The organism is uncultured Roseobacter sp. (assembly GCF_947491795.1).
Lineage (GTDB): Bacteria > Pseudomonadota > Alphaproteobacteria > Rhodobacterales > Rhodobacteraceae > Roseobacter.
In genome coordinates, this window is the sequence record NZ_CANLKW010000001.1 from 672290 (window position 1) to 1133662 (window position 461373).

Consider the following 461373-nt stretch of genomic DNA (forward strand, 5'->3'; position numbering starts at 1 on the left):
AGACGCCGGCGGCCAATGATAAAAAATACGGCGGCGATTGCGATGGCCAGTCCGCCAACGAGCAGCGATGCCGCCCAGATTGGCACACCAAACGCTGCAATGCCGGTGACGGCTGCGGCAGTCAGAACGTCCAAGGCAGAGAGTACAAGGAAGCCTGCCAATATCATCATGGCGATACCGGTGACCGCGCGAGTCATTTTGCCTGCTATTTCGCGCTTCATCAGTGCCATTTCGTTGCGAATAAGCAATGACGCCTGTTGAATTGCGGCGCTGATCAGTCCGGGCGCATCAGTAGGGTCCGGTTGAGCCCGGTAATACGTTTCCTCTTCTCTCATGCCGAAGCCCTCCGGTCTGGGGCTGCATCGGCTGTGCCCGCCTCGGCCGACGAAGTCACGTGACCAGTCCACGGATCTGCGTCAGTTTCTTGACGCGCGGAAGCGGGTTGCTGGTCGGTAGCTTTCAGGAAGCGTGCAGCAGCAAATCCCAGCAATGTCGTGCCGCCGATAAACAGCAGCGGATTTTCGCGGGCAAAGCGGGAAACCTGTCCGGCGGCTTGTTTCAGATCAGTGTCGCGTATGGCGCCCGCAACCTGTTGCAGACTGGCGGCCATGTGATCAGCGGCCTGTGCCTGCATGCTGCCCGTCTCGAACTCGCTGCCTGCAGCGGCTGCGGCTGCGGCGGCATTTTCGACCCGGTCTCCGGCTTGAGACGTCACACGACCGGCGGCTCTTTCAGCCTCTTCGTGCACCGTTCTGGTTACTTCGTCAGCGGCGTTATCGATACGCGCGCGCATGCCGGGTGTGCCGGCGTCTTTTGGAAAGTCGCTCATTACGTCCTCCATGTTACAGGTTCATCACTCCAACGCGCAGAGGTCCGGAAAGTTCCCGATTTTGTTGTCAAACCATTTCGGTCGGCCAACCGGGAATGGGCAAACCCATTTTGCGCGCAGGCTCAGTTTCATACGGTAAAACAAAGCCTTGACGAGACCGTGGAGACGTGGCTGCATTGATCTCGGCCAACTGTCGCCACTGCTCGACCGTCTGAACCGAAGCGCAGGTCATATCCGCGTTTGCATTTGCCGGAAGCCAGGCCCCCATCACCCTTTGACGCAGCTGCCGCACCTGTGCCGGATCCGAGATTTCGATACCCATCTCAGTGTCCCAGCGCATACTCCGACCATTCAGATTGGCAGAACTGACCAGTCCTGCCTGATCATCAAAAACCGATACTTTCGAGTGCACAAAAATGATTGGCGCACCATGGAGCAGCTGGCGTCCCTGTTCATCGTAACCCGCATCGGTCGGCTGTGCGGGCGATCCGACAAATAAGCGCTCTCCATAGGAATCGCGCAGCATATCCACCGCTTTGGCCTGCAGAAATTCGCCGAACTGCAGATCGATGCTGTCGTCTTTCTCGAAAGCTACTTCCAGCGGTGCCCCCGGCAAAATGATCACCAGACCCAGTTCAGGGGCCTGCGCTGCCCGCTCTGCCAGTGCCTCCGCGATCACCGGGTCACGCATGAACTGGCTTTCCAGATAGATAAGATGCTCGGACCGGCCGATCAGTGCAAGGTGGCGGTCCATGATGCCTGTATCGGTAACGTCCGGAGACAGCGACGCGGCGTCGCGCGTGCGCTTCACCGACAGGGTGCGCAAAAGGCCGGGCGGCGAAACAACAGGCCGGTTTCCGGCGCATTCGTCCAGAAAATGATCAAGATGTTCCCGCGCGCTGCGGGCCCGCGCGGGATCTGTCAGAATGACCTGCACATCATGCCAGGTCTGCTCCGATTTTCCGCGATGGTCTGGTGTATCGAGACGGCGCTGGTCCAGGTCAAGACCGCCGATGTACAGCACACGGTCGTCTATAACAGCCATCTTCTGGTGATGGCTTACCGGCATCATCGGCACCATGACATCCCGACGCGGTCGAAGCTGTCCGTCCTGGAAAACTGCGAGTTCCCGAAAGAGCGGCATACACCGCCAGGCCTCGTTGTGGATTTCTTCTGCCATTGCGTTCAGACGCTGGCACGTTCCTGCAATCTGTCCCTGCACGGCCGGACGCAGCATCAGTCTTGGCCCCCACCCCACGCGTGCAGGATGATCGGCTACCACAGCTCGCAGAAGACCGCCGTTGTCCGACATCTCAGAGATACCTGCGAAGATACTAAAGGATTTCCAGCTGCCCTGATGCATACCTGCCCGCATGACCGGGTCAAAATCCGTGAGGGTAATCGAAACCTGAACGCCCTGATCAAGTTTGTGCACCAGCAGATCGACCCACGTGTTACCAATCCTGCGTGCGCGCTCCGACTGCAGCGGCGTGCGAGGGTCAAAGACGCGAAAACCCGCATCAATGCGGGTCTGCGCGTCCAAAACAGCCTCCTCTAAAGCCGAATAGGCTTCCGCGGCGGTGATCAGTATCTTCAGATCATTCAGCGGCGCCATGTACGCCCTCCAGTCGGATCAGGTCCGCCGAGCGACTGTCCGGGGTAGCTTGCTGCGCAGCCTGCTCCGCTCCGGTTTCCAGCGCCTTGCTGATCTGACGCAACCAAACCAGCAGAGGAATGGCGATCAGTCCGCCCAGTGGCCCCCAGACCCATACCCAGAACACGAGTGACAGAAAAATCAGCAGCGGATTTACTTTCATATGGCGGCCCACCAGGCTCGGGGTGACGAACTGGCCTTCTGTCATATTCATCATCATGTAAAACAGCGGCGGCGCAAAACTCATAGGGCCGTCAAAGACGATCAACCCGCCAGCCAGCAGCATCAGCGCAAAGGCGATAGGCCCCAGATAGAGAACGAAGTTGACCAGAAAAGCACCCAGTCCCCAATAGACAGGGTTGGGCATCCCCAGCGCTGACAGCATCAGCGCTACCAGGGCGCCGAAGCATGCATTAATAGCGGTGATGCTCAGGAAGTACCGCGAGACCTCACGCTCAGCGCGGTACAGCGCGATCCCGGTAAGCGCGCCGGTGCCGCGTTCGACAAACCGGTAAAGGTCCCGGCGTGTCAGCAGGAAAAAATACAATACGCCGACAAAGATCATGATCTGTGCGGCCACAGAAGGGATGTAAGCAAGGACGTCGCGCGTACCCGGCACGGAAACGCCAGCGCTTTCCTGGTTCTCGCTTCCTCCGCCAGGATCGAGGGTCTGTGCGACCTGCTCCTGGACAGTGTCAACGCTTTGCATCGTGCTCTTGAGACCGCTGAAAGCTTCCTGCACCTCGTACCACAGAACCGGTACGCGCAGGATGAACTCCGCCACAACCGGATAAAACAGCAGCACACCGGTCGCGATAACAGACAGTACGATCACCAGAACGGCCAACGCCCCAACCACAGGCGGCGCACCGGCCCTGCCGAACGCATCGGCCATCGGCGCAAATACAATGCCTGCAGTGAAGGCGATGATCAGGGGCAGAAAGACCGGTGTGCCGGATTGCAACAACCAGACGGTCGCCGCTGCGGCGATCAGGTACAGGGCAAACTTCAGCCCGGGTGGTGTCGCGGTCATCCGTATTCTGGCAGGCTCGGTCAAGGGTGCTCTCCCCGGTCAAATAAACACCGGCGCCGAATGCGCCGGTGTTGATGTCATTGTGAGGGGTGCGTCACGCAGTGGCGTGGGCCGAACCGCGCGGGCCAGCGAAGAACCAGATAATGAACCCGATGACTGGCAGCACCAGAATGAGGAGTGTCCAAACCAGTTTTGCACCAAGCGAGACGCCGCTCGTCCATGTCTTCACCAGTGCATAAATGTTCAGGACGAGTACAATAAGTCCAACAATACCATATTCCATTTTCTTTCTCCTTGTTTGGTTGAAAGTCGGGATGTCAACGTTCCCTGATCCATAGAAGTTCCGAAATTAAAAAATTAAATAATTCGGAACCCGTTCGGTTCTGTTCCCGTTGTCCCGCCAGCAACAAGCAAAGGAGATCACTATGAGACCCGGACTTATTATTGCATCTGTCGCTGCCGTTCTCGCCATCGCATTTGGCGTCTTTATGGTGGACATTGATCAGACCGAAGAGGCCTCCATGCCGGATGTAGACATCTCAGTGGAAGGCGGTAACCTGCCCGAGTTCGAGGCAGAAACCGGTGACATCGAAGTGGGTACAACAACGATTGAGACGACCGTTCCGACGATCGACATTGTAAGCCCCGAAGAGGACAACCGCACCGCTTCCAATGACTGAAGCGGAGGTGTGACGCGCCCCTTTGCGGACGCAAACCAGTTGCAGAACCCGTCGCAGCATTGCGGCGGGTTCTGTGCCGAAAGAGGCTGCGGTGAACCGTCGCAACAGCCCCCGGGAGTGTATGAGAGACGGAACCAGCGCAAGTGCTGTGCATTGATAACCAGAGTTCAAAGGAGTTGTTATGACGACCAGTTGCGAAAAATGCCCGCTGCGGAAAATCGATTTCTTCGATGATATGACCAAGGATGAGGTTGAAAAGACACAGCGGTTCAAGGCAGGTGAACTTACTGTTGACGCTGGCACACCGATCCTGATGGAAGGATCCAACGCACCTCAGGTCTACACTGCTCTGCGTGGCATGGGTCTTCGCTACAAGCTGCTGCCCGATGGCAACCGCCAGGTGATTAACTTCATTTTCCCGGGCGACTTTATCGGCCTTCAGGCAGGCATGATGGGTGAAATGGGTCACTCGGTCGAAGCCACGACGAACATGACCCTGTGTGTTTTCGACCGGTCGGATTTTTTCGAGTTTTTCAAATCGTCTTCCGACCGCGCGTTTGACATCACATGGATCGCGGCAACCGAAGAGCATTTCCTCGGTGACAGCCTGACCAACATCGGCCAGCGCGATGCTATTTCCTCGGTTGCATGGGCACTGGTCATGCTGTTCCGGCGCGCCGATGCACTGAATATGGTGCACAATGACGAAATGCCCCTGCCCTTCAAGCAACAGGATCTGGCAGATGCGCTGGGTCTTTCACTCGTGCACACTAACAAAACGCTCGCACGGTTGCGCAGCCGCCAGCTCGCAGCCTGGGCAGACGGTAAGCTGACCGTGCATGATCTTGGCGAGCTGGCACAGGTCGCAGGGATAGAACTGGAAGAGATGAAAAAGCGCCCGCTTATCTGAGCCGCGCGCTGAGGGAGACACTGATGTCATTCGCAGCCATCAACGACATTCTGACAGGCCAGCTGACCGGATACTGGCAGGGGCTGATCGAGGCTTTACCGAAAGTGGCGGCCGCGGGCCTGTTGCTGCTGGTGACCTGGGGCGTTGTATCCCTGTCGCGGGCTGTGATCCGCCGGCTTGGCCGGCGTTTCCGGTTGCGGCGCAACCTCACCGACGTGCTCTCGCTGCTGGCAGGCACGGGCCTTTGGCTGATGGGTATTCTGATCGCGCTTGCAGTCGTCTTCCCGACAATCACCCCGGCAAGGGCGCTGACCACGCTGGGCCTTGGATCCGTAGCCATCGGCTTTGCTTTCAAGGATACTTTCGAGAATTTTCTGGCCGGTATTCTGATCCTGTTGCGCGAGCCATTTGCCATCGGCGATCATGTCGAATGTGACGGTATAGAAGGCCAGATCGAAGAGATCACTATCCGTGACAGTCATGTTCGCCAGACAGACGGACAGCTGGTGGTGGTACCCAACCATCTGCTCTTTCAGCAGCCCGTTACTGTGCGAACGGACCGCGATCTGCGGCGTACCACAATTATCTGTGGCGTGGCTTACGGCGAAGACGTCGACAAAGCGCGCGCCGTCATCGAAAAGGCGGTGCAACAGGTGGATACGGTGCGTGATGACGTCAAAGATGTGCAGGTGTTTGCCCGTGAATTCGGCGCATCATCCATTGATTTCGAAGTCACATGGTGGACCGGTTCGCAACCGCTCGACATCCGGGCCTCGCGCGATCAGGTGATCGGTGCAGTCAAACGCGCACTCGACGATGCAGGCATCGAAATTCCTTTCCCCTACCGCACTCTCACTTTCAGCGAACCGCTGACCATACGCCATGAATAGCCCAAACCCGTGGAACTGGGATCCGTCACAGATCAAGTGATGGAAAATTTATTGGAAATTGCAGAGGCTCTGTTGCGTTAACTCTTCTGAAGCGCGACGTCACAATGATAAAGACAGGGGGAGCCACATGCCGCGCTAAGACCGGTTCAAACACCATCGATTTCCCAAAGACGTGATCTGTCTGGCAGTCCGCTGGCACTGCCGATACCCGTTATCTTAATGAGTTATGAGGGATCATTTGACCGAACGCGGGATCACGGGTGATGCGGCGGCAATCTACCGGTTGGTGCATAAGATTGGACCTGAGATTCGCAAGCGCGTCTACAGTCAGCATCGCTCAAGGCGCGGGCCGCTATGGCATGTGGATCAAACCTAAATAAGAGTGAACAGCCGATGGTGCTGTTTGCGGCGGGCGGTCGATCAAAACGACCAGCTGATTGATTTTCGGCTCACGGCTCGGAGAAATGCCAGCGGGAAAAGACCTGCGTGCGCCTGGCAAGCCCATGCAGAACGCCTTTTTCGCGTCATTCAATGGCAGGCTCAGGGACGAATGCTTGAATGAACACATCTTCGACAACCTCGCCCAGGCGCGGAAGATCATCGAAACCTGGAGGATGGATTGTGACACAGAACGACCGCGTACTTAGCTTGGCGGACTGGCTCCATCCGTCTACGCCAATCTCTACCGCACTACCCGACCTGCCTCGCTTGAGCTCCGCAAAGGTTCCGCTCAGCAGGCCTTGACCGCAACCATATCAATAGAAAGAACCATGAACGGATTCTACACCTGAACGGCCCGGATCTAGGGGCTGGGTCAATGAAGTTTTCAAGGGTGGCGATTGCGTAGTTATTCCAAGTAACATTTTCTGGATTATGCTTCGGAAACGACTTGGGCGACCGATGGTTTTCGAGGAAATTTATTGCATCACCAACTGAATACTCCTGGTCGCACGATCAATGTAATCAACGTAGAACCGCCAGAACTTGGTATGGCTCAAATTGGTAGGTAAAGGCTCATATCAGACCTCGGAGGCAGCGCGGCAATCATGATCACGTGGCGCCAAGGATCTTCAAGCATGGCCCGAAGCCGACTTCCAAACCAAGGCCCTGATGCTGTGGTGCGGCCTTCAGAGGCAGCACTCGTTGCGCTTGCAAACAAAGGGAAGCCGAAGAACAGATCGCGGAGTTAGCCGGCTTCATTCAAGTGCAGGTCTTTCTCAAACCTCCACACTTCAAGGTGAAACGGCCCTGAAGAGGTGTCTAACTCCACAATTGTCCTGCCCGTATTGATCCAACCAGACTTTTCATAGAACCGACCAGCCCTTTCATTTCCGACGGCACATGCGAGCCAGGCCGTCGCGTAACCATTTGCCCGAACGCGGTTCTCTGCTTCATTGATCAGGGCCTGGGCGACGCCAGTGCCACGCGCGTCAGGCGAGACGTACATCTGGTACAGCTCGTCTTGTTTAACCATGCAGAAACCCAGCACCGTCGTTCCATCAATTGCTACGGCTGTGCCACCAACATTCTCCAACGCCCGCTCTGTAAAGCTCTGCCTGTTACGCAGCTTCGCTAACTGAGGCGGCACAATATTCGCATGAGCTTCTTGCCAACCAGTCTCCCAGATCGCGGATATCTGTTTGACGAAGCCGTTCGTCGCAGGAACGATCCGGTAATCCATTGCGGTAAGCTATTTTCTCCACGTCATTTACACAACTGAAAAAAGGTTCTGAGTTGACCCAGGAGACTGACCGGCAGCAGACATCAGCCACGTCTGGACTATGCTTGAGAACGGCCCATTCCGGACCTTGGAGCGGCCTTCAGGTTGCTGCGGCCGCAGCCCGCTTAGCGGTCATTCGCCGCGAATTCATGAATCACGCGTCGTCAGCGCCCATGGCTTTCTGACGCGGTCAGTTTGATCAGGTAGCCGCGCGCCAGCTTCTGTTTGACTAAATCAGAAAGGGCAGTCTCAGCCTCGGTTTGTGTCCGGTACCAATCGTGGCAATGCCGCCCCCAAGTACCAAAGCGGCCCCACTGTCGGTGGACGCCGTGTTGGCCAAACAGGTCTTTGGTCAGCCCCACGGAATAGAACCGGTTCATATTGAGGGAGGGATCTATGCGGCACATATCAATTTGCATCGATCTCCTCCTCGCTCATCGGAATATAGTCGATAGAGACCCGTTCTAGACGAGGCTCTTTTTGCTCAAGACCCCATCGGCGTTTCGTGTAGAACTCAAGTGCTTTCCGGGTTCTGGCCTCAAGCACGTCTGAGGTGAACCCAAATTCAATGCGGACAACGCGTTGCTGCGCCTCAGTCAATCTTGAATGCGGTTTGAGTTTCAGGATGGCCCAGGTGAACCAATCGTCATCTCGGGGTACCGCACCAGCTGGCTTGGTTTTTGCGAACGACTGATCAGGGTCAATGCGAGCAGGATGGAAGTCACGGAAACCCTTACGTTCAAAACACCAGGCTCGTACGTGAAGCCTAACGCCATCAGAAGCGAACCGAACAGGAGCAATCCAGCGAGTCATCGGTTCTGGATCTCGCATCGATTGATAAACGATCCTTGTTGCCTCTTTCGCCCTAAAGGCACGGTAGAGCGGCCGTAAGACGCGCAGGTCCTGAATTCGTTGCAAATCTGGCAATCTATCGAATGCGGGAGATGGTGTGCCGACTAAGAGTTGCTCCAGCTCCATCGAAGACGACTTACCAGTGAGCCGTTCAAAGCTGTGATCGGCAAGGTATTGGCGCGACGACGCATCATAGTGCAGCGCGTCTGTTGGCGCTTCGGCGAGGTAAGTCCGAAAATCGAGAGCGGCCTGCGCATTCGAAATACCAAAACGCTTGATCAAGGAAGCACGCGTCGCTGCACCGTCCCAGAAAAACAGTCTGTCGAGGTATTCTAGGCGCGCACGCTGGGCATGTTTGAGGTCGTCGAAGGGCATGGGGGAAGGATATCTTGACTCTCTACCGTTGTCCATATAGTTTTTACATGTATAATAATTGATGGTGCGTCATGAGAATACTTCATACTGCAGATCTGCACCTAGGGCGTCAGTTCATGGGGTTGAGCCTCGAGGAGGATCATGAAGCCATCCTAGGCCAGATTCTCGAGACGCTTTTGGCAGAACGGGCCGAAGTTCTTGTGATTGCAGGGGACGTTTTTGATCGTGCTTCGCCGCCCAATTCGTCAATCCGGCAGTTCAACCACTTCCTCAAGCGCGTGGCAGAGGAGACCGAAGCCGCCGTAGTGATGATTGCGGGAAACCACGATTCCGGTGACCGGATCGAGGCAATGTCTGTCTTCTCCACCGCGTCGAGGGTGCTGGTGCGCGGAATCGCCGACGCGGTCGAGACTCCGCTTTTGCTGAGTGACGAACATGGCGAGATCGCCTTTTCTGCGCTGCCCTTTTCCTATGAATACGCAGCGCGGGAAGTGTTCGGGGATGAGGGTATCAGCACACCAGCAGATGTCGTCGCGGCCCAGATCTCCGCAGCGAGGGGTCAGGTGCCCGAAGGAGCGCGTTGGGTCGTAGTGGCTCATGCCTTCGTTGCAGGCGGCGCGGTCGGTGAGACCGAGCGCGCCCTGACACGGGTCGGCGGGATCGAAACTGTGCCCTCTGATGTCTTCGACGGGGCGGACTATGTAGCACTGGGGCATTTGCACAAGCCGCAGGAAGTAGGCGCAAGCCATATTCGGTATTCCGGCGCACCGCTCGCGTTTGGTTTTGACGAGGCGGGAAGTGAAAAATCCATGACTATCGTCGATCTCAAAGTTGACGGGGTCGAGATCCGTACCGTAGCGTTCCGTCCGATCCGGCAAGTGCGCTCGCTGACCGGAGCATTCTCGGATCTTCTGGCAGGAACGCCGTCTGAAGACTTCATCCAGGCCAATCTGACGGATGAAAACCCTCTGATTGATCCGATGAAACGGTTGCGCGCGACCTACCCCAATGCCTGCCATCTGGCCTACGACCGTCAGGCACGCGCTCCGGAGACAAAGGCGCTCGGCAACGGACGGGCCGCAGTCACGCCGATCGAGATGGTCGGCAACTTCATGAAGGTTGTGCGCGGCCGAGAACCAAATGCCTCCGAAGTCGCGATCGTAGCAGACAAGCTCCACGTGGTAGCCTCCGGGGAGGAGCAGACATGAGACCAATTCGCCTATCGCTTCAGGCCTTCGGGCCGTTCGCGACAACCGAGGTGGTCGATTTCCGCTCTGCGTTGGAAACAGGGTTGTTCGGAATTTACGGTCAGACGGGGGCGGGAAAGTCGACACTGTTTTCGGCGATGTCCTTCGCGCTTTTTGGCGCACCAACCAAGACCGATCAGGAGCCACGGTCGCTGCGTTCGGATCACTCTGCGCCTGATTTACCTACTGAAGTCGAATTTGTTTTTGAGCTCGGCACTAAAACCTACCTGATCCGTCGTCGTCCGGCGCAAGAGCGTCCGAAGGCGCGCGGCGAAGGGACAACAGATGACGCAGCGGAAGCCTCCCTATTCGACGTAACCGGGATCCCGGTGGATACGCTTGGCCCGAGCCAATTCGGTCGCGTAATTGAAGAAAAGAAGGTCTCGGTAGTTGGGAGAGAGGTCGAGGCTCTGCTTGGCTACGGAGCGGATCAGTTTCGGCAGATCGTACTCCTACCTCAAGGCAAGTTCGAAACGTTCCTTACCGCAAAAACCGATGCGCGGGTCGACATATTACGAGATCTCTTCGACGTGAAGATCTATCGCAATCTCGCCGCTCGGCTGAAGGAAGAAGCCTCGGAGGCAGAGCGAGCGTTACGCGACCAACGTGCACTCTATGTAGCGCGGCTTGAGGAACGCGGCTTCGAGAGCGGTGAGGCACTGGAGCTAGGAATTTCTGCAGCGGAAGCCAAGGTCGAGGAAAAACAGCGAGATCAGCAGATCACAGAGGCAGTGAACGAAGCCGCGCGCAAGACGCTGGCCGAAGGCGAACAGATCGAGAAGGCTTTTGCTGCCGTCGACACTGCGCAGCAGGCGCTTGACGGCCTTGAAGCGAATAATGATGAGGTTGATGCTCTGGCTAGGCGGGTAGAGGCTGTCAGCAATGCCTTGAAAGCCCGTGATCTTGAGACGGCTTGGCACAATTCGGAGCAAGACGCACGACTTGCGGTGGATGCCGTTTCCAACGCTGAAGCGGAGCTCAATACCGCCAATGAGGCGAAGGAAGATGCCGCGCAAAAAATGGTCGAGGCGCAGTCTGATGGGGAGCGACGGAAGCAGGTTCAGGCCGACCTGACGAAGTTGGAGGCCATTGAGAAACAGGTCGAGCAGGCTTCAGAGTTACAGAATACATTTGATAAGGCTGTGACGAACGAAACCTCAGCAAAGAAGGCGCTGACCGAGGCCATAGAGGCCCGCGAAAGGCTCAAGTCTCAGCGTGATGCGACCGATATGGTGCTTGAACAGGCGCGAAAGACCGGAGCGTTGCGAGGCAAGCTGAACGGTGAGATCGCCGAGGTGAACCGGGACCGGGTGAAGGCAGCGGCGTATGCAAAGGCGCAGGGAGCTGTCGCCGATGCCGCACGAAAGGTCGAAGCGGCAACGAGCGAACTGACCACTAGAGCCCATGCGGCACAGGTCGCCGAGGAGACCTTGAGCGATGCCGAGGTACGGCTTTCGCGCACGCAGGCGATCATTCTGGCCGAAAAGTTGGCTGAAGGAGCGCCCTGCCCTGTCTGCGGTTCCCACGATCATCCTGCGCCGGCTCATGGCACGCCCGAGCAATCTGGTTTGACCGAAGCGTTTCGCAAAGCACAGTCTGAAGCGAGAACTACAGCCGAAGCCCGGGTGCGGGCGGAAACCGAACTTGGCAATTGCCGAACGTGGCTGGATGAAAAGAAGGAGACGCTGGACGAACAGGAACGACCCGAGCGCACGATGGCGGAACTCGAAGCTGAAATCATACGGCTTGAAGGCGATGTCGCCGCGCTTGGAGAAGCAGTCGATCTAGACGCGATGGCGGAGCAGTTGGCCGAACTGAAGCGGAAAGTGACCGAGGCAGAAACTGCTGAGGCTACAGCGCGCACCGCTGCGGGCAAGGCCGGGACCGCTCTTGCCGGCGCGCGCGCCAAGTTGGATGCAGTGATCGAGGCCCTGCCGGAAGGTCTGCGCTCGCCCGGGGCGGTTGTCGCTCGACGGGAGGCATTGCAGAGAGAGCAAAAGCAACTGTCCGAGGCGCTGGAAATGGCGACGCAGCAGGACCGAGCCGCCAGTGAAGCGCTAACCCGTGCGCAAGAGCAACTTGACGCAGCGAGGCGGGCGCACGGCGCGCAGAAGCAGCGCGCAAAAAAGGCGCAAGGTGATTTTGCCGCTCGGCTTGCCGAGGTCGGGCTGGACAAAGCAGGATATGATGCTTGCAAGGCACATTTCCTGACTCTCGACGCCGACCGCAAGAAGGTAACCGATCACCGCGATGGCTTGATCGCTGCTCGCACGACATTGCAGAACGCCACAGCCGCTTGCGCAGATCGTGAACGCCCGGACCTTTCCCCGCTTCAGCTGGCGTTGGCAGAAGCCACTCAGAACTTGAACGCGGCCAACGCTGCACTCGCCACGGCGAGAGCGGATGTATCGTCACTGACCGAATTCAAGAAATCGCTTGCCGCGGCCATGGCCGAAACCGAGCGGCTTGAAACCGAGACCGGTCCGCTCCGGGGGCTGGCTGATCTGGCCAACGGCAAGAACGATTTCAACATGACACTCGAGACCTTCGCGATCGGTGCAATGTTCGACCAGGTTCTCGAGGCGGCAAATATGAGGCTCGGCCCTATGACGCGTGGTCGCTACCGGCTGACGCGTGGGCTCGAGGCATCTGGCGGTCGAGGCAAGCGTGGGCTCGAAATCGAAGTCTTCGACATCAACACCGGCAAGGCGCGCGCGACAGCCACGCTGTCAGGTGGCGAGACCTTTATCGCGGCACTGGCCCTTGCGCTTGGGCTCGCTGATGTGGTCGAGAGCCTCTCGGGCAAGATCCGGATGGACACAATCTTTATCGACGAAGGCTTCGGAAGCCTCGATACCGAGAATGGGGCGGGTACGCTGGATCAAGTGATCCAAGTTCTTGCTGCGCTGACAGAGGGCAGCCGGGCCGTCGGCCTGATCTCGCACGTCGGGCTGGTGCAGGAGGCTATTCCACAAGGCTTTTACGTGCGCTCGACCCCAAGCGGCAGCCGGGTTGAGGAAAGAAGGGGGCTAGGATGACCGAACGGTGGTACTTTCGAAAGGCTCACACTCGGCGGCTGGTTAGGGGCCGTACGATCTCTGTCCGTGGCGGTTGGGTGCTCCGGGGCAGCGAAAGACGCAGCAAGGGCGCATCATTCAAACGGGCTTGTCCAATCTGCAATGCCCCGATCCTAAGCGTTGGCATGCCAAGAGGTGGGTGGGTCCACTTCGAGGGGCGTAATGGGCTCACACGTGTGAAACATCCATGTCTTCATCTTGGCGAAGGTTTGAGTGCGCGGCGTGATGAAAGAACTCCGGATCTTTTTGACTTTCTGTAAAAATGGGGAGCAAATTCCAAAAAATATGGACCTCCGTCTTCGGCGAAGAGGCCAATGTGACGCAGATCTTCCCACAAAACCATTGAACCTTGGCTCAGGCATCCGACCGCACTCGCGCTTCTTCAAGGGCTGTGCTCAGCTGTGATCGACGACTTTCTGCCAGTCGTGACAAGCCCAACCGTCTCGCTAGTGCCAGGGTAGGGTCATCTGTCTGGATAATATTTGGTTCTTTTCTCAACAAACCTGCAAGCTCAGCAATGGAAATTTCGGCGGGATCACGTCCAGGAATTTCGCGCCACTCGACTATATGTTCGGGCGGGTTCCTCCAGAGAAAATCCCCGGTGGTTTCCCGAGTCCGGCTTAAACCCTTGGTAGCCACTTCTACCCGCGCGCGGATCCTAGCACCAACACGTTTCCATCCATGTCGCTCAGCGACCTCGCGCGAAACTGCATCCAGATGAATTGGCTCTATGGACGCGACAATCTCGCGGACCATCAGGCGAAGGGTCTCATCGTATGATGGATCGTGAAAGGCGTCTGGATCTGCTTTAAGCGGGTCATCCGCGTTTGGCATATCCCCCAAGTCAAAAGCACGCTTCGCCTGAAGGGCAACGCGATCTAGCTTTGGATGTTGTTCTCCTTGAGCCTTTACAACGGCTTCTGGCTCATTCTCTTCCGTTGCCGCTGTTTCAAAAAGTGCAAGTGTTGCAGTTTCGGGAGCCGCCACCTTAGTATCGACTTCGTCAGTCTCCTCAAGACCCTCTTCGACTTGTTGCCGATCCTCTTCAAGATGTGTCCTGAGGTCAGCGTCTAGCCGCTCTAAGACATCACGCCTATGGGAGAACCACTCGGTGGACCATATGCGTTCAATCCTCCACCCCAGACCTTCAAGGACCGCTTGACGCATGCGGTCTCGATCGCGCGCAGTAGGCGACGAATGATAGGCCGCTCCGTCGCACTCAACACCGGCCAAATAGCGACCTGCACGATCAGGATGGACGATGCCAAAGTCGATCCGATAGCCCGATACACCCACCTGAGTGCGAACCTCCCAACCAAGCGCTTCCAGAGCGACTTTGACCTCGGCCTCGAATGGACTGTCCACGCCGCCTAGGGAGCCTGCATCTGCGGCAGTCAGGGCATCAGGGCCGCGAGCGGCATAGTCAAGGAAATCCCTTAGGTCGCGGACGCCTTCTGCTTTTGTCCGGGAGACGTCGATGTCGTTTGCATCAATGGAAGTAAACACATGCATCTCGCGCCTTGCGCGAGTGACGGCAACATTGAGGCGCTTTTGACCCCCATCTTGATTCATCGGCCCGAAATTCATCGATAGCTTGCCAGCAGCATCGCGGCCGAAGGTCGTGGAGAAGATCATCACATCGCGTTCGTCGCCCTGAATGTTTTCAAGGTTTTTCACGATAACCGGTTCTTCGCGCTCATCAGAAAAGAACCATTCCAGCTCTTCACTGTCGGTGCGCGCTTTGTCGAGGTGATCAAGGATGCGCTGCTGTTGCTGAATATTGAAAGTGACTACGCCGATGGTTTCGCGGCCGTCTTCTGGTTTTTTTAGCTCAACCCGCAGACGCTTCGCCAAAAATTCGGCCACGGCTTTGGCTTCCACGGGATTGGTTCGAGAGCCGCCGCGCTCATAGATCCCATCGACACGATGTAGTCGCACCGCTTCTCCCCAAGCACGTGGCGCGGGGAATGTCACAAGGCTTCCATCGTAATAGCGAGCATTCGAAAAGGCGATCAGACCTTCGTCCCGAGATCGATAGTGCACTCTAAGAACGTTGGATGGCACGCCAGCTGCTACTGCTTCATCTAGAATAGATGCCTGGTCCCTTTCGTAAAAAGCCAGCTCCTCATCATCTTCCTGCACGCGATCAAAAGCACGAGATGGTGGCATCTGTTTCGGGTCGCCAACGATGATCGATTGACGCGCTCTAGCGATCGCACCGATGGCGTCCCAAGTCGTGATTTGCGACGCCTCGTCGAAGAGAACAATATCAAAGCTGGCCTGGCCTGCTGGTAGGTATTGCGCAACCGAAAGTGGCGACATGAGTACGCAAGGTGTCAGCTTGGTCGTGGTCGGACCCAGTCGATCGAGCAATGTGCGGATCGACTCCCTTGGTCGTTGTTGGCTCATTAGGTCTCGCAAACGACCAAGGGCCGAATTACGGGCTATGTTTTCCGTCCGAGGCAAACCGTGGGCAATGCGCCTGCGAACATTTTCAGCAGCTAAATCTGCATGACGGGCGTCGAGCTCTCGAAAGGCTTCGATCCGATTCTGATGCTTCCAACCAATGAAAGTGCGAAGCGGAGCCGCGGCATCTATGGCTAGGGGAGTCCACCATGCCGCATATGCGCGATCAAACGCGTCCTCAGCATCCTCAACATCACCGACCTCCAACGCTGCACAAAGCGGCGCAAGGCCTCTAGCCTCCGCTTGCGCAACTAGGCCGCGCCAATGCAACCAATCCTGCAACCGCCGTGTATCGCGGCGAAGTTCCGGAAGAGCATCTCGCAGGTCGACGAGGTCCATATCCAATGTGCGACCAGCCAACCGCTCAAACCGAGCACGGGCTGGTGCCATCTCATCAAGCGCAAGCACCAGTGACTTTGCTTCAGCACGTCCAAGACCTTCAGCCGGATTGATAGCCGCAGCAGTGGCGGCAGTGTCCGTTGCAGCTACCCTGATAGCCGCGGCTTTGAGTGCATTCGTATCTGTTTCGCGCCCGCGCCAAACGCTCAGACCAGCCAACGGATGTGTATCGAGAGCAGCGAGGACCTCCTGCATCTCCTCAATCAGGTTCAAATCGCTTTCCGGATTTGCTTTTCCCTGTGCATACGCAGACAGAGTTCGTCTCACGGCACTTTTGCGAAACATCGAAAACGGCCAAAAACTTGCAGCCGCGCGCCGCCACTCGGCGTCGATTTGTGCAACTGGAACGCGTGGTAAGTCCCGAGCTGAATAGGGAACAGAAAGGCGGCCTTCGGCTGTGTCTAATCTGGCCAGAACTTCTCGCAGAGTTTCGGTCTCAGCTTGGACCTCAGCAGGATCACGTCTACCCAAAGCCGCGCGGTCAGTTTCTTCCTCTTCAAGAACCGCCCTTGCCAAAGCATCAAGCGTTGCTGGATCAGCAGCTGGGTTCTGACCGACTGCATTTGCCATCTCTGTCCGTGCCTTCAGTGCTCTAGGGAGTAAATCCTCAAGCGCCGAAGCTGCGGCTAAAAGCTCATTCGTCCAAGCGTTGGACCAACCTCCCTCAGGTTCCTCAATCAATCGCAATGCACCTGGATTGCGAACGCGTGGCGCTACCTCGCCCAATTCACGAGCGAGGCGGCGTAAGCTCTCACGCGTCTCGTTGTCATGGGCGTCCATTCTCTCCCAAGACAAACCAATCGGGACCTCCCGAGATGCTAACCCAACGGCTTCAAAGACCGTTAACCCGTTCTCATGTCTCTGATGTAGGGCTTCAACGTATTCGTTGAGTTGGTCTCGCTCGAGCCCAAGTTCCGTTGAAATACGCGCCCATTCCGCCTCGGCTTGCCCGTCCGAGGGTCTTTCCCAAGCCTGCCCAAGTTGCCGGATTACGTTCTTCCGTTCAGCTTTTGAGCTGTGAAGCTCAAGTACCGCATCGCCTAATCCGTAAGAGGTTAATCTGCGGTGTACCACATCAAGGGCGGCAGCCTTTTCTGCGACGAACAGAATTGTCTTTCCGTGGGCCAAGCAATGCGCAATCAGGTTGGCAATTGTCTGGCTTTTCCCTGTTCCAGGCGGTCCGATTACGACCATGTCGTGACCTTCGACCGCACCAGCAACTGCAGCCAACTGTGAGGCGTCAGCTGGAAGCGGCGTGAAGGTCTCAGCCGGTGGTAGCTTGGATTCTACTTCTTCGGGCCTTGGCAATCCTGGCGCATCCGGTGGGACAAAGGGGTCATCAGGAGTGTCGATCAGATGCGCAACTAGGCGGCTTTCACGTAGCTGATCTGTGCGATCAACGAGATCTTTCCACATCAGATATTTCGCGAAAGAGAAAGTCGAAAGAGCGAGGTCTTCAACAACTTCGAAGCCGGGAATATCTCGAACAACTTCGCGCATCCGCTTAAAAATGCGTGGAACATCTAGGCCCGCATCATCTCGTGGCAATTCGCCCTTTAGGTCCGGTGCCTCAATGCCTTGTTCGGCCAGTTTCTCCAACAAGGTCAGATTGAAACGGACTTCATCGCCCTGATGAACGAGCGTGAAAGGTGAAGATGCCGATGCTCTTCGTAGGGTCACAGGGACAAGCAGCAGAGGTGCGCGGTGATCCTTTTTCGCAGTCTCAGTCTGCTTCCAACGAAGGAAACCAACCGCAAGAAACAGCGTATTGGTTCCCCCCTCAGAAAGGTCGCTTTTTGCTTTACGATACAGTGCGATGAGACGCTTTCGCATCTGATCTCTAGGAAGAGGGCTGCAAAGCTCGCCTCTGTCAAACGCATCCCGAATGACACGCGCGTCAATATCCTCGCCAGTTTCCCGACGGTATTGCTCTGGGTCACGGCCAAGTCTCGGATTCTCGTCTGGTAGGCTGACCATCCTGAAGGCGCGCCCTTCAGTGAGCTCATCTTCCAACCGCGGTACATCATGACACTTCAGCATCAATGACCCTTGGGTGTCGCGGAAATTCAGCAAGCGGTTGCGCAAAGATAGGTCAAGCAGCTTGCGCTGCCATCGATCGATCCGGCCTTGTGGTGTTGCTGGCGCCTCGTCTTCGGCCGGATCAGGTGGCTCAAAACCTTCCGGCGGGAGGAGATCTTTGAAGGCAGCCATTGGGTCTGCCGCGGCGGGAGCTTCGGTTTCGGTCGGTTCGCCTGCACGCGCCAGTGGTCGGACCCCCGATGATCGACAGCGTGCAATATCAACTGCAACACCAAAGAGATGCTCTTTTGCCTCATCCAATTGTGCACCACCTTCGACGACGGCGCCACGGAATGTGCCGCGCTTGCCACCGGTCAGGAGCGTTGTTTCGAACGGCAGGAATTCACGGGCGACAATCGCCTTACGTAGCTCTGTCACATCCCAGGTCTCAGCGGTCGAAAAAGTCCGACTGACCAGCCAGACACCCGCAAAAGCATGGCCTTCGGTGAAGATCACAACCGGATTAAGGCCAGCAGCCTCCAATGCGGCCGCCAGAAGCAGGCTCGTGTCCAGACATGTTCCAAGACCTTCTTCCGCCAATCGGCTGGGCATTCGAACCTTTTGTCCGCGCTTCTCAAAAGAAGCGGGCGGTACCGCGTACCGTATGTCCATTCCCTCAATCGACGACCAGATTGCTGCGGCGATAGCCCATGCTCGAGCCGGGTCTCGAGATTGGTACCCGTCAAGACCAGAGGGCAGACCTTGTCTCGTCATTGCATCAGAAGCTGCTCTTAAGACTGCGGCTACACGCGTGTCGTTCGGCTGTACAAAAGCAGCCAATAGTTGGCCCATTTCATGGATGCCGCCCCATTCATCTCGGGCCAGAAGCTCTACCGACGCTTCAAACAAAATTGAGGGATGATCATCATCAAACTCTGCAACTAGCCGAAGCTGCCCATGTTCAGCTTCGTTCAAGTTGTCAAAAAATGCGCTGTCCTGTTTTGTTTCCAACTCGGCTGGAACGACCGATCCACCAGGTAAAATTCGATCAAACGGCCATTCTCGCGATTGCGCGAAAAGAGGGTGAACATCTAGACGGAGCTTACCTGCAGGTAGACCCTCTTCGCCGGCTTGGAGCTCGACCTTGCGCAGCAGTGGAACGGCATTTTGCAAAGATGCATAAGTCAGTCGTTTAGTATGTTCGACTAAGAGCTGCGCTTTGGCTACTTTCCCGTTTTCATTTTCATCACTAATTGCATGCACTTAAAAATTGCCACCTATGATCTTTACCTTGGGGTGGCGTCGCAACCACAACCCTAGGCGGAAACTTGCCAAACAACCAACAAGGTGTGAAGCCCCTATTCGCTAAATCATTGAAAAAGCTGAAATAGAATACGAGTGATTAGGCTGAGCTAATTCCTGCACTCGCTGTTCACAAGCGACCCTCGGATTGCAGGGTAAATCCAGAGTTCGCCGACTTCGACGCAGCAAAGCCGAATCTTGGTGGCAACTAGTGTATGTCTTTCAAGTACTGCAAACCTTGAATGTCCGCTCCCAAAAAACTGCGGTATTGACCTCGCACGCGCAGCGAATGACGGCTTCCCGCCCGTTCTTACAGCAAACGCATTGTGCAGAATGCTACCGTTCGGGTTGGCGCGGGGAATTGTATCCCCGTCCGCAAAGCTGTCATGGCGGCATTATTTGCCAGTGCCGGCTTTCGGATCATGCTACCGTTGAAGCCGGGTCCCGTTTATTCGTCCGAAGCCCTGCGACATTGGCGAGGCGCAGGACAGCGTATTTTGAATGCCTCCTGGCAAGTTCAGGGCTTATACCCAGTTTTTCCTAAGTAAGAGGTGGTATTTTGCGTGGTATGTTTTTAAAGATTATTAAATTTTCATTTAATTAACAGTATATTAAAGAGTAAAGTAGGCGGACTTCGTCTCCGCCACCTATTAATACCCTGCAAGATGCTATGCCCGACCGGAAGTCTGCTGCATATGTTCAGCTGAAAGATACCCGGTCAGATGCACACTGTTGCCCGGTGAAGCTCTAGTTTTTTACAGGCCCATATTTTTTTCGCAATAAGACGGGTATTCCATTCACCCTGCACAGCCAGAGGGCAGCGGTGTTTCCGCGTTTGGCAACCAATCCAAAGACACGCCAGCCCGTCGCCAGCCCTCGCAGATCATCCGGACGAGCGCCGGGTTGCCGCGCATTGGTTCCAGATGGCTGGCGAGGGCCTGGGCGACATCAGGAACGAGCTCCTGCAGCGCCACCAGTTCTGTCTGCGCTGCATCTGTTCTGCCACACGCGGCTGATATCCACACCAGCTGTGCATGATACCAGGCATCTCCCGGCGCCGGGACCCGCAGCATTTCCTCAAGCGCCTGTTCCGCATAACCAAGGCGCATGTACCTCCAGGCCTGCGGATAATGATACCAGGCAGGATGAACCGGACTGAGTTCAATCGCAGTCTCCAGCAGGGCGACAGCTTCGGCCTCGCAGGCCGCCAGTGCAAAACCATAGCCTGTTTCGGCCAGAACAACCGGATCGCGCGGGGACAGACGAATGGCCTCATTGGCTGCTGTCAGAAAACCAGCATTGTCCCCGGTCAGAATTGAGCTGACTGCCAGGGCCGCCTGCCCCCGCGCGCAGTGCGGATTTTGCGCGACAGATGTGCGGGCCGCCGCATCTGCCTTTTCCAGGCTAACGGCTTTCAACGCCGGATCAACGCAATCCCTGTGATCGGCCAGGTGCAGAAAGGCACATGATGCCAGAGTGAGTGCGTCGGGAGTTCCCGCAGCGACGGATGAAAAGCCATCAATCAGCCGCTTTCTCTGCGCTGCATCCCTGTCGCGGTACGCCGCCTCTGCCGCGGCGCGCCAGCAGTACGCTTCATAAGTTTCGGCTCCGGTGTCTGAAACAGGCAGATGCTCCGGCTGCTCGTTTTGCGCCGCATGTTCGGTTTGCAAACCTCGGGCGCAAAAGCGGGCAATCTCTGCTGCGGCATTGCTCAGTCCCGCCACTGTCGCGGGACAATCAAGTTGCGTTCTGTGCAGGATGTCACCCCGGGTCGTTGACACAATCCGAACACTCACACGAAATGCCTCGGCATGGCGCAGAAGACTGCCCTCTATCAGACTGCCCGCGCCAAAAAGGCGCAGCAGATCCGCGTGATCACAGCCTTGGCTCAGAGCTGCATCAGATGTCATCCGGCTGAGCACTCTGAAATCAGTGAACCGGGACAGGTGACTGAGTATATCGTCGGTCAGCGCGCTGCCTGCGTGTTCATCTTCTGCACGACCGCGGATCAGACGAAAAACGCCCACAAGCACACAGTCTGACTGCGCCCGCTGCAAGGACCGGACAGGGAGCGCGCGGGCGGGAACGCATAAACGGTACCCGGCACGCGGCACATGGCTGATCACCTGCGCCCGGCCCGCCACAGTGCCCAGAACCGCGCGTATTGCCGCCACAGCATCGGTCAATCTTTGCCCGGGGGCGTCCTTGCCCACCTGTAACTGTGCCTCCAGGGCTTCTTCGGACACTGGTGCGCCCTCGGCATCATAAAGGCACTTCAGCACAGAGGCCGCATCTGCAGACAACAGCGAGGTTTGCCCGGCGCGGCGCACAGTGGCACGGCCGAAATCAAATTCCGCGTCAGCAATCCTAATTTTCATATGAGGCGACAGTTCCGCTTTGGTCCCGGTGAGACTAGCACAGACAAAAGTGCGCGGGGAGCACAAGAAACAAACTGTATAACAAAAAACGCCCCCGGGGTCCGGAGGCGCCTGAATTCACACGAAGTGCTCTGCGCTTCAGCTCTTGCGGCGGGCCAGCACACCGAGCCCGGCAAGACCGGTCATCAGAAACAGCACCCCGGCAGGCAATGGGACAACGCTGATGCGGATATCGTAAGTTGCGGCCCCTTTTTCGCGCGCCACACGGCTGTCCACACCAAAGGAATACGTCTGTCCGCCACGGGCCCGGAAGATCGTGGGCGTGGTACCGTAGTCGGACGGGTCGGAAATATCCGTTCTCAGGCGGCGCGTCTGTGTGCCGGCGGGATCACCCTGCGGGCGCAGCACAAAGTCAGCTTCGTTATGGCCGCGCCGTTCGCGGACAAAACCGCTCTCGATCTCGTTTCCACCAACAGAAATTCCGTCAAACGCAAAGGAGACCATGAAATCTGACGCCGCTGTGAAGGTGAAAAAGTCCGCATGCCCAACAAGACGGCCGGACAGAACGATCTGGCTGAATTCGCCTGCACCATATCCGATGGTTCCCAGATTGAGCCCGCTGGCGGCCGCATCAGAGATACGGGTCGTACCATCGACGAGCGCCCTGGAGCCTTCGGTATAGCCAACTGTTGCAGCGCTCAGAGGGGCCGCAAGAGCCAGAAACGCGCCGGTGAGAAGAGATGTCAGTTTCATGATTACACAACCTTTATAAATCTTAGTTAACGAGGATTTACCGGTTGATTCGGGCAGGAATAGGTCGCTGGCCGCCCAGAATGTGGTGATCCTGAGGCATCCGCCGGTGTCACCCTGATTGATATGCGTCAATGCCCGCCCCTCCCTGACCTGTTAAAATCAAGGCATCTTGGGGGAGAGCCTTTATGCATATGATCATCGGCCTGGCCGTCTGTCTGATCGCCTCGGGCGCTGGCGCTGAAGTGGCCGGCGACAGAGATGAGGGCGGCCGGCTTTTCCATCTGCACTGCGCATCCTGTCACGGTCCAGATGCAGCAGGAGATGGGTCAATGGCGGGAATTCTGGAAAATGCCCCGGCAGATCTGACCCGCCTTGCGGCAAACAACGACGGGGTCTTTCCGACGCGTCGTGTCGTTTCACAGATCGACGGGCGGACACCCCTGTCCGGGCACGGCGGCGAAATGCCGGTCTATGGGTGGTTTTTCAAGGGAAGCCCCGTCACCCTTTACGCAGAAACGGGAACCGAAATACCAACAACCCGCGCCGTCGCAGACCTGATCGCCTGGCTGAAAGCCATTCAGGACTGAGCGCCCCCTGCCCCGTCGGGCGTTTCGCGCGGATCAAGAATTCCGGCAATCACCCCGCGCTTTGTAATCTGCCCTACGATATCGCCCTCATGCTCGACCGCAATTGGTCCGTCCGATTCCAGCAGCTGGCGCATGACGTGTTCCACCTGCATTCGGGCTGGAACGGTTTCACCCGTCGCTCCGGTGGCGGGTTCCATCACATCCTGCGCACGCAGCACACCCAGCGGGTTCATATGGGCGACAAAATCCGCCACATAGCCGTTTACTGGGCGGGAGAAGATATCCTGGGGCGTGCCGCACTGCACAATCCGACCGCCCTCCATAATCGCAATACGGTCGCCCAGTTTGAATGCCTCATCCAGATCATGGCTGACAAAGATAATCGTTCGCTTAAGGTCACGCTGCAGATCGAGCAACTCGTCCTGAAGCCGCGCGCGGATCAGCGGATCGAGCGCGGAGAAGGGTTCATCCATCAGCAGAATTGGCGCGTCAGTTGCAAAGGCCCGCGCAAGGCCGACGCGCTGCTGCATACCCCCCGAAAGCTCTCCGACGCGACGGTCTGCCCAGTCGGACAGGCCGACCAGCTCAAGCTGGCGGTCGGTACGGTCAACGCGTTCTTTTTTGGGCAGATCGGCCAGTTCCAGACCGAGCCCCACGTTTTCGCGCACCGTTCGCCAGGGCAAAAGCCCAAACTGCTGGAACACCATCGAGACGCATTCCCGGCGCACCCGCCGGAGATCATTGGCAGTGGAATGCGTAACATCGCAGGACCACTCCCCGTCAAACACCCGTACAGCGCCCCGCACCACCGGGTTCAGGCCGTTGACGGCACGCAGCAGCGTCGATTTTCCAGAGCCCGACAGCCCCATCAGCACCAGGATCTCGCCTTGTTCCACACTCAGCGAGCAGTCGTGCACACCTAGGATCTGTCCCGTGGCCTGCTCTACTTCTGCGCGGCTTTTACCTGCATCCATCTCTGGCAGAGCTTTCCCGGGCGCTTCCCCAAAAACAATCGATACGTTGTCGAATTCAACAGCAGCGCTCATTTCCGGTCCACCCTCAGCATGCGGTCCAGCATGATCGCCACCACCACGATAATAAAACCACTCTCAAAACCCAGCGATGTGTTCACCTGGTTGAGCGCGCGCACAACAGGCACGCCCAGGCCATCCGCCCCCACCAGTGCCGCAATAACCACCATCGACAGCGACAGCATAATGGTCTGGTTCAGCCCGGCCATGATCTGCGGCAGTGCATAGGGCAGCTCCACTTTCCAGAGCTTCTGCATCGGTGTGGCACCAAAGGCATCCGCCGCCTCCAGCAGCGGTTTTGGCGTCGTGCTGATACCCAGATGCGTCAGCCTTATGGGCGCGGGCACCACGAAAATCACCGTGGCGATCAGCCCGGGGACCATACCGATGCCAAAAAAGACGATCGCCGGGATCAGATACACAAAGGTTGGCAGGGTCTGCATCAGGTCCAGAACGGGCCGCATCGCCTGATAGAGACGCGGCCGGTGCGCTGCCGCGATACCGATGGGCACCCCGATCGCCATACAGACAACACAGGCTGACATCACAAGCGTGATGCTCTCTGTCATTTCCTCCCAGTAGTCCTGGTTCAGAATGAACAGAAAACCAAGCACGACAAAGAGGCAGACCTTCCAGCTCCGCTGCAACATCCATGTGATGGCAACGAATGCGGCGATAATGACAAAGGGATGCGGGGTCTGCAGGACCCAGAGGATGGCATCAATCATCCATTCCATCACAATGGCGAGCCCGTCAAAGAACCATTCGCCATTGGTCTGGAGCCAGTCAAAGAAAGCCGCGGCGGTCTTGCCAACCGGGATCTTGGTTTCGGTCAGCCATTCCAGCACGGGTCACCTCTCTTCTGGCGGAATTGCCCGGACCGGAAAACCCGGACCGGGCGGGTATCAAATCAAAGGCCGAGGGCTGTATTCACAGCGGCCGTGGCGTCACCACCGTCAACCGTCGTCACACCATCAAGCCAGGCCTTGAACGCATCCGGGTTCGCTTTCAGCCAGGCTTCCGCTGCATCGTCCGGCTCTTCACCGTCGTTCAGAATCGCGCCCATGATCTCGTTTTCCATCGCGAGCGTGAACTTGAGATTGCCGAGCAGCGCGCCCACATTCGGGCATTCTGAAACATAGCCCTTGCGCGTGTTGGTATAGACCGTCGCACCGCCCAGATCCGGGCCAAAGAAGTCGTCCCCACCCGTCAGATAGCCCATGTCAAAGTTGGCATTCATCGGGTGCGGTTCCCAGCCCAGGAACACAATGGGTTCGTCGCGTTTGGAGGCACGTTCGACCTGCGCCAGCATACCCTGTTCCGAGCTTTCCTTGACTTCGAAACCGCTCAGCCCGAATGCATCTGCATCGATCATCGACTGGATCAGGCGGTTGCCGTCGTTACCCGGCTCAATGCCGTAGATCTGACCGTCCAGCGCGTCTGCATGTGTTGCAATATCCGAAAAGTCCTTAATTCCCAGATCCGTAGCAACCTTGTTTACAGCAAGGGTGTATTTCGCGCCTTCCAGGTTTTCGCGCACGGTCTCGACGGTTCCGGCCTCACGGTAGGGCGCGATATCGCCTTCCATCGTGGGCATCCAGTTGCCAAGGAAAATATCAATATCCCCCTGCGCCATCGAGGTGTAGGTCACCGGCACGGACAGCACCTTGATATCCGTGTCATAACCCAGCGCGCGCAGCACGACCGTCGTGGCCGCAGTGGTTGCTGTGATGTCCGTCCAGCCAACATCGGAGAAGGTCACTTCGGTGCAATCTGCGGCAGCGGCAGAGGCCATTGCGGCAAACGCGAGCGCGGAGGCGGTGGTTCTGAGGTACATGTCTGATCTCCCTTTGTAATTTTCGCAAAGGGTGCGCAGGATTGGCCGCGCGGTCAACCAGAAACCTGTCTCAGACCGGTTTCAGAACAGGTGTTTTTATTCGGCGGCCTCGCTTGAGGCCTCGCCCTCGGGCAGCTCACGGAATACGCCGATCAGCTTGTGAATTTCGCCGCTTTCATCCGCACGCGCCATCCCGATGGACTCGATCATGACCGTTTGCCCGGCTTTGGTCTGTAACCTGTTGCGGAAACGGAAATCGCCCCCCTCTTCTGCAACACGGCTGACTTCCCGGCGCACCTTTTCGCGGTCGTCCGGATGGTAATACTCGATACCTTCCTCCAGATTGGGCGTGTACTCGGTGCGGTCTTCACCATGGATACGGTAGACCTCATCCGACCAGTAAACTTCCCCGGACTTCAGATCGACCGACCAGTAACCAACCCTTGCCAGATCCTGCAAAAGCAAAAGCTGTGCCACAGCGTCCTCGGCCTGATTACGGGACCGGATCACATCTGTAATGTCGGTCCCGACCGAGTAAATCGAGGTATTCGCCACAGATGGATCGGCAAAGATGAAGTTTTCCGTCTTCATCCAGATTTCTTCATCGCTGTCCGCGAAAGACATGTGATCAAGATGCTGGATGCGTCCGTCCGGGCTGTCCATAAGCAGGTTGTCCCGCTCGGCGACCTTTTTGACGACCGATTTAGATGCAATTTCGCGGAATTTCACGCCCTCTGCATCCGCCCGCGTTGTGCCCAGTGTTCTGGCTGATTTTTCGCTGATGCGCAGAATGGTGCCGTCAGTGGCCCGGTTGAGCATGAAAATCTCGGCGTGATCGAGGATCAGGTCCAGCTCCTGTGCAAGGCCCGGGAATTCCGACACAACCATCGTCACACCCTTCATCTGACCACGCATGTCAAAGAAGGGCGAACAGGTGAGCTTGTAGCGTGACCCGCGCGAGGTGAATTCCCGCGAGATCGGTTCACCAAGCTTGAGCGTCTCATTGCAGATCGGTGCGAGCGTCGGAAATCTCTCAGGAACGACACACTGGCTGATATGCGGGTTGGCCACAGGGCGCGAGAGGCCGAACATTTCCGTGGCTGCATTGGTCGCCTGGCTGATCTGCAGCGCCGTATCCAGAACCATAATGGAGAGCGGCGCGGTTTCCAGAACCGACATCAGCTCGCCCGTGCGTCCGCTGAGTTCTGCAGCCGTGACCTGCAGTTCCTCGTTGACTGTGATCAGTTCCTCGTTGGTGGACTGCAGCTCTTCGTTAGAGGTTTCCAGCTCTTCGTTGGTCGCCTGCAGTTCTTCGTTGGTGGATTGCAGCTCTTCGTTCAGCGACTGCAGTTCCTCATTCGAGGTTTCAAGCTCCTCGATCGTTTGCTGCAGCGCTTCCCGGGTCGTTGCGACCTCGTCTTCCAGCAGGCGGATGCGGTCATGGTCCACATCGTCGCTTTGTGCAGCAAGCTGCTTCTCCGCGCCTTTTGCCCGGTCAACCTGGACTTCCTTGAACACCACCAGTGCGGCCCGCTCGTTGATGTCGCGGGCGATGATCGGATAGACGTCGAGGCGGATCTCTGCATCATCATCATCCGCCAGCAGGTGGCGCACTCCCGAACGGTTCTCATCGTTTTTGAGCGCCAGCGTCACCAGACTGCGCGCCTCTTCGCGGAACGGACGGCGCAGCAGATCAATATGCATCTTCAGGTTCGAGGACTCGCTGACCTCGATATAGTTACTGACGTTTCCGTAGACACGCACAATCGAATACTCGTCGGTGACCAGCATCGAATTCTTGCCCAGCGACAGCGCGAGCGCCTCGAACATCTGCCGGTCGGTGGAATCGCCCACCGGCACCGAGGGTTTGACCGGGTTCAGAGCTCTTGACTGTGGCATCGTCCGCGCGGCGGAAAACGGCGTGTGCTCTGACCGGCGGATCGATCTGCGCCGGTAGATATGCGCCGAATTGCTGTCCTGCACGAACATCTCGTCCGAGCCGGCAACGCTTTCTGCGGTGCCCAGGAACATCAGCGAGCTTTCGGTCATGGCATAATGGAACCGCGACATGACTTTGTGCTGCAGCGCGTTTCCAAAATAAATCAACAGGTTACGGCAGCACAGCAGATCCACCTTCTGGAACGGCGGATCCTGGCACACGTTGTGATCGGAAAACAGAATGGCCGAACGCAGGGTATCGATCACCCGGATGCCATCGTTTTGCTGGATAAAATAGCGGTCTGCGAGGCTCTTGGGAATGTCGTTCAGCGCCGCCATGCCGTAAACGCCCTTGCGGGCAACATCCAGCGCGTCTTTGTCGATATCGGTGGCGAAAATCTGAACGTGGTCTTTGAGCGCAACCTTGGCGCCACCCAGTGCCTCGCAGAGCAGAATTGCAATGGAATAGGCCTCTTCACCCGTCGCGCAGCCCGCAATCCAGACCCGCAGCGGTCCGTGGTTTTTCTTTTTCAAAAGCGCAGGCAGCATGTCCCTGAGCTGTTCAAACTCGGACTTGTCGCGGAAAAACCGTGTGACCGAAATCAGCAGGTCTTTGAACAGGGCATCCACGGCGTTTGGGTTCACCCGGCAGAATTGCGTATATTCCTCGTGGCTCTCGATCCCGAGCGCGATCATCCGCCGTTCGATGCGCCGGTTGATGGTTGTCTGTTTGTACTCCCGGAAATCCACGCGGGTCCGGGCGAGCAGGATCTGCAACAGATCAGACGACGGGCTTTTTTCCGAAGATTCCTGGCGGAACGCATCGAAATCACGTGGCGAAGTCAGGATTTTCTGCAGATGTGTGCCAATTTCAAACGGGCGCAAAACAAGATCAACACAGCCGGTCTGCATCGCCGCCATCGGCATGCCGTCATATTTGGCGCTTTCGGTATCCTGTGCAATTGTTATGCCACCGGCCTCACGGATCGCCTGGACGCCATAAGCCCCGTCGGTGCCTGTGCCCGACAGAATAATGGCCATGGATTTCTCGCCATGCTCGTCGGCCAGGCTGAGCAGAAAACGGTCTACAGAGGGCTTTGGGGATGCAACCTCTGTACTCGGCTCCACCAGAAACAGCTTTCCGTCCTCATAGACAACGTCCGTTTTGGGCGGCGTGACGTAGATGACGTTGGGCTCAGGCGCCATACCGTCGGTCACATCCACCACGCTCAGCGCGGTCTGGCGGGCCACCAGTTCTGTCATCAGGCTTTTGTGGTGTGGCGACATATGCTGCACCACAACATAGGCAACGCTGAGATCTGTCGGCAGCGTAGAGACCAGTTCTCTGATCGCTTCCAGACCACCCGCAGATGACCCGATTCCGATGATTGTCAGATCGCTGTTTTCAGATTCTGCCACGTCCCGAACCCCTGATTTACAGTCCACCCCCCATGTGCAGACTTTGGTCAGATGTCTCATCTGAGGGTATATCTTGGCAACCCCCAGTTGCGTCAAAACGAAAAAATCTACCCTGAAATCGGCATTTTTCCAGCGAATTGTGGGCCTGTTGCAGCACGCAACGGGCACCGTACGGTGTGTTTACCAAATTCCCAGGCGTATGCGGCAGTGTGTGTGCATGTATTTTAAGAACGGTGGGCAATATGAATGATCTGACCAAGGCTTTTCCCATGCCCTCAGAATTGTCTGAGCGCACCATGACCCTCAACCTTATCCTGGGCAGCAAGCCCGGCATCGTGATCCGATCGTGCGAAATTCTGGCACGCGGTTTCCGAAACAGGATTTCTTTCGTCGGCAATCAGGAGATTAACGGCATTCTGGTCGGCAAGCTTGAACAGGCCGTGCGCGAGAGTCTCGAAGCGGTGCCCGATGACGGTGCCCATGTTCTGTCGCTGCCGGATTTCCTGGTCGAGCTTCCGGGCCTCGCACTCTCCGGTGTCCATGTGATGATCATGGAGAGCCGAGACGGTATCCGGAACGCCATTTTGCGCTTCAAGGAGTTCCTGGGCTCGATGAGCAATGCCTTTTGCATGGATATCGGTGTCAAGGACGACTACCCCAAACATGCAGACCGGCTGGCCGCCAGTGTTCTTGCTGATATCTGCCTGCCGGTGCTCAATCTTTGCCGTGAAATGGAGTTTGCCCTGCGCGACGGACTGGCAGAGCCATCGCCCGATGTCCTGGCCCGGGCCCGCGAGTTTGAATTCCAGACGGAACTGCTCAAACGGTTCATCTTTAATGCCGGCAGGGGGCTTGCTGCACCGTCGCAGGCGCATCTGGCCGATCACATGGCTCACCCTATCCGGCTGTTGAACGGGCAAGCGTAACAGCCGGGCTTGGCGCGGCTCCGGGGACATGGCACAACGCGGTCGGAGGATGTGACCGGAGCCGCCGATGATTTTTCTCAACACGTCTGAGCTCAGAGCACAGATCCTGCCCCGTGGCGCTACGCTGGCAGGCTTCTGGTTTCACCCGGGCGCCCGTCACTCCCTGGTCCTCGGCACTCCTGACGGACGCGGGTTTGACCGGGAACTTACCTATGCCGGTGCAATCGTCGGACCAGTGGCAAACCGCCTGCGCGGGGCAAGCGTTACGATCAACGGGGTAACCCATGGATTACCCGCAAACGATAATGGCAACACGCTGCACAGTGGCCCGCTGGGGTTGCACGCAACCGAGTGGGCTGTGACGGAGCAATCGGACGATCAGGTAATACTGCAGGCAGATCTGGCCGACGGCACCTGTGGTCTGCCCGGAAACCGCAGGTTCAGCGCTTCCTACTCCCTGTTACCAGGTGCGACACTGTCCCTGGAAATCACGGCCACGACCGACCGAGATACACTCATCAATCCGGCGCATCACCCGTACTGGTGCCTCGATGCAGGCCCGGGAATTCCGGATCACCGCCTGCAGGTTATGGCAGAGACTTGGCTGCCCACCGACGACGCCACACTGCCCCGGGGAACCGTCGCGCCTGTGGCAGGAAGTGACTATGATTTCGCCCGGATGCGCCCCGTGCCTGTCGACCGCCCACTGGATGCCAGCCTGTGCCTGAGCCCGCAGCAACGGCCCGACCCGCAAAAAGCCGCCATCCTGACCGGCCCGAACGGGCTGACAATGACGATCGACACCACCGAACCGGGTCTGCAGATTTACAACGGCAGCGGATTGCCGGAAGACGGCCCCGCGCTGCATGACGGGCGGCGACTGCAACCCTTTGCAGGTCTGGCGCTGGAGCCTCAGGGATGGCCGGACGCACCGGCGCACGCAGATTTCCCGTCCATTCTGCTCCCCGCCGGGGAGATTTACAGACAAGTGACACGCTACCACTTTTCTTTCTGATTTTCCGGAAAAGACACAGTCCGGACATCCACACGCCCCGCAAGCGGCAGAATAATTACGCATCCTGACAGGGAACTTTACGCAGATACCGCGCCCTGAAAGGAGCAGATCATGCCCAGCAACAACCAGAAACCAGGCCCTTCCGCCCCCGTACCAGCATCGGCATCCGGCAGCCGCCCCAGCCCCTCGCCGGCACCTCAGGCACCGATTTTTACCGACTACGCGAGCATCTGAAGGGGCTGGCCGCGCCGGGTGCTTCCCGCTAACCTGCGGGTATGCCCGATCCTGTCTCTTCTATCCGCAATCTTGGTCCCGTCATGGACGAGGCCTGTGCCCGCGCTGGTATCCATTCCGCCGAAGAGTTGCGCAGTCTCGGCGCAGATGCGGCCTATACCAGACTGCTGCAATCAGGTACGCGACCCCACTTTATCGGCTACTACGTCCTTGTGATGGGCCTGCAGGACCGGCCCTGGAACGACTGCAAAGGCGAAGAGAAAAAGGCGCTGCGCAAAAGATTTGACGCCATCAAGGCCAGCGCTTTTGACCAGAACCTTGATGCGTTTGAGCGGATCATGAACCAGATTGGTGTCCGTCCGGCACAGGGCGGCTGAGCCGACGAAAAAAGGGGCCGGCAGAACCGACCCCTTCAGCGATTTCAAAACGTAACGGTTGGCCTCAGCCCACCAGTTCCATTCCGGAAAAGAAATAAGCGATCTCGACCGCGGCTGTTTCCGGCGCGTCAGATCCGTGCACGGAATTCTCACCAACGCTTTCTGCAAACTCGGCGCGGATCGTGCCGGGCGCGGCATCGGCGGGGTTTGTGGCACCCATGACTTCGCGGTTTTTGGCGATAGCGCCCTCGCCCTCAAGAACCTGAACGACGACCGGCTCGGAGGCCATGAATTCGCACAGCTCGTCATAAAACGGGCGCTCGGAGTGCACGGCGTAGAAAACACCGGCCTGCTCTTTGGTCATGTGAATGCGCTTTTGTGCAACGATGCGCAGACCCGCATCTTCGAACTTTGCGTTGATTTTGCCGGTCAGATTGCGGCGGGTGGCGTCGGGCTTGATGATCGAGAAAGTACGCTCAAGGGCCATTGGAAATCTCCTGGGTGGTTCATTTGCGGCGCGTCTATCATGCGGCCCCGGTCGGGGAAAGTGGTTTATTTCCGCGCAGCGCGACCCGTACAGATACTGCCTATTTCCAATATCTGACTATTTTAGTAAGAATTATATCAGGATGTGATTCTGCATCTGTAAACATCATCAGAAAGGGCCTTTTCATGCGCCGTATCCTCTCCCTGATTTTCGGGGCCACCTGCCTCGCGCCTCTCCCTCTGACAGCAGCCGAAACAGAACCAATGCCGCTGACCTACGCCGTGTTCGAGGCCTCGGTGCCTCATGTTGATCTTGAAACCTGTCCGGAGGGCATGGCCGGCGAAGACATTTTCTGCCGTGCAACGCTGGCCCATGAGGAACTGCACATTTTCGCCTTTGCAACGGATGGCGACAGCCCACTGGTGGGTTTCGCAAGTTTTGATGCCGAACGCCTGCCCGAACTGCTCAACTGACGGCGCAAACCGCATTGACATGACGACATGGCTGCTTCAGTGCAGCAGCCATGTTACGCATCTCTGATATCAGCTATTCCATCGAAGGCCGCCCACTCTTTGACGGCGCCAGCGCTGTCATTCCGGACGGCCACAAGGTCGGGCTTGTCGGGCGCAACGGCGCAGGCAAAACAACGCTTTTCAAAATCATCCGCGGCGAACTGGCGCTGGACGGGGGCGACATCTCACTGCCCGCGCGGGCAAAGATCGGCGGCGTGGCCCAGGAGGTCCCCTCCTCCGCCACCTCTCTTATCGACACGGTGCTGGAAGCAGACACAGAACGCGCCGCACTGATGCGCGAGGCAGACACGGCCACAGACCCCGCGCGTATTTCTGAGATCCAGACCCGCCTTGCCGATATTGACGCCTGGTCTGCCGAAGGGCGTGCGGCCTCCATCCTCAAGGGCCTCGGCTTTGACGATGCCGAACAGCAGATGCCCTGTTCTGATTTCTCCGGCGGCTGGCGCATGCGCGTGGCGCTCGCGGCGGTCCTTTTTGCGCAGCCTGATCTGCTGCTGCTGGACGAACCGACAAACTATCTCGATCTCGAAGGCGCGCTCTGGCTGGAAGCCTATCTGGCAAAATACCCCCATACCGTCATCATCATCAGCCACGACCGCGGGCTGCTGAACCGTGCGGTGGGCGCGATCCTGCATCTGGAAGACCGCAAACTGACCTTTTACCAGGGTCCCTATGACCAGTTCGCCCGCCAGCGCGCCGAACAGCGCGCGGTCCAGGCCGCCATGGCAAAAAAGCAGCAGGCCCGGCGCGATCACATGCAGGCTTTTGTGGACCGGTTCAAAGCCAAGGCATCCAAAGCGAAACAGGCCCAGTCCCGCCTGAAAATGATCGAAAAAATGGACATGATCGCCAGCCCCGAACAGGTGGCAAAACGCGTCTTTACCTTCCCTGAGCCCGAAGAGCTGTCGCCGCCCATCATCTCGATCGAGGGCGGCGCGACCGGCTACACCGACACACCCGTCCTCAGCCGGCTGAACCTGCGCATCGACCAGGACGACCGCATCGCGCTGCTGGGCAAAAACGGTCAGGGCAAATCAACGCTGTCAAAACTGCTCAGCAACCGGCTGGTGCTGATGGGCGGCAAGGAAGTGCGCTCCAACAAACTGCGCATCGGCTTTTTTGCCCAGCACCAGGTGGACGAGCTGCACGTCAGTGAAACACCGCTGCAGCATATGATCTCGGCCCGCCCCGGCGTCCTGCATTCCAAACTGCGCGCACAGCTTGCAGGCTTTGGCCTGGGCGCAGAGCAGGCAGAAACCGAAGTGGGCCGTTTGTCCGGTGGTCAGAAAGCCCGCCTGTCGCTGCTGCTGGCAACACTTGACGCACCGCATCTGCTTATTCTCGACGAACCGACCAATCACCTGGATATCGAAAGCCGCGAGGCCCTTGTCGAGGCCCTGACGGGCTATTCCGGCGCCGTTATCCTCGTCAGCCACGACATGCACCTTCTCAGCATGGTCGCGGACCGCCTCTGGCTGGTCTCGGATGGCACCGTCAAACCCTACGAGGATGATCTGGAAGCCTACCGCCGGATGCTGCTGACACCTGCAAAGCCTGTCAGCAAATCGGCAAAACCTGTGGCACAGTCAAAACCCCGGCGTGCCAGCCGCGACGAAATCCTCGCGCTGAAATCCGAAGTCCGCAAATCAGAAGGGCGCGTGGAAAAACTCAACGAAATGCGCGACAAGCTGGCGAAAAAGCTCTCAGACCCGGCGCTGTACGAAAACGCAAAGGGCGGCGAGCTTGAGGTTTGGAACAAAAAATACGCCGAAGTGATGGACGCCCTGGAACGCGCGGAAACGCTCTGGATGACGGCGCTCGACCGACTGGAAAAGGCAGAACACCCATGACTTTCTTCTGGCCGGAAATATCCCGGGGTCCGGGGCAGCGCCCCGGCGGTGTGCCATCATGATCGACACGGCCTTTCTGATCACCGCCTTTGTGACCATGTTCGTGGTCATAGATCCCATCGGGCTCGCACCCCTGTTTGTGGCGCTGACGCAGGGAAAATCCGACAGCGCGCGCCGCCGGATCGCCCTGCGCGCGACCCTGACCGGGGTACTGATCCTGCTGGCCTTTGCAGCCTTCGGCGAGGCGCTGCTCAATTTCGTGGGGATCTCCATGCCCGCCTTCCGGGTTGCGGGCGGCGTTCTGTTGTTTCTGACCGCGCTGGATATGCTTTTTGAGCGCCGCACCAAACGGCGCGAGGACCAGTCCGAAGACGAGGACAGCGATGACCCGTCGGTGTTCCCGCTGGCCATTCCCCTGATCGCAGGTCCCGGTGCCATCGCCTCGGTCATTCTGCTGCTGGGTCAGCGCCCGGGCGTCGAAGGCACGGCCATGGTGCTGGGGGCCACCGGCCTTGTCCTGCTGATCGTGCTGGGCTTTTTCCTGATCAGCGGGCCCATTGAACGTGCCCTTGGGAAAACCGGTATCACCGTTGTCACGCGCCTTCTCGGCATGCTTCTGGCCGCGTTATCCGTGCAGTTTGTGCTCGACGGGCTTGCCGCATTCGGGTTCGGGCCGGGCCCGGGCTGAAAACCACCGCAAGCCGCCCTATATAAAAGGCAGACCCTGACGGAGAGAGACCCCTTGTCTGGCAATGATATCGGCAGTCTGATTTATCTGGTGATCCTGGGGCTGATGGTCATCAGCTGGTTTGTGGCGCAGAACCGTGTGTCCATGAATAAAACCCTGCAGGCCGCAGCGGCCTGGGCGCTGATATTCCTGGGGGCCATTGCGGCTTACGGTCTGTGGGATGACATCAGCTCGGCAGTTATGCCCCGCCAGACCAGCTATGCCGATACCGGGCAGACGGTCGTGCCGCGCCACCCCGACGGGCATTATTACCTCAGCGCCGAGGTCAACGGGACGCCGATCAGCTTTGTGCTCGATACCGGGGCCACCGACATGGTGCTGACGCGCCGCGATGCCGAAGCCGTGGGCCTTGACCCCGACAGACTGACCTTTGCCGGCCGTGCCATGACGGCCAACGGCATGGTGGAAACCGCCGCTGTCCGGCTGGACAGTGTCACGCTGGGGTCGGTGACGGACACAAACCTGCCCGCTGTCGTCAATGGCGGAGAGATGGCCCAGTCGCTGCTGGGCATGACCTATCTGCAGCGCTGGGGCAGTATCGAAATTTCGGGCGGAGAGCTGACCCTGACGCGGTGAGCAGCCTCAGGTTTCTGCCTTTTTCTCCCAGCGGCCGGACTCCTCCGACCAGTACTGCGCGGACACACCGGCGTCTTTGAGCGTTTTCCACTGCCCTCTGGCCACATCCACCGCGCCTGGGTCGTTCCCGTCAAAAAGCACGCACACCCGCGTCAGCACGGCCACTTCCTCCGGTGTGACCGCCGCACCATCAACCGTCATCAGACAAGACGGGTCGTTTGCGCCAGGGGCATCGCCGATGCTGAGTAACACAGGCTGAGCACTGTCATGCGCCCCGCCTGCCAGACCATGCGCCAAAAAACTTTCCTGTGGTCCCTGCCAGAGCTGCTGGTCCAGCCATTCCATCCTGGCCGCATCTGTACCGCGCACCAGCACCCGCCAGCCGGCCTCTCCTGCCTTGCCCAGCAGCATCGACAGCGTCTGTTCCAGCGGATGCCGCGTCAGGTGATAGAACATCGCGGTGCCCAAGGGCGTTTACTCCGTCTCGTACTGATCCGCGACCAGCCGGTCCAGCGCGCGCACACCCCAGCCTGTGGCCCCCTTGGGCGACAGTGCCGTCTCTGACTTCAGCGAGGCAACACCGGCGATGTCCAGGTGAATCCACGGCACGCCCTCTTTGACAAACCGCTGCAGATACTGTGCCGCTGTAATCGACCCGGCAGGCCGGCCGCCGATGTTTTTCATATCGGCGATGGGGGATTTCAGCATGTCGTCATAGGCCTGACCCAGCGGCATCCTCCAGGCGCCTTCATTCTCGGCTTCTGCCGCCTTGAGGAAGGATTTGCAGAAATCGTCATCATTGGAGAAAACGCCGGCGTTCTCGTGGCCCAGCCCGATAATGATGGCCCCTGTCAGCGTCGCCAGATCGATCATGCCCGCCGGTTCAAACCGCTCCTGGGTGTACCACATTACATCGCAGAGCACGAGACGGCCCTCGGCGTCTGTGTTCAGGATCTCGACCGTGTCGCCCTTCATCGATGTCACAACATCGCCGGGCCGGATCGCAGAGCCGGACGGCATGTTCTCGACCAGACCGACCAGACCCACAACATTCGCTTTGGCCTTGCGCCGCGCAAGCGCGCGCATGACGCCCGCAACGGTTCCCGCTCCGCCCATATCCATGGTCATGTCTTCCATACCGCCTGCAGGTTTCAGGCTGATACCACCGGTGTCAAAGACCACGCCCTTGCCCACCAGGGCCAGAGGTGCGTCGCCTTCCCTGCCGCCGTTCCACTGCATGACAACAACTTTGGACGGGCTGTCAGACCCCTGCCCCACGGCCAGCAGGGTGCGCATGCCCAGTTCGGCCAGTTGTTCTTCCTCGAGGACCTCAACGGTGAGACCCAGTTTGGTCATATCGGCAAGACGGTCCGCAAATTCTGTGGTGGTCAGCACGTTGGCCGGCTCATTCACCAGATCCCGCGTGAAAAAGCAGCCTTCGGCCACGGCCAGATGCGCTGCGGCTTCGGTATGAGCCGCCGCCGGATCGCCGCACATCAGCTCTATCCCTCCCTCAGGCGCATCACCGCCGGTTTTGTGATCGCGGAACTGATAGTCGCGCAGCAGAGCACCAGAGAGCAGATGACCGGCACGGCGCAGGCGCGCGGCAGCAATCAGCAGATCCGCCTTGCCCCGCAGTTTACCAAGCGATCCGCCCGTTTTCCGGGCCAGTGTCTCAGAGGCATTGCGCGGCAGGCAGACCACATCGATGGCCCGCGCTGCCATGCCTGCAGGCCAGGCCAGGCTGAAGACCGTGCCTTCCTTCAGACCCTCATCAACACGGGCCTCCAGCGCGCGCTTCAGGGCCCCCTTGCACAGCCGGTTTACCCGGCGGCCCGCCACGTCCAGCCCCCCGTCTGTGTCAACGATGACGGCGATACGGCCGGCATGTTCTGCGAGGCGGTCAATATCAGTTTCGGAAAAGCTGACGGGGGTGATCTGTGTCATGGGTCGTGCCTCCTGGGAAATCTGTCTGCCAAGGACCTAGCGCGCCGGGCCGCTGTTTACCAGATAGCAGTTTTACCCGCGCCACGATTGGTCTAACGTGCCCGCAGAAACGACGGATAATCGCAGGGGGCTCAGCTTGGTCAGAATCGACAGATATGTGCTGTCGCAACTGCTGGTCCTGTTTGGATTTTTCGCACTGGTGCTCGTGGCCGTCTTCTGGATCAACCGCGCGGTTGTTCTGTTTGACCGGCTGATCAGTGACGGGCAGTCGGCACTGGTGTTTCTGGAGTTCACCGCGCTCGGGCTGCCCAAGCTGATCACTACGGTGCTGCCCATCGCGACATTCTGTGCGGCTGTCTATGTCACCAACCGGCTGAACAACGAAAGCGAACTGACCGTGATGCAGGCAACGGGCTCAGGCCCTTTCCGGCTGGCCCGCCCGGTGCTCGTGTTCGGGGTTGTTGTTTTTGCCATGGCGTCCGTCCTGCATCACCTGCTCGTGCCGCTGGCCCAGCAGCAGCTGAATGAGCGCGAGGCGGAGATCTCCCAGAATGCCACAGCGCGCCTGCTGACCGAGGGGACGTTCCTGAACCCCTCGGCGGGCGTGACCTTTTACACCCGCGAGATCGACGCCGACGGCGTGCTGCGCGACGTGTTCCTGTCCGACCGTCGCGACGAGAATGAAGGCGTCATATACACCGCCGATCAGGCCTATCTGATCCGCAACGGCACCGCCACAACACTGATCATGCTGGACGGTCTCGCACAGCGTCTCGGGACATCCGACCAGCGGCTGTCAACGGCGAATTTCCGCGATTTCTCGTTTGATATTACAAACCTTGTGCGCAATGACGCGCGGGCTGCCATGTCGACCCGCACCATGACGACCCTGCAACTCCTCAAACCGCGCGACGAGCTGACCCGCAGCACCGGCCAGAGCGCCGGGGTGCTGGCCGAGGATTTCCATGCCCGTTTTGCCGAACCCCTCTTTTGCATCGTCGCCGCACTGATCGGCTTCACCACCCTGCTGATCCGCGGGTATTCGCGCTTTGGCGTCTGGCGCGAGGCCTGTCTGGCCTTCGGGCTTCTTATTCTAATCGATGGTACGCGCAGCACCCTTGTTGATCCGGTCCGCGACGATGCCCGTCTCTGGCCGGTGCTCTATCTGCCCGTGCTGGCCGGTGCGCTGGTGGCACTGGGCATGCTGTGGCTGGCCGCCAGGCCAAGCAGGCGCAGGCGCGCCTCCGGCGGGGTCCCGGCATGATCCTGCATCTGTATTTTGCCCGCCGCTTTTTCCTGAGTTTTCTGGTGATCACCTTTGTGCTTTTTGCGCTGGTCGCGCTGGTGGACCTAGTGGATCAGACGCGAAAGTTCGGCGATTTTGGCATCAGTTTTCCGCAAATCCTCGGGCTGACGCTGCTGAATGTGCCCGAGACAATTAACCAGATACTGCCGCTGATCATGATCCTGGCGACGGTCGTTCTGTTTGTCGGGCTCGCACGGTCCTCTGAGCTGGTTGCAACGCGGGCGGCGGGGCGCTCAGCCCTGCGCGCACTGATAGCACCAGTGGGGGTCGCAATGATCATCGGCGGGCTGGCGGTGACGATGCTGAACCCGATCGTTGCCGGCACATCCTCGCGCTACAGCCAGCTGACCGAAAGCTACCGCACCGGCGGGGCATCGACCCTGTCAATTTCAGCCGAAGGGTTGTGGCTGCGACAGGGCAGCGAAACGGGCCAGACGGTGATCCGCGCCTGGCGGTCCAACAAGGACGCATCGGTCCTTTATGATGTGATGTTTCTCGAATATGCCCCCGGCGGCGGACCCCAGAGACGGGTTGCCGCCGAAAGTGCCACCCTGGAGCCCGGCGGCTGGTTGCTGAAAAACGCCAAGGAATGGCCGCTGCGCGCGGGCCAGAACCCCGAAGGCAATGCGCAGATACATGCCACTCTGAAAATTCCTTCGACCCTGACACTGGAACGTATCCGGGAGAGTTTCGGGCGCCCCGGCAGCATTTCCATCTGGCATCTGTCTGATTTCATTGACCAGCTGGATCAGGCCGGGTTTTCGTCGCGCCAGCACCGCGTCTGGATGCAGTCCGAACTCGCGCGTCCCGTGTTTCTGATGGCCATGGTTCTTGTTGCGAGCGCCTTTACCATGCGCCATACCCGGTTCGGGGGTACCGGTGTTGCGGTACTGGCAGCGGTACTTTTGGGGTTCAGTTTGTATTTCATTCGCAGCTTTGCGCAGATCCTTGGAGAAAACGGACAGATCCCTGTTTATCTGGCCGCATGGGCCCCCCCGGCGGCGGCGGTTCTGCTCGCACTTGGTCTTCTTTTGCATGTCGAGGACGGCTGAGAAGATGCGCATTTTTTTCAGCATCCTGATCGCGGTTTTTCTGCCAGCCGTGCTCGCCGCACAGGAGGGCGATGCCCCGGTCAAACCCGCGGTTCTGATTGCAGATGATCTTTTTATCACCAGCGACCGCGTGCTGGTGGCGCGTGGCAATGTCGAGGCTTTTCAGGGCAAATCGCGCTTGACGGCCAGCGAGATCCGCTACGACAGGAGCACCGGTTCGCTGATCGTTGAGGGGCCGATTGTTCTGACCGATGCGGGTCGCAACACTGTTCTGGCCTCGGCAGCTGAACTCAACGGCGACCTGCAGACGGGGCTTCTGAATGGCGCACGGCTGGTTCTCGATCAGCAGCTGCAGCTGGCATCCGTCCAGATGGAACGTGTCAGCCCACGGTACGACCAGCTCTACAAAACCGCCGTTACTTCGTGTCAGGTCTGCGAGGATGGGAAACCGCCGCTCTGGCAGATCCGCGCAAAGCGGGTCATTCACGATAAAGAAGCGCGTCAGCTCTATTTTGACCAGGCCCAGTTCCGCATCCGCAACGTCACAGTCGCTTATTTTCCCCGGTTGCGCCTGCCGGATCCGACGCTGGAACGTGCCACAGGTTTCCTGATACCGTCGCTGCGTAAAACGACCGAGCTGGGTACGGGGATCAAAATTCCCTATTTCATCGTGATTGATGATCATCGCGATGTGACGGTCACGCCCTACATCTCGTCTCGCACGAAAACGCTTGAACTGCGATACCGCCAGGCTTTTGTGAACGGACGGATCGACTTTAACACAGCCGTCTCGCGCGATGATGAACGCCCGGGCGAGACGCGCGGGTATGTATTTGGCTACGGCGCGTTTGAGCTGCCGGACGATTTCCGTCTGACATTTGATGTCGAGATCACCAGTGACGATGCCTATCTCAAAGACTATGGTTTTTCCGGCAAAGACCGACTGGACAGCGAGGTCAACATACAGCGGGCACGCCGGGACGAATTTATTTCCGGCAGCGTCATCGGGCTAAAATCTCTGAGGGATGGCGAGGACAACGCCACTCTGCCGACGGTCGTGATCGATGGCGTTTACGAACAGCGCTTTTTCCCAACCTTGACGGGTGGAGAGTTCCGCCTGAATGCCCGCGCGCACAGCCACTATCGGTATTCGGATGACGATATCATCGGGCGTGATATTTCACGGTTCAGCATCGACAGCACATGGCTGCGCGGATGGACCCTGCCGGGCGGTGTGCGGGCTGATGCGACGCTGAGCCTTGCAGGGGATGTTTTTGATATCACCCAGGACAGCACAGTACCGCAGACCCAGACCCAGCTGACCCCGGGCGGAGCGCTCGCGTTCCGGTATCCGCTGACGCGGCAGAACCAGAACGGGGTCACGCATTTCCTGGAACCGGTGGCACAGATCGGCTGGACCGGTGGTGACCGCCTGAACATCCCCAATGAGGAGAGCACGCGGGTCGAATTTGACGGCGGCAATCTGCTCTCCCTGTCACGTTTTCCGGCACCTGACAGGCGCGAGCGCGGCACCGTCGGAGCCTATGGGATCAACTGGTCCCGGTTTGACCCGGAGGGTCTTGAGACATCTGTGACCCTGGGGCAGGTGTTTCGGAACATTACGGATGACAGTTTCTCTGCATCGTCCGGGCTGACAGGCGGGACGTCGGATTTTCTCTTTGCAGGTCAGTTGAAATCGCCTGAAGGATGGGCCGTTTCGGCGCGCACGCTTTTCAATGACAGCTTTGATTTCACCAAGGCTGAACTGCGCGGGTATTACGGCAACAAACGCTCCCGCGTAAGCGGCACGTACCTGTGGCTGGACGAAGACGAGGACCTTGGCACGCTGCGCAGCATCTCCGAGATTTCGCTGAACGGCTCCCACCGGGTCGACCGGCACTGGACGGCGAATGCGGACTGGCGGTTTGATCTCGCAGACGACCGCGCGGCATCGGCAGGCTTTGGCCTGAACTATACCAACGAATGCGTCTCGGTCGGCCTGTCAGTGGCGCGGCGCTTTACAACCTCGACAAGCCTTGAGCCTTCGACCAGTGTGGGGTTTAACATCGGCCTGCGGGGCTTCTCTGCCCGCAAGGGCAGCGAAACATACGCAAGAACATGCAAAAGCTAGGCACAATGAGCATTTTCACACGTCTTGGAACCGCAATGGTTCTGTCTCTTTCGACGCTTTCGGGCGGCTCTCTTTCTGCACAGGGGCTTTTTGATCCTGTGGTCATCGTGAATGACGATGTTGTGACCGAATACGAGGTCGGGCAGCGGCAGCTCTTTCTGTCTCTGCTGAACGCACCTGGTGGGACACGCGACGCCGTTATTGAAACACTTGTCGATGAAAAGCTCCGCGCCCAGGAAATTGAACGGGCGGGTCTCGAACTCACCCCCGAGGGCCTTGAGACAGGAATTGCTGAGTTTGCACAGCGCACCGGTCTGCCGCCCGAGGAATTCATCGCACAGCTGGAACAGAACGGTGTTGAGCGGGAAAGCTTTGTCTCCTTTGTTTCCGTGGGTCTGGCCTGGCGCGAACTGATCGGTGCCCGGTTCGGACGACGGCTGCAGATTTCGGACGAAGAGATTGACCGGGCCCTGGGGTCTTCGGCGGGTGCCGGTGGTATCCGGGTTCTGCTGTCAGAGATCATCATCCCCGCCCCGCCAGAGCGGCGTGCGCAGGTCGAGGAAATCGCGCAGCTGATCGGCACAGCGCAATCCCAGGCCGAGTTTTCGAATTATGCCCGTCAGTATTCGGCGACGGCCACGCGCGATGCCGGCGGCCAGCTGCCCTGGCAGGCGCTGACGGATCTGCCGCCCGTCCTGCGGCCTTTGCTGTTGTCGCTGGCCCCGGGTGACGTCACCGAACCGCTGCCCCTGCCCGACGCCGTGGCGCTGTTTCAGCTGCGCGACATTCAGGAAACATCGGCGCCTTCGCAGCAATTTGCCTCCGTGGACTATGCCGCATATTACATCCCCGGTGGCCGCAGTGCCGCAGCCCTGTCTGCCGCAGCCCGCCTGCGGAGCGAAGTGGACGATTGCGATGACCTGTATGGCACAGCAAAGGGACAACCGCCCGAGGTTCTGGTGCGCGAAGCCGTACCACCAGCAAACCTGCCACAGGATATCGCGCTGGAGCTGAGCAAACTGGACCCCGGAGAGGTCTCCACGGCGCTGACGCGTTCGGGCGGGCAGTCTTTGATGTTCCTGATGCTCTGCGGTCGGACAGCTGCCGTGAACGAGGACGTCGCACGCGAGGAGGCCGCTGCCGCCCTTCGCACACAAACCATCAACACCTACGCCGAAAGCTATCTGGCCCAGCTGCGTGCGGACGCGCGTATCGTCACCCCATGACAGCTGCCCCTGTGGCGCCGGTGATCATCACCTGCGGCGAACCTGGCGGCATCGGCCCCGAGATCGCCGTTGGCGCGTTTCGAGCGCTGCGCGGAGCAGTACCTCTGGTCTGGATGGGGGACCCGCGTCATCTGCCTGAGGGGACGCCGTGGCAGGCCGTTGAAACCCCTGGTGCTGTCGGCTCTGTGCCCCCGGACAAGCTGCCCGTGCTGGCGCACAGTTTTGCCGGTGACGCGCGCAAGGGTGCGGCGGACCCATCCAACGCCCAGGGCGTGATCGACGTGATTGCCCGTGCTGTCGGGCTGGTGACGGAGGGGGCCGCCTGTGCAATCTGCACTGCCCCCATTCACAAAAAAGCGCTGATCGAAGGTGCGGATTTTCAGTACCCCGGTCATACCGAGTATCTGGGGGCTCTGGCAGGTGGGAGCCAGCGTGCGGTGATGATGCTCGCCTCTGACGCGCTGCGGGTTGTGCCCGCGACCATTCACATCGCTTTGCAGGAGGTCCCGCAGGTACTGACCCCGGAGCTGCTGCGCGAAACGATCACGATTACCCACAGCGCTCTGCAGGACCGCTTCGGGATCGTTGCACCCCGGATCGCCGTGGCCGGGCTGAACCCGCACGCTGGCGAAGGCGGGGCAATGGGCCGGCAGGAGCTGGACTGGATTGCACCGCTGATCGCAGAAATGGCCGGTAGCGGCATGCAGATTACCGGGCCACTGCCGGCGGATACGATGTTCCATGCAGCCGCACGCGCGCGCTATGACGCGGCCGTCTGCATGTATCACGACCAGGCGCTGATCCCGATCAAGACGCTTGATTTTGACCGCGGCGTGAACGTGACCCTGGGCCTGCCTTTTGTGCGGACCTCTCCAGATCACGGTACGGCCTTTGACATTGCAGGCAAGGGCATCGCCAACCCCACCAGCATGACAGAGGCGGTCAGACTGGCCGCACGCATGGCGGGGATCGCATAGCGTGGGCACCATCGACAATCTGCCCCCCCTGCGCGAGGTGATCCGCACCCACGATCTGCAGGCGCGAAAATCCATGGGGCAGAACTTTCTGCTGGATCTGAACCTGACCGCCAAGATTGCGCGCCAGGTCGGAGATCTGGGCGCATGTGACGTGCTGGAGATCGGCCCCGGACCGGGTGGGCTGACCCGTGGCCTGCTGGCCGAAGGCGCGCGCCGGGTGCTGGCCATTGAAAAGGACGCCCGATGCCTGCCGGCGCTCACGGAAATTTCCGACGCCTGGCCCGGGAAGCTGCAGGTTATCGAAGGCGACGCGCTGCAGACCGATCCGCTGGCCCACCTGACGCCCCCCATTCGCGTGGCCTCGAACCTGCCCTATAATGTGGGCACCGAACTGCTGGTCCGGTGGCTGACACCGCCCGAATGGCCCCCCTTTTGGCAAAGTCTGACACTGATGTTTCAGCGCGAGGTGGCCGAGCGCATCGTGGCGCAGCCTGGCAGCAAAACCTATGGCCGCCTGGCGATCCTGGCGCAGTGGCGGGCCGAAGCGCGCATTGTCATGCAGCTGCCGCCCGAAGCCTTTACGCCGCCGCCAAAAGTCTCGAGCAGCGTGGTGCATCTCAACGCCCTGCCCGCCCCCCGGTATGAGGCAGATGCTGCCGTCCTCTCCCGCGTTGTCGCGGCCGCATTCAATCAGCGCCGCAAGATGCTGCGCGCGGCCCTGAAAGGGATAGCCCCAGACATAGAGGACCGCCTGCTGGACGCAGGACTGAAACCGACAGACCGCGCCGAACAGGTCCCGCTGGAAGGGTTCTGTGCGCTGGCACGCGCGGTGGCCGCCAAATAAGGCGTCATGTGGGAAACACGGATCACGCGGCGCTGCCTGAAACCGTGGGTTTCAACGCATTAGTTTCCGCGTCGTCATTTCGTCAGATGCAACAAAACCCCGCGCACAGCACGGGGTTTCTCCAAAGCTTCAGAAAGTCCGTTTATTCAGCCGCTTCAGGGGCATCATCGCCGCCGCCTGAAGGCTGTTCCTGCGCGCTGTCGCTTTCGGGTTTCGGGCGCGGTTTGCGGCGCGGCGCACGTTTGGGGCGTGGTTTGCTTTCCGGCGTTTCAACCAGATTGCTCTCGCTGTCACCGGCATCTGAGCCACCATCACCCTGTGGTGCATCCGGCTGGTTGTGCTGGTTCTGTGCATCGCGCTCCTGACGCTCCGCACGCTCGCGGTCGCGTTCAGCCTGGCGTTCGCGGTTCTGGCGTTCCTGCTCCTCGCGGCGCGCTTCGATCTCGCGCTGCGCCTCGCTCAGCATGCGTGTGTAATGCTCCGCGTGCTGCTGGAAGTTTTCCGCCGCAACACGGTCATTGCTCAGCTGCGCATCGCGCGCGAGCTGATTGTATTTCTCGATGATCTGCTGCGGCGTACCGCGTACCTTGCCCTCGGGGCCCGAACTGTCGAACACACGGTTGACGACGTTGCCGCCCTGATTGTTATTCGACCGGTTACGGTTGCTCTTTGAGCGGGACCGGGATCTCGATGATTTCATGAAGCTGTCTCAGCCTTCGTGCTGTTAATCGTTGGTCCGGTTGCGCGCTGCGCGCCATTGTCAGAACCGGGAAGCGATATGTTGGGCATAATGCCGCGCGGGACCATGTAAGAAGCATATCCACCGCTGCAACGTCCAAGGAATAAGCACGGCTTACTCCCTGCCGCAAGGGGTAAACCGGCATTTTAACCATAATGTGCGGAATTTCGTATCATTTCCGGCGGTTTCACCCGGGTTTGGCCGCCGACACAACCCGGTCATGTCCTCCCAGATCGGGGAGAATCGCAACCTCCCCCCATCCCTGATCGCGAAAGATGCCAGCAACCGCAGGCCCCTGTTTCCATCCCGTCTCCACCAGCACACGGCCCCGGGCATTCAGGTACTGCGGCGCCTCAGCGGCAACAAGGCGGTAGACACTCAGCCCGTCGCCCTCATCTGTGAGCGCCATGCGCGGCTCATGTTCGCGCAGTTCGGGCTGGATATCCGCCATTTCAGCTGCGGCCAGATAAGGCGGATTGCACACGATCAGATCATAGCGCCCCTCGACGCGCCCGAACCAGTCCGACTGCAGCACATCGGCCCGGTCCGCCACACCGTGGCGCACCAGATTGGCACTGGCCTGCAGACAGGCGGCCTCACTCAGGTCCACGCCGACGCCGGTTGCATCTGTGCGTTCCGCCAGCAGCGTCGTCAGGATACAGCCCGACCCCGTCCCCAGATCCAGAAGGCTGGCAAAGGGCTGTGCCAGCGCAGCCTCGATCAGACTTTCCGTTTCCGGGCGCGGATCAAGCACATCCCGGCTGATGGCAAAGCTCCGTCCGTAGAACTCGCGCGCGCCGATCAGCTGCGAGACCGGCACACGTACGGCCCGAAGCGCCACAAGATGCTCATATCTTTCTGCAATATCGGGCGCGATGTCTTCGGGTGCAATCAGGGTAACACGTGCGGCATCCACTTCCGCCGCATGCGCCAGCAGCACCCGCGCATCCCGCGCGGGATCCGGCACGCCGGCGGCACGCAGACGCGCCATGGCCGCCACCATCGCCTCTGCTGCCGTCACGTGCCCATGTCCGCCAGCAGCCGCGCCTGGGTGTCCGCAGTAAGCGCGTCGATAATCTCATCCAGATCGCCCTGCATCACCGCGTCCAGCCGGTAGAGCGTCAGATTGATGCGGTGATCGGTCATGCGCCCCTGGGGGAAGTTATACGTCCGGATCCTCTCTGATCTGTCACCGGAGCCGACCTGTGCGGCGCGGTCGGCCGAACGCTCACTGTCGGCCCGGCTGCGTTCCAGATCATAAAGCCGCGCTCTTAGAACCTGCAGGGCCTTGTCCCTGTTCCGGTGCTGGGATTTTTCGGAACTCGTCACAACGATGCCCGTCGGCAGGTGCGTGATCCGCACCGCAGAATCGGTTGTGTTCACATGCTGGCCCCCCGCGCCGGACGACCGCATCGTATCAATCCGCAGATCGCCCGGTGCAATCTGAATGTCCACCTCCTCTGCCTCGGGCAGCACCGCCACCGTGGCCGCAGAGGTATGAATGCGCCCGCCGCTCTCTGTGCTGGGCACCCGCTGAACCCGGTGCACGCCACTTTCAAATTTCAGCCGGCCGAACACGGCCTGACCGCGGATATGGGCAACCATTTCACGCACACCGCCCAGCTCCGTTTCCTGCATCTCGATGACGTCAAAGGCCCAGCCCCTCGCTTCGGCGTATCGCTGATACATTCGCATCAGATCGCCCGCGAAGAGGGCTGCCTCATCCCCACCGGTGCCCGGCCGGATTTCCAGCATCGCCGCCTTTGCATCGGCCCGGTCCCGGGGCAGCAACGACAACTGCAGCGCCGCCTCCGCCTCAGGCACCGCGGCCTTCAGGCGCGACAGCTCCTCGGCGGCCAGCTCCGCCATATCCGGGTCTGCCATCATCTCGGCAGCCTCCGCCAGACCGGTCTGCAACTGCCTGTAGGCTTCAATCTGCTCCACAACGGGGCGCAGTTCTGCATATTCCCGCGCCAGATCCGCAATTTCCGCACCGGTGGTTCCATCCGCCATTGCCGCTTCCAGATACTGAAAACGGGCGGTGATCTGTGCAAGGCGGTCCATCGGGATCATCGCACTGCAATCCGACATTGAAAGGCATTGGTCAAGTCATCTGCACATGCTAGATTACGCGCATGAAACGGCTTTTGTGCATGATGATCTGTGCCGGCCTGCCGGCGGGCGCTGACGTCACCTATCCCGGTGGCAAAACGGTGGACTGCTATTGCACCGACCGGTCCGGCGCCCGGATCGAACTGGGCGAAACGATCTGCCTGCAGGTCGATGGGCGCATGTTCATGGCGCAGTGCCAGATGTCGCTGAACGTGCCGATGTGGCGTGAAGTAGAACAGGGCTGCCTGTCCTCATCGCTGCGCGGCGCTGATCACCCGCTCCAGTCGCGCGCGGTTTACCCCCAGATCTGAAGCACCAAAACGCAGCCGCGCAAACAACCGTATCTCGCCATCGCGCAGCTGGACGGTCGTCATATCCGGAAAGCCGAAAACGGCGGAGCGCGTCACATAGGTGATGTGTCCCGTCTGTACAGATCCGTCCAGAACGCGGGTGCGCGGTACATCACGCAGAACCGCATCCATCCGCTGCAACATTTCCGCATCCCCCGGCACGACACGAACCGCGCCGCCGGCCAGATCCCTGTCCTGATCTGCCGCCACCGGCACATGCCATACCGCCGGATCAATGGGCGAAACGCGCACAAAGACCATAAATGCCACAAGCACTGCCAGACCGATCCAGAACACCATGCGCTTCACCCTTCCGGAAATACTCATATCCTGCGCCAGCCCCAAAGAACGCCTGCCCGAAACGGCACGACTACCCCCTCAGCGATACTTCACGCCGGGCAGCACACAAAGCAGCTCAAACAGAATATTTGCCCCTGTCAGCGCCGTGTTGCCCGAAGTGTCATAGGGCGGTGAGACCTCCACCAGATCGCAGCCCACAATGTTCAGCCCCTTGAAAGCCGCAATCAGCTCCATTGCCTGAGGTGTGGTCAGACCGCCGATTTCCGGCGTCCCGGTGCCGGGCGCATAGGCCGGATCCAGACTGTCGATATCATAGGTAATATAGACAGGTGCCTCTGTCCCGATATCCCGGCGGATCTCGCCGCCCAGTGTGGACAGGCTGCGGTGCCACAGCTCGCGCGCCGGGAACTGCTGAAAGCCCCACCCCTGGGCCTCTTTGAAATCGTCCGCCGTATAGCCCGACCCGCGCAGACCGACCTGATAGGTTTTCTGCGGATCAATCAGCCCTTCCTCATAGGCACGGCGGAAAACCGTACCATGGGTTTCGCGCTCGCCGAACATGTCTTCGTTCACATCCGCATGCGCATCAATATGGACCAGTGCCACAGGACCATAGCGTTTGTGCATTGCGCGCAGGATCGGCAGGGTGATCGAATGATCCCCCCCGATGGCCATGGGCATCACATCATAATTCAGGATCGCGTCATAGCTGCTCTGAATGATCTTCAGGCTTTCTTTGAGCGAAAAGGTATTGATCGCCAGATCCCCGATATCGGCCACCTGAAGACTGTCAAAAGGGGCAGCCCCGGTACCCATGTTATAGGGCCGGATCATCGCACTTTCGGACCGTACCTCTTTGGGTCCGAAACGGGTGCCGGACCGCCACGATGTCCCGATGTCCAGAGGAATACCCAGAACGGCCACATCAAGCCCTTTCAGGCCATTGACCATGGGCAGCCGCATAAAACTGCCCGGTCCGGAAAAACGCGCCAGATCATTTCCGCTGATGGGTTGGTTTTTTTCCGCCATTATGCGCCTCCCCGCAGTTTCCAGCCCAGCAGGCAGAGCAGTTCCGTCGCCACATGTGCCCCTGCAATCGCTGTGGCCCCTGTCGTGTCAAAAGGCGGCGACACCTCTACAACATCACCGCCGACGATGTTGATTCCTGCCAGATCGCGCAGCATCGACGCGGCCTGCGCCGAGGTCAACCCGCCCCAGACCGGCGTGCCGGTGCCCGGCGCATAGGCCGGATCCAGCGCGTCGATGTCAAAGGTCAGATAGGTTGGCCTGTCGCCCAGCACCTCGCGGATACGGGCCACAGTGGCCACCGGCCCCTGCTCATGCACTTCGCGCGCATCGATCACCGTCACGCCCAGCGTGTCCTCGTTTGTGGTCCGGATGCCGACCTGCACAGAGGTGGCGGGATCAACGATGCCGGATTTCACGGCTTTGTAAAACATCGTGCCGTGATCCACGCGGTCCATATCGTCATCCGGCCAGGTGTCCGTATGGGCATCGAACTGCAACAGGCTGATGGGGCCGTATTTCTCCGCATAGGCTTTCAGGATCGGAAAGGTGATGTAGTGATCTCCGCCCAGCACAACCGTCGGCACATCCTGGGCCAGAATTCCGCGGATATGCTCTGTCAGGGCCCCGGGGAACGCAGGGACATTGGCATAGTCAAAGGCCAGATCGCCATAGTCCGCGATGGCAAACTCCTGCATCACATCAAAGGGCCAGCCATAGGGTGCATCAGGTGCCTGCAATGCGGATGCCTCACGGATGGCGCGCGGGCCAAGGCGTGTGCCGGTCCGGTTCGTCACCGCCTGATCAAACGGAACGCCCGTAACGGCAATATCCACACCTGTCAGATCCTTGGTGTATTTCCGGCGCAGAAAGGATGTTGCGCCGGCAAAGGTCAGCTCGAAACTGTTGCCCTTCAGGTCGTCGCGTGTGAACGCGTGATCGATCTGGTTCTTTGCGTCTTCCAGTGCCATGTCTTCAGGATCCGGCCACCGGTTGCGCGCGCTCGACGATGCGCGCAAAGAAAGAAGCTCCCACCGGCCCGATCTCGTCGTTGAAGTTATACTGCGGGTGGTGGCACATCGGCCCCACGCCCTGGCCCAGGAAGAGATAAGCCCCCGGTCGCGCCTCCAGCATATAGGCGAAATCCTCGGCCCCCATCACCGGCGTGACATTGCTGTCCACCGCGTCCTCTCCTGCAATTTCGCCGGCCACTTCGGCTGCGAAAGCGGCGTTGTCGGGCCGGTTGATCGTTGGGGGATACCCAAACTTGAAATCCAGTTCGGCCGTAACCCCAAAAGAGGCTGCCTGTCCGGTCATGATCTCGTCGATCCGCCTGACCGCCATGGCCTGCACCTCCTTGCTGAAGGTCCGCACGGTGCCGTTGATCCTGCATGTTTCGGGGATCACGTTGTGGGCCGTTCCGGAATGGATCTGTGTGACCGATATCACCAGCTGTTCCATCGGATCGGTGTTGCGGCTGACAATGCTCTGCAGCGCCTGAACCATGGCGCAGCCGGCGACAACCGGATCAACACAGGCATGTGGCCGGGCAGCATGCCCCCCGACACCCGAAAGCGTGATCGAGAATTCATCCGCCGCCGCCATGATCGGTCCCGGATTGAGCGAGAAAGTGCCCGCTTCGTTCACCGGGCTGTTGTGAAGGGCATAGACCTGACCGATGTCGAACCGGTCCATAACCCCTTCCTGAACCATCGCCTCGCCGCCCCCCGTATCCTCCTCGTCAGGCTGAAAAATCAGCGCAACGCGGCCCGAGAATTTGCGCGTTTCTGCCAGATACTTGGCCGCCCCCAGCAACATCGCCGTGTGCCCGTCATGGCCGCAGGCGTGCATTTTCCCCGGATGGGTCGAGGCGTATTCCAGTGGGGCGGTTTCCTCCATCGGCAGTGCGTCCATGTCCGCGCGCAGACCGATTGTCGGCCCCTCGCCCTGCCCGTTGATGATCGCCACGATGCCGGTTGTCGCAAAGCCTTCGTGGATTTCATCCACACCGAATTCGCGCAGCCGTTCCGCCACGAATGCCGCCGTCTTATGGCACTCGCGTCCCAGCTCGGGGATGGTGTGCAGGTGCTGCCGCCAGGCGGTGATCTCTTCCTTCATGGCAGCAATTCGGTTTACGACGGGCATGGGGTAGACTCCTCAGGGAAAAATCAGTCAGGTGCATCAGACACCGAAGAGGCGCGCGCTGCAATGGCAGAAGACCTGATCAATGACACCAATGCGGGAATCGAACGTCTGCTGGAAATAATGAGGCGACTGCGCGACCCGGTCAGCGGATGCCCCTGGGATATCGAGCAGGACTTCGACAGTATCGCACCCTATACGATCGAGGAGGCCTATGAGGTCGCCGATGCGATTGAGCGGCGCGACTGGCCGGAGCTGGAGGGCGAGCTGGGCGATCTGCTGCTTCAGACCGTTTATCACACCGCGATGGGCGAAGAGGCCGGGCATTTCAGCTTTCAGAGCGTTGTCCGGGCGATTTCGGACAAGATGGTCGCGCGGCATCCGCATGTTTTTGGCGAGGAAAACCGGGACAAAAGCGCCGATCAGCAGACGGCAGACTGGGAAAAAATCAAGGCCGCCGAACGCGCGGGCAAGGCGCAGCAGGGAACGCTGGACGGTGTCGCTGTCGGGCTGCCCGCCCTGTTGCGCGCACTGAAGCTGCAGAAACGCGCGGCCAGGGTCGGATTTGACTGGCCTTCAACCGATGAGGTGATCGACAAGATCACCGAAGAGGCCGCGGAACTGGTGGAAGCGCGCGACACGCTGACCCAGGCCGAGATTGAGGAAGAATTCGGTGATCTGCTGTTTGTAATGGCTAATCTGGGCCGGCACCTTGGCCTTGACCCGGAAGCCGCACTGCGCGCCGCCAACGCCAAATTCACCCGCCGTTTCGAGGCTGTGGAGGCAAAACTGGCAGAGAGGGGCAAACGCCCCGCAGACAGCACGCTGGAAGAGATGGATGCTCTCTGGGATCAGGTCAAAGCCGAAGCGCGTACACTCTAGCGCTCCGTTACTTTCACACCGAGAGCGACAAGCTGCGCAATAAACGGGCCTCTGGGCGGTATATCGCCGCTGAAAACACGGATCACATCGCCCGAACGCATGTGAACTTCCATGTCAGTGCTGTCGCTCCATTCGATGAATTCGATGTGGTGAATGTCGCTCAGCGCCACTTCACGCGGACGCTGCCAGGGTGACAGAATCAGCGTCTGCCGTGTCAGTCGAATTCCGCTGACGGGGTTACGGATCAACTCCTGCAGGATCATCGCCGCCGCAGGTAACCAGATTGCCCAGATGTACCAGGGCGCATCCTTGGTCGCAGCGACGGTCATCGCCAGCACCATCATGATGCCAGCGCTCCAGACGATCGCGCGCCTTCCCTGCAAACGATATGCGTAAACGTCTTCCATGATTCCGGTTTGCCAGCAGAATACGGCGCCGTTTTGACCTTTTTGTGTACTGGACTCTCGTCCATCACAGCTTCAGAAAGTGCGCATGGAAAAACGCAGTATCATCATCGACACAGACCCCGGTCAGGACGACGCGGTCGCCATTCTGCTGGCCCTGGCCAGCCCCGACGAAATCGACGTGCTGGGGATCACCTGTGTGGCAGGCAATGTGCCGCTGGAGCTGACAGCAAAAAACGCCCGCATGGTGTGTGAACTGGCAGGCCGTTCGGATATCGCAGTGTATGCGGGCTGTGACAGGCCGCTGGGTCGTGATCTTGTTACCGCAGAACATGTGCACGGAAAAACCGGTCTGGACGGCCCCAAGCTGCCAGATCCGGGCATGCCGCTGCAGGACCTGCATGCGGTGGATTACATCATCGACACGCTGCGTGCGGCCTCAAAAGGGTCTGTAACGCTGTGTCCGCTGGGCCCGCTGACAAATATTGCGACTGCCCTGTTGCGCGCACCGGATATCGCCGACCATGTCCGCGAAATCGTGCTGATGGGGGGCGCCTATTTCGAGGTGGGTAACATCACGCCTGCCGCAGAATTTAACATTTACGTCGATCCGCAGGCCGCTGATATTGTGTTCAAATCCGGCATTCCGATTGTTGTGATGCCGCTCGACGTGACACATAAAGCCCTGGTCACCGCGCCGCGCAATCAGGCCTTTCGCGCGCTGAACACGCCCGTCGGCGTCGCAGTGGCCCAGATGACCGAATTCTTTGAACGTTTTGACAAAGAGAAATACGGCTCGGCCGGTGCACCGCTGCACGATCCCTGTGTGACGGCCTGGCTGATACGCCCGGACATCTTTTCCGGCAGGCATATTAATGTGGAAATCGAAACGCAGTCCGAACTGACCCTCGGCATGACGGTTGCAGACTGGTGGGGCGTCACCGACCGGCCTGCAAATGCTCTGTTTATCGGTGATCTGGATGCGGACGCGTTTTTCGCCCTGCTGACCGAGCGGCTGGGCAGGCTGTGAGTGCGACGCTGACCCTCGCAGCGCCGGAGCATCTGGAAAAACTCGACGCACTTGTGGCGGCTTTTCACGCCGAGCAGGGCATTGCCCTGAGTGGCGAGGCACGGCGTGCCGGTATTGAGCCCCTGCTGGCCGGAATTCCGCATGGTGCCGCCTATCTGATCGGGCCGCCGCGGGCGCCTATCGGATACATCATTGTCAGCTTTGGCTGGTCGGTCGAGTTCGGCGGTCTCGACGGGATTATAGACGAGATTTACATCAGACCGGGCGTCCGGGGGCGCGGCATTGCCACAGAAACTCTGCAGAGCCTGCCCCGCGCGCTGGCCGGTGCGGGTCTGAAGGCTCTGCACCTGGAAGTGGACCGCTCCGAGCCTGCAAAACAGAAACTCTATGCACGCGCCGGGTTCCGCGACAGGCCACGCTATATGCTGATGACGCGGACCTTCTGAGAACGCTGGCGCTGCGCGTGTCGCGCGCCTATATCTCTGACATGCAGGTTTCAGTTCCCTTTGATAACAGCTACGCGCGTCTGCCGGACGCCTTTTACACCAGGCTGGCCCCCACGCCGGTCCGTGCGCCGCAGCTGATCGCCTATAACGACGACCTTGCGGCTCTGCTGGGTCTGCCGGACGCCGGCGCAGAAGACCGCGCGCGTGTGTTTTCCGGATCGCGTGTCCCTGAAGGCGCGGCACCGCTCGCACAGCTTTATGCAGGCCATCAGTTTGGCAATTACAATCCCCAGCTCGGAGACGGGCGCGCCATTCTGCTGGGCGAGGTTGTTGGCACAGACGGGGTGCGCCGCGACATCCAGCTCAAGGGTTCCGGGCCCACGCCCTATTCGCGCATGGGGGACGGACGCGCCTGGCTGGGCCCGGTGTTGCGGGAATATGTGATTTCCGAGGCGATGCACGCCCTGGGGGTGCCGACAACCCGTGCGCTGGCCGCGACACTCACCGGCGAAAATGTGGTGCGGGAATCGCTTTTGCCGGGGGCCGTTCTGACCCGCGTTGCCGCCAGCCACCTGCGCGTCGGAACCTTTCAGATTTTCGCATCGCGCGGGCAGACTGAGGCGCTGAAAGAGCTGACACAATATGCCATCGAGCGGCACTGGCCCGATGCTGAGAGGCCGATGGATCTGTTGCGCGCGGTCTGTGCAGCTCAGGCAGAACTTGTGGCAAACTGGATGTCTTTTGGGTTCATCCATGGCGTCATGAACACCGACAACTGCACGATCTCCGGCGAGACAATTGATTATGGGCCCTGCGCCTTTATCGATGATTTTCATGAAGATACGGTGTTTTCCTCAATTGATCAGCACGGCCGGTACGCCTTTTCCAACCAGCCACGGATCATTGTCTGGAACATGGCCCAGTTCGCCACAGCCCTGTTGCAGCAGCTGGACGATCCGGCAGACTCTGTCGATGAAGCGACAGAGATTGTGCATGCCATGCCCGATCAGATCGAGGCCGCCTGGACGCGGCGCTTCGGGGCCAAAATCGGGCTGTCGGATCCGTCAGCCGCTGACGACGCAGCGCTGGCCAGAGATCTGCTGCAGATCATGCAGGCGCAGGGCGCGGATTTCACGAATACCTTTGATGCCCTGGCGCGCGGCGACGCCCGGGACCAGTTTGTCGATCGTGACGCCTTTGATACCTGGTCAGAACGCTGGAATGCCCGAATTGCAGATGAAGCCGACCCTCAGGCCGTTATGCAGGCCGCCTCTCCGCGCGTTATTCCGCGCAACCACCGGATCGAGGAAATGATCAGCGCAGCAGTCAACGGCGATTATGCGCCTTTTGAGCGCTTGCAAAACGCGCTGCGCGATCCTTTTGGCACCGCAGACACCGGCCTGATGCGCCCGCCAACCGCCGCACAGCGGGTCCCGGCAACCTTTTGCGGCACCTAGGCCCTGCGCGGGCGCCGGTTGATCAGCCAGATACCGCCCGCCACCAGCACAAGGGCAACCCAGACCTGTGCTGCCACGTTTTCACCCAGCAGCAGCCAGCCGAGGAAAACCGCAAACACCGGCGACAGAAAACTGAATGAGGCAACCGAGGACGCCGGGTAGATCGCCATCAGCCAGAACCATGCCAGAAAACCAAGGCTGGCGATGGCGACGATCTGAAACAGCAGCCCTGCATAGTGTATGGGTTGCGGATCGCGCAGAAAATCCCCGATCAGCCATGCCGCAAACAGCATAACAGGCGCAGAGATGACCACCTGGAACAGCAGCTGGTTTGCCGGAGGCACCCTGCTCAGCGGTGTGATTTTGACGCAGAGCGCAATCCCGGCCCAGCACAGCGCCGAGGTCAGCGCCATCAGATCCCCCACAAGACTGGCGCTGGTATCGCTGCGGTCCAGCAACGCCAGTGCCACGCCCGACATTGCCATGATCAGCCCGACGATCCGAAGACCCGTCAGCCTGTCTGATGGCATCAGAAAATGGCTCGCGACCGCCAGCCAGACGGGCATGGAGTAAAAAATCACCGACGCCCTGCTTACGGTCGTGAAGTCCAGCGCCGAGAAAAGCACCATGAATTCAAGGGCAAAGAGCAACCCTGACAGGATACCGGCAGGAACGGCCGCGCGCGGAACGCTCATCGGAATGCCGCGCAGTTTCATCCAGATCATCAGAACGACAATCGCGCCAGCCGACCGGACACCCGCGGAAAACACAGGCGCGAACCCATCGTTGGTGACTTTGATGACCACCTGATTGAACGCCAGATGCAGCGCGAAGGCAATCAGTGCGACAGCACCGAAAGTGTCCATATGTGATTTGCGGTCCATGGCGCCACAAAGAGACCGGGCAGCGCAATTGTCAATCGCCCTGCCCGGATGCTGTGTGCATATTTTTTTGTTTTGCCCGGGGGTTAAGCCGCGCGCTGACCGCCGCCACCAGAGGCGCCGCCGCCACGCCGGCGCCTGCGGCCCCCACCCGGTTTCTTGCCCTGAGGCTGTGCCGCGCCGCCGGGCTTGCCACCGCCCTGAGGACGCCCCCCGCGACGGCGTCCGCCACCCTTGGGTTTAGTCCCTTCAGGGATATCCACGGCTTCCCAGGGGCGTCCGGAGCCCACGGGGATCGAAATTCCCATGGTTTTCTGAATGGCTTTCAGCTCGCCCATCTCATCCGGTGCACAGAACGCAATTGCTGCGCCGTCCTTGCCCGCGCGTGCGGTCCGGCCGATACGGTGCACATAGTTGTCGGGCACATTTGGCAGATCATAGTTGTAGACATGTTTCACGTCCGGGATATCAAGCCCGCGCGCGGCCACGTCGGTCGCCACCAGCACGGTGATCTCGCCGGATTTGAAGGCCGCAATCGCGCGGTCCCGCTGGCCCTGCGATTTATTGCCGTGGATCGAGGCCGCGTCATAGCCCGCCTTGACCAGCGTTTTCATCAGCTTTTCTGACCCGTGCTTTGTGCGGCCAAAGACCAGCGCCCGTTCGCCGCGGTGTTTGGCCAGCATCTCGATCAGCAGGTTCGCTTTCTCCGCCTTGGCGATGAAATGCACTTCCTGCGTGACCTTGTCAGCGGCTTTGCCCGGAGGGGACACTTCGACCCGGATAGGCCGGTTGAGATAGCTGTTCGCGATCTCGTTCATCAGCTTGGGCATGGTCGCCGAAAACAGCATCGTCTGCCGGTCCTTTGGGATGACCGCCGCGATTTTGCGCAGGTCATGGATAAAGCCCATGTCGAGCATCTGGTCAGCTTCGTCCAGCACCAGAAAATCAGCCTCGTCCAGACGCACAGCGCGCCTGTCCATAAGGTCCAGCAAACGTCCGGGCGTGGCCACCAGCAGGTCAACACCCCGCTCCAGCCGCTTGATCTGGTTGTTGATGGACTGACCGCCCACAACCATCGTCACCTTTATCGGTGTGTTTTCGGCAAATGCGCGCAGATTGACGCTGATCTGTGTCGCCAGCTCGCGTGTTGGTGCCAGGATCAGCCCATGCACCGAGCGGGGTGCGGGCCGTTTGCCGATCTCCAGCATCCGCGCAATCAGCGGCACACCAAAGGCTGCCGTTTTGCCGGTGCCTGTCTGTGCCAGCCCCATCACATCGCGCCCGTTCAGCGCATGTGGAATTGCCTGTTTCTGGATCGGGGTCGGGTCGTTTAGACCCATTTTTTTGAGACGGGCCACCAGTGCAGGTGGCAGATCCATCATATCAAAGTCACTCATATCGTCTTTCCGGCCCACCTGGCAGGCAGACCTCGTATACTTACCGGTCGCGCCCTGATCAGCAGGGCACGCACGTCGGGACACGCAAAACCGGATCACAGGTATCGGCGGCATGCCGGCACCTGTCCGTCGCGTCTGGCCCCACGCGTGATTTTGGGAACAACAGCGGACCTCTGAAACGGGCGCGCACATCAGGTCATCTGACCCGGGCGCCCGGACTGCTCACGCGGCAGAAGGCTTCGCCTGTGGTGCACATGGGGGTTTTTTATCCACAAGTCAACCGGACATCCTGAAACCGGGTGGCACCGCCACAGAAAGACCGCTAAACAAAAGCCCCGTCCAGCAGGATAAGCGCATGAGCAAAACCATCATCAACCGCTGCGAAGCCCTGGGTCTGCGCATGACCGGACAGCGCCGGATTGTGGCACAGGTGATCGAAGACAGTGATGATCACCCGGATGTCGAAGAGCTCTATGCCCGCGCCTCGGCCATAGATGCGGCGATCTCGATTGCGACGGTGTACCGGACGGTCAAACTCTTTGAGGAGGCGGGCATTCTCGACAAGCTGGAATTCGGCGACGGCAGAGCGCGCTACGAGGACGCAGAACGCGACCACCACGACCATCTCATCGATATGAATTCGGGCGAAGTGATTGAGTTTGTGGATGCCGAGATTGAGGCGTTGCAGGAAAGAATTGCCCGCAAACTGGGGTATGAATTGCGCGGACATCGTCTGGAGCTTTACGGCGTGCCGCTGAAAAAATCCTGAGACAGCCCGGAGGCACGCACCGGCAAGGCCTGCCGGACAGCTGTTCCGCGCAGGCCCGTGCCTTTTAAACCTGCGAAAAAACGCGGCGCGGAACGTTCTGTTCGCGTGCTTTCGGCTGCGTAGACAGCCTCAAACAAGTGGTATAGGCTTTTTATCAAGGGCGAGTGAAAAATACGGATGCGCACGGAACTGCATCGGCCCAGGGAGGAAAGTATGTGTCAGGTATTTGCCGGTCAGGATCCGGAGCGCTATGGATCGACCACACGCAGATTGCGGCTGAACGGTCAGAGCACGAGCATCAGGCTCGAAAACGCATTCTGGCAGGTCATTGATACGATTGCAGAAAACGAAGGCACAACGGCCCCGGCCTTTGTCTCGACCCTGCATGCCGAGGTTCTTGAACTGCGCGGCGAGCCGGAAAACTTTACCTCGCTGCTGCGCTGCGCCTGCCTGAAGTTCATGGAGCTGAGCCCCGGTGCCGAAGACGTGGCCATCGCTGCAGAATAGCCCGGCCCCCTGGCCGGATCACGCAGCACAGGGGTAGTACTCCCATACTACCCGGCCACAACTGAGCAGGCTTACTCTCGTTCGTGAACCGTCACAAAGGAGAGGCGCTTTGGCCAAAAACATTCATTCCATGATCCGCGTGCTGGAGGAAGCACGCTCGGTCGCGTTCTACGACAAGGCCTTTGGTCTGAAAGTTGCGGACCGCCTGGATTTTACCGATTTCACGCTGGTGTATCTCAGCAACGCCGAGAGCGGTTTCGAGCTGGAACTGACGGTCAACAAGGACCGCACCGCGCCTTATGATCTGGGGGATGGATACGGCCACCTGGCAGTGTCCGTCGCGGATCTGGATGCAGAACACGCCCGGTTTGAAGCCGAAGGACTGGCACCGCGCAAACTTGTGACATTCGCGCCTGACGGCAAACTCGTCGGGCGCTTTTTCTTTGTGGCCGATCCGGACGGCTACGAGATCGAAGTGCTCGAACGCAGCGGGCGCTTTACGTGATTTTTCGAGGGAGGACCTAACATGACAATCCAAGACAGCCCCAAAGGGCTTACCCGGCGCCAGCTGTTGTCGCGTGCGACAGCAGCCGGGGCCTCATTTGTGGTGGGATCAGGCTTTATCGCCGCGCCCAACGCATCCTGGGCGGCCACAGCCGATCATCTGCGGCCCGAAACCTTTGCCACGCTCGTACAGATGGCCCGGGATATCTACCCGCACGACAAGGTGGGTGATGAATTCTACGTGATCGCGGTCAAAGGCTATGACACCGCGGATGCGGCGGAAAATGTCGAGGTGGGCATCGCCGGTCTCGATGCTGCTGCCCGTGGAAAAGGACATGCCGGGTATCTCGACATGGGCTGGGAGCGGGACCGCGTCGATCTGTTGCGCGCAATGGAGGACAGCGCGTTCTTTCAGCAGGTGCGCGGCGGCCTTGTCACAGGTCTCTACAATCAGAAAGCTGTCTGGCCGATCTTCGGCTACGAGGGCTCCTCATTTGAATTCGGCGGCTACATCGACCGCGGTTTCAACGACATCAACTGGCTATAAGGGGAGACTGGCACCATGACGGCACCATTTGATCTCACAGACGACAGCGTCGTTGTTATCATCGGCACGGGCGCAGGCGGCGGCGTGCTGGCAAACGAACTGGCCCAGAAAGGCGTCAGCGTTGTTGCGCTCGAAGCCGGCGGGCGGCACCTGCCGGAGGACTTCATTAACGATGAATGGGACAGCTTTGGCCAGCTGGCCTGGCTCGACCCGCGCTCTACGTCGGGCGACTGGCGCGTGGCTAAAGACTTTTCCGGCCTGCCCGCATGGATCGTAAAATCCGTGGGCGGCACGACCCAGCACTGGGCAGGCGCCAGCCTGCGGTTCCAGGAGCATGAGTGGAAAGCGGCGACCAGCTACGGCAGCGTTCAGGGCGCGTCCCTGCTCGACTGGCCGATTGACGCCGCCGAAATGGACCCCTGGTACACAAAGGCCGAAGACAAGCTGGGCGTCACCCGCACAGGCGACCGTCCCGGGCTGCCGGGCAACAACAACTATCTGGTGTTCGAAAAGGGCGCAAAGGCGCTTGGCTACGAACAGGTCCATACCGGTCGCATGGCGATCAACTCTGATGAGAACCGCGACCGGCAGATGTGCCAGCAGACTGGCTTTTGTTTTCAGGGGTGTAAATGGGGCGCCAAATGGTCTGCCGGCTATGTCGATATCCCGCAGGGCGAGGCAACCGGCAACCTGGAGGTCCGTCCGCAGTCACATGTGGCGCGCATCCTGCACAATGACGCAGGCAAGGTCACCGGTGTCGAATACTATGACGCTGACGGCACTCTGCAGATGCAGAAGGCACGTGTTGTCTGTGTTGCCGGTAACTCGTTTGAGAGCCCGCGCCTCCTGCTGAACTCGGCCTCGTCGATGTTCCCGGATGGTCTTGCGAACAGTTCCGGCCAGGTCGGTCGTAACTATATGCGCCACATGACCGGGTCGGTCTACGCGACCTTTGACCAGCCGGTGAAGATGTGGCGCGGCACCACCATGGCCGGCATCATCCAGGACGAATCCCGGCATGATCCGAGCCGTGGGTTTGTCGGCGGCTACGAGCTGGAAACGCTGGCTCTGGGCCTGCCCTTTATGGCGGCCTTCCTTGACCCCGGTGCCTGGGGGCGTGAGTTTACCTCAGCGCTCGACAGCTATGAAAACATGGCCGGCATGTGGATCGTGGGCGAAGACATGCCACAGGAAACAAACCGGGTTACGCTGAACATGGACCTCAAGGATCAATATGGTCTGCCTGTCGCCAATGTGCATTTCGACGATCACCCCAATGACGTCGCGATGCGCAACCACGCCTACAAACAGGGCGCGGCGGTCTACGAGGCTGTGGGGGCGACACGGGTGTTCCCAACGCCGCCCTATCCGTCGACGCATAATCTGGGCACCAACCGGATGTCTGCAAACGCACGTGACGGGGTGGTCAACAAATGGGGCCAGACCCATGATATTGAGAACCTCTTTATCTCGGACGGCTCGCAGTTCACCACCGGTGCTGCAGAAAACCCGACGCTGACCATTGTGGCGCTCGCGATCCGCCAGGCGGATCACCTCGCGCGCGAAATGTCTCAGGGCAATCTCTGAAACAATCGTGCCGCGCCCCGTTGATCCGGGGCGCGGCATGGGCCTCCGCTTCCATGCAACCGGGCAGCCGGTATCCCACCGACAGCATTCACGGCTGACACACCCCTACGGGCAAGCAGGCGGCATCTCCATTGACCCCGGCACCGCTTTCTGAAACTCCGCCTGTCAGAGTTTCTCAGGAAAGACCCCCATATGGACAACCTGCGCGGTGCGGCTCTGATGGTGCTGGCCATGTTCGGCTTTGCGCTCGAAGATATGCTGATCAAATTCATGGCCGTCTCCCTGCCCGTCGGGCAGATCATCGGGATGCTGGGTCTCGGCAGCTCTGTGCTCATCGGGACGCTGCTGATGGTCCGGGGTGAAGCCCTGTTCGACCGCGCCATGCTGACCCCGGCAATTGCCATCCGCGCCATCGGCGAGCTGATCGGCACACTGGGTTTCGTCACGGCAATTGCCCTGACGCCCCTGTCATCTGCTTCTGCCATCCTTCAGGCAACACCGCTGGTTGTCACCCTGGGGGCCGCAGTCTTTTTGCAGGAGGCCGTGGGGTGGCGGCGCTGGTCTGCGATCCTGGTTGGGTTTCTGGGCGTCCTGCTGATCATCCGGCCCGGCACCGAAGGGTTCAGCTGGCTGTCTCTCTTTGCGCTTCAGGGTGTCTTCGGTCTTGCCCTCCGCGATCTGGCGACACGGCGCGTACCGCCCCATACCTCGACGCTGCAGCTGAGCTTTCTGGGGTTTCTTGTGCTGATCCCGGCGGCTGTCATCATGCTGCTGGTGGCCGGAACGGAGATCCGTGCGCCCTCCTCTGCCGACTGGCTGTGGTATGCCTGCGCCCTGCTCATTGGGATTGTGGCCTATTATACGATTATCGCCGCCATGCGCGTGGGCGAGGTCAGCTTTGTGACGCCCTTCCGCTATTCGCGCATCCTTTTTGCACTGGTGATCGGCGTCGGCGTCTTTAGCGAGGAGCCTGATACGCTGACCCTTCTCGGGGCGACCATCATCGTCTGCTCGGGTCTGTACACGCTCTGGCGGGAAAGAAATGTTCGCGCTAACAGCGCCTGACCCTTTCCATCACAGCCGCATCCCGGTATCACCCGGCCAACAGATACGCACAGGAGCCTGACATGAGCACGATCATTGACATCCATGCCCGCGAAATCCTCGACAGCCGGGGCAACCCCACCGTCGAAGTTGACGTCATCCTTGAAGACGGCACCATGGGCCGCGCGGCGGTCCCTTCAGGTGCATCCACCGGCGCTTATGAGGCGGTAGAGAAGCGTGACGGTGATAAATCGCGGTACATGGGCAAGGGGGTTCTGGAGGCCTGTGCTGCCGTGAACGGCGAGATCGCAGAGGCGCTGGTTGGCATTGATGCCACAGAGCAGGTCGACATCGACACCACCATGATCGAGCTTGACGGCACAGACAACAAAGGCCGCCTTGGAGCAAATGCGATCCTGGGTGTGTCCATGGCTGCGGCCAAGGCTGCGGCGGACTTCTGCGCCCAGCCGCTCTACCGCTATGTCGGCGGCACATCTGCGCGGGTGCTGCCGGTGCCCATGATGAACATTATCAACGGCGGCGAGCACGCAGACAACCCGATCGACATTCAGGAATTCATGATCATGCCGGTGGCTGCGGAAAACATCCGCGAAGCCGTGCGCATGGGCTCTGAAGTGTTTCACACGCTGAAAAAAGAGCTGTCCGCGGCGGGTCTGTCCACAGGGATCGGTGATGAGGGTGGCTTTGCGCCCAACATCAGCTCCACACGGGACGCGCTTGATTTCATTCTGAAATCCATCGAGAAAGCCGGATATAAACCGGGCGATGACATCCACCTTGCGATGGATTGTGCCGCAACCGAATACTACAAGGACGGCAAATATGAGCTTGCCGGAGAAGGCAAATCGCTGTCGTCCGCGGAAAACGTCGACTACCTGGCAGCGCTGGTCAATGATTACCCGATCATCTCGATCGAGGACGGCATGTCAGAGGACGACTGGGATGGCTGGAAGGCCCTGACGGAGGCCCTGGGTGACCGGGTTCAGCTGGTGGGTGACGATCTCTTTGTGACCAATCCGGCCCGTCTTGCCATGGGGATCGAGCGCGGCTCGGCCAATTCGATGCTGGTCAAGGTCAACCAGATCGGCAGCCTCACCGAGACGCTGAAAGCGGTCGATATGGCGCATCGTGCGGGCTTTACCAACGTGATGTCCCACCGGTCCGGCGAGACCGAAGACGCCACCATCGCAGACCTGGCGGTGGCGACAAACTGTGGCCAGATCAAAACCGGCTCGCTCGCACGCTCCGACCGGCTGGCCAAGTACAACCAGCTGATCCGCATCGAAGAAGCCCTGGGCGAGACCGCTGAATACGCGGGCCGCTCGATCCTGCGCTGATGGCTGAAGTTGTGATCCGGCAGGCGGAAACGCCTGCCGATCTGCAGGCTGTTCGGGACCTGTGCTGGGAATACCGCGACTATCTGATCGCTTTCAGCGATGAGGTCAGCCAGGCGGTTTCGGTGACCTACCCGCAGGAAGCCTACCCCGCGCTGATGGCTGAACTGGCCGACAAACACGCACGCCCCGGGGGTCTGATCCTGCTGGCCGAAAAGGACAGTCAGGCCGTGGGTTGCGGCATGTATCACGCCATCAGTGACGGGGACGCCGAAATCAAGCGCGTGTTCATGCGCGACACCGCACGGGGCACCGGCGCCGGATACAGACTGTCCGAGGCCCTGATCCGTCACGCCCGGGCGGATGGCTATTCACGTATTCTGCTGGACACGTCACGGCAGTTTATCCATGCGCAGAAACTCTATGAAAAGCTGGGATTTCAGGCGCGCGGGCCTTATTCAGAGCTGCCGCCGGGTTATGCGGAACTGCTGGTTTTCTACGAACTCACTCTGTGAACCGCGCGGGCCTGTAGGGCGCTACCAAAGCCGCATGGGTGTTGCTGAGGCCCCGGCCCATGATTTCGGCCGCCGCGATCTCTCCCACCAGAGGCGCCAGCGTGGCACCCGAATGCATCGTCGTCACATAAAGCCCCTCTGGTCCGCAGGCACCAATGACCGGCAGCCCATCGCCCGGCACCGGACGCCAGGCCAGTGTTACCTCTTCCCAGCGGACCGCCTGACCGATCAGCGCAGAGACCCGGGCCGCAGCACGATCCGCCAGTACGGACGGGTCACCAGCCACTTCGGAGCTGGTGTCGCTCTGGTGCGCAGCTGCCGTGGGCGCCAGCAAACGGCCATCCGGCAGCTGGCGCAATTCCTGACCCGGACTGACAAGAATATGGCTGAGCAGCGGTGGCAGGGGTGCCGTGCGCAGGATCAGCCCCGGCCTGTCCGGCATGGGCAGGCGGGCATCTACCGTATCAAGAAGTTTCCCCGTCGCAGTCCCGGTGGCGAGCATGACGTGGTCCGCCGTGATTGTGCCGCCTGACCAGGTGACACCTGCAATCCGCCCCGCCCGGTGCACCAGGCCCTGCACCGGCACGCCCGAAATGATCCGCGCACCAAGCGCGCAGGCAGCTGCCAGAGCATCCTGCGTCAGCGTGACCAGGTCGACGGCCCCCTCATCCGCAAAAAGCAGTGCACGTTCCGGCGCCGGAATACCTGGCTCCAGCGCGGTGAACCCGTCCCGGTCAATTTCCCGGACATTGTAGCCAAGGGCGCGCAGTGCGTCTGACTGGGCGTCAAAGGCCGCTCCCTGCTCCTCCCAGCACAGGCAACCCTGCCATTGCACGGCCCTGCTGCCCAGGGCGTCCGCCAGCCGGCGGTGCGCGGCGAATGCGGCATGGCGCAGGTGAAAGTGATCCTCGTCCGCGTAAAAGCTGGCGTTGATCCAGCCAAAGGATGCGCCTGAGGCACCCTGGGCGGGTGCTCCGGCCTCGATCACCGTGACCTGCGCGCCGCTGCGGGCAAGGTTCCAGGCGGTCACGGCACCGATGACCCCGGCGCCTACGACGATTACTTTCATGCTCTGTCCCTCTCGACCTGCGCGGTGTTCACGGTACAGTGCCCGTATGACGGCACAAGAGATCATCGACCATCTGTCTTTGCAGCCCCACCCCGAGGGCGGGCATTACCGCCAGACATGGATTGCAGAAAACGACGGACGCCCCACCGGCACCTGCATCTGGTTTCTGCTCAAAGCGGGCGAGAGCAGTCACTGGCACCGCGTGGATGCGACAGAAATCTGGTTCTGGCACAGCGGTGCGCCGCTGATCCTGTCGCTGAGCGCCGATGACACGGGGCCCGCGACGGATCATCTGCTGGGCCCCGATCTGCGCACGGGCAGCCCACAGATGATTGTGCCGGAAAACCACTGGCAGGCAGCCCGTACCACAGGCGAATATACCCTCGTCAGCTGCACGGTATCCCCGGGATTTCAGTTTGAGGGTTTTACTCTTGCCGCACCTGGATTTGATATCCCGCGTTCAGGGGATTAAACCGCCGCGCGCTGTTCCGGCGGCAGGCTGATGGTGCCGCCACTGACAGCCGCGCGCACGCCGGTTGTGCCGGGACAGGATGTGGGCAGCCCCCGCGCGACGCGCACCGCAAGATAGGCAAAAGCCTGCGCCTCCAGCATGTCACCATCAAGCCCCACCTCCTCGACCGGGCCGACCGGACAGTCCAGCGAAACGGACAGCATCTCCATCAGTACCGGATTGTGACGTCCGCCCCCCGTGACCAGCAGCCGGGCGGGTGGCTTCGGACAATGCTCCATCCCCTGGGCCACGCCAGCCGCACACATCGCCGTGAGCGTGGCCGCCGCATCGGCGTCACTGAGCTCACCAACCAGACGGATCATTTCCGAAAAGTCATTTCTGTCCAGAGATTTAGGCGGCATTCTTGCGAAATACGGCTCCGCCAGAAAAAGCTCGAGCGCGCCCTGCTCTACCGTGCCCTGGCGCGCGATGCGGCCTCCCTCATCAAAGGCGATATCCAGTCGGGCGCGCAGAAGATCATTCAGGGGCGCGTTGGCCGGACCCGTATCAAAGGCCAGCAATGCGCCCTTCTCCTCCGGACGCTCCTTTGCGGGATCGACAAAGGTGAGATTGCCGACACCACCGAGGTTCAGAAAAGCCAGCGGTGCATCCGCACCGATGAAACGCGCGCAGGCGAAATGGAAAAACGGTGCCAGCGGCGCGCCCTCTCCGCCCAGCTCCACGTCCGCTGTCCGGAAATCCCACACGACCGGCAGATCCAGCGCACCAGCCAGCCAGGCACCGCTGCCCACCTGCAGCGTTCCGCGGGTACGCGGCGCATGGGCAAGGGTCTGACCATGAAACCCAACAAGATCAATGCCCTCAAAGCCACGCAGCGCTTCAAAGTGCGCCTGTTCTGTAACGGTGCGCGCCGCCCCGGTCCGGGCACCCGACCACTGCCCCAGGGCTGCGGCAAGTGTGCGTTGTTCGGCAGCTGAATAGGCGCGGTATCCGGTCTCGCCAAAGCCCTCTATCGTGATGCCGTCCGTGCGCAGAACAGCCGCATCAACACCGTCCAGAGAGGTGCCGCTCATAGCGCCGAGCGCTGTGACGATTCCGGTTTTGGGGATGGCCCTGCTCAAAGCCTTTTCCTTTGTCTTTTCACCGCCTATAGAGTGTGCGCATTCACCGTGAAAGAGCAAGTATCATGACCTACCACCCCAAATCGGACTTTGTCGCTGTAATGATCGAGCGCGGCTTTCTGGCCGATTGCACGGACTATCAGGGGCTGGATGAAGCGCTGCTTTCAGGGGTGAAAACGGCCTATATCGGCTTTGACGCGACCGCAAAATCGCTGCATGTGGGATCGCTCATTCAGATCATGATGCTGCGCTGGTTCCAGAAAACCGGTCATAAACCCATCACGCTGATGGGCGGCGGCACGACCAAGGTGGGTGACCCGTCTTTTCGCGCCGATGAACGCCCCCTGCTGAGCCCGGAAGATATCGACGCCAATATCGCCGGCATCAAAAAGGTGTTTTCGGCCTACCTCGACTATGGGGATGATGCGACAGATGCCCTGATGATCAACAACGCCGAGTGGCTGGACGGGCTGAACTACCTCGACTTTCTGCGGGACATCGGGCGGCATTTTTCGATCAACCGGATGCTGTCCTTTGAGAGCGTGAAGTCGCGTCTCGACCGCGAGCAGTCCCTGTCGTTTCTTGAGTTCAACTACATGATCCTGCAGGCCTATGACTTTATGGAACTGCACCGCCGGTATGACTGCGTGCTGCAGATGGGCGGCTCTGACCAGTGGGGCAACATCGTCAACGGGATCGACCTGACGCGCCGCGTGATCGACGGCGAGGTCTACGGGCTGACAACGCACCTGCTGACAACCTCCGATGGCAAAAAAATGGGCAAGTCCCAGGCCGGTGCTGTCTGGCTGAACCCTGACATGCTCTCGCCCTACGAATTCTGGCAGTTCTGGCGCAACACCACCGACGCGGATGTCGGGCGCTTCCTCAAGCTCTATTCAGAACTGCCCGTGGACGAATGTGACCGGCTGGGCGCGCTCGAAGGTTCGGAGATCAACGAGGCCAAGGTACGTCTTGCCAATGAGGTCACGACACTGCTGCACGGGGCTGAGGCCGCGGCGGCAGCGGAGGCGACCGCCCGGGAAGTCTTTGAGAAAGGCGGTATCGGGGACGATCTGCCGACGCTCACCCTTTCGGCTGACGATCTGGGCGACGGAATTTCCATAGTGCAACTGATCGTCAAGTCAGGTCTGGCGGGGTCCGGGAAAGAGGCAAAACGGCTGATCGCAGAAAACGGCGCGCGCCTTGATGACGCACCGCTGACCAATGCGGGCCTGATGATTGACGCCGCTGCTTTGTCCAGCCCGATCAAACTCAGCGCGGGCAAGAAACGGCATGCACTGGTGCAGCTGGGTTAAAGCCAGAGCCAGTCGATCACCGTCAGAACGACGAATACCGGCACAGACAGAACGGTCGCCAGTAAAAAGGCGGCCGTTTTCGTCATCCGGGGCGCGGGCGCGCAGATACCAAACACGGTTTCGGATTTTTTCATGGCCGCATTAACCACGTTTTAGGTTTCGACATTCTTAATGAACTCATGTTTGATGCTGTCCATGCCGATCCGTCGCCCGCCCTCCAGCAAAGCCGCGAGTATGCGCAGACACTGGAGTTGCTGGGCCAGTCTCCGAAACGCCTGGCGGATGGCACACTGACACTGCACCGACGGTGGTGCGGAATTCCTCTCACGATGTTGCCGCGCGCGCGAATGCCCGACCCGGAAACAACACTGGCCTGTCTGGCCTCCGTCGGTGTTCGCGGACCGGTCATTTTTTCACCTGATCACCCCAGCGATCTGAGCGAGATCGGTGCGTTGCCGCTTGTCAGCCCGGCAACGGTCGCCCGGCTGGACCTGACACCACCGCCCGACGCGCTTGAGGCACACCTGCATCAGAAATGGCGCAACCGCCTGCGCCATGCGCGCGCACAGGGGCTGCGGGTGACCCGGCAGAACATGCCGGACGATCCAAACCACTGGCTGTTTCAGGCGGACAGCGCCCAGAGAAAACAGCGCCGCTATCACACCTGGCCAACGTCGCTGACCCTGGCATGGATGCGGGCAAACCGCAGCGGTGCGAAGCTTTTTACCGCTTTTGATGGTCGGGATGCGGTGGCGGCACTGCTGATCCTGCGCCATGGCACGGGTGCTGCCTATCATATGGGGCACACAACAGAACCCGGACGGCGCTCCTCGGCCCATACTCTGCTGCTGTGGTACGCCATGATGTGGCTGCACGGCAAAGGTGTGACCAGCCTTGATCTGGGAACCATAGACACCGAGGACACGCCGGGGCTTACCCGCTTCAAACTGGGCACCGGGGCAGAGCCGCAGCGTCTTGGGGGCACCTGGCTGTGCTGGCCGCCGCTGACCACCCGGCTGGGCCCGCTGGCACGGATGGACCGCACGCTGATGCAGGGTCTCTGGACAGCCCGCTGAGCCCGTGCTTTCTGTCCGGGACAGGACAGGGAGGCATGACATGGAACTGGCAAATACAGCGGCGGTCATCACGGGCGGCGCATCAGGTCTGGGTGAGGCAACGGCGCGGTTTTTTGCATCTCAGGGTGCCGCGGTCACGCTGCTTGACCGGGACGCAGAGCGCGGCACGGAAATTGCCCGTGACATCGGCGGGAGTTTTGCGCAGACCGATGTGACGGATGAGGCCTCTGTCTCCGCCGCACTGGCCAAAGCGAAAGAGGCGATGGGACGCGTCACCGCGGCGGTCAACTGCGCCGGAATTGCGGATGCCGCCAAAACAATCGGGCGGGACGGGCCGCATCCGATTGATCTGTTTCAGCGCACGATCGACATCAACCTTGTGGGCACCTTCAATGTGGCGCGACTGGCAGCGGATATCATGCAGCACAACGCGCCAGAGCCGGACGGAGCCCGCGGCGTAATCATCAACACAGCCTCCATCGCGGCCTTTGACGGCCAGAAAGGCCAGACCGCTTATGCTGCATCCAAAGGGGGCGTGGTCGGTCTGTGCCTGCCGATGGCGCGCGATCTGGCCCGCTCCGGCATCCGGGTGATGACAATTGCGCCTGGCATCTTTATGACCCCGATGCTTGCCGGTCTGGGCGAGGACATCCAGGCACAGCTGGCAGCCGATGTGCCCTGCCCGCCCCGGCTGGGCGATCCGGCGGAATACGCGCGGTTGGCGGGTTTTATCGTCACTGCAGGGTATCTCAACGGCGAGGTGATCCGCATTGACGGCGCGCTGCGCATGCGCTGAGCAAGGCGCCGTCGGCGGGTTTTCGCTCTGCGGCGGCATGTAAATGCCTGTCCGGGCGGGAATTTCTGCTCAGTATTGTCAGACAGGGCACTTCAGTGCTTCTACCACAGGTGGTGGATCGGGCATGTCGCGCGGTTCGCATCATCACCAGCCTGCGGAGAAGACCAATGCCAGTAAGTACTCCCCCGAAATGCCTGTTCGCAGGCGCAGCCGTCGCCCTGATGTTTCAGACAGCCTCGTTGCAGGCCGCTGTTCTGCAACTGGATGTCCTGACGGTAAGCCTCTGTGATCAGGGCTCTTCTGAGTGCTTTGAGCCGGATATCGACCAGTCCTTCATGAACCGCATCTTTGGTCAGGCTGACATCTTTCTGAATTTTCTGCCCTCCCCCGCGCCGGTAACCCTTGATCTCGCCGCTGTCTCAAACAGTGCAGGCCAGGCCGATGCCTTCAGCCTTTTGTCCGACTTTGCCAGCGCTGCCGCCGGTGACATCCCGCCATTGACAGCCGTTATGGGGTTCGGGCCCCGTCTGACGGGCAACACGGTTGGTGCTGCCTATCTTGGCGCGCCCTCGCTGCCCTTTGGAATTGTCAGCGCCGAGGGGACATCGACCGCCCTGCAGAGCTTTGTCACCGCACATGAGCTGGGTCATATTCTGGGTGTTGATCACACAGATGAGGGCATGGGGTCGCTGATGGATCCGGTCATCAATGTCTCGTTGCTGGACGATCCGGACTTCCTGCCCGGGCTGGCACCGGGTGTGGCCGAAATCTTCCGCAGCAGCAGCCTGTTGCAGGAACGCCAGATCGATACGCCGGATGAGACACCGGACAATGAAGCCCCTGAAATCAGCCCGCCCACAATTGCAGCGGTCCCGCTGCCACCGGCAGTGGCAGGCTTTCTTGTCGCTCTTGGAATGCTGGCCGTTCCGGCGGCACGCAAACGCCGGCGCAGCGCCTGAACCCGGACCCCTGGCAGGCCAGACAGTCTGCCAGGCACCCCGGTTCTATCCGGACGCCTTTTCCTCAAGCACAAGCCACTCATCCTCGGACGCGGCGAGTTTTTCCTGACGCTCCACCAGAGCTTCCGTTGCTTTGCGGAACTTGACCGGGTTGTCCGAGAACAGATCAGGATCAGCCAGAAGTTCGCCCAGTCGCGCAATCTCTGCCTCGAGCCGTTCGATCTCCGCCGGGAGCGCTTCCAGCCTGTGTTTTTCGGTAAAACTCAGGCCCGGCTTTTCCGCTTTTGCTGGTTTTTTGTCTGCGCGGGAGGCGTTGCGGGTCTTCGCCGTTTCGTCGGATTTCCCGTCGCGCGGCTCGCGCTGGCTGATGTAGTCGCTCCATCCCCCGGCATAGACCGTCGCGCGGCCGTCCCCCTCCATCGCGATGGTTGTCGCCGCAACCCGGTCGAGAAAATCCCTGTCGTGACTGACCAGCAGCACGGTTCCGTCATAGGTGCCCAGCAGTTCCTGCAGCAGGTCGAGCGTTTCCACATCAAGATCATTTGTCGGCTCGTCAAGCACCAGCAGATTGCTGGGCCGCGCCATCAGCCGGGCAAGCAGCAGGCGCGCTTTTTCCCCGCCTGACAGAGCCCGGACCGGCGCGCGGGCCTGTGCCTCGTCGAATAAAAACTCTTTCAGGTAGCCCACCACATGTTTCGGTGTACCACGCACCATAACCTGATCGGCCTTGCCCGAGACACGCATCTCGGGATCTCCCGTCAGACTGTCCCACAGACTCATATCCTCATCCAGCTGCGCCCGGGCCTGATCAAAAAGCGCCAGTTCCAGATTGGTGCCGAGGCGCACCGTTCCCGTGTCAGGTGGCTCGTGACCAATCAGCATGTTCAGCAGGGTCGTTTTGCCGACACCGTTCGGCCCCACAAAGGCAATCCGGTCGCCGCGCTGGACAGTCAGCGAAAACGGTCTGAGGATCTGCCTGTCGCCAAAGCTCTTTGTGATCCCTTCTGCCTCGATCACCTTGCGCCCGGATTTTGGCCCGGCATCCAGGGCCATGGCTGCTGTGCCCTGACGCGTTATCTGTGCGGCTCGCTCTGCCCGCAGATCCTGCAAAGCCCGCACCCGGCCCATATTGCGTTTGCGCCGTGCCGAGATGCCTTCGACAGCCCAGCGGGCCTCGGCCTTGATTTTACGGTTCAGTTTGTGCCGCTGTGTGTCCTCTTCGTCCCAGATCGTATCGCGCCAGGCCTCAAAACCTGCAAACCCCTTTTCCTGACGACGCACTGCGCCGCGGTCTATCCACAGCGTCGCCCGTGTCAGTGCCCGCAGAAACGCGCGGTCGTGGCTGATGATCACATAGCCCTGACGGGACTGGCTCAGTTCTTCTTCCAGCCAGGCGATTGCCTCGATGTCGAGGTGGTTCGTGGGCTCGTCCAGTAGCATCAGATCGGGCTCGCCAGCCATCAGCCGGGCAAGTGCCGCCCGCCGACGCTCGCCGCCGCTGGCGGTTGCCACAGGGCGTGCGGGATCAAACTTCAGGCCTTCGCCCGCGCGCTCGACACGGTACATTTCTGACGGTTCAAGCCCGTGTGCCGCGAAATCCCCCAGCGTCTCAAATCCGGCCAGATCAGGGTCCTGTTCCATATAACCAACCGAGACACCCGGCCCGGAGACAACCTCGCCGCGGTCCGGCTCCACAAGGCCCGCCATCACTTTCATCAGGGTGGATTTTCCGGAGCCGTTGCGTCCGACCAGCGCCACCCGGTCACCGGGCTGTGCCACAAGGCTCAGCCCGTCAAACACCGGATCACCGCCAAAGGTCAGCGAGATATCGTTCAGCTGCAAAAGAGGTACACGTGCCATACCGGCGGGCTACGCGCCTGAGCGCCCGGGGTCAACGCGCTGTGGGCACCAGGTCGTGAAAAACCCATCTGATCTGTTCATATCAGTGCGCGCAGACGCCGTTTCCGGGCTGCAGGGATCGCTGCAACTTCCAGTCCGGTAAAAACATGCAGCGTATTCATCCGGCGGTCGATCACTGCATGATCACTGACCCATGCGCCCATCATCAGGTAACTGCGCAGCAGAGGCGGCATGGCCTGCATCGCGCGTTTAAGGTCAGGCCTGCTCTCAGCACTTGCAGCGTATCGGAAGACTTCCGGGGCTTTGATGCGCGGCCGCCAGCATTCCGGGGCGAGATGGCGCGCGCGCAGTATGGAAAATGTGTCCATGTATGCCTCTGGCTCCGTGCCCTGAAAGGACGAACACCCAAAAAGAAAACTGGCGTTGCGTTTGTCGACATGCGCCGTGATGGCCGACCACGCCAGCCGCAGAACATCCGGATCGGCACAACCGGGGGCAACGCAAAACCGCCCGATCTCGACCATCGTGCCGGGATACCTGCCGAGCGCAGACAACTCGTAAAAACTGCCGGAATAGCTTTGCGAAATTTCCCAGGCTTCAAAATCACGCAGGCGGAAAGAACATAAAATCCTGCCCGTGTCGCAGCTTTCGATCAGCAACAGGTGGGCCTCGCTGTCCCAGTCAGCGGCATCAGCGTCGGCTCCGAAAGCACGTATGCGCAATGCTCTGACGGCCTCAAGATCGTGCGATGTCACAGCTGCACGTATGCGGTAGAGGCTGTTGGTCCGGGTCATCGCGGCGATCTTCGGCTGGCCGGTGTCACAGACAGGCTGCACCAGGGCGGTAACGCCCGCATGACACGATCAGCCGCCGATGCCGCCGGGGGTAAAGCGTCCGATGTTGCCAAAGAGCTGTTGCAGGATAGACCGGCTGCCGACGGTTGTATCTGTGACACGCCGCGCCAGCGGGACGACCTGACCGTCCTCTAGGCCGAACCGCTCCACGTTGGCGACGATGCCATTCGAATCAAAGCTGATGGCCAGAACTTCGCGGTCCACGACTTCGGGCTCCAGAAACGCCGTCTGGCGGATACGGCTGCGCACAAAGTACATGGCTGAGTCGTCAATCACCGAAGAGGAGGCCGCAGATCCAAGCGATTCTTCTACGCTGGAGCGCGTGTCGACGCCCACCGCAATGAGGTCGAGATCCTCGCTGGAGGGGACATAGCCGTGGTTGCTGTAAAGCGACGAACAGGCACTGAACAAAGCGCAAAACGCCACCAGGCATCCCAGTCTGAACGCGCGGAAAGCGCCGTTCTTTTCCCCAGACCCTGTGTTCATTACTTCGTACCCTCTTGCCCTTAAGGGCTATGACTTTTATCCCGCTTACACCATGCAGCGGCTATGGTTCAAGAAACGAAAGCATCACATTATGCGCGAGACCACAACATCACAGACCGCGCTGCGCGTGGCAGACCTGCCGCAAAACAGTGCTGCACCCTTTTCTTTCCGGCCTGATGCGGCAACGCTCAAGGCCCTGGCAACAGAGCTTGACCTGCTGGGCCTGAGGAAGCTGTCTTTTCAGGGAGATATCCGTGCCGAGGGCAAGGCAGACTGGCGGCTGAACGCGCGTCTCGGGGCAACGGTTATCCAGCCCTGCGGTATTACACTGGAGCCCGTCACAACGCGGATTGACGCCGATGTCACACGTCTTTTTGCGCATGACTTCGCCGATCCGGACCTGCCAGAGGCCGAAATGACCGGCGATGACACCACCGAGCAACTGGGCCGTTATATTGATCCCTGGGCCGTGATGATCGAAGCGCTAGTGCTGGAACTGCCGTTGTATCCACGCGCACCGGGGGCGGACACGGGCGAAATGATCTATACAGAGCCGGGCACCAAACCGATGCGCGATGAGGACGCGCGGCCCTTTGCAGGGCTTGCGGGCCTGCGCGATCAGCTGGCAGATGGCAATGATCCGGGCGATGCAGAAGACAAATGATGCACCGGCCCGACAAAATGACGCGGGAAAGCCTCTGATAAACAGGCGGATTTCTAAGAAATATCTGCTTGCACCAGGCTCTGATCCGGGTATTTTGCGGCGCTCATCGAAATAGGGTTGGACTTCCTTCCGGACAGGCCCTAAACGCACGACACACCCGATACGGGACAGATTCCGAAAACTGGCCGTCCGGCAGCCTTCTGAGCGCCCGGCCCCGAACGACAAAAGGCTCAAGCCAATGGCTGTTCAACAGAACAAAGTTTCCAAATCGCGCCGCAACAACCGCCGCGCACATGATGCTCTGGTTGCTGCAAACCCGAACGAATGCACCAACTGCGGCGAGCTCAAGCGCCCTCACCATGTCTGTGCGGCCTGTGGCCACTATGACGACAAAGAAGTCGTTGCACTGACAGAAGAGATTGATCTGGACGACGACGCAGCCTAAACCTGTCCCTTAAAGAACAAGGGCAGCAGGTTTGGAGGCGGTCGCTTCATGACGGCACAGACCGATCAGGCAGAGAACCAGACCGGACGGATCGTAATTTCCGTTGACGCAATGGGCGGCGACGCCGGGCCCGCAGCTGTTGTTGCGGGCTGCGACGTGTCTGCCCGCAAAAACCCTGACATCCATTTTATCCTTCACGGCCCGGAAGCAGAGCTGAAACCGCTCGTTGACCGCAGGCGCGTGCTGGACGGGCGCTGTGACATCCGCGATGCCACCGGCGTCGTGACGATGGACGACAAACCCAGCCATATCGTCCGCAACGGCAAAGAAACCTCTATGTGGTCAGCCATCGAGGCCGTACGCGAGGGCACAGCTTCTGTCGCGGTCTCCTGCGGCAACACAGGCGCGCTGATGGCTCTGTCGATGATCCGTCTGCGCAAACTGCCGGGCGTGAACAGACCGGCCATTGCCGTGCTTTATCCGTCCTCAAATCCGCAGGGCTTTAACGTGCTGCTCGACGTGGGAGCCGATGTTCGCGCAGATGCAGACGATCTTTTGCGCTATGCGTTGATGGGCATGTCCTATGCCCGCAACGGGCTGGATCTGCCCCGCCCGCGCGTCGGCCTTCTGAACGTTGGGACGGAAGAGCACAAAGGCCGGACAGAACTCAAAGAAGCCTATGAGCTGATTCGTGACCAGCAGGACGCGGCCGGATTCGAATTTATGGGGTTTGTCGAAGGCGGCGACATTTCGGGCGATGTCTGTGACGTGATCGTAACGGACGGATTTACCGGCAACGTGGCCATCAAAACCGGAGAAGGTACGGCGAGCCTTGTCGGCAGCCGCCTGCGCGAGGCGTTCCGGTATTCGCCCCTGTCGCGCCTTGCGTCGCTGCTGGCCTATACCTCGCTGCACCGGCTGCGCCGGAAGATTGATCCGCGGCGCGTGAACGGCGGCGTTTTTCTGGGGCTGAACGGCACTGTGGTTAAATCCCACGGTGCCGCTGATGCCACGGGTATCTCGGCGGCTATCAAACTGGCGGCACAACTGGCGGACATCCAGTTTACAGACAAACTCGCGGCCCGGGTTGCGGCCCTGCCGGCAGAGGAGAACACATAAATGACCATCCGTGCTGTTGTAGCAGGCGTAGGACACTATCTGCCCGAGCGGGTTGTCCCGAACACAGAGTTTGAAAAAACGCTGGAGACGACGGACGAATGGATCAGGGCACGCTCCGGAATTGAACGCCGCCATTTCGCGGCAGAGGGTGAAACGACTTCGGGCATGGCGGCCAATGCCGCACGCGCGGCGTTAAAGGATGCCGGGCTGGAGCCCGCAGATGTGGATGCGATTGTGCTCGCCACCTCGACCGCAGATCTGACGTTTCCGTCGGCCGCGACCATGGTGCAGGCAGAGCTTGGCATGACAAACGGTTTTGCGTTTGACGTCCAGGCTGTCTGTGCCGGTTTTGTCTATGCCCTGAGCAATGCCAACGCATTGATCCTTTCGGGGCAGGCGCGCCGCGTTATGGTCATCGGCGCAGAAACCTTCAGCCGCATCATGGACTGGACGGACCGCTCAACCTGTGTGCTCTTTGGCGATGGCGCGGGCGCTGTCCTGCTGGAAGCACGCGACAGTGGCGGCACGCCGGCGGACCGGGGCATTCTGTCCACCGACCTCAATTCGGATGGCCGGCACCGGGACCTTTTGTATGTAGACGGCGGTGTCTCGACCGGAACAACCGGACATCTGCGTATGCAGGGCAACCAGGTGTTCCGCCATGCGGTGGAAAAGCTGGCCTCGACCGCGACCACAGCAATGGAAAAGGCAGGGGTCAGCGCGGAGGAGGTGGACTGGATCGTGCCACACCAGGCAAACATCCGGATCATCCAGGGCACTGCCAAAAAGCTCGGGCTGCCGATGGAAAACGTTGTGGTCACGGTGCAGGATCACGGAAATACCTCTGCTGCATCGATTCCCCTGGCCCTGTCTGTGGGTCGCGACCGGGGGCAGATAAAGCCCGGTGATCTCATCGTAACCGAGGCAATCGGCGGTGGTCTGGCCTGGGGGGCCGTTGTCCTGCGCTGGTAGCCGGGATATTTCCGCTTATCCCCTGTCCTGCAAGCCATTGATATTGACTCGGAAAAACCCCCTCCCCTATGGTGATCCAAACTCAGGGGGGATGATATGGCCGAAAAGACTTTGACACGTATGGATCTGAGCGAGGCCGTTTTCCGCGAAGTTGGTCTTTCCCGCAATGAAAGCGCACAGCTGGTCGAGTCGGTACTGGAGCATCTGTCGGATGCGCTCGTGCGCGGCGAGCAGGTGAAGATCTCGTCTTTCGGCACGTTTTCCGTGCGTGATAAATCGGCCCGCGTCGGTCGCAATCCCAAAACCGGCGAAGAGGTTCCGATCAATCCGCGCCGCGTCCTGACATTCCGCCCGTCGCATCTGATGAAGGATCGCGTGGCGAACGGGAACAAGTCCTGATCTGATGCCCAAATCACCTGATGCTTTCCGCACGATCTCAGAGGTCGCAGACTGGCTGGGTGTGCAGGCGCATGTGCTGCGGTTCTGGGAAAGCAAATTCAGTCAGGTGAAGCCCGTAAAGCGGGCTGGTGGCCGCCGGTATTACCGGCCCAACGATATGCAGTTGCTGGGCGGTCTCAAGAAACTGTTGCACGAAGACGGGCTGACCATCAAAGGCGCGCAGAAACTGCTGCGCGAACACGGGATCGCACATGTGGCCGCGATGTCGCAGCCACTGGATGATCTGACTGTTGCCGTAATGGACGATCAGATCAGCGACACGGATACCGCGCCCGAACAACACTCACGGCCTGCTGCGGACGTCGCCGAACCGGTACCTCAGCTGGCGGTCGACGATGCCAGGGCCGAGAGCCCGGACGAGCCCGCTGCCGGGGAAACGGTCGCAGCGGAGCCAGTGAGTGATGACGCGCAACCAGACCAATCTGCTTCAGAGACGCTGGCCGATACTCCCGAAGAGCCCGATGCGGTTGCACCAGGTGATACCGGCGCAGAAGCTCTGAAAGACAATGTGCAGGACGCAACCGGAGAGGCCGCAGAAGAGACTGCAGCACCTGCAGAAACTCTGCCCGAAGCTTTCGAGCCTGAGGAGACCGCACCGGTCGCCCCCCCTGCCGCTGAACCTTCGGAACCCGAACACGCTGCACCCGCAGAGCCCGTTGCTGCAACACCTTTGGAGCCAGTCGAAGACATTGGTGAAGATGTGTCTGCGCCGGCTCAACCGGAACCGATCGCTGAACCTGAGCCCGAGCCGGTTGCAGTGGCGTCGGAAGCCCCCGCGGAGGAACCAGCCGATCTGCCAGCGGCAGAGGACGCGTCTACTGCGGCAGACCCTGGGACCGACCAGTCTGAACCAGTGTCCGAATTGCCCGGCTTCCTGCGGCATCCCCTGAATGACGTCGCTGAAGAAGCAGAGCAGGAAACCGCTGCCGAAGCCGAAGCGCAGGCCGTCGATAACGGAGCCGAAGAGCCTGCAGCGGTTGAACCGGCACCGGACGTCACACCTGCAGCCAGTCCACCAGAACCGCATCAGTCGGAACCCGAAGCGACACCGGATGCCGATCTGCCAGAAGCAGTTGAAGCGGCATCTCCATCAGTCACTGACGAGAGTTCCGAGACGGAATCGGCACCCGCGCCTATGGAGAACGGTTCGGAGCCTGAGGAAGCCGCATCCGATCCGGAGCCGCAACCGGCACCAAAACCACGCGTTGTGGAAATCGCGGCCCCGCTACAGGAAAGCACGATGAGTGTTGAACCGTCCGCGCTGACCGCCGTCTCACGTATCCGTCATCTGACGCCGGAACAGGCGGATGCGATCAGGCCGCTTGTGGCACGTCTTGCACAGCTGCGCGCAGGAGCGACCGGCTCACACAAAGACGCGGGCAAAGACTGATCCAATGGCAATTCGCTCTTGTCACGGCCCTCAGATCGGGTATGAAGCGGCTCATGTCGGGCTATGGCGCAGCCTGGTAGCGCGTCCGTCTGGGGGACGGAAGGTCGCAGGTTCGAGTCCTGCTAGCCCGACCATCAACCGACATGTCCAAAGAGCCCGCGCTCCCGCAGCGCGGGCCTTTGCATTTTCAGGAGCCGGTACATGAGTGGCGTTCTTCCAAGCCAGCGGATCGCGGAAATGGTCGCATCCAACCAGATCGCCGGCACCCGCAAGGTGACAAAAGCACAGATCCAGCCAGCGAGCCTGGATCTGCGACTGGGACGTACCGCCTGGCGGGTCCGGGCCTCTTTTCTGACAGGCGCGGGTGAGCGCGTCTCGGACCGCCTGCGCGAGTTTGAGATGCACCGCGTGGACCTGACAGATGGTGCGGTTCTGGAAAAGGGCTGCGTTTATGTCGTCCCGCTGATCGAATCCCTTGCCCTGCCCGCGGATGTCCAGGCCGTGGCCAATGCCAAAAGCTCGACCGGCAGGCTCGACCTGCTGACCCGCACCATCACCGACGGTGGTACCGAGTTTGACCGGATTGCCCCGGGCTATCATGGCCCGCTGTATGCCGAGATCTGCCCGCGCTCTTTTTCGGTTCTGGTGCGTCCGGGCATGCGCCTGAACCAGATCAGGTTCCGGGACAACCAGGCGGTGCTCGATGACGCGGCGCTGCGCGCTCTGCATGACGAGACACCTCTGGTGGACGGTGACGCGGTGATTGATGACGGCCTGGGCTTTTCGGTTGACCTGCGCCTGCCGGATACGACGCTTGTGGGATACCGCGCCAAGCCGCACACCGGTGTCATCGATCTGGACAACATCGACCATTACAACCCGTCGGAATACTGGGAAGAAGTGCACAGCGACAACGGCAAGATCATCCTTGATCCGGGCGCGTTCTATATTCTGGTCAGCCGAGAAGCGGTAACGATACCGCCTGAATATGCCGCTGAAATGGCCCCGTTTCTGGCGATGGTCGGTGAGTTCAGGGTGCATTACGCAGGCTTTTTTGACCCGGGCTTTGGCTGGGCCAAAGCGGGCGGCGCGGGCTCACGCGGGGTGCTGGAAGTGCGCTGTCACGAGGCTCCCTTTGTGCTGGAACACGGCCAGGTCGTCGGGCGCCTGATCTATGAGCGTATGGCAGCTCTGCCTGAACAGCTTTACGGTGCGGATATCGCGTCGAACTATCAGGGTCAGGGGCTGAAGCTTTCCAAACACTTCAAGGCACCCGCCTGATCGCAACTGCTCGCGGCGCCCGGCCTGAATTCCCCCCGGCAAATGCGCCACCCGGGCGCGTGAACTGCACGCAGCGCGTGTCCCCGCATACCAAAGAATTTATTTCACATGAGTGATGTGTTCGCTGCGTGACAGTGACCGTCAGAGGACAAGGGATCAGTCCTCAAAAAGCTCGCTCTGACCCTGGGTGCTCTCTTCGTCCTCGTCGCCCACCTCACCCGTCACCGGCAACGATCCGGGCGGCGGCCGGTTTTCCAGCAGACCAGCAGCGCGCAGCTCCTTCAGCCCCGGCAGATCGCGCGCGTTCTCAAGACCAAAGTGATCCAGGAAGCCTTCGGTAACCACAAAGGTCACAGGACGGCCAGGCGTCATTTTGCGCCGGCCAAAGCGGATCCATTCCATCTCCAGCAACTGATCGACCGTGCCGCGGCTGACAGAAACGCCACGTATCTCTTCGATCTCGGCCCGCGTCACCGGTTGATGATAAGCAATAATTGCAAGTGTCTCGATGGCTGCACGGGACAGTTTGCGGGTCTCGACCGTTTCGCGCTGCATCAGAAACCCCAGATCGGGGGCGGTGCGCATGGCCCAGGCATCCCCGATTTTGCACAGATTGACCCCACGGCCTTCGTACCGCTTGCGCAGATAGACAATTGCCTCTGCCGGATCAGAACCATGCGGCATCCGCGCCGTCAGTTCGCGCAGAGATACCGGCTCGGCAGAGGCAAACAGGATTGCCTCGACCATCCGCTCCTGCTCGCCCATGGGCGGGGCTTCGAACAGGCTCTGTTCTTCTTCGGTGTCCGGGGCGTCGTCTGTCACGCAGGTCTGTCCTTTTTGCGCAGCTGGATGGGCGCGAATGTCTCTGACTGGCGGATTTCCAGATGCCCCTCTTTAACAAGCTCAAGCGACGCCGCAAAGGTCGATGCGGTGGCCGAGCGCCTGCGCGCAGGGTCCATTTCCCACCCCTCTGGCAGATAGCTCACAATATCCGTCCAGTCGCCCGCAAAACCGATCAGCCCCCGCATCCGGTCCAGCGCCTGCTCCATGGTAAAAACCGCCTCGCGGTCCATGACAAAGGGGCGGAATTCATCGCGGGTGCGGATACGGGCATAGCCCTGCATCAGATCAAGAAGCGTTGCGGTGTACTGAATTTTGCGCGTGCGTGTCACTTCCTGCGTCTGACCGCGGGCAAAGAAATCACGGCCCAGCCTGTCGCGTCCCATCAGCCGGGCGGCAGCGTCGCGCATGGCCTGCAGACGTTCGAGCTGAAACGCAAGATGCGCCGCCAGTTCTTCGCCGGTCGGGCCGTCTTCTGACGGGTCGGGCGGCAGCAGCAGGCGGGATTTCAGGAAAGCCAGCCAGGCCGCCATCACCAGATAGTCCGCCGCCAGTTCCAGCCGCAACGCCTTGGCCCGTTCCACAAAAGCAAGATACTGCTGCGCCAGCGCCAGTACCGAGATTTTACGCAGGTCAACCTTTTGCGTGCGGCTCAGGGTCAGCAGCAGATCCAGCGGACCCTCAAAACCGTCCACATCGACGATCAGCGCCTCGGCAGCGAGCCTGTCGGCCACGGACACCGTGTCTTCCTGGAAACTGTCCTCAGACATTCAACGCGCCGACTTTCACACCCTGTTCAACAGCGTCTCAAGCTGGGCGTGAAGGGCGGGAATGTCAATATCGTCGGGGGCAACGCGGTCATTCAGTGCGCGCAGCGCCCGGGTCTGGCCGGCAAAGCTCATCTCGCCGGCGGCTTCGGCAACTTCTGCGCGTTCCGCCAGTGGCGCGTTGCAGTGAAGGATCACATCGCAGCCGGCATCCAGCGCCCCGCGGGTCAGATCCCGCAGACTGCCCTGCAGCGCTTTCATGCCCAGATCGTCGGTCATGATCAGATTGTCAAAACCGATTTCTTCCCGGATGACCTGCACTACTCTTGGCGACAGGGTCGCGGGCCGGTCATCAATTGCATCATAGACCAGATGGGCCGTCATCCCCATCGGCAGATCATTCAGCGCCCGGAAAGGCGCAAAATCAGTATCATGCAATTCAGCGGGCGCTGCGCTGACATGTGGCAGGTCATAGTGGCTGTCGAGCGTGGCACGACCGTGTCCGGGCATGTGTTTCACCACCGGCAGCACACCCCCTGCGAGCAGACCCTCTGCCACCGCCCGGCCCAGACGGGACACCGCGTCCGCATCTGTCCCGTAACAACGGTTGCGCAGGAAATCATGGGTCTGCGCACCGGCAATATCAACCATTGGCGCGCAGTTGCTGTCGATGCCCAGGTCGCGCAGTTCGGCGGCGATCAGGCGATAGCGGATATATATCGCCTCTGCGGCGTCCGGCCCGGCAGCCTGCACAAAATCCAGCGGAGGCATCCATTCTGTCCAGAACGGCGCGCGCAGCCGCTGCACCCGTCCCCCCTCCTGGTCAATGGTGATCGGTGCATCACGGCCCACGCAGCTGCGCATTTCGTCACACAGCGCGCGGACCTGATCGGCGGTATCGATGTTGCGCGCGAACAGAATAAAGCCAAACGGATTGGCGTCACGGAAAAATGCTTTTTCCTCCGCACTCAGCCGCAGACCGTCCGCATCCAGAATGGTTGCACCAAAGCGGGCCACGGGCTGGGCTTATCTGCTGGCCACGGGGATACAGTCCACCCCTTCGGCCTTGAAGGCTGCACAGAACCGGCGCGAATCCCCGAGATCTTTGAACCCCATTGCGCGCAGCCGGTAAAAGGTGCGCCCGCCCGACTGGGCCTGTTCCACAACGCGGGATTTGTCGCCCATGAAATCACCGAAACGGCTGGACAGGCGCTGCCATTCCTGGCGCGCGATCTCCGGGCTCTCGAAAGCGCCCAGCTGCGCCAGTCGTGTGCCAGCGGGGATTTTTGAAGGATCAATCTCTGCCGTCACCGGTGCGGGCGTGAAGGCAGCCTTTTGCACCCGCGCGGGCCGCAGAACCGGACGGGCTGAGACCCGCAGACCCGTTTGCGCGACAACGGCTGGTTCCGGTTCGGGCAGGGCCTCGGCGGCGGCCTGAAGCACGGCATCGCGGTTTGGCGATGTATCTGCCGTGCTCTCCATCGGCTCAGTTCCCGCCGTCAGCTCTGTGACAAGCTGGTCAATGGCGACGCTCTGAACCGCATCACTGTCTGCGCTGTCAGCCAGTGCAGCAAAAGCATCCGCAGCAGGCCTCAGCGGACTGGGCTGCTCAACCGGAGCCGCGGCCTGAACGACCGGCTGGTCATCAGCGCTCAGATCATCTCCGCGCGGGGCCAGAACCACCTGATCGACCGGCCCGGCGGCCACGCCCTCTGCGGCAACGGCGTTCACCGCCAGACCCTGGTGCCGGGCGAGTTGCCCCCCTGGGTTTTCAGGACGTATACGCATGTCGCCTTCGGCAGCGCGCACTACCGGGATGCCACTGACGTCCCGGACCATCAGTTTATAGCCCCAGACACCGATACCTGCGATCAGCGCCAGCGATATCGCGGCACCCGCCAGGTTTGTCATCAGTGTCAGAGAGCCGCCCCGGGGGTCACCCCCGGTGTCGCCTTCGGATGCACGTCCGCAGGCCCCCATGTTATGGGAGAATTCGATATCCGCCATCAATGCCTCACTCTGCCGTCAGGGTACTTTGCCCATCAGGTCCGGTTCGATTTACTGCTCGGACGCCGGTTGCGAATTATTAACGCATTTCCTGCGCCGGTGTGACACCGAGAATACCCAAACCGGCCGAAATTACAATCGCCGTGGCACGTACGAGGGCGATTTTCGCCTGGCTTGTGGCGGCGTTGCCTTCCTGGACTGCCCGCAGGCTGTCGTCGGACCGGCCCAGGTGGTAAAGGCTGTGGAAATCGGACGCCACCTCATAGAGGTAGAACGCCACGCGGTGCGGCTCATTCGTGCGTGCAGCCGTTTCAACCAGACGCGGCCATTCTGCCAGCTTTGCGGCCATGGCCAGCTCGGCCGGATGTGCCAGCAGACCCAGATCAGCAGCCCCCAGCGTTTCATCCGCCACGTCGATGCCTGCCTCTGTCGCCTTATTCAGGATCGAGGCCACCCGCGCATGGGCATACTGCACATAAAAGACGGGGTTTTCCCGGCTCTGCTCCAGCACCTTGTCGAAATCAAAATCCAGCATGGCGTCGTTTTTCCGCGTCAGCATGACAAAACGCGCCACATCGGGGCCCACCTGATCGACCACATCGCGCAGGGTGACAAAGGTCCCTGCCCGTTTGGACATTTTGAAAGGCTCACCGTTTTTATACAGCTTCACCAGCTGCGTCAGCTTGATGTCCAGCGGCACCCGACCATCAGAGAGTGCAGACACCGCCGCTTTCATCCTTTTGACATAACCACCGTGATCCGCGCCAAAGACATCGATCAGCGCATCAAAGCCCCGGGTTACCTTGTCATAATGATAGGCGATATCCGGCGCGAAATATGTCCAGCTGCCGTCAGATTTCATGACAGGCCGGTCTACGTCGTCGCCGTGTTCGGTTGATTTAAACAGTGTCTGGACGCGCGGCTCCCAGTCCTCAGGCTTTTTACCCTTGGGTGGCTCCAGAACGCCCTCATAGATCAGACCCTTGCCGCGCAGATCATCGATTGCTGCCTCAATCCGGCCCGTGCCATAGAGAGATTTTTCAGAGTAAAACACGTCCATTTCGACGCCGAGCGCTTTGAGATCGGCACGGATCAGATCCATCATGGCCTCGGTGGCGAAATCGCGCACGTCTTCCAGCCAGAACTGCTCGCCCTTGTCCAGATAGGCGTCGCCCACTTTGTCCTTCAGCGCCTGTCCGACCGGCACAAGATAGTCGCCGGGATAGGTACCATCGGGAAACGCTACTTCCTGGCCATGCGCCTCCTGGTAGCGCAGATAGACCGAACGTGCGAGCACGTCGACCTGAGCGCCGCCGTCATTGATGTAGTATTCCCGGGTCACATCAAAGCCCGCGAAATCCAGCAAAGACGCCAGCGCATCGCCAAAAACCGCGCCCCGTGTGTGCCCCACGTGCAGCGGACCCGTCGGATTGGCAGATACATATTCCACGTTGACCTTCTGCCCCTGCCCCAGGGCGGCACGGCCGAAATCAGCGCCGGACGACAGGACCGACCGTATCACCTCCTGCCAGACCACAGGGGCCAGCCGCAGGTTGAGAAACCCCGGACCTGCAACCTCGGCGCTGGAAATCCGGGCATCTGCGTCCAGCTTTTCCGCCAGTGCGGAGGCGATATCGCGCGGTTTCATGCCCGACGGTTTTGCCAGAACCATGGCCGCATTGGTGGCCATGTCGCCGTGTGCCGCATCGCGCGGCGGCTCGACCGTGACATTTTCCAGCGCCAGACCATCGGGCAGCGCGCCCTCTGCCATCATGGCAGTCAGCGTTTCGGTCACCAGGTGACGGATATCGGCAAAGAGATTCACAGGCTCACATCCTTCGGGCAGTGTTGCGGGCGGTGTATCACGGACTGTGGCCGGGTCAACCGGCGCTGCCCGGGGCGGCCCCGATCAGGCGGTCATATTCCTGGAGTGCAAACCGGTCCGTCATACCGGAAATATAATCCGAGACGATCCGGGCAAGCGCCGTTTCGGTTTCGGCCTGCTCCACATCCTTGCGCCACTGTTTGGGCAGCTGATCGGGGTTTTCCATAAACCAGGGAAAGAGTTCCTCGACCACCTTTGTCACCCGCGCGCGCATTTCAACCACGCTGGGTGCGCGGTACATCCGCTCGAAAAGAAAGGCGCGGATGATCTTCAGATCCTCAAAGACACCTTGCGAAAACCGGATGATCGGAAATCCGGCAGCACGAATGTCCTGTACGCTGGCGGGTTGCAGGTCCGACAGGTGCTGCTGCGCATAGCCGATCACGTCCTCGACCAGCACACCAAAGAACCGGCGCAGCGCCTCATGTCTGCGGCGGTAGTAATTCAGGCCGGGGTAGCGTTTGTCCACGGCAGCAAAACAGTCTTTCAAAATCGGCAGTTCGGCCAGCTCGTCAGTGGAAAAAAGCTCTGCGCGCAGCCCGTCGTGCAGGTCGTGGTGGTTATAGGCCACATCATCGGCAATGGCGGCCACCTGGGCTTCGGCGCTGGCGTGGGTGTGCAGCTCAAGATCCATTTCCAGATTGCACGCGGCCAGCGCCCAGGGGATATCGCCCGTTACGGGCCCGTTGTGTTTGGCCAGCCCCTCCAGCGTTTCCCAGGTCAGGTTGAGCCCGTCAAAATCCGCATAGTGCCGTTCCAGCTGTGTCACGATCCGGATCGCCTGGGCATTATGATCAAAGCCACCAAAGGGTGCCATCAGATCACACAGCGCATCCTCGCCCGTGTGGCCAAAGGGCGTGTGCCCCAGATCATGGGCCAGCGCCACAGCTTCGGTCAGTTCGGCATTCAGCCCCAGCGCGCCCGAAATTGTGCGCGCCACCTGGGCCACCTCAATCGAATGGGTCAGGCGGGTGCGGTAATAATCGCCCTCGTGCTCGATAAACACCTGTGTTTTGTGTTTGAGCCGCCGGAAGGCGCTGGCATGGATGATCCTGTCCCTGTCGCGCTGGAAACACGAACGAAAGGTGCTTTCCTCTTCCCGCACGCGCCGCCCCCTGGCCAGTGCGGGATCAGAGGCATATTGCGCAGTCATAGCTCGCTGGTCCTTGTGGCCTGTCCCGGGGCTTTCTATATTGTACTTACTCTATGAATGAAACCGCCCGACGGAGCCCGAGCAGATGCAAATGCCCCCCAAAGTCACTTCCCGCGCTTTTGAGCGCCTGGCCGAGATCGGTGCCGCGACTGACGGCAAGGCATTGCGCGTGGCCGTTGAGGGTGGCGGGTGCTCCGGGTTTCAGTACGAGATCGCGCTGGACGAGCCGCGCGACGATGACCTGGTCCTCGAAGGCAGCGGTGAAAAAGTGGTCGTCGATTCCGTCTCTCTGCCGTTTCTGACCGACGCCGTAATCGATTTCACAGAAGAGCTGATCGGCGCGCGTTTCGTCATCGAAAACCCGAATGCGACGAGTTCCTGCGGCTGTGGGACGTCTTTTTCGATGTAAGTTTTGCCTGGGTCAGGCGTCCGCGCGGGAAAATCCTTCGAAAAATGCACCGAACCGGGTGGTTGAGGCTGCCGCTCCCTGAAGAATACGGTGTTCTTCCTCGCCCAGCACGTTTTCCAGAAGGCCCCGCATCAGATCCCAGTCGCGGCTGCGCGCCGAGCCAAGGTGGAACATGTATTCCGAGATGGCCCGCAAGGGCCCGCGCACAGCACCGTGGCGTTCGACAATCATGCCGCCTTCGGACGGTCTGCCCTGAAACCCTTCGGCGCCGATCTGCCGGGACCACCAGCTGCCAACCAGATATTCGTGATAGGCGTCAGGTGCCGCGGTGCCTGTGCCCGCACGCAGCGTGAACCCGCCGTATGCCGCAGCCAGCCAGTCTTCCCAGATGTCGCTGGGGGTGCGCCCGGCAAACCGCAGCGCCACGCAGACCTCTGCCAGCAGGTCAAAATCCTGATCCAGCCAGGCCAGCAGACCGGCGTATTCGAGGCTGGTTACAGCCTCATCAGAGAGTGCGGGATCATGCCTGCCGTATTCGGACAGGTAGAACACGATATGCGTCAGCTCGTAGGCCGCTTTTTTGTTCGGCAGCGAAAACGTACCAGTGCATCCGATAAAAGCGCGCAGCCGGTCTTCAAGCGCTGCATCGCGCTGGTCTGCATCCCGGCGGGCCAGCAACCGTGCGGCCTCTGCGCGCTGCAGATCAGATAGCTCGGCCTCTGAAAGCCGGCGGCCAGCGGTCTGTGCGCAGATTTCCTCGCCCGCAGTGCCGTTCATGCCCAGATCCTCCAGATCAAGGCAGATGGACAGCAGAAACCGGTAGTATTGTGGAAAGAAAGTCAGGCGTTCGCCGATGCTGTCGTAGAAGGGCCGGTAAACCTCCAGCGCATCCTGCGGCAGTCGGGCACCGGATGTCGCCAGCACATTGAGCAGTTCGGCGTTTTCCTTGAGCCAGAAAACATCGCTGCTGTCACGGCGGTGCAGCGCAAAGTTGCGTATGAACTGCGCCTGCCGCTGCGCCAGATTTGGTCTGCGCGGCAACCCGATTGAGATCACGTTGGACATGAGCTTTCCTTTCGCAGTCAACGGGTTGCCACACAGAGCAACAGGTATGGTCCGGCCCTTGGGGAAAACCGGCTCACATCTGTGCTGTTACTTTGCCGGGGTCATGGATGTGGTGAAAAGACCAGTGGCCTCACCGGCCAGCGTGTCCGTTCCCGAGACCATCGACGTCGTGAATGCGCCGGTTTCGGCACCTGTCATGGTCGAGGACGGGCCCATCGACGTGGTGAAAAGCTCTGTGGCTTCGCCGCACATCATATCGGTGCCGGCGGGCGCCATGGATGTGGTGTAAAGTGCAGTTGCATCACCAGTGTGAAGGTCGGCGGCGGGGCTTGTGAAATCCTGTTCGGATCCGGTCTTGAGCAGTGCGTTGGTCCTCATTGTGTATCCCTTTCAGATGAAGTTCAGGTCGCCCATTAACGCTTGCCCTTAAAGATCGAATTTTAAAGAAAAAAACACGTTAAGGATGTATTAACCATGAGTTATCCACAGAGGGCGAAAATGCCAAACAATCACAATGGAACGAAAACGCCGCGCCATGATCTTCGTTAAAGAAATTTTATCCACAGGCGGCTGGCCTGTGGATATTAACCTTTTGCGACCAAATGATATCAACACCTTAACGAGAATCACCATGCCGCCGAGCGGTCAGAAAGGGGCAAAACCGGCGCCCTTGCTCTGACCGGGCGCATGCGCGATAGATCACATGCGGGAATTCCGGGAGCAGACAGCATGAAAATCGCGACGTTCAACATCAATGGAATCAAAGCGCGCATTGACGCGCTGCCCGCCTGGCTGGAAGAGGCCAGGCCCGATGTCGCGCTTCTGCAGGAGATCAAATCCGTTGATGAGGCCTTTCCCCGGACCGTATTCGAAGATCTGGGATACAACGTCGAAACCCACGGCCAGAAGAGCTTTAACGGCGTGGCCATTCTCTCCCGGCTGCCGCTGGAGGATGTCACGCGCGGGCTGCCGGGCGATGACACGGACGAACAGGCCAGATACATTGAGGCCACGGTCATGGGAGAGCATGACGCCGTGCGTGTCTGCGGGCTGTATCTGCCCAACGGAAATCCGGTGCCCGGACCCAAATACGACTACAAGCTGGCGTGGATGAAGCGTCTGGAAGCCCGGGCGCGTGACCTGCTGTCCCAGGAAATTCCCTTTGTGATGGCCGGTGACTACAACATCATTCCACAGGCCGAGGATGCCGCCAAACCGGACAGCTGGCGCGAGGATGCGCTCTTTCGCCTGGAAAGCCGCACCGCCTTTCGCCGCCTGCTCAATCTGGGTCTGACAGAGGCGTTCCGGGCCCGCACCCAGGGCCCGGGTCACTACAGTTTCTGGGACTACCAGGCCGGTGCATGGAACCGCAACAACGGTATTCGCATCGACCACCTGCTGCTCAGCCCCCAGGCGGCAGACATGTTGCAAGACTGTCAGATCGACAAAGATGTGCGTGGCAGGGACAAGCCATCTGACCACGTCCCCGTCTGGATCGATCTGGCCGCCTGACCCGCGCGGCAAAGCGCGGGTCGCAAACGCCCGGAAACCCGTGCTTTACTGGTAGATACGCGGCGCACCAAGGCCGTCGTGGATCTGGTTGACGGTCGCCGGTTGCAGGCTGAGCCCCTGCGCAAGCGCGTGCAGATACTGCGCCTCGGCCTGATTGTCCGGATTGATCGCGTTCAGCGCCATTGTGTAGACCTGTGTTTCAAGCCCGCGCGGCGTATCAGCGGCCAGCCCTGCCGGATCGACAGGCTGCTCCAGCATCTGCTGGATCACCTGCACATCCGCCGGGTCTCCATCGCGCAGCGCGTCCAGCAGCTTTGATTTTTCGTCCGCATCAATATCCCCGTCGGCCCGTGCCGCCTGTGTCATGGCGCGCAGCATCAGACGGGCAATTTCTTCCTCGTCCGGTTCCTGTGCCGGGATGTCCTGGTTCAGCAGTGCTTCCAGTCCGCCGCCCCCCGGCGCGGCACCGCCCCGGGCTGCCGCAAGGCCGCCCAGCAAACCGCTGAGGCCACCCAGACCACCCGCCGCTGCACCGCCACCGCCGGTGCCACCGGCAAGTTGCCCCAGCAGACCACCAAGGCCACCGGCAGCACCACCCTGTGCACCGGACCCGCCCAGCTGGCCCAGCAGGTCACCCAGACCGCCCATGCCGCCAGCCCGGGCAGCGCCGCCGCCACCCTGTCCCGTCAGGCCCTCCATGACGGCACCGATGCCGCCCTTTCGGTTGACGGCCTCCATGCCCTTTGCCATCGCAAAACCAATTGCCATTTTTGTGACTGTATTCATCAAAGACATAAACCACTCCCAGTATTCTCAGATACACAATTTCAGATGCATGATGATGAGACAGAAAGGCATGGCGCGTCCACCTGTAAGACAGGGGGAAAATCACCCCAAATGCAGCAGAACCGGCAGAAAACAGCGCAGGGCGCAGGGTACGGCGCGTTCAGGCCTGAAGCTCTGCGTCCCAGTAGAGAAAATCCATCCAGCTGTCGTGCAGGTACCCGGGCGGGAATTTACGGCCCATATTGCGCAGCTCTTCGGCCCCTGGCTGTCGCGGTGGCTTGCGCAGCGACAGGCCGGTACGGTGCAGCGGTTTGGAGCCCTTTTTCAGGTTGCAGGGGCTGCAGGCCGCGACCACATTCTGCCAGCTTGTGACACCGCCGGTGGCCCGGGGCACGACGTGATCAAAAGTCAGCTCGCCCCGCGCGCCGCAGTACTGGCATCTGAATTCGTCCCTCAGAAATAAATTAAAGCGCGTGAAGGCCACGCGCTTTTGAGGTTTGACATAGTCTTTGAGGACAACGACAGACGGGATCCTGATCTCGGTACTCGGGCTTCGCACGATGTCGTCGTATTCGGCCACGATATCCACCCGGTCGAGCCAGGCCGCCTTGACCGCTTCCTGCCAGGGCCAGAGTGACAGCGGATAGTAACTGAGCGGCCGGTAATCAGCGTTCAGAACGAGGGCGGGCCTGTGTTTCAGGCTGGCCGGGTTACGTGTAAATTCCGTTCTGAAGTCGCCGTCCATGATCGTACTGCACCTCTTGCCGTTCCGCGTCCGGTCCGGCGGGACTGTCCCACCGATAGGCTGACTATATATCGTGGTTTTCCGCTGGCAAGCCCCTGGTGCACCACAATATGTCGCCGGACCTTAGGACTGCTTATGTAACGGGCGCATGACGGTTATCCACAGACTGCCCCCGGGTCACAGTATACGTCCCGGGGGCAGACCGTTTCAGTTCCAGACCCCGGCCAGATGCGCCTGGATCAGAGCATAGATTTCCCGGTGCATTTCCGCCCGGTGCGCCGTGCCCTGGGCACAGACGATCTCGTCGCCTGGCACTTCCCTGGCAAGGATTTCATAACCAGCCTCCTGGCATTCTCCCATGAAATCAAAGTGGCCGGCATCCGGGATTTCGATATGGGTTACCAGGTCCGCTGGCAGGGCCGACGCAAGGGCGCGGGCCTCTACATCCTGATCCAGCATGTCCTGGCGGCCTGAGCCCAGCACCATGACCGGTCTGTCGATTGCCGCCAGACTGGCTGTGTCAAAGGTCTGCACACCACCGGGGTCGAGCGCGATAAAGGTATCGATCCGCGGATCAGACCGGTCGCTTTGCAGCGGTGCCAGATCGGCCTCCTCCTGCCCTACCCGCCACATGGCCAGCGCGGCGCAGTCGGGCCGCTCCTCTGCCACGGCGCATTTCTCTGCAAACCCGGCAGCATCGTGACGGGCGCCTGCCGCCGAAAGCATGGTATAGCCGCCCAGCGAGTGGCCTGCAGCCGCCACACGGGTCAGATCCATATGATCCCCGAACCGCGGATCGCGGGCGGCAGCATCCAGACTGACCCCCAGATCGGTTGCCCGCAGCCAGAGTTGCCGCGCCTGATCCGGGTCGCGATCAAAACTGGTGGTGCCGGGGTGGTTGGGCATGACCGAAATGATCCCATCCTGTGCCAGCGCCTGCGCCAGCCAGGCCTGGTTGAGCGAATTGCCATACATCCCATGCGAAATCAGAACGACCGGGAAAACACCGGGCGCGATCACCGCGTCGGTCTGGGCCGCCTCGACCTTCCAGACCGCACTGCCGCGCAGGGGCAGCGGGGTTCCGGTGTCATGGGTCGGATACCAGACATGACCGGCCAGCGACCGGCTGCCATCGGGGTGTGTGGCCTGAAATTCGGCGACCGCGGCGGCATAGTCACCAGCCTCTGCCGGGGCTGCAAGGCCAAGGGCAATGGCTGATCCGAGTATCAGATTGTGAAGTGTCGCGTTCATGGTGAACCTCCGTGATGAACTGGGTTGCGATGAACAGGACTTGAGCGACGGGGCAATTTCGGGCAATGCCTCGGCTGTCCTGAATGCTGTTTCAGGACAGCAGAGCGCAATCGAGGACATGAAACCGGATGATTTCGATCCCCCTGCCCCTTGTTCTGACGGGACTGGCTGTGCTGGCCGCACTTTTTACCGGCACGCGCCGGTGGCTGCCGGGGGCAGCGCGCGCGGCGTTTACTGCGCTGGCGGTTCTGATCGCCGTCCTGACACTGCTGGTGTCTCTGCGGTTTGCCTGGAATATTGAGGGCGTTATCCGTCTGCAGCGTGTGTTGCCCTTCTGGATCGGACCGCTGGCCTGGGTGGGGTATCTGGCGCTGTCGGACAGAGCCGCCCGCCTGCGCCAGGCTGTGTTGCTGCATTTCGGCGCCGCCCTGGTGGCTGCGCTGCTGATCTTTGCCTTCCCCGCATTGCGCGGTGGCATCGATCTGGCCATCGGGCTGAGCTATGCGGTCTATGCCACGGCGCTGCTGCGACTGTGGCGCGGCGGACCGGACAGGATGTCACAGGTGCCCATCGGTCATGTGACAGCCCTGCGACGGCTGATGCTGACGGGTGCCGGGCTGCTGGTGCTGACCCTGGTGATGGACACCGCCATTGCGCTGGATTTTCTGCGCACAGGCGGCGCGAATGTCACCCGGCTTTTGTCGCTGGCCAGCCTGTTTCTGATTGTGATCTTTGCAGGGCTCATGGTCCACGCGCTGCGCGGGCCTGCAGGTACAGAAGAACGCGGCGCCACCGATGCAGACCGCGCGCTGGTGGCGCGCGCTGCGGCCTGTCTGCAGGAGACGCGGCTCTTTACCGATCCGGACCTCTCCCTGACCCGTCTGGCCCGCCGGATAGCGGTAACAGACCGGGCCCTGTCAGAGGCGATCAACCGGCATACAGGGGCCAATGTCTCGCAGTTCATCAACGGCTTCCGCGTGCAGGAAGCTGCGGATCTGCTGCGCACCACCCGGGACCCGGTCATGCGCATCGGCGAGCAGGCGGGGTTTCTGACCCGCTCGAATTTCTATGCAGAGTTTCAGCGCGTGCACGGCATGAGCCCCGGCGCCTGGCGCAAGGCGGAAAATGCGGTGTGAGTGGCTGTTGTGAGCCCATTGCAGGCATTCAAATACGAGCTTAGCGTAGGCTGAGTAGCAACCGTGCGAGTTGTTTTGGTGGGAAAGTTGAAAAACAAAAAGACTGCAAGTCGTTCGGATTTCAGACTAAAACCATTCAGTTTTCTGTTTGGTTTTGCTTTGAGCTTTTTTTGCCAGGCATCGGCGGCCCAAGAAAGCGAAGATCAAGCAGCCGAAAATTTCATCCGTCTGTCGCTTTCCGCATCGATAGCAACCCCCCAAATGCTTCACGAACTAATTGTTCAATATGGAATCACGGACGTTTCGTCCGTCATTGGAGGCGGCGAACGGGCGCTGATCCATTCCGTGGCTGTGAACGTAGACTATCCAGAAACGCTGCAATTTATTCTGGATGCCGGGGCGGACCCAAATATGCCTGATGCGAACGGGTTTACCCCTTTGAGCAGGGCGTTTTTGTATGGCAGCACTGCCGCTGTGGCAAAGTTGCTGCAAGCAGGCGCAAACCCTGAGAGCCCTTTGGGGGATGGTTCTCAGATACAAGACTTTTGTACAGAAGTTCTTGTCAACCGCCAGCCCGGTTACTTGTTAGAAAAATGCGTCATCGTGGACGACTTTCTTTCCACCGGCTCTTCTCAGCTTACAGCTTTCTCGAAGAAACCCTGTCTGAGGGAATACCCGGTTGGACTGAATAATTGCCCTTGTAGCTTGAGATACGGAGAGGAAACGGTGGACCTGTGCGACCCGGTCCTGTCGCTGGAAAATGTGAACCTCCTCGCGAAACTGGCAGGGTCGGCGTCCCCTGAGGAACTCGGTGAAGTTTTGCAGCGTTTAGGTTTTGAGGAACGCGAAGACTATGCTGCATTTCTGGACGGGACAGGTGCCGGGCTCATTCACGTAGCAGCCGGAAACTGGAAAAACCCCGAAATGATTGGATTTCTTGTCGAACGTGGGGCCGATGCTAACGCCCGAACGCTTTTGGGGCGCAGCCCACTGGCGGAAGCAATCGGCGGTTCTCGTGTTGAGATTACCTTGGCTTTGCTTGCTGCCGGTGCAGATCCTTCACTTCCGGCAGAAAAAGACGGTTCATCTGCAGTTGAGCTATGCGACAAAGCGCGAATTGTCAGAAGTGGTCGCATTGAGGTGTGTGACGCCATCGACGATTATTTGGCATCCACTACTCGTCCCTGATTTTTCTGCCATCGCCAATAAAATGCAGGATTTGGGTGGGTGAAGTCGTTCGTCGGGCCGGTTGCCGGAACACTGATTGTTGCCAACGCAACGGAAGGTCGCTTTGTCCGCATGGCAGACATCAAACCCTAGGAACCACAGCCCCTTAAAGGCTGAGCTTGTCGCGCATGAAGGCCAGCGCCACGGACAGACCGTCGGGCGCGATGCCGTGGCCGGTGCCCTTCATGATATGGGCATAGACGTCCTGCCAGCCGGCTTCCTGCAGGGCCTCGGCGGCCTGTGGCAGGGACTGTGGCGGGACCACATCGTCCTGATCGCCGTGCACCAGCATGACCGGCGGGCGCACGAGCACCTCATCCGCCAGCGTCTCCGGGCTCAGCAGACGGCCCGAAAAGGCCACGATACCCGCGATCTCGTCCTCGCGCCGCGGGGCCACATGCAGCGCCATCATGGTGCCCTGTGAAAACCCGAAGAGCACCACCTGTTCGGGCAGCACATCCTCGTCCACCATCAGCGCGTCGAGAAAGGCGTTCAGATCCTCGACCGCCTGCGTCATGCCGCGCATGGATTCCTCTTCGGAGGAGCCGTCAATCCAGGGGATAGGAAACCACTGGTATCCCATGGGCGCCCCGGCACAGGCCTCGGGCGCATCGGGTGCCACAAAGAGCGTATCAGGCAGATGCTCGCCCAGCGGGTCCGCCAGACCCAGCAGATCCGCGCCGTTCGCACCATACCCGTGCAGAAAAACCACCACCGAGCGCGTGTCCCCGGATACCGGCGCGCGGCGTTCTGCATTGAGTACTCGTGTCATGTGATCCCATCCCTTTGTCTGGCGTGCCTGTAGTACGCAAAGAGCAGGCGTGCTGCAACCGACCGCCAGGGAGACCAGGCGGCGGCCATCTCGCGCAGGGCGCGCTCTTTGGGGCGTTCGGGCAGATCGTACAGCACCCGCGCGGCTTCCTGCAGGGCCAGATCTCCCGCCGCAAAGACATCCGGCCTGCCCAGGCTGAACATGGCGTAAATCTCGGCCGTCCAGACACCGATGCCCGGCACCGCCGTCAGAATGCGCACCACATCCGCGTCGCCCGCATCGCGCAGCGCAGGGTAATCGATGCCCGCATGCGCCAGCGCATGGGCATAGCGGGCCTTTTGCCGGCTGAGCCCCAGGGCGCGCAGGTCCTCCTGGGTCACGGCGCGGACGGCTGCCTCCGACGTCATGCCCGCCGCGCGCAGACGGTCCTGAAGGGCGCGGGCCGAAGCGACGCTGACCTGCTGGCTGAGTATGGCGCTGAGCAGTTCGGCAAACCCGTCGGGTCTGCGCCGCAGCGGCAGCGGACCGGTGGCCTGAAGCGCCTGCGCCAGACGCGCGTCTTGCCCGGCCAGCCAGGCCGCGCCCTCTGCCACGTCCGCATCGGTTTCAATCAGCTGTGCGGTCTCAGGCATCCGCTTCCCAGGCAAGGGCTTCGGCAACGCTCTCCACAACACGCGAGCCGGGCGGTGCAGGCGGGCGTTCGACCATGAGAACGCGGATGCCCAGTTGCCGGGCAGCCAGCAGTTTTGACATGCTGGCGATCCCGCCGACATTCCGGCTGATCAGCCGGGTGATCCGCAGGGATTCAAAAAGCTGCTGTTCCTCGCGCTGTGAAAAAGGCGGTTTGCCCTCCAGAAAACGGACATGGGGCCAGGGCGGCGGTGCAGAGGGCAGACGCGTCTGGCGCAGATAGACAATCTGCCCGGCAAATGTCGCATAATCCGGCAGGCTGGCCCATCCGGTATTGCTGAACACACGCGCACCGATCGGCACGGCCTCGACAGCGGCACGGGTGGTGGCACAGGCGGTCCACTGGTCCTGGCTGGTCGGGCGCCAGCTGCTGCGCAGCACCCGCAGATAGCGCAGCCCGTTGCGCCTGCAATACTGGCTGGCCTGGTTGCTGATATGATCGTCAAACGGATGGCTGGCATCAAGAACGGTGACCACATTCTGAGCCTGCGCCCAATCCTCCAGAGTTTCCCTTTCTGAAAACGGACCGAGCCGCGTCGGCACGGGCAAAGGCTCCATGCCGCGTTCGGGTTCCGGCAGGCTGGCAATCACATTCCGGCCCCGCGAGACCAGCCCAATGATCATGCCATGTGCCTCCCGGGCGCCCGCCAGGACAAGGGTCTTTCCTGCATTCATCATCCGAGCATCATTAGCGCAGTTTACAGACCATACAAGGGGCCTTGCCCTGCCCCCTGCCCCGGACTACTGACATGCCCATGGAGTACGGTGATGACAGTCGCGCCCGGCGCAATGTGATGGTGCTGGTTCTGGCGCAGGCCTTTCTGGGCAGCCAGATCACCATGATCTTTGTGATCGGCGGACTGGCGGGGCAGCAGCTGGCCTCGAACGTCTGTCTGGCCACCCTGCCGATCTCGATGATTGTTTTCGGATCCATGACCACCGCGCCCTGGCTGTCGGGGATCATGCAGCGCTTTGGACGCCGTGCGGGCTTTCTGACCGGCGCGACCGGCGGGTTGATCGGGGCCGGGGTCTGCGCATGGGCGCTGACGCTGGAAAACTTCCCGCTCTTTCTGCTGGGCAGCTATCTGACAGGTATCTACATGTCCGCGCAGGGCTTTTACCGTTTTGCTGCATCCGATACCGCCTCTGAGAGCTTCCGGCCCAAGGCGATTTCCTATGTGATGGCGGGTGGCCTGCTGTCGGCCATCATCGGCCCGCAGCTGGTGGGCTATCTGAGCGGACACACGCCCGATGCCACAGTTATGCGGTTTTTCCCGGTCTATATCGCGGCGATGGTCCTGAACGTGCTGGGGATGGTGTTTTTTATCTTTCTGGACATCCCAACACCGCCCAAGGTCAGCGAAGCCCGTGACCGGGGCCGCAGTATCGGCGCGCTGCTGCGCACGCCGCGCATTGCCGTGGCGGTCATCTGTGCGATGGTCTCCTATGCGCTGATGAACCTGGTGATGACCTCGACCCCGCTGGCGGTTGTGGGCTGCGGCTTTGCCGTTGCTGATGCCTCAAATGTGGTCACCGGGCATGTGCTGGCGATGTTTGCGCCAAGCTTTTTCACCGGCCATCTGATCGTGCGCTTTGGGGTTGAGCGGATCATGGGGCTGGGGCTGCTGATCCTGGGCGCTGCGGGGGCTGTGGCGCTGTCAGGTGTTGAGCTGGGGCATTTTTTCATCGCCCTGATCCTGCTGGGGCTGGGCTGGAACTTTGGTTTTATCGGCGCCACCACCATGCTGGCCGGAGCGCATACGCCGCAGGAACGCGGCCGGATGCAGGGGCTGAATGATCTGCTGGTCTTTGGCGGGGTGACTGTGGCCTCGCTGTCATCGGGGGGGCTGATGAACTGCTCGGGCGGCACGCCACAGGAGGGCTGGGCCGCGGTCAATATCGCGATGGTGCCCTTTCTGGTTCTGGCGGGTGCCGCCCTGATCTGGCTGATGCTGCGCCCAAAGCCCCGGATGGTTTAAGGGAACGCAATGAGGGCTCTGCCCTCGGCGCGGCGCGCCTCACCCGGGATATTTTTTGCCAGAAGAATTCAGATACGCCCCGTAAGGCGGGCGCGGGTCAGCGCCAGGCTGCGCCAGAGCGCCGGTGTGAGGAGCGCGCCCCGTGCGACACGCTGCGGATGCCGGGCTGTGGTTTTAAGGATATGGCGTGCGCGCCAGCCGGAGAGCAGTGCGGTGCGTGATGCGGTGCTGAGACCCCGTTGGGCCCGCAGATCTGTCAGCGTGGATTTTGCAAGGCGCGCCAGCGTTTCCGGGCGGCCATCGTACATGGGGCGTTTTCCCCGGGCTTCCAGCTCTGGCAGTGCTGTCAGCCAGTTTGCAAAACCGATGGCGCGGGTAGTGCGGCGCAGGGGCGCCTGATCGCTGTCGGGTGCGCCCAGGGCCTGGGCGGCCGTCCATAAAAGCGTGCCGGTGGTCGCGTCGAGATAGGCCCACATTTCATCTTCGTTCGCGAAGGGATCACTGGCGATGTCACGGCGGCGGGCGTCGATCAGACCATCAAGAGCAGCGGCCTGATCCGGCATCAGGGCTGTGGCCAGCGGTGTGACGACTTCATGGCGGCGCACAACGCCCCGCGCGGCGATTTCCTTCAGCGCATCACGCCACCACTGCAGGCGCATTTCGGCGATCATCGGCTCCTGCGTTACCCAGGGCGCGCGGGCCACTTCGGTGTTGAAGGCAAAGAGTGGAAAAAGAACCCGGCGGGCTGCGACAGGGGCCGCCATAGAGGCCGCGAAACGGTCCGGATCGGCTTTTTCCACCAGCGCCGCACAGGCATTCAGATCGTCGTCAAAGCTCATTTCGGACGGACAACACAGAGCAGATAGCCGAATTCAGCGCGGTGTTCACGCCAGAGAGCGGCCTCGGCCCGGGCCTCGTCCAGCACGTCTTTCAATGCGCCGGAGGCACCGCGGCTCAGGGTTTGGATGCGCGCGTCCAAGGGGGTGTAATAGGCCTCCCACGCGGCATCGGACAGACGGCGGGTGCCCAGAACGTCGCAGCCCGCCGCATCAATCTGCGCCAGAACGCCTGCCTCGTCCGTCATGTCGGCGTATTCCGCCCAGCCATCGCGTGCCGCCCCGGAGGGGGCATCGGTAAACCAGCAGACCTGTGAAAAGGCGACGGCACCGCCCGGCGCAAGCGCCTTTCTCCAGGTCTCCAGTGCTGTGCGCACGCCTGGAAAATAGACCGCGCCCGCGCACCAGATCAGATCAAACGGCCCGGTAATTTCCATCATATCGCCGGTGGATACTGTTGCGCGCGGATCATTGCCATGCCGGGCCTGCGCCTGGGCTGCAAAAGCGTCGACCTGATCAAGTGCTGTGACATGTCCCTGCGGGGACGCCGTCAGCAGGGCCGCGATATCGGCCCCCGGCCCGCAGGCCGCATCGCAGATTCGCGCATCGCGTGGTGTGCCGGCCCGTTCCGTGGCCCAGGTGACATCCGCAGGCTCCCCCGGCCCTTCACGGGGCAGATCGCGGTGCAGTTGAAAAAAGGCGGCGCGGTAAGCGTCGTTCATGGCATCTGCCCCCTGTCGCGCAGCAGTTTCCAGCGGATCGCATCGAGCAGGGCCTCAAATGAGGCGTCTACTATGTTGGGTGAGACACCCACTGTGGACCAGCGCCGTCCCTGCCCGTCCTCGCTGTCGATGATCACGCGGGTGACGGCTTCGGTGCCGCCCTGGGTGATCCGCACCTTGAAATCCACCAGCCGCATGTCGTCGATGATCGCCTGATAGGGGCCCAGATCCTTGGCCAGCGCTTTGGCCAGGGCGTTGACCGGGCCCCGGTCGCTGCCGGTCTCATCCATGCTTTCGCTGACAGAGAGTTTCTTTTCCCCGTCGACCTTCACGACGACCACCGCCTCTGACAGGCTGATCATCCGGTCGTATTTGTTTTTGCGTCGCTCAACCGTCACCCGGTAACGCTTTACCTCAAAGAAATCAGGCATTTGCCCTAGAGCGGAACGCGCCAGCAATTCAAAGCTGGCCTGGGCTGTATCATAGGAATAGCCCTCGGCCTCGCGGGTTTTGATGGTATCAAGGATGAGGCCCAGAGCCGGGTCACCTTTGGCCACTTTCAGCCCGGCCCCCTCCAGCCGTTCGCGCAGATTGGACTGCCCGGCCTGATTGGACATGGGGATGATGCGCGCGTTGCCGACGTCTGCGGGGTCAATGTGTTCGTATGTTGTGGGGTCTTTGAGGATCGCGCTGGCGTGCAGGCCCGCTTTATGCGCGAAGGCCGAAGAGCCGACGAAGGCCGACTGTGGACGCGGCACCCGGTTGAGTACCTCATCCAGCATCCGCGAGGTGCGCGTCAGTGTTTTCAGGGCCTCCGGTGTGACACCGGTTTCAAAGCGGCTGGCATAGGGTTCTTTCAGCAGCAGAACAGGGATCAGCGCGGTCAGATTGGCATTGCCGCAGCGCTCGCCCAGCCCGTTGAGCGTGCCCTGGATCTGGCGCGCGCCGGCGTCCACGGCCGCCAGGCTGCAGGCCACCGCGTTTTCGGTGTCGTTGTGGGTGTGGATGCCCAGACGGTCGCCCGGGATACCGGCCGCGATGACCTCTGCCGTGATGCGCCCGACGTCCTGTGGCAGGGTGCCGCCGTTGGTATCACAGAGCACGATCCAGCGCGCACCAGCCTGCAGCGCCGCGCGCAGGGCGGTCAGCGCATAGTCCGGATTGGCCTTGTAGCCGTCAAAGAAATGTTCGGCATCAAACAGCGCCTCGCGCCCCTGCCCCACGATGTGCGCGACGGATTTTTCAATGTTTTCAGTGTTTTCTGCCAGTTCGACCCCCAGGGCCGCGCGCACATGGAAATCATGTGTCTTGCCCACCAGGCACACCGCAGCCGTGCCCGCGTTCATCACTGCCGCCAGCACATCGTCATTCTCGGCCGACATACCGTTGCGCTTGGTCATGCCAAAGGCGGTCATGCGCGCGCGGGTGTCCGGGGCATCGTCGAAAAAGGCGCTGTCGGTGGGGTTGGCCCCTGGCCAGCCGCCCTCGATATAGTCCACGCCCAGCGCGTCGAGGGCCATGGAGATAGCGCGTTTTTCGTCTGTGGAGAACTGCACGCCCTGGGTCTGCTGGCCGTCGCGCAGGGTGGTGTCATAGAGGTACAGGCGTTCTCGGGTCATGCGGTTTTTCCGGCTGTCTGGAGGGCGTCGGTGCGGGGTCGGTATCGCGTCGGTAAAACGTCGGTATGACGTCGGTGCGCGGCGCGCGGTGGGTTTGGGGCCTGGTAAGGGGTGGCGGCGGGGTTTCGGTGCGTCCGGGCGCGCCTGCGGCGGCATTGTTGCCCGCGTGCCGGGACGGGTTTTCCGCTCTGAGCTGGAATTGAAATTTCCGGCTTTGTTGGCCGGGGTGCGTGGCGGTGGATCGGACAGCGCATGGTCTGCCTGCCTGGGGCGCGCGTTGCGCTCCCTTGCGGCCCGATCAGCGCACCGGTGTCAGAGCAAGGCGGGTGCGGGATTTCAGAGCGGTCCCGGCCCAGGCGGCGGGAAAGAGGTTTTTCAAGGTGCGCGTTTGGGAACGCGCGCGGTGCGCGCGCAGCGCCCGTCCCGCCCCCCCACGGGGCGGGCGCTTCACGCCCCCCCCGCGCGGTCCGGGCGCTGGTCTCTGCTTTGAACCGGATCATCCGAGAGCATCCAGTTTAGCTGGGTTTATCTTGTTGTCTTTCAGACTAGCCAGTCCTGAATTAATCCCATTTGATGACTTGCTGACGCGAAGTTCAACGCCGTTTCGCAGTGCCGATTTTTTTAGATTGTCCGCTGCATCCCAGTCTTTTTCCCTCCTGTATTTCAACCAAAGGCGGACCAAACGAAGCGATGCATCACGCAATTCGTCGTGAATTTCACCCCAACCGACGACCCCAACAGTAGGTTGATAGTCTATGCCTTCCTTTAGGAAGCTGCCATCTTCGACTTCAAATCGAAATGGTTTGGACCAAGCACACTTTGAAACTGCTACCAGATCAATACCGAGAAGGTTTGCTGACGAATTTAGTTTTGCTCGTTCATCTTTTTCTGCCATTTCTTGCAACCTGCGAAGGGCTTCATTCGTATTGAGATCATGGGAAAGCTCTTCAACGAAAAGAGGATCAGGGGCGTCGTCATAGTCTCCGGCTAGTTCAGCCCAATGCCTGAGCGTCTTCTCCGCCTCCTGACGCTTCTTCTCTGTCCAGTCCATCGGCTTGCGGTAGTGCGTCGACAGCATCACAAAGCGGATCACTTCGCCCGGCACGCCCTGATCCAGCAGGTCCCGCACGGTAAAGAAATTGCCCAGGGACTTGGACATCTTTTTGCCCTCTACCTGCAGCATCTCGTTGTGCATCCAGACATTGGCCATGACGTCCGTACCGTTTGCGCAGCAGCTCTGGGCGATCTCGTTTTCATGGTGCGGGAACATCAGATCGTTACCGCCGCCGTGAATGTCAAAGGTCTCGCCCAGCAATTCGCGCGCCATGGCGGAGCATTCGATGTGCCAGCCTGGACGCCCGGTGCCCCAGGGACTGTCCCAGCCGGGCAGATCATCGTCCGAGGGTTTCCACAGTACGAAATCCATCGGGTTGCGCTTGTAGGGGGCGACCTCGACCCGCGCACCGGCGATCATGTCATCAACCGTGCGGCCCGAGAGCGCCCCGTAGCTTTCCTTCCAGCTGTCCACGGCAAAGAGCACATGGCCTTCCGCAGCATAGGCATGCCCCTGCCCGATCAGCGTTTCGATCATGGCGATCATCTGGCTGATGTATTCGGTGGCGCGCGGCATTTCGCTGGGCTCCAGCGTACCGACCTCTTTCATATCCTGCAGATACCATGAGATCGTCTCGTCCGAGCGTTCGCGAATCAGCTCTTCCAGCGTGCCGGGAGCGCCGGCCTCTTTGCGGCGCTGCGCCTCGGCGTTGATCTTGTCATCGACGTCCGTAAAATTGCGCACATAGGTCACCTGGTCCGGCCCATAAACATGGCGCAGCAGGCGGTAAAGCACGTCAAAGACGACCACCGGGCGCGCGTTGCCCAGATGCGCGCGGTCATAGACCGTCGGGCCACAGACATACATGCGCACGTTTTGCGGATCGATGGGCACAAAGGCCTCTTTTTTCCGGGTCCGGGTGTTGTGCAGTGTGAGTGTCGTCATGACAGGTGTCCTTGGCGCAGGGGTCGGCGCGGGCATAGCAATCATCTGTCAGAATGGAAACGACCAGAACTGCCCGCAGGAAGCGTTCAGTTAATAATACAGCAGATCATTGTTGTACGGGTCATGGGGAGCATGTGGCACGGGGGCCGCGCCCGGGTCAAGCCCGATTGACGAATCGCGCGGGCAATGCGCCTCTGCCCGGACAACTGAGCGGAGGCAGAGATGCAGCTTTCACAGCGCCTTATGGGCATCAACGGCGGCGGGTCCGACGGATGGGACGTCTTTCTGAAGGCGCGCCGCATGATCGCGGCGGGCACGCCGGTCACAGAGCTGACCATCGGCGAGCATGATATCCGCACCGCGGCCCCCATCCTGCAGGAGATGCATGCGCACGCCATGGGCGGGCACACGGGCTATGCGGCTGTGCCGGGCGTTGAGCCGCTGCGCGAGGCAGTGGCGCACCGGGTGCAGGCGCGCACCGGGGTGCCGACGCGGGCCGACAATGTGCTGATCACGCCAGGCGGGCAGTCCGCGCTGTTTTCCGCCCATATGGCGGCCTGCGATGCGGGCGACACGGCGCTGTATGTTGATCCCTATTATGCCACCTATCCCGGCACGCTGCGTGCGGCAGGGGCCGTGCCGCAGGCTGTCACCACCCGGGCCGCAGATGCGTTTCAGCCCCGCGCGACAGAGATTGCGCGCCACTCAAAAGGCGCGCGGTCGCTGCTGATCAACAGCCCCAACAACCCGACGGGCGTGGTCTATTCCCGCGCCACGCTGGAGGGGATTGCAGAGGTCTGCCGCCGCGATGATCTTTGGCTCATCTCGGACGAGGTCTATGACACCCAGGTCTGGGAGGGCAGCCATATCAGCCCGCGCAGTCTGCCGGACATGGCCGGGCGCACGCTGGTCGTGGGGTCGCTGTCCAAATCCCACGCTATGACCGGATCGCGCTGTGGCTGGCTGGTGGGACCGGAGGACATGATCGCGCATCTGATCAACCTGGCGACAAACACCACCTATGGCGTGCCCGGCTTTATCCAGGACGCGGGCCTGTTTGCGCTGAACCAGGGGCCGGATTTCGAAGCAGAGGTCGGCGCGCCGTTCCGCAGACGCCGCGCGCTGGCACAGGCGGTGCTGGCAGGGCAGAACACGGTCGGCCTGGTGCCCGCGCAGGGGGCGATGTATCTGATGCTGGATGTGCGGGCGACCGGTCTGAGCGGGGAGGATTTCGCCAATTCGCTGCTGGATACGCATCATATTGCGGTGATGCCGGGCGAGAGTTTTGGCAGCTCTGCAGCCGGTCATATCCGCGTGGCCATGACCGTGGCAGATGACGCTTTTGACGCGGCGCTCAGGACGCTCTGCGCCCATGCGGAGACCCTCAGGGGGTAAAGTGGCCCGGATGCGGGGGGAGAACATCCGGGCCGGCAGGTGCAGCACCGGTCAGAACCGGAACGAGGCACGCACCGTCAGTGTGGTCGCATCGGCATCAGCGCCCGTGGCATTGCCCAGATCGCTGAAGTTGTGGCGCAGCAGTTCGGTCCCGATGGTGAACTGCTCGGTGGCCTGCCAGGCGACACCCACGCCGTAAAACGGCCCCGTATCGTCGCCCGCAGTGGTGTTCACGCGCGCCGCACCCGCCGTGGCATAGGGCAGCCAGCGGCCCATGTCATAACCCGCTTTGAGCTTGAGGCGGGTCACATCCTCGACCGTGGCCGCGCCGCCGCCGATGTCGATATCCGCCTCGTCATAGTCCAGCTCGATCCCGCTGACCCAGGCGCCGTAATCATAGTTGTAGCCCAGGTGGATACCGTAAAGCGTATCATCGCCGTCCACACCGTCGAGCGCCCCGTCGCCGGACACATCACCATAGCCCAGCTGCGCACCGGCATAGCCGCCGGTCCACTGGCCGCCGGTGTATTCGGGTGCAGGCACCGGCGCGACGGGGGCCGGTTCGATCACCGGCTCGGCTGCCGATCCCGCGAATGCCGCGCTGGCGGTAAATCCTGTGCTCAGCAGCGCTGCGGAAAGTACTTGTATCTGTCTCATAACTGTCTCCTTGCCTTCGGTTCGGGGCAGCTTTGCCGCTGCCCTCTGACACAGGAACTGTGCAGGAACGGATCTGGTTCAACACCACGGCGATCACGGCCGCGTGAGGCGTCGCAAAGCCTGCGGTTTTCCGGCAGAACGCTGCCGGGCCTGCCCCGTTCCCGGCCATTTCCCGCCGGTTCCCTGCCTGTGGAAAAAAACTGCCCCGCGTCGCAAACAGACTTGACCGCTGCGCGCGCCCTGCGTCACCCTGCCACAGACAGGGAGGCGCGGATGCAAGGCGTGTGCTGCAAGATCAAACTGGTGGTCCGCACAATCGGCGCGGAACGCGGACGCGCGGCCAGAGGCAGACCCGGCGCGGTCTGACCCGCCCGAGCCACTCCTCACCCCCTCTTTTTCCGGACAACAGATATGACCCAATCCACCAAGACCCGCAGCGGAGGCCGCTCGGCGCGCCGTGCGGCGCGTGCCCGCGCCCTGCCCGACCACATGCGCCCGATACGGGCCGGGCTGGAAGGCGGCACCTATCAGCCGCTGAGCGCCATCGACATGGACAACATCCACAACGCGGCTTTGCAGGCGCTCGAAGAGATCGGGCTGGTCGATGCGCCCCCGTCGGGCGTTAACTATATGACCAGAGCAGGCGCGATACTGGGCGATGACGGGCGGCTGCGTTTCCCCCGGGCCCTCGTTGAGGACGCCATCGCAGGGGCCAACCGCGCGGTAACGCTCTGTGCCCGTGATCCGGCGCATGACCTGAACCTGTCGGGCCACCGGGTGCATTACGGCACCGCCGGGGCCGCCGTGCATCTGGTTGAACCGGACGGGCGCAGCTACCGTGAAAGCACCCTGCAGGATCTGCATGACGCGGCCCGCATCACGGATGTGCTGGACAATGTGCATTTTCTGCAGCGCCCCATGGTCGCCCGCGACATCACCGACAACATGGAAATGGACATCAACACCGTCTATGCCACCGCCGCAGGCACGACCAAGCATATCGGCACGTCGTTTTATGACCCTGCCCATGTGAAACCCTGCATCGAGATGCTGCACATGATCGCCGGGGGCGAGGACAAGTGGCGCGAGCGGCCCTTTATGAGCAATTCCAACTGCTTTGTCGTACCGCCGATGAAGTTTGCCACAGAATCCTGCCTGGTGATGGAGGAATGCATCCGCTACGGCATGCCCGTGCTGCTGTTGTCTGCGGGCATGGCCGGTGCCACCGCCCCCTCGACTGTGGCAGGCGCGATTGTGCAGGCGGTAGCCGAATGTCTTGCGGGTCTGATCTATGTCCAGGCCGTGAAACCGGGCCATCCGGCGATTTTCGGCACCTGGCCCTTTGGTCTGGACCTGCGCACCGGGGCGATGACCGGCGGGTCAGGCGAGCAGGCCCTGCTGACCGCAGGCTGCGCGCAGATGCACAAATACTATGACCTGCCCGGCGGGGCGGCGGCAGGCATTGCCGATGCCAAACTGCCCGACATGCAGGCCGGGTGGGAGCAGATGTGCTCGAATGTGATGGCCGGGCTGTCCGGGCTCAATATGGTCTACGAGGCGGCGGGCATGCATGCGTCGCTTTTGGGGTTCTGCCTGGAATCGCTGATCCTGAGCGATGACCTGATCGGTCAGGCGCTGCGCTGCGTGCGCGGGATCGAGGTAAACGACGAGACCATGGCGCTGGATCAGATGCGCGCGGTCTGCGTGGGCGGTCCGGGCCATTACCTGGGCACCGAACAGACCCTGGGGCGTATGGAGATCGACCACGTCTATCCGGCCCTGGGCGACAGGACATCGCCCAAGGAATGGGCCGAAAACGGCAAGCCGGACCTGATTGAGAACGCCCGCCTGCGCAAGGAGGCGATCCTGAGCCAGCGTGCAGCCGCACGGTTTGATCCCGCACTGGATGCGGCGATCCGCGCAAAGTTCAACATCTACCTGCCGGCCTGAGCAGCCAGAAAAGACCCCCGAAGGCGCCGTTGCCTCCGGGGGTCCCACATGTCCGCCCCGGCCACGAGGGCCCGCGACACAGGGCAGACACCCTCAGGGTCAGGCGGGCATCAGGCCTGCTTCCTGTGCGGCCTGGATTTCGGCGGCGTCCAGCGCGCCGTCGGCATTCAGGTCCATGGTGTTAAAGGCGTCTGCCGTAATCTCCGGCATCACCGCCTGCACCTCGTCAATGGTCAGAACGCCGTCGCCATTGGCGTCCGCCTCTGTGGCGGCCCATGCGGCCCCCGCGACACCGAAGCAAAGAACGATTGAGGTAAGGGTTGTTCTGGTCATGTTAGGTACTCCCAAGTTTAAGCGGAACATCTCCGCCCCCTTCACATGGCACCGGGTCGGCGCGGTGGCATCCCCTGCAGCACCAGGGGCCGGAAACAGGCACCCGCCAGCCCAAACGGGTCGGAATCGTCGGCTTTTCTATGCCGGGCAAAATCGTGCCGATGGGGTTTCTGGCAGGGTTTGACCGATCCGCCGGCGGCTGAGGCAGGTTACCGCCGATCAGGGTGCGGCGCGGCCGCGCGCGGGTTTTTCCGCGCCGAATTCCAGCCAGGACCGTTCCCTGGCTGTAAGATGTGCGTCCATCACGGTGTCATAGCCCGCCACCTCCTGGTCCGTCAGCCTGCCTTTCCATTTGCCGCTTGTACCGCTGTGGAAGAATTCTGTGTCCGATTTCATGAACCCCTTGCCGCCCGCGGGCGCAAAACGGCTGGCGTTGGCGCGCATGTTGTCAAAAGTGGCGGCCTGAACCAGCTGTTCCAGAATGTGCGGCGGATGCGTGATGCCCAGCAACGCGGCCACGCGGGCAAAGGTACCGGGCAGATCACGCGTCATATCGGCGTAGTGGAACAGCGATACATTGGGCCGGTCGGCCAGCGCCAGAGCGGCCTTGTAGTGCCGGAGGATATGCGCAAGCGGCATAGCATCGCCATCGAACCCTTCCGGTCCCCCATCCAGAAACCGGCGGAACGTAATGCCATCGGGGTCCTCCTCCGGGTACCAGGCATCAAAGAACCGTATCGGCAGGTTTACCAGGTGTCTGCGATAGGAAAAATGCGCATCAAGCGGGTGGCGGAAGACACACAGGTACTGTGCCGCGTCATCCAGCGGCAGCCCGTCCAGCGGTGTGTGGCTTTTCATACTGCGGCGGTGGGTCATTGCCTCCAGCCGCGCGGCAACCTCGGGCATCTCGCGAAGACGGATGTCGACCCAGGGCATTTTCACAGAGAGTTCGGTTTCAACCGCCGGATCGCCAGAGAAGAGCAGCGCCACGATGGTCTGCATCCAGGTGGTCCCGCATTTCGGCGGCGTCACGACAATGACATCGTCGGGGCGGATATCGACCGCATCCCAGCGCCTGTTGTCCGTGAGAGGGCCAAGGTAGAGCCTGCGACCGGTCATATCTGCTGTCCCCCCTGTGCAAAGCGGTGTGGTCAGCAGAGGTCGGACAGCGCCTGATTGCAACAAAAAACGCAGGCTGCGGCGGGACCGGATGAGCGCCCCGGAGCGGTGGGTTCAAGGCAAAAGAGGCCTCCGTTTCGTTTGGCGGGTCACCGGGATGGTTGCGTGGCAAACGCACCGTCCCGGGGTCAGAATACGTTTTTGCCAGAAAACCTGTGGATGCGGCCCACCCTGCCCGCGCAAAAGAAAAAACGGAGAGCCGAGGCCCCCCGTTGAGTTTCGCCGTTCAGGCTCAGTTTGTTAACCGCTCGGTATTTTTCTGCCTGCGGCCTGAACGTCGTCAGAGGCGAACGCATCCGCCCCGTGTCCCGTGAGAAACCTCTCGGTTTCTCGCGGCGCAGGATAAAGCGGGTTTTCATCCGAAAACCTGCGAAGTCCTGCCCCGCCGGGTAACTGGAAGGCCAAGGTCCCACCCTGCCCTTACCGGTATTCGTCGGGGGTTGATCCGTTGCCGGCTCAGGGCCCCCTACACGTCCCCCAGGGACGCGTTTTGCTTTAGCGTGCTCGCCCCGTGGCCGGGGCAAGCTGCTTTTCTTTTGGAAGAATTACTTCTTCCTGTTCGGTCGCTGCGTGAGCGCCGACGCGGCTGCCGTTTTGGCAGCCTTGGAAGATTTCGGATTTCTTAGCACTTTGGACGCAGCAGATGCGGCCTTAGCGCTAGTGACTTCCGAATTCTTGCGTCGAGCCATGTAAAGCCCTCCACTTATCCACCAACTATTGTGGGCAACTCAGGTATGTTCTCTGTATCGCCATGTATATTTGATGGAACGGCAGCGCGTTGTTGATCGCAGTTCCCGACCGTGTTTCTCCTTTCCTTGCGGCCGACTCAGGCCGATCTGCTTTGTCTCCCGACCACGCTGTTGAACCGGGGGACGAGCTGGGGGGTGGTGTTACAGCACCGCTCCCCACCAACCCTCAATTCTCTCAGCTACACCCGGACGTTCCGCCGCAGGTGTTGCACTTCATGCAGGTGCCGTTGCGGACCAGCGTGTAGTTGCCGCATTCACCGCAGGCCTCGCCCTCGTAACCCTGCATTTTTGCCTTGGTGCGGGCGTCCATGCTGACCGTGCTGCTGGCGACAGCCGTTGTGGTGGTCATGGTGGCCACGCCGCCTGTCGATCCTTCGAGCGGGGCGATCCCGTCAAAGGCCACTGTTTCCTCGGCAAAGCCCTGAGCACCGCCCTGGAGCACCACCAGTTCCTGTGGCAGGCGCTTGCGCAGGTAGCCTGTGGAGCTGATCTGCTTGAGCACTTCGAGTGATTTGGAGGCGGCACTTTCAGAAAGTTCGGAGACGTTGCTTACCCCCTCTTCCTCGCCGCGGCCCAGATCGTCAAAGCTGTGACCTTCAGGCGCGACATGCGCCAGATCGGTGCGGTCGAGGTAGGAGACAGCCAGCTCGCGGAACACATAGTCCAGAATGGAGGTCGCGTTCTTGATGGTCTCGTTGCCCTGCACCATGCCCGCAGGTTCGAATTTGGTGAAGGTAAAGGCGTCGACGAACTCCTCGAGCGGTACACCGTACTGCAGGCCCACCGACACGGCGATGGCAAAGTTGTTCATCATGGCCCGGAAACCCGCACCCTCTTTATGCATATCGATGAAGATTTCACCGAGGTTGCCGTCCTCATATTCACCGGTCCGCAGATAGACCTTGTGCCCGCCCACGATGGCCTTTTGCGTATAGCCCTTGCGGCGCTGAGGCATCTTTTCGCGGTGCGACTTGACGATCTCCTTGACGATGATCTTTTCGACGACCTTTTCGGCCAGCACGGCGGCTTTTTCGGTGATGGAGCCGCTTTCCAGCACCTCCTGGGCGTCTTCGTCGTCCTCGACCAGGGCTGCGGCGAGCGGCTGGCTGAGTTTGGAGCCGTCACGATAGAGCGCGTTGGCTTTGACCCCCAGCGACCAGGAAAGCTCATAGGCCTTCTGGCAGTCCTCGATCGTGGCATCGTTGGGCATGTTGATCGTCTTAGAGATCGCCCCCGAGATGAAGGACTGGGCCGCGGCCATCATGGTGATGTGGCTGTTCACGCTCAGGAAACGCTTGCCTTTCTTGCCGCAGGGGTTGGCGCAGTCAAAGATGGACAGGTGCTCGTCCCTGAGGAACGGCGCGCCTTCGAGGGTCATCGTGCCGCAGACGTGGTCATTGGCCAGCTCGATGTCCTTTTTGCTGAAGCCCAGGTGGCGCAGCAGGTCAAAGGACGGATCGTTCAGTTTTTCGGCCGGGATGCCCAGCACCTGGGTGCAGAATTCCTCGCCCAGTGTCCACTGGTTGAAGACGAACCGGATATCAAAGGCCGAGGCCAGTGCCGCATCCACTTTGGCCAGTTCGTTGGCGCCAAAGCCGTGCCCTGCCAGTGTGGTGTGGTTGATGCCCGGCGCATTGCCGATGGTGCCGTGACCGACGGCATAGGCCACGATCTCTTCGATCTGAGCGGAGCCGTAGCCCAGTTTTTCAAGCGCTGCCGGCACCGACTGGTTGATAATTTTGAAATATCCACCGCCGGCGAGCTTTTTGAACTTCACCAGGGCAAAGTCGGGCTCGATGCCGGTTGTGTCACAGTCCATCACCAGACCGATGGTGCCTGTGGGCGCAATCACAGAGACCTGTGCATTGCGGTAGCCGTGCGCCTCTCCCAGTTCCAGCGCCTGATCCCATGCGCCGCGCGCCACTTCGATCAGCTTTTCGTCGGGGCAGTTTTTGTAATCCAGCGGCACCGGCGAGACGGCCAGTTTCTCGTACCCGCCCACTTTGCCATATGCAGCGTTGCGGTGGTTGCGGATAACGCGCAGCATGTGGTCTGCGTTTTTGGCATGGCCCGGGAAAGCGCCCAGTTCACCGGCCATTTCAGCCGAGGTGGCATAGGAGACACCGGTCAGGATCGCGGTGAGCGCCCCGCAGAGGCTGCGGCCTTCGTCACTGTCATAAGAAAAGCCCATATTCATCAGCAGACCGCCGATGTTTGCATAGCCCAGACCCAGCGTGCGGAAGTCATACGACCGCTGCGCGATTTCCTTTGACGGGAACTGCGCCATCATCACGGAGATTTCCAGCGTGACCGTCCAAAGACGTGTGGCGTGCATGTAGTCTTCGACCTGGAACTCACCGTCCTTGAGGAAGGTCAGCAGGTTCATCGACGCCAGGTTACAGGCGGTATCATCGAGGAACATGTATTCCGAGCAGGGATTGGAGCCGCGGATCGCGCCGTCTTCGGGGCAGGTGTGCCAGTCGTTCACGGTGTCGTGGTACTGGATGCCCGGATCAGCACAGGCCCAGGCGGCGTGGCCGACCTGCTCCCACAGATCACGTGCCTTGACGGTCTTGGTGACCTTGCCATCGACGCGGTTGATCAGCTCCCAGTCGGCGTCTTTTTCGACGGCGGTGAGGAAGGCGTTGGTGACGCGGATGGAGTTGTTGGAGTTCTGGCCGGAGACGGAGTTATAGGCCTCGGAGTCCCAGTCGGTGTCATAGGTCGGGAATTCGATCGAGGTGTGACCCTGCTTGGCGTAATCCAGCACGCGTTTAACATATGTCTCGGGGATGGAGACTTTTTTCGCTTCGCGGATGGCTTGCTTCAGCGCGTCGTTTTTCGCCGGGTCATAGGCGTCTTCGACCGTGCCGTCCCATTCGCGGATCGCGGTGAAGAGCAGGTTGAGTTTCTGCTCGTGCATCTTGGAGCCCGCGACGATGCTCGCCACTTTCTGCTCTTCGATGACCTTCCAGTTGATGAAATCCTCGATATCGGGGTGATCCGCATCGACGATCACCATTTTCGCCGCACGGCGTGTTGTGCCACCCGATTTGATAGCGCCAGCGGCCCGGTCTCCGATTTTCAGGAAGCCCATGAGGCCCGAGGAGCGGCCACCGCCCGAGAGGCTTTCGCCTGCGGCGCGCAGCGAGGAGAAGTTGGTGCCGGTGCCGGAGCCGTATTTAAACAGGCGCGCTTCGCGGACCCAGAGATCCATGATGCCACCGTCGTTGACCAGATCGTCAGAGACCGACTGGATAAAGCAGGCGTGCGGCTGCGGATGCTCGTAGGAGGATTTGGATTTGGTCAGCTTGCCGGTTTTGTAGTCGACATAGTGGTGGCCCTGCGCGGGGCCGTCGATGCCGTAAGCCCAGTGCAGACCGGTGTTGAACCACTGCGGGCTGTTGGGTGCCGCGCGCTGGCTGGCCAGCATGTGGCGCATTTCGTCATAGTAAGACTGAGCGTCTTCCTCGGTCGTGAAATAGCCGCCTTTCCAGCCCCAGTAGGCCCAGGCACCGGCCAGACGATCAAACACCTGCTTGGAGGAGGTCTCGCCGCCCATGATCGCGCCCTCGGCGGGCACCGAGCGCCACAGGAATTCGGGAACGCCTTTTTCTTTCACCCTGCGGGTCGCTGAGGGCACGCCTGCCTTGCGGAAATACTTCTGGGCGATGACGTCGCTGGCCACCTGGCTCCAGGAGCCGGGCACTTCGACCTCGTCGAGGCGGAAAACAATGGTGCCGTCCGGGTTGCGGATCTCGGAGGCAGTGGTGATGAAGTCCAGGTCCGCATAGGCGTCCTGCCCGACTTTGGTGAATTTGCGTTCAATTTTCATTTGCGCTGCCTCATATTCAGCTTTTTCAACCTCGGATCCGCCACGTCTTTTGCGCGCCGGACCCAGCCCGTGCCGTTGGTTCAGAGACAATTTTATCCTGTCAGCGTCCGCGCCTCAGCACGCCGCTGCACCAGATCAGACCGCGAATTCTGTGTGTCTGTATGCCCCTGTCCCGCCGATCCGCCCCTGAGCGTTAAACCACTACATGTTGTGGCGTCATCGTCGGCCTGCACAACCTGACGTATTCTGCCCTGGTGGGTCAACGGAATTTTTGTACTTTTTTGTAAACTTACCGGCTTGACGGAACGCCTGATTTGAGCAGCGCTCACGACAGCGTGATTCAGACCACAACCGGGCGTAGTGAACACGCGCCGCAATGTGGATAAGCCCCGTTTCCAAGCGCTGAAAAATATCGTTCTGCGCGGCCCGCTTAGGCGCAAAATCTCACGCGTTACCTGAATTTGTCCACAACAGGTGCTGTGTTTTTGAGCCAAACGTTATCAAAAGGTAAACCTTTGCGCCGAGCGATTAAGGATACTCACCCAATGTTACATTTTTATGTCACAGCGCCGGGACGGGTGCCACGCACCTCACTATATATGGGGAGAGAACCGGTTTGTGACCCATGCCCGCCACCAGATGTAGATATGGTGCAGACGGGGATTCCCGGCGCCATATCCAGGATCAGCCGCGCGTGAGTCGCCCCAGGATGAGACACAAACAGAGGTCTGCCCATGGCAGATCCCGAAAACAGCAGATTTGAGGAAATGGTCGGAGCGAGAGGATTCGAACCTCCGACCCCCTGTACCCAAAACAGGTGCGCTACCAGGCTGCGCCACGCTCCGACAGCGTCCACATAGACCGGCTGATATGATTTGAAAAGCCCTATCGCACAGTTGAGGCTATTTGAATGTCGCCAACTCGGCTCTGAGGTCCTGCGCGGACCCGCACCCGGACCCTTTCAGCAGCGCGCGTTCAGCAGGGCCATGCCGTCCCGGTCCCCTGAAAAGACGGATGCCGGACCTGGCTGCCAACGCTGATGCCGAGGCTTTCGGCCATGCCGCCGTTGATTTCCAGCACATGGGTCAGGCCCTTGCCGCCCGAAATCGGCGTCTCGTCCAGCGGTATGGCCCGGTGATGGATGTGCCGGACCACGCCCTGCGGGTCAATAAACAGCATATCGAGCGGAATAAGCGTATTGCGCATCCAGAATGACAATCCCTGCGGGCGCTCGTAGACAAAGAGCATCCCGGCGGACACGGGCATGCTGTCGCGGTGCATCAGGCCCTGCGCGCGTTCCGCGTCGTCATCTGCAATTTCTACCGAAAAACGGGCTGTGCCCCAGTCGCCGCGCAGGAAAACCGTATCATTCCTGCACACCTCTGCCGCCGCGGGCTGCCCCAGCAGTAGTACCAGTGCAGCCAGCCGGAGACTCATTCGTCGTCGCGGTCCACAGCAGCTTCCCAAGCGAAAACCTCTGCCGCCATATGGCCACGACGGCCCTCGATGACACGCAGCGCCAGGGCCTCGCCGGGCGCCAGATCAGACAGGCCGGAACGGCGCAGCACTTCCATGTGCAAAAAGATATCCTCGCGCCGCCCAAAGATATTCGCAAAGCCAAACCCCTTGCCCTTGTCGAACCATTTGACCCGGGCGGGTTCCAGCGGCGCATCGGCCACAACGTCCGGATCAAGGGCTGCAATATCCGACAGACCGGCACTGTCGCTGGCTCCGGGCGGATGCAGGGCAATCACCTGCGTGGCCTGAACGCCGCGGTCGGTCCGCTGAATTTCCAGCTCGACCCGCGCGCCGTCCGCAACCGAGCTTTGTCCGAAATTCCGCAGCACGTTGACGTGCAGCAGAATGTCCGGTCCGCCCTCGTCCGCGACGACAAATCCGAACCCCTTTACCGGGTCGAACCATTTGACCATCCCCGTGACGGGTGTAGCTATTTCTGCGGCTTCGTTCACGCACTTCTTCCCGGACTATTGGGACAGTATACCACACTCTTGCGCAAAAAGGCTTTCACCGTTCAACCAAAATGCACGATATCCCCACTAAAAACGCTGGTATTCCCTATTTTTCATTCTCGCAAGCATCACCGAATTGTCAAAGCACAATTTTTTCGCGCTATGCGGGAGGCGCTTTGGCCAAGCCTTTGTATTCAAGGATCGCGAATAGACGTGCACAGTCAATGTGCATTTTCACACAGACTTAACAAAGCCCGGTAAGTGAGGCAATTGCTTCAAGGATTCAACCTCTGGACCGACCATCCGGCGGATGGGTCTGCACGCCGCCAGACAAACCGGTCATGCAGGCGAAATTCACCGTCGGCCCAGAACTCTACTTCCAGTGGAACAATCCGGTACCCGCCCCAGAACGGCGGGCGTTCGGGGTTGGTGCCGTGTTTTGCTGTGACCTTAGCCACTTCGGCCATCAGGGCTCCGCGGCTGCTCAGCGGTTGTGACTGCCTGGAGGCCCATGCACCGAGGCGGCTTTTGAGCGAGCGGGAGGCATAGTATTCGTCTGCTTCCGGGCCATCCTCGCGGCTCACAAGGCCCCGCACCCGGATCTGCCGGCGCAGTGTTTTCCAGTGCATCACAAAGGCGGCCTTGCCTGCGGCGTCGATCTCGCCGGCTTTGGCGCTGCCGTAGTTGGTATAAAACACAAAGGCATCGTCGCTGATCGCTTTGAGCAGGACCATCCGCGCATTGGGCAGCCCGTCTGTACCGACAGTGCTCAGCGCAATGGCATTCGGATCGTTGGGCTCTGTCTGCGTCGCCTCTTCCAGCCATTGCCGCGCCAGCGCAAACGGATCCTCACCGGCAAATTTTCCTGTCCGTTTTTCCATCCCGGCGGCTCCCTCTGTGCTCCTGTGGCCAACAGGTGGCGGTTCCCGGCACAAGGGTCAACCCTGCTGCGACATCTTGATGGCTCCGGGCCAATCGCCTAAAGGTCGTGCGTGGACTGAATGGAAAGAATGAAGGGTGCTCTCATGGCAAACGATCTGATGGCCGGCAAGCGTGGACTGATCATGGGCCTCGCGAACGACAAGTCGATCGCCTGGGGAATTGCAAAAACCTGTGCAGAAGCCGGTGCCGAGCTGGCCTTCTCCTACCAGGGTGAGGCGCTCAAAAAGCGGGTTGATCCGCTGGCTGGCCAGCTGGGCAGTGATATCGTGCTGCCCTGTGATGTCAGTGACGAAGCGTCGGTTGACGCGCTCTTTGCAGCTCTCAAGGAAAAATGGGGCACAATTGATTTCGTCGTTCATGCCATTGGTTTTTCCGACAAAAGCGAGCTGCGCGGACGGTATGTTGATACCAGCCGGGCGAACTTTGCCATGTCGATGGATATCTCTGTTTATTCCTTTACAGCCGTTGTGCAGCGCGCGGAAAAGATGATGAACCCCGGCGGCTCCTGCCTGACGCTGACGTATTATGGCGCGGAAAAGGTCATGCCGCATTACAATGTCATGGGTGTCGCCAAGGCCGCCCTTGAGGCATCGGTTCAGTATCTGGCCGAAGATCTGGGCAAGGATGGCATCCGCGTGAACGCCATATCCGCAGGCCCGATCAAGACGCTGGCCGCCTCCGGCATCGGCGATTTCCGCTATATTATGAAATGGAATGAATACAACTCGCCGCTGCGCCGCAACGTGACCACGGACGATGTGGGCAAGGCGGCCCTCTTCCTGCTCAGCGATCTGGGGTCCGGTACAACGGGCGAGAACCTGCATGTGGACGCAGGCTATCATGTGGTTGGCATGAAGGCGGTGGATGCACCCGACATGAGCAAGGACTGACCGGGTGAGCCCGGAGAGCCTGATTGCCTTTAACCTCGTGCTGGTGGCTGCCATCGCCAGCCCCGGGGCCGCATTGCTCTGTTTCATCAGAACCACCGTGAGTGCGGGGCGCGCTGCGGGCATTGCCACGGGGGCTGGTCTGGGTCTGGCCGCATCCATGTGGACCCTTGCGGCACTGCTGGGACTGGAGAGCGTCTTTCGTGTCTTTCCCTGGACCTATACGACACTGAAAACGGCGGGTGCGCTTTATCTGCTGTGGATCGCAGTCCAGACCTGGCGTCATGCCCGCCGACCGGTCGCTGAGCGTGCCGCCCCGCGCGGTCGTGCGTTTATCTCGGGCCTGCTGGTAAACGCGGGCAATCCGAAATCCATGCTCTTTGCTGCCGCCGTGATCCTTGTGGTTTTCCCGCAAGGTCTCGCGGCACAGGATATTGCACTGATCGTTGCGAACCATCTGGTGCTTGAGATCGCATTCTACACAGTCTGTGCCCTGCTGCTGTCAAGCGGCCCGGCCCGGCGCGGCTATCTGAGCGCCAAACCCATCCTGGACAGGATCGCCGCCACACTGCTGGGCGCGCTTGGTCTGCGTCTGCTGCTTGAAAGGTAACCCCATGACGACCAAAGACCCCGGGCGCCTGCCCCACGAAAAAGGCTTTCACATCAGCTGGGATCAGATCCACCGTGACAGCCGTGCACTGGCCTGGCGCCTTGACGGGCAAGGCCCGGATGAGGGCGCATGGCGCGCTGTCGTTGCCATCACGCGGGGCGGCATGGCACCGGCAATGATCGTCGCGCGCGAGCTCGATATCCGCGTGGTGGATACGGTTTCTGTGATGTCCTACCATTCGGGCGGCGGCAAAGCGGATCAGCGGCGCGAGGCAAAGATCCTCAAAGCGCCGGATGCAGACATGATGGGGGACGGTACCGGTATTCTGATCGTCGATGACCTGGTGGACAGCGGCAAAACGCTGGAACTGGTCAGGGCAAAGTACCCCAAAGCACATTTTGCCACCGTCTATGCCAAGCCGCTTGGGGAGCCTCAGGTGGATACCTTTATCACCGGCGTCAGCCAGGACACCTGGATTTTCTTCCCCTGGGATATGGCACTTCAGTATGTGGAACCATACCGCGGCATGGACTGAACCCGCCCTTAACAGATTTCCTGCCTCCGGCGGGGATATTTTTCGCCAGAAGAAGAAACCGGACGCACAGCTTCTTCTGGCCTGAAATATCCCCGCCGGAGGCTCCTGCCCTGTCCGCCCGCGTACCGGAGGATCAAGAACATGGCCCTGACCAGAACCCAGAGCACCTTTGCGCCACCGGTGATGGAGGCGCGCCGCTGGCTGGACGGCGTGGCGTTTATGCAAAGCAGGCCGCTGATCAATGTCAGCCAGGCCGCACCCGTCGAGCCGCCCGTAGAGGGCATGCGGCAGGCGATGGCGGATGCCGCACTCCGTCATGACGACGCGCATCTGTATGGGCCGGTGCTGGGCATGCCGGCGTTGCGGCGCGCACTGGCAGATCGTACGGCGCAGATATACGGCGGTCAGGTCGGCCCGGGGCAGGTTGCGATTACATCCGGGTGCAACCAGGCATTTGCGGCTGTGATCTCGACACTCTGTGCAGAGGGCGACGAGGTTATTCTGCCGACGCCCTGGTACTTTAACCACAAGATGTGGCTGGATATGACCGGCGTTCGCAGCGTAGCACTTCCGACCGGCGCCACGCTGCTGCCGGACCCGGAAGAGGCCGCGCGTCTGATCACGCCGCGCACCCGGGCGATTGCCCTTGTCTCGCCCAATAACCCGGCCGGTGTTGAGTATCCCGAAGCGCTGTTGCAGGCGTTTTTTGATCTGGCGCGGGAGCACGGTATCGCGCTCATCCTCGATGAAACCTACCGCGATTTTCACAGCGTCAGCGGCGCGCCACACCGGTTGTTCCAGGATCCGGACTGGGACGCGACACTGATCCATCTTTATTCTTTTTCCAAGGCGTACCGCCTGACCGGACATCGTGTCGGCGCGGTGATCACAGGCCCGGAACGCCTGGCAGAGATCGAGAAGTTTCTCGACACCGTGGCCATCTGCCCCGGGCAGATTGGTCAGTATGCAGCGCTTTGGGGAATGCAGAACCTGCAGGACTGGCTGGCCGGAGAGCGCCAGGAGATTCTGCGCCGGCGGGCCGCCATTGAGGCGGGTTTTCCCGTTCTGGCCGCGCGCGGCTGGCAATTGCTGGGGGCCGGTGCCTATTTCGCCTATATGGCTCATCCCTTTGCGCAAAGCTCCGGCGATCTGGCACCTGCAATGGTGCGCGACCAGGGTATTCTGTGCCTGCCGGGGACGATGTTCTGTCCGCAGGAAGATCCCACCGGCGCCCGCCATCTGCGCATCGCCTTTGCCAACCTGGATGCAGCAGGCATCGGTACGCTGTATGAGCGGCTGGCTGCAATGCAGGGCTGAGCCCGCAGAGCCCTTGCCCCTGCCCCCGCCTGCGCATAGACAGTGCGGCAGTAATAAATGTCTGTGTACATGAGGACGCTCAATGGCTGCTGGAAAAAGCATATCGAAAACGGCAATGTGGATCCTGATGGGTCTGCTTTTTCTGGGCCTTGCCGGCTTTGGTGCCACCAACCTGTCGGGTAATATCCGCAGCATTGGCACCGTCGGTGACAAGACCCTGCCGGTGGAGAGCTATTACCGCAGCCTTCAGCAGGAAATCCAGGCATTTCAACAACAAAGCGGACAGGTCCTGCCCTTTGCACGTGCCCAGGAGATTGGCATCGACCGGGCTGTTCTGCAGCGTCTGGTTGCGAACCGCGCGCTGGATCACGAAGCCACAGAGATGGGCATTTCGATCGGCGACGCAAATCTGCGCGACCGCATTCTGAGCATCGGGGCTTTCCGTGGTCTGGATGGCGGGTTTGACCGCGAAGCCTACCGGTTTGCACTGCAGCAGAACGGCGTCACCGAATCCCAGTTTGAGGAACAGCTGCGCGAGGAGGTGTCCCGGACACTTTTGCAGGGTGCTGTGCTGAGCGGGATCGATATGCCGGCAACCTATGTGGACACGCTGATGACTTATGTCGCCGCGCGCGCCAGTTTCGCCTGGACATCACTGGATGCGGACGATCTGGAAACACCGCTGGAGACGCCGTCAGACGCTGTTCTGCGCGCGCACTACGACGAAAACATCGCAGATTTTACCCTGCCTGAGACGCGTCAGATCACCTATGCCGTACTGACCCCGGATATGCTGATTGATGAGGTCGAAATCGAAGAGGCTGTCCTGCGCGAACAGTATGAGGCGCGTGCGGCCGAGTTTAACCAGCCCGAACGGCGGCTGGTGGAACGTCTTGCCTATCTGGACGAGGCCGCGGCCAGCGCTGCGCTGGCTTCTCTGGGAGAGGACACCGGGTTTGGCGATCTGGTAGAGGAGCGCGGTCTGACCCTGCAGGATGTGGATCTGGGAGACGTCTCGCTGGCCGAACTGGGAGAGGCGGGCGAGGCCGTTTTTGCAGCCTCTGTCGGCGACGTGGTTGGCCCTCTGCCGAGCCCGCTGGGTGCTGCCCTTTTCCGCGTCAACGGCGTGTTGCCTGCGCAGGAAACCTCTTTTGAGGACGCACAGGAAATTCTGCGCCCTGCTCTGGTCAATGACCGTGCGCAGCGTCTGGTCGATGCCCAGGCGCAGAACCTGGATGATATGCTGGCCGGCGGCGCGACACTCGAAGAGCTGGACAGCGATACCGATATGGTGCTGGGCAGCATCGACTGGTCGGCGTCTACAGATGAGGACGTCGCCGCCTATGAGGCATTCCGCCGTGAAGCGGCCCGTGTCACCGCCGAAGACTTCCCCGCCATCGAGCGGCTGGATGATGGTGGTCTCTTTGCCCTGCGTCTGGACAATGTGCTTCCGCCGCGCCCGGAACCGTTTGACGAGGCACGCGATGCAGTCCTGGCACACTGGCAGGCAGCAGAAACCGCAAACCGGCTGGCCGAACAGGTCGCCGGCATCGTGCCGCAACTGGAAACCGGCACAAGCTTTGCCGATCTGGGCTATGACGTGGTGGTCGAGGAAAACCTGGTACGCAGCGATTTTGTCGGTGGCACGCCTGCTGATTTCATGGATACGGTCTTTGAAATGGACACCGGCGAGGTCCGTGTGATCGAGGCCCCGGGCAGCGTTATTGTTGTGCGGATGATCGGCACCGCCCCGCCCGAGGAGAGCGAGGACAATACCCGTCTGCGTGAACAGCTCGAACAGCAGGCAGGCGGCGCTCTCGCTCAGGATCTTTTCGACATCTTCAACGCCGATGTGACCCGCCGTGCCGAACCCCAGATCAACCCGCAGGCCCTGCAGGCCGTGCACGTGAATTTCCCCTGATCCCCGATGGCTCTGACACCCGAGTTTGACGCCTTTGAGACGGCCTGGAAGGCCGGGCAGAACCAGATCGTTTTCACGCGGCTGGCGGCGGATCTGGACACGCCCGTCTCGCTCATGCTGCGTCTGACGGGCGCGCAAAAAGATGCCTTTGTTCTGGAATCGGTTACCGGTGGCGAGGTGCGCGGGCGCTATTCGATCATTGGTATGAAGCCTGATCTGGTCTGGCGCTGCCGGGGCGAGACCAGTGAGGTTAACCGCGCGGCGCGGTATGACGCCGAGGCCTTTGCGCCCATGCAGGGTAATCCGCTGGATGCGCTGCGCGCCCTGATCGCAGAAAGCCGGATCGACCTGCCCGAGGACCTGCCCCAGGCCGCAGCGGGGCTCTTTGGATATCTGGGATATGACATGGTGCGGCTGGTCGAACACCTGCCGCATATCAACCCGGATCCGCTGGGCCTGCCGGATGCGGTCATGCTGCGCCCATCGGTTGTCGCGGTGCTCGATGGTGTTAAGGGCGAGGTCACCGTGGTGTCCCCGGCCTGGGCCTCTGACGGGCAGTCCGCCCGCGCCGCCTATGCCCAGGCAGCCGAGCGTGTGATGGACGCAGTGCGCGATCTGGAACGCGCCATGCCAGCCGCAACCCGTGATCTGGGCGATGCTGTGACACCGGGCGAACCGGTCAGCAATTTCACCCACGCAGGATACAAGCAAGCGGTTGAGAAAGCACGGGAATATATCGTGGCGGGCGATATCTTTCAGGTTGTGCCCGCGCAGCGCTGGACCCAGGATTTTCCCCAGGACCCCTTCTCGCTCTACCGGTCCCTGCGGCGCACGAACCCCTCGCCGTTCATGTTCTATTTCAATTTTGGTGGCTTTCAGGTCATCGGCGCCAGCCCAGAAATTCTGGTGCGCGTTTTCGGTCAGGAAGTCACGATCAGGCCGATTGCAGGAACCCGCCCGCGTGGCGCGACACCCGAAGAGGACCGCGCGCTGGAGGCGGATCTGCTGGCCGACAAAAAGGAACTCGCCGAGCATCTGATGCTGCTGGATCTGGGCCGCAACGACGTGGGCCGGGTTGCGAAAATCGGCACGGTGCGCCCCACAGAAGAATTCATCGTCGAGCGTTATTCCCACGTGATGCATATCGTGTCGAACGTCGTGGGCGAGCTGCAGGAGGGCAAGGACGCGCTGGATGCCTTCTTTGCGGGCATGCCTGCGGGCACAGTATCGGGCGCGCCCAAGGTCCGCGCAATGGAGATCATCGACGAGCTGGAGCCCGAAAAGCGCGGCGTCTATGGCGGCGGTGTGGGCTATTTCAGCGCGGGCGGCGATATGGATATGTGCATCGCGCTGCGCACCGCTGTGGTGCAGGACAAAAAGCTTTATATTCAGGCCGGTGGCGGTGTCGTCTACGACAGCGACCCGGAGGCCGAGTACATGGAGACCGTGCATAAATCCAATGCGATCCGCCGTGCTGCTGCCGATGCGGCCCGCTTCTCGCGCGACGGAAACAGCTGATCCATGGCCCGCGCTGCTTTTGAGATCGCGGGCCGCAGTTTTGCGCCGGGCAGTGCGGGGATCGTGCATCTGCCGGTCTCCACCCTGCCCGATCACACCCCGGTCAATCTCTCGGTGCAGGTGCATCACGGCAAACGCGCCGGACCTGCCGTTTTTGTATCTGCTGCCGTGCACGGCGACGAGGTGATCGGCGTGGAAATCGTGCGCCGTCTTCTGCGTGCGCCGCAGCTCAATACGCTGCGCGGCACGCTGCTGGTGGTGCCGGTTGTCAACTCCTTCGGCTTTCTGAACCGTTCAAGATATTTGCCGGACCGGCGCGATCTGAACCGCTGCTTTCCCGGGCATCCTTCGGGCTCACTGGGTGCGCGGCTGGCGCATATTTTCCTCAACGAGGTGGTGCTGCGCTGCGATACCGGCATTGATCTGCACTCTGCCGCGATCCATCGCACCAACCTGCCGCAGATCCGGGTATCGCCCGGTGACAAGACGACGGCAGATATGGCCCAGGCCTTTGGTGCGCCGGTCATCCTGACCTCCCCGCTGCGCGACGGGTCGCTGCGCGCCGAGGCCGCAGAGCGTGGCACGCCGGTTCTGCTTTATGAGGCGGGCGAAGGTCTGCGGTTTGACGAAATGGCGGTCCGGGCAGGTGTCGCCGGCATTCTGCGGGTGCTGCGCAGCATGGATATGCTGCCCGCAAAGGGGATCGCCAAAGCACGCGCGCGGCCCTACCTGTGCAAATCCTCAACCTGGCTGCGCGCCCCTGCCGGTGGTTTGCTGCGCACCTTCCGCGCCGAGGGGGAAATGGTCAGCCAGGGCGATGTGCTGGCAAGCGTATCGGACCCCTTTGGCGACGTGGAAACCGATCTGATTGCGCCGTCAGACGGCATCCTGATCGGGCGCGCTATTCTGCCGGTCGTCAACGAAGGGGACGCGGTTTTTCACCTCGCAGCGCTGAGCCCGCAGGCAGCCGAGCATACCGTCGAAGGGCTGGCCGCGCAGCTGGAAAGCGACCCGCTGTTTGATGAGGATGAGATCATCTGAGCACCGGTCCGACGGTGGGATTTGATTAAAAACTGGCCAACTTGGCAGAGCGCAAAGCGGTCCCGTTTGGGACTTTATCAACGTTCTTACATCAGAACTATCGTCGCACAAGACCGGTCTTTTACCGCCGGCCGCGAGGAAAGCCGAGAATATGAGCCGCCGATTTTGGTTCCGCAGGCACGGAACACGCCGCTTCATGCAGAAGTTCTGCATTTCGAAACCGGATCAGCTCTGGAAACGATATGTCCTGGCCATAACCTTTCTGGTGGGCATGCTGGGCACGGTTCATGCGGTATCCCTGGCCAGCACCAGAATGCTGGACAGACACGCGGAACTGGCAGGGCTCGCAGCCGACCAGCGCATGCTGAGCCAGCGCGTCCTGTTCTATATGAACCGCTTTGCTGAGACCGGCAGCCAGTCCACCAAAGAAGGTCTGATCACTGCAGCCGAAGCTTTTGAGCAAACCCACAGGCTGCTGAACGCACGCCAGGACCTGCCACCAGAGGTGCGCTCTTATTACACCGGCTCCGGCGACATACCGCTGGATCAGCTGTCAGCCCGGTTTGGCGCAATGGCAATTTATTTTCCAGATTCCACTGGTGAGGAACGCGAAAACATCCGCGAGCAGCTGAACCTCTGGGCCAAGACGGAACTGCTGGACCGCCTGGATGCGATGGTTGCTCTTTATGATGCCGGCGTCTCCCAACAACTTTCACGGCTGAAACAGGTACAGCATGCGGCCTTCTTCTGTGCGCTTCTGCTTCTGACCATTGAAGCGTTGCTGATTTTTCTGCCAGCACAGATCAGTGTGACCCGGGCCTTTCAACGTCTGGAACGTCGCAAAGCGCAGCTTCTGACATCTCACCGCAAAGCGCAGGACCGGAACGCCGAACTTATACAGGTGCACAGATCGCTGAACTATGCCGCTACGCATGACCCGCTTACAGGCCTCGCAAACCGGCGCGCGGTACAAAGCTATATGAACACTTTCGAAGTGACAGAGGAGAACGGCGATGTCGGTATCTGCCTTCTCAAAATCGATCTGGATCATTTCAAGGCCGTCAATGACACGCTGGGACACGGGGCGGGTGATGAGGTACTGGTCAGGGTTGCCCGTCTTCTGAATAAACATGCCCGCAGAGAAGACTTTGTCGCCCGTATCGGCGGCGATGAATTCATTATGGTGCTGACCTCGCGCCTCGCACCGGACTATGTCGAGGACCTGGGCGCCAGGATCATCGCCGCGGCCAGCGCCCCGATGTCGATCCAGGGGCAGGTCTGCCGCATCGGCGCCAGCATCGGCTACACCTTTGCCAGTTCCTCGACCGCAACACAGGACCAGCTGCTGATCGAGGCTGATCTGGCGCTTTACCGGGCGAAACGCGCAGGCCGGGGCACGGTTTGCCGTTATTCAGATGAAATGCGTTCGGACATCGAAACGCGGCACGTGCTTTTTGACGAAATCAACCGCGGCTTTACCGAGGATCAGTTCAAGGCCTTTATCCAGCCACAGGTCTGCACACAAACGGGTGAGCTGACCGGCGGCGAAATCCTTGTTCGCTGGAACCATCCTGAACGCGGGATCGTGCCGCCAGCACTATTCATGGCCGCGGCAGGCGAAGCCGGGCTGCTGAACCAGATCGACATGCTGATGCTGGAAAAAGGACTGGATCTGCTGGAATCGGTGCGTGCACAGGGCGTGAACCTGCCGAAAATCTCCTTTAACGCCTCTCCGGCAACCCTGCGCGATCCTTTCCTGCCAGAACGGATGATGCAGGAAGTGCGCGCGCGTCACCTCCAGCCTTCGGACCTCTCGCTCGAAGTGCTGGAGACGACACTCATCGAAAGCGGAGAGGATGTGGCCGTGGAAACCGTAAACCGGATTGCCGAGGCAGGTTTCTCGGTTTTCCTCGACGATTTTGGTACTGGCTATGCTTCGATTTCAACTTTGGCACATCTCAGGCTGAGCGGGCTGAAGCTGGACCGGTCGCTGATCTCACCTGTTCCGGAGGCACGGGCCGAAAGCATTATCAGCGCACTGGTCGACCTGTCCAAAAGGCTGGATATGTCCATTATCACCGAGGGCGTCGAGACACACGAACAGCTGGACGCGGTCCACAGGCTGGGATGCAATATCATCCAGGGCTTCCTGATCGCCGAGCCTATGCCGCAGGAAGAGTTCACGACCTGGTATCAGAGCGGTGCTGACGCCCCGATGGACCGCCTGCGGGCCTGAGATCTGATCTCTCAGATCCCGTCCTGAACCGTCAGCGCAGCACTGACCGGCACGATCGCCACACGTCCGGCTCTGTCCTGGAGCGCCCAGAGCAGCAGGGCAGTCACTGTCTCTTCGCGCAACCGGCCGAGCATCACAACGCCGCCTTCCTGTGTGGCACGAAAAGCGGCCTGATCCAGGAAACGGCGGATGACAGCCGGAGACTGGCCCTCGCCGTCAAAGTCCCGGAACACCACAGCCGACGGAACGCCTGCGCGCGCAGCAAGTTTCTGCACGGTATTCAGACCACGGTTTTGCGTCACAAATCCATGGCCGCTGTCCGCGAGGCTTCCTGTGATCTGCGCACTGGCGTCCCGGGTGGTCTGCACCCCTGTGCCGGGGCCTTCAAGCACGCCAACCGCTTCCGGCACGGCCTCGAGCGCTGCGGCCAGCGTTACCGCGGCATCACTGGCGTTTGCACCCTCGGGCAGATCGACCAGCGACAACACCTCAAAACCCTGCGCACGGTACGCCGTAGCCCGTTCCGCCGCGTCCGGCAGCGTGGCATCGACGGCGAAACTGACCGGATAGGGAAAACTCCGCAACGCGGGTAGTCCGATTGTTCCCGCAGACAAATCCGCGCCGCCGTCCATCAGAACGATGGCCATCACCGGTTTGTCGTCCGGATTTTCGGCGGGCACAGCGAAACGTTCCACCGGACGGGATGGTGCCGCCTCAGGGTCCTGCGTGGCTGTTTCATCTGGCGTGTCCGGCGCGACTGTTTCGGGTGCCGGTGCTTCTGACGCGTCTGTGTCGTTTGTATCTCCAAGATTTGGTAGCCGGTTGGTGCGTATCCCCTGAGCCAGATCGCCCAGCGTTCCCTGCAGCGCACCGTTGGCAGGTGCTGCTTCCGTCGCTGGTTTCGCAGGGGGCGGGCCGGAGGATACATCCGCGATGGCGGCCGCCTCATCGCGTGGCTGCTGCACAGTTTCAGGCCGCACAACGGCGGTTTCGATCTCGGGCGCGCGCTCCGGACTGGTGGAAACGGTCTCTCCCGTCGGGGCGACCGGCGCGGGCGCCTCTGTCTGAGCTGGTGTGGTCTGAACGGCGGGGGCATCGGCGGTCGCCGTATCCGTCCCCGAAGACGCCTCGGCATCATTGGGGACAGCTTCAGAACCGGACTGCAAAGGGACGGTCGAAGTGTCCGCGCGGCCCGGCGTTTCTTCCGACGGGCTGATGAGCGCGGCCAGTTCTACACCTGCATCACCTGTCCCGGGCGTTTCTGGTTGCTGTGTTTCCAGACCGACCTCGGGACCCATTGCTGCAAAGGCAGACTGCTCGGCAGGTACCGGTGGCACAGGCGGTTGTGCAGGATCCACCGAAATCGAGGTTTCAGCGGAGGCGGATGGTGCGACAGGAACCGCTGGCGCAGACAAACCGGCGATCTCGGTCTGAACAACCGGCGCGCCGGGCTGAACCGGATCAGAGACAACCGTTTCGGACCCTGTCGGGGCGGTCGGCATGGGCGTTTGCGGGACAGGCAATGCGGCACTGTCCGTCGATACGCTGACCGTCGGCTCTGTCGCTGGCGCCGCAAGGCTGGTGGTCTGCCCGGCACCAGCCACCGGTGCGTCCACAGCAGGTGCGTTCAGTGCAGTCGCGGGCGCGGCAGAAGGATCCGGCGTACCAAGGGAAGAAGCGCTCCCGGCGAGCGGTACGGCAGCTGGCATTGTGTCACTGCCGCGAAGTCCCGCGAGCGTATCGGGTTCAGGTGCTGTTTCAAACGCGGTGGCTGCGACCGGGGCCTGTCCCACCGGCTCAGGCTGCACTGGCGCAGTCGGCTCTGACGTGGTGGGCTGTTGCGCAATCTCTGTCGTCCCGGACGTCTCCGGTGCCACGACAGCACCCGGCCCGTCGGCAAGAACAGACAGCAGGACAACGCCGCTCAGACTGACGCAGCTGCCCCACACCATCCCTCTGATAAAACTTCTGGCCACCCTGCGCCCGTCCTCTCAGTTTTCTCACCCCCGGCTCCGGGCACGCGGCCACTCAACCGTCCTGCGGGTTTCCTCTCACATGCGCGGCGGCGCCACCTCTTGACGCAGGCTACCAACCCTGAACATGTATGCGCGATGTATACCGCGTCTGGGGCCTCTGTCTCCAGCCCTGAAAGTAAAGTTTTGGACATGTTGCTGCTGATCGACAACTACGACAGTTTCACCTACAACCTTGTGCATTATCTGGGCAGCCTGGGCGCAGATATTGTGGTCCGGCGCAATGACGCCCTGGATGTGCAGGAAGCGATGGGGATGAATCCCGCTGGCATTCTGCTGTCACCCGGCCCCTGCGATCCTGATCAGGCAGGTATCTGCCTGGCGCTGACGCAGGCAGCAGCGGAAACCCGCACGCCGCTGATGGGTGTCTGTCTGGGCCATCAGACCATCGGGCAGGCTTTTGGTGGCAGCGTTGTCCGCGCCGACGAGATCGTTCACGGCAAAATGGGGCACATCAGTCACCGGGGCACAGGCCTTTTTGCCGGACTGCCCAGCCCCTTTGACGCGACCCGGTATCACTCCCTGGTGGTCGAGCGGGCCAGCCTGCCGGACGCCCTTGAAATCACGGCTGAGCTGCAGGACGGCACGATCATGGGCCTGCAGCACAAAGAGCTGCCCATTCACGGCGTTCAGTTTCATCCGGAATCAATAAGATCCGAGCATGGCCACGCGCTTTTGCAGAATTTCCTCAATGAGATGAAGGTACCCGCATGAGTGACGCGCTGAAACCGCTGATCGGTGCGGCAGCAGATGGCCCGCTGACCAAAGCCCAGGCCGAGCAGGCCTTTGCCATATTGTTTGAAGGTGAAGCCACACCCAGCCAGATCGGCGGTCTGCTGATGGCGTTGCGCACACGCGGTGAAACAGTGGATGAATACGCCGCCGCCGCCGCTGTAATGCGCGGCAAGTGCAATGCGGTACAGGCGCCGGCAGGTGCGATGGACATCGTCGGGACCGGCGGCGACGGAAAAGGAACGCTCAATATCTCAACGGCGACGGCATTTGTCGTCGCAGGGGCCGGTGTCGTGGTGGCCAAGCACGGCAACAGGAATCTGAGCTCAAAATCGGGTGCTGCGGATGCGCTGACCCAGATGGGGCTGAACGTCATGGTCGGCCCCAAAGTTGTGGAGAAAGCCCTGGCCGAGGCGGGGATCGGGTTCATGATGGCCCCGATGCACCATCCCGCGATTGCCCATGTGATGCCAACCCGGGCCGAGCTCGGAACACGCACGATTTTCAACATTCTGGGGCCGCTCACCAATCCTGCCGGTGTCAAACGGCAGCTGACGGGCGCGTTTTCACGCGATCTGATCCGCCCCATGGCGGAAACCCTGGCCGCACTCGGCTCCGAGCGGGCCTGGCTGGTGCACGGGTCGGACGGCACGGACGAGCTGACGATCACGGGTGTCAGCTGGGTGTGTGATCTGGCGGAGGGCACTGTTACAGATACAGAAGTGCACCCGGAGGACGCCGGGTTGCCGGTGCATCCCTTTGAGGCGATCGTCGGCGGGACACCTGAGGAAAACGCGCGTGATTTCCGGGCCCTGCTGGCCGGTGAACCCTCTGCCTATCGCGATGCCGTTCTGCTGAACTCAGCAGCAGCGCTGGTTGTGGCCGGGGTAGCTGCTGATCTTAAAGACGGCGTGGAACAGGCCCGCCAGTCCATCGACAGCGGTGCGGCATCCGACAAGATCGCGGCAGTTGCCCGGATCACTCAGTCCGCGTGAGCCGGTTTGACCTGAGCCGTCTGGGGGACTGGGCAGCCTTACCCTTTTTTCATGAGGATCTGCCCGGGATCGCAGAGCGCCTTGCCGCCGACACCCGCGAAATACTGCCGCCCAGAGAGCAGGTGTTCGCTGCCCTGGAACGCACCCAGCCTGATGCCACGCGTGTGGTGATACTGGGCCAGGACCCCTACCCAACACCCGGACACGCACATGGTCTCGCCTTTTCGGCAGAGGCAGACGTCAAACCGCTGCCGCGTTCACTGGGGAACATCTTTAAGGAACTGCAGGCCGATACCGGTGCCCGCCCCATAGATGCGGATCTGCGGTTCTGGGCAGATCAGGGGGTTTTGCTTTTGAACACATGCCTGACGGTGCCGGCAGGAAACGCCGGAGGACATACAAAGCTGGGCTGGCAGAACCTCACAGCACAGGTGCTGGACAGGCTGGCGGCAGAACCGCGCGTCTTTCTGCTCTGGGGCGCTGCGGCGCATAAGGCAGCGACGGGAATTGATCCCGAACGGCACCTGAAGATTATGACGGCGCATCCCTCGCCCCTGTCTGCGCGACGCGGATTTTTCGGTTCCCGTCCCTTTTCGCGCAGCAATGCATGGTTGCAGGCCCGTGGCCATCAGGCCATAAACTGGGCCAGCGCGCCGGAGGCCATATGACAGACACGATCCTTGATAAAATCAAAGCATACAAACTCGAAGAGGTCGCCGCCGACAAAGCGGTCAAACCGCTGGCAGACGTCGAGGCCGAGGCCCGCGCGGCAGGCCCTGTGCGCCCCTTTGCCGAAAATCTGCACCAGAGGTCAATTTCGGGCTATGGCCTGATCGCAGAGATCAAAAAAGCCAGCCCGTCCAAAGGGCTGATCCGTGCAGACTTTGATCCGGCCGCTCTGGCCATGGCCTATGCAGAAGGCGGTGCCACCTGTTTGTCAGTGCTGACAGACACGCCCAGCTTTCAGGGCGCGAAAGAGTTTCTGGTTGCGGCCCGCGCCGCCTGTGATCTGCCGGTTCTGCGCAAGGATTTCATGTACGACACCTACCAGGTCGCCGAGGCGCGCGCGATGGGGGCCGATTGTATTCTGATCATCATGGCCTCGGTCAGCGATGAGCAGGCAGCCGAGCTTGAAGAAGCGGCGGCAGAATGGGGCATGGATGCGCTTCTGGAGGTTCATGATGCCGCCGAACTGGAACGCGCCAGCCGCCTGAAAAGCCGCCTGATGGGCATCAATAACCGTAACCTGAAGACTTTTGAAACAACTCTGGACACCACGCGCACCCTGTCGTGCGATGTGCCCGCAGACCGGCTGATTGTCGCGGAATCCGGGCTGAGCACGCCCGCCGATCTGGCAGATATGGCAAAATACGGCGCGCGGATTTTCCTTATCGGAGAAAGCCTGATGCGTCAGGACGATGTGGAAACCGCAACACGGACCCTACTGGCCAACCCCGTCACGGCCGGGGGGATGTGACATGTCAGGCAAGCTCACGCATTTCGACACCAAGGGCGATGCACATATGGTCGATGTGGGCGACAAGGCCGTGACGGACCGGATTGCCGTGGCCGCCAGCTACATTAAGATGCAGCCGGAAACATTTGAAATTATTTCAGAAGGCCGCGCGAAAAAAGGGGATGTTCTGGGAGTAGCACGGCTGGCTGGCATCATGGCGGCCAAACGCACGTCCGATCTCATTCCGCTGTGCCACCCGCTCCCCATCACCAGGGTCGCTGTCGAGCTGACACCGGATCCTGACCTGCCGGGCTTTCGTATTGAAGCGACCGTAAAGACCACTGGTCAGACCGGGGTGGAGATGGAGGCGCTGACGGCGGCCTCTGTCGCGGCCCTGACAGTCTATGACATGGCAAAAGCCGTGGACAAGGGCATGGAGATCGGCGGCACCCGCGTTCTCTTGAAAGACGGCGGCAAATCAGGCCGTTACGTGGCGCAATGATCAGTGTCGCAGAGGCACTGGGCGCGCTCTTTGACCTTGTCGGCCCCACTGCCCCGGAAATGGTTCCCCTGCGCGCCGCTGCGGGACGCGTGCTGGCCCGGGATGTCAGCGCAACACGGACCCAGCCTCCATTTGCCGCCTCATCCATGGATGGCTATGCGCTCAAACGTACTGAGGTTGAACCCGATGCGATGTTCCGCGTCATCGGAGAGGCCGCCGCCGGTCACCGCTATGATGGCACGGTTGGCCCCGGTCAGTGCACGCGCATTTTCACGGGCGCCCCCGTGCCGGACGGTGCGGATTTTGTCGTCATTCAGGAGGACGTGACCCGCCGTGGCGGTCTGATCACCCTGAACCGTGACGTGGACAGCAAAAACAACATCCGGCCCGCCGGGGGTGATTTTGCCAAAGGCGATATCATGTCCGCGCCGCGCTGGCTGAACCCGGCGGATATTGCCCTTCTGGCCGCGATGAACATCGCAGAAGTGCCGGTATTCCGTGCGCCGCAGGTGGCACTGCTGGCGACAGGCGACGAGCTTGTCATGCCCGGCGAAACACCCGGGCCCGATCAGATCATCGCATCGAATACGTTCGGTCTGGCCGCACAGCTTGAGGCACTGGGCGCGGTTCCACGGCTGATGCCGATTGCCCGCGACACGGAGAACTCTCTGAAAACCGTTCTGGACCTGGCGCAAAGCGCTGATCTGATCATCACCATCGGCGGCGCTTCTGTCGGTGATCATGATCTTGTGGCAGGCGTCGCGGCGGATATGGGCATGGACCAGTCATTTTACAAAGTGGCGATGCGGCCAGGCAAACCCCTGATGGCAGGCCGCCTGAACGGTGTCCCGATGATCGGTCTGCCGGGCAACCCGGTCTCTGCCCTTGTGTGTGGCACTGTCTTTGTTGCGCCGGTGGTCCGCGCGATGCTCGGACTGCCTGCCGAACCTGCTGCAAGGCAGACCGCACCACTGGCCCGGGACATGCCCGGCAACGGTCCGCGCGAGCACTACATGCGCGCGCGCCTTGGACCAGACGGGCTCGATCCGTTCACACGCCAGGACAGTTCACTGCTGACCGTTCTGGCCGGTGCTGACGCGCTGATGGTTCGTCCGCCAAAGGATCCGGCGCGGGCCGCAGGCGAGACGGTGGAATACATTCCCATCTGAGCGGCTGTTGACACAAAACGTGAACAAGACTAGAACAAAACCACATCTTGTGGCGAAGGGACAGGACATGCTCACAAAGAAGCAACTGGATTTGCTGGACTTTATCAACAGGCGACTGCAGCGGGACGGTGTTCCGCCGAGTTTTGACGAAATGAAAGAAGCGCTGGATCTGCGCTCGAAATCAGGCATCCACCGTCTGATCACAGCGCTGGAAGAGCGCGGATTTATCCGCCGCCTTGCGCACCGGGCCCGCGCCATCGAGATCGTAAAGCTGCCGGAATCGCTGGGTGGTGCACCACAGCCCGGCTTTACCCCCCGCGTGATCGAGGGGGACCGCCCCGATGCGCCGCCCCCGCGCGGTGCCCAGTCTGTCAGCGGGGCCTATGCGACAGAACTGCCACTTATGGGTCGGATTGCAGCGGGCGTGCCGATCGAGGCGATCAGTCAGCAGTCTGCCAGCGTGGCCGTGCCCGGTGGCATGATCAATGGCCAGGGCAATCACTATGCGCTTGAAGTCAAAGGTGATTCGATGATCGAGGCGGGCATCAACGACGGCGATGTCGTTGTCATCCGCGAAACCTCGGTGGCAGACAACGGCGATATCGTTGTGGCACTGGTCGAGGACCATGAGGCAACGCTCAAGCGCTTTATGCGCAAGGGCGGCAGCGTGGCACTGGAAGCCGCCAACCCGGCCTATGAAACCCGCGTCTTTACCGAAGACAAGGTCAAGGTTCAGGGCAAACTGGTCGGTCTGATCCGCACCTACTGATTGCCACAGGCATGGACGGGGTTATCCCCGTCCGTCTTTGCCCCCTGCCTCTTTCCACTGCGTCCAGAGGCGATGACCGGTGACATCCCGGACAGTAACCGTTCGCAGACCATCGCCTTCGGGCATCAGCGCAACCGCGCCAGTTGCGCGCAGGCGTTCAGGGTCGAAAACCTCGCACCCCGCAGGCAGTACAGGCAGATCGTTGTTTGCGACAATAATCTGGCCTGGCACGCATCCGGTAAAGCTCTCCGTGGCTTTCTTGCCCGACAGATGCACAAGGGTGATCCCCCCCGGCAGCCTGCCCGCACCATCCTCGGGCCAGCGCCCGGCGGCGGTTTCCTGTGGAACAGGGGTTCCGTCATTTTCCAGCCAGTTGCTGGCGATAAACCCTGCACCTTTTGGTTTGCTGAGCGCACGACCCTCCCGGGTCATCAATCCGACGAGGGAGCCGTTTTCCGCGATCAGACCCAGCGGGCGTTCCACCTGCGTCCAGAGTACAAAGGCCATGACAACCGGTGCAGCCCCCAGCACTTTCAGACGTCCCTGCCACAGGATCATAAACAAAAATCCAAGCGCGATCATCGGCAGCACTGCATTTCCGGGCCCCGCCACGAAAGACCGCGCGCCCTCCAGACCCGCGACAAAGGTGCCGACGGCCAGGATCCATTTCAGGCCCAGCCCCATGACCCACAGACCCATCCAGTCCAGCCCGAAAGGTGCCAGAATACCGGCCAGAACAGCTGCGGGCACGACGACAGACCCCATCACAGGCACCGACAAAAGGTTTGCCATCAGACCGTAGTGCGAAATCGCGTTGAAATGCGCGGCACCAATGGGGGCCGTTGCGAGGCCCGCCACACCCGAAGACATCAGCACCGCGACCACCGGTGCCGCCCATTTGGGGCCGGTAGAGATCCTGTGATCCCGGATATAGCCAAATACAGCCACCAGCGCTGTCGTGGCCGCGAAAGACATCTGAAACCCGGGGCCCAGCAGGGCTTCGGGCCGCAGAAAGAGGACGATTGTGGCGGCGATGGCCACGCCGCGCAGGCTGATGGCCCGCCGGTTGACCAGAATGGCCGTCAGGGCGACGGCGACCATGATATAGGCGCGTTCTGTTGCGACATTGCCACCTGACAGGGCCAGATAGAGCGTGGCGGCCATAAGCGCCCCCACCGCGGCGGTCTTTTTGGCCGGAATGCGCAGCGCAAGCGGGGGGATCAGCGCAATAACCACGCGCAAGAGCGCAAAGACAAATCCGCTGAGAAGCCCCATGTGCAGGCCCGAAATGGCCAGCAGATGCGCCAGGTTGCTGGCGCGCAGGTCCTCCAGCGCCCGCTGGCTGATGCCCGACCGCGCACCTGTCGTCACCGCGACCGCAACGCCGCCCACATCGCCCGGCAGCACCTCCATCACCCGGGCAGAGGCTGCCATACGCATGCGGAAAACGGCCAGTCCTGCGGCCCCCTCGCTGGCGGGTGCTATGGCCAGCACAGGCACACGGGTATAGCCCACGCCCCCCAGCTGGCCGAACCACGCATGGCGCTGAAAATCGAACCCGCCCGGCTCCACCGGACCACCCGGCGGGGACACATGGGCCGTTGTCATGACCCGCAGGCCAGGCGCGGGTACGACGCTGGCGCTCTGGTCTCCGTGCAGGGATATCCGGACTTTCGTGGGTGTGCGTTCGGGCGAAATCCGCTCCATCACCACCTGATCCAGCGTCAGGCGCAGCGCGTCGGATCCGCTGCGGTCAATATTCACGATACGCCCCTCAACCGGGCCGTAATACCGCCAGCCCAGGACCGGACCGGCCACATCATGAGCGCGCTCCGCCGCCAGCAGAAACCCACCGGCAACCAGCGCCAGCGCGACGGCCAGGGGCCCGGCAGCCTCGCCCAGGAAACGGGCCAGACCCAGCAAGGCAAGGCCCAGAATGGCAACAGCCGCCAGAAAGCTCAGAGATGGCTCAAAGCGCAGGGCAAAATACCAGCCGATGCCGACCGCAAGGCACACCGGCACCCATTCGAACATATGCCCGCGCTGGAGCAGAAGAATGGCTCTGATCGTCCGCACGCAGCACCTCCTTGCCCCCGGACACTGCACTGGATAGACACGGGGGCAAGGATTATCCCCCCATGGTTACTGAAAGGTAAACGCGCCTTATGTCCGCTCAGGTTGTCACCCGTTTCGCCCCCTCTCCGACCGGTTTTCTGCATATCGGCGGCGCCCGTACCGCGCTTTTCAACTGGCTTTACGCCCGGGGCCGTGGCGGAAAATTCCTGCTGCGCATCGAGGACACAGACCGGGCACGCTCAACACCCGAGGCCACCGATGCAATCCTGGAAGGCATGGCCTGGCTGGGGCTGGATCATGACGGCGGGGTTGTCAGCCAGTTCGACAATGCGCCACGCCACGCTGCCGTCGCGCACGAACTGCTGGCGGCGGGCAAAGCCTATAAGTGCTTTGCAACTCCCGAAGAAATCACTGCGTTTCGCGAAGCCGCGCGCGAAAAAGGCGAAAGCACGCTCTTTCGTTCGCCCTGGCGGGATGCGAACCCGGCCAACCATCCTGATGCGCCCTTCGTGATCCGCATCCGCGCACCACAAAGCGGTGAAACGGTCATCCGTGACGAGGTTCAGGGCAATGTCACCATCCGCAACGATCAGCTGGATGACATGATCCTGCTGCGTTCGGATGGCACGCCTGTCTATATGCTGGCCGTCGTCGTCGATGACCATGATATGGGCGTCACACACGTGATCCGCGGTGACGATCACCTGAATAACGCCGCCCGGCAGATGATGATCTATGAGGCCATGGAATGGGATGTACCCGTCTGGGCGCATATTCCGCTGATCCACGGACCCGATGGTAAGAAGCTCAGCAAACGGCACGGCGCGCTCGGCGCTCAGGAATACCAGGCAATGGGATATCCGACGGCCGGCATGCGAAACTATCTGGCGCGACTGGGCTGGAGCCACGGGGATGATGAGTTTTTCACGGACGCCCAGGCCCGCGACTGGTTCGATCTGGACGGGATCGGCAAAAGCCCGGCCCGGTTTGACTTCAAAAAACTGGAAAACCTGTCAGGTCAGCACATCGCCGCCGCAGATGATGCGGCACTGCAGCAAGAGGTGGAGGGTTTTCTCCGGGCCGCCCACCAGCCTGAGTTGAACCCTGCACAACGCGCTTTGCTGGGAAAAGCGATGTACTGCGTTAAGGAACGGGCCAAGACTTTCCCTGAACTCCTTGACAAAGCTTACTTTGCGTTAACCTCGCGCCCGATCACAATTGACGAAAAAGCCGCAAAAAACCTAGATTCTGTATCCCGTGGTATACTGGGCGAATTGACGCCGCAGCTGCAAAATGCTACCTGGAGCAGAGAAAATCTCGAAGCGGTTCTGAACGCATTCGCAGAGGCCAGGGAGACAAAGTTCGGCAAGCTTGCCGGTCCTTTGCGCGCTGCACTTGCGGGTCGTGCTGTAACACCTTCGGTTTTTGATATGATGCTGGTGCTCGGGGCAGAAGAGAGCCTCGCCCGGCTGAAGGATGCCGCTGAACAGGCCGCAGGGGACCCCCCCGCATGATCGCGCGCAGATAACCTGGCAGGACGCAAGACCGCTGCGTCCGGAGCCGACAGGCGGGTCCACCGCCCACAGACCGGAAGGACGACAGATGGCCGAAAGCACGAAATTCGCAAAGCTGACGATTGATGGAAAGGAGTACGATCTTCCGATCTATTCCCCGACCGCAGGCCCCGACGTCCTTGATATCCGCAAACTCTATGCGCAGGCCGGCGTTTTCACCTATGACCCAGGTTTCACCTCTACGGCCAGCTGCGACAGCACGATCACCTTTATCGACGGTGGCGCAGGCGAATTGCTGCACCGGGGCTATCCCATTGATCAGCTTGCAGGCAAGTCCCACTATCTGGAGGTGTGCTATCTGCTTCTGTACGGTGAGCTCCCCTCGCCCGCGCAGCTTGAGGATTTCGAAAGCCGTGTAACAAACCACACTATGCTGCACGAGCAGATGATGAATTTCTTCCGCGGGTTCCGCCGCGACGCGCACCCGATGGCCGTTATGGTCGGGGTGGTCGGCGCAATGTCCGCCTTTTATCACGACAGCACCGACATCAGCGACCCGTGGCAGCGCGAAGTGGCCTCGATCCGTCTGATCGCGAAAATGCCGACCATCGCCGCGATGGCCTACAAATACACAATCGGTCAGCCCTTTGTGTATCCGCGCAACGATCTGGATTACGCGTCGAACTTCCTGCGGATGTGCTTTGCAGTCCCGGCCGAAGACTATGAGGTCAACCCGATCCTCAGCCGTGCCATGGACCGGATCTTTACACTGCATGCAGACCACGAGCAGAACGCCTCGACATCGACCGTGCGTCTGGCGTCCTCCTCGGGCGCGAACCCGTTTGCCTGTATTGCTGCAGGCATTGCCTGTCTCTGGGGCCCTGCCCACGGCGGCGCCAACCAGGCCTGCCTTGAGATGCTCAACGAAATCGGGACACCGGACCGCATCCCCGAGTTCATTGCCCGCGCCAAGGACAAGAACGACCCGTTCCGCCTGATGGGCTTTGGACACCGCGTCTACAAGAACTTTGACCCCCGCGCCAAAGTGATGAAGGAAAGCGCCGACGAGGTGCTGGAACTGTTGGGCGTCGACAACAATCCGATCCTGCAGGTGGCCAAAGAACTCGAAGCCGCAGCCCTGGCAGATCCGTATTTTGCGGACAAAAAGCTGTTTCCGAATGTCGATTTCTATTCCGGCATCATTCTGGAAGCGATGGGTTTCCCCACATCGATGTTCACGCCGATCTTTGCACTTGCGCGGACCGTCGGCTGGATCTCGCAGTGGAAAGAACAGATCAGCGATCCTCAGCTCAAAATCGGGCGTCCGCGTCAGCTTTATCTGGGCGAGAACAGCCGCGACTACAGCGACATCGAAAACCGCTGATCCCCACACACCAATTGCATCGCAACGGGCTGCCTTTAGGGGCGGCCCGTTTTTCGTCCCGGCGCCCGAATCGCAAATGTCACCAAATGGTTACAGCGGTGTGTTTCAGGCGTTAACTGTAAACCAGGCGCCACCTGAAAAAAGACAAAAATGTGTCATTGTTTCTGCGCCAGCGCCAATGACGCCGATTTCTTGACGCCCGCGTTCAGCGATGAATAGATGATGACAGCCCGCGATATTCCGACGGGCTGGTTGTGCAGCACTGGCTGCCGGACGTGCCCTGCACGCGCCGCTGAGGGGGCAGCCTTTTTGTCAGTAACCAGGGCCCTGCACCGGCGGCGGCCTGCAGGTATGAAAAGAGTTGTACGATGCCATTTTCACACGCCACGCCTTCCCAGGGCGGCCTTGCCCGCACTATGCCCATCGCCACAGATTATGTGCCGGGCCCGGAAGGTGCGCTGATCCATGACGACGACGCATCATCTGACCGTGTGGCCGTGGTGTATGATCAGGGCGAAACGCCGCCCGAAATCACAGTCACCAACGCCGGAAACTGCATTCAGACAGTGCACGCAAACGGTGTCGCGGTTGCGGTCGTAGCACGCGCCGAAGGCCCCCGGCTGACAGCCGATGATGTTCTGCTGGTTGAGCGCTTTTCCGGCAAATCGCGCTGAGCCGCCTCAGCGGCCTTCGAATTTTGCGGCACGCTTTTCCGTAAATGCCAACACTCCTTCTTTGAAGTCGCGGGACTTGCCGCAGTTGCCCTGCTGGCGGGCTTCCAGTGCCAGTTGTTCCTCAAAGGAGTTGTCCCAGCTGCTGCGGATAACCTTCTTGATCGCGGCGTATGCCGCCGTCGGTCCCTGTGCCAGATGGGCCGCGCGGGCTTTCCATGTCTCTTCAAAGGCATCGTCTGCAACGGCTTCCCAGATCATGCCCCAGTCGTCGGCCTGACGTGCGCTGATTTTGTCTGCAAAGAGAGCCGCCCCCATGGCTTTTGCGCCCCCCATTGTGCGCGGCATCACCCATGTACCGCCCGCATCCGGTATCAGACCAATGCGTGAAAAAGCCTGCAGAAAATAGGCGCTTTCTGTCGCAATCACCACATCAGCAGCCAGCGCCAGGTTTGCCCCTGCCCCTGCGGCGGCACCGTTTACCGCAGCAATGGTAGGCACAGGGCAATCGGCAATGGCGCGCAGCATCGGCGCGTATTCATCGCGCAGGGTCCGTTCCAGATCGATACTGTCTGCACCAACACGGTCGCCCAGATCCTGGCCGGAGCAGAACGCGCGCCCTGCCCCTGTGATCACAACCACACGCATCCTCTTGCCCGCTTCGGTCACTGCATAGGCCACTTCCGCCCGCATCTGGGTGGTCAGCGCATTCATCCGGTCGGGCCGGTTCAGCGTGATGGTTGCCACGCCGTCTTCCTGAGTGCAGATGAGCGTCTGATAGTCCATGAGGTGTCCTTTCCCTGATCGGACCACCTGTGACAGCCGTCCCGCGACAACTCATACCAAACTGAACGGTTCAGAAAAGGGAAACGATGCGTCAGTCCCGCATGATTTCCTGCAGCCGGGCCGTTTCCGCCTCGGTCAGAGCCTGATCCTGCGGCGCGGCGGCTGTGGACCGGCCCCGCAGATAGACCACCCCCATGCCCGCCGCAAAAAGCAGCATCAGAGGCCCCGCCGCATAGAGCAGCCAGTTGGCACCGGTCACGGTAGGTTGCAGCAGCACGTATTCGCCATAGCGTTCGACAATAAACCCGACGACCTCTTCGTCGCTGTCGCCCTGGGTCAGCCGGTCGCGCACCAGCAGGCGCAGATCTTTGGCGATGTTGGCGTTGCTCTCGTCGATACTCTCGTTCTGGCAGACCGGACATCGCAGCCCTTTGGAAATGTCCCGGGCGCGCTCTTCCAGGCGCGGGTCAGACAACACTTCATCCGGCTCCACAGCCAGTGCGGCATCGGACAGAAGCGTCAGAACCATTACCAGAACCCGGATCATTCCGCAGGCACCGGATCTGCCGTTTTACGCGCGCCTGCGGCAACACGGAACCTGCGGTCGCTGAGGCTGAGAAGCCCGCCCAGGGCCATGAGCCCGCTGCCAATCCAGATCCAGTTGGTAAAGGGCTTGATATACGTCCGCACCGCCCATCCCCCCTGGGCCTGCGCATCACCGATGACAACATAGACGTCTCGCGCCAGATCATAGTCGATTGCCGCTTCTGTGGTTGGCATCTGGGCCACCGGATAAATCCGTTTTTCAGGGGTCAGCCTGGCGATCTCCCGACCGTTCTGCGACAGGATCACAAAACCCATGGTGGAGATATAATTAGGGCCCTCGACCTGCTGCACATCGTCCAGGGTCAGCGTGTAGCTGCCGACGTCAAAGGGCTCGCCCAGCTGTGCCACGCGGATGTCTTCCATCTGCCATGCTGTCAGACCGGCGACCCCCATGATGGTCAGACCCAGACCGGCATGCGCGACCATTTTACCCCAGTCCGCCCGTGGCAGACGGGTCAGTCGCGCCCAGCGGCCCGGCCCGCGACCCGCCCGCTGAACAAGGTCGATCACCGTGCCCATCACAACCCAGGCCGCGAGGAACATACCCACCGGCCCCACAAGACTGCGGCCTGTCTGCATGGCCCATGCAAGCCCGCCAACCGCCAAGGCAAGCACAAAGGCATACCTCAGGGGACGCACAGCGCGCGCAATCCGCGCCCGTTTCCAGGGCATTGCGGATCCGATCGGAAGGATCAGACCCAGCAACACCATGAAGGGCGTGAAAGCCATGTTGAAAAACGGCGGGCCAACGCTGAGTTTGCGGTCAAAGAACATCTCGGCCACCAGTGGCCACATCGTACCCACAAAGACCACAAAACAGGACACCGCCAGCAGCAGGTTATTGGCCAGAAGCGCGCTTTCCCGGCTGACGAGGCCAAAAATACCCTTGGCCTCCATTGTGCTTGCGCGAAATGCAAAGAGGATGAGCGCGCCGCCCATAAAGAAACCCATAATCATCAGAATAAACACGCCGCGCTCGGGATCATTGGCGAAAGCATGCACCGACGTCAGCAAACCCGAGCGGACAATGAACGTACCGATGAGCGAAAACCCAAAAGCCAGGATGGCCAGCAGGATTGTCCAGCTTTTCAGGCTTTCGCGCTTTTCAACGACGATTGCCGAATGGAGCAGTGCCGCAGCCAGCAGCCAGGGCATGAAAGACGCGTTCTCGACCGGGTCCCAGAACCAGAAGCCGCCCCAGCCCAGTTCATAGTACGCCCACCATGACCCCAGAGCGATACCGATGGTCAGGAAAACCCAGGCGGCAAGCGTCCACGGCCGTACCCAGCGCCCCCACGCCGCATCCACTCTGCCCTCGATCAGCGCGGCCACGGCAAAGCTGAAGGCCATGCTCAGCCCGACATACCCCAGATAAAGAAAGGGCGGATGAAAGGCGAGCCCGGGATCCTGCAGCAATGGGTTCAGGTCCTGCCCGTCAAAAGGTGGGACCGCCATACGCAGAAACGGGTTGGATGTGAAAATGATGAAGGCAAAGAACGCGACCCCAATTGCCGCCTGCACGGCCAGGACGCGTGCGCGCAGTGTCGGAGGCAGATTGTTGCCAAACCACGCCGCCATGGCCCCAAAAAGCGTCACAATCAGCACCCAGAGCAGCATGGAGCCTTCGTGATTGCCCCATGTTCCGCTGATCTTGTAGAGCATCGGCTTTGCAGAGTGGCTGTTCAGAACAACCAGCCGCAGACTGAAATCAGAGGTGACAAAGGCCCACATCAAGGCGGAAAAAGCAAAGGCTGTCAGCAAAAACTGAATGTTTGCAGCGGGTTCCGCCACGGCCATCCATGACGGCCAGCGTTTATGCGCGCCGACGAGCGGCACAATGGTCTGCACGATGGCGACGAGAAACGCGAGGATCAGCGCGAAATGTCCGAATTCTGTAATCATATTGCGGACTATAAGCCGCGCCCGGCGCCGGTCCAATGACAAAGCGCCGGATCAACGGATCACTTTGTCGCGGGTGGCAGAGTGGTGCGCCATTCGTCCAGAGCCACGTTGTTTTCCGGCTCAACCGACAAAAGCCCCAGCCGCGCGTCATTCCCGGTATCTGCGACCCCCGGTGTGTCCGCCCGCAGCGCTTTCAGCGCCGAGATATTCCGGATCACTTTCGGTGCCTGAGCAACCGTCTGCGCAATAGAGCGCTGAAACTGCTGACTTTTTACCTGGTGACGCGCCCCGAAGTAGAAAGACACAATCACACCCAGCAACCACCACAGCGGCTCGGGCACCAAAGCGATGCCCTGCATCCGTGCCGCAAACCATATCGGGTCCACCATTGCCGCCAGGAAAAGCCCAAGGGTTCCCAGGGCCAGTGCAGGCCGGGGGATCCTGTTGACCCCATCCATGATGCGGTCAAACAGCCCGTCGCGTTTCGATTCAAACTCCCGGGCGTATTGTTTGAGCGACTCTATGCGCAGTTCCTGATCCCGAACGGCGTCCTCTTCAGCATTTTCGCGAAACACTTCAACTGTGTCTTTCAACACATTGCGTCCGCCACCAAAAATCGTATTGAGTATCCCTGTGATCAACCCCATGATGCGACCCTTTCCTGAAACTGCCTGTCCGTCAGATGGTAGCGGGCGGAAATGAATTCCTCTGCGCGCCTGATCCACCCGCCTTTGCCACCGGAGCGGCTGCGGGCGTATTTCCGGCTCGCCGCCCGGCGATCCGCGATCCGAAAGTAGTAGTTGCGGCGGGCAATGCCGTAGGCATCGGCAAGGTGTTCCGGCGCTTCCATCCAGGCCGCCTGTGCCGCGCCGATGGTCTTCGGACCCAGCGCGCCATCGACTGCAATCTTGTGCCCCATGTCACGCAAAAGCCGCTGCAGAATTCGCACCGCATTGCTGCCCGCGTTGACATACATATCAAAAACGCTGGCATGCAGGGCCTGTGGCAGCATGGCGATCATCGGCTTTTCAAAATAGTGTTTCTCAAAAATTTCAATGGCCTGTTCGCGGGTGAGCGCCCGGACATCGGCGACCGAAACCACCCCGTCGCCATCGAGATCGAGACCCAGCTGGCGCATTGTGTGAATGGTGACGCCATGGTTGGTGGCACCTCCCGGGTCATCCGGGTCGTTTACAAAACCACCTTCGCGCGCCACGATTTCCGTGGCGATCTGCCTGACTGTCTGCATTGCTGTCCCCTTCGCGCAAATCTGTTGCGCTGGAAGATGCCGTGCCGACAATGAATTCCGATTAATACACCGTACGGTGCTAGCTGTCCGATCCCTTGTAGACGCCCTGTTCCTTCAGAGCATCCACGACCTCTTTCGGCATATAAGTCTCATCATGTTTTGCAAGAATTTCAGATGCTTCAAAGACGCCGTTAATGTACCTTCCGGTACCGACCATACCCTGGTTCTCCTCAAAGAGATCAGGCAGAACACCGGTGTAAGTCACCGGCACGACCGCCCCGCCGTCTGTCACACTGAAGCGGATCGTCTTGCCCTGTCCGCGCTGCAATGATCCTTCGGTCACAAGGCCCCCGATCCGGAAAACCTCTTCCGGCCCGGGCGGTTCAGCCAGTACCTGACTGGGCGCCCGGAAAAAGTTGATGCCATCCCGCATCGCATAACCGATCAGCACGGTGGACAATACCAGCGCGACTGCAGCTACAGAAATTACCTGAATACGTCTTTGTTTTTTCAGGCTTTTCATCTTACCTCACGGAAACAGCGGTGCCATCATCAGACCTTCGGTCTCGTCAATACCTAACATCAGATTGGCGTTTTGCAACGCCTGCCCGCTGCTTCCTTTTGTCAGGTTATCCAGCACACCGACTACGATGACCCGACCGGGCAGCCGATCCTGCACAACACCGATATGGCAAAAATTGGAACCACGGATATGGCGCGTCCCTGGAACTTCACCAAGGGGAAGAACGGTCACGAATGGCTCGCCTTTGTATGCCTTTTCCAAAGCATTATGAATATCTTCCACGTCACCTTTAACGTAAGAGGTCGCCAGAATGCCGCGATTGGCAGGGACCAGATGAGGCGTAAACTGCACCTGGACCAGACGTCCGGCCAGAGATGAAAACTCCTGGTCGAACTCCCCAAGATGCCTGTGCGTGCCCCCGACGGCATAGGCATTGTACCCTTCGGAAAGCTCGGCGTGCAGAAGGTTTTCCTTCAGACTCCGCCCTGCGCCAGAGACTGCACACTTGAGGTCCAGAATGATTTCATCCAGATCAATCAGCCCGCCAGCGATCAGCGGTCTGAGCATATACTGCCCGGTCGCGGCGTTGCATCCTGTACCGGCCACAAGACGGGCATTCCGGATCTCCTCCCGGTAGAACTCAGTCAGACCGTAAACGGCTTCCTTCTGGATCTCAGGCGCCGCATGAGGATTGCCATACCATTTTTCATAGGCCTCCGGGTCACGCAGCCTGAAATCAGCACTGAGATCCACGATTTTCAGGTCATGGGGCAGCCTGGAAATAACATCCTGGCTGGTCTTGTGCGGCAGCGCGCAAAAGCACAGATCAATGTTTGCAAAGTCGATCTGATCTATTTGCAAAAGTGTTGGCAGATCCAGATAACGCAAATGAGGGAACACCTGCGCGATGGACTGGCCGGCTTTGGAATTTGCCCCCAGCGCTTTGATTTTCATGGAAGAGTGCCCGGCGATCAGCCGGATCAGTTCAGCGCCGGTGTAGCCCGACGCGCCAAGGATAGCGATTGAGTAAGTCATTGTTTTGTCCGTAAATGAGGAGAGATCAGGCTGCCTGGAACGTGATCTGTCGTCGGAGGAACTGTGTTGCACGATCACTGACGCGGCGCGGGTCGCCCGTGGTCAGAAACGCGGCCTGCCCGGTTCCGAGCATATCCGGATGCCGGTCAAGGTAGTCGGCCAGACTGTCTGCAACCAGCGATGCCTGACTGAACACTTTTACCTCATCGCCCAAAGCTGCCTGGAAACTGTCCTGCATCAGCGGGTAATGCGTACAGCCCAGGATCGCGGCGTCAGGTGTGGGCATCTTGCGCTGCAATGCGTCCACATGGCTGCGCACAAGAGCTTCGGCCAGGATCATGTCACCGTCTTCGATCGCATCAACGACACCGCCACAGGACTGCGCCTCGACATCTACACCGATCGCGCGGAATGCCAGCTCGCGCTGAAACGCGCGGCTCGCCACGGTCGCAGGGGTCGCAAAGAGGGCCACATGCCGCACTGCAACCTCGCGCGGTGGCGAGTTATCGCCCCACTGGCGCTCCGTCAGCGCCTCGATCAGCGGGACAAAAACACCCAGCACCCGCTTGTCAGGCGGCACCCAGCTTTCCTGCATCCGCCGGAGTGCCGCAGCAGACGCGGTGTTGCAGGCCAGAACAGCAAGGTTGCACCCGGCGTCAAACAGCCGCTCGACTGCTTTACAGGTCAGCTGATAAATATCATCTGAGGTGCGAACGCCATATGGCGCATGTGCACTGTCGGCCAGATACACTACCGGCAGATCGGGCAGACGCTGATGGACGGCATCCCAGACGGTCAGCCCCCCCAATCCACTGTCGAAAATCCCTACCGCCATGGTGACCGGCCTCTCAATACACCGGATCAGTTCCGGTGCCGCGCTTCAAACTCATATCCCAGCTCGAAATTCTGCGCCGGGTCTGACGACAGGCCATACGTTGCTTTTCGCAGAAAATCCATCATCGCTTTACTGTCGCGCGACAAAGAGTCAAGCCGGGCCGGATCCAGCGGGCTGCCAATCGCCACACGCACAGGGGTATCCACACGTTTGCCAAACTCTTTGATCAGCAGACCCATACGCAACGTGTTGTGCAAATGACTGGCAATCTGGAACAGACGGCTGGTGTGTCCCTCAAAATACATCGGCACCACAGTCGCATTCGATTTTGCAATCATGCGCGCCGTAAAACTGCGCCAGCCCGGATCCATTGGCGTGGAGAACGGCCGGGCCGCCGTGCTGACCGTTCCGCCGGGGAAAATACCGATGGCGCCCCCCTGCGCCAGGTAATCCAGCGCTGTTTTCCGGGTGCGGATGTTGGCGCTCATTGCCGCGCGCGTATCGTCAAAGCTGATGGGCAGGACGACGCGGTTCAGGTCTGCAGACTTCCGAAAGACGGTGTTCGCCAGAATGCGGAAATCGCCACGCGTTCTGGCAAGGATATGGCCCATCATCAGACCATCCAGAATACCGTAAGGGTGATTTGCCAGCAGGATCAGCGGACCGTCGTGTGGGATGGCCCCCAGACCGCCCTCTGCGATCTCCAGGGTGAGGCCGTAACGCTCGACCATCACATCGAAAAAATCGCGCCCTGCTGCGACCTCGTGCTCGTAACCTTCGGCGCGCCTGATCAGACGCAGACGCCCGGTGGAATTCTCCATCAGACGGATCAGCGCACGGCCGCCACGGGATTCCGCCGAATAGGAATAACTGATCTCCGCTGCGGTATTTGAGCGAATAGCCAAAACGGTGCGCGTCCTTTCACGGCGATCTGAGGGTCTGAGCGGGACCTATCATGCCCTGCGTGTATGACAATCCTGTAAATTCATTCTGCAGCGCGCGCCGTATCCGTGCCGCCCGCGCGGATGGTCGACAAAAGCTCTTCGCGGCGCTTCGATGCCCTTTCGGCATTGGCCAGTTTCACCGGACCAAACCCACGGATCTGCATCGGCAGCTCGGCAAGCGCCAGAATGGCCGGCCGCGTCGCGGCGTCCAGCAACGGGAGAACTTCTTTCATGTCCCGCTCATACTGGCGGATCAGAGCGCGTTCCATGCGGCGTTCCTCCGTGTATCCGAACACGTCCAGCGGCGTGCCGCGCAGGCGCTTCATTCCGGCCAGCAACCGCAGCGGGCGTTCCAGCCACGCCCCAAAAGCGCGTTTTTGCGGACGGCCGTCAGGACCTGTTTTCGACAGCATCGGAGGGGCCAGGTGATAGGTGATCCTGAAATCACCATCGAAAGTCTCAGCGGCTTTTTCGCGCGTGCTTTTCAACAGACGCGCGACTTCATATTCATCCTTATACGACAGCAGTTTATGATAAGATGTTAAAGCGAGCGCTTTCACTTCTGAATCGTCGATGCTGTCCACAAACCGTCTGTAGCGCCGCGCAAGCCTGCGGCTCTGATACCCCGTCAGGTGTTCTTCACGAAAGGCGATCTTCTCTTGGGTGGTTTTTGGCATCTGAATGACTTTGGGCTGCAGCAATGACGCCGCATCCACAGGGTGTTCAACAGCCCAGCGTCCGATATCAAAGGCCCGCAGGTTCTGCTCTACAGCAGCCCCGTTCAGCGAAATGGCCTCGCGGATCGCTTCCTCGCTCAGCGGCAGGTACCCGCGCTGCCAGGCGGCACCAAAGATCATCATGTTTGAAAAGATCGAATCTCCCAGCGTGACCCGCGCAAGCTCGGAGGCATCAAACATCTGCAACCGGTCCTGCAGCCGTGCCTCCAGAGCAAGGCTGAGCTGCTCTGACGGCAGGCGGAATTCGGTGTCGCGCGTGAAGTCCCCGGTGATGATCTCATGGCTGTTCACCACGGCACCTGTCCGGCCCTGGCGGGTCAGCCCGAGTGTTTTCGCACCCGCGGACACCACAAGATCACCGCCGATCAGCGCGTCCGCCTCGCCCGTCGCGACACGTATCGCACTGATATCGCCGGGATCTTCGGCAAGGCGGCAATGAATGTGCACCGCGCCGCCTTTCTGGGCGAGACCGGCCATTTCCATCATGCCAGCCCCTTTGCCGTCCAGATGTGCAGCCTGGGCCATCACAGCGCCGATCGTCACAACGCCTGTGCCGCCAACCCCGGTAATGATGACGTTAAATGTGCCATCAATCGGTGGCAGTTCCGGTTTCGCCAGATCCGGCAGATCGAGCCTGGCGGTGGGTTCTTTGCGCAGTTTTGCACCCTCCAGCGTCACGAAAGAGGGACAGAACCCTTTGACACAGCTGAAGTCCTTGTTGCAGCTGGACTGATCAATCGCCCGTTTGCGACCCAGTTCCGTTTCTGCTGGCACAACAGAGACACAGTTCGACTGTACGCCGCAATCGCCACAGCCCTCGCAGACATCGGTGTTGATGAACACGCGCTTGTCCGGATCCGGAAACAACCTGCGCTTGCGGCGGCGGCGTTTTTCTGCGGCACAGGTCTGGATATAAACGATTGCTGTCACGCCGGGGGTCTTTGCAAACTTTGCCTGCACATTTTGCAAATTGGCACGCTCGTGGATTTCGACGTTCTGAAACGCTTTGAAATCAACGTCTTCCTTTTCATCATAGACAACTGCGACCTCGGCCAGTCCCATCGCCTGCAGTTCCCTAACAATCCGCGGGGCCGAGAGATCACCGTCATTGCCCTGCCCGCCCGTCATCGCAACCGCGTCGTTATAGAGGATCTTGTAGGTAATGTTCGTGCCCTGGCTCAGCGCCGCGCGGATCGCCTGAACCCCCGAATGGTTATAAGTGCCATCCCCAAGGTTCTGGAACACATGATCGCGGGTCGAAAAGGGTGCTTCGCCGATCCAGTTGGCGCCCTCGCCGCCCATATGCGTAAAACCGGAGGTTTCGCGATCCATCCAGATCGCCATAAAATGGCAGCCGATCCCGGCATAGGCCCTGCTGCCTTCCGGCACTTTGGTGGAGGTGTTGTGCGGGCAACCTGAGCAGAAATAGGGAAGCCGTGCCGCGATTTCGGTGGCGTTATCAGCGCGGCGTGCCTCGTCCAGGACGGCCAGACCGGCTTTGATACCGTCACTGTTGCGGCCTTCCTCAACCAGAACCTCGCCCAGTTTCTGCGCAATATCAACCGGATCCAGCGCCCATTTCGATGAAAAGAACTCCTGCCCTTCCTTGCGCCCGCCATAGACCCGCCGCCCGCGCCGGTCATCAAATATCGCCTCTTTGATCTGAACCTCGATCAGTTTGCGTTTTTCCTCGACGACAACGATCAGGTCGAGCCCTTCCGCCCAGTCATGAAACCCTTTCATGTCCAGCGGCCAGGTCTGGCCCACTTTGTAGGTGGTGATGCCCAGCCGTTCGGCCTCCTGCGCATCAATGTTCAGCAGGCTCAGAGCATGCACCAGATCCAGCCAGTTTTTACCAGCGGCAACGAAACCGATCTTTGCGCCGGGTTTGCCCCAGACGCGCCTGTCCATTTTGTTGGCGTGCGAAAACGCCTCGGCCGCGTATCTTTTGTAGTCAATCAGCCGGGCTTCCTGGTCCACCCGGTCATCGGGCAGACGAATGTTCAGCCCGCCCTGAGGCAGATCAAAGTCAGGCGTCACAAATGACAGCCGCCCCGGATCGCCATCTACAACGGATGTCACCTCGATGGTGTCCTTCATTGTTTTGAGACCAACCCAGACGCCGGCATACCGCGACAGGGAAAACCCATAGAGGCCATAGTCGATCACTTCCTGCACACCGGCAGGGCTGACCACCGGCATATAGGCATCAACCATGGCAAATTCCGACTGGTGCAGCACGGTCGAGGATTCACCGGTGTGATCATCCCCCATGGCCATCACCACACCGCCGTATTCGGACGAACCCGCCATGTTCGCGTGGCGCATCACATCGCCTGTGCGGTCCACACCGGGCCCTTTGCCGTACCACAGCCCAAAGACGCCATCATATCGGCCTTCGCCGCGCAGCTCAGCCTGCTGACTGCCCCAGAGCGCGGTTGCCGCAAGATCCTCGTTCAGACCGGGCTGAAAGGTGACCTCATGCTCGGTCAGCTGCTTCATGGCGCGCTGCATCTGCATGTCCACCGCCCCGAGCGGCGAGCCGCGATACCCCGTAACGAGCCCGGCGGTGTTCAGACCAGCCGCACGGTCGCGGGCTTTCTGCATCAGCATCAGACGCACAAGGGCCTGTGTGCCGTTCAGCAGCACCTGGCTCTTTTCCAGATCATAGCGGTCGTTCAGTGTAATTTTCTGCGTGCTCATCAGGCGCCCTCCCCGGCGTTTCCAGTGTTGCACATATCTGGCGCAATAATAGGTCACAAAAGCTGACCTGTATAGGGTTATTCCCATAAAATAACGCACACATGATGCCCGGCCCTGTATTTTGTGATCAGATAGCGCTACCAACCCAGGTGAAACCAAATCGGGAACCGACATGGACTGGGATAAGCTGAGGATTTTTCATGCTGTGGCAGATGCAGGGTCGCTGACCCATGCAGGCGACAAGCTGAATCTGTCGCAATCTGCGGTCAGCCGTCAGATTCGCGGATTGGAGGAATCACTGAATGCCACGCTGTTTCACCGGCACGCGCGCGGGCTGATCCTGACGGAACAGGGTGAGTTGCTGTTTGACGCAACCTCGGCGATGTCTCGCCGGCTGGACACCGCATCCGCGCGGATCAGAGACAGCGAAGAAGAAGTCTTTGGTGAGCTGCGTGTGACAACCACAACCGGGTTCGGCACGCTCTGGCTGGCCCCAAGGCTCCCGAAACTCTATGAGCGGTATCCGGATCTCAAAATCGATCTGATGCTCGAAGAGCGGGTTCTGGATCTGCCAATGCGCGAAGCAGATGTCGCCATCCGCATGAAAGAACCCAGTCAGGCCGATCTGATCCGAAAGAAACTGATGATGATCCGCATGTGCCTCTATGCGACGCCGGACTACCTGGCAGAACACAATGCGCCTCAGGACATAGAGGATATCGCAGATCACAGGTTGATCTGTCAGAACACGGAGAGCGATCAGGTCGGTGCGGGGCGCAGCCTGGTACAGCACCTGATGACATATGACATCCGCTCGCTGCTGACAGTGAACAACTATTTCGGGGTTTTGCAGGGTGTGCTGCACAATCTGGGCATCGGTGTGCTGCCCGACTATGTCACGCAGGACTTTCCGGATCTTGTGCGCGTGCTGCCCGATCACGAGTCGGCTGACGTGCCTGTTTTTCTCGCCTATCCCGAGGAATTGCGGCATTCCCAGCGGGTCGCAGCCTTCAAGGATTTCGTTCAGGAAGAGATCATCAGTTACCGTAAACTGCTGAGAGATCAACAGAAATCTGACTGACCGGCGAGCTATGCAAAAATCGCATATCGGACATGCTGCCGCAGGTGCATAATCTGCCTTGATTGGCGGCAATGTGCACCCTATTTCAGCATTCGAAGGCGGCGGAACGCTGTTCTGCCCTTCATACCTCCCTGTTGGACTTGGCCGAGCTTCGTGCTCGGCCTTTTTTTTGCAGTGGCACTGCAACATCAGGTGGCAGCATCCGTTTCCCCGGACCGTCATGCTTGCAATACCTGTCGAAAAGGCCAGTCTGTGTGCGCTGGTTGATCGGGGGATTACAGATGATTATTCGATTCGTATGGCTTTGCGCCATGTCGCTGATGTTGCTCGCGCTGCCCGGTACCGGTACGGCTCAGGGCCTGTCGGTCGGGGACACAGGCGCGCCTGCCAGCGTTGAGGTTCCCGAGGACCTGACCCCGGAAACCGTGCGGGACCTGGTCGCCGGGCTGACAGACGCACAGATCCGCCAGCTGCTGCTTGAGCGCCTTGATGCCGTGGCAGAGGCCCAGCAGGAAGCTGCCGCCGAAGCCTCTGGCGCGGGCGCAAACCTGTTTTACCATGCAACAACCGGTGCCGTGCAGGAGATCATCCTGTCGGTCAGGAAACTGCCGGTTCTGTTTGAACGCCAGCCCCAGGCGTTTGTGACCTTTTTTGACACCTTCGGCGGCAGCGGCATCCTGCAGATGCTTGGCTTTTTCGCGATCATTCTGGCCGCCGGGTTTGCTGCTGAATTCGTTGTAAACCGCCTCACGCGCAACTGGCATCTGTCTGCGGCAGACACCGCCGGGGACACATCCCGCAGCGCTTTCCGCACGCTGGGCAAAAAGCTCTGCCGTGATCTGCTGGGGGTATTCGTCTTTGTTGCTGTGGCCCGCACCGTCGCCTTTTCGATCCTGCCGCCCGATATGCTGCCCTATGGCGGCATCATTCTGTTCAACCTCGTCGCCCTGCCCCGCATCGCCATGGCGCTTGCCGGGTTTCTGCTGTCCCCGAAACAGCCCGAATACCGCTTTGTGAACACAGACGACAGGACGGCACGGTTTCTCAGCCGGCACATTCTGGGCTTTTCGCTGCTGATCGGCTTTATGATGGCTATTCTGGAATTCAACGCCATCAATGGTCTGGAGGCCGGTGAGACCCGTCTGGGCTTCTGGCTGAACCTTGCAGTGCACCTTTATATCGTATGGATGGCCTGGCGCGCCCGGTTCGGCCTGGTGGACATGATGCGCGGCGCAGATGATGATGTCAGCCCCATCGAAGAACGCGTGTCCCGGGCATATCCGTGGTTTGCCATCGCGGTCTCTGTCGGCACCTGGTGGGTGGTGAATATCCTGACCAGCTACAAGGCCTGGGAGCTGCTCAGCACCACCCCCCACTTCAAAAGCATGGCTCTGCTCCTGCTGGCCCCCGCGATGGATACTGCCGTTCGTGGCATCGTGCGGCACCTGATGCCCGAGATGTCCGGCGAAGGGATCGTAGCAGAACGCGCGCATGTCGCGGCAGAGCGTTCCTGGGTGCGGATCGGCCGGGTAATAGTCTTTGGCCTGGTGATCATTCAGATCGCCAGTTTCTGGGGCATGTCGCCTGTGCGCATTGCCTCCGGCGCGGTTGGCGAGCAGTTCGCCGCCAGCATCATCGAATTCCTGATCGTTGTCGCCGCCGGTTATCTGGCCTGGGAAATCGTGTCGCTGGTCGTCAATCGCCAGCTGGCGGCTGAAATGACCGCCTCGGGTGCCGTGCCGGATGAGGAAGCCATCGGCGGCGATGGTGGTGGCGCGGGGGGCTCGCGCCTGTCGACGGTTCTGCCCCTGATCCTGCTGGCGGCCCATACGGCCATTGCGGTGCTTTTTGCCCTGATTGCACTGAGCGCGCTGGGGATCGACACCACGCCGCTGCTGGCCGGTGCCGGTATCGCCGGTCTGGCCATCGGTTTTGGCGCGCAGAAACTGGTGACAGATGTTGTCTCGGGCATCTTCTTTCTGGTCGATGACGCCTTTCGCGTGGGCGAATATGTCGAGGTGGGCGACACCAAAGGTACGGTCGAGAAAATCTCTGTACGTTCGATGCAACTGCGCCACCACCGCGGTCTGGTGCACACGCTGCCCTATGGTGAGATCCCCAAGATCACCAACTACAGCCGCGACTGGGTGATCATGAAACTGAAATTCACCGTGCCCTTTGACACCGACCCGGAAAAAGTCCGCAAGCTCTTCAAGAAAATCGGCCAGGAAGTCCAGGCAATGGACCTTTACAAGGACGACATGCTGCAACCCTTTAAATCCCAGGGCGTGTTCAATTTCGACGACGTGGGCATGGTGATCCGCGGCAAATTTATGGCCCGCCCGGGCTCACAGTTCATGATGCGCAAGGAAATTTATAACCGGGTCAAGGCCGTGTTCGACGAGAACGGCATCGAGTTTGCCCGCCGCGAGGTGCGTGTAAATGTGAACGCCGAGGGCCACGAAGAGGAAGCTGCTGACATGTCCAAAGTGGCAGGTGCGGCAGCTTCGGGCGCGGTACAGGCCGGTCTGGCAGGTCAGGGTGCCGCACCGCCCAAGGACGGCCCCTGAACCCATCACGCGCCCGGCGGCGCCTGCGTTAACAAGCACCATAGGGGAATGCGGGCGTTCTCCTCTTCCATGGCAGCGCCCGCCCATGTAAGAGGTGCGCATCATCTGCCAGCCCGGGGGACTATCGGCACATGCAAGAGCCTGCAATCACACCTGAACTGATCGCCAGCCACGGGCTCAGCCCCGAGGAATACCGGCGCATTCTCGAGATCATCGGGCGCGAGCCGAGTTTTACCGAACTGGGTATCTTCTCGGCAATGTGGAACGAGCACTGCTCGTACAAGTCATCCAAAAAATGGCTGCGGACCCTGCCTACCACCGGCCCCCAGGTCATTTGCGGCCCGGGCGAGAACGCGGGCGTGGTCGACATTGGCGATGGCCAGGCCGTGGTCTTCAAAATGGAAAGCCACAATCACCCGTCCTACATCGAACCCTATCAGGGGGCTGCAACCGGTGTGGGCGGTATTCTGCGTGATGTCTTTACCATGGGCGCGCGCCCCATCGCCGCGATGAACTCGCTCAGCTTTGGCACCCCCGCGCATCCGAAAACCAGACAGCTGGTCAACGGTGTCGTCGAAGGTATCGGCGGCTATGGCAACTGTTTCGGCGTCCCCACCGTGGGTGGAGAGGTGCGCTTTCATTCCGCCTATAATGGCAACTGTCTGGTCAATGCCTTTGCTGCCGGTCTCGCCGATGCGGACAGCATCTTTTATTCTGCGGCCTCGGGCGTGGGCATGCCGGTGGTTTATCTGGGAGCACGCACGGGCCGGGACGGTGTCGGCGGTGCAACCATGGCATCCGCCGAGTTCGACGACACGATCGAGGAAAAACGCCCCACAGTTCAGGTCGGCGATCCATTTACCGAAAAGCGTCTGATGGAGGCGACCCTGGAGCTGATGGCCACCGGTGCTGTGATCTCGATCCAGGATATGGGCGCTGCCGGGCTCACCTGTTCGGCTGTGGAGATGGGCGACAAGGGCAATCTGGGCGTCCGGCTGGATCTGGAATGCGTGCCGGTCCGCGAAGAGAACATGAGCGCCTACGAGATGATGCTCTCGGAAAGCCAGGAGCGTATGCTGATGGTCCTGCGCCCCGAGCTTGAGGACGCAGCCCGCGCCGTTTTTGACAAATGGGACCTGGATTTTGCCATTGTGGGCGAGACAATTGCCGAAGACCGCTTCCTCATAAAGCTGAACGGCGAGACCAAGGCAGATCTGCCGCTCAAGTCACTGGCAGGGACGGCGCCCGAGTATGACCGCCCCTGGGTGGAAACACCGCCTGCCATCGATCAGGGGACGGTGGCGGGTATCGACCCGCTTGACGGTCTGCGCGCCCTGATCTCCAGCCCGAATTACGCGGCCAAGGAGTGGGTCTATTCGCAATACGACACGATGGTGATGGCCAATACCGTGCGCGTACCTGGTCTGGGGGCCGGTATCGTGCGCGTGCATGGCACGGACAAAGCGCTTGCCTTCACCTCAGATGTCACGCCGCGATATGTCAAAGCTAACCCCTTTGAGGGTGGCAAACAGGCCGTGGCCGAGGCGTACCGCAATCTTTGTGCTGTGGGGGCAACGCCGCTGGCGACAACAGACAATATGAACTTTGGCAACCCGGAAAAGCCCGAGATCATGGGACAGTTTGTGGGTGCGATCAAAGGGATCGGCGAAGCTGTATCAGCCCTGGATATGCCGATCGTGTCGGGCAATGTCTCGCTGTACAACGAGACTGACGGCAAGGGTATTCTGCCGACCCCGACAATCGGCGCTGTGGGATTGCTCACCCATACGGACGACATTATCGGGTTTGAGGTGCGTGAAGGCTACCGCGCCCTGCTGCTGGGGGCTGCGGGCCGGCATATGGGACAGTCTGCGCTGCTGGCCGAGGCCTTTGGCCGCGAGGATGGCGACGCACCTGCGGTGGATCTGGGGGTAGAGCGCGCGCACGGCACGTTTATCCGCAAAAACCACATGCACATCAGCGCCTGCACCGATCTGTCGGATGGCGGGCTGGCGCTGGCCGCTTTCGAGATGGCAGAGGCCGCAGGGCTGGGAGTGACACTGACCGACGGAGACACGCCGACGCTCTTTGGTGAGGATCAGGGACGCTATCTGATCGCCTGCACCAAAACGCAGTCGGCGACACTGCGCGCCGCGGCAGAGGAGGCCGGTCTGGAGCTGACGGAAGTCGGACAGTTTGGCGGCGATGTGGTTCAGTTCGGCAATGCCATGGCACCGCTGGACTTCCTGACCGATATTTACCGCAGCAGCTTTGCCGGGGCCGTCGCCTGAACCACCAGCCGCCACGCGCTGTCTGTCAGGATCCGATCATCCGCATCAGCCGGGTTTTCTCGCCCACATCATCAGGGCGGGAGATCACCTCTGCCAGGGTCTCCAGCGATTCAATCGAATGGCCCGCGCGGAAACTGTGAACATGCGGCAGCATGGCCGCGATACCCTGGGCTTTTGGCGCGAACCCTTCCCAGCGCAGCAACGGGTTCAGCCAGATCAGACGCCGTGATGACAGGCTGAGGCGTTCCATCTGACGGGCCAGTTCATCGGGATCATCCCTGTCCAGCCCATCCGTGATGATCAGCACCACAGCGCCCTGCCCCATGACCCGGCGCGACCAGTCGCGGTTGAAGGTGGCCAGGCATTCACCGATGCGGGTGCCCCCTTCCCAGTCCTGCGCCTCTGCCCCCGCTGCGGCCAGGGCTGCATCCACATCGCGGGTCGCCAGGTGACGCGTGATGTTGGTGAGCCGCGTGCCAAAGGTAAAGGCGTGCACCTTTGCCCAACCGGCCCCTTTTGCATTGGACACCGTGTGCAGAAAGTGCAGCACAATGCGGCTGTACTGGCTCATCGAGCCGGAGATGTCGCATAACACGACCAGATTTGGCCAGCGCGGCCGCTGGGTCCTGAGCGCGATACTGTGCAGCTCGCCGCCCTGGCGCATGGACTGTCGCAGGGTCCGGGCCGCATCAATCCGGCGCCCGCGCAGGCTGGCCTGCATGCGCCGCGACCTGATGGGTTCGACCGGCAGTGTCAGACGGGCGAGCATACGTTTGGCCTGGGCAACCTCGGCCGTGCTCATCTGTTCAAAATCCAGGCTGCGCAGGCGCTCTTCGGCGGACATGGTCTGGCTGGCGTCCACCACAATCTCGATCTCGTCCTCTGCATCGCTTTCCGGGCGCTCCGGCATATCCGGCGCTTCTGCGCCATCCAACAGAGCCTCAGCCGCGCGCTTTTCTGCCGCCTGGGCCCCGCGGTCTTCCTGGACGCCCCGGACGGCAGGCAGCATCATGGACATCATGTGCTCCAGGTAGCGGGGATCGCGCCAGTAGAGCCGGAACACCTGGGCGAACACGCGCCGGTGCTCTGGCCGGTTCACAAAACAGGCATGCAGCGTCCAGTAGAAATCCCGCTTGTCTGTAAAGCCTGCGGCCTCGACTGCGTGAATGGCATCGATGGTGCGCCCGGTGCCGACAGGCAGACCCGCCTTTCGCAATGCCCGCGCGAAATGCACAATATTGCCCGCCAGCTTTGGGTTTTCGGGCAGTTCAAGCGGGATGTACTCAGGCATGAGACGTCCGCACAGATCTCAGAAGTTCGCGGTGGGCTCTGCCCCCCGCACCCCCCGGGATATTTACCGCCAGAAGAGACACTAGGCGGGTTCCAGTGTCGCGCGCACCTCGTCGAGAATACGTTTGGCCTCTGAGCCCTGCAGTTTCTGAATATCATCCTGATATTTCAGGACAGCGCCAAGTGTGTCAGCGATAACTTCGGGGCTGAGGTTGATCACGTCCAGTGCCAGCAGGCATTTCGCCCAGTCGATCGTTTCGGCCACGCCGGGTTTTTTGAACAGATCCTCGGTGCGCAGGGCCTGGACAAAGGCGACGACCTCGCGGCTCAGGCTGGCAGAGGTTTCGGGTGCGCGGGCGTTCAGGATGTCCATTTCCCGGTCAAAGTCGGGATAGTCGACCCAGTGATAGAGACACCGTCGCTTCAGGGCATCATGTACTTCGCGTGTCCGGTTCGAGGTCAGAATCACGATGGGCGGCTCGGGTGCCACGATTGTGCCCAGTTCGGGAATTGTCACCTGAAAGTCACTCAGCGCCTCCAGCAGGAAGGCCTCAAAGGGTTCATCGGTGCGGTCCAGCTCATCGATCAGCAGCACGGGCGCCCCGGCGGCATCAGGCCGCATCGCCTGCAGCAGCGGCCGTTCAATCAGATAGTCATCGCTGAAAAGCTCTGCCTGCAAACCGGCGCGGCTGGTATCCCCTGCCGCCTCTGCGGTGCGGATCGCCACCATCTGTGCCGGGAAGTTCCATTCATAAACAGCTGTGGCCGCGTCCAGCCCTTCGTAGCACTGCAGACGAATGAGGCGCCGCCCGAGGCTGGCAGCCAGCGCTTTGGCGATCTCTGTCTTGCCCACGCCTGCTTCCCCTTCGAGGAAAAGCGGCCGCCCGAGCGACAAAGACAAAAACACAACCGTCCCCAGCGCGCGGTTGCAGACGTATCCTTCTGCAGCAAGCATTTCCTGCACGGCATCGATGGATTCAGGCTTGGTCATAAAGGCTCCGGGATATGTCCCGTCACCCTGCACTATGGGTCCGTCGCGTCAAGCGCCCTTGTGCCGCCCGACATAGGGCTGCCGTCGCACTGGCCCGGACTGAACGTGCCTGCTGCTTTTTCTGGGCAAGCAGGCCGGCAGCCTGTAGTATCCGGGTGGCTTTGAGGGGGCGTTTGTCCGCTTTTCGGGAACAATCGACGTGTTTGTGCCGCATTGTTTCCACGTAGTGACGATAAACCTTTCGGACTGCCGGAGTGTGTGTTCCGGGCCGGTCTGTTCTGACGAAATGGGGGTTTCGTATGCCGGACACGGCAATAGAATTCGGGCCATCCCTGCGGGGATTGAGTACTGCCGACTGGATCACCGAAGTGTCCGGGCTGGTGGAGCCTTATGGCTATCTGGAACGTCTGGGCCGCCGGCACATGGCCGCCTTTGTTGAGGATGGCGCGACGCTGCTGGTCACGTTTGAAACACTGCAGGGGATCGGCGCGCTCTCGGAACATGCCCGCCCGCTGGGATGGAAGATGGTGCGCAACCACCGCTGGTCCCATCTGGCACTGATCAGCGACGGCGATACATGGTTCCGCGACGCGGCTCTGTACGGCTATTTTGACCGCCTTGTTGACGAGGAGTTTTTTGACGAGTTCGACAGGGTGCTTTTTTACGGTGCGGGCCCCTGTGGCTATGCCGCGGCGGTCTTTTCTGTCGCCGCCCCCGGGGCCACGGTGCTGGCGGTTCAGCCTCAGGCAACTCTCGATCCGAAAATTGCCGGCTGGGACCAGCGCTTTACGGAAGCGCGCCGCACTGACTTTGTGACCCGGTATGGCTATGCGCCTGAGATGCTGGAGGCGGCGGGAGAGGTCTTTGTGCTGTGTGATCCGTATCAGACCGAAGATGCCATGCATGCAGCGCTTATGGATGCGCCTCATGTCACCCGGCTGACCCTGCCTCATATGGGCGCTGCCCTTCAGACCGATCTGTTGCAGATGGGTGTCCTGCTCGACCTGCTGGCGGCTGCGGGCAAAGGCGTGCTGACACCGCATCTCTTTGCCAGACATATGCGCGCCAGACGCGAACACCTGCCCTATCTGCGCCGTCTGCTGGCCCGGCTTGATCACGACGAACGGGACGGCCTGGCCCGTCTGATGTGTCAGAATGTCAGCGCACGGCTCAATGCGCCGCGCTTCGCGGCACGTCTGGAACGCCTCAAAGCCACGGGCTCAGACTGATGCTGGCACTGGTGGCGAACCTGTGCTAGCGCAGGCCCATGACCACGACACTGACGCTCCGCCGCCCCGACGACTGGCACCTGCATCTGCGCGATGGCGCGATGCTGCGCGCTGTCCTTCCTGAAACAGCACGACACTTTGGCCGCGCGATTATCATGCCCAACCTGGTGCCGCCCGTGGTCACGGCAGCCCAGGCGATGGCATACCGCGAACGGATTTGTGCCGCACTGCCCGAAGGCACCGGTTTCACCCCGCTGATGACCCTCTATCTCACCGAGGACACCAACCCCGAAGACGTGGCCGCAGCACATGCCTCCGGTCTGGTTCACGCCGTCAAACTCTATCCCGCCGGGGCCACCACAAATTCGGCCAGCGGAGTGAGCAACTTTGACAACGTCCGGGCAACGCTTGAGAGAATGGCCGGCATCGGCCTGCCGCTCTGCGTGCACGGCGAAGTCACAGACAGCGATATCGACATCTTTGACCGCGAGGCCGTCTTTATTGACCGCGTCCTTGATCCGATCCGGCGCGCGACGCCGGGTCTGCGGGTCGTGATGGAGCACATTACAACGTCTGACGCGGTGGAGTACGCCCGCGCGCAGGGGGACGATCTGGGGGCGACGATCACCACGCATCACCTGGTGATCAACCGCAATCACATCCTGGCGGGCGGGATCAGACCCCACTACTACTGCCTGCCCGTGGCCAAGCGCGAACAGCACCGGCAGGCACTGGTCACAGCCGCCACCAGCGGCAGTGCACGCTTTTTCCTCGGCACGGATTCCGCCCCTCACACAGACGCAAACAAACTGTTGCCCTGCGGCTGCGCAGGCTGTTTCACCGCCACAAACACCCTGTCGATACTGGCGCAGGTTTTCGAAGAGCAGAACGCCCTTGAGCATCTTGAACGCTTCACGTCACTGAACGGCCCGGGCTTTTACCGGCTGCCTGCAAACACCGACACAATCACGCTTGAAAAGAGCGCACCCGATTATCCGGACCACATCGAAACGGATGACGGGCCCGTCACGGTTTTTGACCCGGGCTTCGCGCTGACATGGAAAGTGCTCTGATTTCTTCTGGCCAGAAATATCCCCGCCGGAGGCTCCCGCCCGCGGCCACTATGCAAGGACCCCGATCATGATTCCCACCAGCTATCCCGACGCCTCTGAAATGGCCCGCCTCACCGCCAGGATGCTGCTGGAAATCAGGGCGGTTCACTTCAACACCCAAACGCCCTTCACGCTCGCCTCCGGTCTGCCCAGCCCGACATATATCGACTGCCGCAAGCTGATCAGTTACCCGCGGATACGCGCAACACTGATGGACTTTCTGACCGTTACGGTGATGCGCAACGCGGGTTTTGAGGCTTTCGACAATATCGCAGGCGGCGAGACCGCCGGCATTCCTTTTGCGGCTTTTGTGGCCGAACGCATGGCCCTGCCCATGACCTATGTGCGCAAAAAACCCAAAGGCTACGGGCGCAATGCGCGCATCGAGGGCGCCATGACCGAAGGCCAGCGCGTGCTGCTGGTCGAAGACCTGACAACAGACGGCGGTTCCAAACTGTCTTTTGTGGATGCGATTCGGGAAACCGGCGCCACCTGCGGACATACGGCGGTGATTTTCTATTATGACATCTTCCCCGAAACCGAAAAGACGCTGGGCGATCACGGGGTTGAGCTGCACAGCCTGTGCACCTGGTGGGACGTGCTGGCCGAGGCCAGAAACCAGCAGGCCTTCGACGCGGAGACCCTGGCGGGGGTCGAGAAATTTCTGAACGATCCGCGTAAATGGCAGGAAGAACACAGGAAATAATTTTCTGTCCACAAGACGGGCACAAAGCCTGTCAGAATCGCTCGGATCGGCCTGGATTTTGTGGTAACCTCTGAGCCAGAGACAACATCCGGCGTCTGAAAACTTGTGCACAGGGATATACCCGGCTTATCCCGGGAACCATTCCACATGGATTTGCACAGAGGTTTTTGCTAGAACAGTTGGACCGTGACAATGAAGCACGGAAGCGAGCAGCAAGTGCGCGAACAGGGACAGTCATGAACGAGATTTCGGCCTTCAATCCGACCGGTGTAGACGTGCAGTCGCCCGATACAATGCCGCATTCGATTGAGGCAGAACAGCAGTTGCTGGGCGCCATTCTGACCAACAACGACATCTATGACCGGGTCGCCTCCATCATCGGCGCGAAACATTTTTATGATCCGGTGCACGCGCGCATTTTTGATATTGCCGCCGCGCGCATTGCCAAAAACAACCTGGCCTCTCCCGTCACGCTCAAGGCGTTTATGGAGGATGACGAAGGCCTGAAAGAACTCGGCGGCCCGGCCTATCTCGCCCGCCTGGCCGGGGCGGCTGTGTCTGCCTTTGCCGTGCGCGATTATGCGCAGATGATCTATGATCTGTCGGTGCGCCGCGATCTGATCTCGCTGGGTCGGGAAATCTCGGACAAGGCCGCAAAGATAGACGTGGCCTCAGAGCCCAAAGAACAGATTGTCGAGGCCGAACAGGCGCTTTATTCGCTGGCCGAACAGGGCCAGACGGAAAGCGGATTTCAAAGCTTTCTCAGCGCGGTAACGGACGCGGTTAATGTTGCCAACGCGGCCTACCAGCGCGAAGGTGGCCTCGCGGGCGTGTCCACCGGGCTGATCGATATGGACAAAAAACTGGGCGGGCTGCACCGCTCGGACCTGCTGATCCTTGCGGGGCGTCCTTCTATGGGCAAGACCTCGCTGGCGACCAATATCGCCTTCAACATCGCCAAGGCCTACAAAAAAGGTGTGGGCCCGGACGGCACCGAAGGCGCTGTCGAAGGCGGTGTCGTCGGGTTTTACTCACTTGAGATGAGCGCCGAGCAGCTCGCCGCGCGGATTCTGTCAGAAGCATCAGAAGTACCCTCCGAACAGATCCGTCGCGGCGATATGACCGAGGCCGAATTCCGCCGCTTTGTGGATGCCGCCAAGGCGCTGGAAGCCTGCCCGCTCTTTATTGATGACACGCCTGCCCTGCCCATCTCCCAGCTCGCCGCCCGCGCGCGCCGTCTCAAACGGACCCACGGGCTTGATGTGCTGATGGTCGACTACCTGCAGCTTGTGCGCGGCACGGGCCGGTCTGAAAACCGGGTGAACGAAATCTCCGAGATCACCATGGGGCTGAAAGCCATCGCAAAAGAGCTCGATATCCCGGTGGTTGCCCTCTCCCAGCTGTCCCGTCAGGTGGAAAACCGCGAGGACAAACGCCCCCAGCTGAGCGATCTGCGGGAATCGGGCTCGATCGAGCAGGATGCGGACGTTGTGATGTTCGTGTTCCGCGAGGAATACTACAAAGAGCGCGAAAAACCGGGCGATCACGATCTGGAAGCCATGGCGAAATGGCAGGAAGAAATGGAACGGTTGCACGGCAAGGCCGAGGTGGTGATCGGCAAGCAGCGTCACGGCCCGATTGGCACGGTTGACCTCAGCTTTGAGGGTCGCTTCACCCGTTTCGGCAACCTGGTGCAGCCCTGGCAGCAAGCGGGCGATCAGGAATTCTGAACCATCCAGCGCGACGTCGGCCTGCGAAACGACCAGCCATTAAGAGACCCGGCCAAACCGTGTCTCCCTGCGCACCGCCCGTTCCTGATCCGTCTACCCCCAGGGCTGAGCGCGCCCGAACCGGGCGCACCCCCCGTGGCAAAGCCAAAAACGCAGGGGCGACTCGCCTGTGCGGCCCCGCATCGCGCACAGGCCGCCATCCCTCAGGCCCGACAATGACCCGCCAACCAGCACTGCATTCCCGCGCGCGGGCATAGCCTGCTGGCGTTTCGGGCCTTTAACGGCCTGAGTTGCCGCTGTTTACCGCCTGACAAAAGTGTACATTTAAATTTACACTTGTATTGTCCGAAAATTCTGACAGTCTGTCACTATGGTCCGAGTGTGCGCGTCGTGACTGTAGAGCTGCACAGCACCCTGGCAAATTCTGCCTCCGGCGCTGTCGCAGCACTTCATTTGAAAAGGAATTGGAGGGATCTCTATGTCCGACGACCCAGAAAAGGTTTGGCCAACCGGCCTGACATTACACGAAGCCGAAGAAGTGCACAGCTATCTCATTGATGGCACGCGGGTCTTTGGCCTTATCGCGCTGATTGCGCATATGCTTGTCGCTGCCGCGACACCATGGCTGGGATAAGGGAGGAATACCATGAACAATGCAAAAATGTGGCTTGTCGTCCCTCCTGCGGTCGGTGTTCCGGTCTTTCTCGGCGCAGTAGCGGTTGGATCCTTCGCAGTACACGTCGCTGTTCTCAGCAACACGTCCTGGGTCGCCGACTTCCTGTCCGGGGTTGAGCTTGGCTCCGGTGACCAGCAGGCCGCCGCAGCAACGCTGCCGGAAAACACTGCCAAAGTATCCTATGCGATGCCGACAGCAGAAGGCGGACAGCAGGTTATCGTCATCATGCCCGATGGCACAACGACAACGGCTGTGCTGCAGTCGCCCGGGCTGATCAAAACCAGCGCGGCGCTGCCGTCGACAATCGAACACTGACGCAAGGTCCCTCACCCGTCCGGTGAGGGGCCCTGCCCTGTTCTGACCTGCGGGCCACCGGCCCGCAGGCCGGAGCCTGCCCCATTGCGAGAATAAAATGTTCGACTATCGCACATTTGCCTTGCGAAAGCTCGCTTCTGCCGCCCCGCGCTATCTTCCCTTTGCAGATGTGGCGACGGACGAGGTGCCGCTGTCCCGTCTGTTGCGGTTATCCCTGTTTCAGATCACGGTCGGCATGGCGATTGTCCTGCTCGTGGGCACCCTGAACCGGGTGATGATCGTCGAACTTGGCGTTCCGGCAACCCTCGTCGCCACGATGCTGGCGCTTCCCCTTTTATTTGCCCCTCTGCGCACCCTGATCGGGCATAAATCCGATGTGCATGTCTCTGCCCTCGGGCTGCGCCGTGTGCCCTATATCTGGAAAGGCACGCTCTATCAGTTCGGCGGCTTTGCCATCATGCCCTTTGCCCTGCTGGTTCTCTCCGGCTACGGCGAGGCGGTGGATGCCCCCCGCTGGATCGGCCTGGGCTCGGCAGCCCTTGCCTTTCTGCTGGTCGGCGCCGGTGTGCATATGGTTCAGACCGTGGGCCTGGCACTCGCAACCGATCTGGTGGAGGAAGAGGACCAGCCCAAAGTCGTCGGCCTGATGTATGTCATGCTGCTGTTCGGCATGGTCTTCAGCGCCCTGATCTTCGGCGCGCTGCTCGAAAACTATTCTCCCGGCCGCCTGATCCAGGTGATCCAGGGCGCCGCCGTCACAACCGTCTTTCTCAACCTGCTGGCCCTGTGGAAACAGGAAGCCCGCGACCGCAACCGCGCACAGGAAATGCGTGTCAGACAATCCGCCTCTTTCCGCGCGGCGCTGACAACGCTTGTCCGCAAACCGGGCACGGTCAGACTGCTGGTGGTCATCGCGCTGGGAACCTTCGGATTTGGTGCCGCAGACGTGCTGCTGGAACCCTACGGCGGTCAGGCGCTCGGATTTTCGGTGGCGGAGACCACCCGGCTCACCGCACTGCTGGCCGGTGGCACGCTCATCGGCTTTGGCATCGCGTCGCGGGTGCTGGGCAAGGGTGGCGCACCTGCCCGCCTGGCGCTGATCGGTGCGCTGACCGGCATTCCCGGTTTCGGGGCCATCATCCTGTCGTCCATGGGCGGCGGTGCGCTGATGTTCCTGGCCGGAACGCTGGCCACTGGCCTTGGTGCCGGTCTGTTCGGTCACGCGACCCTGACCGCAACCATGCGCGCGGCAGAGCGCGATCAGATCGGTCTGGCGCTCGGCACCTGGGGCGCTGTCCAGGCAACGGCTGCCGGGCTTGGCGTGGCCCTGGCCGGGGTCGTGCGCGATGTGATCGTGGCCGTGTCGGCCCAGGCGGGTACGGCACCGCATCTGCCCTATAATGCGGTTTTCCTCATCGAAATTGTTTTCCTTGCGCTGGCCTGCGCTATGTTGTTGCCCCTGACAGGCAGACGACGTGCGACCGGACGCCAGACGACAGACACATTTAAAGGGTCCGCACCGGACCTGCATTCCCAACCGGCGGAGGCATCATGACACAGGTCATCACGCGATTTTTCGACAGCGCGCCAAAGGCATTATCGGCAAAACGGGCGCTGGAACTGCAGCGGTTTCCCCGAAAGGATCTGGAAATTCTGACAGATCCAGACACGCTGGTTGCGACACTGACCGCAGAGCAGGTCGACGAGAAGACAGCCGTCGCCTATAAAAAACGGCTCGGTTCAGGCGGTGCGGTTCTGCTGGCAAAAGCCACCTACAAACCGCTGGGCGCTGCCCGGCTCACGCGCGAGACCGCCGATCAGATGGGCGCCCCCGCGACCGACGGGCTGATAGAAGAAGTCTATGTCCAGGACAAGCCCCATCAGGCGGCGACCATCCTGCATGATCATCCGCTGATGCTGTCGCGCCGCCGTGACAGCGCACCCACCGGTTACTATATGGCCGACTGGCCGATTCCGCTGATCGTGCGCAGAAAGCCGCCCGAGGAGTTTCTCTTTCCCCGCCATGCGCGGATGGCAAATTTTCCGATCCCGCTCATCAGCAAACGCAAGCCGGGCGACAGTTTTGCTTTCCCCCGCCACGCGCGGATGGCGAACTTTCCCATCCCGCTGCTCAGCAAACGCAAACCCTCTGACAAATTCGCCTTCCCGCGTCACGCGCGGATGGCGAATTTCCCGATCCCGCTGCTCAGCAAACGCAAACCCTATGACGGCACCAAAATCGGGCGTCATACCCGGATGGCCGGATGGCCCTTCCCGCATCTGATCAATGGCAAAACCGGCACCAATGCGCTCATTCCCGGCGCGCCCCGGATGGCGAATTTCCCCATTCCCCTGCTCAGCAAACGCACGCCGGGCGACAAATTCGCCTTTCCCCGGCATGCCCGCATGGCCAACTTTCCCCTGCCGCTGCTCAGCAAACGCAAACCTTCCGACAAATTTGCCTTCCCGCGTCACAAGCGGATGGCGGACGCCATTCTGCCGCTGATCATCAAGCATGGCGAAGGTAAACAGACCAGCGTTTCCGAAGGCTTTTCGCTCTCCCGCATGTTCGGTTTCCCGACGCTCAAGCAACGCTGACGCGTCAGAACCTGAACAGCTTACAGCCCGGGGCCGCCACATGCGCGCGTCCCGGGCTTTTTTGTGCCTGTGGATGTGCAGGGGGCCTCGTTTCACGCGGCACCGGGGCAGTCTGACAGAAATTGATTGGACAGCTCCCGGGGTTTCTGTCGCAATGCCCCTATGCGGCATCTGCTTTTTTCACTGGCGTTATTTGCGATGGCCCCCACGGCGCAGGCCCAGACCCTCGCCGCGCCCCTTGAGGTTGATGTCGAACTGGTCCTGGCCGTCGATGTCTCGCGTTCCATGTCCGCTGAGGAGCTTGAAATTCAGCGGCGCGGCTATGCCGAAGCACTGACCAGCCCCCAGGTGATCAACGCGGTGACAGGCGGTCTGCTGGGGCGCATCGCTGTGACATATGTGGAATGGGCCGGTGAATACAGCCAGCACGTGCTTGTGCCCTGGCAGTTAATCTCGGGCCCCGCAGAAGCAGAGGCAATGGCGCAGACCATCCTCGGCGCAGGGCCACCCGGGCTGCGCCGCACGTCCATCTCGGGCGCGCTGCTCTTTGCCGCAGATGCCTTTGAAAACAACGGGTTCGAGGGGCTGCGCCGCGTCATCGATGTCTCGGGCGATGGCCCGAACAACCAGGGGGCTCCGGTGCTTGCCGCCCGGGATGCCGTGCTGGCCCGGGGCATTATCATCAACGGCCTGCCCCTGATGACACGGGACGCGCTCAGCGATATGTGGGGGCTGCCCGATCTGGACGAATACTATCAGGACTGTGTGATCGGCGGCACCGGTGCCTTTGTGATCCCGGTGTTGGACTGGGGACAGTTTGCCGCGGCTGTGCGGCGCAAACTTGTGTTGGAAATCGCGGCCCCCCGCGCCCCGGCGCGGGTTGTTCCTGCGGCCTCCCATGCGCCCTACGACTGTCTGACCGGCGAAAAAATGTGGCGTGAAAACCGGCCCTTTCTGATCATCCCCTGAGATTGCGCAGATTTCAGCGCCTGCACCGCCCCGCGGGCGGCCCGGAGACTTGACCTCGCGCGCCATCCTGTCATGAACACGATCATGAGTACCGCGACGCTGAACATCAATCTTGCCGCCCTTGCCGACAACTGGCGTGATCTGGACAGCCGGACAGGCTGCGAAACCGCCGCCGTTGTCAAGGCCGATGGCTACGGGCTGGGCGCGGGCGTGGTTGCACGCGCGCTGGCCGGCGCGGGTGCGCGCAGTTTCTTCGTCGCCGTTGCCGAAGAAGGGGTCATCCTGCGCAAGGCCCTCGGCGAAGGTCCCGCCATCAGCGTCTTTTCGGGTCATATGGCAGGCGATACAGAGATGATCCGCGACGCGGGCCTGACACCGATGCTGAATTCCGTCGATCAGATGCTGCGCCACGTCGAGGGCCTGCCGGGCCATCCCTTTGGCCTGCAGCTCGACACCGGCATGAACCGCCTCGGGATGGAGGCCGCCGAATGGGACGCGGTGCGCGAACTGGCCCTCGGCCAGAACCCCAGGCTTGTCATGTCCCACCTGGCATGCGCCGACACGCCCGAGCACGAAATGAACGCGCGCCAGCTCGCCCGTTTCCACGAGATGACAGACGGGATCGACGCACCGCGCTCTCTGGCGGCAACCGGCGGCATCCTGCTGGGCCCTGAGTATCATTTCGACCTGACCCGCCCGGGCGTGGGCCTTTACGGCGGCCTGCCCTTTGTGGATGCCCGCCCCGTCGTAACGCTCGATGTGCCGGTCATCCAGGTGCGCGATGTCGCACCCGGGGAAACTGTGGGCTACGCCAACGCCTGGACGGCCGACACGCCTTCGCGCATCGCAACCATTTCCGCAGGCTATGCCGACGGGATCATCCGCGCCATGGGCCCCAATGCCGCCCTGCACGCGGGCAGTACAGGGGTGCCTGTTGTCGGGCGCATCTCGATGGATCTCATCGGGGTTGACGTCACCGCCCTCGGCAGCGATCCCGAAACACTGCAGCTGATCGGCGCGCATCAGTCCGTGGACACCGTCGCCGGGTTTGCCGGCACCATCGGCTATGAAATCCTGACATCGCTGGGGGCGCGTTACAGACGCGTATACGCCCAGTGAGGGGGATCGCCCTCCTCGGGGCCACCGTGCTCGGCCTGCTGGCTTCAATCGGGCGGATTGCGCTTTTCGCCGGAAATGCTGTCAGCCACCTGATCCGCCCGCCCTTCTACGGGCGCGAGTTTGCCTCCGCCCTGCTGAACATTGGCTGGCTGTCGCTGCCCGTGGTCGGGCTTACGGCTGTCTTTACCGGCGGCGCGCTGGCCCTGCAGATCTATGCAGGCGGCTCGCGGTTCAACGCCGAGGCCGTGGTCCCGCAGATCGTCGCCGTCGGCATGGTGCGCGAACTGGGGCCCGTGCTGGTCGGCCTGATGATCGCCGCCCGCGTCACCTCCTCCATCGCCGCTGAAATCGCCACCATGAAAGTCACCGAACAGATCGACGCCCTGGTGACCCTCTCCACACACCCGATGAAATACCTGACCGTCCCGCGCGTGCTGGCCGCCACCCTTGTGGTGCCGCTGCTGGTGGGCATCGGCGATATCATCGGCATCTTTGGCGGCTATGCCGTCGCCACGGGCACGCTGGGCTTCAACCCGGCGGGCTACATCCGCAACACCGTGAACTTCCTCGAACCGCTTGATGTGATCTCCTCGCTGACCAAAGGCGCTGTTTTCGGCTTTGCCGCCGCCACCATGGGCTGCTTTCACGGCATGAACTCCGGCCGCGGGGCCATGGGCGTGGGCCGCGCCACCAAATCCGCGGTCGAGGGGGCCGCCGTGCTGATCCTGGCGGCGAATTTCGTGCTCACAGGGGTGTTCTTCTCGCTATGACCGACAGCATGATCACAATGGACAACATCCATAAATCCTTTGGCACCAACCACGTGCTGCGCGGTCTGGATCTGGACATCGCCAAGGGCTCCTCCATGGTCATCATCGGCGGCTCCGGCACCGGTAAATCCATCGCGCTCAAATGCATCCTGGGCCTCATTCAGCAGGACAGCGGCACCATCACCGTCGATGGCCGCGATGCCGCCAGCGGCGACCGCGATGCCTTTCTGGCCCGCTTTGGCATGCTGTTTCAGGGGGCTGCCCTCTTTGACAGCCTGCCGGTCTGGCACAACGTGGCCTTCCGCCTCATGCGCGGATCGCTCAAACGCCCCAAAGAGGAAGCCCGCCGGATCGCCGTCGAAAAACTGCGCCGCGTGGGCCTCAAAGAGGACGTGGCCGACCGTTTCCCCGCCGAACTCTCAGGCGGCATGCAGAAACGCGTCGGCCTCGCGCGCGCCATCGCCGCCGAGCCCGAGATCATCTTTTTCGACGAACCCACCACCGGGCTGGACCCGATCATGTCCGGCGTCATCAACGACCTGATCCGCGAGATCGTGGTCGAAATGGGGGCCACGGCCATGACCATCACCCACGACATGACCTCCGTGCGCGCGATTGCCGACAACATCGCCATGCTGCACGACGGCGTGATCCAGTGGACGGGCCCTGTGTCCGACATGGACCACTCCGGCAACGCTTACCTCGACCAGTTCATCCAGGGCCGCGCCGAAGGGCCTATTGAGGCCGTGCGTTAGGGGCTTTGGGGCTGTGAAGCTGCGCGGGGCGCGGGTTTTGGGAATTTTCGCGATCGCCCTAAAGCTGTCCTTTCCGCAACCTTACGGATGCTGCGGTACGGCCCGCCAAAGGAGACATTAGCTGCTACTTCCCAAGCTGCACCTTATCGGACTTCCTCATTGACTTATGGTAGTGGGCTCAAGTGGCCGCAGCCGTCCTGATTACGCCATCAGCATGGACAATCTAACTTCAAACAGCAGCTTTATAGAGCTGGAGCGGTAATCCGCCCGAGATTTCTGGCGGATTGCCAAACTACATGACAAGATCTTTGAATTGCCTATCCAATAACTCATAGAGATTTGCTGTGAACGGGTTTTTAGCGGCTTCAACCAGTTCTACTAAGTCTTTGTCCTGAAGCACTATAATAAACGCATGCCCATCAACTGCCGCGGCCTTGCAGCGCTTAAGCATCCGTTCCTCCTTTTCGACACTTCGGCACACAAGGATGCCGAACCGCCCTCTTTTATCAGACATGCGCATCGCGATTTGGTCGACCTCTGGATTGCCAATTTCAGAGCCGAAATTCTTACATTCAATAAAAACGTAAGGTGCAATGTAGTGTCGACCGACCCATTCAAAAAACCCTTCTTGCGCATGATTTTTGAAATCAATGTCTACCCTCTTCAAGCCTTCATGAATTGGTGTTTGCGCGGTCGGATGAACCAATGATGGATAGAAAAGGGCTTCCATCAACGCCTGAATAGCATCTTCGTACTTGTAAGCTTCTTTCTTTCCCGGAACTAATTGAAGAACACTATTCAATAGGGTGTCCCAATCCGTGGGCGGTGCATCTTGTGCGTCAGCAATTTGTCGGTGCGATAAGGTAGGTGATGGTTCGGCATTAGCTGCCTTGTATTGCGCCAAAAGTTCAGGAAACTTATCCGTCTGTTCAATCACCACTGCCTTCTTTTTAGTACCATACTTAGCCATCAAGTCCGTCTTGTATACTTTCTTTTTGCCTTTGTTCTTCTTGCTTTTCAGCACATGAACTAGGGCCGTATTTTCTTCTATTTCTTCGGTCCGGAGCTTTTCGAGAACAAAGTGACGATAATAAGCGTCAACATCGTAGTCTGAGGTAATCCTGACAATTTCTTTAGGAATAAGGATCAATTTACTGTCATTCGGTGTTGGCAAAGATACAAAATCAATTTCCCAGCTAAGTGACGCAGGGTTCCAGACAGGACCCGAGGAGACGTTCGCCACTAGTGGAATTCCAAGGTCTACACAGACCTCTTGCGTATACGTGATCAAAGGGCCGCGAATGATGTTGGTTATGATGTCCGAAACAATGTCTACAGAAACCCCGTCGATCAGCAGTACCGTGTCTTCGAGGTCGGTAAGCAAGCCCGATTTGACCGCCTTACTCTGCCTCATGGCATTCCATATTTCCCGCGCCTTCTTAGGGCCAAGTCCACGGCCATCAGATTCACCTTTTGACAAACCTAAATGAGTTTCGTTTGGTTCTTTAAGGACGGTTAGTAAGCCCAACGCCTTGTCATCCTCACCGTTTCGAATGGCTTGGATGACCTCATTGAAGAAGCTGCTGAGAAGATCTTCGCAATGATCGGACCAAGGTGTTCCTAGCGATCGGATCGCCTTAGCATTCAAAAATAACTTTAGGTCTTTTTCAATATCAACGTCGAGGAACTTCAACGACGCTTGCCCTCGGTTGAGCCCATAATAAGAGCTAACTTTCATAGAACGCCTCCAATCAATTAAAGGTGGCATTAGTGCTGCAAACTAGTCGTAAGTCCATCAGATACTCACCGGCAGGATTCCTGTTCGAGCTAGCGGGCGGTTTCCAGCAATTTGGAGGTCGGCTTTGGCACAAACCATTTCCCGCAATGGCACATTCAGCGAACTTCCGCTTTCCGCCCCGCATGCTGGATGGTAATGCCCGCTTCGCGCCGCAAACACTCATTGTTCCAACGGATCGCACAAGAACCCCACCCCTTAACCCCTCATCAACCTTTACACGGCGCGCGGCGCCTTAAACCCTGCAAATCTGCCAGAACCCACCGCACGCACCGACGTAATACCGACGCAACACCGACGTTTTACCGACGTCGCCCTTTCCATATTTTCAGGGGATACGGGGGGCCTCACCCGTCCCGGGGCCCCATACACCGACATCCGTTGCGCGCGCGCTGTGTTAACCCGCCTGGTACTGCGGGCAGGAGGCCAGGAATTCGCCGTAAGCCCTGTGGCTGGGATAGCTGAACTGTTCGGCCAGTGGATTGGAACGTCTGGCTTTTTTCGCGCCCATATCGGCCAGAAGCTCATCAAAATGCCTGAAGTGGAACGGTGCAGAGCACAGACCCCCATAGATTTTGGCGGCAGGGCGTTCATTGCGCCGCCAGTTCAGCATCATGTTGATATTGCTGTTCATTTCCGCGGCTGTCGGCTGGTTTTTCAACTGCCCGTCCGCATAGCGCACCAGCCAGTTGGCGATCATCTCGGCCGAAAGAACCGTGCAAAAGCTGGAGTTGAAACCCACAAACCCCATGTCCGGCAGATCCGGGTTCACCGCCAGGCGATAGACCCGGTACTGCCCGTCTTCCTCGATCAATTTTTCCCTGGCCGATTGCGGCAGATACGGCACGCCCAGTTTCCAGCCGACGGCCAGGATCGACGTATCCGCATCGATCCTTTCGCCGCCGGTCAGAACAATGGCCCGGCCGTCATACCGGTCATAGGTGCCCTGCAGATTTTTGATCTTCCCGGACTTCAGCGCTTCGAAAAGGCCGGGCGTGACAATGGGGACCGAACAGGAAACCTCTTTCTCGATCGGCGTTTCAGGGACGAGCCCGTGTCTGCGCAGGCCCAGCTGTGTTTTCAGCAGGGTTTCCAGACCGCGGAAATTTGCCCAGACCAGCGGTTTGAACAGCATGCCGATGACACGTTGCAGACCGTTCCGGCCCCAGGTGTTGAACTGCAGTTCCTGGGCGCGCATGTACAGCAACCGCTTGAAATTGATCCCCCCGACAAAATAAGGCACGCGCCAGACCGGTTCGAGATAGACCCAGTGTACCGACCGCGCACCGTTGTTTGCCGCGTTCACAGCGATATCCGTGGCGGATTTTGAGCCCCCCAGCACCACCACGCGCCTGTCCCTGATCATCGACGGATCGGTGTATTCAGACGAATGCATGACCTCACCACCCGCGGCAACAAAACCGTCCTGCCCGGGATGGGTGATGATGTTCTTGTCCGAAAACTGGCCCGTGCAGACACAGACGAAGTCAAAGTTCTCTTCCCAGCTGTGACTGCCCGCCTCCAGGGTCAACGTCCAGCCCGGCTGGCTGTCGGCCCGCCGGCGCATCGACTGCACAGCGGTGTTTAACCGAAACAGGCGCGCCAGGTCGTGTTTTTGCGCATAGGAATGCAGATAGGCATGCACCTGCGGCCCTTTTGGCCATTCCGGGTAATCATCCGGCATCGGATGATCCGTGTAGCAATACAAATCCTTGGGCGACTGCGTCTGCACATCCGGATACGAACGGCTGGGCTCCCATACCCCTCCGAAATCATGGCTGCGTTCAAAGCCGACAACGCGGTGGCCGCGCTCATCAAAGGCTTTGGCCGCCGCAAGACCTGAGACACCGCCGCCGATCACGGCTGTTTTTTTGCGCCTGATCACCACCAGCTCACCTCACTGCGCATCGGGCGGTGGTGGCAGAAAATCGACCTCATGCAGGGCGGACAGACGCACGAGTTCTGCGGGGTCCGTGACACCGTCGAGGTGTCCGAAGAGATCAAAGAGCCTGCGCGCAGGCGCCACCCCGAAAACGCATGTGGCCTCTGCGCCCGATCGGTTAAAGATCGCGTGCGATTGTCCCATCGGCATGCACACCACATCGCCCGGACCTGCCTTGTGGGTCGTCACATTACCCTCATCATGGCCAAATTCGATTTCCAGCGCGCCGGACAGAATGTTGATCCATTCATCCTGTGTCGGGTGAATATGCGGCGGCACAAATGTTTCAGCTGGTACAGTTGCATGCCAGATGAACGCATTCGGACTGTGCAGTTTTGGCACATAGGTCTGGCCCACCACGTTCCATGTTATGTTGTCTATCCCGCCACTGGCCGGTGTAATTCCACGGTTCATCGTGCACTCCCCTGTTTTATCAACGCCCCGGAAGACTGCAGGCGTTCTGCACAGGCCTTTATCCAAAAAACGCAAAATTATGTTTTAAGCTTGAAATTTCCTGTCAGACCCGGGAGATTTTCACACAGGAGAGACCATGCTGCCAGATCCTTCGGAATATCTCGCCACGCACCGCCTGTTCCAGACGCAGTCTGTCGAAGAGGCGCGCCAGACTGTTGCGCAGAAATTCTGCGACCACAGGCTTGAACTGAACACAGGCAGCAAGGGTGTCGCCGTGCGGCACAATCACGTGGCAGGCAGGGCGACATCGCTGAACTACATGACATATGGCAGTGACGTGGCAATCGATCCCGGGGCGCTGCAATCGTTTTATCTGGTTCAGGTGCCGCTCAGCGGGCAGGCGCATATCCGCCATCGCGGCACCGAAGTGTTTGCGGATGCGTCCAGGGCATCCGTCCTGAACCCTGACCGCGAAACAAAGATGCGGTGGAGTCATGACTGCACAAAGCTGTTGCTGCAGATTGACAGGTCCCATCTCGAACGTGTCGCGCAAAGCCTGATCGGGCGCGAGCTGCCGGGACCAATCCGGTTTGATCCCGCAATTGACCTGAAAGCTGCAGGCGGGCGGGTGATCCGCCGTCTTATCGTGGCATGCGCACGTGCCGCGGATGACGGTGCGCTCTATCAGCGTGATAACAACAGCCGCACAGACCAGATTGAAACCGAACTGGCGCTGGCCCTGCTCACCCACCACCGCAACAACATCTCGCACATCATCGAAACCGCCCATGATGCGGTTTTGCCGCGCACACTGCGGCGCGCGCTGGAGTTCATACATGCCAACCTTGTGGACCCCATTGATCTGACGCAGATCGCCGGTGCCGCCGGGATCAGCGTCCGGACCCTGCAACTGGGCTTTCGTGACACATTCGGGGCAACACCGATGCAGTATCTCAGGAACGCGCGGCTCGATCTGGCGCACTACCTGTTGTCCGCCAGAGATGATCCGGTCAGCGTTACCGAAGCGGCCTTCTCGAGCGGATTTTCACATCTGGGCCGGTTTTCGCGCGACTACAAACGGCGCTTTGGCACCGCACCCAGCCAGATGCACCGCCAGCCCGCCGCCACAAGAGCCCGGTGATATTCCGGGACATGGTGCAGGTAATCCGCGCCCGGTGGCCAAATGCATGGACGGTTGCCAGACTGCAGTTGTGCAGTGCTGATTGTGCTTTCGCGGACATCAGCTGCGGTTTTCAATCACATGCGTGAAAGCACGGAAGCCTTCGGAGGCACCGAACGCCCCCTGAACCGAAAGGCTTCAACAGACCAGGGAATAAACGCTCGTTCCGCCGGTATCAGAAACGCTCCGTACACAGGGTGAAACCCGGTCGACCTGGGCAGACGACGCATGACCACCTGCTGCCGACGCCGCTGGCGATCATGCGTCACACCCCCGTTTTGCAGGGCATCCGTTCGTCAGGAACAGGCCGCATCCACAATGAATTCCACCTTCAGCTCCGGACGGGCCAGCCTGGCTTCGCCGCAGGCGCGCGCTGGGGCATGCCCTGCGGGCACCCATGCGTTCCACACCTCGTTCAGACCCTCAAAATCCTGCATGTCCGCCAGCCAGATGGTGACCCGCAGCATGTTCTCGCGGGACGACCCGGCCTTTTTCAGAAGGGCGTCAATATTGTCCAGGCAGGTGCGCACCTGCTCCTGAACCGTGTCGCCTTCGGCCACCTGGCCTGTCAGATAGACGACGCCGTTGTATTTTACGATTTTGGATGAACGTGTTCCGGTGTCGATGCGTTCGATCATGGGTTTTCCCTTGCCATTCTGATTGTCCCCACCGCCTGCGGGATGGGATGGTTTGCATATGGTCACGATCAGATAATTGAGGCAAACTATATTCAATTGAATTTATTTCAGGGAATCTGAAATTGGCGATCAAAGTCGATATGCTGAGATGTTTCACGATGGTTGCCACCCATGGCAGCCTGTCCGAGGCCGCCAGCGCGCTGGGACGAACGCCTTCTGCGGTCTCCATGATGCTGAAACAGTTCGAGGACCACGTGGGCTCAGCCCTGTTCGAGACGGCGCGGAAATCCCGTCTGACACCGATCGGAGAACTCATTCTGGCAGAGGCCCGCCGCGAGGTGGCTCATTTCGAAAACACGGTGTCGGTAATCGAAGGGCTGGCGCGTTCCGAACTTGGCTATCTGCGGCTGGCGGTGACCCCGTCGGTCGCAACGACTGTCCTGCCGCCTGCTGTTTTCAAATTCGCCCGGATGTACCCGAACGTTCAGATCGACCTGCGCGACATGGATTCGGCCACCATCGCACGGGAACTCGACCGCGAGCGGGCGGATATCGGGATCGGGTCCCTGCCCGGGATTGAGGGGATGCAGCGCACAGAGCTCTTCAGCGACCCCTTTGGCCTGGTGTGCCGCAAAGACCATCCGCTGGCCGAAAACTGGGATCAGTTGTCCTGGCGCACGCTGGGGGATCACACAATCATTGCGAACGGACTGTGCGCGCAGATCACTGACCCGGATTTTGCGCCCGTCCTGGCCCGCTCGCGGCTGATGGTGCCCAACACGGCCTCTCTTCTGGGGCTGGTGCGACAGGGGGTGGGGATCACGGTGCTGCCACAGCTGGCTGTTGCGCGGTCACTGGATGCGCTGGCGTTTTTGCCGCTCGTGGATGTCACGGCACGCCGGACGGTGCATCTGATGTCACGTCCCGCCAATCTGCTGATGCCCGCAGCCCGGGAGTTCCGGAAACTGATCACTGAGATGAAGCGGGACGGCAGCCTGGTGCCCGGTACTGAAATTCAGAATAACTGAATTAAAATACAGAAATTTCCAAAAGCCTGAATCGCTCTGCGGGTGTATCCTTGTCGTGCGCGCGCCTGCGCTGCCTGACCAGAAGGATACATCATGCCTGAAACCAAGTTGAACCATATCGCCGGAGAATGGGTGGCTGGTGCATCCGAAATCGAAAACCGCAACCCGTCTGATCTGAGTGACCTGATCGGGATGTTCGCGCAGGCAACACCGGATCAGCTGGACGCAACCCTTGAGCAAGCGCAGCGCGCACAGATCGAATGGGCCGCCTACGGGATTGAGCGGAAATACAATGTGCTGATGGCCATTGGCACCGAGATGATGGCCCGCGCAGAAGAGCTGGGCACCCTGCTCGCGCGCGAAGAGGGCAAACCGCTCGCCGAAGGCAAGGGCGAGGTCTACCGCGCGGGGCAGTTCTTTACCTACTATGCCGCCGAAACCCTGCGCCAGATGGGCGACACTGCCGACAGTGTGCGTGACGGGATCGAGATTGACGTGCGCCGTGAACCCGTGGGCGTTGTCGCCGTAATCTCGCCCTGGAACTTCCCCACCGCAACGGCCTCATGGAAGATCGCGCCGGCGCTCTGCTACGGCAATGCCGTGGTCTGGAAGCCTGCGAATGTGACGCCCGCCTCTGCCGTGGCCCTGGTCGAGATTATCGCGCGCCAGGACATCCCCAAAGGCCTCGTGTCGCTGGTGATGGGTGCGGGCAGCGCCATCGGTCAGCGGCTGGTTGAAAGCCCGAAGGTGGGCGCGATCAGCTTTACCGGGTCGGTGCCCGTGGGCAAAGGCATCGCGGCAAGCGCTATTGAGAATCTGACGCGGGTGCAGATGGAGATGGGATCAAAGAACGCTCTGGCCGTGATGGATGATGCGGATATCGATCTGGCCGTCTCACTGGCCCTCGGTGGCGCATTCGGCGGCTCGGGTCAGAAATGCACGGCGTCCTCGCGGCTGGTGGTGCACCAGGCCGTGCATGACCAGTTCGTGGAAAAACTGGTGGCAGGTGCGCAGGCGATAAAGGTCGGCCACGCGCTGGAGGCAGGCACCCAGATGGGCCCCGTGGTCTCTGAGCAGCAGCTGAACGAAAACCTCGCCTATGTCGATCTGGCAGCATCCGAGGGCGCAGAACTGCTCTGCGGTGGTCAGCGGCTGGAGAGGGCGACCGAGGGCTATTACATGTCCCCCGGCGTGTTTGTCGGCACCCACAACAACATGCGGATCAACCGCGAAGAGATGTTCGCGCCGCTCGCCTGCGTCATCCCTGTATCCGGTTATGACGAGGCGCTGCATGTGGTCAATGACACGAACTTTGGCCTGACCGCAGGTGTTGTCACCACAAATCTGGCCCGCGCCACGCACTTCCGCCGCAACGCGCAATCGGGCTGTGTGATGGTCAACCTGCCCACCGCGGGCACGGATTATCACGTACCCTTTGGCGGGCGCGGCGACAGCTCTTATGGGCCACGCGAACAGGGGCAGACGGCACGTGACTTCTATACCATCGTGAAAACGGCCTACATCTCGTCGGGAGTGCCGCAATGATGTTGATCGACAACCTGCAATACGCCAACTGGTCGGAAAAGATTTTCCGCCAGATGCGTGAGGGCGGCGTGGATGCGGTGCATGTCACCATCGCCTATCACGAGACGTTCCGCGAAACGGTGCTGAATTTCGAACAGTGGAACCGCTGGTTCGAGCAGTACCCGGACCTGATCATGAAGGGCCAGTGGGCCAGCGACGTGGACCGCGCGAGGGCCGAAGGCAAGACGGCGATTTTCTTTGGCTTTCAGAACCCCAGCCCGATTGAAGACGATATCGGACTGGTCGAAATCCTGCACACCCTCGGCGCGCGCTTTATGCAGCTGACCTATAACAACCAGTCCCTGCTGGCGACGGGATGCTACGAGGCCGAGGACACCGGCATCACCCGCATGGGCCGCCAGGTGATCAAAGAGATGAACCGCGTGGGCCTGGTGGTAGACATGAGCCATTCGGCAGATCGCTCAACCATCGAGGCTGCCGACATTTCCGAACGCCCCATCGCGATCACCCATGCCAATCCCTATGACTGGTCGCCTGCCCTGCGCAACAAAAAGGACGACGTAATCCGCGCGGTCACAGAAAACGGCGGGATGCTGGGGTTCTCTGTCTATCCGCACCACCTCAAAGACAAATCCGACTGCACGCTGGAAAGCTTTTGCGAAATGATCGCCCGCACGGCCGGGAAGTTCGGGGCGCACAACCTCGGGATCGGGACAGATCTGTGCCAGGACCATCCTGACACCGTTGTAGAGTGGATGCGCGTTGGCCGCTGGAGCAAACAGATGGACTATGGCGAAGGTTCAGCCGCCGCACCCGGTTTTCCGCCCATGCCCGGCTGGTTCAATGACAATCGCGATTTCGGGAATATCGAGGCTGGCCTGCGCGCCACCGGGCTGAGCGACACAGAAGTCGCAGGCATCATGGGCGACAACTGGCACAGGTTCTACGCGGAAAACTTCACACCACAGACATAAAAGGGGGACGGGCCATGCGGCCAGAGGCGACGACAGCACAGACCATTGCCAGACGTGACCCTGCGGTGGTCATGCGACTGTCGCGTCTGGGGTCTTTCCACCAGTCCCGCCTGTCCTTTATGCGCATCCTGACACGCCGGATGACGCGCGAAAACTGGACATTCTCGCGCCCTGTTTTCGCGTTTGACGCCAGAGGCGTCGGCCATGCCGTTTATTGCGCCCATACGCCGGACCGCACCTATTCGCTGATCGCTTTCGGCCATGATCTGCCGCCCGAGGACCGCTCGGACCGCGTCATCGCCACCCGCTGGGACAGCACGTTCACATTGTTTGACGGCGTGCCGGATGCCGCAGATATCGCGCGTCTGCGCAAAAACATCCCGCTCCAGGAAGCGGGCCGCGTCAGCGCAAAAGAACTGTCGGTGTCGCGCGCCAACCGCTCGGTGCGGCTGTGGGATCATGTGGTGTCCTGCCTTGCCGCCGGAGAGCAGCCCGCGCAGGCGGAAGTCGACAGGGTCGGCTATCTGATGCGCACCACGGCGGTTTACGGGTCGGGCAAACTGGGGGCGGCAGACCGTGAAATGATCGCGGACCGCCCGGAATGCGCGGCCCCCTTTCAGATCGAAATGCTGTCCGTCTTTCTGACCCGCAACTACGTGCGCGATCTGGTACAGCATATGGCCAGCCTCAAAGGTGGTGCGGCAACCGTGACCCTGGACGCAGAAATTGCGCGCAGTCTCGGCATCGGCAATTCCACCGGGCTTGGCATGGCACCCTTTCTGATCAACCATCCGATGCTGCTGAACAACTGGATTGCCGCGCGCGAAGAGGCAATCGCGATTGTGCGCAACCTGCCCCGGGCCAACCCTGCAGAGGCACAGACTTTTCGCGCACTGCTCGGGCGCGCACGGGTCTCGGCAGAGCGCTGGCAGTCCGCGCATCCCCTCCAGATCAACAAGCTCCGGCAGCTGCGCGGCGACCTGCGCGCGCTGGCAGACCACGTCGCACAGGCAGATCTGCGCACCGGCCATCCCTGGGACCGCCTCTACCGCTGGGCAGAGGACACACTGGGCGAGGACGCGCAGGAATGCCTGGCCTCCCTGCTGATGGAACCCTACGGCGCGCTTGTCGATCCTCTGGCCGACCGGATGTCAGACCAGAACAGCGCAGCCTTTCGCATCGATGGCACCATGCGTGTGGGCGAACTGCGCGCGATCCTGGCCCGGGCCTATGGCTGGGCACTGGACACGGACTGGACGCAGCAGCAGCACTGCGCGCGGGCGTGGTATGTCTCGGCAGAAAAGCTGGAGCCGCGCCTGGGCGAGCGTTTCGAGGAACCCATCGCCCCCTACGAACAGCCCCTGGCCCCCGGGCGGGATGCCGCGGCCCTGGCCGGGGCACTGCAGAGCATGGACGGGGATGCGCCCCTCGCGGGTTTTCTTCTGGCCCATCCCGAACACCGCCACAGCGTCAGACGCGCCCAGATCGTCGCGCGCGCGCCCTATGCAGAAATCCGCGACAACACCATCGGCTCAGAGCTGATGCCGATTGATATGCTGCGCTGTAAACTGTCCTTTTTCGGCGCCACGCATTTCGACCCGCGCTCTGACCGGTGGGTGCGCATCTGCATGTTCGGCAACGCGCCCTACCCCGAAGAGCTGGCAGGCACGCAGGCCGATGACTGGTCCTATCCTCCCGCGCATGAGGCCGGGGCATGAGCCATTCTCTCAACGAGATCGCAGCCCATGCCAAACGCGCCGCACGGGGTGCGGGCCTGTCCTGGGGCATGGCCGAGGAAGCCGCGCGCGCCACGCGGTGGCTTGCCGCGCATGATCTGGCCGGGCCTGCGCTTTTGTGCGATGTGCTGGCCCGGAACGACGGGCTGCCCCACGCGCAGGTCGCACCGGTCTCTCTGATAGGTGACTGGCATGCGCGCGGCGGTGCTCTGTGCCCGCTCGCCGCCGGTGCCACGCTGAACGATTGCGCAGACCGGCTTGCAGACGGACGGCCTGTGCGAATGCTCAGCGTCTCCTGCCCCTTGCTGGTGGTGCCCTTTGTGGCCTGGGCCGCGATCCACCTCAAAGCGCCCGTGCGCGTGACATATGACAACGTCCGGATCGACACGGACGGCGACAGCATCCGCATCGATGATCCACACCGGCAGATCAACGTCGCAAAAGCTGCGACAGTGACCTGCCAGCGCACAGATGCGCCCATCGGGACCACGCAGCGCCCCGGCCTGCGTGGCAGTGTGACGCCGGACATCTGGGCGCGCCTAGATGTCTTTGCGCAGCGCACATTTGCCCCCGCAACCGAAGCCTCGCGGCTTCTGGGGGCCGGTGCGGGGCTGTCCGACAATGACTAGAACAGATCAGAAAATTCCGCAGCTGATGCGCCAGCCGGCTGCAGGAAACCGAACAACGGCGCAACCAAAGAAACAGGGGACTTACAATGTCTATTAAACCACCCTTTACCGATCTGGAGATCGAAAAGGCTCCATCCGGATTTTACGAAGGATACAGCCTTCCCATCGCGCTGATCAGCAAGGCGATCATGGTCGCACTGGTCCTGTGGGCCCTAGTCTGGCCCGGCAATGCCAGCAGTGTCCTGTCGTCCGTGAACGGCACCCTGCTGAACGGCTTTAATGGGTTTTATATCATCTCGGTCGGCGTTTTTGCCTTCTTCCTGTTTGTGCTGGCCCTCCTGCCCGCCACCGGCAGCAAAAAGCTCGGCACCGCAAACACCGTGCCGGAATTCTCGAACTTCTCATGGTTCTCGATGATGTTCGGCGCCGGTCTGGGTGTCGGACTGATGGTCTTTGCCACCGCCGAGCCGCTGGGTCTGTGGGGGTCAAACCCGCTGGTCCTGTCCGGCGAGGTGGCCGCGAATTCCGAAGAGGCGGTGAAAGCGGCCTATCGCTACACCTTCCTGCACTACGGCTTCCACGCCTGGGCGATCTATGTTCTGACCGGCCTGTCGCTGGCGTACTATGCCTATACGCGGGAAATGCCGCTGACGATCCGGTCCGCCCTCACCCCGTTGCTGGGCAAGGCCGCGAACGGTTTTCTGGGTCACCTGGTGGACGTGCTTGGCGTTGTCGCCACGATCCTCGGCGTGTCCGTCACCATTGGTTTCGGCGTCAGCCAGTTCGTTGACGGCGTCTATGCGGTGTCCGGAATGGAATGGCTGATGAACGGCGATGCAGAAGCCCCCAAACCCAGCACCGTCGGCCTGATTGCCGCACTGCTGGTGATCATGGGCCTGTCGATCCTCTCCGCCGTCTCAGGCGTCGGCCGGGGCATCAAATACCTGTCGAACCTCAACCTCGTTCTGTCGGCGATCCTGCTGCTCACCTTTGTGGTCTTCGGCTCGTTCTTCTTTGCCATGACGAAGTTTGGCGCAGGCCTGGTCGACTACATCCTGCACTTTGTCCAGATGTCGTTCGGCGCCTATGGCCCGCAATCGGCAGACGCCTTTGCAGCAGCACTTCCGGCCCCGGCACAGGCGCTGCCTGCCGAGGATGTCGCAGCCATCTATGGCTCTGCCACGTCGCCCTGGGGATCACTGGGCGGGTTCACCGACGGTCTGCCTGCCTCTGCCGCCGGTCTCGATGCAGCGGCGATCTATGCGGCAGGTGAGCAGGGCCGACAGTTCGGCTGGCAGGCCGGCTGGACCACCTTCTACTGGGCCTGGTGGATCGCCTTCTCGCCTTTCGTGGGCCTCTTCCTCGCACGCATCTCCAAGGGGCGCACCGTGCGGGAGTTCATCTTTGGCTGCGTGATCGCGCCTGCCATCGTGTGCTTTTTGTGGATGACCATTCTGGGCGGCACTGCAATTGATCTGGAGCTCAACGGCGACGCTGCGGGGTCCCTGATCGGGGCGACCAACACGGCCAAACTCTTTGCAACGCTTGAACAGATGATCTCGGGCGGGTTCCTGTCGGCCATCACCATCATGTGTGTGGTTCTGATCATGACCTTCCTTGTGACATCGGCAGACTCGGGCATCCTCGTGATGAACACGATCATGTCCGGCGGGGAGCAGGAAACCGGCATCAAACACCGCATCATCTGGGGCCTGATCCTCACGTCGGTCATCGGGGCCCTGATCATCGCGGGCAACAGCGGTGCCGAGTCCAACCCGTTCGGAGCGCTGCAAAACGCGATGATCATTGGCGCGCTGCCCTTTACGATTGTCATGGTCTTCATGATGATTTCCTTGGTCAAAGCGCTCTATCGCGACAGCATCAGAGCGAAACAGGACTAAAACGCAGACAGCACAGGCCGCGAAACCCTCGCGGCCTGTCGCACTTTCAAAAACACCGGTCTGACGCCAGGACCTTTCCCGGTGCCAGACCCTGTTGCCCGGGCGGCGACAGCACAGATCGCCCGGGCAGCCGACAGCGCCGGACCATTTGCCCAGAGCGCACAGGCGGTTCCGTCCCGCGCCCAAAACACCTCATCCCCCGGAGTACACCCCGGCCTGCTTCCAGATTGCCTGTTCTGCCGGTCAGACCACTTTGCCACTCGGAATGCTGCGACAGGCGCACCTGTGCCCTCCCCCTCGCCCCGCGTGAGGTGCTGGCCGGTGCCGCCGATGCCTCCCTGCAGAGAGCCATATGTGCAGGAAAAGGATTGCAGACGGGCGCGGCGGTGGCCTGTGCCTCGCCGGTTGCGCGTGCACCTTTCCAGGGTGCGAAATACCCCTCCGCTGCGCCGGGGGCGTCCGGCTGACCCCGGGACAGTCCCTGCACCATCGCCATGGCATGCCGCCGCTGCAGACGCGCAGGCCAGCGCCGCCGACACGTCAGACCTTAACCGCTCATCAATCTTTACACGGCGCGCGGCGCATTAAACCCTGCAAATCTGCCAGAACCCACCGCACGCACCGACGTAATACCGACGCAACACCGACGTTTTACCGACGTCGCCTTTTCCATATTTTCAGGGGATACGGGGGGCCTCACCCGTCCCGGGGCCCCATACACCGACATCCGTTGCGCGCGCGCTCTGTTAACCCGCCGCGCGCGGCATCTCAGTAAAGCCGGTCGCTTTCGTTGTAGGCCATGCGCGCCTCGATATCCTCCAGCGGCATCTCCATATCCCCATGGTCTTTCAGCGCCTGGGAATAGCTTGGCAGACCCGCCGGATCGCCCCATTTTTCCGGCTGCCACATCGCCGAGCGGATCATCGATTTACCGCAATGAAAAAAGGCTTCCTCCACCCGCACCAGCAGTACCAGACCGGGCCGGTGACCGTTCAGCGTGGTCAGATCCAGCAGCGCTTCATCCCGCACCAGCTCCGCGCCCCCGTTGATCCGCACGACCTCCTTGCGTTTGGGCACCACAAGCATCAGCCCCACGCGCGGGACCTCTAAAACATTGCGGAAGGTGTCGGCGCGGTTGTTGCCAATGCGGTCCGGTATGGCGATGGTCCGGGCGTCGATCACCTTGATAAACCCCGCCGGATCGCCCTTGGGCGAGACATCCATCTGCCCGGCCGCATTGCAGCTGGCGATGGTGCAAAAGGTCGTCCGCGCGATCCAGGCCGCGCAATGCGCATCGATATGATCGATGAACTTGTTGACCTGGCTGGGGTGCATCGGATCGAACATGCTTTCCAGCTCGGCCAGGTCCCTTACAGGTTTTTCAGCTGAATACATTTTCGTCCCTCTCTCCCGCCGGTTTCTGCCCGGGCGACTGCCCTGTTTTTCCGCCTGCCCTGGCCATGTTGTAAGTTTATGGCGAAAAGACCGGTTTTGTGCTACTTTAAGGTGCAGGCAATTTTCGCCTGCTGTTTTTACGATCAATATTTTTTGGAGTTTTATTATGGCACATGGTTCCCGGCATTTTGATATTCTTGCCCCCCGGTCAGCCTTCTATCACGGTCCTTTTGGCAGGCTTTGTCCTGATCTCGATCCCTGGCACGCGCCGGGGGTTTCTGATTCCGACGCGGCACTTCTGGACATCGCAAACAACCTGATGATTGAACTGCCGGGCGAACTGCCTGCAGATATCGCAGCCGATCAGGCCAAAATCGACCAGCTCGAGGCTGATTTCGGATCCAGCATTCCAGCGGGCTACACCTATTTCGGCCAGTTCGTTGATCACGATATCACCTTTGATCCCGCCTCGTCCCTGATGCGGAAAAACGACCCCAACGGTCTGATCAATTTCAGGACACCGCGGCTGGATCTGGACAACATCTATGGTGCCGGTCCGGACGACCAGCCATATCTGTACGATCCGACGGACAAGGCCAAGCTCGCAATCGGCGAGATCGAGGGTCGGCCTGACCTGCCCGATCTGCCCCGTTTCCGCGGACGCGCGCTCATCGGTGACATGCGCAACGACGAAAACTCGATGGTCAGCCAGCTGCAGCTCGCCTTTCTGCTGGCCCACAACGCACTCGTCGACCGTGCCCGCGCCGCTGATCCCGGTGCCGCGACGGGCGAGGTGTTCGAGCGCGCGCGCAAAACGCTGCGCTGGCTTTATCAGCATATTGTCTGGAACGATTTCATCCCGCGCATCGCCGTGGATGAGGTCTATAAATGCGCGCTGAAACTCGAGAAAACCTGCGACGGGCGCAAACTGTGGAAATGCCAGCTGGATGATATCTACAGCTGGAAACACCAGCCTTTCATGCCGGTTGAATTCTCCGTTGCGGCCTACCGTTTCGGTCATTCCATGGTGCGCAACGGCTACCAGACCAACCACCCGGAACGCGGTTTCGGCGTAAATGTGCCGATCTTTGACAACACCGGCGGCGGCGATCCGGACGACCTGCGCGGGTTCCGCCCGATGAAGCCGGAAAACTGCATTCAGTGGGACTGGTTTTTGCAGATGACCTCCTCTGCGCCCGGGATTTTCCCGCAGATGGCACGCAAGATCGACACCAAACTGTCCAACGCACTGGCCTTCCTGTTCGAGGGCACACCGGGCGATCCGGGCAATGTTCTGGCCTTCCGCAACCTCAAGCGCGGCGTGTCCTTTGATCTGCCGTCCGGCACGTCGGTGGCGCGCAAATTCTGCGTGCCCGAGATCAGCCTGCGTCCCGAAGAGCCGGATGCACTCTGGTACTATATTCTGCGCGAAGCACAGGGCAACGGCGGCAACACCCTCGGACGCGTGGGCTCTGTGATCGTCTGTTCGGTCTTTGCCGGGCTCCTCAAAGGTGATCCGCGCAGCTGGGTCTCGCTTGATCCGTGCTGGTCGCCCTCGGATGATCCGCTGCTGAAGGACGGCGAGGACAATGTGGACGATGCCGCCTGGACACTGGCCTCGATCATCCGCATTGCCGGGATCAAGGCTGACGGCGTCGGTCTGGCCTGATCAGATCACTGTGCCGGGTGTTCCGCCCGGCACAGCACCCTGCTTCTGCATCACAGGCGCGCGGATTCCGTGTGAGAAAAACAAAACGGACCTGTACGTCAGTCTGACGTCCGTCGGCATATCACCCTGCCGACCTGTAATCACTCCAGACACCTCACCCGCACGCAAGAACATGTTGAAAACCGCCTGCCTGATCCGCTGTCTGCCGATGCGGTTCCAGCCACTTCAGGGGGCCGTGATCGCGCAAGCCCCCGGCATTTTGCCTTTGACCCTTGCGGGAGCCTGGGTCATTACGGGCATATGGCAAAATCCCCTTCTTTTTCCTGCTCAGCCTGCGGCAACGTTACCACCAAATGGGCCGGTCGCTGCGAAGCCTGTGGTGAATGGAACACCATCTCCCAGGACGCTGGCATTTCCAAAGGTCCGGCCAAATCCCTTGGGGGCAAACGCGGCGCTGCGATCACGCTGACTGACCTGTCGACCGAGGAAGCACCCCCGCCGCGCACCAATTCCGGCATCCGGGAGCTGGACCGTGTTCTGGGCGGTGGTCTGGTCGCGGCATCTGCCATTCTGGTGGGCGGGGATCCGGGCATTGGCAAGTCGACACTGTTGCTGCAGGCCGCAGCACAGTTTGCGCGTCAGGGCCTCAAAACCATCTATGTCTCGGGCGAGGAAGCCTCGGCCCAGGTGCGTATGCGCGCCCGTCGTCTGGGGCTTGCAGATGCGCCGGTGAAACTCGCCGCTGAAACAAATCTGCGCGACATCCTGACCACGCTGGAAACCGAACGCCCGCAGCTGGCAATCATCGATTCCATCCAGACCATGTGGGCAGACAACGTCGAGAGCGCGCCCGGGTCAGTGAGCCAGGTCCGCGCCGCCGCCCATGAGCTCACCAGTTTTGCGAAACGCAAAGGCATCAGCGTTGTCCTGGTGGGGCACGTGACCAAAGAAGGCCAGATTGCCGGGCCCCGCGTGGTAGAGCATATGGTGGATACTGTGCTCTATTTTGAGGGCGAACGCGGGCATCAGTTCCGTATCCTGCGCGCGGTGAAAAACCGCTTTGGCCCGGCAGATGAGATCGGTGTCTTCGAGATGACAGGGGGCGGCTTGTCAGAGGTCACCAACCCATCCGCCCTTTTCCTCAGTGAGCGCGGCGAACCCAGCCCCGGCTCGGTGGTGTTTGCCGGGGTCGAGGGAACGCGCCCTGTGCTTGTGGAGTTTCAGGCTCTTGTTGCCCCGTCACCGCATGCCCAGGCGCGGCGCACGGTTGTCGGCTGGGACGGCGGGCGTCTGGCAATGATCCTTGCGGTGCTGGAAGCGCGCTGCGGGATCCCCTTTGCGGGTCTCGATGTCTATCTTAATGTGGCAGGCGGCATGAAAGTATCCGAACCGGCGGCAGATCTGGCGGTTGCAGCCGCTCTTCTGAGTGCCCGCGAAGATGCCGCACTGCCGGCAGATACAGTTGTTTTCGGCGAAATCAGCCTGTCCGGTGCGCTCAGACCCGCCACTCAGACGGAATTGAGGTTGAAAGAAGCGCAAAAACTTGGTTTCACCAGCGCAATCGCAGCGACAGGTGGCAAATCTGTCGATGTGCAGGGCATTGCGCTGAACACGATGTCGGATCTGACGGGATTTGTCGGTGAGATTTTCGGCGCGGGCTGACCAGGGACAGAAAGGCTGAAGGCTCTATGGATGGTTTCACGTTAGTTGACGGCGCAGTGGCTCTGGTCATTCTTGTGTCGGCTCTGCTGGCATACGGGCGCGGCCTGGTGCGCGAGCTTATGGCCATCGTCGGCTGGGTCGCAGCGGCTGTTCTGGGCTTTATGTTCGCCCCCCAGGTGGAACCTCTGATACGTGAAATTCCGGTGGTCGGAGAGTTTCTTGCGGACAGCTGCGAGCTGTCCATTATCGGTGCCTTTGCTGCTGTTTTCGCGGTTGCTCTGATCGTGGTATCGCTCTTCACACCGCTCTTTTCCAGCATGATCCAGCGTTCGGCGCTGGGAGGTATCGACCAGGGTCTGGGCTTTCTGTTCGGGGTCGCGCGCGGTGTGCTGCTGGTGGCGGTGGCGTTCTTTGTCTACGAGACAGTGATCACCGGAGAAAGCTATTCGGTTGTGGATGAAAGCCGCTCTGCGGTCGTCTTTGCACAGGTTGCAGAACAGATTGAAACCGCTGAACCCGAGCAGGCACTGGGCTGGATCACGGCGCGTTACGAAGCACTTGTTGGCAACTGCGGGCAGTAAGCGCATTTTGCTTTTTGCGCTTTTAACCTGAAATTATTCTTATTTGTGCAATTGTGCAGTAGCCTGACAACAGGAGACTGTGGCACGTGGATATCAGCCGGTTCGACCCGTACGAGCAGATTGCAGCACCTGTTTTCGTCATTGCACCTGACAGAAACCTGACCCCCAGATACATCTGGACCAACACGCGCTGGTCCGACGCCACCGGGATTGCGGTCGCGGATGCACTTGGCAAGACAGAGACCAGCCTGTTTCCAGGTAAAAACGGACTGCTGGCAATGGATCACCAGCGCGCGGCCCTGACAACAGGGCGCTCTGCAACATACCAGGTGACGCGGTCATGGAATGGTTTCAGCGGGCCAATACGCTCTGATCTGTCCGTCGTCCACGACGAAGACGGGGCGGCCCGCTATGCCGTTGGCACCTGTTTTCCGGTTGTTGCCGAAGCATGTGAACCGCTGCCCGCGCGGCAGGCACTGTCAGAGGCAGAGCAGTTTGTTGCCATCGCGGCGCATGACCTGCGCACCCCGATGCGCAACATCCGCACCCTGACGTCGCTGCTGCGCGATGATTTCGTGGACCACGGCGACGGCAAAGCGGAACTGATCAATCTGCTGGACGAGGTCGCCAGTAAATCCAGCCTGATGATCTCGGACGTTCTGTCCTATACCGAAGCGCTGGTAACGCCCCGGGGCACAGAGATCATCAAGGTCGGTGAACTTTGCGAGATGCTCTGGGACATGCTGGATCCCCACCGGAGTGTCGGCTTCACCTATCCGAATATTTCCATTGAATGCGACAAGGCAGCGTTCCAGATCGCGACCCGGAACCTGCTCGACAATGCGATAAAACACAACAGCCTGCCCGGCCTGGCGATCGATCTCACAATCGAAGAAGAAGCATCAGGTCTCAAAGTCACGGTCCGCGACAACGGCAGTGGCTTTCCGGCCCCGGAAAGACTGTTCGGCGCAGAAACCGGCTACCAGTCCGAAGGTGGCTACGGGCTGATGGCGGTTCAGCGGCTTTTGTCGGCACGCGGTGGCACAATATCTGCGCATAATGCCAGCAATCCTCCCGGTGGCGCTGTCAGCTTTACCCTCAAAGGGTGCATTTCGCAGTCTGCCGGACAACTGGGGGTAAGCGGATCGTCTCTCGCAGCAGCCCGGCGGGCATTGCGCTGAGACCCGGATCTGCCCGCTGCGTAACATCCCTGCGACAAACCGGGCGCCCTGGCGGATAGTTTCGTGACACTGTGGCCCGGACACCCTACATAATGCGCCTGAGAGACACCGGATTCGGAGCTGCCCCGTTGACCAGGACAATGCCCCCCGCCCATCCTTTTGATACGTCATACCTGCGTGACGCCGGCGATGACGACAAACTAAAGGAAGAATGCGGTATTTTCGGTGTGATCGGCGTGGCCGAGGCCGCCAATTTCGTGGCACTGGGGCTGCATGCTCTGCAACACCGCGGCCAGGAAGCAGGCGGTATTGTCACCCACCACCCGGAACTGGGGTTTCAGTCCGCACGCCGCTTTGGCTACGTGCGCGATAACTTCACTAGTCAGGCCGTGATGGAAACGCTCAAGGGGCCGCTGTCTATCGGACACGTGCGCTATTCCACCGCCGGATCAAAAGGTCAGACAGCGATCCGCGATGTGCAGCCATTCTTTGGGGAATTTGCAATGGGGGGCGCCGCCATTGCCCACAATGGCAATATCACCAACGCCAACGCTCTGCGCCGCGAGCTTATCGAACGCGGCTCAATTTTTCAGAGCTCGTCCGACAGCGAATGCATCATTCACCTGATGGCCCGTTCGTTGCAGCGCAATATTCCCGAACGGATGGAAGACGCCCTGCGCCGGGTTGAAGGCGCTTTTTCAGTCGTGGCCATGACCCGTACCAAGCTGATCGGTGTGCGTGACCCACTTGGTGTGCGTCCGCTGGTCCTGGGGCAGGTCGGTGATGGTTGGGTGCTCAGCTCCGAGACCTGCGCACTGGATATCATCGGCGCCGAATTTATCCGCGAAATCGCGCCCGGCGAAATGGTGGTGATCACCTCCAAGGGAGTGGAATCGCATTTCCCGTTCCGCCCGCGAAAGCCACGGTTCTGTATTTTTGAACATGTGTATTTTTCGCGTCCGGACAGTATCCTTGGGGGCCGTTCCGTCTATGAAACGCGCGAGGCCATCGGCCGGGAGCTTGCCAAGGAATCGCCGGTTGATGCGGATCTGGTGTGCCCCGTCCCGGACAGCGGCACACCGGCCGCAATCGGGTACAGTCTTGAATCCGGTATCCCTTATGCCATGGGCATCATCCGCAACCAGTATATGGGCCGGACCTTTATTGAGCCCACCGAGCAGATCCGCAACATGGGCGTTCGGCTGAAACTGAACGTGAACCGGGCGCTGATCCAGGGAAAACGTGTCATTCTGGTCGACGATTCTGTGGTGCGGGGCACCACATCGCGCAAGATCAAGGAGATGATCCTCGATGCCGGCGCAAAGGAAGTGCATTTTCGGATCGCGTCCCCGCCGACGGCCTGGCCATGTTTTTATGGCGTCGACACGCCCCAGCGCGAAAAACTGCTGGCCGCCACGATGTCAGAGGACGAAATGCGCGACCACCTGCAGGTCGACAGCCTCAGGTTCATTTCACTTGATGGCCTCTATCGCGCCGTCGGCGAGGCCAGAGGCAGAGATCCCAACCAGCCCCAGTATTGCGATGCGTGCTTTTCGGGTGAATACCCCGTGGAGCCATCTGATCAGATCGAAAGCGGGTTTGAGATGAAACCCGCCGCAGAGTGACAGCTCCCCTGCCCGGTTGTTTTTTGACGGCTGTATCAGGATGGCCTGCCCCGGCCCGCAGGGCATTTGAGGACATCCGCACAACCGTACTCGATGCCGCTTCAGAAGTGCCTGACCTTAGGGTGGTTGAGACGCTGAAATGGGGAGAGCCATCCTGGCTTCCGGAAAATCGCCGGACCGGATCGACGCTGCGTGCTGCCTGGAAACCCGCCCTGCCCGATCAGATCAGCCTTTTTGTGAACTGCAACAGCGCAATCTCCGCGACGATCCTTGAGATTTATCCAACAGCGTTTGTCTATGGCAGGAACCGGGCGCTGCGCATGCCCCTGAGCGCACCATTGCCCACCGAAGCCATAGCCCACTGTGCGGTTCTGACGCTGACATGGCACCGCAAGACGGCTTGACGGCAGCCATTTTCCGCGTCACGACCGGCGCATGACAAAAACCGCACTTATCACCGGCGCGTCTCGCGGCCTTGGCGCAGCACTGGCCGAAGCGCTTTGCGCCACGCACCACATCGTCGCTCTTGCGCGCACTACAGGCGCGCTGGAAGAGCTGGATGACCGCATCAAGGCAAAAGGCGGCACCGCGACGCTCGCCCCGATGGACATCACAGACATTGATGCGATGGCGACCCTGTGCCGTGGGATATTTGACCGATGGGGCAGCCTCGATCTCTGGGCGCACACGGCGGTGCATGCAGCCCCGCTGGCGCCAACGGATCACATCGACGGCAAGGATTTTGCCAAGTCCCTCAGCGGCAACGTCACAGCGACATCGACCCTGATCACATTTGTGTCCCCGCTGCTGGGCCAGTCGGGCAGAGCCGTGTTTTTTGACGACCCCCGCGCGGGCCAGAAATTCTTTGGCAGCTATGGCGCAAGCAAAGCCGCCCAGATCGCTCTCGCGCGCAGCTGGCAGGCAGAGACTGTCAACACAGGCCCCAGAGTTGACATCGTGACACCTGATGCGATGCCAACCGCGACCCGTGCACGTTTCTTCCCGGGTGAAAACCGTGATACTCTGAACGATATTCACGCTCAGGCTGCGGCAGTTCTGGCACAACTGCAGGTTTCTTAACCACCCGGACTCCATTGGTGGCGGGCGTCGCTTGCCGCCCCCGCAACCCTCGCCTATCAAGGCGTAAAGGGGACACCATGCGCATTCTTATTACAAACGACGACGGGATCAACGCCCCGGGGCTGAAAGTGCTTGCAGATATTGCCGCAGAGATCGCCGGCACGGGTGGTGAAGTCTGGACAGTGGCGCCTGCGTTCGAGCAATCCGGCGTCGGGCACTGCATCAGCTATACGCACCCGATGATGATCGCGGAAATGGGGCCACGCCGCTTTGCCGCCGAAGGCTCCCCGGCAGACTGTGTGCTGGCCGGTCTGCACGACGTGATGAAGGACGGCCCGCCCGATCTGGTGCTTTCCGGCGTGAACCGTGGCAACAACTCTGCGGAAAACACGCTCTATTCCGGGACCATCGGCGGCGCGATGGAAGCAGCCCTTCAGGGCGTACCGGCGATTGCCCTGTCTCAGTACTATGGTCCTGCCAATAACCAGCTCGACAATCCGTTCGAGGCCAGCGCCGTTCATGGCGCAGATGTCGTGCGCCGGATTCTCGCCCATACCCCCACGGAAACCAGCGGCTACCGGTTGTTCTATAACGTGAATTTCCCACCTGTACCCGCCGATGGTGTCAAAGGAACGCGCCTGTCACGGCAGGGTCTGCGGACCGGTACCGGGTTTTCGACAGAACCGCACATGTCGCCTTCGGGGCGGCGGTTCCTGTGGATCCGCGGCGGCGATCAGCAGGTCAAAACGGCAGCGGGCACAGATGCAGCTGACAACCTTGAAGGATACATTTCGGTCACGCCGATGCGCGCAGACCTGACGGCATATGACGTGATGGAGGGGCTGGAAGGCATCGCAACATGACGGGTGACGCAGAGCGCAAGATGCAGTTTCTCTACGCTCTGCGCTCACGCGGAGTAACAGACAAACGTGTGCTGCAGGCCATGGAATCGATAGATCGCGGGCCGTTCATCCGGGGCATTTTTTCTGACCGTGCTTACGAGGATATGCCCCTGCCGATCGCCTGCGGGCAGACCATCAGCCAGCCCTCCATTGTGGGGCTGATGACCCAGGCGCTGAAAATCTCTCCCCGCGACAAGGTGCTCGAAGTCGGCACCGGCTCAGGCTACCAGGCCGCTGTGCTCAGTCGCCTCGCCCGCCGCGTCTATACCGTCGACCGTTACAGCCGTCTTGTACGGGAAGCCCGCACGCTTTTTGACGAAATGGACCTGACAAACATCACGGCGATCACGGCCGATGGCAGCTTTGGTCTGCCTGATCAGGCGCCGTTTGACAGGATCATCGTGACCGCAGCGGCCGAGGATCCGCCGGGGACGCTGCTGGGTCAGCTGAAAACGGGCGGTATCATGGTTGTACCTGTCGGGCAGTCGGATGCGGTCCAGCATCTGATCGTCGCCCGCAAGACCGAAAACGGCGTCGAATACGAAGAACTCCGCCAGGTCCGTTTTGTGCCCTTGCTCGAAGGCTTGGGTAAGGACACATAAGCTGCTATATTGCGTTTAAGACAGCCGGAACAACCGGCGGGCCGCAAGGCACTTTGAGGACAAGCAGATGACCCGGACATACCCGCGCGCGCGCGTACACATTGCACTGACAGCCACCAGCGCATTGTTTTTGCTGGCTGCCTGTGACCAGCCCCTGGACTTTGATCTGCGGGGCGGCGGCTTTGGCACAGCAGAAGCGGCCAGCTCAGTACAGACCACGGCACGGCCAGCCCCCGACAACCGCGGTGTGATTTCCTACCCCACCTATCAGGTTGCCGTCGCGAACCGCGGAGAAACAATTGACGATATTGCCACGCGTCTTGGTGTAAATGCAGCAGATCTCGCCCGCTTTAACGGAATTGAACAGTCTGTACCGCTGCGCGAGGGCGAGGTCGTTGCGCTGCCAGACCGTGTCGCCGAGCCAACGGTGGCACCCGGATCCGTACAGCCCGGCGCGGTCGATATCGGCTCGCTTGCGGGCGGCGCGATTGACCGCGCACCACAAAGCAGCAGTCCCGCGGCCTCGGGTGTGCAAACCGCCGCCCTGCCCCCGGCGTCCGGCACGGCAACGGATGCGCCGGCACAGGAGCCTGTCCGCCACAAAGTAGAACGCGGCGAGACCGCTTTTACAATCTCGCGCCTCTACAACGTGCCGGTGGCGTCTCTGGCCGAATGGAACGGTCTGGGACCGGATTTCGCCATCAGAGAAGGCCAGTTCCTGCTGATCCCCGTTGCCCGCCAGGCGCCACCGAGAACGGCAGCAGCGGCACCGGTTACCCAGCCCGGAGAAGGCACGCCGACCCCTGCACCACCCAGTTCGGCCAAACCTTTGCCGGATCCGGAGCCTGTTGCCGCCGCACCTGAGCCCCGGATAGATGTGGGCGAAGAAACCATTGCCAGTGAAACAGCACGGATGGTGTTCCCGCTGGACGGCACAATTGTCCGCAGTTTTTCCAAAGACAAAAACCCCGGGATCGATATCAAAGCGCCCCCCGGCAGCCCCGTGCTGGCGGCAGAGGCCGGTGTGGTTGGTTCGGTCCTTGTGGATACCGATGGTGTTCCGATCATCGTTCTGCGGCATGAACCGCAACTGCTGACCGCCTATGTGAACGTGGCCGAATACACCGTCAAAAAGGGCGATACGGTCAAGCGCGGTCAGCAAATCGGAAAACTTGGGTCGGAAGCGAACGCCTTTTTGCACTTTGAAGTGATTGAAGGCGGTCTGGAGCGTGTCGACCCGATGCTCTACCTCAGATAGCGGACAAACGGGCTGGTTCCGCCTTGCGGGGGCACTTTCCAAAAATTACCCGGTCTTTGTCACAATTGCGATTGGCATCGCCACAGCTACGCCGTGTTTCTGGTTCAGAAACAGTCAGGAGAAACTGCCTGACGGAGCTTTGACATGTCCAATCCAACGACCGCCGGAACATGCGTGTCTGCATCCTTCAGCCTGACAAACAGCCCTGACCGCAAAACCCGGTCTTTGCAGATCACGTTGCTGAACCCAAGGGGGCAGCAGCGCCAGACTGCAGAAATTATTCTGTTTCCGGGGTCAGCTCTTGCTCAGCGCAACGCCCTGCCGTCCTGCAAGATCAGTAAAATACTGCCAGGCCACACGTCCTGAACGGGACCCGCGCGTCGCCTGCCATTCTATGGCCTCTGCACGCAGAGCGTCGTCTGAAATTTCAACGCCCCAGGCATCACAATATCCCCGGATCATGCTCAGGTATTCATCCTGATCACAGGGATGAAAACCCAGCCAAAGACCAAAGCGGTCCGACAGGGACACCTTTTCTTCCACAGCCTCGGAAGGGTTGATCGCGGTCCCACGTTCGTTTTCGATCATATCGCGCGGCATCAGGTGGCGGCGGTTCGAGGTTGCGTACAGCACCACATTGTCTGGCCGTCCTTCAATACCCCCGTCCAGAACCGCCTTCAGGCTCTTGTAGTGAGCATCGTCATGGCCAAAACTGAGATCATCGCAAAACAGGATAAACCGGTACGGCACATCCCGCAGCAGGTTCAGCAGGCGCCCGACCGACGGAAGGTCTTCCCGGTGCAGTTCAACAATCCGCAGCTCTTCATGTATCGCATGAACTTTCGCGTGCACTGATTTGACAAGGCTGGATTTACCCATGCCCCGTGCACCCCAGAGCAATGCATTGTTTGCAGGCAGTCCACGTGCAAACTGAGTGGTATTCGCGAGCAGCGTATCCCGCGCCTGGTCCACCCCGATCAGCAGATCCAGATCGACCCGCGCAACGTCCCGGACCGGTTCAAGCCGGTCTGGTGCCGTGTGCCAGACAAAAGCCGGGGCACCGGAGAAATCCGGGGCGGCCATCGGTGCCGGCGCAAGACGTTCCAACGCTGCGGCAATCCGGTCCATCGGGTCGTCAATCACGATGCGGCATCCCCGTCTTCGTCATCATAGTACCCTTCGGCACGCAGTTTGGCCTCGCGCTTCTTCTCAACCCGCCTCACCAGAAAGATCGAAACTTCGTAAAGACCATAGACCACGACAAACAGGATGACCTGGGTGATGACATCAGGCGGTGTCACAAGCGCTGCCAGCACTAGGATCGCGACAACCGCATATTTGCGCACATTGCCGAGCCCTTCGGCGCTGACCAGACCGGCCTTGCCCATCAGCGTCAGCAATACCGGCAGCTGAAAACACATGCCAAAGGCCACGATGAACTTGATCGTCAGGTTCAGATATTCCTGAGCAGACCCCTGAAATACGACACTCAGCCCGGGGGACACTGCAGGGTCGCCCACGACCGCTTCGCCCTCGGCACCAAACTGCTGAAAACCAAGAAAGAAATCATAGGCCAGCGGCGTCACAACGTAGAACGCAAAAGACGCGCCCAGCAAAAACATCACCGGAGACGAGATCAGAAACGGCAGGAATGCACCTTTTTCATTTTTGTAGAGCCCGGGCGCTACGAACCGCCACATCTGATGCGCAATCACGGGAAAAGACAGCATGAACCCGCCCAGAAGGGAGACTTTGATCGCGACAAAGAAGCCCTCCTGCGGGCTGATAAAGATCAGATCACAGTCCTGCCCGCGTTCGGCCAACACTGTACACAGCGGGTCGGTCAGGAAGTTGAAAATCGGCGTGGCCACCGTGAAACAGATGATCATGCCAACAAGAAACGCCAGCACTGACCGGATCAGGCGTGTTCGAAGCTCCGTCAGATGTTCAATCAGCGGGGCGGCACTGTCGTCCATTTCGTCTGAAGCACTCATGTTTCACTCTTTGGTGCCGGGGTCACCTCTGCCTCGAGAGCCGCGGCTTTGTCCTGCGCCTCCTGAGCCTCGCGCAGCTTACGGTCGGCGGCAGCACGGGCGGTGGCCGCCTGGATTTTCCTGGTCTGTTCGGCGCGTTCTGCCGACAGTTTGCCCGTCTCAGAGTCGGGATCGAACTTCCCAAGGTCCGCAGCCGCGTTCTTGACCCCGTCCATGGCCGAATTCACAGGGTTTGTTGCTGCTTTCAGCCCCTTGGCCATGTCTTTGACACCGGCATCATCCGCGGCGTCATTCATCGCCCGGCTGAACTCGCGCGCCATACCCTTGGCCTTGCCGACGAACTGACCGATTGTCCGGAACAGCACGGGCAGATCTTTGGGTCCTATGACAATCAGTGCGACGATGCCGATAACCAGCATCTCCGTCCAGCCAAGGTCAAACATGGATCAGACCTTGTCTTTTTCAGACTCAGGTGTGACGTCCTTTGCTTCCTCAGAAGCGTTGGCGATCTCGTCCTGACCTTCGCTGATACCCTTTTTGAACGATGTGATGCCTTTGCCCACCTCACCCATAAGGCTCGAAATCTTGCCGCGGCCGAAAAGTACCAGCACCACAACAGCGATCAGCAGAAGGCCGGGAAGGCCGATATTGTTCAACATGAAATTTCTCCCATCAGGTCACGACCCGCAGGATCGGGTCTGTCCTGTGTTGTTTAGGCAATCGCTCCAGGCAGCAGAAGCCCTGACGCACCATGCTCGGCCGGTAATCGGGCCGCAAAGCACAAAATTTACTCCTCGTCAAACACAACTGACAGGTTTATGTCAGTTGTAACCTGTCAAAAGCGCATCAGACGCACATGAAAGGATACACAATGCGCTTTATCACTCTGACGACGGCTCTTATCACCTTTGCGGCAGCCGATACCGCACGCGCCGGTGCGGACACGCCCGTTGCAGAAATAGTCACCTTCCGGCTGGTGGAGGGCGCGGACCAGGCGGCCTTTGCAGAGGCGGCCAGTGGCATGACGCCCTACCTTGAAGGCACCGGCGCCATAATCTCCCGCACGCTGAGCGCTGATGAAACCGGTCTGTGGACAGATCATATCACCTGGACCTCGATGCACGCCGCAAAGGAAGCGGCTGCGGCCATGATGCAGCAGCCCGAAGCAGGCCCATTTATGTCGCTGATTGATCCCGATTCCGTCATCATGCGGCACGCGCCCATCCGGTTTTCGCTTAAAATGGAGTGATATGCGCCGCACCGACCGCCTTTTCGACATCATCCAGATCCTGCGTGACGGCAAACTGCACCGCGCGCAGGACATTGCGGAGCGTCTGGAGGTGTCGGTGCGTACGATTTACAGGGACATGGATACGCTGGTCGCCTCCGGTGTTCCGGTCGAAGGGGAGCGCGGCGTTGGATATATGATCACCGCGGCGATCACCCTGCCCCCGCTGAACCTGACGGTGGCAGAACTGGAGGCACTCAATCTGGGCATGGCCATCGTCGCAGAGGCAGCAGACCCCGATCTGAAATCTGCAGCCCTCAGCCTGGCGGATAAGGTGGATGCGGTACTGCCCACCCAGGTGGTCGCCGAGGCAGACGCCTGGAAATTCGCGGTCTATCCCTTTGCCGACGCCGCGCGCGGTTTTGCCCATATGCCCACGCTGCGGGCTGCGATCCGGGCCCGTCAGAAACTTCGGCTGACCTACACGTCCATCAGGGGCGCTGTGACAATGCGGGTGATCCGCCCGCTGCACATGGAATACTGGGGCCGGGTCTGGACACTCACGGCCTGGTGCGAACTGCGCAACGAGCACCGGGTTTTCCGCGTAGATCTGATCCAGACAGCCGAAGCGCTGCCTGAGCTTTTCGTGGATGAGCCTGGCCGGACGCTGGCGGATTATGTGCCGTGAAGCTCGACGCGGTAGCCTGCACGCGGGAAATGCACCGCCAGGTTTCCAGCTTTTTCATCGCGGCGGGCCAGTGTGATCGTATCCGCATCTGAGGCGGTCACGATACCCGTCACGCCCTGCTCGCCACCGTCTACGTCCGGATGAACGGTAACCTCTGCACCCGGCATAATGCCCTGAGGGTCGCGCGGGTCTGTCCCAAGCGGGTCCAGCGGCTCGGTAGCCGCGGCCGCTGCAATCGCTTCTTCGGGTGTCATCGGCGAAACAGTACCATGTCCCAGCGCCGTCACATTCCGCTCCCAGCGCTCCAGATGCGGGAACTCGGCGAGGAATTCCGGCCCCTGTGCCCAGCGGCCCCGGACAAACCACACCACATGAAAAAACTGCGCGTCAATCGCGGCCGGTGCTTCTCCCAGCAGATAGGCGCGCCCGTCTGACAGTTGCTGGTTCAGCCAGCCCATCGGCGCGCGCATCTGGGACGCCAGATGCGGCAGCGCTGCGTTGGCCGCCCGGAGCCCCGCGGCCCAGTCCGGCCCCAGATAGAGCCGCCCCCGGTCGGCAGCAAAATCCGCAGGCAGGTTGTCCCCCGCAGAGCCCAGCACGATTTTCACCGCCAGATCGAACAGCGCGCCATCGGTCCAGCGGCTGGCCGCCCACATCATGGCCGCCTCTGTGGTGGGGAAATATGTGGGTTCGGGGAAGCGCCGCTCCAGTTCACGGATGATACAGGCGCTGTCGCAATAAATATCGGCACCAATCTGCATGACGGGTGTCCGCCTGTAGCCGCCCGTCAGCTGTGTCAGCATCGGCTTGGGTGCAAGGCGCGGGATCTCGACGTCCCGCCAGGCCAGCCCTTTGATACCAAATGCAATCCGCGCCTTTTCGGCGACCGGTGACTGCGGATAATTGTGCAGGATGATCTCAGATGTCTGGCCGCTCATGTCGGTTGTCCTTTCGGGGGAGTTACGAAGACGTCTTCAGGGTCCAGCCGGTCTGCGGGGGCAGAAAGGCTTCGACGCTGGCCTGGGCCACTACAATCGGATCACCTGCGATGGTGTCCACGTTCAGCCCGCCCTTCACAACACGCACCTCGGCCTGACCACGCGGCAGAAACTCCCGCAGCGCCTCTGCGTCCACCGCATCTGGTTCCTGTACGCCAACCGTCACCTGCACGCGCATCTCGGAATGCGGCAGGTCCAGCACGCCGAAGAGCGGCAGCGAGGAGTGGCGGAACGCGTCCTCAATCGCGCGGCGTGCTGCCTTGGTATAGTCCTGGCCGTGCAGATCGTTGCCCATGCCCATTTCAATAATCACGCGCCGCTCACCCATCTGTCCGCTCCATGTCAAATCCGACCGTCAGTGCCACATTGGCCATAATCGTCGGGTTGCCGGTGCCTTCGGGGCGCGGGGCATCCAGCCCGCCCATGTGGACGCGGACATCGGCATCGCCATAGGGAAAAACAGCCATGATTTCGGCCACATCGACCTGATCTGGTTGCTGAACGCCCACATCCACGATGATCTTCATGTCTGTTTTCTCAAAGCCAAAGAGCTCTGCCAGGTTGATCGAGTTATGCCAGAGCGCGTCTTTGACGCCCCGCACTGCCGCCTGGGTATAATCGCCCCGCCGCAGCGAGGTGCCCATGCCAAATTCCACCAGAAGTCGCTGCATCAAACCCTCCTCAGGCTGCAAAAACAAAACACCGGTCGCGCCGGATCGTCAGCCACATCACCGTCCCCGGCTGTGGCAGAAACACGTTTGGCACTGTGGCTTTCAGCACCGAGCCGTCATGGTCCATCTGAAACTCCACCAGGCTCTCATTGCCCATAAACCGCGCACGCTGCACAATACCGCGCGCCGCTGTGCCGTCGCTGGCCGTAGGCAGCGGCCCGGTGCCATTCCTGTCAAAATCGATCCGCACATGCTGGGGGCGAAAGACGATATCAACAGCTGTTCCGTCGGGCACGCCAGGGGCGAGAAAACGGCCAAAGGGTGTCTGGGCCAATGCGCCGGAGACCTCTGCCCGCAACACATTCGCATCAGAGAAAAAGGCGACCGCCGCCCTGTCTGCGGGCCGCGTGTAGACGTTGTAGGGCGCTCCCTGCTGTATGATTTTTCCGTCCCGCATCAGCGCGATCTCGTCGGCCATCCGCATCGCCTCCTCCGGCTCATGGGTGACCAGCAGAACGGCGGTGTCCTCTTCTTTCAGGATGGTCAGGGTTTCATCCCGGATACCGTCCCGCAGCCGGTTGTCGAGCCCGGAAAACGGCTCGTCCATCAGCATGATGCGCGGGCGCGGTGCCAGCGCCCGTGCCAGGGCCACGCGCTGTTGTTCACCTCCCGAAAGCTGGTGCGGATACCCATCGATAAAGCGCAGCAGATCGACCCTTTCCAGAAGCTCCACCACACGTGCGCGTTTTTCGGCGCGGCTGCCGTGCCGCAGGCCAAAGGATACGTTGTCTGCCACGCTGAGGTGCGGGAACAGCGCAAAATCCTGAAACATCAGGCCAATCTCGCGCCGCTCGGGCGGGACGCGGAAAACAGTATCGCAGATCAGATTGCCATCGACGAAGATCTCGCCGCTGTCCTGCATCTCGACGCCTGCGATCATGCGCAATGTCGTGGATTTTCCACAGCCCGAAGGCCCCAGCAGACAGGTCACCTGACCCGGCATGATCCGCAGGGAGACGTCATCGACAACAGCGCGCCCCTGAAAGGCACGCTGCAGGTTTCTGATCTCGAGCCTCGGGACAGGCTGGGTCACGGCGGGCAGGCTCCGGATATCCGACTGATTTACTCAGGTCACGGGCTATCAGCCCTTCCGCGCGCCCGCAAGCACTGCCGCAAACCCGGTGACCAGAACAACAGTGCAGATCACCAGCAACTGCTCGTATTTGTGGCCCTCGGGCAACAAAGCGGCGATGCCCGGCCAATCCCGCGCGAAATAGGCAAAAGCGCCCGCCATGGCAGCGCACCAGGCAACAAGATAGGCCCAAAGCGCCACCTGTCTGCGCAGCACCAGACCAACGACCAGCACAGGGCTCAGGAACATCGAGGCCGTTCCGGACACGGCCACCGCATCAAAGAGCGTCGCATTGCCCCAGAGTGTCAGCGCCAGCCCGGCCGCCATGACCACCGCCATCACGGCCCTGCCACCGGTCAGGCTGCGTGCGGCCAGGCCCAGTTCCTCAACCGCCAGTCTCGCCGAGGAAGCGAGGGCCGAATCCAGTGTGCTCAGGGCAGATACCAGCAGAGACACCATAAGCAGCATAAAGATCCAGGGCGGGAACATCGCAGACCAGGTCCCGATCAGCTGCCCCTCATATTCTGCACCGGCCAGTCCGGCCTGAATGCCAAAAACACCAAAAGCCAGGATGCACAGTGTGGAAATCCAGAAAGCATGCAGAAAAGACCGCCGCGTTGTGCGCGCATCAGCAAGAAACCCGCGGTCCATCATTACCGGATCGTGGGCGGGATAAGAGAAAACCTGCAGTGCAGCGACAGCCAGCAGTACCCAGCCATTCCAGCTGCCCGCCACGCCGGGCGCCGTAACCACGGCCAGCGGCGAAAACCCAGGGCTGAGGACAAGTGCGATGAAAGCGATGCCGAAGGCCACAAGAAACAGCATCATCTGCACGACATCAGTGCGCAGCGCCGCAGACAGGCCCCCCCATGCGGAATAGGCAAGCCCGAGCACAGAGACAAAGATAATGGCCAGCGTGCCACCGCCACCGGCGACAGCGTCAAAAATCAACCCAACCACCAGCAGGTTCGCAAAGACTTCTGACAACAGCCTCAGGCCAATCACGAGATTGTAACAACCGGCCCCTGCCATTCCGAAGTTGTCTGACAGCCAGTGCTGGACTGAGCGCGCGCCCTGGCGGCGCAGATGCCCGACGATGTATCCGCCGCTCAGGAACGAGCCATAGTATGCGGCATAGGCCAGCGTTCCCGCCATGCCGTAGTAATACCCCAGGATGGCGGCATTCATCAAAGAGCGCGCAAATATCCAGGTCGTCACCTGACTGAGCACCAGAACCCAAAGCCCCGGCGCCTGCCCTGTAGAGGAGCGTCCGCTGTAAAACCCTTCGGCTCCCACGCGGCGGGGCGCTGCGGCCAGACTGAGGGCGACGATGCCCAGAAGCATCAGGATCAGAACAGTGGTCTGCATGGAATGTCTTTCTGCCGTGTGTCGCCCTGAGCTAACCCGGTGCGCGGTTCAGGGCCAGTGGCCGGGCACCTGACTGCCGAACTTGTGATCAGGCGGGATCAGTCGGGTGCGACAACAGTGAACGGCGCAGAGACGCGATCACGCCCGTTGACCTGAAGCGTCACTGAGTGCGGCCCGGGATGCACCGTAAAGGTTGTCGCATCGCCCTTGAGATGGTGGGATTTTTGCACGGTCATGGCTTTGCCCGCGCGGGCCTGTCCGTGTTTAAGCTTAAACACCTTGTCGGCGGTTTTGCCGCCCGGGCGGGCAAAGGTAATGCGATAGTCAATCAGCACGGGCAGATCCGTGTGCGCAGCAACTGAACACGAAAAACTCAGCTTTTCCCCGATCCGGACGACCGGCGTCCCGATGGCCAGCGACACATCTGCGGGCGCGTCAGGGTTATACCCCAGCATGGCCATTGCCCCGGGATTGCCCTGCTTGATCAGGGTCCGCAGTGCGTGGCGGGTGATCCAGGACATCTCTTTGTCTGTGTGGCGCGCTTCTGCCGACCATTTTTTCAGCCTGTGCAAGACTTTTTCCGGTGCGAGCCGCGTGAGGTCATTGAGGTGATTGGCCACCGATCTGGTAACATAACGGGTCGGATCTCCGGCCAGGCGGTCCAGCAATGGCAGCGTCTGGTCCGGATCGAGACCCACCGCTTTTGCCCAGGGCAGGCGCGGACGCGTGCCCTCGCTCACCAGACGGCGCACGTGGTAATTGTCATCCTCCGCCCAGCGGGCAAGATCGGCCAGGGTTTCTCCGGGCCACCGGATCAGAAAATCGCGGATCCAGAACTCCATGGAAAAACGCTGCGTGGCCTCATAGAGAACCTTCATGGCCAGCGGGCGGTGATCTTCCATCCCGTGTCTTGCCGCCAGTATGCCCGGTACGGCATCCACAAAATGGCCAAAGTCGTCATCATTCAGTGACGGGTCCAGCGGGGGCGGCATGGCGGCCTGCAACATCTCGGCCATGGCCGGAAAGTCGCCGGGCAGTTGTTCTTCAGCACAGTCGGCCAGCCAGTCGAGCCGGGCCATCAGTTCGCGCTCTGCAAACCCGGCAAGGGCCTCTGCCTGGAAGCGCCCGGTGTCGAAACCGGGTATTCCCTGCGCCAGATTGCCGGCCAGCTGCCCGACCGTGTCACGGTTGAACAGCTGATCTTTGAGCAGAGCGGCCACGACGGGTCAGATCGTGGCGTTTGTCGCGCCACCGTCGAGCAGCAGGTTTTGCCCGACAATGAACCCGGCATGCACAGAGCACAGGAACGCGCAGGTTGCCCCGAATTCCTCGCGTGTCCCATAGCGACCGGCAGGGATGGTGGCTGCGCGGTTTGCGCGGGCTTCCTCAAGGGAGATCCCCTGTGCCTTGACGACACCGCCATCCAGCGCATCGGCCCGGTCCGTCGCGTGGATACCGGGCAACAGGTTGTTGATGGTGACACCTTTGGCCGCGACCTGACGGCTGGTGCCCGCGACATAGCCGGTCAGCCCGGCACGCGCCGAATTGGACAGGCCCAGGACCGGAATGGGCGCTTTTACAGACTGCGAGGTGATGTTCACAACGCGTCCCCAGCCACGATCCATCATCCCCGGCACCAGCGCTTTGATGAGCGCGATCGGGGCGAGCATATTTGCGTCCAGCGCCTTGATAAAATCCTCGCGGTCCCAGTCGTGCCACATGCCCGGCGGCGGGCCACCGGCGTTATTGACCAGAATGTCTGCATCACCAGCCGCTTCCAGAAGCGCCGCGCGCCCTTCTTCGGTCGAGACATCTGCCGCCACTGTGACCACATCGACGCCGTATTCCGACCGGATTTCTGCTGCCGTGGCCTCCAGGGCTTCGGCACCGCGTGCATTCATCACCAGACTGACACCTGCAGCAGCCAGCGCCTCGGCGCAGCCGCGCCCCAGACCCTTTGACGAGGCACAGACAACCGCGCGTTTCCCTTTGATTCCCAAATCCATGACATACTCCCTTTGGTTTCCTGCTCTCAGTAACATCACCAAACAGCGGCTGACCAGAAAAACGCGCAACCGGCGATGTCGCGGCGGCGCGCAGACGGCCGGCATACCCTGGCAGGTTCGCCATCTGCGGTTGCCCTGACGCGCGGAACAGGCGATGCAAGGGAATACGCCACGGACCAAAATCAGGAAAAAACATGATCGAACGCATAGACACGGGCGCACGCTCTTCAAAAATCGTCAAGTACCAGGGTGTTGCGTACATCACCGGCCAGGTCGGTGAGGGCGAGACCATCCAGGATCAGACACGCGAATGTCTGCGGCGCCTCGATGAGCTGCTGATCCGTGCCGGGTCTTCCCGCGAAAGAATGCTGCGTGCGACCATCTGGCTTGCGGATATGAGTGACTTTGCGGGCCTGAACGAGGTCTGGAACGCCTGGGTGCCCGAGGGCCATGCCCCTGCCCGCGCCTGCGGCGAGGCAAAGCTGGCCCGCGCAGAGCTGAAGGTAGAAATCATCGTGGACGCCGCCTGCGACTGAGCAGGCGTCACGGACACCCCGGGGCGCTTGCGGTGCTCCGGGCCATCACCTATACGCTGCCCCATGTTGGACACCGCCCCAAACCGCCCCGCTCTGCCGCCCGAAATTGCGCGGCGACGCACTTTTGCGATCATCAGCCACCCCGATGCGGGCAAGACCACGCTGACGGAGAAGTTTCTGCTGTTCGGCGGTGCGATTCAGATGGCAGGCCAGGTCCGCGCCAAAGGCGAGGCGCGGCGCACGCGCTCTGACTTTATGGCGATGGAAAAAGATCGCGGCATTTCCGTCTCGGCCTCTGCGATGTCTTTTGACTTCAAAGAGTTCCGCTTTAATCTGGTGGACACCCCCGGCCACTCCGACTTTTCCGAGGACACCTATCGCACGCTGACCGCAGTAGATGCGGCCGTCATGGTTATTGACGGGGCCAAAGGTGTGGAAAGCCAGACGCAGAAACTCTTTGAGGTCTGCCGGATGCGCGATCTGCCCATCCTGACGTTCTGTAATAAAATGGACCGCGAGAGCCGCGACGTCTTTGAAATCATTGACGAGATTCAGGAAAACCTTGCCATTGACGTAACGCCCGCCAGCTGGCCCATCGGGGTGGGCCGCGATTTTCTGGGGTGCTATGACATCCTGCGGGACAGGCTGGAGCTGATGGACCGCGCGGACCGGAACCGGGTTGCGGAATCCATTGAGATCAAGGGGCTGGATGATCCTGCCCTTGCAGAACATGTGCCTGCAGAGCTGCTGGAAAAACTGCGCGAGGATCTGGAAATGGCCCGCGAGTTGCTGCCACCCCTGGACATGCAGGCCATGCACGAGGGCTCGCTGACACCCATCTGGTTCGGATCGGCCATCAACTCTTTCGGGGTAAAAGAGCTGATGGACGGGATCGCGACCTATGGCCCGCAGCCGCAGATCCAGTCCGCTCAACCCCGTCAGATCCTGCCCGAGGAGCCGAAAGTCGCCGGGTTTGTTTTCAAAGTGCAGGCGAATATGGACCCCAAACACCGCGACCGTGTGGCGTTCGTGCGGCTGGCGTCGGGCCACTTTCATCGCGGTATGAAGCTGACCCATGTGCGCAGCAAAAAACCCATGGCCATCACCAACCCGGTCATGTTTCTGGCCTCGGACCGTGAACTGGCCGAAGAGGCATGGGCCGGTGACATCATCGGCATTCCAAACCACGGGCAGCTGCGCATCGGCGACACACTGACCGAAGGCGAGGCAATACGTGTGACGGGTATCCCGTCCTTTGCGCCAGAACTCTTGCAGGGGGTGCGCGCCGGCGACCCGATGAAAGCCAAACACCTGGAAAAGGCGCTGATGCAGTTCGCCGAAGAGGGCGCGGCCAAGGTTTTCAAACCCTCTATTGGGTCGGGTTTTGTCGTCGGGGTTGTCGGGCAGCTGCAGTTTGAGGTTCTGGCCAGCCGGATTGAGCTGGAATACGGCCTGCCGGTGCGCTTTGAGGCCTCGCAGTTCACCTCCGCCCGCTGGGTGAACGGTGACAAGCAGGCCGTTGATAAGTTTTCAGAAAGCAACAAACAGCACATCGCCTATGACCATGACGGCGATGTTGTGTATCTGACCCGCCTGCAGTGGGATATTGACCGTGTGGAACGCGACTATCCCGATGTGTCCCTGACGGCGACCAAAGAGATGATGGTCTGAGCGCAGGTGTGAGCAGACGGGGCGTCGTGGCAACCATCCGCACCCCGGAATAACGCATTAGGAATGCGCCGCTCGTCACCTTTAAGCGGGCGTGCAAACCATCTGTGAATACCTCTGCGAGGATTGCGCGGAAAGTGCTGCGCGCAATTCAAAAAAACCCAGGGGACCGGGTTACGTTCTGCGACGCGGATGACTGGCTGACCCAGCATGCACGTCACCTGGTCGGGCATCAGGTCGGCAGATCCGGAACGCCGATCATACCGGCGCGGCAAACCATAAGGCAATTCACGGACGTGGCGTTCTGAAGCCCCTATCCTGTTTGACGCTCAGGCACTTAGTTGCTATGGACGCGCAGCATGTCGCGGCACCGGTCGCACAATTGGCCGTTCGGGCTGGCATCATTGCTGCAGCGGGCCAGAATGTGTCCGCAAACATCGGACATATATGACAAAATTTTCTGACCTGAACCTGAACCCAAAAGTTCTGAAAGCCATCGACGAGGCGGGATACGAAACCCCCACACCTATCCAGGCCGGTGCCATACCGCCGGCTCTGGAAGGCAAGGATGTGCTGGGAATTGCGCAGACCGGCACCGGCAAAACCGCGAGCTTCACGCTGCCCATGATAACCATGCTGGCCCGTGGCCGCGCCCGTGCGCGCATGCCGCGCAGCCTGGTGCTTTGCCCGACGCGCGAGCTCGCAGCCCAGGTGGCCGAGAACTTCGACACCTACACAAAACACCTCAAGCTGACCAAGGCATTGCTGATCGGCGGCGTTTCTTTCAAAGAACAGGACAAGCTGATCGACAAAGGTGTGGACGTGCTGATTGCGACACCCGGCCGTCTGCTGGATCACTTCGAACGCGGAAAACTGCTGCTGACCGGCGTTCAGATCATGGTCGTCGATGAAGCCGACCGGATGCTCGACATGGGCTTTATTCCGGACATCGAACGGATTTTCAGCCTGACGCCCTTTACGCGCCAGACCCTCTTCTTCTCGGCGACAATGGCGCCCGAGATCGAACGGATCACAAACACATTCCTCTCTGCACCCGAACGTGTCGAAGTCGCCCGCCAGGCCACGACCGGCGAAAACATCGAACAGGGCGTTCTGATGTTCAAAGGGTCCCGACGTGACCGTGAGGGCTCGGAAAAACGCAAGGTTTTGCGCGCGCTGATCGACGCCGAAGGCGAGAAATGCACAAACGCCATCATCTTCTGCAACCGCAAGACAGATGTGGATGTGGTCGCCAAGTCATTGAAAAAGTACAAGTATGATGCGGCCCCCATTCACGGTGATCTTGATCAGAGCCAGCGGACCCGCACGCTTGATGGGTTTCGCGAGGGCACACTTCGGTTCCTGGTAGCCTCTGATGTGGCGGCGCGCGGACTTGATGTGCCCTCGGTGAGCCACGTCTTTAATTTCGACGTGCCCAGCCATGCCGAAGACTACGTTCACCGTATCGGACGCACCGGTCGCGCGGGCCGGGACGGCAAAGCGATCATGATCTGCGTACCACGGGACGAGAAAAATCTGGGCGATATCGAACGGCTGGTACAGCGCGAGATCCCGCGTCTCGACAACCCGCTGGGCGGTGGCAAACCACAGGAAGAAAACACAGCAGAAGCACCAGCAGAAACAAAACCTGCAGAGACTACAGAAGAAAAGCCCAAACGCAGCCGGTCGCGCAGCCGCCGCAAAGACGAGGCTGATGCACCACAGGCCGAAGTGGCACCTGCTGAGCCGACAGCATCTGATACCCGGCCCGACAACACACCCGCAGCAGAGACTGCCAGCACACGCGACAGCAAAGACAGCAAAAACGGTGATGACGCACAAAAACGCAGCCGTGGCGGGCGCGGGCGCGGGCGCAAGAACAATGACAACAACGACCGGGGCGGGAACGCCGTTGTGGGTCTGGGCGATCACACGCCCGAGTTCATTGGCCTGAGCTTCAAAGAGCGCCGCTGACAGGCGTTTTCCTTAGCTGACAAAATCAAAACCCGGCCGCAAACGCAGCCGGGTTTTTTTGCATCCGCCACAGTAAGAAGGTCGCAGACAGAAACCGAGAAGACATGACGTGCCATCGCGGGCAGCCCTGGTGACATCACAGTTGCGCGGTCTTCGCTGTTTCAAGCACGCACTGCGGGAAAGAGAATTGCGGGGCCATCCTCAAACCCTATTTCAAAACCGGGGCGGAGCGTGGGCGACCTTTGCACCCAACCACCGCCTCCAGAGCCAGCGGCAGGTCAGCTCAGACGGCTGACCACCACCGTGACTTCCGGTTTTTTACCAACTTCCTGCTGTGCCGAGTTGCGCACCACACGGCGCAGGCCCTCGTTCAGCTTGTCATCGTCGCGCCAGGCTTTTTTGCCTGCCCGTCCGATCCACTGGCTGAGGTCCTCTTCCAGCACGTCCACCAGCGGTGCGCGGCTGCGCCCGGTTTCCGGCAGGCCCATGACCTCGCACCAGGGCTCCCCCAGCGGCTCATCACCATCATCCATGATCAGCGTAACCAGCACATGGCCATTCAGCGCCATGCGGATCCGGTCGCGAACCACACCGTCCAGCGCACCGATCTGTACAGACCCATCCAGATAGGTGCGGCCCGTCTCCACGTATTCCGCCACCGTGGGCTGGTTTCCCGACAGGTCGATCATCATGCCATTAACGGCCAGAACCCCGGTCATGCCCTTGCTGTTGGCAATTTTCACATGCTCGCGCAGGTGACGATGTTCGCCGTGCATGGGGATCAGCACCTGCGGCTTGACGATCGAGGAGAGCTTTTCCAGATCAGGCCGGTTTGCGTGACCGGACACGTGATAAAGGCCCGTGCTGTCATCCACAACATCCACGCCCAGTTCGGAAAACTGGTTGATGATGCGGATCACGCCCTTTTCGTTGCCGGGAATAGTTTTGGAGGAAAAGAGGAACAGATCCCCCTCCTGCATGGTCATGCCCTGATATTTGCCCCGCGCCAGCTGCGCGGAGGCCGCACGGCGTTCGCCCTGGCTGCCGGTAACCAGCAGCATCAGGTTTTCGCGCGGAATGCTCTGGGCATCTTCCGGGCTCACCACTTTGGGGAAATCGTGCAGCACACCTGTCTCGATGGCCGCTTCGATCATCCGGCGCATGGCGCGCCCCATCAGAACAATAGACCGCCCTGCCCGGTCGCCCGCATCTGCCAGGGTCTTCACCCGCGCAACGTTCGAAGCAAAAGTCGTGGCAACCACCATCCCTTTGGCGGATTGCACCAGTTTGGTGATCTCCGGCCCCACCGATGCCTCCGACCGGCCCGGGTGCGGCGAAAACACATTGGTGCTGTCCACGATCAGCGCTTTGACACCATCCTTGCTGACCTCTGCCCAGAGGTCGGGATCAAAAGGCTCCCCCACCAGCGGGGTCTCGTCCAGTTTGAAATCGCCCGAATGGATCACCCGGCCTTCGGGTGTGTCGATCACCATCGAAGAGCTTTCCGGGATGGAATGCGAGATCGGCAGGAAGCTGACGTTGAAAGGCCCCGCAGTGATCACCTCGGGCCAGGGCGACACGGTGCGCACGCTGTCCTCGGGATGCCCGTGTTCGCTCATCTTGCGACGGGCAATGTTTGCGGTAAAGGCGCGCGCATAGACCGGCGCCAGCAACTGTGTCCAGGTATGCGCCACGGCACCGACGTGGTCCTCATGCGCATGGGTGATGAAAACCGCCTCGATCTGGTGGCGGCGCTCGGCCAGCCAAGAGATGTCCGGCAGGATCAGATCCACGCCCGGGCTGCTGTCCATATCCGGAAAGGCTACCCCGAGGTCCACCACGATCAGCCGCTCTTTGCCCGGCGCGCCATAGCCGTAGACATAGGCATTCATGCCGATCTCGCCCGCGCCGCCAAGGGGCAGGTAAATAAGTCTCTCTTTGCTCATAAAATTAAGCGTTATCCTTGTTGAATTGATGTATCACGGTCAGTCCGTGAATGGTCAGATCGTCCTCAAAAGCGTCGAAAAGCGCTTCGGACTGCTGGAAAAGGGGTGCCAGCCCACCCGTTGATATCACGCGCATGTCACGGGCGCGTTCCGCCTTGATCCGGGCACATATCTCACGCACCAGACCGATGTAACCCCAGAAAACACCGGACTGCATACAGGCCACTGTATTCGTGCCGATCACCGCCTGCGGCTTTGATATATCCACATGCGGCAGGGCCGCCGCCGCCTGGTGCAGGGCCTCAAGGCTCAGGTTCACGCCCGGAGAGATCACCCCGCCGATATAGGCACCATCGGTGTCGACCACGTCAAAGGTCGTGGCGGTGCCAAAATCCACCATGATCAGATCACCGCCATAAAGGTCGTGCCCGGCCACCGTATTCACCAGCCGGTCAGGGCCTACGGCGGTGCCTTCGTCTACGCGCACATCCACCGGCAGCAGGCAATCCGGTTTGCCCACCACCAGCGGCCGGGTATTGAAATACCGGTCCGCCAGCACCCGCAGGTTAAAGACCACCCGCGGCACAGTGGAAGAAACGATCATATCGGTGATCTGCACTTCCAGGTTCTGCAGCCGCATCAACGTGCTCAGCCAGACGTAATACTGATCCGCCGTGCGCTGCCATTCAGTCGACGTGCGCCAGGAGGCCAGAAACCGCTCCCCGTCCCATATCGCAAAGACCGTATTGGTATTCCCACAATCAACCGCCAGAAGCATAGTGCGGCCCCCCGTCCGTTTCAGAAAAACACATCCGCCGCTGCAATCCGGCGCAGCCCTGTGTGCGTGCGTAGCATCAGGTTGCCATCCGCGTCCACATCCTCAAATGTCCCGGTCAGGCTCTCACGCCCGGTGCGCGCCGTGATCACCTCTCCAAGACGCGCGGCATGCGCCAACCAGGCAACACGGACCGGCGCAAACCCATGTGTCCGGAACTGCTCTTCGAGCGGTGCGTATTCCCGGGCCAGCACATCCAGAAAAATCTCTGCAGAAACATCTTTGCCCAGGGCGGCCTTCACAGAAACTGGCGTTACAGCACCGGTCTCAACACTCTCAGGCACCGGTGCCGCCGCAAGGTTGACCCCGATGCCAATGGCCAGATGGTCAATCTGCGCACCTTTTCCGGTACTCTCAAGCAGAATACCGGCCACTTTGCCTCCCCGCAAAAGAACATCATTGGGCCATTTCAGCGCAAAAGCCGTGGTCTCCCCGGTGAGTGCGACAAGGGCACGCCAGAGCGCCAGAGACATAACAAAAGAGCGCAGTGCCGCCGTGCCGGTCGCTTCCTCCGGTCTGAGAAGAAGCGTTGCCGCAAAATTACCCGCGGGCATCGCCCAGGCCCGCCCGCGCCTGCCCCGGGCCTTCGTCTGGTGCCGCGCCAGCAGCCAGAACGGGCCCGCCATATCCGGCGCTCGCCGCACGGCTTCATCAAGAGTGGATCCGACTTCATCCAGGATCACCCGACCGTATCCGCCGGGCCATCCGGTCATTGCTTCTTCTGGCAAAAAATATCCCCCCCGGAGGGTCGGGCCGCCAAAATCACACCGGTCAGTTGACCAGCACAGCAGCTGCTGCCGCCGCTGCAGTCTCAACGCCGAACATATTGACAATGCCAAGGATCATGATCGCTGCCGAGGCAAGCAATAAACCAGACAGGATCGGTGCGCCGCCCTTGTCCAGCCCGTCCTCGCTGTCGTCCCCGAAATACATAAAGAAGACGATCCGCAGGTAATAATAGGCACCGATGACCGACGCAATCACACCGGCGATGGCCAGCCAGGCCAGACCGGCTTCATAGGCGGCGCGCAACACGTAAAACTTGCCAAAGAAACCCAGCATCGGCGGCACGCCCGCCAGACTGAAAAGCAGAACCAGCATCGCCAGCGCTTTGCCCGGTTCACGTTTCGCATACATGTTCAGCGACGATATCTCCGTCACAGGCTGCCCGTCTTTCTGCATCAGCAGGATAAAGGCAAAGGTGCCGATGTTCATGGTCACATAGATCGCCATATAGATCAGCATCGCCTGAACACCCAGCACCGTCCCGGCTGCGAGCCCCATCAGCGCATATCCCATATGGGCAATAGACGAGAAGGCCATCAGCCGTTTGATGTTGGTCTGGCCAATGGCAGCAACGGCCCCGAGGAACATGGACAGTACCGACAGCAGCGCTACGATCTGGCTCCAGTCGCTGACCGCATTGCCGAACGCATCGTGCAGAACGCGCGCAAAGAGCGCCATTGCTGCAACTTTGGGTGCGGTGGCAAAAAAGGCCGTCACAGGTGTGGGCGAGCCTTCATATACGTCCGGCGTCCACATATGGAAAGGCACTGCCGAAACCTTAAAGGCCATACCCGCCATCAGGAAGACCAGACCAAAGAGCAGACCAAGGGACACTTCGCCTGCCTGCGCGGTCTGGATAATGCCGGAAAAGAGCGTCGTGCCTGCATAGCCGTAAACCAGCGATGCACCATAAAGCAGCAGACCAGAGCTGAGCGCACCCAGCACAAAATACTTCAGACCTGCTTCGGTAGATTTCGCACTCTCGCGCCGCAGCGACGCTACCACATAAAGCGCCAGCGACTGCAGCTCCAGGCCCATATAAAGTGCCATCAGATCCGCAGCCGAGACCATCACCATCATGCCAACCGCGCTCAGCGCCACCAGCAGCGGGTATTCAAACCGCAGCAGATCCCGCGCTTTCATATAGCCTTCGGACATGATCAGCACGACCGCCGCAGACAGCAGGATCGTCACCTTGGCAAAACGGGCAAAGCCGTCGATCATCAGCATCCCGTTAAAGGCGGGTTTTGCGCCCTCGCCGTTGATCCCGATATATGCCGCCAGCGCGATCATCACACCTGCCGTCATCCAGACCAGGGTAGATGCCAGCCCGTCTTTGGAGGTGTAGACCGCCACCAGCAGCATCACCATCGCGTAGACAGAGAGCAGTATCTCGGGCAGGACCAGTGTCAGATCAGCAGAAGTCATTGCGTCACCCTTCAGTTCGATGCGAGCTGCGAGGCGGCCTCAGCCGCGGCCAGCGCCGTATCATAATTTGAGACCAGGTTGGCGACCGCCGGCCCGGTAATATCCAGCACCAGCCCGGGATAAACCCCCAGCAGCAGCGTCATCACCACCAGCGGGGCAAAGATCCAGCGCTCACGCGGGGTCATATCTGTGATCGAACGCAGGCTTTCCTTGATCAGATCGCCCATAACGACCCGGCGATAAAGCCACAGCGCATAGGCCGCCGAGAAGATCACACCGGTTGTTGCCACCGCCGCCACCCAGGTATTGACCTGAAAGACCGCCATCAGCGTCAGGAATTCACCCACGAAACCAGAAGTGCCCGGCAGCCCCACATTGGCCATGGTGAACAGCATAAAGATCAGCGCATAGGCCGGCATACGGGTTACCAGACCGCCATAGGCGTCGATATCGCGCGTGTGCATCCGGTCATAGATCACGCCGACACAGAGAAAGAGCGCGCCGGAGATAAAGCCGTGGCTGATCATCTGGAAAATCGCGCCATCCACGCCCTGCTGGTTGGCGGCGAAAATCCCCATGGTCACAAAGCCCATGTGCGCCACCGATGAATAGGCGATGAGCTTTTTCATATCTTCCTGCACCAGGGCGACCAGCGAGGTGTAGACAATCGCAATGGCACTCATCCACAGCACCAGCGGCGTCATCACCTCGGACCCCACAGGGAACATGGGCAGGCAAAAGCGGATAAAACCGTAGCCCCCCAGCTTCAGCAGGATGGCCGCCAGCACGACAGAACCGGCTGTCGGCGCCTGCACGTGCGCATCGGGCAGCCAGGTGTGCACCGGCCACATGGGCATCTTGACCGCAAAGCTGGCGAAGAACGCAAGAAAGAGCAGCGTCTGCATGCCGCCCACAATCTGTATGCCCAGCACCGGGAAAGTCTCAAAGGCGAATTCGTGGTTCATCAGAACTTCGATGTCAGTGGTGCCCGCATCCGCAAACATGCCCACCATCGCCACCAGCATCAGCACAGAGCCGAGGAAAGTGTAGAGGAAGAACTTGAAGCTCGCATAGATCCGGTTCGCCCCGCCCCAGATACCAATGATCAGGAACATCGGAATAAGGCCCGCTTCAAAGAACAGATAGAACAGCACCAGATCCAGCGCCATGAAGACGCCCAGCATGAGCGTTTCCAGCAGCAGAAAGGCGATCATGTATTCCTTGACGCGGGTGGTCACGTTCCAGGACGCCGCAATCACCAGTGGCATCATAAAGGTCGTCAGCATCACAAAGAGGACAGAGATCCCGTCGACGCCCATCTTGTACTGCAGCCCCAGCAGCCATTCGCGTTCCTCGACAAACTGAAAGCCGGTGTCGTTCGGATCGAACTGCGCCAGAATGAACAGCGACACAAGGAAGGTCGCCGTGGTCGCACCCATTGCCAGCCAGCGCGCATTGCGGTTGGCAAATTCGTCATCCCCCCGCAGCCAGACCGCCATGATCAGCGCGGCAAGTGCGGGCAGGAATGTGACCATAGACAGAAGGTTATCCATCACTCAACTCCTCCGCCGAGCGTCATCCAGGTGACCAGCACCGCGATGCCGATGACCATGGCAAATGCATAGGTAAAGATGTAGCCGGACTGCGCACGGCCTGCGAGGCGGGTAAAGAACGGAATGATCCCCATAGCCACGCCATTCAGGCCGCCATCGATCACACTGCCGTCTCCGCGCTTCCACAGAAAACTGCCGATCCATTTTGCCGGACCCACAAAGATCACGTCGTAAAGCTCGTCAAAGTACCATTTGTTCTTGAGGAACAGATACAGCGGACGCTGGTTTTGCGCCAGGCGACCGGGCAGGCTCGGATTGGCGATGTAGAACCAGTAAGCCACCACAAATCCCAGCACCATCGAGATGAACGGCGACAGCTTCACCCATGTGGGCACGTAATGCGCCTCATGCAGCACGGTGTTTTCGGGCGCAATGTAGATGCCCGCTTCGCCCGGCGCATCTGCCATCACGTATTTGAGCTCGGACGCCTTTGGGCTCCGCTCTGCCACGGCCTTTTTAAGCTCTTCGGCCGGGGCCTCATAGTGACCGCCAAAGAACCTGATGATCTCGTTCTGCTTTCCGAAAAAGCTCGAATACCAGATCGCACCGGCAAAGACAGACCCCAGCGCCAGAACACCGAGCGGGATCAGCATGACCATCGGGCTTTCATGCGCGTGTTCATGCGTATGTTTGTCGCCCCGCGGGGTGCCCCAGAAGGTCAGGAACATCAGCCGCCAGGAATAGAAGCTGGTGAAAAGAGCCGCAATCACCAGCGCCCAGAAGGCGAACCCGTTGCCAGCCGCAAAGGCGCTTTCGATCACCGCATCTTTCGATGCAAAACCGGCAAAGCCGATCCAGCCCGTGAGCGGGATACCGACACCGGTAATGGCCAGCGTGCCGGTCAGCATCGCCCAGAAGGTGTAGGGGATCTTTTTGCGCAGCCCGCCATAGTTCATCATGTCCTGCTCGTGGTGCATTGCATGGATGACCGAGCCCGCGCCCAGAAACAGCATCGCCTTGAAGAAAGCATGGGTGAAGAGGTGGAACATCGCCACAGGATAGGCACCGACGCCTGCGGCGACGAACATATAACCCAGCTGCGAGCAGGTCGAATAGGCGATCACCCGTTTGATATCCGTCTGCACCAGGCCCACGGTTGCCGCAAAGAACGCCGTTGTGGCCCCCAGTACGGTGATAAAGGCCGTGGCCTCGGGTGCAAACTCCATGATGGGCGACATGCGGCAGACAAGAAAGACGCCAGCCGTCACCATGGTCGCCGCGTGGATCAGCGCGGACACAGGGGTCGGGCCTTCCATCGCGTCGGGCAGCCAGGTGTGCAGCAGCAGCTGCGCCGATTTTCCCATCGCGCCGATAAAGAGCAGCATGGCCACAAGATTGGCCGCGTTCCATTCAGCCCACAGGAATGTCAGCTGGGTTTCGGCCAGATCCGGTGCCGCCGCAAACACATCGGAAAAGTTGATGCTGTCCGTCAGAAAGAACAGCGCGAAAATTCCCAGCGCAAAGCCGAAATCACCCACGCGGTTGACCACAAAAGCCTTGATCGCTGCTGCATTGGCAGAGGGCTTGCGATAGTAGAACCCGATCAGCAGGTACGAGGCGACGCCTACACCTTCCCAGCCAAAGAACATCTGCACCAGGTTATCCGCCGTCACCAGCATCAGCATCGCGAAAGTGAAGAACGACAGGTAGGCAAAGAAGCGCGGCTTGTATGTCTCGCCCTCTTTCCACTGCGGGTCCTTGTCCATGTAACCAAAGGAATAAAGGTGCACGAGGCTGGAGACCGTGGTGATCACGACCAGCATAATCGCGGTCAAACGGTCCAGGCGGATCGCCCAGTCGGTGCTGAGCGTGCCGCTTTCAATGAACCGCAGGATCTGGATCTGTTCGGTGGTGCCGTCAAAGGTCACAAAGACCAGCCAGCTCAGCAGCGCTGACAGAAAGAGCAGCGACGTGGCCGTCCACATGGCCGCTGTCTCGCCAATGACTTTCCAGCCGAAACCGCACAGGATCGCACCCACCAGCGGGGCAAAGAGGATGATGGTTTCCATGGTCTCAGCCCTTCATCACGTTAACGTCTTCCACGGCGATGGTGCCGCGGTTGCGGAAGAAACAGACCAGAATGGCCAGACCGATCGCCGCCTCTGCGGCCGCCACCGTCAGCACAAAGAGCGTAAAGACCTGACCCACCAGGTCGTCCAGAAAGCTGGAAAAGGCCACAAGGTTGATATTCACCGCCAGCAGCATCAGTTCGATGCTCATCAGCAGGATGATCACATTCTTGCGGTTCAGAAAGAGCCCGAAGATGCCAATGACAAAAAGCGTCGCCGCGACAGTGAGGTAGTGTTCAAGTCCGATCATCTATTCTTCCTTACTGGCCTTTGCAGGGGAATTCTGCAGACAGCGCCGAAACCACGCCAACCAACGCTGGTCGTTCCCATTGTTCAGGATTCGCGACTGTCCAACTCAAAAATGACAACCTTGCAGCTTCGATGTTTGGAAAGGAGCCAATTGCGAGTTGTGGGCTCGGAGCGAAGTCAAATGCATATGATGCACAATTCTGCGCCATAACTGCAACCGCTCCCGAAATGTAACCCAAGCACATGTAAGCCAACGTTTGCTGATCATGTCCAAGACTGTTTTGCGACACGGAGTACTCGCAAGACGACTTCAGGTTTTCAACAGAATGCCAACCGTCGGCTTGGGCGACGCTAATACTTGTGATGGAGTAGCAAGTTGCTACCAAGACAAAGCCTTTGACGGAGTTTTGTGCTGCGCGTTTCACAGACCCTGCCCCGGTTTGACGTCTTTCAGCTCCATCGCCATAGCCGGATCGCGCATCATCTGAGCGACAACATCCTGGCGTTTGACGTCCGAGCGGTGGCGCAGCGTCAGCACAATCGCACCGATCATCGCCACCAGCAGGATCAGGCCGGAAAGCTGGAAGAGCAGGAAATACTGGTCGTAAAGGATCAGCCCAAGGGCCTCGGTATTGTGCCGGTCTACCGGTGCCACCTGCGCGCGCAGACCTTCGGCGGCGGCGTTGCTTTCCCAGGCCCCGAAGGCCATCACGAACTGCATCAGAATAACCAGCGCAATCAGCAGCGCCAGCGGCATGTACCGCGCCATCTCCGCCTTGAGCTCGGCGAAATCCACGTCGAGCATCATCACCACGAAAAGGAACAGCACCGCGACCGCGCCCACATAGACGATCACCAGCAGCATCGCCACGAACTCTGCGCCCAGCAGCACAAAGAGCCCGGCCGAGGACAAAAACGCGAGGATCAGCCAGAGCACCGAATGCACCGGATTGCGGCTGATCACAGTGAAAAGCCCGCCCGCGATCACGCTGATGGCAAAGAGATAAAAGGCAAATACGATCATTCCGCGTCCTTTTCTTCGTCCAGTACCTGCTGCGCCAGCTCCAGCGCGCGGGTCATCGCAGGCAGACCTGCAAACATCGACATCTGTCCGATGGTCTCGACAATGTGCTGCTGGGTGGCGCCGGCCTCCAGCGCATGGCGCACGGCCTGGCGAAACGCCACATCGTTCTGCGCGCCTTGCATGGTCAGCCCGGCAAGCGTCAGCAGCATCCGGGTGCGCGCATCCAGCCCGCCCTCGTTCAGCGTGTTGCCGAACATCATTTCCATCATGTCTTTGGGCATTGTGCCCATCATTTTCTCGAACCCTTTGGGGCTGAACGCCTCCATCGCCGGAAAAGACTTCGCCATTTCCTGCGCCTGCTCCATCATGGCAGCAAAGGGGTTCGCCCCCTCAAAAGGGTTCTTCGGGTCGCTCATCTGTAGGGTGCGTCCATTTCGAGGTTGCGGGCGATCTCGGCTTCCCAGCGCTCACCGTTATCGAGCAGTTTCTGCTTGTCGTAGTAGAGTTCTTCGCGGGTCTCGGTGGAGAACTCGAAATTCGGCCCCTCGACAATCGCATCCACCGGGCAGGCTTCCTGACAGAAACCGCAATAGATGCATTTGGTCATGTCGATGTCATAACGCGTGGTCCGGCGGCTGCCATCCTCGCGCGGTTCGGCATCAATGGTGATCGCCTGCGCCGGGCAGATCGCCTCGCAGAGCTTGCAGGCAATGCAGCGTTCCTCGCCATTGGGATACCGGCGCAGCGCGTGCTCGCCCCGGAAACGCGGGGACAAGGGCCCCTTTTCATGCGGGTAGTTCAGCGTGGCCTTCGGCGCGAAGAAGTACTTCAGCCCCAGCTTCATGCCGACCCAGAAGTCCTGCAGCAGGAAGTATTTCGCGGCGCGGGTGTAGTCGATCTGTGTCACTGAGCCTTAACCTCTTCCAGATTGAGTTCAATTCCGAAATTCGCACGAAAACCTTCACGGATTGTCGAGTTGTATTCGTTGTGCCTTATCAATAGTTCCGGCGCACCCAAATCCGCCAACGCAAGACCGAGGCAGTTTGTCCATTCAACGGCGCGGCGCGGATAGTCAAAATCCGTTTCTTCCAGATAGGCCAGGGCGTCCTGTGGAAAACCAGTATCATTTTGCGACCAGGCAAAAAGGAAAAACTGGCTTAGCATCAGAGAAGCGGAAACGGTGCCACAAAACGGAACAGAGGCGGGCGCAACTCCTTCCGCTTCGCAAGGGGAAAGTGCCGGCAACTGCTCTACGAAATGTTGCGCAGAAGCGGACAGGAACCCGGCATCACGGACAGGGTACCTTGTTTCGCCTTTAACCGTCGCGTTGAAAGACAGCTCGGCGACATGAAATGCCTTTGCCTCAGTCTCACAAACGATCGCTGCTGTCGCAGGTGCGGAAAGAAGAGCCGTCAGTATAAGAGCATGAACGCCCATCTCTACCCTCCCATCCCCCAGCGGGCATATGCCCCCCAGAACCATTCGAATTTCGCCGCAAAGGCCACAAAGACCACCCAGACGAGGCTGAACGGCAGGAACACTTTCCAGCCCAGCCGCATCAGCTGGTCGTAGCGGTAGCGCGGTGTGATCGCCTTTACCATTGCGAACAAAAAGAAAAAGAAGGCCATCTTGATGACCATCCAGTGCACGCCGTCGCCCAGCAGCGGGATGTCAGCAACACCCGGGATCGGCGTGAGCCAGCCCCCAAAGAACAACAGGGTGGTGAGCGCGCACATCAGGAAGATCGCGATATACTCACCGGCCATGAACAGCAGGAAGGGCGTCGAGGAGTATTCGACCTGATAGCCCGCGACCAGTTCGGATTCTGCCTCGGGCAGGTCAAACGGCGGGCGGTTGGTCTCGGCCAGACAGCTGATGAAGAACAGGAACACCATCGGGAAATGCGGCAGCCAGTACCAGCTCAGCGCACCATAGTCGCCCGCCTGCGCGCCCACGATCCCGCCAAAGTTCATCGACCCGGTGGAGATGATGACGCCGATGATGATCAGACCGAGACTGACCTCGTAGGAGATCATCTGCGCCGCAGAGCGCAGGGAGCCAAGGAACGGGTATTTGGAGTTTGACGCCCAGCCGCCCATGATCACGCCGTACACTTCCAGCGAGGAAATGGCGAAAACAAAGAGGATGGCCACGTTGATGTCGCTCAGCACCCAGCCGTCATTAAACGGGATCACCGCCCAGGCGAGCAGCGCCAGCACAAAAGAGGTCAGCGGAGCCAGCATGAACACCGTGCGGTCCGCACCAGCGGGGACAACCACCTCTTTGACCACATATTTCAGCGCGTCAGCGACCGTCTGCAGCAGGCCAAAGGTGCCCACCACGTTCGGGCCACGCCGCATCTGGACCGCGGCCCAGATCTTGCGGTCGCCGTAGACCAGAAACAGCAGCGAGACCATGACAAAGCCGACAACAGCCAGCACCTGGGCCAGGATCAGGACGGCGATGCCGCCGGGGGTGGTCAAGAAGTCAGCCATAGGTCCTCACACCGTCGGTATTCCAGTTTCCTTGCAGGCCGCCGCGACGACTTTGGCGTCGATCACAACAAGCCCGTCAGGCAGGGTTGGCGAGATGGTGTAAACAGCATCTGCCGCCCACACGCCACCCTCTTTGGTTACTTTTGTACGCAAATGACGCGCAAATCCATATCCCCGGATCAGCGTGTACTGCGCTGCGGCACATTCCGCGTATTTTTCAACATCCGCACTGCTCTGTGCTTTGGTCATCGCCACGTTGAACTGCACCAGATCCACATCCAGCAGCCTGGCCTCTGCCCCGAGATACTCCGGGATAAAGTCCTCGGCCTGCGGCACCGGCGGTGCGCAGGCTGCCAGTGCCAGAGGGGGTATAAGTGCAATCCGCTTCATTCTGCGGCCATGGCCTCCTTGTTGCGGGCTTTGGCATTGGCCGAGAGTTCCGCCATCAGCTGGCTCGCCCGGGCAATCGGGTTGCTCAGATAGAAATCACTGACCGCCTGGCCAAAGTCACCGTCCGACAGCGTACCACGCGCGACAGGCTGCCAGTCGTTTTCCGCGACCTCGTCAATCTTTGCCAGGTGCGGGACCTCTTTCACGAGGGCCTGGCGCAGCTGGGCGACGCTGTCATAGGGCAGCTGAGCATCACATTCCGCAGACAACGCCCGCAGAATGGCCCAGTTTTCCTTGGCCTCACCAGGGGCAAAGCCTGCACGCAGCGCCAGTTGCGGGCGCCCTTCGGTGTTCACAAACAGGCCCGGCTCCTCGGTATAGGCCGCGCCGGGCAGAATGATATCGGCGCGGTGCGCACCCCGGTCGCCGTGGCTGCCCTGGTAGATCACAAAGGGTCCGTCCGCGATCTCAATCTCGTCCGCGCACAGGTTATAGATCACATCCGCTTTGGACACAGCGGCCATGCCGCCCTCATTCACAGCACCGATATCCATCGCGCCCACGCGGGAGGCGGCCGTGTGCAGCACCATGAAGGAAGACTGCGTGGACTCCGCCAGAGCCATCGCTTCGGCAAGGACCGCCGCACCATCCGAGCGCTGCAGTGCTGCCTGACAGACAATGATCACCGAGGGCTTGTCTGCCACACCGGAGTGATCCCGCCCCATCAGCTCGGTCAGCGTCGCCGCGCCGGTGCCGATGTGATTGTATTCATAGGTCAGATCAACTGCCTCGCCGATCAGACCGACGCTTGCACCCTTTGTCCAGGCCTTGCGGATGCGCGCGTTCAGCACAGGCGCTTCAACCGCCGGGTTGCCACCGATGATCATGATCGCCTGAGCGGTGTCCAGTTCCTCGATGGTGGCCGTTCCCACATAGGCCGAGCGGTTACCCGCTGGCAGATGCGCGCCGTCCGTGCGGCATTCCACGACGCCGCCCTTGCTTTCGATGAACTGTCTGAGCGCAAAGGCCGCCTCGACAGACGCCAGATCGCCAACAATACCGGCCACCGATTTGCCGTCCATGGCCGCCGCAGCCGCAGACAAAGCCTCGGGCCAGGATGCAGGGCGCAGCTTGCCGTTTTCACGGATATAGGGCTTGTCCAGCCGCTGCCGGCGCAGACCGTCCCAGACAAACCGCGTTTTGTCCGAAATCCATTCCTCGTTCACCCCGTCGTGGTTCCGGGGCAGAAAGCGCATCACTTCGCGGCCCTTGGTGTCCACGCGGATGTTCGATCCCAGCGCATCCATCACGTCAATGCTCTCGGTCTTGGTCAGCTCCCAGGGACGCGCGGTAAAGGCGTAAGGCTTTGAAACCAAAGCACCAACCGGGCACAGATCAATGATGTTACCCTGCATATTGCTGTTGAGGGTCTGCCCCAGATAGCTGGTGATTTCCGCATCCTCGCCCCGGCCCGTCTGGCCCATCTGGTGAATGCCAGCCACCTCGGTGGTAAAGCGTACACAACGGGTGCAGGAAATGCAGCGTGTCATATGGGTCTCGACCAGCGGGCCCAGATCCAGGTCCTCGGTCGCACGTTTGGGCTCGCGGTAGCGGCTGAAATCAACCCCGTAGGCCATCGCCTGATCCTGCAGGTCGCATTCGCCGCCCTGATCGCAGATCGGGCAGTCCAGCGGGTGGTTGATGAGCAGAAACTCCATCACCCCCTCACGCGCCTTCTTGACCATGGGCGAGTTCGTTTTGACCACGGGCGGCTGACCCTCGGGGCCCGGACGCAGATCGCGGACCTGCATCGCGCAGGAGGCCGCAGGCTTGGGCGGGCCGCCCACCACCTCGACCAGACACATGCGACAGTTGCCGGCAATCGTCAGCCGTTCGTGATAGCAGAACCGCGGGATCTCGATACCAGCCTGCTCACAGGCCTGGATCAGGGTCATCGCACCCTCGACCTCGATCTCTTTACCGTCGATAATGACTTTGCGTAAGTCACTCATATCCTTGACCTTCTCATCGGCACGCAGGTCAGCCTGCGCGCTGTTATCCTATGGTGTCCAGGGCTCAATTACACCGGTGAGCTGGTTTGTGACCATCTCTTCGCCCTCGACCCGTGATGTCATCGTCGCGCGTCCGTTGGGAAATACCCTGAAGCCTGCGACCTTTGCCTTGTCCGGCAATCGTTTGTTGATGTTAAACCCGACGCGCCGCCCGTCCGGCAGATCGCACCAGACGCGCCCCACACTGGCATAGCCCGTCAGAATGATGCGCGGGCCACTGTCCCGCTGTATCTGTTTCACCGGCAGAAACGCGCCCTCGACACCGCAGGCCGTTCCGGCTGGAAACTGCTCAAAACTTGCGGCCATCTTGGTTTTTACGCCCGCAAGTGCAGGCACACAGACCAGCATCAGCACGGCAGACAGTGCCATCAGACGCGTCATTGGCCCACCTCCCGCAACAGCCGCCCGGCGGCACTGCCCGACGCGATCTCGTGGCGGCCCATCGCGCAGTAACCCGCAGTGTCCTGCGCAAAGCCCAGTTCGTTCATCTGCTGCGCGGCCCGTGCGCGCAGGCGGTTCTTTTCGGCATCCGAATTCAGATGCGCCTCGACTTCGGCCCTGGTATAGCCGCGGCTCTCTGCCTCGGCCCGCAGGTCCTGCAAAAACCCCAGGGCCCGGAAGAACCGCGCCGAAATCTCCGGACAGGCTTTGCGAACCGTGTCGGCCAGACCCACCGCATAGAGCCCGTCATCGATCACCGGCACATCCCGCAGAGCCGGGCGCGCCGCCAGCGGGGCGCTCAGCCCGAGTATCATTGCACCTGCCAGCATCAGACGTCCCATCCTGTTTCTCCCGCAGTGACCACGGCGCAGTCAGAAACCCCCGCGCCCTGCTCAGAGATGGGTCCGCACAGGTTCGTTATACAATAACGCCCCCGGCAGACGGGATATGTGGACATATGCCTCACAGCGGGCAGGACCCCGTCAGTGTCAGCGTGTCATCGGCAACCTGCAGTTCTTCGGCGGGGACATCAGGATCGGTTTCCCAGATGATGTCCGAGCTGCCGTAGTTGACCACACAATAGGTAATCGCCTCATAGCGAGCCGCCTCGCGGGCCCCCTCGATCGAGGCCGAGACCGGCCGCGCAGTGGCGCGGAACTGGTGCCGTTCCCCGTCCTTCTTGGCCTTGGCACGGTAAAACTGCCCGTCAAAAAAGATCGTGTCATCATCCGGACCACAGCCCGTCAGCAGCAGCGCTGCCAGCAGGACCGCGCCATATGTCTTCATGCCCGTCACTCTGCCGCAACCTCCCCGCAGCGGTTCTCCTGCCAGAGCCGCGCCTCTTTCAGGTATGACCAGCCAAAGGCGTGATCACTGTCCCCGTGTTTCTTCAGATGCTCCAGACGCGCCAGCGCCTCGTCCAGCGTGGGCTGATGCCCGACAGGCACCCACCACATCACAAAATGCATCTCACCGAGCACCTCAAACCATTCCTGGCGGCGCTCGTAAAACTGCTTGTGGATTGTCCCCCAGACAAAGGTCTCAAGCTCGGCGGCGCTTTCCCAGACCGTGAGGTTCGAGACATACTGCGGATCGCCATCAATGCTAGCTTCTGTGTTGCCAGTGCCCGGCGCGCCCGACCCTTCCATCATCCACACGAACCCCGGCATACGCTTACCGAGACCGTTGATCCGGTCGAGATTGGCCATGAATTCCGCCACGCGCGGATCATCCACAGGGGCCAGCAGGCGCCCGACGTTCAGCTCGGCAAGGTGGTGTCCCTGCATGCTCAGACCCTCCGCATCATATTGCCAACGGGCGAACGTGCATCGATTTCGGCCAGTGCCGCAGCGCAGACAGCCGCGTCATCGGTGGCGTCTACACCGCGCTCTTTAAGGTGCGCGGTTGTAGCCGTGGTCACATCGGCCCGGCGCACCCGTGCGGCAGCAGCATTGATCTGCTCAGGCGCATAGCCCCGTGCCACCAGGGTGTCGAAAAACCGCAGGTTCATTTCCGTGCTCGTCCCCAGACGGTAGCCAACCCCTGCCCCGCCACAGCGCGTGACATAGAAACTCGCAACGCCTGCGTTCCGGGCAAAATACCGTGCGGCCTCATCCAGCTCCGCGCTGTCTGCAGCGGGCGCAGCTGTTTGCGGTGCGCCGGACGGTGGAGCAGCACAGGCCGCCAGCGGGGCGACGACCGCGGCGACAGCCACAGCGCGCAGCCAGCCCGCACCCTGATATGGTGCCAGAACGCTCAAAACGCCGCCACCAGGCCCATCAGGGCCAGCGCCAGAATACACAGCAGGCCCATTGCAAAACAGGCAGACCGCGCGTTCTGGTTTTCTGTCCGGATATGCACAAATGCCATCGCCAGACGCACGACAATAAACGCAGAGGCAAAAAAATTGACCCAGAATGGCGCCGCACCGGCCAGCACCGCCGCTGCGGTTGCGGCAACAAACGGGCCCGACACTTCGACAGCATTCATAAAGGCACGCTCGGCCCGGTAGACGGGGTTGGCATAGTCCCGTTTGGGCTTGCCACAGTCGCACCGGTTCTCCGGCGTGCGTCCGCGCGTGGACACCATGCCCAGCACCGACACCAGTATGGCCCAGAGTGCGAGTGCAGCCAGCGCGTGGGAATATGCCTCAAAATCCAAGTTTGTTACTCCGCCGCGACCGCGCTGACGCGGCCTGTGCGTTTGTGTTTGATCCGGTCTTCGATCTCGTCGCGGAAATGGCGGATCAGGCCCTGAATGGGCCAGGCTGCCGCATCGCCAAGCGCGCAGATCGTATGGCCCTCAACCTGTTTGGTGACATCCAGCAGCATGTCGATCTCTTCGGGTTCCGCCTCACCTGTGACCAGACGGTCCATGACGCGCATCATCCAGCCGGTGCCTTCCCGGCAGGGCGTGCACTGCCCGCAGCTTTCGTGCTTGTAGAACTTCGACAGACGCCAGATCGCTTTGATCACATCAGTGGAATTGTCCATCACGATCACCGCCGCCGTGCCGAGGCCGGAGCGTTGTTCGCGCAGGTAATCGAAATCCATGATCGCGTCTTTCATCTGCGCGCCGGGGATCATCGGCACGGATGAGCCACCGGGGATCACCGCCTTGAGATTATCCCAGCCGCCGCGGATCCCACCGCAATGCGTCTCGATCAGCTCTTCAAAGGTGATCGACATGGCCTCTTCGACCACGCAGGGATTGTTGACGTGGCCGCTGATCGCAAAGAGCTTGGTGCCCGCATTGTTCGGACGGCCAAAGGAGGAAAACCATTCCGGCCCGCGCCGCAGGATCGTCGGCACAACGGCGATGCTTTCGACGTTGTTCACCGTGGTCGGGCAGCCATAAAGACCGGCTCCCGCAGGGAACGGCGGCTTCATCCGGGGCATGCCCTTTTTGCCCTCAAGGCTTTCCAGCAGCGCCGTTTCCTCGCCGCAGATATAGGCACCCGCGCCGTGATGCAGATAGATGTCAAAATCCCATCCGGACCCACAGGCGTCTTTGCCCACAAGACCTGCGTCATAGGCCTCGTCGATTGCACGCTGCAGCGCCTCTTTCTCGCGGATGTATTCGCCGCGAATGTAGATGTAACAGGCATGCGCGTTCATCGCGAAAGACGCGATCAGGCAACCCTCAACCAGCGTGTGCGGATCGTGGCGCATGATCTCGCGGTCCTTGCAGGTGCCCGGCTCGGATTCGTCAGCGTTCACCACCAGATAGGCTGGCCGCCCGTCGCTTTCCTTGGGCATGAACGACCACTTCAGACCGGTGGGAAAGCCCGCCCCGCCCCGGCCCCGCAGACCAGAGGCTTTCATCTGGTCCACGATCCAGTCACGTCCCTTCTGAACGATCCCTGCCGTCCCATCCCAGTGGCCCCGCGCCTGCGCGCCTTTCAGCGAGCGGTCGTGCATCCCGTAGATGTTGGTAAAGATCCTGTCTTTGTCCTCAAGCATATGCCTGCCCTTTTACCTGTCTGCCTGCGCGTCGCGACGCGCACGCTTTAATTGCCACGAGACGATGAACGACCACAAAAGAGCGGCCAGCGCAAAGAGATCAATCAGGATCGACTGTCGCGGTGTCAGCCCCAGACGCGGGGCCAGCCACAGCGACAGCATCCACAGCACCATGGTGCCGACAATCACCAGGCTGACCATCCGGCCCCTGGCGGCAAGAGCGCGGTCCCGCGCCCGTGCTGTCTCGTCCTGCGCACTCATAACGGTCTTGCCCCCGTCTCTGTCCGTTTCCTGTGATCCGTTCCCGGATCAGCTTTCACCTTTGGCCAGTTTTTTGGCCTGACCGACCCAGTCGTCGCGCTCGATACGGCCCTTGAACCGCAGACGCTCATCGACCCAGGCGATGTCTTTCTTTTTCAGGCTGGCCACCTGGTCAAAATGCCAGATCCCCAGACTGTTCAGTGTTTCTTCCAGCTTCGGGCCCACACCGCTGATCTTTTTCAGATCATCCGCGCCACCGTCACGGGCCGCATCCGAAAACGCGGACGGACGGGCGTCTGCCGCCGCCGGTGCATCGGCTTTCTTCGCAGCTGCCTTTTTGGCCGGCGCTTTTTTGGCGGGTGCTTTTTTGGCCGCTCCGGGGGTCGCCTCAGCCTCTTTTTCGTACTTCCAGGAGCCCTTGCGCGCGGCCAGCTCTTCCTGTCCGGGCAGGCGTTTGCTGGGCTTGACGCTGGGTACGGTCGGTGCCGGGGCAACCTGGACCGGATCTGCCCGGGTGGCAGCAGCTGATGGCGTCGGTGCTGTGGCGGATGGTGCAGGTGCCGAAGGTGTCGGCGTGCTTTCCATCCTGACCTCACCCGGTGCAGGCAGCGGGCGTGTCATCACCCAGCTGATCAGAACGCCCAGAATGAGAAAAACAACAACCCCGCCAAAGGCACCCTGCATAAAGCTCCAGCCGCCCAGAAACCACAAAAGGACTGCGGCGAGAACGCCGCCTGCAAGGGCCACAAGCCAGCTGCCCAGTGCCATTCCGATCATACCCTGATTGTTGTCCATGTTACTCCCTCTCCGCGTTTGTCACAGTGTTCCGGAACAGTGTTACCGCGTTTTGCGCGCTTTGGAAAATTTTCGTCTACGTCTCTGCTGCCAGCGCCGACGCCTGGCCAACCCAGTTGTCGCGGCTGACCCGGCCTTTGAACCCGACAAGGTTCTGATCCGCCCAGGCCACATGCTCCGGCGTCCAGGCTGCGATCTGGTCGAAATGGTAAATACCGATGCCGTTGAGCATCTTTTCCAGCTTGGGTCCGACGCCTTTGATCCGCTTGAGATCATCCGCGCCGCCATCACGCGGCGCGTCCAGCTTTTCGGGCTCGGCCCCGGCCACGTCTGTGGCAGGTTTCGCCGCGGCCTTGGCGCCGGAGCCCGGCACTTCTGCCGATTTGTCCGAGGATGCACCGGCTTTGGGCGCGGCTTTTGCGGCTTTTGCAGCTTCCGCGGGTTTCGCCGGCGAGGCGTTGTGGTTTGCCCCTTTTTGCCAGGGCATCAGCAACGGCACCTCTGTGCCATCAATGCGTTTGACCGTGTCGCCGATGTCCACAGCCAGCTGGGCCGAGGCGTTATACTGGGTTTTGCCGCTGTCCCATTCGGTCAGGGATGTCAGACCCTTAAGCGGCTCTGCAGCATAACGGCCGTTCTGCGGCCCCGGGACGGGGACCTTGCCAGCCGCCAGCTCGTCAATGATTTCGCCCATGCGGTCGGCGGTCAGATCCTCGTAGTAGTCTTTGCCAATCTGCGCCATCGGCGCGTTCGAGCAGGACCCAAGGCATTCCACCTCCTCCCAGGAGAAATTTCCATCCGCCGAGACCTCATGCGCGTTCGGCGCGATTCTTTCTTTGCAGACAGCCACCAGATCCTCTGCCCCGCAGATCATGCAGGAAGTCGTTCCGCACACCTGGATATGGGCAATTTTTCCAACCGGTTGCAGCTGGAACATAAAGTAGAATGTTGCCACCTCCAGCGCCCGGATATAGCTCAGACCCAGCATGTCGGCCACATGTTCAATCGCCGGTTTGCTCAGCCAGCCTTCCTGCTCCTGGGCGCGCCACAGGATCGGGATAATGGCCGACGCCTGACGGCCCTCGGGGTATTTGGTCATCTGCCCTTCGGCCCAGGCCTGATTGTCGGGCGTGAACGCGAAAGTGTCGGGCTGCTCGGGGTGTAATCTGCGGAGCATCTGTTCAACCTGTGTGTTTGCGGCGGCTGCAGGAGCCTCCGGCGGGGATATTTCGGGCCAGAAGAAGGAGAGCGCGCATCAGCGGTCAATCTCCCCGAAGACCACATCCATAGTGCCGATGATCGCCGCCACGTCCGCCAGCTGGTGGCCGCGTGACATATGATCCATCGCCTGCAGGTGCAGGAACCCGGGCGCGCGGATTTTGGCGCGATAGGGTTTGTTGCTGCCATCCGCTACCAGATAAACACCGAACTCGCCCTTGGGCGCTTCGACGGCGCAATAGACTTCGCCCTCGGGCACGTGGAAGCCCTCGGTATAGAGCTTGAAGTGGTGGATCAGGCTCTCCATCGAGGTTTTCATATCCGACCGGCTGGGCGGGGTGATCTTGCCGCGGGCCAGAATATCGCCCTGCCCTTCGGGCGCACGCAGTTTCTCAACCGCCTGGTGGATGATCAGGAGCGACTGGCGCATCTCTTCCATGCGCACCAGGTAGCGGTCATAGCAGTCGCCGTTCTTGCCCACAGGGATCTGGAAGTCGAACTCGTCGTAGCATTCATAGGGCTGCGCGCGGCGCAGATCCCAGGCCAGACCCGATCCGCGCACCATCACGCCCGAAAAGCCGTATTCGAGGATGTCATCTTCAGTCACCACACCGATATCGGCGTTGCGCTGCTTAAAGATGCGGTTTTCCGTGAGCAGCCCGTCGATGTCGGCAATCACGCGCGGGAATTCCTGTGCCCATGTCCCGATATCATCGATCAGGTCTTCGGGCAGGTCCTGGTGCACACCGCCGGGGCGGAAATAGGCCGCGTGCAAACGCGCGCCGCAGGCCCGTTCATAGAACACCATCAGCTTTTCACGTTCCTCGAACCCCCAGAGCGGCGGGGTCAGAGCGCCCACGTCCATCGCCTGGGTGGTGATATTGAGGATGTGGTTCAGGATGCGCCCGATCTCGCAGAAAAGCACGCGGATCAGGCTCGCGCGGCGCGGCACCTCGACACCCGTCAGCTTTTCGATGGCCAGACACCAGGCGTGTTCCTGGTTCATCGGGGCCACATAATCCAGCCGGTCGAAATAGGGCAGGTTCTGCAGATAGGTCCGGCTCTCCATCAGCTTTTCGGTGCCCCGGTGCAGCAGCCCGATATGCGGGTCGCAGCGCTCGACGATCTCGCCGTCCAGCTCCAGCACCAGCCGCAGCACGCCGTGCGCCGCCGGGTGCTGGGGCCCGAAGTTGATATTGAAATTCCGGATTTTCTGTTCGCCTGTCAGGGCGTCCTCAAAACCTTTGGAGCCGTCCATCATGGTCTTTACTCCCCATCAAGGCGTGCGCTTACGCGGAACACCTTTGTCAGCAGTTTCCAGGAGCCGCCCACACGGACAAACCCCAAATGATCTTCATAGCGCTGCGGTGGCACATCCACGGTCAGATGCACCCGGGCGATCTCGTCGCCCGCGCTGTCCATGCTCAGAATGTCGTATTGCGCCGGCGCCGGGAACGCATCACGTCCGCGCACCCGCGCCAGATAGGATGCCTTGTCCCAGAAGGTCGCCTCGCCGTTTTCAACCAGCGTCATCTGGAAATTGTCGTGACACAGATCCTCAAAAACCTCTGCCTTTGCGAAGTATACGGCATCGCAATAGGCCAGTGCTGCAGCCTGCAGGTCAGATCCATTCATTCCGTCCGGCATATCAGCGCTTCTCCAGTTCCTGAAGCTTGATGCTCATCCACCAGATCAGCGCCAGAACACCCAGTGGCACAATACAGGCCAGCGACCAGTATTTGTTGATTCCGAAATGCGGCAGCAGTTTCAGCAGCGGTATGACCGTCAGAACGGTAAAGACGATCCAGATCAGACCTTCCATTACTTCGCCTCCTGCTTTTCATCTCCCGGCAGGATGTACTCGGCACCTTCCCAGGGGGACATGAAATCAAACTGGCGGTACTCCTGAACCAGATTGACGGGCTCATAGACCACGCGCTTCTGCGCCTCGTCATAGCGCACTTCGGTATAGCCGGTGGTCGGGAAATCCTTGCGCAGCGGATGGCCGCGAAAGCCATAGTCGGTGAGGATGCGGCGCAGGTCCGGGTGACCCGAGAAGAGGATGCCGAACATGTCGAACACCTCGCGCTCGAACCAGTTGGCCGACGGATGCACCGGAATGACCGAAGGCACCATGTCGCGCTCCCGCACGCTCACGCGCAGGCGCAGGCGGTGGTTCTGGTACATGCTGAGCAGGTGGTAGACCACGTCAAAGCGTTTTGCACGGCCCGGGTAGTCGACGGCGGTGATGTCCACCAGCGTCGAGAACTGGCAGGTCGCATCTGTTTTCAGAAATTCCATCAGACCGGGTATGTTCGACGGGGTCACATCCAGGTTCAGCTCCCCGTGGGTCACATCCCAGGACAGAACGCAGTCGGTGCGCTTGGCCTCAATATAAGCGCCAAGTTCGTTCAGGGCGTCGGACATAAGCGGTCTCCTTACCGGACGGACGAGGGGTCAGACCCGGTTATCGAACAATTGTGCCGGTGCGGCGGATTTTGCGCTGCAGCTGCATGATGCCGTAAAGCAGTGCCTCGGCCGTGGGCGGGCAGCCCGGCACATAGACGTCAACCGGCACAATGCGGTCACAGCCGCGCACAACGGAATAGGAATAGTGGTAATACCCGCCGCCATTGGCGCAGGACCCCATCGAGATCACATAGCGCGGCTCGGGCATCTGGTCGTAGACTTTGCGCAGCGCGGGCGCCATCTTGTTGGTCAGCGTACCGGCCACGATCATCAGGTCCGACTGGCGCGGAGAGGCGCGCGGTGCGGTGCCAAACCGCTCCATGTCATAGCGCGGCATGGCGGTGTGCATCATCTCAACCGCACAGCACGCCAGGCCAAAGGTCATCCAGTGCAGCGAGCCCGTGCGCGCCCAGTTGATGATATCCTCGGTCGAGGTGAGCAAAAACCCTTTGTCCTGAAGCTCACGGTTCAGCTCCTGCGTGGCGACATCGCGGTCAGCACCCGCAATGTTTGCGCCTGCTGCGGCTACTGCCATTCCAGCGCTCCCTTTTTCCATTCATAGGCAAACCCGATGGTCAGCACGGCCAGGAACACCATCATGGACCAGAACCCGACCATGGAAATGTCCTTAAAGGCCACCGCCCAGGGAAAGAGAAAGGCGATCTCCAGATCAAAGATGATGAACAGGATCGACACCAGGTAAAACCGCACATCGAACTTCATGCGCGCGTCGTCAAAGGCGTTGAACCCGCATTCGTAAGCAGAGACTTTTTCCGGGTCCGGGTTGCGCACAGCCAGCACCACGGCGGCCAGGATCAGCACAAGCCCCAGACCAATGGCAACGCCCAGAAAAATCAGGATGGGAAGGTATTCCCTCAGCATCTCGTCCAAAGGTCGGCTCCTTTTTGTCGCCGCAGCGCAGCGGTTCTGCTGTCACGCGGCTAAAGTGACTGCAACGGGTTTACGCCTGTGGCCCCCGGGGGTCAACCGATGCGTGCTGCGAAAACCGGGGCATTTCTTCGCAGTTTCAACGGCTCGCAGCACCGGTGCCGCCCTGCGTCCGGACTGCCGGGCACAGCCCCGGGTCGGCATTGCTGCAGTGCAGGGCCAGGGCATGCGCCGTGAAACGCTGCAAAACAGCCGCAGACGCCTGCCAGAGGGGTGCGGCACCGTTGCAAATCAACAATTTGCAGAAAGTTGTGATCCACATCCCGGGGGCTTCCGTAAACCTTTCATCTTCCGCACCGGGCCCCGCTTTTGGGCACACGGGGCAGGATGTGACCCAACAAGGAACGAAGGAATCACCATGAACAGACGCTTTGCACTGAAATCGGCAATCGCAGCCGGCGCACTGGCGGCCATCGCCGCATGTACACCCGCAGACACAGGCAGCGACATTGTCGATATCGCAGCGGCAGACGGCAACTTTACAACGCTGGTCGCCGCCGTTCAGGCAGCAGGTCTTGTTGACACGCTGAAAAGCCCCGGCCCGTTCACTGTCTTCGCCCCGACAGACGCAGCTTTCGCAGCCCTGCCCGCAGGCACAGTTGAAAACCTGCTCAAGCCCGAGAACAAAGACACGCTGGTCAACATCCTGACCTATCACGTTGTACCGGGCGCTGTTGCCGCAGCGGATGTCCTGGGCCAGCGCCAGTCCGTCGAGGCCGTGAACGGAGGCTCGCTGCACGTTGATGGCCGTGGTGGCATGGTCAAAGTCAACAACGCGACAGTGACAGCTGCAGACATCATCGCAACAAACGGCGTGATCCACGTGATCGACACTGTTCTGCTGCCATAAGACTACCGGTCTCACTGACCGAAAAACACAGACCCGCAGGCGCGCCGCCTGCGGGTTTTTTCATGCGCTCACCGGCGCACCCAGGCCGCTTTGCGCTTGCTGAAAAAGGCATCGATGCCTTCTGCCGCCTCATCGCTCTCCCAGCAGGCCGCCAGGGCCGCGATGGTATGGTCCACCACCTGCCCGTCAATCCGCGGCCCCAGATCCCGTGCCAGTTTCTTGGCCGCCGCCACCGCCCCCGGCGCACAGGACAGATAGGGCACAACCTCGGCCTCAACTGCCTCCGCCAGTGCCTCGGGCGCGACGCAGCGCGCCAGAATGCCCAGATCAACCGCCTGCTCTGCCCCAAAGAGACGTGCCGACATAAACACCCGCCGGGCCCGTCCCTCGCCCATGCGCGCCAGCACATAGGGCCCGATGGTGGCCGGGATCAGCCCCAGACGCGTCTCCGTCAGCCCCAGTTTTGCCCCCGCAACCCCGATGGCCACATCGCAGACACAGGTCATGCCCACCCCGCCGCCAAAGGCGTTGCCCTGCACAGCCCCGATGAGCGGTTTGGGCAGGCTGTTCAGCGCGCCCAGCATATCCGCCAGGCTGCGCGCCTGCGCACTGCGGGTGGCCGCATCCATGTGCATCTGATCGCGCATCCAGCCCAGATCGCCCCCGGCACAGAAAGACGCCCCTGCGCCCGTCAGCACAACAACGCGCACATCCGCATCGACCCCCAGCGCGCCTGCGGCCTCTGTCAGCTCACCGATCATCTGCGCCGACAGCGCATTATGCTTCTCAGGCCGGTTCAGCGTCAGCGTGGCAACCCCGCGCGCATCCGTTTCAATCGTCAGGGTCTGTGGCATCCGGGTCACTCAGACAGAACCGCATCGCTGGGCTGGCCCCGCATCGCGCGCGCCATGTCAGCGGCGACCTCAATCGCGTCAATGTCCAGACCGGTCTCATAGCCCAGCGCCGCCAGATGGCGCGCAACACTCTCGGTAGCGACATTCCCCGCCGCACCGGGTGCAAAGGGACATCCCCCCAGACCCGCCACAGCCGCATCAAACACCCGCAGACCCAGGCTCAGAGAGGCGTCGATATTCTCCATCGCCCGGCCCCGCGTATCATGATAATGCCCGGCCAGCCGCCCGGCGGGCACCACATCACGGACCGCCAGCAGCATGCGCGCAATACTGTCCGGTGTGCCCGTACCGATAGTGTCCCCCAGGCTCACCTCGTAACAGCCCATGGAAAACAGCTGATCCGCCACCCGCGCTACATCCCCGGGCGCCACAGCCCCGTCATAGGGGCATTCAACAACACAGGACACATAGCCCCGCACCGGCAGATCAATATGGCGTGCCTCCTCCAGAACGGGCGCGAACCGCTCGATGCTTTCCGCGACAGAAGCGTTGATATTGGCCTTCGAAAACCCCTCAGAGGCCGAGGCGAAAACCGCAATCTCATCCGCACCGGCGTCCAGCGCATCGCGGTAACCGCGCATATTGGGCGTCAGACCGGCATAGCGCACCCCGGGCGCGCGGCAGATTCCCGCAAAAACCGCCGCCGAGCCCGCCATCTGCGGCACCTTTGCGGCAGAGACAAAGGCCCCCGCCTCAATCCGTCCGAACCCCGCCCGGCTCAGCTGATCGACAAGTGCCACCTTCTCGGCCACCGGGATGTCCCGTTCCTCGTTCTGCAACCCGTCCCGCGGGCCGACCTCGAATATCTCACATGGTCCCAGCGTCATCTCTCACCTCCTCAGATCCCGGCACGCCCCGGAAAACGCGCCCCCTTCACCCTTCCCCAAATACTCACGGCGGAACGGTTGCTGTTACTCTAGCGGCCAGGGCTCGTAAAAGTCCCGCGAATAAATGCCGTCCCCCGCGGGCAGCGCGGCCTGAAACCCGTCGCGCCCGGTGATCCGCGCATACCAGGCGCTCAGGCCCGGATGTGCGTCCGTCCGCACGAAATGCCGCGCCATATAGACCGCCTGGCCCACCGAGATATCCGCTGCGGAAAATCCGCCCGACAACAGATAATCCCGCGCGCCCAGCGGATCCTGCAGACGCGCCTCGATCGCGTCAAAGCATTTGGCGACCCGTGCGGCCTCCAGCTTCATTACCACAGGGCTGCGCATGTGATCTTCATACAGGGCGACATGCTGCTGGGTCAGGGCCGCCACATGCTGGCTCAGGGTTTCCGCAAAATGCAGCCACACCAGCCAGGACATCCGCTCCGGCGTGCCGGGCATCCGGCCCAGAGCGTCGGGGCTGAACCTTTCACACAGGTATTCGGTGATCGCCCCGGTCTCGAACATCCGCTCGCCGTCGATCTCCAGCGCAGGCACACGGCCCGCAGGCGACAGCGTCAGAAACTCAGGCGAGCGCAGGGTCCGGTCAAACGGATAGCTGCGCAGCTGAAACGGAACCGCCAGTTCCGCCAGCAGCCACAGCGTGCGCATCGAGCGTGTCTGCGGACAGTGGTGCAGCGTGATCATGCCACAGCCTCCTCCGGCTCCAGCCGGATCAGGGCCGCCCCCGCCTCGACCTGATCGCCTGCCCCGGCCAGCACCTCGGCCACCGTCCCATCCCGCGCGGCCAGCAGCGCATGTTCCATCTTCATCGCCTCCAGCACGGCCAGCCGGTCGCCTTTACTCACCTGCTGTCCCGGGGCGGCGCGCATCTCGCGCACCACGCCGGGCATCGGGGCCTCGATCAGATTGCCGTCACCGGTGGCCCCCGCCGCACGTTCCAGCGGGTCCGCAAACCCGTAAACCATGCCAAACCCGTCAAACACCGTGATCTGCCCGCCGGACATATGCGCCTGCGGCAGCGGCTCCCCCGCGGCCTGCCAGCGGCCCTGCACACGTTCCAGCGTCAGGGTCTGCTCCCCCTCCCGCCAGGACTGGCTGTCGGGTCCGGTGACCTCCACCAGCAGGGTGATTTCCTCACCCTTCCGCTCCAGTTTGACCGGCAGGCGCAGCGGCCGCCACAGATGAAACCCCGCATCGGGCGCCGGATCGCGCAGCCCCAGGGCCGCCACCCCCGCCGCCACCCGGTGCAGCAGCCGCTCCTCCGGCGGGCGGGTCAGGGCCTCAAGATCCCGCGCGATCAGACCGGTATCCACGTCTCCGGCGGCAAAGCCTGTATGACCCGCCAGCGCTCCCAGAAAGCCGAGGTTTGTCACAGTGCCCGCCACCTGCGTCTCTGCCAGCCCCCGCGCCAGCTGCGCCAGGGCCACTGCGCGTGTGGGGCCATGCACGGTCAGTTTGGCAATCATCGGATCATACCAGGGGCTGATGGTATCACCCGCCCGCACGCCGCTGTCGGCCCGGGCCGCAGGCGGAAAGACCAGATGGCTCAGCGTGCCCGTTGCAGGCAAGAACCCCGCAGGCACGTCCTCGGCATAAAGCCGCGCCTCAAAGGCATGGCCGGTAATGCTCAGATCGTCCTGGGCTGCGGGCAGCGGCTGACCGGCGGCCACACGCAGCTGCCATTCCACCAGATCAACACCGGTGATCGCCTCCGTCACCGGATGCTCCACCTGCAGGCGCGTGTTCATCTCCATGAACCAGAAGCCATCCGTGCGCAGCCCGTCCGAGCCGTCGACGATAAATTCCACCGTACCTGCACCGCTGTAGCCGATAGCCTCTGCCGCGCGCACCGCAGCGGCGCCCATCGCTTCGCGCACGTCCGGGGTCATGCCCGGCGCGGGGGCCTCCTCGATCACTTTCTGATGGCGGCGCTGCAGCGAACAGTCCCGCTCAAACAGATGCACCGCGCGGGTGCCATCGCCAAAAACCTGCACCTCGATATGCCGCGGCGCGGTGACAAACTTCTCGACCAGCACATCCGCATTGCCAAAAGCGCCCCGCGCCTCCGCCCGGGCCGAGGCCAGCGCCGTGGCGAACCCGCCTGCAGTCTCCACCAGGCGCATGCCCTTGCCGCCACCTCCCGCCACGGCCTTGATCAGCACCGGAAAGCCGATCTTTTCCGCCTCCGCCGCCAGCCGCGCGTCGTCCTGATCAGCCCCGTGCCAGCCCGGCACCACAGGCACCCCGGCCTCCTCCATCAGCGCCTTGGCCGCATCCTTCAGGCCCATCGCCCGGATCGCAGCCGCAGAGGGGCCGATGAACACCAGCCCCGCCGCTTCCACCGCCTCGACAAAATCCGGATTCTCGCTCAGAAATCCGTACCCCGGGTGAATGGCCTCGGCCCCCGTGTCCAGGGCTGCCTGAATGATCACATCCCCGCGCAGATAACTCTCTGCCGGGGCCGGACCGCCGATCAGCACCGCCCGGTCTGCCATGGCCACATGTTTCGCCGCGCTGTCCGCCTCAGAATAGACGGCAACAGTACCCACCCCCATGCGCGCCGCCGTTTCCATCACCCGACAGGCGATCTCTCCCCTGTTGGCAATCAGTATCCGGTCAAACATTACGTTGTCCTCTCACAGCGGGTGACGTCTCAGCCCGCAAAATCCTCAACCACCTCAAAGGTCTCCACCAGCATATCCACCTGCGGCGCAAACCAGCCGCTGCGCGTCAGATAGGCCTCATACCCGGCCCGCCAGTGCGCCACGTCCCGGAACTCGCCCATGGGCGTGACCCGCGCCGCATCCACCTGGTCAAAGGGGATCCGCTCAACGGCCACCGTGCGCAGCGCCAGCGCGGGCGCACCCGACCAGTCCAGCGCGATATCCGTGCGCCCGGCTGCGGGCAGCGTCTCTCCCCGCGCGGCAAAGGCCTCCCAGGCGTCGCAGGTCACGGTTTTCCGCCCTGCCCGGATCAGCGCCAGGATTTCTGCGTTCAGGGCCGCGCTGTCACCATGGGTGAAAACCACCCCGCCCGGGTACTTTTTCAGCGCGGCCTCAACCGTTATCATATCCCTGCTCCACCGTGCGCCGCGCACCGACGTAATACCGACGTTAAACCGACGTCATACCGACCGCTCACCGACGCCCTTTTCATCACATCCGGAACACGCCATAGCGTGTCTCCTCAATGGGGGCATTCAGCGCGGCCCCGAGCGACAGTGACAACACATCGCGTGCCTTGCGCGGGTCGATCACCCCGTCATCCCAGAGCCGGGCAGAGGCATAAAGCGGGTGGCTCTGTGCTTCGAACTGATCCACCGTCGGCTGCCGGAAAGCTGCCTCCTCTTCGGCACTCCAGGTGCCGCCCTTGCGCTCGATCGCCTCGCGCCGCACGGTCGCCAGAACGCCCGCCGCCTGGGGCCCGCCCATCACCGAAATGCGGCTGTTGGGCCATGTCCACATGAACCGCGGGCTGTAGGCACGGCCTGCCATGCCATAGTTCCCTGCCCCGAAGGAGCCCCCCACCACCATGGTGATTTTCGGCACATTGGTCGAGGCCACGGCCGTCACCATTTTGGCCCCGTGTCGCGCAATACCTTCGTTGGAATACTTGCGCCCGACCATAAACCCGGTGATATTCTGAAGGAAAACCAATGGGATACGACGCTGCGAGCACAGTTCCACAAAATGGGTGCCCTTTTGCGCAGATTCCGAAAAGAGTACGCCGTTGTTGGCGACAATCCCTACCGGGCAGCCCCTGATATGGGCAAAACCGGTGACAAGTGTTTCGCCGAACCGCGCCTTGAATTCATCAAAGCGCGAGCCATCCACGACCCGGGCAATAACCTCGCGGATATCATAGGGTGTGCGCAGATCAGCAGGAACAACGCCCAGGATTTCTTCGGGATCATAGGCCGGTGGCTCGGGCGTTTCCCAGGCCACTGTCTGCGGTTTTTTATGGTTGAGCGAGCGGACGGCCCGTCGCGCCAGCGCAAGCGCATGCATGTCGTCCTCTGCCAGATAGTCCGCGACCCCGCTCAGACGCGTGTGCACGTCGCCCCCACCCAGCTCTTCGGCACTGACGACCTCGCCCGTGGCTTCCTTGACCAGCGGCGGCCCCGCCAGAAATATAGTGCCCTGATTTTTAACGATAATAGACACATCTGACATGGCCGGAACATAGGCCCCGCCCGCCGTGCACGACCCCATGACAACGGCGATCTGGGCGATGCCCGCCGCACTCATCCGCGCCTGGTTGTAAAAGATGCGTCCGAAGTGGTCGCGGTCGGGAAAGACCTCATCCTGGTTGGGCAGGTTAGCCCCCCCGCTGTCCACCAGATAGATGCAGGGCAGCCGGTTTTCCTGGGCAATTTCCTGGGCACGCAGGTGCTTTTTCACGGTCATCGGATAGTAGGTGCCGCCCTTCACGGTGGCATCATTGCACACGACCATAACGTCGTGGCCTTCGACCCGTCCAATGCCCGCGATGACACCGGCACAGGGCGCATCGCCCCCGTAAAGCCCGTGGGCCGCTGTGACCCCGATCTCCAGAAAGGGGCTGCCCGGATCCAGCAGACCCGCCACCCGGCGGCGCGGCAGCAGCTTGCCCCGGCTGACGTGACGGTCCCGCGCCCGCTCGCCGCCGCCCTGTGCGGCCATCTGTGCGGCAGCACTGATTTCCTCCAGTGCAGCCAGATGTGCGGCGCGGTTCTGCTGAAAACTTTCCGAGGACGGCAGTGCCGATGAGCTCAGTTTCATGCGTCTCTCTCCCGTCCGTGCAGCACTTGCGGCACTTCTGACCCGTGGATGGTTTTCATTGATTTTACAGTATCCTGCAGAGCATTCATGTTCTGGGCTCCCTTACACCGACGGCGTCCGGCACATCCGGGATCAGCCGCCCGAACCTGTCCGCCGCCCACCGGTAGGTCTGTCCCTGCGGGGACGCGCAGATCACCGTGATCCAGACCCCGCCCCTTATGCCGGGCCGCGCGCTGCAATCCGTCGCGCGGGCTTCAGGCCCGGCAAGGCGCAGATATTCGGCAGCAAAGGTCCCGATCACATCCGTCTCCGTTATCGTTGCTGCAATCCAGCCCATCCGAAACCCCCAGCCCGCCAGCGCCAGTACGAGGCAGGTCAGCGGCGCGAACCAGATCCACCGCGGCACGGGCCTAGGCCCCGCCCGCTGTCATGCCATTGCCGCCATCAGCTCGCGCCCGACCAGCATGCGCCGGATCTCCGATGTCCCCGCCCCGATTTCCATCAGCTTGGCGTCGCGGAACAGTCTGCTCGTGGTGCTGTCATTCAGAAAGCCGGCTCCCCCCATCGCCTGAACGGCCTGGTGGGCCTGTTTCATCGCTTCTTCTGATGCGTAGAGACAGCAGGCGGCGGCATCCTGGCGGGTCACATCGCCCCGGTCGCAGGCCTTGGCCACTTCATAGACATAGGCGCGCGCGGAGTTCATCGCCGTATACATGTCCGCAATCTTGCCCTGCATCAGCTGAAACGATCCGATGGGCTGGCCGAACTGTTTGCGCTCCGCCAGATAGGGCATGATCGCATCCAGACAGGCCGCCATGATCCCCGTCCCGATGCCCGCCAGTACCACGCGCTCGTAATCGAGGCCCGACATCAGCACCCGGACGCCCTTGCCCTCTTCGCCCAGGACATTCTCAAAGGGGACTTCCACATCCTCAAAGATCAGCTCTGCCGTGTTCGAGCCGCGCATCCCCAGCTTGTCAAAATGCGGCGAGGTCGAAAACCCGGCCATGTCCTTTTCAATCAGAAACGCCGTAATGCCTTTTGACCCGGCATCCGGGTCCGTCTTGGCATAGACGACAAGCGTCGTGGCATCGGGACCGTTTGTGATCCAGTATTTCGTGCCGTTCAGCCGGTAGTGATCATTGCGCTTTTCCGCCCGCAGTTTCATCGACACAACATCAGAGCCGGCGCCTGCCTCTGACATGGCCAGTGCGCCCACATGCGCGCCCGATATCAGCCCCGGCAGGTATTTTTCCTTTTGTTCATCGGTGCCGTTCAGCTTGATCTGGTTGACGCAGAGATTGGAATGCGCGCCATAGGACAGCGAGACCGAAGCACTGGCCCGCGCGATCTCCTCAATCGCAACCGTATGCGCCAGATACGACATACCGGCACCGCCATAGGCCTCATCCACGGTGATCCCCAGCAGCCCGAGCGCGCCCATCTCTTCCCACAATTCAGCAGGAAAACTGTTTGAACTATCGATCCCGGCGGCCATTGGCGCCACTCTGTCCTGGGCCCAGCGGTGCACCATATCGCGCAGCGCGTTTACGTCTTCTCCCAGATCAAACTGCATTGTTGCGTTGAACATGCGTTACGGGCTCCCTCTGTCCGGCGGTCGGCGCGGCATTTATTGAACACTTGTTCATATTACTAGTCCGACCATCTGAGCCGGTCAAGCCGCAGCGCAGCAGAGCCCGCCCTTTGAGCGGTGCCGCCCGGACCACAGGGTCCGGGTTTTGAATGAGTTTGCGCGGGCCCGCGCCCGCGCGCCTTCGGATCAGGCGGCGTCCTGCCAGACCGCGCCAACTTCCGAGCGGATGATCCGCGCGATCAGATCACAGTCCTCCAGCGAGAAGGTCAGCGGCACTCGCATGTCCACCACACCGGCCAGAATCCGGTCACTGTCGGGCATCGGTGCGCTCGGCGCATAGCGCCAGCTGTCGTATCGGCTGGTAAAGGCGACAGGCTCCGGCGCACCGAACCATTTCAGCTCAACCCCCCGGGCACCACAGCGCGCGATCACTTCCCGCACCGCCTCTGCCTGCCAGTCCAGCAGCAGAAACTGGATGGAGGAACCAACGATGGTCTCTTCTTCGGGACGGTCGATCACCTTCAGGCCCGGCGTGCCGCGCAGCCCCTCCTCCAGGCGATAGTACCGCTCATTCCAGCGCGCGCACTGGGTGGCCAGATCGGCCACCTGCGGGCGCAGAATGGCCGCGCGCAGGTTGTCCATCCGGCCCGAGATATTGGGCGTTTCATAGCGTATCGTCTCAAAGGCTTCTTTGGGCGGGGCTGCCAGGTGGCGCTCATATAGCATGTAGGAGCCCGACATCATCACCGCCCGCGCTGCGATCTCTGCATCCCCCGTCACCAGAAAACCGCCCTCGCCCGAGTTCACATGTTTATAGGTCTGGCACGAATAGCACCCGACAGCGCCCGAACGCCCCGACGGCACGCCCTTCCATGCAGCCCCCATGGTATGCGCGCAGTCCTCGATCACGGTGATCCCCGCGGTGTCACACAGGCGCATCAGGCGCTCCATGTCACAGATATGACCCCGCATGTGGCTCAGCAGCAGTACCCGTGCCCGGTCTGTCTTGCTTTCCAGATCATCCAGATCAATCGTCAGCGCATCGGTGACGCCGACAAACACAGGCACCGCCCCGACTGCCGCAATTGCCCCGGGCACAGGCGCCAGGGTAAAGGCATTCGACAGCACATGATCGCCCGGTTTCACGCCCACAGCCCGCAGCGCTGTTGCCATCGCATATCCGCCGGAGGCCACGGCCAGACAATAAGGCGCGCCGACACTCGCCGCGAATTCCTGTTCCAGCAGCGCTGTCTCGCTCAGCTCACCGGCCACCGTGTTATAGCGGTGCAGCCGCCCGTGCCGCATGACGGCCAGGGCCGCCTCGATGCCCGCTTCCGGGATCGCTTCCTGCTGGGTAAAGCTGCCTTTGAAAACTTCGCTCATTTCCGCCTCCGCAAACTGATGGAATTGTGACGCTGCAACCGCCGGCCGGTCAAGGCAGCAATTGTGCTGCCAGGGCCGGAAGATCGGCATAGTGATCCAGCAGTGCCTCGGGTTCCAGTGCGGCCATATCCCCGCCCGCCGGGCCGAAAGTAACCAGCACGCTGGGCACACCGGCCGCCCGCGCGGTGTTGCGGTCCGTGTCAGAATCGCCGATCAGGATGCAGCGGGACGGATCGCCGCCCGCGCGCCTCGCTGCCTCAAACAGCGGCTCGGGGTCAGGTTTGCGCACAGTCAGCGTGTCCGCGCCGACCAGCGCGCCAAAGGCGTCCCGCACACCAAGGCGCTGCATCAGGGTTTCTGCCAGACCTTCGGGCTTGTTCGTGCAGATCCCGACGCCGAACCCGTCTGATTTCAGCCTCTCCACCGCATCCATCGCGCCGGGATACATCTGCGTGTGCACATCAATCGCCGCACCATAAGCCTCCAGCAGGACCGGATAATACCGGTCTATAGTTGCCTCATCCTCTGCCCGCTCCAGCCTGGACATGCCCAGTCGCAGCATGGCACGCCCCCCGCGCAGGGCGGTGCCTGCGTCGTGTACCGGGTCCAGCAGATCGCCCGCCCCCATATCGCGGAAACACAGATTTGCGGCTGCAATCAGGTCACCACTGGTATCGGCTAGTGTGCCGTCCAGATCGAAAATAACTGTTCTCATCTCTGCTCCCCGACGTGCTCCACTGGCAGAAAGGCGCACACTATGTTGCAACACGCAACCATCTTTGATCCCGGCACGCTTGCGCCGCTGGCCCCAGCGGATAAACAGGCGGCCAACGGAACACAAAGAGAAACCACATGAAAACCGCTCTGATCATCCTCGCCGCAGGCAAGGGCAGCAGGATGAACTCCGATCTTCCCAAGGTATTGCACCCGCTGGGCGGCGCACCTCTGCTGGCGCATGCCATGCAGGCAGGTGCTGCCGTAAACCCTGAACGCACGGTTGTTGTTGCCGGACACGGTGCCGCGCTGGTCCGGCGCGCCGCCCTCGGGCTGGACGACACGGTCCGCGTGGCCGAGCAAACAGAACAGCTGGGCACCGCGCATGCCGCGGCTCAGGCCCGGGAGGCGCTGAACGGCTTTGACGGCACGGCGATTGTGCTCTTTGGCGATACTCCCTTTGTCCGGCCCGAAACGCTCGGCGCGATGACAGAGGCCCGCCGCACAGGGCATGATGTGGTTATTCTGGGGTTCGAGGCTGCGGATCCGGGCCGGTATGGCCGTCTGGTCATGGCCGGCGACAGTCTGGAGCGGATTGTAGAATTCAAGGACGCCTCTGACGCGGAGCGACAGATCAGCCTGTGCAACAGCGGTGTGCTGGCCTGCGATGCGGCACTGCTCTTTGATCTGATCAGCGCGATCAGCAACGACAATGCGGCGGGCGAGTACTATCTGACGGATGTGGTGGGGCTGGCGCGTGCGCGCGGGCTGTCGGCGACAGCCGTAACCTGCGACGAATCCGAAACCCTGGGCATCAATACCCGCGCCGAACTGGCGGGCGCCGAGGCCGCGTTTCAGGCCCGCGCCCGCGCCGCAGCCTTTGAAAACGGTGTGACAATGCCTGCCCCCGATACCGTGCATTTTGCGCTGGACACGGTTGTGGGCCGCGACACCGTAATCGAGCCGAATGTGGTTTTTGGCCCCGGCGTCACAATCGAGAGCGGTGCCACAATCCGCGCCTTTTCGCATCTGGAGGGGTGCCATGTGGCGCGCGGCGGCATCGTCGGCCCCTATGCCCGCCTGCGCCCCGGCGCGGAGCTGTCCGAAGACGTTCGGATCGGCAACTTTGTCGAGGTGAAAAACGCCCGGATCGGCGAAGGCACCAAGGTCAATCACCTCAGCTATATCGGTGACGCAACGCTGGGCCGCGGCACAAACGTCGGCGCGGGCACGATCACCTGCAACTATGACGGCGTGATGAAGCATCACACCCATATCGGGGATGGGGTGTTCATCGGCTCAAACACCATGCTTGTGGCGCCTGTGCATATCGGGGATCAGGCCATGACCGGCAGCGGGTCGGTGATCACCTCGGATGTGGAACCCGAAGCCCTGGCCCTGGCGCGGGCACCACAGGTTGAGAAACCGGGCATGGCGACGAAACTTTTCAACATGTTAAGGGCCAAAAAGGCCCAGCAACAAAGAGGCAGCTGATCATGTGTGGTATTGTTGGTGTTCTGGGCGGGCACGAGGTTGCCCCCATTCTGGTCGAGGCGCTGAAACGGCTGGAATACCGCGGCTATGACAGCGCAGGCATCGCAACGGTCAATGACGGTGTCCTCGACCGGCGTCGCGCCGTGGGCAAGCTGGTCAACCTGTCCGATCTGCTGGTGCATGAACCGCTCGCCGGAAAATCCGGAATCGGCCACACCCGCTGGGCCACCCATGGCGAGCCCTCGGTGACCAATGCGCACCCGCACCAGTCCGGCCCGGTCGCGGTGGTTCACAACGGTATCATTGAAAACTTCCGCGATCTGCGTGCCGAACTTGCAGAAAACGGCATGCAGTGCGTGACAGAAACGGACACAGAGACCGTCAGCCTGCTGGCGCAGTATTATCTGGAACAGGGGGCGGCCCCCGTCGAAGCCGCCAACCAGGCGCTCGACCGTCTCGAAGGGGCCTTTGCTCTTGCGTTTTTGTTTTCCGGCCATGACGACCTGATGATCGGCGCGCGCAAAGGCTCGCCTCTTGCCATCGGTCACGGCGATGGAGAGATGTATCTGGGATCCGACGCGATTGCGCTGGCGCCGATGACGGATCGGATCACCTATCTGGAAGAAGGCGACCGGGCTGTTCTGACGCGCACATCGCTGAGCATCACCGACAGCAGCGGCGCTGTTGTGAGCCGACCTGTGAAAACCATACAGGCAGATGCCACGCGGATCGACAAAGCCGGGCACAAGCACTTTATGGCCAAGGAAATCGCCGAACAGCCTTCGGTCATCGCAGGCGCGCTCGGCCATTACATCGCTGACGATGGCAGCATTCAGCTGCCCGAAGGCGGTATGGATTTTGCCAGCACCGACCGTCTGACGCTGGTGGCCTGTGGTACCGCTTATCTGGCCTGTCTGTCCGCGAAACACTGGTTTGAGCAGCTCGCCCGTCTGCCGGTGGATGTGGATGTGGCTTCCGAATTCCGCTACCGTGAGCCGCCGATCCCCGCGCGCACCGCAGCCCTTTTTGTCAGCCAGTCCGGCGAGACGGCCGACACGCTGGCAGCCCTGCGTTTCTGTCAGGGCAAGGTCACCAGAATCATGTCGGTGGTGAATGTGCCCGAAAGCTCCATCGCGCGTGAAAGTGACATCGTTTTTCCCATCTATGCGGGTGTCGAGGTGGGCGTGGCATCGACCAAAGCCTTTACCTGCCAGCTTACCGTGCTGTTGCTGATGGCGCTCAAAGCCGCGCAGGACCGCGGCACCATTGATGACGCCACCCTGCGCGAGCACATCGCAGCACTGCGCGGCATTCCCGGCGTGATCAGCCAGGCGCTGGAAATCAGCTCGGAGACACAGCGCACCGGACAAAAGATCGCCGAAGCCCGCGATGTGCTGTTTCTGGGGCGCGGTCAGATGTTTCCGCTCGCGATGGAAGGCGCGCTCAAGCTCAAGGAAATCAGCTACATCCACGCCGAGGGCTATGCCTCGGGCGAGTTGAAACACGGACCCATTGCACTTGTTGACCAGTTCGTACCGGTCATTGTCATGGCCCCCCGTGACAGCCTGTTCGACAAGACCGTCAGCAACATGCAGGAAGTGATGGCGCGCAAAGGCCGTGTGGTTCTGGTGTCCGACCGCAAGGGCATCGAAGAGGCAGGCGAAGGGACCTTTGCCACAATCGAGCTGCCAACTGTATCCGAGATCGTCACACCGCTGCTCTATGCCATTCCCGCGCAGCTGCTGGCCTATCACACGGCCGTGGCCAAGGGCACGGATGTGGACCAGCCCCGCAACCTGGCAAAATCAGTCACCGTGGAATGACCGCGGCGCTCAGCTGCCCCGCCGCACGCTGAGCGTCACAAGGGCGGTCAGCGGGGCATTCAGAACACGCATCGCGGCCAGCGAAATGCGACTGCCTGCCGTGGCCGGGCCGTCGATCGGGATCAGCGTTACCTTTACTGATGCACCCGTTTCGGTGTCTGTGACAACGCCGGACATCTCTGACGGGACCAGCGGTGTTTTCAGCCAGAAACCCTGCTCAGCCGGATTGCCCAGCGACGCAACAGTCCGCCCAAGGGCCGCCCCGGTAGCACTGACCTGTGCGGCGGCGGTTCTCTGGGCTGTGGACGTGCTGTCAATGCTTTCTGCGGAACGTGCCCCGCCCGCGTTGAGTGCAGGGCTGGCCGCCTGAGGTGCCATGCCCGCAGCAGGTTCCTGCGCCGCTGACAGCTCTGGCAGACCGCTGCCCCCAAGTTCCAGATTTACTGCCTGTTCGAGCTTTTGCAGCTCTGCGCATCCTGCGATGGCCGACAAAAGGGCAACTGCCGGGAATACACGTATGGCGGGAGTTTTTCGGCGGGTACAGTTCATGGCAACCTCATACCGGCTCCGCATCTGCCTCACAACGCGGAATACCCTTGCCGCAGGTTACCGCACCGCTTACCAATAGCCTCATGAACGCTCCTCTGATTGATCCTTTTGCGCGCGCAATCACCTATCTGCGGGTCTCTGTCACCGACAGATGCGATTTTCGCTGCGTCTACTGCATGTCCGAAAACATGACTTTTCTCCCCAAAAAGGAGTTGCTGACGCTCGAAGAGCTGGACCGGATGTGCTCGACCTTTGTGGGTCTGGGGGTTGAAAAACTGCGCATCACCGGTGGAGAGCCGCTGGTCCGCAAGGGCATCATGACCTTTTTCAACAGCATGTCGCGCCATCTGGATGCGGGAACCCTCAAAGAGCTGACGCTGACCACGAACGGCAGTCAGCTGGAGCGTTTCGCCTCAGATCTCTATGCCGCCGGCGTGCGGCGGGTGAATGTCTCGCTGGACACTCTGGACGCGCAGAAATTCGCGGATATCACGCGCTGGGGCCGCCTGCCCCAGGTCTTGCGCGGTATCGATGCAGCCCAGGCCGCCGGTCTGCGGGTCAAACTGAACGCTGTGGCGCTGAAGGGCTTTAACGAAGAAGAGCTGCCGACGATCACGCAGTGGTGCGCCGAGCGGGATATGGACCTGACCTGGATCGAGGTCATGCCCATGGGCGATATCGGCAACGAGGAACGGCTGGACCAGTACTGGTCGCTCAAAGACGTGCGCGCGCGCTATGCCGAACATTACACTGTGACCGACCTTGCAGAACGCAGCGGTGGCCCGGCGCGCTATGTGCGGCTGGAAGAAACCGGGCAAAAGATCGGTTTCATCACACCGCTGAGCCATAATTTCTGCGAAAGCTGCAACCGGGTGCGGATCACCTGCACCGGCGAGATTTACATGTGCCTTGGCCAGGAAGACATGGCCGATCTGCGCCCGCCCCTGCGTGACCACCCGACCGACGATGCACCGCTGGAAGCAGCGATCCGCGCAGCCATTGACAGCAAACCCAAAGGGCATGACTTTGATTATTCCCGTCAACGTGCGGACGGACAGATGTCCCGCCACATGAGCCATACCGGCGGCTGATCAAGCGCATGCAAACGCCATTGCTTTTCAGGTTATACGTGGCGCTGACCGCGTTACTCACGCCTGTTGTGGCCTGGTTTGAAATCCGCAAACTGCGCCGAGCCGGGCTGCCTGCACTGCGCGCACACGAGAAACTGGGCAATGCCAGCGCACCGCGCATGGGCAGCGGGCCGCTGATCTGGTTCCATGCCGCTTCCGTAGGCGAGAGCCTTTCGGTTCTGTCGCTGATCACCAGCATGGGCCAGATGCTGCCCCGGGCACAGTTTCTGATCACCTCCGGCACGCCTACGTCCGCCCGCCTTGTGGCCGAACGTCTGCCGCCGCGCTCTGTGCATCAGTTCTCACCGATTGATTCAGCCGGGCCGGTCCGCCGGTTTCTGGCACACTGGCGGCCCTCTGCGGCCATCTTTGTGGAAAGCGAACTCTGGCCCCTGATGCTGCGCCGGACGCGCGCGCGCGGCACGCCCATGGCTCTGGTCAATGCGCGCCTCAGTGAACGCTCACGCAGAGCATGGAAAAAGCGACCGGAAACAGCCGCCTATATCTTCAAAGTGTTTGATCTGATCCTGACCCAGAACGACGAGATGGCCGGGGCCATGGTTGAAATGAATGCCCCCGCAGACCGCGTCGCCCGCGGGATCAATCTGAAATCACTCTCTGATCCTCTGCCGGTCAACCCGGCAGTCACGGCGCAGGTCCGCAGCTGGCTGAAAGGCAGGCCCGTCTGGGTTGCCGCCTCCACGCATCGCGGCGAAGAAGAAACCGTCCTCGCCGCCCACAGTGCTCTGTTGAAGCAACATCCCGAACTGCTGCTGATCCTTGTGCCCCGTCACCCGGAACGCTCGGAGGAGGTTTCCGGCCACATCAGCTCGGCAGGTCTGACTGCCGCCACCCGGTCCGCAAATGAAAAACTGGTGCCGTCACACAACGTCTATCTGGCGGATACCCTGGGCGAGCTTGGCAGCTGGTATGCCCTGACGGACATTGTCTTTCTGGGCGGCTCCCTGCTTCCCATCGGCGGGCACAATCCGTTTGAAGTGGCGCAGGCAGGCGCCGCCGTTTTGTCCGGGCGCCATGTGACCAGTTTTCAGGAGACATTTTCGGACATGACATCGCGCGGTGCTGCAGTTTACGTCGAGAATGCCGAAGACCTGGCTGGCGAAATTCACATGCTGCTCAGCAATGCACCCTACCGCGCACAGGCTGTCTCGGCTTCCGAGGATTTTGTGCGCGGGCGCTCGGATCATCTGGATCAGATCGCCAAACGGCTGATCCGCGCGCTCGGCCTGGAAGAAAACACCTGATGACAGACGAAAACGCCACGCTGCCCCCGCTGCGGGATATCCAGGTTATTGCCCCTAATTTCAAACGCCGCCACTCTGGCGTGACCTCTACGGTGATCCGCCTGGTGCCGGAACAGGCACGCAGCATTCCGATTGTCGCCTGCGCGCCTGATCTGCCGCCCCAGGTGCCAAATATGGCCCCGTCGCGGCTTCTGACACTGCCTGCCCGCAGTGATGGCGCCCCGCGCGTCTGGCACGCGCGGCGCAACGTAGAAATGATTGCGGGTATCGCGCTCAGAACGCTTGCTCGCAAAAAGCTCCGGCTGCTGTTCACCTCCGCGGCACAGCGGCGACACAAACCCTTTACCCGCTGGCTGATCCGCCAGATGGACGCCGTGATCGCCACATCGCAGAAATCCGCAGACTACCTGGAACGGGACGCCACAGTTATTCATCATGGCATCGACTGCGAGGCGTTCTCTCCTGTGCAGGACCGCGCGGCCCTGCGCCAAAGCCTGGACCTGCCCCCGGATGGTCCGCTGGTGGGCTGCTTTGGGCGCATCCGGCATCAAAAGGGCAATGATCTGTTCGTACGCGCCATGATCCGCGTCTTTTCTGATATTCCACAGGGCCGGGCCCTCGTCATGGGACGCGCAACAGAGGAACATCAGGCCTTTTTGCAGGGGCTGAAGGACGAGGTTGCCGCCGCCGGCCTGTCGGACCGCATTCTGTTTCGTGACGAGGTGCCGATTGCGCAGCTTTCGCGGCATTTTCAGGCGCTCGATCTCTATGTGGCCCCGCAACGCTGGGAGGGGTTTGGCCTGACCCCGCTAGAGGCGATGGGCTGCGGATCGCCGGTTGTCGCCACACGGGTCGGTGCCTTTGAAGCGCTCGTCGTGCCCGGCGAAACCGGCTATCTGACCGACATAGAAGACCTGGACGGTATCACCCGGCACGTGCGTGACCTGCTGGAAGATGACGCAAAGCGGGCCGCTTTCGGTGCCGCCGCGCGCGAACGGGCAACCGGCAGCTTTTCCATCCAGGCAGAGGCCCAGGCGATCATTGCGGTCTACAAGAAACTGCTGGGCGAGGCCTGAACCAGCGCGACCGTCAGGCGGCAGGCATCCGCTGCTCCACGATTTCCGCCCACCAGCTGCATCCGGCTGGGATCGCATCATCGTTGAAGTTGTATTCCGGGTGATGCAGCCGCGCGCTGGAGCCGTTGCCCATCAGGATGTAGGCCCCGGGCCGCTCCTCGAGCATAAAGGCAAAGTCCTCGCCGCCCATAACCAGCTCTGCTTCGGCGCAGTCACCTGACACGCGGCGCGCAACCTCTGCTGCAAAATCGGTCTGTTCCGGATGGTTCACCGTCACCGGATAGTTCCGGGTGTAATCAATACGGCCCGTGGCGCCGAAGTTCTCTGAAATCCCCTGCACCAGCTTTGTCAGGCGCGTCTCCACCAGATCACGCACTTCGGCGCTCATCGTGCGGGCGGTACCCCGCATCGTTACTTTCTGCGGGATCACGTTGAAAGCATTTGACGAGGTTTCAAACGAGGTGATCGACATGACCAGCTGTTCCACCGGATCGGTATTTCTGCTGGCGATGGACTGTGCCGCCGTGACGATGTGACTGGCCACAACGGTCGGATCAATGGTCTGATGCGGAAAGGCTGCGTGCCCGCCCTTGCCCTCGATCTCGATCTCGAAAATATCCGTGGCGGCAAAAAAGGCACCGGGACGGATGGCAAACTGTCCTGTCTCCATGCCCGGCCAGTTGTGCATACCGTAGACTTCCTGAATGCCAAACCGCTCCATCATGCCGTCTTCGCACATCTCACGGCCACCGCCGCCGCCCTCTTCGGCAGGCTGAAAGATCACGGCGACACTGCCATTGAAATTGCGCGTCTCAGCAAGGTACTGCGCGGCCCCCAGCAACATGGCGGTATGGCCGTCATGTCCGCAGGCATGCATCTTGCCGGGCGTTTTGGACACATAGTCAACACCAGTCTCTTCGGTGATCGGCAGGGCATCCATGTCGGCGCGCAGACCGATCACACGGCCAGAAGTATCCGATTTTCCCCGGATCACCCCGACAACGCCCGTCCGCCCGATACCGGTCACGACCTCATCGCAGCCAAAAGCCCGCAGCTTGTCCGCCACCAGCCCGGCCGTACGATGCGTGTCAAACAGCAGCTCGGGATTTTCGTGCATGTCGCGGCGCCAGGCCGTGATATCCTCGTGCAGTTCGGCAAATCGGTTTTTCACAGGCATGTTATAGGCTCCCAGAGACTGCGCCCGGATCATCGGCCCGGACTTTCACCTGTTGGTTGTACCCCACGGGTCACGGGCTGCAAGGTCTGTGCTGTATGTATTCGTTGAAACCGGCGCCTCCACTGACCGCAGCAGGGCTCACAGGGCGGGGCCAAGGCGCATGCCACTGCCATCTGTGAACCGCGACAGCCGGAACCGCGAGAGATCGTGTTCCACAGGCTGATCCGCGGCGAGGCTGGCCAGGACGCGGCCCATGCCCGGGCCAATGCCAAAGCCATGCCCGCTCATCCCTGTCCCCAGGATCAGCCCGGGCAGCACCGCGACATGATCCACGACGGGGACCAGATCGGGCATGGTGTCGATCATACCCGCCCAGGCATGGGTGATGTCAAAATCAGGCAGCTGCGGGAAAAGCGCTGCAAAATCCCGTTTCAGCCCGCGCACTTTTGATGCGTTCGGGGCCGGGTTCAGCACGCGGCAGGCTTCAAACGGGCTTGTATCGTCGCCACTCCACCGTCGCGCCGTGCGCCAGGCATCCGGATATCCGGCAGGTGCGCCGGGCAGGAACCTCGTGCCAAAGGGGTCCGCACGCAACTGGCGCAGGAACTTTGGCAGGGCGCGCAGCGCATCCCAGCCCAGAAAAAGCTCGTGGAACCCGCCTGCAGCCAGGGAATATCCGCCATCCATACGCGGCCTGAAGGCCAGCCGGTCGTCCGCCACGCCGCCGGGCGTAACGACAGGCAATGCGCTGGTCGCGGCAACTGTGGCCCGCACCGACAACTGCGGCAGGCAGACCCCGTGGTTTCTCAAAAACAGCGAACACCAGGCCCCGCCTGCCAGAACGACACGAGGGGCCGTAATCCGTCCCGCCTCGGTGATGACACCGCTGACCCTGCCCGCCGACAGATCCAGACACCGCACTGCACAGTTTTCACGGATAACCGCCCCCTCCCGTGCGGCGATGGCGGCAAGGGCGGGTACAGCGCGCCAGGGCTCCGCGCGCATGTCAGATGCGGTATAAAGCGCACCCGCATAGCGCCGTGACATACCCGGAATAAGTTCTGCCGTTTCCTGCGGCGACAAAATGCGGGTCCCCACACCCTGCGCCTTGGCATGCGGCAGCCAGGCCTCATAGCGGGCCAGCTGCGCGGGGCTCTGCGCAAGGTACGTGACCCCGCCGGTCACCAGCCCGATGCTGTCGTTGGTCCGGGCTGACAGTTCCTTCCAGTGGCGCGCGGCCTCAAGCATGATCGGCAGCTCGTCCGGGTCACGGCCCTGGGCCCTGATCCACCCCCAGTTCCGGCCCGACTGTTCAGCAGCAATCCGCCCTTTTTCAAGCAGAACAACACGCTGGCCCGCGCGGGCCAGAAAGAGCGCCGTCGACACCCCGATCACGCCGCCGCCGATCACCACGACATCTGTTGCGCGCGGCAACTCGCCCACAAATGCAGGCGGCGTGTCGGATGTGATGGGAATTCCCTGCATGCCAGGCGTCCGGGGGGCCTCAGCCCTGCAGTGTGGTGACGAGGCGCTGCATAAAGGTGTGACCGGCCTCGAACTGCACTTTGGTGATAAATTCGTTTGGCTGGTGTGCCTGGGCAATATCGCCCGGCCCGCAGATCACGGCCGAATAGCCGGCTTCCTGAAACTGACCGGCCTCGGTGCCATAGCTGACAACGTGGCTGGCATTGTCCCCGGTCAGTCGCCGGACGAGCGCCTCTGCCGTCCCTTCTGCTTCGGGAGCCAGGGCGGGGACGTCGAAACGCGGTGTCACGACGATCTGCGTCTCAGGAACAACGGCCTGCATCATTGCCTCAACTTCGGCGACTTTCTCGCGGTACTGGCGCTCCCACAGGGCTTTGTCTTCGCCCGGCACAACCCGGAAATCCATTGCAAAGCGACAGTCCTTGGCGGTGATATTATGCGCAGTTCCGCCCTGGATCATCCCCACATGGGCCGTGGTGTAGGGCGGATCAAAAGCCTGCGCCAGCGCGCCGGGTTCAGCGTCCCGGTTGGCCGCATTGATGTCATTGGCCCAGTCGATCAGTTTGGCACCATACATGATCGCGTTGACGCCGCGGTCCAGCAGAGAGCTGTGCACCTCAAAGCCCTGGACATGCGTGTCGAAACCGGTGCCGCCCTTGTGGCCCGACACGGCCTGCATCATCGAGGGCTCTCCGACAATCACGGCAGCACCTTTTGGCAAAACAGGCTGCATCGCCTCGATCATCGGTGGCGCACCCGTACAGCCGATTTCCTCGTCAAAACTCAGCGCCAGTTGCAGCGGGCGTTTTGCGCCGGCGTATTGCGCCTCGACCAGCGCCCAGATGGCCAGGGCGTCAAATCCCTTCATATCGCAGGTGCCGCGGCCAAAGTATTTGCCGTCTTTTTCGGTCACCTCAAACGGATCGGTGTCCCAGGGCTGACCATCGACAGGAACAACATCCGTGTGACCGGACAGGACGATGGCGCCCTCTTCCCACGGCCCCACATGCGCAAAGAGCGCTGCCTTGGGTTCGTCGGGTTTCAGATACCGGTGCGCGGGGATGCCATGCCCGGCGAGGTATTCCTCGACCCAGTCAATCAACGGCAGATTGGTGTCCCGGCTGATCGTCGGAAAACCGATCAGCCTGCGCATGATCTCGAGCGGCGGGAGACGGTCGGCCATACCCGGTCAGTACCCGCTGTCAGTTTCGAGGATCATGTGCCCCGGTTCGACTTCGCGGTAGACCGACGGCTCAGGTACATACCCGGCCGGATGGATGGGCGACGGGATCGGTTTGAAGTTGAGTTCACTCTCGTCCTTGCGCTGGCGCGGGTCTGCGATAGGAACGGCCTTCATCAGCGCCTGGGTATAAGGGTGTTGCGGGTTTTCAAAAACACGCGCACGCGGTCCCAGCTCCACGATACGGCCCAGATACATGACGCCGACATGGTGGCTGACACGTTCCACCACTGCCATGTCGTGGCTGATAAACAGGAACGAGATCCCCAGTTCGGCCTGCAACTCCATCATCAGGTTCAGCACCTGCGCCTGAACTGAAACATCCAGAGCAGACACGGCCTCATCGGCGATGATCAGTTTGGGGTTCAGCGCCAGCGCACGGGCAATCGCAACACGCTGCCGCTGGCCCCCCGACAATTCATGCGGGAAACGGCGCATAAAGCTGCGCGGCAGCTCCACCCGGTCAAAGAGCATTGCCACCCGGTCGCCAATATCCTTGCCCTTGAGCGTCGCGTAATTGTGCATCGGCTCTGCAACCTGGTCCGCCAGTTGCATCTGCGGATTGAGCGAAGCAAAGGGGTCCTGAAAAATCATCTGCATGTCGAGACGTGCTTTGCGCAGCTCCTGCTGGTCCAGCGCCATGATATCGGTGTCACCGACCGTGATCTGCCCGGAAAGCGGGTCCACCAGCCGCAGGATCGACCGCCCTGCCGTCGATTTGCCGCATCCGGATTCGCCCACAAGGCTGAGCGTCTGGCCTTTGTTGATCGTAAAGGACAGGTCCTCTACTGCGTGAACGTTCGCAACCGTGCGCCGGAAAAACCCGCCCTTGACCGGGAAACGGGTTGTCAGGTTTTTGACGGTGAGCAGCACTTCCTCCGTGCCCGGGATCGGTTTGATCTCGTCCTGGTCCCGCCCCAGCAGCTTCATCGGCTCCGGCGCGGATTTGCCCCGCATCTCGCCCAGTTTGGGCACCGCCGCCAGCAGCGCCTTGGTGTAGGGGTGTTGCGGGTTCTCGAAAATTTCAGCAACCGGGCCTTCCTCGACCTTATTGCCACGGAACATCACCACAACCCGGTCTGCCATTTGTGCCACAACGGCCATATCGTGGGTAATGAACATCACCGCTGTGCCGGTTTCGCGCTTCAGACGGTCCATCAGTGCCAGAATTTCCGCCTGAATGGTCACGTCAAGCGCGGTCGTCGGCTCGTCCGCGATCAGCAGGCGCGGCTTGCAGGCCAGTGCCATGGCGATAACAACCCGCTGGCGCATCCCCCCCGACAACTCGTGCGGATACTGTTTCAGGCGGCGTTCCGGCTCGGGAATACGCACTTCTCGCAAAAGCTCCAGCGCACGGGCCTCTGCTTCTGCTCTGTTCATTTCCTTGTGCAGGCGCAGCCCTTCGGTCAGCTGCCGGCCCACCGTGAAAACCGGGTTCAGGGCCGTCATCGGCTCCTGGAAAATCATGCCGATCTCGTTGCCCCGGATGGACCGCATGAGTTCTGCATCCGTTTTTGCAAGATCAATCCTGTCACCGCCCGAACGGTCAAAGAGCAGCTGACCGCCGGCGATGCTGCCGCCACCGAATTCGACCAGCCGCATCAGCGAGAGTGAAGACACTGATTTGCCCGAACCGCTTTCACCGACCACACAGACCGTTTCGCCCGGATTGATCTCAAACGAGACATCCTCAACACCAACAACGGGGCCGTCTTTGGTCTGGAACTCGACCCGGAGCTCTCTGATTTCGGCGATTGGCCCGCCGCCGCTGCCTGGTTGTGTCTGATCCAGCATCTCTGACCCCGTTATTCCCTCTGGTGACGCTAAGGCCAGGGAACGGGCAGTGTCAAACCCTGCCAGCCCCTTTCCATCACGTCAGCCATCACAAGGCTTGCTTTTTCCGCAAAACATGCTTCGATGCTGCCACGCATCCGGGGGGCAAGGCGGATTATCTGCGGATTGCTGCAGAGTCAGCGCCGGCAATCTCCCGGGAATGAAAGCGAAAAAACAACGGCCTGGTCAAACGGGTTGTTCTAAACGGCATTTGATTGCCCAACACGGAGTATAACATGAAACTCAGAACCTTACTGATGGGCGCCATTGCGACCACAGCCCTCGCACCGGTCGTCCTGGCGGACGGTCACCAAGGCGAGCGGGGCCGCGATGGCGAGGTCAAGATCATCTACTGGCAGGCCCCTTCGATCCTGAACCCGTATCTGTCGGGTGGTACCAAGGACATCGAATCCGCCTCGCTGGTGATTGAACCGCTTGTGCGTTACAACGAAGTCGGTGAAATGGTCCCCTTCCTCGCAACGGAAGTCCCTACAGTCGCAAACGGCGGCGTGTCGGCGGACTTGACCAGTATCACATGGATGCTGCAGGAAGGGCTTTTGTGGTCTGATGGCTCCTCACTGACTTCAGCAGACGTGAAATTCACCGCAGACTACTGCATGCACCCGGAAGGCGGCTGTGCGCAGGCCGCGTTTTTTGACGGTGTGGAAAACGTCGAGGTCATTGATGATCTCACTGTGAAAGTTACATTTTCGGGTCCAAAGCCAAACCCCTATGGCCCGTTTGTCGGCGGCCAGTCCCCCATTATCCAGGCCGCACAGTTCGCTGACTGCCTTGGTGCCAAAGCACCCGAATGCACTGAAGCGAACTTTAACCCGATCGGCACCGGACCATTTGTCGTGGATGATTTCCGCCCGAATGATGTTATCCAGTATTCTGCCAATCCCAACTACCGCGATCCGAGCAAGCCTGCCTTTGCCAAGATTACTTTCAAAGGCGGCGGTGATGCGACCGCAGCTGGCCGGGCTGTTCTGGAAACGGGTGAGTTCGACTACGCGTGGAATCTCCAGCTTGCACCCGATGTCATCGCCAGAATGGAGGAAGCAGGCAAAGGTGTTGCAATTGCAGGGTTTGGTCCGCTGGTCGAGCGCCTTGAGATGAACCTGACGAACCCATCGCCTGATCTGCCCCCGGAAACCCGGGCAACCGTCGCCGAACCACACCCGTTCCTGACCGATCTGCGTGTACGCAAGGCGCTGTCGATGGCAATTGACCGCGAACTGCTCACAGAAGTGGGTTACGGTCAGGCTGGACAGCCAACCTGTAACCTGGTCCCTGCGCCTGCGCTCTATGCCTCAGACAATACAGAGTGTCTGACACAGGACATCGACGGCGCAAACGCCCTGCTGGATGAAGCAGGCTGGGTAGACAGCGACGGCGATGGTGTGCGTGACAAGGACGGCGTGAAACTGTCGATCCTGTATCAGACATCTACCAACGCGGTGCGTCAGGACTTCCAGGCCCTGATCAAAGAGTGGTGGAGCATGATCGGCGTCGAAACCGAACTGCGCAATCTGGACGCGTCCGTGTTCTTCGGTGGTGACCCGGGCTCCCCCGACACCTTCCAGAAATTCTACGCGGACGTGGAAATGTACGCCAATACCTTCAACGGTACAGACCCCCAGCAGTATCTGGCGGCCTACCGGTGTGGTGGCGAGCCCAAGCCCTCCAGCCAGTGGCAGGGCGAGAACATCAACCGCTACTGCGATCCGGCCTACGATGCTCTGCTTGACGAGCTGGCGCAGACTGGCGACCTGGAAAAGCGCGGCGAGATTGGTCGTGCGCTTAACGATATGCTGACCAGAGAGTCTTACACAATTGTGCCCCTCGTTAACCGCGCACGCGTCTCGGCGCATGCCAACTCCCTGGGTGGTGTGATTCTGAATGTCTGGGACTCCGAGCTCTGGAATGTCGGTGACTGGTACCGCATTGGGAACTGATGCAAACTGAGGCAGGGCGCGGGCATTCCGCGCCCTGTCCTCATTTCGCCGGTAAATGTGCTTGCGTGCATCCGGCAGCATCCGAACAATAATAAAAACCTCCCGACAAGGCGAAGCGCATGCTGACTTTCACCATCCGCAGACTTGTTCTGTCGATCCCGACACTGCTGTTTATCAGCCTTGTCATATTCCTTCTGCTGCAACTGGCGCCGGGCGATCCGATGGCCCAGGTGCCGCTGACCGTCCCCCCCGAAGTCAAACAGAAGATGCGCGAGGCACTTGGTCTTGGCGCTCCTGTTCATGTCCAGTACTGGAAATGGCTGGTACAGTTCTTCTGGGTCGAGCCTCAGGTGCTGGTGGACCACTGGTTCGGCACCGCGTTTGCCGAGGGCAAGCTGCGGGTGATCTCCTGGCAGACCCGTTCGCCGGTGATGGACATCGTAATCCAGCGGATGCCACAGACGCTCTGGGTTGTGGGCATGTCCTATATTGTCGGCATCCTGATTGCCCTGCCCATCGGCATTTATTCGGCCTACCGCCAGTATTCACTGTTTGACCAGACCGGTACCTTTATCTCGATGATCGGCTTCTCCATCCCGCCTTTCTTCTCCGGCGTCCTTGTGATCGTGATATTCTCTGTCAACCTGGGCTGGTTCCCCTCAATCTACGACACCACCCATGTCGTCACCGACTGGGCCAGTTTCAAAGTGCAGCTGCAACAGATGATCATGCCGGTGATGGTGCTGGCGCTCCAGACAACGGCGCAGATCAGCCGCTTCATGCGGGCCTCCATGCTCGACAACCTCAATCAGGACTATGTGCGTACAGCGCGTGCCAAAGGCCTGAAGGAAAGCGTCGTTGTTCTGGTGCATGTTCTGCGCAACTCGATGATCCCGATCGTGACAGTGATTGCCCTGGGCATCCCATCGATCTTTGGCGGCGCGATCATCACCGAGACACTGTTCAAGGTGAACGGCATCGGGCAGCTGCTGCTGACCGCCCTTTTCGCCAATGATCTGCCCATGGTCATGACACTGACCTTTATCTTCGCCATCCTGATTGTTGCCTTCAACCTGATCGCGGACGTGCTTTACGGCATTCTGGATCCGAGGATCCGCTATGACTGACCAGAACGCAGAGATCGAAACCTACGGCGCCCTCCAGGACAAGGAGCCGCAGAAGGAACCGCAAAGCCAGTGGCGCGAGGTCTGGGACCAGTTCCGCAAGCACAGGGGCGCGATGATCGGTGGCGGCTTTCTGCTGGCAATCACACTCTTTGTGCTGATCGGCCCCTGGATCTGGCAGATCGATGCCAAGAAACTGGATATCCGCAACAAGGACCTGCGCCCGATCTACACAGCACTCTGGGACGGCGATGCCAAAGTGCTCTGGGCGCGCCCTCTGGGCACTGACAACCTGGGACGCGACATCATGGCGACCCTCATTGCCGGCGGGCGCGCCTCGCTGGCGGTGGGCTGGACAGCGATGATCCTGTCTTTGTTCATCGGCACCACTGTCGGTGTCTGCGCCGGTTACTTCAAGCGGCTGGACGGCATCCTGATGCGCATCACGGATCTCTTTCTGTCCCTGCCCATTCTGCCGCTGCTACTGGTGGCCGTGACCCTCTTCCGCCAGCCCCTGCGCGCGGCATTCGGGCCGGAGGGCGGCATGTTCATCCTGATCGTCGGCGTGATCGGCATCACATCCTGGATGCCCACCGCCCGGATCGTACGCGGCGAAATTCTGGCACTAAAGGAACGGGAATTCATCCTCGCCGCGCGCTCTATCGGGACCACACCCTTTCTGATCATCCGACGGCACCTGCTGCCAAATGTGATCTCACCGATCATGGTGTCAGCCACGCTTGGCCTGGCGACAGCGATCATTACGGAAAGCGCGCTGAGCTTTCTGGGCGTGGGCTTTCCATCCGACTTCCCCACATGGGGCAAGCTGCTGTCCGATGCCGTGCCGCGCATGGAGGAGTTCCCGGAAAGGGTGATGCTGCCGGGTATCCTGATCTCGGTCACCGTGCTGTCGGTCAATTATCTGGGCGACGGGCTGAGAGATGCGCTTGACCCCCGGATAAGAGGGCGCTGACTGTCACAGCTGCTGGATAACGCCCCTGCCCGGTCCCTATGAAAACACCTGCGTCGTTCCGCTGAAAATGCGGTCACGCAGGACGGTTCGGGACGGCGGGCGGGGCGTCTTTCGCGCAAGCGGAAAGAGCGCCGATCCGTCGGCCCCTCACGCCCGGGCGTCTGCGCCGGACAACGACTTCGCAGGCAATAAACCAACGCCCCGGCGACGGAACGGCCTGCCTACTCCACGCTCGCTCTGAGACGCCGCACCAGCCACCACACCAGCAATACCACCGGCACGGTGACCAGCGCCGTCAGCATGCCTTTACTCAGTTCTGTGGCCTCGGTCAGCGGATAGAGAAGGTATCCGGCCAGCGACACCGCATAGTAGCTGATCGCGACGACAGACAGCCCCTCAACCGTGCGCTGCAGACGCAGCTGCAGATCGGACCGGCGGTCCATACTCTCCAGCAACGCCTGGTTCTGTGCCGAACGTTCCACATCCACACGTGTGCGCAACAGATTGGACGCCCGGATCGAGCGGCTGGACATCTGCTCCAGCCGCCTTTCGGCAGAGGTCACCGTGCGCATCGCGGGCGCATAGCGCCGCATCATAAACTCGGCAAAGTGCTGGCGGGCATGAAAGCGCACTTCGCGCAGCGCCTCAATGCGCTGATTGACCAGCGCCTCATAAGCACCCGTTGCACCAAAGCGGAAAGAAGACTGCGCAGAGAGCGTCTCCAGTTCAGCGGAAATGCTCAGCAATGAATTCAGTGTGTCCTCTGCGCTGGCCGTTTCGCTGGTCATGTCGCTCATCAGCCCGGTGAGCTTTGTGTCCAGATCATTGAGTTTCGGTTGCAGCGCCCTGACGCGCGCAAAGCCCATCATCGACATGGATTTATAGGTTTCGATTTCACACAGGCGCTGTACAATCCGACCGATCCGGCGCTTGCCCGTGGCCTTGTCTGCAAAAACCGCGAACCGCAGGTGGCCGTTTACATCGATCCGGAAATCACCGGCAACTGTCGCTGCATTGTCCAGCACGTTCGACACCGCCAGGCTCTCGGGCACAAACCAGCTCGACAGCGTTTTCTCGATCTGGTCGTCATCTTCCGGACGCGGCACGATGTGCAGCATTGCCGAGGTCACACGCTGCCCGGGCGCACGGTCCAGCCAGTCGCTGGGGAAAACATCAAAACCCGAAGGATCAAACGGGCGTTCAGATCCTTCCTCCAGAAAAGCCGTGTAGGTCACAAACTCGGTGTGCTGTTCCCATTTGATCCAGTGCTTGCCGATCTGCCCGTAGTAGTGCGTCGCACCCGGTTGCGGGTGTGGTGCCCCGTGCCTGTCCAGCAGGTCGGTCAGATGCGCCAGGTCCTCAGAGCGATCCCGGCTGACCGCATCATTGGGCTGTTTGATGGCAACATATACGGCCGTGCAGGGTGCCTCCATGGATGGAAACGGCCGGGCGTGCAGCTCGTTCGCCAGTTTGTAACGCAGTGGGTGGTCGGTGATGGGTGACATATGCAAGCTCCGTATAGGGGGATGGATAGCGCCCACCCCTGCAAAGTCAACGAAATTCGCCAATCAGATCAGATGCTTATCTGGATGCAATGGTATACTGCGACCCCTTTGAGCAACCTGCGCGGCACCAAAAGCCTGCCGGCATGCGCGCAGCGGGCACCCGACAACAAAAAAGCGCGCCGCATTTCCGCGACGCGCTCTGGTGCGAAGTCAGTCCTCTGATCAGTCGATCATCGGCAGCAGTTTATCAAGGCTCGCCTTGGCATCCCCATAGAACATGCGGGTATTGTCCTTAAAGAACAGCGGGTTCTCGATACCCGAATACCCGGTGCCCTGCCCGCGCTTGGACACGAAAACCTGTTTTGCTTTCCAGCATTCCAGAACCGGCATGCCCGCGATGGGGCTGTTCGGGTCGTCCTGGGCTGCCGGGTTCACAATGTCATTGGAGCCGATCACGATGGCAACATCCGTATCCGGAAAGTCCTCGTTGATCTCATCCATTTCCATCACGATGTCATAGGGCACCTTGGCTTCGGCCAGCAGCACGTTCATGTGTCCCGGCAGACGCCCCGCAACCGGGTGGATGGCGAAACGCACGTTCTTGCCTTTGGCCCGCAGCTTGCGGACCAGTTCGGCGACACCCTGCTGCGCCTGTGCCACGGCCATACCGTAGCCGGGGATGATGATGACGCTGTCCGCCTCATTGAGCGCCTGCGCAACACCGTCGGCCTCGATAGCCACCTGTTCACCCTCAACGGCCATCTGCTCGCCTGCAGGGCCGCCAAAGCCACCCAGGATCACGCTGACAAAGGACCGGTTCATCGCCTTACACATGATGTAGGACAGAATTGCGCCCGACGAGCCCACAAGCGCTCCAACGACGATCAGCAGATCGTTGCCAAGGCTGAAACCAATCGCGGCAGCCGCCCAGCCGGAATAGCTGTTCAGCATGGAGACAACCACCGGCATATCCGCACCACCGATCCCCATGATCAGGTGATAGCCGATAAAGAGTGCCAGCAGCGTCAGCAGCACAAGCGTCCAGCTGCCCGAGCCGCCCAGATACATGATCGCAAAGAGCAGCGACAGACCCGCCGCGCCCGCGTTCAGCAGATGCCCGCCCGGCAGTTTGGTAGCCGAACTGTCCACACGGCCCGCCAGTTTGCCATAAGCAATGACGGAGCCGGTGAAAGTAACCGCACCGATCCAGATGCCCAGCACCAGTTCGACCTTGAGGATGTTGATCTCGACAGAGGTTTTCTTGGCGATCAGCTGACCAAAGGAGGACAGTCCGTCGTATATCTCCTTAGGCAGACCGACGGCTGAATAACCGTCCGCTGCAACAGCACCCAGCGCCAGGGCGTTTGCCGCAAACAGGCTTTCCATATTGTTGATCATGATGTCAGCGTTAAAGCCGACGAAAACCGCCGCCAGACCAACAAGGCTGTGCATGATTGCAACCAGCTCGGGCATCTGGGTCATCTGAACCTTGGTGGCCAGCTGATAACCGACAGCAGCACCCATCGCGATCAGGACGATTGAAACGACACCAAGGCCCTGGCCGGGCCCGATGAGCGTTGCCAGTACGGCAATCGCCATACCTGCAATACCGTACCAGACCGCGCGCTTGGCGCTTTCCTGGTTGCTCAGGCCGCCGAGGCTGAGGATGAAGAGAACAGCCGCAACCGCGTAGGCTGCAATAGTAAATCCGTATTCCATTGTTCCCGTCCCCTTACGATTTCTGGAACATGGCGAGCATGCGCCGTGTCACAAGGAAGCCGCCGAAAATATTGACCGCAGCCATAAAGACCGCGAGTGCTGCAAGCAGCGTTATCAGCAACGAGCTGGAGCCGATCTGGATGATCGCCCCCAGAATGATGATCGAGGAGATCGCGTTCGTGACCGCCATGAGAGGCGTATGCAGCGAGTGTGCGACATTCCAGATGACCTGGAAGCCGATAAAGACTGACAGGATAAACACAATGAAGTGCTGCATAAAGCTCGCCGGTGCAACAAGTCCGACCGCCAGCAGCAGACCGCCGCCAATGGCAAGCAGACCAACCTGATTGCGGGTCTGGTTTTTGAACTCGACAAGCTCTTTTTCCCGCTTTTCCTCTGCTGTCAGCTCTTTGGGCGCTTCCTTTTTCGGGGCCGCAGCGATGGCTGCGACCTTTGGCGGTGGCGGCGGGAAAGTAACTTCTTTGGCATGTGCAATCGTTGCGCCGCGGATCACGTCATCTTCCATATCATGGTTGATCACACCGTCTTTTTCAGGCGTCAGATCGGTCATCAGATGGCGGATGTTTGTGGCGTAAAGGCTGGAGGCCTGCGTGGCCATGCGGCTTGGGAAATCTGTGTAGCCGATGATTGTGACACCGTTGTCAGTCACGATCTTTTCATCGGCAACCGTCAGTTTACAGTTACCGCCCTTTTCCGCAGCAAGGTCGACGATGACGGACCCGGGTTTCATGGATTTCACCATGTCCTCGGTCCACAGCTCCGGCGCTTCGCGGTTCGGGATCAGCGCAGTGGTGATCACGATGTCCACTTCGGGCGCAAGCTCACGGAATTTTGCCAGCTGTGCCTCGCGGAATTCCGGTGACGAAACAGAGGCATAGCCGCCTGTGCTAGCACCATCCTGCTGCTCTTCCTCAAAATCGAGATAAACGAATTCGGCCCCCATCGATTCGACCTGTTCGGCCACCTCGGGACGCACATCAAAAGCATAGGTGATCGCACCGAGCGACGTTGACGTGCCAATAGCGGCCAGACCGGCAACGCCAGCGCCGACAACCAGAACCTTGGCAGGCGGCACCTTACCGGCGGCTGTGATCTGACCGGTGAAAAACCGGCCAAAGTTGTTCCCTGCCTCAATGACCGCACGGTAGCCCGCGATATTGGCCATGGAAGACAACGCATCCATTTTCTGAGCGCGGCTGATCCTAGGGATCATTTCCATTGCAACGACGGTCGCGCCTTTTTTGGCTGCCGCCTGCATTTTGCTTTCATCGGCGACCGGGCTGAAGAAAGAAATCAGCGTCTGACCATCGCGCAGCCGTTTCATTTCGGCATCTGACGGCACGCGGACCTTGGCGACAACATCAGCCGCTTTCCAGAGTGCTGCGGCTGTTTTCGCCACCTCAACGCCGGCTGCTTTGTAGTCGGCATCGGCGAACCCGGCCATCGCTCCGGCCCCGGTTTCGATCACACACTCGTGGCCGAGCTTGAGCAGTTGCGCGGCGCTGTCCGGCGTCATCGCGACGCGGGCCTCACCTTCAAAGGTTTCTTTTGGTGTCCCGATCTTCAATGGAAGCTCCCCCGTTTGTTTACGTTTTGAGCAAAAATGGTGCACAGAAGTGCGTTGTCCACTACCGTCTCAGGGCGCAAGGTACAAGCGGGCGAAAAACTGTGAACGCTCACAGTTGCCCGAAAATCAGACCCATCTGCGCGTTTTTTGTGCATATCGCGCAAAATCAGCCCGAAATCGTCGCCTCAGCCGTTTTTCTTCGGGTACAATGAACCGCCGCTCCAGGACCCAGACGAGAACCGGGACAAGCGCAAGGGACGGCACCGCATCCCAGTAGAGGCACAACCCGGCCAGGATCAGCACATCCGCCAGATAGATCGGATTGCGGGACCGGCGGAAAATGCCACTCTGTATCAGAGCATCCGGTTCAAGATGCGGAATAATCGTTGTTTTGTGGCGTCGGAACTCCAAAACGGCAAGCAGGGTCAACACCAGACCGCCGCCCACAAACAGACCGGAAACCAGCAGAGTCACCGGATGGGCAAGGCTGAGCCCAAGCGGCAGAAACTGTGCCTGACACCAGGCAACTGCGGCAAAAGCAACAAGCCAGACCGGTGGCAGATCAAACCATTTCATGTGCCCGGCCCTTCGGGCTGCCAAAGCTCAATGGGGTTGCCTTCGGGATCATGCAGGCGGGCAAACCGGCCGTTTGGATAAACCTGCGCGTCCACGTCCACGGCAATCCCGGAGGCCCGAAGGCTCTCGACCATACCGTCCAGGTCATCAACGCGGAAGTTGAACATGAACGCCTGATCCTCGCGGCCAAAATACGTCGTGTCCTGCGCAAACGGCGCAAAGACTGTAGGGCCTGCATCCTGTGTCCATACGGGCTGGTCGTAGTCTGTCGGCACTGGCATCACCCCAAGGTGCGTGTCGTACCAGGCGGCCAGCCCTTCGGGGTCCCGGGCCCGGAAAAACACACCGCCAATTCCCGTCACCTTTGCCATCTGATGCCCTCCCGGCATTGCATCGAAATGCTGCCGCGTCCGGCAGCACGTCTCCCCTTGCCTGCGCATGATACAGCGCGCCATAGTCAGACACAAAGGCAGGAGAGAGAAAAATGGATCAGACGGGTAAACATGCACTGGTGACCGGGGGCGGTACCGGCATCGGGCTGGCCATCGCGCGCAGGCTGGCAGAAAACGGATGCCGTGTCACGATAACCGGGCGCCGGCAGGAGGTTCTGGACAGTGTTTCAGGCGCAGGCATCACCGGCATGGCCATGGACGTACGCGAGGAAGAGGATGTGATCCGGACCCTCGACGCTGCCGTCGCCGCACAGGGTCCGATACAGATCTGTGTGGCAAATGCCGGGATTGCCGAAGGACGCGCCCTGCACAAAACCGATCTCGATTTCTGGCGCAACATGATGGCCACCAATCTCGATGGCGCTTTTCTGACCATTCGCGAAAGCATGAAGTCGATGCGCGAAACCAACTGGGGCCGGGTTATTGCAATTTCGTCCATCGCCGGAGTGCGCGGGCTTCAGGGTGCATCATGTTATACGGCGGGCAAACACGGGCTCATCGGTCTGATCCGTGCGCTGAGCGAGGATTATGCGGGCAAACCCTGGACATTCAACGCGCTCTGCCCTGCCTATGTTGATACCCCTATCGTCACACGGAACACTGCATCTATTGCAGAGCGCGCAGGCGTCAGCGACGACAAGGCGCTTGCCATGATGGTCTCGATGAACCGGCACAACCGGCTGATTGCCCCCGAAGAGGTCGCCGCGGCCGCGCACTGGCTGGTCTCCGAAGGCTCCGAGAGTGTGAATGGTCAGGCGATCGAAATTGCCGGTGGTCAGATCTGAGGGGCCTCAGGCAACCTGGGCCGCGCGTGGTGTGCCACTTTCCGCCCAGGCATGCGTCGCTTCTCCAAAAGCCGCAAAGAGCGGGCGCGATACCGGATCCTCTGCAGCCCGGTATTCGGGGTGCCACTGCACGGACAGGGTAAACCCGGGCGCGCCGTCGATATAGATGGCTTCAGGTGTGCCGTCAGGCGCGGTTCCGTCGACCACAACGCGCGGCCCTGGTACTTTGATGCCCTGGCCATGCAGCGTATTCGTCATCACCTCGGTCGAGCCCATCAGGCGGTCAAACACACCCCCGGTGGTAAAGGACACCTTATGCCGGTGCTCAAATTTTTCTTCCAGTGTTCCGTCCGGTGGCATGCGGTGGTTCATACGGCCCGGAAGATCGCGGATTTCAGGGTATAGCGAGCCCCCCATCGCCACATTGACCTCCTGGAACCCACGGCAGATCCCCAGAAACGGCTGACCGCGCTCAACACAGGCGCGGATGAGCGGCAGGGCTATTGCGTCGCGGCCCCGGTCAAATTCGCCATGCGCCTCGGTGGGGTCCTCGCCGTATTCCTCTGGGTGCACATTCGGGCGTCCGCCGGTAAACAGAAACCCGTCACAGGAGGACAACAGATCTTCTACGGTCACAAAGCGCGGATCGGACGGAATAAGCAAAGGAACGCATCTGGCAACCTCCGCGACGGCCTCCGAATTCATCGTGCCGCCCGCGTGTACCGGATACTGGTCATGCAGCAGATAATGATTGCCGATTATGCCAACAACAGGTTTCGCCATCCGTAGTCCCCTTCTTCGTCCGCCCCACGATATAGGGCAGAATTCCCTGGGAAAACAGTAACGCATGCGCGCAGGCGCCTGTGCAGCGATGCAAAAGCCGCATAAATGTGCAGCAGGCTCAGGCTTCGGCGATAAGCCCCGCGGCCTCGATGCCCGCAAGCCCTGCGATCACATCATTGTCGGAGGTGTCGCCTGTCACGCCCACAGCACCAATGACCGCGCCCTTTTTATCGCGCAGCAGAATACCACCGGGGACAGGCACGACGCTGCCGCCGAACACGCCGTTCACCGCTGCCAGAAAATAGGCCTGCGCCTCCGCGCGCGCCATCTGTGCAGACCCCGGAATGCCCAGCATCAGCGATCCATAGGCTTTTCCGTGCGCAATGCCAAAGCGCCCCGGTGATGCGCCATCCTCGCGCTCAAAGGCCTGGACATGCCCGCCCGCGTCCAGCACCACAACCGACAAAGGTTTGAAATCCATCTCCCGGCCTTTTTCCAGCGTCTTGCGGATGATTGTCCGCGCTTTCCTCAGTGAAACTGCCATCGTCCGTTTCCTTTTCTTCTGGCCCAAAATATCCCCTGGGGGTCCGGGGGCAGGCAGCCCCCGGGATGTATCCGTCAGGTCCCGGCTTTCAGTTCCAGCCTCCGGGCATGCAGCACCGGCTCTGTATAGCCGGATGGCTGCGCGCGTCCCTTGAACACCAGGTCACAGGCTGCCTGAAACGCAATGCCGTCAAAGCCGGGCGCCATCGGCGCATAGGACGGATCGCCCGCATTCTGTTCATCGACAACCGCAGCCATTTTCCGCATGGCGGCCATCACCTGCTGCGCATCGACCACGCCGTGATGCAGCCAGTTGGCAATATGCTGTGCCGATATCCGGCAGGTCGCACGGTCTTCCATCAGACCGACGTTGTTCATGTCCGGCACCTTGGAGCAGCCCACGCCCTGATCTACCCAGCGGACAACATATCCCAGAATGCCCTGGGCATTGTTCTCGACTTCACGGATTCTCTGCTCGTCTGTCCACTTCTGATACTCGGCCAGCGGGATGTTCAGCACCGTATCCACATAGGCCCTGCGCCCGCCTGCCCGCAGTTTCTGCTGAACATCGAAAACACTGACGCGGTGATAATGCAGCGCATGCAGGGTCGCCGCCGTCGGGCTTGGCACCCAGGCACAGTTTGCACCCGATTTCGGATGCTCGATCTTTTGCTCCAGCATCGCCGCCATCAGGTCAGGCATCGCCCACATCCCTTTGCCGATCTGAGCCCTGCCGCTCAGGCCGCACTCCAGACCGATGTCGACGTTCTGGTTTTCATAGGCACCGATCCAGGCTTTGCGCTTGATAAAGTCCTTGCGGCTGAAAGGGCCGGCTTCCATCGATGTATGAATTTCATCCCCGGTCCGGTCGAGAAATCCGGTGTTGATAAATGCAACGCGCGATTTCGCAGCACGGATGCACTCTTTGAGGTTCACACTGGTGCGGCGTTCCTCGTCCATAATCCCCAGCTTGACCGTATTTTGCGGCAAGCCCAGCACCTGCTCCACATGGGTGAAAATCCGGTCGGCAAAGGCCACCTCTTCGGGACCGTGCATCTTGGGCTTCACCACATAGACCGAACCGGTGAGCGAATTACCCCCGTCGCGTTTCAGATCGTGTATCGCGATCAGGGTCGTGACCATGGCGTCCATAAGACCTTCAAAGACCTCGCCGCCCTGTCTGTCCAGAATGGCCGGATTGGTCATCAGATGCCCGACGTTCCGCACCAGCATCAGCGCGCGGCCTTTCAGCGTGACGTCCTCTCCCGTGGGGCCTGTCAGCACCATGTCTTCGTTCAGGCGGCGGGTCAGCGTCCGGTCGCCCTTCTGAAAAGTCTCTTCAAGATCACCGCGCATCAGACCGAGCCAGTTGGTATAGGCGAGCACCTTGTCCTCTGCATCAACGCAGGCAACAGAATCCTCGCAGTCCATGATTGCGGATACGGCACTTTCCAGCCTGACATCCGCCAGACCCGCCTGATCCCTGCTGCCGATCATATGCGTACGGTCAAACACAAGCTCGACGTGCAGGCCGTTGTTACGCAGAACAATTTTATCAGGCGCTTTCGGGTGCCCGGTGTAGCCAACAAATTTTTCGGGCTGTTGCAGCGGCTGGTCGTCTACCAGCAGCGCACCACCCGAAACATAGTACCGCCGCGCATCCGCATGGCTGAGCGTGCTAATAGGAAAAGCCTCGTCCAGAAACACGCGCGCACGGGCGACGACCCGGGCGCCATGCCCGTGATCGTACCCGCCTTTGGGCGGCAGCGTGCCCATGGCATCGGTTCCGTAGAATCCGTCATAAAGGCTGCCCCAGCGCGCGTTCGCCGCGTTCAGTGCATAACGTGCGTTGGTGATCGGGACGACCAGCTGCGGGCCCGGAACGGAGGCAATCTCGTCATCCACGTTGGCTGTGTCGATTTCAAAGTCATCACCCTCAGGCAGCAGATACCCGATCTCGCGCAGGAACGCGCAGTAGGCGGGATGGTCGTGCGCCTCGCCCTTGCGCTCCGAGTGCCAGGCATCAATCTGCGCCTGGATTTCGCCGCGCTTGTCCAGCAAAGCCTGATTTTCGGGTCCAAAGTCATGAACCAGTGTCGAAAACCCTGACCAGAAAGTCTCTGCCCCGACGTCGGTTCCCGGCAGTGCCGCCGTTTCAATGAATTCCGCCAGCGCCCCGCTGACCTGCAGTCCGCTGCGCTCCACTCGATCCGTCATTGTGCCTCCGCCGGTGTTGTATACAATCGTATCCAGCGACTTAGGCCAGCAGCGGCTGTCAGGCAACCTGCGCAGGGCTTTAATTTTCAGGTCCTGGGACGCTGGCGCAGAATTTCTATGTCAGATTGTACCGGGCGCGCGCTGCGTTGAGCAAGCTGTTCAGATCGTTTTCAGGACGCGTCACCGGCTTCCGGTTCTGGCGCAGAGTTTTTGTTGCGGCGACAGCTTTCCGAGCAGTATCGCACTTCATCCCAGACCCTAGCCCACTTTTTCCGCCAGGAAAACGGTCGCAGACAGACTGCACAGGTTTTGACCGGCAGGTCAGAATTGCGGCGCATTGCCATCAGCCGGTCTGCTCAACCGCTGATGCCGGCGCTGTGGCCTGGTCGTCGTCGTCACTGACAATAAGGACAAATGCGACGCCTGCTGCGATCAGCAGGCCGATCCAGATGCCCCGCAGCATAGTGATATGGCGGGTTTTCTGGCGTTCGATATTTGTGTCGGGTGCGGACATGGTGCCTCCGTAATGTGTCAATCGTCCTGCTGCACCTTGCAGCGGACCTGTCACCACCCTAACGTCCGCCTGTCGATATTTGTTCCCACAAAACCGGACAGAACCCTATGCGAGACGCAGCACCAGATACTATTTACCTCAAGGATTACAAACCTTTCGGATACAATGTAAAAACAGTCGAGCTGACTTTTACCCTGCATCCCAACCGCACGAGCGTCCAGAGCAGGATCACCTTTGAGCCGCGCCCGGGCGAGGATCCAACCTTTTTTCTGCATGGCGAAAACCTGCAGCTGGTCTCTGCGCGGATCGACGGCGCCCCGGTCTCGCCGGATGTAACCCCGGAAGGACTGACCTGCGATGTCCCGGACGCCCCGTTTGTCTGGGAAGCAGAAGTGATCATCGACCCCGCCAATAACACGGCGCTTGAAGGGCTTTACATGTCCAACGGAATGTATTGCACCCAGTGTGAGGCCGAGGGTTTTCGCAAAATAACCTACTACCCGGACCGCCCGGATGTCATGAGCACCTTTACCGTGCGTATCAATGGCCCCCACCCTGTGCTGCTGTCCAATGGCAACCCGGTCAGCCGGTCGGAAAACTTTGCCGAATGGCACGATCCCTGGCCCAAGCCTGCCTATCTTTTTGCGCTGGTTGCCGGTGAGCTGGTGAACCACCCCGGTGCGTTCACAACGATGTCCGGCCGCGAGGTTGAACTGAACCTCTGGGTGCGTCCCGGCGACGAGGGCAAATGCGCCTTTGGCATGCAGGCCCTGAAAGACAGCATGAAGTGGGATGAGGACGTCTACGGGCGCGAATACGACCTCGATATCTTCAATATCGTGGCGGTGGACGACTTCAACATGGGCGCGATGGAGAATAAAGGCCTTAATGTCTTCAACTCTTCTGCTGTTCTGGCCTCACCCGAAACATCGACCGATAATAATTTTGAACGCATAGAAGCCATCATCGCACATGAGTACTTTCACAACTGGACAGGTAACCGGATCACCTGCCGCGACTGGTTCCAGCTTTGCCTGAAAGAGGGCCTGACGGTATATCGTGACAGCCAGTTCACCTCTGACATGCGCTCAGCTTCTGTCAAAAGGATCAGTGACGTCATCGATCTGCGGGGCCGTCAGTTTGCCGAAGACCAGGGGCCCCTGTCGCACCCTGTCCGGCCGGAAAGCTTTCAGGAAATCAACAACTTTTACACAGCGACCGTCTATGAAAAAGGTGCCGAGGTCATCGGCATGCTGCGCAGTCTGGTCGGGGCTGAGGCCTACAGCAAGGCGGTCTCGCTCTATTTCGACCGGCACGACGGTCAGGCCTGCACAATCGAAGACTGGCTGAGGGCCTTTGAGGATGTCACCGGACGTGATCTGACCCGGTTCAAACGCTGGTACAGCCAGGCAGGCACGCCCGAGCTGTCGATGGAAGACGCCTGGAATGCGGGCACCTATACGCTTACATTTACCCAGTCTCTTAAACCTTCGGCCACGACGCCTGATCCAAAGCCACAGGTCATTCCGATCGCCACCGGTCTGCTCGCGCCGGATGGCTCGGAAGTGGTTCCGACGCGCATCCTTGAGCTGACCGAAGAAACGCAAAGCTTTACGTTTGAAGGGCTTGCTGACAGGCCTGTGCCTTCGGTACTGCGCGGATTTTCCGCGCCGGTTGTCCTCAAAAGCAGCCTGCCGGACAGTCAGCGCGCCTTTCTGCTGGCCCATGACACTGACCCCTTCAACCGCTGGGAAGCCGGGCGCAACATCGCGCGCGACAGTCTGCTGAACACGATCCGCACGGGCGCGGCCCCTGATCCGGACTACCTCAATGGCATTCGGACAGTCCTGAGCGATGACAGGCTTGATCCCGCATACCGTGCCCTGATGCTCGGCCTGCCGGGTCAGAATGATCTGGCCACTGCGCTGCACAATGATGGCGACGTGCCCGATCCGGATGCAATCTGGGCTGCGACAGAAGCACTGCGGGGGGCACAGGCACTGCACATGGCCGATCTGCTGCCCGTTGTGCTCGAAGCGCATCAGGTGACTGAAGCCTACCGCCCGGATGCCGCGCAGACCGGACGCCGCGCGCTGGCAAACGGGATGCTCAGCCTGCTCTCGCGGCTGGACGGCGGCGCGCGGGCCGCGGAACAGTTTGCCGCAGCAGACAACATGACACAGCAACTGGCAGCGCTTTCCGTCATGCTGCGGGCGGGCAACGGCGCCGAGGCCCTGAAAGCATTTGAAACCCAGTGGACGTCTGACCGCCTCGTCATGGACAAATGGTTCGGACTGCAGGTCATTCAGTCAGACCCAGGTGATACTGCTGCAACGGCGCAGGCCCTGACGGACCACCCCGATTTCAACTGGAAGAACCCAAACCGGTTCCGCGCCGTTTTCGGATCACTTGCCATGCATCACGCTGGTTTTCACGCTGCCGACGGTTCGGGCTACCGGCTGCTGGCAGACTGGCTGATCCGCCTGGACCCTGTGAACCCCCAGACAACGGCACGCATGTGCTCTGCCTTTCAGACATGGCGGCGCTATGATGCGGACCGCCGGGCGCTGATCGCAGAGCAGCTGGATCGCATATTGTCTGGTCCGGACCTGTCCCGCGATACACGTGAGATGCTGACACGCATAAGAGGAAACACCTGATGAAACCTGTTGTACTGATCACCGGCGGCTCCAGCGGCATCGGCGCGGCCTGCGCACAGATCGCGGCAGAGCGCGGCTGGAACATCGCGCTGAACTATCGCAGCAGCACTGCGGATGCGGAAACGGTTGCAGAAAGCTGCCGTGCTGCCGGTGCCGATGTTCTGCTGTGTCAGGGGGACGTTTCAGACCCCGCTGCAGTCACCGCTGTTTACGGTCAGCTGGATGCGCATTTCGGCAGGCTGGATGCGCTGATCAACAATGCAGGCATCGTGGATCAGACAGCGCGCCTGGTTGATATGGATCATGCCCGCCTGCACCGAATGTTCAGTGTGAACGTTGTCGGCGCGATGCTGGTTGCCAAAGAGGCCGTTTTGCGGATGCAGGCAGCCGGTAACGGCGGCAGTATCGTGAACATCTCCTCTGCCGCCGCACGGCTGGGATCCGGGAACCAGTATGTTGACTATGCCGCGTCCAAGGCGGCGATCGATTGCTTTACCAAAGGGTTGTCCGACGAGGTTTCAGGCGAAAATATCCGCGTTATGGCAGTCCGGCCGGGGCTGATCGAAACCGAACTGCATGCCAAGGGCGGTGAGCCGGGCCGCGCGGACCGCCTGGCCCATATGGTTCCGATGAAGCGAAAAGGGTCGGCAGAAGAGGTCGCGCTGGCAATCATGTGGCTGCTGTCTGATGAGGCAAGCTATGTCACCGGCTCCACGCTGGATGTGACGGGTGGACGCTGAGCCGTTCACCTATCACCGTCAGGGACGCAGCTATACCGCACTGATCACCCTTGTGTCGATCTGGAGCGTACTTGTTGTGATCACCCTTTTGCTCGATGCGGCGCTCTGGCTGGTCGGGCTATTGGCGCTCTTTACGTTTCCTGCGCTGCTGGAATTTGTGCGTAACCCCGCAGCCGGGCTTGTCATGGACGCCTCAGGTATCCGCTGGCACACTGGCAGGCGATCCGCCTCTGTAACGCTGGAGGAGATCGAAAAAGTGCGGCTCGACACACGGCTCGACTTTTCGGTCCGTGTCACGCTCATCCTGACGGGCGGTCAGCGCCTGCGCCTGCCCTACGAGGCCACGCCGCCGCATCAGGCTTTTGAAACCGCCCTGCATGCTCGCGGCATCAAAACCGAACGCCATCACTTTTCCCTCATCGGCTGAAGAGCCCGCTTTCAGCGTTCTTCTCGCTTTTTCGGGCGGCGGCTCGTTTTGGCAGGAATGGTGCAATAAGGCTGGGTGCGCAGCCAGGCGGCCATTTCTTCGCGCTTGGGCGCACTCCGCATCGGACCCCAGTCGGCTGCCACGCCCTTGCCCCCACGCCCATAGATCACGCCGTCGCGCGGCACAGTGACGGCCATAATTCGGATCGCGCAACTGAGGTTGTCCCCACCGGCTTTCAGCGCTTCGCCAGACCGTGCCCGACAGCCGTATCCGCGTGCTGTTCCGGGCGAAATCTGCAACAGACCAAACCACCTGCCGCCGCCACCGACGGCCCGGGGTTTCCAGGTGCTTTCATAACGTGCCAGCGCCGACAGAAAGCCAACCCAGAAAGCCTCACGCGCTTCGGTGTCTGCGTCCGGGTAGTGTGGGCACCAGCTGCCAACATCGGCCGGGACGGTCTGAGGCAGCGCCTGACCATGACTGCGCAGCGCCTGCAGTGCGGCGGCATTCCATTGCGCCCGCTGCGGTTTGTGGCTCCAGCGCATCGCGGGCAGCGCGTTGTCGTCTGATGCCTGTGCCTGCGTGGGCACGACAGGCGCTGTCAGAAAAAGCGACAGCAGGGGAATAAGGATCCATTTCATCTGTGCACTCTGCGCCGAAATTTACGGGCTGGGCAAGCGGCAGCAGACGGTTGGCGCAATTCTGCCGAAACAATAAAACGACGGCGCTGACACCGTTTACAGGGCGGCAACAATCGTGCCTGGAGTTCCAATAAGGACGCGCAATCATCGGCATATCACCGCGTCAACGCCTTGTTTCAGCCTGAATACCGGAGCATGATTACACCGTACCCAGTAATCGGAATGTTTAAATGTCTTTCTTGTCCCTGTTTTCGGGAATCCGGTCCCGTTTGGCGGATAGTACGGCGCGCTCGCGCCGCTCTGAGCCAGCGCATGAACAGTTGTCTTCTGCCTTGCCGCAGCCAGCAGCGGCTGACCGCCCGGACTCGCAGCCAGCCAGCACAGATGAGCCTTTGCAGATTCCCTGCCCGCCCCTGTCGGAAGAAGACAGATGTCGCGGAATACATCAGGATCAGGGCCAGTTTCTGGCCCGCCAGGACCGCTGGGCCGATCTTGCACAGGCGCTGGAACTTGCCGACCAGGACCGGCTGATGACACCCGCCGGCATGCCGGTTGCTGACCTGCTGAGTTTCGGCGCGCGCTCGGATGTCATCATGGCCGTCGAACACGCGCTCGCAGATGCCCGGACAGCTGACAGCCCCGCCCTGCTGGACGGCATCGGGGCGTTGGAGGAGCTGCTGGCTGAAACACCGGACTGCCCCTGGCGCGCGGCGACCGTTGCAATGGCCCATATCGACACCGGATGGCTGTGGCGTGGAACAGGCTGGCAGACGCAGGTACCCGACAGCAACCTTGAAGCATTCGCGGCCCACTTTGACCGCGCCCGGGACATTCTTGAACGTTTCCAGACCCAGCGGGCGGCATCCCCCTTTCTGAATGCGGCATGGTGCGCACTGCACGGTGCTGGAGGTCATCATCCTGACCGGATCAGCAGGGACTTTGAAACGCTGATTGATCTGAACCCGCTCAACCCCGCGCCGATGCGTGCGCTGGGGAACTATATGTCGCCCAGATGGTTTGGTTCCTACGAAAAACTGGAACTGGAGGCGCGTCGCACCGCAGCCCGGCTCTTGCCTGAATGGGGGGCCGGCGGTTATACTTGGGTCATGATGGATGCGCTGGCCGGGGATGATGAGGCCTGCGCACGTGTGGATACCGAGTTCCTGATCGAGGGCCTTGCCGACATCCTGGAGAGGCGCCCCGATCAGCATACTGTCAATCTGATGGCGTCCTGGTGCATGAATACAATTGGCTGGCAGGACGGCGCGGATAGTGAGGCAAATGCCGTGCGCCGCAGGATTGCGGCCTGCTCGGACTGGATTGTGCGCAGGCACATGACAGAGCTGCACCCGCTGATTTGGGCCCATGCGGCCCGCGGGTTTGACAACAACCTTCGCGTGGGATCTGCGCGCAGGTTTGCAGCAGCCGGACAGGAAGACGCTGTCAGATTGCTGAGACATATTTTCAGACGAGAGATTGACGAGGGGATGAAGATTGTTTTCACCGATGACGGGCCTGTCACAAAACAGGCTTAGAAGGTGACGAAGGCAAGAAGGAGGATACCATGACGACTATTCCCGCAGATGCCGCACACTGGGATACCGGGGACTGGATTGAGTGGCACAGAACACCGGATTCAGTTGTTCAGGCACCATGTTCCGCCGCGAGCGATACAGGTGCCCGGCTGATGGCACTCGAAGTCAGCCTTCTGCGCAGCGCCCGCGTGCATTTTCACCTGACCGGTGACCACCTGCCCGTCTACGAGGCCATCGCCAGGGTCCATGCGGCTCTGCACTACGATGTGCCGCTTGACCGCAGCCGCGCCCAGGATGTGCTGACGCTGGTTCTGCCCCCCATGGGCCCGGGTAATACCGTGACGGTTGATCTGTCTCACGCCTTCAGGTCGCTGCTGGTTGTTCGTATCCGCGACAACTTTACAACCGAATCCCGGATGTGTCCGCGCGCTGAGCTGCGCACAGGCGGCAGCACAAAATCAGCCCGTGTCAGCTGGGCGTCTCTGCCGGATCGTTCCTGATACGGCAGGTCTTGCAGACATACACCTGCTGGCCTAAGACGACGTCACCTTTGTTCAGGACATCAGGGACACCGCGCTATGCTCGACCTTACATACGACACTCCAAAACCCAAAGTGATCGCCGGCGCGAAACATGACTGGGAACTGGTGATCGGGATGGAGGTGCACGCGCAGGTCACATCCAACGCCAAACTCTTTTCCGCGGCCTCGACCAAATTTGGCGCAGAGCCCAACAACAACGTCTCTTTTGTCGACGCGGCGATGCCTGGCATGCTGCCGACGATCAACGAATACTGCGTGGAACAGGCCGTGCGCACGGGCCTTGGCCTCAAGGCGAAAATCAATCTCGAAAGCGCATTCGACCGCAAAAATTACTTTTATCCCGACCTGCCGCAGGGCTATCAGATTTCCCAGCTTTACCACCCGATCGTGGGCGAAGGTGAAGTGCTGGTTGAAATGGGCGACGGCACGGCCCGTCTCGTGCGCGTTGAACGCATTCACCTCGAGCAGGACGCCGGCAAATCCATCCACGACATGGATCCGAACATGTCCTTTGTCGATCTGAACCGCACGGGCGTGGCACTGATGGAGATCGTCTCGCGCCCTGACATCCGCGGCCCTGAAGAAGCGGCCGCGTACCTTGGAAAGCTGCGGCAGATCCTGCGGTATCTGGGAACATGCGACGGGAATATGCAGTCCGGCTCGATGCGTGCGGATGTGAACGTGTCCGTCTGTCGCCCGGGCCAGTATGAAAAATACCAGGCCACGCAGGATTTCAGCCATCTGGGCACGCGCTGCGAGATCAAAAACATGAACTCGATGCGCTTTATCCAGCAGGCGATTGATGTCGAGGCCCGCCGCCAGATCGCGATTGTGGAAGCCGGTGGTGAGATCGAACAGGAAACCCGGCTCTATGATCCGGACCGCAATGAAACCCGCTCCATGCGGTCCAAGGAGGAAGCGCATGACTACCGCTATTTTCCGGACCCCGATCTGCTGCCTCTCGTGATTGAGCAGGCGTGGGTTGACGACATCGGCGCGAACCTGCCGGAACTGCCCGACGCTAAAAAAGCACGATTTATCAGCGAATTCGGCCTGAGCGACTATGACGCCTCAGTGCTGACGGCTGATCTGGACTCCTCTGGCTACTTTGAGGCGGTAGCACAGGGGCGCGACGGAAAATCGGCTGCGAACTGGGTGATCAATGAACTGTTCGGCCGTCTGAAAAAGGACGATCGCGACATCACGGACAGCCCTGTCTCCCCCGCTCAGCTGGGCGGTATCATTGATCTCATCGCATCGGATGCCATTTCCGGCAAAATCGCCAAAGATCTCTTTGAGATCGTCTATTCTGAGGGCGGTGACCCGGCAAAAATCGTCGAAGAGCGCGGCATGAAACAGGTTACCGACACCGGTGCCATCGAAGCTGCCGTCGACGAGATCATCGCGGCCAATCCCGAACAGGTTGCCAAAGCCCAGGAAAATCCAAAGCTGGCAGGCTGGTTCGTGGGCCAGGTGATGAAAGCGACCGGTGGCAAGGCCAACCCCAAAGCTGTGAACCAGCTGGTGGCCCAAAAACTCAAAGGCTGAGGCCGAGGCACGAGTTTCAGCTGAACACCCGCAGAACAGCGGATCCGAGCAGCAACCCGTAGCCAACCCGCAGACATAATTCGTCCATGCGGCGCCACTGCGCGACACGGCCTGCTGCGTCTTTTTCCAGTTCGTGAGCAATCACGTCCAGCGCACTGGTATCGCCCTGTTGCGCGCGTGACTGTACCAGCCCTTCTATCCGGGCCAGTGTCTTTTTGTTGAAATTCAGGGAGAAAGCAGGAACCGCCAGCAAACCGATGCCAAGCGCACTCGCCGCGTTGAGGACAGTCTGATCGGTCAGAAATGCGATGATACAGCCGCTCAGATCACCGCACACATTTCATTCCCGGACACTTCTTCGGCGTCATCCTGAAACGGCACGATCTTGAGCCGCGCACCGCAGGCGTGGAAATATCTGGAACAGGACTGAATTTCCGGCAAAGCGCCCGTTGCGGCTTCCATCTTGGAAATATGTGACTGCGATAACCCACTGCGTTCTGCAAGCTCCACCTGCGTCAGACCCGCCTTTTTACGTAAAGACCGGAACAGCAACGCCATGTCCCGCTTTGCCTTGTTCCGGTCGTAGGATTCCGCAAGCTCCGGATCCTCTGCAAAAAGCATGTTTTTCAGTTGGTTCACAGGATCACTCCCATTCTTTTTCAACAAGGTTTCGATGACGCACAACCAGATCCCGCGCGGCATCACAGGCATTTCGCGCCGCAACAACCCCATGCAGCATCAGTGGCGGCGGACCCGACACCGCCAGTTCGAGCGATACGGCCAGCCGGTGACCTTTGCACTCGGGGATCACCACGGCAAAGACCACACACCCGCCCGACAGCCTGCCACAGCGTTCCGAAGTATCGGGGTCATTCGATCTCAGCTCCTTTTCGAGCATCAGAATGTTTTCGCGGCAAGGTATGGACAGATGCCGCATGCTATCCACCAGTTCGGCCTGGTGATCAGGCGGAAAGCGGATGTCTCTGTTCAGGTACTGTTTGTATATATCTGGATGCATATGTTGTCAAGTATATATGTACTATTGTGCATACCGGCCTGCTCGTGCGGGCGCCGCACATCCGGTTTCTTTTCCTTTTACCCGTCCGCCACGAAAATGGTAGGGATCAATCTGTTGACCCCCTTTGCACAAGGCAGATTAATGCAGGCCGCTCCTTTCAGATCCTCCCTGATGCCCGTCCGACCCGAATGGACGGACTATAACGGTCATATGAACATGGCCTATTATTCGGTGCTCTTTGATGAGGCCGCGGATCAGATTTATCCCGACATCGGCTTTGGGCCCGACTATCAGAAAACGGGTTTCACGACCTATACTGCCGAGTTTCACATCTGCTATCTGCGTGAACTGCACGAAGGCGACAAAGTGAACGTCACACTGCAACTGGTTGATTATGATGAAAAACGCTTTCACACCTGGCAGGAAATCTGGCACGAGGACGGCTGGTGCGCTGCGACCGGTGAAGCCATGGGCCTGCACATTGATCAGTCAGGACCGCGCGTTTCCCCGATGCCGCCTGAAATCCTGGAACGGCTGAAAAAGATGCACGCCGAACACAGCAGATTTCCCAGGCCACAAGGCGCAGGTCGCAGCATCGGAATCCCCCGGAAAAAGTGAACCTCTCCGGCACCTTATACCTGGGGTTGACCTCTCTTTCCGGACCAGCCGTCCGGTGCTATAATCTCACAAAAATTGCCGGAGACGACACCGATGCCACAGTACGAATACCGGGTCATCCCAGCGCCGGCTGGTGCGCAAAAACCGCGTGGCATCACATCAACTGCGACACGCGTTGCCAACGCGCTCCAGACACTGATGAACGATATGGGTATGCGCGGCTGGGAATATCAGCGCGCGGAGACGCTGCCGGGTGGCGACACGGGCAGCGAACCTGAAACCAAACAGACCCTTCTGATTTTCCGTCGTCCGGTCGCAGCAAAATCACCTCTTGTGCTTCAGGCCGCCGAACGTCTGTCGACGCCGCCGCCTCGCAAACCCGGCCTGGCCAAAACGACGCCAGCTGATGACAAAGTGCCGGATGTCGTTGCAAAAGCAATACCCGGCAGGCCACGCCCTGCATGGACACGACCGGCAGGCCCACAGGACGATGCCTCGGGCAGCGAAGGCGCCGCGCGCATGTTGCAGGACAACGGTGTCGAGGACTTCAGTGAGGTCTCCGGCCTCACCAACTCGCTGCTGCAACTGGCAGCGGCAAGAAAATCATCAAATTCAGCGGGGTAAAGCCTGCTCTTAAACGTCTGCATCAATTGCAAGCGCATGAATCTGGCCGATCAGATCTGGCCCGAGCGCTGCATGAATGGCGCGGTGACGCGCGATCCGTGACATTCCCTGAAAGGACCCGGCCCGTATCAGAACGTTAAAATGGCTCTCGACACCTTCAGTAAAACCAGCGTGTCCGCGGTGACTTTCCGTGTCATCCACCACTTCCAGCCTGTCCGGACTGAACGCTTTGTTCAGTCTTTCCTCAATCTCCTGTCGTTTCGACATTTTTTTAGCTCAGCCCCCTTCAATCTTTCCGTGCACAGTCTAAACTAAGCGGCCTCGACTCGTATAGGTGCCAAGATGCGTAAACCCGATCCCTTCGGATTCGACATGTCCGTTTCTTCTTCAAAAAAGAAAAATCCGCGTGGCAGACGCGGTATGTCCGGGGCGTCCGAGACGTCCACACGCATCTGCGATCATGATGGGTGCGAAGAGCCCGGCAAATACCGCGCGCCGAAAGCGCCGGATGTGCTGGATGACTTTTTCTGGTTCTGCCAGGCGCACGTTCGGGAATACAATTTGAAGTGGAACTTCTTTGACGGCACCACGGAAGCTGAGCTGAACGCGCAGATGTCCAAGGACAAGGTCTGGGAACGCAACACCAAACCGATGGGCGATCCCGAGGCCCGCGCCTGGGCGCGGCTTGGCATCGAAGACCCCCATCAGGTACTTGGCGCGAACGCCACACAGAACCCTGGACGCGGGCCCCAGGCCGGGCGGCGCCTGCCCCCGACCGAACGCCGTGCACTGGAAATCCTCGAAGCCCGGGACACCTGGACCAAACCCGAGGTGCGCAAGGCGTACAAAGCGCTGATCAAAGTTCTGCACCCGGACATGAACGGCGGCGACCGCAGCCAGGAAGAACAGCTGCAGGAAGTCGTCTGGGCCTGGGATCAGATCAAAGGCAGCCGCAATTTCAAGGACTGATGGCCTAACGGTCACCGGTAACTGGACCGGCCCTTTACCTTGCACCCCGGCGCAATATGTTGCACGAGGTGTCGCGGGCGAAAGGCACCCGTCAAGACGCTCTATCTGAAGGATGAACCCCATGGCCGACGGCGCACTGGACATCAATACAAAACCCACCGAGGAAATCAGCGTACGCGAGGTTTTCGGGATCGACACGGATATGATCGTGAAGGGTTTTGCCGACGGCAGCGACCGGGTGCCCGAGCTTGACAGCACCTACAAATTTGACCCCGACACGACGCTCGCCATCCTCGCAGGCTTTTCGCATAACCGCCGCGTGATGATCCAGGGCTATCACGGTACGGGCAAATCGACGCATATCGAACAGGTTGCATCGCGCCTGAACTGGCCGGCTGTGCGGGTAAACCTCGACAGCCACATCAGCCGGATCGACCTGATTGGTAAAGACGCGATCAAGCTTAAAGATGGCAAACAGGTCACTGATTTCCAGGAAGGCATCCTGCCCTGGGCGCTGCGCAACCCGACCGCAATTGTGTTTGATGAATATGACGCGGGCCGCGCAGACGTGATGTTTGTGATCCAGCGGGTTCTGGAAGTGGACGGCAAGCTGACGCTGCTGGACCAGAACCAGGTGATCACGCCCCACCCCTATTTCCGTATTTTTGCGACCGCGAACACCGTGGGCCTGGGCGACACCACCGGCCTTTATCACGGCACACAGCAGATCAACCAGGGCCAGATGGACCGCTGGTCACTGGTGGCGACGCTCAACTATCTCAGCATTGATGCGGAAACCGCAATCGTTTTGTCCAAAAACCCGCACTACAACACGGAAAAAGGCCGCAAGATCGTCAAACAGATGGTCACCGTCGCGGACCTGACGCGCACAGCCTTTATGAACGGCGACCTGTCCACCGTGATGAGCCCGCGTACTGTAATCGCCTGGGCACAGAACGCCGAAATTTTCCGCAATGTGGGCTATGCGTTCCGCCTGTCGTTCCTGAACAAATGCGACGAGCTCGAGCGCCAGACAGTGGCTGAATTCTACCAGCGTCTGTTTGACGAAGAGCTGCCCGAAAGCGCCGCCAGCGTGAGCCTGGGGTAGTCTATGCACATCGGGTTGATCGGAGGCATCGGCCCGGCAGCCACGGTGGTGTACTATCAGCGGCTGACGGCCCTGATGCGCGAACGCGGGAAAAAGCTGGAACTGACAATTGTTCAGGCCAGCGCGGATGAGCTGGTAGCGAACAACCTGGCAGACAACCGGGCAGAACAGGCCGACATTTATGCCCGTTTGATCGACCGGCTGAAGGCCGCGGGCGCGGATCTTGCAGCGATTACCTCATTGGGTGGGCACTTCTGTTATTCTGAAACAGAAGCAATCAGCGCCCTGCCCCTGGTCAGCGGTGTAACACCGCTGGATGAACACTTTGCCAGTCAGGGGATCAATACCGTCGGTCTGCTGGGCACAGGAGTTGTGATGCGTACGAAACTCTATGGACAGCTGCAGAAAACGCGGGCTGTCGCGCCTGGTGACGATCTTGAGAGTGTCGCGGAGACATACCTGCAGATGGCGTTGAGCGGCAGATGTACTGACGAGAACCGCGCGCTGTTTTTTGACGCAGGCCGGGCTATGACTGTAGAGAACGGCGCGGACGCGATCGTTCTGGCAGGCACCGATCTGGGACTGGCGTTTGACGACCACGACCCGGGGTATAAAGTGATAGATGCACTGGATGTGCATGTGGCCCTGCTGGCCGATCTGGCATCCGGAGAACGGTCTCTGACCTGATAGGAACGGACATATGAGTAAACCGTCTGACAATCCGGCCGATGCGTTCAAAAAGGCGCTCGGCGAAGCGACCAGGGTGATGGCGCACGATCCGGAGCTCACCGTGTCCTATTCAGTGGATCCGGCGGGTCTGTCCGGTGATGCGATGCGTCTGCCGCAGGTGAGCCGCCGCATGACCCGCGAGGAGGTCATGCTGGCGCGTGGGACCGCGGATGCCCTGGCGCTGAACCGCCGCTACCACAATGGCCAGACCCATTCGAAATACGCGCCTCAGGGCGATATGGCGCGCGACCTCTACGAGGCGATGGAAACGGCCCGGTGCGAGGCGATGGGCGCACGGGATATGCCCGGCACGGCCGGCAACATCGACGCCAAAATCGGACATGAGGCGATGCGCAAGGGGTACGGCCAGGTCACGCAGGCTGCTGACGTGCCGCTCGCGGTGGCTGCAGGCTATCTGATCCGGCATCTGGCCACGGGACGCGATCTGCCCGCCGATGCGCAAAACGTCATGGAGCTGTGGCGCGGGTTTATCGAGGATCAGTGTGGTGGCACACTGGAGAACCTTGACGAGACGCTGAGCGATCAGTCAGCCTTTGCAAAGTTTGCCCGCCAGATGATTTCTGATCTGGGATATGGCGACCAGCTGGGGGACGACCCCGACCAGATTGATGAAGACCAGGAAGACGAAGCGGAAGAAGGCACGGATGACGATTCCGAGCCTGACAGCACCGGACAAGATGATCAGGACGAGGAAGAAGCCGAAGGCTCGCCCGAGCAAAGCCAGGAGGAACAACAGGATGCAGCCCAGGCCCAGGTGTCCATGGATGACATGGCCGACCAGGAGATGGGCGACGAGGCGGAGATGCCCGACGGCGAGGCCCCGATGGAGCCTCCTGCTCCGCAGCCTGCCTCGGAAGCTGATCCCGACTACCTTGTCTATATGTCTGACCACGATGAGGAAATCGGTGCCGAAGAGCTGGCCGAACCTGTCGAGCTGGAACGTCTGCGCGCCTATCTCGACCAGCAGCTGGAGCCGCTGAAAGGTGCCGTAAGCCGTCTGGCCAACAAGCTGCAGCGCCGCCTGCAAGCACAACAGAACCGGTCCTGGGAGTTTGATCTGGAAGAAGGCATGCTGGACGCAGGCCGTCTGGCCCGTGTGGTTGCAAATCCGACCACCCCGCTGAGCTTTAAGGTCGAAAAGGACACAGAGTTCCGGGATACAGTGGTTACGCTGCTGCTGGACAACTCCGGCTCCATGCGAGGAAGGCCGATTTCTATCGCAGCAATCTGCGCGGATGTTCTGGCGCGGACGCTGGAGCGCTGCAACGTCAAGGTGGAGATTCTGGGCTTTACCACACGGGCCTGGAAAGGCGGACAGGCACGCGAGGCCTGGCTGAATGAAGGCCGCCCGCAGCAGCCCGGACGTCTGAACGATCTGCGCCATATCATCTATAAATCCGCAGATGCGCCCTGGCGGCGCACCCGACCCAATCTGGGTCTGATGATGAAGGAAGGTCTGCTGAAGGAAAACATCGATGGCGAGGCTCTGGAATGGGCACACCGCCGGATGCTGATGCGCGCAGAGGCGCGGAAAATCCTTATGGTCATTTCCGACGGCGCACCTGTGGATGACAGCACGCTGTCGGTAAACCCGGCGAACTATCTGGAAAAACACCTGCGCGATGTGATCGCTATGGTGGAAAAACGCCGCGCCGTGGAATTGCTCGCCATTGGCATCGGCCATGATGTGACCCGGTACTATGACCGCGCGGTAACGATCACGGATGTCGATCAGCTCGCCGGTGCCATGACAGAACAGCTGGCAGCACTGTTTGACAGCAATCCACGGGCCCGGGCCCGCATTATGGGTACCAGGCGCGCGGGCTGATCCTGTGGGACGCTCCGCGGGGGATATTTAACGCCAGAAGAAACGGGGGCTGGGCAATGTTTCAGAGTTTCAAAGTCACTGCACGTCCGGAACAGGGACCGCCCCGGCTGGCCGCGCTGCGCCGGGTTCTGTTGGCCGAAGATCTGGACGGGTTTTTCGTGCCCCGGGCCGACGCCCATCAGGGGGAATATGTTGCGGCACATGATGAACGACTGGCCTGGTTGACAGGCTTCACCGGCTCTGCCGGCTTTTGCATTGCGCTGCGCGATGTTGCAGGCGTTTTTATTGACGGGCGCTACAGAACCCAGGTCAAATCGCAGGTAGCAGGCGATTACACACCGGTGCCCTGGCCCGATATCAAGCCCGGTGTATGGCTGAAAGACCAGCTGCCCCAGGGCGGCGTGGTGGGCTTTGACGCCTGGCTGCATACCCCTGGTCAGATCGAAGCCCTCGAAAAAGAGCTCAGCGGCAGCGGTATTGAGCTGCGTGCTGTGGACAACCTTGTCGACACCATCTGGGAGGATCAGCCACCGCCCCCGATGGAAAAAGCGCGGATCCATCCGCTGGAATTTGCAGGTGAAAGCCACGCAGACAAGCGCGCGCGTCTGGCAGGCGCGCTGGCAGACGCCGGGCACAGCTCTGCCGTGATCACGCTGCCGGATTCAATCTGCTGGCTGCTGAACATCCGTGGTGCAGACATTCCGCGCAATCCGATTGCCCAGGGGTTTGCCGTCCTGAAAGACAGCGGTCATGTGCATCTGTTTATGGCGGCAGACAAACTGGATGATCTGCAAGATCACCTTGGGTCCGGGGTGAGCGTTCATGACCCGGACCAGCTTTTACAGTTTGTCAGTGCGCTGGAAGGGCCGGTAAGGCTCGACAAAAGCTCTGTGCCGGTGGCAGTGGCAGAGGCTGCTGGTGACAAAGCGGTCTGGGGCGACGAGCCCTGCGCACTGCCCAAAGCCCGAAAGAACACAGCAGAAATTGAGGGCGCTGCCGCAGCCCACCTGCGCGATGGGGCTGCTGTTGCCGAATTGCTGTTCTGGCTGGATGCCCAGGCGCCAGGCACGCTGACCGAAACACAGGTCGTCACGCAGCTGGAAACACTGCGCAGGAACGACAACGCGCTGCAGGACATCAGCTTTGAAACCATCGCAGGCACCGGGCCGCATGGCGCGATCATGCATTACAGGGTGACCGAAGATACCGATGCACAACTGGAAGATGGCCATCTGATCGTCCTGGACAGCGGCGGTCAGTATCTTGACGGGACCACGGATATCACCCGCACCATTGCCATTGGTCAGCCGCCACAGGAGGCCGCCGAAGCCTTTACGCGGGTTTTGCAGGGGATGATCGCCATGAGCCGCCTGCGCTGGCCTGCGGGTCTTGCCGGGCGTGATATTGAGGCGGTCGGACGCATGCCCATCTGGCTGGCCGGACAGGACTTTGATCACGGCCTCGGGCACGGTGTCGGTGCCTATCTGAGTGTACACGAAGGACCGCAACGTCTGAGCCGCGTGAGCCATGTCCCGATCGAGCCTGGCATGATCCTGTCCAATGAGCCCGGATATTACCGCGAGGGTGCTTTTGGCATCCGGATCGAGAACCTGATCGTGGCACAGGAAGCGCCGCACTTGCCGGGGGGCGATGAACACCGCGCGATGCTGACCTGGCGCACGCTGACCTTTGCGCCGATTGACCGGCGGCTGGTGGTGACCGCCCTGCTGACGCCCGCAGAACGGGACTGGCTGAACGCCTACCACGCTGAAGTTGCAGAAAAGATCGGCCCGCGCCTATCGCCGGAGGCAAAAACATGGTTGGATGCAGCAACCGCACCGCTTTGATCCGGAACATGCGACCAACCTGATCCGGAAAGCGCCGCGCATATCGTCAGACGGCAACGGAGAGACATCAGAAATGGCTGCACATATCACGATACGGAAAGCTGAAGGGACCTGGTCTGTTCGCGCGGGCGGCGCTGTTCTGGGCGAAAGCAGCAATGCGCTGGAACTGGTCGAGGGCGACTACCCGCCGGTGATCTATTTTCCGCGTGATGACATCGCCATGGCCTTTCTGGACACGTCAGTTAAGACCACGCACTGCCCCTATAAAGGGGACGCCAGCTATTTTTCGGTTGTGACAAAAAGCACGACGCTGGGCGATGTTGCCTGGTCCTATGAAGCGCCGCTGGAGGCTGTGGATCGCATCAGGGGCCATCTGGCCTTTTACACCAACGGTGATGTAACGGTCGAAGAGATCTGAACCGCTCCTATGAGTGTTCTTCGGCCGCGGTCGCGGCGAGCGCCCGGTTGTACACCTTGAGCGCATCAACATAAAACAGCGCGCCCAGCAGTTTAGGCGGCGTGGCATCTGCGCTGAGCGTCACGACAGGAATGTAGTTCTGGCCTGTCTCGAAGATGGGCATCGCCGCCTCGAGGGTCGCATTCGCGTCGATGTAGATGCCCTCGCCGATCATTTCCCAGCACGCGTCCTCGCTCGCGGCACGCGGATCCTCCGGGCTGCGCATCACACTTCCGACACGAAACATGGCCAGAAGATAGGCCTGCGGACCCGCCGCAAGATGGATGCCGCGCCGCTCCAGCTGCGTGAGAAAGAAACTTCGGTCCACAAGGCGGGACGCAAGCGCCGTAGACATGGATACGGCGACCATCACGGCAAGACCGGTCTGCCAGTCCCCTGTCAGTTCAAAAACGATAAGCGTCGTAGAGATCGGCGCACCCAGAACCGCCGCGGCCACAGCCCCCATGCCGGCAAGCGCATAGAGCGTGTAGGAGCCTGAAACATCGGGGAAAATACCCGTAGCGATCAGCCCGAAACTCAGCCCGGTCAGCGCCCCGACCATCAGCGAAGGCGAAAACACACCGCCTCCCATCCGGCCCGCCATCGTAATCGCCACCGCCACTGTTTTCAGCACGGCAAACACAATCGCGTCCCACAGACCCAGCTGGCCGGTCAGTGCCAGCGACGTCGTCTCGTAGCCGACGCCGATGATATGCGGAAACCAGATCGCCAGCCCCCCCAGCATCGCGCCCGCCACCGCAGGCCGCAGCCAGGCAGGAATATGCAGGCGGTTTTGCAGGACTGTACCGAAATCATCCGACCAGAAGATTGCCTTCATCAGGGCAACTGCGACAAGGCCGGACATCAGCCCGAGCAGCAGGAAAGCTGGCATCTCCTGGTAAAACTGCACCTCACCCGTCGTAGCCAGAGTGAATTCCGTCACCCCACCGAATTCAAGGCGGTTGATCACGGTTCCAGCGGCACTGGCGATCACAATCGGCGCAAAAGCGTGCACGGCGAAATGGCGCAGAACAACCTCCAGCGCAAAAAGCGCCCCTGCGATGGGCGCGTTAAAGCTCGCTGATACTGCGGCGGCGACGGCGCACCCCAGGAGATCCCGGCCCGTTATGCCGTCGGCATGCATACGGCGGTTGACCCAGGTCGAGATCACCGCAGCCAGGTGCACAACGGGCCCTTCTCTGCCACTTGATCCGCCTGTGCCGAGTGTGATCATGGACGCAAGTGCAGAAGCCAGACCGGCGCGCGTTTCCACGCGTCCGTCGTGCATGGCCGCACCGTGGATCACATCCGCGACCGACCGCGCCCGGCCATCTTTTGTAAATGTATTCAGTATGATGCCGACAACAAGACCACCACAGATCGGAATGATCAGGATCATGTACCAGGGCAGAGACTCGGCGAAACTGTGAAGCAACCGCACATCGTCTGTCCCATACAGGGACGTCTGCAGCGCGTTGATGCCCTTGCGAAAGAACAATGCCGCGAAACCAGCGGCGGTGCCGACGGCCAGGGCAATAAACCAGAACTGGATCTGACCAGGCCCCTGCTGACGCAGCACCTCCATGCCCTGTCGGACCGAGCTCCGCGCGCTGTCGAACTGCCGGGCAATCAGGGAGCGTTCTGGCAGTGACATGCTGGTTTTGTTTCCGATCGGTTAGCTGGGAACTGCCGCCTGAAAGCGGTCAGCTGGCAAGAAGCGCCCGAGCCGCACCCCGCGCCTCTTCTGTGATTGTATCGCCTGAAAGCATCCGCGCAATCTCATCCACACGGTCCGCACCGGGTAATGGCGTTACCGTAGAGGTGGTCATGCCCGCCTTTACCCGCTTTTCGACACGCCAGTGGTGCGCACCAAGGGCCGCGACCTGCGGCGAATGCGTGACGACCAGAACCTGACCGCCCTGCGCCAGATCGGACAAACGACGCCCCACAGCATCGGCTGTGGCCCCCCCGACGCCGCGGTCAATCTCGTCAAAGATGATCGTCAGACCGCTTTGCCCGCGGGTCAGGCAGACCTTGAGCGCCAGAAGAAAACGGCTGAGCTCGCCCCCGGATGCGATCCGGTTCAGCGGGCCAGCCGGCGCGCCGGGATTTGTGGCGACACAAAACGCCACAGCGTCACGCCCTTCCGGCCCGGGCGCCTCGGCGCTCAGCGCGGTTTCAAAAACCGCACGCTCCATCTTGAGCGGTGCCAGCTCCGCACTGACTGCCTTGTCCAGCGCGCGCGCCGCTTTGCGTCTGGCCTGTGTCAGATTGCTGGCGGCCTGGTCATAGGCCGCTTCGGCATCTGCCAGCGCGGTACGCAGGGTTTTCAGCTCGGCATCACCCGCATCAAGTGCCGCAAGCCTGCCGCGCAGTTTCTCAGCGAAATCAGCCAGTTCATCCGCCTGGATATCGTGTTTCCTTGCCAGACCACGAATGGCAAACAGGCGCTCTTCCGTGTCTTCCAGCTCTGCGGGATTGAACGACAGATCGTCAATGGCGCCGTTGATACCACTGATCGCCTCGTCCAGTTCAACCATCGCCCGCGACAGCGCAGCCATTGGTGCCTCCAGGCGCCCTTCGGCGTGGGTGGCCGCACCGTCAAGCCAGCGCAACGCCTCTCCCATTGCGGCCTCAGCCCCCTGGTTGCCCAGTATCTCGTGGGCGCGGACAACATCATTCCGGATTTTCTCTGCGCCCTGCATCAGACGGCGCCGCGCGTCGAGTGTTGCTTCCTCACCCGCCTCAGGCGACAAAGCATCCAGCTCTGCCACTGCATGGCGCAGGTATTCTTCTTCTTCACGGATATCAGCAATTGCCTGTTCAGCCGACGCCAGCGCCCTCGCCGCACGGTTCTTTTCGGTCCAGGTTCTGCGCGTCTCGGTTTTTTGCTGTTCCACATCAGCGAATTCATCAAGGATCGCGCGATGCCCTTTTGGATCGAGCAATCCCCTGTCATCGTGCTGACCATGCAGTTCGACCAGCGTCTCTGACAACTGCCGCAGCACTTCACCTGAGCACCGCCGGTCGTTGACCCAGGCCGTTTTGCGACCGTCCTGTGTATTGATCCGACGTAGAATGAGCTCGTCTGAAACCGGCAGTCCGGCTTCCTGGAGCACGCCACGTGCGCGATGATCCGGCCCCAGATCGAACCAGGCTGTCACCTCACCCTGTGCAGCTCCCTGGCGGACGAGGTCCGCACGCCCCCGCCAGCCCAGAACAAAACCCAGCGAATCCAACAGGATGGACTTGCCCGCGCCGGTCTCACCGGTCAGCACATTCAGCCCCGGTTGAAACGCAAGCTCCAGCCGGTCGATGATGAGCATGTTCGAAATATCAAGCCCGCGCAGCATCCGCGTTATCCCGTGTCAGGCCGAAGCCCCGTCAGAGCCAGTCGCCCTTCAGCGTCTGACGATAAACCTGCCTGAGCCAGCCATCGCCTGCCGCCTCGAGGGTCAGGCCCTGACCATTCAGCAGCGCAAAGCTGTCTTCGTACCAATCGGTTGACCGGTAGTTGTATCCAAGGATCGCTCCGGCCGTACGCGCTTCGTTCGTCAGTCCCAGAGACAGATAGGCTTCTACCAGGCGGTGCAGCGCCTCGGGGGTCTGGCTCGTCGTCTGGAAATCCTCAACCACAACCCGGAACCTGTTGATGGCCGCCGAATAGTGATTCCGGCGCAGATAATAGCGTCCGATTTCCATTTCTTTGGCCGCCAGGTGATCAAAAGCCAAATCGAATTTCAGAATAGCCGACCTTGAATATTCGCTGTCCGGATACCGCTCGATCACTTCGCGCAGCGCCTGAAGCGCCTGGAATGTCAGACCCTGATCGCGACCGACCTCATCGATCTGGTCATAATAGCTGAGCGCCAGCAGATACTGGGCATAGGCCGCATCATCATCGTCCGGATAGAAATCAATAAACCGCTGTGCTGCGGAACGGCTGTTGGGATAGTCTTCGTCTGTATGATAGGCAAAAGCCTGCATGATCAGAGCGCGGCGCGCCCAGTCTGAATAGGGGTACAGACGTTCTATCTCGGCAAAGTAAAAGGCCGCTTCCTCGGGTTGCGACCGGTTCAGCTCAAACTCGCCCCGCTCGAAAATCTGCTCAGGCGCATAGGTTTCAAGCGGCACGTCCTGCGGGTTGAAGAAACTGCCGTTTGTCCGGCCAGCAGAATCGCCGCAACCTGCCAGCAGTACACCCAGAAGCACCGCGCCGATCTTCCGCTGATGCGCGCTGAACAAACTCATGCCAGACACCTTCTTCCGCTACCCCGCGTCCACCAAAGTCCGACGCTTCCAGATGGTCCTAACACAGAAAATTTCCATGCAAAACGCCCTTTGCATAACATCTTCTGTTTGTGAGGTATCAAAGCCGGTTCCGGTTCAGGCGACCGCGGGGATTTCATCCCAGACAAGGCCGTAACCGGGCAGGCGCGCGACCTGATCTTTGGAGCAGACCAGCATACGGAACGCGCCCGGTGTCGCAAAAAGCTCACGCAGCAGAGTGTTGGTCAGCGAATGTCCGGCACGCACGCCGGTGTAGTGACCGATCAGCGGCGCACCGGCCAGGGCCAGATCACCCAGCGCGTCGAGCATCTTGTGGCGGACAGGTTCATCAGTATGGCGCAGACCGCCGGGGCTCAGGACCCTGTCACCGTCAAAGACAACGGCGTTCTCACCGGAGTTCCCGCCAAGCGCCAGACCATTTGCGCGCATCGCATCCACATCAGCCTGACGGCAGAACGTGCGGCTGTCGCACAACTCGCGGGCAAAGCTGCCGTTGTTCATAACAAGCGATTTGCGCTGATGACCGATTGCACGATCGGCAAAATCGATCTCGAAATCGATGCGCAGCGTATCGGAAGGCGCCAGCGTCGCCGAAGCGTCACCATCACGCACGGTGACCTCTTTGAGCACTTCAAAGGCACGCACAGGTGCAGGAAGCGTCCGCAATCCGCGCTGCATGATACCGCGCACGAAAGGAGCGGCCGAGCCGTCAAGGATCGGAACCTCGGGGCCATCGATTTCGACCAGAGCGTTGTGCACGCCGCAACCTGCGAGGGCGGCCATCACATGCTCGACGGTCGAGACCTGCAGGCCAGAGCTGTTTTCGATGCGGGTGCACAGCGGCGAACGCAGAACCGCGTCCCAGCGGGCCGGCACGAGCCGGTCACCAACGGACACATCCGTCCGCGAAAACCAGATGCCGTGTTCAGCGCCAGCGGGCCGGATCGTCAGCACAGCCTTTTGGCCGGAGTGGAGTCCCGGACCGGAAAAGCTGACTGGAGATTTGATCGTTGTTTGCACGCTGCCCTCAGAATTCACGCGGGTCTTTTCCCGCTTGAGCCGTAGATACGGGTCCTGCGCCCGGGTCTCAACTCAATCTTTGCAACGGACTGAAACACTCCTGTTACATTTCGGCATAAAGGCGCTGCACCTCTTTTACCCCATTGATTTCAAACAAAAACGGGCCGCCAGACAGCGACCCGTTTGAGTGTATTTGTGAAGGATTCAGTTGGCCTGGCGGCGCAGAAATGCCGGGATTTCGATACGTTCCTGGTCAGGGTCAGCCTGATCCTGTGGCATCGGTGCCGGGGCTGCTGTGCGCTGCTGTACCTGAGGCTGTTGCCGCGGTGCAGCAGGAGCTGCCCCCTCGCCATGGCCGGTCATCCGGTTGATCAGCGAATTGATGCCAAAGCGCGGGCGATCCTCCTGGCTTCCGGCAGGACCGGTCTCCGCCGGGCGTGCTGCCGGATGCGGTGCTGCTTTTTCCGCCGCCGCCCGCAGACGGGCCATTGCTTCGGGTGATGGCGTGCCGGGCGCAGGCGCGCGGGGCGCAACAAAGCTTTCAGGTGCCGGCTCTTCTTCGCGGGCAGGTTCGAACGCAGCAACCTGTGGCTGATATGCGGGTGCGGGCAGATCATCCTCTGCCGCCTGCGCGCTGTGTTCTTCGCCAAAGATGTCCTCTGACATGCCCGACGTATCCTGCGCCTCGGCATCCAGCTCACGGAAAAGCGACGGCTCTTCTGCAGCTTCGGCGACACGGGTCTCCGGGCTTTCTGGGTATTGCGTTGCAGAGGCGGCAACCGCGGCGGGTGCGACTTCTTCAACCGCTTCTGCCGCTGTGCGCAGGGGCTGCGACATGGAACGGCGCGGAACCGGCATTTCCGTATTTACCTCAGATGCATCTATGCCTGTGGCCACGACACTCACACGCATCAGACCACCCATGTCGGTATCCAGCGTGGAGCCGACGATAATGTTGGCTTCCGGATCAACTTCTTCGCGGATGCGGTTGGCCGCTTCATCCAGTTCGAACAGGGTCAGGTCATGGCCACCGGTGATGTTAATAAGCACACCCTTGGCACCGCGCAGACTGATTTCGTCCAGCAGCGGGTTGGCAATCGCTTTTTCAGCTGCCTGAACGGCGCGATCTTCACCATCGGATTCTCCGGTGCCCATCATCGCCTTGCCCATCTCGTCCATCACGGCGCGGACATCTGCAAAGTCGAGGTTGATCAGACCCGGACGCACCATAAGGTCGGTCACGCCCTTTACGCCCTGGTAAAGAACGTCGTCCGCCATCGAAAAGGCTTCGGTGAAAGTGGTTTTCTCATTGGCCAGACGGAACAGGTTCTGGTTGGGAATGATGATCAGGGTGTCCACAACTTTTTGCAGCGCCTCAACACCGTCCTCGGCCTGACGCATGCGCTTGGCACCCTCAAACTGGAAGGGTTTGGTGACAACACCGACGGTCAGCACACCCAGTTCGCGCGCGGCCTGAGCAATGATCGGTGCAGCCCCCGTGCCCGTGCCACCGCCCATCCCGGCCGTGATAAAGCACATATGCGCGCCGGCCAGATGATCAACGATCTCTTCGATACTTTCTTCGGCGGCAGCGGCACCCACAGAAGCGCGCGCCCCGGCGCCCAGGCCTTCGGTGACTTTTACGCCGAGTTGTACGCGGTTTTCAGATTTTGCCTGCTGCAGCGCCTGCGCATCGGTGTTTGCAACGACAAATTCAACACCGTCGAGCTCTTTCTCGATCATATTGTTGACGGCATTGCCGCCAGCACCACCCACGCCGAACACGGTGATACGGGGTTTCAGATCGCCCTGCCCGGGCATCGCGAGAGTAAGAGCCATTGTGTAATCCGCCTGTGCTGAATGCCCGCATTCGCGGGTGTTTTTGTCGTACTGTTCCGCGCTGACTTTACCTGCTGGCGCACACAGGGTCACGTAAAAAACGCAAATTTGCCACAAAATGTAGCGATTTGGCGCACATCAGCCGCTTCAGACGGGTGTTCACAGCAAGATGTTGCGCATTTCAACAATCCGACACCTGGCAGCACGCAAACTTCTGCCGAGCGCGTCGCATCCAGTGCGCGCGGGCTGTTAGTGATTCACCGATGTGTGACGCCTGCTCGATCGCCGGGGGCCTCTGACGGACCTTACCAAAAGTATATCACGCGGCGCATATCCGGTCACGCGATTCGTTGTGTCCGAACGATTGCGAGAGAGGATTATGGTTTCTTTTTCTGCGGGCGGAACGGCAGGGAATTCGGACAAATTGGCGATCACTTTAACAGAGGCTCATAGCCACTTGTAAAAAGTAACAAAAGCTGACCTGTCTCCTCAAAACAGCTTAAAACAGATCATCACCGCACAAATGACCTCTCAAACGGCTCCAGGGCTGCGCCCTTACCAGTTGTCGCGGAACCATTTGACGGCCCGCTTCAGCGACCGGTTGGGATAGCTGTCAGCGGGGATGTCAAAATCCCACCATTCGTCCTGCGGATGCGCCGCAAAGAGAGACAGCCCCACCACAGACGAGAATGCCGGACCTGTTGCGGCCTGCGGCAGACCATGCACCCGCAGCGGTCGTCCCAGCCGCACCTGCTGGCCCAGTATCTTGCTGGCCAGACCGTCCAGCCCGGGGATCTGACTGCCACCGCCTGTCAGAACAATCTGCTGGCTGGGCAGATGATCAAACCCGGCGGCGTCCAGACGGGCGCGCACCTCTTCCAGGATCTCTTCAACGCGCGGGCGCATGATGCCAATCACCTCGGCACGGCTGGCGGTGCGCCGGTCATGCTCAAAGTCGCCGGTATCTCCACCAATTTCGATCATCTCACGGTCATCGACTCCGGTAGCATGTACGCCGCCGTAGAATGTCTTGATCCGTTCTGCATTGGCCGTCGGAATCTGCAGCCCCATTGATATGTCCGATGTGACGTGATCCCCGCCCATGCGCACGGTGTCAGCAAAAATCATGTGCTTCTTGATAAAGATCGACACGCCGGTGCTGCCACCGCCCAGATCAATACAGGCCGCACCAAGCTCCTGCTCGTCCTCAACCAGCGAAGAATACCCGCTGACATAAGCAGAGGACGCAATACCTGCGAGTTCGAGATCACAGCGTTTGATGCAATGCGCCAGATGCTGAACCGCCTGGCCATCAACCGTCAGCATATGCATGTCCACAGACAGCGCATTGCCCATCTGGCCCCGGGGATCTACCAGCCCCGAACGGTGATCGATTGCAAAGTTCACCGGCTGGGCATGCAGGACTTCGCGACCAGCGCCATAGTCAGGCACATCACAGGCCGCCATGACACGGGCGACGTCTTCCTCGGTTACCTCGCGTCCGTCCAGAGGCACCTGCGCGTCCAGCCCATAAGACCGCGGCTCTGCCCCGGCGAAACAGGCGATGACATGATCCACACGGATGCCGGCCATTTTCTGCGCACCCTGCAACGCCGTGCGGATGGCACGTTCGGTTTCCTGCATCGCACAGATTTCGCCAAACCGGACACCGCGCGACCGGGTCGTGGCGGCACCAATGACCCGGAATGCAGACTGCCCCGCCAGAGAACCGATCTCGCCCTCTTCACCAACGGGTCCCGCGCCGTCAAAGCGCAGAACAAGGCAGGAGATTTTGGAGCTGCCAACGTCCAGAATTGCCACAACACCGCGTTGCATGGCTGCCTTGCGCATCTGACGCATCTGGCGCTGGTTCTCATACACATCGTTCATCGGTTACTGCCCTGATACCTGTCGAATTTCCCACCATTCTCCGGTGGCATACTCTGTCATCTGTACGACCGGGCGCTGCCCCAGCCGCAGATCAATACGTCGGATGTCACGCGCCAGAACATCCTGTGCTCCATCCATCGCAATGACGCGATCCAGCGCTTCATCCGCACCCTCTTCGGGCAGCAGAATGCGCTGGTTGCGGTCGAGCACGATATCCCATCGGCGATCGCCGATACGGACAATCCCGCGCAGCCTGCTGCCCAGCGGCGCCGCCGCCAGGTAGAGCGAAAGCGCCTCCTTAACGCGCTTGTCCGCCCCCTGCCCGGCAATCAGCGGCAGGTCTGGCCGCACCATGCGACGCGGGATTGTTTCCACATGCGCGCCGGTCACATCGATCAGCGACAGACCTTCCGCTGTGCGCCAGATCACCACCGGCCTGCGCGGCTCAACCTCCACCTGCAGCACACCGCCCGGGCGGATCCGCACCGTTGCCGATTTCACCGGACTCAGCTCTGAAATGGCCGCCCGTATCGCCGGCAGGTCCAGATCAAACGAACTGACCGGGAAATTCTGCGGGATCACTTCGCGGATTTCGGCCGCCAGCGTGTCACCGGCACCATCAACAGTCATCAGTTGCACCATGAATTCAGGCCGGGCTTCGAAACTGGCACGTGCTTCGAACACCGTGTCGCGGACCATTTGCCTGTTGCTTTCGTCCGCCAGCCACATCGTACCGGCCCCAAAGCCAATAGCCAGCGGCAGACCCGCCCGCAACATCAGCCGGAATGCCGGTGTGAGCATCAGCCGCTGCATCCGCCAGGACCAGCGAGACGGTGCAGGATCACAGGCCGATTGTCTGCGTCGGGCTATCAGCGATCGCATGAGGCGTCCTCCACCATCCAGGAACAGAGCTGACCAAAACTCATCCCACACACCTGCGCCTGTTCAGGCGTCAGCGACGTGGCGGTCATGCCGGGCTGCGTATTTGTTTCGAGCAAAATGAGGCCGTCGGTGCCACGGCTTTCGTCCCAGCGAAAATCAGTACGGCTCACACCACGACAGCCCAGCACCCGGTGCGCGCGCAGGGCATAGTCGAGGCAGAGCTCAAAAATCCCGCCGGGCAGGTCGGCAGGCACAACATGGCGCGAGCCACCGGGTTTGTATTTGGCGTCATAATCATACCAGCCGTCGGTCAGGATATCGGTGACCGTCAGCGCGCGGTCGCCCATCACCGTAGTTGTCAGCTCACGTCCTGGCGCAAAGGCTTCAACCATCACCTCATCCGGCATGTCGTGTGCGAGAGCGGGTGGGCCATTGCTGTCCTCGTGCACCAGATAGATGCCGACAGAGGAGCCTTCGTTGTTGGGTTTGACCACATAGGGCGGCGCCATCACGTGGCCCGCACGCACATCGCCGGCCTTCGCAATGATACTGGGGACGGTTGGCAGCCCTGCCGTGTCAAAGGCATCTTTGCTGCGCTGCTTGTCCATCGCCAGGGCCGAGGCCAGCACACCGGAATGCGAATACGGGACTTTCATCCATTCCAGCAACCCCTGTACGCAGCCGTCTTCGCCCCAGCGTCCGTGCAGACAGTTGAGAACAGCGCCGGGCGAAACATCTGTGAGAACAGCACAAAGATCGGGCCCGGCATCTACCGTGACCACGTTGTACCCTTCTTCCCGCAAAGCGTCAGCGCAGGCCTGCCCGCTGGACAGAGACACTTCGCGCTCAGCCGAAGGTCCGCCCATTAATACTGCCACTTTGGAGGGTGTCCTGCCCGACTTACCCACCTTGGTGCCTCTGTCAGGGCCCTCTGGCCCCATGTGTTTGCGTTAATCTCCGGCTTATTGCCGGTTCACCGTCTGTTTTTTGTTCATCCGAGCGTGGCGGTTTATGGTTAACCGGGGGTTAATTCCCCCTACTTTTCGCCGACCCGCATGATTTCCCATTCTAGCGTGATCCCGCTTTGGGCGTAAACCTTTTTTCGCACGTCTTCGCCCAATCCCTCCAGATCCGCCGCCGTTGCGTCACCGGTGTTGATCAGGAAGTTCGAATGCTTTTCGCTCATCTGTGCCCCGCCACGCCGCGCGCCGCGCATTCCTGCGTCATCGATCACTTTCCAAGCCTTGAGATCGTGCACATCATCTGCGCGCCCGGTTGACGAAAACCCCGCCGGGTTGCGAAACGTAGAGCCCGCACTGCGGTCTTTGGTGGGCTGGGTTGCGTCGCGTTTTGCCAGCTGGTCTGCCATCCGGGCATGGAGGCTGTCCGGATCACCCCGGGGTGCCTCAAACACGGCAGTTGTCAGCACGGCACCTTCCGGCAGCGCACTGCTGCGGTATTCCAGACCAAGATCAGCGGCCGGAATGGTGACCTGCGCGCCATCCCGCGTGACCGCCTGAACCTCGACCAGAACATCCGCCGTGTAGCTGCCGTAGCATCCTGCGTTCATGCGCACCGCCCCGCCGATACTGCCGGGAATAGTCCGCAGGAAGGTCAGATCCAGACCGGCATCTGCCGCCTTGCGCGCCACATGGGCATCCAGCGCTGCCGCGCCCGCTGTCACCCTGGTACCATCGCAGGAGATGTTGTTAAAACCACGGCCCAGGCGGATGACGACCGCATGCAACCCACCGTCGCGCACGATCAGATTTGACCCTACGCCCATGGGAAACACCCGCACTTGTGCTGGCAGAGCAGACAGAAAAGCACACAGGTCCTCTGTGTCAGCGGGCTGAAAGAGCCAGTCCGCCGGCCCGCCCACGCGCAGCCAGGTCAGATCACTGAGCAGGCGGGAAGCGGTCAGCCTGCCACGGACATCGGGCATTTCTGTCATGCTGTCTCTCTTAGCGCAGAGTGAGGCGTCTGATCCAGCGGCCCAGGTAGATCACTGGCCAGCGCAGAACCGACATGCCGGCAGCCAGCACAAGCATACCGATCCAGGGGCCATGCGACCAGGTCACCAGCCCGACAATCGGAATGCCCAGAGCAATGAGCAGATAGGCGTTGCGCCAGTGGTGATCACGGCTGGGCGTCATGGCCAGCACATTGGCTATCAGAGCCCAGAGGGCGGCAAGGATCAGAGGAAGGCTCATCGTGGGATCTCCGGACGCTCGCCCCGGGCACGGGCCAGAAAATACCGCAGCGGATTGCGGAACATGGACACAAAGGCAAAAAGTGCAAAAGCGGCGATCCACCAGCTCCACGTCAGACCGGCCAGGATAATCAGCACAGGCGCCATGGCCAGCAGAGCCACGCCAGGCACGTATTGCAGTCGCATCGGCAACATGGCGACCGCTGCCGACGCGAGCACCCAGAAAATACAGGCCCAGAACAGCATCATGCAGCGCCTTTGTGCAGCCGTGCGGGCAGTTCGTTTGCCCAGGCGCTGATCGTCCCGGCCCCAAGACAGACCACCATGTCGCCGGGTCGCGCCTGTTCGCGCACCAGACGTTCCAGATCCTCCTCGCCCACGACGGCGCGTGCGTGGCGATGGCCGTGGCGGATCAGACCCGCGACCAGATCATCGCGCGAAGCCCCTTCTATCGGCTCTTCGCCGGCCGCAAAAACCTCGGCAATCCCAACGACATCGGCATCATTGAAACAGGCGCAGAATTCTTCGAAATGATGGCTCAGCCGACTGTACCGGTGCGGCTGATGCACGGCAATCACGCGCCCCTCAGTGGCCTGGCGCGCAGCTTTCAGCACCGCGGTAATTTCAACCGGGTGATGGCCGTAGTCGTCGATGATCGTCACCCCGTCAACTTCGCCCACACGGGTAAAGCGGCGGTTAACGCCACCAAACGCGGCTAATGCTTTCTTAATCTCTTCGCCCTTCATGCCGAGATGGCGCGCGACGGCCACTGCCGACAGAGCATTGGATACGTTGTGATCGCCCGGCATCGGCAGACTGCACCCTTTGATCACGATATCCTCGGCCTGCAGCGCAACGTCGAAATGCGCGATCCCGCCTTTGTAGGTCAGATTTACCGCCCGGACGTCCGCCTGAGCGTTAAAGCCATAGGTCATCACCCTGCGGTCGCTGATGCGCCCGACCAGTGCCTGGACATCCGGGTCATCTGTGCAGCAGACCGCCAGACCATAAAATGGAATGTTCGACACAAAGTCATAAAACCCCTGATGCAGCGCCTCTTCGGTGCCCCAGTGCTCCATATGCTCGGGGTCGATATTGGTCACGATGGCGATGGTCGCAGGCAGGCGGTTAAAGGTGCCGTCGCTTTCGTCGGCCTCTACCACCATCCATTCGCCCTCGCCCGCCCGCGCGTTCGAGCCGTAGGCATGAATGATCCCGCCGTTCACAACGGTCGGGTCAAAATCTCCTGCATCGAGCAACGTGGCCACCATGGTCGTGGTGGTCGTTTTGCCGTGTGTCCCGGCCACCGCAATATTGGACTTGAGCCGCATCAGCTCTGCCAGCATCTCGGCCCGCCGGACAATCGGCAGCCCCCGCGCACGCGCGGCATCAAGCTCCGTATTACCGGATTTGATCGCGCTAGAAATCACCACGACCTCTGCGTTGTCGATGTTGTCTGCCTGCTGGCCCTCAAAAACGGTCGCACCCAGGTCTTGAAGCCGCCGTGTGATCGGCGTGGATTTCAGATCGGACCCCTGCACGGTATATCCGTGGTTCAGCAGCACTTCTGCGATCCCTGACATCCCGATCCCGCCGATGCCGACGAAATGGATCGGGCCCACATCTCCGGGCAGTTTGGTTGCGGCACTCATGTTTCATATCCTCTTGCGGCCAGCCGCTCGACCATTGCAGCCAGCAGCTCTGTCGCTTCCGGCTTGCCGAATCTGGCCGCCGAGCGCGCCATTTGCATCGCGCCGTCCGGATTGTCCAGCACCGACATGATCATCTCGGTCAGGGCCTCGACGCTGGCCTTGGATTCCGGCACCATGATGGCGCCCCCCGCCTCGACCAGCCCGCGCGCATTGGCTGTCTGGTGATCACCCGTAGCAGCAGCAAAGGGGATCAGCACAGAGGGTCGCCCGATCACAGAGATATCCGCCACCGACGACGCGCCCGAGCGGCTGATGACCAGCTGTGCCTCGGACATACGCCGGGGGACATCCTCAAAGAATGGTCTGACTTCGGCGCGGATGTTGTGTTCGCGGTAAAAGCCCTCAACCCGTTCCAGGTCTTCTTCGCGGGCCTGATGGCTGACGCGGATGTTGTCCAGAATACGCATGGGCAGCCCGGCGACGGCCGGCGGCACCACATCGCTCAGAATGCGGGCGCCCTGGCTGCCACCGATCACCAGCAGCTCCATCGGGTAGTCACCCGGAGAAATATAGCCCGCCTCGACCCTGTCCAGCACAGCACCGCGCACCGGATTGCCCGTATGCTCGCCGATCACGCCCTCGGGCAGGTCCGTGGGCCAGGTGCCGCAGGCGATCGCCTCCACACGGGTGGCAAAGGCTCTGTTGACGCGCCCCAGCACGCCGTTCTGCTCATGGATCATCCGCGGCAGTTTCAGCACAAAGGCCGCGGACATTGCCGGGATTGTCGGATATCCGCCAAACCCGACCACAACCGCGGGCCGGTCACGGCGCATCCTGACCAGAGCCCCAAGGACGCCCGCACCAATCCGGAACGGTGCGGCCGCTTTGGCCACAATCCCGCCGCGGGCAAAGGTTGCGCTGCTGATCTCTTCAATCTCTGTCCCGTCCGGAAAAGCACCGGTATAGCGGGCGCCCCGCGCATCTGTTGACAGCCTGACGCGCCAGCCTTTGGCCAGCATCGCCTCTGCCAGAGCCTGAGCGGGAAACATATGCCCGCCGGTGCCACCGGCAGCAATCAGCAAAAGCGGTTTGCCTGTCATCTGGAACGCCCGCGTGTCAGAAGGTCACTGATTTCGCCCTGCGGCCGGGTGCGGGTAAATGCCAGCAGCATGCCCACTGCAATGCCCGACGCTATGACCGAAGAACCGCCATAGCTGACAAAAGGCAGCGTCATCCCTTTGGCCGGTAAAAGCCGGACAGCAACGCCCATGTTGATCATGGCCTGGACACCAAGGGTGCAGGCCAGACCCGTACCCGCCAGCCGGATAAAGGTATCCCGCTCGCGCACCAGACGCATCAGCGAGCGGATGACCACAGTGGCATAAAGCGCAATGATCACCAGCACCAGGATCAGACCATACTCTTCTGCGGCAACGGCGATGATGAAATCCGTATGCGCGTCAGGCAAAGACCATTTGACCTGCCCCTCGCCCACGCCGACGCCGAAAAGCCCCCCCTCGCGGATCGCATTGGCGGCATAGCCAAGCTGCGTGGTCGGGTCGATATCTGTAGAAAGAAAACCGTCAATCCGTCGGGCAAAGTGCTCGGAATTGGCATAGGCCAGCGTGCCCCCGGCCACGGCCAGAAGCGCCATTCCCACCAGCAGGACCATCGGCGCACCGGCCACAAAATACATCACGCCCCAGGCAAAGAGAACCAGACAGGCCTGTCCGAAATCGGGCTGGAGCGCCAGCATCAGCACAATCGAGATACACAGCGCGAAAGACCACGTTTTGCCGGGTGGGCCGTTCAGATCAGCCGAGGCCGCCATCATCCAGGCGGCTGCCACGACAAACCCGGGCTTGAGGAATTCAGATGGCTGAACGGCAGCAAACCCGAGGCCGTACCAGCGCACCGCCCCTTTGCCAAAATCCGTGCCGAAAAAGGGCAGCAGCGCCAGCGCGACAAAGGCCACCAGAAACCCCAGCACCGCAAGCCTGCGCACCAGAACCGGCGACATCATCGACGTGATCAGCATCGCCACCAGAGCGATTGCCCCGAAAAACGCCTGACGCTGCACATAATGAAAGGGCTCGAACCCGTTTTTCGCAGCCAGGGGCGGCGAGGCCGCCAGACCCAGCAACAGCCCCACAGCAAAGAGAATGAGGATGCACGACATCGCCCATTTGTCGATCGTCCGCCACCATTTCGGGAGGATCGGCTCGCCATCGCGAACCGGGACTGCACCATAGACCATTTCTGTCATGGAAGCCTGCCTTGATTGTTTACACTGCCGATACGCCCCTTTGCGGGGTCTGATTTGGCAATAGTAACCTGAAAAGACGTTTCACACCAGCCTGAACCCTTGTCTTTATGGTTAATTCGCGCCAGTTCGCGGGGTATGGACTGTGATACCCTGATCATCGGCGCCGGAGCCGCCGGCATGATGTGCGCCGCACATGCACCGGGTCGCGTTCTGATTGTTGATCATGCAAAGGCTCCCGGGGAGAAAATCCGCATCTCCGGCGGGGGGCGCTGCAATTTTACCAACTTCTACTGTGACCCCGGGGCGTTTCTGTCGCAAAACCCACATTTCGCGAAATCGGCGCTGGCGCGTTATACGCAGTGGGATTTTATTGAACTTGTCGACCGGCACGGGATTGCCTGGCACGAAAAAACACTGGGACAGCTTTTCTGCGATACTTCTGCCAAAGATATCATCGCGATGCTGCGCAGGATGATTCAGGCCAACGGCGCAGAGCTAAGTTTGCAAACTTCGGTTTCAGCATTTGCAAAAACGCCGGAAGGGTTCTCAGCCACGCTGGAACAGAACGGATCCGGCAAAACGGTAACGGCGGCCAACGTCGTTGTTGCAACCGGTGGGAAATCCATCCCCAAAATGGGTGCAACCGGATTTGCCTACACGCTGGCCGAACAGTTTAACCTGCCGGTGACAGACACGCGTCCCGCCCTTGTGCCTTTCACTTTCTCAGACAGACGTTTTGCAGCAATTTCAGGCGTTTCCACTCCAGCACGCGTCACTGCAGGAACAACAGGCTTTGAAGAAGCGCTGCTGTTTACGCACCGTGGCCTGTCGGGGCCGGCGGTTTTGCAGGCCTCCAGTTACTGGCGGGAAGGCGAAGCGGTCACAGTCAATCTGTCGCCTGGCGGGTCCCTGGCCAAAGCTCTGCGCGACAGACGCCACCACGCCGGACGCCGCAATCTGACCACCGAACTGGCCGCACTGCTGCCTGGGCGGCTTGTGGATCATCTGGCGGGTGAAATGGATCTGAGCGGGAACCTCGCGGACCAGTCCGATCAGCGCCTGTCAGAGATCGGGCAGAGGCTGGAAAACTGGTCGCTGCACCCGTCAGGCACCGAAGGATACCGCACGGCAGAAGTGACCCTGGGCGGCATCGACACCGACGCGCTTTCATCACGCACCATGGAAGCCAGGACCGTCCCAGGCCTTTATTTTACAGGCGAAGCCGTGGATGTGACAGGGTGGCTGGGCGGCTACAACTTCCAGTGGGCATGGGCCTCCGGCATGGCGGCAGCGCGTGCCCTGGGTGCGCCCGGCTGATCAGAGGTGTTTTGCCACTTCTGCCGCGAAATCGTCCCCGCGCTGCTCAAAGTTGTCATACTGATCAAAGCTGGCTGCCGCCGGTGCGAGAAGAACCACATCCCCCACCTCGGCCTCGGCGACCGCGCGCGCTACAGCCTGCGCCATGGTTGTGCAGACCTCCGCCTCTATGGGCAGCCGCAGCGCAAATCCGGCGGCCTCGCGCCCGATCACATAGGCTTTGCGCACCGTCTGTGCAGCGACGTCGATCCCTGGCAGGCCGCCCTCTTTGGCCAGACCGCCGCAGATCCAGCGGATATTCTGAAAGGCGGACAGCGCCTTGATCGCTGCATCGGCGTTGGTGGCCTTGCTGTCATTGACAAAACGCACGCCCTCCCGCTCTGCGATGAGCTGGCTGCGGTGCGGCAGACCGCCAAAACTGTGCAACGCCGCCTCGATCACTTTGGGGGCCAGCCCAAGGGCGCGGCAGACACTCCAGGCCGCACAGGCGTTCTGGTGATTGTGCGCCCCGGGCAGCCCGGGAATGGCGCGCAGGTCTACCGACGCGACCTGACGGCCTTTGCGGTACTCTGACAAAAACCCTTTGCGCACAAAGACATGCCAGCCGGGGCCTGTGAGTTTCCGGTTCACAGATATGCGGATCACGCGCTCGTCTCCGCCCCCCTCGGACAGCTGACCGGCGAGAAACAGGCCCTCGTCCTCGTCGATGCCGATCACGGCACGGTCCGGGCCGCCTTCGGCAAACAGACGGCGCTTGGCCGCGAAATACCCGCCCATGCCGCCGTGCCGGTCCAGATGATCCGGCGACAGATTTGTGAACACGGCGATATCCGGCGTGAGACTGCGCGCGAGGTCGCTCTGGTAGCTGGAGAGTTCAAGCACGACCACCTCTGCGTCATGGGGCGGATCGATGTCGAGCACCCCGCGCCCGATGTTTCCGGCCAGCTGGCAGGGGCGGCCCGTTGCGGTCAGAATATGGTGGATCAGCGCGGAAGTCGTTGATTTTCCGTTAGAACCTGTAACGGCCACCACCCGGGGCGCGGTATCAAAGCTGTCCCAGTCGCCCGTGGCAAAAGACTGGAAAAAGAGCCCGATGTCGTTGTCCACCGGGACACCGGCCTGCTGTGCGGCGGCGACAACCGGGTTGGGCGCGGGATAGAGATGCGGGATGCCCGGACTGACGATCAGCCGGTCGATGCCCTCAAAATGCTGATGGGTTTTCAGATGCTTACAGGTGAACCCTTCGGCTTCGGCCCGGGCGCGGGCCTCAACGTTGTCGTCCCAGCAAAGCGGCATGGCGCCCCCTGCCGCGAGCGCGCGCGCGGCGCTGAGCCCGCTGCGGCCCAGACCCAGCACGGCGATGGTTTGTCCTGTTACCCCTGCGACCGGAATCACGCCTGGCCCCCCTGTTGATTGCTGGGCGGACAGTGCCGTGCTGCGCGGGCAGGAGCAAGGTGGTTAATGGGCCGTGCGGGCGCGCAGGGGGCCTGCGCGCGCGACTCACCCGGTTTGTCATAGTTAACAGGGGGCCGGGGCGGATTTTCAACGTCGGTATAACGTCGGTATTTTGTCGGTATTACGTCGGTGCACGGGTCGGTGCGGGGGTGGGTTAACAGCGCGCGCGGTGGGGTTTGTTAAGGATTTTGGGGTGGGATGGGATTGATGAGGACTTACGCGTTCGGCAGGCAGGCGTTTTTGGTTCTTTCTAAGAGCGCGGGGCCCGGTCGCCATTGTTCGACAGGGCTCCTGCCTGAAAGCCCCAGCAGGTGAAGCCTACGACACCGATGCGCAGGAAACGGGTTTTGCAAAGTTCGAGCTAGATCCCGACAACGGACCTTCATGCTGATTGCGGCGAAAGACGGCTACGAGGCCAACTTGACCAATGCTGCGCGTTGAACGAATGTCAGGTTATACAGAGGCTTTCTGAGGCCAACAAGATGAGGTTGCTTAGACCGAGCATCGAACACATTCCCGCTTATGTCTCCGCTCTGCGAAAGGGCTGGTCGCCAGACAATTTGCGGTCTGAAGCCGCGCAAGAGCAAATTGAAAGCATCGAAAGTGATGCCGCATCATTTGTTTCAAATCTTGATGACCCATCAGCAAAGGCCGGACCGGTTACACTTCCAGATGGGTCGAAAGTGCCCCGCTTGCCAAGTATTCGTAGATGGATATGGGATGGTGAATTTTGCGGCCACATAGGTTTACGCTGGAAACCGGGTACAGAAGAGCTCCCGCCCACCTGTTCGGGTCACATCGGGTACGCTGTTGTACCTTGGCGGCGGGGAGAGGGATTGGCGTCTGCCGCACTTGTAGCAATTCTTCCAGAGGCTAAAGCTGTTGGCTTGAAGTACGTCGAAATCACGACCAGCCCAGACAATCCCGCATCTGTGCGGGTCATCGAAAAGGCAGGCGGCGCATTGATAAGAACTTACGTTGCCGAAATGGCACTTGGTGGGCATGAGACGTTGGAATTCAAAATCTCACTTACAGCCTGAGTCGAATCCCGAACAGCAGACATCCCCCTTCAAGTTCACAACGGCAGCAAAGTCCCGCTCAGCCGACACTGAGCGGTGCAAGTGTTAGGAGCCAGAGATCAAAGAATTCGATCTGTAAAGATCTTTGCTTGTCTTTACCCGGTTGGTATCCAGCAGAAGTCATAAAGGATAAAATCAGTGCATGATTGGTTAATAGAAACCATTAAAGTCGATTGGGAAAGCGGAGATGTACGAATCCTTTTGTCGGCGTTTGGTCAGCCGAAAGAAATCCGGGTAAAGGGCTTGTGCTCTCTCATTGTTCCGCGGCGGTTTGATTGGGGTCCGAGTGAGTACGTGAACGGCACAGTTGGACCGGAAGTTCTCGAAAACGGACACTCTGTTTTAAAGATTGAAATCCAATCCGGGGATCAGATTCTCGTTGAAGGCGAAAAAATACTTCTTCCGAACTGCGACTGAGGTCAGAATACACAAGCCGCTGCATCTGCATAGTGTTCGTTGCACCAAGGGCATCCCCCGGCCCTGGGTGGGGGTAAAGCCCCCTCCCGGGGGGAGGGTCGGGGGCTGCCCGGCGTAGCCGCCGGGTGAAAGGCGGATGTGGGTTTACCGCACCTTGAGCGTCGCCAGTCCGATCATTGCGAGGATCAGGGAGATGATCCAGAAGCGGATCACGATGGTGCTCTCGGACCAGCCCTTTTTTTCGTAGTGGTGGTGGATCGGCGCCATCAGAAAAACACGTTTGCCGGTGGCTTTGAAATAGGCGACCTGGATGATGACGCTGAGCGCCTCGACCACAAAAAGACCCCCGACGATGGCCAGCACGATCTCGTGTTTGGTGGAGACGGCAATCGCCCCCAGAGCGCCCCCCAGCGCCAGCGATCCGGTGTCGCCCATGAAGACGGCGGCGGGGGGCGCGTTGTACCACAAAAAGCCCAGCCCCCCGCCAAAAAGCCCGGCGGTAAAGATCAGAATCTCGCCCGTGCCGGGCACGTAATGCACATCCAGATATTCGGTAAAATCGACGCGGCCCACCGCATAGGCGATCACACCCAGGGTGCCTGCGGCGATCATCACCGGCATGATGGCCAGCCCGTCGAGCCCGTCTGTGAGGTTGACTGCATTGGCCGAGCCCACGATGACGATCATGCCGAAGGGGATAAAGAAAAGCCCGAGGTTGAGCAGCACATCCTTGAACACAGGCAGGGCCAGGCGCGCAGAGAGGGGCTCGTAATCCGCCACGCGGGCGGCCAGTTCGGCATCCGCCAGACCGTGCACATACATGGCGGCAGAGGTGGCCACGCCAGCAATGACAAAGCCCGCCAGCAGGCGCACGCGGCCGGGCACACCCTTGTGGTTGCCCTTTGACACTTTGGCGAAATCATCCGCAAAACCGATGGCCGCAAAGGCGAGCGTGACGCCCAGAATGATCCAGACAAAGGGGTTGTCGAGCCGCGCCCACAACAGCGTGGAGGTCAGCAGCGCGCCGACGATCAGCAGCCCGCCCATGGTTGGCGTGCCCGCCTTGGCAAAATGCCCCTCGGGGCCGTCATCGCGGATGGGCTGGCCCTTGCCCTGGCGGCGGCGCAGCACGGCGATGAGCGGTTTGCCAAAGAGAAAGCCAAACACCAGCGCCGTCAGAAAGGCCCCGCCCGCGCGGAAAGTGATATAGCGAAAGAGGTTGAAAAAATCCCCCCCGTCCGACAGCAGCGTGAGCCAGTAAAGCATGGTTAATCCCTATTCCACGTCCAGCGGGGCATGTCCCATTTTGCGGATGGCGTCAACGATCAGCGCCAGTTTCATGCTGAGCGATCCTTTGGCCAGAACCACGTCGCCGCTGTCCAGATGTCGTTTGAGCCGGGGCACGGCCTCGGCAGCGGTGGCGAACCACTCGCCGCGCTGTGCCTCGGGCAGCAGGTGATAGAGCGATTTCATCAGCGGGCCGATGCAGTGGATCACGTCGATCTGCTGCGTGGCGGGCAGATGGGCAAGACCTGCGTGCAGGGCCTGCGCGTCCGGTCCCAGCTCTTTCATGTCGCCCAGAAAGGCGATGCGCCGGCCCTTGGAGACGCGGCCGATGTCGTGTTTTACCTCTGCTGCGGCCAGCACTTCGAGCGCGGCTGCCATGGAGGTCGGATTGGCGTTATAGCTGTCATCAATCAGATCGAGGGTCATCCCGGTCTCGACCGCATCGAGCAGGATCGTCTCGCGCACGCCGCGCCCCTTGTAGGGGGTCCAGCGCCCCAGTGCGGCGACGGCCAGCGCCATGTCGAGCCGCAGTGCCGCCATCACCGCCAGCGCCCCCAGCGCGTTGAGGGCAAAATGCCGTCCCGGCGTGCTGAGTTTATAGAGCAGCGGCTCCTGGCCCATGGTGGCCTGGACCACGGTGCTGTTGCCCTGAAGTGTCGCCCGCACCAGCCGGAAATCATGCCCGTGCTCGCCAAAGCCGATGTCCCGCAGCTTGCAGTCCAGGGCCCTGGCCATCAGGATCGCGGAGGTCTCGACATCGCTGTTGAGCACGGCAATACCGCCGGGCACCACACCCTCAAAGATCGAGGCCTTTTCCACGGCGATCCCGGTGATATCGTCAAAGGCCTCCAGATGGGCGGCGGCCACGGTGGTCACCAGCGCCACATGGGGTTGGGCCATTTTCGACAGGGGGGCGATTTCGCCGGGGTGGTTCATGCCGATCTCGATGACAGCAAATTCGGTGTCCGCGGGCATGCGCGCCAGCGTCAGCGGCACGCCCCAGTGGTTGTTATAGCTGGCGACAGATGCATGGGCGCGGCCTTGATAGGACAGCATGGCCAGCAGCATCTCTTTGGTCGAGGTCTTGCCGACACTGCCGGTAATGCCTACAACCTGGCCCTGCATACGCGCGCGCCCTGCCCGGCCCAGATCTTCAAGGCCTGCCAGAACATCGTCCATAATCAGCAGCGGTGCGTCGGCGGGGACATCATCGGGCACATGGGACACCAGGGCAGCGGCGGCCCCTTTCTCCAGCGCCTGAGCCACAAAATCGTGCCCGTCGCGCACGTCCTTCAGCGCTACAAAAAGATCGCCAGCCTCCAGAGTACGGGTATCAATGGACACACCCGTGGCGGCCCAGTCCGTTGTGGCGCGCCCGCCGGTGGCAGCGGCGGCCTCTGCTGCGGTCCAGAGTGTCATGCGAACCTCCCGTCCAGTGCAGAGACGGCCACGCTGGCCTGTTCCGCGTCATCAAAGGGCAGCACATCATCACCGACGATCTGGCCCGTCTCGTGCCCCTTGCCCGCGATGAGCAGCGCGTCGCCCGGCCCCAGAGCGTCGACACCGCGCAGAATGGCCTCGGCCCGGTCGCCCACTTCCAGCGCGTCTGGGGCGCCCAGAAGCACCGACGCGCGGATGCTCGCCGGGTCCTCGCTGCGCGGGTTGTCGTCGGTGACGATGACCAGATCAGCGTGATCCGCCGCCGCCTGCCCCATCAGCGGCCGTTTGGTCGCGTCCCGGTCCCCGCCCGCGCCGACAATCGCCACCAGCCGCCCCAGAACATGCGGGCGCAGGGCGCGCAGGGCCGTCTCTACCGCATCAGGCGTATGGGCATAATCAACAAAGACAGCCGCCCCGTTTTCTCGGGTTGCGGCAAGCTGCATCCGGCCACGGACCGTTTCGAGATCTTCGAAGGTATCAAAGACATGGCCCGGGTCCTCGCCGCAGGCGATGACCAGTGCGGCGGCCATCATCACGTTTTCGGCCTGGAATTCCCCGATCAGGCCCAGGCGTTTGACATAGGTTTTGTCCAGATGGCGAAAGGCAACCGTCTGCCCGGTCGCATCGACAAGGATGTTGCCCAGATGAAAGTCGCCGATCCGCCGTCCGACACTGACCACCGGGCAGTTGCGCGCTGTTGCGATGGCCGCCATGTCTGTGCCCCGGTCCGCTTCGATGTTGATCACGGCTTTGGCGTCTTCGGGCAGGACCCGCGCGAAAAGACCCGCCTTGGCGTCAAAGTAACCCTCGAAGGTTTCGTGATAGTCCAGGTGGTCCTGGGTGAAATTGGTAAAGCCCGCAGCGCGCAGCGTCACGCCATCCAGCCGGCGCTGGTCGAGCCCGTGAGAAGAGGCCTCCATCGCGGCATGGGTCACCCCGTTGGAGGCCGCATCCGCCAGCGCGCGGTGCAGCGTAATGGGATCGGGCGTTGTGTGAACCAGAGGCGCGGCCCAGGCCCCTTCAACGCCTGTGGTGCCCAGATTGACCGCCGAATGACCCAGCAGCGTCCAGATCTGGCGCACAAAGCTGGTGACAGAGGTTTTGCCGTTGGTGCCGGTCACCGCGACCAGGGTTTCTGGCTGCGCGCCGAACCAGAGTGCTGCGGTGCGGGCCAGGGTTTCGCGCGGCGCGGTGGTGACCACAAGTGCCGCGTCGCTGCTCTCCAGTGCGTCGCGGGCCAGTGCGGCGCCCTCAGCATCTGTCAGAACGGCGCTTGCCCCGGCCTCCAGCACCGCATCTACATAGGCGGCACCGTGGGCCTTTACCCCTGGCAGGGCGGCAAAGAGATAGCCCTCGCGCACCTCGCGGCTGTCCGAGGCGAGCCCCGTGATCCGCGGGTTGCGCCCTTTCGCGGCAGTGAGCCCGAGCGTCGAAAGCAGTGTCTGGTCTTCGCGCATGGCCCCCGCCTTTTGCGATCAGTTTGAGGTCAGCTTTATATCGGTCACGGGCGCGGGTTCAACGCCTGGTCTGAGACCCAGCAGCGGCGCGACGCGACGGATCATCTCGGCGGCGACGGGCACGGCTGTCCATCCGGCGGTGCGGCGCGGCTCGTCGCCGGTGGTATCGACCGGTTCATCGAGCGTGACAATCAGCACATAGCGCGGATCGTGGGCGGGAAAGACGGAGGCAAAAGTGGCGATCACCTTGTCCTCGTAATAGCCGCCCTGCGGGCGCGGTTTGTCGGCAGTGCCGGTCTTGCCGCCCACCGCATAGCCTTCGACCTCGCCAAAGCTGGCAGTGCCTTCGGTGACCACACGGCGCAGCATGCGGCGCGCCTCGGCAGCCGAGCGTTCGGTGAAAACACGCTCGCCCAGACGCGGGCCGTTCTGTTTGAGGATGGTGGGCTGCACCTTGTAGCCGCCGTTGGCAATGGCTGCATAACCGGCGGCCAGATGCATGGGCGAGGTGGACAGACCGTGGCCATAGGAAATGGTCATGGCGCTCAGCTCGGACCAGTTTTTGGGCAGGAGCGGCTTGCCCCCTGCGGCCTCGACAATCTCGAAACCGGTGGCCTCCAGCATGCCCAGCTTTTTGAGAAAGGCGCGCTGCCGCTCCACGCCGATCTGCTGGGCCAGACGTGCCGTGCCGATGTTGGAGCTTTTCACGATGATCTTGGAGACCGACATCTCGTTGCCGTAGTTGCGGAAATCCCGGATGCGGAATTTGCCCCAGCGCAGCGGGCCCCGGGTATCGATCACTGTGTCAGCATTCACCAGACCAAGGTCCATCGCCTGGGCCGCTGTGAAAATCTTGAAGGTCGAGCCCAGCTCATAGACGCCCTGCACCGACCGGTTGAACAGCGGGCTGTCAGAGGCGTCGCCGGTGGCCTCCGGGCGCGGACGGCGGTTGGGATCGAAGCTGGGGAGCGAGACGACGCTGACCACTTCGCCGGTGTGCACATCCATCAGAACAGAGGTGGCCCCCTTGGCATTCATCAGCTTCATTCCGCCATAGAGCACACGTTCGGCGGCCGCCTGGACGGTCAGATCCAGAGACAGCTGTAACTGGCCGTTGGCCGGGTCCCGCAGGTAGTCATCAAAGTATTTCTCGACCCCCGCAACGCCGATCACCTCGGCTGCGTTCACACCTTCTTTGCCATAGCTCGCCCCGCCCAGCACGTGCGCCGCCAGCGCCCCATTGGGGTAAAGGCGCATGTCACGGGCACCAAAGAGCAGACCCGGATCGCCGATCTCGTGCACGGCCTGCATCTGCTCGGGGCTTATTTTCCGCTTTATCCACAGGAACTTGCGGGTGCCGGTGAAGTTTTCCAGCAACTCCTTTTCGTCGAGATCCGGAAAGATTGCCACCAGTTCACGGGCGGCATGCGCCGGGTCCACCATCTGGGGCGGCTGGGCATAAAGCGCGTGGGTCTCAAAGTTCGTGGCCAGCAGGTTGCCGTGCCTGTCGATGATATCGGCACGTGCCGCGTGGATCACGGAACCGGGGGCCTCGGCGCGCGGCTCGCGCGGCTCGGACGTGGCCATCATGCCCATGCGGGCCCCGACGACCATAAAGGCGCACAGAAAGAAGAACCCGAGGATCAGCAGACGCCCTTCGGCCCGCTGACGGGCGTGATCGCGCATCTGTTCGTGACGGATATGGATGTTCTCGCGCTCGATCGCATCGGGGTTTTCGCCTTTGGCGCGCGCATCAAGAATACGGGCAAGCGGACGCAGGGGGGTACGGATCATTGCAGCACCTCTCCGGCCTGTTCCGCGCCAAGGCTGGAAACATCGACCGCATTTTCAATTTCGATAATCGGATCAGGGGGATAAGCGACCTGATCCACATTGCCAAACTGGTCAGGGCGCAGCGGCAACAAACCCAGCCTGTCAAAGTTGATATCCGCCAGATCGCGCAGACGGTCGGGACGGTTCAGATAGGCCCATTCGGCGCGCAGGACCGCCAGACGTTCATGCGCCTCGAGGATGTCCTGGCGCAGATCGCGCGTTTCGGCCAGCGCTCCCTGCGTGGCATAGTTTTCACGGTAGGCCCAGAACGCCAGACCAATCACACTGAGCGTGGTGAGGATATAGAGGAACGTACGCATCAGATCACCTCTCTGACCACCGGCATGCCGATGGATTTTGCATCAATGTCGCCCGCCGGAGCATCGGTGCGCACGGCGACCCGCAAACGGGCAGAACGGGCGCGCGGATTAGCGGCGGTCTCGGCTTCGTCTGCCGAAATGGCCTTGCGCGACGGTTGCGTGAACTGCGGCGCATCCCGGTGGGTTTCCGGCGCAAAGCGGTTGGCATTGCCCCCCGCCCCGCTCCGCGCTGTCAGAAAACGTTTCACCATCCGGTCCTCGACCGAATGAAAGGTCACAACGGCCAGCCAGCCCCCTGGTTTCAGCGCACGTTCCGCCGCCATAAGGCCCTGAAAAAGCTCCCCATATTCGTCATTCACCGCGATCCGAAGCGCCTGGAAACTGCGTGTTGCGGGATGCGACTGTCCGGGTTTTGCCCGGGGCAGGCAGCCTTCGATAATGCCCGCCAGTCGCAGGGTGGTGGAGATGGGCTCCAGCGCGCGTTCGCGGGCGATTGCCTTTGCAATTCGGCGGCTGGCGCGCTCTTCGCCGTACTGGAACAGGATGTTGGCGATGACCTCCTCTGAGGCCTCGTTGACGATATCGGCGGCCGAAAGACCTTCCTGGCTCATCCGCATGTCAAGCGGGCCGTCGCGCATGAACGAAAAGCCCCGTTCTGCCAGATCAAGCTGCATGGAGGAGACGCCGAGATCGAGCACGACCCCGTCCAGATCCGCAGCATAGCTGTCCATCGCAGAGAAAACGCCGCGCTGCTGCACCAGGCGGTCACCGTAGGCTGCCGCCCAGTCAGCGGCCATCTCAAAAGCCAGCGGGTCGCGGTCCACCGCAATAACGCGCGCAGCACCTGCATCCAGCAGGCCACGGGTATACCCGCCAGCCCCAAAGGTGCCATCGAGCCATGTGCCGGTAACGGGTGAAACGGCATTCAGGATTGCGGGCAGCAGTACGGGAATATGCGGGGCAGACCTGTCAGATTTGGCCGCAGCAGCCATGACCTACTCCCCTTGTTTCCCATCGAGGAATACCAGCGGATCAAAATCCTCCGGCAGCTCATCCAGCCATGCGTCGGTTTTGGCGGCTTCCTCGGCCTCGTAGGTTTCGGGCCGCCAGATCTGGAAAGTGTCGCCCGCCGCGATAAAGAACGCCTCTTTGTCGAGGCCGATCTTCTGGCGCAGCTTAGCCGGCAGCACCAGGCGGCCGGTTTCATCCACCGAGGTGGGGAAGGACTGGCCGTGAAAAAGGCGCTGGAGCATTTTACGCTCGATCGAGCCGCGCGGCAGGGCGTCAATCTTATCGTCCACCTCGTCGATGGCCTGCATGGTGTAGCATTCAAGGTAATTGCGGCGGTGGTCGCCATAGACAATGACCAGCTCGGGCGCATCGCCCGGGGTCCAGTTGGGATCGGCGGCCTCGATCACACGGCGAAAAGAGGCTGGAATCGAGACCCGCCCCTTTGTATCGACCTTGTGATGGCTTTCGCCTCTGAACCTGCGGCTCACTGCCTTTTCCCAACTTAAAGCGCTGCATTAAGTAGCGCGCGTATCCCCCTGCCGTAAAATGGAAACGGCGGGTTGATCTGCTGCCACTGATCAACCCGCCGCCCTCGTCCCGACTTTGCGGGGAAGTCCAGTCGCGCGCGCCACCTGGGGGGATGTCTGCTCGCTCGCGCGCCGGATCTCTTGGTCTGATGAAAGCGAGGTGCCTGTATGAAACCTGCTAGAGTTTTTATGTGCGTGGGGTCGTTTGGTGCCCCGGGCTCGTTCTCATCTGATGTAGAAAGGTATACTGTGGGAAAACATGGTACGGCAAGGGATTTTTGGTTACCGAATTGCTAAATCTTGTTTTCCAGCATTACCACAAACAAGATATTGAGAGGATATACCTCAAATTTGAGCATAAATTGCGCATATGGCCATCGTGCCTACTATATGTAGATCAAGATGGTTAACAGATATTTTCCCATATTTTCCCGGATTTCCGCCGGTTACAAATTTTAAAGTCAAGTGTTTCCATTTTGTTCCAGCCCGCAAAAGCCAGAATCAGCTGAAAACAGCAGAAATCATCGGTTTGATTCGGATTTCTGAGAGCCATGCGGCGTCAACGGCTGTGGACTCCCGCATCACTGCCCATGAATTCCCACGACAGGGTAGACACGGGCAGCGCAGGGAGGCAGACCCGTCGGGGAAAGCCGCCTGCTCTAGGCCATGCCGCCTTTGATCAGGCCTTCGGCGATGCGGGCATAAGCCTGGGCCATCGGGCCGTCACCCGCTGCAATGGGTGTCCCGCCATCGCCTGCAAGCCGCGTGTCCAGATCAATCGGCAGCGCGCCCAGCAGCGGTATGCCCAGCCTTTCCGCCTCTGCCGCGACCCCGCCCTGCCCGAAGATCTGATGCTCGGACCCGCAGTCCGGACAGACGAACATCGACATATTCTCGATCAGACCCAGCACCGGCGTTTTAAGTGTATCAAACATGTCCAGCGCTTTGCGTGCATCTATAAGGGCCACATCCTGCGGTGTTGAGACCACAATGGCGCCCGTCAGTTCGGATTTGGTACACAGTGTCAGCTGCACATCACCGGTGCCCGGGGGCAGGTCCACGAGCAGGACGTCAAGCTCGCCCCATTCCACCTGTCCCAGCATCTGCTGCAGCGCACCCATCAGCATTGGCCCGCGCCAGACCACCGCCTTGCCGTCCTCGAGCATAAAGCCGATCGACATCAGGGTGACACCGTGGGCGTGCAGCGGGATGATCGTTTTGCCGTCGGGAGAAGCCGGGCGTTTGTTAATACCCATCATGCGCGGCTGACTGGGACCATATATATCAGCGTCCAGCAGGCCGACTTTGCGCCCCGCCCGCGCCAGCGCCACGGCGAGATTGGACGACACCGTCGATTTGCCAACACCGCCCTTGCCGGAACCGATGGCGAGAATGCGCTGGACGCCGGTTGGTTTTGTGGGCCCCTCCTGGGGTTTGGGGTGGCCCCCGATTTTGAGGCTGGGCGGTGCCGGTTTCTTTTCAGCCGGGCCATGGGCGGTCAGTGCCACCGTCGCCTGGGTCACACCAGGCAGTGCGGCGACGGTCTGTTCGGCGGCATCACGCAGCGGCCCCATCTGGCGGGCGACCTCCGGGGTCGGTGCTTCAATGACAAAGCGCACGGTGCCGCCGTCAACAGTCAGCGCACGAATCAAATCATGCGCGATCAGGCTGCGCCCGTCGGGCAATGACACCTTTTCCAGTGCCGCCTCAATCTGGGCCTTTGTCACAGACATGCTCAATTTCTCCTCAAATGCGCCCGTTCAGATAGCACATGTTCCAGCGAACACCAGCATCCGGTCAAAAATGCCTAAACCTTTAGCAACATGCAAAAATTTACCCTGCGTCGCCCATGCATATGCTGCATAGCAGCATTGTATATCTGTGCATTGTGCACCCGCAGCATTTCCCTAAATATGGTTCACAACACACAGACAAGAAAGCTTGAACAATGGCTTACATGGAACAGACACTCGCGACAACAGACAGCCTGGGCGTCCGCGCTCTGGCAGCAGCTTCTGAATTCTTCGCATCCGCAGCAAAACGGTATGCGCGGTACAGCCTGTACCGCCACACCCTGAACGAGCTCAGCACGCTGAGTGACCGGGAAGCATCTGACCTCGGTCTGCACCGCTCCGGTTTCCGCCACCTGGCGTGGCAGACGGCCTGCGAAAAAGTTGCTCTCTGAGCAGCACGAGATCGGGTTTCCCACCTCCTCCCGGGAAATCTGACCAAAGGCGGCGGCATCTATCCTCCTCCCGGATGCCGTCGCTTGTGAACACAGCCCGCTTTGACGGGCACCGGCGGCGCAAACGCCCCGGAACGCGTTTCGGAAGTACCCACCTCCTCCCGGGTGCGACTGAATTCAGGCGGTGGCATTCATCCTCCTCCCGGATGCCACCGCTCCTTACGACGGCCAGAACGGCCACAAACGACCGGCGCTGTATCTTTTCCTCCCAGAAAAACACTGCCGGACATAAGAAAGCGGTCCCCACTCCTCCCGGGGGCCGCTTTTTTTGTGCCTTGCAGGTCTGACCCGGGCCAGAGGGCGCGCTTGACCAGGGCCGCCTGCGAAAATAGCATCTGTGACCTGCGCATATGCCGCCAGGCAACAGTGAGATACCCCCCGTGACAGCCGGTCCCAGCCGCTTTCTTCTACTCTTCATGCTCTGCACGGGCATATCGGTGCCGTCCGGGTCAGCTATCGCACAGAGCGGTCCGGCAACCGTGTACAGCGCGCCGGAGGATGGCGGCCCCAGACGTCTTGTCGTCACCGCGGGTGCGTCGAAACTGCATTTGAAACCACAGGCCGGGTCCGAAACGGCGCATGACGTATCACAGGGCGCTGTGCTGAAAAACCTCGGCTGCACACAGGAGTTGCCGGAGACCTGGTGCCATGTCGCCCCACTGCGCAAAGGCCCGGGCGGATACCTGCCTGCGGATCAGCTTGCGCCCGCGCGGGGGCCGGACGGCGTGGTGCCCCATGGCCCCGACACCAGCAGGACACGCGCCCGCAAAAAGGATTTTGATGCTGCGGACACCCTGCCCTGCGCGCAGGAACAGGGCCAGTCGTTTGGCACATGCCAAGCTGCCGTTGCCCGCAGCGGCGGCGGGGACGCGACAGTGGTTGTGACTTTTGCAAACGGTTTTGCGCGACAGCTCTGGTTTACCCACGGTGCGTTTATGCGGGCGAGCGCCACGATGTCCGGTGTGGGCACAGATATGGACTGGGAACTGCGCGAGGGGATTTACATGATCCGCGTCGACGACCAGCGGTTTGAAATTTCGCAGGCCTTTGTACTGGGCAACTGATGCGTTGCGCACAGGTCGGCTGCGCCGCCCCGAAAGGCCGCGCAGCCGGTTTTCAGAAGATCAGGGCGTAATCTTGTGGATCATCCCTTCGTCCACGGCCGCATAGAGGCTGCCGTCCGGCCCCAGAACCAGCGAGCGGAAACGCCCCGATTCCATCGGCAGGGTCATCTCTGTGACGTCCTCGACCTCGGTGCCGTCCTCTGTCAGCTGGATCACATCAATCCGCTGTCCCAGAGGCGTGCCCCCAAAGCCGATGCCCATCAGACCAACAACCATGGCACCGTTCCAGTCACCCCAGGCGTCGCCCTCGAGGAACGCCGCCGAGGATGTGCCCTGTGACCAACCGTTGTTGTTCCAGATCGGTGGCATGGCGTCCGGATAGGTTCCGAAATCCGTCATCGGCATCCAGGATGCCCGCGCAAACCGGTTTTCCCCCACCATCTGGTTCGGACTGTAGCCACAGTAGTTGTCCGGGCAGTCACCGCGTCCGGCCATATTCGGGCGCGGATCCCAGCCGGCGTTGCCGCCGTTACGCAGAACCGTGATCTCATCCGAATGCCAGGGGCCGTGCTCGGCGGCAATGGCGGCACCGGTTTCCGGGTGGAACGCAATCCCCTGAACATTCCGGTGACCGTAGGTGTAGGTGCGCTTGTCAAAGCCCACGGGCGGCGTGTTCTCTGCCGCGGGTGTGCCGTCGGTGTCAATGCGGATCACCTTTGACCCCATCATCGTCGGGCTTTGCGGCACCTGACCGTTGTGCGTGTCACCGGTCGTCAGATACAGATATCCATCCACCGGATTGAACCGCACGCGCCCGCCGTTATGCGCGCCCGGACCACCAAATGGGTGGTCTGATGCCTTCATCTTGTAGGGCACATCCTCAACAATATCGGTGCGCTCTGACAGGCTGGAGAAATCATCGCTGACCTCGAACCGCATCAGCCGGTTCGTGTGCGGCGTCACCATATTGGAGGTGGAGTAGACGTAGATGCGGCGGTTGTCGGCAAAGTCCGGATCGACGGCAACGCCCATCATCCCCGCCTGCCCCTCGCAAAAGAGGTCATCCGCACTGGAGCCATAGCCATCAACACCGCCCATGCCGAGGACGGCCTTTGTTTCGCCGGATGGCATCAGCACAGACAGGCCTTTGCATTTTTCGGTGTAAAACATCGTCCCGTCATCCAGGAACGCCATGTCCCACGGGTTTTCCAGGTCATCCAGCACCAGCGTGTGCGTCAGACTTGTCGTGTTCTGCGCCAGTGCCGGAGCGGCACAGACGACGGCACCGACGGCAAAAGCCAGCGCCCAAGAGCGTTGCATTGGTAACATATTTTCCTCCCAAAAGTATTCTGGTTCATCCTGCCCGAAGGATGTGGATACTGGCTAACGCACTGCCTCAGATCGTAAACGGTCGAAACTGTGAAGGCGGCCCGGCGCTCTGCGGCACCCCCGGCAGCCGGTCGCGGTCGCGCTATTCGAGCGATGCGACGAATGCTGAGATGTTGATAATGTCTTCATCCGAAAGTTTTTTGGCACGCGGCGCCATAAGGGGTGTGTTCGGTCCGAATTTTTCGCCCTTGCGGTATCTGGTCAGTTTGTCCGCCAGATATTCCACCGTCTGGCCCCGCAGCTTCGGATAGCTGGCCAGGCCCTTGGCCGTGGGGCCATGGCACCCCCGGCAGTCTTTTTTGTAAAGCACGGCACCTGCGTCGACATCGCCTGTCAGACTTTGCGCGCTGCTCTGGCTATCGTCATCGGCTGCATAAACGCCCTGCGCAAGAACCATCGAAACTGTCAGCGCCAGCGGCAACCTCAGAGATATCGGCATTCTTTTCCTTTCTGCCTGTCCGGCGTCGCTGCCGCACTTCGCGCAACAGTTGAGAAACCGATGCGCAGCAACCTGTTAACACTCTGGCAGCTTCCTGGAAAAAATCAACCTGTCCGCGAACAGGCTCGCTCAGAAGGAGAAAATCCGCGCCGGCCGGCAAGCCTTTGCATGCGCCTTTTGACCCTGCGCCATACGATGGGGGATTGTTCTGATGCGGGAATTCTCATTATGTCGCGGGCCGATGGGGCGGGCGCTGCAGGGCAGAAAAGAAGTGCGCAGCGGCCAGCGGCAGGTCGCCGTTTCCGCAGTACCCGATACCTCTGGCTGACACCGACGGGTCGTCAGTGTGTCAGTCGCGCAGTGTCCTGTCTCGTTCTGAAAACAACATTTGCGCGCATCCGGTCAATGCTGTTGCAACCCATACGCTCCCGCAGGGTCAGGGCCGGAACATCAGAACGGTATATCGTCCGATGCGCTGACAAACCTGGCGACGACCTTCTTCGTGCCCGCCTTTTCAAAGGCGATTTCCAGCTTGTCGCCTTCGATCCCCTGCACCGCGCCATAACCGAATTTCTGGTGAAACACCCGTTCGCCGACCGTGAAACCAGACACGGCGTTCATATCGATCACGGTATTGCGGGTCTCTCGCGGCTGGCTCATGGGCCGTTCCTGCGCGCGGGCCTGCAGGCGTCGCCAGCCCGGCGAGTTATAGACATTTGCCTCGGCCGCCGCCTCATGCAGCGTCGATGTGGGCGCCGCGGCCCCATAGCCGCCGCCGTAAAGCCCCGGCGGGGTCAGCACATCCACATGTTCTTCGGGCAGCTCGTCGATAAAGCGCGACGGCATCGAGTTCTGCCACTGGCCAAAGATCCGGCGATTGGCCGCAAAGGAAATCGTACAGACCTCTTCGGCGCGCGTGATGCCGACATAGGCAAGCCGCCGTTCTTCCTCGAGGCCCTTCACACCGCTTTCATCCATCGAGCGCTGCGACGGGAACAGCCCGTCCTCCCAGCCCGGCAGGAAAACAACAGGAAATTCCAACCCCTTGGCTGCGTGCAGCGTCATGATGGACACATTTTCCTCGGCATTCTCACTTTCGTTGTCCATGATCAGACTGACGTGTTCGAGGAACCCCTGCAGGTTCTCAAACCCCTCCAGCGCCTTGACCAGTTCCTTGAGGTTTTCCAGCCTCCCGGGCGCTTCGGGGGTTTTTTCATTCTGCCAGTGGGCGGTATAACCGCTCTCATCCAGGATAATCCCTGCCAGTTCCACATGGCTGATCTCAGGCCGTCCCTGCCCACCTGCATCCAGCACCGCGTCATCGTCCAGCAGAATGCGCGCCTGCATCTGGCCCCGCCAGCGGTCGATCCCTTCGACAAGCTTCGCAAGTGCATTACCGCCCTTGCCGCCGATGGCTTTGGTCTGCACCACGATGCGTGCACCTTCAAACAGGCTGACACCGTTGTCCCGCGCCAGGCGCTGGATCGTCTGCTGCGCCTTGTCGCCGAGCCCCCGTTTGGGCGTATTGACGATCCGCTCAAAGGCCAGATCATCATCCGGGCTGACCACCACGCGAAAATAGGCCATGGCATCGCGGATCTCCATCCGCTCGTAAAACCGCGGGCCGCCAATGACGCGATACGGCAGCCCGATGGTCAGAAACCGGTCTTCAAAGGCGCGCATCTGATGAGACGCGCGCACCAGGATCGCCATGTTGTTCGGGCTTTCAGGGGCGCGCCCCCGTGTCCCACGCTGTGCCGCTTCTATCTCGTCCCCGATCCAGCGGGCTTCCTCGTCACCGTCCCAGTGACCGATCAGCCGGACCTTTTCGCCATCTTCCCTGTCGGTCCAGAGCTCTTTGCCCAGACGCCCCTGATTGCCCCGGATCACGCCGGAGGCCGCCTTGAGAATATGCGGCGTCGAGCGGTAGTTCTGCTCCAGCCGCACCACATGCGCGCCCGGAAAATCCTTTTCAAACCGCAGGATGTTGCCCACCTCGGCCCCGCGCCAGCCATAGATCGACTGGTCATCATCGCCCACGCAGCAGATGTTTTTATGCCCGCCCGCCAGCAGCCGCAGCCACAGATACTGGGCTACATTGGTATCCTGATATTCGTCCACCAGGATATAGCGGAACCAGCGCTGGTACTGCTCCAGCACATCCGGATGGTTCTGGAAAATCGTGACCATGTGCAGCAGCAGGTCACCAAAGTCTGTCGCGTTCAGTTCGATCAGGCGTTTCTGGTATTGCCCGTAAAGCGCAACTCCGCGGTGATTATAGGCCCCCGCATCCGCCGCTGGCACCTTATCCGGTGTCAGTGCGCGGTTTTTCCAGCCGTCGATGATACTGGCCAGCTGGCGCGCAGGCCAGCGTTTGTCGTCGATGCCATCCGCCGCCACCAGCTGTTTCAGCAGCCGCAACTGATCATCTGTATCCAGAATGGTGAAAGTCGATTTCAACCCGGCAAGTTCGGCGTGCCGGCGCAGCAGTTTGACACAGATCGCGTGAAACGTGCCCAGCCAGGGCATCCCCTCGACCGGCTGGCCCAGCATTTTCGACACGCGGATTTTCATCTCGCGTGCGGCCTTGTTGGTAAAGGTCACCGCCAGGATCTCATTGGGGCGCGCCACGCCCCGGTTCAGCAGATGCACGATCCGCGCCGTCAGCGCCCGGGTTTTGCCCGTACCGGCCCCGGCCAGCATCAGCACCGGCCCCTCCAGCTGCTCAACCGCCGCACGCTGCGCCGGATTCAGCCCGTCAAGGTAGGGTTGCGGGCGTGCCGCCATGGCCCGCGCGCTCAGCGATGCGCCTTCAAAGGCGTCCATTTCGTCAAAACTGCTCATGGCGCAACAGTACTCTGCCACATCAAAAAGTAAAAGAGACGTTCACACAATGTTCCACCCGGATAACCGGGCTGGACAATTGCCTGATCTGACGGACAAATACGCGCATGGACCTGCACAGCACTTACCCGGCAATCGCCGATCTGCGCGCCAGAGCAAGGCGGCGCATCCCGAAGTTTGTCTGGGAATATCTCGACTCGGCCACCGGCTCCGAGGCCACAAAACACCGCAACCGCGCAGGCCTGGATCGTGTGGGGCTGATGCCATCGATCCTGCACGGTGAATTCACACCCGATCTCAGCTGCACCCTGCTGGGCCGTGACCTGCCCCTGCCCTTTGGCATCGCGCCCGTGGGGATGTCCGGTCTGATGTGGCCGGACGCAGAGGGCCATCTGGCGCGCGCGGCGGCCCGCGCGGGCATCCCCTATACCCTCTCGACGGTGGCCAGCCAGTCGCCCGAGGACGTCGCCCCACACCTTGGAACAGAGGCCTGGTTTCAGATGTACCCGCCCCGCGACGAGGAAATCCGCCGCGATATGCTGTCGCGCGCCAAAGCCGCCGGGTTTTCGACGCTGGTGCTGACCGTTGACGTGCCCGTGGCCTCGCGCCGCGAACGCCAGACGCGTTCGGGCCTGACGCAGCCGCCCCGCCTGACCCCGCGCCTGCTGGCGCAGGTCGCCACCCGCCCGGCCTGGGCTATTGGCATGGCACAGCGCGGCATGCCCCGGATGCGCGGGCTGGAGAAATACACGCCCAAAACCACCACTGCGCTCTCCTCGACGCAGCACGCAGGCTACCTGCTGCGCACCTCACCGGACCGGGACTATGTCAGCTGGCTGCGGGACGCCTGGGAGGGACCGCTGGTGATCAAAGGCGTGCTGCGCGCCGAAGACGCCGAACCCCTGGAAAAACGCGGTGTTGATGCGCTCTGGGTCTCGAACCACGCAGGCCGACAGTTTGATGCCGCCCCCGCCAGCATCGAGGCCCTGCCGCAGATCCGGGCCGCGACAAAGCTGCCGCTGATTTTCGATTCCGGTGTCGAAGGCGGGCTAGATATTCTGCGCGCACGGGCGCTGGGGGCGGATTTTGTGATGCTTGGCCGGGCGTTTCACTATGCGCTGGCAGCCCTGGGTCCGGCGGGCATCGACCACCTGACCGACATTCTGCGCAGGGACCTTGAAGCGAACATGGGACAACTGGGGGCTGCCACGCTCAACGACCTGCCCGCGCCCTTTGTCCTCGACTGACATCGCCTTCTTCTGGCGAAAAATATCCCCGCCGGAGGCCTGAGTTCCGCAGCTCCGGTTGCATGTGCGCGAAGAAATTGCCTTTCTTGCCGCAGCGCGGCATAGTGCGCGCATCTACCCAGTACTACGCGTTTACGCGCAGCACGAAAGCGCCTAAACAAACGCCACTGCCAGAACGCAAGGGGCCCAAATGCCAGACTTCAAGAAAATCCTGATCGCCAATCGCGGTGAAATCGCCATCCGCATCATGCGGGCCGCCAACGAGATGGGAAAGAAAACGGTCGCCGTCTATGCCGAAGAGGACAAACTGGGCCTGCACCGGTTCAAGGCAGATGAGGCCTACCGCATCGGCGAGGGCCTGGGGCCGGTGGCGGCCTATCTGAGCATTGATGAGATGATCCGCGTGGCCAAGGCCTCAGGTGCGGATGCGATCCACCCGGGCTATGGGCTGCTGTCTGAAAACCCTGCATTTGTGGATGCCTGCGACCAGAACGGCATCACCTTTATCGGCCCGCGTGCAGACACGATGCGTGCGCTTGGCGACAAGGCCTCGGCCCGCCGTGTCGCGGTTGAGGCAGGTGTGCCGGTCATCCCCGCCACCGAGGTGCTGGGCGATGACATGAAAGCCATCAAGTCCGAGGCCAGAGAGATCGGCTATCCCTTGATGCTCAAAGCCTCCTGGGGTGGCGGCGGCCGGGGCATGCGCCCGATCCTTGAGGAAACCGAGCTTGAGGAAAAAGTCCGCGAAGGCCGGCGCGAGGCCGAAGCGGCCTTTGGTAATGGCGAAGGCTATCTGGAAAAGATGATCATGAAGGCCCGCCACGTCGAGGTTCAGATACTGGGTGACAAACATGGCGGCATGTATCACCTCTATGAGCGCGACTGTTCGGTCCAGCGCCGCAACCAGAAGGTCGTTGAACGCGCGCCTGCCCCCTATCTGACCGAAGCGCAGCGCGCCGAGGTCTGCGAGCTGGGCTATAAAATCTGCAAACACGTGAATTACGAATGCGCCGGTACAGTCGAATTCCTGATGGATATGGCGGATGGCAAGTTTTACTTCATCGAGGTGAACCCGCGTGTGCAGGTCGAACACACCGTGACCGAAGAAGTCACCGGCATCGACATTGTCCAGGCCCAGATCCTGATCGCCGAGGGCAAAACCATTGCCGAGGCCACCAACAAACCCACACAAGGCGACGTGCACCTGAACGGCCACGCCCTGCAGACCCGGATCACCACCGAAGACCCGCAAAACAACTTCATCCCGGACTATGGCCGCATCACCGCATTCCGCGAGGCGACCGGCATGGGCATTCGCCTTGATGGCGGTACCGCCTATTCGGGCGGGGTGATCACGCGCTACTACGACAGTCTGCTGGTGAAAGTGACCGCCAGGGCCCAGACGCCCGAAGCCGCGATTGCGCGCATGGATAGAGCGCTGCGTGAATTCCGTATCCGCGGGGTCAGCACGAACATCGCCTTTGTCGAGAACCTGCTGAAGCACGAAACATTCCTCGACAACACCTACCACACCAAATTCATCGACGAGACGCCGGAGCTTTTCCAGTTCTCCAAACGCCGTGACCGGGGCACCAAGGTTCTGACCTACATCGCGGATATCACCGTGAACGGGCACCCGGAAACCAAGAACCACCCGCGCCCGGCAGCCCACGTCAAAGACCCGCGCCCGCCTGCCCTGCGCGCCGAGCCGATGATGGGCACGCGCAACCTGCTGGAGCAGAAAGGCCCGCAGGCCGTGGCCGACTGGATGAAACAGCAAAGGCAATTGCTGATCACCGACACCACCATGCGTGACGGTCACCAGTCCCTGCTGGCCACACGGATGCGCAGCCACGATATGATCAAAGTGGCACCGGCCTATTCCGCCAATCTGCCACAGCTTTTCAGCGTTGAATGCTGGGGCGGGGCGACCTTTGACGTGGCTTACCGGTTCCTGCAGGAATGCCCCTGGCAGCGCCTGCGCGATCTGCGCGCAGCCATGCCCAACCTGATGACGCAGATGCTGCTGCGCGCCTCCAACGGCGTGGGCTACACCAACTATCCCGACAACGTGGTGCAGGAATTTGTGCGGGTCGCCGCCAACACCGGCGTCGACGTTTTCCGCGTGTTTGACAGCCTGAACTGGGTCGAGAACATGCGCGTTGCCATGGACGCAGTGATCGAGGCAGACAAGGTCTGCGAAGGCACGATCTGTTATACCGGCGACATCAACGACCCGGACCGCGCCAAGTACAACCTTAAATACTATGTCGATATGGGCAAAGAGCTGCGTGATGCCGGGGCTCATGTGCTGGGCCTCAAGGATATGGCCGGTCTGCTGAAACCCGCCGCCGCGCGCCAGCTGATCAAAGCGCTGAAAACCGAAGTGGGGCTGCCGATCCACTTCCATACACATGACACGGCGGGCGTGGCCTGTGCCACGATCCTCGCCGCCTCAGAGGCCGGTGTGGACGCGGTGGACTGCGCCATGGACGCGCTGTCCGGCAATACCAGCCAGGCGACTCTGGGCTCTGTCGTCTCTGCTTTGCACCATACTGACCGGGACACCGGGCTGGACATGGCAGCCGTGCGCGAAATCTCCGACTACTGGGAAGAAGTACGCGGACATTACGCCGCATTCGAGACCGGCATGCAGGCCCCCTCCTCCGAGGTTTACCTGCACGAAATGCCTGGCGGGCAGTTCACCAACCTCAAGGCCCAGGCGGCCTCTCTGGGGCTGGATGACCGCTGGCCCGAGGTCGCCCGCACCTATGCGGATGTGAACCAGATGTTCGGCGATATCGTCAAGGTCACGCCGTCTTCCAAGGTTGTTGGTGATATGGCGCTGATGATGGTGGCACAGGGTCTGACCCGCGCCGAGGTCGAGGACCCCGGCACTGACGTGTCCTTCCCCGACAGTGTGGTCGATATGATGCGCGGCAATCTTGGCCAGCCTCCGGGCGGTTTCCCCGACACCATCGTGAAAAAGGTGCTCAAGGACGAAAAACCCAATCTGGAGCGCCCGGGCAAACATCTGCCTGCAACGGATCTGGAGAAGGTCCGTCAGGAAGTCACCAAAGCCCTTGAAGGCAAAGAGATCGATGATGAGGACCTGAGCGGATACCTCATGTATCCTAAGGTGTTCCTCGATTACATGGGGCGGCATCGGACCTATGGGCCTGTCCGTACGCTGCCCACACGCACCTTCTTTTACGGGATGGAACCGGGCGAGGAGATCACCGCAGAAATCGACCCTGGCAAGACCCTGGAAATCCGGCTGCAGGCGGTGGGTGACACCAACGAGGACGGCGAGGTCAAAGTCTTCTTTGAACTGAACGGCCAGCCGCGCGTGATCCGTGTGCCCAACCGTCTGGTCAAAGCCAGCACGGCCCAGCGGCCCAAGGCGGAAACCGGCAATGCCAACCATATCGGCGCGCCTATGCCAGGCGTTGTCGCATCTGTTGCGGCGACCACCGGCGCAAAGGTTAACGCGGGCGATCTGCTGCTGACCATCGAGGCGATGAAGATGGAAACCGGCATCCACGCCGAACGCGCCGCCGTGGTCAAAGCGGTACATGTCCAGCCTGGCGGTCAGATTGACGCCAAGGATCTGCTGGTAGAACTGGAATAAACCTAGCATCTGACCCAAAACAATAAGCCCGCGGTATTAATCCACGGGCTTTTGTTGTCCGGTGGTGCAGGTGACCGGGCGGCGTTGTCAACTGACGGCGCGCTGCCCGCGAAACCGTCTCAAGGCACCCAGACCAGCCACGCTGGCGATCAGCATCCAGCCTGCGGCAGGCAAAGGCGTTGGCACGATCTGTACAGGCGCAGCAGTCGCAGCGCCGAGGTGTGACAGCTTCTTGCCTTCGATTTTAAAGCCCGGATTGTCCGTCAGCAGACTGAAATCGAATGTGCCCGAAAACGCTGTGCCCTGCCCCACACCCTCAAACAGAAAGGCCGCATAATTTGAACCCGCTTTGAGCGTCACCACGAACAGGTCGATCACAGCGCCTGCATCAATTGACCAGTCGCCGTAGCGCGCTCTGTTATCCGCTGTGACGCCCGAGCCCGCATCATCGGATTTGCCCAGCACAGACCATCCTGCATCACTCAGGTCGAAAAGCGCGCCACTTTGCAGCCCCGGCAACAGCGTCGCCTTTTTGCCGCTGTTGATATCATTGCCGTCGACATAGATGCACCGGTCCGCCGAGAGGCTGAGACCACCGGTGGCATCCACCTGCGTCAGCGTTACCGCGCTCAGTTCACGCGCAGAGCCACAGGCCGCTGTTGTCAGTGTTGCAGCGGATGCCACCGATGTACCGGCCACGAAAAGCGTCGTCGCCAGGGCCACGGTCATTGCTCTTAAATTCTTCACTTCGTTACTCCCACTTTCCTTTGTTCTCCGATGAGATCCCATTCTTTCCATCAGGTCTGTCCGGGTCTTTTCTGCGGCCCGGTTCGCGGCTTTTCTGCACACATCCTGATGCGTTGACCGCGCGATCCTGTCAGCACGCGCCTCAACGGACACACAGGGCCGCAATTCAGCTGCCCTTTCGCGGTGTTGTCATGAGAATTTACGCACCGGGTCAGCGAAAGTTTCACCGCCGGTGAGATTCTTTCTCCATTCCTGTTATGCGAAAGGTTCCCCACCAGGTCGCGGGAACATCTGGTTACGCCTTGGGTTTTCTGGCAGACCCGCACCATGAAACTTTCTGCATTCACCGTTCTTGTTCCCGACTATGACGCTGGCATTCGTTTTTTCTGCGGTATACTTGGTTTTGAGCTTTGCGAAGACCTGAACCAGGGCAGAAAACGCTGGGTAACCGTTTGTGCACCGGGCGGCGGCGTGCAGATCGTGCTGGCCCGCGCAGACACGCCAGAGCAGAGAGCGGCAACCGGCCGTCAGGTCGGCGGGCGTGTCTGGCTCTTTCCGGAAACCGACGATTTTGAACGTGACCATGCGCGACTGATACGCGAAGGAATCCGGTTTGACGAAGAACCCCGCGATGAACCCTATGGCCGGGTCGCCGATTTTTTGCCGATCCCTTTGGCAACCGCTGGGATCTGATCCGCCGCACATGAGCGACCGCAGCGGGGCTGTTCACCTGCATCACTGTCCTGCTTCAAACTATTTGCAGAATTCCGGGATTTTTCTCTTGCAGATCATAACCAGCGGGGCTATCTCACCGGCACCCAAGGATGCGGGCGTAGCTCAGGGGTAGAGCATAACCTTGCCAAGGTTAGGGTCGGGCGTTCGAATCGCCTCGCCCGCTCCAATGGGGACCTCAGATAAAACAAGCACCTGCTGCGCATAAGTAGCGCGGCTTTGCCTTGGAAAATGAACAATTTTGATTGGCGTTCACAGTTGCGAATGTGAACCTCTGTCCGGGCAAGGTGCGCAAAGCATGGCTTTGGCACCGTGGCTCTACCCCCGAGCTGCGCCCGAAAAACACCATAGACAAAGCTGTGCCACGCAGAATGTTCACGATATTGCCCGGCTTGTTTGGCTTTGCGCCTTTGGTCTTTCCCCGACTGTGTGTCGCACGATGAAAGATCGCCGGGTTTTCCTGCAGTATTGGTCGGTATCATTGATCATTTTTGCCGAATAGTTATTCCGATCTGATCTGCGATACTGAAGAAAAGCCAATGTCGCCCGGGAGTCGAAAAATGTTTCAGGAATTCGTGGAGGAGTGGATCGAAGGAGACGGTGCAACCCTGTTCGTCCGCCGCGCCGGCCCGGAGAGCGCGCCGCCGGTTGTATTGTTGCACGGCTATCCGCAGACATCCGCGATGTGGCACGGCGTGGCGCCGTTACTGGCCCGCTCCTTTCAGGTCATATGCCCGGATTTACGCGGATATGGCCGTTCGGGCAAACCGGCATCGGGTCCGCCGCATCAACCTTACTCGAAACGCGCCATGGCCAGTGATATTGTCACAGTCATGCAGCGTCTGGGGCACAAGCGCTTTTTGGTGGGGGCACATGACCGCGGCGCGCGCGTGGCGCATCGCCTGGGTCTTGATCATCCCGACCGCGTCGCGGCCATGGTGTTGCTCGATATTGCTCCGACCCGCGAGATGTATGCCGGCACAAACGCCCGGTTCGCGCAGGCTTACTGGCACTGGTTCTTTCTGACACAGCCAGAGCCACTGCCGGAGCAGATGATCGGTGCGGATCCAGAGGCGTTCTGGAAGCTGAAGTGTTTCAATCAGGCCCGGGGCAAGGCACCGTTTTCGCCCGAAGCCCTGTCAGAATATCTGACGGCCTTCGCAAGTCCGGACGCCATTCACGCCAGCTGCGAGGATTACCGGGCGGCCGCCGGCATCGACACGGAACATGACAATGAAGACGTAGACCGGAAGCTCGACATGCCGGTCCTTGCGCTCTGGGCGAAACAGGGCGTGATCGAGACCTGTTTCGATGCCCTCAGCCTCTGGCGCAGACGCGCCGAACGCGTCGAAGGCGAAGCACTCGACGCAACCCACTATATCGCCGAAGAAATTCCAGAAGAAATCGCAGCGCGAATGTCAGAATTCTTCGCCCGAAATCCGATCCTTGCGGAGACTGCCAGATGACCCGTACGCTCTACGACAAACTGGTCGACGCCCACAGGGTCTGCGACCTGCCCGACGGCGGCATGCTGGTTTATGTCGATTTCCACATCATGAATGAATACACCAGCCCGCAGGCGTTTTCCGGTCTCGACAGCAAAGCCCTCGCGGTCCGGCGTCCCGAAGCGCATCTCGCCGTCATTGATCATGTGAACGCGACCAGGAGCCAGGAGCCCCATGACGCGGCCTCGAAACTGCTGATCGACAATCTTGAGGCCAATTGCACCCGACATGGCATCGCCTTTTATGGCCTGGGCGACCGGCGTCAGGGCATCGAACATGTGGTGGTGCCTGAACAGGGTCTGGTGGCACCCGGCATGCTGATTGCCTGCGGAGACAGCCACACCACCACCTACGGCGCTTTTGGCGCGCTTGGGTTCGGGATTGGCACGTCCGAGGTCGAACATGTGCTTGCTTCCCAGACACTTCGTTACAAACGGCTGAAAACCATGCTGGTTGAGGTCGACGGCCATCTGCCGCCCGGGGCCACGGCCAAGGACATCATCATGAAGGTGATCAACGTTGTCGGCGCGGGAGGTGCCAACGGGTTTGCGGTGGAATTTGCAGGATCAGCGATCCGGGAACAGAACATGCCAGGACGGATGACCATCTGCAACATGGCGGTAGAGCTTGGCGCGCGCGCCGCCCTGATCGCCGCTGATGCCAAAGCATACCGCGCCGCCGCCGGTCGGGCCCACAGCGACATGCTGCATTTTGACACTGAGGCCTGGGTGTCCGAGCCGGATGCAGAATTCGACCAGGTATTCCGCATTGACGCCGGTGACATCGCACCGCTGGTCAGCTGGGGCACCAGCCCGGATCAGTCCGTACCCATTGACGGCGCGGTCCCTTTTGCCACCCCGGATATGCCCCCCGGGGCCAAAGCAGCCCTGACACGCGCACTGGAATATATGGGTCTGGAACAGGGGCAACCGGCGCAGTCCATCCACATTGACAGTGCCTTTATCGGCTCCTGCACCAACAGCCGGATTGAAGACCTTCGTGCGGCAGCAGACATCCTTCGGGGGCGCAAAGTCGCTCAAGGCGTCGGGGCCATCGTTGTGCCGGGCTCGGCTTTGACGCGGATGCAGGCCGAGGCCGAAGGCCTTGATCGTGTATTTATCGAGGCCGGGTTCGACTGGCGCCCGGAAAGCGGCTGTTCGATGTGCCTGGCCATGAATGACGATATCGCCCGGGACGGCGAACGTGTCGCCTCCTCCACCAACCGCAACTTTGAAGGCCGCCAGGGCCGCGGTGCGCGCACCCATCTGATGAGCCCGGCCATGGTGGCCGCTGCTGCCATCGCCGGGCATCTTGCCGATGTGCGCGCGTTTCAACAGGAGATTTCCTGAATGCCCGGGACAGTGACCGGCCTTGCCGCCCCTCTTGCGCTGACAAATGTCGATACCGATGTGATCATGCCCAAGCGGTTCCTGATCACCATCTCGCGCGAAGGTCTCGCCGATGGTGCATTTGCCGATCTGCGGTTTGACGACACCGGCAACATCCGCCCAGACTTCATTTTGAACAGGGCACCCTGGTCGGATGCCACGATCCTGGTCGTCGGAGACAATTTCGGCTGCGGATCAAGCCGTGAACATGCGGTCTGGGGCATGCGCCAATTAGGCATCGATGCCTGCATCGGCACAGGTTTTGCGGGGATTTTCTACGACAATGCCCGCAAAAACGGGCTGGCCCTGCCCGTCGTGTCCGCCGAGGCACGTGACGCGTTCCTGCAGCTGGCAGGTTCTGAGAACGGCGTCGGGTTTTCTGTCGACATCCGGGACCGCACAATCAGAGCCGGGGAGATGACCATCCCCTTTTCCATGGACGATGCCACGCGATACGCGCTGATCCACGGCGCCGATGACACGCGCGATACCCTGGCCTATGCTGACGCGATCCAGGCTTACGAAGACGGGCTGGCAGATGGCATGCGGGTCAGCGTCATCAAATGACGGAAAGGGAAATTCGGATTGGACATCAGGCAACTGGAATGCTTTGTCGCCGTCGCAGAAGAGCTCCACTTCCGAAAGGCGGGTGAGCGCCTGAGGCTCAGCCAGTCCGCCCTCTCTGAGCGCATCTCGGCACTGGAACAAGAACTGGGCGCACAGTTGTTTTTCCGGACAACAAGACAGGTCAGCCTGACCCAGGCCGGATCGGAATTTCTCCAGGATGCCCGGAAAATACTCGCCGACATCGAACGAACCGTTTCCAGCGTGCGTCACACCGCCGCCTCTGACCTGCGCCACATCCGGGTGAGCGGGGTCGATGAAGCCATCTCGATGTTGCTGCCAGGGGCGCTCCTGGCTTTTCGTCAGAGCGATCCGACGGTCCATGTCCAGATCCTCGAAATCTCGTCCTCCGAAAAGCACACACAGGAATTGATCGGGCGCAGAACTGATGTGGCTTTTGTCCGGACGCCACCCAAAGACGATTTCATTACCAGCGAGCTGCTCAGCCGCCAGCCGGTCGTGGTGGTTCTTGCCGATACCAATCCACTCTCAGGCGCGGCGTCGCTTTGTGCATCCGACGTCGTCGGTCAACCGATCGTGGGCTATCCAAAGCACGCGCGGCCTATTCTGCATGAAACACTGTGGAGCAGTTTCCGGCAGATCGGTGCCCAACCGAATATCATCTGCGAGATCACCGACAAATCCACTCTGCTGCAGTGCGTTGCCCATGGTCTTGGGATTGCGCTGGTGCCGGCCTGGGTAAAGAACATCGCGCCACCCGGCGTCACTTTCGTCCCCTTTGAACCCTGCAAAAATCAAATTGAACTCTACGTCGCGTTTCGGAAATCCGGAAACTCCGACACCCTGACAAGGTTCGTGGATGTTGTGAGAGAAACGGCAAACGGATCTTTGTTCAAAACATGATGCTCGGAGCATGCGGTGGTCCGTTTCGCGGGGGTTTCACCAATTGCCAAGTTGCAATCCACCGCATACGGCCATTTCTGATCTGTGAGCCGCAGTCCACCTTACCCGCATCCTGTCCAGTCAGGCTTCAGATTTCACAGCCTGAAGCCACATGGCGCATATTCAGCTGGTCCGGCCTCGTGTCGGGACGTTTCATCCCAGGCTATGACCGGTCTCGACGTCATACGACTCTGGCGCGGCAGCCTGGTTCCTTTGGCGGCGCAGCCTTTAGCCAAAAGCCTTCCGTTCAAACACCCTGTTACTCCAAACCGAGGCATCGCTGACCTGAATTGCGAAAACCCCGCCGCATCGCGTTGTCTGGCTTTCGGAAGCCCGGCGTGCAATTTTGAGCATCATTTTTCCAGCTGATCTTACAAAACAGCTGCGTTGCGACCGGGTAACATGACCACCCTTGCACAGGGTGCTCTGCGGTGTGTTGATCCCCCAAACCACCACGTCATCGGTGAAATCATCATGGTTCGTCGGGCCGATCCCCTGCAGGTCTTTCTGACCCACCTGCTGCACCGGGACCCGGACGAACAGGAACGCAAGGTGTCATTGCCCACGCTCAGGCATCTGACCCGCCGCTTCTGGCCTTCGGAGCCTGCAACGGCCCTTTCTCTGCAATCACTCCCGGCATTTGTTCTGAATGTTCCCAGGGACACGATGCGCCGCCAGTGTCTGACATGTCTCTTTGCACAGCCGCGATGGCAGCAAGGTACTGAAGCTGTGTGATCACGGCGCGAAAAAACCGGCTGAGGCCGGTCGGGGAATACGGTCATGTCCGCTGTGGCCCGCGCCTTATAAGCGCGATGGTGTAAGACAGCTTTTCCACGAGATCTGACATCTGCTGGTCCGAAACACGCCTCTTCATGGGAAACTCTTTGGCCCGGTCTGGTGTTGCAGTTCCTGGGTTAGCTATCTCAATTGTCTTATTGACCAGAAACAGCCCCCCGCCCCGAACTCTGCCTTCAGAGGGGCGGGATTTCGGGGCAGCAATCGGACACAGCCAACCGCCCCTCCGCTCGCACGCTGACCATTGTTCAGATGTAACTCTGCCGACCCGCGACATTGCAAATCAAGAAGTCCTTCCGACATACCGCGACACTGGAATTGTTGCCAGCGGCACAAGGCGCTCGCCGACCCACTGAGGTCACCGGATTCCAGGAAAAATGCAAAAGCAAAGCGCCGGACCGTCGGCGCAAACCCAGGGTCAGCATGGACCCTGCTCCCGCATAATATCCTCAGGTGTCAGTCTTTCTCCACCCGTGCGTCCTTTTGCACGGCAAAGGATGTGACCTGTCCCAGCTTGGCATCAAAGCCTGCGGCGACATAGGCCTCCAGTTTCTCAAACGGCATCGGTCTGGCAAAATAAAACCCCTGCAGCGTATCACACCCCAGGTCGGTCATAATGGCTGCATGCTCGGCCGTTTCCACACCTTCGGCAGTGACCGAAATCCCAAGCGCCTTGCCCATTTCGATCATATTGCGTGCCAGCGCCCTGCCCGTCATGTCCTTGTCGACGGGCTGAACCAGCATGCGGTCCAGCTTCATGACATGGGGTTGCAGATGCTTCAGGCCAATCACCGAAGCATGCCCGGACCCGAAATCATCCACCTCGATCTGAAAACCGCTGTCGCGCAGATGATTGATCCGGCGGGCAAAATTCTGGTCCTGCTCCTCGACCAGAACACTTTCCAGGATCTCCAGCGCCACAACCGTATCACCAATGTCGTGGCACCCCACGATATCCTCGATCGGCATATTCACCAGCTGATGCACATCCATGTTGAAGGATATCTTGGGCACGCAGTACCCCTGCCGGTTCAGCTGTGCGATCCTGCTCAGCCCGAACTCGAGCACCTGGCGGTCGATGTCCGGCGTCAGGCGCAGCTGCTCAGCCACGCGCAGGAACTGCGATGGCGGCAACAGGCCGCGCGTCGGATGAAGCCAGCGCACGAGCGCCTCGACACCGACCAGAACGCCGGTACGGGCATCAAACTGTGGCTGAAAAAATGCCTCAAACTCCGACTTTTTGATGCCCAGTTCGATCTCTGCAGAAAGCATACGTTTTTCATTCACGATACTGTGCAGCTGCGGGGTATAGAGAGTTGCTGTGTTGCGACCGTGTTCCTTGGCCGCATAGAGTGCCGAGTCCGCACTTTTCAGCAGGTCAGTGTTCCTGAGCAGACCATCCATAGCAGTCGCAATGCCAAAACTGGCCCCAACCCGGCAGGTTTTTCCCTCAAACTGGGTTTCTTTTCGGATCTCGCGCAACAGTTTGCGGGTCATTGTCTTCGCAACCTCGGCCCCCCGCCCGATCTCCAGCAGGATGACGAATTCGTCACCGCCGATGCGCGCCGCGATGTCACCGGGCTGTACGCCCGCCCGCAGAATATCGGCAACACTGCGCAGGACAAAATCACCCGCCGCATGGCCCAGCGTATCGTTGACGTTTTTAAAGTGATCGAGATCCACGCGGATCAGCGTGCGCGGGGGATGCACGTCCGTCACTTCGGTTTCCAGAATGCCATCAAGACAGCGGCGGTTGGGCAACCCGGTGAGCACATCATGCAGCGACTGTTTTTCGGTCGCGGCCTTGGCCTGGGCAAGTTTTTCCTGCGCTTCCTTGGCCGCGGTGATGTCGGTTGAGATACTGACAAACCGCTGGCCTGTTGCATCCGTCGCCTCAAGCGGGGAAATCCCCAGGCTGATCCAGTGGGGCGTGCCGTCCTTGCGGTAATTCAACAGTTCCGCCTGCACCGGCTGGTGACGTCTGGCAGCCTCTGATATCCTTTTCACTGTGGCGAGATCTGTTTCGGGCCCATGCAGAAACTCGGCAGGCCTGAGCCCCACAATTTCTGCCGGGTCATGACCCGTCACGGTTTTGAACGCGTTATTGGCCCAGATGATCCGGGCCTCTGCATCGGTGACAAAGATGCACTCATGCGCCATTTCGGCAATCTGGGCCAGTTCGGCCAGCTCGCTCTGCTGTTGCGCCAGAGTCTCGCGGGATTTTTCCAGCTCTGCATGCGGTCGCACAATGGCCCGCATACCGGACGCGGCCATCATGCTGAACGGCACAATCAGCGCCAGCATGGCAACACCAATGGCCGTCATCACAAGGTTAAACCCAAGACTGGCAAGGGTTTTCTGGTCAGTATCGACGATCAGATGAAAATCACCACCCGGCATCTGTGTCGATATCATTTCCCCCTCAAGCCCGAACCACTCAGCCCAGCGTTCTTTTTGAAAAGTGGTCGCGATCACTGTCGCCGGCTGGCCTTCTGCTGCGGTCAGGATATGCGCCAGGTCCACCGTGCGCTCAAACACCAGCAGCCCTTCCACCTGTCCCAGCGACAGGATCGGAATGGCAATCATGAAATGCGCCGTATGCTCGCCGCGCCCGGGCCGGTAGGATACGCGCGGCGACGGTGGCAGACGGCCACTGACCATGTCGGCAATCCCCTCAGCGGCCTCGACCGGTAAAAACGGCGAATTGCCGCTTTCCGTCAGCGCCGACAGCAAAACCCGGCCCCGGAAATCAAGCAGCCGGATGTTCTGTGTATTCTGCAGCGTCAGCATCGCACTGACCGCGCGCGCGCTGCGGGTTTCGTGCCCGGTTACAAAATCCGCGATGTCGGAGGAGCGCGCCAGAAACTCGCCTTCATCCACCAGCCCATCCAGTATGGGGGCGATGACATTGGCCTTGGTCTGCAGATGGGACTGTTTTGCCTCCAGCTGCATCTGTTTCAGCGTCGGCGCCGAGGCAAACCAGACAGCACCGGCCACGCAGAGAATGGACAGAATGTATCCGAACAGCGTCAGCTTCAGAAAGCGGCGCATGAAATTGACACGCTGCATGGCGGCTATCCGAGTCCGGCAGGCGGCATGTCCGCGCTGGTTTTAGTGGTCACGTCGGGCAAAACAGCCGGGATACGCATCACAGCAACCACCCGCCCACAGGCATCCGGTGCACCCAGAGGTCCACTGCCTCGCACCAAGGCGGCGCTCATCTGCCTGTTCAGGTACCCGCGCGCACCGGTCATTCAGGTCTCCTTTACCCGCGACAATCCTCTCTTGTAAGGTTTTAGGAAGCGTTTACCGCGCTGCGCAGGTGTCGGTCTGCACGCGGTGTTTTCAGTTAAAAAGCACATCAAAACTGAACTGCTTTTCCGCGGCCGGGGTGCTCTGCCGCGGCAACAACGCACGCGCTCGTGCGCTCAGAATGCGTCTCTGGTTTCCTCAAGCGCGCGCAGAAACCAGCGCTGGAACAGGATGACCAGCAGCAGCGGTGGCAGAATTGTCAGCACCACCAGCGCCATGCCCGGCCCGCTTTCCTGCCCGATCAGCCGAATGCCCCGGACAAGCGTATAGTGCCGCTCGTCGGTGCTGATCATCAACGGCCAGAGGTACTGGTTCCAACCGATCATAAAAGACACCACAAAAACAGCACCGCCGCGCTCGCGCGACAACGGCAGGATGAAATCGACAAAAAACCGCACCGGACCCGCCCCATCCAGACGCGCCGCCTCGATGTATTCCCCCGGAAAACTCAGGAAAAGCTGGCGGAAAAACAGCGTCCCCAGCGCCACCATGACAGCGGGCAGGATCATGCCCGTATGGGTGTTGATCAGCCCCAGATAGGAGGTGATCTGAAAGGTGGTGATAAACCGGCTCTCCAGCGGCAGCAGCAGCGTGGCAAGCGTGATCCAGAAAAACGCACCCGCCGGCGGCAGACGAAACATCACCAGCCCATAGGCTGCCAGCAGCGACAAGCCGGTGGTCGCAACGCCGATCCCTGTCGCCACGATCATCGAGTTGCGCAGCATATCCGTGGCTATGATCTGGTCGGTAAATCCGGCCTGCAGGGTCAGAATGGTGCGGAAATTCTCCAGACCATGGCGGCCCGGCACCAGGCTCAGCCCCTCTGCCACCAGCACAGACGTTGGCTGTGTCGAGGCGGCAAAAACCAGCAGCACCGGCACAATCAGAAACAGCACCCCGGCAAGCAGCACGGCATGGGCAAAAAGACGCTGCGTCAGGGACCTGTGCATGAATGGCCTGCCCCGGCCCGCTCCGAACGCGCCCGGGCCTGCATCGTCATTTCAGACGCTCGCCGGTGTCCTTGCGGAAAATGAACGCCGTGTCGGGATCAAACCCCAGGGTCAGCTGGTCATCAATCGCGGGCAGCATCGCCTGAGCTGCCTTCAGGCAGATTTCCAGCGGTTCGCCTGCGTCTGTCGTTGTCCCGCCCAGCGAGCCATAGATCAGATTTTCGCCACCATGCTGCTCGACCAGATCAACGTTCATCCCGAACTGACCACCGGCATCCACGCGCAGCACATCAGGCCGTACGCCCAGGACCAGCTCTGTGCCCTGGGGCAGATCGCTGAAACCTGCCAGCTTCAGATCGCCGTTGACCAGATGCGTCCCGTCAAAGCTCACCGGGATCAGGTTGATCTGCGGCGCACCGATAAAGGAGGCCACAAAGAGCGTGCGCGGATTGGAGTAAAGCTCCATCGGCGCGCCCATCTGCTCCACCTGGCCCTCGTTGATCACCGCCAGCCGGTCCGCCAGGGTCATCGCCTCTGTCTGGTCGTGCGTCACATAGATCGAGGTGACGTTCATGCGGCGCTGCAGCCGTTTGATCTCGATACGCATCTGAACGCGCAGCTTGGCATCCAGGTTCGACAGCGGCTCGTCAAACAGGAAAACCTGCGGGTTGCGCACAATCGCGCGCCCCATTGCCACCCGCTGACGCTGTCCGCCAGAGAGCTGATTGGGCTGACGGTCCAGGAACTGGTCAATCTTAAGCATTTTAGCCGCGTCAACGATACGCCGTTCGATCTCGTCTGCGGGCATTTTGCGGTTTTTCAGGCCGTAGGACATGTTTCCGCGCACCGACATATGCGGATAAAGCGCGTAGTTCTGGAACACCATCGCCACATCCCGCTCGGACGGCGAGACATCATTGATCAGCCGGTCGCCGATCAGGATTTCGCCCGATGTAACGGATTCCAGCCCCGCCACCATGCGCAGCAGCGTGGATTTCCCGCAGCCGGACGGGCCGACAAAGACGATCAGCTCACCGTCATCAATTTTCATGTCCACGCCGAAGATCGCTTCCGCCCCGTTGGGGTATGTTTTGCGGACCTGTTTCAGTTCAACCTGAGCCATTACTTCTCACTCTCCACGAGGCCCTTCACGAACCATTTCTGAAATATCAGCACGACCAGCACCGGCGGCAGCGTCGCCAGAATGGTCAGTGCAAAAGCTTTCTGGAACTGGGGCAGCTCGCCGCCCTCGTTCAGCACCTGGTAGATCTGCTTGATGCCGATCACCAGGGTATAGTTGTCTTCCTGTGTGGTCATGATCAGCGGCCAGAGATACTGGTTCCAGCCCACCACGAACATGATGATCAGGATCGCTGCAATCATCGTTTTGCTCAGCGGCACCAGGATATCGATAAAGAACCCCCAGGCCGTAGCCCCGTCCAGCCGAGCAGCCTCCAGCAGCTCATCGGGCACCGATTTAAAGAACTGCCGGAAGAAGAATGTGCCCGTCGCCGAGGCAATCAGCGGGATGATCAGACCGGTATGCGTATCCAGCAGCCCCATATTGGCCACCACCTCATACGAGGGGATAATCCTCACCTCCAGCGGCAGCAGCAGCGTCATAAAGATGATCCAGAACAGCGGCACCCCCAGACGAAAACGGAAATACACAATGGCATAGGCCGCCAGCATGGAAATGATCACCTTGCCGATGGCAAATCCGATCCCGAGGATCATGGAGTTCTTGAGCATCGTCATGGCGGTGACCTTTTTCATCACCCCGCCCTCGACAAAGAGCACCTCGTTATAGGTCTCGAAAAAATGCCCGCCCGGCCAGAACTGCAGACCTTCGCGCAGGATGGTTTCCGGCGCATGGGTGGACGTCGCAAAGGCGACCCACACCGGCAGCGTCATAAAGACGGCGCCGATGATCAGAATGATATGGGTTGAGATCGGTGTACGGTCCATCAGTAATGCACCTTCTTCTCGATAAAGCGGAACTGGATCACCGTGAGACCCAGCACCATCAGCATCAGAACCACCGACTGGGCCGAGGACCCGCCGATATCCGCGCCCCGGAAACCATCCTGGAACACCTTGAACACCAGGGTCGTGGTCGCCCCGCCGGGCGCGCCCTGCGTTGTGGTGTCAATGATGCCAAAGGTTTCGAAAAAGGCGTAGGTGATGTTGATCACCATCAGGAAGAACGTCGTCGGAGCCAGCAGCGGGAAGGTGATGGTCCAGAACCGGCGGAATGAGCTTTTGCAATCCATCAGGGCCGCTTCCTGCACGCCCTTTGGAATGCCCTGCAACCCGGACAGGAAGAAGATGAAGTTCACGCTGACCTGCTTCCAGACCGAGATCAGCACAACGACAAAGCCCGCATCATAGGGGTCAAGCTTGTGATCAAAATCGAACCCCAGGGCGTTCATCCCCTGGTACAGATCCCCGATCAGCGGGTTGAACATCAGATTGCCCATCAGGCCCGCAACCGGCGGGGCGATGGCATAGGCCCACATCAGCAGGGTTTTATAGGTGCTCGCCCCGCGGATCACCTCATTGGCCTTTACCGCCAGCAGCAGCGCAATGGCCAGCGACAGAAAGGTCACAAGCGTCGAAAAGACGATCGTGAAACCTGCCGCCTGCAACCAGGAGGCGCTGACAATAGTGTCGGTGTAATTGCGGAACCAGACGAACTGCGAAGACAGGCCAAAGGCATCCTCAAGCAGGAAAGACTGGTAGATTGCCTGTGCAGCGGGCCACAGAAAGAAAATCACGATGATGATGATCTGTGGCGCAATAAACAGATAAGGAACAGCGCTGTGCTCGAACTGGACGCGCTTCATTATGGTGGACCCCCCGGCCGGACTTCAGACAACCGGCGGGACATATGCCCCGCCGGTGTTTTTGTTTTTTATTTGTAGGTGTCGTTGAAGCGCGCCAGAAGATCGTTGGCTTCTGACTCGATTTTCGAGAAGGCCTCGTCAACCGTCGCCTCACCCGAGAAGATATCCTCGTAGTGCTTGTACATCACGTCGCGGATCTGCACGTAGAACCCCAGGCGATAGCCTTTTGTCCACTCGCCACCGGGCTGTGTCAGCTGCAGGATGCCCACTTCGGCGTCCGGCGTGCTGTCATAGTAGCCGTCTGCCTTGGCCACATCATAGGCCGCGTTTGTGATCGGCACATAGCCGGTTTCTTTGTGCCAGAAGTACTGGACGTCCGGGCTGGACAGGAACTTCAGGAAGTCCGCGGTTGCTGCGTTCTCCTCGTCGCTCTTACCGGCCATGGCAAAGAGGGCCGCGCCACCGATGAAGGTGCCTTTGGGCTCTTCAATGATCGATGACCAGTAAGGCAGATAGGCTGTGCCAAACTCAAAGTCGGCGCTCGCTTTCAGACCGCCGAAAGAGCCCGAGGAACCCAACCACATGGCTGTTTTCTTTTGTACAAAGGCGTCCTGGTTGTCGCCCCAGCCACGGCCGTAAAAGCCATAGTAGCCTGCATCGAGCCAGTCTTTGACTTTGCTCCAGTGCATTTTCATTTCCGGGTTGTTGTAGAGGATTTTCACATCCGTGCTGTCATACCCGTTGTTGCCTGTGGCCATCTGCAGGTTGTGACGGCTGTGGAAATTCTCCGAGAAAATCCAGGGGCTGTGGCTCTGTGCCAGCGCCTGGTATCCGGCATCCTTCAGCTTGGGCGCCATCGCCTCGAACTCTTCCCAGGTGCTGGGCGGTGCGTTGATGCCCGCCTCGGCAAAGATCTCTTTGTTGTAATAGAGCAGCGGTGTGGAGGAGTTGAACGGCATGCCGATCATCTTGCCGTCGCTGTCGGCATAGAAATAGCGCACGCCTTCGATATAATCTGCGCTGTCAAAGCCGCCTGCGTGCTCTGTCATCAGGTCAGCAACCGGCACAGTGGCGCCTTTTGCGTTGATGATGGTCGCCGCACCCGCGTCAAAAATCTGGATCAGGTTGGGCTGCTGTTTGGCGCGGAATGCCGCGATACCGGCCGTCATCGTGTCCTCATAGCCACCCTTATAGGTCGGCACGAGCACATAGTCGCTCTGGCTGGCGTTGTACTTTTCAGCGATTTCCTCGACGACTTCGCCGAGACGTCCGCCCATCGCGTGCCAGAACTGGATCTCAGTCTGGGCAACGGCAGATGTTGCAAACGTGGCAATACCCGTCGCAAGCAAGGTTGTAAATTTCATTGGGTCTCCCTTTCATGGAACAGCTTAACTGTGTTTTTGTTTTTATCAGCGGCCCGGTAACACCGAGATGACAGCGACCGGATTTCTGCGCGCCTGAACAGCACAATCAATAGGAGAGAGGCGAGTGTCAACCATCCGCTTCAGCGGTCTCACCCCCGTCGTGTCCACGGGGCGATCACAGGCGGATGCGGTTCAGCCCGGACCAGGACGCAATCGGCAGTGTCGAGGGTGACCGTGCAACTACCAAATCAGTCAGGTGAAACCGCGCGCCCTTAAATGCGCCGGCAAGCCGCGCACGTGTCTGCGCACGCCTGTCATCTGCAGCCATTCCATAGGCCAGGCTGATATGTGGCTGCCAGGGGTCCACAGATGGTTTTTTCAGCTCTGCGTACAGATCAGAGTGTCTGGCCCGAAGGAGCCCGGGGACCTCCAGCCTGAGGAACAGTGACATGAAAAACGTCTCGCCCACCTCTGCATCTGTGACCCTCACCGCCACAGGCCCGGTATCGGCAAACAAGGCTCTGCAGATCCTGGCGGTATTTTCCGGCCTCCCCGCCAGATCGCCGGCGACCGTCACATGCGGGCAGAACACCGGCTGGTCTCCGCCGGCGGACAAGGCGCGGATTTCTTCCTGCAATGCCGCCAGCACCTGCGCTTCCGGCAGCAGCCAGACGGAATGCTCCGGTCCCGGTTCGTTGATCATGCGTGCAGACTGTCCCTGTTTGGATCGCGAAATCAAATGCAAAGATCACCGCGGTGAAAGCCGCGATGGTTCAGCGTGGGTCTGGTAGAGTTGCGTAGCCGCGGGTTTTCAGGACCGTTTCGGCGGGCCGGAGATCACCTCGCACATCACCCGCAGGGCCGGAACAAGGCCGGAAAACAATCCGTCCTGTCATCCCTGACCTTTGCCTGGACAGGATTCAGGCGGCACTGCTTTGTTGTCGGGTCAGGACCTGTTGGGGCCCGACTGAAAAATTCTCCGCCCGAATCTCGCATAATCACACAGCGCACGGCGCAATATTCAGTCCGGGATATTCAGCCCGGATCAGCGCGGAATGGGTCTTCCGGCTGCACCGCAGTTGCCCGGCCTGCGGGACAGCATTACATCACTGAAAAGGTCCAAACACCTGATGAGCGACCCTTTCTGAGACGAAACTGCGGCATCTTTCCACGGACGATTCAGCCTGTCCGCGCCCTCCGGCACTGTGCACCGGGAGCCGCCCGCTGTATCAGTCCAGCCTCAGAACTCTTCCCAGCCGGTGCCGCCATAGGTGCCGTCCGCAGGCTCAGGCGCCGCTGCCACCTTTGGTTCCGGGCGCGCCTCGACCAACGGCCGGACCTTTTCCGCTTTCGGCGCGGGCTGGCCGACGCTCTGCCCGCCGGGGATCGTGAACCGGGCGGTAGACTGCCCGAGTTCTTTCGCCTCCTGCGCCAGAACATGGCTGGAAGCCGTCACTTCCTCGAAAGCGGCTGCCTGCTTCTGGGTATTTGCATCAATCTGCGAAATCGCCGAATTGATCTCATTAATGCCGGAAGACTGTTCATTGATCGCCGTGGTCACGTCATCGACACTCTCCGAGATACGGATCACCCGGCCCGAGATATCCTCAAGCGATGCCTTGGCACTTGCGACATTCTCCACACCTTCCGACACCGCAGCATCGCTTTGCGTAATCACCTCTGCGATTTCTTTGGCCGCATCGCTCGCACGCTGTGCCAGCTGCCGGACTTCGGAGGCCACCACGGAAAAGCCGCGACCGGCCTCGCCCGCGCGCGCCGCCTCGACCCCGGCGTTCAGGGCCAGCAGGTTGATCTGGAACGCGATGTCGTTGATCACCGCCGTCACCCGCGAAATCTCTTTGGACCCGTCCGCGATCCGGTCCATTGACGCCGCCGCATCGCCCGCGATTTTCTCGCTGGTGACGGCTGTGTCGCGGGCTTCGCGGGCGTTGCTGCTGACCTCGGAGATATTGCCGCTGACGTGTTTGATGCTCGCGGAAAGCTCTTCCAGGGCCGCCGATGTCTGCTCGACAGAGGCGGCGTTCTGTTCGGCCTGACGGGACAGGATATCCGCGGTCTGCTGCAACTCGCCCGAGGACCCGGTCAGCGTCGCACCGCTGGCAGAGATATCCCCGATCAGACCGGTCAGCGATCCGATCATGTTGTTCACGCTGGTCTGCAATTCGGCAAACGAACCACTGAACGCGCCTTCCAGTCGCTGGGTCAGGTCTCCGTGCGCCACTTTCTCCAGAACACTGCCAGTGCTGGAGAGCCCCGTATCGACAACCTCCATCAGACTGTTGATATTGCGCGCCAGCTCAATAAGGATCTCGTCGTTGAATTCCGCTGTGACACGGGCTGAAAAACGACCCGAGAGCGCCTGTGCCACAACATCGCCAAAGGACTCGCCCAGCTGGCGCATCATCTCTTCGCGCTCCAGCGCCGAGGCTTTCTCGGCCAGTTCGCGTTCCTGTGCGGCCTGGGCCTCGCGTTTGGCGGCCTCCTCCCGCTCTGCGTTCATCTGCGCCATGCGCTCAGCGGCTTCTTTCTGTTCCTCGTTCATCTTTTCGATGCGCAGCGAATTCTGCCGGAACACTTCCGTGGCGCGGGCAAGATCGCCGATTTCGTCGCCACGGTCTGTTTCGGGCACTTCCATCTGCAGATTGCCCTCTGCCACTTCTTTGACCGAGCCGGTCAGACGCTGCACAGGGCGGGCCACAGACCGCGAAAAGAATACAGAGACAACCAGCGACAGGCCAAAGATCACCACAGCAATCATGGCCCCGCGCTGCAGCGCCCAATATGCCCAGGAATACAGCTCTGCCTGATCCTGTTGTACGATCATCACCCAGTTTGTGCCGTTAAACTCGACATTGGAATAATATCCCAGCACAGCCTGGCCGTCGCGCCCGATCGCCTCAAAAACGCCGGAACCTCCGTCCAACCCCTGGGTAACGCCCACATTGTCCACCGTCGCGGTCAGCATTTCGTCTGCCTCGGTGAGCGGCGAATCCGTGCGCATCAACCGGTCTTCTCCGACGAGAAACCCATCCGCGGTGGACCCCAGCCCCTCCAGCTCGCCCGCGGCCGCATTCAGAGCTTCAACCGGCAACTGGTAAGCCAGCACCCCCAGCAGAACCCCCCGATCATTGAAAACAGGGCGGGACATAAAGGCGGCAGGCGCGAAACTGCTCGGTTCATAAGGCGCAAAATCAGAGAATACCGTCGGATCATCCGCGCCGATCTCAAGCGCGCCGCGGAACGCGTCCGCAAGGCCGGAGTCTTTCCACGGGCCGGTCTGCAGGTTGGTGGCAAAATCATTCTCTTTGAAAACGCTGTAGACGAGGTTGCCTTCGGGATCGATCAGGAAAATATCGTAATATCCCATCTCGTTCTGCAGCGTATCAAACGGCTTGTGATAGATCGCGTGGATAAACCCATAGCTGGAGCCTGTATCGGCCTTGACCAGCTGGTCTTTTTCTCCCGCAGGGAACTCGTTTTCAGTGATGTAGACGCGGCGCAGCACCTCTTCTGGGGCTTCCAGCGAGTTATATCCATCCGCCAGCGCGATCAGCGCCTGGCTTGTGGCCGGTTCCGTCGCCCGCAGGCGAATGTCCCGGTCCACCTGTTCCAGCAGACCAGTGATGCGCTTGTCCTTGAGCCTGCCGATGGCTTCCATCTTTTCGGACGCATTGGCGCGGATGATGGTCTGGGACGTCATGTAGCCGGAAACGGCCATGCCACAGATGGTCACGGCGACCAGCAGCGCCATGATCACCGGCAGCCGTTTTGCCAGTGTGATATCCCTGAAAAACTTCCGCATGCCTTAACCTCCGCAAAACCACAAACGCGGAACGTGTCATCAAAGGCAGGATCCCTTCCCGCCGGCAACACCGTCCCATACCGGCTTTCGCGGTATCAGCGGAATGTTAGAAAAGGGTAAAAACGCGATCACATGCCTGCAAGGCAACGCCTGAAAGCCCCTGCGCGACCGGGCTGCCGTTCAATTAATCGGAAACTGCAGCAGACAGCGCTCGGCATAGCGTTCGAAATCCTGCAGTGTCTGTTCCACGTCGCGCCGGTCACGCACCTGGGCAAGAGCCGATTTTTTCTGCGCCCAGGTGCCGGAGACATGGCGCTCCAGGATCAGAACGGTGATCCCCAGCATGACCTGTTTTTCCGCCTCCGGCATGCGCCCGGTGTCCGACAGGGCCATGGCGGTAAAGGCCAGCGTATTGGCGCAGCGCAGGGCGGCCGCCTCGCTGCCGCTGTACACCTTTTCCCCTGCCCCGGAGGCCCCGGCAGTGCTCAGCAGAAAGACCGCCGCAATCAGCGCGCGGCCGGTCAAAACACTTTGAACGTCATGGTCGTCAGGGACCGTTCAATCCCGCTGATATCCAGCAGATGATCGTTGATGTATTTGCCCACATCAGCATCCGCAGGGATATAAAGCTTCATCAGCAGGTCATATTCCCCGCTGGTGGAATAGAGCTCCGAGTGGATTTCGCGCAGTGCGATCTCCTCGGCCACGACATAGGTCGTTCCCGGCTTGCAGCGGATCTGGATAAACACACAGGTGGCCATGAAAACTCTCCGTCGGGGGCGGTGCGTCGCCCGCCTGCAGGCTGGCACATCGGACACGCCCCCCGCAATCCCCAAAACAGCATCTTGGCGCGGAACCGCAGGCTGCTATAAGGACGCGGACCAAAGACCCGCCCGGAGGCCCCAGATGCGCAGCCACACCATCACCCGCACCACAGCGGAAACCGATATTCAGGTGACCATCGACCTGGACGGCACCGGCGTTTACGACAACCAGACCGGTGTGGGCTTTTTTGATCATATGCTCGACCAGCTGTCGCGGCATGCGCTGATTGACATGACCATCCGCGCCACCGGGGACCTGCACATCGACGACCACCACACGGTCGAGGACACCGGCATCGCCCTGGGCCAGGCCCTGACGGCGGCCATGGGCGACAAGCGCGGGATCATCCGCTATGGCGCCTGCCTGCTGCCGATGGATGACGCGCTGGTGCGCTGCGCCCTCGATCTGTCCGCCCGGCCCTTTCTGGTGTGGAACGTCGACTTCCCCACTGCCAGGATCGGCAGCTTCGACACTGAACTGGTGCGCGAGTTTTTCCAGGCCTTTGCCACCCACGGCGGGATCACCCTGCACGTGGACATGCTGCACGGGCTGAACAGCCACCACATCGCCGAGGCCGCGTTCAAGGCCGTGGCCCGCGCCCTGCGTGATGCGCTGGAAACCGACCCGCGCAAGGCCGATGCCATCCCCTCGACCAAGGGTGCGCTCTGACGTGCTGACAGCCATCATCGACTATGAGAGCGGCAACCTGCATTCGGCGCACAAAGCTTTTGAGCGCATGGCCGCCGAGACCGGCGCGGGCACGGTTGTCGTCACTGGTGACGCCGAGGTGGTGGCCCGTGCCGACCGAGTCGTGCTGCCCGGCGACGGGGCGTTTCCGGCCTGCATGCAAGCGCTGAGCGGCCACTCAGGCCTTTATGCTGCCATGCTCGAAGCGGTGACCACACGCGGCCGCCCCTTTATGGGCATCTGTGTGGGCATGCAGCTGATGGCCACGCGCGGGCTGGAATACCAGGAAACCGCAGGCCTTGGCTGGATCGGCGGCGACGTGACCCGCATCACACCATCAGACACCGCGCTGAAAGTGCCGCACATGGGCTGGAACGATCTGGTGCTCGACGCGCCCCACCCGGTCTTCGAAGGCATCTCAACGGGCGATCACTCCTATTTCGTGCACAGCTATCACATGCAGGTCACCGACCCGGCCCAGCGCCTGGCGTATGTGGAATACGGCGGCGCTGTCACCGCCGTCATCGGCCGTGACAACATGATCGGCCTGCAGTTTCACCCCGAAAAGAGCCAGTCCGCCGGTCTGCGGATGATCGGGAATTTCCTCAGCTGGCGGCCCTGATCCGGCGCGATGCCAATGTCAGTTTCGAGCCCTTTTGTCGGATGCTGCGCTTCGAACCGATGACGGCTTTCGGTTCAATGGCTCGCTTTTGAAGTTGGGCTGCTCGCGTGCTGTGACCCCAATTGAAACTGCCCCGAAGCGTGTCCGGGGCAGCTACCAACGTGAAGTCTTTGACAGGTTATTCAGTTCGCTACTTGGCTCACGGGTGTGATTTTTCCGATCGGCGCTCCAGCCAATGCGCCATGCTCGCGCAAAGTATCAGGATTGTCGGCCCGGTAGATGCAATATGTTCCTTCACCGGTCAGATAGGAATGGTCCCATTCGATCACATCGCCAAGCTTGGCAACCGCCGCATTCGAGCCTTTCGAAATCTTTTCCTTCTTGTCCAGCCCGAAGAAGCCGACACCGGGAATGGGTCGCTCGATGACAAAAACCTGATGTCCGTCGCGCGGCTCTGCGCCGGCAGCCTGACCGCCGCCAACGGTGGGCGAGTTGATGAAGAGCACTTCCGAAATTTTCTCTGGCGTGATGGCGGCGGCCTGAAACAGGTCACGCACAGCGTCCTCGTTATTAGCCGTCAATACGACATAGCTGTCAGGGCCAGCGGACAGAGTTTCATCGACGCTCACACCAGCCTGTTGCATCAGCGCCGCAGGGGGGGCCTCAAAGGGGGCATCCAGTTCGACGACGAACTGGCCGGCAAATCCGGCAACGGGCGTGAAGAGAGCCGCAACCAGCACGGCGCAGAAAGAGGCGAATTTAAACATATGGTCCTCCATAGTTGGAATTTAGAGCTTTATGGCTTTCGTGGCTATACTGCCCGAAACCGACTATATTGGTGGCGAAATCCAAGCTGAAATGTCCTGAATGACTTCCGAAATCGCTCCGAAATCACGCGTTTTGATGATTGGTCAGGGTCGGTACAACCTTGAAACCGGTGCACTTACCGCAGCGGACGGCGCGCCGATACATCTGCGAAAACAATCTGTCGAAGTCCTTGCGGTGCTTTCCTCCCGGGCAGGAGAGGTGGTTGATCGCGAAGCGCTGGTTCAGGCGGTCTGGAAGGACATCGCAACGACCGACGATTCATTGATCCAGTGCATCGGCGATATTCGTCGTGCGCTCGGAAAAGAGGTGATCGAAACCTATCCAAAAATCGGCTATCGGCTGGTCGCTGAGGCGGCGTCGGCGGATCGCCCGACAGGCATGCCCCGCATCAGCCTTCGCCTGATGGCAGCCGTCGGGGCTTTTGTGCTCTTTGCCTCGGGTCTGGGCCTTTGGCTCAGTTCCGGTTCCGGCGGATTTGATGCTGACAGCGCGGCCATTGTGCCGCCGCGCATTGTGCCGGACAAGACACTCGCGGTTCTGCCCTTCGTCAATCTTGGCGGCGGCGAGGAGCTGCAATTCTTCGGGGACGGCCTGAGCGAGGATTTGACCACAGACCTGGCCAAGATACCGGATCTGACAGTGATCGCCTTCGCGTCCAGCGGCGACTTCCCCCAGGCGGAGGCAGGTTTCAGGGAGATCGCTGATAATCTTGGTGTGCGCTATCTTGTGCGCGGAACGGTGCGGCACTCCAACGACCGTGTGCGCATCAATGTGTCGCTCATCGACCCCTTCGAAGGCGTGAATGTCTGGGCTGAACGATTTGACCGGGTCCGGCAGGACCCCTTCGATGTCCAGGAAGATGTGACGCGGGCGATTGTCGACGCCCTGTCGCTTTCGCTCAACGCCAGCGTGGTGCCGCCGCGGGTTGCGACAGATGCCTATTTCATGTTGCTGCGCGGTTTGGAGCCGTTGCGGGAAGGATCTCTTGAAGGCAATCAACGGGCACGCGAATACTTTGAAAAAGCGCTCGCGCTTGAACCAGATTATGCGCGCGCTCATGCCTACATAGCTGTCGCATACGGACGCGACATGATGTTCGACTATGCCCGTTCTTCCCCACTTCAGTCTGTCCAACCGGGGCTGCAGGCGGCCATCGCAGCGATAAGGCTCGATCCCGACATCCCGAATGCCTATTTCGCGCTGGCCATCCTGAACCTTGCCATCGGGGAAAATGACAAGGCCCTTGCGGCAGCGCGACATTCCATTCAACTCAACCGGAATTTTGCCGACGGCTACGCTATCCTGGCCGAGGCGGCTGTTTACGGCGGGAATCTTGAAGAGGGCCGCGAAGCGATCCAGCACGCCAAACGATTGCACCCACATCATCCGGCGCGATTTGACTGGATTGAGGCACATGTCCATCTGCAGCTTGGTGATCCGGAAACGGCGCGCGCGTTACTGGAGATAACGGTTGAGGAAGCGCCCGGTTTTGCCGCGGCTTTCGTCTTGCTCGCAGCTGCCTATTCGGAACTGGGAGAGTATCAACGGGCGGAATCCGTGCTCGCAGCTTTACGCGCTCAACAGCCTGGCTTCCCAGTTGACCAGTTTGTAGCCTCGGAGCCTTTTGCATTCGAAGATCGTCGTCAGCGGCTCGATGATGCTCTTCAACGGGTAAGCCGAGATTGAAACGCCACTCTAACCGGATACCTGATCGCTTTAGCCGCCTGTTGGCGAGCAACGGTCGCATACTTGCCGGACTTAAAGCGGCCATTAGTGCGGTCGCGGCGAAAGTCAGAAATGCCCCGCACAGCGGACACGCCGCCCCGTTCAGCCATGCATGCCATGCTGAACGCAAACCGGCGCAGCAGGTCATGCCGCGCCGGGTCTTTTCTTCCCGCCCGAAGGCAAGCGGTTACTTCACCCGCAACCAGGTCTGTTTGGAGCAGATCAGACCACCGGCCACACAGCCGCGCAGTCTGATGCTGTCGCCGTTCAGGGCGATCTTGCCCAGATAGATCTTGTCATTGCTGGGCCGCCAGACCTGGCCTTCGTATTTGCCCGCCCCGGCAGGGGCCATGTCGATCACCAGGGTCTTGCCCAGGTTGGGGGATTTGTATTCGCCGCCGTCCTTAAAGGTGCGCGCAATCGTGCCGCAGAAATTCGCACCACAGGGCGTGATCTGCACATGGGCATAGGCGCCCTCGTCCACTTCGGTCTGCCAGGTGCCTTCCAGCGGGTCAGCTGCGGCCATCCCGGCTGTCGCGGCCAGGGCCGCCAGTGTCATCGTCAGTCTCTTCATGCTGTGTCCTCCCGTTGATCTGCGCGCACCCTGCCAGGCCCTCTGCCCGCCGGACAAGCCTGCCGTTACGTAGCCTTCGGGTCTGACCCTGCGTCGCGTTGCATTTCCTTACCCGCTGGTGCATGTACCGCGCGATACGCACCGACGTAATACCGACGTTTTACCGACGCGATACCGACAGGAAAAAACCGATGATTCTCTACCCCGCCATTGACCTCAAGGACGGCCAGGCCGTGCGCCTCGTGCATGGCGATATGGACCGCTCCACGGTCTTTAATGACGACCCCGCAGCCCAGGCCCGGAGCTTTGTTGCAGCAGGCTGTGAATGGCTGCACCTGGTGGATCTCAACGGTGCATTTGCAGGCACGCCCGTCAACGCGGCCCCGGTCGAGGCGATCCTGAAATCCTGCAGCGTTCCCACACAGTTAGGCGGCGGCATCCGCGATATGGCCACGATTGAAACCTGGCTGGACAAGGGGCTCGCGCGCGTGATCCTCGGGACCGTGGCCGTTGAAAATCCGGACCTCGTGCGCGATGCCGCGCGCGCTTTTCCGGGGCAGGTCGCCGTGGGCATCGACGCGCGCAACGGCCTGGTTGCCACCAAAGGCTGGGCCGAGGAAACCGACGTCCGCGTCACTGATCTTGCCCGCTCGTTCGAGGACGCAGGGGTGGCCGCAATCATCTACACCGACATCCTGCGCGACGGGGCGATGGGCGGGCCCAATATCGCCGCGACAGCCGCACTCGCACAGGCGGTCTCCATCCCGGTGATCGCCTCTGGCGGGGTGTCCTCGCTGGGGGATCTGATTGCCCTGCGCGACTGTGGTGCCACACTCAACGGGGCCATCTCCGGACGGGCCCTTTACGACGGTGCCATTGATCTTCCCGCCGCACTTGCCGCCCTGAAAGGCTGAGGCTATGCCCCTGATCCAGGTAGAAAAAACTGATCTGCCGGATCACAGTGCCCTGCATGCGTTCCGACACGCCGGGGACTTTCTGGACTGCTACCGGGTGGCATCAGATCTGCCCCCGCGCGCGGCTGCCGGGGTGATCGTCGCCTTCCCCGCCTGGGCCCGTGTGCTGGTGGTTTTGCGCAACGTGCTGACCGCCCCTTTCGGGCTGCGCCCGGATGGTCCCGAAAGCCCTGACAAGCTGGGCCCCTTCCCCGTCACCGGGGAGACAGAGGACGAGGTGATCGCAGGTTTTGACGACCGTCACCTGAACTTCCGGGTCGGCGTTCTGAGCACCGGCAGCCACGTGTTTCTGTCGACCTGGGTGCGTCCGCATCACAACGGTGGCAGGCTCTACCTTGCGGCCATCCTGCCGTTCCATATTATGATCGTCAGAAACGCCCTGACCCGTGTTGCAAAGCAGGCAGCACCGGGCCCGCGCGTCCCCGCACAGAAGTAACGCCTATGCTCAAAACACGTATCATCCCCTGCCTCGACGTCGCCGAGGGCCGCGTCGTCAAAGGCGTGAACTTTGTCGATCTGCGCGATGCGGGCGACCCGGTTGATGCGGCCATCGCCTATGACGCAGCCGGCGCGGATGAGCTGTGTTTTCTGGACATCACCGCCACCCATGAGAACCGCGGCACCATGTTTGACGTGGTCACCCGCACGGCCGAACACTGCTATATCCCGCTCACCGTCGGTGGTGGCGTGCGCACCCCCGCCGATGTCCGCGCCCTGCTGCTGGCCGGTGCCGACAAGGTGTCTTTCAATTCAGCCGCTGTCGCCAATCCGGATGTGGTCGCACAGTCGGCGGATCAGTTCGGCAGCCAGTGTATCGTGGTGGCCATCGACGCAAAGACAGTAAGCCCCGGAAAATGGGAGATTTTCACCCATGGCGGGCGCAAACCGACAGGGATAGACGCGGTGGAATTTGCCCGCACGGTCGAGGCAAAGGGCGCAGGGGAAATCCTGCTGACCAGCATGGACCGCGACGGTACGCGCGCCGGGTTCAACCTGCCGCTGACCCGCGCGATATCGGATGCGGTCACTGTACCGGTCATCGCCTCGGGTGGGGTCGGTACACTGGATCACCTGGTTGAAGGCGTGACAGAGGGCGGCGCTTCTGCTGTGCTGGCCGCGTCGATTTTTCACTTCGGTGACTTCACCATCGCCGAGGCCAAGGCACATATGGCCGCCGCCGGCATTCCCATGAGGCTCACATGACACTGCAGGATCTTTTCGACACGATAGAAGCCCGCAAAACGGCAGATCCGGACAGTTCCTGGACAGCACAACTGCTGGCAAAGGGCGCCGAGAAATGTGCGGAAAAGTTCGGGGAAGAGGCCGTAGAAGCGATCATCGAGGCGGTTAAGGGTGACAGGGCTGCGCTGACCTCTGAAGCCGCAGACGTGCTCTATCATCTGCTGGTGATGCTGGCTGCCCGGGATGTGACGCTGGATGCGGTGATGGCCGAACTGTCCCACCGCCAGGAACAGTCAGGTCTGCAGGAAAAAGCCTCACGCAGCTGAGTTCACAGGCGCGATGAAATCACGCCGGTGTTGAAACCGCCCATGCGCAACTCTCCGAAAAGCCGCTGGTATTCGATCTTGGGGCACCGGTTCTGGACCACATCAACGCCCCGCGCCGTGGCCTTTGCCGCCGCCTGCGCATGCTCGACACCGATCTGCATCCAGATGGTCTGAAGCGCGGGGAAAACGTCCAGCGCCTCATCAACAATGCGAGGAACAGCGTCCGACCGCCGAAAGATATCGACCATATCAACGGGTTCGGGAACCTCTGACAGGCTCGCGTACACGGTCTGTCCGAACAGGGTTTCGCCCGCATGCATCGGGTTCACAGGCACCACCGTATAGCCTTTCAGACCGAGGTAACGCACGACATAATAGCTGGGCCGTACAGGGTTCATAGAAACGCCAACCGCCGCAATGCGGGTCGTGCGATTGAGGATGTTTTTCAGTTCTGCGTGGGACCAGCTCATGGGGGCTGTTTAAACCGCTGTGCGCCGGATAAAAAGAGCGCCCGAGGTCAAAAGACGACGGGCGCTGCAAGGTACGGAACGAGGGACAGTAACGCAATCAATCAGCGTTCCGGGCCGACCGATACACATAACACTTAGGAGCTCTTCAGCACCTGACCAGAGGGTCTCTCAAATCTGTGAATGAAGCGTTAAAGGAACCGGTTGAAATCAGTCAAAAATGTCCTCGACCACGTCGATTATTTCTTCCAGCGCGTCCCGCAGAAAACTCTTGCGGCGCCGCCGGGGTTTTTCGCGCACATACTCGGGCCGGTACGCCGGAGCGGGGCGCGATTTTTTCTTCTTCTGCCGGGGCTTCTGGTACCCCGATCCGCTGTCGGTCGTGTCAGAAGGCATGCGTTTCAGATCATGCAGGGGCGCGCCGCACCCCGAACAGGTCAGCTCATGGCGACCCTTGTCCAGGCGCAGGGCTGCACGAGCACCGCAATAGCAGCAGGTTGCGATCTTTGGGTGCATCCGCCTCTCCTTCAGGCCGTCCCGCGCGGGCCACGGCTTGCATATAAGGCGATTGCCGCCGCATTCGAGACGTTGAGCGAACCAAATCCACCCGCCGCGTCGATCCGGACAAGCTGATCCACCGTCTCCCGGGTTTTTTCACGCAGTCCGGGCCCTTCGGCCCCGAGCACCAACGCCACGGGGCGGTCCTCACGGCCGGCGACGGCCTGCTCGATTGTGGCCTCCGCCTCTCCATCGAGACCGAGCGTGATGTATCCCATATCCTGCAGGGCCCTGATGGCGTCCGCCAGGTTGCGCACCCGCAGATAGGGCTGACGTTCCAGCGCACCGCTGGCCGTTTTGGCAAGCGCACCCGTTTCAGGCGCTGAATGATGTCGCGTGCCGATCACGGCAGAGGCCCCCAACACTTCTGCAGAACGCAGGATCGCGCCAACATTATGCGGGTCTGTGACCCGGTCCAGCAAAATGACACGGGGCGCAGCATCGCCGATGCAGACATCCTCAAGACGCCCCCAGTCCAGCGGTTTTACTTCCAGTGCCGCGCCCTGGTGAACAGACCCCGGGTCCAGCGGCGCATTAAACTTCCTCGGCTCCAACACCTCCGGGGTCATCCCGCTCTGGCTGATGGCGTCGGCCAGTTTGATCTCTGCGTTCGGCGTCAGGATCAGGCGTTCTTTTACCCTCGCAGGATTGAGGAGCGCATCGCGCACTGCATGCAGACCAAAGAGCCAGACAGTTTCCCGCGCGCTGGCCTTTTTGTCCTGTTCTTTCTGGACGACCCATTTGGGTTTTTTCATAGTCGGTTCCTGTCTTGGTGGGGATTTCAAAACCTGTGGTTTTCGTCTTGACGCCTGCAAGGTCCGCTTGTAATCACGCGCCACTGCCGATGCAATGCACGGGCAGCGTGGGCGACAGGCCGCAAGGTGTGGCAGGGGACTGTAACTCCCTCGCGGAGACGCACGCCTGGTTCGATTCCAGGGTCGCCCACCACTTTTCCCAGTATAGCACTCCAACCGCCCCGGCTTCTGGCCGGACGTAAGCGCAGCTGTTTCAAAAGACGGACAAACCGGCGTTTTTATCCAGCAAAAGCTGAGAGGATATGGGACCGCAGGCCGCCCCGATGCCGCGCGCATTTGCACCGACACTGCCAGCGACAACCACAGGGGCGATCAGGCCGCGCATATCCTGGCTGGCCAGATATCGGTTTACCCGCTCGACCAGTTCCTCCCGGACCCCCTCGGGGAAAGCGCCATCTATAACGACGCCCTGAAAATCGATCACAGCACACACAGAAAGAGCGGCCTTTGACAACTCCTGAGCTGTCTGGCCGAGCCAGGGATCTACGTAGCGTGACAGCGGTTCCCAGTTATGCGGCGCCTTCCAGAGTGCAACGGGGTCCACACCCGCATCTCTCAGCCGCGACTCCAGCAAATGGATGGAGGCCACATCAACCAGCTGGCGGCTTTCGCCAAGCGCGCCGGTGCTGCGCATGGCCCCGAATGCACCGGCATTTCCCTGATTGCCCTGAAAAACCGTATCGTTCAGCACGACCCCGCCACCGACGAAAGAGCCCACAAAAAAGTAGGCATAGTCGCGCAGGCCTTTGTCCGCGCCGTAAAGATGCTCGGCACGGCATGCGGCTGTGGCGTCGTTCCCGACATAAACGGGCAGCGGCGAAAACTCCGCAACAGACTTGCGGAAATCCACATCTTTCCACGACCTGAAGCTTTCCGTCGGGGCCCCTGCCAGTTTGTGCCACTTCCACAGCTCCAGGGGCGTTGCGATGCCGATGCCACAGAGTCTGTCGCGCTGATCCGGCGTCAGCTTTCGGGCAAGGGCGGGCATTCCTCTGCGCAGGAATTCAAAGATATCATCCGGCACCGGGTACTCGTATGTTTTCCGGGTCTGTGCCCGTACCTGGCCTACAAAATCCAGAATGAGCAGGTCGGCACTGCGGCGGCCGATCTTCAGCCCGAATGCAAAAATGCCGTCCGGACGGAGCTGCATCGGAATGGAAGGCTTGCCCACCTTACCCCGCACCGGGTCACCCCGCTGCAACAGACCGTCCTTTTCCAGCTTGCGCAGGATCACCGACACGGTCTGCGGCGACAGACCGGCACGTCGCGCCATATCGCTGCCTGCCATCCCGCCGGAACGCTGCAGCATGGACATCAGCAGACGCTCGTTGTGATTGCGCACACCGCTCTGGTTGACGCCGCCGAGGCGTTCAGAAATCTCGCTGCCGTCCATAAAAGGTCTGATACCTCTGGAATACTGCGGAAAAGAAAACGTCATCGCAATTAATAAATCAAGTTTATTTATTTATTGACACCAGGACGTGAATCAGTTTCCCTAGGCGTCAACCTGGCGGCGAGTGCTGCCGGGCCTGCGTTAAGAATGCGCATCAGACGAACAAAAACAGTTCCCTGGGAGGAAACGATGAAAAAGATTATTGCCGGAACCGCGATGGCTCTCATTGCAACAACTGGTGCGGCGATGGCCGACGGTCACAGCGTATCTGCATGCCTGATCACAAAGACAGACACGAACCCCTTCTTTGTCAAAATGCGTGAAGGTGCATCTGCCAAAGCAGAAGAACTGGGCATCGAGCTCAGCTCGTTTGCTGGTAAGGTCGATGGTGACCATGAAACGCAGGTGCAGGCCATCGAGACGTGTATCGCAAACGGCGCAAAGGGCATTCTGCTGACAGCGTCTGACACGGCGAGCATTGTTCCGGTCGTCCAGCAGGCGCGTGACGCGGGCCTTCTGGTGATTGCGCTGGACACGCCCCTTGAACCCATCGACGCCGCGGACATGACCTTTGCGACAGACAACTTCCTTGCGGGTGAACTGATTGGCGCCTGGGCCGCCGCGACGCTGGGCGACGCGGCAGCTGATGCCAAAATCGGCATGCTGGATCTGGCGATCAGCCAGCCCACCGTCGGCGTTCTGCGCGACCAGGGCTTCCTGACCGGCTTTGGCATCGACGTAAAAGACCCGAACAAATGGGGTGACGAAGACGATCCGCGTATCGTTGGTAACGACGTCACTGCCGGCAACGAAGAAGGTGGCCGTCGCGCGATGGAAAACCTGCTGGCCAAAGACCCGTTCATCAACGTCGTTTACACCATCAACGAGCCTGCAGCGGCGGGGGCTTATGAAGCACTCAAAGCCATTGGGCGTGAAAACGATGTGCTGATCGTATCAGTCGACGGCGGCTGCCCCGGTGTTCAGAACGTCGCAGAAGGTGTGATCGGTGCAACGTCGCAGCAATACCCGCTGCTGATGGCGTCGCTCGGCATCGAGGCAATTGCACAGTGGGCCAAGGACGGCACCAAGCCGGCGGCCACAGACGGCAAGGCGTTCTTTGATACCGGCGTGGCCCTGGTAACAGACAAACCGGCTGACGGTGTGGAAAGCATTTCGGTTGCCGAAGGCACGGACCTCTGCTGGGGTTGATCTGCTGACGCAGTGCAAATTGCGGAGGGCGGTGTTTTCCCGCCCTCCCACTTTCAAGTACATTTGCAGTGAAACCGCGACGGGCGCGCAGCCCGTTTGTTTCCCTGCCCTGAGGATGGGATCCCATGACTCAATCGGACAACTACGAATCTGCTGTCTCCTCTGCTGATGCCAAAATCGCAGAGTTTGAAGACCACCGCCGCGGGCTCGTCGGCAGCATCCAGCACACCCTGCACCAGACACCCTCGCTGGTGCCCCTGATCGTTCTGATCTTTTCGATCGCGCTCTTTGGCATTCTGCTCGGGTCGCGGTTTTTCTCGCCTTTCGCGCTGACGCTGATCCTGCAGCAGGTCCAGATCGTTGGCGTGCTTGCGGCGGCCCAGACCCTGATCATCCTGACAGCGGGCATCGATCTGAGCGTCGGCGCCATCGCTGTCCTGTGCACCGTTGTGATGGGCAAGGCGACGTTCAGCTATGGCATCCCGCCTGCGGTTTCAGTGGCAATCGGCCTGACCGTAGGTACTGCGCTCGGTGCAATCAGTGGCTGGCTGGTCAGCCGCATGAAGCTACCGCCCTTTATTGTGACACTTGGTATGTGGCAGATCGTACTGGCCGCGAACTATCTTTATTCGGCCAATGAGACCATCCGCTCGCAGGATATCGAAGCGGAGGCCGCATTCCTCCAGTTCCTCGGCACAAAAATACAGTTTGGCGGCGCAACCCTGACGCTGGGGGTCATCGGGATGATCGGGCTCTTTGCCGGTTTGGCCTATGCCCTGCGCTCCACCGCATGGGGGCGGCATGTCTATGCCGTGGGTGATGACCCCGAGGCGGCTGAGCTCTCGGGCGTCAATGTGCACCGGACCTATATGTCGGTCTACATGGCCGCCGGGTTCATCTGTGCTCTCGCAGGCTGGGTGATGGTGGGACGTTTCGGCTCCATCTCGCCCTCTGCAACAACCGGCGTCATCGGCAACATCCAGTCGATTACCGCTGTGGTGATCGGGGGCATATCGCTCTTTGGCGGACGCGGGTCCGTCGCCGGGGCCCTCTTTGGCGCGCTCATCGTGGGTGTTTTCGAACTGGGCCTGCGAATGGCTGGTGCTGACCCGCAGTGGACATTCATGCTGATCGGTATGCTCATCATCGCAGCCGTTGCAGTGGACCAATGGATCAGAAAGGTGGCAGCATGACCGAGCCAATCCTCAAAGCACGCAACCTTGTGAAGCGCTACGGCAAAGTCACAGCACTCGACCATGCCGACTTTGACCTGATGCCCGGCGAGATCCTCGCCGTCATCGGCGACAACGGGGCCGGAAAATCCTCGATGATCAAGGCAGTGTCGGGCGCTGTGGTGCCCGACGAAGGCCAGGTTTGGCTGGATGGCGCGGAGGTGAAGTTCCGCTCTCCGATCGAGGCCCGCGCACATGGGATCGAAACCGTCTACCAGACGCTCGCAATGTCCCCTGCCCTGTCGATTGCCGACAATATGTTTATGGGCCGCGAGCTTCGCAAACCCGGTATCATGGGCAAGGTTTTCCGGAAACTGGACAAACAGGCGATGGAAAAATTCGCGCGGGACAAACTGAGTGAGCTGGGCCTGGCCACGATCCAGAACATCAACCAGGCGGTCGAGAGCCTGTCTGGCGGTCAGCGTCAGGGCGTTGCCGTGGCCCGTGCGGCGGCCTTCGGCTCCCGGGTAGTGATCCTGGATGAACCGACAGCTGCACTTGGTGTCAAGGAAAGCCGCAAGGTGCTGGAGCTCATCCAGGATGTGAAATCTCGCGGCATCCCGATCATTCTGATCAGTCACAACATGCCTCACGTGTTTGAAGTTGCCGACCGCATTCACGTTCACCGGCTGGGCAAGCGCCTGTGCGTCATCGACCCAAAGGATTACACGATGTCCGATGCGGTGGCCTTTATGACCGGAGCTAAAGAAGCCCCTGCGCAGGCCGCATGAAACCGCCGGGCGAAACAGCGGCAGAGCTTGCGCCCAGAGTTCTCGGTGCGCCCCGCAGGGGTCGCCGCCGGCTGGTCGCCCTGGCCGGTCAGCCCGCAAGCGGCAAAACCACGCTCGCCGAAAGCCTGGCCGCAAAGCTCTGCGAAGAAGGGTGCAACGCCCGGGTGGTACCCATGGACGGGTTTCATCTGCACAACCAGATCCTGCTGGACCGCGATATCCTGAACCGCAAAGGCGCGCCGCATACCTTTGATGCCGCGGGATTCGTGCATCTGATCAGCCGGCTGCACGACGAGGAAGAAGTGTTTTACCCGCTTTTTGACCGGTCCCGCGATATATCAGTGGCCTGTGCCGGACGTGTCGGTCCGGAATGCGATACCGTCGTGATCGAAGGAAACTATCTGCTCTATGATGCGCCTGTGTGGCGCGATCTCTCAGCGCACTGGGACATGTCGGTGCGCCTTGATATCTCGCTGAAAACGCTGGAAGAGCGGCTGGTACAACGCTGGCTGGATCACGGGCTCTCGGCCGAGCAGGCCGCAGAACGCGCTGCGGGCAATGATCTCGCCAATGCCCGAAGTGTTGCCGAAAATGCGCTGCCCGCGGATATCGTCCTGACCGGTTGAGGAAATCGCCTTTTCAGCGTTTCTGTACGCTTTGTGCGCACGTGGAGTTCCCACAAAAGACTGCAGACCGTTTCAGAATACGCCCGGACGCCGACTTTCAACATCGTGTTCACCGGCCAGCGTTGGCGCTTTTGCTTTGAAGCTCTGCTTTTTGCGATGTCTTTTCTGGGTTGCAGTTTCGGCATCACGCGCAGAATGATTGTGGCAGAGACTCAGCCTGGACCTTTCAGGCAGAATGCAGGCTGTGTCACGGACACGGAGATGCTTAGTCGCTATATGGCGACCAGGCAGTTGCCTGTGGATCCTTAGACCGCTGCGCCCGGCAAACCTGCGGCCATGTCTGCTACTGCTGCCGGGTTTTTCGATGTTCTGCACGCATCCGACAATGCCGCACAGGTTTGAGAACTGTTACCCCAGACCGCATGCCAAACGTTCTGCAAGGATACGTGCCAGTGAGATGGGTGGCTTCTCTAGGGTGCCACGCAAAGGTCCGTACGCCAAACGATCCTCCGCAACAGGATGCACAAAGCCAGGTTTCGGATGCGCTGATCTGCCCGCTCTTGTGGTCACGCGGGCCTTGGCCTAACCATACGCGCAGACAACTTTGGGAGATTTTCAGATGCAAGACGGCCCCGACTATGGATTTGATACACTGCAGATTCACGCAGGCGCCCGGCCCGATCCGGCCACCGGCGCGCGCCAGACGCCGATTTATCAGACCACAGCCTATGTGTTCAGAGACGCCGAACACGCCGCAGCACTCTTTAACCTGCAGGAAGTCGGCTACATCTATTCGCGCCTGACCAACCCGACCGTTGCCGTTCTGCAGGAACGGATCGCAACGCTCGAAGGCGGTGTCGGCGCAGTTTGCTGTTCGTCCGGGCATGCCGCCCAGATCATGGCGCTTTTTCCCATCATGGGCCCGGGTAAAAACATCGTCGCCTCAACCCGTCTCTATGGCGGTACAGTCACGCAGTTTTCCCATACAATCAAACGCTTCGGCTGGGAGTGCACCTTCGTCGACTTTGACGACCTCGACGCCGTAAAGGCCGCAATAAATGAAGATACGCGCGCCGTTTTCTGTGAAGCCATCGCAAACCCCGGCGGCTATATCACAGATCTTGATGCGATCTCTGCCATCTCCGACGACGCAGGCATACCCCTGATCGTCGACAACACATCTGCCACCCCCTATCTCTGCCGCCCGATTGACCACGGCGCGACGCTGGTAGTGCATTCCACGACCAAATATCTGACCGGCAACGGCACCGTCACTGGTGGCTGCGTCGTGGATTCAGGCAAATTTGACTGGTCGGCAAATGACAAATTCCCCTCGCTGAGCCAGCCGGAACCCGCCTATCACGGGCTGAAGTTCCACGAGACATTCGGCCCTCTGGCGTTCACGTTCCACGGCATCGCAATCGGGCTGCGCGATCTGGGTATGACCATGAACCCGCAGGCCGCGCATTATACGCTGATGGGCACAGAGACACTTTCGCTGCGGATGGACCGGCATGTTGAAAACGCCGAAAAGGTCGCCGCCTGGCTCGAGAAAGACGACAGGGTGGAATATGTCACCTACGCCGGGCTCAAGTCGTCGCCCTACTATAAACGGGTCAGGAAAATCTGCCCGAAAGGGGCTGGTGGTCTGTTCACCTTTGCGATCAGGGGCGGCTATGACGCCTGTGTGAAATTCGTGAATGCGCTGGAGATCTTCAGCCATGTGGCGAACCTTGGTGACACGCGCTCGCTGGTGATCCACTCCGCCTCGACCACGCACAGGCAGCTGACAGCAGAGCAACAGGAAGCCGCAGGGGCCGGACCGGGTGTCGTCCGTATCTCCATCGGTACCGAAAATGCCGACGACCTGATGGCTGATCTGGATCAGGCGTTGTCAAAAGCCACGAGCTGAATGCATACCCAATGCTCCGGAGAAGGCGCTGACGTGCCTTCTCCGACAGTCCGCCCGGGCGTCATTCAGCGATCTGAAAAACCATATCGACGGTGACGCTGACACTCATTTCACCCGCTGCGACCGGCACGCCGGACGCGCGTGAGGCGGCCGCCATTTCCATCATCGGGGCAGGCCTTCCGCCGCTCCGCTCGGTGATGGACTGCACGGGGCCAAGCGCAACACCGGATGCTTCTGCCAGCTGTGCCGCGCGGCGCATTGCATCCCTGACGGCGGCGGCCCGGGCCCTGTCGTTCAGGGGTTCGGGGTCCTGGAATGCAAAACGCACACCGTTGAACCGGTTCGCCCCGTCTCCCACCGCCACGCCCATCACATCGCCCAGAAGAGCCAGGTTTCGAATGCGGACAGAAAGTGTGTTTGAAGCCTGAAAGCCTGTGATCCGCGGGGCGTCCTCTTCGCCCGGTATGCGGTTGCTCCAGACCGGTTGCAGTGAAATGTGGCTGGTGGCGATGTCACGCGCTTCTATGCCTACCCCGGACAGGCTGTCCAGGACGGCGCGCAGCGCCGCAGACGTGGCATCCAGCGCGTCACCGGCATCGGGGGCCTGCTGGGTTACGCCCATTTCGATCACCGCCATATCGGGGGCCTGCTCAACAGTGCTCGTACCAGATGTCACGATCATGCGCCCCGTGTCGGCTGCTGCAGAGGCCGCCGCGCCTATCCCAACCACCATTGCAACTGTTCTGAAAAACCGCATGAACTCTCTCCTTTTGCTGCTTTTGATCTGACACCGCGGTCCGGATCAGCGCAACCGGGCCGGAACCCTTTTTCTTTCCCTCGGCAAAGACCTGCTGTATCGTCGCATCGGGGCTCTGCTGCCTGTTGATCCACCCTGTGTGCTGATAAAGGAAGGTCATGACGCCGGAACTCGCGCTCTCTTTGTCCCATGAAGGCATTCGCCTGCTGCAAAAAAACGCGGCCGGCTGGGACGTGCTGCGCGAGGTGGACCCGGAAGCGGCGGACCTTGACGAACAGCTCAACGGGCTGCTGGGGCTGGCACAGGACATCCTGCCCGCCGGTCAGGACTGTACCATCATTCTGCCCGACAATCAGATCCGCTATATGGATGTGCCTGTAAATGCGCAGGGCGAAGACGATGCAGGCCAGGCCCGCAGCGCTCTGGAAGGCCAGACCCCCTATGACACCTCCGATCTGGTTGTCGCGACAGAGACATCCGGACCGGCCCTGTACATTGCAGCGGTCGCGCGCGAGACGCTGGACGAAGCGGATGCCTTTGCACGTGCGCACGGGTTCAACCCTGTCAGTTTTACCGCCGCGCCTGACCGGGCGGTCTTTCCCGGCGCGCCTGTTTTCACAACCGGCGCAGCTGCAACGCCGGTGCCGGCCGGAGAACTGCAAACCGGCCCTGGCATACAGCCTGAACCGGTCGAAGAAACGCCTGTGTTTTCGCCCCCAACTTATGAACGCCCTGCGCCCAGGCATGCTGGGTTTGCAGACGATCCTGCACCGTTTCTGACATGGCAGCCGCGCGAAGAGCGCCCCCGCCCTGCCGTGCCCGTCGCATCGGTTGCGGCACATCAGGCAAGCAAGCTGGAGGCCTTTGGGGACCGTCACAACAGCGGTCAAACGCGCAGCTGGCTGCTCAGCGCCGGAACGATTGGTGCTCTGGCTGCGGTTTTCGCCGTTGGAGTCGGCGTGTGGGCATCGGGTCTGCTGGGCACCGGTGGACTGCAATCGCTGCTGAATGAACCCACGGGTCCGGCACCGGACGCGCAGTTTGCAGCACCCTTGCAGCCGGAGGTGCCTCAGTCTGCCAGCACAACTGCCGCGCCTGCCGAACCTCTGCAGCCCGTGGGAACCGGCACCGACGCGGCGATCCGCGAAGCCCTGAGTGTGCCGGTCGAACCCGCTCTGCCACCGGAAACGCCGCAGGAACCGCTGGATGATCTGGCGCGCTATGCGGCCTCCGGGATCTGGTCTGTTGCCCCGGATGTACCTTCGCCGCCGCCGCTCATTGATCTGGAAAACCTCTACGTCACCAGTGTTGACCCGGTGCAGGCCGCTTTCGACGCTGTAGCACTGCCAGACACTGCGACGACGTCCGGTGATGCTGTCCTGCTGAGCCCCGCGTCACCTGCGCCCGCGGGGACGGTCTTTGTTCTGAATGACCGTGGCTTTGTTATTCCGACCGCGCAGGGTGCGCTCAATCCCGATGGGATACGCGTTTTTGCGGGGGCTCCTCCGGCGCGCCCGCCGGATGGCAGAGTGCAGGTTATTGGCGAAGCTTCGGTGGCTGACCCGGTTTTACAAGCACTACTGGCTGGTTTCCGGCCCCGTCTGCGCCCCGGTGATCTCGTGGAGCAGTCAGAACGCGCGGCTTTCTCTGGCCTTACCCGCAGCGAACTCGCAGGTATCCGCCCGGCTCTGAGACCCCGCTCGCTTCAGGAGCAGGCCGCAGCACTGGCTGAGACCGAAACAGTCCAACAGGCCCCCAGAAGCGGCACAGCCGGTTCGCTCTTCACCGAAAACGGTGCTGCACCGGCCAATGCAGTTGCCCGCTCCCTGCGTCCGGAAACGCGCCCTTCTGATTTCAGCATAACCGTCGCCCGCGTCCTGCAGAACGCTCCGAAACCCGCTGCGACCCCTGCTCCGGCCACGGTCACAACAGCGAGCGTCGCACCGACTGCTGTCGCACCGCGCATTCCGTCCAGCACGTCAGCCGCTCGGGAGGCCACACAGAAAAATGCGATCAACCTGCGCCGCGTCAACCTGATCGGTGTATACGGCAAGCCATCCGACAGACGTGCGCTGATCCGCCTCGGCAATGGCCGCTATCAGAAAGTAAAGGTCGGTGACCGCCTTGATGGCGGCCAGGTGTCCGCCATCGGTGATGCGGAACTGCGGTATCAGAAAAGCGGCCGCAACATCGTTCTGAAAATGCCCAGCGGCTGATGACCGGCCCAGGCGCTATTCAGCGGCAAGCTCACCATTTCGGATCTGCTCCTGCTCGATACTCTCGAACAGCGCTTTGAAATTGCCCTCTCCGAAACCATCATCGCCTTTGCGCTGGATGAACTCAAAAAAGATCGGACCGATTACCGTCTTTGAGAATATCTGCAGCAGGATTTTGGTCTCCCCGCCGTCTACTACGCCCTCGCCGTCGATCAGGATGCCATGCTTTTTCATGCGCTCCAGCGGTTCGCTGTGCCCTGTCACACGGTCATAGCTGAGATCATAGTATGTCTCTGGCGGGCCGGGCATGAATTTCAGGCCACGTGCCGCGATCTCATCCGTGCTGTCGTAGATATCACGCGCGCCGACAGCGATATGCTGGATACCCTCGCCATTGTATTTTTTCAGATAGGAAACGATCTGGCCGGTTTCCCCGCGATCTTCGTTGATCGGAATGCGGATACGGCCACAGGGTGAGGTCAGCGCGCGGCTCAGCAGGCCGGTGAACTTGCCCTCGATGTCAAAAAACCGGATTTCGCGAAAGTTGAAAAGATCGCCATAGAACCGGAACCATTTGTCCATGTTCCCGCGGTGCACATTGTGGGTCAGATGATCGAGATAGTAAAACCCGACGCCCGCAGGCTTGGACTGCGCGATCCAGTCAAATTCCGTGTTGTAGGGGCTGGTGTCATAGTACTGATCCACGAAATACAGCAGCGAGCCGCCGATGCCGTAGATTGCTGGCACATCCAGCGCCTTGCCCGTGCCCTCATAGGGCACCGCCCCTTTTTCAACGGCCTGACGGAATGCCTGACCAGCATCTGCAACCCGCCAGCCCATGGAGGGCGCGCAGGGGCCGTGCTCTGCCACAAACCCCGCTGCAAAACTGTCCGGGTCGGCATTCAGGATGTATGTGATATCGCCCTGCTGCCACAGCTCAATCGCACGGGTTTTGTGCACCGCAACATGAGTGTAGCCCATCCGGGAGAAGAGATCCCGCAGCGATTGCGGGTCCGGGTGCGCAAACTCGACAAACTCAAAACCGTCTGTACCGGCCGGGTTCTCGTCAGAAATGACAGACCGCGGTGCGTCGTGTGGAAAGGGTCCCATGGTGTAGCTCCCTGAATGAGTTGCAGCGCTGGTGCGCATTTATCAGGCATCATCCTGCAAAAAGAGCGCGGCGTTTGCGCAATCTTTGCAGAGATTATAGAAATATTCGTTAATCACACGCATACTGAACGCGTAATTCGCAAGGAGTCCGCATCATGCTGGACAGCACCGATACCAGGATTCTCGCTGAACTTCAGAAAAACGCCCAGCTGACGGCGCAGCAGCTCGCCGAAAAACTGAACCTGTCACCGAGTCAGGCCGGTCGCCGCAGGCAACGGCTGGAAAGCGACGGATACATCCTGTCCTATGTTGCCCGTCTGAACCCCGAGCACATGGGCCTGCATGTGCAGGGTTTTGTGCAGGTACATCTGGGCACACATGGGGCCGAACAGGCGCGCGGCTTTGCCCGCCTGGTCAATACCCGCCCGGAGATAACCGGCGCATGGACAATGACCGGAGATGCGGACTATCTTTTACGGGTGTACTGCACGGACCTTCCCGCCCTGAATGCACTGATCCATGAAGTCCTTCTGGCACATCCGTCTGTTGCGCGGGTTCACAGCCAGATTGTCATGGACCAGCTCAAGCAAGACGGCCCTCTGCCCACCTGAAACTGACCCCGCCGGGAGAGAACACAACATGGATGGCTTCCTCTATCAGGCTTCGATCTACCTGGCCGCAGCGGTCATTGCGGTGCCTTTTGCCGCACGGCTCGGGCTTGGGTCGGTGCTGGGGTACCTTGCCGCGGGTATCATCATCGGGCCCGTTCTCGGCCTTGTGGGATCAGAAACGCAGGATCTGCAGCATTTCGCCGAATTCGGCGTGGTCATGATGCTGTTTCTGATCGGTCTCGAGCTGGAACCCCGCGCGCTCTGGGATATGCGGCACCGGTTGCTGGGTCTGGGGGGGTTGCAGGTGTCCATCAGCGCCCTTGCCCTGATGGTTATCGCCATGGCCTATGGCCAGCCCTGGGGGGTTGCTCTGGCGATCGGGCTGGCATTGTCGCTCAGCTCAACGGCGATCGTGCTGCAGACTCTGTCTGAAAAGGGGCTGATGCAGACCAGCGGGGGGCGGAACATCTTCTCTGTTCTGCTGACCCAGGATATCGCGGTCATCCCGATCCTTGCGTTCCTGCCGCTTTTGATTGTGACACTGCCGGTGCAGAAGCTGGCCGAGGACGGGTCTATCCACCTGACCAGCCCGGAGACGGCCCATCATGGCGACGGTCACCATTCGCTGTCACTGGTGGAGGGCCTGCCGGCATGGGGGGTCACGCTCGTCACAATCGGTGCTATCGCCGGGATCATATTTGCCGGCGTTTACCTGACACGTCCGGTGTTTCGCTACATCCACGCCTCGCGTCTGCGGGAAATGTACACCGCACTGGCACTGCTGATCGTGGTCGGGATCTCCTTTCTGATGACGCTTGTCGGGCTCTCACCCGCACTGGGGGCCTTTCTTGCGGGTGTCGTCCTGGCAAACTCCGAATTCCGGCACGAGTTGGAAACCGACCTTGAACCTTTCAAAGGGCTCTTGCTGGGCCTGTTCTTCATAACCGTCGGCGCGGGGATCAATTTCACGCTGCTGTTCGGGAATATGCCCGCAATTATCTCGATGGCATTGCTGGTGATCATCGTAAAAGGTCTGATCCTGTTTGTTCTGGGCCGCGCCTTTGGCCTGCGGGGCCGGCATCAGTGGCTTTTTGCGCTTGGCCTCGCACAGGCGGGCGAATTTGGCTTTGTGCTGGTTTCTTTTTCCGTGCAGCAAAATGTCATTCCGGTCGACGTTGCCGAAACGCTTCTGCTGGTTATTGCTTTGTCCATGCTCATCACGCCCCTGCTGTTCATCCTGTACGACTTTATGTCACGCCGGATGGAAGAAAACGCAGCCGAACATCCTGAGGAGGAAATCGACGCGGAAGGCCCGGTGATCATTGCCGGCATCGGTCGCTTTGGACAGATTGTGAACCGCCTGGTGCAGGCCAGCGGGTTTCAGACGGTTGTCCTGGACCACGATATGGAAACCATTGCAGTCATGCGGCGCTTTGGCTTCAAAGGGTTTCTGGGAGACCCGACACGGCCCGACATTCTGCGTGCCGCCGGTATCGCAGAGGCACGGGTTCTCGTCGTGGCGCTCGATGATCCTGATGCTGCGATCAAACTGGTGAGCTACGCCCGCAAGAACTATCCCAGCCTTCACATTGTTGCCCGCGCGCGGGATCGTACACATGTCTACAGGCTTTATCAGGCGGGTGCGGACGATATTGTGCGCGAACTCTTTGACAGCTCACTGCGCGCAGGTCGTTATGTGCTCGAAAACATGGGTCTGAGCGATTTTGAGGCGAGCGAGGCAGAGCGGATTTTCTATCACCACGACAGGGATTCTGTGCGCCAGCTGGCCGAGCTGTGGAAGCCGGAGATACCGGCAAGCCAGAACCAGGCCTATATCGACAAAGCGCGCGAGCTGCAGAAAGAGCTGGAAACCGCCTTTCTCACCCGTGAAAGCGAGGAGAAAAAGGCGGCCACCGCAGGCAGTCAGACTTAGCCGTCCGAGACGCCCGCTTCGGCAAAAGTGGCCATGCCGCTCAGGCAGGCAACAGCGGCTTTCAGAACGCCCAGCGAAAGCGCGCCGCCCGATGCCTCACCAAGGCGCAGTCCCAGCGACAACAGCGGCTCCTTGCCCATGGCAGACAGAATTCTGCTGTGTGCGCCCTCAGCGCTCAGATGTCCGGCGACACAGTGATCCAGCGCACCTGCAACGGTTTTCTCCAGGGTCAGCGCCGCAGCAGAACAGATGAAACCGTCCAGCATCACCGGAATGCGCAAAGACCGCGCACGGGCGATTGCCCCGGCCATCGCGGCCAGTTCGCGCCCGCCGACACAGCGCAGTACCTCCAGACCGTCAGCGCTCTCACAGTGCAGGGCCATGGCCTCGGACACGACACGAGTTTTGGTCGCCAGACCGGCGTCATCGACGCCCGTGCCACGCCCTGTCCAATCGGCAGCTTCCCCGCCCAGCAACAGCGCGGCCACTGCAGCGGCAGAAGTCGTATTGCCGATCCCCATTTCACCCACGACAAGCACGTCAGCATCCGGACTGACCGCTTCCCAGCCTGCCAGCAGGGCTTCAGTCACCTCATCTGTGGTCATGGCAGCCGTTTTCGTGAAATCCGCCGTTGGAGTGTCCAGGGACAGGGCAATTACATCAAGGCGCGCGCCGAAGGTACTGGCAAGCTGATTGATCGCAGCCCCACCATGCTCGAAATTCTGCACCATCTGTGCTGTGACTTCCGGCGGGAAAGCCGAAACACCTTGAGCTGCTACGCCGTGGTTGCCCGCAAACACGATCACCTGTGGCGCCGTTACGGTCGGCTTGTCTGTCCCGCGCCAGCCAGCATACCAGATTGCCAGATCTTCAAGCCGTCCCAGAGCACCAGGCGGTTTTGTCAGCTGCCCGTTTCGCGCGGTGGCCGCCGCGACAGCCTCTGTTTCGGCTGCGGGCTGGGCATTCAGGAGCGCACGGAAACCGTCCGGATCTGAAAAAGCTGATGACATACGGGGTCCTCCGGGTTGCATGGTTTCTGTCCCCTCTTTAACCATTGCAAAACCGCCAGCAAGGCAGGATGAGGCCCCAAACGGATGAAAACCGACAATTTCCCCACGGCCTTGACAGAGCTGCTTGTTGCCTTCACTCTGCTCACACGGCTTCCGCTGCCCCATTTGCCGGAAAAAGCCTTTGAAAACAGCGCGCGCGCGGTCTGGGCTTACCCGCTGACGGGCCTTGTCACGGCGTCGGCGGGGTGCGGTTTGGCCAGTGCGCTTTTTGCCGCCGGGCTGCCTGTTGCGCTCAGTGCCGGTCTGGGTCTGGCGCTTGCGACCTTTCTTACCGGCGCATTGCACGAGGACGGTCTCGCCGATCTTGCAGATGGGTTCTGGGGCGCGCATACGCCCGCGCGGCGTCTGGAGATTATGAAAGACAGCCAGATCGGTTCCTACGGAACGCTGGTGCTGGTGTTTTCAACAGGTCTGCGGTGGATGGCCTGGGCCACACTCCTGGCCAGCGGGCCCGCCTGGATCATTGCTGCAGCGGTTCTGTCGAGAGCCGCGATGCCGGTTCTGATGCGTGCCCTGCCCTCTGCGCGCAGCAACGGCCTGTCGCACAGTGTGGGCCGCCCGTCCGGCCCCCGTGTCGCGGCAGGCGTGGTCGTTGCACTGGTGATCTGCCTGGCTCTGGCAGGCGTGCCGGCCCTTGCAGCCGCTGCCGCCGTGGGTGTCGCAGCCTGGGGTATCGCGTGGCTGGCCCGGCGGAAAATCGGCGGGCAGACCGGTGACGTCCTGGGCGCGAGCCAGCAGGTTGGCGAGGTTTTCGCCCTCTGTGTGCTTGCTGCCGCCGTGCAATAGAAAAAGCCGCCCCGATGCGACGGAGCGGCCAATCTGTGCGTTTTCTTCTGAAGTTTTAGTCAGGCTGCGACGCGGCTTTCCAAAACATCGCCGACCTGTTTTGCGGCAGCCAGGTCATCTCCGCCACTCACAGCCGCCACTTCGCGGGTGAGCCGCTCCAACGCAGCCTCGTAAAGCTGACGCTCAGAATAGCTCTGTTCGCGCTGATCATCCGTGCGGTGCAGGTCCCGTACCACCTCGGCAATGGCAATCAGGTCACCGGAATTGATTTTCTGTTCGTATTCCTGCGCGCGACGCGACCACATGGCGCGTTTAACCTTGGCCTTGCCTTTGAGCGTCTTCATGGCGTGACCGATCACGTCCGGAGAGCTCAGCGCGCGCATCCCGATTTCCGTTGCCTTATGCGTCGGCACCCGCAGTGTCATTTTGTCTTTCTCAAAGGAAATAACAAAAAGCTCCAGCGTGATGCCAGCGACTTCCTGCTCCTCGATAGACAGGATCTGGCCTACGCCATGGGCCGGATAGACGACGAATTCATTCGGGCGGAAATCAAGTTTCTTCGATTTTGTCATTCAGTTTTCCTCGGCAACCGGCGCTCAACTGACACATTACACAGTCAAAAACACACAAGGCAGGGCAGAGACGCCCATGCACGCGCGTGTTAAAAAGACAGAATTTAAAGTGTCCGCAATCTGGTGAATGCGCGGAATTTCAGCGTCCGTTATTTTGTTTGTATCATTTGTATAACACAGAATCAGCCCAAACGAAAGCTGCCGCTGCGTAAGCCTCCGGAAAGTTACATAAAACCGGAAGTTTAACTGTGGTGTCTGCCTGGCAGGATCGCGCGAATCAAAGCGCTTTGAAGCGCTCAGCCGCCTTCACCCGGCGCTTCCGAGAAATACTTGTCCAGCTTACCGCTTTCGCCGTCACGCTCTTCGGCGTCAGGCAGCGGATCTTTTTTAGTGATAATCACCGGCCACATTTCGGAATATTTGCGGTTGAACTCCACCCACTTTTCCATGTCCGGTTCAGTGTCTGGCCGGATCGCATCCGCCGGGCACTCGGGCTCACAGACACCACAGTCAATACACTCGTCGGGGTGGATGACGAGCATGTTCTCGCCCTCATAAAAGCAATCCACCGGACAGACTTCTACGCAGTCTGTATATTTGCAGGCGATGCAGCTGTCATTGACGATGTAGGTCATGTGGCGTTGTTCCGGATACTGTGTCAGGTTTAGCTAAATCAGCCGTCGGGATCATTCAAGGGACCGGGACCGGGAAAGATCAAGAATGCGGCGATCACGCTTTGTCGGGCGACCCTTTCCCTCAAAGGCGGGGTTTTCCGGTGCACTTTTCCGTGATTTCGGCACCGGTGGGGACAAATCTTTGTAGAGCATCTGCGCCTCGGGTGCGGGTCCCCGGCGCTGGCCAAGCGCCTCGATCGAGATGACACGCACAATCTCTCCCTGGGAAAAGGTCAGAACGTCACCCGGCGCCACCATTGTGCTGCGTTTTTCAACCCGCGTGCCGTTCACACGCACGTCTCCGGCGGCCACCCTTGCCGCCGCCAAAGAGCGTGTTTTGAAAAACCGGCCGTGCCACAGCCATTTATCCAGTCGCAGCTTTTCAGCCACTATTTGTCGTCCTTCAGCCCCATCAGCGCCGCTGCAAAGGGATTGTCGGGATCGATCTTTTTTTCCGGCTTCGGCGGGCGGGCACTGAACTTCTGTGCGCCCTGGCCCTTGCCGCCGTCGCGCGGCCCGCCGCGTTTGCCTTTGCCGCCTGGCTTTCCCTTGCCCTGCGGGCGGTCGCCACCGCGGCGTTTGCCCTGCGGGGCGGCCCGGTTCTGGCGACCCCAGGTAAAGGTATAGAATACCTCGGTTTCCGGCGCGTCGGCCTTCGATGCATCCTCGCCTTCGACCGGCTCTGGCATTGTTTCCGAAACAGCTGGCTCTTCGGCCTGCGGTGTTTCTTCTTCGACGGTGCCCACGGCTTGGGCTGTTTCAGTAGTCGCTGTTTCCGCTGCATTCGCCTGTGGCGCGTCAGTTTTGTCAGCTTCCGGCTCTGCCACGGCTTTGACTTTGGGGCGTTCGCCCTTTTCAGCACGGTACCCGAGACCCTGCATCAGATCGGCAAACTGTTCCAGTGTCATGCCGGTGATGGACAGCATATCGGCTTTGGCCTCAAAACCGGCCCGCGTATTCTCTGCGCGCAGCATGTCTGCGAGGCGCTCAAGCATATCAATGCGGATCGCCCGCTCACCGGCAATACGGTAGCCGGACATCGTGTCGGCACCAGCCGGCGCACTCGCATCTGCAGGTATCGTCACCAGACCGGGCGGCGGCGATTCCGGAAATTCGCTCAGCCCCTTGGACAGTGACCAGAGCACCAGCCGCAAGCGCGTCGGCGCGGGTTTGAGCAGCAGAGGCAAAAAGATCGTAAACTGGCCGAAACGGATACCATGTTTGCGCAGCGCACCGCGCGCTTCCTGATCCAGCGCCTTGACCTCGTCGGCGACCTCAGCGCGGGGCAGAACGCCAAGCGCTTCAACCATGCGGAAGGCAAAACCACGGGCCAGCCCTGTCAGAGCTTCGTCCCGGCTGAGGTTCATCAGTGGCTCAAAGAGGGCGGCAACCTTGCGGTCAATAAAATGCTGCAGGCGGCGCTGGACTTTTTGCGCCACCTCGGGCCCTGCGACATCGTCCACAAAAACCTCGACCTGAGGACGCAGCGGATCAGAACCGGCGACAAGTTTGCCCACCGCGTCCTTGCCCCACATCAGGCCGCCCTGTTCTGTGAAGTCGATCTCTGTGTCCGGCGCGTTGTAAAAACGGTCTGCGCGCAGATGGAACTGCGGTGCCAGCGCCTGAAGCGCCACCGTCTTGATCGTTTTTGCCTCGGCACCGCCGGCGCCCTTGTCCTGGCTGAACCGGAATCCCTCCAGCCGTCCTACAAACTCACCTTCGACGGTCACTTCGCCGGTATTCGATACTTCTGCCACAATGGCTTCCTTCTGGCCGAGCCGGCGCAAAAGCACGGATGTGCGCCGGTCTACGAATCTCTGGGTCAGACGCTCGTGCAGCGCATCCGACAATCGGTCTTCTACAGAACGCGCTTCGTTACGCCAATGGCTTTCATCACCGGTCCAGCCTTTACGTTGGGCGACATAGGTCCAGGTGCGGATAAAGGCGAGCCGTTTGGACAGCGCATCAATATCGCCGTCCGTGCGGTCAATGCGCCGGATCTGACGCGCAAGCCAGTCCTGTGGAATCTCTCCACGCTCATGCAGATAGCAGAAAATCTGCTCCAGCAGGGCCGCGTGCTCGGCGTGACTGATCCCCCGGAAATCCGGAATGCGGCAGACATCCCACAATAAACGCACAGAGGGGCCGTCAGAACAGCGTGCAAAGACCTCTGTCACCTGGCCCAGAGCTTTGAGCGCACCCAGGTCGTCCGATTCCCTTGCCTTGACGAGAATTTCTTCCTGCGGCGGCATCTCCAGCGAGGCGATCAGACGATCAATTGTCCCGAACTGCAGGGCATGATTTCGCCAGTTGAGCTTTTTCTGCGGTGTGAACCGGTGATCCATAATGGCCCGCGCAACTTCATCGTCGAGCGGCCTCGCCTCTCCGGTGACGCCGAATGTGCCATGCTTCATGCCGCGCCCGGCCCGGCCTGCGATCTGCGCCAGCTCATTTGGCGCCAGCGGCCGCATCCGACGGCCGTCAAATTTGCTCAGACTGGAAAACGCGACGTGATCCACATCGAGATTGAGCCCCATGCCGATGGCATCTGTGGCCACCAGATAGTCCACCTCGCCATTCTGGTACATCTCAACCTGCGCGTTGCGCGTCCTCGGGCTCAGCGCGCCCATGACCACAGCTGCACCGCCCTTCTGACGGCGGATCAGCTCGGCGATGGCATAGACATTTTCAACCGAAAACCCCACAATCGCACTGCGTGGTTTCATTCTGCTTATCTTTTTCGGACCAATATAGGTCAGTTCCGACATTCGCTCGCGCTGAACAAACTGCGCCCCGGGCACGAGCTCGCGGATCGCGCCGCGCATCGTATCCGACCCCAGAAAAAGCGTCTCGTGCAGGCCGCGGGCGCGCAGGAGCCGGTCTGTAAAGACATGACCGCGTTCGGGATCGGCACATAACTGAATTTCATCGACGGCCAGGAAATCGCAGCCCATGCCTTCGGGCATCGCCTCAACGGTGCAGACCCAGTACTGCGTCCTTGGCGGCACAATCCGCTCTTCGCCGGTGACGAGTGCGACGACTGACGGGCCGCGCAACGCGACGATACGGTCAAAGACTTCCCGGGCCAGCAGACGCAGCGGCAGACCAATGACACCGGTGCGGTGACCCAGCATTCGCTCGATGGCATAGGTGGTCTTGCCTGTATTGGTCGGGCCCAGAACGGCAACGACCCGATTTTCACCCGCCACGGCAGTTTCCTCGGTCAGGGATGATCAGAGCGTCAGGCCGATGCCTTCACTTCTGAGCTGCTCCAGCGCCGTTGTGGCGTTCTCGTGATAGGGATGCAAGTCCAGCACCTGTGCAAAGGCCTGGGCGGCACGCTCATAGTCGCCGAATTCCCGGAACAGAACCCCCAGTCCGAACATCGCGTTATAGTTGTTCGGATTAAGTATCAGCGCTCTTTGCAGATCGTCCAGAGCAGGACCATAGAGATCGGCATGGAAATAGGCTGTGGCGCGCGCATGCCACCCTTCAGCAAAATCGGGCGCGTGATCGGTCAGCGCTGTAAAGTGTTCAATCGCAAGACCATAATTTTCCGCCTGCATCGCCGCCCGCCCCCTGCTGAGCAGCAGGTCCATCGCCGCCGAGCCGGACCGGTCCCAGACCAGACCCAGTTCACGGTCCAGCCGCGAGGCTTCTGATTCGGGTGCTTCTGACAGCTGTTTTAGCAGATCCGCCTCATTCGCCTGTGCGTGAAGCGGCCCGGAAAACACGGCCAAAAGGAAAAATGCCGTAACGACAGATTTGAGGTTGTGAAGTTTGATGCGCATAACAGAAATGAATGTAACAGGCGCGACCGGCAAATCCAGACCCCGGAGCGCGCCACAGGGCAAAAGGGTCTCACAAATGAGCGATATCATTACCGAAGCAGTCACAGCGCTGAACGAAAAGCTGAGTGGCGCTGATTTTGGCGGCACAGCAAAGTTCGACATCGAGGGCGAAGGCGCCATCATGATGGATGCCTCCGGCGCGCGTGCGGGAGATGAAGCTGCCGATGTCACGCTGAGTGCGGACGCAGATACCTTCCGGTCCATTCTGGAGGGCGACACCAATCCAACTTCTGCCTTTATGTCCGGCAAACTGTCCGTGGACGGCGATATGGGCATGGCAATGCAACTGGCATCGGCCCTCGCCTGATGGATCTCATCCCCGCCCCCTTCCATGCTCATATCAGTCATGGTCCGCCGGGCGGGGCTGCGCACTGGATATCAGCGGCTGACGGGCCGCGTCTTCGCGTAGGCCACTGGCCGCTGGACGGCGCGCGTGGCACAGTGCTGATTTTCCCCGGGCGCACTGAATTCATAGAGAAATACGGCCAGGTCGCCGCTGCGTTCGCGCAGCGCGGACTGGCTTCTGTCGCAATTGACTGGCGGGGCCAGGGCCTGTCCGACAGACTGCTGGACAATCCGCTGGTGGGTCATGTCGAACATTTCACAGATTATCAGAAAGACGTTGCCGCCCTGATGCGCGCGCTGCGGCATCTGAACCTGCCCCGGCCCAGTCACCTGCTGGCGCATTCTATGGGTGGCGCCATCGGGCTGCGCGCTGTGATGGAGGGCCTGTCGGTGCGCGCGGCTGTCTTCTCGGGGCCGATGTGGGGTATCAGGATGGCCCCGCATCTCAGACCCGCAGCCTGGTTGCTGGGCCATGTGATGCCCGGGATTGGCCAGGGTCACCGTTTGCCGCCCGGCACAAAGATTGATCACCATGTGCTGACAGACGGGTTTGACGACAATCTGCTGACACGTGACCCTGAACAGTTCGAAATTATGCGCCAGCAGCTGATCGAATGTCCGGAAATGGCGCTTGGGGGTCCCAGTTATGTCTGGCTGCGCGAATCTCTGGCAGAGACGCGGCATCTGGCCGGCCGCCCGTCTCCCGGTCTGCCCTGCCTCACGCTGCTGGGCAGCAACGAGCGCATTGTCGACGTGCCCGCCATTCACAGACGCATGGAAGCCTGGCCGGGCGGGCAACTGGAGATCGTTGATCCCGGCGAGCATGAAGTCCTGATGGAGGGCCCTGCCGTGACAGAACCGCTGTTTGACCGGATCCTGACGCATTTTGACAAGAGCACCGGCCGCTGATCCCTGGGCTTTCGCGCCGGGATGGCTAGGTTGTCCGGCATGGCACACACTCCGATTCTGACATTTACCGAAAAAGGCATCTATTGTGCCGCAGGGGATTTCTACATCGACCCCTGGCGGCCTGTTCAGCGTGCGCTGATCACCCACGGGCATGCAGACCATGCGCGCCCGGGCCATGCCAGCTATCTGGCCACGCATACCGCATTACCTGTGATGCGCCACCGTCTGGGTGACATCAGTGCCGAAGGCATCGGGTTCGGCGAAACACGCATGATCGGGGATGCAAAGGTGTCCTTTCACCCCGCCGGTCACGTGCCCGGATCAGCGCAGATCAGAATTGAGGTCGATGGCGAAATCTGGGTCGCGTCAGGTGACTACAAAACCGAAGGTGACGGGCTGTCGGAAACCTTTGAACCCCTGCGCTGTCATCATTTTATCACCGAATCCACATTCGGGCTGCCAGTGTTCCGCTGGCAGCCGCAGGCGACCGTAGCCTCAGAGATCAATGCCTGGTGGGCACGCTGTGCAGCAAACGGCAAAACGGCTTTTCTGGGCGCCTACGCCCTGGGCAAAGCACAACGCCTGCTCAGTATGCTGGACCCGGAGACCGGCCCGATCCTGACCCATGGTGCGGTCGAGGCCACCAACCGCATTCTGCGGGAACAGGGCCTGAACCTGCCACAAACGGTTCAGGCCACGGCAGATGTGAAACCCAAAGACTACCCCGGAGCCATTGTGCTGGCGCCGCCCTCGGCTCTCGGCAGCGCCTGGGCACGGAAATTTGGCGCACAGGAGAGTGCTTTTGCCAGCGGCTGGATGCAGCTGCGCGGCGTGCGGCGACGCCGTGCCGGAGACAGGGGTTTTGTCATTTCAGACCATGCAGACTGGGCGGGGCTGATCGACACCATTACGCAAACGGGGGCAGAGAACATTTACGTCACGCATGGGTACACGGACATTTTCACCCGCTATATGAACGAAAACGGCTGGAACGCGCAGGTGGTGCCGACAGAGTTCGAGGGCGAAACCCTCGATCAGGAACCCGGCGCATGAAAGAGTTTGCAGCCCTCTTCAGCGCTATTGACCAGAGCACAAAGACAACTGTCAAAGTGGATGCGCTGGTGCGGTACTTTGAACAGGCACCGAAAGACGACCGCCTTTGGACTATTGCGCTCTTTTCTGGCCGCCGCCCGAAACGTGCTGTGACCACGACGCGTCTGCGGGAATGGGGTGCGGAAATGGCCGGTATTCCGCTCTGGCTGTTTGAAGAGTGCTACCCCATCGTTGGCGATCTTGCCGAAACCATCGCACTGGTTCTGCCCCCGGTCACAACAACGGACGACCGTTCGCTGAGCACCTGGATCACGGACCTGCGCGGATTGTCTGAGGCTGACGAAACAGCGCGCCGGGAATTCGTCCTGAACGCGTGGTCGACGCTGGGCGGCACAGAACGGTTCGTATTTAACAAGCTGATCACCGGTGGTTTTCGGATGGGGGTCAGCCAAAAGCTGATGACCCGCGCTCTGGCGCGCGCCACTGGCCGGTCGGAGGCGGAACTGGCACATCGCCTGATGGGGGGCTGGCAACCGGACACGACCTCCTGGGAAACCCTGATTGAGATCGATGACCCCGGTGCTGATGCCTCGCGCCCCTATCCGTTTTACCTGGCCTACGCGCTGGAAGGCACGCCAGAGGACCTGGGGGAAACATCCGACTGGCGCGCAGAGTGGAAATGGGACGGGATACGCGGGCAGCTGATTGTGCGGGACGGCCAGCATTTTGTCTGGTCGCGCGGTGAAGAACTGATGACGGACCGGTTTCCCGAACTGGCGCGGGCCCGCGATTTTCTGCCCGATGGTACCGTAATGGACGGCGAGCTGCTTGTCTGGAAACCTGCCTCAGACAGCCCGGCGAGCTTTAATGCTTTGCAAAAAAGGATCGGTCGCAAAACCGTCCCCAAAAAACTGCTGACCGAGGCACCGGTTGTCCTGCACGCCTACGACCTGCTGGAATGGCAGGGCGAAGACCTGCGTGACACCCCGTTTGCCGAACGTCGTCGGCTGCTGGAAACCGCCTGTGCGGGCCTGCCGCCCGAGGCACCGGTCCGGTTATCGCCGCAGCTGTCTTTTGATACATGGGAAGAGCTGGCCGACCTGCGCGCAGAAGCCCGCGCCGAGCAGGCCGAGGGTGTCATGCTGAAGCGTGGTGACAGCGCTTATCTGGTCGGGCGAAAAAAAGGCGACTGGTGGAAGTGGAAACTGGATCCGCTGACCATTGATGCGGTTATGATTTATGCCCAGTCCGGCCATGGCCGCCGCGCAAACCTGTTCACAGATTTCACCTTTGCCGTCTGGAACGGCAACGACCTTGTGCCCTTTACCAAGGCCTATTCCGGGCTGACCGACGCGGAATTCCGCGAAATCACCGCCTGGGTGCGCAAAAACACCTTGCAACGCTTTGGCCCGGTGCGTCAGGTAACCCCGCACCACGTGTTCGAAATTGCCTTTGAAGGCATTCAGGAAAGCCCCAGGCATAAATCCGGTGTCGCCCTGCGGTTTCCCCGGATGTCGCGCTGGCGGCAGGACAAGCCTCTGCAGGAGGCGAACACACTGGACGATCTGAAAGACATGCTGAGGATTTATGGCTGAACCCGACAAACCAACCGCGCAGATGCCCCCTGCCCCAAACGCGCCGAAAAAGCCCGCACCCGCCGGGGCCTGCGACACACATGCGCACGTTGTAACAGCCGCCGGAGAGTTTCCGCTGTGGGACGGCCGGGTCGAGGACCCGGTGCATGGCATCCGTTTTGACGAATGGCTCGGCATCTATCGCCGGCATCTGAATACCCTTGGTTTCTCGCGCGGTGTGATCGTGCATTCCATCCTGCACGGAACCGACAACGGCGTTACATTTGAGGCCGTGCGCCGGCTGGGGTCCGGCTTTCGCGGCGTGGGCCTGCTGCCTGATGGCGCGACAGAGGCGCAGTTGGACGATTTTGCACAGCGCAATATGTCCGCTGTCCGGCTCAATTACGTACATGGCGGCGTGCTGACATGGGACGGCGCACGCGCGATGGCACCGACACTGGCAGAACGCGGTCTGCATATCCAGATGCTCGCACATGCAGACCGCCATCTTGTAAATATCGCGGAAGATGTCAGGCAGTTGCCGACAGATGTTGTATTTGACCACATTGGCTGGCCCGCAGACGGGCTGACAGTGAATTCTCCGGGGTTTCAGGCGCTCTGCGCGCTGCTGGCGGACGGGCACGCCTGGGTCAAACTCTCTGCCGTTTACCGCATGTGCAACGCACCCTATCAGGCGACCGATGCCCTTGTTGCCACTCTGATCGCGGCCAATCCCGAACGGTGTCTGTGGGCTTCAGACTGGCCGCATCTGATGCTGGCAGATGCTGCAATGCCACAGGGTGCAGAGCTGCTGGACGCCTTTGACCGGGTGGTGCCGGATGATGCCACGCGCACGCGCATTCTGGTGGACAACCCTGCGCAGCTTTTCGGCTTTGACGACTGAACACACGCTGCCTGCTTGCCCCCGGCGGGGCTGCACCTTACCTAAGACGAAACACTGATGAGGACCGCACATGTTTCAACTGCCCTTTCCTGTTCGCGACGCAAATTCATCCGGGGCCGCCTCACCGCTTGGCGACCTGCCGGAATGGAACCTCGACGATCTTTACGCCGGAGAGGATGCACCGGAACTCAAGCGCGATCTGGACTGGCTGGAGCAGGCCTGCAGCAGCTTTGCCGCTGACTACGAAGGCAAACTGGCGGAGCTGGACGCGTCCGGATTTCTGGACTGTGTTCTGCGTCAGGAAAAGATCAACCAGATCGCCGGGCGTATCATGTCCTATGCGGGCCTGCGGTACTATCAGCTGACGACAGATGCCGGACGGGCCAAGTTCATGTCCGACCATCAGGAAAAAATCACCAACTTCACGACCCCGCTGGTGTTCTTTACGCTGGAGATCAACCGGCTGGACGACGACCATCTGGATGGGCTTTACGCTCAGAATGCTGATCTTGCCCGCTACAAACCGGTGTTTGACCGCATCCGCGCGATGAAACCCTATCAGCTCAGCGACGAGATGGAAAAATTCCTGCACGATCTGGGCGTTGTTGGTGACGCCTGGGAGCGGCTTTTTGACGAGACCATCGCCGGGCTGGAGTTTGAGGTAGACGGCGAACCGCTGAACATCGAAGGCACGCTGAACCTGCTGACAGACACTGACCGTGCAAGGCGGGAAGCCGCAGCGCGTGAGCTGGCGGATGTCTTCGGCAGCAATATCAAAACCTTCGCCCGCGTGCACAACACGCAGGCCAAGGAAAAGGAAATCATGGACCGCTGGCGCGGCATGGAGACCGCGCAGACCGGACGTCATCTGAGCAACCAGGTCGAGCCGGAAGTGGTAGAAGCCCTGCGCAATGCGGTTGTGGATGCATACCCTCGCCTGAGCCATCGCTACTATGAACTCAAGCGGAAATGGCTCGGGCTGGATGTGATGCAGGTCTGGGACCGCAATGCCCCCCTCCCGATGGAGGATAACTCTGTGGTCGGCTGGGCTCAGGCCGAAAAAACTGTAATGGATGCCTACAACGCCTTTGATCCGCGCATGGGCGAAATCGCGGCGCCGTTCTTTTCCAAAGGATGGATTGATGCAGGCGTCAAACCGGGAAAAGCACCAGGCGCGTTCGCCCACCCGACAGTTACAAACGTGCATCCCTATGTGATGCTGAACTACCTTGGTAAACCGCGCGATGTCATGACGCTCGCACATGAGCTTGGTCACGGCGTGCACCAGGTGCTGGCGGCGGGTCAGGGCGAAATGCTGTCTTCAACCCCGCTGACCCTTGCCGAAACGGCGAGTGTGTTTGGTGAAATGCTCACGTTCCGCAAAATGCTCGACGGCGCAAAAGACGACGCACAGCGAAAAGTCATGCTGGCGGGCAAAGTCGAAGACATGATCAACACTGTCGTCCGTCAGATCGCGTTCTATGACTTTGAATGCAAACTGCACGAAGCGCGCCGCGGCGGAGAGCTGACACCCGATGATATCAATGCGCTGTGGATGAGCGTTCAGGCCGAGAGCCTTGGCCCGGCCTTTGAGTTCATGGACGGGTATGAGACCTTCTGGGCCTATATCCCGCACTTTGTGCACTCGCCCTTTTATGTCTATGCCTATGCCTTTGGCGATGGCCTGGTGAATGCGCTCTACGCGGTCTATGCAGAAGGGGGCGAGGGTTTCGAGGACAAGTATTTTGAGATGCTCAAAGCCGGTGGCTCCAAGCACCACAAGGAACTGCTGGCGCCGTTCGGACTGGATGCCTCAGACCCTGCGTTCTGGGACAAGGGTCTGAGCATGATATCGGGCTTTATCGACGAGCTGGAGGCGATGGAGGGCTAAGCGCCCGCTTTCGCTGCTGCAAAGGTCATATCCATCATACGTTGCGTGCCCTTTGAAAATTCAAGCGGGCACGCATAATCCGCCCCTGAAAGCGCCGCCTCGCAAAAGGCCTCGACCTGTCTGACATAGTGGTTCACGCCGGGAAAACGCTCGATCCGGCGCACCTGGCCCGCTGTTTCCAGGCTCAGCTCAGCCTGGTCATGCACAGCGGCATTAAAGGGGCAGGTCATGCGCAGAACGCCTTCGTCACCATGAAAAACAACCTCCTGCCGGTTGAAAAGACGCATGGAAATGACCGCCGAATAGGTGAAATCGGGAAAACGCGCCGCCATCTGCACAAAGGTGTCGACACCGTTTTCCCAGTCAATATGCGCAAACGGAACCGCCTCTGGCTCTTGCCCGGTCACAAAACGGGCGGACCCGAATGTATAGACCCCGATATCCGGCAATCCGCCGCCACCGGCACCGGCCTGGTTGCGGATATTGCCCTGATCGTTGTTGAAATAGGAAAAGACAGCATCGACGTGGCGCAGAGTGCCGATTGCGCCGCTGGCAAGCAGTTCGCGCGCGCGGACAAACTGTGGATGATGCACAATCATAAAGGCCTCGGCCGCCAGTTTCCCGGCCCTGTCACGTGCCGCGATCAGTGTGTCAAATTCCACCGCTTTCATCGTCATCGGCTTTTCACACAGAACATGTTTGCCGGCCTCCAGGGCGCGCAGTGACCATTCGACGTGCAGATGGTTGGGCAGCGGTATATAGACAGCATCCACATCCGGGTCTGAAAGCAGATCATCATATGAGCTGTGCACCTTGAGACCCGGGGCATATGCCTGAAAACGCGCAGCCTTTGCCGGATCGGATGTGGCGAGGGCCGCCAGTTCCGCCCCCTTTGCTGCATGGATGGCCGGCCCCATGTGTTCGGCTGCGAAATTGGCCGCGCCGAGGATACCCCATCTGAGATGTGTCATGTCTGCCTCCCCTGTTCTCAGCGGAACACTAGACTGCTTTTTATGCCGTTGGAAATACCTGCATGGCCGGGGCCCGCCGGGGGGCGCTTACTTCAGCTGACTGTCTTTGGAGCCACGCCGGTTAATCCCGCCCCGGGCCTGATAGGCCTTGTCCCGTTCCTGCATGCAGTCGATGCACAGTTTCACACCAGGCAATGCATCCCGCCGCGCCTGCGGGATCGGTTCCTCGCACTCGGCACAATGGGTCAGGCTTTCGCCAACAGGCGTCCGGCGTGCTTTCATGCGTGCAAGCTCATCCGAAACAGACGCCTCAATCTGCTCGCTTACTGCCCCGTCCCGCGTCCAGCCACCTGCCATCTGTGTGATCCCTTGAAAAAAGAAAACCCTGCCATGCAGAATGCAGGCAGGGTCTCTGTGTCGTCAAGTCGCCGGGATCAGGCCGTGGCCATCATCCCCTTGTCGCGGGCCAGTTCGCGCATTTTCTTTTGCAGTTTTTCAAAAGCGCGCACTTCGATCTGGCGGATCCGTTCCCGGCTGACGCCGTATTCGGTGCTCAGATCCTCCAGCGTGATGGTTTCATCTGACAAACGGCGCTGGGTCAGAATGTCCTTTTCACGATCATTCAGTACGCCCATGGCCTCGGCCAGCAGCTCGCGGCGAGCTGTCAGCTCATCGCGTTCCTCATAGTCCGTGGCCTGGTCAGCATCCTCGTCTTCAAGCCAGTCCTGCCATTGCATAGACCCCTCGCCCTCGGACCCGACAGTGGCGTTAAGCGAAGCGTCGCCGCCCGACATGCGGCGGTTCATCGAAATGACTTCGGCCTCGGTCACGCCCAGATCGGTCGCAATTCTTTTGACATTGTCCGGGTGCAGATCGCCCTCTTCGAGTGCGCCGATTTTGTTCTTGGCTTTGCGCAGGTTGAAAAACAGCTTTTTCTGACCGGAGGTTGTGCCGAGTTTGACCAGCGACCAGCTGCGCAGGATGTATTCCTGAATGGACGCCCGGATCCACCACATCGCGTAGGTCGCCAGGCGAAACCCTTTCTCGGGGTCAAACCGCTTGACGGCCTGCATCAGACCAACGTTGGCCTCAGAAATAACCTCGGCCTGGGGAAGTCCGTAGCCGCGGTATCCCATCGCGATTTTCGCGGCCAGCCGGAGGTGAGACGTGACCATCTGATGCGCCGCCTCAGTGTCCTGTTCTTCGACCCAGCGTTTGGCCAGCATGTATTCTTCTTCGGGCTCCAGCAGGGGAAACTTGCGGATTTCCTGCATGTAGCGGTTCAGACCCCCTTCGGGTGTCGGTGCGGGCAGATTTGCATAATTTGCCATGGGGAGCCTCCCAATGTTTAACAGCTTAACATCTATATGGTGACTGAACTGATCAGTTCAAGAACAGACGCCAACAAAATGTTAACGCGAACAGTATGACGAACCTGTTAAAAAAATACTGCCACAAAGCGCCCCCGTTAACACCTCACGACGACGTGGCCTCACGAAGGCTTGCTTATTGTTGCAACGGCGCGCGGGCGGCATCAAGCAATGCAGCCAGATCTTCTGGCAATCCTGCCTCGAAACGCACCCGTTCGCCTGTCGCCGGATGGTCGAACCCCAGAACGGCGGCATGCAGGGCCTGGCGGTCAAAAGCGCGTATTGCTGCAGCGGACGCCTCGGGCAGAGCCTTTGCCGGCAGTTTACGCCGTCCGCCATACGTCGGGTCGCCCACCAGTGAATGACCTGCATGGGCCATATGTACGCGGATCTGATGCGTCCGGCCTGTCTCCAGCCAGCATTCCATCAGCGCCAGACAGGGCGGCGCGCCAAAGTGTTCAACGGTCCGCGCACGAGTGACGGCATGGCGACCGCCATGAAAGAGTACCGCCTGGCGTTGTCGGTCGGTTTTGTGCCGTGCCAGTTGCGTGGTGAGCTTCAGAATATTGCCCTGCTCGAAACTGGCGCCTTTGACCCCGCGCAATCGCGGATCATTTGCATCCGGCACCCCGTAGACCAGTGCATTATAATACCGTTCGACTGTGTGCGCCTCAAACTGCGCTGCCAGACCCTGGTGCGCAAGGTCGGTTTTGGCCACAACGAGCAAACCCGAGGTATCCTTGTCGATCCTGTGCACAATGCCCGGGCGTTTCATCCCACCCACACCGGAGAGCGCATCCCCGCAATGCGCGAGCAGCGCATTGACCAAGGTCCCGTCAGGCGAGCCCGGTGCCGGATGGACCACCATACCTGCTGGTTTGTTGATCACGATCAGATCAGCATCCTCGTGCACAATATCCAGTGGAATATCCTGCGGTAGGATATGGCTGTCACGGGCCTCCTCGACGCTGATTTCCACCCTTGCGCCCGCCGCAATGCGCGCCTTTGCGTCCTGCACAACCTCTCCGTCTACGCGTACGGCCCCTTCACTCAGCAGCCGTGCAAGCCGCGTGCGGGACAAACGCGCCTCCTCTGGCACATCCCGGGCAAGCGCTTTATCAAGACGCGGTGGCGGCGTGTCGCCGATGGTGAAACATATCTGGCGGTGCGGCATGGACAATCCTGAGATGAAACCAGACAGCGATATTGCAGAGCCTGCAAACCTGCGGTTTCTGAGACGGTTGGTGACGGTACTGACTGCCACGATGATCGGGGGTGTTCTACTGATCATCGCACTGATTGTCATCCGCTTCTATGACAGCCCGCCCGCGCTGCCCGAAACGGTTGAATTGCCTGACGGCGCCACGGCATCTGCGTTCACCCAGGGCGATGGCTGGTTAGCGGTGGTCACAACGGACAACCGGATCCTGATCTATGACCGTGTGACCGGCAGCCTGCGTCAGAGCATTGAGATCACCGACTGACAGACTGCCCCCGGCAGCTTTCGCGAAAACGAATCAAATTTGATTTAAGACCGGCCAGCGCCACTTTTTCGCCCTGATCGGGCTGAAATCGGGCGAAATCACCCGTTTCCAATCGGGCACAAATGCGCACTCTGCCCCGCTTTGTGCATTCCCAGCCTATACTTAACCAGTTTCCCGTCGACAGTTCAGCCCGCTGTGCATCATTGGAGCGAAGGTGGGAACAATGGCAGAAATGGAATGAAACCAGGGCAGCAATATGGCACAAATAGGGCACCGGCGCTGTTTGACCCCGTGTTTATGGGATGTCGCGGTGACGGGTTTCCGGGGTGGGGGCACACTCTGGGAGTAAAGTAATGTTTGGTAAAAAGTTTCATGTTGTACCGTCCGTAATTGCAGCCACTGTGCTGCTGTCGGCCTGTGCACAAACCGGTCCTTCTGTCACGTCGCAGGACGCACAGCTACAAAATGTCCTCACACTGATCGAAAGAGAAGAGTGCCGGTTTGACCCGATCGACTATCGTTTCACCGCAGACATTCTGAACCGCGATGATGGCGACGAACTGCTGCGGCGGCTGATTGAGAACTGTCCTGAGCTTGAGGTCAGTTTCCTGACAGGGGGCGCAATCTCGACGGAAGGTTTCAACGCACCTGAAGAAGACACGCCACGGGCCCGTCGGGTGGCCCGTACCGGTGGACCGGATACGGGTACACGTACGGCAGATGCCGGCACACCTTCTGGCGGAGGTCAGCCCTCTGGCACGGGCGAGACCCCGGGCGGTGACACCGATGGTCCGGGCGATGACGGCGGCGAAAACGAAGGCCCGGACAACGGTAACGGCGGTTCCTTTGGTGGCGGCAACGGTGGCTCTTTTGGCGGCGGCAACAACGGCGGCGAAGACGATACAGGAAGCGGCTCCGGCTCCGGCGGCAACGGCACTTCCGGTAACTTTGCAGGCTGATCAACAGCCTGCCGACCATGCAAGGTCTGACAGGGAAAGGGCCCGCTGCTCCGGCAGCGGGTCTTTTGTTTTGCCTGAAGTTCTGTTTGCCGGCGCAACCGCGCAGCCTGCACCCTGAAAACACACGCACGTCAGAACAAAAGCCGCATGGGTCCGGGTCAGAGCAGTTTCAAAGTTGAGGTGGTACCACCTCCCCGGCTCGAACGGGGGACCTCCTGATCCACAATCAGGCGCTCTAACCTACTGAGCTAAGGCGGCACTGACCCGGATTTATCGTCGGGCTTACCGGATTGCAAGAGGATTAGAACCGATAAGTCCAGCTCTGTTCGATCAGGTTCTGGCCAAATGACTGCACCGGATGAGAGCTGATCAGCTCCCAGCCGGAGCGCTGATAGAGCGCGCAGGCCGCCTTGTGGCTTTCGTGCGTCCACAGCTGCATGTCGGTATAGCCGCTGGCCTTCGCAAAACCCATGCAGGTTTCGAGCAACCGGTATCCGAGCCCTTTTCCCCGCGCGTCAGGCGTCAGAAGAAAAAGCCTGAGTTTGGCTGTTGTGTCGGACAGTTTCACACAGAAGATCGACCCGAGCCTTGTGTCGCCATCCTGCGCAATCCAGCCTCTCTCCCGCTCCGCATCGTGATCTGCAAGAAACCCGTCAATGATTTCCGCTACCAGCACACCGAAGGTTTCGTCGAACCCTTCATCGCGGGCATAAATCTGACCGTGCTGGGCAACGAGCCAGTCACGGTCTTCTGCAGAAAATTTACGTATCAGAGGCGATCCCATCAGCGCAGAGAACAGCAATCTGGCTTGCCATTCAAGCACCTGCAGGGTAGCGATGCTGCCACGCTGAGCAGGAGATCGCTGATGGGCATCGACACGGAACGCGACATTGAGGCCAACCTTCAGATCGGACCTACCGACAAGGGTATGGTGCGCATTTATGTTGAGGCTGATGGTGTTGAAATACCTATGGATTTTGCACCCGATGATGCAGAAGAAATCGCCGAGGAAATCATGGCAGCAGCGGCCCGGGTCCGCCGGATGGGCGGCGCACGGCGCTAACCCACTTCCAGGCCCATTTCCGGATCACGCAGGTTGTGCAGCCTGCGCGCAGCAGTCGTGGCAATTTTCTGGACGACAGCTTTGCGCCGGGGCGCTTTGAGGCGTTCCTCAGGGCCCATACGGATTATCTCCGCGCCGTAAGCATCGCCGATCACAAGGCCTGTATCCTGCGGCAGCAGATCTGTCGGAAAGTGCTCATCAACCGCCCAGAAAAATCGGTCACACCACTCAAGGTAGCCGTGCCATTTGTTGTCTGATGTAAAATCCGCGCGCGAGGATTTGCATTCGACAATCCAGATATCTCCTGACGGGCCCAGCCCTATGATGTCCACGCGCAGCCCGCGGGCAGGTACCAGCTCTTCGACACTGACAAAACCATACCCTGCGAGCATTCGTGCGGCACCACGTGCCAGCAACTGTCCGGGTTGCAATGTGCGGAGATCATCATGCGCCATATTGCAAATATGAACATATCATGAACATCGCGCAAGAATTATCTTGCAGGGCGCGGGCTTTGCACCTTGTCGCGTCGGGTACGTGGGCTTAGATACAAATGCAGACGGGTGCTGCTTCTCTCGTGACTGGTTACGTTCCAGTGGCCTTAAGCAAATCCGAGGGAGCTGGCTCTGTCCTGGCCCTGGCCTGGTTACCTGGCGCCCACCTGTACATACAGGTCCTCGGGAATAAAGAACCAAACGGTTACAGCGGGCCCGTCGCCCACCGCACTTGTTTCAGACTATACGCCGAGCTCAGCGGCGACGGTCGAGCGGGTGTTTTTTCGCTTCGACACGCACAGGTATCAGCAGTTCTTCCTGCTGTGGCGTGGCAAAGAGCCGGTTGATCAAGCGCACAATGATATCCAACATACCCATCTCCTTCGCTGTTAAGATGGCATCTGCGAGCCGATTGTCCAGACCATACCTTTCGAAATGGTGAATTCCGCGACACTTTGCGCAAAGCAGCCCTGTCTTTATACTGCTGGTTGTACCGGGCCGGCTGCCTTCGCTCAGGCGCTGTCGTTTTTTCCGGCCGCAGCCGTGATTGCCCAGGCGAACTGAACACCCGAAAAAACGATTCCATTCAGGATCCAGAACACCAGAACGGCCATGAGCGCCACGTCGGAGCCGGCCACCAGATGCCACAGATTGCCAACGTTGGACCACAAAACGAGGCCCACAAAGACACCGGCAACACCGAAGCCGGTCAATGCGCTTGTCAGGTAGAGTTTTACAACACGCGGCATGGTCTCTCCCCATAAGATGGCGTTCACAGCGCCTCAGCTCTCATCCAGACTGCCTGACTTCAGAACGCCTCTGGCCGGGCCTCGCGGGCCATATGATCCAGGACAGCATTTACAAAGCGAGGTTCTTTGCCGTCCGGAAAGAACGCCTTTGCCACATCGACGTATTCGGTGATCACAACCTTTGGCGGTGCGGACGCCTCGCGCAGCTCTGCTCCCGCGGCCCGGAACAGGGCACGGATGGTCGGGTCAATACGCGCGATCGGCCATTTTACCACCAGGGCACGGTCCGTCATCTGGTCAATCGGCGCCTGATAGTTGACCGCGCCTTCCAGAACGTCGGCAAAGAGTTCCATATCGCCATCCAGCATCTCTTCGCCTTCGTAAACAGCGCCGAAACGGTGGTCTAGAAACTCCCGGCGTACCGCGTCAACGGTCTGACTGGTCTGCTCCATCTGAAAAAGGGCCTGTACCGCGTAAAGGCGCGCAGCCGATTTCATTTTTCGGCGCTGATTGCCGGAGAGATTGCCGTGGGCAGCTGTCATGTCGTTTGTGATCCGTCTGTATCACCGGCAACGCGGTAGCTTTCACTCCCGGGTCTGAAACCGATGCCTTTGGTCTGGGCGCCCCACTTACGGCTGAGGGCAATAAGATGCAAGGCCGCTGCTGCCGCCCCACCGCCTTTGTTCTGACCGCCCGGATCTGCGCGTACCTCGGCCTGCGCGCGGTTCTCTACGGTCAGAATACCGTTGCCGATGCACAACCCCTGCAGGCCCAGCAACTGGATCGCACGCGAGCTGTCATTGCACACCGTTTCATAGTGCGTTGTTTCCCCGCGGATCACACAGCCCAAAGCGACATAACCGTCAAAATTGCTGCGCCGGTCCGAAATGCCGATGGCTGTTGGCACTTCCAGCGCGCCGGGCATCTCGACGATTTCCCAGGTTCCGCCTGCGGCCTCGATCTCGGCCTTTGCGCCAGTCACGAGATTGTCGGCAATGTCCTTGTAGTAGGGTGCCACCACGATAAGCAGTTTCACCGGCTTGTCGAACGACGGCACATCGGGCGAGTAGTGTTGTTCACTGGCAGCCATGGATCAGTCCTCGGAGATGGGGCGGGTGCCCACAATGCGCAGGTTATAGGCCTCAAGACCTGTATATTTCGTTTGCGGGCTGTCTGTCAGCAGAACCAGATCGGTCAGACCCATGGTCGACATGATCTGTGCTCCGACGCCCGTTCGCTTGATGGTACGCGGAGCATCGTCATCATCCTCATCCAGACGCAGCCGCGGGTGCGGCTCGCGGAACAGCAGCACTGCCCCCCTGCCCTCCCTGGCGATAATCTTCATGGCCCGTGGCAATTCATCAGCCGGACCCGGGCCCAGACCCAAGATATCTTCCAGCGCGTTCAGAGCATGGGTTCGGACCAGAACCGGCTCGTCCGTCGTGATATCGCCTTTGGACAGCATGACGTGGTCCGTACCGGTGATCTTGTCGGCGAAAACCCGCATGTGCCATTCGCCACCAAAGGCAGATGTCACCATGCGGCTGTCCCGCTGCTGCAGCAGGTTGTCGTGTTTGAGACGATAGGCAATCAGATCGCTGATCGTCCCGATTTTCATGCCATGCTGCTGTGCAAACTCAACCAGATCCGGCAAACGCGCCATTTCGCCATCGGCCTTCATGATCTCGCAGATGACGCCGGAGGGGTGCAAACCCGCAAGGCGGCTGATGTCCACGGCAGCCTCTGTGTGGCCCGCGCGCATGAGAACGCCACCATCGCGTGCGCGCAGCGGAAACACATGACCAGGCGTTGCAATATCCGCCTGGCCTTTGGTTTCATCTATGGCTGTCGCAACAGTCAGCGCGCGATCGGGGGCGGAAATACCTGTGCTTACGCCTTCCCGGGCTTCGATAGACACAGTGAAAGCAGTCTCGTGCCGCGAGGAGTTATTGACGGCCATCATCGGCAGACCGAGCGTATCGATGCGCGCAGCCTCCATTGGCAGACAGATCAGCCCCCGCCCGTGAAGCGCCATAAAGTTGATGGCTGCGGCATCGGCGAATTGCGCGGGGATCACAAGATCGCCTTCATTTTCACGGTCTTCGTGGTCAACCAGAATGAACATCCGTCCCTGACGCGCATCCTTAATGATCTCCTGGATCGGAGAGATACTGTCGCGCAGTGTCTGCTCTACGGGTCCCGGGGTTTCAAAACTCATGTATCTCTGGCCTCTGATGTCCTGATCATGGCTTTAGACCAGCCATTGCTGGTTGACCAGACGCCCGCGCGCTCAGCTGCTGTGCATTTCCGAAAGGCGCGCAACGTAACGGGCCAGCGTATCGATCTCCAGATTGACCTGATCGCCAACCTTCACATCGCCCCAGGTCGTCGCCACCTTTGTGTGCGGGATAAAATTGATACCAAAATCACACCCGTCCACCGCATTGACCGTCAGCGACGTGCCATTCAGGGCAACTGATCCCTTTGGAGCGATGAATTTTGCCAGATCAGCGGGGGCACGCAGGACAACACGGGTACTGTCACCTTCTTCACTGACGGAGACGACCTCTGCCACACCGTCAACATGGCCGGACACGATATGGCCGCCAAGCTCATCGCCAACACGCAGTGCGCGCTCCAGGTTCACCCGCTTGCCCGCAGACCAGGTGCTGAGGTTTGTCTTGCTGACAGTTTCGGCACTGATCTGCACTTCGTACCAGTCAGGCCCCAGGGCGACAACGGTCAGGCAGACGCCGTCCGATGCAATGGAAGCACCCATATCGATACCTGCCGTGTCATAGGCGGTTTGAATGCGGGCGCGCAGATCGCCTTCCTGGCGGGTTTGCGTGACTGTGCCGATATCGGTGATGATTCCGGTAAACATAGCGGACCTCTGGTTTATCCCCGTCTGACCTAGCGGTGCGCTGTGTCACTGACAAGCCCCACGGCCGTCAGACACCGCGGGCAAGGCGCAGGGTCGCCCACACTGATCCCACCGGCAAACCGTTTCTGCGTGCCCGGCGATTGGCCTGAACCGCGCTGTTTTTCACCTGACACAGCGCCCACATGGCCATTTTCTGACAACAGCGACGCAAGCGGGGCAGACATGTGCCCCACTCTTGTGGGAGGGAAAAAACGACGTCGATTGCATTTTCTGATCACAACCACCCGGATACATGCCATAGCCACAGGCGGCCCGGACATACCCGAAAAACTGCAGGCAAAAGACAGCCCCCGCGCTCAGAAACCTGCACAAACCGCGGCCCATTCGCAACAGTCGCGGCGCGTGCACAAACACCCAGCGCCCGAAACTCTTGCTTTTTCCCGGGTTTAGGGGCTACTCCTACAGCAATAACGCCGGAAAATACCGGTGGTACGAGGCAGAATAAAACAGGTCGAGGAGACCGAGCAGTGATACCTTTCGGCAACCGATGGGCGCGCCCCATCGCTGTAATTGCGGCATTGGCCGTCATTTCGTCGTGCGGACTTCCCAAAACCGGACCAAACAAACGCCAGATCTTCAGCGGATCTGTTCAGCAGGAAGGCGATGCATTCGTCGTCGAGGTGAATGACCGGGTGACACGCGCCACAGCAGTGGTTCCGGCCCTTGGATTTTCAGACGGTTTTCAGAACGCGGGTGTGATGGGGTCAGACACGATCCGGCCCGGTGACGTTCTGGGTCTGACAATCTGGGAAAATGTAGACGACGGCCTGCTGGCCGGTGAAACACAAAACGCGACACTGCTCGAAACCGTTCAGGTCGACGGCGCGGGCTTCATCTTTGTTCCCTATGCGGGGCGCATCCGAGCCGCTGGCAATTCGCCCGAAGCTATCCGACGCATCATCACTGAGCGCCTCGAAGAGCAGACGCCTGATCCGCAGGTCGAAGTGCGCAGAATGGCAGGTGACGGCTCGACTGTTTCGCTTGTCGGTGCTGTCGGTGGTCAGGGGGTCTATGCGATTGAACGTCCCACCCGTACATTGTCGACCATGCTGGCCCGCGCCGGCGGCGTGACGATCGAACCTGAGATTGCACAGATCACCGTCTTGCGCGGACATGAAACGGGCCGCATCTGGTTCCAGGACCTGTACAGTTTCCCCGAGCTCGACATCGCATTGCGCAGCGGGGACAGAATTCTTGTCGAGGAAGACACCCGGTCCTTTACGTCGCTTGGTGCGACAGGAACACAGGCGCGTGTTTCTTTTGAATCCCAGAACCTTTCAGCGCTTGAGGCGATTGCGCAGGTCGGTGGCCTGGTTGCCAGCTCGTCGGATGCAACCGGTGTGTTTGTGTTCCGCAATGAGCCAGATGTGATCGCCGCAGAAGTACTTGGCCGTGATGACCTGATCGGCGCACAGCGGATGATCTACGTTCTGGATCTGACGCAGCCCAACGGGCTGTTCCGGGCGCGGGACTTTGTGATCCGTGACGGAGATACGCTCTACGTGACCGAAGCTCCGCTGGCACAATGGAATAAAACCATCTCCGGGATCTTCGGCTCTCTGGTCAGCCCGCTGGCCAGTGTTGATCAGCTGGCCAACTGATCGCAGCTATGGGCGAAACGCCTTCTTCAGAAACAGCCGCCGGGCACGGAAGCGCCCGGCGGCTTTGCGTTTCCAGCGGCGGTTTTCCGAACCAGCCGCGCGTAAAACGCATTCTGGAGCTCTCGGGCTACGACGTAAGCATAGGCCCACCCGGTGATGACGACGCGGTAGCTGTGTGGGGTAACAGCCCGGCAACACATCGCGACGAAGGACTTGCAAATCGCCACGATGCATCAGTGATCCGGGTCGAGGACGCTTTCCTGCGCTCTTTGCATCCCGCCCCTGCGGGCGAGCCTCCGCTGGGGCTGACACTCGATACCGGAGGCGTGCATTACGACCCGTCTGTTCCGTCGGACCTTGAAGCGATCCTGTCCGGGCATCCATTGGACGATACCGCTCTGCTGGATGAGGCGCGTGGCGGCATTGCGCGTCTGAACGAGGCGCGTTTGGGGAAATACAGCGCTACTCTGACTGATGTACCGGCCCCTGCTCCCGGCTATGTACTGGTCATCGATCAGCCCCGGGACGACGCATCAGTTACTGCCTGCGGCGCTGACCGGAACCGTTTTCTGGAAATGCTTTTTATCGCCCGCGAAGAGCATCCCGCGGCACCGATCCTGATCAAAAGCCACCCCGAAACAGTTCAGGGGTTTCGGGACGGCTACTTTGAGCCACAGGACGCCTCTGAGAATGTCCGGTTCCTGACCGACCGCATCAGCAACCAGAGCCTGTTTGAAGGCGCTATTGGCGTCTACACGGTGTCCTCTCAGGCTGGTTTCGAGGCCATTTTTTCGGGTCACAGGCCGCGTGTGTTCGGACAGCCCTTTTATGCCGGGTGGGGCCTGACGGATGACGAGTTTCCCGTTCAGCGCCGTCAGCGCAGACTGACCCGTGCACAGCTTTTCGCGGGCGCTGTGCTGATCTATCCCAAATGGTACAGCCCGTTCACAGACAGCCTGTGCAGCGGATCAGAGGCGATTGAGATTATGGCCGCTCAGGCGCGCGCCTGGCGCGAGGATCACCTTGGCTGGGTCGCATCAGAGATACCGATGTCGAAACGCGCACACCTGCAGCAGGCGTTCGGGGCCTGCGCGCCTGTTTTATTCGAGGATGATCCCGGGCGCGCCCGGGCAACCGGACGGCCCTGGATGGTCTGGTCGGGCAAAGCAACGCTGGGACACCGGGACGCCGCACGGGTCACGGACGGTTTTCTGCGATCAAGTGGTCCGGGAGCCGAGCAGGTGCCTGCGCTCTCGCTCGTTGTGGACCAGACGGGCGATTACAATGACCCCGGCACGCCCGGCCGCCTCGAACAGCTTATTGCAGCCCGGGCAGATCTGCGCCCTGATCAGGAAAAACGCGCACAGGCCCTGATCCGGACGATCCGGCAAGAGGGTCTGACAAAACACACTACAACTGGTCGAACACCCGAATTGCCAGAGGGTCATCTGATACTCGTGCCAGGCCAGGTCCGGGAAGACGTCTCGTTACAGGCTGCGGGCGGTTTTGTGGCAGACGACATCGCACTGCTGGAGCGGGCGCGTGCCGCGCGCCCGGATGCCATCGTGATTTACCAACCCCATTCTGATGTGAGCGCCGGGCTGCTTCACGGCGGTATCCCTGAAGGTCTGGCAGATGTTGTTCTGCCGGATACCGAGGTCTCGGACCTGCTGGAAAAGGTCGACGAGGTCTGGGCGATGACCTCGCTGACCGGATTTGAGGCACTGATCCACGGCATGCCGGTCACCACGACGGGAGCGCCCTTTTACGCAGGCTGGGGGCTGACGACAGACACAGGTGATGTGCCGCCGCGCCGCCGCGCAACCCCGTCGCTGACCGGGCTGGTACATGCCGCACTGATCGACTACCCGCGGTACACGGACCCGGTGACGGGCTTGCCCTGCCCGGTCGAAACCGCAATCATGCGTCTGAGTGAGGCATCCGGCCTGCCACGCAGCAGACTGAACCGACTGCTCGCGAAACTGCAGGGGCTGTTTGCAATCCGGGCCAATCGCGGGCGCTGATCAACGACGCGGTTATGTCCGTGGCCTGCGCCAGATATTCAGAACGTCACCGCCCACCTGCCGGCATGACTTCAGCCTGTACCGGTTGGCCTGATCGAGCCTGCCCAGACCGAGCGCGCCGACAGAAGGCAGCCCCTCGGCACCGATACCAAGACCCGCCGTGAACACGGCGAGCTCGTCCACCAGGTCCGCTTCAGTGAGCGAGGCGGCGAGCGCGCTGCCACCCTCGCAGAACACACGTGTCAGCCCGTGACCGGCCAGTTGCCTGAGAACATCCACAGGGTCCAGCTGGGCACCAATGGCGGCGCAAGGAAGCAGAGTTGCGCCCAGATCGTGCCACGTCTGCTGGAGGCCTGCATCCGCATCCCGGCCATGGCAGAGCAGTACAGGAACATCTTTCGCTGTTCGCGCAAGCGTACTCATCAGCGGCAGATCCAGCCGTCTGCTGATCACCACACGGACCGGTTGCCAGGTCGTGCCCAGATCCCGAACGGTGAGTGACGGATCATCTTTGCGCGCGGTTCCGCCGCCAACCATGACCGCATCATGGCGCGCGCGCATCGCGTGCACCAGGCGGCGCGCGGGCACCCCGGTAATCCACTTACTTTCGCCCGTTCCGGTCGCAATGCGTCCGTCAAAGCTGCTGGCCAGCTTCAGCGTCAGAAACGGTCGGTCCAGTTCGATACGGGAAAAGAAACCGGCGTTGGCTTCGCGCGCCTGCGCCTCCATCATACCTGTTTCAACGGTCACGCCGGCCTCGCGCAGCATGGCAAGGCCCCGCCCGGCAACCCGGGGGTCGGGATCACCGGTGGCACAGACGACGCGGCGGACCCCGGCATCGATTAAAGCCTGAGCACAGGGGGGCGTTTTACCGTGATGCGCGCAGGGCTCCAGCGTCACATAGACATCTGCACCACGCACAGCAGAACCGGCCTGTTCAAGGGCTGTCGTTTCTGCGTGCGGGCGACCACCGGGCTGCGTCCACCCGCGTCCGACAATCCGACCTTCGCGGACAATCACACAGCCCACAGCCGGATTGGGCCAGACCCGTCCAAGCCCGCGCCGGCCAAGACTGAGCGCCAGCGCCATAAAGCGGCGGTCTGCGCTCACTCCTCAGGCGGCACGTCGGGCCGCAGCTCACTTACAAATTTGTCAAAGTCATCAGCGGCCTGGAAGTTCTTATAAACACTAGCAAACCGCACATAGGCAACGGTGTCGATCCGTGCCAGAGCCTCCATCACAATCTCGCCGATCTGTTTGGAGTTGATGTCCGTCTCGCCCATGCTTTCGAGCCGCCGCACGATGCCGGAAATCATCTGGTCGATGCGTTCGGGATCAATGGGGCGTTTCTGCATGGATATCCGGATCGACCGTTCCAGCTTGTCGCGGTCGAAATCCTCGCGCTTGCCATTGGATTTTATCACGACAAGATCGCGCAACTGTACCCGCTCGTAAGTGGTAAACCGGCCGCCGCAGGCCGGGCAAAAACGGCGTCTGCGGATGGACACATGGTCCTCCGCCGGTCGGCTGTCTTTTACCTGGGTGTCAATGTTTCCGCAAAACGGGCAGCGCATGGGCCGTCCCCCTTCTCCAGTTCTCTGCCTCTTTTGTGGGATCGCCGCCCCACTTGCGGATACTTATAGGCCACCGGCTAGGTTTTGGGTAGAGGAGAAATGCAGCCGCCCTATCTGGTGGCAATCATCAGCCGCCGCCGGCGCTCAGAAACTGAACGACGACCTCACGGCGGTGCGGGGCCTTACGGTGCTCGAAGAGGTACACCCCCTGCCATGTGCCCAGTGTCAGACGCCCGCCCGCAACAGGAACTGACAGGCTGACAGGCATCATCGCGGCTTTGATATGCGCGGGCATGTCGTCCGGCCCTTCAAGAGTATGGCGCAGATACCCCATGGAGGGATCATCCGACGGTGGCACCAGGCGGTCAAAAAAGGCGCGCAGGTCCAGCACCACATCCGGATCGGCGTTCTCCTGTATCAGCAGAGAAGCCGATGTGTGGCGCACCATGATAACCGCGACACCGTCGCCACGACCTGCAACAAGGCCATGCAGCTGATCTGTGAATTCGTAAAGCCCGGGGCCGTCTGTACGAATGGTGATCACATGCATCGGTTTTTTGCGTCCCGGTACGGCTGCAGGTCAGAACCTGTCCAGCAGATCATCAATAAAGACATCGCAGAATTTATAGGCATGACCAACCGACAGGTTCTCGCCCTCGCGGCGCACCGAAACCGAATAAGACGGCGCGGTGTTCAACAGGCGCTCATCCGGCGCCAGGGTGTAGGCGACAGCCTTCGCGCCGGCTTGTGTTTTGGACGGACCGAGCGGGCTGAGCACAAAAAGGCGCTTGCGCGCGCCATCGAGGCCAGCCCGTCGGGTATAGTCTGCCGCCGCACACCAGATATCCGTCGCCCCCGCGCCGCGGCTTTCAATAACTTCGAACGTCTGGCCAGAGAGCGGATTTACGACAAGCCGGTTTTTGGCAAGGTAAGGCTGAGCGGCGAGCGGGCCTGCCGCAACCGCCAGGGCACAGGTGAAAAAGATACTACGCATAACGGCTCCTGTCAGAATTGCGTTCTGGTGGAAATACTAGCGCCGGTCCGTCAGAGAGCAAAATCGCGCCGGGTGACGATTTGCTGATCAATTGTGTCTGCGCAACCGGGTCACCGGAAAATCCGGTCGCCCTGTTCGTCGATGACCTGTTTCGCTTTGCTGACCGACGCTTCCTCCGCCGCCTCACGACCCTGCAGCGTGTCCGCGCGGATCAGGCTGTGGCTGCGCGTCTCGCCGTCAGTATCTTTCTCGATGGTGGCCGAGATACGAAAGGTGTTCCCTTCGGCAATCGGCGTTGGCGTGATGCGGAAATCTTTGTAGGTTACGACTTCTGCATCAGGTGCTTTGTCGCCCCCGCCCCCGCCGCCGCCGAAGAGTTTCTTGAGAAATGACATAGGTGCTCCCCTGTTCCCGTTTCTGATACCCTAGCGCGCGCCGAATGCCGGGAAAAGCAGGATCGCGCAGAGCGCCGTCACTCCTATCTGACCAACTCCATGTCTGTGTAGAACATACCCCAGCGGTTACCTTTTCCGATCAGGCGAACCATGTCGCCTCGTTGTGGGCTCGGGACAAGAAATTCATCGGGACGTGGAATACCACCATATGTCCGGTGATGATCTTCAAACATCAATTTGTCCGGGCCGCGTGACGGCGTCCTCAGTTCTCTGACCACGAATTTATACTCTACAGGTTCGCTCGTTATAACCAGAGATACCATTGGCAGCCAGGTAAAAGCTATGGAAGCATAGAACCACCACAACGTCTCCGGCGCAAACAGAAGCATTGCGAGCCGCTTGAACGGCTTATCTGAAAAGTCAGCAAAGCACCTTTTTTGCCACGTCGCGCCCTTTGCGCGTGCACAATGGCATCCAGGCGTTTGGTGTCCCACCAAACAACCCAGACCTCGGCGTAAGTTACCGCCAACAACACAAAGCCGAAAAGGATACGGGTCGCCTCAAACCATTCTGAGCTCGCAATGTAGCGAACCACCGGAAAGTGATGCACAAGTACGAAGGACGCGAGTGATATGGGGACTGCTGTCAACGGAAACAGCGCTGACAGTTTGAACCATACGCCCGGAACAGGGCGGCGTGTTGGTGCCTGGCTACTGGTCCAGGAAACTCCGCAATTTACGCGACCGGCTGGGATGCTTTAGCTTGCGCAATGCTTTCGCTTCGATCTGACGGATACGTTCGCGCGTCACGCTGAACTGCTGACCCACCTCTTCGAGCGTGTGGTCGGTGTTCATGCCGATACCGAAACGCATGCGCAGCACACGTTCTTCGCGCGGCGTGAGTGATGCCAGAACGCGGGTCGTGGTTTCCTTGAGGTTTTCCTGAATGGCGCTGTCCAGCGGCAGCACTGCATTCTTGTCCTCGATGAAATCGCCCAGCTGGCTGTCTTCCTCGTCACCAATCGGCGTCTCGAGCGAGATCGGCTCCTTGGCGATTTTCATCACCTTGCGGACCTTCTCAAGCGGCATCTGCAGCTTTTCGGCCAGCTCTTCGGGCGTCGGCTCGCGGCCGATTTCGTGCAGCATCTGGCGACCGGTCCGGACGAGTTTGTTGATCGTTTCGATCATGTGCACCGGGATACGGATCGTACGCGCCTGATCCGCGATGGAGCGCGTGATCGCCTGACGTATCCACCATGTGGCATAGGTCGAGAATTTGTACCCGCGACGGTACTCAAATTTGTCCACCGCCTTCATCAGGCCGATGTTGCCTTCCTGAATGAGATCAAGGAACTGCAGGCCGCGGTTCGTATATTTCTTGGCGATTGAAATCACCAGACGCAGGTTCGCCTCGACCATTTCTTTCTTGGCCTGACGTGCTTCTTTCTCGCCCTTTTGCACCTGTTGAACGATGCGACGGAATTCCGAGATATCAAGACCAACATACTGGCCGACCTGCGCCATATCCGCGCGCAACTCCTCGACCTTGTCGGTGGAGCGTTCGATGAACATCTGCCAGCCGCGGCCGGACTTTTCGGCCATCCGCTCCATCCAGTTCGGATCAAGCTCATAGCCGCGATATTCATCTATGAATTCACGGCGGTTGATCCGCGCCTGATCCGCAAGTTTCACGATCGCGGAATCGATCTGCATGATCCGGCGGTTGATCCCGTAAAGCTGGTCGATCAGTGCCTCGATACGGTTGTTGTGCAGGTGCAGTTCGTTGACCAGCAGAACAATCTCGGAGCGGAGTTTCTGGTAAAGCTCCTCGTCTGTGGTGGAGAAGGTGCCATCCTCGTTCAGAGTTGCCGAAATCCGGCTGTCCTGCATCTCGCTGAGTTTGACGTAGTCATCCGCGATGATGTCCAGCGCTTCCAGCACCTGAGGTTTGAGTGCCGCCTCCATGGCCGCCAGGCTCATGTTGGCCTGTTCGTCCTCATCGTCATCGTCGTCCTGGGCTATGGGGTTGCCATCTGCGTCAAGCTCCGGCCCCTCGTCCTCTTTCTTGGCCGAGCTGCCGTCTGCGGCGACGACAGGCTCATCAACTTCGCCCTCTTCGTCCATCTGGTTGCCAAAGGTGGCCTCAAGATCGATCACGTCACGCAGCAGGATTTCCTCGGAAAGAAGTTCGTCGCGCCAGATCGTGATCGCCTGGAAAGTCAGCGGGCTCTCGCAGAGCCCGGCAATCATGGTATTCCGGCCGGCCTCGATCCGCTTGGCGATGGCAATCTCGCCCTCGCGGCTCAGAAGCTCAACCGAACCCATTTCGCGCAGATACATGCGGACGGGATCATCCGTGCGGTCCAGTTTCTCTGAAGTGCCCGAAGATACAGCGACTTCGCGCGCGCCTTCGGTCGTGGTCAGCTCGGTGGAGCCCTTGGCTTCCTCTTCCTCGGCGTCTTCGTCCTCGATGATATTGATGCCCATCTCAGACAGCATAGACATCACGTCTTCAATCTGCTCGGAACTCACCTGATCCGGTGGCAGCACCGTGTTCAGCTGGTCGTATGTGATATAGCCTTTTTCGCGGGCTTCGCCGATCATCTTTTTGACGGCGGCCTGGCTCATATCCAGAGAATGGCCCGACTCCTGATCATCGGGTTTAGCGTCTTCACTGGTGTCTTTAGCGGCCATTCAAAGCTCCTGCATCCGAATCGATTCGTTGTGCCGAATCACTCGAGAATCATCTCGTGTTTTGGGGGAATCTTCCACCCGATACCCCGGAATTTGTGCCTTTTCCGGGTTCAAATATGGTTAATCGTGCGTTTTTTGCTTCTGTATTGTACGCAACAGGGCGTCGAATGCGCTGCGTTCATCCCGACTGATTCGCATTCCGTTGTCACCCACTTCGTATTCCGCTCTGTCTTCCTGACCGCTGCGTCTGGCAACATCCGCCGCACGGGCGGCCTCCGACAAGCGCCAGGTCAGGCCTTCGTCCGCCTCTCCCGTCAGATCCTCAGCGGCTTCGCTGATTTCCGCATCCAGACCACGGGCACTGTGAAGCTTGGCCAGCTCTTCGGCGACTGTCATCCGCGCTTTGTCAGCATCCCCCGGCGTTCGGATCGATGGCACCACGGACACATGGCGCTGTGACAACAGGTTTTCAAGGGCGGCGGCGCCGACAGTGTCTTCCAGCGCGGCCCTGCAGGCCTCGGGCGGTTGCCCCGCCATACGCAACAGGACGTCCCGCAGTGCGCCGTGAAACGGATCGGAACAGCGCATCTGCTCAATACCGCCTTCAAACTCAACGACAATATCCGGGCAGGTCGTCAGAACCGCGAGGATGATCGCCTCGCGTAACTGTTCTGTTGCAGCTTCTCCCTGCGCCGTTGCAAGAACAGAAGCCCGCGTTGTGGGCAGGGCATGTGCTGGCTGCTGCCAGTTCCCACGCGCCTTTGAGCCGCTTTTCGCATGACCCCGGTGCGGGCGGAACAACTGCCAGCGCAGGTCCTTGATTTCCTGCCCGTAATGGCTGCGGATGGACGGGTCTTTGATCAGCATGATCCGCTCGCGCAGTGCTTTGTCCAGTCCGGCCTTGCGCTCCGGGCTGTCGAAAACGCGCCCTTCAGTTTCACGTTGCCAGAGCAGCTGCACCATAGGAACGGCACCATCAAGAAGCTTCTGAAGCGCCGGCGCTCCCTGTGCGCGCAAAAGATCGTCCGGGTCCTGCCCGTCCGGCATCAGAGCGAAACGCAGTGATTTTCCGGCCTCCAGCAAAGGCAGTGCGAGGTCGATCAGGCGCATCGCCGCGCGCAAACCGGCGGTATCCCCGTCGAGCGCGATGACCGGCTCCGGCGCAATGCGCCACAGCATCTGCAGCTGGTTTTCGGTGATCGCCGTGCCCAGGGGCGCCACCGCCGCCTCGAAACCGGCCGAAGCCAGCGCGATCACGTCCATGTATCCTTCGGCCACGATCAGTTGCTGCCCCTTACCCGCCGCCGTCCTTGCGGGCCCCTGGTTAAACAGACTGCGGCCCTTGTCGAAAAGCTCTGTCTCGGGCGAATTCAGATATTTGGCGTTGTCATTGGGGTCCATTGCCCGTCCGCCAAAGGCAATCGCCCGGCCCCGGGCATCCCGGATCGGAAAAATAATCCGACCCCGGAAGGTATCATAGGGTTTGCCGCCTTTGCTGGAGGGCTTGGCAAGACCTGCACCCAGGATCAGATCATCCTCAACGTTTTTTTCTTTGAGATGATCCCACAGACCCTGCCACTGATCCGGTGCAAAACCGATCTCCCACCGCTCCAGGGCGTTACTGGTCAGGCCGCGCTTTTCCAGGTAGGCCCGCGCGTCAGAAGCCGCACCGGTGTTCAGCTGCAGGCGGAAAAACCTGACCGCCAGCTCCATCACCTCTGCCAGCTGTGTCCGCCTGTCTGCTTTCTGCTGCGCCTGGGGGTCCCGCTCGGGCATCGGCATACCCGCCTCGCGCGCAAGGATTTCCACGGCCTCCATAAAGCCCACGTTCTCCGTCTCACGCACAAAGGAAATGGCGTCGCCTTTCGCGTGACAGCCAAAACAGTAGTAAAACCCCTTGCGGTCATCGACATGAAAAGAGGCAGATTTTTCCTGGTGAAAGGGGCACGGCGCCCACATATCACCTTTGCCCTGATTGGATTTGCGCGCGTCCCAGATAACCTTGCGGCCTACAACCTGTGACAGGCTGGACCGGGTGCGCAGTTCATCCAGGAATCCGGGGGGCAGGCTCATGCGGCGATTATCGGGTCAGGGCCGCAGAGAGTCCAGCCGAACAGCATAGTCGCCAGCACCGATCCGGGCGGATATCCCGACTGCGACCGTACCAGGCAGGCTGTTTCACTGCCCCAGTTTCAGACACTCCGCATACCACCAGCCTTTGAGGTCTTCCGCTTTGAGGTCTTTGCGTTTCTTTTCGTAAACCGCCGGTGCGAGCAGTGGTATGATATTATTGTATTTCTCCGGCCATGTCGCGTTCTCGGACAAGACCGATGACAGTCTGCGTTCTTTCACACCATCCAGACGGGCTTCTTTGATTGCTTCCACCACATCAGCCTGATGTCCGCAGCTGATTTCTTTTTCTGACTGCGCCAGCGCGGGCAAAGCGCCAAGTGTCAGGGCAACGGGCAAAACGATACGCAACATGGAAAACCTCCGGTGATTTGCGACAGTTTACCCGCGCGCGGCCACACCTTCCATAGCTGTTTTCAGCTCATCCACCAGGGTATGCGCCATTGAACGAAACACCATGATCATAAAGCTGTCGGCACCGGTTCGGGTGATCGAGGCGTTCATGTGCATGACCTGCGTGCGCAGCGTATGGCCCCGTTTGAAAACAGCAGACCGCAGATCAGCGGGAACCAGGCGTGCCAGAACGTCCGCAGCACCGTCGCCGCTCAGTGTGACGACGGCCCAGGCATCGGACTGATCCGTCAGCGCGGCATGTTGCGCCAGCCGGGGATCAGGTGGTGGTCCGGCCAGCAGCGCCATGTCGCGTCCAAACCAGATCGCGCGGCATTCTGCCCTGCCCGTGGTGCGGTTGGCCGCAGGCAACTTCACGCCGTGGGCCTGGTCCAAGGCATCCGAGAGCGCGCCTTGCTGGCCGTTATAAGCCGCAATCGATGTGAGAGCGCCCGGGTCGGTCTCCTCAAGAGTGACTGACCCCACGGAAAAGGGCAGTACTCCGGAACACGGGGTTCTGGCAGTCAGATCAGCCACGGACCCGTCCTCCTTCAGGATCAACAAAAACAGGGTTGCAGATTTCCACCTCGGTCTCGATCCCCCGCAGGCCATCCACCAGACGGACGGTTTCGCCGAGACGTTCCGGTCCCCCTTCTATGAAACCAAGCCCGATCATGTGACCAAGTGTTGGCGAGAAAGCGACTGAGGTGACATAGCCCTGATCGTTTACACGCGTGCTTTCCGTGCCGATGCTGAACAGATGCGCCCCGGCCGATAGCTCGCCCGTCGGGTTGACCGGCCTGAGGCCAACCAACCGCTGACGTTGCGGGTCGATCAACCCCTCGCGCGCCGCCATCGTCTGACCGATACAGTCTTTTTTGTTGCTGACCATCCGCGCAAACCCGATGTCAAAGGCCGTTGTCCGCCCATGAATTTCCGCATGTGTGATATGCCCCTTCTCGATCCGCAGAACATTCAGCGCTTCCATCCCGTATGCGCCGCCGCCAATGGCCTCCGCCCGTTCTGTGAGCAGCCTGAACAGGCTCTCGCCCCAGCGCGATGGTACCGCCACTTCATAGGCGTGCTCACCCGAGAAAGAGATTCGGAAGAGCCGCCCCGGCACACCGCAGACAGACACGCCACCGCAGGACATAAAGGGCCAGTTTTCATTGTCGATGGCTGTGTCCAGCACACCATTCAGCAGGTCGCGCGAGCGAGGACCTGCCACCGCAAACTGTGCCCACTGCTCTGTTACGGACGTAAAGCGGACATCCAGATCAGGCCGCAGCACCTGGTGCACAAACTCAAGGTGCCGCATGACATTTCCCGCAGCAGCCGTGGTTGTCGTCATCACATAGTGATCGGGGCCAAGCCGCGCCGTGGTGCCATCGTCCATGACGTGGCCATCCTCGCGCAGCATCAGACCATAGCGCACCCGGCCTTCTTTCAGTGTCGAAAAGGTATTGGTGTACACAAAATCAAGCAATTCGGCAGCGCCGGAGCCCTGCAGATCAATTTTTCCCAGAGTAGAGACATCACAGACTCCGACTGCCCCGCGCACAAACCCAACCTCGCGGTCGCAGGACTGCCGCCATGTCGTTTCGCCTGCACACGGAAAGTAGCTGGGCCGATACCACAGGCCGGCCTCGATCATCGGTGCGCCCATGCCGACGCTTGCATCATGTGACGTTGTAAACCGCCGCGGCGCAAAACCCTCGCCCTGCGCCCCTGCCCCCAGGGCGGCAATCGATACCGGCACATAGGGCGGCCGGAATGTCGTCGTTCCCGTTTCCGGAATGCCGCGTCCTGTTGCGTCCGCCAGAACCGCCAGCGCTCCCACGTTGGAGTTCTTGCCCTGATCCGGCGCCATACCCTGCGTCGTGTAGCGCTTCATGTGTTCAACAGAACGGAAGTTCTCGGCAGCGGCCTGCCTGACATCCTTGACGGTGACATCGTTCTGAAAGTCGAGCCAGGCCCGTCCTTTTGACGGCACAGCCCAGAGCGGACTGATCGCATAAGGCGTGTCATCAGCAACCGGTACATCCGGCGCCGACGTTTTCAAACCCAGCTCAGCAAGTGCGGTCCTGGCCGCCCGGGCCCCGCCACGCAGACATTCGGATGTTGAAAAATCCCCGTGGCACGCACCAGCTGTCAGCAGTCCCGGAACGGATCCGGAGGTGGGAACAAATGCAGCGATCTCCTCGGACCACTTTGGCCGGCCGTTCATGTGGCAGGTCAGATGCAGCGTCGGGTTCCATCCTCCGGACATCGCCAGGCAGTCCGCATCAATGGTCCGGCTCAAACCGTTGCCGCTGATCGTTACGGACTTCAGACCCATGCGTCCTGCGGCACCTGTGACAACAGCACCTGTGTAAACTGGGTAATCCGCACTGGCAACACGCGCATCCGTCCTGCTGTCGACCAGTGCTGCCACCTCTGCTCCAGCCGCTGTCAGATCCTGCGCCGTCCGGTGTGCGTCATCGTTGTTCCCGAACACGACAAATCTCTGACCGGCAAGAACACCCCAGCGGTTCAGATAGGCGCGCACGGCACCGGCTGTCATTATGCCGGGCCTGTCGTTGTTCTCAAAGGCCACAGGCCGCTCAAGCGCACCAGACGCCAGCACAGACCGCCGCGCCACAATCCTCCAGAATGTCTCGCGCGGCGCACCTGCAGCTGGTGCCGCAAGGTGGCTGCTCACACGTTCCAGCGCCCCGTAAGTCCCCTGATCATAAGCACCGGTTACGGTCGTGCGGGTCATCACACGCACATTGTCCATATCGCGCAGTTCCGCGCTAACGGAGGCTGCCCAGTCACAGCCTGCTATCCCGTCAATCCTGTGGGTTTCTGCATTCAGACGCCCCCCCGGCAGACTGTCCTCATCCGCCAGAATGACATCCGCGCCCGCGCGGCCAGCGGTCAGCGCCGCCATCAGCCCGGCAGGGCCCGCTCCGATCACCAGCAGATCGCAAAAGGCCCAGGCCTTCTCATAACGGTCCGGATTATGCGCGCCGCTGAGACCGCCCAGACCTGCCGCCCGGCGGATCACCGGCTCATAAACACGCTCCCAGAAGCCCCGGGGCCACATAAATGTCTTGTAGTAAAACCCGGCCCCCAGAAACGGTGCGGCCAGATCATTGATCTCCATCAGGTCCAGCTTCAGCGAAGGCCAGGCATTCTGGCTGCGCACGTCAAGCCCGTCAAACACCTCCTGAACCGTTGCCCTGACATTGGGCTCGGCAGCGGCACCGCGGCCTGTCGTAACCAGCGCATTCGGTTCCTCACTGCCAGCGGTCATCACACCGCGCGGACGATGGTATTTGAAGGACCGCGCCATCAGCCGCTCACCGCAGGCAAGCAGCGCAGAGGCGACCGTATCGCCTTCAAATCCGCTGTATCCAACCGAATTGAACTGAAACCGGACCTTCCGGTCCCGGTTGATCAGCCCTTTGCCGTCAACTCTCATCACGACCCTCCGCAAGCTCCAAAGCCAGCGCGATGGACTGAATCTCATGCGTTACCGTATTGCGCGTCACGACCACCCAGGCACCGCATCCCCCCTCGTGCTGCCACAGATCGCGCGTCTGTCCTGCCGGGTTGTCGCGCAGATGTACGTAATCATCCCAGGCTTCAGCACCCGCATCCGGCGCCGGTCGCCGCAGCGCCACGGCATCACCCATGTAATAAAATTCGCGGCGATCCCTTTCACCGCAGATCGGACAGGTCAACCGCACTGGCCGCCCTCCTGTTTCTTCTGGCCATAAATATCCCCGCCGGAGGCACCCATCATCTGCCGCCCCCTCAATGCAGGTTGTGCTGAGAGCCGGTGCCCTCTTCGTCCATGAGTCCGCGTCCGGTGCGAAAGCGGTCCAGCCGGAAACCCGTGGCAGTCTCATGCGGGTTGCCCGTCGCCATCAGATGCGCCAGCGCCACACCGGAGCCCGGCACGGCTTTGAACCCGCCGTAACACCAGCCACAGTCAATAAACAGACCGTCGGTGTCCGTGCGGTCGATAATCGGCGAGCCATCGGGCGTCATATCCATGATCCCCCCCCAGGACCGCAGGACCTTTGCCTTGCCGATCATCGGCATCAGCGTCATGCCCGCCTCCATGACGTGCTCTTTCATCGGCAGATTTCCGCGACTGGCATAAGAGGCGTAAAAATCCAGATCCCCGCCGAACACCAGCCCGCCTTTGTCCGACTGGCTGATATAGAAATGCCCCATACCAAAGCTCACCACATGATCGATAACCGGCTTCAGCCCCTCGGTCACAAAGGCCTGCAGGACATGGCTTTCAATCGGCAGACGCATGCCAGCCATAGCTGCCACCTGTCCGGACCGGCCGGCCGTCACGATTGCAACTTTCCCGGCTTTGATCGGCCCGCGTGCTGTCTGAACACCTGTCACCCGACCGTTTTCGATATCAATGCCTGTCACTTCGCAGTTCTGGATCAGATCAACACCGCGCTGGTCCGCGCCGCGCGCATATCCCCAGGCCACGGCATCATGCCGCGCAGAGCCGCCGCGCGGATGCAGCAGACCGCCATAAATCGGGAACCGGATATTGTCGAAGTCGAGATAGGGCAGATGCTTACGCACGCCTTCGCGGTCAAGCAGTACAGCATCGTCACCCTGCGCCAGCATCGCATTGCCCCGGCGTACAAAGGCGTCCCGCTGCCCGTCTGAGTGGAACAGATTGATCAGGCCACGCTGCGAATGCATCACGTTGTAGTTCAGCTCTTCTTCCAGCCCTTCCCAGAGCTTCAGCGAATGGCTGTAGAACTCGGAATTGCCCGGCAGGAAGTAATTGGCGCGAACAATGGTCGTATTCCGACCGATGTTACCACTGCCCAGATACCCTTTCTCCAGAACGGCGATATTGGTCATCCCGTGGTTTTTAGCCAGGTAGTAAGCGGTCGAAAGACCGTGCCCCCCGCCCCCGATGATGACCGCGTCATAAGCATCTTTCGGCGCGGGATCACGCCAGTGTGGCTCCCAGCCGGTGTTGCCGGTCAGGCCTTCCCTGAGAACGCGCAGGCCAGAGAATTTCACGTGAGCGACTCCATGCTGTTGGGGCACCCTAACAACACAGCCTGACATGATCTACGACAGAAACCGACGTGAAATGTCGCAGAATGAACGACGTGACACCGTGCCCGGTTCAGTTTTTGTAGAGTGTATTCCGCTGCTTCAGGTCGAGCACAACCGGAGCGGTTACCGGCGCACCGGCCTCATCAAAAAAGGGTGTGCGACGCGCATCCCCTGAGATCCAGGCGGGCACAGCGCGCCCGATGAGACCAGAGAGCATGGCAAAGAGGCCCTTGTCTCTGCGCGGCGCGCCGCGCTCTTTGAGTGCGTGTTTGGTAAAGCCCAGCGTGCGAACCGGGCCAAAGACGTCCGTCTGGTCAAAAAGTCCGCGCCACATGCCCGCCATCGGCACACGCGGGGTGCTTACTGTATTGGCAAGGGGTGTGTTGCAACAGGACGCGTACCAGCGATGCAGCCCTTTGGGCGAAAGGCGCAGACAGGCGATGCTGTCCGCGCCCTGCGTGATGTCGATACGGGCTGGCAACACCTGCACCAGCGCGCTGCCCCCGCCCGGTTCAAGCTGATCCGCGCAGCCCATGTGCCGCGCAAAGGCACGACAGTCCCGGCAGTAACACACCAGATGGCAAACGTGCTGTGGCGCTGCATCGTGCAGCACGCCTTTCAGCGTGCCGCAGCTGCACGAAAATGGCGCATCTGTCATCGCGGATCCTTGTACCGTTGTCCGGAAAGGATCAGAGCCCTTTGGCCTGATAACTCGCCGCAACCTTGCCGATGGCGACAAGATACGCCGCGGTGCGCAGATCGTCTACGTCTTCGCGTGCGTGCCAGACGTCGGCCATGGACTGGTAGGCAATACGCATTGTGTCATCGAGACCAGAACGGACCAGTTCCAGCTCGCCCGCACCGCGCAGATACTTCTGCTTGAAATCCGGGCTCAGCTCCCAGCCGACGCCTGCGTCTTTCGACAGACGCTCCAGTTCGTTGATAATCAGCTGGTGGCGCGATTCCTCCTGACGGCGCTGCATACGGCCAAAGCGGATGTGGCTGAGGTTTTTCACCCACTCAAAATAGCTCACGGTCACACCACCGGCGTTTGCGTACATGTCCGGGATAATCACCGTCCCTTTTTCACGCAGGATCTGGTCTGCACCCGCGGTTACGGGTCCGTTCGCCGCCTCGATGATCAGCGGCGCCTGGATGTCAGCCGCATTGCTGAGATTGATTACGCCTTCGAGCGCCGCCGGGATCAGAATATCGCAGGGTTCTTCCAGTACGGATGCGCCATCCCCCACATGATGCATGTCCGAAAATCCAGAAACCCCGCCATGTTTGGCGATCCAGGCCCGGATGCTCTCCACGTCCAGACCATCCGGGTTATACAGCGCGCCATCCCTTTCGATGATCCCTGTGATGATGCAACCATCCTCCTCTGACAGGAACTTGGCCGCGTGATATCCCACGTTACCCAGGCCCTGCACAATCACCCGTTTGCCAGACAGATCCCCCGTCATACCCGCTTTTTGCATGCCCTTCTCGTCGCGAAAGAACGCGTGCAGCGCGTATTGCACACCCCGGCCTGTGGCCTCCACACGACCGGCGATACCGCCCGCATTGGGCGGCTTGCCCGTGACACAGGCGTTTCCGTTGATATCCGTTGTGTTCATCCGTTTATACTGGTCGGCCATCCAGGCCATTTCGCGCTCACCTGTTCCCATGTCCGGTGCAGGTACGTTTTGCGAAGGGTTGATCAGATCGCGCTTGATCAGCTCATAGGCAAACCGCCGTGTGATCAGCTCCAGCTCATGGGTCTCATATTCGCGCGGGTCGATACACAGGCCACCTTTGGAGCCGCCAAAGGGTGCTTCGACCAGTGCGCATTTATATGTCATCAGCGCCGCGAGCGCCTCGACCTCATCCTGGTTCACGCCGGTGGCATAGCGGATGCCGCCTTTGACCGGTTCCATATGTTCGGAATGCACGGACCGGTAGCCGGTAAAAGTCTTGATCTCGCCGCGCAGGCGCACACCAAAGCGCACAGTATAGGTTGCGTTGCAGACCCTGATTTTCTCTTCCAGTCCGGGGGACAGGTCCATCAGGCCCACGGCCCTGTTGAACATCTGATCTACACTCTCACGGAAGCTCGGTTCGCGCGCGTTCTGTGTCAAGTTCTCTCTCCCTTTCTGGTCAGGCCTGATTGCCCCGGAATGACCCTCTGACCCTACGCGGAGAAGTTGTAAAGCGCCAGTTTTTTAGGCGGTTTGAAAATTTTTACACACAGCACAGGAAAGGCCTGCGCCAGGCTGGCGGGCATAAGGTTGACAAACAGTTAACGGGGACCGTGACAGAGCCACAAAACACCAGTGTCGCCCTTTTCAGGAGGCAGACTCCGCGTTTTTGCGTTCTTCAATCATCATCGCGATGATTTCCGCCATCATTTTGGTCTGGTTTTTCGGCGTCATCCCGCCAACACCGACACGCCGGCCCATGCGCCACCAGAGGCCCGGACGCCAGTGGCGGGAACCCGATGCAGTTGTGTGAATAAGAAAGCCGTTGGAGGGTTTGAACGCAAATGCGCCGCGGTCTATGCCGGTCATATCGGCCGTCCGTGCGATGACCGTGCCACCGCTTTCCCGCAGCTCGGTTTTTGTGAGTTCCAGAACATAGGAGGTCGACCGGCGCATGGCATCTGCAATCATCAGCGAGCCGGTTCCTAGCGCCAGCAGGAAAATCTGCCACCCCAGCGTTGGCGGCGATGCCAGCGCCACGTAGATCACCATTACGGCCAGAAATGCCAGCATACCGATGCCCAGCACACGCCTGCCGGTTGAAGCGGCCACGGTTGCCAGAATTTCGGTGTCTGCGGTGTTCTGCATAGCTGCCTCGGCAAATCTCGGATGCTGCGTCCTAGCCGCCATGCGCCCGGGTCACAAGCCGAATTGCCGGACACGACAGCGTCAGTGATCGTCAAACAGCTCTGGAAAGAGCCATTTCAGGCTGTGCGGACGATACTCTGCGCGCTGTGCCATGCGGGTCAGCACCGAAGCATGAAGGCCACGCGGGGTCTGCGGCCCGGACCGCCAGCGCAAAAGTGCCGGAAAAAATCTGTACAGACCCGCGACTTTGTATAAATCCGGCGCAGGTGCCCTGGCATCCGGCGGCGTCAACACGCTCCGGTCTGTGCGCAGCCCCAGCCGGATCGCCTCTTCCATTATGAACGCCGCCGGCAGTGCTCCCAATGCTGGTATCTCTGACGATCCGCCCAGAACGCTGTGATTGCCCGCAAACCAGACCTGCTGATAGGGGCGCTGCGGGCTCTGATCCCCCTGGTTCAGGCCCGGATCACCGCCGCGCGTGTCCAGGTTGTCCCACAGCGATGGCGCATAAAGCACGCGTTTTTCGTCCAGCGCCACGGCATGCCGTGCCTGCTCGACCAGTCCGGACAAAGACGTATCATGAAACTGATAGCGCTTGTTCCAGGCCCGCGCGATACCCCCCAGAACTGCCTGCGGAATGCCCAGGGCCCCCACCGTATCCCAGACACCCAGGTAGGTAATCCGCACGAGGTTGCTGCCATCGCCGCGCATCTCCACATCCGCCTGACTGGTCGCAAACCCGGGCGACAACCTGCGCCTGGCCGCCATGACGGACGGCATATCGGGGGCATTTTTTGCCCCCCGGCGACGATACAGCCGGAAAGCGCGCAGGGCGTTCAGCCGTGTGGGGCGTTCAAGAATGCCGCATTTGCGGATCATTCCGACCAGCGAGCGTGCCGTATAGGCACCACGCGAGAACCCGAAGATCATGATTTTATCGCCCGGCTGATAGATCCGGCACAGCTCCAGATAGGCCGCACGGATGTTGCGGTTCAACCCCCAACCGAAGAGGCCGCCGCCAATGCGGCTGATCCGGCGACCGATGTCGCTGACCATGCCCGTGCCGGTGCCAACGCCCGGGAAATACAGCGCGATCTGCCCCGGTTCCGGCAGACAGCAGTCCGCCTCGCGCAATACATGCGTGTGTGTCTCTGCGCCCGGACTGTTCCAGGTGCCGTCACAGAAAATCGCGATAACTGCCATTTGCTTCCCCTTTGCCGCGCACCAGGTTAGGCGGGAAAGACGCAGGCCCCGTTACCGGGGCGTACGGTGCTTTTGACGGCAACGCGGCAGGCGGAAATACGATGACCAGACTGACTTCTCTTCTGAGCTTTGTGCTCTGTGTAACCTTTGCTGGCTCCACACTCTGGGTGCCTGACTTTGGCGGGTTTGATGCTGATCAATTCCCGGTGCCGCAGAATGACCCGCCCGTACAACCGGCTGGCTATGCCTTTGCGATCTGGGGTCTGATCTATCTCTGGCTTCTGATCGGCATGGGGTACGGGCTGCTGCGCAGGCCCGACGACGCAGACTGGCACGCCATGCGGGTTCCGCTTTGCGTGTCACTGGCCATCGGATCCGTCTGGCTGCCTGTGGCTGTGCTCAGCCCGGTCTGGGCGAGCATTCTGATCTGGGCGATGCTGTTGCCCGCTCTTGTAGCACTCTTTCGTGCGCCGGCCACAGACAGGGGATGGGCACTTTTGCCAGTGGGGCTTTACACCGGCTGGCTGTCAGCTGCGAGCTGCGTGTCGCTGGGTCTGGTTGCTGCGGGTTACGGCTTCATGAGTGAGCAAACGGCCGCATTTGTCTTTGTGTTCATGGCCCTGGTCATTGCGTCAGCCGTCCAGAACCAGCTGCGGCGCGCGCCCACTTACAGCATCGCTGTGATCTGGGCGCTCATCGCAATTGTCGTGCAGAATGCAGGCTCTGATACCACCGTCGCGGCCCTTGCCGCAGGCGGTGCCGCAGCCCTGATCGTGCCTGCCTGGCGGGCCTTTCGCACGGGCTGAGCTCTCAGTCCCGGCGGCGTCCCTCGGTGTGTTTGCGCAGCTTTGACGGCGGTGCTTTTTTACGGCCCTTGTAGGGGTTCGCGTCATTCTGTCCGCGCATCCACAAACGGATAGGTGTGCCGGGCATATCGAAATCGAGCCGCAGCCCGTTGACCAGATAGCGGCTGTAGCTCTCCGGCACCTTGTCGGGGTGGCTGCACATCACCACAAAACCCGGCGGGCGCGTCTTGGCCTGGGTCATATACCGCAGTTTGATGCGCTTGCCCTGGGGTGCAGGCGGTGGATGTGCCTCTACCATACCGGTGAGCCAGCGGTTCAGCTGTGCTGTTGTCACCCGGCGGTTCCAGGTCTGATAGGCGCGGACCACTGCCTGGTGCAGACGGTCGAGCCCTCTGCCGGTTTTCGCAGAAACCGTGACCAGTGGCGCGCCCCGCAGTTGTGGCAGCAGTCGTTCAAAGCTCTCCTTGAGCTCCTTCAGCTTCGCTTGACGATCCTCTTCGACGTCCCATTTGTTGACCGCCAGAACCACAGCGCGGCCCTCGCGTTCTGCCAGATCAGCAATACGCAGGTCCTGCTGCTCAAACGGGATCGCCGCATCCAGCAGCACGATCACCACTTCGGCAAATTTGACCGCGCGCAGGCCATCGCCCACTGAAAGCTTTTCCAGCTTTTCCTGAACCTTGGCCTTTTTGCGCATCCCTGCCGTGTCGAAAATCCGCATCGGCAGCACAACATCATCCGGACCGGCCCAGTCCATCCGCAGTGAAATCGCATCCCGGGTAATGCCAGCCTCCGGCCCGGTCAGCAGGCGGTCCTCGCCAAGGATCTGATTGATCAGCGTCGATTTACCCGCATTCGGCCTGCCAACAACCGCCACCTGCAGCGGCTTTCTGGCTGTTGGCATCTGGATTTCGGCTTCCATATCGCCGTCATCCTCGTCCAGAATAACATCTGTGTCGGGAGCATCTTCTGCAGCGCGCTCGGCAAACTGATCGGCCAGCGGCATCAGAAGCGTGTAAAGATCGTTGAGGCCTTCTCCATGTTCTGCCGACAGGCGGACAGGCTCGCCCAGACCCAGTGAATAGGCCTCCAGAATACCTGCGTCCGCGGCAGAGCCCTCGGCTTTGTTGGCCGCCAGGATTACATGCGCCGACCGTTTGCGCAGAATATCCGCAAACACCAGATCAGACGGCGTTATCCCGACGCGGGCGTCGACCATAAAGAGGCAGATATCAGCCATATCCACCGCCCGTTCGGTCAGACGGCGCATCCGACCCTGCAGGCTGTCGTCGGTAACCTCTTCGAGACCTGCCGTGTCGATCACCGTGAAACGCAGGTCAGCAAGACGCGCGGCACCTTCACGCAGATCACGTGTCACACCCGGCTGGTCATCGACCAGAGCCAGACGTTTGCCCACAAGGCGGTTGAACAGCGTGGATTTACCCACATTGGGCCGCCCCACGATGGCGAGGGTGAAAGACATGGATCGCTCCGGATACGGGTTCAGATGCGCGCTTTAGCGCACCTTGACGTCAACGGAAAGCGTGCAGATCACCTTTTGTCGAAACGACGTAGAGTACATTGCCCGCAATCACGGGTGCCGAGGTCGCGCCACCCGGTATTTCCACCGAGCTTATCTGGCTGCCATCCACCGGATCAAACGACCGCAGCAGACCGTCGTTTGACGCCACCAGAATACGTCCTCCGGCGAGGACAGGACCATGATGCGCGACGATTTCTGCGCGCTTGTTCGGGCGGTCTTTGATAAAGCCGGGCAGGTTTACCGCCCAGATGCGCTCGCCGGTGCCCGCATCAAGGCGGACAAGCTGGCCAAGATCGGACAGCGCAAAAATACTGTCACCTGCGGGTTGCACCGGCCCCGTTGCCCCATCCTGGGCAGTCCAGAGGCGTTTGCCCGACCCCAGGTTCAGCGCGACGATCCGCCCGGACTGGTTGCCCACGTAGACACTGTTGCCTGACACGACCGGCGCCCCGGTCACATCGCCCACATTGGACAACGCCCGGCCAAAACGCTCGCCCACGACCGAGGCATCCCAGCGGCGCAGGCCGCCCCGGCGGAACACCGCCTGGATTTCCCCGGATCCAAATCCAAATATCGCCAGATCGCCCGAAACGGCAGGTGCAGGGGCTCCCAGAACGTTGTTGCTGTCTGGCGACGCTGTGAGCTGCCAGGCGATACGGCCTTCGTCTGCAGTCACGGCCCAGCCGGTATCGTCCCCGGCGGTCAGATATACAAGATTGCCCACCACGGTCGGTGTGCCGGATCCTGTTCCTTCAAGCCGCTGGCTCCATTGCAGATCGCCGGTGACAGCGTCCAGAGAAACCAGCGCACCATATCCGCTGGAGACAAAAACCCGTCCGTCGTTGTAGGCGAGCCCGCCCCCGGTTGCCTGGCCACTGCCATCACGCGACGGCCTGATATCTGTCTGCCAGACCGGCTGCCCGGACAGAGAAGTGGCCGACACGCGCGAATCCGCGTCGAGCGTAAAAATCAGTCCCTGTGCCACAACAGGTGTTGCCGTAATGCGTTGCTTGCGGCTGTCGCCTTCGCCAATCCGGGCGCTCCAGACCCGTTGCAGCGATGTCCCAAGGCTGGGATGTGCAGTCCGGGTGGACGGCGTGCCGATGGCCTGCGTCCATTCTGTATTCGCGGTGGCTGCTGGCAGCGAGATGGCGCGGCTGCCTTCAAACGGCAGGGTTGCGACGGTCTTTGCGTCCTCGCGGATCGGTTCGCGCTTGCCGGGCAGAATAATTTCTTCTTCCGCACAGCCGCTCAGCAACACAGCAGCGGCCAGTACCGCAAAGATCACGCGGATACCGCGATGCTGCCCTGCACCAAAATCATTCACTGTCATGGCCTGTTGTACCCACCCTGCGTTGTGCTTTTCACCGGCCCCTGCGCTGCTCGGAACATCAGTTTCCGGCGTTCGGCAGGTTGTCCAGATCCGGCGTTCCCCCCAGAGACACAATCACCTGTAAGGCGCGCTGTTGCAAGTCCGCGGTAACCCCGGCGTCCTGCAGAACCGCCTGATAGCGGGTGATCGCTGATGCGGTGTCGCCCTCTTTGATATCGAGCAGTGCCAGTTGCTCCTGTGCCAGCAGGCTCAGCGGTTGGCCGGGGGCTGCCAGCGCTTCAAACTGAGGGCGCAGTGTATCTGCACTCACGCGGTCAGCCTGCAGGGTCAGCGCTTTGAACGCGGCAATCTGCTGATAGATCGGTGCAATATCCCCGTTTGTGGCGACACGGTTCAGAGCTTCAACAGCCAGTCCGGTCTGACCGGTATTATGCTGTTCGGCGGCGGCCATCATCGCAGCAACGGCCTCGGCGGCCGGAGTTTCAGCGGGAACATCTGCCAGCGCCCGGGCGCGTGCCTCACCGGCTTCCAGTGACAGTGCCGCAAGCATTCCATCCCCGAGCGCTTCGGCTTTCGCGCGTTCCTGCGCCTTGTTGTATTCATTCAGGGCAGCGCCACCCACAATAACGAGCACGGCAATCGCACCGAGCCATCCATAACGGCGAAGCGCCGCGTAGAACCGGTCCTTGCGGACCTCGTCGTTGACTTCACTGATAAAACTGTCTGAGTCGCTCATAATGCCCTGCCGGATACCTTCGCGCCCCTCTTACCCTGCGCAGGCAGGCAAGCCAAGACCGCAAGAGACAGCATTGAACTGGCGGCGGTTTCACCTTAAATCTGAACTGGTCGGTTCAGCAAAACTGTCGTAAAGACAACGCAACCGGACTGACAGGATCAGGTGGCGGGGGCCGCCGGTTTATTCGAGGCGATTACTGATGCGACTTTTTTCAATACTTGCGGCTGTTATCGTCGCATCCATCCTTTACGCATTCATTTTTGAACGACCGGCGCTTTATGCGCGCCTCGGTTGGGCAGACGCGGAAGCCGCTGAAGTGCCGGATAAGGCCGGTGAAACGCCCGCTGCGGAAACCGCTGGTCTGGTAAAGGTAGTTGTGCGCCGGTCCGAGGCCCAGCAGATTGACACGGCAGTTGTCCTGCGGGGTCAGACGCAAGCCGCCCGCGAAGTGAACGTACAGTCAGAAACCTCTGCCACGGTCATTTCTGAACCACTGCGCAAGGGCGCACAGGTTGAGGCCGGACAGCCCCTGTGTCGCCTTGACGAGGGAACGCGCGGTGTTGCGCTGGAGCAGATGCGCGCGCAACTGGACGAGGCGCGCGCGCGTGTGCCGGAATCAGCCGCCCGTCTGGACCAGGCGCTGGCACAACTTGACGAGGCCCGGATCAATCAGAACGCCTCCAGCAAACTGAGCCAGGGTGGATTTGCCTCCACAACACGGGTTGCCAATGCAGACGCTGCAGTGGCCTCGGCGCTGGCAGGGATAGAATCAGCCCGCGCAGGTCTGCAGGCAGCACAGTCCGGCATCCGTTCCGCCGAAGCCGCGGTTGCCTCTGCCGAAAAAGAAATCGACCGCCTGACGATCAAAGCACCCTTCAGCGGACTGCTGGAAAGCGACACCGCCGAGTTGGGCACTCTGCTGCAACCCGGCGCACTCTGCGCCACTGTGATACAGCTGGACCCGATCAAGCTTGTGGCTTTTGTCCCTGAAACAGAAGTGGGCCGGGTAAAAGTCGGTGCACTCGCAGGCGCACAGCTGGTCGGCAGTGACAGCACAACCGAAGCCGACGGAGGCGCAACGGTGCAGGGACGCGTTACTTTCCTGTCGCGTTCAGCCGACGAGATGACACGCACCTTCCGCGTCGAGATCGAGGTGGCAAATCCCGATCTGGCGATCCGTGACGGTCAGACGGCGGAAATCCTGATTTCCGCTGCGGGCGCCACTGCGCATCTGCTGCCGCAATCCGCGCTGACCCTGAACGACGAGGGGGCTCTGGGTGTCAGGACCATCGACGGGGATGCCGTTGTGGAGTTTCACAAGGTCCGCCTGATGCGTGACACGCCAGAGGGTGTCTGGCTGACGGGTCTGGGCGAGCGGGCGGATGTGATCGTCCTGGGCCAGGAATATGTCATCGCAGGGGTACGCGTCGCACCAACCTGGCAGGAGCTGAGCCAGTGACGGGTATCGTAGACTGGGCAGCGGGCCGTGCGCGGATGGTGCTTGCCTTTATCCTGCTGAGCCTTGTGGTCGGCGGATATTCCTATTCAACCCTGCCAAAAGAGGGCGAGCCGGACATCGAGATCCCGGCACTCTTTGTCTCTGTGCCTTTTCCTGGCATCTCGGCGGCTGACAGCGAGACCCTGCTGGTCAAACCGATGGAGACTGAGCTCGCGGATCTGGACGGGCTGAAATCCATGTCCGGCACGGCAGCAGAGAACTATGCAGGCGTTGCGCTCGAGTTCGAGTTCGGATGGGACAAAACCAAAATCCTTGCTGATGTGCGTGACGCCATGAGCAAGGCCGAAGCAGAGTTTCCAGCGGGCGCTGAACAGTATTCGATTAACGAAATTAACTTCTCCGAATTCCCGATCATCATTGTGAACCTGACCGGCCCCGTGCCTGAGCGGACGATGAACCGCGTGGCGCGCGACTTGCAGGATGATCTGGAGGCGATGGATGCCGTGCTGGAAGCAGGCATTGCAGGCAGCCGGGACGAGATGCTGGAAGTGCTGATCGACCCCCTGCGCCTTGAAGCCTACAACGTCACCGCGGGCGAGCTGATCAATACGGTCCAGAACAACAACCAGCTGATCGCCGCAGGCGAGGTCGACACCGCTCAGGGCACATTTTCGGTCAAAATCCCTTCGTCTTTTGACGAGGCGCGCGATGTTTACAATCTGCCGGTCAAGACAAACGGCGACCGTGTGGTCACGCTGGGTGATCTAACCACCATCAACCTGACGTTCGAGGATCGCTCCGGCACCGCGCGCTTTAACGGCGAGAACTCGCTGGCGCTTCAGGTGGTCAAACGCAAAGGGTTCAATCTCATTGATACCGCCGCTCTGGTTAAAGACCTGGTCGACGAAAAAAGCGAGGGGTGGCCCGAGGGGCTGCAGGCTGCGGTGACTGTCGGCACCTCGAACGACCAGTCGCGGATTGTAAATGCCATGGTCCAGCAGCTGCTCGGCTCGGTCTTTACCGCGATTGCGCTGGTGATGATCGTTGTGCTGGCAGCCCTGGGTATCCGGGCAGCCCTGCTGGTTGGTTTTGCTATTCCAACCTCCTTTCTGCTCTGCTTTGCCTTTCTGGCAGTCATGGGCATTTCGATCTCGAACATTGTGATGTTCGGTCTGATCCTGGCAGTGGGCATGCTGGTCGATGGTGCAATCGTCGTGGTCGAATATGCCGACAAACGCCAGCAGGAGGGCGTGGGTCCGATGAAGGCCTATGTCGAGGCCGCCAAACGCATGTTCTGGCCCATTATCTCCTCCACAGCCACGACGCTTTGCGCATTTCTGCCCATGCTGTTCTGGCCCGGTGTGCCGGGTGAGTTTATGGGTATGCTGCCGGTGACCCTGATCTTTGTTCTGTCCGCCTCCCTCGTGGTAGCACTGATCTATCTGCCTGTTATGGGAGGCGTCACAGGCCGCCTGGAGCGCTGGATGGCTGACTACATGCAGGCGGTGGCCGGACTGCGCTGGTACCTGCACGCAGCGCTCTTCCCGATCGCGGCTCTGATGATCGCTGCCGCAGCACTGATGGGGCCGGTTTTTGGCGGAATCGGCGCGCAGTTTGCACAGATGGACGGGCTGAACCTGATCGGTTCCGTTGTCCCGACATTCCTGTTTGTATTCCTGCACATTGTTGTCGCGGCCGCACTTCTCGCTGTCGCAGTGGGCGGGTTTCTCGTGCTTCTCGTGGCCCTTTTCGCCCTGCTGACACGGCTGGGTAACTGGGGCAGATGGCTGGCCTCCAAAATGTTCCGTGATGAGCCGCAGCGCATCAGTGCGGGGTACCGGCGTTCGGGCTTTGGCCATGTCATCGCCGCCATTGCAGGCAACCCGGTTATGCCGCTGGTAATGGCAGGGACCGTCTTTGTCTTTGTGGGAACGGTGCTGATCTTTTTTACCAACAACAATAACGGCGTCGAATTTTTTGTAGAATCTGAACCCGAACAGGGCATCGTCTATGTTCTGGCACGCGGCAACCTCAGCCTGGATGAAAAAGACACGCTTGTGCGCCAGGCTGAAGACATCGTTCTGGCCCACCCCGGGGTGATCAACGCCTTTTCCTTTGCCGGTCAGGGCGGGCTCAACACAGATTCCAGCGGTGCCGCCATCCCCAAGGATACGATCGGACAGGTCCAGTTCGAAACGATCCCCTGGGAAAACCGTGCCGACCGGCCTGAGCTGGACGGCAACATTGTCATTGCCGAACTGACCGAACGGCTTGAGGCACTGCCCGGCGTCCGCATCGAAATCAGCGAACTTGCCCAGGGTCCGGCATCGGGCAAACCGGTGCATCTGCGCCTGAAATCCGACAGCTTTGTTGATCTGGCAACCGCTGCAGGTGCTGCGCGGAATGTATTCGAGGCGACGCCCGGGCTGACCCTGATCGAGGACACACGGCCCCTGCCCGGCATCGACTGGCAGATTGACGTGGATGTTGAAAAAGCCGGGCGTTACGGTGCCGATGTGGCAACGGTCGGAGCGATGGTTCAGCTGGTCACACGCGGGATCACCCTGGACACCATGCGCGTTGACACCTCGGACGAGGAAATCGATATCCGCGTGCGCCTGCCCGCGGAAGACCGTGTGTTGTCCACACTGGATACGCTGCGGGTACGCACCGCTGACGGCCTGGTGCCGCTGTCCAATTTCATCTCCCGGACACCGGTACCGAAACTGGCCGAGATCAACCGGATCGATCAGAAACGGTACTATGACGTCAAAGCTGACGTCGCACCCGGTCTGATGAAGGTCGTCGAAACCGTGACCACGCAGGGCGAGGACATCAGCACAACGCTGGCCTTTCTGCGTCCGGCGGGAGAGGACGCGGACCTGACAGCGCCGGATCAGACGACATACAAAATCAAGGACCGTACCGCCGAAGGCACGGACAGAGATCTGCAGACCGGGGTGCGGGATGGCACGCTGCGGCTCATACCTGTCAATCCGAACGAACGTATCGCTGTTCTGACGGAATGGCTCGACACGAAACCGCTGCCCGACAGTATCAGCTGGGAATGGACCGGCGATCAGGAAGAACAGGCCGAAAGCGGCGCCTTCCTGCAAAAGGCGTTTATGGCGGCCCTTGGCCTGATGTTCATCATTCTGCTGGCGCAGTTCAACAGCTTCTACAACGCGCTGCTGGTACTGCTGGCCGTGGTCCTGTCCACTACAGGTGTGCTGATCGGGATGATCATGATGGATCAGACATTCTCGATCATCATGACCGGTACGGGCATCGTCGCCCTGGCTGGCATTGTCGTGAACAACAACATTATTCTCATCGACACCTACCAGGAATACGAACGCTATATGCCCCGGATCGAGGCGATCATTCGCACCGCACAGGCGCGGATCCGGCCTGTGCTGCTGACAACGATCACCACAATGGCAGGGCTTGCCCCCATGATGTTCGGTCTGTCACTGAACTTTGCCGATGGCGGATACACCATCGACAGCCCCACAGCGCTCTGGTGGAAACAGCTGGCAACCGCGGTGGTGTTCGGCCTCGGCATCGCGACTGTTCTGACCCTTATGGTCACGCCGTCCATGCTCGCCATACGCGTCTGGGCAACCACCTATGTACGCTGGATCGCCACGCTGCTTGCCAAGATGTCTATGGGCCGTGCCAGCCGCGCCGCCCGTGACTGGGCGCTGCAGCGCGATGCCGGGCGGGCGGCTTTCCAGGAGCTGATCTGGGAAGACGACACGGCTGTGCCGGAAGCCCTGCGAGCGGCGGAATAGCGCCGCTCACACCCTCGTGACGGGACAGAACCGGGCCGCTGCGCTACCTGTGGGACATATTTTCACAGGGAGATCATTCATGTATCTGAAAACACTTGCCGCAGCCGCCCTTTCGACCGTCACCGCAACGGGCGCTCTGGCCGCTGATCTGGTCACAAAAACCAGCCCGCATTCTGTGACAGAGACCATGGATCGTCTGGAAGCTGCAGTGACCGGCGCAGGTGCGACCGTCTTTGCCCGTGTCGACCACGCCGCAGGTGCCGCCAAAGTCGACATGGACCTGCGACCGACACAGATGCTGATGTTCGGCAATCCCAAACTGGGCACACCGGCGATGCTGGATGGCCAGACTGCCGGGCTCGACCTGCCCCTGCGTGTCCTCGTCTATGCAGATGCCGAAGGAATGGTACAGGTTGCCTATCACGCCCCGTCCGGCCTCGCCGAAGCCCACGGTCTGCCCGGTGATGCAAAATACATCCAGATGATGACCGGCGCGCTCGACAAGCTGACGGGCAAAGCCGTCGCGGCAGAATAACCAGGCAAGACCCCATGCCGGGCGCAGATACCTGACCGCCCGGCACATCCGCGCAAATGCTTCGAAAGACCCCGGGTACGGGCTTAGACCGGCCTGACTGCTGCTCTGCCCGCCCCTTGTTTTTTTGCGACGCTTTCTGTTTTTCTGTGAAGGTACCATTCCTGCGCACGCAAGCGGAGCAAAAGCATGAGCAACACGGCACCGCCCCCCGATTACACCAGCGCCAATCTGGAAGCCTGGGAAGAAGCCGCCCCCATCCACTGGCGGCACAATCAGGCGCGCTTGCTGAAAGCCTTCAGTCAGCCGGGCTTTTCCTGTCTGGATGAAACCGAAACACGCATTCTGAAAAACCTCGGCATCGCAGGTAAAGATGTGGCCCAGGTTTGCTGTAACAACGGGCAGGAACTGATTTCGGTCAAATCGCTCGGGGCCGCCAGATGCGTGGGTTTTGACGGCGCACAGGGCTTTCTGGATCAGGCGCGCGAGCTGGCAGAAGCGGCAGGGCACCGGATGGAATTCGTCTGCTGCGACGCCTATGATATACCGGCAGAGTATGCGGGCGCATTTGACCTCGTCACCATCACAATCGGTGTGCTGGGCTGGATGCCCGATATCGACGCATTCTTTGCCGCGGTGGCCAGATTACTGAAACCGGGCGGCGCCATCTTTGTCTATGAGCACCACCCGGTGGTCGTGATGGTCAAACCGGCACAGGCGGGCAAACCTGTGGAATGGGAGCTGTCGTATTTCCGCAAGGAGCCTTTTGTCGAGACTGAAGGCCTCGACTACTACGGCGGTGAAACCTATGACGCCAAACCCGCCACATCCTTTTGCCACAGGCTTTCCGATATCCTCATGGCGACGGTCAACGCGGGCTTGTCTCTGGAATGGTTTGAGGAACTGCCAGACCATATCTCCAACACCTGGTGGAATGTGGAGGCATCGGACATCGGCCTGCCGATGAGTTACACCCTGGTGGTCCGCAAACCAGACTGAATCCCGAGCTCGATACCAGTGGCAGATGCAGCGGTCAGACTTCTTCCTCGGACTGCTGACGCCGCCAGAGCTGCGCATACCGCCCATCCCGCTCCAGAAGCGCTTCGTGCGTGCCCTGTTCGACGATCTCACCCTTTTCCAGAACAATGATCCTGTCTGCCTCTGAAATCGTGCTCAGACGGTGCGCAATGGTCAGCACCGTCCGACCCCGGCCCGCATGCATCAGCGCATCCTGTATCTCGGCCTCGGTCTCAGAATCGAGGGCAGAAGTTGCCTCGTCCAGCAACAGAATGGGTGGGTCTTTCAGCAATGTGCGGGCAATGCCGACGCGCTGCTTCTCGCCGCCCGACAGCTTCAGCCCGCGTTCACCCACCGTGGTCTCGTAGCCGTCGGGCAGGGACAGAATGAAATCATGGATCTGCGCGGATCTGGCTGCCTCCTCAATCTCCTGCTGGGTGGCCCCATCGCGTCCATAGGCGATATTGTAGCGGATCGTATCGTTGAACAGCACGGTATCCTGGGGCACCACGCCAATGGCCCTGTGCAGGCTTTCCTGTGTGACCTCGCGTACGTCCTGACCGTCAATGCGCAGCGCGCCGCGGCCCACATCGTAAAAGCGGAACAAAAGCCGTCCGATAGTGGATTTGCCGGATCCGGTGGAGCCGACGATTGCCACCATCTCACCCGGCTCCGCCGTGATCGACACCCCGCGCAGGATCGCGCGGTCCGCGTTGTAGCCAAAGTGCACGCCGTCCAGCTCTACCCTGCCGCCGTCTACCTGCAGCTCATTGGCATCCGGTGCGTCAACGACCTCTGCCGGCTGCTCCAGCAGGTTGAACATCTCGCCCATGTCCACCAGGGCCTGGCGGATTTCCCGGTACACCGTGCCAAGAAAATTCAGCGGTACGGTGATCTGCACCATATAGGCGTTAACCATCACGAAGTCACCGACCGTCAGGGTGCCGTTCTGTACGCCCAGGGCGGCCATGATCATCACCCCGACCAGACCGCAGGTGATCAGCAACGACTGCCCGAAATTCAGAAAAGACAGACTGTAACTGGTCTTGATCGCTGCCACTTCGTATTTCGCCATGGCGCTGTCATAGCGTTCGGCCTCGCGTTTTTCGGCCCCGAAATACTTGACGGTTTCAAAGTTCAGCAGGCTGTCGATGGCCTTTTGATTGGCATCAGTATCCTGATCGTTCATCTCGCGGCGCAGCTTCACCCGCCACTCGGTCACAGCAAAGGTAAACCAGACATAGAGGCCAATCGTGACCGCCACGACCAGCAGATAGTAAAAATCAAAAACCACGGCCAGGATAACACCGACCATCAGCAGCTCAAGCACCAGCGGCCCGATGGAAAACAGCAAAAACCGCAGCAGAAAATCGACGCCTTTCACCCCGCGCTCAATGATGCGCGACAACCCACCGGTTTTGCGGGTAATGTGATAGCGCATGCTGAGCGCGTGGATGTGGTTAAAGGTCTCCAAAGCCAGCATCCGCAGCGCGCGCTGGCCCACCCGGGCAAAAACCGCATCACGCAACTGCTGGAACCCCACCGTCATCAGACGCGCCATACCGTACGCGACCGTCAGCCCGACGGCCCCCAGCGCCAGCATCGGCACGCCTTCTTCTGCCAGCGCATCAACCGCACCTTTGTAGAAAAACGGCGTCGCGACAGAGATCAGCTTGGAAAAGATGAGCAGCGCCATCGCGCCGATCACCCGCTGGCGCACCCATGCGGGATCCTTTGGCCACAGATAGGGCGCAACTCTGCGAATGGTCCGCAGACCCGAAAGACGCTCGTCCTGTTCAATGGAGTTTTCAGCGCCCGGTGTCCCGGGCCCGGCTGTGGTGTCAGATGGCATTTAGTTTCCTGCGCGGCCTCAGAAGGCTGTACCTAATCCACATGCCGGCGGTTTGCCAGTCGCAGGCGCGGATTTCCTGGGCCGTGCAGGATCAGCCGTCATCCGGCAGATCGAAAATCTGACCGGGGTATATCAGATCCGGGTCGCGGATCGCTGTCCGGTTCGCCTCAAATACCCGCACATAAAGCAGACCCTCGCCATAGCGCTCGCGCGCAATGGCCCAGAGGGTATCGCCGGTCTGGACGGTCACGGCACGCACCGGGCCACTCTCCCCCTGGCTCGCCTCTGCCAGCACCGCCGGTGCCTCGCGCTTGAAAGGTGTCTCCAGTCGGCTGGTCACGTCGCCGCCTTCGTCCAGCGCATCGATACGCAGTGTATAGACGCCTGGCGCCACGCCCGGCACGTCACCACGCCATGTCCCGTTCCCGGCAACAGGCAGCGTCAGAACGGGAGTGTTATCGAGGTAGACGCGCACAGAGGCAGCCTCGGCACTGGCGCGCCCGGCCAGCTGTACCACACCGCTCTCGGAATACCCGATGGTGTCCAGCACCACGCGGCGGGGCGCCTGAGGCGCCGGCTGGACCAGTGCGACCCCCTCCTGAGTGGAGCGCAGCACGGCAATCTGCTGATCTGCAGGGGCGTCTTCAACCGCTTCTGCGTCCGCGGCCCCGGCAGTCTCAGCGGCAGCTGCTGTTTCAGGTTCTTGTGTTCCTGTGGCAACCGCCTCAGCGGGTATTTCTGTCACCGCGGCGGGGGCCTCGGCGACATCTTCGCGGGTGACGGTGGTACCTGCGGCAACGGTTTCTTCCACGACCGGTGCGGCCTCGGGCGCGCTTTCAGCACTTTCCACGGGGGTCTCCGCCGGTGCCCCGGACTGCGGTGCCTCAGCGATCACCTCAGGTGCCTCTGGCACTGACGGTGCGCTTTCCACCGGTGCGTCAACTACCTGCACAGAGGCCGCTGCAACGGCGTCACCGGCAGCTTCTTCTGGCGCTGTCACAGAACTTTCTGCCGCTGGTTCCGTCAGTCCTGCGACGGCGGCGGTTGCTGCGTCAGCAGCCTCTTCGACACTCTCAGTAACAGCCTCCGCGGCCTCCTCTGCAAGGGCCAGCCCCTCATCGGCCAGATCGGTCGCTGCCTCTGTCACGGCTTCCGCAACCTCAGTCGTTTCTTCTTCTGCCACAGCTTCTGTGTCTGCAGCTGCACCAGTGCCTGTTGCCGGAGCGGGGTCATCCTGCGGCACCGGGGCCTCGGCCGTCACAACCGGCGCTGCGATTGGTGCCAGAATGATGTCGTCCGCCGAGGCAGTCACAACACCGTCCAGAATGCTCTCCAGCGTCAGAAGGCGCGCAGTGTCACTGGGCGCCAGACTGGCCACAGCCGCAAATGCGCCACCGGCATCAGCGGTTGCCTGTGCTACTTCATCGCCTCCGACCAGAACCCGGATCCGGGCGCCGGGTGCGGCCCTGCCCGCGACAACCATCAGACCATCCGCATCCACGCGCACCTCATCCACGGTTGGCACAATGGCCGGCGCGGAGTCTGCGGCTGTTTCCGGCTCTGGCTCTGGCGCAACGGCAACAGGTGCCTCCGGCTCTGCCTGCGCACCGGCATCGTCCGGTGCCTGCGACGCGTCGGCCGGCGGCGTTTGCGCGACACCTTCCGGTGCCGTGCCCGGGGCGACCAGAGCAGCAAGGTCTTCCTGTGTTGGCTCTGCGTCGTCCCGCAGGCCAAGATACGTTCCAGCAGCAATCACAACCGCGATCACGATCCCGGCCGTCAGCAGCCCTGAGCCGCCCTGCACGACGGCTCCCCCCTTGTCGCTCATAGTCTTTTTCTCTTTCTGATCAGCAGCCTTACGCGAGCAGACGCGCAGACATTGAGCCTACATAGCAACTGCTCTATCAGGGGTCAAAACCCTGCCGGTCAATTTCGGAACATCTTCCAGTGAAAGGTCCCTCCATGCGCCCCAGATCAGTCTGCGTTTACTGCGGCTCCCGCACCGGCGATGACCCTGCCTATATGCAGGCGGCAACAGACACAGGACATGCCATCGCAGCCGAAGGCTGGCGGCTGGTGTACGGCGCAGGCGATGTGGGGCTGATGGGCGCGGTTGCACGCTCGGCCCAGCAGGCAGGCGGTGAAACCTTTGGTGTTATTCCGCAGCACCTGGTCGACTGGGAAGTCGGAAAGACCGATCTGACGTCTTATGTGGTCACCGAAACCATGCACGAGCGCAAAAAAGTGATGTTCATGAACTGCGATGCGGTAGTTGTTCTGCCCGGCGGCGCGGGATCACTGGATGAGCTCTTCGAAGTACTGACATGGCGCCAGCTCGGGTTACACGAAATGCCGGTTTTTCTAGTGAATACAAACGGCTACTGGGATCCTCTTCTGGCCCTTCTGAACCATGTGACAGGGCATGGATTTGCGGATGAAAGCCTTCATGGCTACTACACCGCAGTGCCGGACGCCGCAGCCGTGCGGGACGCGCTGCGCATCGCGCTGACCTGAAGAGCTCCGGCGCCCAGGGCCCGGCTCAGCGGTATCAGACGACTGGCCGGTGCTGTTTCCGTCTCCTCTGCCCGGCAGGTCAGCCCCGATGGCCGCTGACAGGCTGGCAAGCCATTTCTGGAGACGGACAGACACCCGCACAGGCAGACATCCGGGCTGGAAAAACCCTTTGGGTCAGCGCAAACGAAACGCTCGGGACCGATCTGCACTGTACAGCAATGAGCCGCCGCGCGGTCCGTAGCCTGCCGCTGGCCTGTGCCCGGAATGTCACAGGTTTTGCAGACCAGACCGCATTTACCTGCTGCAGACCGCCATTCCGCCACAAATAAGGGCCCACAAAAAAGAGCCCCGCCGGATGGCAGGGCCCATTGTCTCACTGTCGGTTGAAAATCACATCCGTGATGCGACGTTTTCCCAGTTGACCAGGTTGTCGAGGAAGTTCGACAGATAGGCCGGCCGCTTGTTGCGGAAGTCGATGTAGTAGGAATGCTCCCAGACATCACAGCCCAGCAGGGCCGTCTGACCAAAGCACAGCGGGTTCACGCCATTCTCTGTCTTGGTCACAGCCAGCGAGCCGTCTGCATTCTTGACCAGCCAGCACCAGCCGGAGCCGAACTGCCCAGCACCCGCCGCAGAAAACTGCTCTTTGAAAGCATCCATGGAGCCAAAGCTCTCGTCGATTGCCTTTGCCAACTCGCCCGGAACACCGGTCGGTTTCGGCGACATCATTTCCCAGAACTGGTTGTGGTTCCACAGCTGGCTGATGTTGTTGAAGATACCATTCTGCGCCACGGCGTTCGCGTCGTAGGTGCCGGTGATGATCTCTTCCATCGATTTGCCGGCCCACTCAGTGCCCTCAATCGCCTTGTTGCCATTGGTCACATAGGCATTGTGGTGCAGGTCGTGGTGATACTCCAGCGTTTCCGCTGACATGCCATGTGCAGCCAGCGCGTCATGCGCATAAGGAAGGTCAGGAAGTTCAAAAGCCATGTGGGCCCCCTCGGTTTGTATTGCCAGTTTGTGCATTACAGATTGTGCTGATCAAGACAAGGTCAACCGCCAATCGAAAAAACCGCGGGTTATCTCACGGAAACCCAGCCATCCTCGCACTTGCCTTTGCCGGCAATCGAATTGGTCACGGCGGGCATAAGACCGCGCACGGTCACCGTATTGGCCCTGGTGTTGAGATTAACGGTGTAATTCACATCTGCGGGTCTGGGCCGCGCTGCAATGTTATTCAGACGGTAGGAAAAACGGTACTTCCCATTGCCCCGGTCTTTCACAGCGATCTTGATCGGCTGACCGTGAACGTGGTGGATGACAGCACCGTAGACCATCACTGATTTCTTGTCCTCGCTGAGCTCAAAGCCCATGAAATCAGAGATAAAACCATATCCCAGATCGTGCATCTCGCAGGACAGTCTGAAAGCCGCGGCAGGGCTGGCAAAAACGACGGCGGCAGTGGCGGCCAGTAAAAGCTTCTTCATAAACTCATCTCTCAACTATTTGTTAACAACAGGACAGGTTGATAAAGGTGAGATTTGCTGCTTTCAAGGCGTAAAGCTTTGATTAACCATGATTAGTTGAACGCACCCACAGCGCTGCCTTCCTGTGCGGCGACACAGAGCACGTCAAACACGTATCGCGCCTGGGACCGGAAACAGACGATGCGGAAACGCTCAGCCTCCGGCATCCAGACCGCAGCCGCCACCTGGGCCAGACGGGTCCGCCGGAACATCCCCGGCTCAAAGGCACCCGGCGCCAGGTCCACGGGGCAGAGCTTTGCCATCACCTCGCGGGCAAGCGGCCCCGCGACGGTAAAGGACGCCCGCGCATCCGTGACGTTGACCACCAGCACATGCGCTGTACCGGCGGCGTTTTGCAGCGCCGTCAGCGTGTCGCCCACAGTATCGGCAGGACAGAGCACCAGAACCTCATCCGGCGACATCCAGCACAGGGTGTAAGACCCCGATGTGGCCATCTGCCCCGCGCCGGGCATCGCTGCGCCAGTAACGGACTTCAGCGCTTTTTTTACAGCAGCCGACGTCACATCGCCGCGCAGGGTGATCATCCCCTCGCGCGCGGCCTCTGCCACTTTTGCGATACCATTCTGTGACACTGCGCCGCCCAGGGCTGTAATGGGTTCAGACATTCTGCTTCTCCCCTTCCTTGTCGTAAAAGACCGGGCCCACGATACGGGCTTTGAAGGTTGCCCCCTGTGTGCCGGGGAATTCGATCACCTCGCCCATCCGGTCCGGCCCGTCCAGCACCAGCCCCATGGCAATGCCGCGCTCCAGCGTGGCCGAATAGTATGTCGAGGTAACCCGCCCGATCACATTGCGCTGGCCGTTGGCATTCACGCCCTCGCCCGTGGCATAGGCCCCGTCCGGCAGTACACCACCCGACAGTGTTTCCAGCCCCACCAGCTTCCAGCGTTTCGGATCAGTCATATGGCTGCGTTCCTGCGCGCGTTTGCCCAGAAAGTCCTCTTTCTTTTTTGAAATCGCCCAGTTCAGGCCAAGGTCCTGCGGAATGACCGTGCCGTCTGTCTCGTCCCCGATCATGATAAAACCCTTTTCGGCGCGCAGCACGTGCAGACATTCCGTGCCGTAAGGCATCGCACCAAAGGCTTCACCCGCCGTCATCAGCGCATCCCAGAAGGCGCGCGCCTGCCCGGCATCCACCGCGATTTCATAGCTCAGCTCACCGGAAAAGGAGATCCGGTACACCCGGCAGGCAAACCCGCCGATCTGGCCGTCTTTCCATTCCATGAACCCGAGAGCGTCGCGCGACACATCCATACCGCCCAGCGTTTCCAGCACTTTGCGCGCATTGGGACCGACCACAGCCACCTGACCGTATTGTTCGGTCACATTGGCCACCCAGACGTTCCAGTCCCACCATTCGGTCTGCAGCCATTCTTCCATATGCTGGTGGATGCTGTCAGCGCCGCCCGTTGTTGTATGGCACAGGAAGGTGTCCTCATCGATACGCGCCACAACGCCGTCATCAATCAGGAAACCGTTTTCCGAACACATCAGACCATAGCGGCATTTGCCCGGTTTCAGCGTGGACATCATGTTGGTGTACATCATGTCCATGAACTTCGCCGCGTCGGGGCCTTTGACAATGATCTTGCCCAGCGTCGAGGCATCCAGCAGGCCGAGGTTCCGCCGCGTGTTCAGCACCTCGCGGTTCACCGCTGCCGAAACGGTCTCGCCCTCCCGCAGATAGGCATAGGGTCGACGCCATTGCCCCACCGGCTCCCAGTGCGCGCCATTGGCCTCGTGCCACTGGTGCATCGGTGTGCGGCGGATGGGCTGGAACACATCGCCGCGCGCCTCGCCTGCGACAGATGCCATCGAAATCGGCGTATAGGGCGGGCGGAAGGTCGTCGTGCCCACCTGTGGAATGTCCGCATCCAGTGCGCCGGCCAGCGTGGCCAGCCCGTTGATGTTGCTCAGCTTGCCCTGATCCGTGGCCATGCCCAGCGTGGTATAGCGCTTGGTATGCTCCACACTCTCAAAGCCCTCCTGGGCTGCAAGCTGCACATCGCTGACCTTCACATCGTTCTGATAGTCCAGCCACGCCTTGGCCCGGTGATGGTAATCGGCCTGTGCGGGCATCAGCCAGACAGGCTGCATCGGCGCCTCATCCGCGCTCTCGCCAACCGGTGCTTTGGTCCGCTTTGGTGTAAAGCCCGCAGCCCTGGCCGCAGCCTTGCCCGCAGCATCCGCGTCCGAAACTGTTTCAGCCAGTGACATCAGCCCGTTAGCGCTGCCAGCTGCCTTCACAAAGGGCGCTCCTGTGGCACCCGTCGGCGCTTTATCCACATCCGGGCGGAACATCGCCTGATCGCTGTCCCAGGTCAGTTTGCCGCCACAGTGTGACCACAGATGCACGACCGGTGACCAGCCCCCCGACATGGCGACAGCGTCACAGGCGATCTCTTCTGTTACAGACCCGTTGCCGTCCTGGCGGCAGACCTCAACCGCGCTGACACGCTTGCCGCCTTTGACCGTCGAAATCCCGTGCCCGGTCAGCACCCGGATGCCCAGACCGCGCGCCTGCTGCATGGCGGGGCTGTCGCTGTCTATCGACCGGGCATCGAGGATCGCGCTGACCTGCAGACCTGCATGATTCAAGGCGAATGCCGTAAGGTAAGCGTCATCGTTGTTGGTGACGACAACCGTCCGGTCACCTGCAGAAACCCCGAAATTGACCAGATAATCCCGCACAGCCGAGGCCAGCATCACCCCCGGAATATCATTGCCGGCAAAGGACAATGGCCGCTCAATCGCACCTGTAGCGGTAACAATCTGAGCCGCACGGATACGCCACAAACGGTGTCGTGGGCCCGGTTTTTCCGGCGCGTTATCACGCAGTTGCTCATAGCCCAGAACATATCCGTGGTCGTAAACACCCGCGCCCATTGTGCGGGTGCGCATCGTCACATTGGGCATCGCGTCCAGTTCTGACACGATTTGCTCCACAAATTCATCCACAGGGCTGCCACTGACCGTGCCGCCGTCGACCGGGGCCCGTCCGCCCCAGTGCGGTGTCTGCTCCATCACGATGACTTTGGCGCCGGATTGCGCCGCGGCGCGTGCGGCCAGAAGCCCCGCAATCCCCCCGCCGACAACCAGCACATCGCAAAAGGCATAGAAATGCTCGTAGGTATCTGCGTCGGCCTCTTTGGGGGCCTGGCCCAGACCCGCAGACTGGCGGATGAACGGCTCATAAACGTGTTTCCACAGCGGCCTGGGGTGGATGAACATCTTGTAATAGAAACCCGCGGGCAGAAAGCGCGCCAGTTTGGTATTGATCGCGCCCACGTCAAATTCCAGGCTCGGCCAGTGGTTCTGGCTGCGCGCGGTCAGCCCGTCAAAAAGCTCGGTCGTTGTGACGCGCTGGTTCGGCTCGAACCGGTTGCCTTCGCCCATATTGACCAGGCCGTTGGGCTCTTCCGCGCCCGAGGCCACAATCCCGCGCGGACGGTGGTATTTGAACGACCGGCCCACCAGCATCTGGTCATTGGCCAGCAGGGCCGAGGCAAGTGTGTCCCCCTCAAAGCCGCGCATCTCGCGCCCGTTAAACGAAAAGGTCACCGCGCGGTCCCGGTTCAGCAACCGGCCGTTCGTCCCGATACGTGCGCTCATGAGAATTCCCTCCAGGACCAGCCGGGGCGTTTTTTCGATATGGATTTGCACAGATCCGCAGGCGGCTCCAGGGTCTGGGCGGGATAGGTGCCAAAGACCTCCAGCGTGGTTGTGCAGCGCGCAGCATGAAACCACTTGCCGCAGCCATAGACGTGGCGCCAGCGCTCAAAATGCACCCCGCGCGGGTTTTCCCGCATAAAGAGGTATTCCTCAAAGTCCTGCTCCGAACTGCCCGGGCCGAACCGCTTCAGATGCGCCTCGCCACCTGCGTGAAACTCGGTTTCCTCTGCGGTGACACCGCAGACAGGACAGGTCAGGATCAGCATAATGTGCCTCCACCGTGCTGGTCACAGGCCGCAAAAAGGGCGGGCGCCGAAAGACACCCGCCCAGGACGGTCTGCATTATGTTTTCCAGGTTATTCGAAGACGGCCGGTGCGGGATCATCCGCTGCGGCGGGCGCAGTCTGGATGGCAGCCGGTGCGTCTGCTGCATCAGGGTCGACGGGCACTGTACCCGTGCCGAGAACCGCCAGCAGCACCACGAAGGCGCCGATAACGCCGAGCGCGATAAGGATGCCTTTGCCGCTGATGCCGTCACTGTGTGTTGTATAGTCAGCCATTGGTCTGTCTCCTTGTTACGGGAGGCCAGTGTGGCACCTGGCGCATGCGCTGCAATCCAGGCGGAAATCCCCGGCCGGTTTGGGCGGCACCCGGCCAAACGGGTGGTTCTGCGTCGGCTGTCTGTTGCCGGTTTGGACGACAGGCCCGGATCGGTTATAAAGGTGGCACGCAGATCAGCAGGAGAATCGCGATGAGCAAGGAAATGATGGCTGTTGTGGTGTTCGGCTGTATTGCCGCCGTTGCCATTGTGATGCTGGTCATCGAACGGCGCGGCATTGCCGCCCGTAAAGCGGCCCGCGGCGGACGCGAAATCGACGTCAGCGATCTGATCGCTTTCGGCAGCGCGGCGGGCGAAGGCAACAGCACCCGTGGCAGGCACGACTGACCTGTGAAGTGGCTGTTCTGGCTCTCGGTAGTGATTTTCGTCGCCGGTGTTTCCATTGCAATCTGGGAGCGCCGCAAAAAGCGTACCCTGCTGGCCCATGACCTCAATGCAGCGGGCCCGCAGACCGAGGCCGACCGCCAGGCCATCCGCACGGTGCATGAAATGACCGGTCGCGAAACGTCCCGTCCGCCGGACTGAACCTGAAGCTTTTAAGATCCAACGTGGATCCGAAGCAAACGGAGCCTCAACTGAATGCATGACGCACTGCTGATCTTCGGAGGTCTCGCCATCCTCGCAATCGTGGCAAACGTGATGTCGGCGCGAAACGCCCGTCACCACTCCGACAGCGGCCTGGCTAAGCTGGGTGATAGCAGCCGGGATCAGAGGGCCGGCGGCGGTGGCGACAGCATCTGACATCAGTGCGCCACCCCCGCAGCCACGGATTCGTCGATAAACCTGCCCTCACGGAACCGGTCGAGGCCAAACTCATCCGTCAGCGGCCCGTGCCCTTTGGCGATCAGCTCGGCCATGGCCCAGCCGGACCCGGGTGTGGCCTTGAACCCGCCGGTGCCCCAGCCGCAGTTGATAAACACATTCTCCACCGGCGTTTTCGACAGGATGGGCGAGCGGTCACCCGTCACATCCACGATCCCGCCCCACTGGCGCAGCATTTTCAGACGGCTCAGCATCGGAAAGGTCTCGATCAGCGCGCGCACGGTTTCCTCGATATGGTGGAACGATCCGCGCTGCGTGTAGTTGTTATACCCGTCGGTGCCGCCACCGATGACCATCTCGCCCTTGTCGGACTGCGACAGATAGCCGTGAACCGTGTTGGCCATCACAACCACATCCATGCAGGGTTTGATCGGCTCGCTGACCAGCGCCTGCAGCGCCACACTCTCAATCGGCAACCGGAAGCCTGCCAGCCCGGCAACATGGCCTGAATTGCCCGCCACCACGATGCCCAGCTTGTCGCAGTCAATCGCACCGCGGTTCGTGTCCACACCGACGACTTTGCCCCCCTCGCGGCGGACGGCCGTGACCTCGCACTGCTGGATGACGTCCATGCCCATGTCCGAGCACGCCCGCGCATAGCCCCAGGCGACCGCATCATGGCGCGCCGTGCCGCCGCGCGCCTGCCACAGCCCGCCCAGCACCGGATAACGCGGCCCGGCGATATTCATGATCGGCACCAGCTCTTTCACACGGGTTGGGGTGATCCATTCGGTTGTCACGCCCTGGAGCGCATTGGCATGCGCCGTACGCTGATAGCCCCGCACCTCGTGATGCGTCTGGGCCAGCATGATCACGCCGCGCGGGCTGAACATGACGTTATAGTTCAGATCCTGGCTCATCGTCTCGTAGAGAGACCGCGACTTTTCATAGAGCGCTGCCGACGGGTCCTGCAGGTAGTTCGAGCGGATGATCGTTGTGTTGCGTCCGGTGTTGCCACCGCCCAGCCAGCCCTTTTCCAGAATGGCGACGTTTTTGATGCCGAACCGTTTGCCCAGATGATAGGCCGTGGCCAGCCCGTGCCCGCCGCCGCCGATGATGATCACATCGTATTTCTTCTTTGGTTCCGCCTTGCGCCAGGCCCGTTCCCAGCCCGTGTGGTAACGTGCGGCCTCGCGCGCAACAGCAAAGACAGAATAGCGTTTCATGGCACCGGTCCCCGAACATGGCTGCGCACCGGAATCGCACCGGTGCTAAGGTTCACTCTCTTCTGCCGTTCCCTGTGGAAAAGAGGATACTGAGCGCGTCACATCCTGACATGTTTGCGACACGGCGTGCAATTGACGCAGCTGTGACGGGGGCGTGGCCTTTTGCCCCTTTTTACCCGGGCGCACAGCGGCTACATCTGAGCGCGCGTTGGAAGGGAACACCATGGCTTTCTGGATCATCACTGCCGGACTGGCAGTCGTTATTTCAGTGCTCATCGCGCTCGCGATGCGCGCCCCGCGTGCTGCGGGCGCTGAGCCTGCGGCGGCCTATGATCTGCGCGTCTACCGCGACCAGCTGCGCGAAGTGGAAAAGGACCTGGCGCGCGGTGTGGTCAGCCCGGCGGATGCCGAACGCGTGCGCGCCGAGGTGTCGCGCCGCATCCTTGCCGCCGATGCCGCCCTGCAGGTCGAAGAAGCAGGCGAGGACGACAAAAAAGGGGCGCCCGGGCTTGTGGCCGCCCTGCTCGCCGTACTGCTCATCGGCGGCAGTGTCGGGCTCTATACCCGGCTTGGCGCGCCGGGATACGGTGATCTGGGCCTCAAAGACCGCATCGAGATGGCGGAGGCACTGCGCGCGGACCGCCCCTCGCAGGCAACGGCAGAGGCCGGCCTGCCCCCGATCCGCACCCCGGCGGATGCAGGCCCGGATTACGTCGCCCTGGTCGAGCAACTGCGCGCGACCGTCGCACAGCGTCCGGATGATCTTCAGGGTCTGACGCTGCTGGCCCAGAACGAGGCCAATCTCAACAACTTCCCCGCAGCGGCTAAAGCGCTGGCCGAAATCATCCGCATCAAGGGGCCGGACGCGGATGTGACGGATTTCACCAATCATGCGGATATGCTGGTGCTGGCAGCGGGCGGCTATGTCTCCCCCGAGGCCGAAGAGGCCCTGACAACCGCGCTGGCAATGGACGAGACCAATGGCACGGCGCGCTATTACATCGGTCTGATGCTGGCCCAGACCGGACGCCCCGACCAGGCGTTCCGCGTGTGGGACAGGCTGCTGCGCGAAGGCCCGCCTGACGCGCCCTGGATCCAGCCGGTGCTGGCGCAGATTGACGACATGGCGATCCGCGCGGGCGTCAACTACCAGATCCCAGAAATCGGCGGCGGGCGGGGCCCGTCGCAGGCCGACATCGAAGCCGCGCAGGACATGAGTCCTGCTGAGCGCATGGAAATGATCGGCAATATGGTCTCCGGCCTCTCCAGTCGCCTTGCAACCGAAGGCGGCCCGGTCGAGGACTGGGCGCAGCTGATCACCGCCCTTGGTGTGCTGGGCCAGCAGGGCCAGGCCCGCGCGGTCTATGACAACGCCGTTCAGGTCTTTGGCGATGATACCCGTGCGCTGGATCTGCTGCTGCGGGCAGGCCAGCGGGCGCAGGTTGTCGAATGATCTTTGAAGACATGAGCGGGTTTCTGGAGGCCCTGCCCCCGGCTCAGGGGCTCGCCGGGCTGGATCTGGGCACCGCCACGATCGGCGTTGCGGTCTCTGACACCTTTATGTCGGTCGCGACACCACTGGAAACGATCCGGCGTAAAAAATTCGGCACAGACGCTGCGGCGCTGATGAAAATACTCTCAGACCGGCGGATCGGCGGCGTCGTTCTGGGGCTGCCGCGCAACATGGACGGCTCAGAGGGGCCGCGCTGCCAGTCGACCCGCGCCTTTGCACGTAATCTCGACCGGCTGGAGGGGTTTGACCTTGCGGTGACTTTCTGGGATGAGCGTCTTTCGACCGTCGCCGCCGAGCGCGCGCTGCTGGAGGCGGATACGTCACGGAAACGTCGCGCAGAGGTCATCGACCACGTGGCCGCCGGATATATCCTGCAGGGGGCATTGGACCGCATCCGCGTGCTGCGTGCAGAAAAGGGAACGACATGACAGACGACATCTGGCAGCGTGACGAAATCGAAAGCCCCTGTGTGAAAATCTGCGTTGTCCACCCCGAGGCACGTCTGTGCACCGGCTGTCTGCGATCCATCGACGAGATCACACAGTGGTCGCGTATGTCCAGGGAAGACCGCCGCGCCGTGATCGCAGAGCTGCCCGCCCGTGCGGGAAAGCTGACAAAACGCCGGGGCGGTCGGGCCGCGCGGCTTGCGCGCTGAACCGCGCTGCGACACTGCAGGCGGGCAGACAACGACGCACCCGGGCGAACATACTGCGTGAAACGCGCGCTTCGGGCGGACTGAACCCGAACCTGCATTCGGCTGAATTCACACCCGGGCCGCCCTGCCCCGCGCTCAAAAATCATTCCGCGCTGAAAACCTTCGAAATGCTTGCTTTGTGCAGGTAACCGCTCAATAGTCATCCTGCACCACCTGAAAAGGTTTGGTTTTAGCAAAAGGATTTTTCAATGATCGCGGGTTTTTCGCGGAATAACCGGACGACAGAACGTCCCATAGGATAGGCACTGATGAATGTTTCAACCAACCGCGCAGCGCGCGTGCCTTTGCTCATGTCTGCCGCGGCAACACTGGCCCTTCTCGCCGGCACGCTGAGCACAACGCAGGCGTCGGCCGCGACGTATACGACTGATGTATTGCGCAGCGCGGATACCATTACCCAGACCCTGAGCCTGGACGGCGGTGCCGTACCTCACACCGACGCTGAATACAGGGACTACACCGTTTCCAGACGGTACAACCTGCAGGGCTTTGACAACAGCCGGGGCACTCTGACCGGCGCCAGCCTGCACTGGTCCTATACCCGGGCAGTCTCCGCGTTTACGGAGTTTCGAAACGTGCGTTGCCTGGACGCCAGCCTGCGGAGCGACGGTCGCGATTGCCGGAATATCGATCTGCGCAACAACGCAGGCAAAGGGGACAAGGACGTCGCCAAAGGCCAGTTGCAGCTCTCCGTCCTGGGCACAGACAGCAAGCGCACCCTTGGCACACCCCAGGTGGTGCGCGACGGTGAATATGACTTCAATCCCGAAAACCCGGATGTCGGCGCCGTGCAACATCCCTCGTTCATGTGGGGTGATTTCACCACCTGGTCGAATCCCGGCAGCCAGGTTCTCACTGATCTCGACAGTCTGACCCGCAATTCCAGAATTGACCTGACGCTGACAGCAAAGCTCTTTGATTCAGGCGGCTGGATCGATTGCGACGCCTCCATCGGCAGCTTTGTCAGAGAATGTGTTGCCGACGTGAAGACGAGACTGTTCTGGGACATCGATTTCTGGATTGAGTACGAATACGCCGAAATCCCCGATGACGATGATGACGACGATCTGAGCGCCGTGCCGCTGCCAGCCAGCGGATGGCTGTTGCTGGCAGGTCTCGGCGCGCTCGCGGGTCGCAGGGCGAAAAACCGCGCATCCTGATCCGGATCAGCGACCACCCGTTCAGTACCCGGCAACTCAGGGCGTTCGCAGGTTCATCGGGCGCGCCGCTTTGAAACCAGACCATCGACCCCGCGTCAGGATTTCTTTTTCTTTTTCATCATGGTCGCAGCCTGCGTGTAGCCGCCGGAAGCGCCGTCGATGAAATGGATATGGTCATCGGTCATCACCGACGGAACGATACAGGTCATCATCGCCTGATCCTGTTCAAACACACCATAGCTGACCAGCCGATCAGCTTCTGCCTTTGCAAGTAACTCCCTGATCTGACGCAGAGTTTCCCTGTCGCAATCCAGCGTCATTTTCAGCCCGTCGTCGTATTTACGAAAATCCGAATTGCGCGACACCGTGCGCGCATAGTGTCCCGCGCTGAAACCGCCCAGTGTGATCCCGGTGCGCATCAGCAACCAGGCCACCATGGTCTCCGACAGCACTCTGAGACGCGCGGCCCAGAACGCGCCCGTGCCCTTTGAGGCATGCGCCTCCAGGCTGACCCCGGGCGGCGGCCACCGGGATCCGGGACCTTCAACAGGGACCGGATGCCCGCCCCGCTCCAGACCCTGCGCCAGCTCGATAACCTGACGCGCAATGGCGGTAAACTCCGCACCATCCACCCCGCCCACGGGCTGCAGCACCAGCGACAGAATTGTCCCGTTTCTCGCGGTGGTCGGCGACCAGCGGCACGACAGACCGGTCAGGTCGGGCACGGTGCCTTCGGGTGCCGGTTCAAACCCATAGTCTGATGATTTCAGGGCATTTTCCGCCCAGGAAACACCGCCGCCGTTGAACATCGCATAATCTGCGGTTTCAGACGCCTGATAGCGTGCTACACCAATGCTCAGACCTGCCGCAAGTATGTCGCGCACAGGCACAAGACCTGCCCGCAAACCGATCCCGAACTCGTCCGCAGCCCAGCGCTGCACCGCGCGCAGCGCCTCTTCGGCCACGCCTGCCTGCCCGGGCCAGATGGCAAATGTCGCGCCATCACCTCCAAAAACAAAAGGAAAGGGCACACCGTCCGACGCGTTGATCTGCGCCGAAATGACCGCAGCACCCACCATGTTGACTGTCTTGTAGCGCCCGTTCGCCACTTCGATCGTGGAATTGACCACATCAGAGACCCCGACAAGCCAGTCTTCGGGAACAGGTGTAAAGCAGGCCGGATTGCACAGATTGTCAAAGGCAGCGGTACGCGGCAGCCCGGCGTAAAACTCTTTACCTGTCCCCATACTCACCTGCCACCCACTGGCATCCCCGCTGACACCCCTGGAAAAAAGGGTATCATATCATGCGGTCAGGATAAAATGGGGGGGGCCGCCCGCTCAGACCGCCTGCAGTTTGCGCGCCTCTTCACCGGCCAGTTTCAGCAGCTGCTGCATAAACGGCTTGTCCAGATCATCGCGGCGCACGGCAGCATAAAGACGGCGTGTGATCCCCTGCGCCGTCAGGGGCCGCGTCACATAATCTGACGAGTATTTCACCTCCCGCACGACCCAGTCCGGCAGGACAGACACGCCCCGGTTAGACGCCACCAGCAGCAGAATAACCGCCGTCAGTTCCACCTGGCGGATGGCCGCAGGCTCAACCTTGGCGGGGATCAGCAACTGGCTGAAGACATCCAGCCGGGTGCGTTCCACCGGATAGGTGATCAGTGTCTCGCCGCGAAAATCAGCCGCCTCGACAAAGGGTTTCTGCGCCAGCGGATGCGCGCTCGAGGCCACAAAAACCGGCGCATAATCAAAGAGTTCGACGAACTCGACGCCTGGCAGATCTTCCGGATCAGAAGAGACCACAAGGTCCACTTCCTCTTTCAGAAGCGCGGGCAGCGCGTCAAAGGCAAGGCCCGGGCGAATGTCCACATCCACCTCGCCCCAGTGACGGCGGAACTGCTCCAGCACCGGAAAGAGCCACTCGAAACAGGCGTGGCATTCGATGGCGATATGCATGCGCCCCGTACTGCCCGCCCGCAGACCGCTGAACTCGTCCTGCAGCGCCTGGACCTGCGGCAGCACCTGTTCGGCCAGTTTCAGCAGCCGGTGACCGGCCGGTGACAGCTTCAGCGGCTTGGAACGGCGCACAAACAGCTCAACCCCCGCCTGATCCTCCAGCCCCTTGATCTGATGGCTCAGCGCCGACTGGGTGATGTGCAGCAGATCAGCGGCCCGCGCCAGCCCGCCTGCCTGATGGATCGCCTGGATCGTGCGCAGATGGCGGAACTCAATATGCATACCGAACTCATGTTAAAGATGAAAGTTATGAGTTTGTTTCATTTTTCTGGATATGGCACAAGAGACGAAATCAAAGGAGCCTTCACTTATGTCCGCCCCCGCCGTTTCATTCGAGGTTTTTCCCCCCAGATCCATCGACGCATCGTTTCGTCTGTGGGATACTGCCCAGGCCCTGGCCCCGCTGGAGCCGCGCTTTTTCTCGGTGACCTATGGCGCGGGCGGCTCCACCCGTGATCTGACCCATGACGCGGCCTATACGCTGCGCAAAACCTCTGGTCTGCCCGTCGCAGCACATCTGACCTGTGTGGGTGCCACACGTGCGGAAACGCTCGCCACAGCGCAGCGCTTTGCAAAGGCAGGCGTGACCGATCTGGTCGCGCTGCGCGGCGACCCGCCCGAGGGCAGCGACGGTTTTACCTCGCATGCAGACGGCTTTGCCAGTTCGGTTGATCTGATCAGCGCGCTGGCGGACACCGGCCAGTTTACCCTGCGCGTTGGTGCCTATCCCGAAAAACATCCCGAAGCCGCCAGCCGCCAGGCCGATATCGACTGGCTCAAGGCCAAGATCGACGCGGGCGCTGCAGAGGCGATCACCCAGTTCTTTTTCGAGGCTGAGACTTTTCTGCGGTTCCGCGATGCCTGCGTCAAAGCGGGAATCGACGCGCCGATCACCCCCGGCATCCTGCCGGTGACCAACTGGAAAAACGCCCGCGCCTTTGCCGCACGCTGCGGGGCAACCGTTCCCGCCTGGCTCGATCAGGCGTTTGAAACCGCAATGCGCGATGACCGGCACGACCTGCTGGCCCGCGCGGTCTGCACCGAAATGTGCTCGGAGCTGGTGGACGAGGGCGTGGACGCGCTGCATTTCTACACGCTTAACCGCCCCGAACTGACCCGCGAGATCTGCCACGCACTGGGCGTCACCCAGGCGGTCACAGGGGTGCGGGACGTCGCGTAACCCCTTGAGTGCGGACAGCAGACTGCTACCTTCCGGCTGACCCCAAACCGCCGGAGCCCGCCATGCCGTATGCCGCACAATCCCCCGCTGACCTGCTGCCCCCTGAAAAGATCATCAGCATGTCCGGTCTCGCGTTCATGCAGGGCATCCTCAGGGGCGAGATCGCGGGCGCCCCGATTGCCGAAACCCTGAATTTCGACCTCCATGAGGTGGAGGAAGGCCGTGTCCGGTTCAGCGGCGTGCCCACCTTCGCCGCGATGAACCCCAGCGGCGCGGTGCACGGCGGCTGGTACGGTGCGCTGCTCGACAGTGCCCTGGGATGTGCCGTGATGACGATGGTGCCAAAGGGGTCGGTCTATACCACGCTGGAATACAAAGTGAATATCACCCGCGCGATCCGTCCCGGCACGGTGGTGGACTGTGTCGCAGTGGTCGATCATGTAGGTCGCTCGACGGGTGTGGCCCATGCCGACATCCGCGGGCGCGAGGATGGCAAGGTCTATGCCACCGGCTCCACCACCTGCATCATCATGAAGGTCGCCTGAGGTTTCGCACGGCCTCAGGAGTGCGCGCGCTGCGCGTTACCGGGAGCCTGTCTCCAGCCCTTCGTGCCGGGCCAGCGCGCGGCAATAGGCGGTCCAGTCCCGGAAGTCCTGACTGAAGACATAAGCGGTGCCCTTTTCCGACCAGTCGTTGCATTTGCTGCGCCACAGATCCGAGACCCAGACGCGTGGATCGCTGCGCCCTTCCCTTTCTGCCCGCGTATAGGCTGCCGCTGCCCAGACCTCTGCGGCCTGCGTCAGGCGTTCCGCAGCAGACCCCGGCGACACCCATTCTGCGGCAACCGAATACAACGCTCCGCATGCCACCATGCTCTCGCCGATGGGCTGGCCCGCCTTTGCCGGTGCGACAGAGCCTGCCAACAGCAGTGCGGCAGCTGTTTGTCGTATCATGTCAGGATCCTCCCTGCCCCGCGCAGGGCAGTCTGGTGCAGGATCATGGCCACAAGATGGCGTGACACCTGCCTGTGGCCGGATCAGCTTTGCCAGCGCGGCAGATGCCGCATCATACGCCGCTCGGGGGTCGGCAGACCAGCGGCGCGGATCGCAACGCTGTCATGCAGCCGCTCGGAGTTGTCCTGCAGCGGCACGCGTGGCCGGCGGGAGACCAGCCAGCGGCCATGCCCCCGAAAGGTGCCCAGCATCGGCACGGTGGCATCGCGCGCAAAACGCTGTGACCAGCCCTGGGGCAGCGGCAGCCCGCGTTTCTGTGCTTTTTCCAGAATCCAGACCAGCGGGATATTCGACAGCGGGCGCGCGGCCGGAAAAGTGCCGACCTGGCCGCCCACATCGCCGTGGGTGCCGGGAAACCACATCTGCTCCACCCGGCCCGGATAGCCCTCGGGCGTGGTCCAGAGCACCGGGGAATAGGCCACGCGCGTCTCGTCCAGGGCCAGGGCCTGAAAGCCTGCGCGCACGTTATGGCTCAGGTGGTGGCTGTGGAATGCGTGTTTCCTGGCAGACAGACGCCACAGCCAGGGCATGTTCAGCCCCAGCGATTTCACCGTGTCCCAGACACCGATCATCTCGATGCCCGTCTCCGCATGACAATGCGCGCGCGAGAATGTCTGCGCACAGCTGCTTGTGGGATCATTCTGGTAGTGGCGGTAAACTTCGCGGATATTGCGTTCGGTCGCATCCTCGGCACGCAGCAGACCCACCAGATCAATCACCCCCGCCAGGCTGCGCACCGCATAGGCCCCGCGCGAATAACCAAAGAGGAAAATCCGGTCGCCGGGCCGGTAGCGCGACGCGAGATAGCCGTAAGCGCGCCGGATCTGCCGGTTGATGCCCCGCCCCTGCATCACATCAATCGCCGACCGCCAGGTGTGCCACTGCACGCCCGGTTCATAAAACAGCGATACGCTGTGCCCGGTCTCGCGCAGCAGTTTATAAGTGGTACCGGCGTTGGTCTCGCATCCCGGCTCCAGCGACGACAGCGTGCCGTCCAGGATAACCACATGGGTCACAGGGCCGCGGCGCGGGCCGAAATCGCTGGCAGGACGACGCCACAGACGCGCGCCCAGCCAGTCAGAAACGATGTTATGCCGCAGCGATATCCTCACGCTTCAACAGCTCCCAGACCTTGTGCGGGGTAAATGGCATATCTGCCTGACGCACCCCCCGCGACCACAATGCGTCCTGTACAGCATTGGCCACTGCCGCCAGCGCGCCAACCGTGCCCGCCTCCCCGCAGCCCTTCATGCCCATGATATTCGCCGTCGACGGCACCGGCTCCGAGGTGAACTCAATAGTGGGGACGTCATCCGCACGCGGCAAGGCATAGTCCATGAACGATGCCGTGAGCAGTTGCCCGTCCTCATCATAGACCACATGCTCTGTGATCGCCTGTCCGATGCCCTGAACCACACCGCCATGCACCTGCCCGATGGCCAGCATCGGATTGATAAGATTGCCAAAATCGTCAACGACGGTATAGCGGTCCACGTTGGTCACTCCTGTCTCGGGGTCCACCGTTACCTCTGAAATATGGCAACCGTTGGGAAAGCTGCGGGCATCCAGTTTTGCACGCGCCTCGTGCATCAGCAGATCGTCGCGGCCCTGCGCGCGGGCCATCTCCGCGACCTCCAGCATGGTGGGTGTCAGGTTGGACCCTTCCGCCCGGAACCGCTCATCGTCAAAGCTGATCTCGGCTGCCGGCACCCCCATTTCATCGGCCAGAAAGGCGGTAAAGGTCTCTGTCATGACCGAAACCGCCGCAAGGGTGGCATTGTTCTGCACCGTCACAGACCGTGACCCGCCGGTGCCGCCACCCTGGGCAATCAGATCGCTGTCGCCCTGCACCACCGTGATCCGGTCAGCCGGAATACCCGTCTGATCGGACAGGAAAGTGGCATAGACCGTCTCGTGGCCCTGCCCGGTGCTCTGTGTGCCGACAAAAATCGTCACCGTACCATCCTCGTTAAATGCGACGCGTGCGCCCTCAGCAGGATCACCCAAAATGCTTTCAATATAGTAACAGATGCCGATCCCCCGCAGCAGACCCCGCGCCGCATCTGCCGCACGGCGGGCCGCAAAGCCCGCTGTGTCCGCCTCTTTTTCCGTACGCGCCAGTACTTTGCCGAAATCGCCCACGTCATAAGTTTCACCCGTGGCAGCCTTATACGGGAACTGATCAGGCCGGATAAAATTGATCCGCCGCAGCTCAAAGGGGTCCACGCCCAGCTCGCGCGCGGCGCGGTCCATCAGACGCTCCAGCACATAGATCGCCTCGGGCCGTCCCGCCCCGCGATAGGCGTCGACCTGCACGGTGTTGGTGTAAAACCCCTCGACCTGCAGCCAGGTGGTCTGCACATCATAGCAGCCCGCCAGCACACGGCTGAACAGCTGGGTCTGAATGGGCTGACCGAACTGCGAGTTATAAGCGCCCAGATTGCATTTTGTGTGCACCCGGTAGGCGGTGATTTTATGGTTCTCGTCAAAGGCAAATTCCGCCAGCGATGTCAGATCGCGCCCGCCGTTGTCGCTCAGCATTGCCTCTGTCCGGTCAGACGCCCAGGCGACCGGACGGCCCAGCGCCCGCGCGGACTGCGCACAGAGAAAATATTCCGGATAGGCAAAGGCCTTCATCCCGAACCCGCCGCCCACATCCGGGATTGTCACCCGCACGGCCTCCGGGTCCAGGTTCAGCGCTTTGGCCAGCTGCGCCTTGTGCGCCCAGACACCCTGCGCGCCCAGCGACACATGCAGCCGCGCACCGTCCCATTCGGCATAACAGCCGCGCGGCTCCATCGCGTTGCAGATCACGCGGTTGTCCCCGACCTCCAGTGATACGGTATGAGCCGCGGCCTGAAACGCAGCCTCTGTCGCCGCCTGATCGCCCATGCCCCAGTCAAAGGCGCGGTTTTCCGGCGCCTCGGGGTGAATGGCCTGATCCCCCGGCCCTACCGTCATCTGGGCGTCCAGATCGTCATAGTCGAGCTCAATAAGCTCGGCGGCATCGCGCGCCTGCTCCAGGGTCTCTGCCACCACAAAGGCCACAGGCTCGCCCACAAAGCGCATCCGCTCTTTGGCCAAGATCGGACGCAGGGGTTTTGCCCCATCGGACCCGTCGCGGTTTTTCACAACCGTGGACTGCATCGCAATGTCCAGCCCCGCCGCCTCCAGGTCCTCAACCGTCAGAACCAGATGCACTCCCTCAGCCGCACGGGCCTCCGAGACATCGAGCCCGGTAATGATCCCATGCGCCACAGGCGCGCGGAAGACAAAGCCCACCAGCGAACCTTCCGGTGCGATATCGCCCACATAGCGGCCCTGGCCGGTCAGGAAACGTATGTCCTCAACCCGTGCGACGGGCTGCGATTTGCCGAATTTATCCATGGGAAGCTCCTTTATGGCGCTGGGGTGCGGTTGCGGACACCGCAGGGGGTCGCCGGTGTTCAGGTGGCGGGGGGTGTCCCGCCGTCACGCTTCATATAGTCAAGAAGCCAGCCACGGAAAGCCCTGGCGGCCGGTCTCAGGGCACTGCGGTCCGCACAGACCAGAAAATACTGGTCAGTGCCCGGAATTTCGACATGTCCGGCACAGCGCACCAGCCCGGACTGCGCCACCACCAGATCACTGGCCGAGGCGCGGGCGAGCATGACACCCACCCCCTGCGCGGCCATGGCCGCCGCCATTACAGTGCTGTCTGCATGCACGATCCGCAGCGGCGCCAGAGGCTGGCCCAGCGCGTGCATCACATGGCGCCAGCCAGACCGGTGCGTCGCCACTTCGATCAGGGGATGCCGGCTGAGGTCTGCCGGTGCATTGATCTGCGCGGCCAGTGCCGGGGTTGCCGCAGGGTACAGTGTTTCACCCATCAGCGGATCATAGTCGCGCCCGAACTGCCCCGGCGTGCCAAAGACAATCTGCAGATCGCTGTATCCGCCGTCAAAATCAGAAGCCGCATTGCCCGTGTTCAGCGTCAGCCGCACCCCCGGGTGGGCCGTCTGAAAATCCCGCACCCCGCCCGCCAGTACCCCGTGGGCAAAGAGCAGGACAGAGCGCACAAAAAGCGGCTGTTCCGCACCGCTGCCGAATATCCCTTCAGTCGCCTCTTCCAGCAGGCCCAGAGATTGCTGGACCGTCGGCAGATAGGACCGCCCCAGATCCGTCAGCGTGACCGACTGTGCGCCCCGCTCGAACAGCGGCGCGCCCAGCTTGTCCTCCAGCGCTCTGATCTGCTGGCTGACGGCCGCCGCTGACAGGTTCAGCTGGCTGGCCGCCCGGGCAAAGCTCTCGGTGCGTGCAGCCGCCTCGAAAACGCGCAGCCAGTTGAGGGAGGGAACACGGGACATGCGCCGAGACTAAGTAAAACTTAGCCTCAGAGGCAAGAGCCACCGTGCTGCATTCCCGCAAACCGATGCGATGCTGCGGCAACGTCACAAAGGAGACCCGAAATGCCCCAGCCCCTCCCGCTTGAAAACGGTCGCCTGAGTGCGGCCCAGTCCGAACAATACCGCGCGGACGGGTTCCTCTTTCCCCTGCCTGTCATGCCCGCAGGCGACGCGCAGGCCCTGCGGACCGAACTCGAAGCGCTTGAGGCCGAATGGCTCGACAGCGATCTGCCCCTGCCCTTTGGCACCTACAAACGGGTCAACGCGCATTGTGTGATGCCGCTGGCCTGGCGCATCGGTCACGACCCGCGCATCCTGAATGTGGTCGAGGGCGTGCTGGGGCCCGACATCATGGTCTATTCCGTGGAGTTTTTCATCAAAGAGCCCAACACACGGCACATCGTGTCCATGCACCAGGACCTGACCTACTGGGGTCTGGGCGAGATTGACGGGCTCGTGACGGCCTGGCTCGCGCTGTCGCCCGCCACGCCCGCCTCGGGCTGTATGGATTTCGTGCGGGGCAGCCACAAAAACCCGATCCTGCCCCACCACGATACCTTTTCCGAAAATAATCTGCTGTCGCGCGGCCAGGAAGTGCGCGTGGATGTGGCGGAAGCCGACAGGGTGCCCATCGAAATCCACCCCGGTCAGATCTCCCTGCATCACGGGCTGATGATCCATGGGTCGGGGCCGAATACCACTGATGACCGCCGTATCGCTGCCGTTGTGCGCTATTGCACCCCGGCCATTAAACAACAGGTGGGTGCGCGCGATTATGCGGTTCTGGCGCGGGGCCAGGACCGTTTCGGGCACTTTGAGGGGTTTGAGGCGCCTCAGGCCCCCTTTACGCCCGCCGCCCTTGCCACCTACGATGAGATCCGGCGTGCCCAGGCCGCGACAATGATGAAGGGCGCGGAAAAAGAAGGAGGGCTTTACGCGTGATGGACAAGGTCAGCTTTACTCAGATGAAGGACGGCACCGCCGAGGATTATGCCTTCCTCACTGAGCACGAGACCGAATACACCCGTGGCACCGCCGACCGGCTGCTGCAGGCGATGGTGAGCCTGGATGAAAGCCTCTCGGGCTATCAGGTCACACGGCTGGGCCACTCGCTGCAATCCGCCACCCGTGCGGAACGGGATGGTGCGGACATCGACTGGATCGTTTCCGCCCTGCTGCACGACATCGGTGACATCTATGCGCCCTATAATCACGACGAATATGCGGCCACGATCCTGCGTCCCTTTGTGCGCGAACAATGCACCTGGGTGGTGGAAAAACACGGCGACTTTCAGATGGTCTATTACGGCCATCACGTGGGCGCTGACCCGCAAAAACGCGACAGGTATAAAGGGCATGCCTATTTCGATGACTGTGCGGCCTTTTGCGAGCGCTGGGACCAGGCGAGTTTCGACCCGGACTATGAGACGCTGCCACTGGCGCATTTTGCACCCATGGTGCGCGCGGTTTTTGACCGGACGCCTTACGACCCGGACGTGATCCGCGCGGGCGCGCGGGAGCCTCTGGTCGCAGGCTGAACACCGGCAGAGCGGGACAAAGCGGCCGACCGCCCGTCGAGGCCGGCCGGCCGCTGCCCGGCTGCGCCAGGCGCGCACGATACCAAAAGACGGCGCAAACCGGGCGCCGGACCTTTTCCTTCGCCCCGCCTTCCGCTAGATGATCGCGCAACGCGGACAAAGGATACCGTCATGGCGCTCGACAAGACATTTGATGCACAGCAAGCCGAAGCACGGCTCTATGCCGCCTGGGAAAAGGCCGGGGCTTTCAGAGCCGGGGCCAATGCCTCGCGCGATGAGACCTTCTCCATCATGATCCCGCCGCCCAATGTGACGGGCTCGCTGCACATGGGCCATGCGTTCAACAACACGCTGCAGGACATTCTGATCCGCTGGCACCGCATGCGCGGCTTTGACACGCTCTGGCAGCCCGGCACGGACCACGCAGGGATCGCCACGCAGATGGTGACCGAGCGCGAAATGGCCGCCAATCAGGAGCCCACACGCCGCGAAATGGGACGTGAGAAGTTCCTTACAAGGGTCTGGGAGCAAAAGGTAAAATCCCGCGGGACGATCATCGGCCAGCTCAAACGCCTTGGCGCGTCCTGTGACTGGTCGCGCGAGGCCTTTACCATGGGCGGCGCCCCTGGTGATCCGGAGGCAGGCAGCGGCGCACCCAATTTCCACGATGCGGTGATCAGGGTCTTTGTTGATATGTACAACAAGGGGCTGATCTATCGTGGCAAGCGTCTGGTCAACTGGGACCCTCATTTCGAGACGGCGATCTCGGATCTTGAGGTCGAGAATATCGAAGTCGACGGGCATATGTGGCATTTTAAGTACCCCCTGGCCGGCGGTGAGACATATGAGTATTTGGAGAAGGGTGAAGATGGGGAGGTGCTCTTTCGCGAGGAGCGCGATTATATTTCCATTGCCACCACGCGGCCCGAAACCATGCTGGGGGACGGGGCTGTAGCCGTTCATCCATCAGATGAACGTTATGCGCCAATTATCGGAAAGCTATGTGAAATTCCGGTTGGGCCAAAAGAACACCGTCGCCTGATCCCGATCATCACCGATGAATACCCGGATAAGGATTTCGGCTCGGGTGCGGTTAAGATTACGGGCGCACATGACTTTAACGACTATGAGGTCGCAAAGCGCGGCGGCATCCCGATGTACCGGCTGATGGATACCAAAGGGGCGATGCGCGCCGATGGTGCGCCCTATGCCGAGGCTGCGGGCATTGCGATGGCCGTGGCACAGGGGGAGCAGACCCTGTCAGAGGCGGAAGCGGATGCGGTGAACCTGGTGCCGGACGCATTGCGCGGGCTGGACCGGTTTGAGGCGCGCAGGCAGGTGGTGCAGCAGATCACAGAAGAAGGTCTGGCGGTGATGCATTCGGTGCCTGTGATCGACCCTGAGGATGGCCAGGAGAGCAGTGAGCTTGTGCCACTGGTCGAGTCGAAGAAGATCATGCAACCCTTTGGGGACCGGTCGAAAGTTGTGATCGAGCCGATGCTGACGGATCAGTGGTTTGTGGATACAGCACAGATTGTGCAGCCGGCGATTGATGCGGTGCGGAGTGGCGACGTGACGATCCACCCCGAGCAGGACAAGAAGGTCTATTTCAACTGGCTGGAGAATATCGAGCCCTGGTGTATTTCGCGACAGCTGTGGTGGGGGCATCAGATACCGGTTTGGTATGGGCCTTCAAAAGAAGAAATCGCGACTCATCCGGCGATCTACAACGGTTTGCCGAAAGCATTTTGCGCAGCTTCTTTCGCAGAGGCATGCGAACAAGCTCGGCAATACTATGGCGACCGAACCGAACTCACAGAGCATCCCCAGGACGAAGGCACGATGCAATATTGCTATTCGAAGGAAGGCGACGCTTTGACGGCGGTTTCTTTACGACGGGACCCCGACGTGCTCGACACCTGGTTCTCCTCCGGTCTCTGGCCTATCGGCACGCTGGGCTGGACGGGCGATGCAGACCAGGACGCAAAGAACGACGCGCTGCAGAAGTATTTCCCGACGTCCACACTTATAACCGGCTTCGACATCATCTTTTTCTGGGTCGCCCGGATGATGATGATGCAATACGCCGTGGTCGGCCAGAAACCTTTCGACACGGTCTATGTGCATGCGCTGGTGCGCGACGAGAAGGGTAAGAAGATGTCCAAATCGCTGGGCAATGTGCTCGACCCGCTGGACATGATTGATGAATATGGCGCGGATGCGGTGCGCTTTACGCTCACGGCTATGGCCGCCATGGGGCGCGACCTTAAGCTCAGCACGCAACGCATTGCAGGATATCGGAATTTCGGCACCAAACTGTGGAACGCCTGCCGCTTTGCAGAGATGAACGATGTCTTTGCCCACCGCGCGGCGCGCACCGACGTAATACCGACGTCATACCGACCCGAAACCGACGTGACACAGACGGTGAACAAATGGATCATCGGTGAAACGGCAAAAGTGCGTGAAGAGATCGACGCGGCGCTGGAAAATTATCGCTT

General features: G+C 60.6%; 435 protein-coding genes, 5 tRNA genes and 1 pseudogene (2 of these 441 only partly in view). 193 read left to right on the top strand and 248 right to left on the bottom strand.

All coding sequences use genetic code 11. From position 1 onward, the window contains the following. The 5 genes from Q1A34_RS03365 to Q1A34_RS03385 all read right to left on the bottom strand — a co-directional run. Positions 1-335, bottom strand: the 5' portion of a protein-coding gene (locus tag Q1A34_RS03365) for a phage holin family protein (RefSeq protein WP_300030734.1). The gene continues 85 nt to the left of window position 1, outside the view; the window shows 335 of its 420 coding nt (coding positions 1-335); the start codon lies at positions 333-335; the stop codon falls past the left edge of the window. Next, positions 332-829: a hypothetical protein gene (locus Q1A34_RS03370; protein ID WP_300030736.1), complete on the bottom strand. Its 498-nt coding sequence runs from the start codon at positions 827-829 to the stop codon at positions 332-334. Before Q1A34_RS03370 ends, Q1A34_RS03365 begins: the two co-directional genes overlap by 4 nt. A gap of 67 nt (positions 830-896) precedes the next feature. Next, the gene (locus Q1A34_RS03375) at positions 897-2444 is read right to left on the bottom strand and encodes a phospholipase D-like domain-containing protein (protein WP_300030738.1); all 1548 of its coding nucleotides are present in this window, start codon (positions 2442-2444) and stop codon (positions 897-899) included. Then, positions 2428-3516 (bottom strand): AI-2E family transporter, encoded by a 1089-nt coding sequence (locus Q1A34_RS03380; RefSeq protein WP_300030740.1) that lies wholly within the window; start codon positions 3514-3516, stop codon positions 2428-2430. The genes Q1A34_RS03375 and Q1A34_RS03380 overlap by 17 nt, the downstream gene beginning before the upstream one ends. Positions 3517-3610: 94 nt before the next feature. Further along, positions 3611-3799, bottom strand: a complete 189-nt coding sequence (locus Q1A34_RS03385; protein WP_300030743.1) for a PLD nuclease N-terminal domain-containing protein — start codon at positions 3797-3799, stop codon at positions 3611-3613. 142 nt (positions 3800-3941) lie between these two features. Here Q1A34_RS03385 and Q1A34_RS03390 point away from each other — a divergent pair, with 142 nt between their 5' ends. The 4 genes and pseudogenes from Q1A34_RS03390 to Q1A34_RS03405 form a co-directional block, all read left to right on the top strand. Beyond that, the gene (locus Q1A34_RS03390; protein WP_300030746.1) at positions 3942-4196 is read left to right on the top strand and encodes a hypothetical protein; all 255 of its coding nucleotides are present in this window, start codon (positions 3942-3944) and stop codon (positions 4194-4196) included. Between the two features lie 181 nt (positions 4197-4377). Then, the gene (locus tag Q1A34_RS03395; RefSeq protein ID WP_300030749.1) at positions 4378-5106 is read left to right on the top strand and encodes a Crp/Fnr family transcriptional regulator; all 729 of its coding nucleotides are present in this window, start codon (positions 4378-4380) and stop codon (positions 5104-5106) included. Positions 5107-5129: 23 nt separating this feature from the next. Then, a complete protein-coding gene (locus Q1A34_RS03400; RefSeq protein ID WP_300030752.1) occupies positions 5130-5996 on the top strand; it encodes a mechanosensitive ion channel family protein in 867 nt (288 codons plus the stop codon). Positions 5997-6484: 488 nt separating this feature from the next. Beyond that, positions 6485-6643: pseudogene (locus Q1A34_RS03405) on the top strand (transposase); the annotation flags it as partial. 539 nt (positions 6644-7182) lie between these two features. On the opposite strand, the gene Q1A34_RS03410 reads toward Q1A34_RS03405, so the two are convergent. From Q1A34_RS03410 to Q1A34_RS03420, 3 genes are all read right to left on the bottom strand, one after another. Further along, on the bottom strand, positions 7183-7677 hold the full coding sequence (locus tag Q1A34_RS03410) for a GNAT family N-acetyltransferase (RefSeq protein WP_300030755.1): 495 nt from the start codon (positions 7675-7677) through the stop codon (positions 7183-7185). A gap of 203 nt (positions 7678-7880) precedes the next feature. Beyond that, positions 7881-8135, bottom strand: a complete 255-nt coding sequence (locus Q1A34_RS03415; RefSeq protein ID WP_300030758.1) for a WGR domain-containing protein — start codon at positions 8133-8135, stop codon at positions 7881-7883. After that, positions 8125-8943, bottom strand: a complete 819-nt coding sequence (locus Q1A34_RS03420) for a WYL domain-containing protein (RefSeq protein ID WP_300030761.1) — start codon at positions 8941-8943, stop codon at positions 8125-8127. The genes Q1A34_RS03415 and Q1A34_RS03420 overlap by 11 nt, the downstream gene beginning before the upstream one ends. A gap of 71 nt (positions 8944-9014) precedes the next feature. Here Q1A34_RS03420 and Q1A34_RS03425 point away from each other — a divergent pair, with 71 nt between their 5' ends. Together Q1A34_RS03425 and Q1A34_RS03430 are read left to right on the top strand one after the other, a co-directional pair. Then, entirely contained in the window at positions 9015-10151 is a 1137-nt protein-coding gene (locus Q1A34_RS03425; protein ID WP_300030764.1) for an exonuclease SbcCD subunit D, read from the top strand. Further along, positions 10148-13228 carry an SMC family ATPase gene (locus Q1A34_RS03430; protein WP_300030767.1) on the top strand — a complete coding sequence of 1027 codons (3081 nt, stop codon included), beginning with the start codon at positions 10148-10150 and terminating at the stop codon, positions 13226-13228. The genes Q1A34_RS03425 and Q1A34_RS03430 overlap by 4 nt, the downstream gene beginning before the upstream one ends. A gap of 393 nt (positions 13229-13621) precedes the next feature. Here the strand turns inward: Q1A34_RS03430 and Q1A34_RS03435 are convergent, their stop codons facing one another. The 3 genes from Q1A34_RS03435 to Q1A34_RS03445 form a co-directional block, all read right to left on the bottom strand. Continuing rightward, on the bottom strand, positions 13622-19414 hold the full coding sequence (locus Q1A34_RS03435; RefSeq protein WP_300030770.1) for a DUF3320 domain-containing protein: 5793 nt from the start codon (positions 19412-19414) through the stop codon (positions 13622-13624). A gap of 836 nt (positions 19415-20250) precedes the next feature. After that, positions 20251-21831 (bottom strand): hypothetical protein, encoded by a 1581-nt coding sequence (locus tag Q1A34_RS03440; protein WP_300030772.1) that lies wholly within the window; start codon positions 21829-21831, stop codon positions 20251-20253. Between the two features lie 138 nt (positions 21832-21969). After that, entirely contained in the window at positions 21970-22584 is a 615-nt protein-coding gene (locus Q1A34_RS03445) for a VPLPA-CTERM sorting domain-containing protein (protein WP_300030774.1), read from the bottom strand. 185 nt (positions 22585-22769) lie between these two features. Between Q1A34_RS03445 and Q1A34_RS03450 the strand changes: the two genes are divergently transcribed. Further along, a complete protein-coding gene (locus Q1A34_RS03450; RefSeq protein ID WP_300030776.1) occupies positions 22770-23171 on the top strand; it encodes a cytochrome c in 402 nt (133 codons plus the stop codon). On the opposite strand, the gene choV is transcribed toward Q1A34_RS03450, so the two are convergent. The 4 genes from choV to Q1A34_RS03470 all read right to left on the bottom strand — a co-directional run bounded on the left by choV (position 23162) and on the right by Q1A34_RS03470 (position 29396). Continuing rightward, a complete protein-coding gene (choV, locus tag Q1A34_RS03455; protein ID WP_300030778.1) occupies positions 23162-24217 on the bottom strand; it encodes a choline ABC transporter ATP-binding protein in 1056 nt (351 codons plus the stop codon). The genes Q1A34_RS03450 and choV overlap by 10 nt on opposite strands. Continuing rightward, complete coding sequence (choW, locus tag Q1A34_RS03460; RefSeq protein ID WP_300032325.1) at positions 24214-25047, bottom strand: choline ABC transporter permease subunit; 834 nt, start codon at positions 25045-25047, stop codon at positions 24214-24216. The genes choV and choW overlap by 4 nt, the downstream gene beginning before the upstream one ends. Before the next feature lie 65 nt (positions 25048-25112). Continuing rightward, positions 25113-26039, bottom strand: a complete 927-nt coding sequence (locus Q1A34_RS03465) for a choline ABC transporter substrate-binding protein (RefSeq protein WP_300030780.1) — start codon at positions 26037-26039, stop codon at positions 25113-25115. Between the two features lie 96 nt (positions 26040-26135). Beyond that, on the bottom strand, positions 26136-29396 hold the full coding sequence (locus Q1A34_RS03470) for a chemotaxis protein CheB (protein ID WP_300030782.1): 3261 nt from the start codon (positions 29394-29396) through the stop codon (positions 26136-26138). A 242-nt stretch (positions 29397-29638) separates the two neighbouring features. Between Q1A34_RS03470 and Q1A34_RS03475 the strand changes: the two genes are divergently transcribed. From Q1A34_RS03475 to Q1A34_RS03485, 3 genes are all read left to right on the top strand, one after another. After that, positions 29639-30322 (top strand): hypothetical protein, encoded by a 684-nt coding sequence (locus Q1A34_RS03475; protein WP_300030784.1) that lies wholly within the window; start codon positions 29639-29641, stop codon positions 30320-30322. 67 nt (positions 30323-30389) lie between these two features. Further along, the gene (locus Q1A34_RS03480) at positions 30390-31337 is read left to right on the top strand and encodes an aldose epimerase family protein (RefSeq protein WP_300030786.1); all 948 of its coding nucleotides are present in this window, start codon (positions 30390-30392) and stop codon (positions 31335-31337) included. 275 nt (positions 31338-31612) lie between these two features. Continuing rightward, positions 31613-31948: a TfoX/Sxy family protein gene (locus Q1A34_RS03485; protein ID WP_300030788.1), complete on the top strand. Its 336-nt coding sequence runs from the start codon at positions 31613-31615 to the stop codon at positions 31946-31948. Positions 31949-32012: 64 nt separating this feature from the next. On the opposite strand, the gene ndk is transcribed toward Q1A34_RS03485, so the two are convergent. Continuing rightward, positions 32013-32435: a nucleoside-diphosphate kinase gene (gene ndk, locus Q1A34_RS03490; protein ID WP_300030790.1), complete on the bottom strand. Its 423-nt coding sequence runs from the start codon at positions 32433-32435 to the stop codon at positions 32013-32015. A 185-nt stretch (positions 32436-32620) separates the two neighbouring features. Here ndk and Q1A34_RS03495 point away from each other — a divergent pair, with 185 nt between their 5' ends. The 4 genes from Q1A34_RS03495 to Q1A34_RS03510 are packed head-to-tail and all read left to right on the top strand — an operon-like array spanning position 32621 to position 36142. Next, on the top strand, positions 32621-32908 hold the full coding sequence (locus Q1A34_RS03495) for a hypothetical protein (protein ID WP_300030793.1): 288 nt from the start codon (positions 32621-32623) through the stop codon (positions 32906-32908). 50 nt (positions 32909-32958) lie between these two features. Then, complete coding sequence (locus Q1A34_RS03500) at positions 32959-34818, top strand: ABC-F family ATP-binding cassette domain-containing protein (protein ID WP_300030796.1); 1860 nt, start codon at positions 32959-32961, stop codon at positions 34816-34818. Positions 34819-34876: 58 nt separating this feature from the next. Then, positions 34877-35506 carry a MarC family protein gene (locus Q1A34_RS03505; protein ID WP_300030799.1) on the top strand — a complete coding sequence of 210 codons (630 nt, stop codon included), beginning with the start codon at positions 34877-34879 and terminating at the stop codon, positions 35504-35506. 54 nt (positions 35507-35560) lie between these two features. Further along, the gene (locus Q1A34_RS03510; protein ID WP_300030802.1) at positions 35561-36142 is read left to right on the top strand and encodes a TIGR02281 family clan AA aspartic protease; all 582 of its coding nucleotides are present in this window, start codon (positions 35561-35563) and stop codon (positions 36140-36142) included. A gap of 6 nt (positions 36143-36148) precedes the next feature. Here Q1A34_RS03510 and Q1A34_RS03515 read toward each other — a convergent pair whose 3' ends face one another. Beyond that, on the bottom strand, positions 36149-36610 hold the full coding sequence (locus tag Q1A34_RS03515; protein ID WP_300030805.1) for a DNA polymerase III subunit chi: 462 nt from the start codon (positions 36608-36610) through the stop codon (positions 36149-36151). Between the two features lie 6 nt (positions 36611-36616). Next, positions 36617-38089, bottom strand: a complete 1473-nt coding sequence (locus Q1A34_RS03520) for a leucyl aminopeptidase (protein ID WP_300030808.1) — start codon at positions 38087-38089, stop codon at positions 36617-36619. Between the two features lie 136 nt (positions 38090-38225). Here Q1A34_RS03520 and lptF point away from each other — a divergent pair, with 136 nt between their 5' ends. The 6 genes from lptF to rsmA are packed head-to-tail and all read left to right on the top strand — an operon-like array spanning position 38226 to position 45625. Then, positions 38226-39353, top strand: a complete 1128-nt coding sequence (lptF, locus tag Q1A34_RS03525) for an LPS export ABC transporter permease LptF (RefSeq protein ID WP_300030811.1) — start codon at positions 38226-38228, stop codon at positions 39351-39353. Further along, positions 39350-40447: an LPS export ABC transporter permease LptG gene (lptG, locus tag Q1A34_RS03530; RefSeq protein ID WP_300030814.1), complete on the top strand. Its 1098-nt coding sequence runs from the start codon at positions 39350-39352 to the stop codon at positions 40445-40447. Before lptF ends, lptG begins: the two co-directional genes overlap by 4 nt. Positions 40448-40451: 4 nt before the next feature. Next, on the top strand, positions 40452-42578 hold the full coding sequence (gene lptD, locus Q1A34_RS03535; protein WP_300030817.1) for an LPS assembly protein LptD: 2127 nt from the start codon (positions 40452-40454) through the stop codon (positions 42576-42578). Positions 42579-42583: 5 nt separating this feature from the next. Beyond that, on the top strand, positions 42584-43804 hold the full coding sequence (locus Q1A34_RS03540; protein WP_300030820.1) for a peptidylprolyl isomerase: 1221 nt from the start codon (positions 42584-42586) through the stop codon (positions 43802-43804). Continuing rightward, entirely contained in the window at positions 43801-44781 is a 981-nt protein-coding gene (gene pdxA, locus Q1A34_RS03545; protein WP_300030823.1) for a 4-hydroxythreonine-4-phosphate dehydrogenase PdxA, read from the top strand. Before Q1A34_RS03540 ends, pdxA begins: the two co-directional genes overlap by 4 nt. Position 44782: 1 nt before the next feature. Beyond that, on the top strand, positions 44783-45625 hold the full coding sequence (rsmA, locus tag Q1A34_RS03550; protein ID WP_300030825.1) for a 16S rRNA (adenine(1518)-N(6)/adenine(1519)-N(6))-dimethyltransferase RsmA: 843 nt from the start codon (positions 44783-44785) through the stop codon (positions 45623-45625). Between the two features lie 142 nt (positions 45626-45767). On the opposite strand, the gene Q1A34_RS03555 is transcribed toward rsmA, so the two are convergent. The 3 genes from Q1A34_RS03555 to prfA all read right to left on the bottom strand — a co-directional run bounded on the left by Q1A34_RS03555 (position 45768) and on the right by prfA (position 48437). Next, the gene (locus Q1A34_RS03555; RefSeq protein ID WP_300030827.1) at positions 45768-46325 is read right to left on the bottom strand and encodes a DUF4167 domain-containing protein; all 558 of its coding nucleotides are present in this window, start codon (positions 46323-46325) and stop codon (positions 45768-45770) included. Between the two features lie 226 nt (positions 46326-46551). After that, positions 46552-47367, bottom strand: coding sequence for a peptide chain release factor N(5)-glutamine methyltransferase (gene prmC / locus Q1A34_RS03560; protein WP_300032327.1), 816 nt, complete (start codon positions 47365-47367; stop codon positions 46552-46554). A 14-nt stretch (positions 47368-47381) separates the two neighbouring features. Beyond that, positions 47382-48437: a peptide chain release factor 1 gene (gene prfA / locus Q1A34_RS03565; protein WP_300032329.1), complete on the bottom strand. Its 1056-nt coding sequence runs from the start codon at positions 48435-48437 to the stop codon at positions 47382-47384. A gap of 62 nt (positions 48438-48499) precedes the next feature. Here prfA and Q1A34_RS03570 point away from each other — a divergent pair, with 62 nt between their 5' ends. Then, positions 48500-48787 (top strand): hypothetical protein, encoded by a 288-nt coding sequence (locus Q1A34_RS03570; RefSeq protein WP_300030830.1) that lies wholly within the window; start codon positions 48500-48502, stop codon positions 48785-48787. On the opposite strand, the gene Q1A34_RS03575 is transcribed toward Q1A34_RS03570, so the two are convergent. From Q1A34_RS03575 to Q1A34_RS03590, 4 genes are read right to left on the bottom strand one after another with little or no spacing between them, the layout of a single operon-like run. Continuing rightward, a complete protein-coding gene (locus Q1A34_RS03575) occupies positions 48728-49153 on the bottom strand; it encodes a DUF1499 domain-containing protein (protein ID WP_300030832.1) in 426 nt (141 codons plus the stop codon). The genes Q1A34_RS03570 and Q1A34_RS03575 overlap by 60 nt on opposite strands. A 51-nt stretch (positions 49154-49204) precedes the next feature. Beyond that, entirely contained in the window at positions 49205-50155 is a 951-nt protein-coding gene (gene speB / locus Q1A34_RS03580) for an agmatinase (RefSeq protein ID WP_300030834.1), read from the bottom strand. Beyond that, a complete protein-coding gene (gene speB / locus Q1A34_RS03585) occupies positions 50155-51123 on the bottom strand; it encodes an agmatinase (protein WP_300030837.1) in 969 nt (322 codons plus the stop codon). Before speB (Q1A34_RS03585) ends, speB (Q1A34_RS03580) begins: the two co-directional genes overlap by 1 nt. A 4-nt stretch (positions 51124-51127) precedes the next feature. Beyond that, on the bottom strand, positions 51128-52297 hold the full coding sequence (locus Q1A34_RS03590) for a M20 aminoacylase family protein (RefSeq protein WP_300030840.1): 1170 nt from the start codon (positions 52295-52297) through the stop codon (positions 51128-51130). Positions 52298-52360: 63 nt separating this feature from the next. Here Q1A34_RS03590 and mazG point away from each other — a divergent pair, with 63 nt between their 5' ends. Beyond that, the gene (gene mazG / locus Q1A34_RS03595) at positions 52361-53176 is read left to right on the top strand and encodes a nucleoside triphosphate pyrophosphohydrolase (protein ID WP_300030844.1); all 816 of its coding nucleotides are present in this window, start codon (positions 52361-52363) and stop codon (positions 53174-53176) included. Here the strand turns inward: mazG and Q1A34_RS03600 are convergent. Next, positions 53173-53583 (bottom strand): hypothetical protein, encoded by a 411-nt coding sequence (locus Q1A34_RS03600; RefSeq protein WP_300030848.1) that lies wholly within the window; start codon positions 53581-53583, stop codon positions 53173-53175. The two genes, mazG and Q1A34_RS03600, sit on opposite strands and share 4 nt — an antisense overlap. Positions 53584-53668: 85 nt before the next feature. On the opposite strand from Q1A34_RS03600, the gene Q1A34_RS03605 reads away from it, so the two are divergent. The 3 genes from Q1A34_RS03605 to Q1A34_RS03615 are packed head-to-tail and all read left to right on the top strand — an operon-like array spanning position 53669 to position 56513. Next, positions 53669-54610: a nucleoside hydrolase gene (locus Q1A34_RS03605; protein ID WP_300030851.1), complete on the top strand. Its 942-nt coding sequence runs from the start codon at positions 53669-53671 to the stop codon at positions 54608-54610. Further along, on the top strand, positions 54607-55056 hold the full coding sequence (locus Q1A34_RS03610) for a GNAT family N-acetyltransferase (RefSeq protein ID WP_300030854.1): 450 nt from the start codon (positions 54607-54609) through the stop codon (positions 55054-55056). The genes Q1A34_RS03605 and Q1A34_RS03610 overlap by 4 nt, the downstream gene beginning before the upstream one ends. A 41-nt stretch (positions 55057-55097) precedes the next feature. Continuing rightward, on the top strand, positions 55098-56513 hold the full coding sequence (locus tag Q1A34_RS03615; RefSeq protein WP_300032331.1) for a YdiU family protein: 1416 nt from the start codon (positions 55098-55100) through the stop codon (positions 56511-56513). Here Q1A34_RS03615 and Q1A34_RS03620 read toward each other — a convergent pair. Together Q1A34_RS03620 and Q1A34_RS03625 are read right to left on the bottom strand one after the other, a co-directional pair. After that, positions 56510-57397 carry a DMT family transporter gene (locus tag Q1A34_RS03620; RefSeq protein ID WP_300030857.1) on the bottom strand — a complete coding sequence of 296 codons (888 nt, stop codon included), beginning with the start codon at positions 57395-57397 and terminating at the stop codon, positions 56510-56512. The genes Q1A34_RS03615 and Q1A34_RS03620 overlap by 4 nt on opposite strands. Before the next feature lie 83 nt (positions 57398-57480). After that, positions 57481-58791: a DEAD/DEAH box helicase gene (locus tag Q1A34_RS03625; protein WP_300030859.1), complete on the bottom strand. Its 1311-nt coding sequence runs from the start codon at positions 58789-58791 to the stop codon at positions 57481-57483. Between the two features lie 355 nt (positions 58792-59146). Between Q1A34_RS03625 and Q1A34_RS03630 the strand changes: the two genes are divergently transcribed. The 8 genes from Q1A34_RS03630 to Q1A34_RS03665 all read left to right on the top strand — a co-directional run bounded on the left by Q1A34_RS03630 (position 59147) and on the right by Q1A34_RS03665 (position 65619). Further along, positions 59147-59560 (top strand): Fur family transcriptional regulator, encoded by a 414-nt coding sequence (locus Q1A34_RS03630; RefSeq protein ID WP_300030861.1) that lies wholly within the window; start codon positions 59147-59149, stop codon positions 59558-59560. Between the two features lie 213 nt (positions 59561-59773). Next, positions 59774-60067, top strand: a complete 294-nt coding sequence (locus tag Q1A34_RS03635; RefSeq protein ID WP_300030863.1) for a ribbon-helix-helix domain-containing protein — start codon at positions 59774-59776, stop codon at positions 60065-60067. A gap of 109 nt (positions 60068-60176) precedes the next feature. After that, positions 60177-60572 carry a VOC family protein gene (locus Q1A34_RS03640; RefSeq protein ID WP_300030865.1) on the top strand — a complete coding sequence of 132 codons (396 nt, stop codon included), beginning with the start codon at positions 60177-60179 and terminating at the stop codon, positions 60570-60572. A 21-nt stretch (positions 60573-60593) separates the two neighbouring features. After that, complete coding sequence (locus Q1A34_RS03645) at positions 60594-61118, top strand: twin-arginine translocation signal domain-containing protein (RefSeq protein ID WP_300030868.1); 525 nt, start codon at positions 60594-60596, stop codon at positions 61116-61118. Positions 61119-61133: 15 nt separating this feature from the next. Beyond that, positions 61134-62705 carry a GMC family oxidoreductase gene (locus Q1A34_RS03650; protein ID WP_300030871.1) on the top strand — a complete coding sequence of 524 codons (1572 nt, stop codon included), beginning with the start codon at positions 61134-61136 and terminating at the stop codon, positions 62703-62705. Positions 62706-62897: 192 nt separating this feature from the next. Next, a complete protein-coding gene (locus Q1A34_RS03655; protein ID WP_300030874.1) occupies positions 62898-63770 on the top strand; it encodes a DMT family transporter in 873 nt (290 codons plus the stop codon). A gap of 62 nt (positions 63771-63832) precedes the next feature. Beyond that, positions 63833-65107, top strand: coding sequence for a phosphopyruvate hydratase (gene eno / locus Q1A34_RS03660; RefSeq protein ID WP_300030877.1), 1275 nt, complete (start codon positions 63833-63835; stop codon positions 65105-65107). Further along, positions 65107-65619 (top strand): GNAT family N-acetyltransferase, encoded by a 513-nt coding sequence (locus tag Q1A34_RS03665; protein WP_300030879.1) that lies wholly within the window; start codon positions 65107-65109, stop codon positions 65617-65619. Before eno ends, Q1A34_RS03665 begins: the two co-directional genes overlap by 1 nt. Here Q1A34_RS03665 and Q1A34_RS03670 read toward each other — a convergent pair. Further along, complete coding sequence (locus Q1A34_RS03670) at positions 65609-66688, bottom strand: FAD-dependent oxidoreductase (protein ID WP_300030882.1); 1080 nt, start codon at positions 66686-66688, stop codon at positions 65609-65611. The two genes, Q1A34_RS03665 and Q1A34_RS03670, sit on opposite strands and share 11 nt — an antisense overlap. A 46-nt stretch (positions 66689-66734) precedes the next feature. Here Q1A34_RS03670 and Q1A34_RS03675 point away from each other — a divergent pair, with 46 nt between their 5' ends. Then, positions 66735-67160, top strand: coding sequence for a cupin domain-containing protein (locus Q1A34_RS03675; RefSeq protein WP_300030885.1), 426 nt, complete (start codon positions 66735-66737; stop codon positions 67158-67160). Here the strand turns inward: Q1A34_RS03675 and Q1A34_RS03680 are convergent. Continuing rightward, positions 67157-68281 carry an anhydro-N-acetylmuramic acid kinase gene (locus tag Q1A34_RS03680; protein ID WP_300030888.1) on the bottom strand — a complete coding sequence of 375 codons (1125 nt, stop codon included), beginning with the start codon at positions 68279-68281 and terminating at the stop codon, positions 67157-67159. The two genes, Q1A34_RS03675 and Q1A34_RS03680, sit on opposite strands and share 4 nt — an antisense overlap. Before the next feature lie 65 nt (positions 68282-68346). Between Q1A34_RS03680 and tyrS the strand changes: the two genes are divergently transcribed. After that, positions 68347-69597 carry a tyrosine--tRNA ligase gene (gene tyrS, locus Q1A34_RS03685; protein ID WP_300030891.1) on the top strand — a complete coding sequence of 417 codons (1251 nt, stop codon included), beginning with the start codon at positions 68347-68349 and terminating at the stop codon, positions 69595-69597. Here the strand turns inward: tyrS and Q1A34_RS03690 are convergent. Continuing rightward, positions 69594-69731, bottom strand: coding sequence for a hypothetical protein (locus Q1A34_RS03690; RefSeq protein ID WP_300030894.1), 138 nt, complete (start codon positions 69729-69731; stop codon positions 69594-69596). The two genes, tyrS and Q1A34_RS03690, sit on opposite strands and share 4 nt — an antisense overlap. A 45-nt stretch (positions 69732-69776) precedes the next feature. Here Q1A34_RS03690 and Q1A34_RS03695 point away from each other — a divergent pair, with 45 nt between their 5' ends. From Q1A34_RS03695 to Q1A34_RS03705, 3 genes are all read left to right on the top strand, one after another. Beyond that, the gene (locus tag Q1A34_RS03695) at positions 69777-70673 is read left to right on the top strand and encodes a GNAT family N-acetyltransferase (protein WP_300030897.1); all 897 of its coding nucleotides are present in this window, start codon (positions 69777-69779) and stop codon (positions 70671-70673) included. Positions 70674-70713: 40 nt separating this feature from the next. Beyond that, entirely contained in the window at positions 70714-71469 is a 756-nt protein-coding gene (locus tag Q1A34_RS03700) for an SDR family NAD(P)-dependent oxidoreductase (protein WP_300030899.1), read from the top strand. A gap of 167 nt (positions 71470-71636) precedes the next feature. Continuing rightward, positions 71637-72428 (top strand): hypothetical protein, encoded by a 792-nt coding sequence (locus Q1A34_RS03705; RefSeq protein WP_300030902.1) that lies wholly within the window; start codon positions 71637-71639, stop codon positions 72426-72428. 45 nt (positions 72429-72473) lie between these two features. On the opposite strand, the gene Q1A34_RS03710 is transcribed toward Q1A34_RS03705, so the two are convergent. The 3 genes from Q1A34_RS03710 to bamE all read right to left on the bottom strand — a co-directional run bounded on the left by Q1A34_RS03710 (position 72474) and on the right by bamE (position 75628). Then, positions 72474-74288, bottom strand: a complete 1815-nt coding sequence (locus Q1A34_RS03710) for an ATP-binding cassette domain-containing protein (protein WP_300030905.1) — start codon at positions 74286-74288, stop codon at positions 72474-72476. A gap of 77 nt (positions 74289-74365) precedes the next feature. Continuing rightward, positions 74366-75082: a GNAT family N-acyltransferase gene (locus Q1A34_RS03715; protein ID WP_300030908.1), complete on the bottom strand. Its 717-nt coding sequence runs from the start codon at positions 75080-75082 to the stop codon at positions 74366-74368. A gap of 69 nt (positions 75083-75151) precedes the next feature. Continuing rightward, positions 75152-75628, bottom strand: coding sequence for an outer membrane protein assembly factor BamE (gene bamE / locus Q1A34_RS03720; protein ID WP_300030911.1), 477 nt, complete (start codon positions 75626-75628; stop codon positions 75152-75154). A 91-nt stretch (positions 75629-75719) separates the two neighbouring features. Here bamE and Q1A34_RS03725 point away from each other — a divergent pair, with 91 nt between their 5' ends. From Q1A34_RS03725 to Q1A34_RS03760, 8 genes are all read left to right on the top strand, one after another. Then, the gene (locus Q1A34_RS03725; RefSeq protein ID WP_300030914.1) at positions 75720-76292 is read left to right on the top strand and encodes a DUF177 domain-containing protein; all 573 of its coding nucleotides are present in this window, start codon (positions 75720-75722) and stop codon (positions 76290-76292) included. Positions 76293-76530: 238 nt separating this feature from the next. After that, a complete protein-coding gene (gene rpmF / locus Q1A34_RS03730) occupies positions 76531-76737 on the top strand; it encodes a 50S ribosomal protein L32 (protein ID WP_300030917.1) in 207 nt (68 codons plus the stop codon). A 48-nt stretch (positions 76738-76785) separates the two neighbouring features. Beyond that, positions 76786-77856 (top strand): phosphate acyltransferase PlsX, encoded by a 1071-nt coding sequence (gene plsX / locus Q1A34_RS03735; protein WP_300030920.1) that lies wholly within the window; start codon positions 76786-76788, stop codon positions 77854-77856. Beyond that, positions 77857-78828, top strand: coding sequence for a beta-ketoacyl-ACP synthase III (locus Q1A34_RS03740; RefSeq protein ID WP_300030923.1), 972 nt, complete (start codon positions 77857-77859; stop codon positions 78826-78828). It begins immediately after the preceding gene. A gap of 96 nt (positions 78829-78924) precedes the next feature. Then, a complete protein-coding gene (gene ihfA, locus Q1A34_RS03745) occupies positions 78925-79227 on the top strand; it encodes an integration host factor subunit alpha (protein ID WP_298835549.1) in 303 nt (100 codons plus the stop codon). 4 nt (positions 79228-79231) lie between these two features. Continuing rightward, positions 79232-80677, top strand: a complete 1446-nt coding sequence (locus tag Q1A34_RS03750) for a MerR family transcriptional regulator (RefSeq protein WP_300030926.1) — start codon at positions 79232-79234, stop codon at positions 80675-80677. Positions 80678-80734: 57 nt separating this feature from the next. Next, positions 80735-80811 (top strand) — tRNA-Pro (locus Q1A34_RS03755). Between the two features lie 67 nt (positions 80812-80878). Next, on the top strand, positions 80879-81958 hold the full coding sequence (locus Q1A34_RS03760; RefSeq protein WP_300030929.1) for a 2'-deoxycytidine 5'-triphosphate deaminase: 1080 nt from the start codon (positions 80879-80881) through the stop codon (positions 81956-81958). Between the two features lie 156 nt (positions 81959-82114). Here the strand turns inward: Q1A34_RS03760 and scpB are convergent, their stop codons facing one another. The 6 genes from scpB to Q1A34_RS03790 form a co-directional block, all read right to left on the bottom strand. After that, positions 82115-82723, bottom strand: coding sequence for an SMC-Scp complex subunit ScpB (gene scpB, locus Q1A34_RS03765; RefSeq protein WP_300032333.1), 609 nt, complete (start codon positions 82721-82723; stop codon positions 82115-82117). A gap of 53 nt (positions 82724-82776) precedes the next feature. After that, positions 82777-83568: a ScpA family protein gene (locus tag Q1A34_RS03770; protein ID WP_300030932.1), complete on the bottom strand. Its 792-nt coding sequence runs from the start codon at positions 83566-83568 to the stop codon at positions 82777-82779. Positions 83569-83583: 15 nt separating this feature from the next. Further along, the gene (gene nagZ / locus Q1A34_RS03775) at positions 83584-84582 is read right to left on the bottom strand and encodes a beta-N-acetylhexosaminidase (RefSeq protein WP_300030935.1); all 999 of its coding nucleotides are present in this window, start codon (positions 84580-84582) and stop codon (positions 83584-83586) included. Positions 84583-84591: 9 nt separating this feature from the next. Continuing rightward, positions 84592-85572 carry an SPOR domain-containing protein gene (locus Q1A34_RS03780; protein ID WP_300030938.1) on the bottom strand — a complete coding sequence of 327 codons (981 nt, stop codon included), beginning with the start codon at positions 85570-85572 and terminating at the stop codon, positions 84592-84594. A 79-nt stretch (positions 85573-85651) separates the two neighbouring features. After that, entirely contained in the window at positions 85652-87397 is a 1746-nt protein-coding gene (gene argS / locus Q1A34_RS03785) for an arginine--tRNA ligase (RefSeq protein WP_300030941.1), read from the bottom strand. 55 nt (positions 87398-87452) lie between these two features. Next, positions 87453-88610: a deoxyguanosinetriphosphate triphosphohydrolase gene (locus tag Q1A34_RS03790; protein WP_300030944.1), complete on the bottom strand. Its 1158-nt coding sequence runs from the start codon at positions 88608-88610 to the stop codon at positions 87453-87455. Between the two features lie 85 nt (positions 88611-88695). Here Q1A34_RS03790 and Q1A34_RS03795 point away from each other — a divergent pair, with 85 nt between their 5' ends. Further along, positions 88696-89019, top strand: a complete 324-nt coding sequence (locus Q1A34_RS03795; RefSeq protein WP_300030947.1) for an iron-sulfur cluster assembly accessory protein — start codon at positions 88696-88698, stop codon at positions 89017-89019. 12 nt (positions 89020-89031) lie between these two features. Here Q1A34_RS03795 and Q1A34_RS03800 read toward each other — a convergent pair whose 3' ends face one another. After that, positions 89032-90084, bottom strand: coding sequence for a hypothetical protein (locus Q1A34_RS03800; protein WP_300030950.1), 1053 nt, complete (start codon positions 90082-90084; stop codon positions 89032-89034). 87 nt (positions 90085-90171) lie between these two features. Beyond that, complete coding sequence (locus Q1A34_RS03805) at positions 90172-90462, bottom strand: DUF6749 domain-containing protein (protein ID WP_300030953.1); 291 nt, start codon at positions 90460-90462, stop codon at positions 90172-90174. A gap of 136 nt (positions 90463-90598) precedes the next feature. Here Q1A34_RS03805 and Q1A34_RS03810 point away from each other — a divergent pair, with 136 nt between their 5' ends. Together Q1A34_RS03810 and xth are read left to right on the top strand one after the other, a co-directional pair. Then, positions 90599-90763, top strand: coding sequence for a hypothetical protein (locus Q1A34_RS03810; RefSeq protein WP_300030956.1), 165 nt, complete (start codon positions 90599-90601; stop codon positions 90761-90763). 50 nt (positions 90764-90813) lie between these two features. Beyond that, positions 90814-91596 carry an exodeoxyribonuclease III gene (gene xth / locus Q1A34_RS03815; RefSeq protein ID WP_300030959.1) on the top strand — a complete coding sequence of 261 codons (783 nt, stop codon included), beginning with the start codon at positions 90814-90816 and terminating at the stop codon, positions 91594-91596. A 45-nt stretch (positions 91597-91641) separates the two neighbouring features. Here xth and Q1A34_RS03820 read toward each other — a convergent pair whose 3' ends face one another. The 3 genes from Q1A34_RS03820 to Q1A34_RS03830 all read right to left on the bottom strand — a co-directional run bounded on the left by Q1A34_RS03820 (position 91642) and on the right by Q1A34_RS03830 (position 94378). After that, entirely contained in the window at positions 91642-92391 is a 750-nt protein-coding gene (locus Q1A34_RS03820) for a DUF533 domain-containing protein (protein WP_300030961.1), read from the bottom strand. Positions 92392-92542: 151 nt separating this feature from the next. Then, positions 92543-93127, bottom strand: coding sequence for an HNH endonuclease (locus tag Q1A34_RS03825; protein WP_300030964.1), 585 nt, complete (start codon positions 93125-93127; stop codon positions 92543-92545). A gap of 207 nt (positions 93128-93334) precedes the next feature. Continuing rightward, positions 93335-94378 carry an alpha/beta fold hydrolase gene (locus tag Q1A34_RS03830; RefSeq protein ID WP_300030966.1) on the bottom strand — a complete coding sequence of 348 codons (1044 nt, stop codon included), beginning with the start codon at positions 94376-94378 and terminating at the stop codon, positions 93335-93337. Between the two features lie 128 nt (positions 94379-94506). Here Q1A34_RS03830 and Q1A34_RS03835 point away from each other — a divergent pair, with 128 nt between their 5' ends. Next, on the top strand, positions 94507-95514 hold the full coding sequence (locus Q1A34_RS03835; RefSeq protein WP_300030969.1) for an AraC family transcriptional regulator: 1008 nt from the start codon (positions 94507-94509) through the stop codon (positions 95512-95514). A gap of 87 nt (positions 95515-95601) precedes the next feature. Then, on the top strand, positions 95602-96702 hold the full coding sequence (locus Q1A34_RS03840; protein ID WP_300030972.1) for an ankyrin repeat domain-containing protein: 1101 nt from the start codon (positions 95602-95604) through the stop codon (positions 96700-96702). A gap of 145 nt (positions 96703-96847) precedes the next feature. On the opposite strand, the gene Q1A34_RS03845 is transcribed toward Q1A34_RS03840, so the two are convergent. Genes Q1A34_RS03845 through Q1A34_RS03855 form a run of 3 tightly spaced genes read right to left on the bottom strand, consistent with a single transcriptional unit; the run spans position 96848 to position 98881 of the window. Continuing rightward, positions 96848-97513 (bottom strand): alpha/beta fold hydrolase, encoded by a 666-nt coding sequence (locus Q1A34_RS03845; RefSeq protein ID WP_300030975.1) that lies wholly within the window; start codon positions 97511-97513, stop codon positions 96848-96850. Continuing rightward, positions 97510-98145 carry a DNA-3-methyladenine glycosylase 2 family protein gene (locus Q1A34_RS03850; protein WP_300030979.1) on the bottom strand — a complete coding sequence of 212 codons (636 nt, stop codon included), beginning with the start codon at positions 98143-98145 and terminating at the stop codon, positions 97510-97512. Before Q1A34_RS03850 ends, Q1A34_RS03845 begins: the two co-directional genes overlap by 4 nt. Next, positions 98138-98881: a precorrin-6A/cobalt-precorrin-6A reductase gene (locus tag Q1A34_RS03855; protein ID WP_366942802.1), complete on the bottom strand. Its 744-nt coding sequence runs from the start codon at positions 98879-98881 to the stop codon at positions 98138-98140. Before Q1A34_RS03855 ends, Q1A34_RS03850 begins: the two co-directional genes overlap by 8 nt. 77 nt (positions 98882-98958) lie before the next feature. Between Q1A34_RS03855 and Q1A34_RS03860 the strand changes: the two genes are divergently transcribed. Further along, positions 98959-100182 (top strand): MFS transporter, encoded by a 1224-nt coding sequence (locus Q1A34_RS03860; protein WP_300032337.1) that lies wholly within the window; start codon positions 98959-98961, stop codon positions 100180-100182. Between the two features lie 68 nt (positions 100183-100250). Here Q1A34_RS03860 and Q1A34_RS03865 read toward each other — a convergent pair whose 3' ends face one another. The 4 genes from Q1A34_RS03865 to cysS form a co-directional block, all read right to left on the bottom strand. Continuing rightward, on the bottom strand, positions 100251-101021 hold the full coding sequence (locus Q1A34_RS03865; RefSeq protein ID WP_300030982.1) for a squalene/phytoene synthase family protein: 771 nt from the start codon (positions 101019-101021) through the stop codon (positions 100251-100253). Continuing rightward, on the bottom strand, positions 101018-101740 hold the full coding sequence (locus tag Q1A34_RS03870) for a trans-aconitate 2-methyltransferase (protein WP_300030985.1): 723 nt from the start codon (positions 101738-101740) through the stop codon (positions 101018-101020). The genes Q1A34_RS03865 and Q1A34_RS03870 overlap by 4 nt, the downstream gene beginning before the upstream one ends. Further along, entirely contained in the window at positions 101737-103359 is a 1623-nt protein-coding gene (cimA, locus tag Q1A34_RS03875; RefSeq protein ID WP_300030988.1) for a citramalate synthase, read from the bottom strand. The genes Q1A34_RS03870 and cimA overlap by 4 nt, the downstream gene beginning before the upstream one ends. A gap of 496 nt (positions 103360-103855) precedes the next feature. After that, entirely contained in the window at positions 103856-105358 is a 1503-nt protein-coding gene (cysS, locus tag Q1A34_RS03880; RefSeq protein ID WP_300030990.1) for a cysteine--tRNA ligase, read from the bottom strand. A gap of 222 nt (positions 105359-105580) precedes the next feature. On the opposite strand from cysS, the gene Q1A34_RS03885 reads away from it, so the two are divergent. Next, entirely contained in the window at positions 105581-106753 is a 1173-nt protein-coding gene (locus Q1A34_RS03885; RefSeq protein WP_300030992.1) for a pyridoxal phosphate-dependent aminotransferase, read from the top strand. Between the two features lie 51 nt (positions 106754-106804). Here Q1A34_RS03885 and Q1A34_RS03890 read toward each other — a convergent pair whose 3' ends face one another. Next, entirely contained in the window at positions 106805-107410 is a 606-nt protein-coding gene (locus tag Q1A34_RS03890; RefSeq protein ID WP_300030994.1) for an outer membrane beta-barrel protein, read from the bottom strand. Between the two features lie 411 nt (positions 107411-107821). Between Q1A34_RS03890 and Q1A34_RS03895 the strand changes: the two genes are divergently transcribed. Continuing rightward, on the top strand, positions 107822-109360 hold the full coding sequence (locus Q1A34_RS03895) for a trimethylamine methyltransferase family protein (RefSeq protein ID WP_300030996.1): 1539 nt from the start codon (positions 107822-107824) through the stop codon (positions 109358-109360). A gap of 99 nt (positions 109361-109459) precedes the next feature. Here the strand turns inward: Q1A34_RS03895 and Q1A34_RS03900 are convergent, their stop codons facing one another. The 7 genes from Q1A34_RS03900 to pdxH all read right to left on the bottom strand — a co-directional run bounded on the left by Q1A34_RS03900 (position 109460) and on the right by pdxH (position 118307). Further along, positions 109460-109693 (bottom strand): hypothetical protein, encoded by a 234-nt coding sequence (locus Q1A34_RS03900; RefSeq protein ID WP_300030999.1) that lies wholly within the window; start codon positions 109691-109693, stop codon positions 109460-109462. Between the two features lie 219 nt (positions 109694-109912). Further along, complete coding sequence (locus Q1A34_RS03905) at positions 109913-110812, bottom strand: sulfotransferase domain-containing protein (RefSeq protein WP_300031001.1); 900 nt, start codon at positions 110810-110812, stop codon at positions 109913-109915. A gap of 984 nt (positions 110813-111796) precedes the next feature. After that, entirely contained in the window at positions 111797-115456 is a 3660-nt protein-coding gene (locus Q1A34_RS03910; RefSeq protein ID WP_300031004.1) for a vitamin B12-dependent ribonucleotide reductase, read from the bottom strand. A 768-nt stretch (positions 115457-116224) separates the two neighbouring features. Beyond that, positions 116225-116301: transfer RNA gene (locus tag Q1A34_RS03915), tRNA-Pro, on the bottom strand. A gap of 130 nt (positions 116302-116431) precedes the next feature. Further along, positions 116432-116893: a DUF192 domain-containing protein gene (locus Q1A34_RS03920; RefSeq protein ID WP_300031008.1), complete on the bottom strand. Its 462-nt coding sequence runs from the start codon at positions 116891-116893 to the stop codon at positions 116432-116434. Next, on the bottom strand, positions 116890-117426 hold the full coding sequence (locus tag Q1A34_RS03925) for a cold shock domain-containing protein (protein WP_366942803.1): 537 nt from the start codon (positions 117424-117426) through the stop codon (positions 116890-116892). Before Q1A34_RS03925 ends, Q1A34_RS03920 begins: the two co-directional genes overlap by 4 nt. A gap of 275 nt (positions 117427-117701) precedes the next feature. After that, positions 117702-118307: a pyridoxamine 5'-phosphate oxidase gene (gene pdxH / locus Q1A34_RS03930; RefSeq protein ID WP_300031011.1), complete on the bottom strand. Its 606-nt coding sequence runs from the start codon at positions 118305-118307 to the stop codon at positions 117702-117704. Between the two features lie 144 nt (positions 118308-118451). On the opposite strand from pdxH, the gene fabI reads away from it, so the two are divergent. The 8 genes from fabI (at position 118452) to Q1A34_RS03970 (ending at position 128433) form a co-directional block, all read left to right on the top strand. Next, positions 118452-119258 carry an enoyl-ACP reductase FabI gene (fabI, locus tag Q1A34_RS03935; RefSeq protein WP_300032341.1) on the top strand — a complete coding sequence of 269 codons (807 nt, stop codon included), beginning with the start codon at positions 118452-118454 and terminating at the stop codon, positions 119256-119258. Between the two features lie 4 nt (positions 119259-119262). After that, positions 119263-119865 carry a LysE family transporter gene (locus Q1A34_RS03940; protein ID WP_300031013.1) on the top strand — a complete coding sequence of 201 codons (603 nt, stop codon included), beginning with the start codon at positions 119263-119265 and terminating at the stop codon, positions 119863-119865. Positions 119866-119869: 4 nt separating this feature from the next. Continuing rightward, positions 119870-120400 carry a xanthine phosphoribosyltransferase gene (gene gpt, locus Q1A34_RS03945; protein WP_300031016.1) on the top strand — a complete coding sequence of 177 codons (531 nt, stop codon included), beginning with the start codon at positions 119870-119872 and terminating at the stop codon, positions 120398-120400. A 141-nt stretch (positions 120401-120541) separates the two neighbouring features. Then, positions 120542-121717, top strand: a complete 1176-nt coding sequence (locus Q1A34_RS03950) for an aminotransferase (RefSeq protein WP_300031019.1) — start codon at positions 120542-120544, stop codon at positions 121715-121717. An 82-nt stretch (positions 121718-121799) separates the two neighbouring features. After that, entirely contained in the window at positions 121800-123638 is a 1839-nt protein-coding gene (locus tag Q1A34_RS03955; protein ID WP_300031022.1) for a peptidylprolyl isomerase, read from the top strand. A 6-nt stretch (positions 123639-123644) separates the two neighbouring features. After that, the gene (trpE, locus tag Q1A34_RS03960; RefSeq protein ID WP_300031025.1) at positions 123645-125156 is read left to right on the top strand and encodes an anthranilate synthase component I; all 1512 of its coding nucleotides are present in this window, start codon (positions 123645-123647) and stop codon (positions 125154-125156) included. A gap of 3 nt (positions 125157-125159) precedes the next feature. Then, positions 125160-126197: a succinylglutamate desuccinylase/aspartoacylase family protein gene (locus Q1A34_RS03965; protein WP_300031028.1), complete on the top strand. Its 1038-nt coding sequence runs from the start codon at positions 125160-125162 to the stop codon at positions 126195-126197. Positions 126198-126393: 196 nt separating this feature from the next. Continuing rightward, the gene (locus Q1A34_RS03970; RefSeq protein WP_300031031.1) at positions 126394-128433 is read left to right on the top strand and encodes an EAL domain-containing protein; all 2040 of its coding nucleotides are present in this window, start codon (positions 126394-126396) and stop codon (positions 128431-128433) included. A gap of 11 nt (positions 128434-128444) precedes the next feature. On the opposite strand, the gene Q1A34_RS03975 is transcribed toward Q1A34_RS03970, so the two are convergent. Continuing rightward, positions 128445-130409, bottom strand: coding sequence for a divergent polysaccharide deacetylase family protein (locus tag Q1A34_RS03975; protein WP_300031034.1), 1965 nt, complete (start codon positions 130407-130409; stop codon positions 128445-128447). Positions 130410-130598: 189 nt separating this feature from the next. On the opposite strand from Q1A34_RS03975, the gene Q1A34_RS03980 reads away from it, so the two are divergent. The 7 genes from Q1A34_RS03980 to lexA all read left to right on the top strand — a co-directional run bounded on the left by Q1A34_RS03980 (position 130599) and on the right by lexA (position 136089). Beyond that, a complete protein-coding gene (locus Q1A34_RS03980) occupies positions 130599-131180 on the top strand; it encodes an aminodeoxychorismate/anthranilate synthase component II (RefSeq protein WP_300031037.1) in 582 nt (193 codons plus the stop codon). Next, on the top strand, positions 131177-132193 hold the full coding sequence (gene trpD / locus Q1A34_RS03985; RefSeq protein ID WP_300031040.1) for an anthranilate phosphoribosyltransferase: 1017 nt from the start codon (positions 131177-131179) through the stop codon (positions 132191-132193). Before Q1A34_RS03980 ends, trpD begins: the two co-directional genes overlap by 4 nt. After that, positions 132190-132861, top strand: coding sequence for a uracil-DNA glycosylase (locus tag Q1A34_RS03990; RefSeq protein WP_300031042.1), 672 nt, complete (start codon positions 132190-132192; stop codon positions 132859-132861). The genes trpD and Q1A34_RS03990 overlap by 4 nt, the downstream gene beginning before the upstream one ends. Further along, positions 132858-133670, top strand: coding sequence for an indole-3-glycerol phosphate synthase TrpC (trpC, locus tag Q1A34_RS03995; protein WP_300031044.1), 813 nt, complete (start codon positions 132858-132860; stop codon positions 133668-133670). The genes Q1A34_RS03990 and trpC overlap by 4 nt, the downstream gene beginning before the upstream one ends. A 1-nt stretch (position 133671) precedes the next feature. Beyond that, positions 133672-134151, top strand: coding sequence for a cyclic pyranopterin monophosphate synthase MoaC (gene moaC / locus Q1A34_RS04000; RefSeq protein WP_300031047.1), 480 nt, complete (start codon positions 133672-133674; stop codon positions 134149-134151). Beyond that, entirely contained in the window at positions 134148-135320 is a 1173-nt protein-coding gene (glp, locus tag Q1A34_RS04005; RefSeq protein WP_300031050.1) for a gephyrin-like molybdotransferase Glp, read from the top strand. The genes moaC and glp overlap by 4 nt, the downstream gene beginning before the upstream one ends. A 67-nt stretch (positions 135321-135387) precedes the next feature. Next, complete coding sequence (gene lexA, locus Q1A34_RS04010; RefSeq protein WP_300031053.1) at positions 135388-136089, top strand: transcriptional repressor LexA; 702 nt, start codon at positions 135388-135390, stop codon at positions 136087-136089. A 21-nt stretch (positions 136090-136110) separates the two neighbouring features. On the opposite strand, the gene Q1A34_RS04015 is transcribed toward lexA, so the two are convergent. Continuing rightward, on the bottom strand, positions 136111-138165 hold the full coding sequence (locus Q1A34_RS04015; protein WP_366942804.1) for a ComEC/Rec2 family competence protein: 2055 nt from the start codon (positions 138163-138165) through the stop codon (positions 136111-136113). An 89-nt stretch (positions 138166-138254) separates the two neighbouring features. Between Q1A34_RS04015 and gltX the strand changes: the two genes are divergently transcribed. The 3 genes from gltX to Q1A34_RS04030 all read left to right on the top strand — a co-directional run bounded on the left by gltX (position 138255) and on the right by Q1A34_RS04030 (position 141737). Beyond that, the gene (gene gltX, locus Q1A34_RS04020) at positions 138255-139679 is read left to right on the top strand and encodes a glutamate--tRNA ligase (RefSeq protein ID WP_300031058.1); all 1425 of its coding nucleotides are present in this window, start codon (positions 138255-138257) and stop codon (positions 139677-139679) included. Positions 139680-139767: 88 nt separating this feature from the next. Next, positions 139768-141063: a citrate synthase gene (gene gltA, locus Q1A34_RS04025; RefSeq protein WP_300031061.1), complete on the top strand. Its 1296-nt coding sequence runs from the start codon at positions 139768-139770 to the stop codon at positions 141061-141063. A 368-nt stretch (positions 141064-141431) separates the two neighbouring features. Further along, a complete protein-coding gene (locus tag Q1A34_RS04030; RefSeq protein ID WP_300031064.1) occupies positions 141432-141737 on the top strand; it encodes a hypothetical protein in 306 nt (101 codons plus the stop codon). Positions 141738-141743: 6 nt separating this feature from the next. Here the strand turns inward: Q1A34_RS04030 and Q1A34_RS04035 are convergent, their stop codons facing one another. The 10 genes from Q1A34_RS04035 to Q1A34_RS04080 form a co-directional block, all read right to left on the bottom strand. Further along, on the bottom strand, positions 141744-142520 hold the full coding sequence (locus tag Q1A34_RS04035; RefSeq protein WP_300031067.1) for an enoyl-CoA hydratase-related protein: 777 nt from the start codon (positions 142518-142520) through the stop codon (positions 141744-141746). Positions 142521-142611: 91 nt separating this feature from the next. Then, positions 142612-143067 (bottom strand): cytochrome c-type biogenesis protein, encoded by a 456-nt coding sequence (locus Q1A34_RS04040; protein WP_300031070.1) that lies wholly within the window; start codon positions 143065-143067, stop codon positions 142612-142614. Continuing rightward, the gene (locus Q1A34_RS04045; protein ID WP_300031073.1) at positions 143064-145028 is read right to left on the bottom strand and encodes a heme lyase CcmF/NrfE family subunit; all 1965 of its coding nucleotides are present in this window, start codon (positions 145026-145028) and stop codon (positions 143064-143066) included. The genes Q1A34_RS04040 and Q1A34_RS04045 overlap by 4 nt, the downstream gene beginning before the upstream one ends. Before the next feature lie 59 nt (positions 145029-145087). Then, positions 145088-145675: a holin family protein gene (locus Q1A34_RS04050; RefSeq protein ID WP_300031076.1), complete on the bottom strand. Its 588-nt coding sequence runs from the start codon at positions 145673-145675 to the stop codon at positions 145088-145090. Next, complete coding sequence (locus Q1A34_RS04055; RefSeq protein WP_300031079.1) at positions 145666-146277, bottom strand: holin-associated N-acetylmuramidase; 612 nt, start codon at positions 146275-146277, stop codon at positions 145666-145668. Before Q1A34_RS04055 ends, Q1A34_RS04050 begins: the two co-directional genes overlap by 10 nt. 79 nt (positions 146278-146356) lie before the next feature. Then, complete coding sequence (gene ccmE, locus Q1A34_RS04060; protein WP_300031081.1) at positions 146357-146800, bottom strand: cytochrome c maturation protein CcmE; 444 nt, start codon at positions 146798-146800, stop codon at positions 146357-146359. A gap of 6 nt (positions 146801-146806) precedes the next feature. Further along, a complete protein-coding gene (gene argC, locus Q1A34_RS04065) occupies positions 146807-147835 on the bottom strand; it encodes an N-acetyl-gamma-glutamyl-phosphate reductase (RefSeq protein WP_300031085.1) in 1029 nt (342 codons plus the stop codon). Positions 147836-147860: 25 nt separating this feature from the next. After that, positions 147861-148670 carry an aspartate/glutamate racemase family protein gene (locus tag Q1A34_RS04070; RefSeq protein ID WP_300031088.1) on the bottom strand — a complete coding sequence of 270 codons (810 nt, stop codon included), beginning with the start codon at positions 148668-148670 and terminating at the stop codon, positions 147861-147863. Positions 148671-148696: 26 nt separating this feature from the next. Beyond that, on the bottom strand, positions 148697-149575 hold the full coding sequence (locus Q1A34_RS04075; RefSeq protein ID WP_300031091.1) for a lysophospholipid acyltransferase family protein: 879 nt from the start codon (positions 149573-149575) through the stop codon (positions 148697-148699). A gap of 80 nt (positions 149576-149655) precedes the next feature. Next, on the bottom strand, positions 149656-153054 hold the full coding sequence (locus Q1A34_RS04080; RefSeq protein WP_300031094.1) for an indolepyruvate ferredoxin oxidoreductase family protein: 3399 nt from the start codon (positions 153052-153054) through the stop codon (positions 149656-149658). A gap of 172 nt (positions 153055-153226) precedes the next feature. Between Q1A34_RS04080 and Q1A34_RS04085 the strand changes: the two genes are divergently transcribed. The 3 genes from Q1A34_RS04085 (at position 153227) to purL (ending at position 158996) form a co-directional block, all read left to right on the top strand. Beyond that, complete coding sequence (locus Q1A34_RS04085) at positions 153227-154135, top strand: LysR family transcriptional regulator (RefSeq protein ID WP_300031097.1); 909 nt, start codon at positions 153227-153229, stop codon at positions 154133-154135. Positions 154136-154416: 281 nt separating this feature from the next. After that, positions 154417-156705 carry a mechanosensitive ion channel family protein gene (locus Q1A34_RS04090; protein ID WP_300031100.1) on the top strand — a complete coding sequence of 763 codons (2289 nt, stop codon included), beginning with the start codon at positions 154417-154419 and terminating at the stop codon, positions 156703-156705. 131 nt (positions 156706-156836) lie between these two features. Further along, complete coding sequence (gene purL, locus Q1A34_RS04095) at positions 156837-158996, top strand: phosphoribosylformylglycinamidine synthase subunit PurL (protein WP_300031103.1); 2160 nt, start codon at positions 156837-156839, stop codon at positions 158994-158996. 25 nt (positions 158997-159021) lie between these two features. Here the strand turns inward: purL and Q1A34_RS04100 are convergent, their stop codons facing one another. Further along, positions 159022-160287: a VWA domain-containing protein gene (locus tag Q1A34_RS04100; protein WP_300031106.1), complete on the bottom strand. Its 1266-nt coding sequence runs from the start codon at positions 160285-160287 to the stop codon at positions 159022-159024. Positions 160288-160368: 81 nt separating this feature from the next. Beyond that, complete coding sequence (locus Q1A34_RS04105) at positions 160369-161277, bottom strand: MoxR family ATPase (protein WP_300031109.1); 909 nt, start codon at positions 161275-161277, stop codon at positions 160369-160371. 299 nt (positions 161278-161576) lie between these two features. On the opposite strand from Q1A34_RS04105, the gene Q1A34_RS04110 reads away from it, so the two are divergent. The 12 genes from Q1A34_RS04110 (at position 161577) to Q1A34_RS04165 (ending at position 173256) form a co-directional block, all read left to right on the top strand. Then, entirely contained in the window at positions 161577-162506 is a 930-nt protein-coding gene (locus Q1A34_RS04110; RefSeq protein WP_300031112.1) for a phosphoadenosine phosphosulfate reductase, read from the top strand. A gap of 38 nt (positions 162507-162544) precedes the next feature. Further along, the gene (pyrC, locus tag Q1A34_RS04115) at positions 162545-163579 is read left to right on the top strand and encodes a dihydroorotase (protein WP_300031115.1); all 1035 of its coding nucleotides are present in this window, start codon (positions 162545-162547) and stop codon (positions 163577-163579) included. Positions 163580-163646: 67 nt separating this feature from the next. Then, positions 163647-164324 (top strand): orotate phosphoribosyltransferase, encoded by a 678-nt coding sequence (locus Q1A34_RS04120; protein ID WP_300031118.1) that lies wholly within the window; start codon positions 163647-163649, stop codon positions 164322-164324. Positions 164325-164560: 236 nt separating this feature from the next. Next, on the top strand, positions 164561-166054 hold the full coding sequence (locus tag Q1A34_RS04125; RefSeq protein WP_300031120.1) for a replicative DNA helicase: 1494 nt from the start codon (positions 164561-164563) through the stop codon (positions 166052-166054). 478 nt (positions 166055-166532) lie between these two features. Then, positions 166533-166688 (top strand): light-harvesting antenna LH1, beta subunit, encoded by a 156-nt coding sequence (gene pufB / locus Q1A34_RS04130; protein ID WP_300031123.1) that lies wholly within the window; start codon positions 166533-166535, stop codon positions 166686-166688. Positions 166689-166700: 12 nt separating this feature from the next. After that, positions 166701-167045 carry a light-harvesting protein gene (locus Q1A34_RS04135; RefSeq protein WP_300031126.1) on the top strand — a complete coding sequence of 115 codons (345 nt, stop codon included), beginning with the start codon at positions 166701-166703 and terminating at the stop codon, positions 167043-167045. A 97-nt stretch (positions 167046-167142) separates the two neighbouring features. After that, on the top strand, positions 167143-168600 hold the full coding sequence (locus Q1A34_RS04140) for a PucC family protein (protein ID WP_300031129.1): 1458 nt from the start codon (positions 167143-167145) through the stop codon (positions 168598-168600). Further along, positions 168597-169643: a PucR family transcriptional regulator gene (locus Q1A34_RS04145; protein WP_300031132.1), complete on the top strand. Its 1047-nt coding sequence runs from the start codon at positions 168597-168599 to the stop codon at positions 169641-169643. The genes Q1A34_RS04140 and Q1A34_RS04145 overlap by 4 nt, the downstream gene beginning before the upstream one ends. Positions 169644-169805: 162 nt before the next feature. Beyond that, entirely contained in the window at positions 169806-170612 is an 807-nt protein-coding gene (locus tag Q1A34_RS04150; RefSeq protein ID WP_300031135.1) for a DUF1194 domain-containing protein, read from the top strand. 84 nt (positions 170613-170696) lie between these two features. Further along, positions 170697-171731, top strand: coding sequence for an alanine racemase (gene alr / locus Q1A34_RS04155; RefSeq protein WP_300031138.1), 1035 nt, complete (start codon positions 170697-170699; stop codon positions 171729-171731). After that, entirely contained in the window at positions 171719-172501 is a 783-nt protein-coding gene (locus Q1A34_RS04160; RefSeq protein ID WP_300032345.1) for an ABC transporter permease, read from the top strand. The genes alr and Q1A34_RS04160 overlap by 13 nt, the downstream gene beginning before the upstream one ends. A gap of 8 nt (positions 172502-172509) precedes the next feature. After that, positions 172510-173256: an ATP-binding cassette domain-containing protein gene (locus Q1A34_RS04165; protein ID WP_300032347.1), complete on the top strand. Its 747-nt coding sequence runs from the start codon at positions 172510-172512 to the stop codon at positions 173254-173256. A 292-nt stretch (positions 173257-173548) separates the two neighbouring features. On the opposite strand, the gene Q1A34_RS04170 is transcribed toward Q1A34_RS04165, so the two are convergent. The 3 genes from Q1A34_RS04170 to Q1A34_RS04180 form a co-directional block, all read right to left on the bottom strand. Beyond that, the gene (locus Q1A34_RS04170) at positions 173549-174994 is read right to left on the bottom strand and encodes a hypothetical protein (protein WP_300031141.1); all 1446 of its coding nucleotides are present in this window, start codon (positions 174992-174994) and stop codon (positions 173549-173551) included. A gap of 454 nt (positions 174995-175448) precedes the next feature. Next, on the bottom strand, positions 175449-176936 hold the full coding sequence (locus Q1A34_RS04175) for an NAD(P)/FAD-dependent oxidoreductase (RefSeq protein ID WP_300031144.1): 1488 nt from the start codon (positions 176934-176936) through the stop codon (positions 175449-175451). A 12-nt stretch (positions 176937-176948) separates the two neighbouring features. Then, entirely contained in the window at positions 176949-177407 is a 459-nt protein-coding gene (locus Q1A34_RS04180) for a cupin domain-containing protein (protein WP_300031147.1), read from the bottom strand. A gap of 136 nt (positions 177408-177543) precedes the next feature. Here Q1A34_RS04180 and Q1A34_RS04185 point away from each other — a divergent pair, with 136 nt between their 5' ends. Then, positions 177544-178548, top strand: coding sequence for an AraC family transcriptional regulator (locus tag Q1A34_RS04185; RefSeq protein WP_300031150.1), 1005 nt, complete (start codon positions 177544-177546; stop codon positions 178546-178548). A gap of 335 nt (positions 178549-178883) precedes the next feature. Here Q1A34_RS04185 and Q1A34_RS04190 read toward each other — a convergent pair whose 3' ends face one another. Beyond that, on the bottom strand, positions 178884-179225 hold the full coding sequence (locus Q1A34_RS04190) for a RidA family protein (protein ID WP_300031153.1): 342 nt from the start codon (positions 179223-179225) through the stop codon (positions 178884-178886). A gap of 122 nt (positions 179226-179347) precedes the next feature. On the opposite strand from Q1A34_RS04190, the gene Q1A34_RS04195 reads away from it, so the two are divergent. The 6 genes from Q1A34_RS04195 (at position 179348) to Q1A34_RS04220 (ending at position 187038) form a co-directional block, all read left to right on the top strand. After that, complete coding sequence (locus Q1A34_RS04195) at positions 179348-180253, top strand: LysR family transcriptional regulator (RefSeq protein WP_300031156.1); 906 nt, start codon at positions 179348-179350, stop codon at positions 180251-180253. Positions 180254-180346: 93 nt separating this feature from the next. Further along, entirely contained in the window at positions 180347-181798 is a 1452-nt protein-coding gene (locus tag Q1A34_RS04200; RefSeq protein WP_300031159.1) for an aldehyde dehydrogenase family protein, read from the top strand. Then, positions 181798-182772, top strand: coding sequence for a membrane dipeptidase (locus Q1A34_RS04205; RefSeq protein ID WP_300032349.1), 975 nt, complete (start codon positions 181798-181800; stop codon positions 182770-182772). The genes Q1A34_RS04200 and Q1A34_RS04205 overlap by 1 nt, the downstream gene beginning before the upstream one ends. 14 nt (positions 182773-182786) lie before the next feature. Beyond that, positions 182787-184490: a hypothetical protein gene (locus Q1A34_RS04210; protein WP_300031162.1), complete on the top strand. Its 1704-nt coding sequence runs from the start codon at positions 182787-182789 to the stop codon at positions 184488-184490. Then, on the top strand, positions 184487-185137 hold the full coding sequence (locus tag Q1A34_RS04215; RefSeq protein ID WP_300031164.1) for a DUF3726 domain-containing protein: 651 nt from the start codon (positions 184487-184489) through the stop codon (positions 185135-185137). The genes Q1A34_RS04210 and Q1A34_RS04215 overlap by 4 nt, the downstream gene beginning before the upstream one ends. An 86-nt stretch (positions 185138-185223) precedes the next feature. Beyond that, positions 185224-187038, top strand: coding sequence for a BCCT family transporter (locus tag Q1A34_RS04220; protein WP_300031166.1), 1815 nt, complete (start codon positions 185224-185226; stop codon positions 187036-187038). 768 nt (positions 187039-187806) lie between these two features. Here the strand turns inward: Q1A34_RS04220 and Q1A34_RS04225 are convergent. Continuing rightward, entirely contained in the window at positions 187807-188433 is a 627-nt protein-coding gene (locus Q1A34_RS04225) for an MSMEG_1061 family FMN-dependent PPOX-type flavoprotein (RefSeq protein WP_300031169.1), read from the bottom strand. Positions 188434-188599: 166 nt separating this feature from the next. Between Q1A34_RS04225 and Q1A34_RS04230 the strand changes: the two genes are divergently transcribed. The 10 genes from Q1A34_RS04230 to Q1A34_RS04275 all read left to right on the top strand — a co-directional run bounded on the left by Q1A34_RS04230 (position 188600) and on the right by Q1A34_RS04275 (position 198993). After that, positions 188600-190102 (top strand): heme peroxidase family protein, encoded by a 1503-nt coding sequence (locus tag Q1A34_RS04230; RefSeq protein ID WP_300031172.1) that lies wholly within the window; start codon positions 188600-188602, stop codon positions 190100-190102. Between the two features lie 300 nt (positions 190103-190402). Continuing rightward, positions 190403-191764, top strand: a complete 1362-nt coding sequence (gene radA / locus Q1A34_RS04235; RefSeq protein ID WP_300031175.1) for a DNA repair protein RadA — start codon at positions 190403-190405, stop codon at positions 191762-191764. Positions 191765-191790: 26 nt separating this feature from the next. Beyond that, positions 191791-192345 (top strand): CvpA family protein, encoded by a 555-nt coding sequence (locus Q1A34_RS04240; protein WP_300031178.1) that lies wholly within the window; start codon positions 191791-191793, stop codon positions 192343-192345. A gap of 86 nt (positions 192346-192431) precedes the next feature. Continuing rightward, positions 192432-193526, top strand: coding sequence for a PAS domain-containing sensor histidine kinase (locus Q1A34_RS04245; protein ID WP_300031181.1), 1095 nt, complete (start codon positions 192432-192434; stop codon positions 193524-193526). A gap of 140 nt (positions 193527-193666) precedes the next feature. Beyond that, on the top strand, positions 193667-195151 hold the full coding sequence (gene purF / locus Q1A34_RS04250; RefSeq protein WP_300031183.1) for an amidophosphoribosyltransferase: 1485 nt from the start codon (positions 193667-193669) through the stop codon (positions 195149-195151). A 23-nt stretch (positions 195152-195174) separates the two neighbouring features. Then, entirely contained in the window at positions 195175-195555 is a 381-nt protein-coding gene (locus tag Q1A34_RS04255; protein ID WP_300031186.1) for a hypothetical protein, read from the top strand. 31 nt (positions 195556-195586) lie between these two features. Beyond that, positions 195587-196231 (top strand): SDR family oxidoreductase, encoded by a 645-nt coding sequence (locus Q1A34_RS04260; RefSeq protein WP_300031189.1) that lies wholly within the window; start codon positions 195587-195589, stop codon positions 196229-196231. Positions 196232-196308: 77 nt separating this feature from the next. Beyond that, a complete protein-coding gene (surE, locus tag Q1A34_RS04265; protein WP_300031191.1) occupies positions 196309-197094 on the top strand; it encodes a 5'/3'-nucleotidase SurE in 786 nt (261 codons plus the stop codon). After that, the gene (locus Q1A34_RS04270) at positions 197091-197735 is read left to right on the top strand and encodes a protein-L-isoaspartate(D-aspartate) O-methyltransferase (protein WP_300031193.1); all 645 of its coding nucleotides are present in this window, start codon (positions 197091-197093) and stop codon (positions 197733-197735) included. Before surE ends, Q1A34_RS04270 begins: the two co-directional genes overlap by 4 nt. Before the next feature lie 67 nt (positions 197736-197802). Continuing rightward, positions 197803-198993, top strand: a complete 1191-nt coding sequence (locus Q1A34_RS04275) for a LysM peptidoglycan-binding domain-containing protein (RefSeq protein WP_300031196.1) — start codon at positions 197803-197805, stop codon at positions 198991-198993. A gap of 294 nt (positions 198994-199287) precedes the next feature. Here the strand turns inward: Q1A34_RS04275 and Q1A34_RS04280 are convergent, their stop codons facing one another. Genes Q1A34_RS04280 through tatA form a run of 4 tightly spaced genes read right to left on the bottom strand, consistent with a single transcriptional unit; the run spans position 199288 to position 201646 of the window. After that, a complete protein-coding gene (locus Q1A34_RS04280; RefSeq protein WP_300031199.1) occupies positions 199288-200136 on the bottom strand; it encodes an ATP-binding protein in 849 nt (282 codons plus the stop codon). Continuing rightward, positions 200133-200987 (bottom strand): twin-arginine translocase subunit TatC, encoded by an 855-nt coding sequence (gene tatC, locus Q1A34_RS04285; RefSeq protein WP_300031202.1) that lies wholly within the window; start codon positions 200985-200987, stop codon positions 200133-200135. Before tatC ends, Q1A34_RS04280 begins: the two co-directional genes overlap by 4 nt. Then, positions 200984-201430 (bottom strand): Sec-independent protein translocase protein TatB, encoded by a 447-nt coding sequence (gene tatB / locus Q1A34_RS04290; RefSeq protein ID WP_300031204.1) that lies wholly within the window; start codon positions 201428-201430, stop codon positions 200984-200986. Before tatB ends, tatC begins: the two co-directional genes overlap by 4 nt. A 3-nt stretch (positions 201431-201433) precedes the next feature. Continuing rightward, complete coding sequence (tatA, locus tag Q1A34_RS04295) at positions 201434-201646, bottom strand: twin-arginine translocase TatA/TatE family subunit (RefSeq protein ID WP_300031206.1); 213 nt, start codon at positions 201644-201646, stop codon at positions 201434-201436. Between the two features lie 212 nt (positions 201647-201858). On the opposite strand from tatA, the gene Q1A34_RS04300 reads away from it, so the two are divergent. Beyond that, positions 201859-202236 carry a hypothetical protein gene (locus Q1A34_RS04300; protein ID WP_300031209.1) on the top strand — a complete coding sequence of 126 codons (378 nt, stop codon included), beginning with the start codon at positions 201859-201861 and terminating at the stop codon, positions 202234-202236. A 1-nt stretch (position 202237) separates the two neighbouring features. Next, complete coding sequence (locus Q1A34_RS04305; protein WP_300031212.1) at positions 202238-202903, top strand: YafY family protein; 666 nt, start codon at positions 202238-202240, stop codon at positions 202901-202903. On the opposite strand, the gene Q1A34_RS04310 is transcribed toward Q1A34_RS04305, so the two are convergent. The 7 genes from Q1A34_RS04310 to Q1A34_RS04340 form a co-directional block, all read right to left on the bottom strand. Continuing rightward, entirely contained in the window at positions 202891-203841 is a 951-nt protein-coding gene (locus tag Q1A34_RS04310) for a glutathione S-transferase family protein (protein WP_300031215.1), read from the bottom strand. The two genes, Q1A34_RS04305 and Q1A34_RS04310, sit on opposite strands and share 13 nt — an antisense overlap. Positions 203842-203863: 22 nt before the next feature. After that, on the bottom strand, positions 203864-204229 hold the full coding sequence (locus tag Q1A34_RS04315) for a Lin0512 family protein (RefSeq protein ID WP_300031218.1): 366 nt from the start codon (positions 204227-204229) through the stop codon (positions 203864-203866). Beyond that, the gene (locus Q1A34_RS04320) at positions 204222-204572 is read right to left on the bottom strand and encodes a Lin0512 family protein (protein WP_300031221.1); all 351 of its coding nucleotides are present in this window, start codon (positions 204570-204572) and stop codon (positions 204222-204224) included. Before Q1A34_RS04320 ends, Q1A34_RS04315 begins: the two co-directional genes overlap by 8 nt. Positions 204573-204582: 10 nt before the next feature. Continuing rightward, positions 204583-205665 (bottom strand): ABC transporter ATP-binding protein, encoded by a 1083-nt coding sequence (locus Q1A34_RS04325; protein WP_300031223.1) that lies wholly within the window; start codon positions 205663-205665, stop codon positions 204583-204585. Between the two features lie 48 nt (positions 205666-205713). After that, positions 205714-207072, bottom strand: a complete 1359-nt coding sequence (locus Q1A34_RS04330; RefSeq protein WP_300031225.1) for a sodium:proline symporter — start codon at positions 207070-207072, stop codon at positions 205714-205716. A gap of 98 nt (positions 207073-207170) precedes the next feature. Beyond that, positions 207171-208292, bottom strand: a complete 1122-nt coding sequence (locus Q1A34_RS04335; protein ID WP_300031226.1) for a hypothetical protein — start codon at positions 208290-208292, stop codon at positions 207171-207173. Positions 208293-208298: 6 nt separating this feature from the next. Next, positions 208299-209078, bottom strand: a complete 780-nt coding sequence (locus Q1A34_RS04340; protein WP_300031229.1) for an SDR family oxidoreductase — start codon at positions 209076-209078, stop codon at positions 208299-208301. 194 nt (positions 209079-209272) lie between these two features. Between Q1A34_RS04340 and Q1A34_RS04345 the strand changes: the two genes are divergently transcribed. The 3 genes from Q1A34_RS04345 (at position 209273) to Q1A34_RS04355 (ending at position 213256) form a co-directional block, all read left to right on the top strand. Beyond that, positions 209273-209614, top strand: a complete 342-nt coding sequence (locus Q1A34_RS04345) for a RidA family protein (protein ID WP_300031232.1) — start codon at positions 209273-209275, stop codon at positions 209612-209614. 63 nt (positions 209615-209677) lie between these two features. Then, a complete protein-coding gene (locus Q1A34_RS04350; protein ID WP_300031235.1) occupies positions 209678-211285 on the top strand; it encodes a peptide chain release factor 3 in 1608 nt (535 codons plus the stop codon). A gap of 444 nt (positions 211286-211729) precedes the next feature. Continuing rightward, a complete protein-coding gene (locus Q1A34_RS04355) occupies positions 211730-213256 on the top strand; it encodes a DEAD/DEAH box helicase (protein ID WP_300031238.1) in 1527 nt (508 codons plus the stop codon). Between the two features lie 278 nt (positions 213257-213534). Here Q1A34_RS04355 and Q1A34_RS04360 read toward each other — a convergent pair whose 3' ends face one another. The 31 genes from Q1A34_RS04360 to Q1A34_RS04510 form a co-directional block, all read right to left on the bottom strand. Then, positions 213535-215202, bottom strand: a complete 1668-nt coding sequence (locus Q1A34_RS04360) for a ribonuclease J (RefSeq protein WP_300031241.1) — start codon at positions 215200-215202, stop codon at positions 213535-213537. Between the two features lie 4 nt (positions 215203-215206). After that, positions 215207-215980 (bottom strand): type III pantothenate kinase, encoded by a 774-nt coding sequence (locus Q1A34_RS04365; RefSeq protein WP_300031244.1) that lies wholly within the window; start codon positions 215978-215980, stop codon positions 215207-215209. A 20-nt stretch (positions 215981-216000) separates the two neighbouring features. Then, positions 216001-216750 carry a biotin--[acetyl-CoA-carboxylase] ligase gene (locus tag Q1A34_RS04370; protein WP_300031247.1) on the bottom strand — a complete coding sequence of 250 codons (750 nt, stop codon included), beginning with the start codon at positions 216748-216750 and terminating at the stop codon, positions 216001-216003. Between the two features lie 58 nt (positions 216751-216808). Continuing rightward, positions 216809-218251, bottom strand: a complete 1443-nt coding sequence (gene nuoN, locus Q1A34_RS04375; protein WP_300031250.1) for an NADH-quinone oxidoreductase subunit NuoN — start codon at positions 218249-218251, stop codon at positions 216809-216811. An 11-nt stretch (positions 218252-218262) separates the two neighbouring features. After that, positions 218263-219804 (bottom strand): NADH-quinone oxidoreductase subunit M, encoded by a 1542-nt coding sequence (locus tag Q1A34_RS04380; RefSeq protein WP_300031253.1) that lies wholly within the window; start codon positions 219802-219804, stop codon positions 218263-218265. After that, positions 219804-221873, bottom strand: a complete 2070-nt coding sequence (nuoL, locus tag Q1A34_RS04385; protein WP_300031256.1) for an NADH-quinone oxidoreductase subunit L — start codon at positions 221871-221873, stop codon at positions 219804-219806. Before nuoL ends, Q1A34_RS04380 begins: the two co-directional genes overlap by 1 nt. Before the next feature lie 4 nt (positions 221874-221877). Continuing rightward, the gene (gene nuoK / locus Q1A34_RS04390) at positions 221878-222183 is read right to left on the bottom strand and encodes an NADH-quinone oxidoreductase subunit NuoK (RefSeq protein WP_039686350.1); all 306 of its coding nucleotides are present in this window, start codon (positions 222181-222183) and stop codon (positions 221878-221880) included. A 10-nt stretch (positions 222184-222193) separates the two neighbouring features. Beyond that, complete coding sequence (locus Q1A34_RS04395) at positions 222194-222607, bottom strand: Rap1a/Tai family immunity protein (RefSeq protein WP_300031259.1); 414 nt, start codon at positions 222605-222607, stop codon at positions 222194-222196. After that, positions 222604-223206: an NADH-quinone oxidoreductase subunit J gene (locus Q1A34_RS04400; RefSeq protein ID WP_300031262.1), complete on the bottom strand. Its 603-nt coding sequence runs from the start codon at positions 223204-223206 to the stop codon at positions 222604-222606. The genes Q1A34_RS04395 and Q1A34_RS04400 overlap by 4 nt, the downstream gene beginning before the upstream one ends. Then, positions 223203-223622 carry a carboxymuconolactone decarboxylase family protein gene (locus tag Q1A34_RS04405; RefSeq protein ID WP_300031265.1) on the bottom strand — a complete coding sequence of 140 codons (420 nt, stop codon included), beginning with the start codon at positions 223620-223622 and terminating at the stop codon, positions 223203-223205. The genes Q1A34_RS04400 and Q1A34_RS04405 overlap by 4 nt, the downstream gene beginning before the upstream one ends. Continuing rightward, a complete protein-coding gene (gene nuoI, locus Q1A34_RS04410) occupies positions 223619-224113 on the bottom strand; it encodes an NADH-quinone oxidoreductase subunit NuoI (protein ID WP_298842096.1) in 495 nt (164 codons plus the stop codon). The genes Q1A34_RS04405 and nuoI overlap by 4 nt, the downstream gene beginning before the upstream one ends. Further along, entirely contained in the window at positions 224110-224643 is a 534-nt protein-coding gene (locus Q1A34_RS04415; protein WP_300031268.1) for a hypothetical protein, read from the bottom strand. Before Q1A34_RS04415 ends, nuoI begins: the two co-directional genes overlap by 4 nt. A 2-nt stretch (positions 224644-224645) precedes the next feature. Then, entirely contained in the window at positions 224646-225701 is a 1056-nt protein-coding gene (nuoH, locus tag Q1A34_RS04420; protein WP_300031271.1) for an NADH-quinone oxidoreductase subunit NuoH, read from the bottom strand. A gap of 6 nt (positions 225702-225707) precedes the next feature. Continuing rightward, the gene (locus tag Q1A34_RS04425; RefSeq protein WP_300031274.1) at positions 225708-226091 is read right to left on the bottom strand and encodes a hypothetical protein; all 384 of its coding nucleotides are present in this window, start codon (positions 226089-226091) and stop codon (positions 225708-225710) included. After that, the gene (gene nuoG / locus Q1A34_RS04430) at positions 226088-228103 is read right to left on the bottom strand and encodes an NADH-quinone oxidoreductase subunit NuoG (protein WP_300031277.1); all 2016 of its coding nucleotides are present in this window, start codon (positions 228101-228103) and stop codon (positions 226088-226090) included. Before nuoG ends, Q1A34_RS04425 begins: the two co-directional genes overlap by 4 nt. Before the next feature lie 48 nt (positions 228104-228151). Then, the gene (locus Q1A34_RS04435; RefSeq protein WP_300031280.1) at positions 228152-228544 is read right to left on the bottom strand and encodes a hypothetical protein; all 393 of its coding nucleotides are present in this window, start codon (positions 228542-228544) and stop codon (positions 228152-228154) included. Beyond that, entirely contained in the window at positions 228541-228945 is a 405-nt protein-coding gene (locus tag Q1A34_RS04440) for a DUF5333 domain-containing protein (protein ID WP_300031283.1), read from the bottom strand. The genes Q1A34_RS04435 and Q1A34_RS04440 overlap by 4 nt, the downstream gene beginning before the upstream one ends. A gap of 121 nt (positions 228946-229066) precedes the next feature. Next, positions 229067-229390 (bottom strand): hypothetical protein, encoded by a 324-nt coding sequence (locus tag Q1A34_RS04445; RefSeq protein ID WP_300031286.1) that lies wholly within the window; start codon positions 229388-229390, stop codon positions 229067-229069. A 5-nt stretch (positions 229391-229395) separates the two neighbouring features. Continuing rightward, positions 229396-229890 (bottom strand): DUF3291 domain-containing protein, encoded by a 495-nt coding sequence (locus Q1A34_RS04450; protein ID WP_300031289.1) that lies wholly within the window; start codon positions 229888-229890, stop codon positions 229396-229398. Between the two features lie 2 nt (positions 229891-229892). Beyond that, positions 229893-230363, bottom strand: coding sequence for a DUF5333 family protein (locus Q1A34_RS04455; RefSeq protein ID WP_300031291.1), 471 nt, complete (start codon positions 230361-230363; stop codon positions 229893-229895). Then, a complete protein-coding gene (locus tag Q1A34_RS04460) occupies positions 230360-230764 on the bottom strand; it encodes an MAPEG family protein (protein WP_300031294.1) in 405 nt (134 codons plus the stop codon). Before Q1A34_RS04460 ends, Q1A34_RS04455 begins: the two co-directional genes overlap by 4 nt. A gap of 5 nt (positions 230765-230769) precedes the next feature. Continuing rightward, complete coding sequence (gene nuoF / locus Q1A34_RS04465) at positions 230770-232065, bottom strand: NADH-quinone oxidoreductase subunit NuoF (RefSeq protein WP_300031297.1); 1296 nt, start codon at positions 232063-232065, stop codon at positions 230770-230772. Between the two features lie 12 nt (positions 232066-232077). Continuing rightward, positions 232078-232326, bottom strand: coding sequence for a DUF5337 domain-containing protein (locus Q1A34_RS04470; RefSeq protein ID WP_300031300.1), 249 nt, complete (start codon positions 232324-232326; stop codon positions 232078-232080). A 48-nt stretch (positions 232327-232374) separates the two neighbouring features. Continuing rightward, positions 232375-233121, bottom strand: coding sequence for a hypothetical protein (locus Q1A34_RS04475; RefSeq protein WP_300031303.1), 747 nt, complete (start codon positions 233119-233121; stop codon positions 232375-232377). A gap of 76 nt (positions 233122-233197) precedes the next feature. Beyond that, a complete protein-coding gene (locus tag Q1A34_RS04480; protein ID WP_300031305.1) occupies positions 233198-234298 on the bottom strand; it encodes an NADH-quinone oxidoreductase subunit E in 1101 nt (366 codons plus the stop codon). Positions 234299-234376: 78 nt separating this feature from the next. Then, entirely contained in the window at positions 234377-235597 is a 1221-nt protein-coding gene (locus Q1A34_RS04485) for an NADH-quinone oxidoreductase subunit D (RefSeq protein ID WP_300032350.1), read from the bottom strand. An 8-nt stretch (positions 235598-235605) separates the two neighbouring features. Further along, a complete protein-coding gene (locus Q1A34_RS04490; protein WP_300031307.1) occupies positions 235606-235974 on the bottom strand; it encodes a nuclear transport factor 2 family protein in 369 nt (122 codons plus the stop codon). Between the two features lie 13 nt (positions 235975-235987). Then, the gene (locus Q1A34_RS04495; protein ID WP_300031309.1) at positions 235988-236161 is read right to left on the bottom strand and encodes a hypothetical protein; all 174 of its coding nucleotides are present in this window, start codon (positions 236159-236161) and stop codon (positions 235988-235990) included. Then, entirely contained in the window at positions 236161-236766 is a 606-nt protein-coding gene (locus Q1A34_RS04500; protein ID WP_300031311.1) for an NADH-quinone oxidoreductase subunit C, read from the bottom strand. The genes Q1A34_RS04495 and Q1A34_RS04500 overlap by 1 nt, the downstream gene beginning before the upstream one ends. A 40-nt stretch (positions 236767-236806) precedes the next feature. Continuing rightward, complete coding sequence (locus tag Q1A34_RS04505; protein ID WP_300031315.1) at positions 236807-237343, bottom strand: NADH-quinone oxidoreductase subunit B family protein; 537 nt, start codon at positions 237341-237343, stop codon at positions 236807-236809. Then, entirely contained in the window at positions 237334-237699 is a 366-nt protein-coding gene (locus tag Q1A34_RS04510; RefSeq protein WP_300031318.1) for an NADH-quinone oxidoreductase subunit A, read from the bottom strand. Before Q1A34_RS04510 ends, Q1A34_RS04505 begins: the two co-directional genes overlap by 10 nt. A gap of 415 nt (positions 237700-238114) precedes the next feature. Between Q1A34_RS04510 and Q1A34_RS04515 the strand changes: the two genes are divergently transcribed. After that, complete coding sequence (locus Q1A34_RS04515) at positions 238115-238606, top strand: fasciclin domain-containing protein (protein WP_300031320.1); 492 nt, start codon at positions 238115-238117, stop codon at positions 238604-238606. A gap of 68 nt (positions 238607-238674) precedes the next feature. On the opposite strand, the gene Q1A34_RS04520 is transcribed toward Q1A34_RS04515, so the two are convergent. From Q1A34_RS04520 to Q1A34_RS04565, 10 genes are all read right to left on the bottom strand, one after another. Beyond that, positions 238675-239460 carry a crotonase/enoyl-CoA hydratase family protein gene (locus tag Q1A34_RS04520; protein WP_300031323.1) on the bottom strand — a complete coding sequence of 262 codons (786 nt, stop codon included), beginning with the start codon at positions 239458-239460 and terminating at the stop codon, positions 238675-238677. Between the two features lie 5 nt (positions 239461-239465). Continuing rightward, complete coding sequence (locus Q1A34_RS04525; RefSeq protein WP_300031325.1) at positions 239466-240347, bottom strand: hydroxymethylglutaryl-CoA lyase; 882 nt, start codon at positions 240345-240347, stop codon at positions 239466-239468. Positions 240348-240431: 84 nt separating this feature from the next. Continuing rightward, on the bottom strand, positions 240432-241097 hold the full coding sequence (locus Q1A34_RS04530; RefSeq protein ID WP_300031328.1) for a glutathione S-transferase family protein: 666 nt from the start codon (positions 241095-241097) through the stop codon (positions 240432-240434). Next, a complete protein-coding gene (locus Q1A34_RS04535) occupies positions 241094-243037 on the bottom strand; it encodes a biotin carboxylase N-terminal domain-containing protein (RefSeq protein ID WP_300031330.1) in 1944 nt (647 codons plus the stop codon). The genes Q1A34_RS04530 and Q1A34_RS04535 overlap by 4 nt, the downstream gene beginning before the upstream one ends. A gap of 29 nt (positions 243038-243066) precedes the next feature. Then, entirely contained in the window at positions 243067-243483 is a 417-nt protein-coding gene (locus Q1A34_RS04540) for an ASCH domain-containing protein (protein WP_300031332.1), read from the bottom strand. 85 nt (positions 243484-243568) lie between these two features. Next, a complete protein-coding gene (locus tag Q1A34_RS04545; protein ID WP_300031335.1) occupies positions 243569-245173 on the bottom strand; it encodes a carboxyl transferase domain-containing protein in 1605 nt (534 codons plus the stop codon). Positions 245174-245258: 85 nt separating this feature from the next. Next, positions 245259-245579, bottom strand: coding sequence for a hypothetical protein (locus Q1A34_RS04550; RefSeq protein WP_300031338.1), 321 nt, complete (start codon positions 245577-245579; stop codon positions 245259-245261). Positions 245580-245600: 21 nt separating this feature from the next. Next, positions 245601-246764, bottom strand: a complete 1164-nt coding sequence (locus Q1A34_RS04555) for an isovaleryl-CoA dehydrogenase (protein WP_300031341.1) — start codon at positions 246762-246764, stop codon at positions 245601-245603. Positions 246765-246953: 189 nt separating this feature from the next. Next, the gene (locus Q1A34_RS04560; protein ID WP_300031343.1) at positions 246954-248150 is read right to left on the bottom strand and encodes an aminotransferase class I/II-fold pyridoxal phosphate-dependent enzyme; all 1197 of its coding nucleotides are present in this window, start codon (positions 248148-248150) and stop codon (positions 246954-246956) included. Between the two features lie 49 nt (positions 248151-248199). Next, the gene (locus Q1A34_RS04565; protein WP_300031346.1) at positions 248200-248865 is read right to left on the bottom strand and encodes an HAD-IA family hydrolase; all 666 of its coding nucleotides are present in this window, start codon (positions 248863-248865) and stop codon (positions 248200-248202) included. A gap of 137 nt (positions 248866-249002) precedes the next feature. Here Q1A34_RS04565 and glmU point away from each other — a divergent pair, with 137 nt between their 5' ends. Both glmU and glmS read left to right on the top strand, forming a co-directional pair. Next, positions 249003-250358, top strand: a complete 1356-nt coding sequence (glmU, locus tag Q1A34_RS04570) for a bifunctional UDP-N-acetylglucosamine diphosphorylase/glucosamine-1-phosphate N-acetyltransferase GlmU (RefSeq protein ID WP_300031349.1) — start codon at positions 249003-249005, stop codon at positions 250356-250358. A 2-nt stretch (positions 250359-250360) separates the two neighbouring features. Continuing rightward, positions 250361-252181, top strand: a complete 1821-nt coding sequence (gene glmS, locus Q1A34_RS04575) for a glutamine--fructose-6-phosphate transaminase (isomerizing) (protein WP_300031352.1) — start codon at positions 250361-250363, stop codon at positions 252179-252181. Between the two features lie 9 nt (positions 252182-252190). Here the strand turns inward: glmS and Q1A34_RS04580 are convergent, their stop codons facing one another. Beyond that, the gene (locus Q1A34_RS04580) at positions 252191-252730 is read right to left on the bottom strand and encodes a hypothetical protein (RefSeq protein WP_300031354.1); all 540 of its coding nucleotides are present in this window, start codon (positions 252728-252730) and stop codon (positions 252191-252193) included. Between the two features lie 83 nt (positions 252731-252813). Here Q1A34_RS04580 and moaA point away from each other — a divergent pair, with 83 nt between their 5' ends. The 3 genes from moaA to Q1A34_RS04595 are packed head-to-tail and all read left to right on the top strand — an operon-like array spanning position 252814 to position 256201. After that, a complete protein-coding gene (moaA, locus tag Q1A34_RS04585; protein ID WP_300031356.1) occupies positions 252814-253821 on the top strand; it encodes a GTP 3',8-cyclase MoaA in 1008 nt (335 codons plus the stop codon). Between the two features lie 8 nt (positions 253822-253829). Beyond that, the gene (locus Q1A34_RS04590) at positions 253830-255125 is read left to right on the top strand and encodes a 3-deoxy-D-manno-octulosonic acid transferase (RefSeq protein WP_300031359.1); all 1296 of its coding nucleotides are present in this window, start codon (positions 253830-253832) and stop codon (positions 255123-255125) included. Then, the gene (locus Q1A34_RS04595) at positions 255125-256201 is read left to right on the top strand and encodes a glycosyltransferase family 4 protein (RefSeq protein ID WP_300031362.1); all 1077 of its coding nucleotides are present in this window, start codon (positions 255125-255127) and stop codon (positions 256199-256201) included. The genes Q1A34_RS04590 and Q1A34_RS04595 overlap by 1 nt, the downstream gene beginning before the upstream one ends. 13 nt (positions 256202-256214) lie before the next feature. Here Q1A34_RS04595 and Q1A34_RS04600 read toward each other — a convergent pair whose 3' ends face one another. From Q1A34_RS04600 to Q1A34_RS04615, 4 genes are all read right to left on the bottom strand, one after another. Continuing rightward, positions 256215-257378: a M20 aminoacylase family protein gene (locus Q1A34_RS04600; RefSeq protein WP_300031365.1), complete on the bottom strand. Its 1164-nt coding sequence runs from the start codon at positions 257376-257378 to the stop codon at positions 256215-256217. A 138-nt stretch (positions 257379-257516) separates the two neighbouring features. Then, positions 257517-258863 (bottom strand): FAD-binding oxidoreductase, encoded by a 1347-nt coding sequence (locus tag Q1A34_RS04605; protein WP_300031368.1) that lies wholly within the window; start codon positions 258861-258863, stop codon positions 257517-257519. Positions 258864-258882: 19 nt separating this feature from the next. Next, the gene (argE, locus tag Q1A34_RS04610) at positions 258883-260046 is read right to left on the bottom strand and encodes an acetylornithine deacetylase (RefSeq protein WP_300031371.1); all 1164 of its coding nucleotides are present in this window, start codon (positions 260044-260046) and stop codon (positions 258883-258885) included. A gap of 6 nt (positions 260047-260052) precedes the next feature. Further along, complete coding sequence (locus tag Q1A34_RS04615; RefSeq protein WP_300031374.1) at positions 260053-261897, bottom strand: ABC transporter ATP-binding protein; 1845 nt, start codon at positions 261895-261897, stop codon at positions 260053-260055. A 275-nt stretch (positions 261898-262172) separates the two neighbouring features. Here Q1A34_RS04615 and Q1A34_RS04620 point away from each other — a divergent pair, with 275 nt between their 5' ends. The 3 genes from Q1A34_RS04620 (at position 262173) to Q1A34_RS04630 (ending at position 265991) form a co-directional block, all read left to right on the top strand. Continuing rightward, positions 262173-263894: a peptide ABC transporter substrate-binding protein gene (locus tag Q1A34_RS04620; RefSeq protein ID WP_300031377.1), complete on the top strand. Its 1722-nt coding sequence runs from the start codon at positions 262173-262175 to the stop codon at positions 263892-263894. A gap of 119 nt (positions 263895-264013) precedes the next feature. After that, entirely contained in the window at positions 264014-265021 is a 1008-nt protein-coding gene (locus tag Q1A34_RS04625; protein WP_300031380.1) for an ABC transporter permease, read from the top strand. Next, the gene (locus tag Q1A34_RS04630) at positions 265014-265991 is read left to right on the top strand and encodes an ABC transporter permease (RefSeq protein ID WP_300031383.1); all 978 of its coding nucleotides are present in this window, start codon (positions 265014-265016) and stop codon (positions 265989-265991) included. Before Q1A34_RS04625 ends, Q1A34_RS04630 begins: the two co-directional genes overlap by 8 nt. Before the next feature lie 221 nt (positions 265992-266212). Here the strand turns inward: Q1A34_RS04630 and Q1A34_RS04635 are convergent, their stop codons facing one another. The 5 genes from Q1A34_RS04635 to Q1A34_RS04655 form a co-directional block, all read right to left on the bottom strand. Further along, complete coding sequence (locus Q1A34_RS04635) at positions 266213-267496, bottom strand: DUF3422 family protein (RefSeq protein WP_300031386.1); 1284 nt, start codon at positions 267494-267496, stop codon at positions 266213-266215. Positions 267497-267718: 222 nt separating this feature from the next. After that, complete coding sequence (locus tag Q1A34_RS04640; protein ID WP_300031388.1) at positions 267719-269215, bottom strand: NAD(P)(+) transhydrogenase (Re/Si-specific) subunit beta; 1497 nt, start codon at positions 269213-269215, stop codon at positions 267719-267721. A gap of 13 nt (positions 269216-269228) precedes the next feature. Further along, positions 269229-270803, bottom strand: a complete 1575-nt coding sequence (locus Q1A34_RS04645; RefSeq protein ID WP_300031391.1) for a Re/Si-specific NAD(P)(+) transhydrogenase subunit alpha — start codon at positions 270801-270803, stop codon at positions 269229-269231. A 126-nt stretch (positions 270804-270929) separates the two neighbouring features. Beyond that, complete coding sequence (locus Q1A34_RS04650) at positions 270930-271379, bottom strand: isoprenylcysteine carboxylmethyltransferase family protein (RefSeq protein WP_300031394.1); 450 nt, start codon at positions 271377-271379, stop codon at positions 270930-270932. Then, positions 271376-271750 (bottom strand): VOC family protein, encoded by a 375-nt coding sequence (locus Q1A34_RS04655; protein ID WP_300031397.1) that lies wholly within the window; start codon positions 271748-271750, stop codon positions 271376-271378. Before Q1A34_RS04655 ends, Q1A34_RS04650 begins: the two co-directional genes overlap by 4 nt. A gap of 113 nt (positions 271751-271863) precedes the next feature. Here Q1A34_RS04655 and Q1A34_RS04660 point away from each other — a divergent pair, with 113 nt between their 5' ends. After that, positions 271864-272616 (top strand): SDR family oxidoreductase, encoded by a 753-nt coding sequence (locus Q1A34_RS04660; RefSeq protein ID WP_300031400.1) that lies wholly within the window; start codon positions 271864-271866, stop codon positions 272614-272616. A 6-nt stretch (positions 272617-272622) separates the two neighbouring features. Here Q1A34_RS04660 and Q1A34_RS04665 read toward each other — a convergent pair whose 3' ends face one another. From Q1A34_RS04665 to Q1A34_RS04685, 5 genes are all read right to left on the bottom strand, one after another. Next, a complete protein-coding gene (locus Q1A34_RS04665) occupies positions 272623-273399 on the bottom strand; it encodes a gamma-glutamyl-gamma-aminobutyrate hydrolase family protein (RefSeq protein WP_300031403.1) in 777 nt (258 codons plus the stop codon). Between the two features lie 118 nt (positions 273400-273517). Continuing rightward, positions 273518-273943, bottom strand: a complete 426-nt coding sequence (locus Q1A34_RS04670) for a heme-binding protein (protein ID WP_300031406.1) — start codon at positions 273941-273943, stop codon at positions 273518-273520. A 74-nt stretch (positions 273944-274017) separates the two neighbouring features. Beyond that, a complete protein-coding gene (locus tag Q1A34_RS04675; RefSeq protein WP_300031408.1) occupies positions 274018-276159 on the bottom strand; it encodes a malate synthase G in 2142 nt (713 codons plus the stop codon). A 170-nt stretch (positions 276160-276329) separates the two neighbouring features. Next, positions 276330-276503 (bottom strand): DUF2256 domain-containing protein, encoded by a 174-nt coding sequence (locus Q1A34_RS04680; RefSeq protein ID WP_366942805.1) that lies wholly within the window; start codon positions 276501-276503, stop codon positions 276330-276332. Continuing rightward, the gene (locus tag Q1A34_RS04685; protein WP_300031414.1) at positions 276503-276673 is read right to left on the bottom strand and encodes a hypothetical protein; all 171 of its coding nucleotides are present in this window, start codon (positions 276671-276673) and stop codon (positions 276503-276505) included. Before Q1A34_RS04685 ends, Q1A34_RS04680 begins: the two co-directional genes overlap by 1 nt. Before the next feature lie 107 nt (positions 276674-276780). Between Q1A34_RS04685 and pepN the strand changes: the two genes are divergently transcribed. Genes pepN through Q1A34_RS04700 form a run of 3 tightly spaced genes read left to right on the top strand, consistent with a single transcriptional unit; the run spans position 276781 to position 280500 of the window. Continuing rightward, complete coding sequence (gene pepN / locus Q1A34_RS04690; protein ID WP_300031417.1) at positions 276781-279333, top strand: aminopeptidase N; 2553 nt, start codon at positions 276781-276783, stop codon at positions 279331-279333. Then, entirely contained in the window at positions 279333-280073 is a 741-nt protein-coding gene (locus tag Q1A34_RS04695; RefSeq protein ID WP_300031420.1) for an SDR family oxidoreductase, read from the top strand. The genes pepN and Q1A34_RS04695 overlap by 1 nt, the downstream gene beginning before the upstream one ends. Then, the gene (locus Q1A34_RS04700; RefSeq protein WP_300031425.1) at positions 280063-280500 is read left to right on the top strand and encodes a hypothetical protein; all 438 of its coding nucleotides are present in this window, start codon (positions 280063-280065) and stop codon (positions 280498-280500) included. The genes Q1A34_RS04695 and Q1A34_RS04700 overlap by 11 nt, the downstream gene beginning before the upstream one ends. Before the next feature lie 11 nt (positions 280501-280511). Here Q1A34_RS04700 and Q1A34_RS04705 read toward each other — a convergent pair whose 3' ends face one another. After that, the gene (locus tag Q1A34_RS04705; protein WP_300031427.1) at positions 280512-281141 is read right to left on the bottom strand and encodes a transglycosylase SLT domain-containing protein; all 630 of its coding nucleotides are present in this window, start codon (positions 281139-281141) and stop codon (positions 280512-280514) included. Positions 281142-281533: 392 nt separating this feature from the next. On the opposite strand from Q1A34_RS04705, the gene Q1A34_RS04710 reads away from it, so the two are divergent. From Q1A34_RS04710 to gatB, 3 genes are all read left to right on the top strand, one after another. Continuing rightward, positions 281534-282676 (top strand): hypothetical protein, encoded by a 1143-nt coding sequence (locus Q1A34_RS04710; protein ID WP_300031429.1) that lies wholly within the window; start codon positions 281534-281536, stop codon positions 282674-282676. A 29-nt stretch (positions 282677-282705) separates the two neighbouring features. Continuing rightward, complete coding sequence (locus Q1A34_RS04715) at positions 282706-283176, top strand: hypothetical protein (protein WP_300031433.1); 471 nt, start codon at positions 282706-282708, stop codon at positions 283174-283176. A gap of 78 nt (positions 283177-283254) precedes the next feature. Next, positions 283255-284766: an Asp-tRNA(Asn)/Glu-tRNA(Gln) amidotransferase subunit GatB gene (gene gatB, locus Q1A34_RS04720; RefSeq protein ID WP_300031436.1), complete on the top strand. Its 1512-nt coding sequence runs from the start codon at positions 283255-283257 to the stop codon at positions 284764-284766. A gap of 16 nt (positions 284767-284782) precedes the next feature. On the opposite strand, the gene Q1A34_RS04725 is transcribed toward gatB, so the two are convergent. From Q1A34_RS04725 to Q1A34_RS04735, 3 genes are read right to left on the bottom strand one after another with little or no spacing between them, the layout of a single operon-like run. Further along, entirely contained in the window at positions 284783-285103 is a 321-nt protein-coding gene (locus Q1A34_RS04725; protein ID WP_300031439.1) for a hypothetical protein, read from the bottom strand. Beyond that, on the bottom strand, positions 285088-285405 hold the full coding sequence (locus Q1A34_RS04730) for a helix-turn-helix transcriptional regulator (RefSeq protein ID WP_300031442.1): 318 nt from the start codon (positions 285403-285405) through the stop codon (positions 285088-285090). Before Q1A34_RS04730 ends, Q1A34_RS04725 begins: the two co-directional genes overlap by 16 nt. Positions 285406-285409: 4 nt before the next feature. Next, positions 285410-285784 carry a hypothetical protein gene (locus Q1A34_RS04735; RefSeq protein ID WP_300031445.1) on the bottom strand — a complete coding sequence of 125 codons (375 nt, stop codon included), beginning with the start codon at positions 285782-285784 and terminating at the stop codon, positions 285410-285412. 171 nt (positions 285785-285955) lie between these two features. On the opposite strand from Q1A34_RS04735, the gene Q1A34_RS04740 reads away from it, so the two are divergent. Continuing rightward, the gene (locus Q1A34_RS04740) at positions 285956-286402 is read left to right on the top strand and encodes a thioesterase family protein (protein ID WP_300031448.1); all 447 of its coding nucleotides are present in this window, start codon (positions 285956-285958) and stop codon (positions 286400-286402) included. Between the two features lie 75 nt (positions 286403-286477). Beyond that, complete coding sequence (locus Q1A34_RS04745; RefSeq protein WP_300031450.1) at positions 286478-287026, top strand: DUF4177 domain-containing protein; 549 nt, start codon at positions 286478-286480, stop codon at positions 287024-287026. Between the two features lie 9 nt (positions 287027-287035). On the opposite strand, the gene Q1A34_RS04750 is transcribed toward Q1A34_RS04745, so the two are convergent. Further along, on the bottom strand, positions 287036-287293 hold the full coding sequence (locus Q1A34_RS04750; protein WP_300031453.1) for a BolA family transcriptional regulator: 258 nt from the start codon (positions 287291-287293) through the stop codon (positions 287036-287038). Between the two features lie 75 nt (positions 287294-287368). Between Q1A34_RS04750 and Q1A34_RS04755 the strand changes: the two genes are divergently transcribed. The 6 genes from Q1A34_RS04755 (at position 287369) to Q1A34_RS04780 (ending at position 293946) form a co-directional block, all read left to right on the top strand. Next, positions 287369-287995 carry a J domain-containing protein gene (locus Q1A34_RS04755; protein ID WP_300031455.1) on the top strand — a complete coding sequence of 209 codons (627 nt, stop codon included), beginning with the start codon at positions 287369-287371 and terminating at the stop codon, positions 287993-287995. A gap of 121 nt (positions 287996-288116) precedes the next feature. Continuing rightward, positions 288117-289103 (top strand): cobaltochelatase subunit CobS, encoded by a 987-nt coding sequence (gene cobS / locus Q1A34_RS04760; protein ID WP_300031457.1) that lies wholly within the window; start codon positions 288117-288119, stop codon positions 289101-289103. Positions 289104-289106: 3 nt separating this feature from the next. Beyond that, positions 289107-289790 (top strand): aspartate/glutamate racemase family protein, encoded by a 684-nt coding sequence (locus Q1A34_RS04765; RefSeq protein WP_300031460.1) that lies wholly within the window; start codon positions 289107-289109, stop codon positions 289788-289790. 13 nt (positions 289791-289803) lie between these two features. Further along, positions 289804-291681, top strand: coding sequence for a cobaltochelatase subunit CobT (gene cobT / locus Q1A34_RS04770; RefSeq protein WP_300031463.1), 1878 nt, complete (start codon positions 289804-289806; stop codon positions 291679-291681). 56 nt (positions 291682-291737) lie between these two features. Further along, positions 291738-293528 carry an aminopeptidase P family protein gene (locus Q1A34_RS04775; RefSeq protein WP_300031466.1) on the top strand — a complete coding sequence of 597 codons (1791 nt, stop codon included), beginning with the start codon at positions 291738-291740 and terminating at the stop codon, positions 293526-293528. A gap of 73 nt (positions 293529-293601) precedes the next feature. Beyond that, complete coding sequence (locus tag Q1A34_RS04780; protein ID WP_300032351.1) at positions 293602-293946, top strand: DUF427 domain-containing protein; 345 nt, start codon at positions 293602-293604, stop codon at positions 293944-293946. Positions 293947-293953: 7 nt separating this feature from the next. On the opposite strand, the gene Q1A34_RS04785 is transcribed toward Q1A34_RS04780, so the two are convergent. The 14 genes from Q1A34_RS04785 to ftsW all read right to left on the bottom strand — a co-directional run bounded on the left by Q1A34_RS04785 (position 293954) and on the right by ftsW (position 310036). After that, a complete protein-coding gene (locus tag Q1A34_RS04785; RefSeq protein ID WP_300031469.1) occupies positions 293954-295639 on the bottom strand; it encodes a chloride channel protein in 1686 nt (561 codons plus the stop codon). 49 nt (positions 295640-295688) lie between these two features. After that, positions 295689-297338: a DNA repair protein RecN gene (recN, locus tag Q1A34_RS04790; protein ID WP_300031472.1), complete on the bottom strand. Its 1650-nt coding sequence runs from the start codon at positions 297336-297338 to the stop codon at positions 295689-295691. 31 nt (positions 297339-297369) lie between these two features. Then, positions 297370-298236, bottom strand: a complete 867-nt coding sequence (locus tag Q1A34_RS04795; RefSeq protein ID WP_300031474.1) for an outer membrane protein assembly factor BamD — start codon at positions 298234-298236, stop codon at positions 297370-297372. A gap of 135 nt (positions 298237-298371) precedes the next feature. Continuing rightward, entirely contained in the window at positions 298372-299295 is a 924-nt protein-coding gene (gene lpxC / locus Q1A34_RS04800) for a UDP-3-O-acyl-N-acetylglucosamine deacetylase (protein WP_300031476.1), read from the bottom strand. A 204-nt stretch (positions 299296-299499) separates the two neighbouring features. After that, positions 299500-301134: a cell division protein FtsZ gene (ftsZ, locus tag Q1A34_RS04805; protein WP_300031484.1), complete on the bottom strand. Its 1635-nt coding sequence runs from the start codon at positions 301132-301134 to the stop codon at positions 299500-299502. A 555-nt stretch (positions 301135-301689) separates the two neighbouring features. Continuing rightward, positions 301690-303024 carry a cell division protein FtsA gene (gene ftsA / locus Q1A34_RS04810; protein ID WP_300031487.1) on the bottom strand — a complete coding sequence of 445 codons (1335 nt, stop codon included), beginning with the start codon at positions 303022-303024 and terminating at the stop codon, positions 301690-301692. Between the two features lie 3 nt (positions 303025-303027). Then, positions 303028-303906: a cell division protein FtsQ/DivIB gene (locus Q1A34_RS04815; protein ID WP_300031490.1), complete on the bottom strand. Its 879-nt coding sequence runs from the start codon at positions 303904-303906 to the stop codon at positions 303028-303030. Next, the gene (locus Q1A34_RS04820; RefSeq protein ID WP_300032353.1) at positions 303894-304814 is read right to left on the bottom strand and encodes a D-alanine--D-alanine ligase; all 921 of its coding nucleotides are present in this window, start codon (positions 304812-304814) and stop codon (positions 303894-303896) included. The genes Q1A34_RS04815 and Q1A34_RS04820 overlap by 13 nt, the downstream gene beginning before the upstream one ends. A 128-nt stretch (positions 304815-304942) precedes the next feature. Then, a complete protein-coding gene (gene murB, locus Q1A34_RS04825) occupies positions 304943-305860 on the bottom strand; it encodes a UDP-N-acetylmuramate dehydrogenase (RefSeq protein WP_300031493.1) in 918 nt (305 codons plus the stop codon). Between the two features lie 10 nt (positions 305861-305870). Further along, the gene (locus Q1A34_RS04830; protein WP_300031496.1) at positions 305871-306119 is read right to left on the bottom strand and encodes a DUF2484 family protein; all 249 of its coding nucleotides are present in this window, start codon (positions 306117-306119) and stop codon (positions 305871-305873) included. Continuing rightward, positions 306116-306367, bottom strand: a complete 252-nt coding sequence (locus Q1A34_RS04835) for a DUF2484 family protein (RefSeq protein WP_300031498.1) — start codon at positions 306365-306367, stop codon at positions 306116-306118. The genes Q1A34_RS04830 and Q1A34_RS04835 overlap by 4 nt, the downstream gene beginning before the upstream one ends. Then, positions 306364-307770, bottom strand: a complete 1407-nt coding sequence (murC, locus tag Q1A34_RS04840) for a UDP-N-acetylmuramate--L-alanine ligase (protein WP_300031501.1) — start codon at positions 307768-307770, stop codon at positions 306364-306366. Before murC ends, Q1A34_RS04835 begins: the two co-directional genes overlap by 4 nt. Beyond that, the gene (locus Q1A34_RS04845; protein WP_300031504.1) at positions 307767-308870 is read right to left on the bottom strand and encodes a UDP-N-acetylglucosamine--N-acetylmuramyl-(pentapeptide) pyrophosphoryl-undecaprenol N-acetylglucosamine transferase; all 1104 of its coding nucleotides are present in this window, start codon (positions 308868-308870) and stop codon (positions 307767-307769) included. Before Q1A34_RS04845 ends, murC begins: the two co-directional genes overlap by 4 nt. Continuing rightward, positions 308867-310036, bottom strand: a complete 1170-nt coding sequence (gene ftsW, locus Q1A34_RS04850; protein WP_300031506.1) for a putative lipid II flippase FtsW — start codon at positions 310034-310036, stop codon at positions 308867-308869. The genes Q1A34_RS04845 and ftsW overlap by 4 nt, the downstream gene beginning before the upstream one ends. A gap of 135 nt (positions 310037-310171) precedes the next feature. Between ftsW and Q1A34_RS04855 the strand changes: the two genes are divergently transcribed. Next, complete coding sequence (locus Q1A34_RS04855; protein WP_300031509.1) at positions 310172-311353, top strand: NAD(P)/FAD-dependent oxidoreductase; 1182 nt, start codon at positions 310172-310174, stop codon at positions 311351-311353. On the opposite strand, the gene murD is transcribed toward Q1A34_RS04855, so the two are convergent. Continuing rightward, entirely contained in the window at positions 311354-312748 is a 1395-nt protein-coding gene (murD, locus tag Q1A34_RS04860; RefSeq protein ID WP_300031512.1) for a UDP-N-acetylmuramoyl-L-alanine--D-glutamate ligase, read from the bottom strand. A 497-nt stretch (positions 312749-313245) separates the two neighbouring features. Between murD and Q1A34_RS04865 the strand changes: the two genes are divergently transcribed. Together Q1A34_RS04865 and Q1A34_RS04870 are read left to right on the top strand one after the other, a co-directional pair. Next, positions 313246-313848: a GNAT family N-acetyltransferase gene (locus Q1A34_RS04865; protein WP_300031515.1), complete on the top strand. Its 603-nt coding sequence runs from the start codon at positions 313246-313248 to the stop codon at positions 313846-313848. A gap of 177 nt (positions 313849-314025) precedes the next feature. After that, entirely contained in the window at positions 314026-314304 is a 279-nt protein-coding gene (locus Q1A34_RS04870; protein WP_300031518.1) for a hypothetical protein, read from the top strand. Positions 314305-314448: 144 nt separating this feature from the next. Here Q1A34_RS04870 and mraY read toward each other — a convergent pair whose 3' ends face one another. The 8 genes from mraY to Q1A34_RS04910 form a co-directional block, all read right to left on the bottom strand. Next, positions 314449-315570 carry a phospho-N-acetylmuramoyl-pentapeptide-transferase gene (mraY, locus tag Q1A34_RS04875; RefSeq protein ID WP_300031520.1) on the bottom strand — a complete coding sequence of 374 codons (1122 nt, stop codon included), beginning with the start codon at positions 315568-315570 and terminating at the stop codon, positions 314449-314451. A 9-nt stretch (positions 315571-315579) separates the two neighbouring features. After that, the gene (gene murF / locus Q1A34_RS04880; protein WP_300031523.1) at positions 315580-317010 is read right to left on the bottom strand and encodes a UDP-N-acetylmuramoyl-tripeptide--D-alanyl-D-alanine ligase; all 1431 of its coding nucleotides are present in this window, start codon (positions 317008-317010) and stop codon (positions 315580-315582) included. Beyond that, positions 317007-318488 (bottom strand): UDP-N-acetylmuramoyl-L-alanyl-D-glutamate--2,6-diaminopimelate ligase, encoded by a 1482-nt coding sequence (locus Q1A34_RS04885; protein WP_300031526.1) that lies wholly within the window; start codon positions 318486-318488, stop codon positions 317007-317009. The genes murF and Q1A34_RS04885 overlap by 4 nt, the downstream gene beginning before the upstream one ends. An 18-nt stretch (positions 318489-318506) precedes the next feature. Then, entirely contained in the window at positions 318507-320282 is a 1776-nt protein-coding gene (locus tag Q1A34_RS04890) for a penicillin-binding protein 2 (protein ID WP_300031530.1), read from the bottom strand. After that, entirely contained in the window at positions 320279-320641 is a 363-nt protein-coding gene (locus Q1A34_RS04895) for a cell division protein FtsL (protein WP_300031533.1), read from the bottom strand. Before Q1A34_RS04895 ends, Q1A34_RS04890 begins: the two co-directional genes overlap by 4 nt. Further along, the gene (rsmH, locus tag Q1A34_RS04900; protein WP_300031536.1) at positions 320641-321633 is read right to left on the bottom strand and encodes a 16S rRNA (cytosine(1402)-N(4))-methyltransferase RsmH; all 993 of its coding nucleotides are present in this window, start codon (positions 321631-321633) and stop codon (positions 320641-320643) included. The genes Q1A34_RS04895 and rsmH overlap by 1 nt, the downstream gene beginning before the upstream one ends. A 3-nt stretch (positions 321634-321636) precedes the next feature. Next, entirely contained in the window at positions 321637-322140 is a 504-nt protein-coding gene (gene mraZ / locus Q1A34_RS04905; RefSeq protein ID WP_300031540.1) for a division/cell wall cluster transcriptional repressor MraZ, read from the bottom strand. A gap of 698 nt (positions 322141-322838) precedes the next feature. Next, positions 322839-323912, bottom strand: a complete 1074-nt coding sequence (locus Q1A34_RS04910) for an Mrp/NBP35 family ATP-binding protein (protein WP_300031543.1) — start codon at positions 323910-323912, stop codon at positions 322839-322841. A gap of 224 nt (positions 323913-324136) precedes the next feature. On the opposite strand from Q1A34_RS04910, the gene Q1A34_RS04915 reads away from it, so the two are divergent. Together Q1A34_RS04915 and Q1A34_RS04920 are read left to right on the top strand one after the other, a co-directional pair. Continuing rightward, positions 324137-324364, top strand: a complete 228-nt coding sequence (locus Q1A34_RS04915) for a DUF1127 domain-containing protein (protein ID WP_300031546.1) — start codon at positions 324137-324139, stop codon at positions 324362-324364. A 539-nt stretch (positions 324365-324903) separates the two neighbouring features. Beyond that, positions 324904-325488: a hypothetical protein gene (locus Q1A34_RS04920; RefSeq protein ID WP_300031549.1), complete on the top strand. Its 585-nt coding sequence runs from the start codon at positions 324904-324906 to the stop codon at positions 325486-325488. 60 nt (positions 325489-325548) lie between these two features. Here Q1A34_RS04920 and Q1A34_RS04925 read toward each other — a convergent pair whose 3' ends face one another. From Q1A34_RS04925 to Q1A34_RS04935, 3 genes are all read right to left on the bottom strand, one after another. Continuing rightward, the gene (locus Q1A34_RS04925) at positions 325549-326808 is read right to left on the bottom strand and encodes a PQQ-dependent sugar dehydrogenase (protein ID WP_300031552.1); all 1260 of its coding nucleotides are present in this window, start codon (positions 326806-326808) and stop codon (positions 325549-325551) included. 151 nt (positions 326809-326959) lie between these two features. Beyond that, positions 326960-327316 carry a c-type cytochrome gene (locus tag Q1A34_RS04930; protein ID WP_300031554.1) on the bottom strand — a complete coding sequence of 119 codons (357 nt, stop codon included), beginning with the start codon at positions 327314-327316 and terminating at the stop codon, positions 326960-326962. Positions 327317-327766: 450 nt separating this feature from the next. Then, positions 327767-330160: an ATP-dependent helicase gene (locus Q1A34_RS04935; protein ID WP_300031557.1), complete on the bottom strand. Its 2394-nt coding sequence runs from the start codon at positions 330158-330160 to the stop codon at positions 327767-327769. Between the two features lie 107 nt (positions 330161-330267). Between Q1A34_RS04935 and Q1A34_RS04940 the strand changes: the two genes are divergently transcribed. Both Q1A34_RS04940 and Q1A34_RS04945 read left to right on the top strand, forming a co-directional pair. Next, positions 330268-331407: an alpha-hydroxy acid oxidase gene (locus Q1A34_RS04940; RefSeq protein ID WP_300031560.1), complete on the top strand. Its 1140-nt coding sequence runs from the start codon at positions 330268-330270 to the stop codon at positions 331405-331407. A gap of 190 nt (positions 331408-331597) precedes the next feature. Next, complete coding sequence (locus Q1A34_RS04945) at positions 331598-335038, top strand: pyruvate carboxylase (RefSeq protein WP_300031563.1); 3441 nt, start codon at positions 331598-331600, stop codon at positions 335036-335038. Between the two features lie 87 nt (positions 335039-335125). Here Q1A34_RS04945 and Q1A34_RS04950 read toward each other — a convergent pair whose 3' ends face one another. Next, positions 335126-335785, bottom strand: coding sequence for a VPLPA-CTERM sorting domain-containing protein (locus Q1A34_RS04950; protein ID WP_300031566.1), 660 nt, complete (start codon positions 335783-335785; stop codon positions 335126-335128). Positions 335786-336112: 327 nt separating this feature from the next. Here Q1A34_RS04950 and Q1A34_RS04955 point away from each other — a divergent pair, with 327 nt between their 5' ends. The 7 genes from Q1A34_RS04955 to Q1A34_RS04985 all read left to right on the top strand — a co-directional run bounded on the left by Q1A34_RS04955 (position 336113) and on the right by Q1A34_RS04985 (position 341672). Then, positions 336113-336478: a VOC family protein gene (locus Q1A34_RS04955; RefSeq protein ID WP_366942806.1), complete on the top strand. Its 366-nt coding sequence runs from the start codon at positions 336113-336115 to the stop codon at positions 336476-336478. 133 nt (positions 336479-336611) lie between these two features. Beyond that, positions 336612-336686: transfer RNA gene (locus Q1A34_RS04960), tRNA-Gly, on the top strand. Between the two features lie 391 nt (positions 336687-337077). Continuing rightward, positions 337078-337983 (top strand): alpha/beta hydrolase, encoded by a 906-nt coding sequence (locus tag Q1A34_RS04965; protein WP_300031569.1) that lies wholly within the window; start codon positions 337078-337080, stop codon positions 337981-337983. Continuing rightward, complete coding sequence (gene leuC, locus Q1A34_RS04970) at positions 337980-339371, top strand: 3-isopropylmalate dehydratase large subunit (RefSeq protein ID WP_300031572.1); 1392 nt, start codon at positions 337980-337982, stop codon at positions 339369-339371. Before Q1A34_RS04965 ends, leuC begins: the two co-directional genes overlap by 4 nt. After that, positions 339372-339977 (top strand): 3-isopropylmalate dehydratase small subunit, encoded by a 606-nt coding sequence (gene leuD / locus Q1A34_RS04975; protein ID WP_300031575.1) that lies wholly within the window; start codon positions 339372-339374, stop codon positions 339975-339977. A gap of 18 nt (positions 339978-339995) precedes the next feature. Further along, positions 339996-340898: a LysR family transcriptional regulator gene (locus Q1A34_RS04980; protein ID WP_300031578.1), complete on the top strand. Its 903-nt coding sequence runs from the start codon at positions 339996-339998 to the stop codon at positions 340896-340898. Positions 340899-341339: 441 nt separating this feature from the next. Further along, positions 341340-341672: a hypothetical protein gene (locus tag Q1A34_RS04985; RefSeq protein WP_300031581.1), complete on the top strand. Its 333-nt coding sequence runs from the start codon at positions 341340-341342 to the stop codon at positions 341670-341672. 516 nt (positions 341673-342188) lie between these two features. On the opposite strand, the gene Q1A34_RS04990 is transcribed toward Q1A34_RS04985, so the two are convergent. From Q1A34_RS04990 to Q1A34_RS05035, 10 genes are all read right to left on the bottom strand, one after another. After that, entirely contained in the window at positions 342189-344801 is a 2613-nt protein-coding gene (locus tag Q1A34_RS04990; RefSeq protein WP_300031584.1) for an EAL domain-containing protein, read from the bottom strand. A 359-nt stretch (positions 344802-345160) separates the two neighbouring features. Next, a complete protein-coding gene (locus Q1A34_RS04995) occupies positions 345161-345994 on the bottom strand; it encodes an ABC transporter permease subunit (protein ID WP_300031586.1) in 834 nt (277 codons plus the stop codon). Between the two features lie 46 nt (positions 345995-346040). Beyond that, positions 346041-347117 (bottom strand): sn-glycerol-3-phosphate ABC transporter ATP-binding protein UgpC, encoded by a 1077-nt coding sequence (gene ugpC, locus Q1A34_RS05000; protein WP_300031589.1) that lies wholly within the window; start codon positions 347115-347117, stop codon positions 346041-346043. Further along, positions 347117-347962 (bottom strand): ABC transporter permease subunit, encoded by an 846-nt coding sequence (locus Q1A34_RS05005; RefSeq protein ID WP_300031592.1) that lies wholly within the window; start codon positions 347960-347962, stop codon positions 347117-347119. The genes ugpC and Q1A34_RS05005 overlap by 1 nt, the downstream gene beginning before the upstream one ends. Then, positions 347962-348840 (bottom strand): ABC transporter permease subunit, encoded by an 879-nt coding sequence (locus tag Q1A34_RS05010; RefSeq protein WP_300031594.1) that lies wholly within the window; start codon positions 348838-348840, stop codon positions 347962-347964. The genes Q1A34_RS05005 and Q1A34_RS05010 overlap by 1 nt, the downstream gene beginning before the upstream one ends. Before the next feature lie 68 nt (positions 348841-348908). Continuing rightward, the gene (locus Q1A34_RS05015; RefSeq protein WP_300031596.1) at positions 348909-350204 is read right to left on the bottom strand and encodes an extracellular solute-binding protein; all 1296 of its coding nucleotides are present in this window, start codon (positions 350202-350204) and stop codon (positions 348909-348911) included. Between the two features lie 175 nt (positions 350205-350379). Beyond that, on the bottom strand, positions 350380-350907 hold the full coding sequence (locus tag Q1A34_RS05020; RefSeq protein ID WP_300031599.1) for a 2'-5' RNA ligase family protein: 528 nt from the start codon (positions 350905-350907) through the stop codon (positions 350380-350382). Positions 350908-351444: 537 nt separating this feature from the next. Beyond that, positions 351445-354027, bottom strand: coding sequence for a methyl-accepting chemotaxis protein (locus tag Q1A34_RS05025; RefSeq protein ID WP_300031602.1), 2583 nt, complete (start codon positions 354025-354027; stop codon positions 351445-351447). A gap of 180 nt (positions 354028-354207) precedes the next feature. Then, positions 354208-354552, bottom strand: coding sequence for a hypothetical protein (locus tag Q1A34_RS05030; RefSeq protein WP_300031605.1), 345 nt, complete (start codon positions 354550-354552; stop codon positions 354208-354210). After that, positions 354549-354788 carry an Lrp/AsnC ligand binding domain-containing protein gene (locus tag Q1A34_RS05035; RefSeq protein WP_300031608.1) on the bottom strand — a complete coding sequence of 80 codons (240 nt, stop codon included), beginning with the start codon at positions 354786-354788 and terminating at the stop codon, positions 354549-354551. Before Q1A34_RS05035 ends, Q1A34_RS05030 begins: the two co-directional genes overlap by 4 nt. Before the next feature lie 145 nt (positions 354789-354933). On the opposite strand from Q1A34_RS05035, the gene hisB reads away from it, so the two are divergent. Together hisB and hisH are read left to right on the top strand one after the other, a co-directional pair. Further along, positions 354934-355521, top strand: a complete 588-nt coding sequence (hisB, locus tag Q1A34_RS05040; RefSeq protein WP_300031611.1) for an imidazoleglycerol-phosphate dehydratase HisB — start codon at positions 354934-354936, stop codon at positions 355519-355521. Between the two features lies 1 nt (position 355522). Next, positions 355523-356161, top strand: a complete 639-nt coding sequence (hisH, locus tag Q1A34_RS05045; protein ID WP_300031614.1) for an imidazole glycerol phosphate synthase subunit HisH — start codon at positions 355523-355525, stop codon at positions 356159-356161. A gap of 182 nt (positions 356162-356343) precedes the next feature. Here hisH and Q1A34_RS05050 read toward each other — a convergent pair whose 3' ends face one another. Then, complete coding sequence (locus tag Q1A34_RS05050) at positions 356344-356928, bottom strand: nickel-binding protein (RefSeq protein WP_300031618.1); 585 nt, start codon at positions 356926-356928, stop codon at positions 356344-356346. 100 nt (positions 356929-357028) lie between these two features. Here Q1A34_RS05050 and Q1A34_RS05055 point away from each other — a divergent pair, with 100 nt between their 5' ends. After that, on the top strand, positions 357029-358675 hold the full coding sequence (locus tag Q1A34_RS05055; RefSeq protein ID WP_300031621.1) for a tetratricopeptide repeat protein: 1647 nt from the start codon (positions 357029-357031) through the stop codon (positions 358673-358675). A gap of 226 nt (positions 358676-358901) precedes the next feature. Here the strand turns inward: Q1A34_RS05055 and Q1A34_RS05060 are convergent, their stop codons facing one another. Continuing rightward, complete coding sequence (locus tag Q1A34_RS05060) at positions 358902-359288, bottom strand: DUF2147 domain-containing protein (protein ID WP_300031624.1); 387 nt, start codon at positions 359286-359288, stop codon at positions 358902-358904. 191 nt (positions 359289-359479) lie between these two features. Between Q1A34_RS05060 and hisA the strand changes: the two genes are divergently transcribed. The 4 genes from hisA to Q1A34_RS05080 are packed head-to-tail and all read left to right on the top strand — an operon-like array spanning position 359480 to position 361770. Then, the gene (gene hisA, locus Q1A34_RS05065; protein WP_300031628.1) at positions 359480-360202 is read left to right on the top strand and encodes a 1-(5-phosphoribosyl)-5-[(5-phosphoribosylamino)methylideneamino]imidazole-4-carboxamide isomerase; all 723 of its coding nucleotides are present in this window, start codon (positions 359480-359482) and stop codon (positions 360200-360202) included. Positions 360203-360206: 4 nt separating this feature from the next. Further along, entirely contained in the window at positions 360207-360698 is a 492-nt protein-coding gene (locus Q1A34_RS05070) for a DUF2867 domain-containing protein (protein ID WP_300031631.1), read from the top strand. Between the two features lie 5 nt (positions 360699-360703). Then, entirely contained in the window at positions 360704-361465 is a 762-nt protein-coding gene (gene hisF, locus Q1A34_RS05075) for an imidazole glycerol phosphate synthase subunit HisF (RefSeq protein WP_300031634.1), read from the top strand. After that, positions 361462-361770: a phosphoribosyl-ATP diphosphatase gene (locus tag Q1A34_RS05080; RefSeq protein ID WP_300031637.1), complete on the top strand. Its 309-nt coding sequence runs from the start codon at positions 361462-361464 to the stop codon at positions 361768-361770. The genes hisF and Q1A34_RS05080 overlap by 4 nt, the downstream gene beginning before the upstream one ends. A 2-nt stretch (positions 361771-361772) precedes the next feature. Here Q1A34_RS05080 and Q1A34_RS05085 read toward each other — a convergent pair whose 3' ends face one another. From Q1A34_RS05085 to rlmB, 3 genes are all read right to left on the bottom strand, one after another. Next, entirely contained in the window at positions 361773-362240 is a 468-nt protein-coding gene (locus Q1A34_RS05085; protein WP_300031640.1) for a CoA-binding protein, read from the bottom strand. Between the two features lie 207 nt (positions 362241-362447). Then, positions 362448-362753 carry a hypothetical protein gene (locus tag Q1A34_RS05090; RefSeq protein WP_300031643.1) on the bottom strand — a complete coding sequence of 102 codons (306 nt, stop codon included), beginning with the start codon at positions 362751-362753 and terminating at the stop codon, positions 362448-362450. An 11-nt stretch (positions 362754-362764) separates the two neighbouring features. Continuing rightward, complete coding sequence (gene rlmB, locus Q1A34_RS05095; protein ID WP_300031646.1) at positions 362765-363550, bottom strand: 23S rRNA (guanosine(2251)-2'-O)-methyltransferase RlmB; 786 nt, start codon at positions 363548-363550, stop codon at positions 362765-362767. A 109-nt stretch (positions 363551-363659) separates the two neighbouring features. Here rlmB and Q1A34_RS05100 point away from each other — a divergent pair. Beyond that, a tRNA-Tyr gene (locus tag Q1A34_RS05100) sits at positions 363660-363743 on the top strand. Between the two features lie 60 nt (positions 363744-363803). Here the strand turns inward: Q1A34_RS05100 and Q1A34_RS05105 are convergent. Then, positions 363804-365048: an ROK family transcriptional regulator gene (locus tag Q1A34_RS05105; RefSeq protein ID WP_366942807.1), complete on the bottom strand. Its 1245-nt coding sequence runs from the start codon at positions 365046-365048 to the stop codon at positions 363804-363806. Positions 365049-365192: 144 nt separating this feature from the next. Here Q1A34_RS05105 and Q1A34_RS05110 point away from each other — a divergent pair, with 144 nt between their 5' ends. From Q1A34_RS05110 to Q1A34_RS05130, 5 genes are all read left to right on the top strand, one after another. Next, positions 365193-366212: a sugar ABC transporter substrate-binding protein gene (locus tag Q1A34_RS05110; RefSeq protein ID WP_300031648.1), complete on the top strand. Its 1020-nt coding sequence runs from the start codon at positions 365193-365195 to the stop codon at positions 366210-366212. Between the two features lie 125 nt (positions 366213-366337). After that, positions 366338-367405, top strand: a complete 1068-nt coding sequence (locus Q1A34_RS05115) for an ABC transporter permease (protein ID WP_300031651.1) — start codon at positions 366338-366340, stop codon at positions 367403-367405. Beyond that, positions 367402-368175, top strand: coding sequence for an ATP-binding cassette domain-containing protein (locus Q1A34_RS05120; RefSeq protein WP_300031653.1), 774 nt, complete (start codon positions 367402-367404; stop codon positions 368173-368175). The genes Q1A34_RS05115 and Q1A34_RS05120 overlap by 4 nt, the downstream gene beginning before the upstream one ends. Then, positions 368172-368801, top strand: coding sequence for a nucleoside/nucleotide kinase family protein (locus tag Q1A34_RS05125; RefSeq protein WP_300031657.1), 630 nt, complete (start codon positions 368172-368174; stop codon positions 368799-368801). The genes Q1A34_RS05120 and Q1A34_RS05125 overlap by 4 nt, the downstream gene beginning before the upstream one ends. Before the next feature lie 619 nt (positions 368802-369420). After that, positions 369421-370713 (top strand): O-acetylhomoserine aminocarboxypropyltransferase/cysteine synthase family protein, encoded by a 1293-nt coding sequence (locus tag Q1A34_RS05130; protein WP_300031659.1) that lies wholly within the window; start codon positions 369421-369423, stop codon positions 370711-370713. Between the two features lie 61 nt (positions 370714-370774). Here the strand turns inward: Q1A34_RS05130 and Q1A34_RS05135 are convergent, their stop codons facing one another. After that, complete coding sequence (locus tag Q1A34_RS05135; RefSeq protein ID WP_300031662.1) at positions 370775-371470, bottom strand: SIMPL domain-containing protein; 696 nt, start codon at positions 371468-371470, stop codon at positions 370775-370777. 158 nt (positions 371471-371628) lie between these two features. On the opposite strand from Q1A34_RS05135, the gene Q1A34_RS05140 reads away from it, so the two are divergent. Continuing rightward, on the top strand, positions 371629-373686 hold the full coding sequence (locus Q1A34_RS05140) for a hypothetical protein (protein WP_300031665.1): 2058 nt from the start codon (positions 371629-371631) through the stop codon (positions 373684-373686). 15 nt (positions 373687-373701) lie between these two features. Here the strand turns inward: Q1A34_RS05140 and hppD are convergent, their stop codons facing one another. Next, positions 373702-374796, bottom strand: coding sequence for a 4-hydroxyphenylpyruvate dioxygenase (gene hppD, locus Q1A34_RS05145; protein WP_300031668.1), 1095 nt, complete (start codon positions 374794-374796; stop codon positions 373702-373704). 155 nt (positions 374797-374951) lie between these two features. On the opposite strand from hppD, the gene Q1A34_RS05150 reads away from it, so the two are divergent. Continuing rightward, positions 374952-375407 carry an Lrp/AsnC family transcriptional regulator gene (locus tag Q1A34_RS05150; RefSeq protein WP_300031670.1) on the top strand — a complete coding sequence of 152 codons (456 nt, stop codon included), beginning with the start codon at positions 374952-374954 and terminating at the stop codon, positions 375405-375407. A 28-nt stretch (positions 375408-375435) separates the two neighbouring features. Beyond that, a complete protein-coding gene (locus tag Q1A34_RS05155; protein ID WP_300031672.1) occupies positions 375436-377340 on the top strand; it encodes a monovalent cation:proton antiporter-2 (CPA2) family protein in 1905 nt (634 codons plus the stop codon). Here Q1A34_RS05155 and cobT (Q1A34_RS05160) read toward each other — a convergent pair. Then, positions 377337-378350 (bottom strand): nicotinate-nucleotide--dimethylbenzimidazole phosphoribosyltransferase, encoded by a 1014-nt coding sequence (gene cobT / locus Q1A34_RS05160; RefSeq protein WP_300031675.1) that lies wholly within the window; start codon positions 378348-378350, stop codon positions 377337-377339. The genes Q1A34_RS05155 and cobT (Q1A34_RS05160) overlap by 4 nt on opposite strands. 84 nt (positions 378351-378434) lie before the next feature. Here cobT (Q1A34_RS05160) and cobS (Q1A34_RS05165) point away from each other — a divergent pair, with 84 nt between their 5' ends. After that, entirely contained in the window at positions 378435-379196 is a 762-nt protein-coding gene (gene cobS, locus Q1A34_RS05165) for an adenosylcobinamide-GDP ribazoletransferase (RefSeq protein ID WP_300031677.1), read from the top strand. 59 nt (positions 379197-379255) lie between these two features. Here the strand turns inward: cobS (Q1A34_RS05165) and Q1A34_RS05170 are convergent, their stop codons facing one another. The 5 genes from Q1A34_RS05170 to Q1A34_RS05190 all read right to left on the bottom strand — a co-directional run bounded on the left by Q1A34_RS05170 (position 379256) and on the right by Q1A34_RS05190 (position 384233). Further along, positions 379256-379768, bottom strand: coding sequence for a CarD family transcriptional regulator (locus Q1A34_RS05170; RefSeq protein WP_300031679.1), 513 nt, complete (start codon positions 379766-379768; stop codon positions 379256-379258). Between the two features lie 296 nt (positions 379769-380064). Further along, complete coding sequence (gene fdxA, locus Q1A34_RS05175; protein ID WP_300031682.1) at positions 380065-380403, bottom strand: ferredoxin FdxA; 339 nt, start codon at positions 380401-380403, stop codon at positions 380065-380067. A 51-nt stretch (positions 380404-380454) separates the two neighbouring features. Then, positions 380455-380832, bottom strand: coding sequence for an RNA-binding S4 domain-containing protein (locus Q1A34_RS05180; protein ID WP_300031685.1), 378 nt, complete (start codon positions 380830-380832; stop codon positions 380455-380457). Then, a complete protein-coding gene (locus Q1A34_RS05185; RefSeq protein WP_300031687.1) occupies positions 380832-383651 on the bottom strand; it encodes a helicase-related protein in 2820 nt (939 codons plus the stop codon). The genes Q1A34_RS05180 and Q1A34_RS05185 overlap by 1 nt, the downstream gene beginning before the upstream one ends. 24 nt (positions 383652-383675) lie before the next feature. Next, on the bottom strand, positions 383676-384233 hold the full coding sequence (locus tag Q1A34_RS05190; RefSeq protein WP_300031690.1) for a tetratricopeptide repeat protein: 558 nt from the start codon (positions 384231-384233) through the stop codon (positions 383676-383678). Between the two features lie 76 nt (positions 384234-384309). Here Q1A34_RS05190 and Q1A34_RS05195 point away from each other — a divergent pair, with 76 nt between their 5' ends. The 6 genes from Q1A34_RS05195 to Q1A34_RS05220 all read left to right on the top strand — a co-directional run bounded on the left by Q1A34_RS05195 (position 384310) and on the right by Q1A34_RS05220 (position 390969). Next, complete coding sequence (locus Q1A34_RS05195; RefSeq protein WP_300031693.1) at positions 384310-384600, top strand: SCP2 sterol-binding domain-containing protein; 291 nt, start codon at positions 384310-384312, stop codon at positions 384598-384600. After that, a complete protein-coding gene (locus tag Q1A34_RS05200) occupies positions 384600-385547 on the top strand; it encodes an alpha/beta hydrolase (protein WP_300031696.1) in 948 nt (315 codons plus the stop codon). Before Q1A34_RS05195 ends, Q1A34_RS05200 begins: the two co-directional genes overlap by 1 nt. A 39-nt stretch (positions 385548-385586) precedes the next feature. Further along, complete coding sequence (locus Q1A34_RS05205; protein WP_300031699.1) at positions 385587-386600, top strand: ligase-associated DNA damage response exonuclease; 1014 nt, start codon at positions 385587-385589, stop codon at positions 386598-386600. Then, a complete protein-coding gene (locus tag Q1A34_RS05210; protein ID WP_300031702.1) occupies positions 386597-388195 on the top strand; it encodes an ATP-dependent DNA ligase in 1599 nt (532 codons plus the stop codon). The genes Q1A34_RS05205 and Q1A34_RS05210 overlap by 4 nt, the downstream gene beginning before the upstream one ends. Continuing rightward, the gene (locus tag Q1A34_RS05215; protein WP_300031705.1) at positions 388188-389078 is read left to right on the top strand and encodes an amidohydrolase family protein; all 891 of its coding nucleotides are present in this window, start codon (positions 388188-388190) and stop codon (positions 389076-389078) included. Before Q1A34_RS05210 ends, Q1A34_RS05215 begins: the two co-directional genes overlap by 8 nt. Before the next feature lie 70 nt (positions 389079-389148). Further along, positions 389149-390969, top strand: a complete 1821-nt coding sequence (locus tag Q1A34_RS05220; protein WP_300031708.1) for a M3 family oligoendopeptidase — start codon at positions 389149-389151, stop codon at positions 390967-390969. Here Q1A34_RS05220 and Q1A34_RS05225 read toward each other — a convergent pair. The 4 genes from Q1A34_RS05225 to Q1A34_RS05240 form a co-directional block, all read right to left on the bottom strand. Continuing rightward, entirely contained in the window at positions 390966-391940 is a 975-nt protein-coding gene (locus tag Q1A34_RS05225) for a Gfo/Idh/MocA family oxidoreductase (protein WP_300031711.1), read from the bottom strand. The genes Q1A34_RS05220 and Q1A34_RS05225 overlap by 4 nt on opposite strands. 87 nt (positions 391941-392027) lie before the next feature. Further along, a complete protein-coding gene (locus Q1A34_RS05230; RefSeq protein ID WP_300031714.1) occupies positions 392028-392297 on the bottom strand; it encodes a DksA/TraR family C4-type zinc finger protein in 270 nt (89 codons plus the stop codon). Positions 392298-392374: 77 nt separating this feature from the next. Beyond that, a complete protein-coding gene (rpoH, locus tag Q1A34_RS05235) occupies positions 392375-393271 on the bottom strand; it encodes an RNA polymerase sigma factor RpoH (protein ID WP_300031716.1) in 897 nt (298 codons plus the stop codon). 175 nt (positions 393272-393446) lie between these two features. Then, complete coding sequence (locus Q1A34_RS05240; RefSeq protein ID WP_300031718.1) at positions 393447-394484, bottom strand: RluA family pseudouridine synthase; 1038 nt, start codon at positions 394482-394484, stop codon at positions 393447-393449. Between Q1A34_RS05240 and Q1A34_RS05245 the strand changes: the two genes are divergently transcribed. Continuing rightward, complete coding sequence (locus Q1A34_RS05245) at positions 394483-394794, top strand: DUF6476 family protein (protein ID WP_300031720.1); 312 nt, start codon at positions 394483-394485, stop codon at positions 394792-394794. The two genes, Q1A34_RS05240 and Q1A34_RS05245, sit on opposite strands and share 2 nt — an antisense overlap. Positions 394795-395147: 353 nt before the next feature. Continuing rightward, positions 395148-395753, top strand: a complete 606-nt coding sequence (locus Q1A34_RS05250; RefSeq protein WP_300031722.1) for a hypothetical protein — start codon at positions 395148-395150, stop codon at positions 395751-395753. Between the two features lie 181 nt (positions 395754-395934). Here the strand turns inward: Q1A34_RS05250 and Q1A34_RS05255 are convergent. Together Q1A34_RS05255 and Q1A34_RS05260 are read right to left on the bottom strand one after the other, a co-directional pair. After that, a tRNA-His gene (locus Q1A34_RS05255) sits at positions 395935-396011 on the bottom strand. A gap of 43 nt (positions 396012-396054) precedes the next feature. After that, positions 396055-396537 carry a GNAT family N-acetyltransferase gene (locus tag Q1A34_RS05260; protein WP_300031724.1) on the bottom strand — a complete coding sequence of 161 codons (483 nt, stop codon included), beginning with the start codon at positions 396535-396537 and terminating at the stop codon, positions 396055-396057. Positions 396538-396618: 81 nt separating this feature from the next. Here Q1A34_RS05260 and Q1A34_RS05265 point away from each other — a divergent pair, with 81 nt between their 5' ends. Continuing rightward, positions 396619-396816 (top strand): DUF6324 family protein, encoded by a 198-nt coding sequence (locus Q1A34_RS05265; RefSeq protein WP_300031726.1) that lies wholly within the window; start codon positions 396619-396621, stop codon positions 396814-396816. On the opposite strand, the gene Q1A34_RS05270 is transcribed toward Q1A34_RS05265, so the two are convergent. From Q1A34_RS05270 to Q1A34_RS05295, 6 genes are all read right to left on the bottom strand, one after another. Further along, complete coding sequence (locus Q1A34_RS05270) at positions 396813-397271, bottom strand: MmcB family DNA repair protein (RefSeq protein WP_300031728.1); 459 nt, start codon at positions 397269-397271, stop codon at positions 396813-396815. The genes Q1A34_RS05265 and Q1A34_RS05270 overlap by 4 nt on opposite strands. A 551-nt stretch (positions 397272-397822) precedes the next feature. Further along, positions 397823-398059, bottom strand: coding sequence for a hypothetical protein (locus tag Q1A34_RS05275; RefSeq protein WP_300031730.1), 237 nt, complete (start codon positions 398057-398059; stop codon positions 397823-397825). A gap of 59 nt (positions 398060-398118) precedes the next feature. Then, positions 398119-398601 carry a transcription antitermination factor NusB gene (gene nusB, locus Q1A34_RS05280; protein WP_300031732.1) on the bottom strand — a complete coding sequence of 161 codons (483 nt, stop codon included), beginning with the start codon at positions 398599-398601 and terminating at the stop codon, positions 398119-398121. Next, positions 398598-399149, bottom strand: coding sequence for a 6,7-dimethyl-8-ribityllumazine synthase (locus Q1A34_RS05285; protein ID WP_300031733.1), 552 nt, complete (start codon positions 399147-399149; stop codon positions 398598-398600). The genes nusB and Q1A34_RS05285 overlap by 4 nt, the downstream gene beginning before the upstream one ends. A gap of 3 nt (positions 399150-399152) precedes the next feature. Beyond that, the gene (gene ribB, locus Q1A34_RS05290; protein WP_300031735.1) at positions 399153-400277 is read right to left on the bottom strand and encodes a 3,4-dihydroxy-2-butanone-4-phosphate synthase; all 1125 of its coding nucleotides are present in this window, start codon (positions 400275-400277) and stop codon (positions 399153-399155) included. A 72-nt stretch (positions 400278-400349) separates the two neighbouring features. Continuing rightward, positions 400350-400943, bottom strand: coding sequence for a riboflavin synthase (locus Q1A34_RS05295; RefSeq protein WP_300031737.1), 594 nt, complete (start codon positions 400941-400943; stop codon positions 400350-400352). Positions 400944-401470: 527 nt separating this feature from the next. Between Q1A34_RS05295 and Q1A34_RS05300 the strand changes: the two genes are divergently transcribed. Together Q1A34_RS05300 and Q1A34_RS05305 are read left to right on the top strand one after the other, a co-directional pair. After that, a complete protein-coding gene (locus tag Q1A34_RS05300; protein WP_300031739.1) occupies positions 401471-402604 on the top strand; it encodes a polysaccharide biosynthesis/export family protein in 1134 nt (377 codons plus the stop codon). 8 nt (positions 402605-402612) lie between these two features. Beyond that, positions 402613-404628: a capsular polysaccharide biosynthesis protein gene (locus Q1A34_RS05305; protein ID WP_300031741.1), complete on the top strand. Its 2016-nt coding sequence runs from the start codon at positions 402613-402615 to the stop codon at positions 404626-404628. 12 nt (positions 404629-404640) lie between these two features. Here Q1A34_RS05305 and ribD read toward each other — a convergent pair whose 3' ends face one another. The 16 genes from ribD to Q1A34_RS05385 all read right to left on the bottom strand — a co-directional run bounded on the left by ribD (position 404641) and on the right by Q1A34_RS05385 (position 421932). After that, a complete protein-coding gene (ribD, locus tag Q1A34_RS05310; protein WP_300031743.1) occupies positions 404641-405738 on the bottom strand; it encodes a bifunctional diaminohydroxyphosphoribosylaminopyrimidine deaminase/5-amino-6-(5-phosphoribosylamino)uracil reductase RibD in 1098 nt (365 codons plus the stop codon). Further along, positions 405735-406202: a transcriptional regulator NrdR gene (nrdR, locus tag Q1A34_RS05315; RefSeq protein WP_169639892.1), complete on the bottom strand. Its 468-nt coding sequence runs from the start codon at positions 406200-406202 to the stop codon at positions 405735-405737. The genes ribD and nrdR overlap by 4 nt, the downstream gene beginning before the upstream one ends. A 127-nt stretch (positions 406203-406329) precedes the next feature. Next, positions 406330-406746 (bottom strand): secondary thiamine-phosphate synthase enzyme YjbQ, encoded by a 417-nt coding sequence (locus tag Q1A34_RS05320; protein WP_300031745.1) that lies wholly within the window; start codon positions 406744-406746, stop codon positions 406330-406332. A gap of 36 nt (positions 406747-406782) precedes the next feature. Further along, positions 406783-407196, bottom strand: coding sequence for a hypothetical protein (locus tag Q1A34_RS05325; RefSeq protein WP_300031747.1), 414 nt, complete (start codon positions 407194-407196; stop codon positions 406783-406785). 110 nt (positions 407197-407306) lie between these two features. Continuing rightward, on the bottom strand, positions 407307-407591 hold the full coding sequence (locus Q1A34_RS05330) for an HlyU family transcriptional regulator (RefSeq protein WP_300031749.1): 285 nt from the start codon (positions 407589-407591) through the stop codon (positions 407307-407309). Positions 407592-408301: 710 nt separating this feature from the next. Beyond that, entirely contained in the window at positions 408302-410284 is a 1983-nt protein-coding gene (rpoD, locus tag Q1A34_RS05335; RefSeq protein ID WP_300031751.1) for an RNA polymerase sigma factor RpoD, read from the bottom strand. A gap of 120 nt (positions 410285-410404) precedes the next feature. Beyond that, a complete protein-coding gene (gene dnaG / locus Q1A34_RS05340) occupies positions 410405-412357 on the bottom strand; it encodes a DNA primase (protein ID WP_300031753.1) in 1953 nt (650 codons plus the stop codon). A gap of 105 nt (positions 412358-412462) precedes the next feature. Continuing rightward, complete coding sequence (locus tag Q1A34_RS05345) at positions 412463-412768, bottom strand: hypothetical protein (protein ID WP_300031755.1); 306 nt, start codon at positions 412766-412768, stop codon at positions 412463-412465. A gap of 27 nt (positions 412769-412795) precedes the next feature. Next, positions 412796-413341, bottom strand: coding sequence for a sarcosine oxidase subunit gamma (locus Q1A34_RS05350; RefSeq protein WP_300031756.1), 546 nt, complete (start codon positions 413339-413341; stop codon positions 412796-412798). Then, positions 413334-416270: a sarcosine oxidase subunit alpha family protein gene (locus Q1A34_RS05355; RefSeq protein WP_300031758.1), complete on the bottom strand. Its 2937-nt coding sequence runs from the start codon at positions 416268-416270 to the stop codon at positions 413334-413336. The genes Q1A34_RS05350 and Q1A34_RS05355 overlap by 8 nt, the downstream gene beginning before the upstream one ends. Beyond that, positions 416260-416538 carry a sarcosine oxidase subunit delta gene (locus Q1A34_RS05360; RefSeq protein WP_300031760.1) on the bottom strand — a complete coding sequence of 93 codons (279 nt, stop codon included), beginning with the start codon at positions 416536-416538 and terminating at the stop codon, positions 416260-416262. Before Q1A34_RS05360 ends, Q1A34_RS05355 begins: the two co-directional genes overlap by 11 nt. A gap of 67 nt (positions 416539-416605) precedes the next feature. Continuing rightward, entirely contained in the window at positions 416606-417859 is a 1254-nt protein-coding gene (locus Q1A34_RS05365; RefSeq protein ID WP_300031762.1) for a sarcosine oxidase subunit beta family protein, read from the bottom strand. Positions 417860-417968: 109 nt separating this feature from the next. Next, positions 417969-418556 carry a DUF6151 family protein gene (locus Q1A34_RS05370; RefSeq protein WP_300031764.1) on the bottom strand — a complete coding sequence of 196 codons (588 nt, stop codon included), beginning with the start codon at positions 418554-418556 and terminating at the stop codon, positions 417969-417971. A 31-nt stretch (positions 418557-418587) separates the two neighbouring features. Next, positions 418588-419973 (bottom strand): Glu/Leu/Phe/Val dehydrogenase, encoded by a 1386-nt coding sequence (locus Q1A34_RS05375; RefSeq protein ID WP_300032357.1) that lies wholly within the window; start codon positions 419971-419973, stop codon positions 418588-418590. A gap of 255 nt (positions 419974-420228) precedes the next feature. Continuing rightward, positions 420229-420729 (bottom strand): hypothetical protein, encoded by a 501-nt coding sequence (locus Q1A34_RS05380; RefSeq protein WP_300031766.1) that lies wholly within the window; start codon positions 420727-420729, stop codon positions 420229-420231. A gap of 81 nt (positions 420730-420810) precedes the next feature. Continuing rightward, positions 420811-421932 carry a DUF2235 domain-containing protein gene (locus Q1A34_RS05385; RefSeq protein ID WP_300031768.1) on the bottom strand — a complete coding sequence of 374 codons (1122 nt, stop codon included), beginning with the start codon at positions 421930-421932 and terminating at the stop codon, positions 420811-420813. Between the two features lie 101 nt (positions 421933-422033). On the opposite strand from Q1A34_RS05385, the gene Q1A34_RS05390 reads away from it, so the two are divergent. Continuing rightward, positions 422034-422738, top strand: coding sequence for a hypothetical protein (locus Q1A34_RS05390; protein WP_300031770.1), 705 nt, complete (start codon positions 422034-422036; stop codon positions 422736-422738). Positions 422739-422742: 4 nt separating this feature from the next. Here Q1A34_RS05390 and der read toward each other — a convergent pair whose 3' ends face one another. From der to Q1A34_RS05405, 3 genes are read right to left on the bottom strand one after another with little or no spacing between them, the layout of a single operon-like run. Continuing rightward, complete coding sequence (gene der, locus Q1A34_RS05395) at positions 422743-424221, bottom strand: ribosome biogenesis GTPase Der (protein WP_300031772.1); 1479 nt, start codon at positions 424219-424221, stop codon at positions 422743-422745. A gap of 49 nt (positions 424222-424270) precedes the next feature. Further along, positions 424271-425614, bottom strand: coding sequence for a PQQ-like beta-propeller repeat protein (locus tag Q1A34_RS05400; protein WP_300031774.1), 1344 nt, complete (start codon positions 425612-425614; stop codon positions 424271-424273). A 58-nt stretch (positions 425615-425672) separates the two neighbouring features. Further along, positions 425673-426350 carry a hypothetical protein gene (locus tag Q1A34_RS05405; protein ID WP_300031776.1) on the bottom strand — a complete coding sequence of 226 codons (678 nt, stop codon included), beginning with the start codon at positions 426348-426350 and terminating at the stop codon, positions 425673-425675. A gap of 199 nt (positions 426351-426549) precedes the next feature. Here Q1A34_RS05405 and Q1A34_RS05410 point away from each other — a divergent pair, with 199 nt between their 5' ends. The 4 genes from Q1A34_RS05410 (at position 426550) to Q1A34_RS05425 (ending at position 433134) form a co-directional block, all read left to right on the top strand. Continuing rightward, complete coding sequence (locus Q1A34_RS05410) at positions 426550-427809, top strand: efflux RND transporter periplasmic adaptor subunit (RefSeq protein ID WP_300031778.1); 1260 nt, start codon at positions 426550-426552, stop codon at positions 427807-427809. Next, entirely contained in the window at positions 427806-431603 is a 3798-nt protein-coding gene (locus tag Q1A34_RS05415; protein ID WP_300031780.1) for an efflux RND transporter permease subunit, read from the top strand. Before Q1A34_RS05410 ends, Q1A34_RS05415 begins: the two co-directional genes overlap by 4 nt. A gap of 79 nt (positions 431604-431682) precedes the next feature. Further along, positions 431683-432138 carry a DUF302 domain-containing protein gene (locus tag Q1A34_RS05420; RefSeq protein ID WP_300031782.1) on the top strand — a complete coding sequence of 152 codons (456 nt, stop codon included), beginning with the start codon at positions 431683-431685 and terminating at the stop codon, positions 432136-432138. Between the two features lie 186 nt (positions 432139-432324). Then, a complete protein-coding gene (locus Q1A34_RS05425) occupies positions 432325-433134 on the top strand; it encodes a class I SAM-dependent methyltransferase (RefSeq protein ID WP_300031784.1) in 810 nt (269 codons plus the stop codon). A 34-nt stretch (positions 433135-433168) separates the two neighbouring features. Here the strand turns inward: Q1A34_RS05425 and Q1A34_RS05430 are convergent, their stop codons facing one another. Both Q1A34_RS05430 and Q1A34_RS05435 read right to left on the bottom strand, forming a co-directional pair. Continuing rightward, positions 433169-435004, bottom strand: coding sequence for an ABC transporter ATP-binding protein/permease (locus Q1A34_RS05430; protein ID WP_300031786.1), 1836 nt, complete (start codon positions 435002-435004; stop codon positions 433169-433171). Between the two features lie 91 nt (positions 435005-435095). Next, positions 435096-436832: a LysM peptidoglycan-binding domain-containing protein gene (locus Q1A34_RS05435; protein WP_300031788.1), complete on the bottom strand. Its 1737-nt coding sequence runs from the start codon at positions 436830-436832 to the stop codon at positions 435096-435098. A 134-nt stretch (positions 436833-436966) separates the two neighbouring features. Between Q1A34_RS05435 and Q1A34_RS05440 the strand changes: the two genes are divergently transcribed. Then, on the top strand, positions 436967-437518 hold the full coding sequence (locus Q1A34_RS05440; RefSeq protein ID WP_300031791.1) for a TIGR00730 family Rossman fold protein: 552 nt from the start codon (positions 436967-436969) through the stop codon (positions 437516-437518). Positions 437519-437908: 390 nt separating this feature from the next. On the opposite strand, the gene Q1A34_RS05445 is transcribed toward Q1A34_RS05440, so the two are convergent. The 6 genes from Q1A34_RS05445 to Q1A34_RS05470 all read right to left on the bottom strand — a co-directional run bounded on the left by Q1A34_RS05445 (position 437909) and on the right by Q1A34_RS05470 (position 443297). Beyond that, positions 437909-438508, bottom strand: coding sequence for a superoxide dismutase (locus Q1A34_RS05445; RefSeq protein WP_300031793.1), 600 nt, complete (start codon positions 438506-438508; stop codon positions 437909-437911). An 89-nt stretch (positions 438509-438597) separates the two neighbouring features. Further along, the gene (locus tag Q1A34_RS05450) at positions 438598-439005 is read right to left on the bottom strand and encodes a hypothetical protein (RefSeq protein ID WP_300031795.1); all 408 of its coding nucleotides are present in this window, start codon (positions 439003-439005) and stop codon (positions 438598-438600) included. Positions 439006-439097: 92 nt separating this feature from the next. Further along, positions 439098-439670: a sarcosine oxidase subunit gamma gene (locus Q1A34_RS05455; protein ID WP_300031797.1), complete on the bottom strand. Its 573-nt coding sequence runs from the start codon at positions 439668-439670 to the stop codon at positions 439098-439100. Further along, positions 439663-442677 (bottom strand): sarcosine oxidase subunit alpha family protein, encoded by a 3015-nt coding sequence (locus Q1A34_RS05460; protein ID WP_300031799.1) that lies wholly within the window; start codon positions 442675-442677, stop codon positions 439663-439665. Before Q1A34_RS05460 ends, Q1A34_RS05455 begins: the two co-directional genes overlap by 8 nt. Beyond that, positions 442674-443003 carry a sarcosine oxidase subunit delta gene (locus Q1A34_RS05465; RefSeq protein WP_300031801.1) on the bottom strand — a complete coding sequence of 110 codons (330 nt, stop codon included), beginning with the start codon at positions 443001-443003 and terminating at the stop codon, positions 442674-442676. The genes Q1A34_RS05460 and Q1A34_RS05465 overlap by 4 nt, the downstream gene beginning before the upstream one ends. A gap of 90 nt (positions 443004-443093) precedes the next feature. Continuing rightward, a complete protein-coding gene (locus tag Q1A34_RS05470) occupies positions 443094-443297 on the bottom strand; it encodes a hypothetical protein (protein WP_300031803.1) in 204 nt (67 codons plus the stop codon). Between the two features lie 191 nt (positions 443298-443488). Between Q1A34_RS05470 and Q1A34_RS05475 the strand changes: the two genes are divergently transcribed. From Q1A34_RS05475 to Q1A34_RS05485, 3 genes are read left to right on the top strand one after another with little or no spacing between them, the layout of a single operon-like run. Then, positions 443489-443683: a hypothetical protein gene (locus tag Q1A34_RS05475; RefSeq protein ID WP_300031805.1), complete on the top strand. Its 195-nt coding sequence runs from the start codon at positions 443489-443491 to the stop codon at positions 443681-443683. A gap of 3 nt (positions 443684-443686) precedes the next feature. Then, the gene (locus Q1A34_RS05480; RefSeq protein WP_300031807.1) at positions 443687-443881 is read left to right on the top strand and encodes a hypothetical protein; all 195 of its coding nucleotides are present in this window, start codon (positions 443687-443689) and stop codon (positions 443879-443881) included. Between the two features lie 54 nt (positions 443882-443935). Continuing rightward, on the top strand, positions 443936-444097 hold the full coding sequence (locus tag Q1A34_RS05485; protein ID WP_300031809.1) for a hypothetical protein: 162 nt from the start codon (positions 443936-443938) through the stop codon (positions 444095-444097). A 2-nt stretch (positions 444098-444099) separates the two neighbouring features. On the opposite strand, the gene Q1A34_RS05490 is transcribed toward Q1A34_RS05485, so the two are convergent. Then, positions 444100-445344, bottom strand: coding sequence for a sarcosine oxidase subunit beta family protein (locus Q1A34_RS05490; RefSeq protein WP_300031810.1), 1245 nt, complete (start codon positions 445342-445344; stop codon positions 444100-444102). Positions 445345-445567: 223 nt separating this feature from the next. On the opposite strand from Q1A34_RS05490, the gene ccmI reads away from it, so the two are divergent. From ccmI to Q1A34_RS05510, 4 genes are all read left to right on the top strand, one after another. Beyond that, positions 445568-446797, top strand: a complete 1230-nt coding sequence (ccmI, locus tag Q1A34_RS05495) for a c-type cytochrome biogenesis protein CcmI (RefSeq protein ID WP_300031812.1) — start codon at positions 445568-445570, stop codon at positions 446795-446797. Continuing rightward, positions 446794-447285, top strand: coding sequence for a Holliday junction resolvase RuvX (gene ruvX / locus Q1A34_RS05500; RefSeq protein ID WP_300031814.1), 492 nt, complete (start codon positions 446794-446796; stop codon positions 447283-447285). The genes ccmI and ruvX overlap by 4 nt, the downstream gene beginning before the upstream one ends. Further along, on the top strand, positions 447282-447512 hold the full coding sequence (locus Q1A34_RS05505) for a DUF1289 domain-containing protein (RefSeq protein WP_300031816.1): 231 nt from the start codon (positions 447282-447284) through the stop codon (positions 447510-447512). The genes ruvX and Q1A34_RS05505 overlap by 4 nt, the downstream gene beginning before the upstream one ends. A 308-nt stretch (positions 447513-447820) precedes the next feature. Continuing rightward, entirely contained in the window at positions 447821-448732 is a 912-nt protein-coding gene (locus tag Q1A34_RS05510) for a VPLPA-CTERM sorting domain-containing protein (protein ID WP_300031818.1), read from the top strand. A 95-nt stretch (positions 448733-448827) separates the two neighbouring features. On the opposite strand, the gene Q1A34_RS05515 is transcribed toward Q1A34_RS05510, so the two are convergent. Both Q1A34_RS05515 and Q1A34_RS05520 read right to left on the bottom strand, forming a co-directional pair. Beyond that, positions 448828-449979, bottom strand: a complete 1152-nt coding sequence (locus Q1A34_RS05515; RefSeq protein ID WP_300031820.1) for a DUF3095 domain-containing protein — start codon at positions 449977-449979, stop codon at positions 448828-448830. Between the two features lie 93 nt (positions 449980-450072). Continuing rightward, positions 450073-450978: a LysR family transcriptional regulator gene (locus Q1A34_RS05520; protein WP_300031822.1), complete on the bottom strand. Its 906-nt coding sequence runs from the start codon at positions 450976-450978 to the stop codon at positions 450073-450075. A gap of 88 nt (positions 450979-451066) precedes the next feature. On the opposite strand from Q1A34_RS05520, the gene metF reads away from it, so the two are divergent. Beyond that, positions 451067-451936, top strand: coding sequence for a methylenetetrahydrofolate reductase [NAD(P)H] (metF, locus tag Q1A34_RS05525; protein WP_300031824.1), 870 nt, complete (start codon positions 451067-451069; stop codon positions 451934-451936). Positions 451937-451998: 62 nt separating this feature from the next. Then, on the top strand, positions 451999-452481 hold the full coding sequence (locus tag Q1A34_RS05530) for a PaaI family thioesterase (RefSeq protein WP_300031826.1): 483 nt from the start codon (positions 451999-452001) through the stop codon (positions 452479-452481). A gap of 36 nt (positions 452482-452517) precedes the next feature. Here the strand turns inward: Q1A34_RS05530 and Q1A34_RS05535 are convergent, their stop codons facing one another. From Q1A34_RS05535 to Q1A34_RS05550, 4 genes are all read right to left on the bottom strand, one after another. Beyond that, on the bottom strand, positions 452518-452889 hold the full coding sequence (locus tag Q1A34_RS05535) for a hypothetical protein (RefSeq protein WP_300031828.1): 372 nt from the start codon (positions 452887-452889) through the stop codon (positions 452518-452520). A gap of 83 nt (positions 452890-452972) precedes the next feature. After that, on the bottom strand, positions 452973-454022 hold the full coding sequence (locus tag Q1A34_RS05540) for a DUF2235 domain-containing protein (RefSeq protein ID WP_300032359.1): 1050 nt from the start codon (positions 454020-454022) through the stop codon (positions 452973-452975). A 16-nt stretch (positions 454023-454038) separates the two neighbouring features. After that, entirely contained in the window at positions 454039-456336 is a 2298-nt protein-coding gene (locus Q1A34_RS05545) for a xanthine dehydrogenase family protein molybdopterin-binding subunit (protein WP_300031830.1), read from the bottom strand. A gap of 59 nt (positions 456337-456395) precedes the next feature. After that, the gene (locus Q1A34_RS05550; RefSeq protein ID WP_300031832.1) at positions 456396-457295 is read right to left on the bottom strand and encodes a LysR substrate-binding domain-containing protein; all 900 of its coding nucleotides are present in this window, start codon (positions 457293-457295) and stop codon (positions 456396-456398) included. 102 nt (positions 457296-457397) lie between these two features. On the opposite strand from Q1A34_RS05550, the gene Q1A34_RS05555 reads away from it, so the two are divergent. The 3 genes from Q1A34_RS05555 to Q1A34_RS05565 all read left to right on the top strand — a co-directional run. Further along, positions 457398-458276 carry a phytanoyl-CoA dioxygenase family protein gene (locus tag Q1A34_RS05555; RefSeq protein ID WP_300031834.1) on the top strand — a complete coding sequence of 293 codons (879 nt, stop codon included), beginning with the start codon at positions 457398-457400 and terminating at the stop codon, positions 458274-458276. Beyond that, positions 458276-458872: an HD domain-containing protein gene (locus tag Q1A34_RS05560; RefSeq protein ID WP_300032361.1), complete on the top strand. Its 597-nt coding sequence runs from the start codon at positions 458276-458278 to the stop codon at positions 458870-458872. Before Q1A34_RS05555 ends, Q1A34_RS05560 begins: the two co-directional genes overlap by 1 nt. A 171-nt stretch (positions 458873-459043) precedes the next feature. Beyond that, on the top strand, positions 459044-461373 hold the 5' portion of the coding sequence (locus tag Q1A34_RS05565) for a valine--tRNA ligase (protein ID WP_300031836.1). The gene runs 757 nt beyond the window's last position; only the first 2330 of its 3087 coding nucleotides appear in the window; it begins with the start codon at positions 459044-459046; its stop codon lies off the right edge, out of view.

Coding starts and splice junctions, on each gene's coding strand:
- Q1A34_RS04830 (WP_300031496.1), bottom strand. CDS start 306,119: ATGAGCCTTCCTCTGATCCTTGCCGCCCTCTGGGCTCTGATAGCCAAT.
- alr (WP_300031138.1), top strand. CDS start 170,697: ATGAGTACCGCGACGCTGAACATCAATCTTGCCGCCCTTGCCGACAAC.
- Q1A34_RS03865 (WP_300030982.1), bottom strand. CDS start 101,021: ATGAGCTTTGACGACGATCTGAATGCCTGTGCGGCGCTGGTGGAAAAA.
- Q1A34_RS05375 (WP_300032357.1), bottom strand. CDS start 419,973: ATGTTCAACAGGGCCGTGGGCCTGATGGACCTGTCCCCCGGACTGGAA.
- Q1A34_RS04490 (WP_300031307.1), bottom strand. CDS start 235,974: ATGAATGGATCTGACCTGCAGGCTGCAGCACTGGCCTATTGCGATGCC.
- murB (WP_300031493.1), bottom strand. CDS start 305,860: ATGACAGAAATGCCCGATGTCCGTGGCAGGCTGACCGCTTCCCGCCTG.
- Q1A34_RS04590 (WP_300031359.1), top strand. CDS start 253,830: ATGCAAACGCCATTGCTTTTCAGGTTATACGTGGCGCTGACCGCGTTA.
- Q1A34_RS04315 (WP_300031218.1), bottom strand. CDS start 204,229: ATGGGTGAGCGGCGCGTGATTATTGAAATGGGCATGGGCAACGATCTG.
- argE (WP_300031371.1), bottom strand. CDS start 260,046: ATGGCCGACCGTCTCCCGCCGCTCGAGATCATGCGCAGGCTGATCGGT.
- Q1A34_RS04270 (WP_300031193.1), top strand. CDS start 197,091: ATGACGGGTGACGCAGAGCGCAAGATGCAGTTTCTCTACGCTCTGCGC.
- Q1A34_RS05205 (WP_300031699.1), top strand. CDS start 385,587: ATGGCACACACTCCGATTCTGACATTTACCGAAAAAGGCATCTATTGT.
- Q1A34_RS03390 (WP_300030746.1), top strand. CDS start 3,942: ATGAGACCCGGACTTATTATTGCATCTGTCGCTGCCGTTCTCGCCATC.
- Q1A34_RS04750 (WP_300031453.1), bottom strand. CDS start 287,293: ATGTCGAAACGACAGGAGATTGAGGAAAGACTGAACAAAGCGTTCAGT.
- Q1A34_RS04110 (WP_300031112.1), top strand. CDS start 161,577: ATGCCGGACACGGCAATAGAATTCGGGCCATCCCTGCGGGGATTGAGT.
- Q1A34_RS04605 (WP_300031368.1), bottom strand. CDS start 258,863: ATGCAGGGAATTCCCATCACATCCGACACGCCGCCTGCATTTGTGGGC.
- Q1A34_RS03770 (WP_300030932.1), bottom strand. CDS start 83,568: ATGTCTGAGGACAGTTTCCAGGAAGACACGGTGTCCGTGGCCGACAGG.
- Q1A34_RS03955 (WP_300031022.1), top strand. CDS start 121,800: ATGGCTGCTGGAAAAAGCATATCGAAAACGGCAATGTGGATCCTGATG.
- Q1A34_RS03500 (WP_300030796.1), top strand. CDS start 32,959: ATGTTACGCATCTCTGATATCAGCTATTCCATCGAAGGCCGCCCACTC.
- Q1A34_RS04365 (WP_300031244.1), bottom strand. CDS start 215,980: ATGCTTCTGGCGGTTGATTGTGGGAATACCAATACGGTCTTTGCGATA.
- Q1A34_RS03890 (WP_300030994.1), bottom strand. CDS start 107,410: ATGAGACAGATACAAGTACTTTCCGCAGCGCTGCTGAGCACAGGATTT.
- Q1A34_RS05245 (WP_300031720.1), top strand. CDS start 394,483: ATGGACAATCCTGAGATGAAACCAGACAGCGATATTGCAGAGCCTGCA.
- argC (WP_300031085.1), bottom strand. CDS start 147,835: ATGACTTACTCAATCGCTATCCTTGGCGCGTCGGGCTACACCGGCGCT.
- Q1A34_RS03805 (WP_300030953.1), bottom strand. CDS start 90,462: ATGAGGACCAACGCACTGCTCAAGACCGGATCCGAACAGGATTTCACA.
- lexA (WP_300031053.1), top strand. CDS start 135,388: ATGCTCACAAAGAAGCAACTGGATTTGCTGGACTTTATCAACAGGCGA.
- Q1A34_RS04565 (WP_300031346.1), bottom strand. CDS start 248,865: ATGAGAACAGTTATTTTCGATCTGGACGGCACACTAGCCGATACCAGT.
- Q1A34_RS03690 (WP_300030894.1), bottom strand. CDS start 69,731: ATGAAAAAATCCGAAACCGTGTTTGGTATCTGCGCGCCCGCGCCCCGG.
- tyrS (WP_300030891.1), top strand. CDS start 68,347: ATGACCTACCACCCCAAATCGGACTTTGTCGCTGTAATGATCGAGCGC.
- Q1A34_RS04715 (WP_300031433.1), top strand. CDS start 282,706: ATGACGACTATTCCCGCAGATGCCGCACACTGGGATACCGGGGACTGG.
- eno (WP_300030877.1), top strand. CDS start 63,833: ATGAGCACGATCATTGACATCCATGCCCGCGAAATCCTCGACAGCCGG.
- Q1A34_RS05470 (WP_300031803.1), bottom strand. CDS start 443,297: ATGGCTGACTATACAACACACAGTGACGGCATCAGCGGCAAAGGCATC.
- Q1A34_RS04185 (WP_300031150.1), top strand. CDS start 177,544: ATGCTGCCAGATCCTTCGGAATATCTCGCCACGCACCGCCTGTTCCAG.
- pufB (WP_300031123.1), top strand. CDS start 166,533: ATGTCCGACGACCCAGAAAAGGTTTGGCCAACCGGCCTGACATTACAC.
- Q1A34_RS03380 (WP_300030740.1), bottom strand. CDS start 3,516: ATGACCGCGACACCACCCGGGCTGAAGTTTGCCCTGTACCTGATCGCC.
- Q1A34_RS04680 (WP_366942805.1), bottom strand. CDS start 276,503: ATGGCAATGCGCCGCAATTCTGACCTGCCGGTCAAAACCTGTGCAGTC.
- Q1A34_RS04815 (WP_300031490.1), bottom strand. CDS start 303,906: ATGCGATCGCTGATAGCCCGACGCAGACAATCGGCCTGTGATCCTGCA.
- Q1A34_RS04885 (WP_300031526.1), bottom strand. CDS start 318,488: ATGCGCGAAGACCAGACACTGCTTTCGACGCTCGGGCTCACTGCCGCG.
- Q1A34_RS04535 (WP_300031330.1), bottom strand. CDS start 243,037: ATGTTTGACCGGATACTGATTGCCAACAGGGGAGAGATCGCCTGTCGG.
- Q1A34_RS03650 (WP_300030871.1), top strand. CDS start 61,134: ATGACGGCACCATTTGATCTCACAGACGACAGCGTCGTTGTTATCATC.
- Q1A34_RS03445 (WP_300030774.1), bottom strand. CDS start 22,584: ATGAAACTGACATCTCTTCTCACCGGCGCGTTTCTGGCTCTTGCGGCC.
- rpmF (WP_300030917.1), top strand. CDS start 76,531: ATGGCTGTTCAACAGAACAAAGTTTCCAAATCGCGCCGCAACAACCGC.
- radA (WP_300031175.1), top strand. CDS start 190,403: ATGGCAAAATCCCCTTCTTTTTCCTGCTCAGCCTGCGGCAACGTTACC.
- Q1A34_RS04070 (WP_300031088.1), bottom strand. CDS start 148,670: ATGGCGGTAGGGATTTTCGACAGTGGATTGGGGGGGCTGACCGTCTGG.
- Q1A34_RS04540 (WP_300031332.1), bottom strand. CDS start 243,483: ATGATAACGGTTGAGGCCGCGCTGAAAAAGTACCCGGGCGGGGTGGTT.
- ccmI (WP_300031812.1), top strand. CDS start 445,568: ATGGCTTTCTGGATCATCACTGCCGGACTGGCAGTCGTTATTTCAGTG.
- Q1A34_RS04890 (WP_300031530.1), bottom strand. CDS start 320,282: ATGATCCGTACCCCCCTGCGTCCGCTTGCCCGTATTCTTGATGCGCGC.
- Q1A34_RS03425 (WP_300030764.1), top strand. CDS start 9,015: ATGAGAATACTTCATACTGCAGATCTGCACCTAGGGCGTCAGTTCATG.
- Q1A34_RS04925 (WP_300031552.1), bottom strand. CDS start 326,808: ATGCAACGCTCTTGGGCGCTGGCTTTTGCCGTCGGTGCCGTCGTCTGT.
- Q1A34_RS03870 (WP_300030985.1), bottom strand. CDS start 101,740: ATGAACGACGCTTACCGCGCCGCCTTTTTTCAACTGCACCGCGATCTG.
- Q1A34_RS05405 (WP_300031776.1), bottom strand. CDS start 426,350: ATGAGCGACTCAGACAGTTTTATCAGTGAAGTCAACGACGAGGTCCGC.
- Q1A34_RS05275 (WP_300031730.1), bottom strand. CDS start 398,059: ATGCCGCGTGTTGTAAAACTCTACCTGACAAGCGCATTGACCGGCTTC.
- Q1A34_RS05325 (WP_300031747.1), bottom strand. CDS start 407,196: ATGCGTAGTATCTTTTTCACCTGTGCCCTGGCGGTTGCGGCAGGCCCG.
- Q1A34_RS05530 (WP_300031826.1), top strand. CDS start 451,999: ATGCCGTATGCCGCACAATCCCCCGCTGACCTGCTGCCCCCTGAAAAG.
- Q1A34_RS03605 (WP_300030851.1), top strand. CDS start 53,669: ATGGAAAAACGCAGTATCATCATCGACACAGACCCCGGTCAGGACGAC.
- Q1A34_RS04200 (WP_300031159.1), top strand. CDS start 180,347: ATGCCTGAAACCAAGTTGAACCATATCGCCGGAGAATGGGTGGCTGGT.
- Q1A34_RS05455 (WP_300031797.1), bottom strand. CDS start 439,670: ATGTCTGAACCCATTACAGCCCTGGGCGGCGCAGTGTCACAGAATGGT.
- Q1A34_RS03855 (WP_366942802.1), bottom strand. CDS start 98,881: ATGATGAATGCAGGAAAGACCCTTGTCCTGGCGGGCGCCCGGGAGGCA.
- Q1A34_RS05135 (WP_300031662.1), bottom strand. CDS start 371,470: ATGCGGTTTTTCAGAACAGTTGCAATGGTGGTTGGGATAGGCGCGGCG.
- Q1A34_RS04500 (WP_300031311.1), bottom strand. CDS start 236,766: ATGTCCGACGCCCTGAACGAACTTGGCGCTTATATTGAGGCCAAGCGC.
- Q1A34_RS04940 (WP_300031560.1), top strand. CDS start 330,268: ATGGACCTGCACAGCACTTACCCGGCAATCGCCGATCTGCGCGCCAGA.
- Q1A34_RS05505 (WP_300031816.1), top strand. CDS start 447,282: ATGACAGACGACATCTGGCAGCGTGACGAAATCGAAAGCCCCTGTGTG.
- Q1A34_RS04260 (WP_300031189.1), top strand. CDS start 195,587: ATGACAAAAACCGCACTTATCACCGGCGCGTCTCGCGGCCTTGGCGCA.
- Q1A34_RS04055 (WP_300031079.1), bottom strand. CDS start 146,277: ATGCAGACAGTCAGGCAGATCGCCACGGAAATCGTGGCGCGCGAAGGT.
- Q1A34_RS04370 (WP_300031247.1), bottom strand. CDS start 216,750: ATGACCGGATGGCCCGGCGGATACGGTCGGGTGATCCTGGATGAAGTC.
- Q1A34_RS05035 (WP_300031608.1), bottom strand. CDS start 354,788: ATGGCCACCTGTGTGTTTATCCAGATCCGCTGCAAGCCGGGAACGACC.
- Q1A34_RS05555 (WP_300031834.1), top strand. CDS start 457,398: ATGCCCCAGCCCCTCCCGCTTGAAAACGGTCGCCTGAGTGCGGCCCAG.
- ruvX (WP_300031814.1), top strand. CDS start 446,794: ATGATCTTTGAAGACATGAGCGGGTTTCTGGAGGCCCTGCCCCCGGCT.
- Q1A34_RS05475 (WP_300031805.1), top strand. CDS start 443,489: ATGAGCAAGGAAATGATGGCTGTTGTGGTGTTCGGCTGTATTGCCGCC.
- nusB (WP_300031732.1), bottom strand. CDS start 398,601: ATGACAGCTGCCCACGGCAATCTCTCCGGCAATCAGCGCCGAAAAATG.
- Q1A34_RS03670 (WP_300030882.1), bottom strand. CDS start 66,688: ATGAAAGTAATCGTCGTAGGCGCCGGGGTCATCGGTGCCGTGACCGCC.
- Q1A34_RS04040 (WP_300031070.1), bottom strand. CDS start 143,067: ATGATCCGGGTTCTGGTAATGGTTCTGACGCTTCTGTCCGATGCCGCA.
- Q1A34_RS03725 (WP_300030914.1), top strand. CDS start 75,720: ATGCGCGAGACCACAACATCACAGACCGCGCTGCGCGTGGCAGACCTG.
- Q1A34_RS05200 (WP_300031696.1), top strand. CDS start 384,600: ATGGATCTCATCCCCGCCCCCTTCCATGCTCATATCAGTCATGGTCCG.
- Q1A34_RS05355 (WP_300031758.1), bottom strand. CDS start 416,270: ATGAGAGTTGACGGCAAAGGGCTGATCAACCGGGACCGGAAGGTCCGG.
- Q1A34_RS04215 (WP_300031164.1), top strand. CDS start 184,487: ATGAGCCATTCTCTCAACGAGATCGCAGCCCATGCCAAACGCGCCGCA.
- Q1A34_RS04580 (WP_300031354.1), bottom strand. CDS start 252,730: ATGAACTGTACCCGCCGAAAAACTCCCGCCATACGTGTATTCCCGGCA.
- Q1A34_RS03820 (WP_300030961.1), bottom strand. CDS start 92,391: ATGTCTTTGATGAATACAGTCACAAAAATGGCAATTGGTTTTGCGATG.
- Q1A34_RS05090 (WP_300031643.1), bottom strand. CDS start 362,753: ATGCACCCAAAGATCGCAACCTGCTGCTATTGCGGTGCTCGTGCAGCC.
- Q1A34_RS04135 (WP_300031126.1), top strand. CDS start 166,701: ATGAACAATGCAAAAATGTGGCTTGTCGTCCCTCCTGCGGTCGGTGTT.
- Q1A34_RS04530 (WP_300031328.1), bottom strand. CDS start 241,097: ATGATCACGCTGCACCACTGTCCGCAGACACGCTCGATGCGCACGCTG.
- Q1A34_RS03635 (WP_300030863.1), top strand. CDS start 59,774: ATGTGTCAGGTATTTGCCGGTCAGGATCCGGAGCGCTATGGATCGACC.
- Q1A34_RS04210 (WP_300031162.1), top strand. CDS start 182,787: ATGCGGCCAGAGGCGACGACAGCACAGACCATTGCCAGACGTGACCCT.
- Q1A34_RS03465 (WP_300030780.1), bottom strand. CDS start 26,039: ATGTACCTCAGAACCACCGCCTCCGCGCTCGCGTTTGCCGCAATGGCC.
- Q1A34_RS05295 (WP_300031737.1), bottom strand. CDS start 400,943: ATGTTTACCGGAATCATCACCGATATCGGCACAGTCACGCAAACCCGC.
- Q1A34_RS04330 (WP_300031225.1), bottom strand. CDS start 207,072: ATGCAGACCACTGTTCTGATCCTGATGCTTCTGGGCATCGTCGCCCTC.
- Q1A34_RS03700 (WP_300030899.1), top strand. CDS start 70,714: ATGGAACTGGCAAATACAGCGGCGGTCATCACGGGCGGCGCATCAGGT.
- Q1A34_RS03675 (WP_300030885.1), top strand. CDS start 66,735: ATGACGGCACAAGAGATCATCGACCATCTGTCTTTGCAGCCCCACCCC.
- Q1A34_RS04620 (WP_300031377.1), top strand. CDS start 262,173: ATGAAACTCAGAACCTTACTGATGGGCGCCATTGCGACCACAGCCCTC.
- Q1A34_RS04120 (WP_300031118.1), top strand. CDS start 163,647: ATGATTCCCACCAGCTATCCCGACGCCTCTGAAATGGCCCGCCTCACC.
- Q1A34_RS04150 (WP_300031135.1), top strand. CDS start 169,806: ATGCGGCATCTGCTTTTTTCACTGGCGTTATTTGCGATGGCCCCCACG.
- Q1A34_RS04650 (WP_300031394.1), bottom strand. CDS start 271,379: ATGAAATGGTTTGATCTGCCACCGGTCTGGCTTGTTGCTTTTGCCGCA.
- Q1A34_RS05190 (WP_300031690.1), bottom strand. CDS start 384,233: ATGCGCATCAAACTTCACAACCTCAAATCTGTCGTTACGGCATTTTTC.
- Q1A34_RS05420 (WP_300031782.1), top strand. CDS start 431,683: ATGTATCTGAAAACACTTGCCGCAGCCGCCCTTTCGACCGTCACCGCA.
- Q1A34_RS05120 (WP_300031653.1), top strand. CDS start 367,402: ATGACCGAGCCAATCCTCAAAGCACGCAACCTTGTGAAGCGCTACGGC.
- Q1A34_RS05285 (WP_300031733.1), bottom strand. CDS start 399,149: ATGGCTGCCAGTGAACAACACTACTCGCCCGATGTGCCGTCGTTCGAC.
- purF (WP_300031183.1), top strand. CDS start 193,667: ATGCCCCCCGCCCATCCTTTTGATACGTCATACCTGCGTGACGCCGGC.
- Q1A34_RS04985 (WP_300031581.1), top strand. CDS start 341,340: ATGACCACCCTTGCACAGGGTGCTCTGCGGTGTGTTGATCCCCCAAAC.
- Q1A34_RS03800 (WP_300030950.1), bottom strand. CDS start 90,084: ATGTCCAACGTGATCTCAATCGGGTTGCCGCGCAGACCAAATCTGGCG.
- Q1A34_RS05445 (WP_300031793.1), bottom strand. CDS start 438,508: ATGGCTTTTGAACTTCCTGACCTTCCTTATGCGCATGACGCGCTGGCT.
- hisA (WP_300031628.1), top strand. CDS start 359,480: ATGATTCTCTACCCCGCCATTGACCTCAAGGACGGCCAGGCCGTGCGC.
- metF (WP_300031824.1), top strand. CDS start 451,067: ATGTCCGCCCCCGCCGTTTCATTCGAGGTTTTTCCCCCCAGATCCATC.
- Q1A34_RS03795 (WP_300030947.1), top strand. CDS start 88,696: ATGCAAATGCCCCCCAAAGTCACTTCCCGCGCTTTTGAGCGCCTGGCC.
- Q1A34_RS03480 (WP_300030786.1), top strand. CDS start 30,390: ATGATTTTTCTCAACACGTCTGAGCTCAGAGCACAGATCCTGCCCCGT.
- Q1A34_RS03905 (WP_300031001.1), bottom strand. CDS start 110,812: ATGACCGGTCGCAGGCTCTACCTTGGCCCTCTCACGGACAACAGGCGC.
- Q1A34_RS04415 (WP_300031268.1), bottom strand. CDS start 224,643: ATGGGCGTTCATGCTCTTATACTGACGGCTCTTCTTTCCGCACCTGCG.
- Q1A34_RS04595 (WP_300031362.1), top strand. CDS start 255,125: ATGACAGACGAAAACGCCACGCTGCCCCCGCTGCGGGATATCCAGGTT.
- Q1A34_RS04640 (WP_300031388.1), bottom strand. CDS start 269,215: ATGGAATACGGATTTACTATTGCAGCCTACGCGGTTGCGGCTGTTCTC.
- mraY (WP_300031520.1), bottom strand. CDS start 315,570: ATGCTTTACTGGCTCACGCTGCTGTCGGACGGGGGGGATTTTTTCAAC.
- murF (WP_300031523.1), bottom strand. CDS start 317,010: ATGACACTCTGGACCGCAGCAGAGGCCGCCGCTGCCACCGGCGGGCGC.
- Q1A34_RS04930 (WP_300031554.1), bottom strand. CDS start 327,316: ATGCCGATATCTCTGAGGTTGCCGCTGGCGCTGACAGTTTCGATGGTT.
- Q1A34_RS05385 (WP_300031768.1), bottom strand. CDS start 421,932: ATGGCAGTTATCGCGATTTTCTGTGACGGCACCTGGAACAGTCCGGGC.
- Q1A34_RS04090 (WP_300031100.1), top strand. CDS start 154,417: ATGATTATTCGATTCGTATGGCTTTGCGCCATGTCGCTGATGTTGCTC.
- Q1A34_RS03710 (WP_300030905.1), bottom strand. CDS start 74,288: ATGGCACGTGTACCTCTTTTGCAGCTGAACGATATCTCGCTGACCTTT.
- purL (WP_300031103.1), top strand. CDS start 156,837: ATGCAAGAGCCTGCAATCACACCTGAACTGATCGCCAGCCACGGGCTC.
- Q1A34_RS04125 (WP_300031120.1), top strand. CDS start 164,561: ATGAACGAGATTTCGGCCTTCAATCCGACCGGTGTAGACGTGCAGTCG.
- Q1A34_RS05050 (WP_300031618.1), bottom strand. CDS start 356,928: ATGTTTAAATTCGCCTCTTTCTGCGCCGTGCTGGTTGCGGCTCTCTTC.
- Q1A34_RS04340 (WP_300031229.1), bottom strand. CDS start 209,078: ATGGATTTGGGAATCAAAGGGAAACGCGCGGTTGTCTGTGCCTCGTCA.
- Q1A34_RS04360 (WP_300031241.1), bottom strand. CDS start 215,202: ATGAGCAAAGAGAGACTTATTTACCTGCCCCTTGGCGGCGCGGGCGAG.
- gpt (WP_300031016.1), top strand. CDS start 119,870: ATGACGACCAAAGACCCCGGGCGCCTGCCCCACGAAAAAGGCTTTCAC.
- Q1A34_RS05115 (WP_300031651.1), top strand. CDS start 366,338: ATGACTCAATCGGACAACTACGAATCTGCTGTCTCCTCTGCTGATGCC.
- trpC (WP_300031044.1), top strand. CDS start 132,858: ATGACAGACACGATCCTTGATAAAATCAAAGCATACAAACTCGAAGAG.
- Q1A34_RS03630 (WP_300030861.1), top strand. CDS start 59,147: ATGAGCAAAACCATCATCAACCGCTGCGAAGCCCTGGGTCTGCGCATG.
- glmU (WP_300031349.1), top strand. CDS start 249,003: ATGAAAACCGCTCTGATCATCCTCGCCGCAGGCAAGGGCAGCAGGATG.
- Q1A34_RS05125 (WP_300031657.1), top strand. CDS start 368,172: ATGAAACCGCCGGGCGAAACAGCGGCAGAGCTTGCGCCCAGAGTTCTC.
- scpB (WP_300032333.1), bottom strand. CDS start 82,723: ATGGGCGAGCAGGAGCGGATGGTCGAGGCAATCCTGTTTGCCTCTGCC.
- Q1A34_RS04220 (WP_300031166.1), top strand. CDS start 185,224: ATGTCTATTAAACCACCCTTTACCGATCTGGAGATCGAAAAGGCTCCA.
- der (WP_300031772.1), bottom strand. CDS start 424,221: ATGTCTTTCACCCTCGCCATCGTGGGGCGGCCCAATGTGGGTAAATCC.
- Q1A34_RS04545 (WP_300031335.1), bottom strand. CDS start 245,173: ATGAAACTGAGCTCATCGGCACTGCCGTCCTCGGAAAGTTTTCAGCAG.
- prfA (WP_300032329.1), bottom strand. CDS start 48,437: ATGATCCCGATGGACCGCCTTGCACAGATCACCGCCCGTTTTCAGTAT.
- Q1A34_RS04775 (WP_300031466.1), top strand. CDS start 291,738: ATGTTTCAGAGTTTCAAAGTCACTGCACGTCCGGAACAGGGACCGCCC.
- Q1A34_RS04425 (WP_300031274.1), bottom strand. CDS start 226,091: ATGAAGCGGATTGCACTTATACCCCCTCTGGCACTGGCAGCCTGCGCA.
- Q1A34_RS05060 (WP_300031624.1), bottom strand. CDS start 359,288: ATGAAGAGACTGACGATGACACTGGCGGCCCTGGCCGCGACAGCCGGG.
- Q1A34_RS04630 (WP_300031383.1), top strand. CDS start 265,014: ATGACTGACCAGAACGCAGAGATCGAAACCTACGGCGCCCTCCAGGAC.
- Q1A34_RS04705 (WP_300031427.1), bottom strand. CDS start 281,141: ATGAAATGGATCCTTATTCCCCTGCTGTCGCTTTTTCTGACAGCGCCT.
- Q1A34_RS03760 (WP_300030929.1), top strand. CDS start 80,879: ATGAGTGGCGTTCTTCCAAGCCAGCGGATCGCGGAAATGGTCGCATCC.
- Q1A34_RS04445 (WP_300031286.1), bottom strand. CDS start 229,390: ATGAAGACATATGGCGCGGTCCTGCTGGCAGCGCTGCTGCTGACGGGC.
- Q1A34_RS05110 (WP_300031648.1), top strand. CDS start 365,193: ATGAAAAAGATTATTGCCGGAACCGCGATGGCTCTCATTGCAACAACT.
- rpoD (WP_300031751.1), bottom strand. CDS start 410,284: ATGGCCGCTAAAGACACCAGTGAAGACGCTAAACCCGATGATCAGGAG.
- dnaG (WP_300031753.1), bottom strand. CDS start 412,357: ATGAGCCTGCCCCCCGGATTCCTGGATGAACTGCGCACCCGGTCCAGC.
- Q1A34_RS03920 (WP_300031008.1), bottom strand. CDS start 116,893: ATGAGTCTCCGGCTGGCTGCACTGGTACTACTGCTGGGGCAGCCCGCG.
- Q1A34_RS04600 (WP_300031365.1), bottom strand. CDS start 257,378: ATGCCTGTGAAAAACCGATTTGCCGAACTGCACGAGGATATCACGGCC.
- Q1A34_RS04785 (WP_300031469.1), bottom strand. CDS start 295,639: ATGTCACTGCCAGAACGCTCCCTGATTGCCCGGCAGTTCGACAGCGCG.
- Q1A34_RS04625 (WP_300031380.1), top strand. CDS start 264,014: ATGCTGACTTTCACCATCCGCAGACTTGTTCTGTCGATCCCGACACTG.
- Q1A34_RS05390 (WP_300031770.1), top strand. CDS start 422,034: ATGACCAGACTGACTTCTCTTCTGAGCTTTGTGCTCTGTGTAACCTTT.
- Q1A34_RS04230 (WP_300031172.1), top strand. CDS start 188,600: ATGGCACATGGTTCCCGGCATTTTGATATTCTTGCCCCCCGGTCAGCC.
- Q1A34_RS04345 (WP_300031232.1), top strand. CDS start 209,273: ATGATCGAACGCATAGACACGGGCGCACGCTCTTCAAAAATCGTCAAG.
- Q1A34_RS03555 (WP_300030827.1), bottom strand. CDS start 46,325: ATGAAATCATCGAGATCCCGGTCCCGCTCAAAGAGCAACCGTAACCGG.
- Q1A34_RS05380 (WP_300031766.1), bottom strand. CDS start 420,729: ATGCAGAACACCGCAGACACCGAAATTCTGGCAACCGTGGCCGCTTCA.
- Q1A34_RS05430 (WP_300031786.1), bottom strand. CDS start 435,004: ATGCCATCTGACACCACAGCCGGGCCCGGGACACCGGGCGCTGAAAAC.
- hisF (WP_300031634.1), top strand. CDS start 360,704: ATGCTCAAAACACGTATCATCCCCTGCCTCGACGTCGCCGAGGGCCGC.
- Q1A34_RS03910 (WP_300031004.1), bottom strand. CDS start 115,456: ATGAAAATTGAACGCAAATTCACCAAAGTCGGGCAGGACGCCTATGCG.
- glmS (WP_300031352.1), top strand. CDS start 250,361: ATGTGTGGTATTGTTGGTGTTCTGGGCGGGCACGAGGTTGCCCCCATT.
- Q1A34_RS04225 (WP_300031169.1), bottom strand. CDS start 188,433: ATGTATTCAGCTGAAAAACCTGTAAGGGACCTGGCCGAGCTGGAAAGC.
- Q1A34_RS04505 (WP_300031315.1), bottom strand. CDS start 237,343: ATGGCAGTAGCCGCAGCAGGCGCAAACATTGCGGGTGCTGACCGCGAT.
- Q1A34_RS03830 (WP_300030966.1), bottom strand. CDS start 94,378: ATGAACGCGACACTTCACAATCTGATACTCGGATCAGCCATTGCCCTT.
- Q1A34_RS04450 (WP_300031289.1), bottom strand. CDS start 229,890: ATGCAGGGACACCACCTTGCCGAGCTGAACGTCGGGCGCCTGCTGGCC.
- trpD (WP_300031040.1), top strand. CDS start 131,177: ATGAGTGACGCGCTGAAACCGCTGATCGGTGCGGCAGCAGATGGCCCG.
- Q1A34_RS04480 (WP_300031305.1), bottom strand. CDS start 234,298: ATGCTCCGCAGATTACACCCCGAGCAGCCCGACACTTTCGCGTTCACG.
- Q1A34_RS03590 (WP_300030840.1), bottom strand. CDS start 52,297: ATGCCCGTCGTAAACCGAATTGCTGCCATGAAGGAAGAGATCACCGCC.
- ftsA (WP_300031487.1), bottom strand. CDS start 303,024: ATGAACGATGTGTATGAGAACCAGCGCCAGATGCGTCAGATGCGCAAG.
- Q1A34_RS04935 (WP_300031557.1), bottom strand. CDS start 330,160: ATGAGCAGTTTTGACGAAATGGACGCCTTTGAAGGCGCATCGCTGAGC.
- Q1A34_RS04310 (WP_300031215.1), bottom strand. CDS start 203,841: ATGAGCGGCCAGACATCTGAGATCATCCTGCACAATTATCCGCAGTCA.
- Q1A34_RS05410 (WP_300031778.1), top strand. CDS start 426,550: ATGCGACTTTTTTCAATACTTGCGGCTGTTATCGTCGCATCCATCCTT.
- speB (WP_300030837.1), bottom strand. CDS start 51,123: ATGGCACTGGAAGACGCAAAGAACCAGATCGATCACGCGTTCACACGC.
- leuC (WP_300031572.1), top strand. CDS start 337,980: ATGACCCGTACGCTCTACGACAAACTGGTCGACGCCCACAGGGTCTGC.
- Q1A34_RS04495 (WP_300031309.1), bottom strand. CDS start 236,161: ATGGAAGGTCTGATCTGGATCGTCTTTACCGTTCTGACGGTCATACCG.
- Q1A34_RS05150 (WP_300031670.1), top strand. CDS start 374,952: ATGCTGGACAGCACCGATACCAGGATTCTCGCTGAACTTCAGAAAAAC.
- Q1A34_RS04675 (WP_300031408.1), bottom strand. CDS start 276,159: ATGACGGATCGAGTGGAGCGCAGCGGACTGCAGGTCAGCGGGGCGCTG.
- Q1A34_RS04170 (WP_300031141.1), bottom strand. CDS start 174,994: ATGAAAGTTAGCTCTTATTATGGGCTCAACCGAGGGCAAGCGTCGTTG.
- Q1A34_RS04100 (WP_300031106.1), bottom strand. CDS start 160,287: ATGCCTGAGTACATCCCGCTTGAACTGCCCGAAAACCCAAAGCTGGCG.
- Q1A34_RS04190 (WP_300031153.1), bottom strand. CDS start 179,225: ATGATCGAACGCATCGACACCGGAACACGTTCATCCAAAATCGTAAAA.
- Q1A34_RS05560 (WP_300032361.1), top strand. CDS start 458,276: ATGGACAAGGTCAGCTTTACTCAGATGAAGGACGGCACCGCCGAGGAT.
- Q1A34_RS04635 (WP_300031386.1), bottom strand. CDS start 267,496: ATGTCACCCATCACCGACCACCCACTGCGTTACAAACTGGCGAACGAG.
- Q1A34_RS03790 (WP_300030944.1), bottom strand. CDS start 88,610: ATGACTGCGCAATATGCCTCTGATCCCGCACTGGCCAGGGGGCGGCGC.
- cysS (WP_300030990.1), bottom strand. CDS start 105,358: ATGACGACACTCACACTGCACAACACCCGGACCCGGAAAAAAGAGGCC.
- Q1A34_RS04615 (WP_300031374.1), bottom strand. CDS start 261,897: ATGCTGGATCAGACACAACCAGGCAGCGGCGGCGGGCCAATCGCCGAA.
- Q1A34_RS05015 (WP_300031596.1), bottom strand. CDS start 350,204: ATGAAATTTACAACCTTGCTTGCGACGGGTATTGCCACGTTTGCAACA.
- Q1A34_RS04085 (WP_300031097.1), top strand. CDS start 153,227: ATGGACTGGGATAAGCTGAGGATTTTTCATGCTGTGGCAGATGCAGGG.
- Q1A34_RS05400 (WP_300031774.1), bottom strand. CDS start 425,614: ATGACAGTGAATGATTTTGGTGCAGGGCAGCATCGCGGTATCCGCGTG.
- xth (WP_300030959.1), top strand. CDS start 90,814: ATGAAAATCGCGACGTTCAACATCAATGGAATCAAAGCGCGCATTGAC.
- Q1A34_RS03835 (WP_300030969.1), top strand. CDS start 94,507: ATGATTTCGATCCCCCTGCCCCTTGTTCTGACGGGACTGGCTGTGCTG.
- pdxH (WP_300031011.1), bottom strand. CDS start 118,307: ATGGAAAAACGGACAGGAAAATTTGCCGGTGAGGATCCGTTTGCGCTG.
- Q1A34_RS04685 (WP_300031414.1), bottom strand. CDS start 276,673: ATGTCCGCACCCGACACAAATATCGAACGCCAGAAAACCCGCCATATC.
- Q1A34_RS04030 (WP_300031064.1), top strand. CDS start 141,432: ATGCCATTTTCACACGCCACGCCTTCCCAGGGCGGCCTTGCCCGCACT.
- Q1A34_RS03440 (WP_300030772.1), bottom strand. CDS start 21,831: ATGAAAATTAGGATTGCTGACGCGGAATTTGATTTCGGCCGTGCCACT.
- cobS (WP_300031677.1), top strand. CDS start 378,435: ATGAAAACCGACAATTTCCCCACGGCCTTGACAGAGCTGCTTGTTGCC.
- Q1A34_RS03970 (WP_300031031.1), top strand. CDS start 126,394: ATGCAGAAGTTCTGCATTTCGAAACCGGATCAGCTCTGGAAACGATAT.
- Q1A34_RS03695 (WP_300030897.1), top strand. CDS start 69,777: ATGTTTGATGCTGTCCATGCCGATCCGTCGCCCGCCCTCCAGCAAAGC.
- Q1A34_RS03600 (WP_300030848.1), bottom strand. CDS start 53,583: ATGGAAGACGTTTACGCATATCGTTTGCAGGGAAGGCGCGCGATCGTC.
- Q1A34_RS04485 (WP_300032350.1), bottom strand. CDS start 235,597: ATGGACGGCTCCAAAGGTTTTGAGGACGCCCTGACAGGCGAACAGAAA.
- Q1A34_RS04990 (WP_300031584.1), bottom strand. CDS start 344,801: ATGCAGCGTGTCAATTTCATGCGCCGCTTTCTGAAGCTGACGCTGTTC.
- Q1A34_RS04835 (WP_300031498.1), bottom strand. CDS start 306,367: ATGATGCTGTTCTGGGCCTGTATTTTCTGGGTGCTCGCGTCGGCAGCG.
- Q1A34_RS05070 (WP_300031631.1), top strand. CDS start 360,207: ATGCCCCTGATCCAGGTAGAAAAAACTGATCTGCCGGATCACAGTGCC.
- Q1A34_RS03395 (WP_300030749.1), top strand. CDS start 4,378: ATGACGACCAGTTGCGAAAAATGCCCGCTGCGGAAAATCGATTTCTTC.
- rsmH (WP_300031536.1), bottom strand. CDS start 321,633: ATGGCTGCTGCGGCCAAATCTGACAGGTCTGCCCCGCATATTCCCGTA.
- Q1A34_RS03540 (WP_300030820.1), top strand. CDS start 42,584: ATGAGCATTTTCACACGTCTTGGAACCGCAATGGTTCTGTCTCTTTCG.
- hppD (WP_300031668.1), bottom strand. CDS start 374,796: ATGGGACCCTTTCCACACGACGCACCGCGGTCTGTCATTTCTGACGAG.
- Q1A34_RS05250 (WP_300031722.1), top strand. CDS start 395,148: ATGTTTGGTAAAAAGTTTCATGTTGTACCGTCCGTAATTGCAGCCACT.
- Q1A34_RS05465 (WP_300031801.1), bottom strand. CDS start 443,003: ATGCTGATCCTGACCTGTCCTGTCTGCGGTGTCACCGCAGAGGAAACC.
- Q1A34_RS04780 (WP_300032351.1), top strand. CDS start 293,602: ATGGCTGCACATATCACGATACGGAAAGCTGAAGGGACCTGGTCTGTT.
- Q1A34_RS04035 (WP_300031067.1), bottom strand. CDS start 142,520: ATGGACTATCAGACGCTCATCTGCACTCAGGAAGACGGCGTGGCAACC.
- Q1A34_RS03705 (WP_300030902.1), top strand. CDS start 71,637: ATGCCAGTAAGTACTCCCCCGAAATGCCTGTTCGCAGGCGCAGCCGTC.
- Q1A34_RS04655 (WP_300031397.1), bottom strand. CDS start 271,750: ATGGCAAAGGTGACGGGAATTGGCGGTGTGTTTTTCCGGGCCCGGGAC.
- Q1A34_RS03950 (WP_300031019.1), top strand. CDS start 120,542: ATGGCCCTGACCAGAACCCAGAGCACCTTTGCGCCACCGGTGATGGAG.
- Q1A34_RS03900 (WP_300030999.1), bottom strand. CDS start 109,693: ATGACCAGAACAACCCTTACCTCAATCGTTCTTTGCTTCGGTGTCGCG.
- Q1A34_RS04275 (WP_300031196.1), top strand. CDS start 197,803: ATGACCCGGACATACCCGCGCGCGCGCGTACACATTGCACTGACAGCC.
- bamE (WP_300030911.1), bottom strand. CDS start 75,628: ATGAACACAGGGTCTGGGGAAAAGAACGGCGCTTTCCGCGCGTTCAGA.
- Q1A34_RS05305 (WP_300031741.1), top strand. CDS start 402,613: ATGGGCGAAACGCCTTCTTCAGAAACAGCCGCCGGGCACGGAAGCGCC.
- plsX (WP_300030920.1), top strand. CDS start 76,786: ATGACGGCACAGACCGATCAGGCAGAGAACCAGACCGGACGGATCGTA.
- Q1A34_RS05005 (WP_300031592.1), bottom strand. CDS start 347,962: ATGGACCGTACACCGATCTCAACCCATATCATTCTGATCATCGGCGCC.
- Q1A34_RS04080 (WP_300031094.1), bottom strand. CDS start 153,054: ATGAGCACGCAGAAAATTACACTGAACGACCGCTATGATCTGGAAAAG.
- Q1A34_RS03715 (WP_300030908.1), bottom strand. CDS start 75,082: ATGACCCGGACCAACAGCCTCTACCGCATACGTGCAGCTGTGACATCG.
- Q1A34_RS04105 (WP_300031109.1), bottom strand. CDS start 161,277: ATGACCAAGCCTGAATCCATCGATGCCGTGCAGGAAATGCTTGCTGCA.
- Q1A34_RS05230 (WP_300031714.1), bottom strand. CDS start 392,297: ATGGCAGGTGGCTGGACGCGGGACGGGGCAGTAAGCGAGCAGATTGAG.
- Q1A34_RS03485 (WP_300030788.1), top strand. CDS start 31,613: ATGCCCGATCCTGTCTCTTCTATCCGCAATCTTGGTCCCGTCATGGAC.
- hisB (WP_300031611.1), top strand. CDS start 354,934: ATGCGCAGCCACACCATCACCCGCACCACAGCGGAAACCGATATTCAG.
- tatC (WP_300031202.1), bottom strand. CDS start 200,987: ATGAGTGCTTCAGACGAAATGGACGACAGTGCCGCCCCGCTGATTGAA.
- Q1A34_RS04320 (WP_300031221.1), bottom strand. CDS start 204,572: ATGCAGCGACTTCTGGTGGAATTTGGCATGGGCACCTCGCTGCGGCGG.
- Q1A34_RS05435 (WP_300031788.1), bottom strand. CDS start 436,832: ATGAGCGACAAGGGGGGAGCCGTCGTGCAGGGCGGCTCAGGGCTGCTG.
- Q1A34_RS04755 (WP_300031455.1), top strand. CDS start 287,369: ATGCGTAAACCCGATCCCTTCGGATTCGACATGTCCGTTTCTTCTTCA.
- Q1A34_RS04205 (WP_300032349.1), top strand. CDS start 181,798: ATGTTGATCGACAACCTGCAATACGCCAACTGGTCGGAAAAGATTTTC.
- Q1A34_RS04470 (WP_300031300.1), bottom strand. CDS start 232,326: ATGAGTGCGCAGGACGAGACAGCACGGGCGCGGGACCGCGCTCTTGCC.
- Q1A34_RS04735 (WP_300031445.1), bottom strand. CDS start 285,784: ATGCATCCAGATATATACAAACAGTACCTGAACAGAGACATCCGCTTT.
- ccmE (WP_300031081.1), bottom strand. CDS start 146,800: ATGAAAAGCCTGAAAAAACAAAGACGTATTCAGGTAATTTCTGTAGCT.
- Q1A34_RS04300 (WP_300031209.1), top strand. CDS start 201,859: ATGCGCTTTATCACTCTGACGACGGCTCTTATCACCTTTGCGGCAGCC.
- Q1A34_RS03575 (WP_300030832.1), bottom strand. CDS start 49,153: ATGAGTATTTCCGGAAGGGTGAAGCGCATGGTGTTCTGGATCGGTCTG.
- Q1A34_RS04045 (WP_300031073.1), bottom strand. CDS start 145,028: ATGATTACAGAATTCGGACATTTCGCGCTGATCCTCGCGTTTCTCGTC.
- Q1A34_RS03570 (WP_300030830.1), top strand. CDS start 48,500: ATGAAACGGCTTTTGTGCATGATGATCTGTGCCGGCCTGCCGGCGGGC.
- Q1A34_RS04050 (WP_300031076.1), bottom strand. CDS start 145,675: ATGGGGTTGATCACAGGGATACTCAATACGATTTTTGGTGGCGGACGC.
- nuoH (WP_300031271.1), bottom strand. CDS start 225,701: ATGGCTGACTTCTTGACCACCCCCGGCGGCATCGCCGTCCTGATCCTG.
- cobS (WP_300031457.1), top strand. CDS start 288,117: ATGGCCGACGGCGCACTGGACATCAATACAAAACCCACCGAGGAAATC.
- cobT (WP_300031675.1), bottom strand. CDS start 378,350: ATGTCATCAGCTTTTTCAGATCCGGACGGTTTCCGTGCGCTCCTGAAT.
- Q1A34_RS04855 (WP_300031509.1), top strand. CDS start 310,172: ATGGACTGTGATACCCTGATCATCGGCGCCGGAGCCGCCGGCATGATG.
- Q1A34_RS05425 (WP_300031784.1), top strand. CDS start 432,325: ATGAGCAACACGGCACCGCCCCCCGATTACACCAGCGCCAATCTGGAA.
- Q1A34_RS05215 (WP_300031705.1), top strand. CDS start 388,188: ATGGCTGAACCCGACAAACCAACCGCGCAGATGCCCCCTGCCCCAAAC.
- Q1A34_RS05450 (WP_300031795.1), bottom strand. CDS start 439,005: ATGAAGAAGCTTTTACTGGCCGCCACTGCCGCCGTCGTTTTTGCCAGC.
- Q1A34_RS03625 (WP_300030859.1), bottom strand. CDS start 58,791: ATGAGTGACTTTGATATGATGGATCTGCCACCTGCACTGGTGGCCCGT.
- gltX (WP_300031058.1), top strand. CDS start 138,255: ATGTCCGCTCAGGTTGTCACCCGTTTCGCCCCCTCTCCGACCGGTTTT.
- Q1A34_RS04440 (WP_300031283.1), bottom strand. CDS start 228,945: ATGGGACGTCTGATGCTGGCAGGTGCAATGATACTCGGGCTGAGCGCC.
- nuoL (WP_300031256.1), bottom strand. CDS start 221,873: ATGGAAACCATCATCCTCTTTGCCCCGCTGGTGGGTGCGATCCTGTGC.
- moaA (WP_300031356.1), top strand. CDS start 252,814: ATGAACGCTCCTCTGATTGATCCTTTTGCGCGCGCAATCACCTATCTG.
- Q1A34_RS03825 (WP_300030964.1), bottom strand. CDS start 93,127: ATGGACGGCGACTTCAGAACGGAATTTACACGTAACCCGGCCAGCCTG.
- Q1A34_RS05510 (WP_300031818.1), top strand. CDS start 447,821: ATGAATGTTTCAACCAACCGCGCAGCGCGCGTGCCTTTGCTCATGTCT.
- Q1A34_RS05195 (WP_300031693.1), top strand. CDS start 384,310: ATGAGCGATATCATTACCGAAGCAGTCACAGCGCTGAACGAAAAGCTG.
- ihfA (WP_298835549.1), top strand. CDS start 78,925: ATGGCCGAAAAGACTTTGACACGTATGGATCTGAGCGAGGCCGTTTTC.
- Q1A34_RS03620 (WP_300030857.1), bottom strand. CDS start 57,397: ATGGACCGCAAATCACATATGGACACTTTCGGTGCTGTCGCACTGATT.
- Q1A34_RS04765 (WP_300031460.1), top strand. CDS start 289,107: ATGCACATCGGGTTGATCGGAGGCATCGGCCCGGCAGCCACGGTGGTG.
- ugpC (WP_300031589.1), bottom strand. CDS start 347,117: ATGGCTCAGGTTGAACTGAAACAGGTCCGCAAAACATACCCCAACGGG.
- Q1A34_RS04525 (WP_300031325.1), bottom strand. CDS start 240,347: ATGACGCTGGGACCATGTGAGATATTCGAGGTCGGCCCGCGGGACGGG.
- nuoF (WP_300031297.1), bottom strand. CDS start 232,065: ATGCTTGAGGACAAAGACAGGATCTTTACCAACATCTACGGGATGCAC.
- ftsZ (WP_300031484.1), bottom strand. CDS start 301,134: ATGGCTCTTACTCTCGCGATGCCCGGGCAGGGCGATCTGAAACCCCGT.
- lptD (WP_300030817.1), top strand. CDS start 40,452: ATGCGCATTTTTTTCAGCATCCTGATCGCGGTTTTTCTGCCAGCCGTG.
- Q1A34_RS05025 (WP_300031602.1), bottom strand. CDS start 354,027: ATGCGGAAGTTTTTCAGGGATATCACACTGGCAAAACGGCTGCCGGTG.
- Q1A34_RS05055 (WP_300031621.1), top strand. CDS start 357,029: ATGACTTCCGAAATCGCTCCGAAATCACGCGTTTTGATGATTGGTCAG.
- Q1A34_RS04910 (WP_300031543.1), bottom strand. CDS start 323,912: ATGTCTGTGACAAAGGCCCAGATTGAGGCGGCACTGGAAAAGGTGTCA.
- tatB (WP_300031204.1), bottom strand. CDS start 201,430: ATGTTTGACCTTGGCTGGACGGAGATGCTGGTTATCGGCATCGTCGCA.
- Q1A34_RS04405 (WP_300031265.1), bottom strand. CDS start 223,622: ATGAGCGACCCGAAGAACCCTTTTGAGGGGGCGAACCCCTTTGCTGCC.
- Q1A34_RS05225 (WP_300031711.1), bottom strand. CDS start 391,940: ATGACACATCTCAGATGGGGTATCCTCGGCGCGGCCAATTTCGCAGCC.
- Q1A34_RS05155 (WP_300031672.1), top strand. CDS start 375,436: ATGGATGGCTTCCTCTATCAGGCTTCGATCTACCTGGCCGCAGCGGTC.
- Q1A34_RS03475 (WP_300030784.1), top strand. CDS start 29,639: ATGAATGATCTGACCAAGGCTTTTCCCATGCCCTCAGAATTGTCTGAG.
- Q1A34_RS05535 (WP_300031828.1), bottom strand. CDS start 452,889: ATGATACGACAAACAGCTGCCGCACTGCTGTTGGCAGGCTCTGTCGCA.
- Q1A34_RS03810 (WP_300030956.1), top strand. CDS start 90,599: ATGGAACGAAAACGCCGCGCCATGATCTTCGTTAAAGAAATTTTATCC.
- Q1A34_RS04915 (WP_300031546.1), top strand. CDS start 324,137: ATGGAACAGACACTCGCGACAACAGACAGCCTGGGCGTCCGCGCTCTG.
- Q1A34_RS04895 (WP_300031533.1), bottom strand. CDS start 320,641: ATGCGTACGTTCCTCTATATCCTCACCACGCTCAGTGTGATTGGTCTG.
- Q1A34_RS03780 (WP_300030938.1), bottom strand. CDS start 85,572: ATGGCGGATATCGAATTCTCCCATAACATGGGGGCCTGCGGACGTGCA.
- Q1A34_RS04845 (WP_300031504.1), bottom strand. CDS start 308,870: ATGACAGGCAAACCGCTTTTGCTGATTGCTGCCGGTGGCACCGGCGGG.
- Q1A34_RS04305 (WP_300031212.1), top strand. CDS start 202,238: ATGCGCCGCACCGACCGCCTTTTCGACATCATCCAGATCCTGCGTGAC.
- Q1A34_RS05020 (WP_300031599.1), bottom strand. CDS start 350,907: ATGATCAACGAACCGGGACCGGAGCATTCCGTCTGGCTGCTGCCGGAA.
- Q1A34_RS03645 (WP_300030868.1), top strand. CDS start 60,594: ATGACAATCCAAGACAGCCCCAAAGGGCTTACCCGGCGCCAGCTGTTG.
- Q1A34_RS04435 (WP_300031280.1), bottom strand. CDS start 228,544: ATGACGCGTCTGATGGCACTGTCTGCCGTGCTGATGCTGGTCTGTGTG.
- gltA (WP_300031061.1), top strand. CDS start 139,768: ATGGCCGAAAGCACGAAATTCGCAAAGCTGACGATTGATGGAAAGGAG.
- glp (WP_300031050.1), top strand. CDS start 134,148: ATGATCAGTGTCGCAGAGGCACTGGGCGCGCTCTTTGACCTTGTCGGC.
- Q1A34_RS05105 (WP_366942807.1), bottom strand. CDS start 365,048: ATGACGTTTTCTTTTCCGCAGTATTCCAGAGGTATCAGACCTTTTATG.
- Q1A34_RS03420 (WP_300030761.1), bottom strand. CDS start 8,943: ATGCCCTTCGACGACCTCAAACATGCCCAGCGTGCGCGCCTAGAATAC.
- Q1A34_RS04795 (WP_300031474.1), bottom strand. CDS start 298,236: ATGAGTTTGTTCAGCGCGCATCAGCGGAAGATCGGCGCGGTGCTTCTG.
- Q1A34_RS03520 (WP_300030808.1), bottom strand. CDS start 38,089: ATGACACAGATCACCCCCGTCAGCTTTTCCGAAACTGATATTGACCGC.
- rlmB (WP_300031646.1), bottom strand. CDS start 363,550: ATGAAAAAACCCAAATGGGTCGTCCAGAAAGAACAGGACAAAAAGGCC.
- Q1A34_RS03615 (WP_300032331.1), top strand. CDS start 55,098: ATGCAGGTTTCAGTTCCCTTTGATAACAGCTACGCGCGTCTGCCGGAC.
- Q1A34_RS04400 (WP_300031262.1), bottom strand. CDS start 223,206: ATGATCGTATTTGCCTTTTATCTCTTTGCCATCAGCGTGATCGCGGGC.
- Q1A34_RS03740 (WP_300030923.1), top strand. CDS start 77,857: ATGACCATCCGTGCTGTTGTAGCAGGCGTAGGACACTATCTGCCCGAG.
- tatA (WP_300031206.1), bottom strand. CDS start 201,646: ATGTTGAACAATATCGGCCTTCCCGGCCTTCTGCTGATCGCTGTTGTG.
- Q1A34_RS04145 (WP_300031132.1), top strand. CDS start 168,597: ATGACACAGGTCATCACGCGATTTTTCGACAGCGCGCCAAAGGCATTA.
- pyrC (WP_300031115.1), top strand. CDS start 162,545: ATGACCACGACACTGACGCTCCGCCGCCCCGACGACTGGCACCTGCAT.
- leuD (WP_300031575.1), top strand. CDS start 339,372: ATGCCCGGGACAGTGACCGGCCTTGCCGCCCCTCTTGCGCTGACAAAT.
- Q1A34_RS05520 (WP_300031822.1), bottom strand. CDS start 450,978: ATGCATATTGAGTTCCGCCATCTGCGCACGATCCAGGCGATCCATCAG.
- choV (WP_300030778.1), bottom strand. CDS start 24,217: ATGAGCGCTGCTGTTGAATTCGACAACGTATCGATTGTTTTTGGGGAA.
- nuoG (WP_300031277.1), bottom strand. CDS start 228,103: ATGAGTGACTTACGCAAAGTCATTATCGACGGTAAAGAGATCGAGGTC.
- Q1A34_RS04740 (WP_300031448.1), top strand. CDS start 285,956: ATGCCCGTCCGACCCGAATGGACGGACTATAACGGTCATATGAACATG.
- prmC (WP_300032327.1), bottom strand. CDS start 47,367: ATGGTGGCGGCCATGGCGCGTCTGCGTGCCGCCGGCGTGCCGGATCCC.
- Q1A34_RS04520 (WP_300031323.1), bottom strand. CDS start 239,460: ATGCCACAGACCCTGACGATTGAAACGGATGCGCGCGGGGTTGCCACG.
- Q1A34_RS04140 (WP_300031129.1), top strand. CDS start 167,143: ATGTTCGACTATCGCACATTTGCCTTGCGAAAGCTCGCTTCTGCCGCC.
- cimA (WP_300030988.1), bottom strand. CDS start 103,359: ATGACCCGAGAACGCCTGTACCTCTATGACACCACCCTGCGCGACGGC.
- Q1A34_RS04515 (WP_300031320.1), top strand. CDS start 238,115: ATGAACAGACGCTTTGCACTGAAATCGGCAATCGCAGCCGGCGCACTG.
- Q1A34_RS05515 (WP_300031820.1), bottom strand. CDS start 449,979: ATGGGGACAGGTAAAGAGTTTTACGCCGGGCTGCCGCGTACCGCTGCC.
- Q1A34_RS05550 (WP_300031832.1), bottom strand. CDS start 457,295: ATGTCCCGTGTTCCCTCCCTCAACTGGCTGCGCGTTTTCGAGGCGGCT.
- Q1A34_RS05170 (WP_300031679.1), bottom strand. CDS start 379,768: ATGACAAAATCGAAGAAACTTGATTTCCGCCCGAATGAATTCGTCGTC.
- Q1A34_RS05240 (WP_300031718.1), bottom strand. CDS start 394,484: ATGCCGCACCGCCAGATATGTTTCACCATCGGCGACACGCCGCCACCG.
- Q1A34_RS05270 (WP_300031728.1), bottom strand. CDS start 397,271: ATGGCGCATGATGATCTCCGCACATTGCAACCCGGACAGTTGCTGGCA.
- pepN (WP_300031417.1), top strand. CDS start 276,781: ATGCGAGACGCAGCACCAGATACTATTTACCTCAAGGATTACAAACCT.
- recN (WP_300031472.1), bottom strand. CDS start 297,338: ATGCTGCGCGGGCTTGATATTTCGAACATGCTCATCATCGACCGGCTG.
- Q1A34_RS05080 (WP_300031637.1), top strand. CDS start 361,462: ATGACACTGCAGGATCTTTTCGACACGATAGAAGCCCGCAAAACGGCA.
- Q1A34_RS05330 (WP_300031749.1), bottom strand. CDS start 407,591: ATGTCATTTCTCAAGAAACTCTTCGGCGGCGGCGGGGGCGGGGGCGAC.
- Q1A34_RS03665 (WP_300030879.1), top strand. CDS start 65,107: ATGGCTGAAGTTGTGATCCGGCAGGCGGAAACGCCTGCCGATCTGCAG.
- Q1A34_RS04995 (WP_300031586.1), bottom strand. CDS start 345,994: ATGCACAGGTCCCTGACGCAGCGTCTTTTTGCCCATGCCGTGCTGCTT.
- Q1A34_RS03860 (WP_300032337.1), top strand. CDS start 98,959: ATGGAGTACGGTGATGACAGTCGCGCCCGGCGCAATGTGATGGTGCTG.
- Q1A34_RS05440 (WP_300031791.1), top strand. CDS start 436,967: ATGCGCCCCAGATCAGTCTGCGTTTACTGCGGCTCCCGCACCGGCGAT.
- Q1A34_RS03375 (WP_300030738.1), bottom strand. CDS start 2,444: ATGGCGCCGCTGAATGATCTGAAGATACTGATCACCGCCGCGGAAGCC.
- Q1A34_RS05545 (WP_300031830.1), bottom strand. CDS start 456,336: ATGGATAAATTCGGCAAATCGCAGCCCGTCGCACGGGTTGAGGACATA.
- moaC (WP_300031047.1), top strand. CDS start 133,672: ATGTCAGGCAAGCTCACGCATTTCGACACCAAGGGCGATGCACATATG.
- Q1A34_RS03750 (WP_300030926.1), top strand. CDS start 79,232: ATGCCCAAATCACCTGATGCTTTCCGCACGATCTCAGAGGTCGCAGAC.
- Q1A34_RS04560 (WP_300031343.1), bottom strand. CDS start 248,150: ATGAGCGAAGTTTTCAAAGGCAGCTTTACCCAGCAGGAAGCGATCCCG.
- ftsW (WP_300031506.1), bottom strand. CDS start 310,036: ATGACAGAAATGGTCTATGGTGCAGTCCCGGTTCGCGATGGCGAGCCG.
- murC (WP_300031501.1), bottom strand. CDS start 307,770: ATGAGTGCCGCAACCAAACTGCCCGGAGATGTGGGCCCGATCCATTTC.
- Q1A34_RS03845 (WP_300030975.1), bottom strand. CDS start 97,513: ATGACACGAGTACTCAATGCAGAACGCCGCGCGCCGGTATCCGGGGAC.
- Q1A34_RS05485 (WP_300031809.1), top strand. CDS start 443,936: ATGCATGACGCACTGCTGATCTTCGGAGGTCTCGCCATCCTCGCAATC.
- Q1A34_RS04555 (WP_300031341.1), bottom strand. CDS start 246,764: ATGTTCAACGCAACAATGCAGTTTGATCTGGGAGAAGACGTAAACGCG.
- Q1A34_RS05490 (WP_300031810.1), bottom strand. CDS start 445,344: ATGAAACGCTATTCTGTCTTTGCTGTTGCGCGCGAGGCCGCACGTTAC.
- Q1A34_RS05460 (WP_300031799.1), bottom strand. CDS start 442,677: ATGAGCGCACGTATCGGGACGAACGGCCGGTTGCTGAACCGGGACCGC.
- Q1A34_RS04670 (WP_300031406.1), bottom strand. CDS start 273,943: ATGGCAGTTTCACTGAGGAAAGCGCGGACAATCATCCGCAAGACGCTG.
- Q1A34_RS04350 (WP_300031235.1), top strand. CDS start 209,678: ATGTTGGACACCGCCCCAAACCGCCCCGCTCTGCCGCCCGAAATTGCG.
- nuoN (WP_300031250.1), bottom strand. CDS start 218,251: ATGACTTCTGCTGATCTGACACTGGTCCTGCCCGAGATACTGCTCTCT.
- Q1A34_RS03450 (WP_300030776.1), top strand. CDS start 22,770: ATGCATATGATCATCGGCCTGGCCGTCTGTCTGATCGCCTCGGGCGCT.
- Q1A34_RS04945 (WP_300031563.1), top strand. CDS start 331,598: ATGCCAGACTTCAAGAAAATCCTGATCGCCAATCGCGGTGAAATCGCC.
- Q1A34_RS03415 (WP_300030758.1), bottom strand. CDS start 8,135: ATGCAAATTGATATGTGCCGCATAGATCCCTCCCTCAATATGAACCGG.
- mazG (WP_300030844.1), top strand. CDS start 52,361: ATGGCAGAAGACCTGATCAATGACACCAATGCGGGAATCGAACGTCTG.
- Q1A34_RS05130 (WP_300031659.1), top strand. CDS start 369,421: ATGCAAGACGGCCCCGACTATGGATTTGATACACTGCAGATTCACGCA.
- Q1A34_RS05265 (WP_300031726.1), top strand. CDS start 396,619: ATGGGCATCGACACGGAACGCGACATTGAGGCCAACCTTCAGATCGGA.
- Q1A34_RS03505 (WP_300030799.1), top strand. CDS start 34,877: ATGATCGACACGGCCTTTCTGATCACCGCCTTTGTGACCATGTTCGTG.
- Q1A34_RS03895 (WP_300030996.1), top strand. CDS start 107,822: ATGACCCAATCCACCAAGACCCGCAGCGGAGGCCGCTCGGCGCGCCGT.
- Q1A34_RS03370 (WP_300030736.1), bottom strand. CDS start 829: ATGAGCGACTTTCCAAAAGACGCCGGCACACCCGGCATGCGCGCGCGT.
- Q1A34_RS05345 (WP_300031755.1), bottom strand. CDS start 412,768: ATGTTGCGTATCGTTTTGCCCGTTGCCCTGACACTTGGCGCTTTGCCC.
- Q1A34_RS03430 (WP_300030767.1), top strand. CDS start 10,148: ATGAGACCAATTCGCCTATCGCTTCAGGCCTTCGGGCCGTTCGCGACA.
- trpE (WP_300031025.1), top strand. CDS start 123,645: ATGGCTCTGACACCCGAGTTTGACGCCTTTGAGACGGCCTGGAAGGCC.
- Q1A34_RS04665 (WP_300031403.1), bottom strand. CDS start 273,399: ATGGCGAAACCTGTTGTTGGCATAATCGGCAATCATTATCTGCTGCAT.
- Q1A34_RS03655 (WP_300030874.1), top strand. CDS start 62,898: ATGGACAACCTGCGCGGTGCGGCTCTGATGGTGCTGGCCATGTTCGGC.
- Q1A34_RS05370 (WP_300031764.1), bottom strand. CDS start 418,556: ATGACAGATGCGCCATTTTCGTGCAGCTGCGGCACGCTGAAAGGCGTG.
- fdxA (WP_300031682.1), bottom strand. CDS start 380,403: ATGACCTACATCGTCAATGACAGCTGCATCGCCTGCAAATATACAGAC.
- Q1A34_RS04660 (WP_300031400.1), top strand. CDS start 271,864: ATGGATCAGACGGGTAAACATGCACTGGTGACCGGGGGCGGTACCGGC.
- Q1A34_RS05140 (WP_300031665.1), top strand. CDS start 371,629: ATGACGCCGGAACTCGCGCTCTCTTTGTCCCATGAAGGCATTCGCCTG.
- cobT (WP_300031463.1), top strand. CDS start 289,804: ATGAGTAAACCGTCTGACAATCCGGCCGATGCGTTCAAAAAGGCGCTC.
- ndk (WP_300030790.1), bottom strand. CDS start 32,435: ATGGCCCTTGAGCGTACTTTCTCGATCATCAAGCCCGACGCCACCCGC.
- Q1A34_RS03850 (WP_300030979.1), bottom strand. CDS start 98,145: ATGCCTGAGACCGCACAGCTGATTGAAACCGATGCGGACGTGGCAGAG.
- Q1A34_RS04355 (WP_300031238.1), top strand. CDS start 211,730: ATGACAAAATTTTCTGACCTGAACCTGAACCCAAAAGTTCTGAAAGCC.
- Q1A34_RS03885 (WP_300030992.1), top strand. CDS start 105,581: ATGCAGCTTTCACAGCGCCTTATGGGCATCAACGGCGGCGGGTCCGAC.
- speB (WP_300030834.1), bottom strand. CDS start 50,155: ATGGCGGAAAAAAACCAACCCATCAGCGGAAATGATCTGGCGCGTTTT.
- Q1A34_RS03965 (WP_300031028.1), top strand. CDS start 125,160: ATGGCCCGCGCTGCTTTTGAGATCGCGGGCCGCAGTTTTGCGCCGGGC.
- gatB (WP_300031436.1), top strand. CDS start 283,255: ATGCTCGACCTTACATACGACACTCCAAAACCCAAAGTGATCGCCGGC.
- surE (WP_300031191.1), top strand. CDS start 196,309: ATGCGCATTCTTATTACAAACGACGACGGGATCAACGCCCCGGGGCTG.
- lptG (WP_300030814.1), top strand. CDS start 39,350: ATGATCCTGCATCTGTATTTTGCCCGCCGCTTTTTCCTGAGTTTTCTG.
- Q1A34_RS03410 (WP_300030755.1), bottom strand. CDS start 7,677: ATGGATTACCGGATCGTTCCTGCGACGAACGGCTTCGTCAAACAGATA.
- rpoH (WP_300031716.1), bottom strand. CDS start 393,271: ATGGCAAATTATGCAAATCTGCCCGCACCGACACCCGAAGGGGGTCTG.
- nrdR (WP_169639892.1), bottom strand. CDS start 406,202: ATGCGCTGCCCGTTTTGCGGAAACATTGACACCCAGGTAAAAGACAGC.
- Q1A34_RS04475 (WP_300031303.1), bottom strand. CDS start 233,121: ATGGACAACAATCAGGGTATGATCGGAATGGCACTGGGCAGCTGGCTT.
- fabI (WP_300032341.1), top strand. CDS start 118,452: ATGGCAAACGATCTGATGGCCGGCAAGCGTGGACTGATCATGGGCCTC.
- Q1A34_RS05220 (WP_300031708.1), top strand. CDS start 389,149: ATGTTTCAACTGCCCTTTCCTGTTCGCGACGCAAATTCATCCGGGGCC.
- ribB (WP_300031735.1), bottom strand. CDS start 400,277: ATGAGTTTTGAAACCCCGGGACCCGTAGAGCAGACACTGCGCGACAGT.
- Q1A34_RS04180 (WP_300031147.1), bottom strand. CDS start 177,407: ATGAACCGTGGAATTACACCGGCCAGTGGCGGGATAGACAACATAACA.
- Q1A34_RS04695 (WP_300031420.1), top strand. CDS start 279,333: ATGAAACCTGTTGTACTGATCACCGGCGGCTCCAGCGGCATCGGCGCG.
- Q1A34_RS03980 (WP_300031037.1), top strand. CDS start 130,599: ATGTTGCTGCTGATCGACAACTACGACAGTTTCACCTACAACCTTGTG.
- Q1A34_RS04965 (WP_300031569.1), top strand. CDS start 337,078: ATGTTTCAGGAATTCGTGGAGGAGTGGATCGAAGGAGACGGTGCAACC.
- Q1A34_RS04165 (WP_300032347.1), top strand. CDS start 172,510: ATGATCACAATGGACAACATCCATAAATCCTTTGGCACCAACCACGTG.
- Q1A34_RS04380 (WP_300031253.1), bottom strand. CDS start 219,804: ATGGATAACCTTCTGTCTATGGTCACATTCCTGCCCGCACTTGCCGCG.
- Q1A34_RS05260 (WP_300031724.1), bottom strand. CDS start 396,537: ATGGGATCGCCTCTGATACGTAAATTTTCTGCAGAAGACCGTGACTGG.
- Q1A34_RS05085 (WP_300031640.1), bottom strand. CDS start 362,240: ATGAGCTGGTCCCACGCAGAACTGAAAAACATCCTCAATCGCACGACC.
- nuoK (WP_039686350.1), bottom strand. CDS start 222,183: ATGATCGGACTTGAACACTACCTCACTGTCGCGGCGACGCTTTTTGTC.
- Q1A34_RS03400 (WP_300030752.1), top strand. CDS start 5,130: ATGTCATTCGCAGCCATCAACGACATTCTGACAGGCCAGCTGACCGGA.
- Q1A34_RS04955 (WP_366942806.1), top strand. CDS start 336,113: ATGAAACTTTCTGCATTCACCGTTCTTGTTCCCGACTATGACGCTGGC.
- Q1A34_RS03495 (WP_300030793.1), top strand. CDS start 32,621: ATGCGCCGTATCCTCTCCCTGATTTTCGGGGCCACCTGCCTCGCGCCT.
- Q1A34_RS05210 (WP_300031702.1), top strand. CDS start 386,597: ATGAAAGAGTTTGCAGCCCTCTTCAGCGCTATTGACCAGAGCACAAAG.
- Q1A34_RS03385 (WP_300030743.1), bottom strand. CDS start 3,799: ATGGAATATGGTATTGTTGGACTTATTGTACTCGTCCTGAACATTTAT.
- pdxA (WP_300030823.1), top strand. CDS start 43,801: ATGACAGCTGCCCCTGTGGCGCCGGTGATCATCACCTGCGGCGAACCT.
- Q1A34_RS05010 (WP_300031594.1), bottom strand. CDS start 348,840: ATGAAGCGCGTCCAGTTCGAGCACAGCGCTGTTCCTTATCTGTTTATT.
- Q1A34_RS04240 (WP_300031178.1), top strand. CDS start 191,791: ATGGATGGTTTCACGTTAGTTGACGGCGCAGTGGCTCTGGTCATTCTT.